We start from the raw sequence: 461,373 nt of genomic DNA on the forward strand, positions 1-461,373 counted from the left end.
ATTGGCTATTTTGGTCAAAACATCTTCCGTCTCCGAAAGATATTCAAAACCTTGGTCACGCTCAAATTTGACGAGAACATATTTTACACACCAACTTCGATCCCCAGGTCGAAACCTTAAGACCAAAGCCAGGTAACATAGTTCTATCAAGAAACGTGTCCGCCAAAGTTCCGTTGACAGTTCGATCTCTCGAACCATCCGCAGACAATGCCGCCCACGTTTCTCTTTCTTCTGTATAAAATTGTCAAAGAACAGACGGTCTCAAAACCGTCAAAAATCTCTCATCGCTTCATCAGTTCGCTTCCAAACCCGAAACCAAAGTTCCAAACTCTCTAGCGCCCCGCCTCAGCGGTGTCGGGCTTCTAGTCCAGACCGTTCAGCCTGTCAACCCGTTTTTTTCAAGAAAATCACAATCTTATCAACCGCAACTTCCTCAAATCCAAAACCAGATTTCCACCCAATCTTGGCCGCCCCACCTACTCGTCAGCCAACACAAAGTCAACCACTTTCACCAGAACTCAAGGACGAAGCAACCTGCCGCTAGCAGCGTCGCCGCCCTCGTTGTGGCGCTATATAGGCCCCGCACTCACAAACTGTCAACACGGGTTCTGAGGTTTTTTGATATTTTTTTGACAATCGTCCACAGGGCGGCAAATTCGGGATTTCACCACTCCATATATATATGGGGAGGCGAAAGTGCCGTTGCGGAAAGCCGGGCCACAAACCAGCCTCATTGGACGATTAGCGTCCGCTGAATTTAAAATTTCGCCGTATTGCACCGATAGCTGCCGAACCGATTGCATTGTGGATATCGGCGTTTGGCCGCCTCGTCATTGACTTACGCGTCAACGGCAGGCAAAACTCTGATGCCCGTTTGGGAGCCTTCCCTATACAAAGGAAGACACCTTAGCATCGGATCAGCGCATAAGTCGCTTTTCTGACAAGCGATGTTCAAGCACGTTTTCGTGCCATCAGGTTAAAAAGAAGGGCCGACTATAGCAGTATGAAGGATATGGGGCCGAATAATCTCGATCCGGGTGACGAGCCCCCGCTGAGCGTAGGCGGACGGCGGCGGCCTCCTGATCGGCGCGAAGTTTCGGCACGCTGGCTTGCCGGCACCTTCCTGACTGGCGTTACGTCCTGCATGCTGATTGGTGTTGCACTTTTTGCAGCTCTCGATGGGCGCGAGCAATTGGCGACCCCGCCCGAAATTCTTGCCCTCAATGATATGCCAGGCGCCGCTGAGGAAAGTGCTGTCACCAAAGGTGGCCGTCTCGTCAGCACGGTTTCGGCTCAGCAACCGCGCGACCGCCGCCGGTTCGACCTTTCTACCATGCAGAAAGTCGGCGAACGCGAAGTGATCCGCACCCGCCCGTTCGAACTAGTGAGCATGGCGCTTGCGGTTGATCATCCGACCAGCCGCAAATATCCGGCATTCGATGCGCTGACCGTGTTCTCCGAAGGTCCCGCCGCGCCGCAACCGGCGGACACCGGCCAGATTTACGGCGCAAAGGTTGAAAGCGAAGTCAGTCTCCATGTTGTCGATTTTCCGCTGAACAGCGCGACCTTCGACGCATCGAGCGATTTGTCGGTCGATGAAGTTGAAAAGGTCGTTCGCGACACCGGCGGTCTGCTGACCGATGGCGATGTTCAGGTCGCCTCGCTGCATTATGTTGATCCGGCCCGCTTTGGCGGCAATGATTCTCCTTATGCGCTCGGCCCCGCCCTCGGCGTGAAGATCACGCAGGAAAATGTCAGCGTTGCGCCGAAGGCGAATGACGAACAGACCGAAGACGGCTTTTCAGAAGAACTGATTCCCTTCCGGCAGACCGCCGATATTGCGCAGGCGCTGGAAGATGCGGGCTATAGCGGCGATGACACGTCGAACATGGTCGATGCGCTGAGCAAGATGATGAATTCGCCGCGCCTGAAGCAAGGCAGTGTCCTGCGCATCGGGACTGAAACCCGCGACGGCGTAGACCGCATCGTACGCGCGAGCATTTATAATCGCACCACGCACCTTGTTACCGTCACGTTGAACGACCGCCAGCAATATGTGCCGTCCGATGAACCCGAAGGAACGCCGCTTTTGCAGACGGCATTCGAGGGCAATGCTGTCCCCAGCGCCATCCGCGGCAACCTGCCCAATGTTTATGACGGTATCAGCCGCGCGGCCCTTGCCTATGGCATGACCGAAACAATGCGCGAACAGCTGGTCAAGATGTTGGCCACCGACGTAGACCTTCAGGCGCAGCTGACGCCGACCGACAATATCGACGCCTTCTTCTCGCTACCCGACGGGGCCGACGAACAGGACAAAGCAGACAGCGATTCGCAGCTGCTTTATGTGGCGGCCACTTTCAGCGGCACGACCCGTAAATTCTACCGCTATCAGGCGCCAGACGGCAGCGTCGATTACTTCGATGAGGGCGGAAAGAGCGCAAAGCAGTTTCTGCTGCGCAATCCAGTGCCCAATGGTGTGTTCCGCTCCCCGTTCGGCATGCGCCGCCATCCGATTCTCGGTTATAGCCGCATGCATACCGGCGTCGATTGGGCAGCACCGCGCGGCACGCCCATCATTGCGACGGGTAATGGCGTCGTCGAGAAGGCAGGCTGGTCCAATGGTTATGGCAATCAGACCCTGATTCGTCACGCCAATGGCTATGTCAGCAGCTACAATCACCAGAACGCGATTGCCCGTGGCGTGACCGCCGGCGCAAGAGTGCGTCAGGGCCAGGTGATCGGCTATGTCGGTTCCACCGGTCTCTCGACCGGGCCGCATCTGCATTATGAAATGATCGTCAACGGAACCAAGGTCGATCCGCTTCGCATCCGCCTGCCGGATAACAAGGCTTTGAAGGGCAAAGAACTTGAAGCCTTCAAGCAGGAGCGTGATCGCATCGACGCGCTTTTGAACAGCGACGATAACGGCACCAAGCTTGCTGCCAACGCATCGACCAAGGGATAACAGAAAGCCGGGAAAGCAATGCTTGTCCCGGCTTGTTTATATGACCCGTGCAGGTCGAACTATTCGGAAAACTCGACGGTGACGCCTGCCTTGACGAGCTTGGCCAGTTCTTCTGCGTCCCAATTCGTCAATCGCACGCAGCCATGGCTCGACGTCTTGCCGATCTTGGACGGCTCCGGCGTTCCATGGATACCGTAAGTTGGCTTTGACAGCGCAATCCAGACCGTGCCGACCGGTCCGTTCGGTCCCGGCGGAATAGTCAGAACCTTATCGTTATTGCCCTGCTTGAAATTGATCTTGGGATTATAGGTGTAATTCGGGTTGATCGCGATACGCTCCACCTGCACGATGCCGGACGGCGACGGGTTATCCGATGAGCCGATGGTCGATGGATAGGCCACGACGAGCTTGCCGCTTTCATCATAGCCACGAACCTGCTTGCGTCCCTTGTCGGCGATGATTCTCGCCACCTTGGCGCGCACCGGCTTGCCGAGATTCGGTACTTTGACGATGGAGCCCGGCTGATTAAAATTCACGCCCGGATTGATTTCCTTCAGGTAGTTTTCGTCGATGTGGAATTTCTCGCCCAGCATTTCCGTCACCGACGTATAGGCCATCGACGGGAGTTGCGCCTTATGGGCGTAATCTTCCGGGATCGACGCCACATATTGGCGACCGACATCCTCGTTGGTGATCGTATATTCGAAGAAGGCCGCACCACCGGTTGCTTCCAACTCGGCATTCACTGCCGCCTCGTCCGTCGGGTTGATGGATTTTCCAGTCAATTCGCCATAAGCGGCAGCAGCCTTGTCGACATTGCTGCCGGAGCGGCCGTCAATAACGCCGGGCGATGCGCCAGCGCGATCAAGCAGCACCTGAAAGGCTGCGATCTTGGCCTTGGCGCCCTCGCCCTTCGGCATTTCGATGGCCGGGGCCATATCGCTCGATTGCGGCACGTTGCGGGGCTGCTCGTAGCCGGGCTGACCGTAATTGTCCTGACCGCCATAATTCTGGTCGATGCTTGCGGAATTGGTGCCCGTATTATCGGGATAGTTTTCGCCGGACGGCGGCAATTCCGAACGCTGCACCTGACCATCCTGATTGCCGCGATAACTCGGATCAGACGGGGCGGCGGGATAATAATTCGGGTCTTCCGGCACATTGCTGAAGCCGTCATAGGGCGAACCGCCATCAACCGGGCCGTTCAGTGTCCAGTTGTCGTCTTCCTGCGGATCACGACGGCTGTTGTGACCGCCATAGCTGTTGCGATCATAGCTATTGGCATCCTCAACGCTGATGATGCGCCCACGACGATCCATCGTCACGCGCCGACCATACTGGTCGATGTAAACGCGCACGCGCCGGTCGTGATAGACCTCTTCGCCGGGATCATAGAGCTGCGCCAGTTGCACCGGGGCTTCCGTGATCGTGGCATCACGGGTTTCTTCTGCGAAAGCGCCCGCACCGGTAGCGGGAAGCGCCGCAGAAGCGAACAATGCGAAACGAAGCATGCGTATGGAATGCGTCATGAAGGAAGTCCCAGGTGCCCGTAATATCAGACCGTTCAATCGGATCGTCAGATCATGGATGCCGCGAATATGGTTAATAACTGATTATCCGAGTATCAGCAGATGCCAGATGAACTGGACATGAAAATGGCCAAGTGACGACAAGTTTTATGAAATTTGTATCTGTAAAATTTCTTCACGCTTGCGGCACATCCGAAGCCGGATGCGGTAGAGCCCATGAAAAAGCGCCGCAATCTTGCGACTGCGGCGCTTTGTTGGGGCAAGCGGGAGGTCAGGCTTCCACGCTTTCGTTCTTCGGATCGGGTTCCAGAGCACCACGAACCGGGCGGAAGTTGAGCCTGTCCGAACCGGCGGTGATCTTGACGAGCGAACCATCCAGAATGTCGCCCAGCAAAATGCGCTCGGCGAGCGGATCCTGGACTTCCTTCTGAATCACCCGCTTCAAAGGACGTGCGCCGTAGGCCGGATCATATCCTTTGTTGGCGAGCCATTCGCGCGCATCCTCTCCCAGCTCCAATGCGATCTTGCGATCGGTAAGCAAGGTCTGAAGACGCTGCAACTGGATATCGACAATCGCACCCATATCCTCGCGGCGCAGCCGGTGGAACAGGATGATTTCATCGACACGGTTCAGGAATTCCGGCCGGAATGCCGCCCGGACCACACCCATCACCTCATCACGAACACTTTCGACATCATCCTTCTCGCCCAGATTGACGAGATATTCGGCGCCAAGATTGGACGTCATGATGATGACGGTGTTGCGGAAATCGACCGTGCGGCCCTGACCGTCGGTCAGACGCCCATCATCCAGAACCTGCAACAGCACGTTGAACACATCGGGATGCGCCTTTTCGATCTCATCGAACAGGATCACCTGATATGGCCTCCGGCGAACAGCTTCCGTCAGCGCACCGCCTTCTTCATAACCGACATAGCCGGGAGGTGCACCGATCAGACGGCTCACGGAGTGCTTCTCCATGAATTCCGACATATCGATACGCACCATCGCGGTGTCGTCCTGAAACAGAAACGATGCCAGTGCCTTGGTCAGTTCGGTCTTGCCGACGCCCGTCGGCCCAAGGAAGATGAACGAACCGATAGGCCGGTTCGGGTCCTGAAGACCCGCACGCGCACGGCGCACCGCCTTGGAAACCGCCTGAACGGCTTCGCCCTGACCGATGACGCGCTTTGCAAGCTCATCTTCCATCCGCAGCAGCTTTTCGCGCTCGCCTTCGAGCATCCGGTCAACCGGAATGCCTGTCCAGCGGGAAACGACCTGCCCGACATGTTCCGGCGTCACGGTCTCTTCCAGCAGGGAACCCTTGTTCTCCTGGCTTTCAGACTGGGCAAGTTCCTTCTCAAGCTGCGGGATCTTGCCATAAGCAAGCTCACCAGCCTTCTGGAATTCACCGTTGCGCTGTGCGGTCGCCAGTGCATTGCGCGCTTCCTCAAGCTGGCGCTTGAGATCGGCGGCAAGGCCGAGCTTCTGCTTTTCCGACTGCCACTTGGCGGTCAGTTCAGCTGATTCTTCTTCCAGATCGGTCAGCTCTTTTTCAAGACGCTGCAAACGATCCTTGGAAGCGGCATCGGTTTCCACCTTCAGGGCTTCGCGCTCGATCTTCAGCTGCATGACGCGGCGGTCGATCTCGTCGAGTTCTTCCGGCTTCGAATCGACCTGCATGCGCAGACGTGACGCGGCCTCGTCCACAAGGTCGATAGCCTTGTCGGGCAGGAAGCGGTCGGTGATGTAGCGGTTCGACAGCGTTGCGGCTGCGACCAGTGCGGAGTCCGATACGCGCACCTTGTGATGCTGCTCGTATTTTTCCTTCAGGCCGCGCAGGATCGAGATCGTATCCTCGACTGTCGGCTCATCCACGAACACCGGCTGGAAACGACGCGCAAGTGCGGCATCCTTCTCGACATATTTGCGATATTCTTCCAGCGTGGTCGCGCCGACGCAGTGCAACTCACCACGCGCCAGGGCAGGCTTGAGCAAGTTGGACGCATCCATCGCACCATCAGTCTTGCCTGCACCGACAAGCGTATGCATCTCATCGATGAAGAGAATGACCTGACCGGCAGCCGTCTGCACTTCTGACAGGATCGCTTTCAGCCGTTCCTCGAACTCGCCGCGATATTTCGCACCGGCAATCAGCGCGCCCATGTCGAGCGCCATCAACTGCTTGTCCTTCAGCGATTCGGGCACGTCGCCATTAACGATACGCAGCGCCAGACCTTCAGCAATAGCTGTCTTGCCGACGCCCGGCTCGCCGATTAGCACCGGATTGTTCTTGGTGCGGCGCGACAGAACCTGAATAGTGCGACGGATTTCCTCGTCACGACCGATCACCGGATCGAGCTTGCCGTTGCGGGCATCCTCGGTCAGATCACGCGCATATTTCTTCAGCGCGTCGTAATTGCTTTCGGCAGAAGCGGAATCGGCAGTGCGGCCCTTACGCATATCGTTGATGACCTTGTTCAACGCCGTCGGTGTGACACCGGCTGCGGCAAGAATTTCAGATGTCTTTGCGGATTTCTCGATGGCCAGCGCCGTCAGTAGCCGTTCGACCGTGACAAAGCTGTCGCCCGCCTTGCTGGCAAGCTCTTCGGCAAGCGTGAAAACCTTGGCCAGCGGCTGCGAGAGATAAAGCTGGTCGTTGCCGCCCGATACTTTCGGCAGCTTTTCCAATGCGCTCTGCAAACCGAGGCGCACATCGGCAATGCGTCCACCAGCCCGCTCGATCAACGATGCGGCAAGCCCCTCATCGTCATCGACAAGGATTTTCAGGATGTGCTCAGGGGTGAACTGCTGGTTGCCGGACGAAAGCGCGAAGGTCTGTGCCGACTGAATGAAACCGCGAACGCGTTCCGTGTATTTTTCAATATTCATAATGTCTCCTTTGCCCTCCAGCCCTCTAGAGGCACCGGAAGATGTTGGGTGACGAAGCCCCCGCAAGGGCGGGCTTCATGTCTTTCCAAGACAGGATATGGGACTATGACCGGCTTTCGGCAAGGGTGGGCAATGCAAGCGCGATCAAATAAAAATGGCGCGGAAAACCGCGCCATTTTCAAATTGCATATCGAAACGCTTAAGCGTCGGAATCAACCGGTTCCGTTGCTGGCGTATCGCTGCCGGCATCTTTGGCAACACGGCGCGGACGACCCGGACGACGGGTGGCGCGACGCGGCGCAGCTTCATCATCAGCCTTTGCTTCGACAGGTGCTTCTGCCGGAGCATCAACCGGTGCAGCTGCGGCAACCACCGGAGCAACCTTTGCAGCCCGGGCGACCGGAGCTGGTTCCTGTGTTTCCACAGGAGCTTCTACGACCGGCTGTTCGCCTGCTTCACCGGCCTGCGCTTCCGGGCGCTCTTCGGCATTGAAGCGTTCGCGTTGCGGGCGGCGTCCACGTCCAAGGCGGCGATCACGATTGTCACGTTCGCGCGGCTGGCGGCTTTCGCCGCTTTCCTCGCCATAGATTACTTCGGCAGGGGTGCCTTCGATGACCGGCTGCGGGCCCGAACCATTGACCGGACGCGGCTCTGCGGCCACGGCTGGCGTGAAGCCGGTATCGTCGTCATCGGCGCCGTCATCGTCGAAGGTTTCTTCGCGCTGGAACGGCACCGGATTCTGCGCCATGGCAGCCATGATGATGCGGTTGTAATGTTCAGCGTGCTGAAGATAGTTTTCAGCCATCACCCGGTCGCCAGAAGCCTGAGCGTCACGCGCGAGGGTCGAATATTTTTCTGCAATATGTTGCGCATTGCCACGGATCTTTACGTCAGGTCCGTTGCTTTCGTAATTACGCGACAGAGGATTGGGGCCCTTGCGGTTATTGTTATTATTATTGTTGTTATTCCCCCGTCCGCGCATACGCCTATTCTGCTGTGCTGGCCTCATATTCATCTCTTTTCAGATTAAAGGGCGCAGAAACGTTGCGACGAAAAAAGCCGCCTGTTTCTTGCTATTGAGCCATGGAGGAAGCACGCCCTAAAACTTCCTACACATCGACTATTCTTAAAGCGCGCCGCATTTCATATTGTTCGCGTGACGCACATTAAGGGTTGCTTTTTATGCATGCCGTTCCCGGAAAACCGGTCCCCACTTTTCCGCGACATGCCTCTCAGCTCCGCATATCCAGATGGATGGCCGGAACCTGACGGTTGCATTGTGCAAGGCCCATTCCGAAAAGCATCGCTTTTCGGGACCATGCCTGAAAGTCGTGTACTTCCGTACGAGCCATCTCCAAAGGCTTAGACCCCGGGAGAGCATGACCTCAAATCGTCATGGAGCATTTCCGCCACGGCCCTCAAAAAGCGGGCAAAACCATTCTGGCTGTATACGGTGGCCGGAAACTAAACGGCTTCGCGGCAAATTCCAAGTGTTTTTTCGCGCCGTTGGGTATCAAAATTTCGTTTATGATTTTTGCGCAAAAAGCATGGCCCTTCTATGGCCGCCCAGATCACGCGCATCACCTGCGAGTTCAAAACCCGCTTGCTCAAACAGCGCTTTTACATCCTGGAATTGTCCGGCGCCGATTTCTACGGCAACCATACCATCGTCATATAGGTACTCAACTGCCCGTTCTGCAAGGGCCCGGTAAAAATTCAGCCCATCCTGACCGCCATCCAGCGCCGCAAGCGGATCATGCTCGCGCACTTCCCGCGACAAACCGGCAATGTCTTCATGCGGAATATAGGGCGGGTTTGAGACGATCATATGAAACCGTCCGCTGATATTGGCGAACCAGTCGCTTCTCAGCGCCGCGAAACGTTCGCTTACGCCATTGTTCGCAGCGTTGATTCGCGCCGTCGCCAGCGCGCCTTCCGACACATCGAGACCGATGCCATGCAATGTCTCGAAGCGATGCAGGAGCGAGATCACAATCGCCCCGGTTCCGGTGCCCATATCAAGCAGTTCGGCGACGCCATGTTTTTCGATCAGCGCTTCTAGCCGCGGAATAACCAGTTCCACCAGCGCTTCCGTATCCGGGCGCGGTTCAAGCGTCTCGGCGGAAAGCCGGAATGACAGGCCGTAAAACTCGCGAACACCGATGATGCGATGCACGGGTTCGCCTTTTGCACGACGCTCCAGCGCCGCACGCAATGTCTCGACACGCTCCGCATCGATCTGCCGGTCCGGCGCGGAAATCAGATCGAGCCGTGTTGCGCCCGTTGCCCATTCGATGAGCAGCCGCGCATCAAGATCGGGCGTTTCGAGCGCGGCATCGCGCAACTGCCGTCGCGCCTGCGCTGCCAGAACGTCAAGACGCTCGCTACTCACGCTCAGGCGCCCAGTTCGGTCAGAAGTGCTGTCTGGTGATCGGAAATCAGCGCATCGACCAATTCGTCGAGATCGCCTTCCATCACACGGTCGAGCTTGTAGAGCGTCAGGTTGATGCGGTGATCGGTAACGCGGCCCTGCGGGAAATTGTATGTACGGATACGTTCCGAACGGTCACCGGAACCGACCTGGCTGCGGCGCGCTTCCGAGCGTTCACTTTCCGCCTTCTGCCGTTCCATATCGTACAAGCGGGCGCGCAGGATCTGCATGGCGCGGGCGCGGTTCTGGTGCTGGGATTTTTCCGCCTGAACCACCATGATGCCGGTCGGAATATGGGTGATGCGCACGGCCGAGTCAGTCGTGTTGACATGCTGTCCGCCAGCGCCCGATGCGCGCATCGTATCGATGCGGATATCCTCGTTGCGGACCTCGATATCAATGTCTTCAGCTTCCGGCAGCACGGCAACCGTCGCAGCCGATGTATGAATACGCCCCCCAGCTTCGGTTTCCGGCACACGCTGCACGCGATGCACGCCCGATTCGAACTTCATCTTCGAGAAGACGCCCTTGCCGGAAACCGTCGCGATGATTTCCTTATAGCCGCCCGCATCGCCTTCGCTGGCAGAGACCAGCTCGACGCGCCAGCCCTTTTCGCTGGCGTAGCGCTCATACATGCGGAAGAGATCGCCCGCGAAAAGCGCTGCTTCCAGTCCACCCGTACCGGCGCGAATTTCCAGAATGGCGTTCTTTTCGTCAGCCGCATCCTTGGGCAAAAGCAGAATCTGCACTTCCTGCTCCAGCGTCTCGATGCGCTTTTCGACGTCCGGCAATTCCTCAATCGCCAGCGCGCGCATCTCTGCATCCGTTGATGCATCGTCGCGCATGGCAGCCAGGTCCTTCGCTTCCGCACGCGCGCTGCTGAGATCCCTGATCTTGCCCACGACTTCCTGGAGCTCGGAATATTCGGAAGCAAGCTTCACATAGGTTTCCGAATCCGGATTGTCGGCCATCTGGCTTTCGATCATCGAGAACCGCTTCAAAAGCTGGTCCATCCGGTCCTGCGGCAATGCGATCATGTCATGTCCTAAAACTGTCGTCCGTGTGCAAATGTGCGAAACCGGGCCTGCCGCATTCCGCGCCACACCCGGTCATTCTCTGCAATTTGCCTTGCTATAACGGAATATCGTTGTCTTCTGCAAATCGAAGCATCAATTCGCGCAGCGAATGCGCGACGTTCGGCTTGTCCAGCTCTTCATTGAGAAGCGCGTTCAGCTTCGTGGTATCGAGCGCGCCGAGCATCGCCTTGACCGGGCCGATGGCAGCAGCCGACATCGATATGGAGCGGAAGCCGAGGCCGATCAGCGTCATCGCCGTCAGCGGACGTCCTGCCATTTCACCGCAGAGCGTGACCGGCTTGTTGTGCCGCTTGCCGGTATCGACAATATGGCGCAGCGTCCGCAGGAAAGCCGGAGAAAGCTGGTCGAAACGACCGGAAATCAGCGAATTGCCGCGATCCACCGCCATCAGGAACTGGAACAGATCGTTGGAGCCGACGGACACGAAATCAACCGCCGTCATCAGCTCGTCCAGCTGCCACAACAGGGCTGGAACTTCGACCATCGCGCCAAGCTTCATCCGCGTCGGCAGCGCATGCGCAAACCGCGACAGATGGCGCACCTCGCGCTCGATGATCTCACGCGCCGCCTTCACCTCGGCAACTTCCGTCACCATCGGCAGCATGAGCTTAAGTTCACGTCCGCCCGCTGCCTTCAAAAGCGCGCGCAGCTGGGTGCGCAGCAGACCCGGACGGTCGAGCGTGAGACGGATGGCGCGCCAGCCAAGCGCCGGGTTTTCTTCCTGCGCCGATGCGCTGAAGTAAGGCAGCACCTTGTCGCCGCCAATATCGAGCGTGCGGAAAGTGACCGGCTTGTCGCCCGACGCTTCCATGACCGAGCGATAGAGCCGCTCCTGCTGCTCCGCCCGCGGGAAAGTCGAGGCGACCATGAACTGCAGCTCGGTGCGGAACAGGCCGATGCCCGATGCGCCCGATGCCGCAAGCTGCGGCAGGTCGACCAGAAGGCCCGCATTCATCAAAAGCGAAATATCGACGCCATCCTTGGTCAAGGCGGGCTTGTCGCGCAATTCGCGATAATGCGCCTGACGCCGCGCCCGGAAGCGAACCTTTTCCGCATAGGCCGATTCGAGATCGGACTGCGGACGCAGATGCACCACGCCCTCGTCGCCATCGACGATGGCGGCATCGTTGTTTTCCGCCATGGAAACGGCGCCCTTGGCCTGTCCCACCACGGGAATCCCCATAGCGCGCGCCACAATCACCACATGGCTCGTCGCTGCACCGTCTTCCAGCACCACGCCGCGCAAACGCTCACGCGGATAGTCCAGCAATTCGGCAGCGCCCATGGAGCGCGCCACGATGATCGCATCCTTGACCAGCGATTCGGCCATCGTCTTGATGTCGCGGCCCATCAGCTGGCGCAGCAGACGATTGGCAAGATCATCAAAATCCGACAGGCGCTCGCGCATATAGGGATCGGTCAGATGCATCATCCGCGCGCGCGTGTCGCTCTGCACCTTTTCGACTGCGGCTTCTGCGGTCAGACCGTTATGGATCGCCTCTTCCAGACGCCGCACCCAGCCACGATCATGCGCGAACATGCGATAGGCTTCCAGCACTTCGCGATGCTCGCCCTCAATGGCCACATCGCGGCGCGACAGCATGTCATCGATGGAAATGCGCAGGGAACCGAGCGCCTGATCGAGACGGGCAAGTTCCGCCTGACTATCCTCATTGAAGAGATTGGTGACGACAATGCGCGGCTCATGCAGCACGACGTGACCAAGACCGATGCCGTCATTGAAGGCAGCCCCGGTTACGCTCATCGGGCGGCCCATATCAAGGTCGATGCCGGGGCGCACGAGCTTCAGCCCATCGCCGGATGCGATGATTTCGGCAAGCACCATGGCTGTCGTTTCAAGCGCTTCGACTTCATCTTCACGATAGGCGCGCTTGGTGCGGTTCTGCACGACGAGAACGCCCATCGTGCGGCCTGCGCGCAGCACGGGAACACCGAGGAAGGAATTATACACTTCTTCGCCCGTTTCCGGCAGATAGGCGAAGGCCGGATGGCTTTGCGCATCGGTGAGGTTCAACGGGCGCGCGCTTGCAGCAATCGTGCCGACAAGACCCTGACCGAGACGCAATTGCGCCAGATGGACCGACTGCGGGTTCAAACCTTCGGTGGCATAGAGTTCAAGTACGCCGTCAGCGCGAAGCACATAGAAGGAGCAGACTTCCGCGACCATATTCTGCGCGATTTCACGGACGATCCGGTCAAGGCGCGGCTGCGGCTCAAGCGGCTCAGCCATCAATTCGCGCAGCCGCTTCAGCAGCACGCGGGGACCGGTTGTCTGATCGCGCATGATCGTCGGACACTCCTCTTGTGCAGTTTCGGCACCGAGGTGAAGCGGCTTTCCGTGCGAACTGCGGCGAATAAAGAGAAAACGGCTTTGCTTGCTCCGTACTACCGAAAGCCGTTCGGACTGGTGGCCCGCTTTCGCCGACCGATTCCCATTACCCGCCCGCGACGCGTTACGCCAACCCCTTTGTGAGCATTTTTGACACTGCCGTCTAGTGCTTTAAGCAGAAATTCTGCCAGGTTCCGGAACGAAAAAATGCCGCGAACCATTTACGGACGCGGCATTGTTTCAAAACGGTTTAGTAAAAGCCGGGTTTTATGCCGGCTTAATATCAGCGTTCAGCCGATTACGATTTGTCGAGACCGTAGACGGCGTGCAGCGTGCGCACCGCGAGTTCCGCATAAGGGCCGTCGATCAGGATCGAGATCTTGATTTCCGACGTCGTGATGGCGCGAATGTTGATGCCCTTTTCGGCCAGCGCCTTGAAGGCGGTGGCGGCAACGCCCGCATGGCTGCGCATACCGATGCCGATCACGGAAATCTTGGCCAGACCCGTTTCCGACTGGATGTTGTCGAAGCCGATTTCACCCTTGACCGTGTCGAGAACGCGCAGCGCCTTGTCGATGTCGCCGGTCGGGATCGTGAAGGTCATATCGGTCTTGGAACCGTCTTCCGACACGTTCTGGACGATCATATCGACATTGATGTGTTCTTCGGCGAGCGGGCCGAAAATGGCTGCCGACACGCCCGGTCGGTCGGCCACACGCCGCAGCGAAATCTGAGCCTCATCTTTCGCAAAGGCGATACCTGTGACGGTCTGCTGTTCCACGATTTCATCCTCGTCGCAAATAAGCGTTCCGGGCGGGTTGATCGGATCACCCATGCCCGGCGCATCGGGGTCCGTAAAGCTCGAGCGCACGAAAGTGCGTACCTTGTGCACCATGGCGAGTTCGACCGAGCGCACCTGCAAAACCTTGGCGCCAAGCGAAGCCATTTCCAGCATTTCCTCGAAGGAAATTTTCGGCAGGCGGCGCGCCTTCGGCTCGATGCGCGGATCGGTCGTGTAGACGCCGTCTACATCGGTATAGATATCGCAGCGATCAGCCTTCACCGCAGCGGCAACAGCCACAGCCGAGGTGTCCGAACCACCGCGTCCGAGCGTCGCGATGCGGTTATCCGGGCCCAAGCCCTGGAAACCGGCCACAACAGCAACCTGTCCCATTTCCATGCGACGGATGATTTCCGAACCGTCGATGTCCTGAATACGGGCCGCGCCATGCGCATTGTCGGTCTTGATTTGAATCTGCCAGCCCTGCCACGAACGCGCATCGACACCAATCGACTGAAGCGCAATGGCCAGAAGGCCGCTCGTCACCTGTTCGCCGGAAGCGACGATGGTGTCATATTCGCGCGCATCATAGAAAGGCGAACTGGCGCCACATACCTTCGGCATGTTCTGAACCCAGTTGACCAGTTCATTGGTCTTGCCGGACATGGCCGAGACGACAACAGCAACCTGATTGCCCGCCTCGACCTCGCGTTTGACGTGGCGCGCCACATTATAGATGCGTTCCAGATCGGCCACCGAAGTGCCGCCGAATTTCATCACGATGCGCGCCATTTCAGGATACGTCCCGCTATTTTGAAAATTACACTCTCACCTGTCCAAACCTTATAATCTTGCGACAGGCAAACCCGGGGTCACATAGCTAATATGTCGCGGTTCCGCAAGGCCGCGATTCGCAAGAACGTTCCGATAGGGCCACGAATGCCGGAATTTGATTTGCAGCTTGACTTTGAAGCGCTACCTTGAGAGCAGAACTGCACGCTTCCGCAGCTGGAGAATGAAATGACCGAGACTGCCCGCACCACCATCGACGCTTCCGAGATCGAGCATTTCTCGCGCATTGCCGCAGAATGGTGGAACCCGCAGGGCAAGTTCCGCCCGCTGCACAAATTCAATCCGACGCGCCTTGCCTATATCAAGGAAAAAATCTGCGTCAGGTTCAATCGCGATCCGAATTCGCCGCGCCCCTTTGAGGGATTGCGCCTGCTCGACATCGGTTGCGGCGGCGGCCTTCTTTGCGAACCGATGGCGCGCCTCGGTGCAACCGTGATCGGCGCGGACGCCTCCACCACCAATATCGAGGTTGCGAAAATCCACGCCGCGCAAAGCGGCGTCGAGATCGATTACCGCGCCACGACGGCGGAAGCTCTGGCGGAGGCTGGGGAGAAATTCGACGTGGTTTTGAACATGGAAGTGGTCGAGCATGTTTCGGACGTCGATCTGTTCATGTCCGCGACCAGCGAAATGGTGAAGCCCGGCGGGCTGATGTTCGTCGCCACCATCAATCGCACGCTGAAAGCCTATGGTCTGGCGATTATCGGCGCGGAATATGTGCTGCGCTGGCTGCCGCGCGGCACGCATCAATATGAAAAACTGGTGCGCCCGGAAGAGCTGGAATCCGCACTTGCGAAAGGCGGCCTGCGCCTCATCGACAAGCTGGGCGTCACCTATAATCCGCTTGCCGACAGCTGGAGCCGCTCCCGCGATACGGATGTGAATTATATGGTTCTGGCCGAGCGGCCCGAATAATCATCCAATAATCAGCTTTAATAATTATCCCCTCTGGGCTCTGGTTGTCATCGCCACACCAATCGCGATGACGACAGCACCGATCCATGTGAGCGGCGGATAATGCTCGCCCAGAAACAGCGTGCCGGAAATGAGTCCGAGCGCTGCGGCCACATAGCCGATCTGGCTGAGATAGACCGGTCCGCCCACCGCTTGTAGCCGGAAGAACAGCGCGAACATTCCAGCCGACGCAATCGCCTGTGCTGTGGCAGCCCATGGTGCAAGCGCAAATGTCTCAACCGGAAAACCGCCGGTGAACAGCAAAATTCCTGCAAAAAGCATGATGGCGGAAGCCAGATGACTGCCTGCCGCGAGCTCTGTCGGATCGGAGTTTTTTGGCCAGTCCAGTGTGCGATAGACATTGCCGCAGGCGAGAAACACCGGAATAAGCAAGGCGGCCGCAACCCAGAGCGGATCGGCGGGTTTGCCGACCTCGCCGCGTGTCAGCGCCACGAGGATTGCACCGATGAAGCCGACGGCAATGCCGCCAATGCCCAGCGCATTGGGACGGCGCAAGCCGAAACCCATCGAAATCACCAGCGTGATAACCGGCGACAGCGTGTACATGATTCCCGTGAAACCAGCGCCGAGACGCGGAATTGCCGACAGGATCAGAAGATTGGGCAAGGCATAGGAAATGATTGCCGTGCAGACGTAATAGCGTGCGCGCCCGCCGGAAAAGCCGAGGCTTTTTCCCCGCAAAAGCAGAAGGGCAAGCAAGATCACGCCAGCACTGGCGGAAAACAGAAAGGTCCACATGGCAGGCGGGACGCCCGCCTGGGCGGCGATTTTTCCCAGAGGCAGGATAAGCCCCAGCAAGGTGCCGGTGGCCAGAAGCAGAAAGGAGGCGGACTCCATCAATTTCATGCGTTCGGCCTCCCCTGCCGTGCTGTCATGCCGAACAGGTGTCGGGCAGAAACCTAATTCTGATCTTCCGGGAAAAACGGCAATGGCATCACGTCAACGCCGTCTTCAAGCAGCGAATGCACGTCCTCACGCGAGGCTTCGCCATAGATGCCACGCTGTTCCGTTTCCCCGAAATGGATCTTGCGCGCTTCCTCGGCAAATTTGTCACCGACGTAATCCGCATTCTCGCGGACCTTGCGGCTCAAATCGCGCATTTCTTCAAGAACCTTCTTCTGGGCTTCACCCAGCGCCATTGCGATCTTTTCCTTCGCCCGCGCCGTCGAAACGGCAGGAGCCATCAGAGCCTTCTGCACCTTATGCGAATTGCAGACCGGACAGGAGACGAACTTCATCTCCGACTGCCGATCGAAATCGGCATTGTCGCGGAACCAGCCCTCGAATTCATGGCCGTGATCGCAATGAAGCGAAAAGCGGATCATGGAATTATGCATCCTCTTTCTGTTTTGCGGTTACCGTCTTCACGGTAAACTCGCGCGCATTCTTCAAATTCGGCACCTTGCCGCGCGCCGCAGCACTTTCGGCAACATCGATATCGGCAACGATCACAGCCGGTTCATCATGGTTGGCTTCAGCCAGCACCTTGCCCCAGGGCGACACGATGATCGAATGCCCATAGGTTTCGCGCCCGTCCTCGTGCAATCCGCCCTGCGCCGCCGAGATCAGGAATGCGCCATTTTCGATGGCTCGCGCACGCTGCAAGATGTGCCAGTGCGCCTCGCCGGTCTGTTTGGTGAAGGCAGCGGGACCGGTAATCACATTGGCGCCAGCAAGCGCCTGTGCGCGGAAAAGCTGCGGGAAGCGAATGTCATAGCAGATCGCCATACCGATATTGGCGAAAGGCAGTTCGGCAATGACGGTTTCCTTGCCCGGTTCATAGGTTGCCGATTCGCGCCAGCTTTCGCCATTGTCGAGATCGACATCGAACATATGGATCTTGTCATAGGTGACGAGCTTTTCGCCGGAGGGCGTAAACAATCCGGCGCGATTGGCAATCCTGCCGTCGCCCGCATCAATCGCCGTCGAGCCGATATGCAGGAAGATGCCATGCTTTGCCGCCAGCGCCGACGCTGCCTTGAAAACAAGGTCATTGGCTTCGTCGCGCAGGCTTGCCTTGAACGCCACGCGATCACGCATCATCGCGCCAGTCATTTCGGGCGATTGCACGTAAGTCGCGCCCTGCGCCGCCGCTTCAGCGACAAGTTTCTCCAGATCCTCGATATTGCGGACAACATCAGTGCCGGAACGCATCTGTAGTGCGGCAGCGCGAAACGTGCTCATCGGTTTCTCCCCCGTTATAAAAATTAATTCAGTTCACCGGTCTTGAGCAGACCGTCGAGCTTGCCCTGACTGTCCAGCGCGAAGAGATCGTCGCAGCCGCCGACATGCACGGCGCCGACGAAAATCTGCGGGAAGGTGTTGCGGCCCGAACGCTCCTGCATTTCGGCGCGCAGGTCCGGCGTAGCGCCCGCATTGATCTCGTTGAACTCCACGCCCTTGCGGGTCAGAAGATCGACTGCACGCGAGCAATAAGGGCAGCCGGGACGCGTATAGATGGTGACATCAACCATGAAAAACTCCATTCGTTGCCCCACTATATAGTCGGCAACGCTCCGCTCTGGAAGACCCTGCGGTTTTCACGACGGTGTGTGCGGGCTTGTTATTGCCCGCAAATTTCAATCAGGCAGAACACGGCTGAATGTCAGAACATCGACGCTTTTTGCCCCACCGCGCAGCAAGGCGCGTGTTGCCGCCTTCACCGTCGCGCCCGTCGTGTAAACATCGTCGATCAGCAGGACGCGGCGTCCGCGCACGTGAATTTCCTGCTCCTTCGGCACACGGAAGGCACCATCCACATTGCGTTTGCGCTCCTTGGAACCAAGCCCGATCTGCTGCTCGGTGCGCCGGATGCGGTTCAGGGCTTGCGGCGCAAAAGGCAGTGCACTCTGCTTTGCCAGCGCCCGCGCAAGCTCGGCAGACTGGTTGAAACGGCGGCTCCAGAAGCGCCAGCGATGCAGCGGCACCGGCGGGATCACCTCGCACTCCTCCAGCAATTCACGGCCTGCGCGCTGCATCCAGCGCGCCATCCATGGCGCGAGATCGGTGCGGTCATGGAATTTCAGCGCCACGGCCATGCGCTGCGCTGCCCCGCGATGCACCACCGCCGACCGCACGCGACGAAACGGCGGCGGATCGGCAATCGCCTCCGCACTCAAGAAGCCGTCGCCGAAGTCGTGACCAAACGGCACACCCAGCACCGGGCAATAAGGCCGCTCGATAAAGCGCAGTTGCGACCAACAGGCCGGGCACAATGTCCCCGGTTGCGAGACATGCGCCTGACAGCCGACACAGTTTGCTGGAAACAACAGATTGGTAGTCGTGCGCAACAGATGCCGCGCAGCGAACCGCACGCCAGCGTAAAGCCTGCGCAAAAAGGTTTGATGCGGTGTATCATTATCCGCCATTGCATTCGCCCCCGTTCGAATGCATCTATGCCCGCAATTACACTATACGCCGCGTAGCAAAAGAAAAGACGGATTCCATGCCTGCCCCCGAAAGCGCGATTTTCGACCGCGATCTACAGCTTGCCTTTCGCCGCCGTGCTTTTCGGCGTGCCGAACCGGGTGCCGATTTTCTATTGCGGCGCGTGGCCGAAGACCTTGCCGATCGTCTGGATACTGTCGAGCGTCGCTTTCCTCTTGCCATCGATCTGGCAGGCCATAGCGGGCTGGCGGCGGAGGCCATTGCGCGCTCCGGCAAGGCCGACACGATTTTGCGCGTGGAACGCGATGCGGATTTCCTGAAAGGTCCGTTTCCGGCCATCGTCGGTGACGAGGAGATGCTGCCGATCAAACCCGGCAGTGCCGATCTCATCGTCTCGCTGATGGCGCTGCACGCCACCAATGACACGCCCGGCGCTATGGTGCAGATCGCCCGCGCATTGAAGCCTGATGGGCTTTTTCTCGCAGCGCTCAGCGGCAGCGGCACGCTCGGCGAATTGCGTGAAAGTCTGCTACAGGCGGAAATCGAATTGACCGGCGGTGCATCGCCGCGCGTTTTTCCATTTGCGGATGTGCGTGATGTCGGCGGTCTTTTGCAGCGCGCCGGCTTTGCACTGCCGGTAACAGACGTGGAAAACGTGACGGTACGCTATGATTCGCTGTTCAACCTGATGGCCGATCTGCGCGCCATGGGCATGCAGAATATCGTGCGCGATCGGTCGCGCCGTCCGGTATCGAAGCGGCTGTTCCTGCGCGCAGCGGAAATCTATGCCGAACGCTTCAGCGACCCGGATGGGCGCATCCGCGCCACATTCTCGATTATCTGGCTGTCCGGTTGGGCTCCGCATGAATCACAGCAAAAGCCGCTGAAACCCGGCTCCGCCAAGGCATCGCTGGCCGATGCGCTGAAGAAAGCCGAAGAAGAGTAATTAGCAGTCGCCGCGATGGCTGCCATCCACATCGATGACGCAGACGGAATTCGGGCTCGGCTGGAGCACGCTCTTGCGCACCGTATAGGTCTGCCCGGCTGCTTGTGGCTGAATGGCAGGATCGCGCTTGATGGAGCCGGTCATGGTCCGATCAATACCCGCTGGCAGAACCGACTGGGCCGCAACCTTCGCCGCCTGATCGTTGAGGATCGGGACAATAATCAGCGCCATCGCCACAGCGGCAGAACCAAACAACAGCACCAGACGCAGAAAACCGCGCCCCGCTTTTGTCAAAGTGGTGGGTGCATATTCGTTGTGATCGGCACTGAAATAATTGTTGTCGAAACTCATGATAACCCAACTCCGGAGCGGCTCCCATTCGAGAATGCCGCAACGGAGTGAATCAGAGATTAACTGACAGCCTTAATCGTAATAAATTGTCAGCTTTTTCACAGCTGTTGATAAGCGCTACCGATTTTCGAAAAGCTACAGAAGATCAATGAGGAACGGGATCAGCGGTTCATCCGCCGGAGGCATCGGATAATCGCGCATATCCTTCGGGCGCACCCATTTCAGCGCCTGCCCTTCCAATCCGCGCGCAATGCCTTCGAAACGGCGGCAGACATAGAGCGGCATCAGCAGGTGAAAATCATCATAGGTATGGCTGGCAAAGGTCAACGGCGCGAGACAGGCCACCTTCGTGGTGATACCGATTTCTTCCTGCAATTCGCGGATGAGCGTCTCTTCAGGTGTTTCGCCCGGCTCGACCTTGCCGCCGGGAAATTCCCACAGGCCCGCGAGTTGCTTGCCTTCCGGACGCTGTGCCAGCAGCACCCGCCCATCGGAATCCACCAGCGCACAGGCCGCAACGAGAAGAATGCGACGGTTCTTCACTTCGCTCATTTCTCGTTGCTCTCCCGATAGGCGTAACGATAGGCTTCCTGAAAGCCGAAGCGTTCATAGAGCGCGAGACCGGCGACATTTTCCGCTTCGATCTGCAGCCATGCCGTCTTGGCGCCAAGCTTTGCCGCCCATTTGAGCGCCGAGCCGACGACACTGTGGCCGTAGCCCTTGCGGCGCGCCTCGGGCAAGGTACCGACATCGAACAAACCGGCCATGACGCCATCTTGCACGCACAGCACATCGGACACTGCACGGCCTTCTGCCTCCAGCACGAACATGCCCTTGTTGGGGCGAATGCCGTCCAGAATTTCGGACATGCCGGGGCGCATCTCTTCCGGGCGCTCGTGAATGGAGAGCGACGCATCGACGAAACGACCGATATCTTTCAGCGGAATCTGGTCGATCTCGCCCGACAGATCGATCTCCGTCAGATTGCAGGTCATGACGATGGTTTCGTCCTGACGCTTCCAGCCGAGGCCTTCGAGATAATCTTCAAGCTCGACAGGTGCCAGCGGCGAAAGCCGGAAACAAGGCACGCGGCCATAAGCGCGGAAGCGCTGCGCCGCCAGCTCCACGCGGGTTGGAATATCCCGCGTGTCGCCCGGATCAAGCGGATTGATCGAGTTCAAACGCTTGGAGGAATGCGCTGCCGTCATGCGGATCGCCCATGTTCCGTCGTAATGAACCGACGTGGCAGGCCAGGCGCGGAAGCCTACGGCTTCAAGCTGGCGGACAATGGCAAGACTTGGTTTGGTCATTGGAATTCCTGCAAGCATTTCAACATCTGACGGCGCGAAGCCGTTTAACTTCTGTAATCGCCGTTAATGGCCACATATTCCTTGGTGAGATCGCAGGTCCAGACGGTGGCTTCGCCGCGACCGATGCCAAGATCGACATGGATGTGGATATCCTCGCCCTTCATATAGGCGGAGGTTGCCTGTTCGGAATAAGCCGGATCGCGCTCGCCCTGATAGGCAACGCGAATATCACCGAACGAAATGGCGAGCTTGTCGCGATCCGCCGGTTCGCCTGCCTTGCCGACAGCCATGACGACACGGCCCCAATTGGCGTCTTCGCCCGCCACAGCCGTCTTGACCAGCGGCGAATTGGCGATGGAAAGCGCGATCTTCTTCGCCGAAACGGACGACTTGGCGCCAGTTACTTCGATTTCGATCATCTTGCGCGCACCTTCGCCGTCACGCACGACCTGCAAGGCCAGCGACTTCAAAACGCGCTTCAGCGCCTTCTTGAATTCCTTCAAACGTTTGTCGGATACATCCGTGATCTTCGGCGCGCCGCGACCTGCCGCAGCGCCGGTTGCAAACAGCATCAGCGTGTCGGAGGTGGAGGTATCGCTATCGACGGTGACAGCGTTGAAGCTCTTGTTCGCGCCTTTCGACAACAGACTTTGCAACACATCGGCCTTGATCGGCGCATCGGTGACGATGAAGGACAGCATCGTCGCCATATCCGGCGCGATCATGCCAGCGCCCTTGGCGATACCGTTGATCGTGACGGGAACCTTGCCCAGCAGCACGGTTTCGGTGGCGACCTTCGGATAGGTGTCCGTGGTCATGATGGCCTTGGCGGCCTCGGTCCAGAAATCCGCGACCGCATCCTTGTTCATGTCGCCGAGCAGATGGGAGAATTTGCTCGCATCGAGCGGCTCGCCGATGACACCAGTAGAGGCCAGAAACACATCGGTCGTGGCACAGCCCACGGCCTTCGCCGTGGCTTCCGCCGTCGCTTCGGTCGCGGCCTTGCCCTTGACGCCAGTGAAGGCATTGGCATTGCCAGAATTGACCACCACGGCGCGCGCCTTGCCGTGAACGAGGTTCTTGCGGCAGAAATCGACCGGAGCCGACGGGCAAAGCGAACGGGTGAACACGCCTGCGGCTTCCGCCGGGCGGTCGAACACCATCAGCATCACATCGGTTCGGCCCTTATATTTGATTCCGGCAGCGGCAGTAGCGATGCGCACACCGTCGATGGCAGGCATGGACGGATAATGTTTTGGAGCGAGCGGAGAAACGGACGCAGACATGAGTGCCTCAAAAGGGGTCGGTTCAGGAGGTTCGGTTCGATGGATCATCGAAATTCTTGATTCTGGCGCATTGGAAATGTTTGCGGGACAAAATCAAGCAGAAACAGCTGATACAACGAAAAACGCCCCGGAAGACCGGGGCGTTTTACATTGATCGAAACTTACTGCTGCGGCTGTTCGCCTTCAGGCGCGTCGCCCGCATCACCGGCGTCCTGCGCGGCGGCTGCGTCCTTCATCGCCTTTTCGACGGCCGGATCCTTGTAGTCGATCTTCATGGCATCGCGGAGCTTCTTGACCGTTTCGACATAACGCTCACGCAGAATGATCGAACGGATCTGTTCCTTGACCTGATCGAATGCAGGCGGCTGCTTGGTGCGGCGGTCTTCGAGCTGAATGACGTGGAAGCCGAACTGGGTCTGCACCGGCTCCTTGGTGTATTCGCCGGGCTTCAGCGCGAAGGCTGCCTTTTCGAATTCTGGAACCATCTGACCTTCGGTGAAGTAGCCAAGATCGCCGCCATTGGCAGCGGAACCGTCAGTGGAGCTTTCCTTGGCCAGATCTTCGAACTTCGCTCCACCGGCGAGCTTCTTGATGATGGCTTCGGCTTCTTCCTTCGTCTTCACGAGAATGTGACGCGCACGCACTTCGACCTGAGGCGGCATGGCGGCAATTTCCTTGTCGTAGCGAGCGCGAATATCGGCATCGCTGATCTTGTCGACGATGGAATCCTTGAAATATTCGTTGTGCAGCGCGCGCTCACGCAGGAAAGCCAGACGGGCTTTGAACTCGTCGGTCTGGTCCAGCTTTTGCTTTTCCGCTTCCGCCGACATCGCCTTGATGTCGATCAGCGCGGCCAGGGCTGCCAGACGGCGCTGTTCAGCCGGAAGACGGGCAAACTGCGGATCGAGATCGCCCGCGGCCTGATCGACGTCGCCGACAGTGATGTCCTTGCCGTTGACGGTTGCCAGAACCTTTGCCGGATCTTCCTTTTCAGCAGGAGCGGCTGCGGTCTGTGCTGCGTCGGCAGGCTTGGGAGCGTCCTGCGCGAATGAAACAGCGCCAGAGAGGCTTGCGAGGGCAACGGATGCCGCAAGAACAGCGAGAGCCTTGCGATAAGGGGCTTTGAGAATGGCTTTCATATGAGATTCTCTCCTTCGAGACCGCTTACCGGCCCGATGAATGCGGCGGAATTTGGCCCGGCTACCGCCACCCTATCACGAAAGAGCGGGATTTCCGGCCTGTTGAGCAACGTTGACATCGCCCTAAGCCCCACTTATCTGTCCTTCGGCTTTGCGTCCAGAGTGTTTACAGCAATGCCCCGCAAATCTGCCGGGGCTTGGGCGTTCAGCGAGCGGCCGGGGGGAAATTGTGCCAAAATTGCGCCTTGAAGGGCTGCTTTAGCGGTGTACTTTTCTTGCATTTGTTTCAATACGCGTGAATAAAGCATTCGACATTGCCGGAAGCGCTTCCGGCTGAACGGACAGGAAAGGACCAGAGATGGTCAGCTTTGGCGGCCTCGCCCGCAAGATATTCGGTTCATCCAACGACCGCCAGGTAAAGACCCTGCGTCAGCGTGCGCAACAGATTACCGCGCTTGAGAAGAATTACGAAACGCTCACCAATGAGCAGCTTCAGGCCAAGACCGCCGAATTCCGCGCCGCACTGGCTGAAGGAAAGACGCTCGACGCCATTTTGCCCGACGCTTTCGCGACCGCGCGTGAAGCCGCCAAGCGCGTGCTCGGCATGCGTCCCTTCGATGTGCAGCTGATTGGCGGCATGGTGCTGCATGAACGCGGCATCGCAGAAATGCGCACCGGTGAAGGCAAGACGTTGATGGCGACGCTGCCCGTCTACCTCAATGCGCTTGAGGGCAAGGGCGTTCACGTTGTGACGGTCAACGACTACCTCGCCACCCGCGATGCGGAAACGATGGGTCGTCTTTACAATTTCCTTGGTCTGACGGTCGGCGTCATCAAGCATGGTCTGGACGACGATGAGCGTCGCGAAGCCTATGCCTGCGACATCACCTACGGCACCAATAACGAGCTCGGCTTCGATTATCTGCGCGATAACATGAAGTATGAGCGCGCCCAGATGGTGCAGCGCCCGCATAATTACGCCATCGTCGACGAAGTGGACTCGATCCTCATCGACGAAGCGCGCACGCCGCTGATCATTTCCGGCCCGCTGGAAGATCGTTCGGAATTTTACAACCTCATCGACACTTTCATTCCGCCGCTGGCAGACGAAGATTACGAAGTCGATGAAAAACAGAAGACCGCCATCTTTACCGAAATCGGCACCGAGAAGGTCGAGCAGCTTCTGGAAGCCGCTGGCCATCTGAAGGGTGAAAGCCTCTACGACATCGAAAATGTCGCCGTGGTTCACCATCTGAACAACGCTCTGCGCGCGCACAAGTTGTTCCAGCGCGACAAGGACTATATCGTCCGCAACGACGAAATCGTCATCATCGACGAATTCACCGGTCGCATGATGCCGGGCCGCCGTTATTCGGAAGGCCTGCACCAGGCGCTGGAAGCCAAGGAACATGTGACCATCCAGCCGGAAAACCAGACGCTGGCATCGATCACCTTCCAGAACTACTTCCGCATGTACAACAAGCTGGCCGGCATGACCGGTACGGCGGCCACCGAGGCGGAAGAATTCGGCAATATTTATGGTCTGGAAGTTCTCGAAATCCCGACCAACCTGCCGGTGCAGCGTATCGACGAGGACGACGAAGTCTACCGCACCGTCGAAGAAAAATATAAAGCCATCGTGCGCGATATCCGCGCGTCGCACGAAAAGGGCCAGCCGATCCTCGTCGGCACGACCTCGATCGAAAAGTCGGAACTTCTCGCCGAGCGTCTCCGCAAGGAAGGCATCAAGGATTTTCAGGTCCTGAACGCCCGCTATCACGAGCAGGAAGCTTACATCATCGCGCAGGCCGGTGTGCCGGGCACTGTCACCATCGCCACCAACATGGCGGGTCGCGGCACCGACATCCAGCTTGGCGGCAATCTGGAAATGCGCGTCCGTCAGGAACTGGCCGACATTCCGGAAGGTCCGGAGCGCGAAGCCAAGATCGCCGCGATCAAGGCCGATATCGCGCAGCTCAAGGAAAAGGCGCTTGCCGCAGGCGGACTTTATGTTCTCGCCACCGAGCGTCACGAAAGCCGCCGCATCGACAACCAGCTGCGTGGCCGTTCCGGTCGTCAGGGCGATCCGGGCCGTTCAAAATTCTTCCTGTCGCTGCAGGACGACCTGATGCGTATCTTCGGCTCCGACCGTATGGACGGCATGCTGCAAAAGCTCGGCCTCAAGGAAGACGAAGCCATCGTCCACCCCTGGATCAACAAGGCGCTGGAAAAGGCACAGAAGAAGGTCGAAGCCCGCAACTTCGAAATTCGTAAGAACCTGCTCAAGTACGACGACGTGATGAACGATCAGCGCAAGGTGATCTTCGAACAGCGTCTTGAAATGATGGACGAGCCGGACCTGACCGAAACGGTCGCAGAAATGCGCCATGAAGTCATCGAGGACATGGTTGCGCTGCGTATCCCCAAGGACGCCTATGCGGAAAAGTGGGATATTGCCGGTCTTAAGGAAGATGTTACCACCAAGCTCAATCTCGACCTGCCGGTCGAGGAATGGGCGAAGGAAGAAGGCATCGCCGAAGAAGAATTCGAGACCCGCATCAAGGAAGCTGCCGACAAGGCTGCTGCCGACCGCGCCGAACGCTTTGGTCCGCAGATCATGACCTATGTCGAAAAGTCGGTCATCATGCAGTCGCTCGACAATCTGTGGCGTGAGCATCTGGTCAATCTCGACCATCTGCGCTCGGTTGTTGGTTTCCGTGGCTATGCACAGCGCGACCCGCTGAACGAGTACAAGACGGAAGCCTTCGAACTGTTCCAGTCCATGCTGGCGAATCTTCGCGAAGTGGTCATCTCGCAGCTTATGCGTGTTGAGATTGTCCGCGAAGCACCGCAGGAGCCGGAACTGCCAGTCATGCAGGGCCGCCACATTGACGAGACGACCGGGCAGAACGACTTCGACGATGCCGCGTGGACCGATCATCAGCACGATGAGCGCGTCATCCCGGCAGCCGACCGCGACCCGGCCGATCCCCGCACCTGGGGTAAGGTCAGCCGCAATGAGGCCTGCCCATGCGGTTCGGGCAAGAAGTACAAGCACTGCCACGGTGCTTTCGAATAAGAGCAAAACCCCGGCGCGCCAAACGCCGGGGTTTTTCTTTGCAGCCTTGTCTGTCGATGCTTTAATCAAGCAGTAAGCATAGATGCGCGGGATTCAGGAAATACTCACCATTCCTACAATTTCTGCGTGAAATCTTCCGCTGGATTTTTCTTTTTTCCCTTTTTAAAGAACTCCCATCTAAGGTCCTGCCATCGGGCTCGTATCGGGACCGATAACTGGAATTCCAACACATCCCGAAAACGTGAAATGTTTTTCGGATAAGTGTGCGAGACAACAGACAACGAGACCGGGAAAATCCCGGCGCAAACAAGCGAAACGCTCATCACAAGGGCGGCGCATAACAGGGTTGGCATAGACGTGTGGTTTTCGGCAGCTGAAGCAGCGGGCCGGTTTTTACCCGGCACCATCGCGGCCAAACTCCGTCCTGTGACGGAGCGGCTGGATTCCGTGCTGACCGATAGCGGTCCGCAGGCGGCTGCGCAGCGCGCATCGCTGATCGCATTTTCCGTTCGTGTGGCGAGCGCCGCCATCGCGCTCCTGTCGCAAGTCATCCTCGCTCGCTGGATGGGCGAATTCGAATATGGCATTTTCGTTCTCGTCTGGCTGACGATGGTGATCATCGGCGATCTCGCCTGTTTCGGCCTGCACACGACCATCATTCGCTTTGTGCCGGAATATGTTCAGCGCCAGATGTTCGGTCTGGTGCGGGGCATCCTGTTCACCGGACGCGCATTTGCCTTTGCGGCTGCAACTGTGATCGCGCTGATCGGCTCACTCGCGCTCTGGCTGTTGAAGGATGAGGTCGCCAGCTATTATCTGGTGCCCTTCATTCTGGGTTTCGTCTGCCTGCCCATGATCACTCTCGGCAACATGCTGGATGGTATCGCCCGTTCGCGCACCTGGGTCACTCTGGCGCTGACGCCGAGCTATATCGTGCGGCCGCTTCTGGTTCTTCTGTTCATGATCGTGGCGCATGGCTCGGGCCTGCCATCGACGGCGGCAACCGCGCTTGCCGTATCGATCGCCGCAACATGGCTCACCACCGTCGGGCAGTTTTTCACCGTCGACCGATCGCTACAAAAAGACATTCCGGCAGCACGGCGCGACCAGCGCCTGCGCGAATGGATGACCGTCGCCCTGCCGATTTTCCTTGTCGAAGGATTTTTTTTCCTGCTCATCAATGTCGATGTGTTGATGGTCGGTCGCGAGATGGACCCGCAGCATGTCGCAATCTATTTCGCCGCGACGAAAATCATGGCGCTTGCCCATTTCGTCTATTTCGCGGTGAAGGCTAGCGTTGCGCAGCGTTATTCGGACCTGCTGCACAGCGGCAGTCGTGAGGAATTTGCGAGCTTTGCGCAGGCTTCCGTCCGCTGGACCTTCTGGCCCACGCTCGTACTCGGCATCGTCATCCTGATGGCCGGCTATCCGCTGCTGCGCCTGTTCGGCACAGCCTTCACGGAAGGCTATCCGCTGCTGTTCATTCTGATCATCGGCGTGATCGCCCGTGCCAGCGTGGGGCCAGCGGAAAGCCTTCTCAACATGGCGGGCAAGCAGAATATCTGCGCCCTGCTCTATGCCGCTACACTTGGCGTCAATGTCATTCTCAATCTGGTGCTGATCCCACGCTTCGGCCTGACCGGCGCCGCCATTTCGACAGCTATCGCCATGCTGATGGAAGCCACGCTGCTTTCAACAGCCGTCTTTCGCACCATGCATATCGCTATGTTCATTCTCATCCCCCGAGATCGAGACAATAGCCCGGAGGGTATTTTGTAATGGCCGCAAAACCTTTGCTTGAAGAATCCGCAGGCGGAAACGCAGCTCGCATCGTCTCGGAATTGTCCGATACGGTCGCCGCCATGGATGCCGCCAAGAAGCTGGAGGAAAGCCTTCACAGCCGCGATATTCCGCGCAAGCTGGCGATCTACGGCGCTGCGGCAGGCTTCGAACTGCGCGACGAGTTGGACCACCTGAGCAACCGGACCATCGAACCGAATGTCTTCTTCAATGCGCGTTTTCTGGCTCCCGCCATGCCACGGCTGGAAGACCGTGAAGTGCGCTTCATGGTCATGCGCGACGAGAACGAAATCCGCAGCCGCCTGCGCTTCGTGATGCCCTACACCATTGAGCGTCCGGGTCTCCCGCTGTCCACGCCGGTCATCCGCGCCTGGTCCACGCCGTTCGGCCCGCAGGGCACGCCGCTTATCGACCATGACGATCCGGTCGGCGTTGTGGAAGACCTGTTCGATATTCTGGCGCGCGATCACCTCAAACTGCCAGATGTGCTGGTTCTGCCCGAAATGCGCGCCAATGGCGCTGCGGCAAAACTCATCCGCTCGGTCGCGGTCGGACGGCAACTGCCGGTCGTCGCCATCGAACAGAAAGAGCGTCCGTTCCTCAAGAGCGATCTCGACGGCGACAGCTATATCCAGCAGGCGATCGGCGCGCATCACCGCCGCGATTATCAGCGCCAGTGGCGGCGTCTGACCGAAAAAGGCGAACTCGTCCACCGCATCTATCGCACGCCGGACGAAGTGCGGCAGTCCTTCGAGCATTTCCTGTCGCTGGAAGCCAGCGGCTGGAAGGGAAAGCGCGGAACGGCCATGGCCGTAGACCGTTTCCGCGCCGCCTTCGCGCGCGAGGCGGTCAATAATCTTGCCGAACGCGATTGTGTGCGCATCCACACGCTGGAACTGGACGGACGCGTCATCGCCATCCTCACCGTCTTCACCGTTGCAGGCGAAGCCTGGACCTGGAAAACCGCCTATGACGAAAGCCTTCAGACTTTCTCGCCCGGCGTTCTGCTCATGATCGAAGTCGCGAAAAGCCACCTGAACGATCCGAATATTCTCAGAACGGATTCCTGTGCCGTGCCGGACCATCCGGTGATGACGCGGCTTTTCCGCGAGCGCGAAACCATCGAGACATTGGTGGTCGGACTAAACCCCGGTGCAGACAAGCTCGCGCGTCAGGCCGCATCGCAGATCCATCTTTATCAGCGCACCCGCAATCTGGCGCGCATCGTGCGAAACCGCATTCGCAGCTTCACGGATCGGAGCTAAAACGATGCTTTGCCCGCTATAGAAATAGCGGGCAAGATCAACAGTTTGTGAAAGCTTTTCCGACGTGTTATCATCAGCTCCGGGAGAGCGCATGACAGGCGGAAGAGGAGGTCCGCACCGGTGCAATTCCACCTCGCAAGAGGGTGCGAAGCGTTCCGGGTCATAACAACAGGACCGGCTTTCGTCTGGTTCGCAACCGCCATTGCGCCCTCCCATGGGAAGGAGATGCGCTATGGAATATTTCCACTATATCAGCACGCTGGATTACATCCTGCTCGGCTTCATTGCCGTGGTGGTGGTTTGGAACGTGGTTGAACACGGTCTGCGCCAAAGATAGTCCGCACCAAACCGGCAAGGTCTTGCCGTCGAAAACATTTGCGATTTGATTGCCCGCGCAAACGCCCGGCGTTCTGCGGCGGAACGGCAGGTGCTGATCGCCCAAACGAGCGCCGTGCTTTCAAGCCACGAGCGTCAGGGCGTTGTCGGCTTTTCGACGTCCGACTTTTTAGCGCGTCTTTCAAGCTCACCGCGTCAGGCTGTCCTGTGCATTGGCCAAGGGTTTTGGCTGCTTTGGATAGGCCATTCATAACAATCGTCATTCCATGCCAAAACCTGCGCTTGTGGGCAATTGACGTTGTTTCGTTTAGTCGGTATATCCCAACCCGCTGTCCAATTCGGACCATATCAAACTGCTTCGGCAGACCTGTGCGGGTGTGGTGGAACTGGTAGACGCGCCGGACTCAAAATCCGGTTCCGAAAGGAGTGTCGGTTCGATTCCGACCACCCGCACCACTTCATTAAGAATCTCGAGTTTCTGTCACCCGGCCTCTTTCCGCCGGGTTGATCACGGCTATTCGACATCGCCGGATGGCACCTTCCCCATAGACCGAAAACGCATGTGCAACGCGCCTGCGCCGGATTTCGTTCGACTCTGATCGAACCAATTTGCGTTCGACACAACCAGCCCAGTATCCACGCGCCTTTCAGCCGCTGACACGGCCTTATTTTGTAGTTTGCTACATTACGCAATGTTAATTTTGACTTTACTGTAAAGTCAAATACGATGATACTTAAACCGCACGTTGAAACCACAAACCCATCACGATCAGGCTCACGCAATCGCATTACAAAAACTTGATAAAATAAACCTCCCTCCTATCTGGCGACATATGATGGAAAACACCCAAAAAGAATATGTATACGTAAATAGAAACCTCCACTTACAACTTGCGAACAACATTATAACGTCTTATCTGAACAAAAATCAGGTAACCCATGAGGAATTACTAAAGACAATATCTGATGTCTGCGAATGCATCGGGGAATTGTCGGAAGGAAGCAGCTTTTCTGTCGAGGAACCTCCCGCAATACCTTCGGTAAACCCCGAAGAGTCGGTTTTCGAAGATTACATCATCTGCCTGGAAGACGGTCGCCGCTACAAGACGCTCAAGCGCGCCCTGATGAGCCGCTTCGGGCTGACACCTGATGAATACAGGCGCAAATGGAACCTGCCCGCCAATTACCCAATGGTGGCGCCTGCATCTGCGAAAAAGATGTCTGCATTGTCGAGAATGGAAAAGACCGAGAGCGCATAGGGCGTCTTTCGGCAAGGCTCGGGAGTGCATCCATGTTGCACTCCCGCTCCTCAGGGCGCCGATCTGATTTCATGTGATCGAAATGCGCTCCAGGGCAGTACGACGCTCAGCGCTCCTGATTCTGCCATGACGATGAAAAGTCAAACAGACCGATGCCCGTGCATCGGTGACGGATACTTGCGTGCATTTTCCGCCTGACGACCTCGCATTCCTTGCTCGCTTCAAAGTCCCGTCTCGCTACTTCGGAGGACCGTGCAAATGCGAAAACCAAGTCAGATTCATTATGCCTGGTACATTGCCCTCGCCTGTCTCGCCATCTCGTGCATCCGCGCCGGCATCGGCTTCCAGACCATGGGTTTCATCATCAATCCCGCGCGCGAGGAACTGGGCTGGTCCAATACCCAGATCACCGGCGTGATTGCCTTCCGTGAACTTGTCGCCGGGATCATGGCGCCCCTCGTCGGACGATGGGTGGACCAGCGTGGACCGAGAACCATCATGATTATCGGCGCGGTACTCGTCGGCTTGTCATTCAGCCTGACGTCTCTCGCCCAGACTTTCTGGCAGTTCGCACTGACTTTCGGTGTTATCGGCGGCGTCGGGGTTGCGGGCCTGTCCAACGCACTGGTGTTTCCGCTGATCGCCAAGTGGTTTTCAGCGCAGCGGGGTCGGGCAACCGGGCTGGTTTCATCCGGGGCCAATCTCGGCGGCATCCTGATGTCGCCTCTGATCATCTGGCTTTTGTCGATTTCGGACTGGCGCTCGGCCTGGTTCGTTCTCGGCTTCCTGCCGGTTCTCATTCTGGTGCCGCTCGCAATCTTCGTCCTTCGCCGCGAACCTTCCGATATGGGGCTGAAGCCGTTGGGAGACGAAACGGACGATGCGAAGGTCCAAGCCGGAAAAGCCGATACCAGCCCTGATCTGACGGTGGCAGACGCGATGCGCTCGCCGGGCTTCTGGTTTCTCATGGTCGGCTGGAATCTTTCCGACTTCGTGCTGAAAGGTGCCCTGCTGCACAAGATCCCAGCCGCGCAGTCGCTTGGCTTCACCACCGCGCAAGCGGGCAGCGTCGTCCTGACCTACGGTATTTGTGCCATTCTGGGCAAATTGCTCACGGGTTTCATCGCCGATCAGTTCCCGACCCGGCTGGTGATTCTCTGCCTTTCGGCGATGCAGGCCATCGGGCTGATCCTTTTTATCAGCGCCAATAGTATCTGGCAGTTGCAGCTTGGCTACGGTGTGTTGAGCGGCTTGTCGGCTGGAGGGCTCATCATGATGATGCCCTTTCTGCTGGCTTCCTTGTTCGGTCGCAAGAATCAGGGCGCCATCATGGGTGTGGTCACGCCGATGGTGATGATCTCCGGCATTGGCGGCCCGATGCTGGCCGCATTGCTGTTCGACATGACGGGTAGCTACATCTTCGCCTTCGAAATCTACGCCGTCATTTCTGTTCTCGGCGGACTGGCACTGTTCGGCGCCAGTGTGTCGCGCAAGACATCAACAAAAGCTTGAACCAGCAGGAGGCTCATCATGTCCACAATCACTCTTCTCTATCCCGGCGATATGGGCAGCGCCTTTGCCAAATTGCTGATTGCTGCCGGTCATAAAGTCGTCAGCCCGATGGGCGGTCGCAGCGAACAGACGCAAGAGACAGCCCGGTCAATCGGGGTCGAAATGCGGGACGACATGGCTTCCGCTCTTGCAGAAAGCGACCTCGTGCTGTCGCTCGTGCCGCCATCGGCAGTCATCGACGTGGCCGAACAGGCAATCGCGGCCAGCCGCGAACAAAAAGCGGCGCCGTTTTACGTCGATATGAATGCCAAGACGCCTGCCGATGCCGAACGGCTGAACACAGCTTTCGGCAATGCTTCGCTTCCATTCTGCAATGCCTGCATCATCGGTCGCGCCTCACATCTTGGCGACGAAGGCCGTATCTATGCCAGCGGCCCCGACACGAAACCGCTGGAAGAATTGTTTGAAGGCCTGTTGCCAGTAATCGCACTTGGCGAGGAAATCGCGCAGGCTTCAGTGTTCAAAATGGCCTTTGCCGGTTTCAACAAGACCGTCGCCGCTGCCCTGTTCGAGACGGCCAACACGGCCAATGCTTTTGGCGTGACCGATTCCCTGTTCGAACTGATCGGCCAACATCTGGGCGGCACATTATCCGATTTCGGCAAACTGGTGCCGACCTATCCGCGCCACGTGCTGCGCCGCGCCGAGGAAATGGAAGCCCTGGCGGAAATGCTGGCCGATGCGAAACTGCCGAACGAAATTGCATTGGCCGCCGGAGCAACGTTTCGCAGCCTCGGCAACAGCGGCAGCTGGTCCGAAACAACGACGGGCCGCCAATTGCAGGAACTGCTATCAGAAATCGATTACCGCCGCTGAGGCCAGGCTGACCCGACGTCAGCGGCGGCTTTGCTTACGCCACGTCCAGCGCCTGCGCGAGATCGGCAATCAGATCGTCCGGATGCTCGATGCCGATGGACAGACGGATGGTCGATTCCAGTACGCCGATACGCTCGCGGACCTCAAGCGGAACGCCGGAATGGGTCATTGCCGCCGGGTGGCTCGCAAGCGATTCCGTGCCCCCGAGGCTGACGGCCAGTTTCAAAATCTGAAGCGCATTGAGAAAACGGAATGCTGCGGCCTGCCCGCCTTTGATATCGAAGGAGAAGGTAGAGCCGGCGCCCGTGCATTGCCGCCTGAACAATGCGCCGATATCGGAATTCTCATCCGCGAAGGGCAGATAATGCAGCTTTTCGACCTTCGGATGCTCGCGCAGAAATTCAGCCGTCGCCCGCGCATTGCTGTTGGCGCGTTCCATGCGCAGCCCCAGCGTTTCCAGTGATCGGCCAAGCATCCAGCAGGAGTGCGGATCGAGCTGCGTGCCGATAGCGCCGCGCAAGGCTTTCACCTGCCGGACGATGGATTTGGAACCGAGCACCGCGCCCGCAATCAGGTCTGAGTGGCCGCCAACATATTTAGTCAGCGAATAAACCGACAAATCCGCACCGTGATCGAGTGGCTTTTGAAAGACCGGCCCCAGCAAGGTGTTGTCGCAGGCGACGATCGGGCGATGCCCTTGCTGCTGCTCGATCTTTTCAGCCACGCGCCGGATGGCAGCGATATCGACGATACTGTTGGTCGGGTTGGCCGGTGTTTCGATCAGGATGACCGAAACACGCCCCTTAGCCAAGGCTTCCTCGGCCGCCTTTTCGATTGCCGCCTCATGCACGCCATCGGCAAAAGCCACCGCTTCCACGCCGAAATTCAAAAACGTCTTCGCCAGCAGCGTTTCAGTACCACCATAGAGCGGCTGCGAATGCAGGATGACATCGCCGGGCCGGGCAAAGGCGAAAAGCGTGGTCGCAATGGCCGACATGCCGGATGAGAATAGCGCAGAGCTTTCCGCGCCCTCATAGACGGCCAGACGGTCCTCCACGATCTCGCTGTTGGGATGATTGAAGCGCGAATAGACCAGCCCCGCGCCGACACCGGCAGGCGGCTCCTTGCGTCCAGAAACGAAATCGAAGAAATCGCGTCCGTCTTCGGCGGTCTTGAACACAAAAGTAGATGTCAGAAAGACCGGCGGCTTGACCGCGCCTTCGGAAAGCTCCGGGTCATAGCCGTAATTCAGCATTTGCGTTTCGGGGTGAAGCAGATGATTGCCCAAGCTGGTCTTGGATGGACGTGGCGCAGTCATGACGATCTCCTGAAAAGCCAAATTCCTCTTGCCCAACCAGATAGGCGGACAAGAGGAGCTTAACAGAGGTGATCGGCAATCTTCTTTCGTTGTTTGCCTCTCACGGGCAATCGCTGAACCCGTGTGAAACGCCCGATAGAAAACAAGTAGCTACCAATTATTTGATCACCAGAACCGGAACGGTGCTGAGCGACAGGACTTCCGCCGCCTGACTGCCGAGCAGAAGTTTGTTGACGCCGCGACGGCCATGTGAAGAAATGATGATCAGGTCGCTGCCGTGGGATTTGGCAACTTCCACAATACCTTGCGCGGGCGACTGGTTTTCGACATGCACCGCTTCAGCGGTCACACCGGCGGCCTGCGCCTTGCCCTTGGCCTTGGTCAGAATCTCGGTTGCCGCCTTGGTGATTGCTTCGCGATATTCCTGAAACGCAACAGGGCTCGACGCCCACTCCGCCGCAACGACGATGCCATAGGACGGCAAAAGCTCGGTCACCGACACGAAAGTCAATTTCGCGCCCGTTTCCTTGGCCAGTTCCACGCCCTGATCCACGCCCTTTTCAGCGAGTTCCGACCCGTCGGTTGCGATCAGAATATTCTTGTACATCACTCGGTCTCCTGTTGCCTGACAGCTTGATTATGCGCGCGCCGCTCTCACGGTTGCATTGACGCGGATCAATGAGCTTTCAGATAAGCTAATACGCGCACTCCCAATTTTGATGGAATTCACTTTTAAAAAATTCGATTATATAGAATATAATTCTAATCTTGATCCATCAAGCGCATATGCCCGGCTATGCTTTTGCGCTGTTTCCTCTTAAACTTTGCGCAATATGAAGGGAGATTACGCTATGAACAAACCCCTTGGCTCGAAGAGCGACGAAACTGTGGGACGTGGTCGTATTTACGGCTCCATTCTGGAAACAATCGGCAATACGCCGCTTGTGCGCATTGATAAATTTGCCAAGGAAAACGGCGTTGTCGCGAACCTTCTGGTAAAGCTGGAATTCTTCAATCCGCTGGCAAGCGTCAAGGACCGTATCGGTCTCGCCTTGATTGAGGCGCTTGAAGAACAGGGCAAGGCCGTGCCCGGCAAGACGGTTTTTGTGGAGCCGACTTCGGGTAATACCGGCATTGCGCTGGCCTTTGCCGCTGCCGCCAAAGGCTATCGCCTTGTGCTCACCATGCCGGAAACCATGTCGGTGGAACGCCGCAAGCTTCTCAAGCTGCTTGGCGCCGAGCTGGTGCTGACCGAAGGCGCCAAGGGCATGAAGGGCGCCATTGCCAAGGCTGAGGAAATCGCCGAAGGCAACCCGAACGCCATCATTCCGCAGCAGTTTGAAAATCCCGCCAATCCGGAAATCCATCGCCGCACGACGGCGGAAGAAATCTGGAACGACACCAATGGCGAAGCCGATATTCTGATCTCCGGCATCGGCACCGGCGGCACGATTACCGGCGTCGGTCAGGTGATCAAGGCGCGCAAGCCTTCCTTCAAGGTGATTGCCGTCGAACCGAAGGATTCACCCGTCTTGTCCGGCGGGACGCCCGGCCCGCACAAGATTCAGGGTATTGGCGCAGGCTTTGCACCAAAGACGCTCGACACCGGCATTTACGATGAAGTGGTGCAGGTTTCCAACGAGGATTCCTTTGCTAATGCGCGCCTGATTGCCCGCATCGAAGGCATCCCGGTCGGTATTTCGTCGGGCGCAGCGCTGACTGCTGCCGTTGAAGTGGGCAAGCGCCCGGAGAATGCTGGCAAGAACATTGTCATCATCATTCCATCCTTTGCAGAACGCTATCTCTCGACGGCGCTGTTTGAAGGGCTGGAATAATCGGCTTTATCGAAGCCTGATTTCAGAAAAGCAAAAAGCCAGAGCGGGCGACCGTTCTGGCTTTATTTCATTCTGGGGTGCCTTGGGAGAGGCTTAGGGCACAGTCCGATCTGATATAATCAGATCGAAATGCACTTTAGTGCCGCGTGCGTGCTTCGCAAGCCGGGCCAGGTCCGCGCATATAATGACGCTCAGGCCGGTAGCTCGGTGCGACGAACTCGCGGATGACATTAACGCTGTCACGCAACTGAACAAGAATGCTCATCGCTTTCACCTTCATCTCAATCATGTTCGAAATGATGTTCCGCGCTCAATGTGAGCTTGTGAAGTAATCTTCACTTCCGAACATCTTAATGAAAACTTTAACGATCAAAGATGAATAAGTGCTAAATCCGCATCGTTAACGGTAAGTTAATAGTAACGATATTCCGGTTTTCCACAACTGCCTGAAACTTGTCACAGTTGAAAGTTCTCACAAAAAAAGCCGGTCAAAACCGGCTTTTTAGATCGATTGGCAATAGCACTATCAGCGCGTCGGCACCGGGTGCTCGCCGCGATAATCGTAAAAGCCGCGGCCCGTCTTGCGTCCAAGCCAGCCTGCCTCGACATATTTGACCAGCAGCGGGCATGGGCGATATTTGGAATCCGCAAGCCCGTCATGCAGCACCTGCATGATTGAAAGGCAGGTGTCGAGACCGATGAAGTCTGCCAGCTGCAACGGGCCCATCGGATGGTTCGCACCGAGCTTCATGGCCGTATCGATAGCCTCGACGCTGCCCACGCCTTCGTAAAGCGTATAGATCGCCTCGTTGATCATCGGCAGCAGGATGCGGTTGACGATGAATGCCGGGAAATCTTCGGCGACCGTCACGGTCTTGCCCAGCGCCTGCACGAAATCCTTCGATTTGCGGAACGTGTCTTCATCGGTGGCGATACCGCGCACCAGTTCCACCAGTTTCATCACCGGCACCGGATTCATGAAGTGAATACCGATGAAACGTTCCGGGCGGTCCGTCGTCGAAGCAAGCCGTGTGATCGAAATTGACGAGGTGTTGGTCGCCAGAATGGCTTGCGGGTTCAGGATCGGGCAGAGCTGCGCGAAAATCTTGCGCTTGACGGTTTCGTCTTCCGTCGCCGCTTCAATGGCCAGATCGACACCAGCAAGGTCTTCCATGGAATTCGCCGCGCGGATCAGCTTCATGGCGGCGGCGCGCTCTTCTTCCTGCAATTTGCCCGAAGAAACCTGACGCGCCATATTGCCATTGATGGTGGCAATGCCCTTTTCCAGCCGGTCCGGCGCAGCATCATGCAAAAGCACACTAAACCCTGCCAGAGCGCAGACATGAGCGATGCCGCCACCCATCTGCCCCGCGCCAACTATACCAACCGTCTTGATCGCCACCGTGTAACTCCTTCATCCTCCCCAAAAGGGGCCTGTCGAGCATATCTTTTCTACAGCAAGCGGAAAACCGCGCTTCGAATTGCAAAAGGCTCATCCAGCAAATGATAGGCTGAACGCCTAAAATGCAATCCAAAATTCTCGCTCATTACAAAGAACCCGCCCCAAACGCGAGACTAGGTCTCCGACTGGGACGGGTCGCAAAATAACGAAGCGGCGAGATCAGCCCGCCGCTTCGCAAAAATCAGAGAGCCTTCTGCAGCTCCGGCAGCACGGTGAAGAGATCACCGACGAGGCCATAATCAGCAACCTGGAAGATCGGCGCTTCTTCATCCTTGTTGATGGCGACGATGACGCGGCTGTCTTTCATGCCAGCCAGATGCTGGATCGCGCCGGAAATACCGACGGCGATGTAAAGCTCCGGTGCAACCACCTTGCCCGTCTGGCCAACCTGCCAGTCGTTCGGCGCATAGCCCGCATCGACTGCCGCACGGCTGGCGCCAACCGCCGCACCGAGCTTGTCGGCAACCGGCAGGATCACTTCCTGGAACTTTTCAGCCGAACCAAGTGCGCGACCGCCTGAGATGATGATCTTGGCCGAGGTCAGTTCCGGACGATCCGAAGCCGACAGCGCATTGCCAACAAAGCTCGACAGGGCCGGATCGGCAGGCACGGTTGCACTTTCAACCGCAGCCGAACCACCCTCGCCCGTTGCGGAGAAGGAGGCCGTGCGAACGGTGATCACCTTCTTGGCGTCGGTAGACTGCACCGCCTGGATCGCATTGCCCGCATAGATCGGACGCTTGAACGTATCCGCCGATACGACTTCCATAATTTCGGACAACTGCATCACATCGAGAAGCGCTGCAACGCGCGGCAGGATATTCTTGGCCGAGGTCGTCGCCGGAGCGATGATCGTGTCGTAATTGGCGGCCAGTTCCACGATGAGTGCTGCCGTTGGCTCGGCCAGACGGTTTTCCAGCGCATCGCTTTCAGCCAGCAGAACCTTGCGCACGCCTTTGAGCTTGGCGGCTGCATCGGCTGCAGATTTTGCGCCCTTGCCTGCAACCAGAATATCGACATCGCCGCCGATCTGGGCAGCTGCCGTCAGCGCCTTTGCCGTCTGGTCCGAAAGGGTTGCATTGTCGTGTTCGGCGATAAGAAGAATAGCCATTTATCTCGTCCCTTCCGATTTCTTAGATGATGCCGTCAGCCTTGAGCTTCTCAACCAGCTCGGCAACCGAGCCAACCTTGACGCCAGCCTTGCGGCCACCCGGCTCTTCGGTCTTCAGCACCTTGAGGCGTGGCGCAATATCGGCGCCGAAATCGGCAGGCGACTTCTCGTCCAGCGGCTTCTTCTTCGCCTTCATGATATTGGGCAGCGATGCATAGCGTGGCTGGTTCAAACGAAGATCAACCGTGACAATCGCCGGAAGCTTCACATCGATGGTCTGCAGACCGCCATCCACTTCGCGCGTGACCTTGGCCGAACCATCAGCCAGTTCCACCTTGGAGGCAAAGGTTGCCTGGCTCCAGTTGAGGAGCGCAGACAGCATCTGACCGGTCTGGTTGGCATCGTCGTCGATTGCCTGCTTGCCGAGGAAAACGAGATCCGGCTGTTCAGCCTCGACAACGCCCTTCAACACCTTGGCGACTCCGAGTGGCTCGACCGTCTCATCGGTCTTGACCAGAATGGCGCGGTCCGCACCCATGGCGAGCGCCGTGCGCAGCGTTTCCTGCGCCTGTGCCGGGCCAACCGAAACAGCCACAATCTCCGTTACCTTGCCAGCTTCCTTCAGACGGATCGCCTCTTCAACCGCAATCTCGTCAAAAGGGTTCATCGACATCTTGACGTTGGCAAGCTCAACGCCCGAACCGTCTCCCTTCACACGGATCTTTACGTTGTAATCGACAACCCGTTTTACTGCGACAAGGACTTTCATCCGCGATCACCTCTTCCATGAATCTTGCGGCAGACTATGCCGCCATGAACCACCGCCTGCATGCCAGATTCCGACGGGAATGCGACGTGAAAGCGGCTCCGTAGGAAGCACGGTGACAAACCGTCCTGTCACGGCACTTCCTATTAGAAACCGGCGGGAAACCTAAAGACGCTTGACGTGCACGTCAATCAGCCTCGGCGATCTATATCGATTAATATCCATTTATTCTGGCAGAACTTCATTCTCAGATTGCGACATCCCCTGAGAGGCCTTCTGCTCCCTCATCCGTGGCGTTTACAAAGGCGGCTTCCTGCTTTACGACACACCCGCACTAACCGGTCGCAGCCTACCCGGTCAAAACAAGGAACCCTGACTATGAAAACGCTTGTCGTCTGCTCCGGCGGACTCGACTCCGTTTCGCTTGCGCATAGAATCGCGGCGGAACATGACCTCACTGCCCTTCTCTCTTTCAATTATGGCCAACGTCATAAAAAGGAACTCGATTCGGCCAAAGCCTGCGCCGAACGGCTGAGCGTTCCGCACCAGATCATCGATATCCGCACCATCGGCGCCAGCCTGACCGGCTCGGCGCTGACGGACAATGTCGACGTTCCGGACGGCCACTATGCCGAAGAGACGATGAAGATCACCGTCGTCCCCAATCGCAATGCCATCATGCTGGCGATTGCCTTTGGCGTGGCGGCTGCGCAAAAGGCCGAAGCGGTGGCGCTTGCCGTCCATGGCGGCGATCATTTCATCTATCCCGACTGCCGCCCCGGCTTCATCAATGCGTTCCAGACCATGCAAAACCATGCGCTGGAAGGCTATGCCGATATCAAATTACTAGCGCCTTATGTGAACGCATCCAAGGCCGATATCGTCACCGATGGGGCGAGGCACGACACGCCTTTCGAGGCGACATGGTCCTGCTACAAAGGCGGCGAGAACCATTGCGGTCGCTGCGGAACCTGTGTCGAGCGCCGCGAAGCCTTTCACCTTGCGGGCGTCAAAGACCCGACCGTCTATGAGGATGCCGATTTCTGGCGTGACGCCGTTGAGCGGAGGAACGCCTGATGTTTCGCATCACCAAGGAGTTTCACTTCTCCGCCTCGCATCAATTGACCGGACTTCCTGCCGATCACCAATGCGCACGCCTGCACGGCCACAACTACATTGTAGAGGTCGAGCTTTCCGCTCCTGATCTCGACGGCCATGGCTTCGTGCGCGATTATCATGAACTGGCGCCGTTTAAGCGTTATATCGATGACGCTTTCGATCATCGGCATCTCAATGACGTGCTGGGCCATGGCCAGACAACAGCCGAAACACTGGCAAAGCACTTTTTCGACTGGTGCCATGCGCGCTGGCCGGAAATATCCGCCGTGCGGGTGAGCGAAACGCCAAAAACATGGGCGGAATATCGCCCCGGTACAAAACCATGAAACCGGTCTCCGAAATCCGCATCAGCGAGATTTTCGGCCCAACCATTCAAGGCGAAGGCGTGCTGATCGGCGAGCCGACTGTCTTCGTGCGAACGGGCGGCTGCGACTACCGCTGCGCATGGTGCGACAGCCTGCACGCGGTCGAAAGCCGCTTTCGCCATGAGTGGAAGCCGATGGGCGTCGAGGCCATCTGGCATGAAGTGACGGCACTTTCGGGAAATCGACCCTTAACAGTGTCACTTTCGGGCGGCAATCCGGCCATACAGCCGCTTGGCCCGCTCATCGCCCATGGCAAGAAGGAGGCCTATCGCTTTGCACTGGAAACGCAGGGGTCCGTCGCAAAAGACTGGTTTTCCGGGCTGGACACGCTGGTATTGAGCCCGAAACCGCCTTCCAGCGCGATGGCATTCGATCCCGACGCACTGGCAGCCTGTGTCGAAGCGGCGGGGCCAAAGCCCCGAACGGTGCTGAAATTCGTGATCTTCGACGATGCCGATTATGCTTTCGCAAAACACGTCTCGGCGCTTTATCCGCATCTGCCGGTCTATCTGCAGCCCGGCAATCACACGCCGCCACCGCCAGAAACGGACGATGCATTGATCGACATCGACGGCATTATGCGCCGCATGGAATGGCTGGTGGATAAGGTGATTGCTGACCGCTGGTTCGAGGCGCATGTGCTGCCCCAACTGCATGTGCTGATCTGGGGCAACAAGCGAGGCGTCTGAGCACATCCCGAAAAGTGTGAAGCGGTTTTCGGAAAAGATGTGCGAAAATAAAAACTTAGCGATTTGCGCCCGGCACCCAGAGCACGTCTTTCGCGCCGTTATCGTTGACGGCGCGGGAGGCGACGAAGAGAAAATCCGAGAGGCGGTTGATATATTGCAGCGCCTCCGGCGACACCACCTCGCCCTCGATTTTCGCCAGCGCCACCATCAGTCGCTCGGCGCGGCGCGAAACGGTGCGCGCAAGATGCAGTGCAGCCGACGCCGCCGAACCACCCGGCAAAATGAACGAGCGCAATGGCTGAAGATGGGCGTTGAGATTATCGATATCGGCTTCGACGCGGGAGACCTGCGACGCAACGATACGCAGCGGTTCATAGGCCAGCGGCTTGCCGTCATCGGGCGTCGAAAGATCGGCGCCGAGATCGAAAAGATCGTTCTGGATACGCGACAGCATCGCGTCGATTTCTGCATATTCGCCGGTATGAATTCGCGCCATGCCGATACAGGCATTGGCTTCGTCCACCGTGCCATAGGCTTCCACCCGCAGATCGGATTTGAGCCGTCGCGGACCGCTGGCAAGACCGGTGGTGCCGTCATCGCCGGTGCGCGTATAAATCTTGTTGAGCTTGACCATGCCTTACTGTCCGCCCGTGTACCGTGCGAAATAGATTGCGCCCACGATCAGAACGATTGCGATGAATTGCAGGAAGACGCGCAATTGCATCATCTTGTTGGAAAAATTGGCGTCGCCACCACGCATCATATTGCGCAGGCCGATGATCAACACAATCGCAACGGCGAGCATGGCCACCATGGCTGCGCCTTTGAACACAACGTCCATCTTGTTCCCTTCCAACCGCTTCGCACTTTTGCTGAAAATACTTCAAGACTGATCGGACAGCATCCGGTAAAGCCAGCGCGACGGCATCAGGCGGCGCGCCAGAATTCCCAGTTTCGCCGGTCTCGTCACCGCATAATGCGGATTCGGACGCGGCGCCTCCAATGCGTGAAGCAGTACATCATAGACGGCTTCCGGTCCAAGCTTGTTCTTCGATTTGGTGCCGCCGCTCGTGAGCTTGGCCATCTGGCGCTGATAAAGCTCGCGATGCACGGAGGCTTCCATATCGATATTGGCTTGCGCGTGCCGGGCGGCATTATAGGTGAATTGCGACGCAATCGGCCCCGGCTCGATCAGCGAAACTTCAATGCCCGAACCTTCAAGCTCCATGCGCTGTGCCAGCATCAACCCTTCAATGGCGAATTTGGACGCGACATAGGCACCGCGCCATTTCATGGGCACCAACCCCAGGATCGATGAGCAATGGACGATGCGCCCATGCCCCTGCGCGCGCATGACCGGCACCACCCGCCGCGTCAGATCATGCCAGCCGAAGAAATTGGCTTCGAACTGTGCGCGAAGTGCTTCCACCGGCAAATCCTCGACAGCGCCCGGCTGGGCATAGGCACCGTTGTTGAACAGTGCATCCAGCCTGCCATCGGTCTTGCGCAACACTTCGTCGGCAAGGGCGGCAATGGAATCCGGCTCCGCATAATCGAGATAATAGGCTGTCATCCCCTTGACTTGCAGGGCGGCAATGTCCTGCTCCTTGCGAGCGGTGGCAAAAACCTGCCATCCACGACGGTGCAGAGCTTCCGCGCAATAAGCGCCGATGCCGGAAGAACAGCCGGTTATGATGATGCTGCGATTTGCGCGTTCCTCAACCATTTCGTCCCATCCTGCCGCCGCGTTTCCTCTACAGTGCTTGATTCGCATGGCCTTTAAAACGGCGCACCCTTGCAATCTGTCAGGTGATGCTAGATTTAAGGCATTGAAACTCAATGCTGGCGGCGAAAAGGGTAAAATCTGCGGATGCGAAAAATCAGACGTTTTCTCCGTCAGATTACCTATGATGTGCTGGGCCATTTCAGTTCGGACGACGGCTGGGCTTTTGCAAGTCACATCGCCCTATCGGGCCTGATGGCGCTGTTTCCCTTCCTGATCTTCGCAACCTCACTGGCGAGCTTTCTCGGCACCAAGGAATTTGCTGAAACGGCTGTCCACGTCATTTTCGACATGTGGCCATCGAATATCGCGGCCCCCATCGCCAATGAAGTGACCAACGTTCTGACCGTGCAGCGCAGCGGGCTTCTGACCCTCAGCGTGATCGCCGCTGCCTATTTTGCCTCCAATGGCGTAGAGGCGCTGCGCATCGCGCTTAACCGCGCCTATCGCGTCACCGACCAGCGCTCAATCATCTTTTGCCGCTTGCAAAGCCTCGGCTTCGTTCTGGTGGGCACGCTCAGCCTGATGGCGATCAGCTTCCTCTTGGTTCTGGCCCCACTCGCCGTGCGCATTGCCGAGCAATGGTTTCCCGACATCGCGCCTTTCACCGGCACCATCGCCTTCTGGCGCTATAGCGTCGCCGTGGCCGTTCTGGTGCTGGCGCTGTTCATGGTGCATATCTGGCTGCCTGCCGGACGCCGCAGTCTCGGCGATATCCTGCCCGGCATTCTCATCACACTTGTCGCCTGGCTGGCGGCCGCGACCGCCTTTGCAAAATATCTCGAAACTTTTGCCACTTATGTCACCACCTATGCAGGCCTTGCCTCGATCATGGTGGCAATCGTTTTTCTCTATATGCTGTCGGCCATCTTCATCATCGGCGCTGAAATCAACGCCGCGATCATGAATTTCCGCAAACGCGAGCAGCAACCAGATCTGGTCCTGGAATAATCAGCGCTTCATGGTCGTCAGGGCAACACCCAAGGTCGTGACAACCATGCCGGCAATCTGGATTGGACCGAGCGTTTCACCAAAAATCAGATAGGCCATGATCGCCGCCGCGCCAGGCACGAGATAGAACAGCGACGCGACTTTCGACATCGCGCCTTCGCGGATCATCACCAGAAGCGCCAGAATGGCGCCGATGGAAATCGCCAGCGTCAGCCAGACCAGCGCAAAAATGAGCGGTGGCGACCAGATGATCACGCGGGTTTCAAAGCTGAAAGCACAGAGCGCCGTTAGCGCGGCAGCGGCGATATACTGAACTGCCGTGCCGGTTTTCAGATCACTGGTCGTGCCGAAACGCTTCTGCCAGACCGTGCCGGTGCTGATGGCAAGCACAGCGAAAAAAGCCGCCGCAAGGCTCTTGGGATCGACGCCGCTGCCTGCCGAAAACTTCGGCCAGACGACCATCGCCACACCGAGAAAGCCGATCAGCAGGCCCGTCCACTGGCGTCCGCTCGCCCTTTCGCCCAGAAGCATTGCCGCAATCAGCGTGGTGAGCATGGGTTGCAGCCCCGCGACCAGACCCGACATGCCAGCAGGCAGGCCGTGATGAACGGCCCAGAAAAGTGCTGAAAGATAGGCACCATGGATCAAACAACCGGCGATAGCCGCATGAACCAGTGTGGCGCCCTTCGGCCATACCGCCCGGCTCGCCAGCGCCCACAGCGTCATGATGACCGCCGCAATGAAAAACCGCACCGCCATGAAGGTGAAGGGTTCCGCATAGGGCATGGACAACCCGGCCCCGATGAAGCCGGTGGCCCAGAGCAGAACAAACATAATGGGGAAGAAGCGCGCGGCCATGGCAAACTCTCTTATTTGCGCTCGCCATATACCGCTTCGCCGGAAACGCCTATCGCATAAATCTGATTGCAGCGTTCAATTTGCCAAAAGGCAGGCGTCGTTTTATTGAGAACGGATGACCATTGAAACCAATACGATCCGCATCCTCGTTGACGCAGATGCCTGTCCGGTGAAGGCTGAAATCTACCGTGTCGCCGAGCGGCATGGCCTGCCTGTGGTGCTGGTCGCCAACAGTTTCGTGGCGATCCCGCGTGATGCCGAACGGGTGGAGCGGGTTGTCGTCTCGGACAAGCTCGACGCCGCCGACGACTGGATCGCCGAAAATGCTAAGCCGGGCGCAATCGTCATCACCGCCGATATTCCGCTGGCTAGCCGTTCGCTCGAAAAAGGCGCATCGGTCATCGCGCCCAATGGACGCGTTCATACGCAAAGCACCATCGGCAACACGCTCGCTACACGCAATCTGATGGATTCGCTACGCTCTGCCGGAGAAATCACCGGCGGTCCCGCGCCATTTGCGCCGAAGGACCGGTCGGCGTTTCTGTCGGCGCTCGATCTCGCCATTGTGCGGTTAAAGCGCGCCGGTTTTACATCAGCTTGACCTGATCGTTGCAGTCGCAACACCAGCGCCGATCAGCAAGGTGCCGCCTGCGCGATTGAAAATCCGCAGGGCCCGCTCGCTGGCAAAGAAGCGCCGCGCCCGTGCCGCCGTCAGCGCATAGGCGAAGGCATTGAGGAAGGCGAGCACCAGAAATGTGCTTTCAAAGACCAGCATCTGGGTCAGAAAATCCCGATGCGGGCTGAGGAACTGCGGCAGAAACGCCACGAAGAAAGTGATGCTTTTCGGGTTGAGCGCCGTCACCAGCCAGGCATGAACCAGCATCCTAACCGGATGCACCTTGTCATGCCGGGCCTTGGCATTCATCGTGCCTCCGGCCCGGAACAGCTTGATGCCGAGCCAGACGAGATAGGCAGCGCCGATCCATTTAACCGCCGTGAACACGGTTGCGGAAGCCGCGAGCAGTGCCCCGACCCCCAGCATGGAGAGCGTCATGGCCGTGAAATCGCCCAGCGCCACGCCCACCGCCATCGGAAAAGCCGTCTTCCATCCCTGCCCCAGCGCATAAGACACGACGAGCAGAACCGTCGGCCCCGGAATGATCAGAAGCACGATGGATGCGGCGGTGAATGCAAGCCAGACGTCGAGGCTCATGCGATGTCTCCTTCGAAAAGGAGGAAGCCACCAATTCGCGCCGTTGTCGAGGATTAAAGTTTTTGCGCCGCTTCGATCAGTTTCATGGCGTCCGGCCCTTCCCATGGGGCGGGCCCGTTCATGGATGCGATCTGGCAGCCGTCCTTATCGACCAGAAGCGTAACCGGCAGGCCGAAAGCGAGGTTCTTTCGCTTCAGTTCGTTGAAACTCGCCATGGTCGCATCCCGGTGCAGCGTGAGGTTCTTGATCCCGATCTCGTTCAGAAAGCCCTTGGGCTTATCGTCGGACCCCGTGTCGATATTGATCGCCACGACATCGAAATCCTTGCCGCCCTTTTCGGCCTGCAATTTGTCGAGGGCTGGCATTTCCTCGCGGCATGGCGCGCACCATGTCGCCCAGAGATTAACGAGAAGCGTCTTGCCCTTGTAATCGCCAAGCGTCATCTGCTTGCCGTCGGGGCCCGTGAAGGCAAGATGCGCGACGGAAATCGGCTTTTCCGCCGGGCGCATGGCGGCCACGCCGCCGGTTGCAGCCGCGTCGAGCGCCTTCAGCGAATCCGCTTTTAAGGCGCATTGGGCGGACGCTTCGTCATTTTCAGACGAAACATTAGCGGCTACCACATTGCCAGAGGGGCGCTCCATCACGTATACCGCCCCGATACCGGCAATGACACCGGCAAGGGCTGCAAGAAGGACGATCTTGCGATTTCCCGATTTCGCCTTTTCGTTGTCTTCTGCCATGTCGCGTCACTTCTTTCTAATATCCGGCCAAATCGTCACTCGGGGCATATGAGCATGAGCGAACAAAAATCAAGCAATCAGATGTGGGGCGGCCGTTTTGCCTCAGGACCCGATGCGATCATGGAAGAGATCAATGCATCCATCGGCTTCGACCGCAAGCTCTATGCGCAAGATATTCAGGGCTCGCTCGCGCATGCAGCCATGCTCGCAAAGACGGGCATCATTACGGCAGACGATTACAAACAGATCGAGCAGGGCCTGAAAACCATCCTCAAGGAGATCGAGGACGGCAAATTCACCTTCTCGCGCAAGCTCGAAGACATTCACATGAATATCGAGGCGCGGCTGGCTGATCTGATCGGCCCCTCCGCCGGACGCCTGCATACCGCCCGCTCGCGCAACGATCAGGTGGCCGTCGATTTCCGCCTCTGGGTCAAGCAGGAACTGGAAAAGACCGCCGCCGCCCTGAAGAACCTGATCGAAGCTTTTCTGGAACGCGCCGAAGAACACGCGGCGACCGTGATGCCGGGCTTCACCCATCTCCAGACCGCGCAGCCCGTCACTTTCGGCCATCATTGCATGGCCTATGTGGAAATGTTCGGACGCGATCTGTCCCGCGTGCGCGACGCTATCGAGCGCATGGATGAATCCCCGCTGGGTGCCGCCGCCCTTGCAGGAACCGGCTTTCCGATCGACCGTCATATGACGGCCACGACGCTCGGCTTCCGCGAACCGACCCGCAACTCGCTCGACAGCGTTTCCGACCGCGACTATGCGCTGGAATTCCTGTCGCTTGCAGCCATCTGCGCCGGTCATATGTCGCGGCTTGCCGAAGAAATCGTCATCTGGTCCACGCCGCAGTTCAACTTCGTGCGCCTGTCCGATGCCTTCTCCACCGGCTCGTCGATCATGCCGCAGAAGAAGAACCCGGATGCCGCCGAACTGGTTCGCGCCAAGACTGGCCGTATCAACGGTTCGCTGGTCGCCCTTTTGACCATCATGAAGGGTCTGCCGCTCGCCTATTCCAAGGACATGCAGGAAGACAAGGAACAGGTTTTTGACGCTGCCGAAAATCTGGAACTCGCCATTGCCGCCATGGCGGGCATGGTGCGCGACCTGACGATCAATGTCGCTTCCATGAAGAAAGCCGCCGGTTCGGGCTATTCCACGGCAACCGACCTCGCCGACTGGTTGGTGCGGGAACTGGGACTGCCCTTCCGCGAAGCGCACCACATCACCGGTCGCGCGGTTGCTCTGGCGGAAAGCCGCAAGGTTGACCTCGCCAAGCTCTCGCTGGAAGAGCTGCAATCGATCCACCCGGGCATCACCGATGCGATCTTCGGCTATCTCACAGTTGAGAAATCGGTGAAGAGCCGTCAGTCTTTCGGCGGCACGGCCCCGCAGGAAGTGCGTCGCCAGATCCGGTACTGGAAAAAGCGCATCGTGAAGGCCTGATCGCCGTTCAAGATAAAGTCATGTGAAATCATCCGGCCAACGGGTGATTTCACTCTTGAGAATTTTGCGTTACAGCTAGCCCAACCAAGATTTTGATTCAGGAACCAAAGCTGATGACAGGCCGCTCCGCCATTTCGACCGTGCTTATGATCGCCGCACTCGCAGCCACGCTTGCCGCCTGTGGACGTAAAGGCCCGCTGGAACCGCCGCCGTCATCGCTGATCACCGATGATCAGGGCCATACCAAGCCGAAACCCAAGGAAGACAAGCCTTTCATTCTTGATAAGCTGCTCTAGTTCCCAAGGACTATCTTCCGTGAATCATTTTGAATATCGCGACGGTGTGCTGCACGCCGAAAATGTCAGCCTGCCGGAAATCGCCAAGGCGGTCGGCACGCCTTTCTACGTCTATTCCCGCGCCACGATCGAGCGCCATTTCCGCGTGTTCAGCGAAGCTTTCGCCGATATGGAACCGCTGATCGCCTATGCGCTGAAGGCCAATTCCAATCTGGCCGTGTTGAAGACGCTCGCAAAGCTCGGCGCCGGTGCCGATACGGTGTCGGAAGGCGAAATACGCCGTGCGCTCGCCGCAGGCATCCCTGCCAGCAAAATCGTCTTTTCCGGCGTCGGCAAGACCCCGCGCGAAATGGATTTCGCGCTTGAGGTCGGTATCTATTGCTTCAATGTCGAATCCGAACCGGAGCTGGAAATTCTCTCGGCCCGTGCTGTCAAGGCGGGCAAGGTTGCCTCGGTATCGCTGCGTATCAACCCGGATGTCGACGCCAAGACCCACGCCAAGATCTCGACCGGCAAGTCTGAAAACAAGTTCGGCATTCCGCGCGTCAAGGCGCGCGAGGCCTATGCCCGTGCGGCCAGCCTGCCGGGCATCGACGTGGTTGGCATCGATATGCATATCGGCAGCCAGATCATTGATCTTGAACCCTTCGACAATGCTTTTGCGCTGATGGCGCAGCTGGTGAAGGAATTGCAGGCCGATGGCCACAACATCCGCCATGTCGATGTTGGCGGCGGTCTCGGCATTCCCTATCGCACCGACAACAACCCGCCGCCGCTACCGGTGGCCTATGCGGAGATTGTCGCCAAGCACATCAAGCCGCTCGGCCTCAAGACGGTTTTCGAGCCGGGCCGCCTGATCGTCGGCAATGCCGGTCTGCTGGTGACAGAAGTGATTTTCGTCAAGGAAGGCGATGCGAAGAATTTTATCATCGTCGATGCCGCGATGAACGATCTCATCCGCCCGACGCTTTATGAAGCATTCCACGATATCCGCCCGGTCAGGCTTGCGAAGGATGACGCGCCGCGCATTCGCGCCGATTTCGTCGGGCCTGTCTGCGAAACGGGCGATTATCTCGGCCTCGACCGCGAGACGACCAAGCCTGCGCCCGGCGATCTGATCGCGGTGAGCACCGCTGGCGCTTATGGCGCGGTTCTGTCGAGCACCTATAATAGCCGCCTTTTGGTGCCGGAAGTTCTGGTGGATGGCGACCGCTACCATGTCGTTCGCCCGCGCCACACTTACGAAGAGCTGCTTGCGCTCGATTCCATACCGGACTGGCTGTAAGCTATCGGGCCCAATTAATCAGGGCCCATATTAATCATGGCAAAGCCTCGCCTTTGCCATGATGCATGTTATCCTGTCATTTGATTGCACGCTGGCAGACAGAGCAGAAAGCCCGGATGACAGATCAAGGCCAAGACAAGAGGGATAGGCCGCAGCTGATGCGGGAAGCCTTTTTGCGCCTGTTTTCAGGCGATGGCGCGCTGTTGCGCCGACTGCGTCTGCGCACTTTCCTGTCCGTCGGGTTTGAACGCCTGTGGCCGCTGGTCCTGCCGCTGATTCTGCTGGCAGCGCTTTTTGCAAGCATCAGCTGGTTTGGCCTGTTCGGCATGATGCCGCGCTGGCTGCATATCGCCGTGCTGACGATCTTCGCGCTGGCAGGGCTGGTTGCGCTCTATCTCCCCTCCCGCTTCCGCCAGCCTACCGAAGACGATGTCACGGCGCGCATCGAGGCGGTCAACGGCCTCGTGCACGAACCGCTGGCCGTGCAATCCGGCCATATGGCCAGCGGCACCCACGATCCGTTTTCGCAGGCTCTGTGGCGCGAACATCAGAAGCGTATGGCCGAACGGCTCAAAAACCTGCAATCCGGCCTGCCGCGACCGCGCCTGCCGGAACGCGATCCTTATGGCCTGCGCGCCGTCGTGGCGCTGCTTTTCGTCACAGCGCTCGCCTACACGTCCAGCGCTGGCAGCGGGCGCATTGCCGACGCCTTTCACATTCGCCCCGGCAACGGTGCGGCCGTTGCCCGTGTCGATGCCTGGGTGACACCACCGCGCTATACAGGCCGCGCGCCGGTCTTCCTGACGGCCAGCGCTGAAAACAGCCGCAATGCCGAAGCGATCACGGTTCCCGAGGGCAGTGTGCTTTCGGTCCGCGTCATCGGCGGCAGCTCGGAACGCCTCACCGCAACCAATGCAGAAGGCGAGCAACGGGAAGTCCAGCCCGTCGCCCCGAAGGAAGAGCAGACGCAAGCGCAAGGACTGAGGCCGGTACAGACGCCGGAAGAAAGCGCTGTCGATGGAAGCCGCAACTTCCGCTACGATTTACGCGAAGACGAAACCGTGACCCTTTCCGGCACCGATGCGCGCTGGAAATTTGCGGTGACGCCAGACACGCCGCCGACGATCCGCTTTACCAAGGAACCCGGTCACGCGCTCAACGGCACGCTGCAACTGACCTATGAAATCGATGACGACTATGTGCCGGCCAGAGCCTTTGCCGAGATCGTGCCGCTGGAAATCGATGAAGACGAAGAGGCCTCCCCGCTTTACGAGGCACCGGAGCTGCCGCTCGCATTGCCGCGCCGCGGCGTGAAGGAAACCACCACATCGAAAGACCTGACCGAACATCCGTGGGCAGGCCAGAAGATAGCGCTAACCCTCGTCGTCACCGACGCGGCGGGCCAGGTTGGGCGCAGCGAAACCAAAGTGATAACGCTTCCCGAACGGCCTTTCAGCAACCCGCTGGCGCGCGCTATTGCCGAACAGCGGCGTATTCTGGCGCTTGACGCCAACCAGCGCGATCATGTGCTGGACATGCTGTCGGCGCTGATGCTGCGCCCGGAAGAAACGATCAAGAACGCCGCGCATTATCTGGGCCTCGTCACCATCCGCACCAAGCTTCGCATGGCGAGAAGCGACGACGCCCTGCGCGATACTGCCGATTATATGTGGCAGGTGGCGCTCGGTATTGAGGATGGCAATCTTTCGGCAGCCGAAAAGCGTCTGCGTCAGGCGCAGGAAGCACTGAAAAATGCGCTGCAAAACGGTGCCTCGCAGGAAGAGATCGAGAAGCTCACCGCCGAATTGCGCAAGGCGATGCAGGATTTCCTGCGCGAATTCGCCCAGCGCCAGCAGCAGAACCCGAATGCGCGCCAGTCAGCGCCGGATCCCAATGCGCAGATGCTGACGGAACGGGATTTACAGCGCATGATGGACCAGATCGAAAATCTGGCCCGTCAGGGATCGCGCGATCAGGCCGAACAGCTTCTGTCGCAATTGCAGGACCTGATGAACAATCTGCAAATGGGTCAAACACAACCCGGCCAGCAGGGTCAGGGACAGCAGGGCCAGCAAGGGCAGATGCAGCAGCAGATGAACAAGCTTGGTGATCTGATGCGCCGCCAGCAACAGATGATGAACGAGACCTTCAATCTCGACCAGCAGCAGCAGCGCCAGTTCGACGGCAATCCGGGTGCCGGTGAAGAGGGCGAAGGTGAGGACATGGAAGGCCTGTTCCCCGGCGATGACGGCTCCAGGGGCGGCGGTTCGCAGCAAGGCGGCCAGACGGATGAGAAGACCGCAGAGGCCATGCGCAAGCTGCAACAGCAGCAGCAGCAATTGCAGCAGGAACTGCAAAAGCTGACGGAAGACCTGAAAGGCATGGGCATTGAACCCGGCAAGGATTTCGGCGATGCCGGAAAATCCATGGGCAATGCCGCCGAAGCGCTGGGACGCAATGAAGGCGCGGAGGCCAACGACAATCAGGGCAGCGCTCTGGACGCCCTGCGCCGGGCCGGTCGCGACATGATGCAGAAGATGCAGCAGGCGATGGGGCAGGACGGCCAGCAGGGTCAGGGCGCGAATGGTTCTCGTGGCCGCGATCCGCTCGGACGCCAGCAGGGCATGGGAGCCGATGATGGCAACGGCACCAAAATTCCCGGCGAAATCGACATTCAGCGCGCGCGTGAAATTCTGGATGAAATCCGCCGTAAGCTCGGCAACGCGCTGACGCCGCAGATGGAAAAGGAATATCTGCAGCGCCTGTTACAGTTCGATTAGAGGCTGCTCAACGAACTCGCACGACGGTTGCAAATTCGTCAGGCCGTAGCGAAAAGAGTGATTTTCGAGCACCGGAGCAGAGCGTACTTAAGGGTACGTGAGCACCGGCGCACAGAAAAGCGCTCTTTGCAGCCCGGCATCACGAATTTGCCGCTCAATCCTTGACGTGTCCGACATAGGGCAACTGCCGGAACGAATGGGCTACGTCCATGCCATAGCCGACGACAAAATAATCCGGGCATTCGAAGGCGACAAAATCAGCTTCCAGATCGACCTTGCGCCGCACGCTCTTGTCCAGCAGGACGGCAATGCTGACGCTGCGCGCGCCACGTTCCAGCATCAGTTCGCGGACGAATTTGAGCGTCTTGCCGGATTCCAGAATATCGTCGATCAGCAGCACATCGCGGTCACGCACTTCGCTGTCGATATCGCGCAGCAGGCGAACTTCCGTACTGGTCGTGCCCTTGCCATAACTGGACACCGTGATGAATTCGACATCCGGTTCCACGCCCGCATCATGCATGGCACGGATGAGGTCGGCTGCGAAAATGAACGAGCCCTTGAGAATGGAAATCGTCAGCAGATTGTGAAACTTGCGTTCGGCAACAGCCTTCGCCAGTTCAAGATTGCGACCGGCAATATCTTCCGGGCTGAATAGAATTTCTATCGTCTTGCCGCCGACTTCTGGCATTCCCGGTTCTCTCCTGATCGTTTGCTTTACTCATGGGCCACCGAAAGCCTTTTCAGGCTTTTCGGGATGCGCTTTCCTGCAGAAGGCACGCTCTATAGCACGGTTTGAAGAAAATGCACCCCGCCTGTCAACAAGCCCAGGCTTAGAGCCTGAAACAAAAAGCGGCATGTGTGTGCGAAAATGGTGATTTTCGAGTACCGGAGCGGAGCGTACTATTGGTACGAGAGCACCGGAATGGAGAAAATTGCCATTTGCAGCCACACAGGGCGACTTTTGGAACAGGCTCTTATATCCATTCCCCGATGACAGGATTTGATATAGCGTGCCCGCATGCATCCGGACATTATCGAACTGCGCTCCTTTTACGACACGACACTTGGTCATTTGGCCGAGCGCGCCATACGCATGGCGATTGCCGGTCTTTGGGAACGTGTTCCGGGCGAACGGCTCATCGGCATGGGCTACAGCCTGCCCTATCTCGACCGGTTCAGCGCCGATACGGAACGCACTTTTGCCTTCATGCCAGCCGGACAGGGCGCGATCGCCTGGCCTTCGGCGGAGAAATCCACCACGGCTTTGGTCTTCGATGAAGAACTGCCGCTGCCGGATTCCTCCATCGACCGCATCCTGATGGTCCATGCGTTGGAATATGCCGAAAGCGCACCGGAAACGCTGAAGGAAATGTGGCGCGTGCTTGCACCCAACGGGCGGCTGGTGATCGTTGTGCCCAACCGCCGTGGCGTCTGGGCCCGCTTCGAACATACGCCTTTCGGCAGCGGGCGGCCTTACAGCCGCGACCAGCTTTCCACCTTGCTGCGCGAAGCCAATTTCACGGTCAACACCGTCAGCGACGCCCTGCATTTCCCACCGGCCACGCGGCGCTGGATGATGCGGCCTTGTCTGGCAATCGAAGGTCTGGGGCGGCGGCTGTGGCCGCTTTTCTCAGGCGTGTTGGTGGTGGAAGCCCAGAAACGTCTCTATCAGGGCCTGCCGGTTGCGCAGCGCGCGTCGCGGCGTGTTTTCGTGCCGGTGCTTGGAACCCCGGTCAGCGGACTGCGCAAGGCCAAACAAGAGTCTGACGCCTAGAGCCCATCTGATTACATCAGATGGGCTCTACATATTCACTTTGACGCACATCCCGAAAACCGCTTCGCACTTTTCGGGATGTGCTCAACCCCCATAAAACAAGGTTTTTCTCGACTTCGCGCCCATGGCGGTTTATGTCGCATCGGGGCTCAAATCCCTTGAGCGTCCCATAAAGCAACACTGTTCTTTTGGCGGAGCCAAAATCATGACCGATCAGCAAAACCTTTCCCGTCCCCAGCCCAAGGCCGGCCTGCTCAACATCGCAGCCTACGTGCCCGGCAAGGAACATGTGGAAGGCGTTGCCAAGGTCTATAAGCTCTCCTCCAACGAGACCCCGATCGGCCCCAGCCCCCATGCGGTGGAGGCCTATCGATACGCGGGCGAAAAGCTGGAACTTTATCCCGACGGACAGGCGCTCGCGCTGCGTGAAGCTATTGCCGAAACGCAAGGGCTGAACATTGGCAATATCCTGTGCGGCAATGGTTCGGATGAGTTGTTGGGCCTGCTCTGCCAGACCTATCTTGCGCCGGGCGATGAAGCCGTCATCACCGAGCATGGCTTTGCCGTTTACAAGATCCAGACGCTGGCAGCCGGTGCAACACCGGTAACCGTGAAGGAAAGCAATGCGCGCATCGACGTCGATGCCATTCTTGCTGGCATTACGCCGCGCACCAAGGTTGTCTTCATCGCCAATCCGGCCAATCCGACCGGCACCTATTTGCCTTTCGAAGAAGTGCGCCGTTTGCATGCGGGCCTGCCGAAGCACGTCCTGCTTATCCTCGACGCTGCCTATGCCGAATATGTGCGCCGCAACGATTATGAGGCCGGTCTCGAACTCGTTTCGTCGAACGAAAATGTCGTAATGACCCGCACCTTCTCGAAGATCCACGGCCTTCCGGGTCTGCGGATCGGCTGGATGTATGCGCCCGCCCATGTGATCGACGCAGTCAATCGCATTCGCGGCCCGTTCAACATGAATTCGGCAGCGATTGCCGCCGGTGCGGCCGCCATTCGCGACCGCAACCATGTCGAAAAGTCGGTCGCCTATAACGACAAGTGGCTGTCCTGGCTGACAGATGAGTTCACCAAGCTCGGCCTGCGGGTGACGCCTTCGGTCACGAACTTCCTTCTGATCCATTTCCCCGAAGACGCCGCACACTCGGCAGACAAGGCGGATGAGTGGCTTTCCAAGCGCGGTTATATTCTGCGCCGTGTTGGCGGATACGGTTTCCCCAATGCGCTGCGCATGACTGTCGGACCGGAAGAAGCCAATCGCGGCGTAGTCGCCGCACTCACTGAGTTTTTAAAGTAAGATCAATGTCCACGATCCATTTTGATAAAATCGCGCTGATCGGTATCGGTCTCATCGGTTCGTCGCTGGCGCGCGTCATCCGTCGCGAAGGCCTTGCCAAGCACATCGCAATTGCAACCCGCAGCGCCGAAACCCTGAAGCGCGCCGAGGAACTGAACCTCGGCGACAGCTACACGACCGACAGTGCCGAAGCGGTCAGGGATGCCGATCTGGTGATCGTCTCCGTGCCGGTCGGTTCGTCCGGCACCGTCGCAAAGCAGATTGCCGCAAGCCTGAAGCCCGGCGCCATCGTCACCGATGTCGGCTCCACCAAGGCTTCCGTCATTGCGCAGATGCAACCGGAACTGCCTGCCAATGTGCATTTCATTCCGGGCCACCCGCTAGCTGGAACGGAATATTCCGGCCCGGACGCAGGCTTTGCAGAACTGTTCAACAATCGCTGGTGCATCCTCACGCCCCTTCCCGACACGGATGAAGCGGCGCTGGAAAAGCTTACGGCCTTCTGGACGGCCTGCGGTTCACGGCTCGACCATATGGACCCGCAGCACCATGATCTGGTGCTGGCCATCGTCTCGCATCTGCCGCATATCATCGCCTACAACATCGTCGGCACCGCCAGCGATCTGGAGCAGGTGACGAAATCGGAAGTCATCAAATATTCCGCATCCGGTTTCCGTGACTTCACGCGTTTGGCGGCATCGGACCCGACCATGTGGCGTGACGTCTGCCTGCACAACAAGGACGCGATCCTTGAAATGCTGGGGCGCTTTTCGGAAGATCTGGCTTCACTGCAACGCTCGATCCGCTGGGGCGACGGAGAGGCCTTGTTCGACCTCTTCACGCGCACGCGTGCGGTGCGCCGTGGCATTATCGATGCGGGTCAGGAAGTGGATGCGCCAGACTTTGGCCGTCAGGCTGCGACGCGCACCAACGAAAAGAAGTAAGGCAATAGATAGGGCAGTAAAAACATACTCCCCTATTCCCCTACTCCCTTACTCCCCTAAAGCGCCGGTAACCGTCCAAGCGGAATGAACCCGGCATTGGCTCTGCCCTTGCGAACGGCAATCTCCAGCGTGGGATTGCCGTTTTCGTCTTTCGGCATGGCTGATAGCGCGAAGAGGATGGTGGCGATATTGCTGCCCTGCTCCGGGAAAACCGTCTGGCCAGCCTGCGCCAGCGATTGCGCATTGACGAGCGTCAGTTTCACATCGGCATTGATCAGCCCGTTGTCATCGACGGAAAACGGGCCGGTCAGCGTCACCATGGCCCCATTGGGCATGGAGAGAAATGCCTGATGGATCGTGCCGCTATGGCCGCGCAGACGCTGGCTGAAGTCGGACGAACCCGGCGCCAGAAGGGTTGCGGCATCGGCGATTTCGATATCGGCAACGCCGTCGATCTCGGGGCTCTTGGCATTGCCGATCACCGGTGCTGCAAGCTTCAGCCCGGCAAAGCGGCCTGCCAGTTTCAGCGCGCCATCGACGGCGCTCATGCTGAAATCCATCTGTTCCAGACTGCTGAGCGGCTCCGTCGTCGTGGTTTCCGTGCGACGCCCCACCACGATGTCGCGCGCTTCAAGCGCAATCTCGGTCGGGAATGGGCGGGCAAGCCGGGTGTTGGAGCTGAACCGGCTCCAGCTCACTTCAAGCGGCTGAAGACCCGGAAATTCGATAAAGGCCGGTCCGGTCAGATCATTGCTGAGCGAGCGCGGCGCATAGATCGGCGAGCCGGAGGTGAAACGCCCTGCGCGGAAGGCCATACCGGCGCTGGGCTTCTGCCAGGAAATGCTGTCGCAGACCACATTGACACGAAGCGGATAGCCGCTTGTGCGCAGATCCTCGCAGCGCACGCCAATGCCCTGAGCGGACAGCTTTGCCATATCCGCGGTGGCGCGCGTTTGCAGGCGGTCGGCCACATAGAACCACCCGGCAGTGTAGGCAGCGACGAGAACGATCAGGAAAATGCCAAGCGCAATAGATCGCTTTCTGGACTTCCGTTGTTTCGTTCCAGCTTCCGTCCCGGGATGCACCATCGAAAAACCTTATGTCGGTCAGAGAGTTGAGCCTGAGAAGCAGCAGAGCCGCCAGCGACGCATCTTTCGATACAATGTTTTGCTCAACCTCACTCTTGGCCATATTATGGCAGGATTGAGTCTTGTGAAGTGGCGCTTCAGAAAAAACGAGGGATATCCATCAATTACCCATGGAAATCGGTCACAAGACGGCAAATATTATACCATCATGACACACCATATCGATGCAAAGCGGACGAGTGATTTCTGGGTTTTCGGCTACGGCTCGCTGATGTGGCGGCCCGGCTTCGCGCATGTGGAGACCGTTCGCGCCCGTCTGCACGGTTATCGTCGCAGCCTGTGCATCTATTCGCATTTTCATCGCGGCTCGCCCGACCACCCCGGACTGGTGCTTGGTCTCGACGCGGGCGGCTCCTGCCTTGGCATGGCGTTCCGCGTTCCGGGCGAGATGACCGACGAGGTGATGGTCTATCTGCGCGAACGCGAAATGTCGAACAATGTCTACCACGAAAAAAGGTTACGGCTGCGCCTCCATGACGGGCGCGATGTTCAGGGACTGGTCTATGTGGCCGACCGCCGCCATGTGCAATATGCGGGCGCGCTCAAGGCCGAGGACGCGGCTGCGATTGTTGCATCCGCGCATGGCGAATCCGGCGCGAATATCGACTATGTCGCCAACACGCTGAAACATCTGCGTGATATGCGCGTACGCGATCACGCGCTTGAGCATGTCGGCAGCCTGATTGCCGCGAAATCACACCCGCCGCGTGATTTCGACTGATCAATCCCTGATCGCGAGAATGGACTTCGCCAGTCCGGCAATCTTCTCAAATTCGATCCGCCCATCCGGGAAGAGCTTACGCACCTGTCCCGTGGTCAAAAGCCGGATCGATTCCACATGAAAACGGGCATCGTCGGCGCTTTTCTGCCGCTCGAAAAAGCCGAGCCGCATCTTGGTCATCAGCCAGATGCGCACCGCCACCGGCAGCCACTGAAAACCGATAAAGCGGAAATGCGGCTCATAAGGGAACCAGTAATTAGGCGTCTGCATGTAATAGCGCTTGCCGAGCCTGCGGGTATTTTCCGCGAAGCGCGTGATGGCAGCCCAGTCGCCGACATGTTCGATGACCGAGTTTGAATGAACCACGTCGAAAGTCCGCCCGGCAAAAAGCGCCGGATCGGTCGCGTCGCCAACCAGAAACGTGAAGGTTTCCGTGTCTTTCTCTTCCTGCTTTTCAGGATTGATCAGCGTGAAATGCAGGCGGTCGCGGTTGGCTTCGATGAAGTCTTCGCCGATCAGCCAATATTTTTCCGACCCGCCGAGGTCGAGTATTTCAACTTTTTCGCCTTCCGGCTTTTCGGCAAGTGCCGCCTCGATCAATTTGCGGATATGGGCGAACCGTTTGGCACGGAAGGAAAACTCGATGCTTTTGCGGTCCTTATAAGGATCGCGACTATTTTCTGAAATATCCATTGTCGTTTTATCCGTTCAGCCAAACACCGGTCAGCACTGTCAAGAGCCTGAATCAAAAAGCGGCATGTGTGGTGCGAAAATGGTGGTTTTCGAGTACCGGAGCGGAGCGTACTCAAAGTACGTGAGCACCGGAAGCCTCGCATAATCCCGAAAAGTTGCAGACTTTTCGGTTCAGATTATGCGAATGCTAATCTCAAATTGCCATTTGCAGCCACACAGGACGACTTTTGGAACAGGCTCTAAGCTCACTTGCCATTTATTACAAAGCATAGCAACACCGATGGCATATCAGGGCATTGTCCGGCAGAGCAAAGAGAAGGGCCGATCCAGTGCCTCAAGCACGAAAATTGAGCCGGCAGCCTATCGGGCACTTGTCCTCAATCGAAGCAATCGCTACATCTCGGCCAATCGTCAAGGAGACAGACACTCATGATAGCATTGTTCCGCACCATTGATCTGGCGCTCGACATCTATACGTGGATCATCATCGCCAGCGCCATTTATTCGTGGCTCTATGCGTTCAATGTCGTCAATTCCGGCAATCGCTTCGTGGCCTCGGTCGGAGAGTTTCTCTACAAGGTAACCGAGCCGGTTCTGCGCCCGATCCGTAATCTCCTGCCTAATCTCGGCGGCATCGACATTTCTCCGATTGTCCTGCTGTTGATTATCTTCTTCATCCGCCAGTTCATGTGGACGACGCTGCTGCCGCTCTTCCTCTGACCGGCACAGCAAACACCAAAAACAAAAGCGCCCGATGGATCATCGGGCGCTTTTGTTTTGAACTCAACTCATGAAACAGGCGATTACTTGCCCTTGGCGCGTTCGATCGCTTCAACGATGAACTTGCGAGCGTAGTCTTCATCGCCCCAATCGCCGATCTTGACCCACTTGCCGGGTTCCAGATCCTTGTAATGCTCGAAGAAATGCGCGATCTGCTTCAGCGTGATTTCCGGCATATCGGTATAGTCGTGGATCTTCTCGTAACGGCGCGTCAGGTGCGGCGACGGAACGGCGATGATCTTTTCGTCCTTGCCGGAATTGTCTTCCATGACCAGAACGCCGATCGGGCGGACATTGATCACAGAACCCGGCACCAGCGGACGGGTGTTGCAGACGAGAACGTCGATCGGATCGCCGTCTTCCGAGAGCGTGTGCGGTACGAAACCGTAATTGCCCGGATAGGTCATCGGCGTGTAGAGAAAACGGTCAACGATCAGAGCCCCGGACTTCTTGTCCATCTCGTACTTGATCGGCTGGCCGCCGACCGGAACTTCGATGATGACGTTGACGTCTTCGGGAGGATTGGTTCCGATGGAAATGGCATCAATATTCATGATGGGTCCTTTCGTGTCGCGCTCTGATAACGGGTTTCATGTTTCCGTGCAAGAAAAACGAAAGTTCAATAAAACGCGACTAATTGTCGTTTAGCTCATGTACAGCCGGAAGGATGTCGGGCATTTAACTGCGCGGTGAAACACCCAGTTCCTTCAGGCGGTCCACAGCTGTCGGTGGCATCGGGGGTGGGTTGGGGTCGCGGCTTGCCGCAACCAGAAGTTCGTCGCAGGCCGTTTCGGTGGTTTCGATCAGGCGGCGCAGAAATTCTTCCTTTTCAAGCCCCGGCGGAATGGGCGGCAGGACGCGGCACCGAATGGTGCCCGGAAAGCGCAGAAACTTGCGGCGCGGCCAGTAAAGCCCGGCATTATGGGCAATCGGCAAGACCGGCAGGTTCAGCGCATCGTAAAGATGCACGATGCCGTATTTATATTGCGGCGGCGCACCGGGCGCGCGGCGGGTGCCTTCAGGATAGATCAGGATCTGACGCCCTTCGGCAATGGCCTTTTCCGCGCCCTTGGTGATCGAATGCAGCGCCTTGACGCGCGATCCGCGATCCACCGGGATCATCTCCATTTTGGCGACGTACCAGCCGAACAGCGGAATGCGCATCAATTCGCGCTTCAGGATCAGAACCGGATCATCCAGATAGGGCAGGAATGCATAGGTATCCCAGGCCGACTGGTGCTTGGGCGCGCAGATATAGGCGCCCTCTGGAATATTATCGAGACCTTCAATGACGTAATCCGTCCCGGCAATGATCTTCTGGAGCTTGAGATTGACCCGCGCCCACAGCTTCGGCACGATCCAGGCCTTCTTGCGCGGCAGCAGGAAATAGAACGGCGTATAGACGATCATCTGAACCAGCGTGCAGATGTAAAACGCCGCATTGAAGAGGATTGAACGCAGATAGAGAAGCATCGTGTCGGCGAATGTCCCGGCTAGAGCACGTCCCGTAGAGAGAGACACAATCTCGAAAAACTGTCAGACCTTCGCTTTCCGAAATCTCGGGCACTCGTATATCAGGAACTGCCCCGTTTTCCATACAGAAAACAGTGACCGATCGTCGGGAATTTGCTGTTTGTTACCGATTGATTTTCTGACCGGCGACGCCGTTCAGGATGTCGAAGCCGAAAATCTCCGACGTACCGACGCGCACGACCGCGCCCAGATATTTGACATATTCCACGAACAGCACGCGCAGCGTGTCGCCCTCGGCAACCCAGCTTTGCCCGCGCCCCTCGGTGTTCACCACCGGATAGGGCACGAATTCCACGTCCTTCATCCGGTAGGACATTTCCAGAATGCTGCGCGGCATATGGTAATTGTTCGTCACGACGATCACCCGGTTATAACCGTTGTTGCGAATCCAGTGTTCGCTTTCCTCGGCATTGCCGATGGTGTTGCGTGCCGAACGGTCGAGATCGACACAGCAGTCGAACAGGCTCTGATCGGCATGGGTGGCGCGCTGTATCGATTTTTCATTCGTGGAAGGATGCACGCCGCTGATCAGCAAACGCTTGCCGCGTTTTTCCTGCAACAGATCGACCGCCGCCTGAATGCGGGACTGACCGCCGGTCAGGACCACGATGGCGTCGGCGGGTTCATCGATCACTGGCGGCGTCATGCTCGTCACCTTCTCACCGAAGACGACAAAGCCCACGAGAAAAGCCAGAAGCAGGCCAAAAAGCACGATGGAAATGGGTTGGAAACGTCTCAGCATGCGCATCATGACAGACCACAGGAATCTGGCTGGCGCAAGCAGCAAGGATGAAGGGGCAACAACAGGGGGGCTGCGTCGCCAGACCACGGCGCCCGCTCGCATCTCTTCCGCTGTTTGTCCCTTTGCCACCGCATCGTTACTCGCCCGGTATCCGCCGCCCAATGCGTGCGCGATTCGCCCGTTGTTCCTCTGGCTATCATACGCAGCATTGCGGCGATAACTCGGAAAACTACCAGGAATTTGCGAGCGGCGGAGCGTATTGGGCCAAAAGATCGTCATTCCGAGCGCACTCCCGGACCATCCATGGTTGCGAGCTGGCGGATAACCGTCAGGCGACTGGTCAGCATGGTCAGGACACTAACCAGTATGATGATGGCGGCGGCGCCCAGATAGCCGCTGCGACCGATGGCAAAATTGCCGAACATCGCCGCGGCCTGATCGCCTTCCGGCGTCGCCATATGGCGGGAAGCCCACCACGAAAAGATCAGGAAAACCAGCATGGCGGCGGCACCGCCGAACAGCGCGCCTTTCAGCGCGGTGCGGAAGAAATGCCACTCGAATTCACGCGCCACGAATTTCGATTCCGCCCCGATGAAATGCAGAACCTCGATGATGTGACTATTGCCGGACATTGCGCCGCGCGTGGCAAAAATGACGGTGAGAATGGTGGCTGCGATCACCAGCGAAAGAACTGCCGTGCCGACCAGAACCGTGGTTCGCGCCATCGACACCAGCCGGTCCACCCAAGTCCGGTGATCGTCGAAACTGGCTGCCGGGATGGCGCGGGTCAGTTCCGCGCGCATGGTGCCGAAATCTGGCGGCGCGCTTTCGTCAATGGTCACCACGACAAGGCGCGGCACCGGCAGTTCGTCAATGTTGAGGCCGCTGCCAAGCCAGGGTTCCAGCAGACGCGCCGTGGCATCCTTGTCGATGATGTTCGTCGCCTTCACGCCTGCAAAGCCGCGCGCGATATCGCTCGCCTGCTGCAAGGCCTTTTCAATATCCTGCCCTTCGACCGGACGGATCTGGATGGTCGCCTCGCGCGCAATCTGGCTCTGCCAGGCGGCAGCCGATGCGCGGACCAGCGAAACGCCGCCCATGGTCAGGCAGGCGAGAAAGGTCATGATCGCGATAACGGTCACCAAAGCCGTGCCGGTGACGCTGCCATCGGGCACGATGGGGCTTGGCCCCTTGCGCTGTCGGCGTTTGCCGACCCGCACCAGAACCATGTCCTTCAGGTCTTCGAAACGAACCTTGAGGTCATCCAGAATTTTCTGCCAGCCGTTTAGGCGACCACTGCGGGGCTTATTCATAGATATCGAGCCGCCCATGTTCCAGAATCATGCGGCGCGCATTGACCTGATCCATCAGGGAAAGGTCGTGCGTCGCGATGATGACAGCGGTGCCCGAGCGATTAAGCTCCGTGAACAGGCGCAGCAGGCGCTTGGCGAGCGGCGGATCGACATTGCCGGTCGGCTCATCAGCCAACAGCAGTTCTGGCTGGTCGATCAGCGCGCGCGCAATCGCGGCGCGCTGCTTTTCACCACCGGACAGGACCGGCGGGAGAACGCCCATCCGGTCACCAAGGCCAACCCAGTGCAGAAGTTCCTCCACCTCATGCCGATAGGTGGCTTCTTCCTTGCCGCGCACCCGCAACGGAAGCGCCACATTCTCATACGTGGTCATGTGGTCGAGCAGACGGAAATCCTGAAACACAATGCCGATACGGCGGCGCAGCAGCGGCACCTGCTTATGGTCGAGACGCGCCACGTCGTTGCCGAACACGTTGATCAATCCGCGTGTCGGCTTCAGCGCCATGAAAAGCAGCCGCATGAGCGACGTCTTCCCGGCACCCGAAGGGCCGGTCAGAAACTGGAATGAACGCGGCGGTATGTGGAAACTGACATCCTTCAGGATTTCAGGTCCCATTCCATATCTCAGCCCGACATTCTCGAAACGTATCACCGGTCAGTTTCTCTTTGTTCTTCGCGCGCGCGAAGCCTTCACGCGTCGCACATCAATACTCGTTCGACCTTTACGCTCTATGGTTAATCTTGCGTTAAATCGGACCCGTTTCGGCCGTTAAAATATTCGCGAGCGAAGCATTAACCATTTTGCGGCAGCCTATGGGGCTGGAATGAGTGAGCAAACGCAAAGGAAGATGACTTCATGATGGCGAAGCGATCCCCCGCCGCAGACCATGCGCGCGCCCATGAGCGTGCCTCGACGTCTGCCGGTTGGCGTCACGCGCCCGCTGTCGAAGTCGAGGACGCCGAATTCGAAACTGTGCTGCCGGAACGTCAAAAGCCAGCCACGCCGCATGTGCTGCCGGGGTTCAGCCTTTTCCGCAAACAGCAACGCCCGGCGATTGCGACGGAAACCGCGAGCGGCCCCGGTGTTGCCTATTGGGTTCTGGTGGCCTTTTGCGCCACGACCGCCTTCTGGATGGCGGGCGGCTATACGATCATGACAGGCAAGTCGTCGGACGCCGTCGCCAGCGTGTCACCGTCACTGCCGCTCGTTTCCGCGTTGAAAGTGACCGACATCACCAGCAATATCGCAGAGCGCGCCGAAGGCAATGTGCTGAATGTGGGCGCCAGCATCAGGAATGACAGCCACGAAACGCAGCCGCCACCGGCTCTGATCGTCAGCATCACCTATCGTGACGGACAAAAGCGTGAACGCCTGCTGGAACCGGTGCGCACAAGCATCGAACCCGGCAGAAATATCCGCTTCGAGACGATGCTGCCCGCCCTGCGCGGCACAATCGAGAGGGTCGATATCAGGATGGCGCGTCCGGCTTGAGCCCCGACGCATGAGCCCAAAGCTGGATCGCTTATTGCCAGCAGCCGAGATTGCGTCCCTTGAGATTGTGAGAATCGATCTCGACAATAAGCTTTGGATCCTGACGCAGCAGAACCATTGTGGTGCGCTGCTTGAGATCGATCTTCTGCCATCCCGCGCATTCGGTCGGTAGCGGCGTGGTGTCAATCTTGACCTTTTCCGTCCATGCGGTCGCCGTGCAGCCGGAAAGAGCGGAAACCAGCGGCACCGCCATGACGATACCCCAAAAGATTCTCGATCCTCTGGTCTTAGGATGCATGTTCAAACCGCAAACTCCCTGTCTGCTCTACGACAGCCTTTGAAAATGGCTGTTCTTCGGTTACGGGCCTGCCCCGTGCCTACTCTTCGCTTATAACGCGCATGCAGCCCCCTTCGCAATAACCCGGCTATGGAAGTCCGCGATCAAGCAACCCCGCAATTGCGTCATTCAGCCGACGACCGGTGACAACGCCCTCCAGGGCGCCATTGCTGCTCGCCCTTCGCTTCAGCCGTAGGGCACATGATTTACATTAATCAATTCAAGTGCTTATCAATCATATTAGCGAATAACAACAATATAATTGGGGTAATTTTCGATATTTACTTTTAAAATAGTTCTACGAAGCAAAGCATAGACGCCATTCTTTGTTTTCAACAATATTGCCGGAAGAATATGACAGGGATATAGTTTTGGATATCTGATTCGCATTCGGCCAGTTTCACTACACCAACCTTGGGGATTTCCATGTTGAATAAACTATCGGCTGAGTTTTTCGGAACTTTCTGGCTGGTTTTCGGCGGCTGCGGCAGCGCGGTGCTCGCTGCGGCTTTTCCTGAACTTGGCATCGGCTTCCTGGGCGTCGCCTTTGCTTTTGGTCTCACCGTCCTGACCATGGCTTTTGCTGTGGGCGGCATTTCTGGTGGCCACTTCAATCCGGCTGTTTCGCTCGGTCTCGTGATCGGCGGCAGGCTTCCGGCAAAGGATCTTATCCCCTACTGGATCGCACAGGTTCTGGGTGCCATTGTCGCAGCGGCAGTGCTCTATCTGATCGCTTCGGGGAAAAGCGGTTTCACGGCGGGCGGCTTCGCCTCCAACGGTTATGGCGAATTGTCGCCGGGCGGCTATAGCCTGACCTCGGCCCTGCTGATCGAAATCGTCCTGACGGCGTTCTTCATCATCATCATTCTGGGTTCGACATCGTCGATCGCACCGGCTGGCTTTGCCCCCATCGCGATCGGTCTCGGCCTGACGCTGATCCACCTGATCTCGATCCCGGTGACCAATACGTCGGTTAACCCGGCTCGCTCCACCGGCGTTGCGCTCTTCGCTGAAACGGCTGCACTCAGCCAGCTCTGGCTGTTCTGGGTTGCTCCGCTGATCGGTGCAGCGCTCGGCGCGATCATCTGGAAAGGCCTGCTTGGCAAGGATTGATCCGCCCTCCCGGATCGACTAGGCCGACGTCACGTCGGCCTTTTTTTTCGTCCTTTTTCTTGAAGTCCTTTCCGCTTCGGGAATTGCCGACACAATTGCCACCAAAAAGTGATTCCGATCATGGGAAGGATGCTGTAAGTAACCCCTATCTTTCCTCGCGATGTTTTGAGCAATGTCTCCCTCAACCGATGCTTCTTCTGCTGATCGTTACGCAGCTTTTCGCCACTCATCTTTTAAAAAATACTGGGGCGCACGCTTTCTGAGCGCCTTTGCGGTGCAGATCGTCAGCGTTTCGGTCGGCTGGCAAATCTATGACCAGACCCGCGATGCCTTCAATCTGGGCATGGTGGGGCTAATGCAGTTTCTGCCTGCATTGCTGCTCGTTCTCGTAACCGGGGCCACGGCTGACCGTTTCGGCAGGCGCTTGATCATGGGCCTGTCACTGGTTCTGGAAGCTGTCGTCACAGGACTGCTGCTCTCGCTGACGCTTGCGGGCCTGTTCGAGCCAGCGACCGTATTTGCGAGCCTCCTGCTGTTCGGTATCGCCCGCGCTTTCCTCGGACCATCTTCGGCATCGCTGGTGGTAAACCTTGTTCCGACTGAAGATTTTGCCAATGCCGTGTCCTGGAATTCGTCGGCCTGGCAGGTCGCAACCATCGTTGGCCCCGTCGCGGGCGGCCTGCTCTACGGCATCTCGCCGGTCGCAGCCTACAGCATTGCCACGGTCTTTCTGATCGCGGCTGCGGTCCTCACCTTCTCGATACCAAAGCCGAAGCAGCATACGCTTGCAGAACAGCGTTCCCTGTCGAGCATGCTCGCCGGCTTCCGCTATATCTGGAAGGAAAAGATCGTGCTGGGCGCGATCTCGCTCGATCTTTTCGCGGTTCTGCTCGGCGGAACCGTCGCTCTCCTCCCGATCTATGCGCGCGATATTCTCGATCTTGGTCCGTGGGGGCTTGGCCTGTTGCGTTCCGCACCCGGCATTGGCGCGGTGTTGACCGCGATCTGGCTGGCCGGTCATCCGATCCGCGACCATGCAGGCCGGGTGATGTTCGTCTTCGTTGGGCTTTTCGGCCTGTTCAACATCATCTTTGGCGTTTCAACGCTGACGTGGCTTTCCGTCGTCGCACTGGCGCTGGCCGGTGCTGCCGATATGATCAGCGTCTACATCCGTGAAACGCTGATGCAGCTCTGGACGCCGGATCATGTGCGCGGACGCGTCAATGCCGTGAATATGGTTTTCGTCGGCGCGTCGAACGAATTGGGCGAATTCCGCGCAGGTCTGATGGCGGCGGCTCTGGGTGCGGTTCCGGCAGTGGTGATTGGCGGCGTCGGCTCCATCGCCGTCGCGATGATCTGGGCAGCCATGTTCCCGCAATTGCGCAAGGCCCGCCATCTGCAAGGCCGGACTTGATGATCAAAAGGGCGAGCTACGGCTCGCCTTTTCTATCTGTACCCGCGCCTGTAGGGCATTGCGGTCATCCTCGCGGATGCCGATAAGCTCGGCGATGCGCCATGTCACGTCCGCTTCCACTTCGCTGACATCGCCATCGGCATAGACCATTTCCCACATCAGACCCACGAAATCGAGCCGCGCATTATAGTCCAGCTGACGCTTGAGAACGGATGTAAAGCTTGAAAAATCGATCGCTTCGCTATCGGCAGCCTCGGCGGCCTTGATGAGCTTCTTCAGCGCATCGCCCTTGAGGTTATATTTCAGCGACAGCATCGCGGCGAGCTTCTTGCGCTCGCTCTCGCGTGTTTCTCCGTCGACATCCATGATGTGAAACAAAAGGGCAGCGGCGGCAAGTTTCGGATCATCGTTGGAAATATTTCCCGTCCGGTCACGAAAACCGTTGCCGGGCAGTTCTTTCAAGAATTCCAACAGACGATCGAACATTCACCCTCGCGAGACACATTAACGCTCAAGCGTCTCACCTGGGAAACGCTGACCTGCATATTTGCGAACCTAACGGGGGAAATACGGCAGGCAACGCGACAAACCGTCATGAAAGACGGTTCGACGCAGATGACGTCGCCAGCGTTGTTTTTAAGCAACGCTTTATTCAAGTGGAACTGGCTTAGAACAGCCGTAAACCACCCTGCACCTTGCGCGGTGTGCTGTTTTGATCCACACCCGGATCATCGACCACGAAATGACCGCGCTTGTCCTCTCCGTCTTCGACGTCATCGAACGAGGTTCCATCAAGCGGCGGTTGCGGAGTTTCATCGCGCTTCAGAACTGGCGCAGGCGGATCCGCTTTCACGGGCTCGGCGGCGGGCACAACCACTTCGGCCTCCACCACATCAAGCTGCGGCGCAGCTTTCGGAGGTGCGTCGCGAAGCGGCGGCGTCACCACCACGGGCACTGCCGGTTTAACATCCGGGACAGGCCCTTTGATTTCCGGCTCTTCGGCCTCAACAACCGGCGCAAGTTCGACAACCGGGACTTTCCATTCAAAGCTGTTCAGCCTGCCGGTAACCGGCGAAACTGGCGACCAGCGCTCGGAAACATAACCATCGGCAGTCCAGGCCGGATCGCGTGGCGCCTTGAGCGCTCTCGCGAGCCACTGACGCACCTTGCCCTGATCGCCGGTTTCGGCTTCCTCGATATCGGCCAGCAGCAGATAGGCGCTTTCGGTCGGGCGTGCCCGCAACACCTGTTCGGCATTGTCGCGGGCTGCCTTGAAATCTCCAGCCTCATAGGCTGCGCGCGCCAGAACGAGACTGCCTTCCGCAGTGTTGGAACGCAGCGACACCAGATGTCGCGCGCGTTTCAGACGATCCTGCGCGGTGTCACCTGCGCGGGCATAGACATAAGCGGAAGCGATATCGGGATGCGGGGAACGCTTCCATGCCGCCTCCAGAATCCTGGAACCCTTGCGCACATCGCCATCGGTGAACAGCGCCTGCGCAGCCACGACAGCGGCAGGCACCAGATCGGGCGCAAGCTTGTTCGCCTCCAGCGCAATAGTCTTGGCATGGGCGTGATCGACATTCAGCGTTGCCATGGCCTTGGCGGTCAACAACGCTGCGCGTTCCTTCTTCACTGTATCCTTGCTGTGCGCCAGCGCCTGCTTGCGCGCCTCGACCAGTTTCAATGCGCCATCCCAATCGCCATCGGCGCAGAACTGGCCCATCATTGCCGATGACGCCCATTCGAGCTGCGGCGCCTGCTTGGCAGCTTCGGAAGCATAATGGCGGGACGCCTCGATTGCGCCGACGCGCTGCGCCTCGATATAAAGCCCGCGTAGGCCCAAAAGCTTGGTTTCGGGGTCTTCCAGCATCGCCTCGAAGCCCTTGCGGGCATCGTCCGTGCGACCTTCAAGCATCGCCGTCTGCGCTTCCAGAAGTTTGATGAGCGGCTCCTGATCGGAATTCAGCAGCTTGCCCGCCTGCTTGGTCATGCGGCGCGCAGCTTCCGCATCGCCCGCACCGGCAGCGATCAGACCGGTCGAAAGCGACTGATATCCCCGGTCGCGCTTACGGGCGCGAAAATGGCGGCGCAGCGTGTAGGGCGACTGGATGATGCTTTTCACCAGCCACCACAAAAGCAGGATCGCCGCCACGATAGCCACGATACCGGCGACTGCCGTAATCAGCGGCACATTATAATGGTTGCCTGCAAAAACGACATCCAGCTCGCCCGGACGGTCAGCCAGCCAGGCAAAGCCGAAACCAAGGGCCACAACGATCAGCAGATAGAATAAAACACGCAGCATCGGCCCGCCCCCTTAATTGCCCGCCGGTGCCGCGGCACCCGCTTCTGCCGGTGCTTTCGGCTTGAGGCTGTCAGCAACCAGACGCTGGATCAGCGCGTCGGCGTCGCGCCGCACTTTCATCTGGTTCGCAAATTCTCCGGACACCGCTTTCGCATCGGCAGGGAGTTTTTCCCATTCACCGATGGCGCGCTCCAGATCGCCTGCATGAAGCGCTGCTTCCATACGTGCGGTCGTGGGTCCGACACCTTCGCCTTCCACATTGCCTGCGACGGGCCGAACACTCACCAGCCCCTTGGCGCTGGCAACGAGTTGATCCCAAACGCCCGCATCGGCGGGCAGCTTGTTTTCGGTGGCGACAATACGATTGGCGACGGGACCAAACCAGGCATTGAGGTCCGCCACGGTCGGCACGCCCGTATTGGCAAAGGCCTTGAGGCCCTCGACCGAACTATCCTGTGGCGCCAGCGACGCATAGGTTTCAAGCTCGGATTTGAACGAACCGCCGCGATCGATGGCCGTTTTCAGCGCATTGGCGGCAATCAGCGCTGTTGCATCCGGCTGGCGGGCGGCTTCGCCGACCGTTGCCTGCAAGGAGGTCAGCTTCGATTCCAGCGAAGAAATCGTGCCGGTATTACCGGAAACACCGGCTGCAGCCTGATCCGCCTGATTCTGGGCCGCCGACAATTTCGATTCCAGCGCGTCGAGGCGCCCGGTCAGCGCTTCAATGTCACCCGAAGCAGCGCCTGCACTCCCCTGCGGCAATGTCTCGACCTGCTGCTGCAATTGCGTCAGCGTGCCTGCGACCGCTTCAGCCTTGATTTCGGCGGCCTGAACATTCTTCTGCAAATCGGCAAATTGCGTGCGGCTCGCAGCGTCGAGCGGTGCGGGCGTCGGGTTGGTGCGCAGTTCTGAGATCTGCTGCTCCATCGCGGCCAGTTGCTCGGCGGTCACGCGCGCGCCGGGCGACGGAATGACATTGCCCCATTGCAGCGCAAACATGCCACCAAGCGCGATGACGCCACCGGCAATACCCGCCAGAAGATGCGACGCGCCGGTGCTTTGCTTCGGGCTTGAGTTGCCGACGGGCGGCACGGTTGAAGACGCGCCAGGCTTTTCCGTTTCCGGTTTTACGCCAGCGGTGAAGGGCGGCCTTGCGGCATTTGCAGCACTCGCAGCCGGTTTCGGCTCGGCTTTCGTTTCAGCGGGCCTGGCGGTCGTTGCCTGAGCAAAGTTCCCGACCGGTTCGGCAGGCGGTGTCGTCCTGGCTCCTGCTTGTTCGTCGACACGCTTTACATCAGACGGATCGAGATTGATCGTCACGGGATTGCGGGCCGGTTTGGAATGTCGCGGGGTGCCGGATTTCGCCATGGGTCCTCTCGTAATCGTCGATTGCCTGCCGGTAACTCGGTGTGACTCTAACAGATAAAATCTTCTGTCGCAGGAAGGTTGCGTCTAAAAGAGTCAAAGTTTGGGAAACAGTCGGAAAAGTCCTGTCTCATCCGGCTGTTCCGCCACCAGCGCATGTCTCTGCCAGTTCGATGGCAGTTTTTCGGCCACGCGCGCCGATATGCACAAAAAACGGGTCTTATCGTTAAAAGGCGGGTCGATCCTGTCCATTGCCGCCACGAATGCTTCCGCAGCAACGCCGGAATAAAGCATCACCGCCGCAAGCGGCTGCGGGCCCAACAGGCGCTCAAGTTTGCTGCGGGAATAGTCGATGGTTTCGATATCATAGACATCGCACACCGTCATATCGAGACCGGCTGCCGCCACGCGCTCTTCAAAGACCGGCTGGCGCACCCGCCCGGCCAGATACAAAACACGCGCACCTTGTGGCAAAGCTTTGCGCATGGTTTCCGCAAGGCGCACCGCATCACCACCGCCGTCGATAACCTCGGTGAAGCCGACTTCGCGCGCGGCGCGCGCAGTCCCCTCACCGACGGCAAAGAGTGGCATATCGCGGTGCGGCAAAGCATGGCCCGCATGCCGAAAAGCATTCGCGCTTGTGACGGTCAATGCGTCAAACCGGATATCTGGAACCGAGAAGCCCAGCGGCACAGTGCGGCTGAGCGGCAAAAGCACCGGCTCGAAACCGGCGTCAGTGAGCTTGGCGACAGTCTGCAATGCTGCCGGTTCCGGTCTTGTCACCAGAACCCGCTTGATCGCGGTCGCTGCGCCCGGCCCGGTCAAGGTCAATCCCAGTCGGTGAAGAAATGCGGGCCAGCCGCCGCGCGAACCTGCCTTGCAGCCTCGACACCCAGCGCCGCCGCTTCTGGTGCTGTGCCGTCGAGCGTCACTTCATGCGCCTTTGTGCCATCGGGCGTCAGGATCATGCCGTGGAAATGCACCTTGTCGCCGTCCACCGTGGCAAGACCAGCAATCGGCGTGCGGCAGGAACCGTCCAGCGCCCCAAGAAAAGCGCGTTCACAAGCCAGCGCAACCTGCGTGTCGCGATGCGCCAGCGGCGCCAGTAGCGCATCGATGCGCGCATCGCCGATGCGGCTTTCAATGCCGATGGCGCCCTGTCCCGGCGCTGGCGGGAAGGTCAGCGGATCCACCAGTTCGGTGATTGCCGCATCAAGCCCCAGCCGCTTCAGGCCAGCGCAGGCCAGAAAAGTGCCGTCCACTTCGCCCGCTTCAAGTTTTCGCAGGCGGGTATCGACATTGCCGCGATACATCACCACCTGAATGTCGGGGCGCAGACGCCGGATCAGCGCCTGACGGCGCAGCGACGACGAACCGACGACAGCGCCCTGCGGCAAATCGATGAACCGTTTGGCCGTGCGACCAATGAAGGCATCGCGCGGGTCTTCGCGTTCGAGAAAGACGGAAAGATGCAATCCTTCAGGCAGAACAGTCGGCATATCCTTGGACGAATGCACGGCGATATCGATTCGCCCGTCCTTCAGCGCCTGTTCGATTTCCTCGGTAAAAAGCCCCTTTCCGCCAACTTCCGACAGCGGACGGTCCTGAATACGGTCGCCCGCCGTGGACATCGGCAGGATTTCAATCGCCTTTTCCGGCAGACCATGCGCCTCCATCAGGCGGCGACGCGTCTCGTAAGCCTGGGCCAGAGCCAGCTTGCTACCGCGCGTGCCAATCTTCAAGGATGGTGTTTGCATATCGCGTCGTCCATGGTACCGGGTTGCTTGACGTATCAGAAATATGAGACTGGCAGGGTCTAACCGCAAATGCGCATTCTTGGAATAGAAACCAGTTGCGACGAAACAGCCGCCGCTATCGTTGAACGCAACGATAAGGGCGAAGGCCGTATTTTGTCCAATGTGGTTCTGAGCCAGATCGCCGAGCACGAACCCTATGGCGGTGTCGTGCCGGAAATTGCCGCGCGCGCCCATGTCGAGGCGCTGGATCGGCTGGTCGCGCGCGCCTTGCAGGATGCGGATATGCAACTCGACGAGGTGGATGCCGTGGCGGCCACTGCCGGTCCCGGCCTCATCGGCGGGCTGATCGTCGGCCTGATGACGGCAAAGGCGCTGGCCATGGCCGCGCAAAAGCCGTTCTATGCTGTGAACCATCTGGAAGGCCACGCTTTGACGGCGCGGCTGACCGACAAGCTCGAATTTCCCTATCTGCTGCTGCTGGTTTCCGGCGGTCACACGCAGATGGTGCTGGTGCGCGGGCTCAATGATTATGAGCGTCTCGGTACCACGATAGACGACGCGCTGGGCGAAGCCTTCGACAAGACGGCAAAGCTTCTGGGCCTGCCTTATCCCGGCGGCCCGGCGGTTGAGCGCACGGCGCTTCAGGGGGATCCGAAACGCTTTGCCCTGCCCCGCCCGCTGAAAGGCGAAGCGCGGCTCGATTTTTCCTTCTCCGGTCTCAAGACCGCCGTGCGCCAGACGGCAGCCGAGCTGGTGCCGCTTAGCGATCAGGATGTTGCGGATATTTGCGCCTCGTTTCAGGCAGCCGTGGCGGACACGCTGTCAGACCGGGTCGGGCGTTCGCTTGAACAGTTCAAGGCAGAGTTTCCCGACTGTGCAACGCCTTCGCTGGTGGTTGCGGGCGGCGTCGCCGCCAACAAGACCCTGCGGGCGTCGCTGGAACAGCTTTGCGCCAAACACGGCTTCAGCTTCATCGCGCCGCCGCTCAATCTCTGCACCGACAATGCAGCCATGATCGCCTGGGCCGGGGCAGAACATGCCGCGACCAAGGCTCCGGATTCGCTTGCCATCGCACCGCGCTCGCGCTGGCCGCTCGATGAAAAATCCGCGCCGCTGATCGGCACGGGACGGCGTGGAGCCAAGGCATGAGTGCTCGCACGAAGATCGCCGTTCTCGGTGGCGGCGCATGGGGCACGGCGCTTGCCGCCATGGCAGCGACCAGTGGCCACGAAGCATGGCTCTTTGCCCGCGATGCGGAAACTGTCGCAGCCATCAACAATGATCGGCGCAATCCGCGCTATCTGGGTGACATCGAACTGCCCGCTGGTATCCACGCCAGCGCCAGCGCTTCGGACGTTGTAACCGGTGCTGACGCCGTTCTGGCCGTGATCCCGGCACAGGCCATGCGCGCAGGCCTTTCCGAACTGAACAGCCTCATCCCGCAATCCGCGCCCGTCGTTTTGTGCGCAAAAGGCATCGAACGCGGCACCGGACGCCTGATGTCGGAAGTGGTGGCGGAAGTTTTGCCGAACCACCGCATCGCCGCCCTCTCCGGCCCAAGCTTTGCAACCGATGTGGCACGCGGCCTGCCGACAGCAGTAACGGTTGCCTGCGAGGATGCCGACACCGCTGACCAGCTGGCGGCGCTTCTTTCAGGTCCTGCTTTCCGCTGTTATTCGACTACCGATCTCAAAGGTGTCGAGATCGGCGGTGCGTTGAAAAACGTTCTGGCGATTGCGGCGGGTGCCGCTGTCGGGCGCGGTTATGGTGCGAGCGCGCAGGCAGCCCTTGTGACGCGCGGCTTTGCCGAACTGCGCCGTATCGGTCAGGCCATGGGCGCAAAACCGGAAACCATTATGGGACTTTCCGGCCTCGGCGATCTGATGCTGACATGCTCATCATCGCAATCGCGCAATTATTCCTACGGCCTCGCACTTGGACGCGGCGAAGACCTGACCAACCGGCCTCTGGCCGAAGGTGTCGCGACCGCGCCGATTGCTGCGGAACTGTGCGACAAGCACGGCATTTCCGCGCCCATCATCGATGCAGTTGGCGCTTTGCTCAGCGGAAAGATCACCATCGACGAGGCTGTAACCAACCTTATCAACCGACCACTCAAGACCGAAGACTAGAGGACCAGACGATGCTTTTTGCACTTCTTTGCAACGACAAGCCCGACCATCTGCAGGTGCGCCTCGACACGCGCCCGACGCATCTCGAATACCTTACGAGCCTTGGCGATGTGCTGAAGTTTGCCGGTCCTTTCCTTGGCGAAGATGGCAAGCCAAATGGCAGCCTTCTCGTTGTCGAAGCCGAAGACAAGGCGGCAGCAGCAGCCATCGGTGCCAAAGATCCCTATGCGAAGGCTGGTCTGTTTCAGGACGTGACCGTGCGCCCGTGGAACTGGTCGTTCAAAAATCCCGCCAACGCCTGAGTCGCTTACCGAGGAACGCACAATGGCTTACTGGCTGTTCAAATCCGAACCGTTCAAATGGTCATGGGAAATGCAAAAGGCCCGTGGTGAAAAAGGCGAGCAATGGGATGGCGTGCGCAATTATCTGGCGCGCAACAACATGCGCGCCATGAAACTCGGTGACAAAGGCTTCTTCTACCATTCCAATGAAGGGCTGGAAGTGGTCGGTATTGTCGAGGTTTGCGCGCTTTCGCACCCTGACAGCACCACCGACGACCCGCGCTGGGATTGCGTGGACATCAAGGCTGTTCGCGATGTGCCGAAGCCGGTCACCCTGAAGGATGTCAAAGCGAACCCGAAGCTTGAGAATATGGCGCTTGTCACCTCCATGCGCTTGTCCGTTCAGCCGGTGACGGAAGATGAATGGATTGAGGTTTGCCGCATGGGCGGCCTCGACGCCAAAGATATCTGATGCTCGATCCGGCGGAAACCAGCACGCGCAGCTTCATTCTGGCCAATACCGGCCTGCAAGCACCGCCGCATGTGCCGGAAATCCGCCTGCATCTGGCTGACGAAGCGCACGACCTCTGGCACAAGACAGAGGAAGAACTGGCCACAATCGGCCTGCCGCCGCCCTTCTGGGCCTTTGCCTGGGCGGGCGGTCAGGGCGTGGCGCGCTATATTCTCGACCATCCGGAAGCCGTGCGTGGCAAGACTGTGCTGGATTTTGCATCCGGCTCCGGTCTTGTCGCCATCGCGGCCATGAAAGCGGGCGCGAAAAGCGTCGTCGCTTCGGATATTGATCCCTTCGCGCTTCCCGCAATTGATATCAACGCCAAGGCCAATGGCGTTGCAGTGACGGCCAGCCTTGACGATCTCATCGGCGCCGATCACGGCTGGGATGTGGTTCTGGCGGGCGATGTCTTCTATGAAAAGCCGCTGGCCGACCGGCTTATTCCATGGTTCGCAAAATTGGCGGAACGCGGCGCTGAAATCATCGTTGGCGATCCGGGCCGCGCCTATTTGCCCAAGGATCGGCTGGAGCAGCTTGCGGTCTATACGGTGCCCGTGACGCGTGCGCTGGAAGATTCCGAAGTCAAGCGCACGACCGTCTGGGCATTCATTTAGACCCGCTTAAGCGAAGCGTTTCGCTCCCGCAACGCACAGCACGACGATGCCCGCTGTCGCGACCATGCCCATGCTGACGGGCTCTCCTGCAATGCCTGCCGCCAGCATGAGACCGAAAAACGGTTGCAGAAGCTGAAGCTGTCCGACCGTCGCAGCCCCGCCCTGCGCCAGCCCGCGATACCAGAAGAAAAACCCGATCAGCATCGAAAACAGCGACACATAGACCAGTCCGCCCCATGCCATCGCGCCAATGCCTGTCCATGTTTCAGGACGCATGAGAATGGTCAGCGGCAGCATGATCGGCAGCGAGAAGACCAGCGCCCAGCAAATGACCTGCCAGCCGCCGAGCCTGCGCGACAGGCTGGCCCCCTCCGCATAGCCAAGCCCGCAGACAATGATGGCACCCAGCATCAGCACGTCGCCGAGCAGCGTGGACTGGCTGCCCTGCCCATAGGCGTAGGACGCGACAATAGCCCCACCCACGATCGAAAACAGCCAGAACAGCGGACGCGGCCGCTCGCCGCCGCGCAGCACAGCGAACACTGCCGTCGAAAGCGGCAGCAGGCCGATAAAGACAATCGCGTGCGCCGAGGTCATATGTTGGAGCGCAATACCCGTGAGCAGCGGAAAGCCGACCACCACGCCCAGCGCCACCACGATCAGGGAAATGACATCGCTTTTGCGCGGAAACGGTTCGCGAAATGCCAGCAGCAGCGCCATGCCCAACAGCCCGGCAATCGACGCGCGCGCCATGGTCAGGAAGGTCGGGTCAATATCGATGACGGCAAGACGTGTCGCAGGCAGCGAGCCCGAGAAAATCAGCACGCCCAGAAACCCATTCATCCAACCGGCGGTCTTGTTGCCAATACCGTTGTTCCCAACATTCTCGCGCATGTGTCTTTTCAGCTTTCAGCAAAATCGTTTATGAATTTCGCGGACAATGCCGCGAACTTGCCGAAATAATCAGAGACAGTTACCGGACAATTCTGGCAAACTGTACTGATACGAAAGAGAGTACAGATGATATCGACGGGCCTGTTGCGCAGCCTGGAAGCCGTGGAAGCCGCCTATGCGGGCGTCGATAGCGCGCGCGGTGATGAAAACGGCATTGCTGAAAAAACCTCGCTCGTAGAAAAAGTCATGTCCATTATACGCGGACGCATTGCGGCCATGAGCCTTGCGCCCGGCGCCCGCCTGCCGTCGATCCGCCGCCTTGCCGAAACCATGGACGTCTCCAAATCCACCGTGGTTGAAGCCTATGACCGGCTGGTGGCAGAAGGCATCATCCACTCGCGCCGTGGTGCTGGCTTCTACGTGTCGGAACGGGCACGCCAGCCGTTTTCGCTGGCCACCACCACACCACACAAGGACCGGCAGATCGACCCGTTCTGGGTCATGCGCCAATCGCTGGAAACCGAAGGCAAGACATTGAAGCCCGGCTGCGGCTGGCTGCCGGATGAATGGCTGCCGCTTGAGGGCATCCGCCGTGCGCTGCGCGCCATTGCCCGCGACGAGCGCAGCGATCTCGCCACCTATGGCGAACCGCTCGGTTTCCGCCCGTTGCGCAGCCACCTCGCGCACCGGCTGGCGGAACAGGGCATGGATATTTCCGGCGGCGAGATATTGCTGACCGATTCCGGCACGCAAGCCATTGATCTCATCTGCCGCTTTCTGCTCCAGCCGGGCGACACCGTGCTGGTGGACGATCCGTGCTATTTCAACTTTCAGGCCGTGCTGCTGACCCACCGGGTCAAGCTGATCGGCGTGCCCTATACGCATAGCGGCCCGGACCTCGACGCCTTCGCCAAGGCTGCCACCGAACACGCCCCGAAACTCTATATTTCCAATGCGGGCCTGCAAAATCCGACCGGCGGCGTTATGTCGCCCGCAACCGCGCATCGTCTTCTGAAGCTCGCGGAAGCACACGGCATCATTCTCGTCGAGGACAATATTTTCGGCGATTTCCATCCGTCGCCAGCACCGCTGCTGGCGGAACTCGACGGGTTCGAGCGCGTGCTGCACATTGGCAGTTTTTCCAAGACGCTCTCGGCTGCGGCGCGTGTCGGCTATATTGCCGGGCGCAGTGACTGGATCGACGGCCTGACCGATCTGAAGCTCGCCACCACCTTCGGCGGCAATTCGATCTCGGCGCAAATCGTCCATGCGCTTTTGACCGATGGCACCTATCGCCGCCACATCGAAGGCATGCGCGCCAAGCTCGCCGACGCGATGACGCTGACCGCCAAGCGCCTGAAAGCCGCAGGGCTGGAACTCTGGGCCGAACCGCAAGGCGGCATGTTTCTCTGGGCGCGCTTGCCCGACGGCATGGATTCCGGCACCATTGCAAGGCACGCTCTGGACAAGGGTGTCGTTATGGCGCCCGGCGATGTATTCAGCCCGTCACGCACGGCAAGCGCCTATCTGCGCTTCAACGTGGCGCAATCGACAGACCCAGCTGTTTTCACGGTTCTGCAAGAAGCGATGAAAATGACAGGTTGCTAAACCCAACCACGACATTAGCCTTCCCGCGTCGAAAACAATTTCAAGCAAAACACGCACAGTCATGCGGACGGGTGCCGTTATACTCTGACGACTGTCTTGGAGGAGACATGCGTATTTTTGTGTGCGGCACAACTCGGACAGCCACAACACGATTGCGCAGGGAGAACGGAGAGAGCAGACTGGTCTAAACCCGTCTGCCGGGAGGGAGTAGCATTGAATACGCACCTGTCCGGGGCGGATGCAGTTTCGCGCCCTGAAGATGAAAAACTGTCGGTTGCTGCAAACCTTGCCTATGGTTTTCAGCATGTGCTGACCATGTATGGCGGCATTGTTGCGGTTCCCCTGATTATCGGTCAGGCCGCAGGATTGAGCCCCGGTGAAGTGGGTCTACTCATCACTGCCTCATTGTTTGCCGGCGGTGTCGCCACTGTGCTGCAAACCATCGGCATTCCCTTTTTCGGATGCCAGCTGCCGCTCGTGCAGGGCGTTTCCTTTGCCGGTGTTGCCACAATGGTGGCCATTGTCACGTCCAGCGGCAGCGGCGAAGCAGGCCTGCAAGTCGTGCTTGGCTCCGTCATGGCGGCGGCCTTTATCGGCTTTTTGATAACGCCGATTTTCTCACGCATAACGCGCTTCTTTCCACCGCTCGTGACAGGCATCGTCATCACAACCATCGGCCTGACGCTGATGCCCGTTGCGGCCCGCTGGGCGATGGGCGGCAACAGCAATGCGCCCGATTTCGGCAGCATGTCCAATATCGGTCTGGCCGGGCTTACACTGGCGCTCGTGCTTATCCTGAGCAAGATCGGCAGCGCCACCATTTCCCGCCTGTCCATCCTGCTCGCCATGGTGTGCGGCACGCTGATCGCCTGGGCGCTCGGCATGACGGATTTTTCACGCGTCAGCGAAGGCCCGATCATGGCTTTTCCGGAAATCTTTCATTTCGGCATGCCCGTCTTCAGCATCGCTGCGACCATTTCCATGTTCATCGTCATTCTGGTGACCCTTGTGGAAACCTCTGCGGATATTCTCGCTGTGGGCGAAATCATCGGCACCAAGGTCGATTCCCGCAGGCTCGGCAACGGGTTGCGCGCCGATATGGCGTCGAGCATTTTTGCCCCAATCGTCGGCTCGTTCACGCAGAGCGCCTTTGCGCAGAATGTCGGACTTGTGGCGGTGACGGGCGTTAAAAGCCGCTTTGTCGTCGCGACCGGCGGTCTCATTCTTGTCACGCTCGGCCTGCTGCCGGTGATGGGGCGCGTGATTGCCTGTGTTCCGCCAGCGGTTCTGGGCGGTGCGGGCATCGTACTTTTCGGCACGGTCGCGGCCAGCGGCATCCGCACGCTGTCGAGGGTCGATTATCAGAACAACGTCAATCTGATCATCGTGGCCACTTCCATCGGTTTCGGCATGATCCCGATTGCCGCACCGCAGTTCTACCATCAGTTTCCCGACTGGTTTGAAACCATTTTCCATTCGGGCATCAGCTCGGCTGCGCTGATGGCCATCGTGCTGAACCTGCTGTTCAATGAGTTCAAGACCGGTAATTCCGATCAAATGTCGGTGTTTTCGGAAGGCACCGAGCGCATTATCCGTCATCACCACATCGCAGAACTGCACGACGGCGACTATTTCCTCGGCGGAAAACTTTACGACGTGCAGGGCAACGAGGTGAAAATCGTGCCCGCACCGGCGCACTGAAAATCGGAACTATCGCAGGACGCGAATGACCGTTCTGTCCGATAGATGCGGCAAGAGGCGCGCCATGTCGGCGCGCTTCAATGCGATACAGCCCTCGGTCGGCGTATAGCCCGGCCTCGCCAGGTGGAAGAAAATGGCGCTGCCGCAGCCGCGGCGACGCGGCAGGATGTTCCAGTCCATCACGATGCAAACATCGTAAAGCTCGTCCTTGCGCCACATATCCTCGTGACTGGCCTTGTAAGGCAGCGGCACCGGCCGGTTATAGTTGCGGTCGCCCGGCGCATCGCACCAGCCATCCAGACGGCGGATCTGGCGCAGAGGCAGCCGCGACGATGGCAGGTTGCCCTTGTCACCGCGACGATATCCATAAAGCAGACGCATGGCGGCTAAAGGCGTTGCGCCATCGCCCTCGCGCTTGAAAGCGCTGATGCCGCCCTTGCCAAGCGCGCATTCCAGCACCAGATTGCCAGCAGTAAGCAGCCCACGCGTTTTGTGGCCCGGCTTGGCCCGAACATTGATGATGCCGACCCCACGGCCTCCTTGGTATCTGGTCACGCTGCCGTCTCCATTTTCAGTTTTCGGGCAAAATATGTTTACACTTCGCCCCTGAGGCGTGCGAAAGCCTGATTCGCGTTTCGCCGCTTCAACTTCTGGCCATTAAGTGTCATAAAACACGAAGAGCCATATTTAAATCAAAGAGTAACGAGGACAGGCATGACAGGCCGTACAATTCTGATTGTGGATGACGACGAAGATCTCCGCTCCATCCTCGTCGAGCAGCTTGAGCTGTGTGAAGAATTCCAGATCCTGCAAGAAGACAATGCCACCAAGGGCATTCAGACTGCCCGCAATGGCATCGTCGATCTTCTGATCATGGATGTGGGTCTGCCGGACATGGATGGCCGCGAGGCTGTCAAACTTCTGCGCAAAGGCGGCTTCAAGTCCCCGATCATCATGCTGACCGGACATGACACCGAATCGGACACGATCCTCGGTCTCGAATCCGGCGCGAACGACTATGTCACCAAGCCGTTTAAATTTGCCGTTCTGCTTGCCCGCATCCGCGCGCAATTGCGCCAGCATGAACAGAGCGAAGACGCGACCTTCACGGTCGGCGCCTATACGTTCAAGCCGGGACAGAAGCTGCTGATCGACGAGAAGGGTGCGAAGATTCGCCTGACCGAGAAGGAAGCGGCGATCATCAAGTATCTCTATCGTGCTGGCGACAAGGTCATCGGTCGCGATGTGCTGCTGGAGGAAGTCTGGGGCTATAATTCGGGCGTGACGACCCATACGCTTGAAACCCATGTCTACCGTCTGCGCCAGAAAATCGAGAAGGACCCGTCCAACGCGACGCTTCTCGTCACAGAAAGCGGGGGATACAAGCTTGTCCCGTGATGGACAGCGCCCGATGCAGGTGTATTGACACTCTATGGCGCTAGACGACGATATTCGCATTCTGGGCACGGTGGGCCTGTTCGAGTCATTCACTCCGGAACAGTTGCGCCTCCTTGCCTTCGGCGCCGAGCGGCTTGTGCTGCGCGCGGGCCGCGAGCTTTTTCGTGAAGGCCAGAGCGCCGACTGCGCCTATATCGTCGTTTCCGGCAATATTACCCTGTTTCACGACGCTGATGAGGGGCGGATATCGATCCGCCCCGTTGGCCCCGGTGCGATGCTTGGTGAGATGGCTCTCATCGCCCAGACATCACGCCTGACCGGCGCGGTTGCCGAAGCGGAAACCGAAGTGATCCGCATCAGCCGCTCCATCTTCCGGCGCATTCTGGAAGAATATCCCGAAGTGGCAGCCTCCCTGCATGGCCATATCAGCCGCAATCTTTTGGAGCTGATCGGTGAGATCGAGAAAGTCGCGCCTCGCCTGACGAATGGCGACTGATTTCGAAAGCGCGATCCGAAATGCCCAAAGCTGTTTCGGATAAGATGTGCGTGAGAAGCAGCGGTTGAACCAGCTAAAGCGATCCGGCTTTCACTGAACCAACTCCAGCTATGAGTTCGGTAGAGGTTGTCCACTCGAATTAAAACGCTCATCAAGCGCCTCGGACTGAACCGCGACAATCTACCGAAGTTTCACGGCGAGCGGAATTCTTGCTCTGAAAACGAAAACGCCGATTTGATACAATCAAACCGGCGCTTCTTTTTTGCTTAGGGTATGTTTTGCCTATCCAAAATGAATGGGGAGCAGCCTTGTCCGATTTTTCCCTGCAAGTCCTTCGGATTTACCGGAAATGCTCCCGAGCAGTCTTTGCTTCAATGTCTCGCAATAGACGAATGCCTGACAACATCGCTCAGTCCATCTAATGCATTGCGGCCTGATGTCATTGCGTACCCGATGGCAAAAGCAGGAAGCCACAAGCCCAGCGCCAGCATCGAGATGGAGCGACAAGAAGAGCCTGTTGGGGCTCTTCTTGTTATGCTGATCCTACCAGTTCACCTTGAAGCCTACGTTTCCTTTGACGGCATAGCTGTCCGCAAAGTGGTTGAGCGAAGTGTTCACGGTGCCTTCACCATAGACGGAGTATTTGTTGTCCGCCCAGGCATATGTGCCACCGAAACCAACGCCCGCCCATGTACGGTCCTGATCGGCTTTCATCCGGGTGCCGCCATAGTTGATGCTCGTTCCACCAAGGAACTCCTGATAGAGGTTGGCGATGCCATAGACGTTGGCATTGACCATGCGGCTATCCGCTCCCTGCCAGCTATTGGCGTAATTGGCGGCAAGCCCAAGACGACCATTGAGGCTGTTGCCGTCACGATTGCTGACAGTCGCGCCGTAGCTATCCGAGAACGTATCGAAATCGACCGATGAGAATATCAGCTGCGCCTGCGGCGTCAGCGACCAATTTTCATCGATATCGAAACGCTTTCCGGTTTCCACGCTGAACGCATAACCGAAGCCATTATTGTCGTTCGTCAGCCCGTTGTTGCCGCCGCCAAAGCGGAGATCGGTTTTGTACCAATTGGCCTGCGCCTGCCCATCGACATAGAAACCGTCATTGCCATACCAGGTAACGGTTCCACCGAGACCCCAGCCTTGGGTGTTCAGCTCGCCACCACCGTTGACATCGTCAAAATTGCTCGCCGTTCTGGCACGACCATTGCCGTATTGACCGGTAATGCCTGCGATCAACCGACCGCTCTCATCCTCATAGAACTGCCCATCGACACCAGCCTGCATGATGACAGTATTGATATCCTGCTGCACATGCCCGGCAGTCGTATTCGGCTCCAGACGGTTATGCGCACCTTCGATACGTGCCCAAATGGCCCGATCATCCGTCTCGCCAGCCTCCGAGGAGCCGCGAAGTGATCCTGACTTGTTAAGGTAACGATCCCCGCGGCGCTGCTGCAATGTCGGCAGTTGGTTCAGTGCCTGCATGCTGGCAGCATAAGACGTATATACCGGAGCGGCGGGACTAAACCGGGATGGTCCACTTGGATTGCTCGGATTCCCAGGACAACCATTCGGATCATCACAAGCCGGCGGATTGGGGCCATCCGGATTGCTTCTGGTATACTGACTGACCAGATACCAATCGTTAGTGTTCGACCCGCTCGCGTCACCCTTCTGCAAGGTATAGGCATAGGCCGACGAGGTCAGAATGGCCGGCTGCCCATCCTTGGTCGTGTAATCACCTTGAAGGTAGAATTTGCCGCCCGAGTTCCCCGCGATATCGATCAGTTCGATACCATTTACGGTCGCGGCACCAAGACCACCCCGGTTCTTGACTACAACCGATGTCGTTCCGAACGTATTGCCACCGACTTTCATCTGGTCCGTGGTGGAGTTATCCGCACCCAGCACAGTACTCATGACGAGCGTACCGCCACCAGCATAATCGCCAGCAATGTTAAGCGTAGTACCACCAATACCGCCGAAATCAACTGTACCGCCGTTCTCCAGTGACTGCATGCCGGTGGCAAAACCGCCTAGATCGAGTGTCGCTCCGTCTGCCACGGTATAAGCTGACATCTTGCTAAACGCGTTTTGCGCGCCTTGCACCAGCGAGCCCCCATTGACAGTGGTAACACCGGAATAGTCATTTGTACCCGACAGCGTCAGCTTAGCGTTCTCGTTTTTTACGAGACCGCCTGTACCAGAAATCTTACCGGAAAAATCAGTATTGAAATCCTGATTGAGTGTCAGGATTCCGCTACCGAGCTGGATTTCACCATCACCCTTGTCGTCTTTGTTGCCGACGAGCCCCCCGATGGTTTGGTTGAATCCAGCAAGATTGAGCGTGGCACCTTTTTCCACGGCCACACGGCCTGCGCCGAACGCAGTGTCCGCGATGCCAGCTTGCGCCGTCCCAATCTCAACAGTCAGACCACCAGAAAAGCTATTGCTTGCAGCGAAAACTGTGGTCCCGGTGCCGCGCTGGATAACTTCACCGTTGCCACTGATCGAATGCTGGAAATGAAACCCATCCGAACGATTGAATACGAGCGCAGTGTCAGCAAGCAGACTACCATTCAATTCGACATCCGTATCGACCCCGCCTTCGTGTCCACCATCACCCAATTGAAGAGTGCCAGCGGTTACCGTTGTGGTACCACTATATGTCGTATCCTTCGTCAGAATCAGCGTGCCAACGCCCGTTTTAGTCAAGCCCGCGCTTCCTTGCAAAACGGTGTCGATTGTGGCCGTAACGGCCGGATCGCTTCCCGCACCGACCTGTATAAACGGCGCCGTTCCATTAGCTCCTTGAACCAGATTGAGCGGTCGACCGTTGATGTGATAATTATCGGTCTCAAACACCAAGCCCGCTGCATTTACGCTACCCGCTTGATCGTCAATGGTTATTGTTCCAGCGGCTGCTCTGAAGACCGCGACTGATCCGTCAGCCCATGGGTCATTGATGGATTGACTTTGAATATCTTTCCAATTGGTGTCCGCGATGTTCCAGGTTCCATCACCGCCGTGGACTCCACCACCATCGTTTGTATTGGAACCATCCCAAACAACAAACGACATGCCCTGCATATTGACGAGATTGATCTGACCGGGATTCGTGTCCTCAATCTTCCAGTCGGCCGAATTGGCGGCGGCGCCATCAATTGTACCCAATTGGAAAGTGCTATAGGCGTTCGTTTGACTGGGATCATAATTAAAAATGCGATAGATACCCGGGGCCGCCCCCCGCTGGTACTAACGTCGAGTTTTCCGTTAAGGGTGAGGTTGCCCGTAACGTTGAACATCTCCTGATTGAAAGTTGTTGCACCAATATTGACATCAACGGTGCTATTCGCATCGACGGTCAGATTGCCGTTTATAGTCAGCGTTGTGCCAACCATGCCTGCCAGCTTTCCGCCAGCCACAACATTCGTATTGCCGACTGTGCCAGCGCCTGCCAGCGTTCCACCGCTGTTGACGATGACACTACCACCAAATTGGTTGCTGTTGACCACCAAGGCGCCTTCGTTCACGTTGGCAGCACCAGCAAAGCCCGACGCATTGGCGCTTTGATTGAGGATCAGGCGACCGTTACCTGTTTTAGTGAAAGCAGTACCTGCGTCGCCCGTCAGTTTTCCCGTAAGCGTTAAGTCCTTCAATGTGTTCGTTTGGAACACACTGCCGGTGCCCAAAACCTGAACATCGTGGCCCACCACAACAGCCGAATCCGGCAACAGCGTGCCACCATTCATTATTAGGTCACCTGAGCCCAGGACCTTATCAGAGTAAAGCTTGAGGACACCCTTATCGAGTTCAGTGCCGCCCGTATAGGTATTGCCCATATTGGTGAGCGCAACAGTTCCGTCGCCGTCAATCACCACCTGGCCGTCGCCTTGAATCAAGTTGGTGAAATCAAAAGAGGCATCGTTGTGACTGATGATAAATTTTGCATCTTGGGCGATGTTAACGGTGCTTTGAGAGGCCAGACTACCGGCTGTTGTGTTCTGGCCAAGCTGAAGCGCGCCCGCCTGGATGTCAGTCATACCAATGTAGTTATTGGTGCCAGTCAGCGTCGTTTTCCCCGTGCCTTTCTGTGTAACACCGCCGTCGCCGCTAATCGTCTGGTTAACGACAAGAGTACCGTCGGTTCTATCAAAGGCCAGCGATGCACCAGCGGCAACCGTAACACTCGAAGCTGCACCGAGTTCTCCCACCGTGCTGCCGTCACCAATCTGCAACGTGCCCTCTTCGATTGCGATCATGCCGGTATATGCGTTGAGGCCTGTCAGAGCGAGCGTTCCAGCACCGTCTTTGGTCAGGGTGCCAGCACCAGTGAGATCTTGCGAAATGATAAACTTGTTGCCGACGTCATCGATGTCAAAGCCACCACCGTTACCGCCCCAGTTGATTGTGTGAGCCGTCGACTGCATCCCCGTATCGGTTATCTGTAGTGTGCCGCCGTTGAAGTTCAGATCGCTTGTCGCAACGCCGAGTGAGTCATCCTCAGCTACCGAAATCACGCCGGCGTTCAGATCAGTCCCGCCTTCATAAGTGTTCGCGGCACCAAGCTTAACCGTATTTTGCCCGTTTTGGACTACCTTGCCCTTGCCGGTAATCGTCGTGTCAACCTCTGTTGAACCCGCGCTCTGATGAAAAGCTAAAATGCCTTTTTCTGAAGCGCTTGGTCCGGTATTAACGGAGGTGCCAGCGGCACCCAATCCGCCGCCATCGCCAATTGTCAAAGTTCCTTCTTTGATCGTCCAACTTACATCACTGATTTTTGTCAGCGTCCAGTTGCTGCTACCGCTCTTTTCGAAGGTATCAAACCCCTGATAGTCACCTGTGCCATCTATTTTCGTCGAAAGTATCCCATTGAAGGCATCATCACCGGCTCCACCGAGTATGAACGTATTATTGACCGTTCCGTCATCGACGAAAACACCTCCGACAATATTCGAGCCTTGGCGGATTTCCAGCGTGTTGGTGCCGCCCGTAAAGTGTACACCATAACCATTTTTTCCGGCTGCCGCGGTGCCAGAACCATTTGCTCCCTTAGTGCCGCCATTCCCCCCTTCAATGGTCGCACTATTAACAACCCTCAGGTTTGAACCATTAATACCATCGCCGCCATTGCCACCATTGCCATTGGACACGTCAGTCGCGTGCGCGATGCCGCCCGCACCACCGGCACCGCCTTTGATCGTACCCACAGTGGCGTTGATAATGGTGGCTCCGTTGCTTTCGATGCCGTTGCCCCCTGCGCCGCCAACGCTCTGATATGTAGTATCAGGACCTGTTGTGAGCGCATCTCCTCCATGCCCGCCAGTTCCTCCTGTGATAGAACCCTCATTGTTGACGGTCGCCGGCGTGTTATTGGCATCCATAAGCGCGACCACGCCTGCACCACCAGCTCCCCCTTTGGCCTCATTAGGTATCTCTAGGTCGAAAGCGGTAAATTGGTCTCCCGTTCCTGCGTTACCGCCTGCGCCGCCCGAAATGGTCGCGCCAGTCCCATTCGTGACAATGGTGACTCCATAGACACCTGCGCCACCGGCACCGCCATTTGCCCCCCACATGTCATTACTACCATGACCAGGTTCACCGAGATCGGGGAACTGAGTGCCGGTATCACCCCCATCTCCGCCCGCCCCACCCGTGATGCGGCCAGACACATCGTTTGTAAGGATCGACCCTATCAGAGCCATCGTACCGCCAGCATCTGCGCCATAAATGGCAGCACCGCCAGCTCCGCCGTTACCTGTGCCGATTCCACCATATTTGGTTCCTGGGGTCGTCGGGCTAATACCACCCTTACCACCTACCCCTCCAATGATCTGAGCTTGGTTAAACGTCGTTATGCCGGGAACCTTCATCCAGATGCCAAGGCCACCGCCGCCGCCGCTGCCTCCAAACCCTGCTCCACCGTCGCTAGTCTCGTTCGTACCGAAGTCCATACCGCCGTTCCCGCCATCGCCGCCCTTACCGCCGGTAATGATCGCCTGATCTCCGATGGTAACGATGCCGCCGCCGGTCACGATCAAGGCATAGCCACCGGCACCACCGCCGCCACCGCTGCCGGCGACCAATGTCCCGTCAGCCACCACATCGGTGCCGTTATCGCCATTTGCTCCAGCGCCGCCTGTCAGGCTGTTGTAGGTCTGACCACCCTGGCCATTGGCTTCGTCATGCGCTCCACCCGCGCCGCCGGCACCACCCGACATGACATGCTGGTTCCCTTGGTAGCCCTGCCCACCCGGCATACCGCCTGCGCCGCCGCCACCGCCGCCCGTACCCGGAATACCCGCCTTTTCTGCCTGAGTCCCATCACCTCCGGGGGCGTCCGGTCCACCACCCGCGCCCGGTGTCGAATCTTTATTATAGTCCCCTCCGCCATTCCCACCGACCGTTTGCGCATGGGCAAACGTGGTCGGCAACACCAGCAATGAACTCAAAAGGGCCATTGTCGACAGCGCAACCGTCGAACGAAGAATTCCGCCAATGACTAAATTAGAAGAATTATTCTTCAAATTCATAATATTAGTTCTATACATTACCAACCTCAAATGAATATAATTTTCTTTTTCTCTCACATATGTATAAAAAATCAATGAAAAAATATAACTGTATTTATTCAATAAATTAGTAATAAATATTATTAAGTTAATCTTCCTGTGTAAATGTATACCCCTTTGCCGCAAGCCTCGAATGCCGCCAAATTCAGTTTATATGCAGTGACAGATTTCTCTTTCCGTTTTCCATTTCCAAACGAATGGAACACTCCGTGGGGATACTCCAGCGGTGAAATTCTGCGTTCCTCAACGCCTTGATCAACCGAGGCGAGACCGCCCACCGGCAGCGCAACTGGCAACTTCAACAAATAATATGCCGCTCCCACCAGTTGTTGAACGCCGGATATCGCCTCATCCTTGCTGCGTATTGTAAACAATAAGGAACTTACAATGGTCACCCCAACACCTACGATTACGGTCAAATCAATATCCAATAATTTTGTGGAACCGGCAGCCCCTGGCGCCGCTCCGGTGAAAGGCCCGAACTCCATCGACGTGGAACTAGAAACGAAATTGAATGGACAGGCAGGAGCTGTGTCAGTCATCATTGACATGCAGGATCCAGATTGCCTTATTGTTCCTATCCCTGGCCAGGACGTGAATTGGTACGACAATACAAACTATAAAGGCTTCAGACTTAAATCCGGAGCGGATGGCTCTCTAAAGTTTTCATTCTTTGGTGAGCACGAAGCCATTATCAAGCTCCATATCTACCCCGAAAACTTCCCGGATGCCGAGGCAGATGGCCTGCCCGACTATATCGGATTTATGTATAAGATGCCCTCTACGGAAACTTTGGGGGATCTTTACACCGATGAGACACAAGGTATGATTCTGGTTTCAGATCAGGCCGATGGAATTACCGTTAATGCGTCGGCAGATCTTAAAACAACCTATGAGACTCACCCTCAGGCATTGGGCGCCCTTATGGTCAACGGAACGGCTTTTTACGTTTTGCCAATGTCGGACGTTATAAATGGAGGCTTTCGGGTTAAAAAAACAGACCTGCGTTATGGCATCAGCACCCCAAACACATTCAGAATGATGGCCTATAACGATATCGTGGCTGCGAACAGTTTCCTTCTCAAACTCCCTGCTAGAGAAATCGTAGGCCCGCTTAATCCACCAGCCAATCCCGATTATCGAAAACTGCCTGAAATCGCCACCCTGGCGCACAACTCGCGCCAGATAACTGCCGCGATCGATACCGAGCTTTGGATTGTTCCTCCAGCAACCCAAGTTGCCCCCTGGAAGGCAGGTAATACGGTTCTTTTCGAACTATATGTGAATGCCTTCGAGCCCAACACTATGGGCGCTGTCCCTAGAACAGCCAAGCTTACGGTTGAAACGTCAGCACTCAAAGCAACAGACTTCAGTCCCACTCAAACCCCCGTCACAGCCACGATTAAGGGAGACCAGCTGGAGAATTTTTGCGCCTATGGGGACCAAGTAGGAACATTTCAACTCGACTATTGGCTAATGGACGGTCAGCTAAAGGTCGCCCAGCCCGTGTCGGTATTCAAGGGCCAGATAAACACGGGCTCCCCTACGCCGAAGAAGAAGTAAGCGTACCGGGGCATTGCACTGTCTAGCCAGATGCATGCTGCGGAGCCGCAGGTTTGGGCTACAGTAGCGCCTGTCCGCAAGTCGGGAACCACACTCGTCCTTGTACCATACCGGTATTCGGCTTCCGGTGCGCCTCGGAGTTATTTTGTTCATAGAAAACAGAATCAGCCGGGTTGAACTGGATTTCTCTGTGCACCGTGGCGACTGCAGCACAAGCATCGCCATTTGACTGCAAGGCGCACAAACGCAGCCAACTTCTGAAAAAAGCCAAAACACATACTGCACCCATTGAATTGTCAGCTCGGCTGGAGCTGGCAAGTTTTTTCGCTTGTTCAAATCAGGAGATCAGGATGAGAAAGTTCATTCTCACTGAAAACAATAATCATCTGCATTACATGGCCAGCACACCGGCTTATGGTCTTGCACTTCCGGCAAATAAATTTGTCGATCTTGCCATCATCTATAAGGACCGCTTTCACAGCCCGCTTGCGGGAAAGAGTCTCGTTTGGCAGCTGGTAGAGGGCGAAGCCACGCTAAGCCAGCAGACAACGACAACCAACAGCGACGGCAACGGCACCAATTCCATTCAGGTATCACTTTCTGATCCAAGCTCAAACGCAACCATCCGTCTGGCCGTGTGGCCGGAGGATGAGCCAGTCTCAAAGCTCGAATTCGAATGCTTGTTCGGTGCGCCGAAAGCCGCTCCGCCTTTGAGCGAAACGAATATACTGCAAATAATCTATCCCCCGGACGATAAGAATAACCAGGATCCGGTGAGTCTTAAGGACGTATGGGAAGACGTGAATATCGTTGGCCTATACGCAACGGGCTCCGGAGAACAGTTGTCGGACGATACGATAGACACCTTATTCCGTGGCCCCAATTCTTATTCTGGTCAATTAGGCGCCAAGATGTATGGCGTTTACGCAGCTCATCAACATTTTGTAGAAGCTTATGCGAACATGCCGTACATGTACGATGTCGTTTTGACGGCTGGCGGGATCTCCTCTTTATCAAATTGTTACTTCAATGAGAGGGTAACGCCAGCTAATCGGATCATTAATTTCTGGCCGCCTGCCGGTTCTGTCTTACAGCCCGGTTATATCTACCCCTTGAGGGCAGTTTGCGTGAAACAGCACGACACCGGCGGAGTGAATCCCGAATCTCATATCAGCTGGTCTTTGAAAGACGCTTCGCCCGGCACACAGATACAGATCGATCCAAATGATAGCCTGCCGAACGATGTCCAAATTGCAGTTTCCACGATCACCTGCACCCACGCTCCGTTTGGAACAGACGGCACAGTCACCCTGAAAGTCAGCCTGCAGGACGCGGAGGAAGGTGCCGAGCTGAAATTCGACTACCCGACGTTCAAAATCGGCGGCCCACGTTTCATTTCGGTCGAACCACAGCCGGACGGCACTATTTACGAAGCCTCTAAGCCCTGCCCCTTCGAGGTAACTGTTCGTGACGAGAACGGCGCTGTCCCAAGCGGGACGTTCGAGATTGCTTGGGAAGCCCGCATGCAAGGGGCCAGCGGGGCCTATTTTGAACCAAGCCCAACGAGCTTGGATGCTAACGGTTCGGCAACAAGTTCTGTATTCTTCGAATACGTACCTCAGGGCCAGGTGCGGGACTTCGACGTCATCATCATACCTTCTGTTGGAGCGTCTTATAAGGCCACCTACTGGGTCACCGCCAATAAGATCGATCCAATTACGACAGTTGACAGCCAGCTACCTGTGGGAACACCGATAACTGTGCAATATAGCCTCAAGGATCGTAATGGAAATCCACTGGGGGGACGGAAGTTATTTATCCGGCAACGGCAAGATAACGAAATCACGGTGAGCGATTCTAATCCCGAAACAAATAGTGAGGGCATCGCAACAATATGGGTCAGTTCCAACACCCCGCTCACCACGTACTTGTACACTGCCGAGGGTGCCGAATGTGTTCCGACGACCATCAAACTTAATTTCTGCGAAAACAAGCAAAGCAACATAACAATCAATCCTCCGACGACTGATATCCGGTACGACTCCCAGGTGGCGTTAATCGCAACATATGTCGATGGCAGCGGCAACCCGGTCCAGACATCCCCTTTGGACATTGATTTCAAGTTGCTGGACGGGACAGCTGTACCTCACTTAAGCAATCCGAAGACGGTCAACACAGACTCATACGGCAAAGCGGCCTTCTGGTTCTACTATTCGACCGATTCGGGCTACCCCACTTCGCCGGTCTCGATGATCGCAACGGTTAGCACACCAGACGGTGCAGCTCCTCCTAAGTCCATGCGTTTGGATTTTATCGATGGGAGCCTCCACAACAGCATGACACTCGTCCAGCCAGCGCAGGGAGCACCCGAGCCTGTCGGTAAACCGATCAAAGTCGTCGTGCGCCTGACCAACGATCAGGGCACACCACTATCGAACTACAACGTCACATGGAATTTTCCCACAGGTGTTTCTTCCTCCAACGAGCAGCTTAAGACCGGTTCAGACGGTCAGGCGTCGGTCATGGTCACCGCATTTTCTGCAGAATTGCTCGACTTTACCGTCGATGTACCGGATGCCAATATAATCGGCTTTCCTTTTTCGATAAACTTCGGCGGTCAAGACATCTACCAAGGCCAATTGGTCAGCAACAGAATCTATGCGCACAATCCTCCCGGCGCCACGATGCCTGTCGATGCTTTTAAAAAGGCACCACCTGTCGATCCAAAAGACGACAGCCAGGTCGTGACGTTTACATACATCTACACCAAAAATGGGGTGCCCCAGCCCGGTGAATGGATAATTTGGAAGACTCAGCCGATGTCGACATCGTTGAGCTTTTTCAAAGCAGACAACACGCCTACCGATGTTGTCCCGGGTAGTCTTAGCACCGACATTCCTATGCAAACTGATCAGAACGGTCGAGCCGTTCTCAAGGTCGGCGGTGTTAGTGCATTTGTAGGCTCGATGGGCGCCGTTCCTAAGAGCAATACATCAATCGGTATCGAGACATCAAACTTCATTATCAATACATTCGACGAAAGCGGATTCGAAAACAACCTTGGTTATGTCACCTCCATCCCGCCAACTCTTGATATTTCTGAAGAATATTCGATCGATCATCCCAATTTCAAATTATTCGCACCGGAAATGAGCCCCGAGCATAAGAATGATCGCGTCGTATTCTGGATCAAAAGTGGAATAACAAATCCGTCACCCAGAGAGGTTGTCAAGCTGGTCGACATGCAGGCGGCTGTTTCCGGTGTCGAGTTTCCATTTAACGACATTGTGCCAGACACCGATAAAGGCAACTCCAATAGATTCTCTTTTATGCTCGTGGACAATCATGGCCAAGGCTATCGATCAATCTTTGTCACCCCCCCGGTAACGGGCGATGTGAGGTCAAACCAGCCGCTTCCAGATGTGACGCGATCTTTGAAAGCTCCACACCTCCGGAGTAACACCCTGATCGTTCTTCCAGGAGATATTCTAAATGGATTGGAAGTCTGGGTGGATGCCGATCCCACATATTGGAAGAAAGGAAAAATTATAAACCTTATAGTGTACCTCAACCATAAAGACGGGAGGTTTGGAGCGAATATCCAATTAAGTAGAACGATAACTCAAGCTGATTGCGACTATCAAAGAAACATCTCCTTCAACTTGCAATATGAGCAGTTAAATGGATACGAAGACGGCAGCACTATGCAAGCAGACTATTACATAGATAGTAGCTGGTCTCAAATATTTGAAACTGCTGAATTCAACACATTAGATCCCTTCCAGGATTAACTGGCAGGATAAAACCGTGCCGCCCCGTATGTGGCGGCACGAAGCCAAATTGATTTGCAAGTTGAGTACGACTACTTCTCTTTGACAGCCCTGCTATTAGCCCCCAAAGACCAACGTGCTCAAGCATCGCACATCATGCTTAAGCACGGACTTCGAATGAGTTAGCCGGATCGGATCATGGCAGAGTGGCGCGACCGCACCACCGTTGCGACAGATTAAAGAATACGAGTTCTGAAGTATGAAGCGGCTGCGCCCAATATAGAAATGATGCAGAAGCCACATACAAAAGTCTAATTTATGGCATAATCACTGGATTTGCGAATTCCCTATTAGACATATGAAATTAAGTTTCAACTTAATTAGCTTTCATGATGAGTATAAATAAATTTTAAATTAAATTTGTTCGAAAAAATATTAAAATCTTGTAAAAATATCAGTAATATGCTTGTATTGAATGAGTAAAGTTAAATGCAACTTTTACTAAAGTTCACATATGAGCATAAACAAAACATTCTTATTGGGTGTCTGCAATGAAATGGGAACAAATTTATGAATCTATGCAATCCGCTGATGATGCTGGGCTGCTCCTGGAGCACATAGACAACTATGCCAAACAGCGCGGATTCGCACATGTATCCTATATCATGCGCGTTCCGCTGCTCAATGGCGTGGTGAAATGGCTCAGCTTCGGCTCACTGCCGCAAGAGTGGGTAGACCATTACACTTCAAATAAATACGCGGAGGAAGATCCGCTCATTCGAAAGGCGCTAAACAGCATCGAGCCGCTGGTCTGGTCGGCGAAGCTGTACGCCGAGGTTCCTCAAATCTGGACGGATGCACAGAATTTTGGCTTCAAGGTTGGCATTTCGCAGCCTTGCTGGGCCGCGCAGGGCGTTTTTGGCATGCTGTCTTTCATCAGAAGCGATCCGCCATTATCTTCCGGCGAAATCGCCACATTGCGCCGTCAGATGCAGATTTCGGCCAATTTGCTTCATCTGTCCATGTATGAACATCTCGATGTTCCAACCATGAACTGCGTTTCCGAGGTCAATCTGACGGCACGTGAAAGGGAAATCCTGCACTGGGCCAGCGAAGGCAAAACATCGGAAATCATCGGCGCAATCCTCAATATTTCAACCCGTACCGTGAATTTCCATATCAGCAACGTACTGACCAAGCTTGTTGCGGTGAATAAAGTTCAGGCGGTCGCGAAAGCCCGCACCTTCGGCCTTCTCTAATCTTATTCTATCCCCTCAGTCTTTCGGCGGTTTGGCCCGAAGGACAAATCCAAAATTTCCCCCCAGATTTTGAAAGAATATCTGTAGACGAATAGAGCAGGTTTGCCGCCTGCAAATTCTCCGCGCGACCCTCTGGCAATTCGCTGAACCTACAGATCAATCATCCTTTCGATCCCGATAGCATCCAGAAACGCCTGATCGTGGCTGACGACAAGTAAGCCGCCTTCATAGTCGTTCAATGCCGCTTCCAGCGCCTCGATGGAATCGAGATCGAGATGATTGGTCGGCTCGTCCAGTATCAGCAGTTCCGGCTTCTGCGTTCCACCCAACACGCAGGCAAGTGCTGCGCGCAGCAACTCACCGCCGCTCAGTTCTCCGGCAAGCCGGGACGAAGCTTCGCCGCGAAATGAAAAACGCGCCAGCGCTGCGCGGGCATCATTGTCATTCGCATCCGGATTGAGACGCCGGAAGTTCTCATAAAGCGTGGCTTTGCGGTCCATCAAGCTCATCTGCTGGTCGAACATGGCGGTCGGCACGAAACACTGCACGCGCCCGGAAACCGGCAGCAATTCCCCCGTGACGAGCCGCAGCAGTGATGTCTTGCCCGCGCCATTCGCACCGCGTATTGCAATGCGCTCCGGTCCGACAATCTTCATCGAAAAATCGCGTATGACGGGCGCTTCTGGTCGCGGCCCGCCCGACACGCTCTCCATTTGCAGAAGGACGCGCCCAGAGGGAAGCGCCTCGCGCTCGACGCTGAAACGCATCGGCTTGACAGTTTCGACCAGCGTCTCGGCTTCTCTCAGTTGCGCCTCAGCCTTCTGCATATTGCGATCCGCAAGCGCCTGACCTTTGCCGCCGGTCTTCTGCGCCCTGTCTTCTCGCGCATCGAGCAACAATTTGCTCATGCCTGCATCGGCACGGGAATTGCGCCCACGCGCATCGCTGCGCGCCTGTCGTTCGACTGCATCCTGCGCCTTGCGTTGAACCTGTTTCACATCGCGTTGGGCAAGCTGAAGATTGCGGGCCGCATTGTCCCGTTCTTCCTGCTTCTTGTCGTGGTAAAAATCCCAGTTACCGCCATAAAGATGCAGGCCACCTTGCGAAAGTTCGGCAATGCCATCCATGTTTCGCAACAAGGCGCGATCATGGCTGACGACAATTGCTGCCCCGCGCCACTCTGCCAGCATAGTCATCACGGCCAGACGGCCATCATGATCGAGATTGTTAGTCGGCTCATCCAGAAGAATGATATCAGGCTGATGGAAAAGAAGGGCGGCGAGAGCCGCGCGCGTCCGCTGCCCACCGCTGAGCATTGCAAGGGGTGCCTGCGGTTCAAGCGCCAGCCCGAAGCGCTGCAAGGCATCGGCAAAGTGCTGCGGCAACAGCCAGTCCGCTTGTTCAAAGTCGTTATCCGACCCCAGCCCGGCTTCAATGCGCGAAAGCATGGTGAACGCTGCGGAAAGGTCGAACAGATCGGCCAGCGCTCGCCCGCCGTCAGTCACAATATTCTGTTGCAGAACACCGAGCCTGCCGTTGCGCGTGACCGCGCCGGAAGTCGGCGCCATGGCGCCGCTCATGATACTGAGAAGCGTGGATTTACCCGCACCATTGCGCCCGACAAGCCCAATACGGCCTTCGGTCACGCTGAAATTGACGGATTCGAAAAGCGTGCGGCCATCAGCCGTGATGCAGGAAACGTCCTGAAGTGTGAGAAGAGCAGTCATTGCGAACCATGGAAACATTGAAAACACTGGTCGGTCGATACAGTGCTGCCTGATCCATCGTTCTTCTCTCCTTGTTTAGACTGCTCCCAATATAGGGACTGTTACGAAATCAATCCAGATCAAATGTCGCGATAACCGGGACGTGGTCTGACGGCCGCTCCCAGCCGCGCGCATCGCGCAAGATGTGCAAGCCCTTCATATGGGCCTCCAGATCAGCGGAACCCCAGATATGGTCGAGGCGGCGGCCACGGTCCGATTCATCCCAATCCTTGGCGCGATAACTCCACCAGGTATAGATTTTCCGATCCGCCGGAATGATCTGGCGCATGAGATCGCTCCAGCCGCCCTTGACGCGCAGGTCTTCCAGCGTCTCGGTCTCGATCGGCGTATGGCTGACGATCTTCAAAAGCTGCTTATGCGACCAGACATCGTTTTCCAGAGGCGCGATATTGAGATCACCCACCAGGATCGAGGACAGACCGTCCTGCCTGTCTGCCACAACGGCCCGCATTTCTTCCAGAAAGCCGAGCTTATGGGCGAATTTCGGATTGATTGCCGGGTCCGGCTCGTCACCGCCCGCTGGCACGTAGAAATTATGGATGCGGAGTTTCTTGTTTCCAGCTTCGACGACAGCACTCAAATGGCGGCAATCGCCCATATCGCAAAAGCCGATCTTCTCGACGTCGGACAAATGACGGCGCGAGATGGTCGCAACGCCGTGATAGCCTTTCTGGCCGCTGATCGCGATATGTTCATAGCCGAGCGCGCGAAACCCCTTGGAGGGGAACTGATCGTCCGGGCACTTGGTTTCCTGAAGACACAGAACATCGGGCTGATAGTCGCGCAGAAACTGCTCGACCAGCGGCATGCGCAGGCGCACGGAGTTGATGTTCCAGGTAGCAACGGAAAAAGCCATGGGGGAAGGACTCGCAGCAACGAAAAAGATGCCGCGAACCTAACCATTTATCGCGCAAATGCAAACGGCTTGCAGACCATAAACTGGCGATTACGGACGCTTGCGCTTCATGGCGATGCGCTGATAGTCGATCTTGAACATATCGTCGGTGAAACGCACACCGCTGCGCACGTTGAAGATCATCACCGTGGTATCGAGCTTCTGGGCATCGGTGATGGTCCACTGCTTCAGCTCATAGGACTTCGGATCGAACATCATGGTGATTTTCGAATCGCCGAAGATCGACTTGTCGCCGAGCACTAGCGTGGTCATGTCCGGTTCCTGCTTCACATTCTGCAAACGGCCTCCGCCAAGGTCGATGCGATCCGCCAGCAACAGCTTGAGCGGCGTCTTGGAAAGCGGATAGAGATCCCACGTATCCAGCTTGCGATTGTTGATAACGACGGACTCGCCGTCGGCAATTACACGGATTGGCGAGTTGTTGTAGTTGAAACGGATCTTGCCCGGACGCTCGATATAGAAAGTGCCGCCGGTCTGGTCGCCTTTCGGCCCGAACTGCACGAACTCACCCGTCATGGTGCGTACCGATGAAAAATGGTCGGCAATCTGCTGCGCCGCCGCACCGCTGCCTGCGCCCTGCGCCATCGCGGCAACAGGCGCCAGAACAAGCGATGATACGCCAAGACCAAGCGCTCCCATTCCCAGCATGGCGGCAAGACGGCCAGCTTTTACCAAGGCTGAAAAACGGGAGAACATCATTGATATACTTTCTCTTTTCATCATTCTGTTTAACTACGCCGCCAGTTTGGCGCGAGTATGGCGCGCTGCTGCACTCGGCTTAGAAGTCATCCTCACCGGTCGGCACCAGAATTTCGCGCTTGCCGGCATGGTTAGCGGGACCGACAATCCCTTCGTCTTCCATACGCTCGATAATCGAGGCAGCGCGGTTATAACCAATGCCGAGACGACGCTGGATATAGGACGTGGAAGCCTTCTTGTCGCGAAGCACTACGGCGACGGCCTGATCATAGGGATCGTCGGAATCTTCCAGATTGGAAGTTCCAGCCGGTCCGCTGCCGCCCTCGTCATCCTCTTCATCCTCAGTGATGGCATCCAGATATTCCGGCACGCCCTGAAGCTTCAGATGCTGCACGATGCGCTCCACTTCGTCGTCGCCGACGAAAGGCCCGTGCACGCGCTGGATGCGACCGCCGCCCGCCATGAAGAGCATGTCGCCCTGACCAAGAAGCTGCTCAGCCCCCTGTTCGCCCAATATGGTGCGGCTGTCGATCTTCGATGTCACCTGGAAGGAAATACGGGTCGGGAAGTTGGCCTTGATCGTGCCGGTGATGACATCCACCGACGGACGCTGCGTCGCCATGATGACATGGATACCGGCGGCACGCGCCATCTGCGCCAGACGCTGCACCGCACCTTCGATATCCTTACCTGCGACCATCATCAGGTCAGCCATTTCGTCGATGATCACGACGATATAGGGCATTGGTGCCAAATCCAGCTCTTCGGTCTCGTAGATCGCTTCGCCGGTATTGCGGTCGAAGCCGGTCTGCACGGTGCGCGCAATCGGTTCGCCCTTCTTTTGCGCCAGACCGACACGCTGGTTGAAACCGTCAATATTGCGAACACCGACCTTCGACATTTTGCGATAGCGGTCTTCCATTTCGCGCACGGTCCATTTGAGCGCGACAACCGCCTTCTTCGGATCGGTCACAACGGGCGTCAGCAGATGCGGAATGCCGTCATAGACGGAAAGTTCCAGCATCTTCGGGTCGATCATGATCAGGCGGCATTCCTGCGGCGTCATGCGATAGAGCAGCGACAGGATCATCGTGTTGATCGCCACCGACTTGCCGGATCCGGTCGTACCGGCAACGAGGACGTGCGGCATCTTCGCGATATCGGCAATCACCGGCTCGCCATTGATGGTCTTGCCGAGCGCCAATGCCAGCTTCGCCTTGGACTGTTCGAAGTCGCGGCTGGCTAGCATTTCGCGCAAGTAAACCATTTCGCGTTTCGGATTGGGCAATTCGATGCCGATGGCGTTGCGGCCCGGAATAACGGCAACACGCGCTGCAATCGCGCTCATCGAACGGGCGATATCGTCGGCAAGGCCGATCACGCGGGAAGACTTGATGCCCGGCGCTGGCTCCAGTTCATAAAGCGTGACCACCGGTCCGGGTTTCACATTGATGATTTCGCCGCGCACGCCGAAATCTTCCAGCACGCCTTCAAGCAGACGGGCATTCTGCTCCAGCGCATCCTTCGACAGAGCGGGATCACGTTGAACAAGCTTTGGTTCGGCGAGGAAATGCAGCGATGGCATTTCAAACACGCCCTTGTCCTTGAGGAACGACGGCTGCGCCTCACGCTGTGCGCGAGCGCCCGGCTTGGGCGACGGCGCGGCCTGTTCGACACGCGCCTTGCGGCTGCGTGCTGGCGGCGCATCGTGCCATTCCTGACCGGCCAGCGGCACGTCGTCCATGTCGTCATCCATCGGATCATCCATGTCGAACGGCGCTTCGTCCGCCGACGGCCCACCGAAGCCCGGCTCACGACGTCTGCCCGCTTCCGCACCGTTACGCGTTTCGGCACTGCGGCGCACGGCGCGCATGTCGCCGAAATCCTCGTCGCGGGACTGGCGGCGACCAAGCCCGGTCAGACGCTTGAAGTTGGCTGTCGTCGTCAGCACGAGATGGGTCAGCGCACCAATGAACTGGAAGCCGCCGCCTGCGGTTTCCTCGTCATCCTCATCGATGAAATCTTCCTCCGCTCGTCCGCGCTGCACGGGCTGAACCGGATTGATGATGCCACGGCCAATAATGCCGCTTGCAAAAAGGCAGAGCCACAAAGCGGGAACGGCCAGAACCAACGCAATGGCCGAAGCGATTGCGCCCTGCGGGAACTGGCCAAGGAACAGGCCGGGCAGGCGCAGCACCATATCGCCAAACACACCGCCAAGACCGATCGGCATCGGCCAGCTTTCCGGCACGGCAAAGCAGCTTGCAATGCCGGCAAACAGAAGGGCTGCGCCGATCCAGGCAAAGCTGCGCTTGGCAACGCGGCCAATACCGCCGCGCGTCATCATCAGAAGTGACCACACGACCAGCGGCAACAATGCAGGAACGCTCGCCAGACCAAAAAACTGCATGGCGAGATCAGAGAAGACAGCGCCCGGATAGCCAAGCGCATTGGTCACCGGATTGTCGGTTGCATGGCTGAAGCTTGGATCAGCCACATTCCAAGTGGCCAGTGCACCAACTGCCATTGCCGTCAGCGACAGAAGCGCCAGACCGAACAATATATAGAACTGCCTGCGGAAGATATTGGTCAGGCGGAGCCTGTCTTCCGTAATCCGCTCGTCACGCAGCGGGTATGAGGGCGAATATCCTTGCCGCATATAGCCAGTCCCGAACCGAAATTTCTGCTGTCGCCCATAACGGAATAGCTATGGGCAGAATGAATCGGTCCGATCCTAATCCGGCGATGGTTAATTCCCCATTAACCATGGGTTTTCTTCTTATAAATGAAAAAAGGCGCGGTTTCCCGCGCCTTTCTCCTTCTTGGGAGAATTGTTCTTACTGAACAGATTCGCCGTGCAAAGAGATATCCAGACCTTCGATTTCAGCCTGCTTGCTTGGACGCAGTCCCATCACGGCCTTGATCACATAAAGGATGATGGCCGTCGCGACTGCGGTATAGACGATGGTGATTGCCGCACCGAAGAACTGCTTGCCCATGGAAGCACCTTCGCCGAGCGAATTGATGGTGGTGTCTGCGAAGAAACCGGTCAAAATCGCACCCACGAAACCACCGACGCCATGGACGCCGAACGCATCGAGCGAGTCGTCGTAGCCGAGCGCATGCTTGATCTTGACGGCTGCGACGTAGCAGATCGCACCGGCCACGATGCCGATGATGAGCGCGCCCATCGGATTGACGAAACCGGCAGCAGGCGTGACGGCGACCAGACCGGCCACAGCACCCGAAATAATGCCAAGCACGCTTGGCTTACCCGCAATTGCCCATTCCACGAACATCCAGGCCAGAGCCGCACCGGCGGTCGCAACCTGCGTGTTGAGCATGGCGACACCGGCGAGAGCATTCGCACCGACAGCCGAACCGGCATTGAAGCCGAACCAGCCCACCCACAGAAGGGCAGCGCCGATGACCGAGAGAACGAGATTGTGCGGCGCCATGTTGGTGTGACCATAGCCGTCGCGCTTGCCAAGGATGAGTGCAGCCACCAGACCGGCAACACCAGCATTGATGTGAACGACCGTACCGCCGGCGAAATCAAGCACGCCGTCCGACGCGAGGAAACCGCCGCCCCAGACCCAGTGCGCGACCGGGATATAGACGATGAACAGCCACAGGGTCAGGAAGACCAGCATGGACGAAAACTTCATGCGTTCAGCAAACGCGCCGGCGATCAGCGCGGGCGTGATGATCGCAAAGGTCATCTGGAAAGTGATGAAGACATATTCCGGAATGGTGCCGGTCAGCGATTCCATCGTGACGCCGGAGAAGAAAGCCTTGGAAAGACCACCGATATAAGCGTTCGACGAACCACCGTCGGTGAAAGCGAGCGAATAGCCGGCGACCATCCACAAAACCGACATGAGGCAGGTGATGGCAAAGCTCTGCATCACGGTGGACAGCACGTTCTTCTTGCGCACCATGCCGCCATAGAACAGCGCAAGGCCCGGGATGGTCATCATCAACACGAGCGCGGTTGACGTCAGCATCCAGGCCGTATCGCCCGTATCGAGAGTGGGCGTGGGAGCCGCAGCAGGCGCTGCGTCCTGTGCCATCGCCATTCCAGCCATGGCGACCAGCGCAGGCAAAGAGGCCAAAAGAGCTGCTGGCTTGATTCTTCCTGTTATGAGCATCGAATATCTCCGTCGAATGGCGGTTTCAAACGCGTATGCGCTGGAAAGACCGGTTCGAACCAAGAGAAACAAAAATCGTGCCAGTTGCAGAAAGGCGCGGCTAAAATTGAGTTTTTTTTGTGAAGCGGGCCGTTGCGGCTTCCGGCACCCCCGCAAAGCCGGGCTTTTTGTGCCGGAGGTTTAGGCAAATTCAGGCTAAGTGATTCTAGCGATTCATCTTTTCAGCGCCCTGCCCGAGCGCTGAACTTGGCCGAAAACCGTCGAATTGCACAATATTTATACAGACGACATTGACGTGGTTAATATTTAATCATTCTTTGTTTTCATGCACACGAATTAGTCCTTCCTGTGCAACGGAAGCCACCAGAATGCCGTCGCGCGTATAAAGCGACCCGCGATTGAAACCGCGCGCGCCCGAAGCGCTCGGTGTGTCCTGCGTATAAAGCAGCCAGTCATTCAGCTTGAACGGACGATGGAACCACATGGCATGATCAAGGCTTGCCGCCTGAAGATCGCGGTCGAAGATCGAGCGCCCATGCGGATGCAGCGATGTGTCGAGCAGCGTCATGTCGGAGAGATAAGCGAGGATCGCCGCCTGAAGCGCGCGATTATCAGGAACAATACCATTTGCGCGCACCCAGACATGCTGCGCAGGCTCCAGCTTCTCCCGCGAGAAATAATGCGTCAGCTGCACCGGCTTGATCTCGATGGGACGCTCCTGTTCCCAATATCTGCGAACATTGGCCGGAGCGAGATGCAGATATTGCTCCTTGATGTCGCGGTCGCCCAGCAATTGCTCCGGCATCGGCAGTCCTTCGGGCATGGCGATCTGGTGGTCCAGACCGCCCTCATCCACCTGAAACGACGCCGACAGCGTGAAGATGGCCTTGCCGTGCTGCTTGGCCAGCACGCGGCGGGTGTTGAAGCTGGAACCGTCGCGAATGCGATCCACCTCATAGATGATCGGAATCGCCGGATCGCCGGGACGCACAAAATATCCATGCAGCGAATGCACATGCCGCGCAGGCTCCACGGTGCGCTGCGCCGCGATCAGCGCCTGGCCGATCACCTGACCGCCGAACACGCGCTGCCAGCCCACTTGCGGGCTGTTGCCGCGAAACAGGTCCACCTCCAGCGTTTCCAGATCGAGTATCGACAGCAGCTGCCGCATGGAAGCCGTCTGGCCTGCGCTCTCATCTGAGACAGATGTAAGATCGGACTGCTGATATTCGGACTTTTCGCGATCGGACATGGACAGCCTGGCTCCTGCGACCATATATGAAGCTAATAAACTTGAGGCTCATGTTTGTTCCTGCCGGTCGAAATCTGTCAAGTGGCCCGGAGGCTTTTCGGATTTGGTCGGTGTGCCTCACAGTGCCGCGGCAAAATATCGGCTTCACTCTTGCCGTATTTGTGCCAGAAGCGCACAAGCATGGTATAGGCTTTCCGAAAAGGACGAACCGATGGCTGCGACTTCCAGACAGACAAGCACCCGCAACACCGACCTGCTAATCGCCGGTGGCGGTTATGTTGGCCTCGTCACGGCGGTTGCGGTCAAGTCGGCGGCGCCACATCTTTCCGTCACCGTTGTCGATGGCGCGCCCGCCGGTTCGTGGAAAACCGACCCACGCGCCTCGTCCATCGCGGCTGCCGCATCACGCATGCTCGACAAGCTCGGCTGCTGGCAGGAAATCGTGCCTGATGCGCAGCCAATTACCGAAATGGTCATCACCGATTCGCGTGTGTCCGACCCGGTGCGACCTGTTTTCCTGACCTTTGCAGGCGATGTGGACCCCGGCGAGCCTTTCGCCCATATGGCTGAAAACCGCATTCTCAATACTGCCCTGCACAACAAGGCCGATGCGCTGGGCATTAACTTCCTCGAAGCAACCAGCGTGAATGGCTTCGAAACCAAGCCGGAAACCGTTACCGTTTCGCTTTCCAATGGCGACGCCATCGAGACCCGCCTTCTGATTGCCGCCGACGGTGCGCGCTCCCGTCTGCGCGATCAGGCGGGCATCAAGACCGTCAACTGGGACTATGGCCAGTCGGGCATCGTCTGCAACGTATCCCACGAAAAGCCGCATGGCGGACGCGCCGACGAGCATTTCCTGCCTGCCGGACCCTTTGCCATTCTGCCGCTCAAGGGCAATCGCAGCTCGCTGGTGTGGACCGAACGCACCGCTGACGCCGACCGGCTGATCCGCGAAGATGATTTCGTTTTCGAAGCCGAACTGGAACAGCGCTTCGGGCATCGTCTCGGCGCGCTGCATGTCGAAGGCCCGCGCCGCGCCTTCCCGCTTGGCCTGACGCTGGCGCGCGAATTCGTGAAACCGCGCTTTGCCCTTGTCGGCGATGCGGCGCATCGCATCCACCCGATCGCGGGACAGGGCCTCAATCTCGGTTTCCGCGATGCTGCTGCCATTGCCGAGGTTATCGTCGAAACGGATCGCCTCGGCCTCGATATCGGATCGTTCGCCGCCCTTGAACGTTACCAGTCCTGGCGTCGCTTTGACACGGTGCAGATGGGCGTGACTACCGATGTTCTCACCAAGCTGTTTTCCAACGACAATCCGGCCATCCGCTCCATTCGCGATATCGGCCTTGGTCTCGTGGATCGCGTCCCGAGCCTGAAATCCTTCTTCATCAAGCAGGCAGCCGGATTGTCCGGCGATACGCCCCGCCTTTTGAAAGGGCAGCCGATCTGACCGCCGCCCCCCTAATTGCTGCCTATTCATCGCTGGAAGCCATCGCGAAGCGCCCTATATCCGTGACGGACAATCACCGAGAGGAGCTTCCCCATGGAAAGAAAAGCAATAGCAGTCTGGCAAGGCACGCTGAAGGAAGGCAAAGGCACGCTCAACACCCAGAGCGGCGCACTGAAAGACCTTCCCTATGATTTTAAAGCTCGCTTCGAGGATGAAAGCGGGCGCGCTGGCACCAATCCGGAAGAGCTTCTCGGTGCGGCGCATGCGGGCTGCTTCGCCATGCAGCTTTCCGCCCTTTTGACGCAGAACGGCACCCCGCCGGAAAAACTGGAAGCAACGGCAGCCGTCAACATCGGCCAAGCTTCGGGCGGCGGTTTTGAAATCACCCGCAGCGCGCTGACCCTCAATGCCAAGATTCCCGGCATTTCGGCTGAGGCCTTTGCCGATCTTGCCAAGAAGGCTAAGGAATCCTGCCCGCTTTCGAAGGCGCTTGGCGCAATCGAAGTGACGCTGGACGCAAAACTGGTCTGAGACCACGAAAGGCGGGGTTACAGATCCCGCCTTTTATTCCGGCAGGTGGCAGACGGCCTCTATATTGTGCCCGTCCGGGTCGATCACGAAAGCAGCGTAATAATCGGGATGGTAACCTTCGCGGATGCCCGGCTTTCCATTGTCGCTGCCGCCAGCCGCGATGGCCGCTTCATAGAAACGATCCACTTCCGAGCGCGTGCCCGCCGAAAAGGCGACATGCAGAACCCCTTCCAGTTTGGCGCCCTTCTGCTTGCCAATCCAGAATTCCGGCTTACCGTTGCGCCCATATCCGACCCAGTCGCCGAATTCCATGGCGCGGGTAATGCCCAGAGGGGCAAGCGCCTCATCATAGAATTTGCGCGACTTGGGCATGCTGGAAATGTTGAAGCCAATATGGTCGAGCATGATTGCCCATTCTCCGTGCTGCCTTGTTATCTCAAGACATATCGGCGGCAACGTAAAGGTCAAGACCATACAATCAATGAGTGCATGATCTGCTGCCGGTTCGTGCAAAGAACAAAGGGGAAGGCAACAGCCCTCCCCTTTGCATATTCCAATTGATAGCTGGCGCTACTACACGCGGCGCTCAACCATCATCTTCTTGATCTCGGCACAAGAGGCGTGGAGGCCGCAGGCCGACAGGGATCGCAAAAAAGAAGCGATTGCCGCGATTACACGCGGCGCTCGACCATCATCTTTTTAATCTCGGCAATCGCCTTGGCCGGGTTCAATCCCTTCGGGCAGGTCTGCGCGCAGTTCATGATCGTGTGGCAGCGATATAGGCGGAACGGATCTTCGAGATTGTCGAGACGTTCGCCCTTGGCTTCGTCACGGCTGTCGATCAGCCAGCGATAGGCCTGCAGCAGCACAGCCGGGCCGAGATAACGGTCGCCGTTCCACCAGTAGCTCGGGCACGAGGTCGAGCAGCAGGCGCACAGAATGCACTCATAAAGACCGTCCAGCTTCTGGCGGTCGTCATGGCTCTGCAACCATTCCTTCTGTGGCTCCGGCGAAACCGTCTTGAGCCAGGGCTCGATCGAACGGTGCTGGGCGTAGAAGTTGTTGAGGTCGGGCACGAGATCCTTCACCACCGGCATATGCGGCAGCGGGTAAACCTTGATGGCGCCCTTGATGTCGTCCATGCCCTTGGTGCAGGCCAGCGTATTGGCGCCGTCGATGTTCATCGCGCAGGAGCCGCAAATGCCTTCGCGGCACGAGCGGCGCAGCGTCAGCGTCGGATCGATCTTGTTCTTGATATAGAGCAGACCATCCAGAACCATCGGGCCGCAATCGTCGCGATCGACATAATAGGTGTCGATGCTCGGATTGGCGTCGTCGTCCGGCGACCAGCGATAAATACGGAATTCCGTGACGCGCTTGGCGCCATCAGGACGGGGCCAGGTCTTGCCCTCCTGCATGCGGGAATTCTTGGGAAGTGCGAGTTCAACCATTGCTCTTTCCCTTAATCAGTAAACGCGCTTCTTCGGCGCAATCTTGGCGAGGCTGATGCCACCTTCTTCTTCCGTCGTGAGCGGATCGAGATGAACGGCGCGATAACCGAGCGTCACCTTGCCGTCCGGCGACAGCCAGGACAGGGTGTGCTTGCGCCATTCGGCATCGTTACGGTCCGGGAAATCCTCATGCGCATGCGCGCCGCGGCTTTCATGACGCGCTTCCGCCGAAACAACGGTCGTCAACGCATTGGCCATCAGGTTTTCCAGCTCCAGCGTCTCAACGAGATCGGAGTTCCAGATCATTGAGCGGTCGGAAACCTTGATATCCGGCAGTTCCTGCCAGATCTTTTCCATGCGCTCGCAGCCCTGCTTGAGCGATTCCGACGTGCGGAACACGGCGGCGTCTTCCTGCATGGTGCGCTGCATCTTCTCGCGCAGCTCTGCCGTCGGCGTCGAGCCATTGGCGTAACGCAGGCGATGGAACCGATCCATGATCTTTTCGACAGCGGCTTCGTTGATATCCGGGATCTTCGCGGCGCGGTCGATGACTTCGCCAGCGCGGATCGCAGCCGCACGACCGAACACCACAAGGTCGATCAGCGAGTTGGAGCCGAGACGGTTTGCACCGTGCACCGAAGCGCAGCCCGCTTCGCCGACAGCCATCAGGCCGGGCTGTACGCGATCCGGGTCTTCCGGCGTCGGGTTCAGCACTTCGCCCCAGTAATTGGTCGGAATGCCGCCCATATTGTAGTGAACGGTCGGCAGAACCGGGATCGGTTCCTTGGTCACGTCCACGCCCGCGAAAATCTTGGCCGACTCGGAGATGCCCGGCAGGCGTTCATGCAGAACGGCGGGATCGAGATGGTCGAGATGCAGGAAGATGTGGTCCTTGGCCTTGCCGACGCCACGACCGGCGCGGATTTCCATGGTCATGCAGCGCGACACCACGTCGCGCGAGGCAAGATCCTTGGCCGATGGCGCATAACGCTCCATGAAGCGCTCGCCTTCGGAATTGACCAGATAGCCGCCTTCACCGCGTGCGCCTTCGGTGATGAGGCAGCCTGCGCCGTAAATGCCGGTCGGATGGAACTGAACGAATTCCATGTCCTGAAGCGGCAGACCAGCGCGCGCAGCCATGCCGCCACCGTCGCCGGTGCAGGTATGGGCCGAGGTAGCCGAGAAATAGGCGCGACCGTAACCACCGGTCGCCAGAACCACCATCTTGGCGGAGAAGCGATGGATGGTGCCGTCATCGAGGTTCCACGCCACCACGCCGGTGCAGACACCGTCGGTCATGATCAGGTCGAGCGCGAAATATTCGATGAAGAACTGCGCGTTGTTCTTCAGGCTCTGGCCGTAAAGCGTGTGCAGGATGGCGTGGCCGGTACGGTCGGCAGCAGCGCAGGTGCGCTGAACCGGAGGACCGTCACCGAAATTCTGCATGTGACCGCCGAACGGACGCTGGTAAATCTTGCCTTCTTCCGTACGGGAGAACGGCACACCGTAGTGCTCAAGCTCGTAGACGGCGGCAGGCGCTTCACGCGCCAGATATTCCATCGCGTCGGTGTCGCCGAGCCAGTCCGATCCCTTGACGGTATCGTACATGTGCCACTGCCAGCTGTCCGGGCCCATGTTCTTCAACGAGGCGGCAATGCCGCCCTGTGCCGCGACCGTATGCGAACGGGTCGGGAAAACCTTCGTGATACAGGCGGTCTTGAGCCCCTGCTCGGCCATGCCGAGCGTGGCGCGCAGACCAGCGCCGCCGGCGCCGACCACGACAACGTCGAATTTGTGATCGACAAACTTGTAGGACTTTTCGCCCGCAGCCGGAGCTGCATTCTTTTCTGCACTAGCCATCGGGCTATCAACCTCCGAAGCTGAGCTTGAGGATCGCGAAAACGCAGGCAAAACCGACCACCGCCGCAAAGAAGGTGTTCAGCATCACCAGCACGACCTTCATGCCTTCGCCATGCACATAATCTTCGATAATAACCTGCATGCCCAGACGCATGTGATAAACGCCGGTCAGAACGAACAGCGCCATGACAATGGCGGTAATGGGATGCGAGAGAGCAGCCCGGACTTCCGCAAAGCTTGCGCCATTGAGCGAAATCACCAGACCGAGGAAAAAGAGAACCAGCGGCACCAGGGCCACTGCCGTCACGCGCTGATACCAGAAATGGCTGGTGCCTTCCTTGGCAGAGCCAAGACCGCGAACCTTGCCGAGAGGCGTGCGCATATCGTTATTCGAGCCGCTCATGGGATTAGCCTCCTAGCGCACCGAGTAAGCGACGACCCAGACGAGGATCGTTGCGATGACCGAGAAGACGACCGTAGCCCAGGCGATCTTGGAAGCGGTATGCTTTTCAAGACCTGCGCCGGTATCCCAGATGAAGTGACGAACGCCGCCCGCCAGATGGTGCAGCAGCGCCCAGGTATAGCCGAACAGCACAAGCTGGCCGATCCAGGAGCCGAACACGGCGTTGACGGCATTGAAGCACTCTTCGCCGACGGCTGCGGAAATAAGCCAGGCTGCAAGCAGCAGGGTGCCGAAATAGAGAGCGCCGCCCGTGATACGATGCACGATGGACATCGTCATCGTGATGACCGGCTTATAGACGGACAGGTGCGGCGACAAAGGACGCTGACGCGTTACGGTCGGTTGTGTCATGGTTCTCGTTGGCCTCTCGTGGGGCTTCCCTGACGTTTCTCCCCCGGAATGCCCACCGACAATGATCGATCTGGCGTACCGGATGGCGGGTTTTTCTAAAAACCCAGTTTTGAAGTCGCGCTCTACGCAATGAACCGGAACTTTCGATCCCGCGCCGGTGCGACCTGAAAATATGGCGAGACCGTGGAATACGGCCTTATGTGCCGCTTTCTACTGCTCTTTTACCACCACGTCAAAGAAGCTTTTTCACGAAAAGACTAACAATTGGTCGCACCTTTGCGACACTTTCACGTGAATGCGGCCTTCAATCGTTTGAAGGCCGCAATTTAAAAAACATGTGTAATTTCATCAACTTTAGCAAAAGCACATCAGGCGCCGAATCGAATCACATAGCTCGACCAGTCGGCTGCCGTCGCGACCTGCTCATAGAGCTTGCGTCCGTCTTCCGGCACACGCGGCGCATTGAGCACCAGCTTGGACCAACTGCGCTCTTCCGCCTTGTCGGCCAGCAGGTCGATGAGAGCCTTGGCGATGCCTTTGCCGCGATGATCGTGATGCACATAGATATGATCCACCTGCCCCGCGCGCAGACCCGATACCGGCTCCGGCAGATCGTAGAAAATCACGAAGCCGACAAGATTGCCGTCCACGCGCGCGCCTAGAATTTCAGTGGCACGGTCCTGCAGAAGATGCTCGGCATAATAATCGTCGGGGCGGCGTGGTGCGCCACGCTTCAGCGCCTGCGCATAGCTGGCAAGCAGCGGCGCGAATTCGTGAGCATCACGAAGATGGAGCAGCGCGATATCGACGGCATGATCTTTGGTCATTGAACATTCCTTGGCCTTCGGGGCGGTTCAAGTCGTCCTTGCTCACAACGCCGCGAAGCAGTTGCGACCAAAGACTTATCCGATTGTAGCCAGCACGGATGACAAAGGTAAAGAAAGAGTTAAGATGGTGCGGAAACTCTTTTTGCGTCAGACGGCGAAGGCGAAACGGCACCATGGCAAACAGAAACAGGATCGCGTTGCTGGCGTCATGTACACTGGCTTTTGGTGGCTTGGTCGCGACAGCCTCTGCCGAGACCACCTTGCGCTATGCCGACACGTCTGGAAACCTCGTCATGCAGAAGGCTGGCGGCGGCGCTAAGATCATCCGGGTCGGTGCAGCGCATAAAGACCCGACATTGCAGATGCCGCGCAAGGTGCACGGCACGACAACAATAACCGCGTCGCAGGACAAGGCTGTGTCCTATATCGTCAGCCCTCCGAACAGCAGTTGCGAAAGCGCCATCGTCCTGCGCGGACGCTCATTCATGTATGGGCTGGATAGCGGCGAAACGCCGGTTCTGGATCATCCGGGCTGTTGAGCCCGATTATCCGCGTGTGCGGGCTGAGCCTGACGGACGAAACTCCACGACATTCTCATCAGAGATAATGGGCGAGGCTGCGCGGACGCAATTGCGACCGCCCTTCTTCGCCTCATAAAGCGCACCGTCAGCTCGCTTGTAGAGGTCGGAAAACATGTCGTCGAATTCCATTTCGGCAACGCCGAAGCTGGCTGTAAAATCGATATCGCCATGATTGCTCGGTATCTGGGTCGTGCCGCAGGCCAGACGCATACCGTCGGCACAGCGAGACGCCGACTGAATGGTGTTGCCGGGCAGCAGGACCGCAAATTCCTCGCCGCCCATGCGCGCCGCAAATCCGCCTCGGGCAACGGCGGTCTTGCGCAATTCGGCAGCAAAGGCTGCGATGACACGGTCACCCAGCGCGTGGCCGTAATTGTCATTTATCAATTTGAAATAGTCGATATCGCAAACCACCAGCGACAGGGCCTGTCGAGACCGCTTCGATTTTTCGATGGCCGCCTCTGCCCGCAACGCAAAGCCGCGGCGATTGAGCAGCGCCGAAAGCTCGTCCGTTTCGGAACGAATGGTCATGTCCGAAAGCAGTTCCCGCATCAGGCTCAATAGCAATAGAAGTCCCGCCGCGACCGACAGGCCGGCCCCGATCGACTGGGCAAAAAGCGCATAGGCCGTATTCACATAATCGTTCGGCTCAGCCCCCGCGCCGCCCGACACATTGGCAAGCACCGGCTTCATGAGAAAATGCACAGCACTGAAGGCAAAAAGCACGGCCATCAGCATATCGACAGCCCCGCGTCTGCTGGAGCGCAGGATGATCCAGACGGCGAGCGCCAATGTCAGAAAATAAGGCGTCTGGTAGAGGAACATACCGAGCAAGGTGCTGCGCGCGATGCCGTATATGGCATGGATCATCACCAGCGAAACAAACGCCAGCGCGCCAAGCGTCTTCCACGGCACGGGCGAAGAATACATCCGCGCCAGACCAATGACGAGACAAGCCAGTGTCATCAGATAGGTTGCAAATGCGAGCATATAGCCGATGCGCGGGCTCGGCATGGACGGCATCGCCAGCTCACTGAGGAAGTAGAGCATCGCAAAGACGAAGCCCGTCGCGAAGACGCGCGCCGCGGCATTGCCTTTCGCATAAACGGCAATGCCGAAAAACGCGAAGGCAAACAGACCGGATACGGTCATGTTGATGATGAGAATGAAATCGGCCCCGCCCATGAATGCCTATTCCGCCTGCTTTGGTTCGTAGCGGCTTCTCTAAAGTAGGCGCTAATCTAGCAGCACTTACTTATACATGGAATATGCGAGGAAACCGTGAAGAAGCGGATAAGAGCAAAGCTTTTTTCTTACCCATGGCGGCGCATAAAAGAAAAGCCGCCGGATCGCTCCGGCGGCTTGTTCTATTCAGTGTTGTCTGGACACGTTAGTTCCAGTCGCGAATGTCCACGAAGTGACCGGCAATGGCAGCTGCGGCGGCCATGGCAGGCGACACGAGATGGGTGCGGCCCTTGAAGCCCTGACGGCCTTCGAAGTTGCGGTTCGAGGTCGAAGCGCAACGTTCACCCGGCTTCAGACGGTCGTCATTCATGGCGAGGCACATCGAGCATCCCGGCTCGCGCCAGTCGAACCCGGCTTCGATGAAGATCTTGTCGAGGCCTTCGGCTTCCGCCTGTTCCTTCACGAGACCCGAGCCCGGCACGATCATGGCGTTGACGCCATCGGCAACCTTCTTGCCAGCGGCCATGCGGGCTGCGTCGCGCAGATCCTCGATACGGCCATTGGTGCAGGAACCGATGAAGACGCGGTCGATCTTGATGTCGGTCATCTTGGTGCCCGGCTTCAGACCCATATAGTCCAGTGCACGCCACTTGGATGCACGCTTGGTTTCATCCTTGATATCATCCGGATTCGGCACGATGTCGGTGACGAAAACAACGTCTTCCGGCGAAGAGCCCCAGGAAACGACCGGCGAAATCTTGGCCGCATCCAGCTCGACGATCTTGTCGAAATGCGCGCCTTCATCCGAATGCAGCGTCTTCCAGTAGCCGATAGCCTGTTCCAGCGCTTCGCCCTTCGGCGCGCGCGGCTTGTCCTGCACATAGGCGAAGGTCGTTTCGTCCGGTGCGATCAGACCAGCGCGTGCGCCGCCTTCAATCGACATGTTGCAGACGGTCATGCGACCTTCCATCGACAGCGAGCGAATGGCGCTGCCTGCATATTCGATCACGTAACCGGTGCCGCCTGCGGTGCCGATTTCGCCGATGATGGCGAGCGTGATGTCCTTGGCGGTCACGCCCGGAGCCAGTTCGCCCTCAACACGCACCAGCATGTTTTTGGCTTTCTTCTGGATTAGCGTCTGGGTCGCGAGCACATGCTCGACTTCCGACGTACCGATACCATGCGCTAGCGAACCGAAAGCACCGTGGGTCGAAGTGTGGCTGTCGCCGCAAACAATCGTCATGCCCGGCAGGGTGAAGCCCTGCTCTGGTCCGACGATGTGCACGACGCCCTGACGACGATCACGCTCGGAATAATATTCAACGTTGAAATCGGCGGCATTCTTGGCGAGAGCTTCAACCTGAATGCGGCTTTCTTCGTTCTTGATGCCGTTGACGCGATCTTTCGAGGTCGGCACGTTGTGATCGACCACAGCCAGCGTCTTCTCGGGATGGCGCACCTGACGGCCAGCCATGCGCAGGCCTTCGAAAGCCTGCGGGCTCGTCACTTCGTGCACAAGATGGCGATCAATATAAAGGAGGCAGGTCCCATCTTCCTGCTGATCCACTACATGGTCGTCCCAGATCTTGTCATAAAGTGTACGCGGCGCGCTCATTGCGAGAGTTCCTTTGAACGGTTCTTAATTTGGCTGTCATATGCACCTGCTGTTGCGTTTCGTCAAGAAACTGAAACAGCAACAGGGTGTCGCAGTAACAATCTTGCGCAAAGCGGGCAGAATTATGCCTGATATTATGCGTCGTAATGCGTTTGGCAAATAAAAAAGGCGGCCACAGGCCGCCTTTTTCAAAGATCTCTGGCTGAAACTTATTCAGCAGCGGTCTTGGCAGCTTCGGCAGCGGCGGCAGCCTTGTCGGCTTCGCGCTCGGCCTTGGTGCGGTTGTCTTTCTTTTCAGAAATACGGGCAGCCTTACCGGTGAGGCCACGCAGGTAGTAAAGCTTGGCGCGACGGACCTTACCGCGGCGAACCAGCTCAACGCCTTCAACGATCGGCGAGTAAACCGGGAATACGCGCTCTACGCCTTCGCCATACGAAATCTTGCGGACGGTGAAGTTTTCGTTGAGGCCTGCGCCCGAACGAGCGATGCAGACGCCTTCATAGGCCTGTACGCGGGTACGCGTACCTTCCGTCACGCGAACCTGAACGCGAACCGTGTCGCCCGGCTGGAAATCTGGAAGCTTGCGCTTTTCTTCGATCTTTGCTGCCTGTTCGGCTTCAAGCTGACGAATAATATCGGTCATCGTCTGACTCCTTCTATGTTCTTCTCAAACAGTCAGAGCGCTCTGCACTTGCCGCCAAGCAATCCTTGGCCTTGCGGCTATGCCCTCGATATCAGGCAGGAGCGGTACACCATTTATTGGTTTACGGACGTCCCGGGCTATGCCCGAACGAGCCATCGCAATGTCGGATTTTTCCGAACAGACGCGCCAATACAGCATCTCGAGGGTTTTGTCACGCCCTGTCAGAATTTTTAATAGCCAGCCGCAATGGTCTATGTCAGAAATATTGCAAAAAATGACGGCTGCGCATGCAAGCAATCGAATAAAGCATAAAGCTAAAATGGGGACAATATGACAAGCAAACAACCGTCACCCTCATTGTATAATGAGGATCTGGCGCCGGCTGTTGAGCGCAAATGGGGCGCCTTCAGTATTTTCAACGTCTGGACATCGGACGTCCATAGTCTGTGGGGCTACTATCTTGCCGCAAGTCTTTTCCTGCTTTGCGGCAGTTTTCTGAACTTTATCATTGCCATCGGTCTCGGCTCTCTGGTCATCTTCTTCCTGATGAGCCTCGTCGGCAATGCGGGCGTACGGACCGGCGTGCCTTTTCCGGTGCTGGCCCGCGCCTCCTTCGGCACATTCGGCGCGAATTTCCCAGCCCTCGTGCGCGGCGTCGTCGCCTGTTTCTGGTATGGCGCGCAGACGGCGGCAGCTTCCGGCGCCCTTGTTGCGCTGCTGATCCGCAATGACAGCATGCTGGCTTTTCACCAGAACAGCCATTTGCTCGGTCATTCGACCCTGGAAGTCATCTGCTACGTGCTGGTCTGGGCGGCGCAGCTCTTGATCATCCAGCGCGGGATGGAAACGGTGCGCCGTTTTCAGGATTGGGCCGGTCCGGCTGTCTGGATCATGATGCTCATTCTCGCCATCTATCTGGTCATCAAGGCAGGCACATTCTCCTTCGGCAGCGAAATCCCGCGCGATGTTCTGCTGGAGAAGACAAGAGATGCAGGCGTATCCGGCGAACCGGGTTCCATCGCGGCGCTGGCGGCGGTTGCCGCCACCTGGATCACCTATTTCGCAGCGCTTTATCTCAACTTCTGCGACTTCTCGCGCTATGCCAAGGATGAGGCGGCACTCCGGCGCGGCAATCTCTGGGGCCTGCCGGTCAATCTTCTGGCCTTCTGCCTCGTAGCCGGTGTCACGACCACAGCCGCCTTCACGGTCTATGGCGAAGTGCTGCTGCATCCCGACCAGATTTCGGCCAAGTTCGACAGTTGGTTCCTGGCATTGCTGGCCGCGCTGACATTCACCGTCGCAACGCTCGGCATCAATGTGGTGGCAAACTTCGTTTCCGCCGCCTTTGATTTCTCGAACACATTTCCGCAGAAGGTTTCCTTCAAGCGCGGCGGTTTTATCGCGGCGCTGATCGCGCTGATCCTCTATCCGTTCGCACCATGGGAAACCGGCGCTGCGCATTTCGTCAATTTCCTCGGCTCCACCATGGGGCCGATCTTTGGGATCATGATGGTCGATTATTATCTGCTGCGTCGCGGACAGCTGAATGTCGCCGATCTCTATCAGGAAAATGGCGAATTCCGCTTCCAGAACGGCTGGCACGTCAAGGCTTTCATCGCCTTTGCCATTGGCGCGCTGTTCTCGTCGGTCCTGCCGATAGCCACCAATCTTCTGCCGAACTGGTGGGGAACCTATGGCTGGTTCTTCGGGGTCGGCATTGGCGGCGGGGTCTATTACCTGCTTCGCAAGCCGGAAGCTGCCCTTCGCGCATCCGCAAAGCAACATGCCTGAAACAGAAATGCCCGGTGAAAACCGGGCATTTTTCTGCGGGACGATACTTTTCAAGCGCTCGATCAGCTTTTGCGCTTCGTCTCCTGATAGACATCCCAGAGATCGGGACGACGCTCCCGGGTAATCCGCTCGGCCTCAGCATGCCGCCATTTGTCGATGGCGCCATGATTGCCGGATGTCAGCACATCGGGAATGGAACGCTCCTCCCAAACCTGCGGGCGCGTATAATGCGGATGTTCGAGCAACCCGGTCTCGAAACTCTCCGTTTCGCCCGATTGCTGATTGCCCATAACGCCGGGCAACAGGCGCACCACGGCATCCAGCAGCACGATGGCCGCCGTCTCGCCGCCCGAGAGAATATAATCGCCGATCGACACTTCCTCGAGATGACGCGCTTCGATCACACGTTCATCCACGCCCTCAAAGCGACCGCACAAAATGATCGCGCCCGGACCGGCTGCAAGCTCGCGCACGCGCTTTTGCGTCAGCGGCGCACCGCGCGGCGTCATCAGCAGCATTGGGCGATCATCGGCAACGGAATCGAGCGCCCGCGCAATCACATCAGGCTTCATCACCATGCCCGCGCCGCCACCGGACGGCGTGTCATCGACCATGCGATGCCTGCCTTCGGCAAAGTCGCGAATCTGCACCGTATCAAGCTGCCATTTCGCCTCGGCCAGCGCCTTGCCCGCCAGGGAAACGCCAAGCGGCCCCGGAAACATTTCCGGATAAAGCGTCAAAACCGAAGCATGGAAAAGTTCGCCCGTCATGACTTCTTCGGTCGCTTCTTGGGCTGATTGCGGCCCTTCAGCGGATTGTCGTCTTCATCGGCGATCAGGCCCGCCGCGAAAGGCTCCACCAGAATGGTGCCTTTTTCGAAATCAATCTCCGGCACAGCCGCTTCGGTAAACGGAATGAGCATCGGGCGCTTGCCCTTCTCGCTCAACTCAATGATGTCGCCGCCGCCGAAATCGAACACCGCGCTGACAATGCCATAGCTTTTGCCCTCGGCATCGATGGCCGCGAGGCCGATCAGGTCGGTCTGGAAGAACTCGTCATCGTCCAGATCGTCGTCCGGCAATTGCGAACGGTCGATGTAGAGCGCCGTGCCGTTGAGCGCCTCGGCGGCATTGCGGTCATTGACGCCCTTGAGGCGCACGATCACCACCGTCTTGGCGGCCCGCGCTTCAAGAATTTCGTAGCCCTTGCCCTGCTCATCATAGAGCAGGCCATAATCGCCGATGGACAGCGGGTCTTCGGTGAATGTCTTGATCCGGACTTCGCCGCGAATGCCATGGGCGGCACCGACGATGGCAAGCTGGATCGGATTTTCTGGACGTGGCATGGTTGCCCCTGATCTGGATTCGGGCGCATCGTCCCGACAGTCGGACCGATATGCGCTGCTGATTAGCCTATCGCTTAGCGAATTCAGACCGAAACGCCAAGAAAAATGCACGGTTTCAGCAAAGTCGCCGATGGAAGCATCAAAGGCAACCAGCCGGTAACCTCTGCCTGACAAACTGTCTGCCGAAACTTCAACCGGTAGATTTCAAGATGGCAATGAATGGCGAATTCCTGATTCCCGCCCGTGCAGACCTCGCGGCTGCGCGTGAGGAATGGCTGAAGACATTGAAAGATACGCGCCGTCTTTCCGAGAATACCATCGAAGCCTATGAGCGCGACTCGCGGCAGTTTCTGAATTTTCTCACCGGCCATCTGGGCGAAGCGCCCTCGCTGAAGGATGTGAGCGCCTTGCGCGTTGCCGATCTGCGCTCGTTCCTCGCCAGCCGCCGCAATGACGGCGCAGGCGCACGAACCCTTGGGCGCGGTCTGGCTGGTGTGCGCTCGCTGCTGCGGCATCTGGAAAAACGCGGACTGGCCAATGCCGCTGGCGCCGGTGCCATACGCGCGCCCCGCCAGCCGAAATCGCTGCCAAAACCGCTGACCGCAGACGACGCCCGCCGTGTGGTCGCAGCCGATGGCCAGATGGCCGAGGAGCCGTGGATCGCCGCCCGTAACGCCGCCGTGCTGACCCTTCTCTATGGCTGCGGCTTGCGCATTTCCGAGGCGCTTGGCTTGAAAGGCGACGCGCTATCCGACAGTTCCGCGCTTTCGATCACCATAACCGGCAAGGGCAATAAGTCCCGCCTTGTTCCTCTGCTGCCGATCATACACCGCGCCGTCGCGCAATATCGCGCGCTTTGCCCCTATGATCTCTCTGCCGACAAGCCGCTATTTCGCGGCGCGAAGGGCGGCGAGCTTCATGCCGCGATCATCCAGCGCGAAATGCAGAAGCTGCGCGCTGGGCTGGGCCTTCCCGACAGCGCCACGCCACATGCACTGCGCCATTCCTTCGCGACGCATCTGCTGGGTCGCGGCGGCGACTTGCGCACCATTCAGGAATTGCTGGGCCATGCCAGCCTGTCCACCACGCAGATTTATACCGGCGTGGATACGGAGCGTTTGCTGGAAGTCTATGACAAGGCGCATCCGAGAGCCTGAACCGGGCACCTTTCACATCGCGGAAGATCGCCTATATTCACTTTATGAAAAAGCTGCTTCTTGTTCTTCTATGCGCCGTCTTCGCCGGGTCCATCACCGCCCGCGCTGACGAAAAGGCCACCGCCTGCTCCGTTCGCGGCGAAAATCTCGTCGATGGCGTGGAGAAAAGCGATCCCGCCCTCTGGAAAAAATTGCAGGCGGAAGCCGAAGCAACGCCCAACCATCAGGGCCGCCTCTGGAAGATCGAAAAGGACGGCATAGCGCCGTCCTATCTGTTCGGCACAATTCATCTCAGCGATCCGCGCGTGCTGGACCTGCCCAAGCCTGTCGAAGACGCCTATCGTTCGACCGGCACCGTCGTGATCGAAACCACCGATGTTCTCGATCAGAAGAACTTTCTGCGCCTGAAGCTGGAGCGCCCGGAACTGCTGCTTTTCACCGATGGCAGCACGCTTAAATCGCATCTGCCTGCCGACAGGCGCGACGATATTGAAAAGAAACTGGCCGAGCGCGGCATTATTCTCGATGCGGTCGCCAAGATGAAGCCGTGGGTTCTGACCACGCTGTTATCCCTGCCCGAATGCGAGCGCGAACGCAAAAGCGAAGGTGAAAAGTCGCTTGACGAATTTTTGGCCGTCAATGCAAAGGCGGAAGGGCGCGAAATAGCGGGGCTGGAAACGGCTGCCGAACAGTTCGAAGCGACTGAAAAGCTTCCGCTCGATTTTCACATTCGCAATCTGATCGCCACGGTCGATTACAGCGACAAGTCCGAAGACGCGATGGAGACGACGACCGCGCTTTATCTGAACGGTGAACTGGGCATGATCATGCCCGCGCTGCGACAGATCGTGCCGGATGCATTGTCCGATCAGGATTACGACCTGTTCCAGAAATACCTGATCACGGACCGCAACCACACCATGGCGGATCGCGCCGTTCCGCTTCTGGAAAAAGGCAATGTCTTCATTGCAATCGGCGCGCTGCATCTGCCGGGTCAGGAAGGCGTGGTGGAACTGCTGCGGGCCAAGGGCTATCGCCTGACGGCGCTCTAGCTCCGGCGTGGCTGCGGAACAATCGGCTTTTGACTGCGTTCACTCTCCACACAAGGTTTGTGACGGCTGGATACCGCGCAAGCCCCATGCGACAACTGGAGGAGCGCGCAATGGTTGATCCCCTCGATCCGCGAAACGACCCCAGAACAAACCCGGTGAATACTGATCCGAGACTGTCGGACCCTTCCGGCATGCCACCGCCACAACGGGGCGGCAGCGGCTATCTTCTGGGTGCTGTTCTGCTCGTGGCAATCATCATTCTCGGCTATTTCTTCTACAATAACGGCACGAGAACCGACACGGCGGCACAGCCGCCCGCGACGCAGAGCGAACCGGCCACACCGGCCCCGGCAACCCCTGCCAATCCGCCAGCCCAGAACTGATTTCCAAAAAAAAAGGCCCGCTTGAGCGGGCCTTTCTCCATGCTCTCTCGAAGAGATTACATATGGATCGGCTTGGCGAAGGTCGCCAGAGCGGATTCGCGCACGGATTCCGACATGGTCGGATGCGCATGGCAGGTGCGGGCCAGATCTTCCGAAGAACCGCCGAATTCCATCAGTACGGCCAGTTCATGGATCATTTCACCGGCATTGTAACCGAGGATATGTGCGCCCAGAACGCGATCCGTTGCCTTGTCGGCAAGGATTTTCACAAAACCATCGGTGTGCAGCATGGCGCGTGCACGACCATTGGCCGTGAACGGGAACTTGCCGACCTTGTATTCAACGCCGGCAGCTTTCAGTTCTTCTTCGGTCTTGCCGACGGAAGCCACTTCCGGCTGGGTGTAGACGACGCTTGGAATGACGTCGAAATTCACATGACCGGCCTGACCGGCGATGATTTCGGCAACGGCAATGCCTTCATCCTCGGCCTTGTGCGCCAGCATCGGGCCCTGCACCACGTCGCCGATGGCATAGATGCCTTCGACATTGGTGCGCCAATGATCGTCAATCGCAACGCGACCGCGATCATCAACAGTGACGCCTGCTTCCTGAAGGCCGAGACCATCCGTGTAAGGACGGCGGCCCGTAGAGATCAGAACGGCATCGGCTTCGAGCACTTCCGCATCGCCACCCTTGACCGGCTCAAAGGTGACCTTTGCGCCCTTGCCGGACTTCTCGACGCCCGTGACTTTCGCGCTGAGCTTGAAGGCAATGCCCTGCTTTTCCAGCAGACGCTGGAACTGCTTGGAAACTTCGCCGTCCATCGCACCCAGCACCTTGTCGAGATATTCGACAACCGTGACCTTCGCGCCGAGACGCGCCCAGACCGAACCCAGCTCCAGACCGATCACACCGCCGCCGACAACGACCAGATGACCCGGAACCTTGTCGAAGGACAGAGCGCCGGTCGAGGACACGATGGTCTTCTCGTCGATATCGACCTTGACGCCCGGAATACCGGCGACGTCGGAACCCGTGGCGATGATGATGTTCTTGGCTTCGATTTCCTCAACCTTGCCGTCTTCGGCGGTCACGGAAACCTTGCCCTTGGCGACGATCTTGCCGGTGCCGATGTAAGGGGTGATCTTGTTCTTCTTGAACAGGAATTCCACGCCCGACGTGTTCGACTTCACGGTCGCGTCCTTGTGGGCCAACATCTTTTCCAGATTGAGCTTCGGCTTGCCGACTTCCACGCCCAGCGTGTCGAAGGAATGGCCAGCTTCGGCAAACACTTCCGACGCATGCAAAAGCGCCTTGGACGGAATGCAGCCGACATTGAGGCAGGTGCCGCCGAAGGTCTTGCGCTTTTCCACCACGGCAACCGAGAGACCGAGCTGCGCGGCCTTGATTGCGGCGACATAACCGCCGGGGCCCGTACCGATGACAACCACATCATAAGACATTGAATTACCCTTTTCAGTCTTTCCTGAACGTTTTTAGTTTGAGACCGGCATTCGTGAGAACAGCCGGTCAGTTTTCATCCGGGGTGCATCCCTGAAAGCGGAACACTTCCCACTGAAGCGGCTTTTCCGGTTTGGCCGCTCCAAAATCATAGCCGTCGAGCGCCGTCACCAGATCGGGGAACAGCACGGCCTGCGCAGCTGGTTCGTCCGCCTTCGGCAGAACATCAGCTTCCGCGCTTTCCTTCAGCGCATAGATGACGCTCTGCCAGATGCTGCAATCATCGAGGTCTTCCGCATTGGAGCCGTCGCCCTTGCAATTATAGGTGATGAGCGCATAAGGCCGCGCCACACCTTCTTCCGGCCAGATCACCATGCCGCTCAGCTTGAATTCCGGCTTGTCATTGGCCGTGATGGTGAATTCATTCGTCGGCGCTGGCGTCATCTTGAGATCGTTCGACTGCAAGGGCTGGAACGTCAGCGTATAGGCGCCGTCACGATCCTGATAGATGCCGCGATTCTGTGTGCAGGCCGCCTGCACCGCAGTCGAGAACACCGATGCGGCAACGACCGAAGCGGCCGTTATTCTGAGAAGCTTAACTGCAACATGCATCTGTCGGTTCTCCTTGAGTTTTTCCGGCAGCAAATCAATTGCTTCTTACATAGCCTTTTCGGTCGCAAGTTTAAGCCCCAGCGCGATGAAGACAACACCGCTGGTGCGATCGATCCATTTCGAAGCGCGCGAGAAGGCCGCGCGCATCTTCGGCGTGGTCATGAAAATGCTGACGCCAATAAACCAGCTGATCAGCGCGGTTGCCATCACAACACCGTAACCGAGCTTCACTTCGGTCGGCGTATGCGCGTGCACGACCGTTGAGAAGATCGACAGGAAGAAGAACACGGCTTTCGGATTGAGCGCGTTGGCGGCAAAGCCGAGACCGAAGGCCTTGGCAAAGCTCTGCTGCTTGCGTGGCTCCTTCGCATCGTTTTCGACATCGATCTTCGTAGCGCCAGCGCGCAGCGCCTTGATACCGATATAGACGAGATAGGCCACACCGCACCATTTGACGATGTTGAACAGATAGATCGACTGGGAAATGATCAGGCCGAGGCCCAGAACCGTATAGGTCACATGCATCATCAGCGCGCTACCGATGCCGAAACTGGTGATGATCGCCTCACGGCGGCCATGCATCAGTGACTGACGCATGACCATGGCAAGATCAGCCCCCGGCGAAACAATCGCAAAGAAGAAGATCGCCATCAGAGAGGCCAGTTCGAAGAGATAGGGATGCATCGCTTTTCCTTTGCTGCACTATGCGCGAAGACCCGCGCAGGCAACCATCAAAAAATCAAAGCCAGAAACATGACACCCAGTCCGACCATCGAGCCGACCCAGATCAGCGACCGGATATAGGGAATGCCCGCCAGATAGAGCGGAATATAGACAATACGGCAGGCAAACCAGAGCCAGGCCCCGTAAACGCCCCATTGCGCTGCATCGCTTTTCAGCGTCAAAGCCAGCGCCAGCGCGATAAAAGCCGGATAGGTTTCGCGGAAATTGGCGGATGCCCGTTCCGCACGACCGGCAATCGCGCCGGAAGGCTTCAGTCCTTCATCGCGGGGACCGGCATTCCAGTCTGTGCCGAGTTCTCGCGTCGCCGTCATGGCCTGAAGCAGCACATGCGCCACCAGCAAAACCACGCTCCAGCCGACAAGTGGCAGGTAGGGCGGCAGATAAGGCGAAGAGGAGAAAAGACCCGACTCCATCGTGCAAATCCCGTTTCTCGCAAACCCGACCGAAAAGCCGCCCGATCATGTTCGGGCGGCTTTTTTTGAATTCCAGCTTAGAGATCGAGAACCAGACGTTCCGGATCTTCCAGGCTTTCCTTGACGCGAACGAGGAAGGTCACGGCTTCCTTGCCGTCCACGATGCGGTGATCGTAGCTGAGAGCCAGATACATCATCGGACGGATGACGATCTGACCGCCGACGACAACCGGACGATCCTGGATCTTGTGCATGCCGAGAATGCCCGACTGCGGCGAATTGAGGATCGGCGAAGACATCAGCGAACCGTAAACGCCACCATTGGTGATGGTGAAGGTGCCGCCCTGCATGTCAGCCATCGAAAGCGTGCCATCGCGCGCGGCCTTGGCCAGACGGCCCAGTTCCTTTTCCACGCCCGCGATCGAAAGCTGATCGGCGTCGCGGATGACCGGAACCACAAGCCCCTTGTCGGTGCCGACAGCCATGCCGACATGCGCAAAGTTCTTGTAGATGATGTCGGTGCCGTCGATCTCGGCGTTTACAGCCGGGATTTCCTTCAGCGCATGGGTGACGGCCTTCGTGAAGAAGCCCATGAAGCCAAGCTTCACGCCGTGCTTCTTTTCGAAGACGTCTTTGTACTTGGTGCGCAGTTCCATGACTGCGGACATGTCGACTTCGTTATAGGTCGTCAGCATGGCGGCAGTGTTCTGCGCATCCTTCAGACGCTTGGCGATGGTCTGACGCAGACGGGTCATCTTCACGCGTTCTTCACGCGATGCGTCGTCAGCCGACGAAGCCGGACGTGCAGCAACTGGGGCAGCAGCCGGAGCAGCCGATACGCCCTTTGCAATAGCGTCGAGAACGTCGCCCTTGAGGACCTGGCCGCGCTTGCCCGAACCATCGACCTGATCGGCGGAAAGACCGCTTTCAGCCAGAAGCTTCGAAGCGGCAGGAGCTGGCTGCATGGCCGGACCGGACGATGCGGAAGCAACCGGTGCAGCGGCAGCCGGAGCAGCGGCGGCGGCAGGCTTGGCTTCTTCCTTCTTCGGAGCCGGAGCGGCAGCAGCGCCCTCACCCGAAATCTGGCCGAGCAGAGCGTTCACTTCAACCGTGTCGCCTTCCTTGGCCACGATTTCAGCCAGCACGCCAGCAGCAGCAGCCGGAACTTCCACTGTCACCTTGTCGGTTTCCAGTTCCACCAGCGGTTCGTCGATGGCGACGGCATCGCCAACCTTCTTGAACCATTTTCCGATGGTTGCCTCAGTAACGGACTCCCCAAGCGTGGGAACGCGAATTTCGGTGGCCATGGTTTCTTCTTCCGTTGATCTTCAAACTTTGGATTTTATGTTCAATTCAGGCTGGAGCAGTTTCGAAAAACCGCTCCAGAACTATAACCCGGATCAGTTACCGAGCGCATCCTCAAGGAAAGCTTCAAGCTGCGCAAGATGCTTCGACATCAGGCCGGTTGCCGGAGAAGCGGCAGCCGGGCGGCCCGTGTAGCGGACGCGCTGATGCTTGGCATCGATATGCGCCAGCACCCATTCCAGATACGGATCGATGAACGACCACGCACCCATGTTCTTCGGCTCTTCCTGACACCAGACGATTTCCGCATGACGGAAACGCGACAGCTCGTTGATGAGCGCCTTGGCCGGGAACGGGTAAAGCTGTTCCACGCGCAGCAGGTAGACATCGTCGATGCCGCGCTTTTCACGCTCTTCGTAGAGATCGTAATAGACCTTGCCCGAGCAAAGCACGACACGGCGGATCTTGGCATCTTTCTGAAGCTTGATGCCTTCTTCGCCCTTGTTGTACTGCGCGTCGTCCCACAGCAGACGGTGGAACGAGGAATCGCCCGACAGTTCGCTAAGGCTGGACACGGCGCGCTTGTGGCGCAGCAGCGACTTCGGCGTCATCATGATGAGCGGCTTGCGGAAGTCGCGCTTCATCTGGCGGCGCAGAATATGGTAGTAGTTAGCCGGCGTCGTAACGTTGGCAACCTGCATATTGTCTTCAGCGCAAAGCTGGAGATAGCGTTCCAGACGGGCCGACGAATGTTCCGGACCCTGACCTTCATAGCCATGCGGCAGAAGGCAGACGAGACCGGACATACGCAGCCACTTGCGCTCGCCCGACGAGATGAACTGGTCGAACACGACCTGCGCACCGTTGGCGAAATCGCCGAACTGGGCTTCCCAGAGAACCAACGCACGCGGATCGGACAGCGAATAACCGTATTCGTAGCCGAGTACCGCTTCTTCCGAAAGCATCGAGTTGATGGCTTCGTAGATCGCCTGCCCCTTCTGGATATTGTTCAGCGGGATATAGCGGTTCTGGTTTTCCTGATCGTAGAGAACCGTGTGACGCTGCGAGAAGGTGCCGCGTTCCACGTCCTGACCGGACAGGCGGATCGGATGGCCTTCCGCAACCAGCGTGCCGAATGCCAGCGATTCAGCGGTTGCCCAATCGATGCCTTCGCCGGTTTCCATCATCTTGGCGCGGTTATCGAGGAAGCGCTGGATGGTGCGGTGGACATGGAAGTCCTGCGGCACTTCAACCAGCTTCTTGCCGATTTCCTTGAGTGTCTTGATCGGAACACCGGTCTTGCCGCGGCGCTGCTCATCGGCATTGTCCGCCGTGCGCAGACCTGCCCAGGCGCCGTCCAGCCAGTCGGCCTTGTTCGGCTTGTAGCTCTGTCCGGCTTCGAACTCGATTTCGAGCTTTTCGCGCCAGTCGGCGCGCATCTTGTCGACGTCGGCCTGGGTCAGCAGACCTTCGGCAATCAGCTTATCGCTATAGAGCTGAACCGTCGTCTTGTGCGCGCGGATTTCCTTGTACATCAACGGCTGGGTGAAGGACGGTTCGTCGCCTTCATTGTGGCCGAAGCGACGGTAGCAGAACATGTCCACGACCACCGGCTTGTGGAAGGTCATGCGGAATTCCATCGCAACCTTGGCCGCGAACACCACAGCTTCCGGATCGTCGCCATTGACGTGGAAGACCGGCGCTTCAACCATCTTCGCAACATCCGACGGATAAGGCGACGAACGCGAGAAGGCCGGATTGGTGGTGAAACCGATCTGGTTGTTGATGATGAAATGCAGCGTGCCACCGACGCGGTGCCCCTTGAGGCCCGACAGGCCGAGGCACTCGGCAACCACACCCTGACCTGCGAAAGCGGCATCGCCGTGCAGCAGCAGCGGCAGAACCTTGGCGCGTTCGGTCAGCGGAACCATGTCGTCGCGGGTGCGGCCGACAAGCAGATCCTGCTTGGCGCGGGCCTTGCCCATGACAACCGGGTTGACGATTTCAAGATGCGACGGGTTGGCGGTCAGCGACAGGTGAACCTTGTTGCCGTCAAACTCGCGGTCCGACGAAGCGCCAAGATGGTACTTCACGTCACCCGAACCTTCCACATCGTCCGGCGCGTAGGAGCCGCCCTTGAACTCGTGGAAGATGGCGCGGTGCGGCTTGCCCATGACCTGGGACAGCACGTTCAGGCGGCCACGGTGCGCCATGCCGAGCACGACTTCCTTAAGGCCCATCTGGCCGCCGCGCTTGACGATCTGTTCCAGCGCCGGGATCAGCGATTCACCGCCATCGAGGCCGAAACGCTTGGTGCCCTTGTACTTGACGTCGATGAACTGCTCGAAACCCTCTGCTTCGATGAGCTTCGACAGGATAGCCTTCTTGCCTTCCGGCGTGAAAGCGACCTTTTTATCCGGACCTTCGATGCGTTCCTGAATCCATGCCTTTTCAGCCGGATCGGAAATATGCATGAACTCGACGCCGATCGTGCCGCAATAGGTGCGCTTCAGAATGTCGAGCATTTCCGGCACGGTCGCATATTCGAGGCCGAGCACATTATCGATGAAAATCTTGCGATTGTAGTCTGCAGGCGTGAAGCCGTAAGCTTCCGGCTCCAGCTCGTTATAGTCGTTCGGCTTTTCAGCGAGACCGAGCGGATCGAGATTGGCATGCAGATGGCCGCGCATGCGATAGGCGCGGATCATCATGATGGCGCGAACGCTGTCGCGTGCAGCCTGTGCAATCTCTTCAGCGGAAAGCGCTGCGGCGGCCTTGCTGTCGCCTTTGGCAGCCTTGCCCTTCAGCTTGTCGGTGACGTGCTTTTCGACTTCGGCCCAATTACCGTCTAGAGCGGAGACGAGTTCGCCATTGGCGGCAATCGGCCAGTTTTTTCTGGTCCAGCTTGCGCCTTGCGCATTCTTCTTCACATCTTCGGCACTATCGCCCAGCTTCGCGAAGAAATCGCGCCACTGCGGATCAACCGAATTCGGATCATCCTCATACTTGGCGTACAGCTCCTCGATATAGTCGGCGTTGCCGCCATAGAGGAACGAGGTAAGGGCGAAAACGTCGTTGGCCTGTTCTTGCCTTGCCATAACCTAATCCGGAGCTTTGCTCCGTCTCCTTGTCAGTAGCTCATCTGCGCGGGCCGGAAGATACCGAAACCTTCATCCCTCACGCCGCCGGGGAGGAACCACAACAGACCCCGGCAAAACTCGTTTCTACGCGACCCGAGCGATCTGTTCCGACGCAATTGTCAAAACCACCCGGTCTATTTGTTCGACACCGAAGAATGACCGCGAATGCCTGCCATTCCCTTAAAGCCCGGTATCCGGCTTCAGTATGTTTTTGTTATGCCAAACCCGGCAGCGGCTTTCGCCGCCGCCGGGATATTCAAACTCAGTCGGTCTCAGCCCTTGAGGACTTCAACCAGCGTCTTGCCGAGCTGCGCAGGCGACGGGGAGACGCGGATGCCAGCCGATTCCATGGCTGCAATCTTGTCTTCCGCTCCGCCCTTGCCGCCGGAGATCACGGCGCCGGCATGGCCCATGGTGCGTCCTGCAGGCGCGGTGCGGCCAGCGATGAAGCCGACCATCGGCTTCTTGCGACCGCGCTTGGCTTCGTCCTTGAGGAACTGAGCCGCGTCTTCTTCAGCCGAACCGCCGATTTCGCCGATCATGACGATCGACTTGGTTTCGTCGTCGGCCAGGAACATTTCCAAGACGTCGATGAACTCGGTGCCCTTGACCGGATCGCCGCCGATACCAACAGCGGTGGTCTGGCCGAGGCCCTCGTTCGAGGTCTGGAACACAGCTTCATAGGTAAGCGTGCCGGAGCGCGATACAACACCCACCGAACCCTTCTTGAAGATATTGCCCGGCATGATGCCGATCTTGCATTCTTCAGGGGTCAGGATGCCCGGGCAGTTCGGTCCAAGCAGGCGCGACTTCGAGCGTTCCAGACGCTCCTTGACGCGAACCATGTCCATGACCGGAATGCCTTCGGTGATGCAGACGATGAACGGAATCTCAGCTTCGATGGCTTCGATGATCGCATCGGCAGCACCTGCTGGCGGAACATAGATCACGGAAGCGTCGGCGCCCGTGCGTTCCTTGGCTTCGGCAACGGTTGCGAAGATCGGGAGCTTTTCGCCCTTCGAGCCTTCCCAGGTTTCGCCACCCTTCTTCGGATGGATACCGCCGACCATCTGCGTGCCGTAATAGGCAAGCGCCTGTTCGGTGTGGAAAGTACCGGTCTTGCCGGTCAGGCCCTGTACGAGAACCTTGGTGTCCTTGTTGACGAGAATGGACATGCCTTAATTCCCCTTCACAGCAGCGACGATCTTCTGCGCCGCATCGTCGAGATCGTCAGCCGAAATAACGTTCAGGCCGCTCTCGTTGATGATCTTCTTGCCGAGTTCCACATTGGTGCCTTCAAGACGGACAACCAGCGGAACCTTCAGGCCGACTTCCTTGACCGCAGCGATCACGCCTTCGGCGATCACGTCGCACTTCATGATGCCACCGAAGATGTTGACCAGAATGCCCTGGACAGCCGGATCAGCGGTGATGATCTTGAACGCAGCCGTCACCTTCTCCTTGGAAGCGCCGCCACCAACGTCGAGGAAGTTGGCAGGTTCTGCACCGTAGAGCTTGATGATGTCCATCGTTGCCATGGCAAGGCCTGCACCGTTGACCATGCAGCCGATATTGCCATCGAGAGCGACGTAAGCGAGATCGTATTTGGAAGCTTCGATTTCTTTTTCGTCTTCTTCCGACAAATCGCGCAGTTCCTGAATGTCAGGATGACGGAACAGCGCATTGCCGTCGAACGATACCTTGGCGTCGAGAACGCGCACGCGGCCATCGGTCATGACGATCAGCGGGTTGATTTCGAGAAGGCTCATGTCCTTTTCGGTGAAGGCTTTGTAGAGGATCGGGAACAGCTTGAGGCCGTCTTCGCGAGCCTGACCTTCAAGCTTCAACGCGTCGGCGAGCTTGTTGGCGTCTTCATCCGTTACGCCCTTGGCCGGATCGATGGCGACAGTCACGATCTTTTCAGGGGTTTCTTCGGCAACGGCTTCGATGTCCATGCCGCCTTCGGTCGAAACGACGAAAGCCGGACGGCCGACGGTGCGGTCGATCAGGATCGAGAGATAAAGCTCGCGATCAATGTCGGCGCCGTCTTCGATGTAAAGGCGGTTGACCTGCTTGCCAGCAGGGCCGGTCTGCTTGGTGACGAGTGTGTTGCCCAGCATTTCCTTCGCATTGGCAACCACTTCCTCAACCGACTTGGCGAGGCGCACGCCGCCCTTGGCGTCCGGGCCGAGTTCCTTGAACTTGCCCTTGCCGCGACCGCCAGCGTGGATCTGGCTCTTGACAACGTAAAGCGGGCCAGGAAGCGTCTTTGCCCATTCTTCCGCCTGTTCGACGGAATAGACAGCCACACCATTGGCGATCGGCGCGCCGTAGGTGTGAAGCAGGCGCTTGGCCTGATATTCGTGAATATTCATCTGGTTGTCCTCTACGGATTCCCGGTTCGTCTGGCGAACCGGTACGGCCCAAATCTTCGACCAATATTGACAGCCGGAAAAGGCCGGAGCCCCATCAAAAACAGGGCATCCGGCCTTGTCTGGATATTACTTGAGCGACGGAGCGATAGCGATGCAAGCCTCGCAAAGACCGGCAACCGAAGCCACCGACTTTTCGAACTCGGCCTTTTCCTGACCGTCGAGATCGATTTCGATGATGCGTTCAACGCCATTGGCGCCGATCACGGTCGGCACGCCGACATACATGTCCTTCACGCCATACTGACCGCTCAGCTGGGCAGCGACAGGCAGAACGCGCTTCTTGTCCTTGAGATAGGATTCAGCCATCTGAATGGCCGAAGAAGCCGGAGCGTAGAAAGCCGAACCGGTCTTGAGCAGGCCGACGATTTCCGCACCGCCATCACGGGTGCGCTGGATGATCTTGTCGAGCTTTTCCTGGCTGGTCCAGCCCATCTTGACCAGATCCGGCAGCGGGATACCGGCAACGGTCGAGTAACGGGCCAGCGGAACCATGCTGTCGCCGTGGCCGCCAAGCACGAATGCGGTGACATCTTCAACCGAAACGTTGAATTCTTCCGACAGGAAGTAACGGAAACGGGCGGAGTCGAGAACGCCAGCCATGCCGACGACCTTGTGAGCCGGAAGGCCGGAGAACTTCTGCAGCGCCCAGACCATCGCATCGAGCGGGTTGGTGATGCAGATGACGAAGGCTTCAGGCGCATATTTCTTGATGCCTGCGCCGACCTGTTCCATCACCTTCAGGTTGATGCCCAGAAGATCGTCGCGGCTCATGCCAGGCTTGCGCGGCACACCGGCGGTAACGATGACAACGTCCGCGCCTTCGATGGCTGCGTAATCGTTGGCGCCGGTAAACTTCGCATCAAAACCGTCAACCGGAGAAGATTCGGCGATATCCAGTCCCTTGCCCTGCGGAGTACCTTCCGCAATGTCGAAAAGGACGACGTCGCCCAGTTCCTTCAGACCGGCGAGATGAGCGAGCGTGCCGCCAATCATACCGGAGCCGATGAGGGCAATCTTGTTGCGTGCCATGATTGTTTCTTTCCTCAAGTTTGATCCAGAAACGCATGAAGCCATCCGGTGTCCTCCCGGAAACGCTTAAGCGCTGCGAGGGTTCGATATGACTCTTTGCAAAAAAACACAACTCATTATTTTGCGACCAATGTTTTCAATCGGTTAGAATTATATGTTCTTACGTAAACGTAAGATAATTGGGCGAAATAATGGCAATTGCCCTCCTTCTCGCCCGCCACCACCATGCCGATGGTGCGATAGGCAAGCCGCCAATCCGATCGGTCATTGCCGCAGCCCGCATCCATATGCACGGTGCTACAATGCTGGAGCAGATACATCCTTCCGGGTGCACCAAGGTTGCTCCAACTATCTGAACCTGCACGCCCTCACCTCCAAAATCGCCTGCGCGTTCCGGGGCAAATGCGCTGAATTTGCGCGGGCACGATAGCCGATTGAGGATATAAGTCCAGTCTGTGGCAATCAGATGATAGGATCAGGAGATTGCTCGCCAGAGAGAGCCCGCAGAATCGGCGAGCCGTACTCTCCACCAAACCGATGCGCGAAACGCACAGGTCTCACCCGGCATTCTCCGGTATCTGCGACAGATATTCGGCGCTCTGCATTTCAAAAAGACGCGACGCGGTGCGGTCGAATTCGAACGCTTCGGTGCCGCTTTTTGCGACGTAGAGCTTCTCCGGCTGCGCTTCCGCCGTGATGAACACGCGGGCGTGGTGATCGTAAAGAACGTCCACCAGCAGGATGAAACGCTTGGCTTCATTGCGTCGCGACAGGTCGAGCATCGGCACATTGTCGATGAACAAGGTCGAATAGCGACCGACAATGGCCAGATAGTCCGTAGCGCCGAGCGGACGGCTGCACAGTTCCTCGAAACTGAAACGCGCAGCACCCGGAACAGCACGCGGCACCTCGACGTCACGCCCCTTAATGCGGATCGCGTCCGGCCTTTCTTCCATACCGTCCTTCTGCGCGGCCCAGGCGGCATCCATCCGCTTTGCCGTCTCGCCGCCGAGCGGAGCGAGATAAACCGGCTGCAAATCGAGCTTTTCCAGCCGGTAGTCGGTGCGCGAATCGAGATTGATCACATCGACATGCTTCTTGAGAATATCGACGAAGGGCAGGAACAGCTGACGGTTGAGGCCGTCGCGATAGAGATTGTCCGGCGCGACATTCGACGTAGCGATCAGCACGACCCCGCGCGCGAAAAGCGCGCTGAAGAGGCGCGACAGGATCATCGCATCGGCAATGTCTGTGACGGTGAATTCGTCGAAGCACAGCACCCAGGCCTGTGCGCTCAGCGCATCGGCGACCGGCGGGATCGGATCGTCCTGCTTGGTTTCTCCGCGCTTCAAAGCCTGACGATGCGCATTGATACGGTCATGCACATCGGCCATGAAATCGTTGAAATGCGCACGGCGTTTGCGTTCGACGGGCAGAAGCTGGAAGAACATATCCATCAGCATGGTCTTGCCGCGCCCGACCTCGCCATGGACATAAAGCCCCTTGACGATCTCCTGCGCCTGCTTGCGCTTGCCGAACAGCCAGCCCAGCGCGCTGGATTTGCGGGAAAGCCGCTTGGTGCAGATTTCCTCGATTAGCCGGTCGTAGCGGTCGGTGAGTTGCAACTGGGCGGGATCGGCCTCCACATCGCCGGATGCTACCATCGCATCATAATGCTCGCGGACGGAGGGAAACGCTTTCAGATTACCATCAAAGGACATGACAGGTTCCGTGAACCTCTAATTAAACATCGGCGGAGCAGTCCGGAGACGCCCCGCCGTGATCGATTGTTTCGGCTTTATATCAGCGAGAAAGCGACAGAGCCTGACCGCCGGTGGTCTGGCCGTCGAAACGGCCTGGACCGGACGAATAGAGCGAAGCGACCGTGCCGCCCGATCCATCGTAAAGCACAAGCTGCTTGCCGTTGACTGCCCAGGAAGCGAGGTTTGCCAGTTCGCCCGGGCAGCGCAGCGGGCCTGCGCGGAAACCCTGACCATATTTGGTCTGGGGCGTAGCAACCTTACAGCTCTGGCCGCCAAGCGAAGCGTTCCAGACGCCTGCGACCGTGCCCGGCGTCAGATCAGGCGCGGATGCGGGCGGCAGGCTTGCAACCTGCGTGTTGCCCGGCTGCATGCTGGGATTGGTCGTGGGCGCGGTCGGGAATTGCGAAGCATCCGGTGAATTGAGATTGCCCTTCTGAACGGCTCCCTGCGGCGCGGCCTGCAAGGGCGCTGGCGGAGGGGGCGGCGAAACCGGGCCGAGATCATTGTTCATCCGGGAGCTCTGGCAGCCGGCCAGTACGATGCCAGCCGCCGCCAGGCTCAGCAAACTTGCTTTCGAAATTCCCATCAGGTTCTCCATTTCGGTCGAGGTCTCGGGGAAAGAGGGCGCGAACCACGCTCTTGCGAAACCAAACATCACGACAATATTGCCGCGATAAAATGGCTATATGGTTAAAAAATCAACACTGCCGCCCGGCAATTTGAGCAGGAGGGACCATTCCGGGTTTGAAATTGCTCATATATTTGGTGACTGGGACAGGAAGGCCACAGTTTAGTATCTGCGCAGATCGAAACGGAACGGCACAATCAGCCCTATAAGCCCCTAGCAAGGTTAGCTTCATTGCTGGCACTGGCAATTTGCCGGGTTTTCCGCCATATAGACGCCAGATAACTCATTCAATGAACCGTGTCGGATGCTTCAATGCAACCGCAGGCAGAACGGAACTACAGAAACCATGGCCACCAGGGCAGCCTTCGCCAAGATGAACGGGCTCGGCAATCAGATCATCGTTGCCGATATGCGCGGTCGCGCAGACCGCATCACGCCCGACGCCGCCATTCATCTTGCCAGTGCGCGTGAAACGGCCTTCGACCAGATCATGGCCATTCATGATCCACGCACGCCGGGCACCGACAATTATATCTCCATTATCAATTGCGACGGCACGGAAGCGCAAGCTTGCGGCAACGGCACGCGCTGCGTGGTGCAGGCGCTGGCCGCCGAGACCGGCAAGCGCGCCTTCACCTTTGAAACCCGCGCCGGAATTCTGACCGCAACGGAACATGATGACGGGCTGATCACCGTCGATATGGGCAAGCCGCATTTCGAATGGCAGCAAATCCCGCTCGCCGAAGAATTCCACGACACGCGGATGATCGAATTGCAGGTCGGGCCCATCGATGCGCCCGTGCTGCATTCGCCTTCGGTTGCCTCCATGGGCAATCCGCATGCGATCTTCTGGGTGGACCGAGATGTATGGTCCTATGAATTGGAAAAGTTCGGCCCGCTTCTGGAAAACCATCCGATTTTCCCGGAACGCGCCAATATCTCGATTGCCCGCGTCACGTCGCCGGAAACAATGGATCTGCGCACCTGGGAACGTGGCGCGGGGCTGACCCGCGCCTGCGGTTCCGCCGCCTGCGCCGCCGCCGTTTCCGGCGCACGCACGCGCCGCACTGGCCGCAACGTCACGGTCAATGTTCCGGGCGGCCCGCTCAAGATCGAATGGCGCGATGATGATCACGTCATGATGACCGGTCCGGCGGAATGGGAATTTTCCGGCACATTCGACCCGGCAAGCGGCGACTGGAGCCGCGATCTTGAAGGCGGCCCGGCAACCGACAAGACTGGGGATAAGGGTGCTGCCTGATGAGTGTGGAAGTCGTAACATTCGGATGCCGTCTCAACACCTATGAATCCGAGGTGATGAAGCGCGAAGCCGACGCTGCCGGTCTTGGACAGTTGAAGGATGGCGCAATCATCTTCAACACCTGCGCCGTGACATCGGAAGCCGTGCGTCAAGCCCGTCAGGCCATCCGCAAGGCGCGGCGCGAAAATCCGGAAGCCCGCATTATCGTGACCGGCTGCGCGGCGCAGACCGAAGCCGACAATTTCGCCTCCATGGATGAAGTGGACCTCGTGCTTGGCAATGAGGAAAAGCTGAAATCCAACTCTTATCGGATGCTGCCCGATTTCGGCGTGAACCAGTTCGAGAAGGTGCGCGTCAACGACATTATGGAAGTGCGCGAAACCGCAAGCCACATGGTCGATGCCATCGAAGGCCGGGCGCGCGCTTTCGTGCAGGTCCAGAATGGCTGCGACCATCGCTGCACCTTCTGCATCATTCCCTATGGCCGCGGCAATTCCCGCTCGGTGCCGATGGGTGCTGTGGTGGAACAGGTGAAGCGCCTTGTCGGCAATGGTTATGCCGAGGTGGTGCTGACCGGCGTGGACATGACCTCCTATGGGCCGGACTTGCCGGGAAGCCTGCGTCTTGGCAAACTGGTCAAGACTGTTCTCAATCAGGTGCCGGATCTTCAGCGCCTTCGCCTCTCATCGATCGATTCCATCGAGGCGGATGACGATCTGATGGACGCCATTGCCAATGAAAAGCGGCTAATGCCACATCTGCACCTGTCCTTGCAGGCGGGTGACGACATGATCCTGAAGCGGATGAAACGCCGCCATCTGCGCGACGATTCCATCCGCTTCTGCGAAACCGTGCGTTCACTGCGGCCAGATATCGTGTTCGGTGCCGACATCATCACCGGCTTTCCGACCGAAACCGAGGACATGTTCCAGAACTCGATGAAGATCGTCGAGGAATGCGGGCTGACCCATCTGCACGTCTTCCCCTATAGCGCACGCGAAGGCACGCCTGCCGCGCGCATGCCGCAGGTGCGGCGCGAAATCGTCAAGGAGCGCGCCGCCCGGCTGCGCGCCGAGGGCGACAGGGCTTATGAGAAACATCTTGCCTCGCTCACCGGCACGACCCAGCGTCTGCTGATCGAGAAGGAAGGCATCGCCCGCACGGAAGGCTTTACGCTCGCAGCCATTAATAATGGCGCACCGGGCGAAATCATCGAGCGTGTGGTGACGGGCCACGACGGTGAGAAACTTCTCACCCGCGCCGCCTGACCATCAGCTGCATAAACTAAGGCATCGGAATCCATGGCTATCGGTTTCATCAAGAGAATGTTCTCCTTCGGCAAGAAGGAGGTCGAGGAAACGCCGGTCGATCAACCTGCGCCCGAGGCCGCAACCGAAGTCAAACCCGCGCCAGAACCTGAAGCGCCGGAAGCACCGATAGCCGAAGAACCGACGGTTCATGCCGAGCTGGAAGCGCCGGTTGCCGAACCTGTCGAAGCGCAGCCGGAAAAGCCGCAAGAGCCTGCTGCGGTCGAGGAAACTGCCGAAGAACAGCGCGAACCGGAACATCCGGTCGCGGAAATCGAAATTCCAATCGAGCAGCCACCGGTCATGGAACCGGCGGTGATCGAACCGCCGTTTATTGAGCCAGAGGCCGAACCGGAACCCGAAGCCGAGCCAGAACCGGCTCCTGAACCGGAAAAGCCCGAAGAGCCGAAGCCTGTCGAAACACCTGCTCCCGTCGAAGCGGAGCCGGTGGCGGAAATTGCACCTGCGCCTGAACCAGCGCCAGCGCCCGCCAAGCCGAAGAAGGTCAAGGTTTCCAAGGCCGTCGAGGAACAGGCGGAAGAAGCGCCTGCCGCCCCTATCGCCGAGCCGAAACTGTCGTGGTTCGAGCGTTTGCGGCGCGGCCTGTCGCGTTCGTCCTCGTCGCTCAGCGAATCCATTGGTGGCATTTTCACCAAGCGCAAGCTGGACGAAGACACGCTTCAGGATCTGGAAGACGTGCTGATCCAGGCCGACCTTGGCCTTGAGACCGCGATGCGCGTCACCGATGCGCTGGCCTCCGGGCGCTATGGCAAGGATGTTTCGAGCGATGAAGTGCGCTCGATCATGAGCACGGAAATCGAGAAAGTGCTGGGTCCCGTCGCCAGGCCGCTGGAACTCGACCTTTCGCATAAGCCGCATGTCATTCTGGTGGTCGGCGTCAACGGCACCGGCAAGACCACGACCATCGGCAAGCTCGCGGCAAAGCTGACGGCAGGTGGCCTGAAAGTCATGCTGGCGGCGGGCGACACTTTCCGCGCCGCAGCCATCGAACAACTGCATATCTGGGGAGAACGCACCGGCGCACCGGTCGTCTCGTCCAAGTTGGGCGCTGATGCGGCGGGCCTCGCCTATGACGCCTGGGAAAAAGCCCGGGACGCGGGCAGCGACGTGCTAATCATCGATACAGCCGGGCGCTTGCAGAACAAGGCCGAACTGATGGACGAACTGGCCAAGATCGTGCGCGTGCTTGGCAAGCACGACCCGGAAGCGCCGCATACGGTGTTGCAGACGCTCGACGCCACGACAGGCCAGAACGCGCTCAATCAGGTGGAAATCTTCAAAAATATCGCCGGTGTGAACGGGCTGGTCATGACCAAGCTTGACGGCACGGCGCGGGGCGGCATTCTTGTCGCCATTTCGGCCAAGCACAAGCTGCCGGTCTATTTCATCGGTGTCGGCGAAGGCGTCGATGACCTCGAACCATTTGCGGCCAATGAATTTGCCCGCGCCATTGCAGGAGTTGCCTGATGGAGCACCCCGTCTTCGAACGCGATCCGTCGCAGAAGAGCGAAGCCGAGCGCAAGGAAGTGCCACCACTGCTCAAGCTGGTGCTGGAGCTGGGGCCGCTTCTGGTATTCTTCTTCGCCAATGCGCGCGGCGAAACGCTGATCGAACGTTTTCCCGTGCTCGCTTCCATCGGCGAGCCGATCTTTCTGGCCACCGCCCTGTTCATGGTCGCGACGGTGATCGCGCTCACCATTTCATGGGCCATGACGCGCACCCTGCCCATCATGCCGCTCATTTCCGGCATTGTGGTTCTGGTGTTTGGCGCGCTGACGCTCTGGCTGCACAACGACACCTTCATCAAGATGAAGCCGACTATCGTGAACACGCTGTTCGGCGCGATCCTTCTGGGCGGCCTGTTCTTCGGCAAGTCGCTTCTGGGCTATGTGTTCGATTCGGCCTTCCGGCTCGATGCCGAGGGCTGGAAAAAGCTCACCTTCCGCTGGGGCCTGTTCTTCATCTTTCTGGCGGTAGCCAATGAAGTCGTGTGGCGCAATTTTTCCACCGATGCGTGGGTTTCGTTCAAGGTCTGGGCCATCATGCCCATCACCATCATCTTCACGCTTTTACAAATGCCGCTTATCCAGAAGCATTCATTGACAGAGGACAATAAGCCCGCATCATAGTCATATGAACAGCGGGAATTGAGGGAATCGCGGCATGGTCGAAATCGCACACAAGCTTGAGATCGAACAGTTCATCTGCCGCAGCGACAATTATGGCGTGTTGATCCACGATCCCGTCAGCGCGCTGACGGCGGCCATCGATGCGCCCGACGCCTATGCCATCGAAGCAGCGCTGGAACGGCGCGGCTGGACGCTTGATTTCATCTTCACCACGCATCATCATCTCGACCATGTCGAAGGCAATGCCGCACTGAAAAAGAAGTTTGGCCTCAGCATCATCGGCCCCAAGGATGAAGAGAGCAAAATCCCCGGCATCGACCGCACGGTCCACGACGGCGACGAATTCACCTTCGGGCTTTTCAAGGTCAGGGTCCTATCCACGCCCGGCCATACGGCTGGCGAAATTTCCTATTACATCCCCGACGCCCAAGTGGTCTTCAGCGGCGATACACTGTTTGCGCTTGGCTGCGGGCGGCTTTTCGAGGGGACGCCAGCGACGATGTTCCGCTCGCTGCAAAAGCTCGTTGCTTTGCCCGGCGATACCGCCGTCTATTGCGGCCACGAATATACCGAAAGCAATGCGCGCTTCGCGCTGAGCATCGACCCGGATAATTCCGCGCTGAAAGAACGGGCGCTGGAGATCGGGCGACTGCGCACTGCCGACAAGATGACCTTGCCGTCGAGCATCAGCCTCGAAATGGCCACCAATCCGTTCCTGCGCTGGCATGACAGCCGCATTCGTGCCCGCCTTGGCATGCAGGATGCGCCCGACGAAGCCGTGTTTGCAGAGATCCGCAAGCGCAAAGACCTGTTTTAGAGCCGTCGCCCGTGGCGACTGCTCTATATAATTGTTTCACGCATAATCTTGTCCGAAAAGTCTGCAACGTTTCGGGATTATGCTTTTAGGATAAGACGACGATGACCCTTTCCCGCTTCAAAAGCCTGAACCGCGCCGCTCTTATTGGCCTGTCGCTTGTTGTCCTGCCTGCTTCTGCCGGAATGGCTTATGCGGAAGACATCCTGTCGATCGCCACGCCGCCGGAAACGCCGGCTGAAATTAACAATTTCAAGCTGACGGAAGATCTTCTGACGCGCATGGAGAAGGTCCATGCCGAGCTTGAGAAGATGCAGCTGTCTCCGACTGCGGAAGAAGGGCTGGATGCACAGCCTTCGATGGATTCCATGGTGAAGAGCATCGAATCGCGCCCGCAGGTCGTGGAACTGATGAAGGCGCAGAACATCACGCCACGCGATTATCTGCTCGCCTATTTCGCCATGATGAGCGCCCTTGCCGCCGTCGATGCGGAAGAAGAAGACCAGCTCGTCGACGAGGTGAAGGGGATCAATCCCGAACACGTCGCCTTCGGCAAGCAATATGGCGACCGCATCCGCGAACTGATCGGGGAATAGTCTCGTCCCTCCCCCCAGCGCCTCATCATTCTCACCCAGCGCCTCCGCCCCTCATCCTGAGGAGCCGTCGAAGACGGCGTCTCGAAGGATCAGGCACCGAGCTATTTCCCGTTGCCCTTCGAGACGGTGCTGCGCACCTCCTCAGGATGAGGGGGCCGGAGAGGCCGTCAGGCTTTTTGCCTCAACAGCCGCAGCGCATTCATCGTCACCAGCACGGTCGCGCCGGTATCGGCCAGAATGGCGGGCCACAGCCCGGTAATGCCCAGCACGGTCGTCACGAGGAAGACAGCCTTCAGCCCAAGCGAAATGGCGATATTCTGATGAATATTGCGCATGGTTCGCTTCGACAGATCGACCATCGCCACCACATCGCCGACCCGGCCATGCAGCACGGCGGCGTCCGCGGTTTCAAGCGCCACATCCGTACCGCCACCCATGGCGATGCCCACATCGGCGGCAGCAAGTGCGGGCGCATCGTTGATACCATCACCGACCTTGGCGACGATCTGCCCCTCACCCCGCAATTCGCCGACAATGCGCTGCTTGTCCTCGGGCAGCAGTTCGGCGCGCACCTCAATACCGAGGTCGCGCCCGATAGCTTCTGCCGTGCGGCGGTTATCGCCCGTCAGCATCACCGTGCGGATACCGGCATCTTTCAGTGCCTTGAGCCCGGCAACAGCGTCTGCGCGCGGTTCGTCACGCATGGCGATTGCACCGGCAATCCTGCCACCGGCGACCAGCACCGAAACCGTCTTGCCTTCATCGTTGCAGGCAGCGATCCGGGTAGCCAGTGCCTCGGGGATAGCCGACACATCGTTTGCCGCCTTGCGAGACCCGAGGAACAGTTCGGTGCCGTCCGCAGTACCGGACACGCCCTTGCCACCATGAGCTTTGCCTTTCGCGACCGCAGAAAGCTTCAGCCCGCGCTCTTCCGCCGCCGACACGATGGCCAGCGCCAGCGGATGGCTTGAACCTGCATCGAGCGATGCAGCAAGGCGCAGCACCTCATCCTCCGGCAGAGCACCGGCAAGCACGTCCGTAACCTTCGGTTTGCCCTCGGTCAGCGTGCCGGTCTTGTCGAAACAGGCGGTCGTGATCTTGCCGATGGTTTCAAGCACGGCGCCGCCCTTCATGAGAAGGCCGCGCCGGGCGCCCGACGACAGGGCCGCAGCGATTGCAGCCGGTGTGGAAATGACCAGCGCGCAAGGGCAGCCAATCAGCAGGATCGCAAGGCCCTTATAGATCCACTCGTCCCATGCGCCCCCCGCGACCAGCGGCGGGAGAATGGCCACGAGTGCGGCAACGACCACCACGCCGGGCGTGTACCAGGTCGAGAAGCGATTGATGAAACGCTCGGTCGGAGCCTTGGCCTCCTGCGCTTCCTCCACCAGCCGCACGACGCGCGCGATGGTGTTGTCCTGTGCGGCAGCCGTCACCTTCACACGCAGCAGACCATCGCCATTGATCGTTCCGGCAAAGACAGTGTCGCCTGCGGTCTTGCCGACCGGCGTGCTTTCGCCGGTGACTGGCGCTTCATCGATAGCGCTTTCACCGGACAGGATTTCACCATCTGCTGGCATACGGTCGCCCGGGCGCACGGAAATGACATCGCCCACGCCAAGGCTGTCGGCAGCAACTTCCGTGGTCGCGCCATTGCGTTCCAGAAAGGCCGTCTTCGGCACAAGGGCGGTCAGCGATTGGATGCTGGCCCGGGCCTTGCCCGCCGCAACGCCTTCCAGCAATTCGCCGACGAGGAAAAGGAACACGACTGCCGCCGCTTCCTCTGTCGCGCCAATGAACACCGCGCCAATGGCGGCAATCGTCATCAGCATTTCGATGGAGAACGGCGTGCCGTTGATCGCAGCCATATAAGCGCGTCTCGCAATCGGCACGAGACCGATCAGCATCGCCGCTGTAAAGGCCCAGAGCGAGATCGGCGGATAAAGATGACCGATCACATAGGCCACCACCAGGCCGCCGCCGCTGATGAGCATCGTGCGGCCTTTGTCCGTCCGCCACCATGACAGGGGCTTGGACGGTGCGCTGGCCTTGGGCGCCACTGCGGATGGCGGTGTGGCGAGGGCGGTTTTATAACCAAGCCCCGTCACCTTTCCGGCAATCTCGTCACTGTTTGCAGAGCCATCATGATTGACAGTCATGGTTCCGTTGGTCACGGAAACCGACACATCGCTGACGCCTGCAACGCGGCGCACCGCCGTGTCGATCTTCGCGGCGCAGGACGCGCAATCCATGCCCGACACCTGGAAACGGAAGCTGTTGGCCGATGCCGGTATGGCTGCCGGTTCATCCTCATGATCGTGGTCATGCCCAAAATGATCATGGTCGTGATCGTGAGTGTGCCCCGAATGGTCATCGCCGTGGTCATGATCATGGTCGTGACCAGCGCAATTTCCGTGATCATGGTCGTGCGCATGCGCGTCAGGCTTGGGCGCATCGGCGCGCTTTTCGGCGGCCAGCCGTTCTGTGCGATAGCCGAGGCTGCGCACTTTCTTTTCTATATTTTCGGGTTTGCTGCTGCCGTCATGTAGCACGGTCATCGTGCCTGCGGTGACCGAAACGGAGACGTCCTCCACGCCCGACACGCGGCGGACAGCGGTATCAATCTTGGTCGCGCAGGACGCGCAATCCATGCCGTCCACGCGAAAACGAATCTGGTTTATTGCCTTATTCATGACCTGCCCTTCCAGAGCACTCTTGAATTGTACTGAACAAGGTCTACATCCTCTAGTGACTAGAGGAGCAAGAGAAAAATGACAAACAACCTTCCCATTGGTGAGGCCTCCAAGGCCAGCGGCGTCAAAGTGCCCACCATCCGCTATTATGAGCAGATTGGTTTGCTGCCGGTGCCGCCGCGCACGGAGGGAAATCGCCGCCTCTATGACAAGAGCGATGTTCAGCGGCTTTTGTTCATCCGCCACGCGCGCGATCTGGGTTTCGAGGTGGATTCCATCCGCACATTGCTCGAATTGCAGGATAATCCCGATCAGTCATGCGCCATGGCCGATGCCATCGCCCGCGCCCGGCTTGTTGAGATCGAACACCGCATCACCAAGCTTCTCTCTCTGAAGACGGAACTGCAACGCATGCTGGAATGCACCGCCCATGGCCGTATCGACCAATGCCGGGTGATCGAAATTCTGGGCAATCACGACGAATGCCTGCACCCCGCGCACTGATTGCGCGGTGTTGTTTTAATTCACCTTCTCGAAGCGCGTGGCGGTAATTTTCAGCGTGCCGATCTGGGTGCCTATCCGCGCGACCACCGGCGCATAAATGCCCGAATCGCCCAGCGAAGCGAAGGACACGCTGATCCGGCTTTTATTGCTCAGATAGTCGATCGACTTCTTGCCTTTCTGATAGCCGGAAATCGGAATGAACTTGGCCGAGCAGATCACCGACTCGCCGGTAAAGCCATCGGCGGTGAACGATTCGGTGCCGTTGAAGGAAAGCTTGATATCGGCGCGCGTCTGCCCGTCAAACACGCTCAGCGTGCGATTGCAGACTGAACGCGGATCGGTAGCGGGGATCATCAGGGCGCTCAGCGGATCACTGACATTGAGCAGATCCTGCGGCACTGTCTCCACCCATGGATCGCGCTTCTTCACCGGCGGCTGGTTTTCCGAAGCCACCACATTGCCATTGGCAAAACGTATCGTCGTGCGCTTGTTCTTCCGCCCGTGCTTGTAATTGAGATCGAAACCGCTCGGAACAACCCGCCCGTTGACCGCATTGCCAGTCACGGTCACCGTACCTTTGGTATCATCGAAAACGCGCGCAAGGCCGGACGTTTTGAAATTGCCGTTCAGATCATATCTGGAGCCGCTGACCGTCGTTTCGGTTGCCGCGCGTGCAATGGAAAGGCCGAAAATCGAAATCGCATATTCGGTTCTGTAGAGATCGTTCGCCTGTGCTACTCCCGTGGTCAGCGCGAAACCTGCACATGACAAGAGAACAAGCTCTTTCAGCCGGTTCGCTACGGGTTTCGATAAGAATGGCGGCTCGATCATATTCGGCGTTCCTTTCTGCGTCCCGGCCCGGAAAGAGGACCTATGGTTTTCAACCACATTGAGCTGTCAAAAAGTTGCGAGAGATTCTTCGATACAGTATCTGTGTAAGCCAAGCAAAACCGGCGAAGTTATGATCGCAGCGTTTCGTGAAGACGATGCGAATGCCGTAAAACCGCGCTGTGACGGCATCGCGGCGGAATCTCACTTGACTGCAAGCGCTCCTGTCACTATAGAAACGCGACTTTCCCAATAGGCCGCCTGTCCGAAACCGCGCGCCAGCAGCATTAAATTGCTTTGAATGCTTGAATTCGGACATTCTGGTCGGGGCCTGAGCAATTCCAGCAAAAATGCAAAGCAGTTTGCTCAAGGATTGCGAGGAAACGGAACGAGGGACCTTTTCGCTTTTCGAAGAAAACGAAAAGGGCCGGAAACAAAATTGAAGGTGAGACCAAAATGTCCCGCGCTTGTGAATTGACCGGCAAGTCGGTCCAGTACGGCAACAATGTCAGCCACGCGAACAACAAGACGCGTCGCCGCTTTCTGCCGAACCTCTGCAATGTTACGCTGATCTCTGAAGCACTCGGCCAGAGCTATCGTCTGCGCGTTTCTGCCAACGCCCTGCGTTCGGTTGAACATCGCGGCGGCCTCGACGCTTTCCTCGTCAAGTCTGACGACAAGGAACTGTCGCAGCGCGCTCGTCTTCTGAAGCGCCAGATCGCTAAGAAGCAGGCTGAAGCTGTTGCTGCCTAAGCAATAATCCTGAAAACCCGCATGGTTTGTGGGCTTTTTTAAAAAGGATTATGCTTCGGACAGAGACCCAGTCTTGAAGATTTGACAAAAAAGGCTGACAGTTTGTCGGCCTTTTTTGCTGGTTCCATCACCCAGGATAAAAAAATGCCTACTGAGAATCCTGCATTATCCCGGCTTTTGCCGGCTGTATTGGCCATGTGCGTGGCGGTTGCCGCGTCGAATATTCTGGTCCAGTATCCTTTCCAGCATTTCGGCCTCGGCGAAGTGCTGACCTATGGCGCCTTTACCTATCCGGTCGCATTTCTGGTCAATGATCTGACGAATCGCCGCTTCGGCCCCGCCGCAGCGCGCAAGGTTGTCTATGCCGGTTTTGTGCTCGGCGTCGTGATGTCGATCTGGCTGGCCACGCCCCGCATCGCCATCGCCTCAGGCACCGCCTTTCTGCTGGCCCAGCTGATGGATATCACCGTTTTCGACCGCCTGCGCCGCAAGACCTGGTGGAAAGCACCCTTCGCAGCCGCCATGTTCGGCTCGGTGCTGGACACGATCCTGTTCTTCTCGATCGCTTTTGCGGCGGGCTTTGCATGGATCGACAGGCTGACCGGCATGCCTGATTCGTCACTGACGGAACCAGCCTCGTTCCTCGGCCTGGGCGTCCCGCTCTGGGCGTCGCTCGCCTTCGGTGATTTCTTCGTGAAGGTCATCATGGGAACGCTGATGCTGATTCCCTATGGCGCAATCCTCGCCATATTCGCCCCAACGCTTTATGCAGCCGGTCGCGCGACCGCAGAATAAGGCGAGAAAAAAAGGGGCTTTAAAGCCCCCTTTTTTTATCTTCTTCCGCCAACCCGGCGTTTGCCTTTTCCGGCGGATGCCGCGCCCTGCTCTTCGAACAGGGATGCAAGCTGCTCGGTCATTGCGCCTGCCAGCTCTTCCGCATCGACAATCGTCACCGCGCGACGGTAATAGCGTGTCACATCGTGACCGATACCGATGGCGATCAGCTCGACCGGCGAACGCGTTTCGATCTCTTCGATCACGGCACGCAGATGCCGTTCCAGATAATTGCCCGGATTGACCGACAGGGTGGAATCGTCCACCGGCGCACCATCCGAAATCATCATCAGGATCTTGCGCTGCTCGGGACGGCCCAACAGGCGCTGATGCGCCCATATCAGCGCTTCACCGTCGATATTCTCCTTGAGAAGCCCTTCGCGCATCATCAGGCCCAGATTGCGCCGTGCGCGCCGCCATGGCGCGTCTGCGCTTTTATAGACGATGTGGCGCAGATCGTTGAGGCGACCCGGATTGGCCGGCTTGCCACGCGACAGCCAGGCCTCACGCGACTGACCGCCCTTCCAGGCCTTGGTCGTAAAACCAAGAATTTCCACCTTCACGCCGCAACGCTCCAGCGTGCGGGCCAAAATATCGGCGCAGGTGGCCGCAACCGTGATCGGGCGACCGCGCATGGAGCCGGAATTGTCCAGCACCAGCGTCACCACCGTGTCGCGGAAATCCGTATCCCGCTCCATCTTGTAGGAAAGCGGCTGGGTCGGATCGACCACGATACGCACGAGGCGCGCCGAGTCGAGATAGCCCTCTTCCAGATCGAAATCCCAGGAGCGGCTCTGCTGCGCCATCAGGCGGCGCTGGAGGCGATTGGCGAGACGGCCCACCACACCTTGCAGATTGGCCAGCTGCTTGTCGAGGAAACCGCGCAGACGGTCCAGCTCGGCCTCGTCGCACAGATCGGTCGCCTCGACCTCTTCGTCGAATTCGCGCGTGAAAACCTTGTAGTCGATCTGCTCGGAGAAATTGGCGAAAGGCTGATTGGGACGGCGCGTGTCGCCCGGCGTTTCCGCGTCGATATCCTCGCTGTCGTCCATATCGTCGGCGGATGCATCAGCGGCATCCATCTCGCCCTGCTCGCCTTCTTCGCTGGAACTATCCGACTCTTCGCTTTCAGCGGAATCGGAACCTTCCTGGCTCTCATCGCCGCCTTCTTCGTTCTCGTCAGAATCCGGCGTCTGTTCTTCGTTCTGTTCCTGATCGTCGCTCGGCTCTTCCTGCGACAGCTCTTCAGCCATGTCCATGGAAGCGAGCATATCGCGCACCGTGCGCGCAAAAGCCTGCTGATCGTCGAGATTTTCACCAAGACGCGCCAGATCGCCGCCAGCCTTCTGCTCGATCCAGTCCCGCCACAGCTCCAGTACTTCGCCCGCTTCCGCAGGTGCGGCCCGTCCGGTCAGCTTTTCGCGCAATAAGAGCGACACCGCTTCTTCAAGCGGGGCGTCTTCCTTGTCCGTAACCGCGGAGAAATTCGCCTTGGCATATTTGTCGGCCAGCATGGTCGCCAGATTATCGGCAACGCCTGCCATGGCACGCGCGCCGATGGCCTCGACACGGGCCTGCTCGACAGCATCATAAATGGCGCGGGCCTGTTTGCCTTCCGGCGCGAGCTGCGCATGAATGCGGGGATTGTGGCGCGCCTGACGCAGCGCCATCGAGTCGCCAAGGCCACGGGTCACGGCAATGTCGTGCGCGGTCGGGCGCTTCGGAAGATCGGGCAGTCGGGCGCGGTTGGCCGTCAGAGCGGGGCGATCATTGCTGAACGCCACTTCCAGCTCGTTCTCGCCGGAAATAGCGCGCATGCAAGCGGTGATCGCGCGCTTGAACGGCTCGGAGTCCACTGGCCCCGGCTTGCGCTCGCGCGAATTGTCGCCCATTCCTGACATCTGGCCTGACATATGCCTATCCTGCTTCCCATCAAATCAAGGCCCTGCCGCCATGGCGGCGACAGGCATCGTCAATTTTGCTCACGCTTGTCTGCCCCGAAACGGTTTCCGCTTCGGGAGACAGCATCAGGCCAGAACGATATTGGCCGCCGATTCCGGCAGTTCCGCACCGAAGGCGCGCTGATAGAACTCAGCCACCGTCGCGCGTTCCAGTTCATCGCACTTGTTGAGGAAGGTCAGGCGGAAGGCAAAGCCGATATCATTGCCGAAGATTGCCGCGTTTTCTGCCCAGGTAATGACGGTACGCGGGCTCATCACGGTTGAAAGATCGCCATTGATGAAAGCCTGACGGGTCATGTCGGCGACGCGAACCATCTTGTTGACGATCTCGCGGCCTTCCGCATTCTGGAAATGCTTGGCCTTGGCCAGAACGATTGCCACTTCATTGTCATGCGGCAGATAATTCAGCGTCGTCACGATGGACCAGCGGTCCATCTGGGCCTGATTGATCTGCTGCGTGCCGTGATAAAGACCGGTCGTATCGCCGAGACCGACCGTGTTGGCGGTCGCGAACAGGCGGAAAGCCGGGTGCGGATGAATAACGCGGCTCTGGTCGAGCAAGGTCAGGCGACCGGAGGTTTCCAGCACGCGCTGGATCACGAACATTACGTCCGGGCGACCGGCATCATATTCGTCGAAAACCAGCGCGACATTGTGCTGGTAGGCCCAGGGCAGGATGCCATCCTTGAATTCGGTGACCTGCACGCCGTCCTTGACGACGATGGCGTCCTTGCCGACGAGATCGATACGGCTGACATGGCTGTCGAGATTGACGCGGACGCAAGGCCAGTTCAGGCGCGCCGCAACCTGCTCGATATGGGTCGATTTACCCGTACCGTGATAGCCGGAGACCATCACGCGGCGGTTATAGGCAAAACCGGCCAGGATCGCGAGCGTCGTCTGACGGTCGAAAAGATAATCCGGATCACGCTCCGGCACATAGGAGTCGCCCGCCGCATAGGCCGGTACTTTCATGTCGGAATCTATACCGAACACATCGCGCACCGAAACCGTCGTATCCGGCAAATTGGCTATATCCCGCTCAACCTTGTTCATCATGCCTCCAGGGCGGCAGGACTGTCCGGCCGCGACATCCAAGTATCATCCGGGGCATGATGACCGGCAAGCCGGTGGTATGCCCCTTCCGTCGTTCGTTGCGGGCATCCATGCTTGAATCCGCGCCTTCCAGCACGGCAGGAGAATGTCCGTCAAAGCATTTTGCAGCCAGATGAAAACATCTGGCATCGCATAAATGCGGCTTGAGCCACAGCTCGACTTGATCAATCAAAAACCGGCCAGTTCAAGACTGGCCAATCCATCATGCTCTAGCAAAAACCTGCCTGCTTGAGCAATTGATAAGCCTGAATGACATCGCGGAATCTCTCTTCAGAACCGCGGTCACCACCATTCGCATCGGGATGGTGCTGTTTTACCAGCTCTTTATAGCGCGCCTTGATTTTATCGCTAGTCGAATTCGGTTCAAGTCCGAGTGTAGCGAGCGCTTTGATTTCCAGCGTGCGCGGCTTGCGCTTGGCTGTTGCCCCCGGCTCCTGCCCTTTTGCTTCCTTCACGAAATTGAACGGATCGCGGATGCGATTGTGATAGGAAGCCGAGCCGGAACGCATCTTGGCCATGTCGGGGGAAGTGCGCGCCTTGGCCGTCGAATTCGCCGTCGTGGACCAGGTTGGACGATGGCCAGTGACCGCATCCTTCTGGAATTTGGCGATATCTCCATCGGCAAGACCGGAGAAATAGTTGAAATTCTTATTATATTCCCGCACGTGGTCTATGCAGAAGTGGAAATATTCCCCTTCGCGCATGCGTCCGACCGGCGCGCGATGCGTGCCGGGCTTGTCACAACCGTCCCACTGGCAGCAAGGGCCGCTGGACTTGGCCTGCTGCGTCTTTTTCGGGCGGATGCGGATACTGTCGAAAAGTTTGGAGTTCGTGGTCATCGAATCAATTATGCGGATTAAGGGGTTGCTAAACAAGAATTGACATTTCGTCCGGTTGGGCTTTTGGCCATTTCAACTGGGCGAAATTTTGAAGCGGATCTGGTTCCTGTGCGGATTTGCCCCACCTTGGGCCGTCGGGGCTTGAGTCTATATGAAGCACAGCGTGTATATGGGGAGAACGAGCCCAAATGTCCATTCACAATAGCAAACAAGACGTGATGGAAGCGAAGCTGACGGCAGCTTTTGCGCCGGAACGGCTTGAAATCATTAATGAAAGCCACCTTCACGCTGGCCATCATCATCACGACAGCGACCACCACTCGGCTTTTGACGGCTCCGGCGAGACGCATTTTCGCGTCCGGATCGTCTCCGATGCCTTCACGGGCCTGAGTCGCCTTCAGCGCCATCGCGCCATCAACGAAGCCCTCAAGGACGAGCTGAACAACGGTGTTCATGCGCTGGCGCTTGAACCTTCTGCCCCCGGCGAACCGACGCGCCGGTAATCCTGCCTATTTAAGTACGCTGCGGCAGAACGCCAACAGCCACGACCGGCTTTCCATCGGCATCCAGCGTTACGATACGCAGACGCGTCAAGCGGTTCTTCTCCTTTTTCAACACGGAGAACCGCTTGCCGTGAAAGGTGAAAGCCTGTTTCACTTCCGGGATTGACTGGGTTTCATGAATGACCAGCCCTGCAATCGTCGTCGCTTCCTCGTCGGGCAGCGACCAGTCGAGCGCGCGGTTCAGATCGCGAATCGGCAGTGATCCGTCGACAATGACCGAACCGTCCGGTTGCAGCCGCACGCCCTGCATGTCGATATCGTGCTCATCGGCAATATCGCCGACAATTTCCTCCAGAATATCTTCCAGCGTCACCAGACCCTGCACATCGCCATATTCGTCCACGACGATGGCGATATGCGCCTTGCGGCGCAAAAACGCATTCAGCTGATCCTGCAAGGTCGTGGTATCCGGCACGAACCACGGCTTGCTCGCCACTTTCATGATGTCGATGCGGGTAAAATCATTATCGACATCATAGAGCGCCCGTACCAGATCCTTGGTGTGAATGATGCCGACAATATTGTCGATATCGTTGCGCCAGACCGGCATGCGCGTGTGCGGGCTTGCCAGAATATCACCGACGATCTGCTCGGCGGGGGCGTCGGCATTGATCGTTCCCATCGCGGTGCGATGCACCATGATGTCGCTGACTTCCAGCTCCTTGAGATCGAGAAGACCTCCCAACTGGTCGCGATCTTCCTTGATCACCGAACCGTCACGATGCAGCACAGCGACGGCGCCGCGTATCTCCTCGGACGCTGAGAGCATCGAACGCCCTGCCGCCAGATTGATGCCGAACAGCCGCAAGATGACGCGCACGATCCAGTTCACCACCGATGAAACCGGGCCGATGACCGTCACCACAAAGGATACGCTGCGCGCCACCGCCAGCGAAAAGCGGTCGGGCGCGGAAATGGCCCAGGATTTTGGCAGCACTTCCGCGAAGATCACCAGAATGATCGTCATGGCGATAGTGGCATAGGCCACACCGGCGTCACCGAAGAAGGTCAGGAAAATGCTGGTGGCAATCGAGGATGCGAGGATATTTGCGAGATTATTGCCAATCAGCAGCGCGCCGATCAGCCGGTCGCGCCGGCTGATCAATTGCTGCACGACCTCGGCACGCTCGTCGCCCTGGTTTTCCAGCGAATGCATCCGCGCGCGGGACGCAGCCGTCAGCGCCGTTTCGGAACCGGAGAAAAAGGCGGATAGAATGACACAAAGCAGGATGATCCCGCACATGATCCAGAGTTCGAAAACCATTCCGTCGATCTCCTTTTCCGTCCGCGCCGACCGGTTGCGCTATGAAATTTATGCGTCCGCGAGACGTTCCTTCAAAAACTCAAGCACGGCGGCGGGCGGCACATCCTTGGCGATGAAAGACTGGCCGATCCCGTGGGTGAGGATGAAGGTGAGCGCGCCGCGCGCCACTTTCTTGTCCTGCGCGATATAGTCCATCAGCTTTTCCGCAGGCGGCAGACCGCCCGGCACCTCGTCAAGCGACGTCGGCAGGCCAACAGCCTTCAGATGCGCCTCGACCCGTTCCGCTGCTTCCACACCGGCCAGATTCATCTTGACCGAAAAACGATGCGCCAGCGCCATGCCGATGGCGACACCCTCGCCATGCACCAAACGGCTCGAATCATAGCCCGTCGCCGTTTCCAGCGCGTGTCCGAATGTATGGCCGAGATTAAGCAGCGCCCGGTCACCGGTTTCGCGCTCGTCGCGCGCCACCACGGCGGCCTTGGAACGGCAGGATTCGGCAATCGCTTGCGCTCGCGCCGTGCCACCGGCAAAGACTTCCTGCCAGTTTTTCTCCAGCCAGGCGAAGAAATCCGGGCGGTCGATGAGGCCATATTTGGCAACTTCCGCATAACCGGCTCGGAATTCACGCGGGCTCAGCGTGTCCAGCACATCCGTGTCGGCCAGCACCAGCTGCGGCTGGTAGAAAACACCGACGAGATTCTTGCCATAGGCAGTGTTGATGCCCGTCTTGCCGCCAACCGACGAATCCACCTGCGCCAGAAGCGAAGTCGGCATCTGCACGAAATTCATGCCGCGCCGCACAATCCCGGCCACAAAGCCGGACAGATCGCCCACCACGCCGCCGCCGAAAGCCACCAGCGCATCGCCGCGCTCCAGCCGGGCCGCCAAAATGGCATTGGTGACGGTTTCAAGCGTCGCAAAGGACTTGGATTTTTCGCCCGGTGCCACAATAACGGGCGTGGCTTCGATACCGGCATTGCCAAAGCTTGTCCGCAGCCGTTCAAGATGCACCCTGGCGACATTTTCATCGGTGACGATGGCAACGCGCGCGCCCTTCAGGCGCTTGGCAACTTCCGCGCCCGCACGGTCAACGAGGCCCTTGCCGATCAGGATATCGTAAGAGCGCTCTCCCAGCGAAACCGGCACGGTAACACTGTCATGTGCGGACGAAGGCGCATTCATTCTATTCTCCAGTCGATTTTTCCAGATGCCGTTTTTCCAGATGCTGGGCGAGAACCTCGATCAGCTCGTCGGCGATGATTTCTTTCTTCTCTTCGCGCGTCATCATGTGCAGATCGGCAAGCGCATAAACCGGATAGCGCTCATTCATCAGTTTCTGCATGACGGCACGCGGATCGCTGTTGCGAAGAAGCGGCCGGTTCTGGCGGCGGGAAACCCTGTCCATCAGCACATCGATATCGGCATTGAGCCAGATGGAAACACCCGCAGCGCCTATGGCCGTGCGCGTTTCGGCATTCATGTAAGCGCCGCCGCCCGTGGCAAGCACCATCGGGCCGTCATCGAGAAGACGCAGGATCACCCGGCGTTCAAGATCGCGGAATTCAACCTCGCCATAGGCTTCGAACAGTTCGGGGATCGTCATGCGCGAGACAGCTTCGATCTCCGTATCGGCATCGCGGAAAGGCAGGCCGAGCATCGAAGCCATTTTGCGGCCAATGGTGGACTTGCCCGCGCCCATCAGGCCGACCAGCACCAGAACCTTCGTACCGAGCAGACCACGGATGGCGTCGGCTCGCCCATGGAGCCCCGCCTTCTCATGCAGCCCAGCCTTTTCATGTGAATTGGCTTGTTTTTCTATACTGCTCATCAACCTCATCCATTTGGGATGGTTCCACATGAAAAACCGGGCGGCGTCAATTGCTTTCATGGAATCTGAAAGCAGGAATGGCGGCTTTTTGCAGCGACGCCACCGACATTCTTGCTTTCACCGCAATGCCGCATCATAAACGACAGATGCCTACGCTGACGCGCCTCATCGCTTTCGTCGTCCTGATCGCAGCCATTGTCTATGCTGCGATGTATGCGCTTGCGAATTTCGTCGAGCCGCAGACCCAGGAAATGCGGGTGGAGATTCCAGCCTCCAAACTGAACCCAGTGCCGATTGCGCCACCGCCTTCAAATGCTGGAACCGCCGCAAGCGAGACGCCAGCTATTGAAACAACCACGCCTTCACAGGAATAATGATGCGCGCATCGCTGGCGATTGAAAATTTCCTTGAAATGATGAGCGCCGAACGGGGCGCGGCAGGCAATACGCTCGAATCCTATGCGCGCGACCTCACCATGACCGCCGAAGCGCTGGCTGAGCGCGGCATCAATCTAGCGGAAGCTGAGGCCGATCACATTCGCTCGGTGCTTGACGGCATGGCGAGGGAAGGCTTTGCCGCGACATCGCAGGCGCGGCGGCTGTCCGCGCTGCGCCAGTTCTTCCGCTTTCTCTATGCGGAAGGCTTTCGGCAGGACGACCCCACCGGCGTCATCGATGCGCCGAAGAAGCAAAAGCCGCTGCCAAAAATCATGAGCGTCGATCAGGTCACCCTCCTTCTCGACCGGGCGGCGCTGGAAGCAAGCGAAGCGCAAGAACAAGGCGAGCGCATCAAGGCACTGCGGCTTCATGCGCTGATTGAAACGCTTTATGCCACGGGCTTGCGTGTTTCGGAGCTGGTGGGCCTGCCGGTCCGCGTTGCGCGCACCGATCACCGTTTTTTGTTGGTGCGGGGTAAGGGCTCGAAAGATCGTATGGTGCCGCTGTCGACCAAGGCGCGGGATGCGTTGCAGACCTTTTTGGCCTTGCGCGATTCCCTGCCCGCCTGCGAAGAGAACCCGTGGCTGTTTCCAGCCTTCTCCGAAAGCGGGCATCTGGCGCGACAGGTTTTTGCCCGCGAATTGAAGGGGTTGGCCGCCCGCGCCAATCTTTCCGCCGCTGCCATTTCACCCCATGTTCTGCGCCACGCCTTTGCCAGCCATCTTTTGCAGAACGGCGCTGACTTGCGCACGGTTCAGCAATTGCTCGGCCATGCCGATATTTCGACCACGCAGATTTATACGCATGTGCTTGAGGAAAGACTGCATAAGCTCGTCAGTGAACATCATCCGCTTGCCGATTGAGCCTGCTCCGGTTATGAGAAAAGCAAAATTTGCAAGTTGAGCCCGCAGTGAATATGTAAGGCGCCGTAAAACAGCCTTCTTCAGGCACGCTATTGCGGCGATCTCGTTGGAAACGCACGAACAGTCAGGCCCGATGTACAACTATCTCGATTTTGAAAAACCCGTCGCCGATCTCGAAGGCCAGATTCTTGAGCTGAAGAAGCTCGCGCAGGAACAAGGCAGCGTTGAGATGAGCGACGAGATTCGCCGCCTCGAGAAGCGTTCGGCCGATGCGCTGAAAGATATCTACCGCAAGCTGACCCCGTGGCAGAAGGCGCAGATCGCCCGCCACCCGGATCGTCCGCATTGCCTGGAATATATCGACCGGCTGTTTACGGAATTCACGCCTCTGGCCGGTGATCGCCAGTTCGCCAATGACGAAGCGCTGCAGGCTGGCTTTGCCCGTTTCAACGGACAGCCGGTCGCCATTCTCGGTCAGGAAAAGGGCTCGGACACCAAGACGCGCCTCAAGCACAATTTTGGCTCGGCCCGTCCGGAAGGCTATCGCAAGGCCGTCCGCATCATGGAAATGGCCGACCGTTTTCAGCTGCCGCTGATCACGCTGGTTGATACGGCAGGCGCCTATCCGGGTGTCAGCGCCGAAGAGCGCGGTCAGGCGGAAGCCATTGCGCGTTCCACCGCCGAATGCCTGCGTCTGCGCGTGCCGGTGGTCTCGATCATCATCGGCGAAGGCGGTTCGGGCGGCGCTATCGCGATTGCCGTCGCCAACCGCGTCTATATGCTCGAACATTCGATCTATTCGGTCATCTCGCCGGAAGGCGCGGCCTCGATCCTGTGGCACGATTCCACCCGCGCCAAGGATGCCGCCTCCAACATGCGCATCACCGCGCAGGATCTGTTCGATCTCAAGGTCATCGACGGTATCATTCCTGAGCCGCTCGGCGGCGCGCATCGCGGCAAGGAAGCCGTCATCGATGCGGCGGGCGACATGATCACGGCATCGTTACGGTCGATGAAGGATGTCGACGGTGAAACGCTGAAGCAGGAACGCCGTCAGAAATTCCTCCAGATCGGCCGTAATCTCTAATAAAGCCCTGTCAGTTTTGGCATTTCTCATCCGGGATGTTCTTCACATCCCGGATTTGCATCTTCACGTCATTTCCGCCATATTGCCGTCGCGTTAATTTTTAGATATCCAGGCAAGGATTTGTAAACGATACCGTAAGGTTTGGTTGTCAAAATCACCCTTGCAGGAAATCGTCTCTTGCACCGTTCTAACAGACTCGATGCGATATGAAGATCAGAACCGCAATACTTGGAACCGTCATGGCAACCGCGCTTCTCGCGGGGTGTCAGGGCTCGTCCGTATCCGACCTGAGCTTGCGCGCTGAAAAGCCGCTTCCCGAGAAGATCGTCACCAAGATGAAGGCGAAGGGCATGACCCGCACCTCGCCGATTCTGGTCAGAATCTTCAAGGAAGAAGGCGTTCTCGAAGTTTGGAAGCAGAAGAATAACGGCAAATACGACCAGATTGCCTCTTATGAAATCTGCAAATGGTCGGGCAAGCTCGGACCGAAATATATTGAGGGTGACCGTCAGGCTCCAGAAGGTTTCTACACCGTCCACCCGACGCAGATGAACCCGAAATCCAATTATTATCTCGCCTTCAACATCGGTTTTCCCAACGCCTATGACCGCGCCAACGGGCGCACGGGCCAGAACCTGATGGTGCACGGCGCATGCTCTTCGTCGGGCTGCTATTCGATGACCGACGAAAGCGTTTCTGAAATCTACGCCTTCGGACGCGACGCCTTCAAGGGCGGCCAGCGCGACTTCCAGATTCAGGCCTTCCCGTTCCGCATGACCAATGCCAACATGGCGCGCTACAAGAGCGACCCGAATTACGGCTTCTGGAAAATGCTGAAGCAGGGCTATGACGCCTTCGAAGTGACCAAGGTTCCGCCGAAGGTTGATGTTTGCGAGAAGCGCTACGTGTTCAACGTCGCTTCGCCAGACGGAAAGCCACTCTCAGCAACGGATGCCTGCCCGCCATCGGCCAACACCGACGCGATGTCGACGGCCTACGCATCTTATGAAAAGACCTTCCAGAGCGCCTTCAGCGCTTCGCAGAAAGCGCCTGCTCCATCGATTCAGGGTCTGACCGAAGCCAAGCTTGTTTCGGCTTGGAGCGCTGCCCGCGCCCGCGGCGAAAAGGTAACGCGAGAACCGCCGTCGCTCACGCCATCATCGGCTGAAAAGGCTGGCGCACCGGATATTCGTCCTGCTACGCCTGCACTTGCGCAGCCAGCGAGCGCAATTGCCGCAACGGCTCCCGTTGCAGCTCCGGTAGCCGCTCCGGTCACCGCGTCTGTGCCGACACCGCAGCAAAACCCCGCCCAGAGCCCCGCAATGCCTGCCGACGTTTCGCCAGTGACGACCGGCAGCACGGTTGCACAGAATATCGATCAGCCCGCACCTGTGGCTGCACCGGAAGCGAAAAAGCCATGGTGGAAGATCATCGGCAACTGACCTCTACCGAGGCACACATTCCCGTTTATGACCTGAGGGGGCTGAAATGCCCCCTCCCGGTTTTGAAGACCCGTCATCGTCTGGAGAAAATGCCAAGCGGCGCATATCTCTGGGTGGAGGCGACCGACCCGCTTTCCGGTATCGACCTGCCGCATTTCTGCGCGCAGGAAGGCCATGCGCTCATTGAACATGAGCGCAGCGAAACCGTGCAACGTTTCCTGATCCGGAAAAAATAAGGTTCAGTGCTTCGGTGAAAAGCCCGGGATTGCCAGCGGGTTTTCCATCAGCGCTGCGCGATCAGGCCGGTCGAGGCTTGGACGACCCAGAAATGCGTCGAACAGCTCCCGCACATAGCTTTCCGGCAGATCCTTGACGATCATCACCAGAAGCGTCTGCTTCTCACCTTGCGGCCATTGCGGCAAGCGCGCTGGCGGATGGAAGATTTTCTGGACGCCATGAATCACCACCGGACGTTCCGGGTCTTCGGCGATCTGGACGATGCCTTTGACACGCAGCAGCTTCTCGCCATGCGTCGAGCGCAAGAGATCGAGGAACATATCGAAACTCGAGAGCGGAATGGGCGCATCATGCCGCAGCGAAAACGAGCGGATGGCATCGTCATGATGGTGGTGATGCGCATGATGATGATCGTGGTCGCAATCCGGGCCGCAAACATGGTCATGATCGTGCCCGTGATCATGATGATGCGCATGGTCGTGATGATGATGGTCATCATGCTCATAGGCTTCCGCCTTGAGCCAGCGCTGCACATCCGCCGTTTTGGTCTCGGGATTATATAATCCGCATTCGAACAAGGCCGCAAAGCCAGTGCGCTGATCGCCTGCCGTCAGAATTTCCGCACCCGGATTGAGCGCCCGCAACCGTGCTTTCAGTGCCGGCAAACCTGCCTGCGCTTCCGACAGGTCCGATTTGGTCAGGATGATGCGGTCGGCCATCGCCGCCTGCTTGACCGCTTCCTCGTGGTTGTCGAGTGTCGCCGTGCCGTTCACGGCGTCAACGGTCGTCAGCACGCCATCAAGACGGAAGGCCTGCATCAGCACCGGATGCCCCATGATCGAATGCAGCACCGGCGCCGGGTCGGCAAGACCGGTGGTTTCGATGATGACCCGCTTCAGCGCCTTGATGCGCCCGGTCTGCAAGCGGTCGATCAGATCAGCCAGCGTATCGACCAGCTCGCCGCGCACCGTGCAGCAGAGGCAACCGTCGGAAAGCTCGATAACACCTTCGCTCGCCTGCTCGACCAGCAGATGATCGATACCCACCTCACCGAATTCGTTGATGATGACGGCAGTGTCGCTCAGGGCCGGGTCTTTCAGAAGCCGGTTGAGTAGCGTTGTCTTGCCGGAGCCCAGAAAGCCGGTCAACACGGAGACGGGAATAGGATTTGGCATGGCAAACACTTCACACTTTGAGGGCGCGACACTTCAGGAACACGATGGACAGAGTTGACCCTATCAACCCAATATTATGGTGGATCAGTTGATCGCGGTCGTCTTTATACCCACCGCACGCTGCGGGCGTGGCATCGGCACAGGCACCTGCGAAATATGCAACTGGCTCGGCTTTGTGACCGGGCCAGGTTCGGAAACAAGCCCAACCTGCACCGCAACCGGATCGTGATCCATGGCGTGAATATAGGGCGAGTTGATCTTCAGCTTGCCTTCGACATCGCGACCGTCCCAGCGGTCGGCCATGGCTTCCTTGCTGCAAATCGCCTTGCGCATATCGACAGCCTCATTGAGATTGCCGCCTGCGGTTGGTCGCAGCGTCGCAAGCGTTGCGCCGCCGGACGCGCTGGCGCGAAATGCATCGGTCATCAGCTGCGCAGCCTGTACGGCGCGCGCTTCCTGACGATCCGCGCCGAGTACGATGGCAAGCACCGTGCGACCGTTGCGCGTGGCGGACCCGGCCAGATTGAAGCCCGACGCACAGACGAAACCGGTCTTCATGCCGTCCGCGCCGTCATAACGGCCAAGCAGAATGTTGTAATTGGCCTGAATTTTCTTGCCCGCACCCGGATCGATGGCCTCGGTGGCAAAATAATGCGCATATTGCGGGAATTCACGGCGCAGCTGCACAGCGAGCACCGCAAGATCGCGCGCCGTCGTATAATTGTTCGGATCGTGCAGACCGTTCGGATTGGCGAAATGCGATCCGACCATGCCGAGACGCTGCGCTTCCGCATTCATGAGCTGTACGAAGCCAGCTTCGCTGCCACCGACTGCCTCGCCCACGGCGACGGCGACGTCATTGGCGGATTTGACGAGCATGATCTTCAGCGCGGTATCGAGCGTCATGACCGAGCCCGGCTTGTAGCCCATCTTGCTCGGCGGCTCCTTGGCGGCACGAACCGTCATCGGCACCGGAGATTCAAGCGTCATGCGACCGGACTGGAGCGCGCGAAACGCCACATAGGCGGTCATCATCTTGGTGAGCGAAGCCGGATACCAGCGCTGGAACGCATCCTTTTGGGCATAAACCTTGCCGGTCGCCACATCGACGGCGATTGATGGATTGGCAACCGCCGCTCCCATCGCCGTGCCAGCCATTGCTGCGGCAGCAACCAGGATTTTCAACGACTTCGACAACATTGCGCAGTTCCAATCAATAATGGCCCGCAACTTCTGCGGGTCTCCGTTTGCACGGCTCAATTCAATGGTTCCAAATCGCCATCAGGACGACACACGACACGTTCGGTCATATAAGGAGGATTTGCGTTGCTCTTATCTATGCCATGTGGCGAGGAAAAGGCAAACAGGGATTGCCGGATTTCACCGAAACGTCATATCCTGTACCCTTCAAATCACACCTGATACCCATGCATATATAGACCCAATACGGGAGCCTCTCCGAAATGCCAGTGCTTAATCGTGCCGTAGAAACACAGGCGGAAATCGCCGGTTGGCGTCGCCAGCTTCACCAGAATCCCGAACTGCTCTACGACGTGCACGACACTGCAAAATTCGTCGCGGAAAAATTGAAAGCTTTCGGCTGCGACCATGTGGAAACCGGCGTCGGACGCTCCGGCGTGGTCGGCATCATCGAGGGCCGCCACGGCGACGGCCCGGCCATCGGCCTGCGCGCCGATATGGACGCTTTGCCGATCAATGAAACCAGCGGCGTCGAATGGGCATCGAAAATTCCCGGCAAGGCGCATTCCTGCGGCCATGACGGGCACACTTCCATGCTGCTGGGCGCTGCACAATATCTGAGCGAGACCCGCAATTTCCGCGGATCGGTCGCGTTGCTGTTCCAGCCTGCCGAAGAAGGCGGCGCGGGGGGCCTCGCCATGGTCCAGGACGGCGTCATGGAACGCTACGGCATTTCGGAAGTCTATGGCGTGCATAATATGCCGGGTTTGCCCGTGGGTCAGTTTGCCATGTGCAAGGGACCGATCATGGCCGCAACCGACGAATTCGATCTCTTCGTCAGCGGTCGCGGCGGTCATGCGGCACAGCCGCACCGCACGATTGATCCGATCCTCGCCGGTTCGCAGCTGATGATCGCCTTGCAGGGCATCGTCTCGCGCAACACCGATCCGCTGGATTCGCTCGTCATTTCGGTCACGAAATTCATCGCGGGCGAGGCCTACAATGTGATCCCGGAAAAGGCGACACTGTCGGGCACTGTGCGCACGCTGCAAAAGGAAACCCGCGCTTTCGCCGAACGCCGTATCCGCGAAGTGGCTGCCGGGATCGCCGCCGCCACGGGCGCAGAAATTACCGTGCGCTATAAGAACAATTATCCGGTCACCTTCAACCACGATGCGCAGACGGAATTTGCCGAGCGCATCGCCACCGGCGTTGCAGGTGAAGGCAAGGTCAACGCCAATGTCGAGCCGATGATGGCTGCCGAAGATTTTTCCTACATGCTGGAAGCGCGCCCCGGCGCCTATATCTTCATCGGCAATGGCGATACGCCGGGCCTACATCACCCGGCCTATGATTTCAACGACGACGCTATTCCCTATGGCGTCAGCTATTTCGTGTCCGTCGCCGAGACGGCGCTTGCCGCCTGACGTCACTCCAAACTTGAGAAAATCCGCCTACCCCGCTTTTTGCGGGGTTGGCTACCGCCATGAAACCCAGTATGTGTCGAAAATATCCGAACATGCTGGCATCACTGGCAACAGCGGATGGTTTAACGGTCGGTCCCGTAGCTCAGTAGGATAGAGCGACAGATTCCTAATCTGTAGGCCACTGGTTCGAATCCAGTCGGGATCACCACTTAAAAATCACCTATCATAAGGCCAGTTGGCCTGCGAAAAGACGCCACCATCGACCCATAATGTCTGGCCCGTCACGAAACGCGCCGCCTCGGAAGCAAAGAACAGCACCGGACCGGACAGATCCTCAGCGCTGCCGACCCGGCGCAATGGCGTCACCTTGGCCCATGTGCCCGCATAATCGGGCTGTTCCAGCGCCGTGCGCTCATTGAGGATCGCGCCGGGAGCCACACAATTCACCCGAATGCCATGCGGCCCGAGTTCCACTGCCGAAACCTTGGTGAACTGCTCAATGCCGCCCTTGGAGGCCGTGTAGGAAACAAGTTTCGGGAAAGCCAGCTTGTTGCAGCCCGAACCGATATTGATGATCGCGCCGCTCTTGTCGGCATCCACCATCCGCTTGGCCGCAGCCTGCGTGTTGAGGAAACACCCTTTCAGATTGGTGCGGATGACATCGTCCCACTCGTCTTCGGCGAGTTCCAGCAATGATTTCCATCTCTGGATACCGGCATTGTTGACGAGCACATCCGGCGCATCGCCAAACCAGCTGCACGCCTCATCGAAGAAAGCTTCGACCTCGGCTCCAACGCCGACATCACAGGCAAGTCCAAGCGCCTGACCGCCGCCCGCTTCAATCGCCTCGACCAGCGACTGGGCTGCGTCGTCGTCATCCTTGAAGCTGAAAGCCACCGCATAGCCCGCATTAGCAAAAGCCGTAACCAGATGTCTGCCGATCCCCGTGCTGCCGCCTGTGATGACTGCGAATTCGCTCATGCCGCTCCCTCCCTGAAGCATTTCCGAAACCGAACTTAATCGGTTTTCGCCGGTGGTAAACTGGCAGAAAAGAAAATATCCTCCCCATAAGCAGAATGGAGGGAAAAATGAATCCGGACATCACGGAAGCCAATGGCGCGTGTCACTGCGGAACGGTGCGTTTTCGCGTAAAATTGTCCAATGGCCTGCACAGTGCGCGACGTTGCACCTGCTCCTATTGCCGGATGCGTGGAGCGGTTGCCGTAACTGCGGAAGTGGGCGGACTGGAAATTCTGCAAGGTGAAGATGCGCTGACGCTCTACACTTTCAATACCGGCATCGCGAAGCATTATTTCTGCTCCAAATGCGGGATTTATACCCATCACCAGCGCCGCTCCAATCCAAACCAGTTCGGCGTGAATGCGGCTTGTCTGGAAGGCGTCTCACCTTTCGATTTCAAGGTCATTCCGGTCAATGATGGCGTCAATCACCCGTCAGACACGCCGAACCGCAAGGGATCGGGTATTGTGGGTTATTTGCGCTACACTGAAGCAGATGAAAGTGATAAAGAGCAATAATTACTGCAAATCAGATCAATAAAAAGACATAAATCTACACTATAAGTATTTATTATTTTCCATGGAGTCATTTCATGAAAAAATATTATTTACTTCCGTTTCTTTTTGCTTTCATGGCTTCACACGCTTTTGCTTCCGAAACCGCACGAACCCCTTCGAAAGATTTGCAGATCATCGAAAAGTCTTCGAAGGGAAGCACGGCAAACCGGGGAGGTGTCATTTTCTTTAAAAACCTGGTCCTCATTTCTTTGAGAAATGTTGGGACAACGGATGTCGATCTGAAAAATGTATGCTTTTTTCTCGCCGATGACCCAACCAACAAATCCAAAGTCGATACCGTTGAGGAAAAACTCAACACCGGAATATTAAAGCCGGGACAAGAAATAACCGGCAATGTCGGCTTTTCCGCGCCGGATGTATCGGTATACGAGTTTGGTGGCATCCAGGCTTCCATGAATTGCCCGTAGAGCATTTCCAGCAAAAGTGCGTAGCGGTTTTGCGTAGGATAATGCGTAAAAACAAATAGATAGAGCGGTTCCCCGATTCCATTTTAACCGGAACCGCTCTAGCACCGCCGTTTAATCAAGCCATTCGCCGCCGGTCATTCTTCTCCCAGGAGAAGACGGTCGGCGGCAGCGGATCACGTCCACGAATAATGTCCGATCCCTTTTCGCCGACCATGATCGTTGGCGCATTGGTGTTGCAGGACGGCACGTGCGGCATGATCGAGCTGTCGCACACCCGCAACCCCTCCAGACCGTGCACCCGCAGTTCCAGATCAACCACGGCTGAAGCGTCGGTGCCCATCTTGCACGTGCTGACCGGATGGTGATCGGTCTTGGCATTGGCGCAGGCATAGTCGAACAGATCATCGTCGGTGACCACTTTCGGTCCCGGCAGCCGCTCGGCCATGACATAGGGTTTCAATGCGGCCTGTTGCATGATTTCACGCGCGATCTTCAGCCCTTCCAATGACATTTTCAGATCGCGCGGATCGCTCCAATAATTGGGATCGATCAGCGGCGCAGCAGCGGGATCGCTCGAACCAAGCCGCACCGTCCCGCGTGAGCGCGGATGCAGATAGGCGGAATTGAGCGTCACGCCCGCATTCTTGAGCTTCTCGACACCTGCTTCAATCCCCGATCCCAGTCCCAGATGGAACTGGATATCCGGCGAACGGGCATCCGGATCGGCATACCAGAAACCGCCCGTTTCAAAGAGGCTCGATGCCACCGGGCCCGAGCGCAGCAGCATATATTGCAGGCCCGCGCCAAGCGTGCGGTGCAGCTTTGCCACGCCGTCATAAGTGTGATCGCCAGTGCATTCAGCGATGACGAACAGATCGAGATGATCCTGCATATTTTCGCCAACGCCGGGCAGATCGTGTTTCACCGCAACGCCAACCTGTTTCAGATGATCGGCGGGACCGATGCCCGATTGCAGCAGAAGTTTTGGAGAGCCGATAGCGCCCGATGAAACGATAACTTCCCGCGAGGCGCGCAACACCTCGCCACTCATCAGGGCCACGCCTGTGGCGCGCGTCTTTTCCAGCACGATGTTACGGACTGGCGCATTGATCCTGACCGTCAGGTTTCGCCGTCCCTTGATCGATGCGAGATAAGCAAGCGAGGCGGACGACCGCCGGCGGTTGCGCTGCGTCAGCTGATAGAAGCCGACGCCCGCCTGTTCGCGCCCGTTGAAATCCGGGTTGTAGGGTATCCCCAGTTCCTGCGCGGCGCGGATATAAGCGTCGCAGATCGGCAGCGGTGCGGACGGCATGGAAACGCCCAGTGGGCCGCCATAGGAATGATAATCGTCGTTGAAACGCTGATTGTCCTCAGCGCGTTTGAAATAGGGCAGCACACTGCGATAATCCCAGCCGGTGCAGCCATCTTCATTGGCCCACAGATCGTAATCGGCCGCATTGCCGCGCGTATAAATCTGCGCATTGATGCTCGACCCGCCGCCGATCACCTTCGCCTGCGTATAGCGCAGCACGCGGTTTTTCATGTGCTTTTGTGGAACGGTCTCCCAGCCCCAGCTGGCCACGCCCTTGGTCATTTTGGCAAAGCCCGCAGGCATATGGAACAGCGGATTCCAGTCGCTGCCGCCTGCCTCTAGCAGCAGCACTTTTACAGACGCGTCTTCGCTGAGGCGATTGGCGAGAACACAACCGGCAGGCCCGCCGCCAACGATAATATAATCGTAGTTCATCACATCGTTCCTAAAGCTTTGCTATCGAAAGGCCACCATCGGCATTGATCACCGACCCGGTGGCGAAGATGAAATTTCCGCCCGCAAGCCCGGCCACGATGGCGCCAACATCGCCCACTTCGCCCCAGCGCTTCATCGGCACCAGACCGCCTTCGATCAGCGCGTCGTAACGCTCGGAGACTTTGGCCGTCATATCGGTGCGAATAATGCCGGGACGCACTTCGAACACACCAATCCGCGCCTCGGCCAGACGCAGCGCCAGCCCTTGCACGAAGGCGGTCAGCCCCGCCTTGCTGATGCAATAATCGAGCCTTTCCGGCGAACTCATCACGGATGACACCGAACTGATCGTCACGATGCTGCGCGGAAACCGTACATCGTTCACCGCCAGCATGGTTTTCGCCACGGCCTGGGTGAAAAACACCGTGCCGCGCAGGTTCACGCTCATGATCGCATCGAAATTTTCCGGCTTGAGGCCGAGAAAATCACCGCGCTCGACCGAACCCATGCCCGCATTGTTGACGAGACAGTCAATGCTGCCAAACTCCTTCAACACGGCAGCAATCGTCGCCTCATGGGTTTCGACGGCAGCGAGATCGCTTTTGAAGAAAGCCACCTTGCCACCCACGCCGCGCAATTCGTGAATGACGGCCTCGTCGTTCTCAATATCGGTGATCGCCAGATCGAAACCCTTTGCCGCAAGGGCGCGGGCGATGCCGAGCCCGATGCCGCGACGTCCGCCGGTTACCAGCGCCACAGGTCTTTGACGGTTCATGCCAGAACCTCCTGGTTCAAGTGGTCCGCCACGCGCAACGCCTGCGCGGCAATGGTCAGCGCCGGATTGACCGCCGCCGATGTCGGCAGGAACGATGCATCGACCACGTGGAGATTGAGGTGATCATAGGCACGGCACCAGGGATCAAGCGGCGCTGTCGCCGGGTCATTGCCGATGCGCACCGTCCCGCATTGATGCGACGGCGTGCGCCGGTCAAAGGCTCGCGACAGCACGACCGGAAATCCCGCCGCACGCAGAGCGGATTTGAGCTTTTCCACCAGCATCAGATGCGCTTGCCAGTTGCTGCGCACCCAATGCAGGACAATGCGGTCGCCATCCACCGTCACGCGGCTTTCCGGCGACGGCAGATCTTCGCTCATGGCGTAGAAATCGATCGTGTGTCCGGCAACCCGGTTCAACAGCCATTCCGGCACTCGTGGCATACTGGATTTGAGGATCGCACCCGAGATGCGCCCCAGCAGTTGCACATTGCCGAGCGGCGGCCCGCCCGCCCCGTCCGACAGATAGTAATCGTTGAAGCCAAAGGTCTTCTGGTAGATGCTGTCATTACGATAGCGCGGATCGAAGGCGATCACCGCGCTCGCATTGTGGTTCATGAAATTGCGCCCCACCTGATCGGAGCGATTGGCCAGTCCCGACCGCAACAGGAGCGCCGCCGATTGCACCGCACCGGCGGACAGAATGACCAGCTTCGGGCGCAGGACCAGCGCCTCACCGTTCTTCACATAATGCACGGTGGCAATGGTCTTGCCATCCGGCCCGGCTTCCAGCCGTGTCACCCGTGCGGAAGTTTCGAGCTGGACATTGGGATGCTTGAGGGCAACCGCGAGCGGACAGGTTTCCGCATCCATCTTGCCGTCATTGCTATTCGGATGCGCATCCCACGGCGTTTTGGCCTTTGCCAGCCAACGGTCGATATCGACCCCCAGCGGCAGCGATGCCGGATGCAATCCCGCTTTCTTCAACCGCGCCCGCACATCGGCAATGGCTGGTTCGTCGCGGATCGCCGGATAGGGATAAGACTTTGAATGATCTGGCTCGGTCGGATCACCGCCCAGTTCACCGCGCACCTGAAACAGCTGTTCGGCGCGGCTATACCACGGCTCCAGTTCTTCATAGGAAAAGGGCCAAGCGGGCGAGACCCCTTCCAGATGCGCCATCTCGGCAAAATCCTCGCGGCGATAGCGGATCAGCACCGCGCCAAAGAATTTGGAATTGCCGCCAACATTGTAATAATTGCCGGGATTGAACGGCGTACCGTTCGTCTCGTACCAGAACTCTTTCGGGCGAAAGAAGCCTTGTTGGAAAATAGCGCGCGGGTCACGGTTTTCCGGCCTGTCCGGCAAATGCTCCCCCGCCTCAAGGATGAGAATGCCGGCACCCGACGCCGCAAGACCGGCGGCCATCGTCGCGCCGCCGATACCCGATCCGATTATGACGATATCCGGCTGTCCTCCCAAAGCCGTCTCCTCCTATTTTGCCTGTGGCATCCACATGGCCGTCCGCGCACCGATATGCATATTGAGTGTCTTGGTCTCGGTGTAATCCTCCACCGCATGACGGCCCAATTCGCGCCCCAGACCCGACTGGCGATAACCGCCGAAAGGCAGTTCCGGCGTGCCGTCCATGAATGTGTTCATCCAGACTGTGCCAGCACGCACCTTGCGCCCGATGGTCATGCAGGTATCGAAATCACGGCTCCACACGCCTGCCGAAAGACCGTAATCGACCGCATTGGCAATCGAGATTGCGTCATCCACGCTGTCGAAGGACAATACCGACAGAACCGGCCCGAACACTTCTTCACGCGCCACGGCCATGTCGGCCTTCACACCGGACAGAATGGTCGGCCCCATATATTGGCCGAGGCCGAGATCCAGAACTTCACCGCCATGCGCCAGCGTTGCACCGGCCTTTCTGGCCTGATCGACATAGGCGCCAACCTTGCTCAGATGTTGCGGCGTGATGATCGCGCCCACCTGTGTGCTGACATCGAGCGGATCGCCGACAATGACCTTTTTCGACAGATCGGCGACGCGCCCGACAATCTCATCGACAATCGAGCGATGCACGATCAGCCGCGAACCGGCATTGCAGCATTCGCCCGCATTAAACCACGCGCCGAACACTGCCGCGTCGATGAAGGCATCCATATCCGCATCCGGGAACAGGATTTGCGGGTTCTTGCCGCCAAGCTCCAGCGACACTTTTTTCAGGGTCTGAGCGGCATTGGCCATGGTCAGCTTGCCGACGCCAGTGGAACCAGTAAACGACACCATGTCCACATCCGAATGCGTGCTCATATGCTGGCCGACATCCGCACCCGTTCCGGTGACGATGTTGACGACGCCATCCGGCACGCCCGCCTCGGCCAGAATTTCACCCAGCACCAGCGTCGAGCCGGAGGTGAGTTCCGACGGCTTGACGACCGCTGTGCAGCCTGCAGCCAACGCGAAAGGAAGCTTCTGTCCGACGATCAGGAACGGAAAGTTCCACGGCGTGATAATGGAGACAACACCAATCGCCTCACGCAGCACGACACCCAAAGTACCATCGCCCAGCGTGTTATAGCTTTCGCCGTGCAGATCACGCGCAAGCGCTGCCGCGTAGCGCCAGATATCGACGGAACCGGCGATTTCGCCGCGCACCTGACTGATCGGCTTTCCAGCTTCAATCGCATCGAGATAGGCAAGCTCTTCGGCCCGCGCCTCGATCAGATCGGCAGCCTTCAGCAAGACCAGCGAGCGCTGCGAAGCCGTTTTGGAAGACCAGCGCCCGTCATCGAAAGCCTTGCGCGCGCTTGCTACGGCGCGTTCCACATCCGCCTTGTTGCCCGCCGGATAACGGCTCACCGTGACACCATGGCCGGGGGCCACGCGCTCAATGGTCTGGCCGCTCTGGCTGCCCACCCATTTGCCATCGATCAGCATGGAGAATTCGCGGACGGCCAGTCCGGCCAGCGGTTGCGGCTTTACAATCGTGCTCATCACCATTTTCCTTCAAAATTCGCTTCGCGCTTTTCGTTGAACGAGCGCACGCCTTCCTTCAGATCGCCGGTCTTGGCGACAAGGATGGAACCCAGCGCCTCGACAGCGGTTCCGTTGTCCTCGCCATTGGCGACGGACAGCATCAGTTTGGAAATTTCCAGTGCAGCCGGTCCGCGTTGTGCCACCCGCGCCGCATAATCCTGCGCCGCCTGCAAGGCTGCGCCCGTCTCCACAACGGCATCGACCAGCCCATGCGAGAGCGCTTCCTCAGCCGTGAACATCTCGCCGCCCAACACCATGCGCCGCACGATCTGCGCACCAAAACGGCGCACAAGACGCTGCGTGCCCGACCAGCCGGGGATCATGCCAAGCGATGTTTCCGGCAGACCGATCTTCGCCTGTTTTTCGACAATGCGGATATCGGCGGCGCCTGCCAATTCCAGCCCGCCGCCCAGAGCATGACCATTCATTGCCGCGATCAAGGGCACACGCAAAGTCGCAAGCCGCTCGAACACCCGATGCCCATAGCGCACCCAGGCATGGCCGAATTCCTGCGGTTCCATGCCGCCCCAGGCCTTGATGTCGCCTCCGGCAGAAAAGGCTTTGCCCTCACCCGTCAGGATTGCAACCCGCACAGTGCTGTCCGCCTCCACCCGGTCACAGGCGGCAGAGAGTTCCTGCAAAAGCTCGATATCAAACGCATTGAGCTTTTCGGGCCGCCTGATGGTCATGACCGCGATGTGGTTCTCGGTCGAAATTTCTATCCGATCAGCCATGTCACGCCTCCAGCTTTCGCGCCGGTTTTTGCGGCAGCGTGAGGCCAATCGGCTCCTCGCGGAACAGCGCTTCGTCCATGGTCTTGAGCTGGTCGGAAACGATCAGCGGAAATTCCGACTGGTCGAGAATATGCGCCTGCAAATCGACGCCCGGCGCAATCTCGGTGAGCACGATACCTTCCGGCGTCAGCTTCATCACAGCGCGTTCCGTAACATAGGTGATATCCTGCCCCTGCGTGACACTGCGGGAGCCCGAGAAGGTGACATGCTCGACTTGCGTGACCAGTTTTTTCAGCTTGCCTTCTTTTTCGATCACCAGCTTACCGTCAGCGACCGACAATTTCGCACCCGCATTGAACATGCCGGAGAAGACAATCTTCCTGGCGCGTGCGGTAATGTCGACAAAGCCGCCCGCTCCCGCCGTGACATGCGGACGGAATGAAAGTTTCGACACATTGACCGAACCGTCGCGCCCGATCTCAAGGAACGAGAGCAGCGAGGCATCAAAACCGGCACCCTGAAAATAGGTGAACTGATAGGGTGACGGCATATAGGCATCGGCATTGGACGCGCAGCCGAAAGCGAAGTCCAGAAGCGGCACGCCGCCGACAGCACCCTGCTCAATCACCCATGTCACGGCACCGTGCAGGCCTTCTTCCAGCAAAATGCGTGGCACATTGGCGGAAATGCCGAAGCCGAGATTGACCGCGCTGCCCGCGTGCAATTCCTGCGCGACACGCCGTGCAATCGTTTTTTGAATATTGAATTCGGCGAGACGGAACGTATCCAGCGGACGGAAAATCTCGCCCGAAATCGCCGGGTCGTACAGCGTCTGCGTCGTCTGCTTCTGGTCGGGATCGACCACGATATAATCGACCAGAACGCCCGGCACGCGCACGTCATGCGGCTTCAGCGTGCCTTCCTTGGCAATGCGCTTGACCTGCGCAATGACGATGCCGCCATTGTTGCGCGCGGCCAGCGCCTGATCGAGACCGCCGAGATAAGCGCCTTCATGCTCATAGGTGAGGTTGCCGCGTTCATCCGCCGTCGTCGCGCGAATGATCGCCACCTGCGGGATGATGGCGGGGAAATAAAGCCAGTCCTCGCCTTCGAAGCTGACATGTTTCACCACCGGCTCTTGTGTAGCCTTGTCATTCATCGCCGTACCCTGACGCTTGGGATCGACGAATGTATCGAGCCCTACCTTGGTCAGCACGCCGGGGCGCTTAGCCGCCGCTTCACGGTGCATGTCGAACAAAATGCCGGATGGGACATTATAGGCCGGAATCTCATTATTGGTGATCATCTGCCAGATCAGCGGCGGTTCGGCACTCGACGGGCCGGACGGATAGGAACCTCCGATGATCTTCTTCAACAAACCGGGCTTGGCGATGTAATCGACGCCCTTGATGCCGCTCATATCGCCCGCCGCAATTGGATGCAGCGTGGTGATGTTCTTGGGATGGCCGGTTTCGTCGAACCGCTCGCCAATCGCTTTCAGCGTCAGGTCGGGACAGCCAAGACCGCTTGATGAGGAGACCGAAACGACAGCATTGTCGGGGATGAGTGCAGCCGCTTCCGCAGCCGAAATATGCTTGTTCATGGTGTTCAGAGTCCAGATTGAACGGCGGTTGCCTTACCAGTCTTGGCGGCTTCCGCGACCGCAAGCCCGGTGGCGAGCGACCAGATGCCGTCTTCCAGTGTTGCAGAAGGCTGGACCTTGCCAGCAATGGCATCATGGAAAGCCTGCAAGGCGGTTTCGTAGAGATTTTTCTGGTCGAGCGGCAATTCGTGCTCACCGTTTTGATCACGCAGCAGCACGGTGCCGACCGGCTTTTGCGTCATCACATTGCGCGCCACCAGCGAGCCTTCGCTGCCATGCACTTCAAAGCCCGTTTCGTCATATTTGGCGGTGAAAGCATCGTGGAACTGGGCAATCGCGCCGGAGGAGAAGCGCAGCACACCCATCACACCGTCTTCCAGACCATCGCCGCTGAGGCCCCCCTGCTGGCTGAAAGCCAAGGCTTCGACCGGGTTTTCGCCCAGCACAAAACGCAGCGTGTCCGCGTCGTGCACGGTGATATCGAGGATGACGCCGCCACCGGCATCTGGTCGTTGAATGCGCCAGCCCTGCAAATGCGGCGGCAGGTAAACCGCATGGAAAACCCGCGCCCCAAGCACCTTGCCGATCCTGCCTTGGGCGATGGCGTCGCGCATAGCGCGGTGGCTTGCAGCATTGCGCAGATGATGGTTGGTGCCAGCCACAACGCCTGCCTCGCGCACGGCCTTCAACATGGCATGGGCATCGCCAAGGGTCAGCGCCAGCGGCTTTTCGCACAGAATGTGCTTGCCGGCCTTTGCTGCGGCAATCGCCTGATCTCGATGCAGTTCATTGGTGGTGGAGATATAGACCGCTTCGATTTCAGGATCGGCAAGCAGCGCATCAAGGCTTGTCACCGAGCGGGCAATCCCGTTTTCGCGCGCATAGGTTTCGCCGCGCGCGGCATTGGTGCTGTAAACCGAAACGACTTCGCCGCCGGTCGCGCGAATGGCTCCGATCACCCATTCCTTCGCAATCGTGCTTGCGCCTATAAGGCCCCACTTTGCCATTGGTGTTTCTCCTCCTTTTTGGTCTGCGCGCCACAGCTTGCGCGCACCGCAAGACGCACCGCCAAACGCTGCGCCTCCGCCTCCACCCGTTCCGAGTTGATCTGCTTCAACAGAAGCTGTGCCGCCCGTTCGCCCATCCCCTGCGGATCGACCGACACCGTTGTTAATGCGGGCACCGCCGTCTTTGCTTCGATCACATCGTCAAAGCCGACCACGCCGAAATCGCGACCCGGTTCCAGATGCGCGGCGCGCAGGCCGTCACAAACACCAAACGCCACCGCATCGTTGAAACACACCGTGGCCGTTGGTTTTGCGCCGTGCAGCAACATGCGCTCGACTGCTTCCACACCACCTGCCCGCGACGGCGCCGATGTGAAGATCAGCGCCTCGTCAAAGGCGAGACCCGCCTGCTCCAGACCAGCGCGATATCCGGAAACACGCTCCGAAAACACCGCGGTATCCGCATAGCCGCCCATGAAGGCGATGTTCCTGTGACCAAGACCGACCAGATGCTCGACGGCCTTCGCGACACCGCCGCGATTGTCGGACAGAATGGACGAAACGCCGGAACCCGGCACATCGCGCACCATCTGCACGACCGGCAGGCCGCTTTTCGCCAGCGGCTTCAGATCGCCTGATTCCGTACCGCGCGCCGGTGAAACGATCAGCCCCGCAATGCCATGTTCCCGCATGGAGGCGATCACCTCACGCTGGCGGTCGATGCTTTCGCCGGTATTGGCCAAAAACTGCACATAGCCCGCCGACTGCATCACGCGGTCTATGCCCACCGCCAGTTCGGCAAAGAAGCTGTTGGTCAGATCATTGACGACCAGCCCGATGATCTTGGATTTGGCCTGACGCAGATTTGCGGCGCTGCGGTTATAGACATAACCGAGCTTTTCGATTGCCGCCTGTACCTTGACCCGCGTTTCAGCGTGAACCAGCGGACTGTCACGCAGCACGAGCGACACGGTCGATTTGGACACGCCTGCCTCGCGTGCAATATCGATGACCGTAACGCTGCTCTTGTTCATGGCTTTCCTCGACTTCTGCCGCTAAGTTAATTGGAACGTTCCAAAATTGTCAATTAGATAAATTTAGCCGTAATATTGCCATGATATCGCCTTGTTGTTTGGCCCTTTTTAGGCGGAATTCTCAAGATAATGGGCTATATCTGTTTGAAATAGGCTTATTCCTTGCCATTTGGAACGTTCTAAATTATCAAGACTGAGGTTCATGGGAGGACGATGATGGGCGTTGCATTCGACACTATGCTGACCTTGCCGAAGGCCGGTGGAACCCTGCTTCCATATCGGCTTGTCGGAACGCCGACCGAAAGACCGTCCGCTCCCCCGCAATTCAATCGCATCGCCTATGCGGCAGCGCATGTTGTCTCCGACCCGCGAAAAGATACGACGCCCTGGAGCAATCCCGCGCTCGACTGGGATGCGACCATGGCTTTTCGGCATCATCTCTGGAGTCTCGGTTTCAGGATCGCCGAAGCGATGGACACATCGCAGCGCGGCATGGGCCTCAACTGGGCGGGCGCGCAGGAGCTGATCCGCCGCTCGCTGGCTGAAAGCAAGACCGTAGCGGGTACCGATCTCGCCTGCGGTGCTGGCACCGACCATCTCGATCCGGCGGATGCCAAGAGCCTTGATGACATCATCAAGGCCTACGAAACACAGGCTGGTTTCATCGAGAAACACGGCGGGCGCTTCATCCTGATGGCAAGCCGTGCCCTTGCCCGTATCGCCCGCTCGCCAGACGACTATGCGAAGGTTTATGGGCACATTCTCTCCAATGCCCGCGAGAAAGTTGTGCTGCACTGGCTGGGCGACATGTTCGATCCGCAGCTCAAGGGCTACTGGGGAGCCTCAAATTTCGAGGATGCGCTGGATACGGTCATCGGCATCATCGAAGCCAACCGTGACAAGGTGGAAGGCATCAAGATTTCGCTACTCGAAGAACGTTACGAACTGGCATTACGAGACCGCTTGCCGGAAGGCGTGCTCTGTTTCACAGGCGATGATTTCAACTATGCGCCGCTGATCGAAGGCGACAGCAACCGGCACAGCCATGCCTTGCTCGGCATTTTCGATGCTGTGGCGCCACAGGCCTCCAGCGCATTGGCAGCGCTTGCCCAAGGCGACAGTGGCCGCTTCCGCGCCATCATCGAGCCGACCGTGCCGCTATCGCGCAAGATTTTCGAAGCCCCGACCCAGTATTACAAGGCGGGCATCGTGTTTCTCGCATGGCTCAACGGCCACCAGACGCATTTCACCATGCCAGCCGGAATGCAGTCGGCGCGCGGCATTGTCCATTATGCCGACATTTTTCAGCTGGCGGACAAGGCCAATGTGCTCGACAGGCCGGAGCTTGCCGTGAAACGCATGAAGTCGCTTTTGGAAACCCATGGGGTGGAACAAGCCTGACAGCCGCTTCATCAAGCGACCCGCATTCCCCCATGCAATCTGTCCGGTTCCCGTGCTGATTGATTTCGGCTATCAACTTGATTAAGCAATCAACAGCATAGAAACCAATTAGGGGAGATTTTCATGCGTTCTGTACTTCTGGCATTGCTGGCCGCAACGGCCATTGCCACTTCGGCCCAGGCAAAAGACGTTACCGTCGCCGTTACCGCGATCGTCGAACATCCGGCGCTCGACGCTGCCCGTGACGGCGTGAAGGATGCACTGGCCGAAGCCGGTTTCAAGGAAGGCGAAAATCTCAAATTCGTCTATCAGTCCGCACAGGGCAACCCGGCAACCGCCGCACAGATTGCACGTCAGTTCGTCGGCGAAGGCCCGGACGTGATCGTCCCGATCTCCACCCCTTCGGCTCAGGCCGTGGTTTCTTCCACGCGCGACATCCCAGTCGTGTTCACTGCCGTATCCGATCCGGTCGGCGCACAGCTCGTCAAGAGCATGGAAAAGCCGGGCGGCAATGTAACCGGCCTCTCCGACATGTCGCCGGTGGCCGAACATATCAAGCTCATCAAGGAAGTGATGCCGAACATCAAGAAGCTCGGCTATCTCTACAATTCCGGCGAAACCAATTCGGTCTCGCTTCTGGCTGCGCTGAAGGAAGCTGCTGCCGCTGACGGCATCGAAATCGTTGAATCCGCCGCCACCAAGTCGGCTGAAGTCAAGGGCGCTGCGCAGGCTCTCGTCGGCCGCGCCGATGCCATGTATGTGCCGACCGACAACACCATCGTTTCGGCTCTCGAAAGCGCTGTCGGCGTTGCCGAGGAAAGCAAGCTGCCGCTCTTCACCGCTGATACGGATTCCGTCAAGCGCGGCGCCATGGCGGCACTCGGCTTCAACTATTACGACGTCGGCAAGCAGACCGGCGCTGTGGTTGCACGCATCCTGAAGGGCGAAAAGCCGGGCGACATTTCGGTTGAAATCGCCAAGGGAACCGATCTCGTCATCAATCTTGGCGCCGCCAAGAAGATGGGCGTAGAAATCCCGAAGGCCGTGATCGACCGCGCTACCAGCAAGATCGACTGATCATCGATCAGACCGCAGAAAAAAGGGGGCGAGAGTGAAAACTCTCGCCCTTCTTCTTTTTGGACAAAGGCCAAAGGAGTTCCAAACAATACCCAAGGTGGGGCAATACCGCACGAATGTTGCGTGAGCCGCACATAAAGCCGCATTTGCGGGCCTTTGGCGCGGTTTGGGCTTGCGCTCGGGATTACGAGAGTTGTAATCCCACTGGAATAATAACGGGAACAAATGATCTAGCCGGGAAACGATCCGTACGGGCTTCGCCCGCCGGATACACTCAAACCAAAACCGGTCGCGATTGGTGAAAGCCTTTTGGGCAATCGGAGGCACGAAGCCTCGATGCCCGCAGGCTTGCGGATGGTCTTATGCCGGAAAACCGGCTTCATCCTTGTCGATTGCGGCAAAGTACAAGGAATGTCGTTGTGAGTCAGATCGCCTTCTGGGGTGCGGTCGAATTAGGCCTCGTTTTCGCGTTTGTCGCCATTGGCGTTTATCTGGCGTTTCGCGTCCTCGACTTTCCCGACTTGACGGTAGACGGTTCATTCCCGCTCGGTGCAGCTGTAACCGGCGTTCTGATCCTCGCGGGCCTCAACCCATGGCTCGCCGCCGCAATCGCCATGGTTGCTGGCGCGATAGCCGGTCTCGTGACCGCCACGCTGAATGTCCGCTTCAAGATTCTCAATCTGCTCGCTTCCATTCTGACGATGATCGCGCTGTTTTCGGTGAACCTGCGTGTGATGGGCCGACCGAATATCGCGCTCATCAATCAGGACACGATGCTCAGCCCCTTCTTCGGCCACGGCATTCCGGAATATTACGTTCGCCCGGCTTTCCTTTTCGTGCTGGTGGCCATCGCGGTCTTCATCGTCTGGCGCTTTCTGGAAAGCGACATGGGCCTCGCCATGCGTGCGACCGGTGCCAATCCGAAAATGGCGCGCGCGCAAGGCGTACAGACGGATCGTCAGATTTATATAGGCATGGCGCTCTCCAACGCGCTTGTCGCGCTTGGCGGGTCGCTTTTCGCCCAGACGAACGGTTTTGCGGACGTCACCTCGGGCGTTGGTACCATCGTCGTTGGTCTCGCAGCGGTCATCATCGGTGAAACCATCCTGCGCACGCGCAACCTGCTGGTGATCCTGATCGGTTGCGTGCTCGGCTCCGTCATCTACCGCATCGCCATCCAGCTTGCACTTTCGAACGGCAACACATTCGGCCTGCAGGCGTCCGATCTCAATATCGCCACCGCGCTTCTCGTTACATTCGCCCTGATATTGCCGCGCATGCGCCGCGGGGGAGCATCCGCATGATCGAAGTATCCAATCTCGATGTCGTCTTCGGTCGCGGCACCCCGCTGGAAAAGCAGGTTCTGAACAAAATCAACCTGACCATGGATCGCGGTTCCTTTGTCACCGTTATCGGCTCGAATGGCGCTGGCAAATCCACCCTTCTCGGTGTGCTTGCGGGCGATGTCATCCCGACCGGCGGCAAGGTGGTGATCAGTGGCAAAGATGTGACCCGCAAATCCACCGCCGAACGCGCCGGTCTCGTCGCACGCGTGTTTCAGGACCCGCTGGCTGGCAGCTGCGGCACCCTGACCATTGAGGAAAACCTCGCGCTTGCCGCATCGCGTGGCAAGAAGCGCGGCTTTACCCATGCGCTGAATTCCAATCGTCGCGAATGGTTTCGCGAGCGCGTGGCGAGCCTCAATCTCGGCCTTGAAAACCGGATGCAGGACCGCATGGAGCTTCTCTCCGGCGGGCAGCGTCAGGCGCTTTCGCTGATCATGGCAACGCTGGCCGGTTCGGAAGTTCTGCTTCTCGACGAACATACCGCAGCGCTCGATCCGGGCATGGCTGAATTCGTCATGGAACTGACCCGTACGCTCATCACCGAAAACAAGCTGACGGCGCTGATGGTCACCCATTCCATGCGTCAGGCGCTGGATTATGGTGACCGCACCATCATGCTGCATGGCGGCAAGATTCTTCTCGATGTTACCGGCGACAGGCGCAAGACGCTGGGCGTGGAAGACCTGATCGAGATGTTCCGCAAGGTGCGCGGCCAGACGCTCGATGACGATGCCCTGCTGATCGAATAATAGTCCACTATTCGCTTTTCACAGCCGCCGTTCATCCCATGAACGGCGGCTGTTTTGTTTCTGCCAGAAATGCTCTAAGAACCCACTATGGCGCAGAAAAAAGCAAATGAAGTCGATGGTTTCCTGAGCAGACCGAGCAGCTCGTTTCCGGTCGTGCTTCTTTATGGCCCGGATAAAGGGCTGGTGAGTGAGCGAGCGCGCCGCTATGCCGAGGCGACAAAGCTGCCGCTCGACGATCCCTTTGCCGTCATTCGCATGGAAGCCGACGAGATTGATGCAGATCCTTCGAAGCTCGCCGATGAAGCGCGCACTATTTCGATGTTCGGTGGCATCCGCTTGATCTGGATCAAGAACGCCGCCGGGCAGAAGAAACTCGCCGATGCGGTCAAGCTCTTGGCAGCCGAACCGCCGCATGAAACCTTCATCCTTGTGGAAGCCGGTGATCTGAAGAAGGGCGCAGGGTTGCGCAGCGCCGTCGAGAACGCCTCGGCGGGCATGGCGCTGCCCTGCTATACGGATGATGCGCGCGGCATCGATGGTGTCATTGATGATGTGCTGGCCGAATGGAAGCTGCAGATCACCCTCGATGGGCGTCAGCTGCTTCGCGCCAGCCTTGGCGGCGACCGCCTTGCCACCCGCGGCGAACTGGAAAAGCTCTGCCTCTATGCGCGCGGCAAGGAACGTATCGACATTGACGATGTGCGCGAAGCGGTGGGCGATGTTGCAGGCCTGTCGACAGACGAGGTCGTGGATGCAGTCATTGCCGGTGATTTGCAGCGATTTGAAATCACATTCGACCGTGTCGTGAAATCCGGCACAGCGCCTTTTCTGGTGCTGAACACGGCCATGCGGCAATTCCAGCAGATACAGGGCCTGCGCTATATCATGGATAGCGAACGCAAAAGCGCGTCCGTTGTCGTGGCCGGTGCAAGGCCACCCATCTTCTTCAATCGTAAAAGGCTGATCGAAACAGCAGTCGGACGCTGGAGCGGCGAAAGCCTTTCACGCGTTTTGGAGCGTCTCCAGCGTGCCGTGCTGGAAAGCCGTCAGAATTCCGCGCTTGCCATTCCGATCATTCGCCAATGCCTGATGGCTATCGGTGTGGAAGCTATGCGCAACGCACGGCGCTAACTGCCTGCTCGTGAAACAATCCGCAAATAAAAACCCCGGTGTAGATGCCGGGGTTCTTTTATTCCACAAACGAACAAATCAGCTTTGAAGGCGGCGGCAGATTTCATCGAGTTGCTCCAGAGAGCTGTAGCGGATTTTCACCTCGCCGCCCCGGTCCCGATGATTGATCTCGACCTTCATGCCTGTCACATCGGATAGCAGCTTTTCAAGCGCCTTGGTGTCGGCGTCTTTCTCGACTGGAGCAGCCTTGCCCGGTTTCGGTTCCGCGCCGCCGCGCGCTTCGGCCTGCGCAAGAGCTTCCACCTGACGGACCGACAAGCCTTCCTTGACAATCCGCTCTGCCAGAACCGTCGGATTGTCCATCGTGATAAGACTGCGCGCATGCCCGGCAGACAGCGCACCGTCAACGATAAAATCCTGCACCGGTTGCGGCAGCTTGAGAAGGCGCAACGTATTGGCCACATGGCTACGGCTCTTGCCGATCACCTGCGCCAGATCGTTCTGCGTATACTCGTGATTATCGATAAGCTGTTGATATCCCAACGCTTCTTCGACTGCGTTCAGGTCTGCGCGCTGAACGTTTTCAATGATCGCTATCTCAAGAGCGACGCGATCATCCACATCGCGGACGATAACAGGGATCGTATCGACGCCTGCGCGCTGCGATGCGCGCCAGCGGCGTTCGCCGGCGATCAGCTCGAAATGATCAGGCTGACCGGGCGCGGGACGCACCACGATTGGCTGAACAACACCATGTTCCTTGATCGACTGGGCCAGATCTTCGAGTTCTGCTTCCGCGAACATGCGTCGCGGATTGCGCGGATTGCGCGTGACGAACTCGATGGGCACATTACGTTCAATCGGAACTGGCGTTTTGCGCTCCTCGACCGGACGGTCGATCTCACCAATCAGGGCGGCCAGTCCGCGGCCAAGGCGCTTCTTTGAAGGATCGTCGTTCATCGTTCGGCAAATTCCTGCAATTGTTACGTAGTCGAATCGATAGGCTTGCTATGCGGCTTTCAGCTGCCGCTCGCGCTGGATAACTTCCGACGCAAGCTGCAAATAGGCCTGACTTCCCGCGCATTTCAAATCATAGAGAATGGCCGGCTTGCCATGGGATGGGGCTTCCGATACGCGCACATTGCGCGGAATGACAGTGCGATAGACCTTTTCGCCCATGAAGGCGCGGACATCATCCACCACCTGGGAAGCCAGATTGTTGCGGCTATCGAACATCGTCAGCACGATGCCCTGGATGGAAAGCTCGGCATTGATGGTCGAGCGCACCTGATCGACCGTCTGCAACAGTTGGCTCAAGCCTTCCAGCGCGAAGAACTCGCACTGCAACGGCACAAGCACGGAATCCGCAGCGGCCATGGCATTCAGCGTCAACAGGTTCAATGATGGCGGGCAATCCACCAGAACATAGGAAAACCGTTCGGAAACATTGGAATCGAAGCGTAGAGAATCGCGCAGACGGCGCGTACGGTCTGCGGATTGTGCGATTTCCATCTCGATACCCAACAGATCGAGCGTCGATGGCACAATAAAGAGATTGGGCACATCGGTCTGCATCGCAGCTTCCGGCACTGACGCCTCTTGCGTCAGCACGTCATAGGAAGACAGCGGACGGTTGCGGCGGTCAATCCCTAATCCCGTGCTGGCATTACCCTGCGGATCGAGATCAACGATGAGAACCGTTTCGCCTATTGCCGCCAATGCTGTGGCCAGATTGATCGCCGTCGTGGTTTTACCGACGCCGCCCTTCTGGTTCGCAATGGTTATGATCCTGGACATCTTGTTCATTACCGTCGCCCTGCCGCTTTCCAGATCTGCCAAATTCTCGGATTCAATTTGCTTTGCGTCGCAAGTTGCTGATTTCGAGGATGACCGAAGTCTGATCGATAGCACTTTGATGTTTTACCAGATCGAAATCCCAACCGACACGGCTTTCATCGATTTCCCTCTGGTAATCCCGACCTTTTTGGAAAAGCGCCTTGGCGCCGCTGACGAGCCAGGGCTCCGTCAAACCGAAAAGATCATTCAATGAGGCGAGCGCCCGGGCGGTAACAACGTCCGGCGTTTCGAGTTTTTCCCACATCGACTCGATACGAGCCGCATGAATATGAGCGGGAACATTCAAATGTCCGGCAGCGGTACGCAGATAAGCAGCCTTTTTGCCCGCACTTTCCACCAGATCGATACGGCTATCGGGTTGATCCGCCAGATAGCAGGCCGTGACGATGCCGGGAAATCCGCCCCCAGAACCGATATCGAGCCAGCGTTTAGCGTTGGGCGCCAGCGGGAAAACCTGCGCGCTATCGAGAATATGACGGGTCCACAGGTCCGCCAATGTCGATGGAGAGGCCAGATTGATCGCTTTTGACCATTTTCGGAACAGCTCTTCGAATGCAATCAAGCGATCCACTGTTTCACGTGAAACAGAAGGATTAATCCGGCGAAGGCTTTCGCAACGACGATCCGCACTCATAATAGCACTCACGCCGCGCCCTTCCCTTCCGCCAGTTCCGCGGCAACCTGTCGGCGCGAGCCATGCTTCTTGATTTGTGCGATCAACAGCGCCAAAGCAGCTGGTGTCATCCCGTCGACGCGTTGCGCTTCGGCAATCGTTTCCGGTTTACGCTGCTTGAGCTTATGCTTCAACTCATTGGACAAGCCCGAAATCGCGTCGATATCCAGACCAGCGGGAATCAACAAACGCTCTTCGCGTTCCATGACAGCGATATCCGTCTGCTGACGTTCCATATAGACCGCATATTGCGCTTCAATTTCCAGCGCTTCGCGCGTGAACGGATCTATTGAGCCCAGTTCAGGCCAGATTGGATTCAACCGCGTCAGGTCAATATCGGGATAAGACAACAAATCATAGGCCGAGCGGCGAACACCGTCGTGATTGAGATGCAAATCATAACGACTTGCGAGATTTGGCGTAATCGACAGCGACTGTGTCAATTCCCGTGCGGCAGACAATGCTTCCTGACGTTCATCAAACCGCTTCTTGCGCTCTGCGCCTAATATACCGAGACGATCTGCCAGCGGCGTCAAACGCTGATCAGCATTATCCGCACGCAAAGAAAGACGGAATTCCGCGCGTGATGTGAACATGCGATATGGCTCACTGACACCGCGAGACGTGAGGTCATCCACCATCACGCCGATATAGGCTTCGGTGCGCTGGATGATGATCGGCTCATCGCCCCCTGCCCGCCGCGCCGCATTCAAGCCGGCCAAAAGACCTTGGGCGCCCGCTTCCTCATATCCTGTCGTGCCATTGATCTGGCCAGCGAGGAACAGACCATTGACGCGCCGCGTTTCCAGACTGCGCTTCAGCTCGCGCGGATCGATGAAGTCATACTCGATTGCATAGCCGGGCTGCAGCATCACTGCCTTCTCAAGACCGGGTATGGTCTTCAGGATTGCAAGCTGCACATCCTCCGGCAAAGAGGTCGAGATACCATTCGGATAGACGGTATCGTCATCCAGACCTTCCGGCTCCAGGAATATCTGGTGGCCGTCGCGATCCCCGAACTTGACGATCTTGTCTTCAACCGATGGGCAATAGCGCGGGCCGATACCTTCAATCGAGCCGGAATACATGGCCGAGCGATGCAGATTGGCGCGAATGATCGCGTGGGTTTCCGGCGTCGTGCGCGTAATACCGCAATCGATCTGCGGTGTCGTAATACGATCCGTCATCAAAGAAAACGGGACCGGGTTCTCATCGGCAGACTGGGTTTCGAGGTTTGCCCAATCGATAGTCCGTCCATCAAGACGCGGTGGCGTGCCGGTTTTGAGGCGCCCCAATGCAAAGCCAAGCGTCTTCAAAGTATCCGAAAGCCCAAGTGCCGGATTCTCACCCATGCGCCCAGCCGGCATCTTCTTCTCGCCGATGTGAATGAGGCCGTTCAGAAAAGTGCCGGTCGTCAGCACGACAGCGCCGCAGTTCAACAGCCGACCATCTGACAACACGACACCAGTGACGTTACCATTCTCGGTTTTGATATCGAAGGCACCACCTTCAACGACAGTCAAATTCTCTTGCTTACTGATCATGTCCTGCATTGCAAGACGATACAGTTTGCGATCAGCTTGGGTACGAGGGCCGCGAACGGCTGGTCCCTTGCGTCGGTTCAGCAAGCGGAACTGGATGCCTGCCTTATCGGCAACTCGACCCATCAAACCGTCCAACGCATCAATCTCGCGAACGAGATGCCCCTTGCCCAAACCACCAATAGCCGGATTACAGGACATAACGCCAATGGTATCAAAGCGATGTGTCACCAATGCCGTGCGTGCGCCAGCGCGCGCGGCAGCCGACGCAGCTTCGCAGCCCGCATGACCGCCACCGACAACAATAACATCGAAGACTGTAGACTCAGCCGAACTCATTTCTCGCATCCCTGGATTAAGAGACAGCTTTTGCCATGAAAGCGTTTCAAACGGAAGGATAAAAGCGTGACGAGTGATCAATTAAAAGCGTTCAAGGTCGCTGACTCATCAAGATAAGAGGGAGTCAACCAACATTGGCGGATTCCACAGATGTTTCACGTGAAACATTTCCCGAGCTTTGTCGGTGCTTCACGAGACAATGTTTCACGTGAATCACTTGCCGATACAGAACTGGGAGAAGATCACGTCGAGAATTTCCTCGACATCCACATCGCCTGTAATACGTCCGAGATATTGTGAGGCTCGGCGCATATTTTCGGCGCGAAGCTCCAGCGGAAGATCATCGCGGGTGGAAGCGATTTCGATTTCGCTCAGTGTCGAGCGGAGCAAATTTATATGGCGCTGTCGCGTCGGAACCGCATCGTTGATCTGACCAATGCGTGCTTCGGCAAAAGACTGGAGTTTCGCGAGAAGCTCTTCCAATCCTGAACCGCCTTTGATGGAGATTTGTAAAGTCCATCTATCAATCTGGGTGCCAGCGAGATCAGCCTTGGTTCCGATATGCCATATCTCAACGTCGGCTTCTTCCAGCACCACGTCAATCGGATTACTCATATCTTCGAGGAGGAGAATGAGGTCTGCTTCCGATGCTCTTTCGCGGGCTCTCTCAATGCCTATCTTTTCGACGGCGCTTTCAGTCTCGCGCAAACCCGCCGTATCGGTGGCATAAACCGGGATGCCATTGAGATCGAGTTTTACTTCCAGAAGGTCGCGCGTGGTTCCGGCTTCTTCGGAAATGATCGCCACTTCGCGCCCGGCGAGAAAGTTCAATAAGCTGGACTTACCAGCATTGGGAGCGCCAGCAATCACCACATGCAATCCGTCGCGAAGCATGGCAGCACGCTTTCCGCTGGCAATGTGCAAATCAATTTGCTTATGCAGCGCTTGCAAAGATCGCCATACCTGATCGGAAACAGAACCCGGCACGTCGCTTTCATCGGCAAAATCGAGTTCTGCTTCGATGAAGGCACGGGCGCGCACAAGCTGCTGCCGCCATTCCGTGTAGAGCTGCCGTTGCGCACCCGAAGCCACCTGCAAGGCAAGGCGTCGTTGGCCTTCGGTCTCTGCGGCAATCAGATCGGCGAGACCTTCGGCAATTGTCAGGTCCATCTTACCGTTGGTAAAGGCCCGACGCGTAAATTCGCCCGCTTCTGCGATGCGGCATCCGGCAAGCTCACTCAGTTCCTGCAACAGCTTTTCTACGACGGCGATACCGCCATGAAGATGAAATTCAACGCAGTCTTCGCCGGTAAAACTATGCGGTCCAGGGAAAAAGAGCGCCAATCCGCGATCGATCGCATCTCCATTTCGGGAACGGAATGTCTTATAGGCCGCATAGCGCGGTTTGATTTCGCCGCCGATAATCGTTTCGATAATGAATCGAACTTTGGGGCCGGACGCACGCACGACAGCAACACCGGACGGGAGCCTTCCACTGGACAGTGCGAAAATCGTATCGTGATGCACGGCGGTGTCGTTCATTGCGTTTCCTGACCTATATCAATCTTGCCAAGAGGATTGAAATTAAGCTCAGTGCATATTCATTCAAACGCTGAAAGGGAAGCCTCATGACGGATATCAGCAGAAACAGGCTGTCTGCGGAACCCAGTGCCTATCTGCGCCAACATGCGGACAACCCGGTTCACTGGCAACCCTGGGGAAAGGAAGCCCTCGACGCGGCGCGGGAATTGAACCGCCCTATCCTGCTTTCAATCGGCTATGCCGCCTGTCACTGGTGTCATGTCATGGCCCACGAGTCTTTTGAAGATGCCGATGTTGCGGCAGTCATGAACGACCTGTTCGTCAATGTGAAAGTGGACCGCGAGGAGCGGCCGGATATCGACCAGATCTATATGGCAGCCCTCGGCGCCATGGGACAGCAGGGCGGCTGGCCCTTGACCGTGTTTCTGCGCCCCGACGGCAAGCCGTTCTGGGGCGGCACCTATTTTCCGCGGCATGCGCGCTACAACATGCCGGGCTTTGTCGACGTACTGAACGCGGTGAATGGTCTCTGGCAAGGAAATAAAGAAAAAATTAACCATAATGCCGAAGCGGTCTTCAATCATTTGGAAGGCAAGCTCGCTGCGCAGAGCGAAGGTAGCCAGAACGAAGTTTCCCGTTTCGATGCGATCGCCACACGGATCGCGACCATGTTCGATCCCGTCCGGGGTGGTATTGACGGCGCTCCGAAATTTCCCAATGCCCCTTTCATGGACGCTCTGTGGCTATCCTGGCTTTATAATCGCGACAGCGATAGCAGGGACAAGTTTATCCACTCGCTAAAAACCATGCTGCAAGGTGGCATTTACGACCATATCGGCGGTGGTCTTTGTCGCTACAGCACCGATGCGGACTGGCTGGTGCCACATTTTGAAAAGATGCTCTACGACAATGCCCAACTGATCCGTCACGCTAATTATGCCTATGCGGAAACCAAGGATGACTTGTTCCGTAACCGAATCGAAGAAACCATCGATTGGCTGGTTCGGGAAATGCGCCTGCCGGATGGCAGTTTCACGTCCAGTCTGGATGCCGACAGCGAAGGCGAAGAAGGAAAATTCTACGTCTGGAGTGAAGCAGAGATCGACCGCGTTCTGGGAGGAGACAGCGCAGCTTTCAAGACCTTTTATGGCGTTACACCGGGTGGCAACTGGGAAGGCCATACTATTCTGAACCGCCTGCTTGACGTCGATGGGGCGTCGGTTCCGCCGTTGATACGGAATGCCAAGACGAAGCTTTTCGCACAGCGTGAAACACGCATTCGCCCCGGACGGGATGATAAGGCGCTCACCGACTGGAACGCACTGGCAATCCGGGCACTCGCAGAGGCAGGGCGGAGCTTTTCAAAACCGGACTGGACCACGCTCGCCATCGAAGCCTATCACGCCATCATGGCGCCGTTTCGTGCGGGACAAATGGCGCATTGTCGTATGGAAGATCGGCTAGTCTACCCTGCCCTTTCGACAGACTATGCCGGCATGATCAATGCCGCGCTGGCGCTCTATGAAGCAAGTGCTGACCGCGCTTACGTGGATGATGCGCAGAAGCTGAAGCAAGCGCTCCATGCACATCACCGGGATGCGTCAGGCAATTATCGTCTCTCGGCACTCGATGCCGACGATGTTATTCTTCACGCCTATGGAGATTATGATGAGGCGATCCCCAGTGCGACCAGCCAGATCATTGAAGCACTGACGCGCCTTTTCCTCGCAACCGGCGATATGGCGCTTTATCAAAGCAATGAAACGTTGATTGAGCAGGCACTGGGCCGCGCATTGGCGCAGCAATATGGACAGATCGGCATATTGAATGCTGCGCGTATGGCAGCTGAACCGCTATCTCTCGTTGTCGCCGCGCAATCCCAACAGGATGAGCTTGTTACGATAGCGAATCGAAACCCTGATCCGCGGCGTATGGATAAGATCGTCAGTTTCACAGCGGATGCTGAGATCGACCTGCCCACAGGCGGCACAGCCAAGGCTGAAAAGCCCTCCGCCTGGTTCTGCAAAGGCCATGTGTGCCTGCCACCAGTGGAAAACGGCGAAGCATTGCGCATTCTTCTGACCGGCGGAGCATGAACACCAAAAAAGCCACGCCGGTTACCCAGCGTAGCTTTAATTTGTCGGAGCGCTTGAAGCGCGATTACGTGTTCATCGAATCGAAGAACTCACCATTGCTCTTGGTCTGCTTGAGCTTGTCGATGAGGAACTCGATTGCATCAGTCGTGCCCATCGGCGCGAGAATACGGCGCAGAACGAAAATCTTCTGGAGATCGGCGCGTGGGACGAGCAGATCTTCCTTACGCGTACCGGACTTGAGAATGTCCATGGCCGGGAAGATGCGCTTGTCTGCAACCTTGCGGTCGAGAACGATTTCCGAGTTACCCGTGCCCTTGAATTCTTCAAAGATCACTTCGTCCATACGGCTGCCGGTATCGATCAGCGCGGTCGCGATGATGGTAAGCGAACCACCTTCTTCGATGTTGCGTGCAGCACCGAAGAAACGCTTCGGACGCTGGAGCGCATTGGCGTCCACACCACCGGTCAGGACTTTACCCGACGACGGAACAACAGTGTTGTAAGCGCGGCCAAGACGGGTGATCGAGTCAAGCAGGATCACGACATCGCGACCATGTTCCACCAGGCGCTTGGCCTTTTCGATGACCATTTCGGCAACCTGAACGTGACGGGCAGCCGGTTCGTCGAAGGTTGACGAAATGACTTCGCCCTTCACCGAACGCTGCATATCGGTCACTTCTTCCGGACGTTCATCGATCAGAAGAACGATCAGATAGCATTCCGGATGATTGGCAGTGATCGAATGTGCGATGTTCTGCAGCAGAACGGTCTTACCGGTACGCGGCGGAGCGACGATCAGGCCGCGCTGGCCCTTGCCGAGCGGCGCAACCAGATCGATGACGCGCGGCGACAGATCCTTGGAGGTTGGAACTTCGAGTTCCATCTTGAAACGCTCATTCGGATAGAGCGGCGTCAGATTGTCGAAGTGGACCTTGTGGCGAATCTTTTCCGGGTCTTCGAAATTGATCGAATTGACCTTGAGAAGCGCAAAATAACGCTCGCCTTCCTTCGGGCCACGGATCGGGCCTTCAACCGTATCGCCGGTCTTCAGCGAGAAGCGGCGCAACTGCGAAGGGGAAATATAAATATCGTCGGGGCCTGGCAGATAATTGGCGTCGGCGGAGCGCAGGAAGCCGAAACCGTCCTGCAGCACTTCGACAACGCCCTCACCGATGATCTCGACATCCTGCGAAGCCAGCTTCTTGAGAATCGCGAACATCAGTTCCTGCTTGCGCATCGCGCTCGCATTTTCGACTTCAAGGGTTTCGGCAAAAGCAAGCAGCTCAACCGGTGTTTTATTTTTTAGTTCTTGTAGTTTCATTTCCTGCATGGATGAGGAACTCTTTTGAAATATAAGGAGAAAATGCAGTTGTTCGGAAAGTTGGTCAGCTGGTTGGCTTGACCGGCATCGAAGGCCTGCGATCAGGAAGGGAAGAGGTTTCCTTCATATCGATTTGCAATATGAAGAGCAAGTCACATGTAGTGACTGCGCAAAAATTCTGCAACGAGAAAATGGCAGAAACCCGACCAAACGGGTTTCTTTTTCATTTAAAACTGCAATTAAAATGGCTTCACGATCACCAGAATGACGATCAGGACCATCAGCACCGTTGGCACTTCGTTAACGATTCGCCAGTGCTTTGCCGATTTCGTGTTCTGGTCTTCCGCGAAAAGGCGTGTCGCCTTCGAAAGATAGCCATGCATGCCGGACATCAGCACGACCAGCAGCAGCTTGGCGTGCAGCCACCCGCCCTGGAAGCGGAAAATCTCCCATGCCATCCAGATACCGGCGATCCAGGTCACCGCCATGGCGGGATTGATGATGAAGTGCAGCAGTCGCTTTTCCATCACCTTGAAAGTCTCGGAAGCTTCTGAGCCCGGCTTGGCCGCTGTGTGATAGACGAAAAGCCGTGGCAGATAGAGCATTCCGGCCATCCAGGCAATGACGGCAATGACGTGAACCGCCTTTACCCAGAGATAGGCATCGGTTGGATTCACGTGAAACAATGCCCAAACGCCAAGCACCACGATGACAAGCGCTGCGATCATGCGAATATAGGCGGCCTTGGTGCTGCCCTTCGAGGTCGGCTGGCTCACGATTTTTCTCCACGAATGCGATCAATCATACGCTGGACATTCTCGACCGGCGCTTGCGGCGTAATACCATGTCCGAGATTGAAGATCAGCGGACCTTTCCCGAGACGTTCCAGGATCGCGTCTACACCTTCATCGAGTGCCGAACCGCCCGCGACAACGCGCAACGGATCGAGATTGCCCTGAATGGCGCCATCTTCCTGCAAGGCGGCGGCGAAATTGAGCGGAACCGACCAGTCGAGGCCGAGCACGTCCACACCGGTCTTTTCGCGGTAGCCCGCATAAAGCATTCCGGCACCCTTCGGGAAACCGATAATGCGGGCTTCGGGATAGACCGCGCGAACTTTCTGAACGATCCGCGCCACCGGCTGGATGCAGAACCGCTCAAAGCAATCTTCGTCCAGAACACCAGACCAGGAATCGAAAATCTGTACGGCGTCCGCGCCTGCATCCAGCTGTTCGATGAGATATTCGGCGGACACATCCGCCAGATCATTCAAAAGCTTTTCGAAGGCTTCCGGGAAACGATAGGCGAAAAGGCGGGCTGGCGCCTGATCCGGCGTGCCGTGACCGGCGATCATATAGGTCGCAACGGTCCAGGGCGCGCCACAGAAGCCGAGCAGCGTCGTTTCGTCGGGCAGTTGCTCGCGCAGTAGCCGAACCGTTTCGTAGACCGGCTCCAGCCGTTTGGCGACACCTTCGGTCTCAAGCCAGAATATCTCGTCCGCGTCGATCGGGGTCATTAAAGGCCCCTTGCCTTCTTCAAAGCGAAGGTCACGTCCAAGGGCGTGAGGGATGACCAGAATGTCGGAAAACAGAATGGCTGCATCAAAGCCAAAACGGCGGATCGGCTGAAGCGTCACTTCGACTGCCAGATCGGGCGAATAACACAGATCGAGAAAGCTCCCTGCCTTCTTCCGTGTCTCGCGATATTCCGGAAGGTAGCGACCGGCCTGACGCATCATCCAGATGGGAGGTGGAAAGACCGCTTCACCGTCGATCACTCTCAAGACTTTGCGCTTCATCTGATTTTTTTCCGCCCTGTTGGTTGTCTGATCCGGTTTTGGTCTGAAGTTATCCAGTCCGGTTCTCATAAAGAAAGGATGATTCAGGAATCTTTTGATTCTTAGAGTCTGTTGGAATCGGGGATTAAGGTCTGTTCCGGTTTTCCCCACAGTTCAGAAATTGCCAACGCATCCTGTGCAATTTTTCGCCGCCAGTCTGACCGAAAACGGAAAAAACTCAATTCCCTCTTTTAATATAAAGGGTTACCAATTGACGCAGTTTATGAGCTTTTGTGGAAAAGCTGGGAATTATTGAGAGGTTTCCCGATTTTGCGAGTCTTGTCCACACATGTTGATGGCGGCTTCTCACATGTTCGCCCGCTGTGGATGACTTGCCAATTTTTCCACGGCCTGCCATGGCTTGTGGAAGAAGCCTCGGGCTTACGCACAGCCGTCAACAGGAGGGCAACAAAACTGTGACCAGACCGCTTTCCTACTTTCATCTCCATCTGATTTCTGATGCGACCGGAGAGACTCTCCTTGCAGCCGGGCGCGCTGCGGCGGCGCAATATGCCAATGCGCGGGCCATCGAGCATATTTATCCACTGATCCGCACCGAGAAGCAGTTGCGCAAGGTTCTGGAAGGCATCGACGCGGAACCCGGCATCGTGCTCTATACGATTGTGGATCAGAAACTGGCTGCGATCATCGATCAGTCCTGTGCGGAAATGGGTATTCCAAGCGTGTCCGTGCTGGAACCGGTGCTGACCACGTTTCAATCCTATCTCGGCGCGCCCGCACACCGCCGCGCCAGCGCGCAGCATGTGCTCAATGCCGATTATTTCCGCCGGATCGATGCGCTGAATTTCACGATGGAGCACGATGACGGGCAATTGCCGCTCGATATCGAAGAAGCGGACGTCATTCTGGTCGGCATTTCGCGGACGTCGAAAACGCCGACGAGCATTTATCTCGCCAATCGCGGCGTGAAGGCGACCAATGTGCCAATCGTATTGGGCATTCCTATTCCCGAAGTGCTGTTCACGGCCAAGCGACCGCTGATCGTGGGGCTGGTGGCGACCGCCGAGCGGATTTCGCAAATCCGCCAGAACCGCCCGCTTGGCAGTGTGCCGTCGCTCGATACGGGACTTTATACGGACCGGGTGTCAATTTCCGAAGAATTGGCCTATGCGCGTAACATCTGCAACCGGCACAACTGGCCGATCATCGATGTATCGCGCCGTTCCATCGAGGAAACGGCAGCCGCCATATTGGCGCTTTTGCGATCTGGAAAGAACGAAGGATTTCAGTCATGACAACCAGGCTCATTCTTGCTTCCAAAAGCCCGTTCCGTTCTGCGCTGTTGAAAAATGCAGGTATCGAATTTTCGAACGAAAGTGCCGATATCGATGAGCGCGCCGTCGAAGCCCCGCTTTATGAAACGGGCGCTACGCCGGAAGATGTGGCGCAGGTTCTGGCTGAAGCCAAGGCGCTGGACGTGAGTGAGAAAAATCCTGGCGCCGTGGTGATCGGTTGCGACCAGACTCTCTCGCTCGGTGAAGAGATTTTCCACAAGCCCGCCGATATGGAAGCGGCGGGTCGCCAGCTTCTGCAATTTTCCGGCAAGACGCACCAGCTCAACAGCGCCGTGGTTCTGGTGAAGGACGGCGAGACGCTATGGCGTCATGTTTCGGTGGCGCGCATGACCATGCGAGCATTGAGCCCGGCTTTTATCGGGCGCTATCTCGGTCGGGTTGGCGAGAGCGCGCTTTCCAGCGTCGGCGCCTATCAGGTGGAAGGTCCGGGCATCCAGCTTTTCGAAAAAATCGAAGGCGATTATTTCACGATTGTCGGCCTGCCGCTGCTGCCGCTGCTTGCCGAACTGCGCAAGGAACAACTTATCGATGGCTGACACGACATCCGTGGCGGGACCGAAGGCTTTCGTCACCGGCTTTCCGATTAAACATTCGCGTTCCCCATTGATCCACGGATTCTGGCTGGAAACGCTCGGCATTGACGGTTCTTACCAACCGATCGAGGTCAAACCAGAAGATTTCGCAGCTTTCGCCGCAGCGCTTGCAGCCAATGGTTTCGCGGGCGGCAATGTCACGATCCCGCATAAGGAAGCGGCTTTTGCGGCAGCGGAAAGCCTTGATGGTGCCGCAACCGCCATCGGCGCGGTCAACACGCTATGGTTTGAAGGCGGCAGGCTGCGCGGCGGCAATACGGATGCCTATGGCTTCGCCGCCAATCTCGACGATTATGCGCCGGGCTGGGACAATGCCGAAACGGCGCTTGTTCTGGGTGCGGGCGGCGCAAGCCGCGCCGTCGTTCACGCGCTTTTGTCGCGCGGCTTTTCAAAGGTCTGGATCGCTAATCGCACGGCAAGCCGGGCAGAAGAACTGGCCGCGCATTTCGGCGCTGCCGTTTCGGCCTCCGGCTGGGATGCCGCGCAGCAACGCGTTGCTGATGCCGGGCTGATCGTCAACACCACCTCGCTCGGCATGAGCGGTCATGGCGGCGATCAGGATGACGAAGGCAGGTTTCCGCTTGATCTGAGCGTCGCAGCGGAAGGCGTCATCGCGACCGATATTGTTTATGTTCCGCTCAAAACGCCCTTTCTGAAAGCTGCGGAAGAGGCCGGACTGAACACCGTGGACGGGCTTGGCATGTTGTTGCATCAGGCAGTCCCGGGTTTCGAACGCTGGTTTGGCCAAAAGCCTGAGGTGACGGCGGCGCTGCGGGAGCATATTCTGGCGGATATGGCAAAGGCTGGCGCTCTATGATCATTCTCGGACTGACAGGCTCCATCGGCATGGGAAAGACCACGGCGTCCAATATGTTTGCCGAGGCGGGTATTCCTGTTTATAGCGCCGACGATGCAGTCCACCGGCTTTATTCAGGCCGTGCCGCGCCGCTGATCGAGGCGGCTTTTCCCGGAACGGTGACGAATGGCACCGTGGACCGTGAAAAACTATCCGCTACGGTGATCGGCAAGCCGGATGCCCTGAAGAAGCTGGAAGCCATCGTGCATCCGCTGGTGCGCGAGGAAGAAGAAGCGTTTCTGCGTGAGGCGGAAGCGCAAGGCTCGGCCATCGCTCTAGTCGATATTCCGCTGCTTTTTGAAACCGGCGGCGAAAAGCGCGTGGACAGGATCGTAGTCGTCTCCGCGCCTGCCGATATTCAGCGCGCCCGCGTTCTGGCGCGGCCCGGCATGACAGAAGAAAAGCTCGACGCCATTCTCGCGCGTCAGATCCCGGATGCCGAAAAGCGCGCCCGCGCCGATTTCGTGCTCGATACCAGCGGCAGTTTTGACAATTTGCGTCAGCAGATTACAGCGGTCATCGAGAAATTGAGTGGAAAGCCGGCGGTCGCGACCGAATAGCCGCATTCGTCGTGCTATAAGGTTCGAGATAATCCCTTGAGAGGTTCTTCAATGCGTGAGATCGTTTTCGATACCGAAACCACCGGTCTGGAAAGGCTGGAGGATCGCGTGATCGAAATTGGCGGCGTGGAACTGATCAACAAGTTTCCCACAGGCCGCACATTCCATAAATTCATCAATCCGCAGGGACGTCAGGTGCATGCGGAAGCGCTGGCCGTGCATGGCATCAGCAATGAGCAATTGCTGGACAAGCCGACTTTTGCTGAAATTCTGGACGAGTTTCTGGAATTCTTCGACGGCGCCAAGCTGGTCGCGCACAATGCCATGTTCGACCTTGGCTTCATGAATGCCGAACTCGCGCGTCTTGGAAAACCGGAAATCGCTACGGAGCGCATTGTGGATACGCTGGCGCTGGCGCGCCGCAAACATCCGATGGGGCCGAATTCGCTGGACGCACTGTGCAAGCGTTATGGCATCGACAATTCGCACCGCACGCTGCACGGCGCTTTGCTCGATTCCCAGATTCTGGCGGAAGTCTATATCGAGCTGATCGGCGGCAAGCAGACGGCGCTTGGTCTCAGCCAGGATGGTGGGGCAAACAGGGATAATGCAGCCGATGGCAGCGCCGCCATTGTGCTGGCGGTGCGCCCTGCCCCGCTTGCTCCCCGCATCAGCGAAACGGAACGTGCAGCCCATGCCGCACTGATTGAGGGTATGGGTGACAAGGCAATCTGGAAAAAATATTTGGCCTGAATTTTTGGATGAATATGACAAAAAACCCGGCCTTGAGCCGGGTTTTTATTGCAAGCAGTATGTAGAGCTCAGCTCTTGACGGCGGCCTTGGCCTGTTCTTCGGCCATACGCTGCTGGAACATCTGCGCGAAATCGATTGGATCGATCATCAGCGGCGGGTAGCCGCCATTGCGCGTTGCGTCAGAAATGATCTGGCGCGCGAACGGGAACAGCAGGCGCGGGCATTCGATGAACAGCAGCGGCAGCATGTGTTCCTGCGGGATGCCAGCAATGCGGAAAACGCCGCCATAGACCAGTTCCGTGTTGAACAGAACGTCCTTGCCGTCCATAGCCTTGGCTTCCAGCGTCAGAACGACGTCGAAATCCGTTTCGGAAAGCGGATTGGCGTTCACGTTGACATTGATGTTGATCGAAGGAGCCTTATCGCGCGGGCGCAGCGACAGCGGCGCACCCGGGCTTTCAAAGGACAGATCCTTCACATATTGCGCCAGAATGTTGAGGGACGGCTCGGCGGTCGCGCCATTGCCATTCTTTACTTCGCCCGCAGCGGCCTTATCGCTCATTATCGGTATGCCTTCTTTTCGGTAATTAAACTCGTTGCCCCAAAAGGCTGGAATGCTTGGCTAGCATGTGAAGGGGAATGAGGCAAGAAAGGCTTTTAACGTTAGCTATTACTGCTGTTAGCCGTCTTTGCGCTCGCCTTTCCATGGCGAATTGTCATTCGGCTTGGTCGTATAATCTTCGGGGTCGAGATCGATGACACGATCTTCACGCGGTTGCTTATACTGGCCATAGCCGTCCGAATAGCGCGCCGAGGTGGCGACGACCATGCGGCCACGCACGAATTTTTCCCAGACGATATCGCGAATGAACGGGATGAACAGCAAAATGCCGATGGTGCTGCTCACAAAGCCGGGCACGATCAGCATGATCGCGGCCAGAACCAGCATGGCGCCATGCACCATTTCGCGATCCGGCACGCGGCCTGCCGCCGTTTCGGTGCGGATGCGCTGGAGAAGGCCGATCCCCTGAACACGCAGCAGGAAAAAGCCCAGCATGGCGCTCAAGATCACCAGACCCAGTGTCGCGAATACGCCGATATGGCTGCCGACGATCACAAAACCGGCGATCTCGATGAAAGGCATTGCCAGCATGACGAGAGGGGCGAAAGAAGACGACACGTGAGTCAGGACCTTTTGTTGTGTGATTGACGTTGCGACCATAGCGACAAATGTAGCTTTTTCAGGTTCGGAACGAAAATGAAACTGTTAACATGAAATATCAAATAGGTACGCGTGATCGGGATTTGAATGATTGCGCCTGCCGATCTATATATATGAAACAGAAATTCACGATTGGAAGGGATTTGACGCCCTCTCCTTCAATCTATGGCAGGCGGCATGGAATTTTTCGACTTCGGCACAATCTTCTTCTTCATCGCAGCGGTGATCATTTTTCTCCAGCTGAGGAATGTTCTTGGCCGCCGTACTGGAAATGAAAAGCCGCCCTTCGATCCCTATACATCGGCCAAAAGCGCCGACAATGCCGCGCCCGCCGGGACGGACACCGACAATGTCGTGGCTCTGCCGCGCCGTGCCGGTGAGAAGGACTTTACGGCAATCGACAAGATCGCTGCGGCGGGGACACCGATCAATGACGGTCTGCGGGCCATTTACGCCGCCGATCCCACCTTCGAACCAGCCCGTTTCGTCGATGGCGTGAAGATCGCTTATGAAATGATTGTGATGTCCTTTGCCGATGGCGATCGCAAGGTTTTGAAGAATCTTCTGTCGAAGGAAGTCTATGAAGGCTTCGTTTCGGCCATCGAGGAGCGCGAGCAGCGCGGCGAAAGCGTGCGCTCTTCCTTCGTGGGTATCGAAAAGGCGGAAATCGCGGCTGCTGAAATGAAGGGCTCGGAAGCGCATGTGACGCTGAATATCGTCAGCCAGATGATTTCGGCGACGCTCGACAAGGAAGGCACGCTGATCGACGGCGATCTGGAAAATGTGGTCGAGATCAAGGATCTGTGGACCTTTGCCCGCGATACGCGCTCGCGTGATCCGAACTGGAAGCTTGTCGCGACCGAAGCGGAAGATTAAGAGAAGGCTTATGAATCGGGCCGCTGATTTCAGCGGCCTTTTTGTTTTTACTTGATAGCGGATGTAGCTGTGAGCGACTTGGCGAGGATTTTCCGCCCGGTGGGTTTTTCCGATTGCCCCGGCTGGGACCGGGACGATCAGGCGCTGGCATTTGCCGCTTTCCGCCGTTCCGCCGATTACGCTGCTAAAAACACCTATCATAGCGGCAGTCTCGGCATCAGTTTTGAGGCGCTGGAACCTGTTTTTGCGGCAGCGCGGCTTCTGGATGATCCCGATACGATCACCGCCCGCGCCTTTTTCGAACAGCATTTCGTTCCATGCCAGATTGTTCCCGAACAGGAACAGGGATTTGTCACCGGCTTTTACGAGCCGGAAATCGAAGCATCCCTTACTGCGGATGACCGGTTCACGGTGCCGTTTCTGAGAAAACCGGACGATCTCGTCAAGGTGACGGATGATAACCGTCCCGCCGGTTTCGATCCGACCTACGCCTTTGCGCGCCAGACGGAAGCCGGGCTTGTTGAATATGACGACCGCCGCCAGATCGAACAGGGAAGTCTCGCCGGGCGGGGACTGGAGATTGCCTTCGTCGCCGACCGGGTGGATGCATTTTTCGTCCATGTTCAGGGCGCTGCCCGGTTGAAACTCAACGATGGCAGCATGATGCGCATCACCTATGCCGCCAAGGCGGGGCATCCCTTTACGGGTATTGGGCGCATCCTGGTGGCGAATGGCGAAATTCCGGCAGCCGATATTTCCATGCAGACAATCCGCCGCTGGCTGAAGGATCATCCTGACAAGGCGGACGCGCTGATCTGGCAGAACCGGTCCTACATCTTCTTTCGGGAAGCGCCGGTGGACGATGTCGATGCCGGTCCGATTGCAGCCGCCAAGGTTCCGCTGACGGCGGGCCGGTCGCTGGCTGTTGACCGGCTGCTGCATACATTCGGCACGCCGTATTATGTCGATGCGCCGACCGTCACTGTTTTCGATGGTGCGCCTTTCGCCCGGCTGATGATCGCCCAGGATACCGGTACGGCCATTGTCGGCCCGGCACGCGGCGATCTGTTCGCCGGTTCCGGCGATGCAGCGGGCGAAATTGCGGGCGGCATCAAGAGCGCTGCGGATTTCTACGCGCTCGTGCCGCGCCAGCTGGTGGGAGTGTGACCATGGCGCGCGACACCGAAAAATCCGGCAAGGATTATCTGCGGCCCGAAGATCGCATTCTCTGGGAAACGGTTGCGAAGACTGCGAAGCCCTTGTCGCGGCAGAAACCGGTCGCGGAAGAGCTGCCCGATTTCAAGACCCTGATGGCGGAAGAAGAAAAGCGTCCGGTGCTGAAAGTACCGCAAACCTCTGCCGATGAAGGAAACAAGCCGAAAAAGGGCCTGTCGTCGCTCAGTGAAATGCAAATCCAGTCGCTGGACAAGCCGACCCATCGCAAGATTGCCAAAGGCCGGGTTGATATCGAGGCGCGGATCGATCTTCACGGCCTCACCCAGAATGAGGCGCATGGGCTTCTCTACAGCTTTCTGGTCAGCGCTCATGCCCGCGGTTTGCGCCATGTGATGGTAATTACCGGCAAAGGCCGGTCTTTTGGCAGCGAGGGCATTTTGCGTCAGGCCGTGCCACATTGGTTCTCCACGCCGCTGTTCCGTTTGCTGGTCAGCGCCTATGAAGACGCCGCGCGCCATCATGGTGGTCACGGCGCGCTTTATGTGCGGTTGCGCCGCCAGACCCAGCAGAACCTGCTTGGTGGTGGCTTGGGCGGTTTGAGCGGAGGCAGGCCGCAGCGATGACCCCGTTTGGAAAGCGATTGCGGGAACTGCGCGAAGAGCGCGGCGTGACGCAGAAGGAAATGGCGGCGGCGCTACGCGTTTCACCGGCCTATCTCTCGGCGCTGGAACATGGACGGCGCGGTCAACCGACCTGGGATTTGCTCCAGCGCATCATCACATTTTTCAATATCATCTGGGATGAAGCGGAAGAGCTGCAAAGCCTTGCGGCTGTTTCGCATCCGCGCGTGGTGATCGATACATCAGGCCTGTCGCCGCAGGCAACGGAGCTTGCCAATCTTCTGGCGCGCAATATCCGCATCATCGACAAGGAAACCATCAAACGCCTGAGCGATGATATAGAGACAGCGCGCAAGCGCCGCCGGGGCACCATACCGAAGGCCTGAATGCGACTTCCTGTCAGAACAGCGCCTTCAGTTCATCCAGCTTGGTATTGACCAGCCAGCCATAGTAATTTTCCTGCGGCAATTGCGGGTCGGAGCGCCCAGCATTCTCATTTGCCAGCGCACGGGCGCGGGCATCGGCGCCGCCGGTATTATAGAGCGTGGCGGTGAGACCCGGATTTTTGGAAATGTCGAAACCGGCAATCTGGCGATAGGAATTGATCGACTGTTTCAGTGTCGCCGCGATGTAAGGCAGCGTCAGGTCCGGGTCCATGATGGTCTTGTAGACGACGCTGCCGTCTTCGGCATCGAGTTTCGGCAGGCCGGAAACGCGGTTCACCATGTCGGACATCTGCAAGGCGGTCAGCGGGTTGATCTGGCCAAGGCCAAATGTCTGCCCGGCATAGAAGGGCTGGAAGAACACGGCGCTGAACCGATTGTTGGGATAAGAGTTCCCGCCCACCGATTTGCCGCGAAAAGTCTTGTTCCAGACATTTTCCCGGCAGGACCACAGCGAATAGCTATCCTTGAACTTCAGGCAGTCGGCAAATTCAGGCCGCTTGATGAATTGCCCGATGCTTTCGCCATTATAGCCGAAGCTCACGCCCTGATTCACATAGGACATGGCTTTCACATAATAGGTCTGAAGCCGGTCATAGACATCGACATTATAGGTGTGTTCGCCAACAATCGCGCCAACGATATGAATGGGATCGATGCCATAGGCTGCGGCGGTCGACCGGATTTTCGAGCGCAGCGAGGCGTCCTTCTTCAGAAGATTATAGATCTTCTGGTACTTCTTCTCATAGGTGGTGCTGAGTTCCCGCGTGCGCTTGGCCGAAGCGCCGGGAATGGGCGGCTGCTCTGCATTGCGGTTGCCGGGCGGCACGACCGTCACCGCATAGGCGCTCTGGCTTGCAAGCATGAAGGCCAAGGCAGCGCCAGCAACAGCGGAAACCGGTTTTGCATTGGACATGGCGCGGAAACAAAAGCCAGCAATGCGGTTCAGTGTACTGTTGCTCATCATTGTGCGGAAGCAGTCCCAATATGGTAAATGGATCGTCAATTCGCGGGCAAAATAGAAAACCCCCCGACGCAAGTCGAGGGGTTTCTTTTTAGAAGCATGAAAGCGACTAGGGCCGTGGCTTTCCGGTCACTTTATTGTCGCGGTTTACAGAATGAAGCGCGACAGGTCGGTGTTCTTCGACAGAGCGCCCACCTTGTCCTTCACGTAATTGGCGTCGACGGTGAAGGTCGCGCCGGTCTTGTCCGGAGCGGTGAACGAAATCTCGTCCAGAACCTTTTCCATCACCGTCTGCAAGCGACGCGCGCCGATATTTTCGACCGTCGCATTGAGATCGACCGCGATATCGGCCAGAGCGTCAATGGCGTCGTCGGTGAAGGACAGCGTCACTTCTTCCGTCTCCATCAGCGAAATATACTGCTTGATCAGGCTTGCCTCCGTTTCTGTGAGGATACGGCGGAAGTCTTCGCGCGTCAGAGCGGAAAGCTCGACGCGGATCGGCAGGCGGCCCTGCAATTCCGGCAGAAGATCCGACGGCTTCGACACATGGAACGCGCCGGAGGTGATGAAGAGGATATGGTCCGTCTTCACCGGCCCGTATTTGGTCGCAACCGTGGTGCCTTCGACGAGCGGCAGCAGATCGCGCTGCACGCCTTCGCGTGAAACGCCAGCCCCACCCCCGCCTTCGCGGGAGGCGATCTTGTCGATCTCGTCGATGAACACGATGCCTTCGTCTTCGGTGACGCGCAGCGCTTCCTGCACGATCTGGTCCTGATCGAGCAGTTTGTCGGATTCATCATTGACGAGGATCGCATAGGAATCCTTCACCGTGGTCTTGCGCGTCTTGGTGCGCCCGCCCATCGCCTTGCCCAGCATGTCCGACAGGTTGAGCACGCCGATATTGGCGCCCGGCATTCCCGGGATCTCGAAATTCGAGTTCGATCCGGTATCGGCGACCTCGATTTCGATTTCCTTGTCGTCCAGCTCGCCATTGCGCAGCTTCTTGCGGAAGCTGTCGCGGGTGGCAGGGCTTGCCGTCTTGCCGACCAGAGCTTCGAGAACGCGTTCCTCGGCGTTCAGATGCGCCTTGGCCTTCACGTCTTCGCGGCGTTTTTCACGCACGAGCCCGATGGCGACTTCAACGAGGTCACGGATGATCTGTTCGACGTCGCGGCCGACATAGCCGACTTCGGTGAACTTGGTGGCTTCGACCTTGACGAAAGGTGCGCCTGCAAGCTTGGCGAGACGGCGCGAGATTTCCGTCTTGCCCACGCCGGTCGGTCCGATCATGAGAATGTTCTTCGGCATGACCTCTTCGCGCATCTGCCCTTCGAGCTGCTGGCGGCGCCAGCGATTGCGCAAGGCGATGGCCACGGCGCGCTTGGCGTCGTTCTGGCCGATGATGAAGCGATCAAGCTCCGAAACGATTTCACGGGGGGAGAAGTTACTCATTTTACAACCCACTTTGCCACTGCCTGATGAACTCAAACGGATGCAGCAGCATGATCACGTTGAGCGTAAGATTGTCGCGAATGACGATCAGCGCCAGAATTTCAAAGAAGAGCGCGATGGCGACGGTGATTTTGGTTGGCAGCTTTGCTGCGATCAGAAAGCCGAGCGCGGCGGCGAGCGTATCGGAAACTGAATTCACGATGCTGTCGCCGAAATAGTCCACGGAGGACGTATTGGCGCGATAGCGCTCGATGATGAAATTCGAGTTTTCGACCAGTTCCCAGACCGCTTCGATGCCGACCGCAGCCGCAAGTCGCAAGCCGAGCGGGGCTTTGGGCGCGATAACCGTGAACAGCCAGTAGAAAAGAAAGCCATGGATGATATGCGACAGCGTATACCAGTCGGCAATATGCTGCGAATTCTCCGATTTCAGCGAACCCGACCATAATTTTATGGTGCCGCATTCGCACATGGCAATCCGCCCGTCGAGATGCAGCCAGATGGCTTGCACCGCAACAATGGCAATGACGATTAGGACGCCCAGGTCCCAGCGTTGTGCACTCGGTTTGGTGACCTGCGCAAGCGAACTCATTCTGCGTCCAGGCTTTCCACGAGGATATTGTGGTTGGTGTAGATGCAGATATCGGCTGCGATCTCCATGGCCTTGCGGGCGATCTCTTCCGCCGACTTGTCGGTGTCGATCAGCGCACGGGCCGCAGCCAGCGCATAATTGCCGCCCGAACCAATGGCCATCACGCCATGTTCCGGTTCAAGCACATCGCCGGTGCCGGTGAGCGCCAGCGTCACCTTGCTGTCGGCAACAAGCATCATGGCTTCGAGCTTGCGCAGATAGCGGTCGGTTCGCCAGTCCTTGGCGAGTTCGACCGAAGCGCGCATCAGCTGGTCGGGATATTGTTCCAGCTTGGCTTCAAGGCGTTCGAGAAGGGTGAAGGCGTCGGCGGTGGCACCAGCGAAACCGGCAATGACATTGCCCTTGCCGATGCGGCGAACCTTGCGCGCATTGCCCTTCATGACGGTATTACCGAGCGATACCTGGCCGTCGCCTGCAATCACGACCTTGCCGTTCTTGCGGACGGTCACGATGGTCGTGCCGTAAATCGTTGTGGGATTGTGATCGATCATGGATGCTCCTTTGGCGGCTCATGCAATCCCGGACGGCGATCCCACAAGCCCCTTCATCTGAGGGTGAACCGCACCAGCCGGTGATTTTGCCGGATGAATCGCGTTTCAATGTGGATATTTAAGAACAGCCCCGTGAATTGCAAAGGTACTGTCGCAAATTTCTCAATAGGTTGAATGCGGCCTTATTTGTGTACGCAATTATGCTGCGAGCTCTGCAAAGACTTCGAATGGCGAGCGGTTGTCGTTCGCGAATTGGCTCTTACGGATCATATGCGCAACTTCGATGCCCGCGATAGTCGCTGAAGCGGAGTGAAACGCTTTGAAGCCCATGTGGGGCTTGGTGATCTTCTTGATGAAACGATGGTCCTGCTCAAGGATATTGTCGTGCAGTGCCGAGGTTTCGGTGCTCAGGCAGCATAAACTCAAGCGTTTGTCCGTCACGATCAACCGCCCGATACAGATAAGTCCATTGGCCCTTGATCTTTATATAGGTTTCGTCAACACGCCACGAACCCAGTGTTGGGCGTTTACGTCTCTGTGCTTGATACGCAATCTGCGGAGAGTATCGAACAACCCACCGCTCCATTGTCGCATGATCAATCTCTACGCCACACTCAGCCATAAATTCCTGGAGATCGCGATAGGAAACGGAATAGCGCACATAGAAAACAGCATGAAGGATGACCTTTTGGGGAAGTGAGCTCCTTCGAAATCAACGGCCATCCACTGTCTCCTTACTCAATGATGCACCCCGATGGTGGCAAAGCTCAGTAGAAGTGAAAAAATTGCGACAGAACCCATGCGACCGCAGGCAATTGATGGACAAAGCGGGCTTTCGCGATTTCGTCCTCGGAGGCGTGCGCCGTATCAGCCATTGAAGAAAATTCCAAACGAACTCTTAGCGTGTTTTTGGGAGCAAATCTTGTTCCGCTCCCAGATAATTAGCATTTAACAGATCTGGCTCCGCATGCTTTTACAAATAATAAATGCACAATGAAACGATAGACTGCAGTAAATATCAGCTAAAAGTTTTGAAAAAAAATATTAAAATAAAATTTATCACTATAATGGAGTTATTGTTATGATTTCCAGAATTCAATGTGCGATTTTGGCAACGATGATCGAGTTTGTCTTATTCAGCAGCGCATCTATCGCTGGCAGTAATTTAGATAAAATTAAAGATTGGCCTGTGTTATACGATGCAGATAGAGATAGCTATGGATACTTTATAAGAAGGCATCTTATCGCTATATATTATCAAAATTCGAAAGAAAAAAAGGATTTAAAGCTTCGTTCGGATAAGGATTTTTGCTCAGGGCCTCTTTATGGGTGCTCTGGAATAATGATTTCAGGGTTTGAGCAGGATGGTGACTACTGGAAGCAACCATATCCTCAACAACAAAAAATATCTTTGAGCTACTGGAGTGAAAGAACCAATACGGCCACTTTTGCTGGACAAAATTCTTCCGCCGCTTATGCAAGCTCGGGCTATATGCTATGGCCGTCAGATATCGTTAATGAACACAATGGTGCAAATGTATTTAAACCACATTATTCTTGTGTTTTCTCGGCAGATGCAGGGACTGTGGAAAACTGGGGTAACGGATGTGCCAGGTCCGGGCCAACATGCCAAGAGTTGGGTATTTATACCGCGCAAGATTACCTGAATCACTACGGTAATGATCCCATTACTTTTCCCGCCTTTTGTGGCTGGTCTCTAGGAGAGGATGAAGGGGATAACAAACGTTATTTTGGAGAATCAATCAAATTACAGCTCAATCAAGGTAGAGGTTATGATGAAGTGGTTGCTAAGGGGTGGGATGAGTACAACCCAAGTAAAATTCCCTTAATGGGATTCTTTTATTATGATGATTACGATAATCTGGATTCCATTTCGGGCCTAGACCTTACTCAGGTACAAAAGCAGCAATTGGACTATTACAAAGAAACGGGTATTTTTGTTCCAATCATTCATCCTACAAGCACCTCGAAGGAGAAGGGTTGGAGTGCGGTGGATTTCAAATATAACTCTGGTGAGCAATCTCCTGGAATCCCACAACAAGTTAAGGTGATTGTTAAAACATCATCGTAAGAGTCCGTTTGAGAATTTGCATCAATGGCTGATACGGCTCAATCACGTCGATGACGAAATCGAGAATGGCGGCTTTGTCCATCAATTGCCTGCGGTCGTGCACCATCCGCAAATTGTCTTGGCAAGCCGCTCCGGCGTCGGGCTCTATTCGCTCGCGCTCACCGAGCCAGGCTTCGCCCGTCTGGGCGCATACGGGTTATGATCCCTCTTGCAAAAGCAGACCACCTTTAGCGGACAATCCCCTGCCCGGCTGCCTGCGCAGCCCGGGCTTGGCCGGGAAGAGACGCTCGGCCGTTCTCTCCCCAGCAACTGTGAAAAATGGTCTCTCCGTCCTTATGGCTGAGCATGGCGCAGAGTTTGATCATGGGACAGAACCATTGCAAATACTGAATTGCAAATGCCGAATTGCTGCTTGCCGGATTGCCGAAAGCATTTGGCAAAGCGGGCAAGCTGTTCTAGAACGCGTCCAGTACCCAATGAGGACCGCTTATGACCGCTGAAAGCACCCGCAAGGCAAGTATCGAACGCTCCACGAAAGAGACGAGCATTGCCGTTTCTGTCGATCTGGATGGCGTCGGCAAGTTCGACATCACCACCGGTGTCGGCTTCTTCGATCATATGCTCGAGCAGCTTTCGCGACATTCGCTCATCGATATGCGCGTCATGGCCAAGGGCGACCTGCATATCGACGATCACCACACGGTTGAGGATACCGGCATTGCGCTCGGTCAGGCCGTCGCCAAGGCCCTCGGCGAGCGTCGCGGTATCGTGCGCTATGCCTCGCTCGATCTCGCCATGGACGATACGCTGACCGGGGCTGCGGTCGATGTGTCCGGTCGCGCTTTTCTGGTGTGGAATGTCAACTTCACGACGGCCAAGATCGGCACCTTCGATACCGAGCTTGTGCGCGAATTCTTCCAGGCCTTTGCGATGAATGCAGGTATTACGCTGCATATCAACAATCATTATGGCGCCAATAATCACCATATCGCCGAGTCGATCTTCAAGGCGGTGGCCCGGGTTCTGCGCACAGCGCTGGAAACCGATCCGCGCCAGAAGGATGCAATCCCCTCCACCAAGGGGTCGCTGAAGGGATAATTCATGGCCCAGTTCGTCATTCTGGAACCGACCGAAGCGTCTTTCAAAAAGAAGCGCGGCGGGACGAGCGTTGAACATTCCGTGTTCGTGCGTGACGGTTTCCATGTTCTGGCGCTGGTTCTGCCCTTTGTCTGGCTTCTGGCGCAACGCCTCTGGTTCGAGGCTTTCGCCATTCTCGGCGTCACGGCTCTGCTCGGTTTTGCCGGGAGTTACTTCGGCATTGCCGAGGCGGTTCCTCTGCTGACGCTGATTGTTTCGCTTCTCGTCGCCTTTGAAGGTGCGAACTGGAAAATCGCGAAACTGAAGCGTCAGGGCTATGTCGAACGGGCGGCAATCGACGCCAGCGATCTCGACGAGGCGGAAATCCGCTATTTCTTCGGGCGTGCGGCGGCTGAAACCACTCTCGCGGAAAAGCCTGTCCCTGCATCGGAGCCGGTTTCTGCCCATCGATGGGACAAGGCGTCCCTGCGTCCCACTTATTCCTCTACTGGCTCCACGATCGGCTTCGTGGGTCATCGCGGAGAAAACTGAAAATGCGTGTTGCGATAATCGATTATGGTTCCGGCAATCTTCGCTCGGCCACCAAGGCCTTTGAGCGTGCCGCCCGCGAAAGCGGCATAAATGCCGAAATCGAACTGACGGCGGATGCCGGGCGGGTGGCGTCTGCCGACCGCGTGGTGCTGCCGGGCGTTGGCGCTTATGCCGATTGCCGTGCCGGTCTCCACGCCGTGTCGGGCATGGTTGAAGCGCTCGACGAGGTTGTCATCAAGAAGGGCCATCCGTTTCTCGGCATCTGCGTCGGCATGCAGCTCATGTCCGAGCGCGGATTGGAAAAGACCGTGACCGAAGGTCTGGGCTGGATCGCGGGTGATGTGCGCGAAATGACGCCGTCTGACCCGACGCTGAAGATTCCGCAGATCGGCTGGAATCGGATTCACGTGAAACAATCGCATCAGGCGCATCCGATTTTCGACGGCATTAAGACCGGCGAGAACGGTTTGCACGCCTATTTCGTCCATTCCTATATGTTCGACGCGAAGAAGGCGGACGAGGTTCTGGCCGTGACGGATTACGGTGGCGATGTTACCGCCGCTGTCGGTCGCGACAATATGGTGGGAACCCAGTTCCACCCGGAAAAGAGCCAGCTGCTCGGCCTTTCGCTCATTGCCAATTTCCTGAAATGGAAGCCTTGAAGACATGATCCTTTTTCCCGCCATCGATTTGAAAGACGGTCAATGCGTGCGCCTGAAGCTCGGCGACATGGATCAGGCCACCGTCTACAACACCGACCCGGCTGCGCAGGCCAAGGCCTTTGAAGATCAGGGCTTTGAATGGCTGCATGTGGTCGATCTCAATGGCGCTTTCGCAGGCGAAAGCGTCAATGGCGCAGCGGTCGAGGCAATCCTCAAGGCCACCAAAAATCCGGTGCAGCTGGGTGGCGGTATTCGCACCTTGCAGCACATTGAAAGCTGGCTTTCCAAGGGGCTGCGCCGCGTTATCCTCGGCACGGTTGCCGTGCGGGACCCGGCGCTGGTGATCGAAGCCTGCAAGGCGTTTCCGGGACAGGTCGCTGTCGGTATCGACGCCAAGGGCGGCAAGGTCGCCGTTGAAGGCTGGGCCGAAGCCTCACAACTTGGCGTGATCGAACTGGCGAAGAAGTTCGAGGGCGCAGGCGTTGCCGCCATCATCTATACGGATATCGACCGCGACGGCGTTCTGGCCGGGATCAACTGGGATTCGACGCTGGCGCTTGCCGAGGCGGTTTCCATTCCGGTGATCGCATCGGGCGGTCTTGCTTCGATGGACGACATCAGGCGTCTCGCCGCGCCGGATGCGCGCAAGCTCGAAGGCGCGATTTCGGGCCGTGCGCTTTATGACGGTCGCATCGATCCGGCGGAAGCACTGTCATTGTTGAGGGCCACAGTATGACACTCAAGGCACGTGTAATTCCCTGTCTCGATGTGAAGGACGGACGCGTCGTCAAGGGCGTCAATTTTGTCGATCTGATCGATGCGGGCGATCCGGTGGAAGCCGCCCGCGCTTATGATGCGGCGGGCGCAGACGAATTGTGCTTCCTCGATATCACGGCGTCCTCGGACAATCGCGAGACAATTTTCGATGTGGTGGCCCGTACGGCAGAACAGTGCTTCATGCCGCTGACTGTCGGTGGCGGCGTGCGCCAAGTTGCCGATATTCGCAAACTGCTTCTGGCTGGCGCCGACAAGGTGTCGATCAACACGGCGGCGGTGAAAAACCCGGAATTCGTCGCCGAGGCGGCGGACAAGTTCGGTAACCAGTGCATCGTCGTTGCCATCGACGCCAAGAAGGTTTCGGGCGAAGGCGAAGCGGATCGCTGGGAAATCTTTACCCATGGCGGTCGCCAGACCACCGGCATCGATGCGGTGGAATTCGCCCGAAAGGTGGTCGATCTGGGTGCAGGCGAAATCCTGCTCACCTCGATGGACCGTGACGGCACCAAGGCGGGTTACGATGTGGCGCTGACCCGCGCAGTGGCCGACAGCGTGCGCGTGCCGGTGATCGCTTCGGGCGGTGTTGGCACTCTGGGTCATATGGTGGCCGGTATCCGCGACGGTCATGCGACGGCCGTGCTGGCCGCTTCAATTTTCCACTTCGGCACTTATTCGATCGGGGAAGCGAAGCGCTATATGGCCGATGCCGGAATTCCAATGCGGCTCGATCCGGTTCGCTAACAAGAATATACATGACGGGAGGAACCCCGATGAGCCAGTTTACGCTCGCAGACCTTGAACGCATCGTGGCGGAACGCGCCAGCGTGACCGATGGATCGTCCTATACGGCAAGCCTTGTCGCCAAAGGTCAGACCAAGGCATCGCAAAAGCTCGGCGAAGAAGCCGTGGAAACGGTGATTGCCGCTGTTTCCGGCGACCGCGCGGGCGTGGTTTCCGAAAGCGCCGATCTGCTTTATCACCTGATGGTGGTCTGGAAAATCGCTGGTGTTCCGCTGGAAGATGTTCTGCAGGAACTCGACCGGCGCACGGGCCAGACCGGCCTTGAGGAAAAGGCTGCTCGCCCGAAGGCGTGATCCTGCAAAGGATCGCGCTGAATAGAAGGCCAGAGCAGTTCCGGTTAAAACGGAATCGTGGAGCCGATCTATCTATTTGTTTTTACGCATTATCCTGCGCAAAACCGCTTCGCACTTTTGCTGGAAATGCTCTAGAGAGACGACAGTTCATGTGGGAAAAAGTGGATCAGCTCACCCCTTCCAGATATTCGCCCTACCGCTTTTTCTCGGCAGAGGAATGGGCCGGTTTTCGCGCGGATACCCCCCTCACCCTGACCTATGAAGAAGTCAAGCGGTTGCGTTCGCTCGGCGACCCCATTGATCTCGATGAGGTCCGCCGCATCTATCTGTCGCTGTCGCGACTGCTTTATGCCCATGTCGAGGCAAGCCAGTTGCTGTTTCGCCAGCGCCAGCAATTCCTCAATATGGAGGAATCCTTCAAGACACCCTTCATCATCGGCGTTGCGGGTTCTGTGGCGGTCGGCAAGTCCACCACGGCGCGTATCCTGAAGGAACTGCTCGCCCGCTGGCCTTCCAGCCCGAAGGTCGATCTGGTGACGACGGACGGTTTTCTCTATCCCAACGCGGTTCTGCGCGAGCAGAACATGATGGAGCGCAAGGGCTTTCCGGAAAGCTATGATATAGGCGCGGTTCTGCGCTTTCTATCGGCGATCAAGGCGGGCATGAGCCATGTGCGCGCGCCGCTTTATTCGCATCTAAGCTATGACGTGTTGCCGGACGATTACCAGATCGTTGACAAGCCGGACATTCTGATTTTCGAAGGCATCAATGTCCTTCAGGTGCGCGATCTGCCGGAAGACGGCAAGATGGTGCCCTTCGTGTCGGATTTCTTCGACTTCTCAATCTATATAGATGCCGATCCGGAACTGATCCACAAATGGTATATTGACCGTTTCATGCGCCTGCGCGAAACGGCTTTCCGCGATCCGCAGTCCTTCTTCCATCGCTATTCGCAGCTTTCGGAAGATGCGGCCCGCTCCATCGGCGAAGGGCTGTGGCAGAATATCAATCTGCGCAATCTCAATGAGAATATCCTGCCGACCCGACCGCGCGCCGATCTGATCCTGCGCAAAGGCAGCGACCATCTGATCGAAGAGGTCGCACTCAGGAAGATATGAAAAGAGGCCGGGGAAACCCGGCCCTGGCATTTTGATCAGCGCCCCAGATTGGTGCGGGCGAGTTCGACGATTTCATCGCCGCGCCCGTTGATAATGGCTTTCAGCATATAGAGGCTGAAACCCTTCGCTTGCTCGGCCTTGATCTTCGGCGGCATGACCAACTCCTGCTTGGCCGTGACGACATCGACCAGAACCGGGCCCTTGTGATCCAGCGCCTGTTGCAGCGCGCCCGGCAGGTCGGCGGATTCTTCCACCCGGATACCCTTGATGCCGATGGCTTCCGCCATGGCGGCAAAGTTTGGATTGTCCAGATCGGTGCCGGTGCTGAGATAGCCGCCCGCTTTCATTTCCATGGCGACAAAGCCGAGCGAGCCATTATTATAGACGACGATCTTCACTGGCAGTTTCAGCTGCGTGAGGGATAGAAAATCGCCCATCATCATGGTGAAGCCACCGTCGCCGGACAGGGAGATGACCTGCCTGTCCGGTGCTGCGGCCTGCGCGCCAAGCGATTGCAGCATGGCATTGGCCATGGAGCCATGATTGAACGAGCCAAGCAGACGGCGCTTGCCATTCATCGTGAGATAGCGCGCCGCCCAGACGGTCGGCGTCCCGACATCGGCGGTGAAAATGGCGTCGTCTTTCGCAATCTCGTTGATCAGACGCGTGAGATATTGCGGATGGATCGGCTGGCCCGCCTTTGAGGGCTGGGCAAGATCGTCGAGATCCTTGCGCGCTTTCACATAATGCGCCTTGGCGGAATTCAGGAATGTCGCGCTGCGGTTCGATTTCAGTTTGGGTAACAGCGCATTGGCGGCTTCCTTCACGTCACTGACGATGCCAAGCGTGATTGGCGCGCGACGGCCGAGCTGCGATGGATCATGGTCGATCTGAACGATTTTCGCTTTTTCAGGATAGAAATTCCGATACGGAAAACTGGTGCCCAGCATCAGAAGTGTGTCGCAGTTCAGCATGGCGTGGTAACCGGATGAAAATCCGATCAGGCCGGTCATGCCGACATCGTTCGGATTGTCCCATTCGACATGTTCCTTGCCGCGCAGTGCGTGAACGACAGGCGCAGCCAGACGGTCAGCAAGCGCCACCACGGAATCATGTGCTCCGGCGCAGCCGCTCCCCGCGAGGATCGTGATTTTTTCCGAGCCGTTCAAAAGGTCGGCAAGCTGCCCGATATCTTCATCGGACGGAATGATCCGTGGTCGCGCCACATGGACCCAGGCTTTCGCGGACGGTTCGTCGATCTGTTTCAGCGCGATGTCCCCCGGCAGGACGATGACGGCCACACCCTGTTGCCCCACTGCGGCGCGCATGGCGCGGTGCAGCACTTCCGGCATCTGGGCCGGATTGGTCACCAGTTCGACGAAATGGCTGCATTCGCGAAACAGTTCCTGCGGATGTGTCTCCTGAAAATAGTCGAGGCCGATTTCCGACGATGGAATATGGGCGGCAATCGCCAGAACGGGTGTGCGATTGCGCTGGCAGTCGAAAAGGCCGTTGATGAGGTGAAGATTGCCGGGGCCGCAACTGCCAGCACAGACGGCGAGCTCGCCGGTTACGGCTGCTTCCGCGCCTGCGGCGAAAGCGGCAGTTTCTTCGTGACGGACATGCATCCAGTCAATCTTGCCAAGGCGGCGCAGGCTGTCGTTCAGCCCGTTCAGACTATCGCCGGTAACACCCCATATGCGCCGGACTCCGGCTTGAGCGAGGGTTTCGGCCAAAAGGTCTGCAACAGTCATGCTCATAATATCACCTCGTTGAAACTCCCGCCTTCAAACTAGGGCGCCAATGAGGAGATGGTAGCAGCTAATTTCGGCGGCGCCGCGCAACGCCGCCGAAAGAATGTATTAAGCGCGGTGAAAACGGCTCTATGCCGTGCAATCGGTAATGAAACGTGCCAGATAGGCGTCGAAAACCGCTGGCATTTCACGAAAAGGTGCGTGACCGGCGTTGTCGATAACGTGGGTTTTCCCCTCCCAGAGATTGCCGAAGCGGACGTTCGACACGAAGTCGAGTTCGACGAAAGGCTCGTCGCGCCCATTGACCACGGCGATGGGGAGCTTTGCTGCCGCCACGATATCGCGCTGGTTGCCACCGGCTCCGGCGGCGAATTTCTCGAACATGATGCGGCGCGCGCGCCCGTCCGTTCGGGCGACGATATCAAGCAGCGACGCCTCGAACGGCTCGCCGCAGGTGCTGCGGGCATAGGATTCGACGTCGCGGGCCGAAAACACTTCCTGTCCGGCAAGCGCCATGTCGGGGCCACTCTTGAACCCCTGCCCCACTTCCTCGGGGGCAACCGGCGGCGTGCCGGTGATCATCAGCCCGCGCATGCCGGGATAGCGTGCAATCATCTCAAGCCCGATATGGCCACCAAGCGACCAGCCGAAAACCACCGCATCCGCTATGCCGAGCTTTTCCAGCACTTCCGTCATGGCATCGGCATAGCCTTCCATGGAATAGCTGCGATCGGGATCAATGGCGTCGCCCGACTGGCCGTGGCCGGGTAGATCTGGCGCGATGACACGCCATTTCTTGCCGATTTCGCCTTCAAGCTGGTTCTGGAAGATCGCGCTTGCACTCGAATTGCCATGGATCATCAGCAAGGGCGCGCCCTCGCCGGCGCTTTCGCGCACCGCGATTTTGCCGTGGCTGGTTTCGAGGTCGTAGAGTTTCGTGGTCATGCGTTTCCCCTGCTCATGCGGTCTTGTATGGATTGGAATTCAGGTCTGACGGCGGTGTTTCAGTCGAAAGAAACCTTGCCGCGCCCTTTTTTGATATCCGCGCGGCCTGATTTTGCCTTCAGGCGTCGCTCGACGGAGCCTTTGGTCGGCCTGGTCTTCTTGCGCGGCGGCGGTGGCGGCTCGGCGGCCTTGGCGATCAGCGCGATCAGCCGCTCGCGGGCATCTTCGCGGTTGCGCTCCTGCGTGCGGAAGCGATTGGCCTCGATGAGAATGTCACCGTCCTTGGTGCCTTTCTGACCCGCCAGTTTGAAGAGGCGCGTGAGAATATCTTCCGGCAATCCCGATCGTGCCGCATGAAAACGCAGCTGCACCGCCGTCGAAACCTTGTTGACGTTCTGCCCACCGGGACCGGAGGCGCGAATGAAGCTCTCCTCCAGATCGTCCTCGCGGATCGTCAGGCGATTGGTGATGCGGATGATGTTCCGGTTCTCTTCCATAAGAGAACGCATACACGCTTCGCTTCGGTTGGACAAAAGAAAACCCGGCACGCGCATGCCCCTCAAAAGTGCGAAGCGGTTTTGAGACAAGGGCATGCGGAGACAAGTCATGCCCCTCAAAAGTGCGAAGCGGTTTTGGGACAAGGGCATGCGGGAAAAATCACGCGCGCCAAAGTGCGGGGCTGGATTGAGGACAAAAGAAAACCCGGCGCGCGGGCCGGGCTCTCTCCCTCCTCAGTATTTCTGAGCTTACTCCGCAGCGATGCGGATTGCCGGTGCTGCGTCCTTGACCTCGTGATCGACGTGACGTTCGAACTTTTCGAAGTTGGTGACGAACATATCGACCAGCTTCTTGGCCTGCGCGTCATAGGCGGCCTTATCGGCCCAGGTGGAGCGCGGATCGAGAATGGAAGTATCCACGCCCGGCACTTCAACCGGAACGGCGAAGCCGAAATTCGGATCGATGCGGAATTCGGCGTCGTTCAGCGAGCCATCGAGGGCGGCAGCGAGAAGCGCGCGGGTTGCCTTGATCGGCATGCGCTTGCCGGTGCCATAGGCGCCGCCGGTCCAGCCGGTGTTGACGAGCCAGCAATCGACCTTGTGTTCGGCGATCAGCTTGCGCAGCAGATTGCCGTATTCCGACGGATGACGCGGCATGAACGGTGCGCCGAAGCAGGTCGAGAAGGTTGCTTCCGGTTCGGTGACGCCCTTTTCAGTGCCTGCGACCTTGGCCGTGTAACCGGACAGGAAGTGGTACATGGCCTGTGCAGGCGTGAGCTTGGCGATGGGAGGCATCACGCCGAAAGCATCGGCGGTGAGCATAATGATGTTCTTCGGCTGGCCGCCCTTGCCCGTCTTCGATGCATTCGGGATGAAATCGAGCGGATAGGCGCAACGGGTGTTTTCGGTCAGCGAACCATCGTCGAAATCCGGCTGGCGATTGGCGTCGAGCACGACGTTTTCCAGCACAGTGCCGAAACGCTGCGTCGTGGCATAGATTTCCGGTTCTGCTTCGGCGGAAAGACGGATGGTCTTGGCATAGCAGCCGCCTTCGAAATTGAAGATGCCGTGTTCACCCCAGCCATGCTCGTCGTCGCCGATCAGCGTGCGCGTCGGGTCGGCGGAAAGCGTGGTCTTGCCAGTGCCGGACAGGCCGAAGAACACGGCGGTGTCGCCATTCGGGCCTTCATTGGCCGAGCAATGCATCGGCATCACGCCCTTTGCAGGCAGAATGTAGTTGAGCGCGGTGAAGACCGACTTCTTCATTTCACCGGCATAGGAGGTGCCGCCGATCAGAACGATCTTACGGGTCAGATCGACCGCAATCACCGTTTCGGTGCGCACGCCATAGCGTTCTGGGTCGGCCTTGAAGGACGGCAGGTCGATGATCGTCATTTCCGGCACGTAGGAAGCAAGCTCTTCCTGGGCCGGACGGATCAGCAGATTGCGGATGAAAAGCGAATGCCAGGCATATTCGGTTACAATGCGGGCGTTGATCTTGTTGTCGGCGTCAGCGCCGCCGATGAGATCCTGTACGAAAAGCTCCTTGCCCTTCGCATGCTCGATGAAATCGGCGTAGAGAAGCTCGAAGGCTTCCGGCGTGATCGGCTTGTTATTGTCCCACCAGACCTGATCTTCGGTGTTGGCGTCGCGGACCACGAATTTGTCCTTCGGCGAACGGCCCGTGTGCTGGCCGGTGCGGGCAACGAGCGCGCCCTGTGCCGTCAGTTCAGCTTCGCCACGGCGGACGGTTTCCTCATAGAGCCGAGCCGGTCCGAGGTTATAAAAGACTGCGGAGAGTTCCTTCAGTCCCGAAGTGGCAATGGAAGCGGCCGTATTGTGAATGCCGGTCTCTCTCATGGTGTCTCCGCCATCTGGTTTGACAAATTAATCTGCCCTCCGTTTTTTCCGTTCTCGGAGGAATGGCAGTCAGAAACAGATTAATTGTGGCAATTCAAATATTTAATCGATTTAAAAATTTTGAATTTTTTTTAAATCGTTTAACTATTGCGTTTTGGCGTGTATTTTTTGTGGAATACAATCTTTACGAGTGTTAACCAAAGAATGATTCGAGACGGCGCCTTTCACGGCTTCTTTCAGGGCTGCCACATTTTGTACCTAATTTGTACTGCACAAGCTGCATCACTATAATAAGATCGACGTGCAAATCAGGCGCTCGATGATCGAACCGCCCCACCAGCCGGTTGTTCCGGGTGGAATGCCAGATGGCAGAGCTCCAAAGGGGGATGCCCTGGCAAAACATGAAGGAGAAAGGTCCGCATGAAGGAAGCCTCGGCAACGCAGACAATTGCGCTGGTCGACGATGACCGTAACATTCTGACCTCCGTTTCCATTGCGCTGGAGTCGGAAGGCTATCGGGTTGAAACCTATACCGATGGCGCTTCTGCACTTGATGGTCTGATGGCGCGCCCGCCAAATCTTGCGATCTTCGATATCAAGATGCCGCGTATGGACGGTATGGAGCTTCTGCGCCGCCTGCGCCAGAAATCCGATCTCCCGGTTATCTTCCTGACCTCGAAGGACGACGAGATCGACGAGCTGTTCGGTCTCAAGATGGGCGCCGACGATTTCATCACCAAGCCGTTCTCGCAGCGTCTGCTGGTGGAGCGCGTCAAGGCAGTTCTGCGCCGCGTCGCTGCCCGCGACGGTACGGCAAAGCCTGCCGGCCAGCCGTCCAAGTCGCTGGAACGCGGTCAGCTGGTCATGGATCAGGAACGCCATACCTGCACCTGGAAGGGTGAACCCGTTACGCTGACGGTGACCGAATTCCTCATCCTGCACTCGCTCGCGCAGCGTCCCGGCGTTGTGAAAAGCCGTGACGCCTTGATGGATGCGGCCTATGATGAGCAGGTCTATGTGGACGATCGCACCATCGACAGCCACATCAAGCGCCTTCGCAAGAAGTTCAAGGTGGTTGACGACGACTTCGAGATGATCGAAACGCTCTATGGCGTCGGCTATCGCTTCCGCGAGGCTTGATGCATAGGATTACCAATGCCGGGTGCGATAGCCCGGCATTGATTTGGAATATTTGACGCACATCTTATCCGAAATGCGTTTCACATTTTTCGGGATGCGCTCCAACGAGTAACAAAAGCGAGATGGTCGCAGAGACCCAGAACGAAGGCCTTGCAGGCCAGAAAACGAGTTTGCAAGCAAACTTGCGCGAGCGCAGGGCACGGCGGCAGCGCTCGGTGTTCTGGCGCCGTCTGTTTGCGCCCTTTCGCAAGTTTCTCGGTCAATATCTCTTCTCAAGCCTGACGCGCCGCATCCTGTTTCTCAACCTTGCGGCGCTTGGCGTTCTGGTTTCCGGCATTCTCTATATGAACCAGTTCCGCGAGGGGCTGATCGACGCGAAGGTGGAAAGCCTTCTGACCCAGGGCAAGATCATCGCTGCGGCGATTTCGGCCTCGGCAACGGTCGATACCAACTCGCTGATGGTCGATCCGGAAAAGCTTCTGGAACTGCAAGCCGGGCAAAGCCTGACCCCCTCGCCCGATTCTCCCGATAATTGGGAATTCCCGATCAATCCTGAAAAGGTTTCGCCCCTGTTGCGCCGGTTGATTTCGCCGACCAGCACGCGGGCGCGTATCTATGACCGCTACGCCAATATGCTGCTGGATTCGCGCGCGCTCTATTCGCCGAGTTTCCCGTCCTCCAGCCCGGTGTTGAGCTATCCTCTGCCGCCGATCGAGGGCGAAACGCCGGGGCTGTGGGAGCGTTTCAGCCGCTGGTTCACCGGCTTCTTCTATGGTGGCGGCTTGCCCGTTTATCAGGAACAGCCGGGCGGCAATGGTCTCGCCTTCCCCGAGATCGTCAAGGCGCTGTCCGGTTCTCCACAAACGGCGCAGCGCCGCACCGAAAAGGGCGAACTGGTGGTCTCTGTGGCCGTGCCGGTCCAGCGTTCGCGCGCCATTCTCGGCGTCTTGCTGCTTTCGACCGAAGGCGACGATATCGACAAGATCGTAGAGGGCGAGCGCATGGCCGTCTTCCGCGTGTTCGGCGTCGTGTCGCTGGTCATGGTGATCCTGTCGCTGTTCCTCGCGTCGACCATAGCAAGCCCGCTACGCAAATTGTCGGCTGCGGCGGATCGCGTGCGTCATGGCGTCAAGAACCGTGTTGAAATTCCAGATTTCTCGGAGCGACAGGATGAGGTGGGACATCTGTCCACCTCCATCCGCGATATGACCGACGCGCTTTACACCCGCATCGAAGCCATTGAGAGCTTCGCCGCCGATGTCAGCCACGAGCTGAAGAACCCCCTCACCTCGCTACGCAGCGCGGTGGAGACCTTGCCGCTCGCCAAGTCGGAGGAATCGCGCAAGCGCCTGCTCGACATCATTCAGCATGATGTGCGCCGTCTTGATCGCCTGATCACCGATATTTCCGATGCTTCGCGCCTCGACGCGGAACTGGCGCGCGAACATATCGACCGCGTGGATATGAAGACGCTGCTCACCAATCTTGTCACTGCCGCGCGCGAAGTGCGCCGCAACAAGGTTGGCACCGAGATCGTCTTCAATACCGGTAAGCTGCCAGCGGGTAAAAAGGCCTTCTACGTCGCGGGCCATGACCTGCGGCTTGGTCAGGTGGTGAGCAATCTCATTGAAAATGCGCGCTCCTTCGTGCCCGACGATACGGGGCGCATCGTGGTGACGTTGCAGGGCGAAGGCAGTCGCCTGCGCATTCTCGTCGAGGATAACGGACCAGGCATCCCCATCGAGAATATCGAGCGGATTTTCGAGCGTTTCTATACGGATCGCCCGGCATCGGAGGCTTTCGGTCAGAATTCCGGCCTCGGCCTGTCGATCAGCCGTCAGATCATCGAAGCTCATGGCGGTACGCTGACGGCGGAAAACATCATCGATCCTGCAAAGCCCGATCAATTCAGGGGCGCCCGTTTCATCGTCGATCTTCCGGCCAGCACATGACCCCGGAAGAAGCCAAAAGCGGCCTCCACGCCACCACGGTGCAATTGCGCGGAAAGGGCGTGATGATCATGGGCCGCTCGGGCGCGGGCAAGACCGAACTGGCGCTGACGCTGGTGGAGCGCGCATCGCTCCGCAGCGAACAGGCGGCCCTCGTCAGCGATGATCGCACGATGCTGCGCGCCGAAGACAATCGCCTGATCGCCAGCGCGCCAGTTGCCCTTGCGGGCGGTGTGGAGATTCGCGGCGCTGGCCTGTTCAGGGTGCCTTTCGTCGCCAGCGCCACACTTGATCTGGTGATCCTGCTTGTGGCCCGTGAAGAAGCGGAGCGTTATCCAGGCGGCGGAATCTGGAGCTTTGAAGGGATCGAACTGCCGCGTCTGCTTCTGCCGTCACTGTCGTCGAATGGCGATTCCAACGCGCTGTCGCGGGCGATAGAGGCGACTTTGTTCTACGAACGGTGGTCGCCGGAGAATCGCTGACCGGCGATGGTTTCGATTCTGTGAAGATTTCACACCGCTGCGGCATTTTGCTTTTTTCAAGGCGGGGTGGAGATTTTTCACTTGCTATAAGGATTTGCCCTGCCAAGATGCACAACTCGCCGGCATGGTTCCGGCTACAGTACGATCCTTAAAACGAGACAGGTTTTTTGGAGTGATCGTGCTGGAACAAAGCAGGTGCCATCTGATCATCTGGCGGGGTGATGCGGCGGGCGCGCGACGGGAGCTTTTATAGTATGATCGGACTCGTGCTTGTTACGCACGGAAGGCTGGCCGAAGAGTTTCTTCATGCCGTTGAGCATGTGGTAGGCCCGCAAGATAATTTCGAAACCGTATGCATCGGTGCGGAAGATGACATGGAGCAGCGTCGGCGCGATATCGTCGAAGCTGTCGAACGCGCCGAAAATGGCAGCGGCGTCATCATCCTGACCGACATGTTCGGTGGAACTCCCTCCAATCTGGCCATCTCGGTCATGCAGGAAGGCAAGATTGAAGTCATCGCAGGCGTCAATCTGCCGATGCTGATCAAGCTTTCAAGCGTGCGGATCGGCGGCGACATCAAGACTGCGCTTCGCGAGGCGCAGGACGCGGGGCGTAAATATATCAACGTCGCAAGTCAGGTTCTGACAGGAAAGTAATATATGCGGTCCAGCGTCACCCTTACTGGCGAATACGATCCCGAAACTGCAATTTCCCGGTCGCTTGAGATCGTCAACAAGCGCGGGCTGCACGCCCGCGCCTCCGCCAAATTCGTCCAACTGGTCGACGGCTATGATGCGCATGTGCGCGTTTCCAAGGACGGCATGACGGTTGGCGGCACCTCGATCATGGGGCTGATGATGCTGGCCGCCTCGCCCGGCTGCTGCATCGAGGTCAGCGCTTCGGGCGAACAGGCCGAGACCGTGCTCGACGCCCTGCAGACGCTGATTGCCGACAAGTTCGGCGAGGAATGCTGAGCGTTCTGGACGATCTAGCCGCGCCTGTCGCGGTTTTTGATGCGGGCATCGGAAGCTATGCGCTGGTCGAGTTGATCAGACGGCGACAGCCCCAACAGGACATCATCTATTTTGCAGATCGGGCGCGTTTTCCCTATGGCGGGAAGACGCGAAACGAGCTGCTGTCCATCATACGCAGCATCATCGGCTATCTGACCGGTCTCGGTGCAAAAAGCGTCGTTCTGGCCTCCAACGCGCCGTCGATCATGGTGCTGGACGCGCTGAAAGATCAATTCTCTGTTCCCGTTTATGGCGTGGCGCCACCGGTTCGCGAGGCAATTGCGGCGAGCTGCAGCGGCCATGTTGCGATCATGGGCGTGCGGTCGATGATCGAAAGCGCTGAGCTAGGCGCATTTGTGTGCGCCCAAGCGAGCGAGCCGGAAAAGGTCCGTCTCATCAACGCCTCTCCCATGGTTGAGCTTGTGGAAAGCGGCCTGTTTCTGTCAGACCCGGCAAGAACAGCCGAAGACGTCACCCGTTTCTGTGAAGCGATTGCGGCAAACGATCCGCTCATTGATGTTCTGACCCTGTCGAGCACGCATTTGCCCTGGCTGCGCCCATTCTTCGAGAAAGCGCGCCCCGATTGGCTGTTTCTCGATCCGGCGGACAGCGTGGTGTCTACCCTTCCCGCCACGCAAGGCGGCTCGGGCCGCACCGTCGCGCTGGTGACCGAAAGCGCCGCCTACCCCGTGTCCGATTTTCGTAAAATGCTGGAAACGCTTGGGATCTCTCTCGATCTGACCGTGGTGGACCCAGCAATCGGCTGATTGTTCGATATGCACGTATAAAGATTTGTTTATATGAAGTTGTGCTTCGGCCCGCGATCTGCTAGTCAAAGCGGCAGCCGGAGCGGCTTTTATCGACGATATTCCGCTCCCAAACCATGTCTACAACGCCATTCCGAACCGGGTTCATTGCCGTGTTGGAATTGTTTTTGATTGGAGCACGCGATGACCGCAAGCCAAGATTTCGTCGTCAAGGATCTGAGCCTGGCCGACTGGGGCCGCAAGGAACTCGACATTGCCGAAACCGAAATGCCGGGCCTGATGGCTGCGCGCGCGGAATTCGGCAAGACGCAACCGCTGAAGGGCGCACGCATTTCCGGTTCGCTGCACATGACCATTCAGACCGCCGTTCTGATCGAGACGCTCAAGGCCCTTGGCGCCGATGTGCGCTGGGCATCTTGCAACATCTTCTCGACGCAGGACCATGCCGCCGCTGCGATTGCCGCCACCGGCACGCCGGTTTTCGCCATCAAGGGCGAAACCCTTGAAGAATACTGGACCTACACCGACCAGATCTTCCAGTGGCCGGATGGCCAGCCGTCCAACATGATCCTCGACGATGGCGGCGACGCCACCATGTACATCCTCATCGGCGCGCGCGCTGAAGCGGGTGAAGACGTTCTGTCGAACCCCGGTTCGGAAGAAGAGGAAGTTCTCTTCGCGCAGATCAAGAAGCGCATGGCTGCAACGCCGGGCTTCTTCACAAAGCAGCGCGATGCCATCAAGGGCGTGACGGAAGAAACCACCACCGGCGTCAACCGTCTGTACCAGTTGCAGAAGAAGGGCCTCCTGCCCTTCCCGGCCATCAACGTCAATGACAGCGTCACCAAGTCGAAGTTCGACAACAAGTATGGCTGCAAGGAATCGCTGGTCGACGGCATTCGTCGCGGCACCGACGTGATGATGGCTGGCAAGGTCGCCGTCGTCTGCGGTTACGGCGATGTCGGCAAAGGCTCCGCCCAGTCGCTGGCCGGTGCCGGTGCCCGCGTCAAGGTGACGGAAGTCGATCCGATCTGCGCCCTTCAGGCCGCCATGGACGGCTTTGAAGTCGTGACGCTCAGCGATGCCGCTCCGACCGCCGATATCGTGATCACCACGACCGGCAACAAGGACGTCATCACGCTGGACGACATGCGCAAGATGAAAGACATGTGCATCGTCGGCAATATCGGCCACTTCGACAACGAAATTCAGATTGCCGCTCTGCGCAACCTGAAGTGGACCAATGTGAAGCCGCAGGTCGATCTGATCGAGTTCCCGGATGGCAAGCGCCTGATCCTTCTTTCGGAAGGCCGCCTGCTCAATCTTGGCAACGCGACCGGCCATCCGAGCTTCGTGATGTCGGCCTCCTTCACCAACCAGGTGCTGGCTCAGATCGAGCTTTACACGCGTCCGGAAGCCTACAAGAACGAAGTCTATGTTCTGCCGAAGCATCTCGACGAGAAGGTGGCGCGCCTGCATCTCGACAAGCTGGGTGCGAAGCTGACTGTGCTTTCTGAGGAACAGGCAGCCTATATCGGCGTCACTCCACAGGGCCCGTACAAGTCCGAGCACTACAGATATTAACCATCGGTTAAGCATTCTACTACATGTTGAGACTGGACAGTTGACAGGCTGTCCAGTCTTTCTTTTTGCGCGCGACACGCTTCACGTGGATTCGTCGGAAGGGTATTGTGAAGACGAATCAAAAGCATTCCCGGCAAAAGTGTATTGCGGTTTTGATGTTCGGGAATGCGAAGAAACAATGTGTTTTGGCGGGTGTTCGCGTGGTGCGTTTTTTGCCGGTTTCGGCGGGAAGCGGCTGGTCGCTTCGTCCCTGAAACACGTTCGGCTATCGGCACTATGGCGGTGCCCGACGGTCGGTTGATGTGTTGAAATTGAAATGCGGGTGTGCGTCCGTTTGCGGAAGCACAGTCGGGTGGCGGAGAAAAGGGAAACATGCCAGAAGTCGGCTTATCGGGCACAACCCGGGGCAATTCCACAATCGGAAGAGGCAAGAGCTTGACGGTTGCTCTCGCCTGTGTTGCAAAGCCGCTTCGGCAGGTCGTCTTGAAGGCGACCGTGTCAGTTTCCGCCGTTCTTGCCGCCATGCCCGCTTTTGCGCAGGGCGCTGATGGCGCGCGCATCGAACTGCCTTTTGGCGGCGGCAGCGTCGGCGCCTTCGAAGTCATTCAGTTTTCCATGTTTGTCGGCGCCATGGGCGCGGCGCTGCTTTCCGCAGGCTGGCTCATTCGCGAGCGCGCCCGCGCTGCGAGTGAAAACAAGGAACTGCGTTCAAAACTCTCTGATCTGAGCCTTACGGCGCAGCGCAACGAAGCGCTCCTCAATCTCAAGGATCAGCGCATCGTCGTCTGGGACGGTCATACGATGCGGGCCGATGTGGTCGGGCAGTTGCCGGATGAAAGCGGCGCGCCGCAGGATCGCTCGGCCTTTCTGGCTTTCGGTCGCTGGCTGCGCCCGCAATCGGTAACAGCGCTGGAGCGCGCCGTCGCGTCGCTGCGCGAACATGCGCGCACCTTCGATCTGACGGTCGAAACCAATAATGGCACGCTGCTTGATGTTTATGGCCGTACCTCCGGCGGTCTGGCAGTCGCTCGCTTCTTCAGCCTTCAGGGCGTTCAGGCGGAGCGCGCAGCGCTTCAGGCGCAGAATCGCGAATTGTCGGACCGGATCGAGCTCCTGCGCCGCCTGCTGGAGCGCATCGAGCAACCTGTCTGGGTTCGCGATGGCAATGGCCGCATCGAATGGGTCAATCAGGCCTATGCGCGCGCTGTCGATATGCCCGATACCAGCCAGACGATCGCGGAAGGTCGCGAGCTTTTCGGTGCGCAGGCGCGGATTCGTCTGGAGCGCGACCGTTTTGCCGAGCCGGTTCTGCATGAGCAATTGCCGACAGTGGTGCGTGGCGACCGCCGGATTTTCGACGTGACCGATGTGAGCGCCGAGGGCGGTTCCGCTGGTCTTGGCTTCGATCTGAGCGAAGTCGAGCAGGTGCGTGAGGAACTGAGCCGCACGCTGAAAAGCCATGCTGAAACGCTGGATCAGCTCTCGACTGCCGTGGCGATTTTCGATCCGGAAATGAAGCTCCAGTTCTTCAATCAGGCATTTGCGAAACTCTGGTCGCTTGACACGGCCTGGCTCGAAACCCAGCCGAGCAACACCTTGCTCTTCGACCGGCTGCGGTCCGAAGGCAAGCTGCCGGAACAGCCGGAATGGCGCAAGTGGAAGGACGGTTTACTGTCTGCCTATCGCGCCGTCGAGCCGCAGGAACATATGTGGCATCTGCCCGATACGCGCACCATGCGCGTGGTCGCCAATCCGCATCCGCAAGGCGGCGTGACCTGGTTCTTCGAGAACATGACGGAAAAGTTCGAACTCGAAGGCCGCTACAACACACTGATCAAGGTTCAGGGCGAAACGCTGGATCATCTGGCCGAGGCCGTGGCGGTGTTCGGGTCCGATGGCCGCATGCGCCTGTCCAATCCGTCCTTCGCGGACCTGTGGTCATTGCCCGCCGCCATGGTCGTGGTGGGAACGCATATATCAACGATTTCAAAGCTTTGCCGTGAGCGCGGCGGAGACGGTCTCTGGGACGATTTCGTGTCCTCCGTGACCGGCTTCCTCGACCAGCGTGATGGTCGCATGGGGCAGGTGGAGCTGGATGACGGCGTGATTCTGTCCTTCGCGGTGGTGCCGCTGCCCAAGGGGCAGACCATGCTTACCTTCATCGACGTGACCGATACGGTACGCGTTGAACGCGCCCTGAAGGAAAAGAACGAAGCGCTGGAACTGGCCGACCAGATCAAGAACGATTTCGTGCAGCACGTCTCCTACGAGCTGCGTTCGCCGCTGACCAACATCATCGGCTTTACCGAACTGCTGCAGACCCCGTCCTTTGGCTCGCTCAACGAGCGTCAGGTGGAATATCTGGAGCATATCAGCACGTCGTCGTCGGTTCTGCTGACCATTGTGAACGATATTCTCGATCTCGCGACCGTCGATGCCGGCATCATGGAACTGGAAATCGGCGATGTTTCGGTGGTGGAGGCGATTTCCGCAGCTGCTTCCCGCGTGAGCGAGCGCTTGCGCGACCATGATATCGGCCTCGATGTCGATATTGCCGATGATGTGGATGTCTTCAAGGCAGACGCCAATCGCGTACGTCAGGTGCTTTTCAACCTTCTGTCCAACGCGACCAATTACGCGCCGGAAGGTTCGACCGTCACCTTGCAGGTGGCGCGCGAAGGGTCTGAAGTGGTCTTCTCTGTCCATGACGATGGGCACGGCATGCCGCCGGAAGTTCTGGATACTGTCTTCAAGCGTTTCCAATCCTATCCGAATGGTGGGCGCAAGCGCGGTGCCGGGCTCGGCCTTGCCATCGTGAAAAGCTTCGTTGAACTGCATGGCGGCAACGTCGATATCGAGACCGGTTCGGGCAGGGGAACGACCGTGATTTGCCGCTTTCCATCGGAGACACGCAGCTTCCGTGTTGCTGCCGAATAAGGTAAACGGTGCTTATGAGCGCCCAAACACAGATTCTCGAATTCTATTTGCCCGATGAAGCCGCCACACTCCGGTTTGGCGAGGACTTTGCTCTCGCTCTGCAAAAGGGCGATCTGGTCACCCTTTCCGGTGATCTGGGGGCGGGGAAATCATCGCTGGCCCGCGCGGTCATCCGCGCCATTGCCGACGATCCGGGGCTTGAAGTGCCAAGCCCGACCTTTACGCTGGTGCAAAGCTACGAAGCGCTTCGTCTACCGGTTGCCCATGCCGATCTTTATCGCCTGTCGTCGGGTGAAGAGCTTGACGAGCTGGGACTGGTCGAATTTCTGGACGATGGCGTTGTGCTTGCCGAATGGCCGGAGCGCGGGGAGGGCTTTTTGCCCGAGGCGAATTTCTCGGTCACGCTTTCGCATGAAGGGGCAGGGCGACGCATCGCCATTGCCGGGCCGAAAGCCGCGATCAGCCGTCTGGAGCGCTCGCTGGCCATTCGTGCTTTCCTTGACCGCAACGACCGGCAGGGTGCGGAACGGCGTTATCTGCAAGGCGATGCATCCCCGCGCAAATATGAAACGATCCGCAGCACGCATGGCGTCGAGATTCTCATGAACGCGCCGCAGATGCCTTATGATCCAATATTGCGTGACGGCAAGACCTACCGACAGATTGCGCATCTGGCCGAAAATATTCTGGCTTTCGCAGCCATTGATGGGCTTTTGGCCGCGCATGGTTTTCGCGTGCCTGAAATGCGCGCTGCTGATCTGGACGCAGGGTTTTTGGTTCTGGAAAATCTGGGCGTTGAGGGCGTGCGCGCCGCTACCGGTGAGCCGGTGGCGGAACGCTATAAGGCGGCAGGACGCTTTCTCGCGCATCTGCATGGGGTGCACTGGCCGAACCGCGTGCCGCTTGACGGCTATCCCGATCACCTCATCGCGTCCTTCGACCGCGATGCCATGCTGATCGAGGTTAGCCTTGTCGGGCAGTGGTATGCGCCACGCATGATGGGTCGCCAGCTGACCGACGCTGAAAAGCAGGTTTACGAAGCGGCGTGGGACAAGGTGATTGCCGATATCGCCGATGTCGAACAGAGCCTGCTGCTGCGTGATTATCATTCGCCAAACCTGTTCTGGTTTCCGGAAGCAGAAGGCAAGGACCGCATCGGAACCATCGATTTTCAGGATGCGATGATCGGTCCCGCTGCCTATGACGTCGCCTCGCTGGCGCTCGATGCGCGCGTGACGATTCCGGTTGAACTGGAACAGGCGGTCGTGGCGGCTTATTGCGATGAGCGCCGCAGCTTGGGCCATGCTTTCGACGAAGCACTGTTCCGCAAGGCCTATGCGGCCATGGGCGCGCAACGCAATGCCAAGCTGCTCGGTCTCTTCGTGCGGCTTGATGAGCGCGACGGTAAACCGGCTTATCTCAACCATCTGCCACGCATCCATGACTATCTCGGTCGTGTGCTTGTTCATCCGGTCATGGCGCCCGTGGCGGCATGGTTCCGCGAATTGGGATTGATGCAGGAAGGGCTATTGCGCAATGAAAATGCCTGAGACGGCCATGGTTCTGGCGGCGGGGCTTGGCAAGCGTATGCGCCCCATCACCGAGACAATCCCGAAACCGTTGGTCAAGGTCGCGGGAAAGCCGCTGATCGACTGGGGGCTGGACGCGCTTGAAGCCGTTGGCGTACAGAGGGCGGTCGTGAATGTACATTATTTAGCCGACCAACTTGATGCCTATCTTGCTGACCGCGCAGAGCCGCATATCGTCATTTCCGACGAGCGCGATCTGCTGCTCGATTCTGCAGGCGGCATCGTCAAGGCATTGCCGCAATTGGGAGGGGCACCGTTCTACCTCCTGAACGCCGATACGTTTTGGGTGGGCGATACATCGAAGCCCAATCTCGTGTCCTTGGGCGAGGCTTGGGACGATGCAAAGATGGATATCCTGCTGATGACGGCGGGGCTGGATCAGGCCACCGGTTTCGAGGGGAAGGGCGATTTCGTCGCCGACGATGCAGGCCGCTTGCGTCGCGCCCGCGATGTGGCGGGAACGCCGCTCATCTATGCCGGGGCCGGTATCATTCATCCGCGCATTTTTGCAGGTGCAGAGCCTGAAGTGGCGTCGCTCAATCGATATTTCGATAAGGCCATCGCTGAAGGCCGTCTTTATGGTATGCCCATGGTCGGCCATTGGCTGACGGTCGGAACACCGGAAGCGATAGCGCAAGCGGAGGTCGCACTTTCCGCGCTGGTTTGAACCGAGTTTATTTGAGCCAAGGAATTTGAGAAGGAGAGAAACAGCATGAGCAAACCAAAGCCAAGGCTGTTTTCCATTCCTTCCGGAACCCCGTTTCTCCCAGCCTTCGCCAAAGCCCTGCTTGACGGCAAACTGATCGAAGGCTTTCCCGGCAATCCCGCAGATCCTCTGGCGTTAGCCAGCGCCACGATTTATGTGCCCACGCGTCGTGCAGCCCGTGCTCTGCGTTCCGTCATCGTGGATATGAATCCGGCTAAGAGTGCTATTCTGCCCGCTATCAGACCGCTTGGCGATGTGGATGAGGACGCGGCGTTTTTCAATGCCGGGGCGGCGGGCGTATTCGACCTCAATCCGCCGATTGCAAAGGCCGAGCGGCTTCTGCTGCTGGCGCGTCTGATCCGTCCCTGGCGCGAATCTCTGCCCGCCCATGTGCGGGCGCTGTTCGGCGTTGATGACGTATCGGTTCCAGCCACAACCGCCGATGCCATCTGGCTGGCCCGCGATCTGGCCGGGCTGATGGATCAGGTGGAAACTGATGGCGCGCAATGGAGCGAGCTCGCCAGCATCGCGCCGGACGATCTTGCCGACTGGTGGCGGGTGACACTTGGTTTTCTCGATATCGTCACCAAGCTGTGGCCAGAAATTCTGGCTGAGCGCAAGCTTTCCAATCCGGCAGCGCATCGCAACGACCTGATCTGGGGGGAGGTGGCGCGCCTACGCGATAACCCGCCTCCGGGGCCGGTCATTGTGGCCGGTTCAACGGGTTCCATTCCTGCCACCGCGGAACTGATTTCCGTCATCGCGCATCTGCCGAACGGCGCAGTCGTGCTGCCGGGGCTTGATCGCGATCTGGACGATGAGGCGTGGAAGATGCTGGGCGAGGCCGAGGACAATCCTTCGACCTTCGGGCATCCGCAATATGGCCTGCACAAGTTGCTGCGCGCCATCGGGACGCTCCGCGAAGATGTCGAGCATATTGAAGACATGCCCCGCCAGAAACGGATTCTGGAGCGTGTTGTGAGCGAAGCGCTGCGCCCGGCGGAAACGACTGATGCGTGGGGCGCGCTCAGCCAGCACCCGGATATGCAACCGGACGTCCTTCTGTCTTCGGCGCATAAAATCGATCTCATTGAGGCGGCGAACGAACGCGAGGAAGCGCTGTCGGTGGCGCTGGCGCTGCGCGACGCCATCCATCAAGAAGGCAAGATCGCAGCGCTGGTGACGGCGGACCGCAATTTGGCGCGGCGCGTGGTTGGAGAACTGGCGCGGTTCGGCATTGATGCCGATGATTCCGGCGGGCGGCATTTGCGCGATGTCGAGACCTCGACGCTGCTGCGCCTGACGATCGAAACGGTGTTCAACCCTGGTGATCCGGTGGCGCTGCTGGCTCTGGTGAAGCATCCTTTGCTGCGGCTTGAAACACCGCGCATCGACCGGCGTCTCGCTGGTGAAACGCTGGAGCTTGTCGCCTTTCGTGGTGGCACGGGACGCGCTTCCGTTATCGACCTGCCAGGCTTTTTTGACAGGCGACTGGAGGAGAGCGCCAATCAGTCCTGGCGTCCGGCATGGCATGACAGCATCACGCCGGAGATGATCGCTGCCGCCCGGGCCCTCTGTGAAAATCTATCCCAGGCGGTGGCGCCGCTGGCACCTTTCGCGACAACAAGTCGGCGAACCAATATTGGCGAGATTGCGCGTGCGACGGCGCAAGCCGTTGAAAACATGGCGCGTGATGAAAACGGCAGCGTCGCCACTTTCTATTCCGGTGAGCGCGGCGAAAAAATTGCCTCGTTCCTGCGTGGTCTGGTGTCGAGCGAATCCGAGCTGGATTTCGAAGCTAGCGAATGGCCCGCTATTCTGGATGCGCTGATGGCCGGCGAAACCGTCAAGCCGCATCCGGGCGGTCATCCGCGTGTCTTTGTCTGGGGTGCGCTGGAAGCGCGTCTCCAGACGGTCGATACAGTGGTGATCGGCGGTCTGAACGAAGGTAGTTGGCCCGCCAAGACGCGCAACGATCCCTTCATGTCGCGCCCGATGAAGGCGATGATCGCACTCGATCCGCCAGAGCGGCGCACCGGCCTTGCCGCGCATGATTTTCAAATGGCGCTTGGCATGGACCATGTGGTGCTGTCGCGCTCGCAGCGTTCCGACAATGCGCCCACGGTTACATCGCGCTGGTTGCAGCGACTTGAAACCGTGCTGGGTGCCGATGTGACGAAGGACATGCGCCAGCGCGGCCAGCGTTTCGTGCACTGGTCGCGGGAGATTGACCGTGCGCCGGATGTGCCTTTCGTCAAAAGACCTGAGCCTGCGCCACCGGTCGCAGCGCGGCCCAAGCATTTTTCGGTCACGGAAGTGGAAACGCTGCGCCGCGACCCTTACGCGATCTTCGCCAAGCGCATTCTCAAGCTGCGTCCGCTGGAGCCGTTGATCCGTGATCCGGCAGCGGCGGAACGCGGTACGCTGTTCCATGACATTCTCGGACATTTCACGCAGGAAAATATCGACCCGCTGGCACCGGATGCAGCCGAGCGCCTGACGGAACTGGGGCGCATCCTGTTTGCAGATATGGATTTGCCGACCGAAATCGAAGCCGTCTGGTGGCCGCGTTTCACGGCGCTGATCCCGCAGTTTCTGGAATGGGAGCGGGAGCGCGCTTACAATGTGCAGACGCGGTTTGCGGAAATCGCCTCGGACAAGCGCGACATCGATAGTCTTGGCATCACGCTTTCGGGCCGTGCCGACCGTATCGATCTGATGCGCGACGGGACCGCCGAAATCATCGATTATAAAACTGGCTCCACGCCGTCGCCGCGTCAGGCGCATGTCCTGCTGTCGCCGCAGCTGGCGCTGGAGGCGGCTCTTCTGGTGCGGGGCGCGTTCCGTGAGGTTGGCTCGGTTCGGGCGTCCGATCTCACCTATGTGCGGCTTCGCGCCGGAGGCGAGGTGAAGCCGGAATCCATTCTGAAGATCAGCAGACCGCCATCGGAAAAGACCGCTCCCGCTTTGGGTGAGGAGGCATGGCAGCGCCTTGCCCAGCTTTTGGCTGAATATCAGAAGCCGGATAAGGGTTATCTTTCGCGCGCGCTGCCATTCCGCGAAACCGATCTTACGGGCGACTATGACCACCTCGCGCGCGTACTGGAATGGTCCGCTGGCGGCGATGCCGGTGGGGAGGGCGGCGAATGAAGAAGAAACTCTATATTCCGCCGGAAACCATCGATGCGCAGACGCGGGCAGCCGATCCCGCCGCCTCGGTCTGGGTGTCGGCCAATGCCGGTTCGGGCAAGACGCATGTTCTGACCGAGCGCGTTATCCGCCTTTTGCTCGAAGGGACCGATCCGTCGAAAATTCTCTGCCTTACCTATACCAAGGCGGCGGCTGCGGTGATGCAGAACCGCGTCTTTGCGCGTCTGTCGGAATGGGCGGTGCTGCCGGACAGTGAACTGGCCGAGCGGTTGAAATCGCTTGAAGGCCGCAGACCGGGCGCACCTCGCCTTGCGGTGGCACGGCGGCTTTTCGCCCGCGCACTGGAAACACCGGGCGGGTTGAAAATCCAGACCATCCATGCGTTTTGCGAAGCCATCCTGCATCAGTTTCCACTTGAGGCAAACATCGCCGGTCACTTCGAGATGATGGACGATCTGATGCAGGTCGCGCTTGTGGGTGAAGCACGGCGTCAGCTGCTCGAAACGGCGCATGGTGGTGGCGATGCGAATATCGCAGCCGCCTTTGCCGATGTGTTGCAGGCATCGGGCGAAATGGGGCTGCAATCGCTGCTGGACGAGGCGGTGAACCGGCGCAACGGTTTGCAGCGCTATATCGCGGAATTGGGCGTTGCCGAAACGCGCGCCGAGACCTTGCATCGCGCCTTCGGTTTCGATCGGGATGAGCGCGAAAGCGATATTCTGGCGGAGCTCTGGCCGGTTCCTGAATTCTCCGATGACGCGCTTGATCTCATTCTTTCGATCCAGAAGGGTGCTGCGCGCGCGCATGATTTTGCGCTGCAACTGAAGCGTTACGACAAGGTGAGCGTCACCCGTGACCGCGAAGCCGTGCTGCGCGCTGCGTTTCTGAAAAGCACTGGCGAGCCGAAATCCGGGTCCTATGTCGGCTCGGCGGCGGTGAAGAAGCTGCTGCCGGATTTCGAGGAAGCCTTCGATGCAGCCGCTTCCCGTGTTGAAATGGGCCTCGACCGGCTGAAGGAATTGCGCCTCGTGCGGCTCAATCTGGCCGCGCTGACGCTGATCGACGATCTTCTGCAACGCTATCATGATCTGAAGCGTAAGCGCGGTCTGCTCGATTTCGAGGACCTGATCACCCGCACCGTGGCGCTGCTTGCCCGCGACGGGGCAGGGCAGTGGGTGCAGTACAAGCTCGATCGCGGCATCGATCATATCCTCGTTGATGAAGCGCAGGACACCAGCCCCGACCAGTGGCAGGTTATCCGCATGTTGTCGGAGGAGTTCTTCTCCGGTCTCGGCCAGCGCAATTTGCAGCGCACGCTGTTTGCAGTGGGTGACGAAAAACAGTCGATCTATTCGTTCCAGGGGGCTGTGCCGGAAGATTTTGCCGCGCAGGGACGTTCGGTCAGTCTTCGCGCAGGCGATGCCGAATTGAAGTTCGAGCGCGTCAGTCTCAACTTCTCCTTCCGCTCGGCACCGGATGTGTTGCAGGCGGTGGATGAGGTGTTTGCGAGGCCGGAAGCCAATCGCGGGCTTGCCGGTGCCACGGTTCACGATGCCATTCGCGCCGACGCGCCGGGCGAGGTGGAAATCTGGGATATGCTGACGCCCGAAGCGGTGGAAGAGCCGGATGACTGGCGCGTGCCGGTCGATCATCTGGCCGCGCCCGCCGTGCGGCTGGCTGAACAGATCGCCGCCACCATCCGCTACTGGCTGGACAGGGGCGAACCCATTCCCGGTCAAAACCGCCGCATCGCGCCGCGTGATATCATGGTGCTGGTGCGCAAGCGCGATCAGTTCATGCCTGCCTTGTCGCGGGCGTTGAAGAATCTGGGTGTGCCGGTGGCGGGCGCGGATCGCCTGCGCCTCACCAGCCATATCGCCATTCAGGATCTGATGGCGCTTGGACGCTTCGTGTTGCAACCCTCCGACGATCTTTCGCTGGCTTCGCTTCTCAAAAGCCCGCTCTTCGGCTGGGACGATGACCGGCTGTTTGCACTGGCGCATCCGCGCGGGGCCGGTTCGACCTTGTTCGAACATCTCTACCGCGCCTCACGTGACGACGAGGCGCTTGCCGCCATCCACAAGACCTTGAGCCGTTGGCGCGGCATCGCCGATACCATGCCGGTTTTCGAGTTCTATGCCCGTATTCTGAGTGCTGACGGCGCGCGGCGAAAACTTCTGGCGCGACTTGGGCCGGAAGCGGGCGACATTATCGATGAGTTTCAGAACTACGCGCTCTCTGCCGAGCGGGCCGGGCTGCCCGGTTTGCAGGCTTTCCTCGAAACGCTGGATGCCGCTTCGCCGGAAATCAAGCGTGAGCTGGATCAGGGCCGCAACGAAGTGCGCCTCATGACCGTCCATGCGGCGAAGGGCCTTGAAGGCGCCGTGGTGTTTCTGGTCGATCCCGGCAGCGCCGTCTGGACCGGGAGCCGTGCGCCCAAGCTGATCCCCTATGATCTGGCGCATGACGGACCGCCGGTGAAAGGCTATCTCTGGCAGCCGAACGGGTCATGGCAGACCGCGTTTACTGCTGCTCGTATCGAAGAGCTAAAGGCCCGCGCCGAGGAAGAATACCGCCGCCTGCTTTATGTCGGCATGACGCGCGCCGAGGATCGCCTCATCATCTGCGGCTATCGCGGCACACGCGAGAGCGGAGAAACCTGGCACCGGCTGGCCGAGGACGCGCTTGCCATCAAATCGGAGACCTTTGTGCACCCCGTGCAGGGTGTCGCCGCACGACGCTATCGCAATACGCCACGCGGATTAACGGAGATTATCGAGCCGGATCAGGCGGAGGCGACGCCCTTGCCCGGTTTGCCGTCGGAATATCTGCTTCCGGTCAAGCCCGAGGCGGGGCTCCCGCGCCCGCTGGCACCATCGGGCGCGTCGGCGCTGATTGAGGCGGATGAAGAGCCGCCGCTTGATGCAAGCTCCCCTGTGCTCGGGGATATCGTCAGCGACGGCACGCCCGGCTTTGCCCTGCGGCGCGGCACGGCGATCCACATGCTGCTGCAATATCTGCCGGAAGTTCCGGAAGGCGAACGGGAAAAGCTGGCGGAAGATTATCTGGCGCGGATAGCGGGCGACTGGCCGGAGACCGAGCGCCACAATGCCGTTTTGAGGGTGAAGACGATCCTGACCGATCCGCAATTTGCGCCGGTTTTTGCGTCTGGTTCCCGTGGGGAAGTCGCAATCATGGGCACGATCAATCTTGGCGGGCGCGATCATGCCGTGTCCGGTCAGGTCGATCGCATCAGCGTGGACGAGACCCGCGTTCTCGTTGTCGACTACAAGACCAACCGACCGCCGCCCAAGACCGTCGAGGCGGTGCCTTTCGCTTATCGCGCACAGCTTGCGCTCTATAAGGCACTGCTGGAGCCGCTTTATCCGGGGCGGGTTGTGGAAACGGCCTTGCTCTTTACCGAGGGGCCGTTCCTGCTGCCGCTATCCGATGCTGTGCTTGATGAAGCCATGCAGGCGCTGAGAGACTCTCAAGGAAAGGTGAGTAACTAGAACTTGACGGATGGCAGCAGACACGCCACATGATATAGCGAAGAAAGAGCGGATTGCGTGTGAGTCTGTGAAGATGTCTGCCGTTCTTAACCATATAGAGGATAGCCCTATGGCAACCGTTAAGGTCGATAACAGCAATTTTCAGTCGGACGTTCTTCAGTCGAACGAGCCGGTCGTGGTGGATTTCTGGGCAGAATGGTGCGGTCCATGCAAGATGATCGCTCCGGCGCTCGACGAGATCGCCGCCGAAATGGCCGGTCAGGTCAAGATCGCCAAGGTCAACATCGACGAGAATCCGGAACTCGCAGCCCAGTTCGGCGTGCGTTCGATTCCGACGCTCCTGATGTTCAAGGACGGTGAACTTGCTGCCAATATGGTTGGCGCTGCTCCGAAGAGCCGCCTTGCCGACTGGATCAAGGCTTCTGCTGCTTAAGTAGAAATTATAGCAAGCAATAAAAAAACCCGGCCTTGAGCCGGGTTTTTCTTTGTTCGAAGATCAGCGGTGTGCTTACTTCGACTTGTGCTGGGTGTCGTTATGGTCTTTATCGCCCGACCGGCATTCTTCATGCGTACCGGGAAGATAATATTTCCCGTCGGCAGCAGCTTTGGTACCGGTGGGACAAACGGGCATTACAGCCTTGGTGTCCGTTTCCTTGGCGCCAGTTTCTTTTGCAATACTGGCAGCAAAGGACGGAGCAGCCGAAAGGCCCATAAAAAGAATTGTAGAAATAATAATAGTATTACGCATTATATATCCATTCTTAAAATTACGACAATTCATTCTTGGATATAAATAAAGGCGGAATTATGACTAATAAAGTAACTCATAATAGTGTAATTTTATTAGGATGGTGGTGTGTTGTTTTCTCCCAATACTTCGCCCGCCAGATATAGCGATCCGCCGATCAGGATACGCGGCGGAATTTCATCGGCTGGCCAGGTGTCGTGCAGAAGTTTCAGCGCATTGGCGACCGAGTGAACCGGTTCGGCTGACAATCCGGCCTTCTGGGCGGCGACAGCCAGCGCATCATTGGGTATACCCACATCGCTGGATGGGATCGGCACGGTGAACACATGACGCGCCATGCCCGCAAAGGCCTCAAAATAGCCGACAGGGTCCTTGGTGTTGATCATGCCGGTAATCAGGAACAGCGGACGCGCATTGCGTTCTTCGAGATCGCCGAAGGCTTCCGCGATCACCGCGCCTGCGCCCGGATTATGTCCGCCGTCGAGCCAGATTTCCGAGGTTGGCGGTGCGAGATCGACAAGCGCCCCATGCGTCAGACGCTGCATGCGCGCCGGCCAGTCCACCACCATCAGCGCCTTTTCGACGGCCTTGTCGGGGATGTTGAAGCCCGCAAGCTGCACTGTTTCGATGGCGGCGGCGGCATTGGCAATCTGGTGACGACCGGGCAGGCGCGGCAGCGGCAGATCGATCAGCCCATCCTCGTTCTGGAAGATCATGCGGCCATGTTCTTCGAAGGCGAGGAAATCCTGACCATAGACCGAAACCGGACAACCGAGCCGGTCCGCGGTGGAAACAAGCACCTCGCGCGCCGCATCGAAAGGCTGAAAGCCGACGACGACCGGGCAATCCTTCTTGATGATCCCCGCCTTTTCGGCGGCGATCAGTTCCACACGGTCACCGAGATATGCCTGATGGTCAATGGAAACCGGCATGATCAGCGATACGGCAGGTTCGGGAATGACATTGGTGGCGTCGAAGCGTCCGCCCAGCCCGACTTCCATGATGACGACATCGGCTGGATGCTCGGCAAACAACACGAAGGCCACGGCGGTGAGGATTTCAAAGACGGTGATGTGCTGGCCGCCATTGGCGGCCGCGACGCGCTCAATGGCCTCGGCCAGAACGTCGTCCTCAACCAGCTGGCCACCACCCGGCGCAGCCAGACGATAACGCTCGTGCCAGTTGACCAGATGTGGGGAAGTGTGGACGTGGACGTCAAAGCCGCCAGCTTCCAGAATGGCGCGGCAGAAGGCAGTCGCTGATCCCTTGCCATTGGTTCCGGCAATATGGATCACGGGCGGCAGTTTGAGATGCGGATTGCCGAGCTTCTCCAACAGACCGCGAATGCGGTCCAGGGAGAGGTCAAATCCTTTCGGATGCAGTTGCATCAGCCGCTCGATAGCGGCAGCCGCCTTGCCTGCCACGATCTGGCTGCCCATATCAGGCCGCCTTGCTGCCAGTGTTGCTATCGGCGTCTGGTTTTGGCGCTACAGGACTGTCGGTGTTGGCCGGCTGCTTGGTCATGATCTTCAGGAGACGTGCAATCGTTTCCTTCAGCTCGGTGCGGGGAACAACCATGTCCACCATGCCGTGTTCCATCAGATATTCAGCACTCTGGAAACCTTCCGGCAGTTTTTCGCGGATGGTCTGTTCGATCACGCGCGGACCGGCAAAGCCGATCAGTGCGCCCGGCTCAGCAATATGAATGTCGCCCAGCATGGCGTAGGAAGCGGTCACGCCGCCCGTGGTCGGGTTGGTGAGCACGACGATGTAGGGCAGGCCTGCCTCTTTCAGCATTTCCACGGCAACGGTGGTGCGCGGGAGCTGCATCAGCGAGAGAATGCCTTCCTGCATGCGCGCGCCGCCCGATGCTGCGAACAGAACCAGCGGGCGCTTCAGCTCGATGGCTTTTTCAAAGCCCTGAATGATCGCCTCACCGGCACCCATGCCGAGCGAACCGCCCATGAAGCCGAAATCCTGCACGGTGGCGACGATCGGCAGACCTTCAATGGTGCCAAGGCCGTTGACGATGGCGTCGTCCATGCCGGTGCGGGTGCGGTAATCCTTGAGACGGTCGATATATTTCTTCTCGTCGCGGAATTTCAGCGGATCGACCGGCACTTTCGGCGCGTCGAGCGTGGTATATTCGCCATTGTCGAAGAAGAAGCGCAGGCGGTCCTTCGCCTTGATGCGCATGTGATGGCCCGAAGACGGGATCACGAACTGGTTGCTTTCCAGATCCTTGTGGAACACCATCTCGCCGGTGGACGGATCCTTGATCCAGAGGTTTTCCGGCATTTCGCGACGACCAAGCATCGAATTGATCTTCGGACGAACGTAGTTGGTGATCCAGTTCATGACGTTTGGTTCCGTTTCTTGTTCTTCGACGGTTAAAGCGTGTTGCATTTATCATATGCAGGGAACACGCTTTAACTAAATGTTTTTACGCAGTCTTTATCCCAAAACCGGTTCCCACTTTTGGGAGACATGCTTTTGCATTTCCGACAGAAAGTGCAGGCGCTTTTGCGCCCGCTTATGCGGAAAAGCAACTCTACCCGCTTAAATGGACGATTTATTGGGCGGCTTCAAGGCGTGTCGTGTGAACGCTTTGCGCCAGTGCACCGACAAGTTTGCTGACAGCGGCCACAGGATCGCCCTTAAGCGCGCCCTCCGGCGTCAGTTCACCAGCCACCGCATTGACGATTGCCGTGCCGACGACGACGCCATCCGCATGGGCGGCAATGGCGGCAGCCTGTTCCGGCGTCTTGACGCCAAAGCCGACGCAGATCGGCAAATCGGTGCTCTTCTTGATGTGACGCACCGCGTCGCCGACGCGGGCCGTATCGGCAATGGCCGAGCCGGTGATACCGTTCATCGAGACATAATAGACGAAGCCCGACGAATTATGCAGAACCTTCGGCAGACGCTTGTCGTCGGTGGTCGGCGTGGTCAGGCGAATGAAGTTGATGCCCGCCTTCATGGCCGGAACGCAAAGTTCCGCATCCATTTCCGACGGCAGATCGACAATGATCAGGCCATCAACGCCGGAAGCCTTGGCATCGGTCAGGAAGCGCTCGACGCCATAGATATAGATTGGATTGTAATAGCCCATCAGCACGATCGGGGTCGTGTCGTCTTCCTTGCGGAATTCGGCGGCCATATAAAGCGTCTTGGAAAGCGACTGCCCGGCTTTCAGCGCGCGCAGACCGGCAGCTTCGATGGCCGGGCCGTCCGCCATCGGATCGGAGAAAGCCATGCCAAGCTCGATCACGTCGGCACCGGCCTTCGGCAGTTCCTTCATGACCTTGAGCGAAGTTTCGAGGTCGGGATCGCCGCCCATGAAATAGGTGACCAGCGCCGGACGGCCCTCGGTCTTCAATGCGGCGAATTTGGTGTCGATGCGAGTGGTCATACCGTGCCCCGTGGCAAAGTGCGCGCAAGATAATCGGCGATGGGTTTGCCGGACATGGCCGTCTCCATCCAAGCGCGCCGTTCAAAGTCAATAATTCCGAGTTCCCAGACGCAGGCCATCAGCAAGGGTTGTGCGGGCATGAATTCGATCTCGTCGCCGAGTTCGGACTGCCACAGCATTTCCGTTGCAATGCCGCCTTCCAGCCACCAGTGAAGCAGAAGCCAGAGGCTTTCCTCACCCTGATGGAGAATGGCGAAACCAGCGTCCAGATGCGGCAGGGCTTCAAGCCTTGCCGCAGCATTTGCGATCTGCCGGCGGGCAATGCCCACCGCAGCTTCGGCAAGCGGATTGGAAGGGTCCGCTTCGATGATGTTGAGCTTGATCGTCGCCGGGCCGCATTCCGTCAGCCCGTCGAACCATGCGGCGCGCGGTCTGTAGGTGGAAGCGTCAGCGGCGTCTTTGCCCATTCTGTCCTCAGATATCCATGCCGAGAAGCTTGCCGACCGTGTGAACGTCCTTATCGCCACGGCCAGACAGGTTGACGATCATGATCTGGTCCTTGCCCATGGTTGGCGCCATCTTGACGGCCTGCGCAATGGCATGGGCGGATTCGAGCGCCGGAATGATGCCTTCGACGCGGGTTGCAAGCTGGAAGGCATCCAGTGCTTCCTGATCGAGGATCGGCACATAATCGACGCGACCCGTATCCTTGAGCCAGGAATGTTCCGGGCCGACGCCCGGATAGTCGAGACCGGCGGAAACCGAATGGCCTTCGAGGATCTGGCCATCTTCGTTCTGGAGCAGATAGGTGCGGTTGCCGTGCAGAACGCCGGGACGGCCCGCGCTCATCGACGCGCAATGCTCGTCACCGTCCAGACCGTGACCGCCTGCCTCGACGCCGACGATCTTGACCGATGCGTCATCGAGGAAAGGATGGAAAAGGCCGATAGCGTTGGAACCGCCGCCGACAGCCGCGATGATGACATCCGGCAGACGGCCTTCCTGTTCGAGAATCTGCTGGCGCGCTTCCGTGCCGATGACCGACTGGAAGTCGCGAACCAGTTCCGGATAAGGATGCGGACCGGCAGCTGTGCCGATCAGGTAATAGGTGTCTTCAACATTCGTGACCCAGTCGCGAAGCGCTTCGTTCATCGCGTCCTTGAGCGTGCCGTTGCCAGCCGTAACCGGCTTCACTTCGGCGCCCAGCAGCTTCATGCGGAACACATTCGGCTTTTGACGTTCAACGTCCGTCGCGCCCATATAGACCACGCAAGGCAGGCCGAAACGTGCAGCGACGGTTGCCGATGCCACACCATGCTGGCCAGCACCGGTTTCGGCGATGATGCGCGTCTTGCCCATGCGCTTGGCGAGCAGAATCTGACCGAGGCAGTTGTTGATTTTGTGGCTGCCGGTGTGGTTCAGGTCTTCGCGCTTGAAGTAGATTTTTGCACCGCCCAGATGCTTGGTCAGCCCTTCGGCATAATACAGCTTCGACGGGCGACCGGCATAATAGGTCGAAAGGGCGGAAAGCTCGGCCTTGAATTCAGGATCGTTCTTGGCCGTTTCATAGGCCTCCTGCAATTCGAGGATCAGCGGCATCAGCGTCTCGGCGACGAAACGTCCGCCGAAAATACCGAACATGCCCTCTTCGTCCGGGCCTGTCTTGTAGGAATTGGGTTCAACCGGCTTGTTCAACGCTTCAGCTCCGTCATGTTCAGGCGCGTTTTGCGGATGGTGACACATCCGCATCGGCGACAGCCTGGAAAAAATCTTCAATGAGACGCACGCCCTTAACGCCGGGTGCGCGCTCGACGCCGGACGATATGTCGATGCCCGGCGCGTGCGTCTCGTGCAGCGCCTCGGCAATATTGCCAGCGTTCAATCCACCGGAAAGCATGTAATCGACATCCGCGTCAAGCGCATCGAGCAGGCCCCAGTCGAAGGAAACCCCGTTGCCGCCCGGCAATTCCGATCCCTCCGGCGGCTTGGCGTCGAACAGGAAGCGGTCGGCAATGCCCTTATAGGGCGCGATGGCGGCCAGATCGTCGGCGCTGCGGATCGCAAAGGCTTTCATGACCGGCAGGCCGTAGCGTTCCTTCACAAAGCGCACGCGCTCAGGCGTTTCATGGCCATGCAATTGCAGAATATCCGGTTTTACGGCGCTGACGATTTCATCCAGCGTCGCATCGTCGGCATCGACCGTCACGGCAACAGCTTTAGCGCGGCCAAGCGCGGCAGGGCGCAAAACGGCTGCGGCGTCCGGCGTGATATTGCGCGGGCTTTTGGGAAAAAAGATAAAGCCGATATGCGTCGCACCGCCGTTGAGAGCGGCAGCGACTGTATCAGGCGTTTTCAGCCCGCATATCTTGATATCCAAAGCCATGGTTTCCCGTCGCACAAAACGGTGCGCTTCTCAAGCAGTTCGCAGATATTCGCAGCTATTCTCTCACGGTGTGTCCGTCAAAACCGCGTGCGATCAGAAAATCATACGCTTCCATGACCTCCATGGGAACCGCCTGCGCAATCTGGTAGCCTTTGGCGGGATAGTCCAGAATGCGCTCCAGATCGCCGGTCATCTCGTTGATGAGCATCTCCACCGGATAGGAAGGCGTCGGCTGTTCTTCAAAGGAAAGGAGCGGCGCCGTCACGCTTGCCTTTGCTTCCGGCCATTGCCGGGCGACGGTGGCATGCACGCGGCGCTGGGTCTGCGGCTTGGTGACGAAAATCGGGCTGATCACGCCGGGCAACATTTTTTCCAGCGAGAAGCGGATATTCTCGCCGATATTGGTGGCGTTGGGCTCGATGGTGATTGCCTCTTCCGGCACTCCGCGCCGGATCGCCACTTCGGCAAAGGCTTCCGCTTCGCTGGCAGGATAGAGATTTTCGGTCCAGTGACCGCTTTTGCCGGTGAAGATCACCAGCGGCGCCATGCCTTCAAGATAAAGATCGGCAGCGCGTTCGGCGACGCGCAGATCATAGCTGCCAAGGCCGATGATGACATCGGATGCCGGAATGGGATCGTAAATGCAGTGGTAGTCCCACAGCACCTTGGCGGCGGTCAGTATCGATCGGTTCATGTAAAGTCTATAGCCTGTAATGCGCTGCCATTTCGCTTCAGCCACGCCTTGCAGCGTTCCGTATCGGGGCAAAGCTCCTGACAGAGTTTCCAGAATTGCGGCCCATGATTCATCTCGATCAGATGCGCGACTTCATGCGCGACGAGATAGTTGATGACGGCCGGTGGCGCCATGCCGATCCGCCATGAAAAGGAAAGAACGCCATCGGAGGTGCACGACCCCCAGCGGCTCTTGGTGTCCTTGAAGCGGACGGCCTTGGCCTTGCGACCGACGCTTGCCGTGTGGCGGATGACGAGCGCCTCTATATCGCGCTTCACCTGCCCTTTGAGATAGTCTGCCAGACGGCGTGGCAGATGGGCGGGGTCGCCGTGAACCAGCAGCACATTGCCTTCAAGGAGGTCGACCGTGCCGCGTCCGGGCCGATGTGTAATCAGATGCGGCACGCCGCGGATCGGAATTTTCACGCCGGGGCGAACACCCGGCTGATCCGGCAGTTTGGTGATGCGGCTTTCGATCCAGCCCTGATGGCGCTTGAGAAAACTCTGCACTTCGCGCTCGGGCAGTCCGGGCGGAACAGTGATGCGCAGGCCTTTTCCGCCAGCTTCGATGCGCAGCGTCAGCCGTTTGGCGCGCGGGTTTTCGAAGACACGCAATGACAGCTCGCGACCGGCCACCGCATGGATGCGTTCGCTCCGGACAGTTGCCGTATTGGCAGATGCCCTGTTGCCGCTGATTTGCCGAAGGAAGGATAAGCCCATCGCGCAAGAATAAGCGATTCGTGCGAAAAGCCAGACAAAAAAGCTGTTTTAAGCAAAACGGCGCGGAAAACCCGCGCCGTTTCAATAGTTTTCAAGCTGTTATCCGCGATCAAAGATCGGTGATGTCATTCTTGTTGCCCTTTGCTGGCGTCTTCTTGGCTGCAGCGCGACGCTCAGCCATGAAGCGGTCGAACTCTTCCTTGTCGCGTGCGCGGCGAAGCTCTGCGGCATAGGATTCGAATTCGGCGCGGGCTTCGTCAAGCTTGCGGCGCTCTTCGGCAAGGCGGTTCAGTTCTTCGCGACGCCAGTCGTCGAAGGCTGCGTTGCCAGTTGCGCTGCCGAAGTTGAAGCTCTCGCTTTTGCGGCAGTTGCGGAAAGAACCGAACATGGAATCGGTCTTCTCGTTGACGCCGCGCTTGAACCCTTCGAGGCGGTCGCCCCAAAGAATATAGGCGAGCATGGCAAGGCCAAGCGGCCAGAAGAGAAAGAAGCCGAGCACCATCAGCGCAATCGTGGCTGGCGTCCATGCCGGTCGTATCAATGCGGAATTGGTCATGGTCTGCTCCATAAAATCAGGCCTGCCAGGTCCACATCATGCGGACATTTCGTGTTTGGCGGCTTGATTTCGAATTGGTGAGGGGATTGCGGCATTTCAAGCATGTCGCAATCCGATTCCAGTGCGATTCAGAGGGAGTCAGAGCTAACCAATGTGATTATCTCGAAATTTTTTTCCGAAAATGTTCGAGAAAAGTAACGGCAAGCCCGGCTATCAGGGCCCAGAAGGCCGAACCGACCCCGAAGAATGCCATGCCGGAGGCCGTCACAGCGAAAGTGATCGTGGCGGCAAGGCGCTCCGGTTCGTCCTTCAAGGAAAGCGACATGGCGTTGATGAACGGGCCGGTCAGGGCAAGACCGGCGACCAGCGCGATCAGCGTTGTCGGCAGCACGGCGAAGATCGCAACCAGCGATGCGCCGAACAAAGCGAACACAACATAGATTGCCGCATAGACCGGCCCGGTCAGCCAGCGCTTGGTGGGATCGGGATGGGCATCGGGATTGGTGCAAAGTGCTGCCGAAATCGCCGCCAGATTGGTGGTGGATGCACCGAACGGTGCCGACAGTATGGAGAACAGACCCGTCACGCGCAGGCAGGCGCTGGTCGGCGGTTCATAGCCGGATGCGCGCAGCACCGCAAAACCGGGCAGGTTCTGCGACGCCATGGTGACGAGATAGAGCGGCAAGGCGAGGCCGATCATCGCGCCCAAATGAAATTCCGGCCAGACGAGGGTGAGCGTCGAGATTTCCGGTGCGGGCAGGGTTGGCGAGCGGCCTGAGACAAGCGCGAAGATCATCCCTACCACCAGAACGGCGATGACTGCCAGCGACGGGTTGAAGAGGCGGATCAGGAAGAACAGCGCTACCAGCGGCAGCACGAAAACGGGATCGAAGGGAACAGTCTTGGCGGCGGCGATGACGAAGCTGAGCAGTACGCCCGCAAGCATGCCCGAGGCGACGGAGGCCGGTATGCGCGAGACCAGCACCGAAAGCTGGCGGATCAGTCCGGTCGCGATCAGCGCAATCGCCGTCACGATGAAGGCGCCGACGGCTTCCGCCATGGTGAAACCGGCGCTTGCGCCGATCAACGCCAGTCCGGGCGTCGACCATGCCGCGATGATCGGCATGCGATAGCGCGTGCTGAGCCAGGCTGAGGTGGCGGCGATGGAAAGACAAATGGCCGTGACCCAGCTCGCTGTTTCGGCCTGTGTGGCGCCCAGAACCTGTGCGGCGGCGATGATCAGCGCCAGCGTGCCCCCGAAGCCAACAATGGCCGCAACCGCCGATGACGCGATGACCGAAAAGCGCATGATGATGCCCCGTTATGCTGTTGTGGTCACACGTTCGGCCAAACCGGAGACCGTGCGGATGAGAAGATCGAGATCCTGCGGGCGTGACAGCCGGTGGTCGCCGTCGCGTACAAGCGTCAGCGTCACATCATCGACCGGCAGATGCTCCACCAGCGTCAGTGCGTGCTTGTACGGCACGTCCGGGTCCTGCATGCCTTGCAGAATATGGACCGGGCATCCGGTTTCGATAATGCCCTTGAGTACGAGGTTCTGGCGGCCGTCTTCGAGAAGCGCACGTGTGTAGACGTACGGATTGGGCGAATAGTCGGAAGGCTCTTCGAAATAACCCTTTTCCTGCAAGTCGCGCTTTTGGGCGTCAGAAAGGGTTGGCTCGACAAGCACCGCCGTGAAGTCGGGGGCGGGCGCAATCAACACGATGCCGGCGGGCTCCTTGCCTTCCTTCTTCAATTCCTGCGCCATTCGCAGCGCAATCCAGCCGCCCATGGACGAGCCGACGAGAATTTGCGGGCCTTTGGCATAATGGCGATAGACGGCAAGGCTTTCGTTGAGCCAGCGCGAAATCGTGCCCTGATTGAAATCGCCGCCGGATTCGCCGTGACCGGAATAGTCGAGCCGCAGCGCGCTATGGCCGGTCTTTTCGGCCCATTCATCGAGAACGAGGGCCTTGGTGCCGCGCATGTCGGAACGATAGCCACCTAACCAGACGACACCGGGCCGATTTTTACCCTCTCTGTGGCGAACGGCAATCTTCGCGCCGTCCACGTCAAGAAATTCTGGCTCCAGTTCTGGCCCCGCACTGCTCATCTGAGTCTCCTGATTGTTGGGATGACTTTTGCCATGTCTTGTCTGGCGAGGAAACCCGCGCGATCAGCCCAACCGCTTGGCAGCCCTTGAAATTGCAGGAAATGTGACCGATATGTCGCTTTCAGCCCCCGATTTAGCTCTTTATCAAGTGGGGGTGATTTTTCCTGTCAAAGATGCTATTGACTTCGCCGCTTGCTTGACGACATTTCCGCGATCAACTGCGGTTTGATCGGGGATATGTCGTGTGAGCGACAAAAGTTCTTGCCGTATGAACGTTAACAATCAGGAGATAACGACCATTCGCCGACCGTTCAGAGCGACGCCGGTCCAGAAAGACGGACCGCGCTCCAACCGTGACATCCGGGTTCCCCGGGTCCAGCTTATCGATGCCGAAGGCCAGAACCATGGTGATGTTTCCATTCAGGAAGCGATTGCTATGGCAGAGGAAGCGGGCCTCGATCTCGTTGAGATCGTGCCGAACGCAGAGCCTCCGGTTTGCAAGATCGTAGACCTTGGTAAGCTGAAGTATCAGAACCAGAAAAAGGCCGCCGAGGCACGCAAGAAGCAGAAAACGGTTGAAATCAAGGAAATCAAGATGCGACCGAACATCGACACCCATGATTATGAGGTGAAGATGAAGGCCGCCGTGCGTTTCTTTGAGGAAGGCGACAAGGTAAAGGTTACCTTGCGTTTCCGTGGCCGTGAAATGGCGCACCAGGAGCTCGGTATGAAGCTTCTGCAGCGTGTAAAGGAAGACACTGTCGAAATCGCGAAGGTCGAGTCCGAGCCGAAGCTCGAAGGCCGTCAGATGATGATGGTGCTTGCACCGCGCTGATTTTTCAGAATTGTCTTGGAAAAGCCGCCTTCGGGCGGTTTTTCTTTGCCGGAAATTTGCCCGCAATCGGATGGGCGGCAACCAATGTGGCAATCGTGGAACAATTATGAAGACGATAGGTGAATTGGGAAGATATCAGCAACGTCGCCGTCTGGCGATTGGCGTTGTTATTGCGCTGCTGGTGATCGCGCTGCTTTTCGTGCGCTCGGCCTGGGTCGGGCACGCGCATGAATATATTGAGGCGATCGGCATCAGCTTCATCGTCGCCGCGATTCTCGGGCGCCTGTGGTGCACGCTTTATATCGGCGGGCGCAAGAGCGCGGAAATCGTGCGCAGCGGTCCTTATTCGATCACGCGCAACCCGCTTTATGTGTTCAGCACCATCGGTGCGATGGGCATCGGCGCGCAGACGGGCAGTATCATCGTGGCAGCCGGCTTCGGCGTGCTTTGCTATATCGCCTTTTCCATCGTCATCCGCACAGAAGAAAAATTTCTGGAGCAGAATTTCGGCGAGCCTTACCGCGCTTATTGCCGTGAGGTTCCACGCTTCTTCCCGGAGTTTTCGATCTATAGCGACGACGCGACGGTCACGGTGAAGCCGGACCGGCTCTATCGCACTTTCATAGATGGGCTGGTATTCTTCGTGGCCTATCCGTTCTTCGAATTTATCGAGTACCTGCAGGACATCCATGTCTTGTCGGTTTTGTTGCGGCTTTATTGATCAATTTCGGTTGATTCAGCCATTGCGTTTTATGGGCTTTAAGCCTATAAGGCCGCGTTCGAACCGCCCGGCAGGGCATGCCGTGGCGGTTTCGTATGCTTTTCAGGCTTGGTCTGCCTGAAAGTAAAAACAGATTTCGGTCGGTTTCAGGCACGAACGCCTTCCATAACAAGAGGCGTGGAGTGCCGCAGGCACGACGGGGATCGCAATTAAGGAGTAGCAAAATGCCCAAGATGAAGACCAAATCGGCCGCGAAGAAGCGGTTCAAAATCACCGGCACTGGCAAAGTTGTAGCTGCGGCTGCAGGCAAGCGCCATGGCATGATCAAGCGCTCGAACAAGTTCATTCGCGATGCACGCGGCACCATGGTGCTCTCGGAAGCAGATGCGAAGATCGTAAAACAGTTCCTGCCTAACGGCCTCTAAGCCGCTGTCCTTTAAGGAGATCATGATATGGCACGCGTAAAACGCGGCGTTACCTCACACGCCAAGCACAAAAAAGTTCTCGATCAGGCTGCCGGTTTCCGCGGTCGTCGCAAGAACACCATCCGCACCGCTAAGGCTGCAGTTGACCGTTCGAAGCAGTATGCTTATCGCGACCGCAAGAATCGCAAGCGTACGTTCCGCGCTCTCTGGATCCAGCGCATCAATGCTGCTGTCCGCGAGCAGGGCCTGACCTATGGCCGTTTCATCGACGGTCTGGCCAAGGCTGGTATCGAAATCGACCGCAAGGTCCTGTCCGATATCGCAATCCACGAACCGGATGCGTTCGGTGCGCTGGTTGCATCGGCAAAGAAGGCTCTTGAGTACCTCAAGAACACCGAAACGCCGAACGCTTTTGAAGGCGCTGTCCGCTAAGCCAGCCCTTCCCAAGTGACATTGTGAATTTGGGGAACCCGCGCTGGCTCGGCTGGCGCGGGTTTTTCTTTCTTATCTGGTGCCCGGTGCCGATATCGCTGATCAAGAGGCGTGGGTGTTGCAGGCGCGCAGGGAAATAGACAAGAGGCGTGGAGTGCCGAAGGCACGACAGGGATGTAAACAAGAGGCGTCGAGTGTCCCTTGGACACGAGAGGGATATAGACAATGAGCGATCTTGAACAACTCGAACAAACGATCATGGGCGAAATCGCCGCCGCCAGCGATGAGCAGGCGATTGAAGCGGTCCGCGTCGCGGCACTGGGCAAGAAGGGCACGGTTTCCGAGAAGTTGAAACTGCTCGGCACCATGACGCCGGAAGAACGCCAGCTTCAGGGCCCGGCGATTAACGGCCTGAAGAACCGCGTCACCGATGCGCTGACGGAGCGCAAGTCTGCGCTGCGCAAGGCTGCGGTTGCGGCCCGTCTGGAACGCGAAAAAGTCGATGTGACGCTGCCGGTTCGTGAAAGCGCTGCCTCGCGCGGCCGCATTCATCCGATTTCGCAGGTGGTGGACGAAATCACGGCGATCTTCGCCGATATGGGTTTCTCGATTGCCGAAGGTCCGGATATCGAAACTGATTACTACAATTTCACCGCGCTGAATTTCCCGGAAGGGCACCCGGCGCGCGAGATGCACGACACGTTCTTCTTCAATCCGGATGAAAAGGGCGAGCGCAAGCTTCTGCGCACGCATACATCGCCGGTGCAGGTGCATACGATGGAGAAGTTTGCAGCGATCCGTGACAAGGAAGGCCGCGACGAGCCGATCCGCATCGTGATTCCGGGCAAAACCTATCGCATGGATTCCGACGCCACCCACTCGCCGATGTTCCATCAGGTCGAAGGTCTGGTCGTGGACAAGTCGGCCAATGTCGCCAACATGAAGTGGGTGCTGGAAGAGTTCTGCAAGGCGTTCTTCGAAGTGCCGTCGGTGACGATGCGCATGCGTCCGAGCTTCTTCCCGTTCACGGAACCGTCGGTGGAAGTCGACATTCAGTGCGACCGCTCCGGTCCGCATGTGAAGTTCGGCGAGGGCAATGACTGGCTCGAAATTCTGGGCTGCGGCATGGTGCATCCGAATGTGCTGCGCGCTTCGGGTTATGACCCGGACGTCTATCAGGGCTTTGCCTGGGGCATGGGTATCGACCGCATCGCCATGCTGAAATACGGCATGCCGGATCTGCGCGCCTTCTTCGATGCCGATGTGCGCTGGATCAACCATTACGGTTTCCGTCCGCTCGATCTGCCGACGCTGTTTGGTGGCCTCAGCGCATGACGCAATTGCCCGAACCTTATCGCGATGCCGTGACTTTCGCCTTTGGCGATTCGCCGGAACTCGCCGATGAGCTGCTTGCGCTGGTTCTGGCAGGTCGCAAGACTGCGACCTGCGCCGCGCTTGCCTCATTCGGTGAAGACGGCGAGCCGATGCCGGTCATCGGTCGTCGCGATGTGGTTCTGGATGGTCTTGGCCGACCCGCTGCGGTGGTCGAAACCGTCGAACTGACGGTCTGCCGCTTTGATGAGGTTGATGCCGCATTTGCGGAACAGGAGGGCGAAGGCCCGCTGGAAGAATGGCGAAAGGGCCACGAAGCCTATTTTCGCCGCAACGGCGGCTTCTCTCCAGATATGGAATTGCTTTGCGAGCGCTTTCGCGTTGTCGAAGTGCTCAAACGCTGATTTTTAGGAAAGAACACGATCATGAAATTCACGCTTTCCTGGCTCAAGGATCACCTTGAAACCGATGCGACGCTCGACCAGATCGTCGAGAAGCTCACCGATATCGGTCTTGAAGTGGAATCGGTCGATGACCGCGCCGCCTTCAAGGCTTTCAAGATCGCCAAGGTGGTGAGTGCCACCCAGCATCCCGATGCCGACAAGCTGCGCGTGCTCTCCGTCGATACGGGCGATGGCAAGCCGGTACAGGTCGTTTGCGGCGCGCCGAATGCCCGCGCCGGTCTGGTCGGTGTTCTGGGTCGTCCGGGCGACTATGTGCCGGGTCTCGATGTCACGCTGTCGGTCGGCAAGATTCGCGGTGTCGAAAGTTTTGGCATGATGTGCTCCGAGCGTGAGCTGGAACTGTCCGACGAGCATAACGGCATCATCGATCTGCCGGAAAATGCACCGGTGGGCACAAGCTTTGCGGCCTATATGGGCCTTGACGATCCGATCATCGAAATAGGCCTCACGCCGAACCGCGCCGATTGCACCGGCATTCACGGCATTGCCCGCGATCTGGCAGCCGCCGGTCTCGGCACGCTGAAGAACACGCTGCCAGCCGCCGCCAAGGGCGAAGGCGAAACGCCGGTGAAGATTATTCTCGATCAGGATGCGGAAAACCCGTTCTGCCTCGGCTTTGCGCTGCGCATGGTCAAGGGCGTGAAGAACGGCCCGAGCCCGAAATGGATGCAGCAGCGTCTGAAGGCAATCGGCCTGCGCCCGATCAATGCGCTGGTGGATATCACCAATTACGTGACCTTCGATCAGGGCCGTCCGCTGCATGTTTTCGACGCGGCCAAGGTCAAGGGGAATCTAACGGTGCGTGCGGCGCGTGAAGGCGAAACCATTCTGGCGCTCGACCAGCGCGAGTATAAGTTGAAGCCCGGCATGTACATCATTGCCGATGAAAACGGTCCCGAATCGATTGCCGGCATCATGGGTGGCGAGCATTCCGGTTGCGACGAGAACACGGTCGATGTGCTGATCGAATCCGCGCTTTGGGATGCGCGCATGATTGCACGCACGGGCCGCGAACTCGGCATCGTCACCGATGCGCGCTATCGGTTCGAGCGCGGCGTCGATCCGGAAATGATGGTTCCGGGTGCGGAAATTGCAACCCAGCTGGTGCTGGACCTGTGCGGTGGACAGCCGACGGTTCTCGACGTTGTCGGTTACAAGGCGCCAGCTGCGCGCGTCATCGATTTCCCGGTCACGGAAGTAAAGCGCCTGACGGGTATCGAGGTTTCCTACGACGCTTCGCTCGATATCCTGAAGCGTCTCGGCTTCGGTGTCGAAGGCGATGGCAAGGTCATCAAGGCAACGGTGCCGACATGGCGTGGAGACGTGGAAGGCAAGGCCGACCTCGTTGAAGAAGTCATGCGTATTCACGGCATCAACCAGATCGAGCCGCAGCCGCTGCCAAACCATGGCGCCGTCAATGGCCGCATCCTGACCACCTTGCAGATTCGCACGCGTCATGCCCGTCGTATGCTCGCTTCGCGCGGCATGCTGGAAGCGGTGACCTATTCCTTCATTTCCGAAGCGCAGGCCAAGGCATTTGGCGGCGGCCAGCCGGAGCTGAAGCTTGCGAACCCGATTGCAGCCGACATGTCGGATATGCGTCCGTCGCTTCTGCCGGGCCTCTTGGCTGCGGCACAGCGCAATGCGGATCGCGGTTTTGGCGATATCGCTCTGTTCGAGGTTTCGGGCATCTATGAAGGCGACACGACGGAGAAGCAGCGCCGTGTGGCCGGTGGTATCCGTCGCGGAACGGCGGGCGTTGAAGGCGCTGGCCGCTTCTGGTCCGGCAATGCGGCGACCGTTGGCGTGTTCGACGCCAAGGCCGATGCGCTGGCGGCGCTGGAAGCTGCCGGTGCGCCGGTTGATCGCATCCAGATCGAAGCCGGTGGACCGGAATGGTTCCATCCGGGCCGTTCCGGCACGCTGAAGCTCGGCCCCAAGGTCGTGCTTGGCTATTTCGGCGAGTTCCATCCGGACACGCTGGAAGCCCTCGACGTGTCGGGCAATCTCTGCGGCTTCGAAATCTATATCGATGCGATCCCTGAGCCGAAGGCAAAGGCGACCCGCACCAAGCCTGCGCTCAACCTGTCGCAGTTCCAGAGCCTCAAACGCGATTATGCCTTTGTGGTGGATGCCACTGTCGAAGCGGGCAATGTCGTGAAGGCGGTTTCGGCAGCCGACAAGAAGCTGATCGTCGGCGTTCAGGTGTTCGATATCTTCACCGGTGCATCGCTTGGCGAAGGGAAGAAGTCGATTGCGGTTGAAGTGCTGCTTCAGCCGCAGGATCGCACCCTGACCGACGAAGATCTGGACGCATTGTCGAAACAGGTTGTGGCAAGTGTCGCCAAACAGACCGGCGGCGTGCTGCGCGGATAAGCAAAAAGTAAAAAGCCCGGCTTCAAGCCGGGCTTTTCGCTTTTGCAGGCATGGCGCGCATGGCCATGTCGATGATCTTTTGCACGGTGGCCCGCGAACTGCCGTCACGCGCCTCATAGGAGAGGCTCTGCTGGATCGCGTGGTAGAATTCGCTCATCTGGGCGATGTCGGTTTCGGGTGGCAGGTCGCCCTCGCGCAAGGCGCGTTGCAGGCGCTTGGAAAGCAGGTCCTGATTGGTGTGGCGAATGGCTGTCAGGAATTCCTTGACCGGGACGTTCTCCGGTTTGCACTGGATCGAGCTGACGCTGATCATGCAGCCGCCAGCAGGACACGCAAAAGCGCTGTCTGCGCTCAATTCAAGCCAGAGGCGTATGCCGTCTTGAATGGTGACGGCGTCTTCCAAAGCTCTGAAGGGGGCAGCGCCGATGGTGCGCCGATAATAGTCAACGGCCTCGCGAAACGCCTGTTCCTTGTTGCCGAATGCGGCATAGAAACTCGGCGGCGTAATGCCTATGGCTGCCGTGAAATCGCTGATCTGGGCGCATTCATAGCCCTTGGCCCAGAAAACTTTCATGACCTTGTCCAGCGCAGCATCGCGATCGAAACTGCGCGGGCGACCGCGCGAAACCATTTTTCCTCCCTTTCTGTAGTCTGCCTTATATAATTCTCTTGACGCGCTCGAACAAGTCGATATGAATTATATAATAATTATTACATAAATAGGATTCGTCTCCATGAACGATTCGTGCGATTCTGCCCTTGCGGCGGAGGGGACGGTTGCGTCCCGTAAAGAGGCGCGGGCAATACCGCTGGTTGTCTATTGTCTCAGTCTCGGCGTTTTTGCGCTGACGACCTCCGAACTGATGATTTCGGGCATGATGCCTTCGCTTCAGGAGGCTTTTGGCCGCTCCATTGCCGATATCGGCAATCTGATTTCGCTCTATGCCTTGGGCATGATGGTCGGCGGTCCGCTGGTGACGGTGCTGTTTCTGGCCCTGAAGATCGAGAACAAGCGTGGGCTTCTGGGCCTTTTGATCTTCTATGCGCTCGCGCAGAGCGTTGCCGCCTCCACCAGCAATTTCCAGGTGCTTCTGGCCGCCCGCGTGCTGACCGGCATGGCCGCCGCAACCAGTTTCGGCCTCATGCTCGCCATTACGGCGCAACTCGTCGCGCCGGAACTGCGGGGACGTGCTTCGTCGCTGGTCTTTGCCGGATTGATGCTCTGCACCGTGCTGGGCGTGCCGATTGCAACGGCGATCACCAATGCGTTCGGCTGGCGCGCCAGCTTCTGGAGCATCGTGGTGCTGATTCTGCTTTGCGCGCTGGTCATCGCGCTGAAGATCGAAACGACCCGTGACGGACCGCAGGCCGATCTGCGTTCGGAATTGGCGGAAATGCGCAAGCCAAAACTCTGGGCGGCCTATGCCACCAGCGCGCTGGTCATCGGCTCGTCTTTTGCGGTTTACAGCTATCTGTCGCCGATCACCGTGGAATTGGCCGGATTTTCGGCCATGCAGGTTCCATTCCTGCTCGCCATCTACGGTGCGGCCAACATCGTCGGCAACTATGTTTCCGGGCGCTTTGCCGATCGGCACACGATCATGACGATCTTTGCGGGACTCGTGGTGATGCTTGCAGCCATGCTGATCTTCGCGCTTTTCGCCGAACTCAAGCCTGCTGCAATCCTCGCCATCGTGATGATCGGACTGACCGGCATTGCGTTGAACCCGGCTTTCGTGGCGCGTGTGATGCGCATTGCCCATCCCGGCGCATTGGTGAATGCAATGCACGCATCGGTTATCAATATCGGCCTCGGCCTTGGTCCATGGATCGGCGGTCTGGCGATGGACGCGGGATATGGTCTCCATGCACCACTGTGGGTTGGCTTCGCCATGACGCTCGGCGGGCTGTTGACGCTTGCGCCGCCAGCCTTGCGGCGGCTGTGAATTTACGCCTTTTTGGAAAGAACGCCTGTAACGGGATTTTTCCTTTTGTCTTTCGGTCAAACATGTCATCGATTACCACCGGTCACGAAATCGATGATAGTGTTCAGCCGCGAAACTAAAGGAAATGGCATGTTCCGTTGGGGTATTCTTTCCACCGCCAAAATCGGCGTCACGCAGGTGATTCCCGCATTGGCCGCGTCGGATAATGGCGTGGTCCATGCGATAGCGAGCCGCGATCACGCCCGTGCCCGTGCCGTGGCCGACCGTTTTGGTGCCCCGCTTGCCTTCGGCTCCTATGAGGAATTGCTGGCCAGCGATCAGGTGGACGGCGTTTATATCCCGCTGCCGACATCGCAGCATATCGAATGGACGATCAAGGCGGCGGAAGCCGGCAAGCATGTGCTGTGTGAAAAGCCGATAGCGCTGAAAGCCGACGATATCGACCAGCTCATCGCCGCGCGCGACAAGCACAAGGTCACAATCGCCGAGGCCTTCATGGTCTATTACCATCCGCAATGGATCAAGGTGCGCGCATTGCTGGCCGAAGGCGCCATCGGCACGTTGCGCCATGTTCAGGGCGCTTTCAGCTATTTCAACGTCGATCCCGGCAATATGCGCAATCAGCCCGACCTCGGCGGCGGCGCGTTGCCGGATATCGGCGTTTATCCGACGGTCGTAACCCGCATGGTCACGGGCAAGGAGCCGGTCTCCGTGCAGGCTTGCGTCGAAATCGACCCGAATTTCGGCACTGACCGCTATGCCAATGTCGCGGCCCGATTCGACGGCTTCGACATGACTTTCTATGTAGCGACGCAGCTTGCCGGGCGTCAGTTCATGGTTTTCCACGGCGACAAGGGCTTCATCGAGGTTCATGCGCCGTTCAACACCGGCAAATACGGTCATGGCCGCGTGACGCTCAACGACGCAGGCCATACGGAAGCGACGGAATGGTCGTTTTCGGACGCAAACCATTATCAGTTGCAGGCGCAAAATTTTGTGCGCGCCGTACAGGGCGAGGATGTAGCCTTGTTTTCATTGGAGAATTCCAAGGCCAATCAGCGCGTCATCGACGCGATCTATCGGGCGGGCAAAAATAATGGTTTCGTAGACCTCTAGGTTCCCTGTAGGGATCGTCCGGATAAAGACCTGTTAGAATAGCCGGGAAGGAATTTATGACTGTCCGGCTGTTCTGACTTGCAGTGAAAAAGCGCCTTTCTTATATACGCCTCGCACAGGGCTTCGATGACAGGCCGAGGGGTCTTGAAAAAACCTCCGGAAACCCAACCTTGAAGCGGGCATTGTGAAAAACCGTAGGAGCCGCCCATGGAACGCTCGGTAGAGGTCTTGGCGGTTTGCTGAATGGAGAGAAATATGGCTAAAGTTATTGGTATCGATCTGGGAACGACCAACTCCTGCGTCGCCGTTATGGACGGTAAGAGCGCGAAGGTCATCGAGAATGCCGAAGGCGCCCGCACGACGCCTTCCATCATTGCTTTCACCGATAGTGACGAACGTCTCGCTGGTCAGCCTGCGAAACGTCAGGCCGTCACCAATCCGGAAGGCACCCTGTTTGCAGTCAAGCGCCTGATCGGTCGCCGTTTCGACGATCCGATGGTCACCAAGGACAAGGATCTCGTCCCTTACAAGATCGTCAAGGGCGACAATGGCGATGCCTGGGTAGAAGTTCACGGGAAGAAGTATTCGCCATCGCAGGTTTCCGCGATGATCCTTCAGAAAATGAAGGAAACGGCTGAATCTTACCTCGGCGAAACCGTCACGCAGGCCGTTATCACGGTTCCGGCTTACTTCAACGACGCCCAGCGTCAGGCCACCAAGGACGCTGGCAAGATTGCCGGTCTGGAAGTGCTGCGCATCATCAACGAGCCGACCGCTGCTGCGCTCGCCTATGGTCTCGACAAGAGCGAAGGCAAGACTATTGCCGTATACGATCTTGGCGGCGGCACCTTCGACGTGTCGGTGCTTGAGATCGGTGACGGCGTGTTCGAAGTGAAGTCCACCAACGGTGACACGTTCCTCGGCGGTGAAGACTTCGACATGCACATCGTCGACTACATGATCACCGAGTTCAAGAAGGAAAGCGGCATCGATCTGAAGAACGACAAGCTTGCTCTGCAGCGTCTCAAGGAAGCTGCCGAAAAGGCCAAGATTGAACTGTCGGCTGCCCAGCAGACCGAAATCAACCTGCCGTTCATCACCGCTGACGCAACGGGTCCGAAGCATCTGGCCATCAAGCTGTCGCGCGCCAAGTTCGAAAGCCTTGTCGAAGACCTCGTCAAGCGCACGATTGAGCCGTGCAAGGCCGCTCTGAAGGATGCCGGTCTCAAGGCTGGTGAAATCGACGAAGTGGTTCTGGTCGGCGGCATGACCCGCATGCCCAAGATCCAGGAAGTCGTGAAGGCCTTCTTCGGCAAGGAACCGCACAAGGGCGTGAATCCGGACGAAGTCGTCGCCATGGGCGCGGCCATTCAGGGCGGCGTTCTGCAGGGCGACGTCAAAGACGTTCTGCTGCTCGACGTGACCCCGCTGTCGCTCGGCATCGAAACGCTCGGTGGCGTGTTCACCCGTCTGATCGACCGCAACACGACCATCCCGACCAAGAAGTCGCAGACCTTCTCCACTGCCGAAGACAATCAGTCGGCTGTGACGATCCGCGTCTTCCAGGGCGAGCGTGAAATGGCTGCCGACAACAAGATCCTCGGCCAGTTCGACCTCGTGGGCATTCCGCCTGCACCGCGTGGCGTGCCGCAGATCGAAGTGACCTTCGACATCGACGCCAACGGTATCGTCAACGTATCGGCCAAGGATAAGGGCACCGGCAAGGAGCACCAGATCCGCATTCAGGCTTCGGGCGGTCTGTCGGATGCCGACATCGAAAAGATGGTCAAGGACGCCGAGGCCAATGCCGACGCCGACAAGAAGCGCCGCGATGCCGTCGAAGCCAAGAACCAGGCCGAAAGCCTGATCCACTCGACGGAAAAGTCGCTGAAGGATTACGGCGACAAGGTCTCGGAAGACGACAAGCAGGCCATCGAAGGCGCGATCGCTGCGCTCAAGACCTCGCTTGAAGGTGACGATGCCGAAGACATCAAGGCCAAGACCCAGACGCTCGCTGAAACGGCGATGAAGCTCGGTCAGGCCATGTATGAGGCAGCGCAGGCTTCTGAAGGTGCGGACGCCGAAGGCGGCGAGCAGGCTTCGTCCAAGGACGATGTCGTTGACGCCGACTATGAAGAAATCGACGACGACAAGAAGAAGTCGTAATCATCTGCCGCTGACAGTGAAAGCCCGGCTCCATGCCGGGCTTTTGCCAGTTTCGGTATTCGGCAGACGATGAATAATAACGAAGGCTCCGGTTGGGAGTCCGGTCCAGCCGCCGGGGTAACGGACGTATGAAGATCGATTATTACGAAGCATTGGGCGTAGAAAAGTCCTGCGATGACAAGACGCTGAAAGCGGCTTTTCGCAAGCTCGCCATGCAGTACCATCCTGATCGCAACCCGGATAATCCGGAAGCTGAACGCAAGTTCAAGGAAATCGGCGAAGCTTACGAAACGCTGAAGGACCCGCAGAAGCGGGCAGCCTATGACCGTTTCGGCCATGCTGCCTTTGAAAATGGCGGCGCAGGTGCCGGTTTTGGCAATGGCTTTGCGGGCGCGGGCGGTTTTGCCGATATTTTCGAAGATATTTTTGGCGAGATGATGGGTGGCGGTCGCCGCCGTTCCAGCAACGGTCGCGAACGCGGCGCCGATCTGCGCTATAATATGGAAGTGACGCTCGAAGAAGCTTTCGCCGGCAAGACGGCGCAGATTCGCGTGCCGACCTCCATCACCTGTGATGAATGCTCCGGTTCGGGTGCCAAGGCGGGTTCGCAGCCCACCACCTGTACCATGTGCTCGGGCTCGGGCCGTGTGCGCGCGGCGCAGGGCTTCTTCTCGGTGGAACGCACCTGCCCGACCTGTAATGGTCGCGGTCAGGTCATCAAGGATCCTTGCGGCAAGTGCCACGGTCAGGGCCGCGTGACGCAGGAGCGTTCGCTTTCGGTCAATATCCCGGCCGGGATCGAGGACGGCACCCGTATTCGCCTTGCAGGCGAAGGCGAAGCCGGAATGCGCGGCGGTCCGTCGGGTGATCTCTACATCTTCCTTTCGGTCAAGCCGCACGAGTTCTTCCAGCGCGACGGCTCCGACCTTTATTGCAAGGTGCCGATCTCGATGACCACGGCGGCGCTGGGCGGCCAGTTCGAAGTCTCGACACTGGACGGCACCCAGACCCGCGTGAAGGTTCCCGAAGGCACGCAGAACGCCAAGCAGTTCCGCCTCAAGGGCAAGGGCATGCCGGTTCTGCGCCAGCAGGCGGTGGGCGATCTCTATATCCAGATCGATATTGAGACGCCGCAGAACCTGTCGAAGCGCCAGCGCGAATTACTGGAGGAATTCGAAAAGCTCTCCTCGCAGGAGAACAGCCCGAAATCAGCCGGGTTCTTCTCGCGGATGAAGGAATTCTTCGAGGGAATAGGTGAATAAAAAAGGGGAGCCAAACGGCTCCCTTTTTTCATATTTTCCTTATTCCTGCCTTGCTTAAGGAATTGAAAGCGGCATAAGCTTGTCCAATAACGACAATGGGAGCATGCGGAATGGCAGGTCAACTCGGCAGGAAACTCGCCGCGAAATTCGACGAGGAAATCCGTTTTTTCAAAGGGTGGATTGACGGGCCGAAAGCGGTAGGCGCCATTCTGCCGACCAGCTCCATCACCGCGCGGCGCATGGCAAGCGTGATCGATATCCATTCCGGCCTGCCGGTTCTCGAACTTGGGCCGGGCACCGGCGTCATCACCAAGGCGATCCTCAAGCATGGCGTGAAGCCATCCGATCTTTATTCGATCGAATATTCGCAGGATTTCGTCGAGCATCTGAACAAGACCTATCCCGAGGTGAACATCATCCAGGGCGATGCGTTCGATCTCGACACCACGCTCGGCACCATGAAGGACCAGCAGTTCGACAGTATTATTTCTGCCGTGCCGCTGCTCAACTTCCCGATGGCGCGCCGTGTGCAGCTTATCGAAGATATGCTGACGCGCATTCCGCGCGGCCGTCCGTTCATGCAGATCACTTATGGACCTCTGCCGCCGGTTCCAGCCGGTCGCGGAAACTATACGGTTCAGCACTATGATTTCGTCATGCGTAATGTTCCGCCAGCACAGCTGTGGGTTTACCGTAGGCCACTCGGCTGATTGACTGTCCGTGATTGTATTTGCTGATTCTCGGAGTTGTCCATGACCGCACGTGTTCTTGTCTTCGCCGGTTCGATCCGTATCGGCGCTTTCTCGGGTCATATGGCGGATGCCGCCGAACAGGAATTGCGGGCGCAGGGTGCGGAAGTCACCCGCATCACGCTTGCTGATTATCCGTTGCCCCTGATGGACCAGAATCTGGAAAAGGAGCATGGCGTTCCCGAAAACGCCATGAAGCTCGGTCGGCTCTTTGCCGAACACGACGCGCTTCTGATCTGCTCGCCGGAATATAATGCATCGATCCCGCCGCTGCTGAAAAACACGCTCGACTGGGTCAGCCGCATTTCCAAGGATGGCGACCAGCCGCTGCGGCCCTATGGCGGGCTGACGGTCGGTCTGTGTTCGACGTCGGACGGTATGTTCGCCGGTATGCGCGGGCTCTACCACCTGCGCGCGGTGTTGATGGCGGTTGGAACGCAGGTCGTGACCGAACAATGTTCGGTCGGTCGCGCCTCGGTGGCATTCAACGAGGACGGCACCCTCAAGGATGAGCGCAGCGCCAAAATGCTCACAGCCGTCTGTCAGAGCGTGATCAGCCGGGTCGGCTGATTCTCCGTTCAATCTGCATATTTCGGGGCGCGGTATCTTTCGTACCGCGCCCCGTTGTGCGATTAGAGCATGATCCCGAAAAGTGGGCACCGGTTTTCGGAAAAGATCATGCTCAAGCAAAATGCTTGAGCGGGTGATGTTCAACGTGAAATAGATCCCGCTCAAGTTAAAATCACAGCGGAGAATTTCATGACGACGACAGAATTGCGCGATCAGCTGATCGTGGGCCTCGACGTGCCAACTATCGCCGAAGCAGAAAAGGCCGTTGAGGAACTGGGCGATGCCGTGTCCTTCTACAAGATCGGCTATCAGCTGGTTTTTGCGGGCGGTCTCGATTTTGCGAAGAGCCTGATTGCGGCGAAGAAGAAAGTCTTCCTCGACATGAAGCTGCTCGACATCGACAACACCATCGCCAAGGGCGTGGAGAATGTTGCGAAGATGGGCGTTTCGATGCTCACGCTCCATGCCTATCCAAAAGCCATGCGCGCTGCCGTCGAAGCCGCCAGAGGGTCAGATCTCTGCTTGCTCGGCGTGACGGTTCTGACGTCGATGGATGATGCCGACCTGCGCGAAGCGGGCTATTCCGACAATGCGGAAACGCTGGTCCTGAAGCGCGCGCGTCAGGCGCTGGACGCCGGCATGGGTGGTATCGTCGCTTCCGCAGCCGAAGCTGCCGCCATTCGTCAGGCCATCGGACCGGATATGGCGGTGGTGACGCCGGGCATTCGTCCCGCAGGCGCGGAGAAGGGTGATCAGAAGCGTGTCATGACGCCAGCGGATGCGCTTCGTGCCGGCGCCAGCCATCTTGTCGTGGCGCGACCGATTGTCGGCGCAGCGGATCGCAAAGCGTCTGCCCTTGCCATTCTGGAAGAAATGCGCTCCGCTGCGTAAATAGTTTTCGAGGAGGAAAGCATGACGAAAGCCTATTGGATCGCCCGCGTGGATGTTCGCGACCCGGAACGCTACAAGGATTATGTGTCCACAGCCAAACCCGCCTTCGAACGCTATGGCGCGAATTTCATTGCGCGCGGCGGCAAGGCGGAAGCCGTCGAAGGACAAGGACGTGCGCGCAATGTCATCATCGAGTTCGAGACCATGCAGCACGCGCTCGATTGCTACAACTCGCCGGAATATCAGGCGGCGAAAGCTATTCGCCAGACCGTAGCGGATGGTGAGATCGTCATTGTCGAGGGTATCTGACACCACAATGAAAAAGGCCCCGGAAGGGGCCTTTATCTTTTAGAGCGCTACCGGCGGATCATGCCGCCCCGCCAATGTGAGATCGAGCAGCAGCACCTTTCCGGCATGGGGATCGGCATTGCGGGCTTCGTCGTTCATGCCTTCATGGGCGCTGGTCACGATCATGACCGCCGCATCCGGGCCGACAAAGGCCGGGCAGGACGGCTGGCTTACAGGCAGTTCTATCGATCGGATCAGGCGACCTTGTGGTGAATAGGCGTGTAGCGCCTTGCCGCCCCAGCAGGCGTTCCAGACGGTGCCTTCCGCATCCACGACTGATCCGTCAACGCCGCCTTCATCGACGCGATGATGAAAAACGCTCTTTTCGGAAACTGGCAGGCCTGTTTCCGCATCGGTATCGACACGCCAGATGATATTGCGGTCGGTATCGGCGAAATAGGCGATCTTTCCATCCGGCGAAAAGCAGATCGAATTGGTGATCGTGATGCCGGCAAAGAGCTTCTTCACCTGGCCTTCGCGATACCACCAGATGGAACCGGCATCCTTCTCGGCCTTGCGGCCCATAGTGCCGATCCAGAATGCGCCGGAGGGGTGGACGCGCGCATCATTGGAGCGCGTTACCGGATTGTCGGCTTCCAGCGGATGATGCATCGTCAGACGACCATTGGCGCGCTCGCGGATGAACAGCCCGTGTTCGCTGACCAGAAGCTGGCGCTCGCGGTCGATGACGGCAAGGGCGCTGGCTTTCATGCCAAGGTCATGGACCTCCATTGCGCCGCTTTCCCAATTTCGCTCGATGAGTTTGTGCCCGAGAATATCGAACCACCAGACATGGCCTGTCAGCGGATCGTAACCCGGGCCTTCGCCCAGTTCTGCGATATGGTCGGCGAATATGACAGTTTTGACGGACGTCACCTTTTCCTCCCGAAAAGTATCATTCAACCGCTGTGTCTAGAGCGGTTCCGGTTAAAACGGAATCGGGGAACCGCTCTATCTATTTGTTTTTACGCATTACCCTGCGCAAAACCGCTACGCACTTTTGCTGGAAATGCTCTAGAGCATTTTCCCGCCAAATGAAAAGCTTCGGCATGGCATAAATGCGGCAATTCAGCGCCAGCCAAGCGCCGGAGCGACATGTTTCAAAATCGCTTCGATGACATGGGCATTATAGTCGACGCCAAGCTGGTTGGGGACGGTCAGAAGCAGCGTGTCTGCCTCGGCAATCGCCTCGTCCTGCGCCAACTCCTTGATGAGGTCTTCCGGCTCCGCCGCATAGGAGCGACCAAAGATCGCCCGCGTGTTCTCGTCGATATAGCCGATGCTGTCCTGCTCCTTGCCGCCAGCCCCGAAATAGGCACGGTCGCGGTCATCGACGAGCGCGAAGACGCTGCGGCTCACCGAAACGCGCGGCGTGCGGCTGTGGCCCGCTTCCTTCCAGGCTTCGCGATAGGCGCGTATCTGCTTTGCCTGCTGGATATGGAACGGCTCGCCCGTCTCATCGTCTTTCAGCGTGGAGCTTTGCAGGTTCATGCCGAGCTTGGCTGCCCAGACCGCGGTGGCGTTCGACCCTGCGCCCCACCAGATGCGGTCGATCAATCCTTCCGAATGCGGCTCAAGGCGCAACAGGCCGGGCGGGTTGGGGAACATCGGCCGAGGATTGGGCTGCGCAAAGCCTTCGCCTTTCAACGTGCGCAAAAACACTTCCGCATGTTTGCGGCCCATATCCGCATCCGTCTGGCCTTCTTCCGGCGCGTAGCCGAAATAGCGCCAGCCGTCGATCACCTGTTCGGGCGATCCGCGGCTGATACCAAGCTGCAAGCGTCCGCCAGCGATCAGGTCGGCAGCGCCTGCATCTTCCGCCATGTAAAGCGGGTTTTCATAACGCATATCGATGACGCCGGTGCCGATCTCGATCTTGCTGGTCTTGGCGCCGACCGCCGCCAGAAGCGGGAAAGGCGAGGCGAGCTGGCGCGCAAAATGGTGCACGCGGAAATAGGCGCCATCGGCCCCCAGTTCCTCTGCGGCTACTGCCAGATCTATCGATTGCAGCAGCGTATCGGCAGCCGAACGGGTTTGCGACTGCGGGGAGGGCGACCAATGGCCGAACGAGAGAAAGCCAATCTTTTTCATGAGGTTCTCTTGATTCTAGGGGTATCTATTTGTGATCCATCATATGGGGAGGGTTGCCTCGTTTGGAAGTGAGGCCCCATGGCAAACACTTTTTTGTGTTTTGTGGACGCCGGAAAGCCTGAGCTAGCGCCGTTTCGGCGGCAGAAAGGCACTATATCGCCGGTGCATTCCGTTTTAGATTTCCCGCAACTTCGAATCGCGAGGAAATCATGGCTCTCAAAGTCGCGGTCCAGATGGACCATATCAGCACGATCAACATCACGGGCGACACAACGTTCGCGCTTTCGCTGGAGGCGCAGAAGCGCGGCCACGAGCTTTATCATTATACGCCTGACCGCCTGTCGATGCGCGACGGCGTCGTTTCGGCGCGCCTCGAAAAACTGGAAGTGCGCGACGTCAAAGGCGATCACTTCACGCTGGGCGTACCTGAGCGCCGCGACATGCTGGAAATGGATGTGGTGCTGCTGCGTCAGGACCCGCCCTTCGACATGAACTACATCACCAACACGCATCTTCTGGAGCGCATCCATCCGAAGACGCTGGTGGTCAACGATCCGGCCTGGGTGCGCAACAGCCCCGAAAAGATCTTCGTCACCGAATTTCCCGACCTGATGCCGGAAACGCTCATCACCAAGGACCCGCAGGAAGTCATGGATTTCCGCCGCGAATTTGGCGACATCATTCTCAAACCGCTCTATGGCAATGGTGGCGCGGGCGTGTTTCATCTGGCCGACGGTGATCGTAACCTCACTTCGCTGCTCGAAATGTTCGGCCAGCTTTTCCGCGAGCCGTTCATCGCCCAGCGCTATTTGAAAGACGTGCGCGCAGGCGACAAGCGCATCATCCTGATCGACGGTGAGCCGGTCGGCGCGCTCAACCGCGTGCCGTCAGAAACCGATGCGCGCTCCAACATGCATGTCGGCGGCAGGCCCGAACAGAGCAAGCTCACGGCGCGCGAACGTGAAATCTGCGCACGCATCGGACCGTCTCTGCGGGAGCGCGGTTTCATTCTGGTCGGCATCGACGTTATCGGCGACTACATGACCGAGATCAACGTCACCTCGCCGACCGGCATACGCGAGATCGAGCGTTTTGACGGCACCAATATTGCTGCTCTGTTCTGGGACGCAGTGGAAGCAAAGCGGTAATAGACAAACTCGGCCCCCGCAAATCCGTGGCGCCGATGTTTTGACTGCGAACCACCAGTATAGTGAAACGGGTCTCCAGCAATGGGGGCCCGTTTCTTTTTAGCCAGATATGCACTTCGATTGACTATTGCGTTGAGCAGACTTGCAAAATCAAAGTGACTGCGCCGCTTGCACCCCCTGTGCGATTTTGGGACACACCGTCCAACAAATTTAGAACACCCTAATTTATAATATTGCCAATCCCGTTCTTTAGTGCAGAATTCGGTCTATTCAGTTATTTGCGAATAGTATTCGAGGGGACCTTGATGCGTCATTCGACTGAGAACAGAAAAAGTCACGCCTTTCCGTTACTGCGCCTTACCGCCCCTCAGTTCAAAATGCCGATACCGGTCATCGGGGTTCTTCTTCTCTTCCCCTATACAGAAACGGCGCTTGCCGATTGTACGCCTGCCTCGCCTGCATCGGGCGATACGGTTGTCTGTAACGGTAATCCGAGCGGGTTCAGCACCAGCGGGCTTGGCAGCCTCAATGTCGTGATCGAGCAGAACACCAATCTGAATGGCCCATTCACGGCCAGCAGCATGGGCGCGCTGACGGTCGATCATTCGGGCAATGCGCAGAGCGTTGCCATAAACGATGCGACCGGCCTCGTTTTCGACAATCGCGGCACGATCAATGGCGGCCTGACGGTGAGCGGCAACGGCACCTATGTGGTCCATAATTATGCCAATTCGCATATCAATTCGGCGTTCAGCTTCACCGGCAACAGCACGAACATCATCACCAATGATGGCACGTTGAACAATGGCGTCACCATCAATGGCGATGGCGCGACCAATATCTCCAATACCACCGGCGCTTCCTTCAACAACGGCATTTTCGTCAATGGCGCCAGCCAGACCTACGTGGAAAATTACGGTACGATCCAGAGCACGATTGCGCTCGGTTCCGGCAACGACACGATCATCAATTATGATCCCGGCCAGATCAATGGCAGCGTTTCGCAAGGGGCTGGCGACGATCTTTTCGACATGCGCGGCGGTCGTGTCAGTGCGACGGTCAATCAGGATGACGGCAATGACCGGTTCCTCTTGTCCGGTGGCGAAGTCACCGGTTCGCTGATGGCGGGCAATGGCGCTGATTACATGCTCTGGACGGGCGGTCTGATCGGCGGCATCGACATGGGCGCGGACAATGATGTCGCGGTGTTTCAGGGGCTGACCGATACTCAGCTGAAAAGCATCCAGATCAATGGCGGCCTCGGCACAGATCGTCTGACCTGGCAGAACACCAAGGGCAGCAATCCGCAGCGTCTGATCAACTGGGAGCTTATCGAGCTTCAGAATGCGTCCGAGCTGACGATGAACAGCAATCTGACGCTTGGCGACAGCGGCACCGCTACCGGCACGCTCACCATCGATTCGAGCAGCTATCTTCGCGCTGGCAGCGGTAGCTGGACCATCAGCCCGGCGGTGGGTGGCAGTCTCACACAGGTGGTGAATGCAGGCGTGATCGATCTCACCAATGGCTCCAATTCCACATCGGACAGCCTCACCATCGTCGGCAATTATCAGGGGAATTCGGGCCAGCTCTGGCTGAACACGGTTCTGGCCAGCGACAATGCGCCGTCCGACAAATTGGTCATTTCGAACGGCACGACGACCGGCTCCACCGGCATCGTGGTGACCAATGTCGGCGGTACGGGTGCGCAAACCCAGCAGAACGGTATTCTTGTGGTGGAGGCGATCAATGGAGCGACCACCGGCGAAGGTACGTTTAACCTCGCGCGGCGCGCTTCCGCCGGTATTTACGAATACCAGCTGGTGCAAGGCGGTGTGACGGCGGGAACCGAGAACAATTGGTATCTGCGCAACAATTTCGACGGCATCGACGCAACCAATCCTGATTTGCCGATTTGGTTATTGCCCGGCCCTGACGATGGCGATGATGACGACGACGGCAATGGCAACACAGGTGGCGGCTCTGGCGGTGGTTCCGGAGGTGGTACAGGCGGCGGCTCTGGCGGCGGCACGGGTGGCGGCAGCGGCGGTGGGACCGGAGGCGGTTCGGGCGGTGGCGACGATGGCGGCAGCATCACGCTGGTTCGTCCCGAAGTTCCGATCCTGGGCGCAACGCCAACCGTCGTGCGCGGGTTGTTGCGCGTGGCGCTCGGCACATTCCACGAACGGCACGGCGAACAGTCCTGGTTCGGTGATGAGGCAAACAAGCATGTCATCTGGGGCCGCATGTTCGGCGATCAATATCGCCAGAATCTCAGCACCTTCGCCGATCAGCGCTACAAGGGTAACCAGTGGGGCATGCAGTTCGGCGTGCCGGTCTATCGTGCCGAACATAATGACGGTCAGCTCGATACGCTCGGCCTGATGGCTGGCTATGCACGCGGCTGGGGCGATATGCGCGCCAGAAACATCTATGGCAATAATATCGAGATCGGCAATATCGATGTCGATGCTTACAGCCTCGGCGCTTACTGGACCCATACCTGGGAAGACGAAGCCTATATCGACGCCATCGTCATGCATTCATGGCTCAGCATCGATACGGAATCGGTCGCAGATTATAGTTCCAGCTTCCATGGCAAGGAATGGACGGCCTCTCTCGAAGCGGGCAAGAAATTCGCGATCAGCGAAAAATGGGTGATCGAACCGCAGGCGCAGATCTATTGGCAGTATCAGAATTTCGATGAGGCTAACGATCCCGGCGGCACCATCCGTTACGACAATAACGATAGCTGGACAGGCCGTGTCGGCGCGCGCCTGCAAGGCAATTACACGATCAATGAGCGGCCGTTCAATCCGTTCGTGCTGGCCAATGTCTGGCATCAGTTCAAGGCGAGCGATACGATCTATTTCAACAATGACAGGCTTCGTCCTTCCTGGGAGGAAACCAGCCTTGAACTCGGTGCCGGTTTCACGACCAAGGTTGCCGACAATACCTCGCTGTATGCCAATGCATCCTATGAGTTCAACCTCGGCGGCGAGCGCTTCAGGCTTCTTTCCGGTCGCATAGGCGCACGCGCTTCCTGGTAAATTCAGGCCTCACTGGCGACACAGCGTTCTTGATCTGTTTCGGGAAAAATGCTTAAATCCTCTGGTTGTATTTAAGCATTCTCTCACTTTAGAGATGTGCTGCGTGGCGAGTGGGGGCTTATGGTCGCGCGGGTTGGAACGGTTGCCTTTCAGGGCATAGAAGCGGTGCCTGTCGATGTGCAGGTCATGGTCGCGCCGGGCAAGATGGGCATGTCGATTGTCGGCCTGCCCGACAAGGCGGTGGCGGAAAGCCGCGAGCGCGTACAGGCGGCCTTGCATGCTTCCGGGCTATCAATGCCCACCAAGCGGGTCACGGTCAATCTGGCGCCCGCCGATCTGCCGAAGGAAGGTTCGCATTACGATCTGCCGATAGCGGTCGGGCTGATGGCGGCCATCGGCGCCATTCCGGCAGACGCCATCCAATCCTATCTGGTGCTGGGCGAACTTTCGCTCGACGGGTCGATTACGCCTGTCGCGGGTGTTTTGCCCGCTGCGATCGGTGCCAATCGGGAAGACAAGGGGCTGATCTGCCCCTATGCCTGCGGTCCGGAAGCTGCTTGGGCCGGTGCCGATATCGACATTCTCGCACCGCGCAGCCTGATTGCGCTGGCCAATCATTTTCGTGGAACACAGGTGCTGACGCCGCCCGATCCGTCCATGCGGGTTTCCAGCGAAAACCTGCCCGACCTTGCTGATATCAAGGGACAGGAAACGGCCAAACGCGCGCTGGAAATCGCCGCAGCAGGCAATCATAACCTGCTTCTGGTCGGCCCGCCCGGTTCCGGCAAGTCGATGCTGGCGCAAGGCCTGCCGTCGATCCTTCCGCGGCTTTCCCCTCGTGAATTGCTGGATGTGTCAATGATCGCGTCCATCGTGGGCGAGCTAGCGGGCGGAAAACTGTCCGACCGCAGGCCATTCCGGTCGCCGCATCATTCGGCTTCGATGGCGGCGATGGTCGGCGGCGGCCTGCGCGCCCGCCCGGGCGAGGTGTCGCTGGCGCATAATGGCGTGTTGTTTCTGGATGAGTTTCCAGAGTTTTCACCGCAGGTGTTGGATTCGTTGCGCCAGCCGCTCGAAACGGGCGAATGTCTGATCGCCCGGGTCAATCATCGCACCAGCTATCCGGCGCGCTTTCAACTGATTGCCGCCATGAACCCATGCCGATGCGGGATGGCGGGCGAACCCGGCCACAGTTGCGCGCGCGGGCCGCGCTGTCAGACGGATTATCAGGCGCGGATTTCGGGCCCGCTTCTGGATCGCATCGACCTGCGTGTCGACATGCCCGCTGTCTCGGCGCTCGACCTGATCCAGCCCGCGCAGTCGGAGCGAAGCGAGACCGTGGCGCAGCGTGTCGCCCGCGCGCGCTCCGTGCAGGCCACGCGCTATGCGGCGCTGGGGCTCGATTCGTCGATGACGAACGCCTATTGCTCGGCGAATCTGATCGAGGAGGTGGCGCAACCGGATGCAGCGGGGCTGAAGCTGTTGCGCGATGCCAGCGAGCAGATGCGCTTTTCCGCCCGCGCCTATCACCGCATCCTGAAAGTTGCGCGCACTCTGGCCGATCTCGATGGGGTGGATCAAATCAGCCGCATTCATCTGGCCGGCGCAATTTCCTACCGCATCGGTGCGGAACGGTTGATTTCTGCGGCGTGATTGCTCACGCCGCGGATGGTCGCGTTCCTTTGGACTTAGATCCCGAAGGTCACCAGCCCGTTTTCATCGATGCGCCAGGCCGGGTTCCACGCAATTTCCCAGGCGTGGTCGTCGGGATCGGCGACATAACCGCGAAAGCCGCCATGCGGGGGCGCGTCGGCGGCGCGCAGCAGCGTCCCGCCTGCCTCTGTCAGCCGCTGCATCAGCGGCGCGACATCTGCTTGTTGCTCCACATTATGGGCGAGCGAAAATGCCCCCGGTTGCACAAGGCCGCGACGGTTCATGTCGGCTTCGAGCGATGATTTAAGGAAGGTGCCGAGAACGAACCCGTTCATCTGGTAGAAGATGATCTCGTCATTTTCAAATATCGGCGTCCAGCCCAAGCCTTCGACATAGAAGCGACGCGAATTGGCGAGGTCGGCAATACCGAGTGTAATAACGGAAATTTGCTGTTTCATTGTCCAAACCCTTAACCCTCCGGCGCACCATTGCTCCGGAGTTGAAGGTCAGGGGACACATTGCGATCGCAGAACCGCGAAGGTCAGGACCCGTCTCTGGCATCATACTATGCCGTTGCACGGGAGCCGGGCTAACCGCACCGACCTCTCCTTTTTAGACCCGGACTGTCTATCACGTTCCGGGCCTGAATTCAATTTCGGTAAGCTTTCGATTTAGAGCATTTCCAGCAAAAGTGCGTAGCGGTTTTGCGTGGGATAATGCGCAAAAACAAATAGACAGAGCGGTTCCACGATTCCGTGCTAACCGGAACCGCTCTAATGACGAACCGAGCCGACCAACAGATTGTCCGGTGCTTCGATGGTGACCCAGCGACCGGTATTGTTCGCGGCCTGACGCTTCAGATAGGTGTAGTCGGTTTCGTTCCAGCGCAGAACTTCGTCGGTCAGATTGTCGAGAACGAAGTCGCCGCGGTCGGTGCGAACGGTCAGCACGGCATGGCCTTCGCCGTCCGGCTTGCGCACGACAGTGATCAGAAGATCACTGATCGGAATGCCAGCCTTTTGCAACTCGCGCTGCTTGAGCAGCACATAGTCTTCGCAATCGCCCACGGTGGTCGGATAAGCCCAATATTCCTCGACGCCGTAGATTTCCATATCGGTCATCGGCTTGATGCGTTCATTGACCGAAAGATTGACTTCGACAATGCGCTGCCAGTTGGCATGACCGAGCGGCAACGGGCTGGTGTCGCGGCTGGCAATATTGCATTCCTGCGCTTCGCGCTTGCAGAATTCGTAATGGCCGATTGGCTGCGAGGTGACCTTGCCAGTCTGCATGAAGTCGCCAGAGGCTGCTTCAGCACCAAAGCCCGTCATCAGCACCGAAGCCGCGAAAGCAGCTGCTGCCATCATTTTCTTGGTCGAGCGAACAACGCAAAACATACTAAACGCCCTTGCCGGAAACTCTTTTATTAACGAAACGTTAAAATCTGAAACACTTGCGAGTCAATTCGCTTTGCCGCTTCACCGCCCAACATCTTAATTAATGGTTAACGCGGGTGGTCTGAAATAATACAATCTATGATTGAATTCGTTAGGTTTTTCAGCCGTTGTGTACGCTTGGTGACCACTCATAATTTTGCCATGCTGAGGGAGCTTGTTTTTGCCAGCGAATATGCCAATGGTTGGCACATTCCACCGGACCCTTGAGGTCCATTTGCAAAGGCCACGGGATGACAAGCGCAACCACGCGCAAGGCCACGGCAGACGATATCGATGCGTTATTGCGCATCGAAGAGCGCTGTTTCGAAACAGACCGCATTTCCCGACGTTCCTTCCGCGCATTAATCGCGCGTCCCACCGCAGAAACCATCATTGCGGAAGCTGACGGCAAGATCATCGGCTATGCGATGATCCTTTTCCGGCACGGTACGGCACTGGCGCGGCTCTATTCGATTGCCGTTGATCCGGATGCAGGCGCCAAGGGTATCGGCGCGCTTTTGCTCCAGGCGGCAGAGACGGCGGCCTTTGAGCATGACCGTCCGTTGCTACGGCTTGAAGTGCGCGAGGACAATGCGCGGGCGATCGCTCTTTATAAGCGCCACGGCTATCGCCCGATTGGGCGCTATCTCGATTATTATGCCGACCATTCCAACGCCTTGCGTTTCGAAAAGACGGTGCGCGGCGGCGTGCCTCTGGCAACACCATTTGCCTATTACCGGCAGACGACCGATTTCACCTGTGGTGCGGCCTGTCTGATGATGGCGCTTGCCCGGCACAAGCCCGGAACCGCGCTCGATCCGGTGCTGGAAATCCGTCTGTGGCGCGATGCAACCACGATCTACATGATGTCCGGGCCGGGCGGCTGCGAGCCTTTCGGCCTTGCCGTCGCCGGGCATGAGCATGGATTGAAGGCATCCATCATCGTCTCCATTGAGGATATGCTGTTTCTGCAATCGGTGCGTTCGGAAAAGAAGCGCCGGGTGATGCGGCTTGCACAGACCGATTTTCGCCAGCGCACGGAAGCCTATGGCATTCCGGTGGAATATCGCGGTTTCACTTTGTTCGACATCATCACGGCGCTGCGGCGGGGCGCGTCGGTGATCGTTCTGATCAGCGGCTATCTCATGTTCGGCAACAAGGTGCCGCATTGGGTGCTCGTCCATGGCGAAGATGGCCGTCACATTTTTATTCATGATCCGTGGGTGGAAGAGAAACAGGGCGAAAGCATCGCCGATGCGGCCAATGTGCCGGTTCCCTTCCACATCTTCGACCGCATCGCACGCTTCGGCAGCGATGGGCTGAGAGCAGCTGTGATTCTCGAAAAAGGGACAGACTGATGACGATCTGCGTCATTCTCGTTGGGCGCCTCTCGGATATCGACAATGGCGCGACACCGCACAAGGTCATGACCAATCGCGATTATCTCGCGCATCCGGCCCTGTTCAACGGCCAGCAGCGCCCGCGCATTATCAACCTGTCGCGGAGCTATACCTATCAAAGCCGCGGCTATTATGCCTCGCTTCTGGCGGAGGCGCGCGGTCACCGGATCATTCCGTCCGTCGAGACGATGATTGATCTGTCCGAACGGCGGCTCTATGAGAATGCCATTCCCGAGCTGGAAGACATGCTCAACAAGGCGTTGGGCAAGCATCCCGAAAAAGCGCCAGAAACCATCCACGTCCATTTCGGGCTGGCCGAGAACCCGGAATTCGAGCGTTTCGGCAGGCTATTGTTCGACTGGTTCCGTGCGCCGTCGCTGGAAGTAACGGTCAAGCCCGGCGAGTGGGCGCGTATCCAGAAAATCGGCTTTGCCAATATTGCGAAATTCTCAAAACATCAAAAGGAGCGTTTCGAGGATGCGCTCGACCGCTATACGCAGCGCGAATGGCGGGCGGCCAAGCCAAAGGTTCCGGCCCGTTATACGGTCGCCACGCTCTGCGATCCGAAAGAGGCGATGCCGCCTTCATCCATGGCGTCACTGAAGCATTGGGCGAAGATCGCAGCGCGCCTCGGCGTTGAAGTGGACCCCATCGGCAGGAAGGACCTGTCGCGACTTGCCAATTACGATGCGTTGTTCATCCGCGAAACCACGTCGATTTCCAACCATACCTATCGCTTTGCGCGACGGGCGCAGCAGGAAAACATGCCGGTCATCGACGATCCGATTTCGATGATCCGCTGCACCAACAAGGTTTATCTGCACGAACTGATGCAGGCCAATGATGTGGCCGTGCCGCAGACCGTGATGATTGCGGGCGAGGAGGATCTGGAGCGGGCCGCCGATATGCTGGGCTTTCCGCTGGTCATCAAGATACCGGATTCGTCCTTCTCGCGCGGGGTGAAGAAGGTGAAGGATATTGCCGAGCTGAAGGCGTTGGCGATGCTGTGGCTTCAGGACAGCGATCTTCTGCTGGCGCAGAAATATATGCCGACCCGGTTCGACTGGCGTGTGGGCGTCCTCGACGGCAAGCCGCTCTTCATCTGTCAGTATATGATGGCGAAAAACCACTGGCAGATCGTCAAGCACGATACGGGCGGCAAACCGCTTGAGGGCGGCTTTCGCACCTATACGCTGGCGGATGCGCCCAAAGCGGTTCTGGAAACCGGCCTGCGCGCTGCGCGGTGTATTGGCGATGGATTATACGGTGTCGATCTGAAGGAGACGGATGACGGTGTCGTGGTGATCGAAGTCAATGACAATCCCAATCTCGAACACGGCATCGAGGATGCGGCGGAAAAAGACGACGTCTGGATCAATCTGACCCGCTGGTTCATCGATCGGCTGGATCGCAAACAGCGTATCCCGGAAGAGTTGAAAGCAGTACCTGCCCAGCCCAGGCTGGTACTGCTCTAATTCTTCGTTTTTACGCGCATCTTTTCCGAAAACCGGCTCCCGCTTTTCGGGATGCGCTCTAGAATCTGATCATTGCTTTACGCCGGATTACATCGGCGTGAAGCAGACCTTGGTATGTCCGGCGCCGATGAAGCCGAGACGGCTTGCAGCACCCTTGGAGAGATCCAGCACGCGTCCCTTGATGAATGGGCCGCGGTCGTTGATGCGCACGACGAGCGACTTGCCATTTCTCTGATTGGTAACTTTGACCTTGCTGCCAAGCGGCAGGGAGCGGTGCGCTGCGGTCAATCCGGCTGGGTTCATACGTTCACCCGAAGCCGTGCGGGAGGTCAGGGCGTACCAGGAGGCACCGCCGCATTGCTGTGCCGAGGCTTCGATTGCGCTGACAGCGAGAAGGCTGGTTGCTGCAAAGCCGAGCATAGCCATACGGGTCTTGAAGTTCATACCAGTTCCACTAGTTGTTAACGGGGCGCTTTGACAGTTTTGCTGAGAAAGACCTGAGCGAAGTGGAATCTAAATGTGGCGATGACGTGGTTCGAATGAGAACATTATGCGATAATTGAATCTATATCCGCAGCGGAATATCATCCTATACTATGCGTTGTTTACTTATATTTCGAAACATAACTGAGGAATATTTTGAAGGATTCGGTTCTGTTGCTGTAAAAGCGTTTACGATTCGTTAGGAATCTGGCGCATGGCTTCGTGTGGCCTTGTTTTACGCGGTGGAATCCAAGAAAAACTGCTTTTAGCGGTTCAACCGCTGTCGCCTGACCCTACAATTTTTATTTGTAGCGCAAGTTTTAAAGCCTCTTCTAAAAGTTGTCGAAATGCGGCATTTTCCGGGCAAAAATGCAATTTGGCCGTGTGTGTGGCAATTTTTACAGGTCGGTTTTTTCTTATCCACAGGCCGGAAAACGGCGCTTATGACGTTTCTTTGACCGTGCAGCCAGTGCAATTTATGGAAGAAATCCTGCTATATGCCTGTGGCGAACAGATGTGATTCCAACGGAAAACATGCAGGACGATCATCCCGACACGAACACGAATGCCTCCGTTCCGGCGATATCCGCTGGCAAGCGGGCGCTCTATCTCGTACTGGGCTTTGTCATGCTTGCGCTTGGCATCATCGGCGCCGTCTTGCCGGTCATGCCGACGACCATCTTCATCATTCTGGCGGCCTGGTTCTTTGCGCGGTCTTCGCCCAAACTTGAAGCGCGGCTTCTTGCCGACCCGCGTTTCGGCCCGCTGATCGTCAAGTGGCGTGACCGTGGCGCGATACCACCAAAGGCGAAGCTCTATGCCTGCCTGGGCATGCTTGTCGGCTACGGTTTTTTCTGGTGGGGCGCCCATCCGGGTCCGCTGCTGGCGATTGCGGTAACCATTTTCATGCTGGGCTCTGCGGCCTATGTGCTTTCTCGGCCCAGCGAGTAACCGCTTTAAACCCTCATCCCTTCGCGATAAGAGTGGCGTCATTGCTATGGAGCCCCCGATGAATTTGCCTGCCGTCAATCCGCTGATCGATCAACTCTCCGCGCCGCCCATTCCGGCCGTGCAGGCCTGGGCGCGGGATTATGACGACAGCCACGGCCCGCTGATCGATCTTTCGCAGGCGGTTCCGGGCTATCCGCCGCATCCCGACATGCTGCGCTTTCTGGGCGAGGCGGCGGGTTCGCTGGCCTGCGCAGGCTACGGACCGATTGAAGGCGAGGCTGTACTGCGTCAGGCCTATGCCACGCATGTCGGCTCGCTTTATGGTGCTTCGATTGAAGCGCGCAATGTGCATGTCACATCCGGCTGCAATCAGGCTTTCATCGCGGCCATCATGTGCGTGGCTGGCAGCGGCGATACGGTGCTGACGACCGACCCGTTCTATTTCAACCACCGTTCGTCACTGGAAATGCTTGGCATCAATCCGGCTTCCTTTCCCTGCCGTGCTGAAAATGGCTTTGTGCCGATGGTTGAGGATGTGCGGGCGGCGCTGCATCCCGGTGTGAAGGCGCTGACGCTTGTTTCCCCGAACAACCCGACCGGCGCGGTCTACCCGCCGGAACTGCTCGGCCAGATCTATGCGCTGTGCCGCGCCAACGGCACGTGGCTGATCCTCGATGAAACCTATCGCGATTTTCTGCCGACTGCCGGTGAGGCGCCGCACGGGCTGTTCGGCGAGGCCGACTGGCCGTCGCATCTGATCCAGCTCTATAGCTTCTCGAAATCCTTCTGCATTCCGGGGCATCGTCTGGGGGCCATTGTTGCAGGCGTCGATATGGTGGCCAATATAGCCAAGGTGATGGATAATCTGCAAATCTGCGCCACACGTGCGCCGCAGGTGGCTGTTGCCCGTGCGCTTGCGCCGCTGGAAGCCTGGCGCAACGAGAACCGCAAGGAAATCGCGCGCCGGTCTGCAACACTTCGCTCCGTCATGGCGGCTGTCGATGGCTGGCGTGTTGAAGCGGTTGGGGCCTATTTCGCCTTCGTGCGGCACCCTTTCGAGGGCCTATCATCGGTGACGGTTGCAGAACGCCTTGCGAAGTCGCTCGGCATTGTCACATTGCCGGGTGTCTTCTTCGGTGAAGGACAGGAAGCTTTTCTGCGCTTTGCCTTTGCCAATGCCGATGTGGCGGGCATCGAAGCCACGGGAGCCCGTTTGCCAAGCTTACGGCTTTGATTCCCATAACAGTTCCAGCAGCTCTTCCATGGCATCCAAAGTCCCACACAATTGGTGGAGGGTGGATTGCTACAAACCTGTAACATTACTGTCATATGAATGTAATATAGAGCGCGTAGACGGCTACTGACGCTAATCGTCATAGGCTTTTTACAACAGGAGCTGCTGCTCATGAACAAGATGATTTCCTCGACCGCGGCGCTGGCCATTGCCGCCGTTCTGTCGGTTTCCGCTGCCCAGGCGCGCGATCAGATTCAGGTTGCCGGTTCCTCCACCGTGCTGCCTTATGCAAAGATCGTCGCTGAAACCTTCGGCGAAACCTATCCGAACTTCAAGACGCCGGTTGTTGAATCGGGCGGTTCGGGCGCCGGCATCAAGGAATTCTGCAAGGGCGTCGGTGAAAACACCATCGACATCGCCAATGCATCGCGCGCCATGAAGGATTCGGAACTGAAGTCGTGCGTTGACGCTGGCGTCAAGGACGTTCAGGAAGTGCGCTTCGGTTATGACGGCATCGTCTTCGCAACCGACGCCAAGGGTCCGGATTGGAAGCTGAAGCCGGAAGACGTCTACAAGGCTCTGGCCGCCAAGGTTGTTGTCGATGGCAAGCTGGTCGACAATCCAAACACCAAGTGGAACCAGGTGAACCCGAACCTGCCGGATTGGGACATTGCTGCCTATATCCCGGGCGAAAAGCACGGCACCCGTGAAGTTTTCGAAGAAAAGGTTCTGGCCGACGGCTGCAAGCACTCCGGCGCTCTGGACGAAATCAAGAAGACCGGTCTCGACGACAAGGCTGCCGCTTCGGCCTGTATCGCAGTGCGTAAGGACGGTAAGGCTGTCGACATCGACGGCGACTATGCTGAAACGCTGGCGCGCATCGACTCCAACAAAACCGGCGTTGGCGTTTTCGGCCTCTACTTCTTCGAAAACAATGCCGACAAGCTGAAGGTTGCGACCGTCAACGACATCACGCCATCGGCTGCCACCGTCGCCTCGGGTGAATATCCGGTTTCGCGTCCGCTGTTCTTCTACGTGAAGAAGGCTCACCTCGGCGTCGTGCCGGGCCTCAAGGAATATGTCGATTTCTTCCTGAACGACCAGATGATCGGTCCTGACGGCCCGCTCGCTGAATATGGTCTGGTGCCGGCTCCGGATGCAGAACGCGAAGCACAGCGCGCCGCCTTCACCGAAGGCAAGACGCTGGCTGCAAAGTAAGTCTAAAACTGTGGAACGCGGGGATGAAACCTCCCCGCGTTCTTCTCCTTTCGCGCCATTCTAATATGAGAGGCGCAATCGCGCGGAGCTGACAGTCTGGTCATTGGGGACACGTCTATGTCGTTTCGCATTTTTCAGGGCAACCGGGGAAATTGAATGTCCTTCTTTCTGGTTCTCGTCAGCGTCATTGCAATCGGGTTGGTCGGCTTCTTTATTGGCCGTCAGCGCGCCGTTGCACTGGACAAAGCGCAGCCTGTCGCGCCCCAAGGTTCGGGGCAAGGATCGACGGCCGAGAAAATGCATTCCCGCCCGCATTATCATGGCTGGTGGGTTTTCCTCGTTTCTGCATTGCCTGCAGTGCTGTTTCTTGCCGTCTGGGCTGTCGGATCGTCCGTCTATCTCGATCACAGCGCCACCGCACGACTACCCGATGCCGTCGAGGATGGTTCTTACACCAATCGCAGCCTTCAGCTCGGTATGGTGCGCGGCCTCGCCAACGGGCTTGAGCGCCTGATACCGGCTGAGCTGGAAAGCTTCCCGACCAACTATCAGGATGCGCGCTCGGTTCTCGGCAACAAGGGCGTGGCTCTCGCAACCGAGGGGCAGGACTATATGGTGCCGATCGCCCTCTATCTGAAGAAGGCGACGGACCTCACGCACACGATCGGCGCTGCCGTGGCGCTGGTCATTGCGGTTGCCGGTCTGATTTTCGGTCTTTCCACGATCAACCGCCGCATGCGCGCCCGCAACAATGTCGAGCGCATCGTGCTGTGGGGGCTGATCGCGGCGTCGGGCATCGCCATTCTGACCACTGTCGGCATCATCTGCTCGATGCTGTTCCAGACGATCAGCTTCTTTCAGTCGGTTTCGCCGTGGAATTTCTTCTTCGGCACGGTCTGGGACCCGCGCTTTGCTGCTGCCGGTTCCGGCGGTGAGACGGGCCAGTTCGGCCTGATCCCGCTTCTGGCCGGTACGCTCTACATCGCGCTGGTCGCTATGCTGTTCGCGGTTCCGGTCGGTCTGTTCGCCGCCATCTACATGGCCGAATATGCCTCGCCGCGCGTGCGCACGGTGGTTAAGCCGGTGCTTGAACTGCTCGCCGGTATTCCCAGTATCGTCTACGGCTTCTTCGCCCTTGTGACGGTCGGCCCGTTCCTGCGTGATCTTTCCGCCGCGATTGCGGGCGGTCAGGGCTTCATCATGGCGCAGAGCGTTTTGACCGCCGGTCTCGTCATGGGTGTGATGCTTATTCCTTTCGTGTCGTCGCTTTCCGACGACATCATCACCGCCGTGCCGCGCACGCTGCGCGACGGCTCGCTCGGTCTTGGCGCCACCCGCTCCGAAACTGTCAAGCGCGTTGTCCTGCCTGCGGCACTCCCGGGCATTGTCGGCGCACTTTTGATGACCGCTTCACGCGCCATCGGTGAAACCATGATCGTGGTTCTGGCGGCAGGCGTTGCGGCGCGTATCAACATCAACCCATTCGACGCGATGACCACCATCACGGTGAAAATCGTCAATCAGCTGACCGGCGACCTTGAGTTCAACTCGCCGCAGACGCTGGTTGCCTTTGCACTTGGCATCACGCTTTTCGTCCTGACGCTGATCATGAACATCTTTGCGCTGCATATCGTGCGCAAGTACCGGGAGCAGTACGAATAATGACCGATACGACCTTCAACGCAAGCGGTACGGCGACTGCACAACCCGCCCGCCGCGATATCGGACTGAAACGCCGCTACGCTGCCGAACGCCGCTTCCGCCTCTATGGCATCGCTGCAATCGCCATTGGCGTGTTCTTCCTCTGCGCGCTGCTGTTCTCGGTTTTCTCCAAGGGCTACACCGCCTTCTGGCAGACGACGCTCTACCTTCCGGTCAAGATCGACGCGCAGGTGATCGATCCGGGCAACAAGCGGGCGACCGATCCCAACGTGCTGATCGCCGCGAACTATCCGCTTCTGGTGCGCAATGCGCTGGCTGAAAAGCTCGGCGTCGCAACCACCGACCGCCCGGCCATGCGCGATCTTGGCCGCTTCTATTCCGACGGCGTGCGCGTTCAGCTGCGCCAGATGGTGATGGACAATCCGGCCATCATCGGCACGACACAAACTGTTCCGGTTCTGGCCGGTGCGGATATCGATTCCGCCTTCAAGGGGCAGATCGATCTGACCGTCCCTGAAACGAGCCGCAAGGTATCGGACCGTCAGGTTGGCTGGATGAAGACGCTTTCGGAAGAAGGCGTCATGAAGGAGGCATTCAACACCGGCCTCTTCACTTATGGCGCATCGAGCCGCCCGGAAACGTCGGGGCTCGGCGTGGCGCTGGTCGGTTCGCTCTATATGATGCTGATCGTGCTGGGTCTGGCTCTGCCTATCGGCGTCGCCGCTTCGATCTATCTGGAAGAGTTCGCCAAGAAGAACCGCTGGACGGATATGATCGAGGTGAACATCAACAATCTCGCAGCCGTACCGTCCATCGTGTTCGGTCTGCTGGGGCTTGCGGTCTTCGTCAACTTCTTCAACCTGCCGCGCTCAGCCTCGCTGGTCGGCGGTCTGGTGCTGACGCTGATGACGCTGCCGACGATCATTATCGCAACGCGTGCCGCCCTGCGCGCCGTGCCGCCGTCGATCCGCGCAGCAGCGCTCGGTCTCGGTGCTTCCAAGACGCAGATGGTGTTCCATCACGTCCTGCCGCTTGCCGCACCAGGCATTCTGACGGGCACGATCATCGGGCTTGCCCATGCGCTCGGCGAAACCGCGCCGCTTCTGCTGATCGGCATGGTGGCTTTCGTGGCGGATGTTCCGTCCACGCCGATGGACCCGGCGACCGCCTTGCCTGTCCAGATCTATATGTGGGCCAATGAAGCAGAACGCGCCTTTGTGGAACGCACGTCCGGCGCTATCATCGTCTTGCTTCTGTTCCTGGCCGTGATGAACATTGCAGCAATCATTCTGCGCCGCCGGTTCGAGCGCCGCTGGTAAACGGGAGTCGAAGCTATGAATTTGATGACTGAACGAACTCTCGAGAAAGCCGTAGGAGAAAAGATGAACGCCAACGCCAGTTCCGTAAAGATGCGCGGCGACAAGGTTTGCGTATTCTATGGTGAGAAGCAGGCCCTTTTCGACGTCAATCTGGATGTTCCGGAAAAGATGGTGACGGCGCTGATCGGTCCTTCCGGCTGCGGCAAGTCCACCTTCCTTCGTTCGCTCAATCGCATGAACGACACGATTGAAGGTTGTCGCATCGCTGGCAAGATCACGCTCGATAATGAGGATATCTACGATCCGAAGATTGATGTGGTGGAACTACGCGCCCGTGTCGGCATGGTGTTCCAGAAGCCGAACCCGTTCCCGAAGTCGATCTACGAGAACGTCGCCTACGGCCCGCGCATTCACGGTCTGGCCCGCACGAAGGCCGATCTGGAGGAAATCGTCGTGACCAGCCTTCAGAAGGCCAGCCTGTTCGAGGAAGTGAAGGATCGCCTGCACGATGCGGGCACGGGCCTTTCCGGCGGCCAGCAGCAGCGCCTGTGCATTGCACGTGCGATCGCGGTTAGCCCGGAAGTCATCCTGATGGACGAACCCTGCTCGGCGCTTGATCCGATTGCCACCGCCAAGGTGGAAGAGCTGATCGACGAACTGCGCCAGAACTACACCATCGTCATCGTCACGCACTCAATGCAGCAGGCGGCCCGCGTTTCGCAGCGCACCGCCATGTTCCATCTCGGCAATCTGGTCGAAGTGGGCGACACGGAAACGATGTTCACTGCGCCGACGGAAAAGCGCACGCAGGATTACATCACCGGACGCTTCGGCTAACAAACCGGGGGCAGGGGAAAGCAACCCTTGCGCGCGGATTGCGTCAGAACAAACAGAAGTGCGGCTTCCCCGCAATTTATATTACGAGGTCTACCATGCCGTCTCAGCATACCGTTCGTTCCTACGATGAGGAACTGAAGTTTCTCACCCACAAGATCGCCGAAATGGGCGGACATGCGGAACGTATGGTCGAACAGTCGGTCGCAGCGATCGTCAATGCCGACAACGCCCTTGCACAGCGCGTCATTTCCGACGACCTGATCCTGGATGCCAGCGAGCGCGAAATCGACGACAAGGCCGTGATGATCATCGCCAAGCGCCAGCCGATGGCGGTGGACTTGCGCGAAATCATCGGTTCGATCCGCATTTCCGCCGATCTGGAGCGCGTTGGCGATCTGGGCAAGAACATTGCCAAGCGCGTTGCCGCCGTTTCTGAATCCCGCCAGCCGGTCAAGCTCTATCGCGGTCTGGAAACGCTCGCCGAACTGGCGCTGACCCAGCTGAAAGACGTGCTCGACGCCTATTCGTCGCGCTCGGTGCAGCAGATCAATGTCGTGCGTGATCGCGACGACGAGATCGACGCCATGTACACCTCGCTGTTCCGCGAGCTGCTCACCTATATGATGGAAGATCCGCGCAATATTTCGGCCTGCACGCATCTTCTGTTCTGCGCCAAGAATATCGAGCGCATCGGCGACCATGCGACCAACATCGCGGAAACCGTTTATTACATCGTGACCGGCCTGCAGATGCCTGCCGAACGACCGAAGGAAGACCTGAGCCACGGCATCGTCGTGGATGAGGCACGCAAGCCCTGAGTAAGCGCTGCATTTGGAGCGATCAGGGCAGATTGCAGGATTGCTCCCAAATGCGGTGGAGAATGTGTGAATAGCGCGGCGGCACGCGGTCGATGGGGGGACGTGTATCTTCCGCTCGCCGGTTTAAGATAGGGAATAATGGATGTCACAGGTACCCAAAATCGCTGTGGTGGAAGACGAAGAAGCGCTGAGCGTTCTGCTGCGCTACAATCTTGAGGCCGAAGGCTATCAGGTGGACACGATGCTGCGCGGCGACGAGGCTGAAATCGCGCTGCGCGAGAACGTCCCTGATCTCCTCATCCTCGATTGGATGCTTCCCGGCGTATCGGGCATCGAACTGTGCCGCCGTCTGCGCCAATGGCCGGAGACGGAACGCCTGCCGGTCATTATGCTGACCGCGCGCGGCGAGGAAAGCGAACGCGTTCGGGGTTTAAGCGTCGGGGCCGACGACTATGTCGTGAAGCCCTTCTCGACGCCGGAACTCCTGGCCCGCGTCAAGGCGATGCTGCGCCGTGCCAATCCAAGCCTGCTGTCGCATGTTCTGAAAGTAGGCGATCTGGTGCTCGACCGTCAGCAGCACCGCGTTTACCGCAAGGAAAAGGAAGTCCGTCTTGGACCGACGGAGTTCCGTTTGCTCGAATATTTCATGATGTCGCCGGGCCGCGTTTTCTCGCGCAGTCAGCTTCTCGACGGTGTCTGGGGACCGGATATCTATGTCGATGATCGCACCGTGGATGTCCATGTCGGACGCTTGCGCAAGGCCATCAACTTGGGTCGCGCGCTCGATCCGATCCGCACGGTACGCGGCGCGGGATATTCTTTCGGCTGATCGTGCGTCGATAAAAAACTTCTTTTCGAGCCCGTCTTTCCTCATCGAAAGGCGGGCTCGATCACTTTCTGAAGCGCTCTTGCGGCCTGTTATCCTTGCCAGCCGATTCGGTCCGGCGAGACGCTGAAAAGGCTGAAAATCGCTAATCTCACGGAATGTTACGCTTCTTGTATCAAAGTTGAAGGAACCAGCGCAGGACTTGCTAAAACAGTTACGCCGCAGATTTTCCCAACCTGATGAAGCAAGATATATCAAAATTTTACAGCAGTTGCGAATTAAGGCAGGGTTGTGACCTGTATTGAGGAACTATCATTTCCATCAAATCAAAGGTTTATCTCTTTTCCGCAGGTTCATTAAGAAAATATTAATAGTTTTGAATGGTTTGTGTGGACAATTGCGCTCGTGATTCGGGTTTCATTTGCGACCATTTCGATGGTTTCAGCAATTTCGGAATTTGACCCATTGCCTTTTTTTGGCCTAAAAATTCCAAAACCTTGAAGAAGACGAGCGACGGCAGGTTGTTTGATTTTTGATCTTCGCCTGCTTTGACTTGCACCGCAGCTAGACCCGTATTGGTCATTTTTGGCCTTCGGATCGACTGCTTCAGTTAAGGGTCCTGAATATGAGACTGAGCCGTTGACGCGCGCTGGTAATTGGAAGCTGCCTGTATTGGCAGGACTGCTCGTAGCGCCCTTCGTAGTGACGGGTTGCACGACGACCGGCACCACAGCCAAGACCGAGAAGACGGCGGCCGTAAGTCACGTCAAGTCGGTCAACGGTGTCAAGACCTATACCTATACGGCAAGGGACAAGGAGTGTCTCGAGCGCGCCATGTTCTTCGAATCGAACCGCTCCAGTTCCGATGGTCTGATGGCTGTCGGCACGGTTGTTATGAACCGCCTCGCATCGGGCCGTTATCCCGATACGATTTGCGGCGTCGTCGGCCAGAAGAACCAGTTCGCGCCCGGCGTTCTCACCCGCAAGATGGAATCCAGCAAGCTGCCCGATGTTCAGGCCGCAGCCGACGCCGTGCTGAAAGGCCAGCGCCATCCGAAGCTGAAGAACGCCATGTTCTTCCATACGGCAGGCCTGAAGTTCCCCTACAACAACATGCACTATGTGCTGGTTGCTGGCGGTAATTCCTTCTACGAAAAACGCAATCGCGACGGTTCGTTGCAGAATCCGGTGCCGCAGGAACCATATAACCTCGCGCTCGCCTATTCGCCGCAATCGCCTTCGCTGCCGCAAGACCCGTCCTATGACGTGACCTTGCCGCAGGCGGGACCGGTTCCGGCAGCAGCGCCAACCGTACAGGTCGCGCTGGCGGATGCGTCCAAGATGGAAACCTCTGTGCGTGGCAGCGGCCTTGGACCGCAGGCGCGGGGCAATCGCCTTGCGCATCAGAATGGTGTAGCGACGGCGCAGCAGCAAATTCAGCAGGTCGCGTCCTATCAGCCGCAATTCGATACGTCGGCACCGGCAAGCCAGCCGCAATCGCTTGGCTATGCGGCGGCAGACCAGAAGCAGGTCGATGCAATCGGCGCATTGCTTCTGTCGCAGGACCGTCCGGAAACGCCTCTATAAGTTGAGTTGAACAGATTTGGTGCGGGCTAATCTTTCCGATTGGCCCGCATTTTTTATTTGAGCTCTGCATTCCATCGCTATTAGCGGGGACGAACCACGACCGGACGATAGATCGGCTGATAGAGCATGATGGGCTGATCGTAGAAATCGACGCGGTTTTCCCAGGCGCGGCGATCCGCCCGGCGGTCGAGATCGAGCCGCTGCAGACAGTTGGCAAATGCGTCGGTCCGCGGTTTGAAGCCGTAGCCGAGACATGTCTGTTCGTCGGCAGCGCGGCGCTCTTCTGGTGTCATGGTGACGCAACCGGCCAGCAGGCCTGCGAGCCCCAGCAAAACAAGTAGTTTCCTGTTCATCGTCATTCGTCCTGTGTAACTGCCCGCTGCTTCAATAATAGCGCAGGTGCAGGGAAAAGAGTGGTGAAATTATGCCGTTTGGTAAACTGATGACGAGAGTATAAAAGTGATTCCAAACCGCGCTCCCTTTTTAAAGGGACGCGTCTTCGCATCAAAAGAGGTCCCGCAGCTCATGGCTCACGATATGCAAAATCCTGTCATCGATCCGGTAAAGCTCGAACGTCTGGCGGAAGTCGCCGTGCGCGTCGGCCTGCAATTGCGCGAGGGACAGGATCTGATCATCACGGCGCCGGTTGTCGCCCTGCCGCTGGTGCGGCTGATTGCCAAACACGCCTATAAGGCGGGCGCAGGTCTGGTGACGCCGTTCTTCGCCGATGATCAGATTGCGCTGGCCCGCTATGAAAACGCACCCGATGCAAGCTTCGACCGCGCCGCGGACTGGCTCTATCAGGGTATGGCCAAGGCCTATTCGGAAGGTGCGGCGCGTCTTGCGATTGCTGCCGACAACCCGATGCTCCTGTCCAGCCAGGACGCCGCCAAGGTTTCGCGTGCCAATCGCGCAAATTCCAAGGCCTATCAGCCTGCGCTGGAAAAGATCGCGGGCTTCGATATCAACTGGAACATCGTTTCCTATCCAAATGTGGCATGGGCGAAGCTGATGTTCCCGAATGAGCCGGAAGAGGTTGCGACCCGCAAGCTGGCCGAAGCCATTTTTGCCGCTTCACGCGTGGATGTCGAAGATCCGATCGGCGCATGGGCCGCGCATAATGCAGCGCTTCGCACCCGCACCCGTTTCCTGAACGGCAAGGCCTATAGCGCCTTGAACTTCAAAGGTCCGGGCACGGACCTGACGGTCCGGCTTGCCGACGGCCACGAGTGGCACGGCGGCGCATCGACGGCGAAGAACGGCATTACCTGCAATCCGAATATTCCAACGGAAGAGGTTTTCACCACACCGCACGCCTTGCGCGTCGATGGTTATGTCGCCAGCACCAAGCCACTTTCGCATCAGGGCACGTTGATCGAGAATATCGCCGTCCGTTTCGAAGCGGGCCGGATTGTCGAAGCCAAGGCGAGCCGTGGTGAGGAAGTGCTGTCGAAGGTACTCGACACGGACGAAGGCGCGCGCAGGCTCGGCGAGGTGGCGCTGGTGCCGCATTCGTCGCCGATCTCGCAAAGCGGTCTCTTGTTCTATAACACGCTGTTCGATGAAAATGCTGCGAGCCATATCGCGCTCGGCCAGTGCTATTCCAAGTGCTTCATCGACGGCGCCAAGCTGACGCCGGAACAGATCAAGGCGCAGGGCGGCAATTCCAGCCTCATCCACATTGACTGGATGATCGGTTCCGGCGAAATCGACGTTGATGGCATCAAGGCCGATGGCAGCCGCGAGCCGGTGATGCGTCGCGGCGAATGGGCCAGCTAGAGCATTTCCAGCAAAAGTGCGTTGCGGTTTTGCGTAGGATAATGCGTAAAAACAAAGAGATAGAGCAGTTGCCCGATTCCGTTTTTACCGGAACCGCTCTGAGTGCTGGACGCCGGAAATTGAAAAGGCCGGGAAATTTCCCGGCCTTCTTCATGATTGCGATGAGCTGAAGCCTCAATTCTTTTCCTGCACATGGGCTTCGAGGAACCATAGCGCCTTGTCCAGCGAGCGCGAAGCGGCGGTAAAAATATCCGCCGTGTTGTCGTCGCCCGCCTCGTCTGAATCCTTGATCGATTTGCGCAGAAGATTGGCGACATCGCCATAGCGCTCGATCAGCGCGCCCAGATGATCGTGAACCGCATAAATATCGGTCGGATAGGGCTTCAGTTTCGTTTCCTTCACCACAATCTGCGACGTGCCATAGGCCGTGCCGCCAAGCTGCACCGCCCGTTCGGCAATGGTGTCGACGTGATCGTCGAGTTCGGTGCGGAAACCGTCGAGCATTTCGTGCACTGCGATAAATTGCGGCCCCTTGAGGTTCCAATGCGCCTGCTTGGTGATCAGTGCAAGATCGATGGTCGCAGCCAGATTTTCGTTCAGAAGCGCGATCATGGACGTCTTGGTGTTGGAAGGAAGATCGTTGCGGGTTGCATGCGTCGACTTATTGGACATTTTATCCTCATATCCTTTGCACAATCAGGCGCGAGCGATTGGCTGGCTCGCAGCGATTGGGAGAATCGCCAGCGTCGGGGCGGTCGAAGAGAGGCGCAAACGGAATCATCCCGCACCCAACGAAAAAACGCCTGTCAGCCGATTTTGTTCCGCAGAAAAAGATGAAAATGATAAGAACCGCTGCTCTTTGGCGATGAATTGGTGTCGGCTTCGGCAGGGTTAGACTTGTCGCGGGGCCAATTCTCATTTACCCGGAAGTGCATGAAGATACTCGCCCTCGATACCGCCGCTTCCTATTGCGCCGCCGCCGTCTATGACGCTGGCCGCGATGTCGTTCTTGCTCAGGTCAGCGAGAATATCGGCAAGGGGCACGCCGAAGTGCTGATGGATTATGTCGGGCGTGCGCTGGCCGAGGCAGGTGTCACGATAAACGATATCGACCGGGTGGCGGTGAATATCGGCCCCGGTTCTTTCACGGGCGTGCGCATCGGTGTTTCGGCGGCGCGGGGTTTTGCACTGGCGCTCGGGTCCCCGGCGATTGGCGTCACCGCCTTCGAGGCGCTGGCGGATGAGACAATCACACACATGCCGGGCAAGCCGGTGACGATCCTGCTCGACGCGCATCGCGGCGAGATTTATGCGCAGACATTCGACGCCAATGGTGCTGCCCTGTCCAAGCCAGCGGTGCTGTCGCGGGAAGAAGCGGAAGCTTTTGCAGGCAATGCGCCCCTCGATACCGTGCTGGCCGGATCGGCAGCAAAGTCGATCAACGAGGCCTTGGGCGACAAGTTTGCGCTTGGCCTCATAGAACCGACAGCCAATATCGCCACTTTCGCCCGCCTGGCGGCCACTCGCACACCCGCTGACGCGCCGAAGCCGCTTTACATGCGCGGGCCAGATGCCAAGCCGCAGGTCGGGTTTGCATTGCCGCGCAGGCAGGCCGGAGAATAGGCGATGATGGGCTTGCCATTCGGTCGCTTCGGTCGCCGACAGGTTTCGGTGGAAGCGCTCAGCGTGCAGGACAGCCATGTGATCCAGCGCATTCATGCCGTCGCGTTTCACCATGGCTGGAGCTCGGACGATTTTCGCTCGCTGATCGGGCAGGATACGGTTTTCGGCTTTGTCGCCCGTGCGGAAGGCAAGCCCAATGACGCCTGCGGTTTCGTTCTGGCGCGGCTGGTTGCCGGAGAAGCGGAAATTCTCACCATCGCAGTTTCTCGCGATGTGCAACGGCAGGGTGTCGGTCGCGCGCTGATGGATGCCGTGTTGCGCTATCTCTATCAGGAACGGGCGGAAACGCTGTTTCTCGAAGTCGATGAAGCCAATGTCGCGGCGCAGGCGCTTTACCGGCGTCTCGGGTTTCAGAAGGTCGGTGATCGCCCGGCTTATTACGAAACCGCCAATGGGCGCTCGGCAGCGCTCGTTCTGCGCCGCGATCTGAAGAGACCGCAATGATTGGCGCGATCCGGGTCTTTCTCGTTCTCGCGGCCATGGTCATGCTGAGCCTGTCGCTGATCCCGGTTCAATATGTGTTTCTGAAACTCAGGAATGGCTGGAAACGCAGCCTGCCCAATTTTTTCCACCGCGTGATTGCGCGGTTGTTCGGCTTTCGGGTGCGCACCGTCGGCGAAATGCATCGCGGTCGCCCGTTGTTGCTGGTCGCCAATCATACGTCCTGGAGCGACATTGTTGTCCTGTCCTCGGTCGGGCAGGTGTCGTTCATCGCCAAGTCAGAAGTGCGCAGCTGGCCGATTTTCGGCATGTTCGCTGTTTTGCAGCGGACCGTTTTTGTCGAGCGCGAGCGGCGCGGCAAGACCGGCGAACAAACCTCTGAAATCGCCACGCGGATGAGCGAGGGAGATGCCATGGTGCTGTTTCCCGAAGGCACGACCTCCGATGGCAATCGGGTCTTGCCGTTCAAGACCGCTCTTTTCGGCGCAGCCCATGCAGCGATCAAGGAAGCCGGTGTGCCGGAAGTGCTCGTGCAGCCGGTCGCCATCGCCTATACCGGCGTGCATGGCATGGCCATGGGGCGCTATTTTCGCCCGATTGCATCCTGGCCGGGCGATGTCGAGCTGATGCCGCATCTGAAAGGCATCCTGCGCGAAGGTGCCATCGATGTTGAAATCCGCTTCGGCGAGCCGATGGTCGTCACGGCAGCCACAGACCGCAAGATGCTGGCCCGCACCATGGAAAGCCGGGTGCGCACACTTTTGCAAAGCGCACTTCTGGGCCGTGAGATTTCGGAAGAGTAACCAGCATTTTCAGCAAAAGTGCGAAGCGGTTTTGCGTTCGAAAATGCGATAGCGAAAAAGCCGATCAGTTTGTCACCTTCCAAAGCGGCGACAAAAGCTGTAGATAGCCCCGCATGAGCGAAAACATCACCGATATTGTGCCAGCGGCAGACCACGCCGATACGCGTTCGAATACGCGCAAGGTTTTTGTCAAAACCTATGGCTGCCAGATGAATGTCTATGACAGCCAGCGCATGGCCGACAGCCTTGCAGCGGAAGGCTATGTCGCGACCGATACGCCGGACGATGCCGATCTGGTGCTGCTGAACACCTGCCATATCCGCGAAAAGGCCTCGGAAAAGCTCTATTCGGCGCTGGGACGCCTGCGCAAGATGAAGGACGCGCGGCAAGCCAATGGCAAGGAACTGACCATCGGTGTTGCTGGCTGCGTGGCACAGGCCGAAGGACAGGAAATTCTGCGCCGAGCGCCGAATGTCGATCTGGTGATCGGACCGCAGACCTATCATCGCCTGCCCAATGCGCTGGCGCGCGTTCGCGGCGGCGAAAAGGTCGTCGAGACCGAATATGCGCTTGAAGACAAGTTTGAACATCTGCCGTCGCCGAAGCGCGAGGAAACCCGCAAGCGCGGCGTTTCTGCTTTTCTGACGGTGCAGGAAGGCTGCGACAAGTTCTGCACCTTCTGCGTGGTGCCCTATACGCGCGGTTCGGAAGTGTCGCGCAGCGTCAAACAGATCGTGGCCGAAGCGGAACGCCTTGCCGATGGCGGTGTGCGGGAACTGACCCTGCTCGGCCAGAACGTCAATGCCTGGCATGGCGAGGGCGACGATGGCCGCGAATGGGGGCTGGGCGAATTATTGTTCCGCCTCGCGCGTATTCCGGGTGTTGCGCGCCTGCGTTATACGACTAGCCATCCGCGCGATATGGATGACAGCCTGATCGCCGCGCATCGCGACCTGCGCCAGCTAATGCCTTATCTACATCTGCCGGTGCAGTCCGGCTCGGACCGTATTCTCAAGGCGATGAACCGCCGCCACAAAGCGGACGAATATCGACGCCTGATCGAGCGCATCCGTGACGTGCGTCCGGATATGGCGCTGTCGGGCGATTTCATTGTCGGCTTCCCCGGCGAGACCGATCAGGATTTCGAAGATACGATGCAGCTGGTGCGCGATGTGAATTACGCGCAGGCCTATTCCTTCAAATATTCGCCACGTCCCGGCACGCCCGGCGCGGATCTGTCCGGTCATGTGGACGAAGCGGTGAAAGACGAGCGGCTTCAGCGCCTGCAGGCTTTGCTGTCGGAACAGCAATATGCGTTTCAGGAATCCATGATCGGTCGCGAGATGGACGTGCTTTTAGAAAAGCCCGGCCGTCAGGCGGGGCAGATGGTGGGACGCTCGCCCTGGCTCCTTCCGGTGATCATCGATGACAACAATGATCAGGTCGGCGAAATTATTCATGTGAAAATCACCTCCACTGGGACCAATAGCCTTATTGCGCAAAAACTGGCGTGAAGGCATGATACCGTTCAGGCAGATGGTTCGGCGCTTGAGTCTCGTGCCGATAATCCTGTCGGGCCGATGATCCCGTCGGAACTGTGATTGCAATGCGTGAACTCTTGAGGAGATACGGTTGAGCGCCACGGAAAAGCTGAGACCTGCCAAGCCAACCACTCTAACGCAAAAAAGCCCGACTACCGGGGCCTCGGATATGGCCCATATCGTGCTCACTTTCGAGAACAACCGCCTGGCCAGTGCGCTTTACGGTCAGTTCGACGAAAATCTGGCACGGATCGAGCAAAAGCTCGGTGTCGATGTTCGCTCCAAGGGCAACCAGCTCTCGATCCGGGGCGAACCGACCGCGACCGAACAGGCGCGCCGCACGCTCGATCATCTCTACGAAACCTTGCAGAAGGGCCACGAACTGACAACGTCGGACGTCGATGGCGCCTTACGCATGGCCATTGCCGCCGATGATCAGCTGGATCTGCCGACGATGGAAAACAAGGGCAAGCTGTCTGCTGCCCAGATTTCCACCCGCAAGAAGACGATCTTTGCGCGCACCCCGACGCAGGACGCCTATATGCGGGCGCTCGACCGTTCCGAACTGGTGTTCGGTGTCGGTCCTGCCGGTACAGGCAAGACCTATCTGGCCGTCGCCCATGCCGCCATGCTTTTGGAACGCGGTCTGGTGGAGCGGATCATCCTGTCCCGCCCGGCTGTTGAAGCGGGTGAACGCCTGGGCTTTCTGCCGGGTGACATGAAGGAAAAGGTCGATCCCTATCTGCGACCGCTCTATGACGCGCTTTACGACATGATGCCCGCCGAAAAGGTCGAGCGGGCCATCACGGCAGGCGTCATCGAAATCGCGCCGCTGGCCTTTATGCGCGGGCGCACGCTGGCCCATTCGGCGGTGATCCTCGATGAGGCGCAGAACACGACATCCATGCAGATGAAAATGTTCCTGACCCGTCTTGGTGAAGGATCGCGGATGATCGTGACGGGCGATCCGAGCCAGATCGATCTTCCACCCGGTCAGAAATCCGGGCTTGTCGAAGCGCTTCGCGTGCTGGACGATGTGGAAAGCGTCATCAAGGTGCGGTTCACCCAAAAAGACGTGGTGCGTCATCCGCTGGTGGCGGCAATCGTCAACGCCTATGACCGCGATGCGAAAACGCATGTCCAGCAGCCGGTCCGTCCGGAATAAGAGGACTTGTAATCGGCCGTTAGAACTACGATCTAAAAAATGCTGTCTGCCTTTTTGGGGCAGACGGCTTTCGAACAACTGAAAGGACGAAGCGGCTTGCTGTCCGGGAAGCCGCCGCAGAACGTGTCAGACAACGCGATCCATATCGATATCACCATTGAAGCTGGCAACTGGCCGGATGAAACAACACTCGAAGGACTTGTCAGAAAGTCTGTCGAGGCGGCATGGGCCAATCTGGGCCTCAAGGATGCCGACAGCGAATTGAGTATCGTCTTTACCGACGATGCGTCCATTCAGGAGCTGAACGCCGAATGGCGCGGCAAGGACAAGCCTACCAATGTGTTGTCGTTTCCCGCGTTTCCGGTCAAGGCCGGGAACCAACCGGGACCAATGCTGGGCGACATTGTCATCGCCCGCGAAACCGTGGAGCGTGAAGCGGTTGAAGAAGGCAAGCCTCTTGACCATCACCTCTCACACCTTGTCGTGCATGGCTTCCTGCATCTGTTGGGCTATGATCATGAAACCGACGAGGAAGCAGAGGAAATGGAACGCCGCGAGGTCGAGATTCTTCATGCTATTGCCATCCCGGACCCTTATGCTGTATCCCAAGAGACCATTAACAACGATTGACCATGGCTGATCAAACCTCACAACCTCCGTCCGCGGGCGAGAATCGCAGCGAGACCCAAGACGCCGAAGGGCAAAGTACGCAGCGACCGGTAGCGGTCGAAAAGCGTTCCCTTCTGTCGAATATTTTCCCTTTCATCCGCTCGCGGCAGCAATCTTCCTTGCGTGAAGATCTGGCCGATGCGTTGTCCAGCACGGCAAGCGAACAGGATTCCGCCTTCTCGCCCGAAGAAAAGGCGATGCTGCACAATATCCTGCGCCTGCGTGAAATCCGCGTCGAAGACGTGATGATTCCGCGCGCGGATGTCGAGGCCGTGGAAATTTCCACGCCGCTTTGGGAAGTGCTGGAACTCTTCGAGGAATCCGGCCATTCCCGTATGCCGGTCTATGCCGAAACGCTGGATGATCCGCGCGGCATGATCCATATCCGCGACGTTTTGAATTTCATCACGCGTCAGGCGCGCCAGAAAACGCGCCGCCGCACGACGGCCAAGACGCCTGCTGCGGCGACGCCGCCGAAATTCGATATGAGCCGCATTGATCTCACCAAGACGATCGGCGAGCTCAACCTCATGCGCAAGGTGCTGTTCGTGCCGCCGTCGATGATGGCGAGCGGCCTGATGGCCCGCATGCAGGCAACCCATATCCAGATGGCGCTGGTCATCGACGAATATGGCGGCACCGATGGTCTCGTCTCGCTGGAAGACATTGTCGAAATGGTTGTCGGCGATATTGAAGACGAGCATGACGACGAAGAAATCATGATCGCCGAGGAAGCCGATGGCGTGTTCGTCGTCGATGCGCGCGCCGATCTGGACGAATTCGCGGCAAAGATCGGCCCGTCTTTCGCGGTGGGCGAACATGGCGAGGATGTCGATACGGTTGGCGGCCTGATCTTCTCCGTATTGGGCCGGATTCCGGTTCGCGGTGAAGTGGTGCAGGCCGTGCCCGGCTATGAATTCCACGTGCTGGAGGTTGATCCGCGCCGCGTGAAGAAGGTGCGCATCGTGCCGCTTTCCGCCGCTGACCGCCGCAGGCAACAGCGTGCCGTCGTTACCACCAAGCCTGAAGAGCAGTCTCCGGCTACCGCCGAAGACACTGAAACCTTCAAAGAGGCCTGATGATCGAACGGCTTGCGGGCAGGATCATTCTTTCAAGCGGCTGGCGTCGTGCGCTGGCCGCTTTTTTGAGTGGCGCCTTCGCGACACTGACCCAGCCGCCTTTTGATCTCTTCATCGCCGGTTTCATTTCCTTTCCGATCCTCGTCTGGCTGATCGACGGCGCTTTGGCGCGCGCCGATGCTGGCCCGATCCGGCGTATTCTGCCCGCGGCAATGGTCGGGTGGTGGTTCGGCTTCGGCTATTTCGTCTCGGGCCTCTGGTGGATCGGGACGGCGCTTCTGGTCGATGCAGACGAGTTTGCCTGGGCCCTGCCGCTGGCAGTGCTGGGCCTGCCCGCCTTTCTGGCGATTTTCTATGCCTTTGCGACCATGGTTGCGCGCATTTTCTGGTCTGACGGGCTTGGAAGGATTTTTGCGCTCGCCTTCGGCTTTGCACTTGCAGAATGGTTGCGCACCTTCCTGCTGACCGGCTTCCCGTGGAACGCTATCGGCTATGCGGCCATGCCGGTGCCGGTGCTGATGCAGTCGGTCGCGGTGGTCGGCCTTGTGGGCATGAGCGCGCTTGCCGTGTTCATCTTCGCATCGCCCGCATTGCTGATCGGCGGACGGCTTGCAAAAAGCGGTATCGCCCTCGCCATTCTTCTTGCTGCAACCCATGTCGGCTTTGGCGCATGGACACTTTCGCGCGCGCCAGCCGTGGGCGACGAAAAGGGCAACATCAATATCCGCATCGTGCAGCCCTCCATTCCGCAGACCATGAAATGGGACAATGCCGCGCGCCGCTCGATCTTCGACAAGCTGATTGCGCTGACGGCCGAGCCGCCCGCTGATGGCAAGCCGCGCCCCGATGTCGTCATATGGCCTGAAACGGCAGTGCCCTATATTCTGACGTCGACACCGGAAGCGCTGGCCCAGATCGGCAATACATTGCAGGACGGTCAGGTGCTGTTGACCGGCGCCGTGCGCGAAGAGCGGGCCGCAGGCAATGGCGAGCCGCGCTATTACAATTCCATCTATTCGATCAACGACCGGGGCGAGATCACCGACGCTACCGACAAAGTGCATCTTGTTCCATTCGGCGAATATCTGCCGTTGGAAAGCCTTCTGCGGGGGCTTGGACTTCAGGAAGTGGTGAAAATGCCGGGCGGCTTTACCGCCGGTTCCTCGCGGCGTCTCCTGAATGTGAGGCCGGGCCAGACGCTCCTGCCGCTTATCTGCTACGAGGCGATTTTCCCGGATGAGCTGGGCGTTTCGGGGCCGGAAACAAGCGCGCCCAAAGCAATCGTCAATGTCACGAATGATGGCTGGTATGGCAACACGCCGGGGCCTTATCAGCACTTCCGGCAGGCGCAGGTTCGCGCCGTGGAGCAAGGCCTGCCGCTCGTGCGTGCGGCCAATAACGGGCTTTCGGCGGTAACGAATTCCTACGGTCGAATCACTGAAGGTCTCGCGCTGGATGCTGTCGGCGTTGTGGATGCTTCCCTACCGTCAGTTCGTGCACCATTTTGGGGCACAGCGCCGGGATCGAAACAGACGATATCGATCCTGTTAACCTTACTCTTTGTCAACGTCGCTTTCACGGTGTCATTCCGCAGGCGTTTTCATTGACACGGCAATTTTGTTAAGATGTTATACCGGCGCGGTGACGGTTCCCACGTGTGAAGTCGTGCGAAACGCGTCAGACTACCTCCCACAACGTGATGTTATCCCTGTTCAGATGAACAGTACATGAATGAAAGCTCGCAGCCGCGAGGAGTGACAGCTGTATGATTGAGAATAAAAAGAAGCCCAACCCAATCGACGTACACGTCGGCAGCCGCATTCGTCTCCGCCGCAACATGCTGGGCCTCAGTCAGGAAAAGCTTGGCGAAAATCTGGGCATCACGTTTCAGCAGATTCAAAAATACGAGAAGGGCACCAATCGCGTCGGAGCCAGCCGCCTGCAGGCGATCTCAGCCATTCTTAATGTACCGGTTTCCTTTTTCTTCGAAGACGCACCGGGATCAAACCCCGTCGGCCAGGAAGGCTTTGCGGAAGATAACGAAGCGACCTATGTGGTCGATTTCCTGAATTCGAACGAAGGCGTCCAGCTCACACGGGCGTTCACGAAAATTTCAGATCCGAAAGTTCGCCGGAAAATCATCGATCTGGTGAAGTCGCTGGCAGCAGACGCCGAGTAAGTCACTCCCCTTTACGCCTGTTTTCTGGCGATTCATGCGCGTTTTTCCCCTTTTGACGGTGGCTTTTCGGCCTTGGGAAATGAATTTTTCCAACCGCGCCCTGTCGCAATACGAAAATGCATTGACGGTTCGATCCCAACTTCGCTAACACTTTGACGCGCCCGGAAAGTTCCGGGCGCTACTGTGTTTCCTAGGCGGAGATGTCCTCCGTTGGATTTTCAAGAGGGGTTACCCGTGTCGCGCAGTTCATATCTCTTCACCAGCGAATCTGTGTCTGAAGGACACCCGGACAAGGTCTGCGATCGTATCTCCGATGAAATCGTCGACATGGTCTACAAGGAAGCGCGCCGCACCGGCGTGGATCCGTGGTCTGTCCGCGTCGCCTGCGAAACGCTTGCCACCACCAACCGCGTGGTGATTGCCGGTGAAGTGCGCGTGCCGGAAACTTTCCTGAAGAAGAATAAGGACGGCTCGATCGCCAGGGACGCCGCTGGCCATCCGCTGATCAATCCTGCCCGCTTCCGTTCGGCAGCCCGCAAGGCGATCCGCGAAATCGGTTACGAGCAGGACGGCTTCCACTGGAAGACGGTCAAGATCGACGTGCTTCTGCATCCGCAGTCTGCCGACATCGCGCAGGGCGTCGATAATGCCGCCGACCGTCAGGGCGAAGAAGGTGCGGGCGATCAGGGTATCATGTTCGGCTATGCCTGCCGCGAAACCCCTGATCTGATGCCAGCGCCGATCTATTATTCGCACAAGATTCTCGAAAAGCTGTCCGAAGCCCGCCATAAGGGCGAAGGCGATGCGGGCAAGCTTGGCCCGGACGCCAAGAGCCAAGTCACGGTGCGTTATGAAAACGGCAAGGCTGCGGAAGTTACGCAGATTGTGCTCTCGACGCAGCATCTGGATGCCAGCTGGGATTCGAAGAAGGTTCGTTCGGTTGTCGAGCCCTATATCCGCGACGCGCTGGGCGAGCTGCCGATTGCAGCGACCTGCAACTGGTACATCAACCCGACCGGCAAATTCGTCATTGGTGGCCCGGACGGTGACGCAGGCCTGACGGGCCGCAAGATCATCGTCGACACTTACGGCGGTGCGGCTCCGCATGGCGGCGGCGCATTCTCCGGCAAGGACACCACCAAGGTTGACCGCTCGGCTGCCTATGCAGCGCGTTATCTGGCCAAGAATGTCGTGGCGGCAAATCTTGCCGACCGCTGCACGATCCAGCTTGCCTACGCCATCGGCGTTGCACAGCCGCTTTCGGTCTATGTCGATCTGCATGGCACCGGCAAGGTAGCGGAATCCGCTGTTGAAGAAGCGCTGCGTGAAGTGATGGACCTGTCGCCGACCGGCATCCGCAAGCATCTCGACCTCAACAAGCCGATCTATGCCAAGACTTCGTCTTACGGTCATTTTGGCCGCAAGCCGGGACGTGACGGTTCCTTCTCCTGGGAGAAGACCGACCTCACCAAGGCACTCAAAGCGTCTGTCGCTTAAAGCCTGTTCCAAAGTTGCATCACAGGCCGCTTGGCGTTATGTGTCCTGCAAATATCAAAGAGCGCGGTCTAAAGCATTTCCAGCAAAAGTGCGAAGCGGTTTTGCGTCGGATAATGCGTCAAGATTGACCGCGCTCTTCGCTTATTCTGACGGATAAAACATGACCGAAGAAACCCATCCTCTGCGCGGTGCCGGAAACTTTTTTGGCCGTCGTCACGGCAAGCCCCTGCGTAGCCATCAGCGGAACCTGTTCGAGGACCTTCTGCCCGAGCTGAAGCTCGACCTTGCCAAGCCTGCGCCGCAGGATCTGCGCGCGTTGTTTCCCATCGCGGTTGACGCGGTGCGCATGGAAATCGGCTTTGGTGGCGGCGAACATCTTCATCATGAAACGGGCCGCTATCCGCAGACAGGCTTCATTGGCGTCGAGCCTTTCGTCAACGGCATGGCCAAGATGCTGGCGGCGCTCGATCAGGAGCTGCGTCCCAATATGCGGCTCTACGATGAAGATGCGACGGCGGTTCTCGACTGGCTGCCGGATGCATCGCTGACCGGTATCGACCTGTTTTATCCCGATCCGTGGCACAAGCGCCGCCACTGGAAGCGCCGTTTTGTCAGCGACGCCAATCTGGATCGTTTTGCCCGCATTTTGAAACCCGGCGCAAAATTCCGCTTCGCGTCGGATATCGATCATTATGTAAACTGGACGCTGCAACATTGCCGTCGTCACGATGCTTTTGACTGGCAAGCGGAAAGTCCGGCGGACTGGAACAATGCCTATGAAGGCTGGCCGGGAACGCGCTATGAGGCCAAGGCCTTTCGCGAGGGCCGCAAGGCTGCCTATCTGACTTTTATCCGACGTTGAATTTCTAGAGCGGTTCCGATCAAAACGGTATCGTGAAACCGCTCTATCTAGCTGTTTTTACGCATTATTCTACGCAAAACCGCTGCGCACTTTTGCTGGAAATGCTCTAGACAGAAGCGGGACTTGAAAAAATCCGCTTCCGCTGGTATATAACTCTCAAATTCTTGGTCGAACGAACAAGAGTGGGTCCGTCCGGTCCCGCTCTTTTTTGTTACTTAGACCCGGGAAATAGAGGTTTTTCGACCCCTTTGAGAGGTTCAGAGTTGACGGAACAGGTTCAGGCAAACGAAGCAGAGACGCCAATCGTGGCTGTGGATGAGCGCATCATTCGCGAAACGGGCATCGACGCGAAAGTGGCAGGCATTGTGGAGCCGGTCCTCAATACGCTCGGCTTCCGTCTGGTGCGCGTGCGTCTTTCCGGCCTCAATGGCCAGACCTTGCAGATCATGGCCGAGCGTCCCGATGGCACGATGACCGTTGATGATTGCGAGCTGGTCAGCCGTACCGTCGCGCCGGTGCTCGACGTCGAAGATCCGATCAGCGGCAAATATCATCTGGAAATCTCGTCGCCGGGCATCGATCGTCCGCTGGTGCGCAAGTCGGACTTCGCCGACTGGGCAGGCCATATCGCCAAGGTAGAGACTTCTATCGTGCATGAAGGCCGCAAGAAATTCCGCGGTCGTATCGTGCTGGGCGATGCCGAGACGGTGGTGATCGAAAGCGATCAGGTGTCTTACGGCAACGAACCGGTCGTGCGCATTCCCTTCGACCTGATTTCGGATGCGCGTCTGGTCCTCACCGACGATCTGATCCGCGATGCGCTGCGCAAGGACAAGGCCCTTCGTGAAGGCCGTATTCCCGGAGACGATCTGGGTGATGCGCCGGAAGAGACGCCGACAGAAGATACGGCTGACGAGAAATAAGCCGACGAAAAAAGTTTCAGGCATTCGGCGCAAGGAGAAGCCGGGTGCGACACCAAGGAGAGACCTATGGCAGTCAGTGCTAACAGGCTGGAGCTTCTGCAGATCGCCGATGCGGTCGCACGCGAGAAGTCGATTGACCGCGAGATCGTTCTTGCGGCCATGGCCGATGCGATCCAGAAGGCAGCGCGTTCGCGTTACGGTCAGGAAAGCAACATCCGCGCCGACATCAATGCGAAGTCGGGCGAGATCAAGCTTCAGCGTCTGCTCGAAGTGGTCGAGAATGTCGAAGACTACGCCACGCAGATTTCGCTGTTCACCGCACGCGACCGCAACCCGGATGCGCAGATCGGCGACTTCATCGCTGACCAGCTGCCGCCGATGGATTTCGGCCGTATTGCTGCCCAGTCCGCCAAGCAGGTCATCGTGCAGAAAGTGCGCGAAGCCGAGCGTGACCGCCAGTATGACGAATACAAGGACCGCGTGGGCGAGATCGTCAACGGCACTGTGAAGCGCGTCGAATATGGCAATGTGATTGTCGATCTGGGCCGTGGCGAAGCCATCGTGCGCCGTGACGAACTGATCCCGCGTGAAGCCTTCCGCTATGGCGACCGTATCCGCGCTTATGTTTACGACGTGCGTCGCGAACAGCGCGGCCCGCAGATTTTCCTGTCGCGCACCCATCCGCAGTTCATGGCGAAGCTCTTCACCATGGAAGTTCCGGAAATCTATGACGGCATCATCGAGATCAAGTCGGTCGCCCGTGATCCGGGTTCGCGCGCCAAGATCGCCGTGGTTTCGCGCGATGCGTCCATCGATCCGGTCGGTGCCTGCGTTGGTATGCGTGGTTCGCGTGTTCAGGCGGTTGTGGCTGAACTGCAGGGCGAAAAGATCGACATCATTCCGTGGTCGCCGGATGCGGCTTCCTTCATCGTCAACGCGCTTCAGCCCGCTGAAGTTGCCAAGGTTGTTCTCGACGAAGATGCGGAACGTATTGAAGTTGTCGTCCCGAATGACCAACTATCACTTGCGATCGGTCGTCGCGGCCAGAATGTCCGCCTCGCATCGCAGCTCACCGGTTGGGACATCGACATTCTGACGGAGGACGAAGAGTCCGAACGTCGTCAGAAGGAATTCACCGAGCGTTCGAACCTGTTCATGGAAGCCCTCGACGTTGACGAAATGGTCGGTCAGGTTCTGGCTTCCGAAGGCTTCGCCTCGATTGAAGAACTGGCTTATGTCGAGCCGGGCGAAATCGCATCCATCGACGGTTTCGATGACGATACCGCTTCTGAAATCCAGCAGCGTGCCCGTGAATATCTGGATCGCCTCGAAGGTGAACTGGATGCGCGCCGCAAGGAACTCGGCGTCGAAGACGAACTGCGTGAACTGCCGAACCTCACCACCGCCATGCTGGTTGCTGTCGGTGAAGACGGTGTGAAGTCGATTGAAGACTTTGCAGGTTACGCTGTTGACGATCTCGTCGGCTGGCGTGAGCGCAAGGATGGCGACACTGTCGCTCATAGCGGCATTCTCTCGTCCTTCGATGTTTCGCGCGTCGATGCCGAACAGATGATCCTGACTGCCCGCCTCAAGGCTGGCTGGATCACGGAAGAAGAGCTGGCAGCAGCCGCTCAGGAAGAAGCCGAAGCGGAAGTCGAGGCTGAAGCCGGTGAAGAAGAAGCTGCTTCGTAAGAAGCGCTGAAAGTTCTGGAGCCGCATGGGTTCTTACGTCTGAAGCAATTCAGGCGTAAGCTGTGCGGCTTCAAGCATCTCCAGCAAAACTGCGCAGCGGTTTTGCGCCCGGAGATGGGGAAACGGGTCTCATCTGCCGGATTCGGTCAGTCGGATCGGGTTTCAGTGGGCCTTGGACCACGTTTCGGGTTGTGGCGAAGCCCCGGCTCTGGTACAGCGCCACGCGTTGCGTTTGATATGTCGGGGAGGTTCCAAACCGCCCGATTTGAGAACATAACGGCGGAAGCGTTGCCAGTTTTGAAGTTGAGTACAAGTCCGTATATGGCAGAGCGGGAGTTTGCGTGGAGCAGGATATGAATGACAGAACCTGTATCGTCACGCGCGAAAGCGGTTCTGCCGATGACATGATCCGCTTTGTGGCAGGGCCAGACGGTTCCGTCGTGCCGGACTTGAAAAGAAACCTGCCAGGCAGGGGATGCTGGGTCAAGGCCGAGCGCCGTCTGGTGGATGAAGCGATCAAGCGCAAGCTTTTTGCGCGGGCGCTGAAGGAAGGCGTGAAGCCGCAGGACGATCTTGGCGCGCTGGTCGACCAGCTGCTGACGAAATCCGCTCTCGGCAGTCTGGCTTTGGCGCGCAAGGCAGGCGCCGTGGTGACGGGCTCGACCAAGGTGGATCAGGCGATCCGCACGGGCGCGGCGGCCATGGTGCTGCATACCAAGGAAGCCGCAGCCGATGGCGTGCGCAAGCTTGATCAGGCAAGGCGCGCCGTGGTGCATCTGGATGGCCCCGATATCCCGGCCTTCACCCTTTTTACGGGAGAAGAAATGGATTTGGCATTTGGGGGCGGAAATGTGATACATGCAGCCGTGCTTGAAGGAAAGGCGGCTGTCGGGTTCGTTCAGCGGGCGCAATTGCTGCATCGCTATCGCGGTGAAAGCGCAACGAATTCGAATTAGAGCGTAATCCCGGAGGCTGGCAGGTCTCACACCGGATTGGGCGTAGAAGTGGATGACTGGAGCATTATCCAACCCGACCAGGTCGCGTTGGATAATGCTCGAGTAGAGCGGCCGGAGCCGCGAAGGAAACGGAACGTAATGAGCGATAACACAAACGACGACAAGACGCTGGGCGTCACCCCCAAGAAGACCCTGACCATGAAGCGGCCGGGCGTCGAGCAGAGCACCGTGCGCCAGAATTTCAGCCACGGCCGCACCAAGGCTGTCGTCGTTGAAACCAAGAAGCGCAAGTTCTCACGGCCAGACGACAAGCCGGAAGTGGAAGCAGCGGCTCCCAAGCCCGCAGTTGCCTCTGCCGCGCCCGTGGCTCAGCCGAAGGCACCGGCAGCACCCGCTGCTGCGGCCCCGGTTGCAAAGCCGCATGTCGCACAGCAACAGCAGCGCCCGGTGCAGCAGCGCCCCAATCAGCAGGCACCGCGCCCGCGCCCTGCCGATCGCTCCGGCATGGTGCTGAACACGCTGTCGCGCTCCGAAATGGATGCACGCCGCCGTGCGCTCGAAGAAGCGCAGGTGCGTGAAGTCGAAGAACGCGCCCGCGCCGTTGAAGAAGCCAAGCGCCGCGCCGAAGAAGATGCGCGCCGCGCCAAGGAACGTGAAGAATCCGCACGCCGTCAGGCCGAGGAAGAAGCCCGTCTCAAGGCTGAGGCCGAAGCACGCCGCAAGGCCGAAGAAGAAGCCGCCAAGCGCGTTCCGCAGCCGGAAGCACGGGGCGAACAGCGCACCGAGCGTCGCGACGATTCGCGGGGCGCACCGCAGGGCAACCGCCCGCAGCACGCTGGCCGTCCCCAGCAGGGCAATCGTCCGCAGTCGGGTGCACCGCGTCCGGCTCCGTCGCTTGCAGAAACCGCTCCGGGACCGGGCAAGCCGCTGCCGCAGAGCCAGCTTCGCAGGCCGGGCCAGTCTGGCGATGACGATGATCGTCGTGGCGGAAGCCCGATGGCAGCCCGTCGTGGCACCGCGGCCAAGCCGGAAGTGCGCGCGCCAAAGGTGGTCAAGACGGAAGACGATCGCCGTCGCGGCAAGCTAACGATCTCCAGCAATCTGGAAGACGAAGGCCGTTCGCGTTCGTTGTCGGCCATGCGTCGCCGTCAGGAAAAGTTCAAGCGTTCGCAGATGCAGGAAACGCGCGAGAAAATCTCTCGCGAAGTGACTGTGCCTGAAACCATTACGCTTCAGGAACTCGCACAGCGTATGACCGAGCGTTCGGTCGACATCATCAAGTACCTGATGAAGCAGGGCCAGATGATGAAGCCGGGCGATGTGATCGATGCCGATATGGCGCAGCTCATTGCTGAGGAATTCGGCCACACCGTCAAGCGCGTTGCGGAATCGGACGTTGAAGAAGGCATCTTCGGTGTTGCCGACAACGAGGCTGCGCTGGTTTCCCGTCCTCCGGTCGTGACCATCATGGGCCACGTCGATCACGGCAAGACCTCGCTGCTCGATGCAATCCGTCACGCCAATGTGGTGTCGGGTGAAGCCGGTGGTATCACACAGCATATCGGTGCTTATCAGGTCGAACAGAACGGCCAGAAGATCACCTTCATCGATACGCCGGGCCACGCTGCCTTTACCGCGATGCGAGCCCGTGGTGCGCAGGCGACCGACATTGCCATCCTTGTGGTGGCTGCCGACGATAGCGTGATGCCGCAGACGATTGAATCGATCAACCATGCCAAGGCGGCTGGTGTTCCGATCATTGTGGCGATCAACAAGATCGACAAGCCAACTGCCGATCCGCAGAAGGTTCGTACTGCCCTGTTGCAGCACGATGTTTTCGTGGAATCGATGGGCGGTGAAGTTCTCGACGTCGAAGTGTCGGCCAAGAACAAGATCAACCTCGACAAGCTGCTGGAAGCAGTTCTGTTGCAGGCTGAAATCCTTGATCTCAAGGCAGACCCGAAGCGTACGGCTGAAGGCGTCGTCATCGAAGCCCAGCTTGATCGTGGCCGTGGTTCGGTTGCAACCGTTCTGGTTCAGACCGGTACGCTGCATCCCGGTGACATTCTCGTCGCCGGTAGCGAATGGGGCCGCGTGCGCGCACTGGTCAATGACCATGGCGAGCATGTGAAGGAAGCCGGTCCTGCTATGCCGGTTGAAGTTCTGGGCCTTCAGGGCACGCCGCAGGCGGGCGACCGCTTTGCCGTGGTTGCCAATGAAGCCAAGGCGCGTGAAATCGCCGAATATCGTCAGCGTCTGGCCCGTGACAAGGCCGTTGCCCGCCAGTCCGGCGCGCGCGGTTCGCTCGAGCAGATGATGAGCCAGCTGCAGGTCAATGGCCTGAAGGAATTCCCGCTCGTCATCAAGGGTGACGTGCAGGGTTCGGTCGAAGCCATCATGACGGCTCTCGACAAGCTCGGCACCGACGAAGTGCGTGCACGCATCGTGCATTCGGGCGCCGGTGGTATCACGGAAAGCGACGTGTCGCTGGCCGAAGCCTCCAATGCCGCGATCATCGGCTTCAACGTCCGCGCCAACAAGCAGGCACGTGACGCTGCCGAACAGCAGGGCATCGAAATTCGCTACTACAACATCATTTACGATCTGATCGAAGATGTTAAAGCAGCAATGTCGGGTCTTCTGTCGCCAGAACGCCGTGAAACCTTCATTGGTAATGCTGAGATTCTTGAAGTCTTCAACATCACCAAGGTCGGCAAGGTTGCTGGTTGCCGTGTCGTTGACGGTAAGGTCGAACGTGGTGCAGGCGTCCGCCTCATCCGTGACAACGTGGTTATCCACGAAGGCAAGCTCAAGACGCTCAAGCGCTTCAAGGACGAAGTGTCGGAAGTGCCGATGGGCCAGGAATGCGGTATGGCGTTCGAAAACTACGACGACATTCGCGCAGGCGACACGATCGAAGCGTTCCGCGTCGAGCACATTACGCGCACGCTCTAATAGCTTTGGCCGGACCGTCCGACAGGGGCGGTCCGGCTTTTTAGAGCATAATCAGACCGGAGTGAAACGAGGATCGGTAAGATTATGCTCGAAATAGAAAAGCATTGAGCGCCGATCTGATCCATTCAGATCGAAACGCGCTCTAATGCCCGGTTCCGAGGGTCTGACTCCCATCTGAATTGTGGTAAGTTACGCCCATAATTTTCAAGCCGTGTCGTCGGACTGCCTGAGGGGCTGAACGTCGGTCGATGGCTGTTCATCGAGGATTTAGCTATGGCACGTTCCCCGGACCCAAAAGGCTCAGGCGGTCTTTCGCAGCGCCAGCTTCGCGTTGGCGAACAGGTGCGTCATGCATTGGCGCAATTGCTCCAGCGCAATGAAATCCGTGACGATCTGATCGAGCGCACTGTCATTTCCGTTTCGGAAGTGCGCATGTCGCCCGATCTGAAGATCGCCACCTGTTTCATCATGCCGCTTGGCAATGTTGACCCGCAGTCTATCGTCAAGGCCTTGGCCGCCAACGCGAAATTCATTCGCGGACGCATGGCGCCAGTCCTTGGCCAGATGAAATACATGCCGGAGTTCCGCTTTCGCTCCGACACGAGTTTCGACAATTTTTCGAAGATCGACGCACTTCTGCGTTCGCCGGAAGTGGCGCGCGATCTTGCGCATAACGATGAAGACGCTGGCGAGGATGAAACCTCCCGCAATGGAGACAAATAAAGCATGGCAAGACGGGGTAAGAAAAAAGGCCGTCCGGTTTCCGGTTGGGTTATTTTCGACAAGCCGAAAGGTATGGGATCGACCGAAGCGGTCTCGAAGATCAAGTGGCTGTTCAACGCCGAGAAGGCCGGTCATGCCGGCACACTCGACCCGCTCGCATCCGGCATGCTGCCGATTGCTTTGGGTGAAGCCACCAAGACCGTGCCTTATGTCATGGACGGAACCAAGGTCTATCGTTTCACGGTGACCTGGGGCGAGGAACGCTCGACCGACGATCTGGAAGGACAGCCGACGAAGACCTCCGACAAGCGTCCGTCGCGTGAAGAGGTTGAGGCCCTGCTGCCGAACTATACCGGCCTCATTTCGCAGATCCCGCCGCAGTTCTCCGCCATCAAGATCGACGGTGAACGCGCCTATGATCTGGCCCGCGAAGGCGAAACGGTGGAGATTCCGGCACGCGAAGTCGAGATCGACCGTCTGGAAATCGTCGAATTCCACGACGACAACCGCACCTCGTTCGAGGTCGAGTGCTCCAAGGGCACCTATGTGCGCTCGCTGGCGCGCGATATGGGCCGCGATCTTGGCTGCTTTGGTCATATTTCCGAACTGCGCCGCATCGAAGTCGCGCCGTTCACGGAAGAAGACTTTGTCACGCTCTCGGAACTGGAAGCCGTCTGGCCGCCGCTGCCGCCGAAAGACGAGGATGGCAATGTGGTCGAACCCGCGCCGCGCCGCGATTTCTCGGGCCTCGATGCTCTGGTGATCGATACGGGCGCTGCGCTCGATTGTCTGCCGCAGGTTCCGCTGACCGACGATCAGGCGCAGCGCGTTCGCCTCGGCAATCCGGTTATCCTGCGTGGTCGCGACGCCCCGCTGGAAGCGGACGAAGCTTGCGTCACGGCACGCGGAAAACTGCTCGCCATCGGCTATATCGAGCATGGTCAGTTCAAGCCGAAGCGAGTTTTCACTGCTACCTAAAAAGTCCTCGCAACTGCCGGGGCGTATTTGATGCTGGTATTCTTGCCGTTTTTGCACTATATGCCCCAACAGCGATCCCGCAGAAATGCAGATCAGATCGTGTAAGTTGGCCCGCGCTGGACGACATCCCGGCCTGGGCGTCTGTTTTTCCTCTCATCAAGAAAGGGTTTACGATGTCGATTACTGCTGAGCGCAAGCAAGCACTTATCAAGGAATACGCCACCAAGGAAGGCGACACCGGTTCTCCTGAAGTACAGGTTGCCGTTCTTTCCGAGCGTATCGCCAACCTCACCGAACACTTCAAGGGCCACAAGAATGACAATCATTCGCGTCGCGGCCTTCTGAAGCTGGTTTCGCAGCGCCGCCGTCTTCTTGACTATGTCAAGGGCGTGGACGCAGCGCGTTACCAGGCGCTGATCAGCCGTCTCGGCCTGCGCCGTTAACGGTAAATCGGGCGACGTGATAAACGTCGCCCGTTTGGTTTTTAAAGCATTCCCAACAAGAGCGCGAAGCGGTTTGCGTAGGGTAATGCGGAGAAACAGAGAATAGGGCATATGCCCTTATTTCCCGCCCCGGACGAAACAAGGCCGGATCGGGTTGCCCGAGAGCCGAAAAGGCTCATGACATGGACCCGTCATGGGGCAGGATTGCAGGTAGTTCGCTCTCCCCCGAGCTCCCCGTTGTCTTGCCCGTGGCCCGTCCACCAACCACGGAGATGCCTTAGCGCCTGGCGCGGCGTCTCCCTATGAGGACAAGATATGTTCAATACCCACAAAGTGGAAATCGAATGGGGCGGTCGTCCGCTCACGCTCGAAACCGGCAAGATCGCGCGTCAGGCTGACGGTGCAGTTCTCGCAACCTACGGCGAAACCGTCGTTCTGGCGACTGTCGTTTCTGCCAAGGAACCGAAGCCTGGTCAGGATTTCTTCCCGCTGACGGTCAATTATCAGGAAAAGACCTACGCTGCCGGCAAGATCCCGGGCGGTTTCTTCAAGCGTGAAGGTCGTCCGAGCGAAAACGAAACCCTCGTTTCGCGCCTGATCGACCGTCCGATCCGTCCGCTCTTCGTCGATGGCTACAAGAACGACACGCAGGTTGTTCTGACCGTTGTTCAGCACGATCTCGAAAACAACCCCGACGTCCTGTCGATGGTTGCAGCTTCCGCAGCACTGACCCTTTCCGGCGTTCCTTTCATGGGCCCGATCGGTGGTGCGCGCGTTGGTTACATCAACGGCGAATATGTTCTGAACCCGAATATCGACGAAATGCCGGAATCGAAGCTCGATCTGGTTGTTGCCGGTACGGCTGATGCCGTGCTGATGGTTGAATCGGAAGCGCAGGAACTTTCCGAAGAAGTCATGCTCGGCGCCGTCGTTTTCGGCCAGAAGAGCTTCCAGCCGGTGATCGACGCGATCATCAAGCTTGCTGAAGTTGCTGCCAAGGAACCGCGCGACTTCCAGCCGGAAGACCTGTCGGACCTCGAAGCCAAGATGCTGGCCGTTGTGGAGAACGACCTGCGCGACGCTTACAAGATCACCGAAAAGCAGGCTCGTTACGTTGCTGTTGACGCTGCAAAGGCCAAGGCGAAGGCTCACTTCTTCCCTGAAGGCGTTGAAGAACCGGAATTCTCGGCTGAAAGCTTTGCGACTGTCTTCAAGCACCTGCAGGCGAAGATCGTTCGCTGGAACATTCTCGACACGGGCAACCGTATCGATGGCCGCGACCTGAAGACCGTTCGTGCAATCGTTTCGGAAGTTGGCCTTCTGCCGCGCACCCACGGCTCGGCGCTGTTCACCCGCGGCGAAACGCAGGCGATCGTTGTTGCCACGCTCGGCACCGGCGAAGACGAACAGATGATCGATTCTCTGACCGGTACGTACAAAGAATCCTTCATGCTGCACTACAACTTCCCGCCATATTCGGTTGGTGAAACCGGCCGTATGGGTTCGCCGGGCCGTCGTGAAGTTGGTCATGGCAAGCTCGCATGGCGCGCTATCCACCCGATGCTGCCAGCTGCCGAACAGTTCCCTTACACGATCCGTTCGGTTTCCGAGATCACCGAATCCAACGGTTCTTCCTCGATGGCGACCGTTTGCGGCACCTCGCTCGCTCTGATGGACGCAGGCGTTCCGCTTGCACGTCCGGTTGCCGGTATCGCCATGGGCCTGATCAAGGAAGGCGAGCGTTATGCTGTTCTTTCCGATATTCTCGGCGATGAAGATCACCTCGGCGACATGGACTTCAAGGTTGCCGGTACTGAAAACGGCATCACCGCACTTCAGATGGACATCAAGATCGACGGTATCACCGAAGAGATCATGAAGGTCGCTCTGGAGCAGGCCAAGGGTGGTCGCATTCATATTCTCGGCGAAATGAGCAAGGCTCTGTCCACGTCGCGTGAAGAACTCGGCGAATTCGCTCCGCGCATCGAAGTGATGAACATCCCGACTGACAAGATCCGTGATGTTATCGGTTCGGGCGGCAAGGTCATCCGCGAAATCGTGGAAAAGACCGGTGCCAAGATCAACATCGAAGACGACGGCACGGTGAAGATCGCTTCGTCGAACGGCAAGGAAATCGAAGCCGCCAAGAAGTGGATTCACTCGATTGTTGCTGAGCCGGAAGTCGGCGAAATCTACGAAGGCACGGTCGTCAAGACCGCCGACTTCGGCGCTTTCGTGAACTTCTTCGGCCCGCGTGACGGTCTGGTTCACATCTCGCAGCTGGCTGCCGACCGCGTTGCCAAGACCACCGATGTGGTCAAGGAAGGCCAGAAGGTCTGGGTCAAGCTCATGGGCTTCGACGAACGCGGCAAGGTTCGCCTGTCGATGAAGGTCGTCGATCAGGAAACCGGCAAGGAAGTCGTTGTTGAAAAGAAGGCAGACGCAGACGCTGAATAAGCCCTGCATCGCTTATGAAATCGGAAAGCGCGCCCTCGGGCGCGCTTTTTTGTTGTTTCACGGGAATCATAGGGGTCGTGCGGACTTTTCGGATGCGATCTTGCGGGTTAAAGAACGATCATGATGACACCGGCACAGAAAACACTCTTCCTTCCCTTCGAGCAGGGCATTCTCGATACGCCCGAAGATGGGCAATCCTTTCTCGCATGCGGCCTTTCCGCCGACCGGCTTCTCGATCCTGAATGGAAGCAGATCCTGACTTGCCTGCAACCATGGCGTCCAGATTTTCTGGCGCTGGGCAAGGAAGGCTTTCGCGCAGAGCCGAGATTGGCCACAGAGAGCCGTTTTAACGGCGGGCTACTCCTGCTCGGAAAACACCGTGGACGCAACGAGGCGTGGTTCTCCGAGCTTTTGGCGCGCGTTCAGCCGGGCGGGTGGATCGTCGTTTGCGGGGACAAGAAGCTTGGCGTCGACAGTTTCCGCAAATGGGTGGGCAATATCGCTGAAATCAGCGACCGGATGTCAAAGAACCACGCGGTGGCCTTCTGGCTGCAGCGTCCCGCCGATCTGGACGACGACTTCATCGCGGCGCTGCGCCCGCTGGAAAGCGCAATTGATGATGTGTTCCGCACCGAACCGGGCATGTTTTCGCATGGCGCCATCGACAAGGGCTCGGCGCTGTTGGCCCCGCATATGGAAAAGATCGTGTTCGGCAATGTAGCGGATTTTGGCGCGGGCTGGGGTTATCTCGCAGCGCAGAGCTTGAAATATGCCGACCGCATCAAGTCCATCGATCTGTTCGAGGCGGATTATGAGGCGCTGGAGGCCGCACGCGGCAATCTGGAGCGCTTGGGCGCTTCGGTGCCGATTTCCTTCAACTGGTTCGATATTACCAGCGAGAAGGTGACCGGCATCTACGATACCGTCATCATGAACCCGCCGTTCCATGAAGGGCGCGTGACGGATGTTTCGCTTGGCCAGAGCTTTATCTCGGCTGCAGCGTCGCGGCTGAAGCCGGGCGGTCGCCTGCTGATGGTCGCCAACCGGCAGCTGCCTTATGAGGTGACCCTCAAGGGCCTGTTCAAGTCGGTGACGACACTGGAAGAAGCAGACGGTTTCAAAATCTTCGATGCGAAGAAGTGAAACAAAAAAGCCGCTCCGAAGGGCGGCTTTTTTGTTTCCGGAATACTTATTCGCCGCGTTCGGCGTCAGAGCTTTTCAACTCTTCCAGCGTCGGCATCGAAACGATGTTGTAGCCGGAATCCACATAATGGATTTCGCCGGTCACGCCGCTCGACAGATCGGACAGGAGATAGACAGCCGATTTGCCGACATCGTCGATGTCGACCGTGCGGCGCAGCGGCGAATTGCGGCGCTGATAGCTGAAGATCGCGCGGGCATCGCCGATGCCTGCGCCAGCCAGCGTGCGCACCGGGCCAGCCGAAATGGCGTTGACGCGGATGCCCTGCGGGCCGTAATCGGCAGCCAGATAGCGAACCATGGCTTCAAGCGCCGCCTTGGCAACGCCCATAACGTTGTAGTTCGGGATCGTGCGGGTCGAGCCGCCATAGGTCAGCGTCAGGATCGAACCGCCGTCCTTCATCAGCCTTTCAGCGCGCTGCGCCATTTCCGTGAAGGAGTAGGCGGAAATCACCATGGTCCGGCTGAAATTATCGCGCGTGGTGACGTCTGCGTAACGGCCCTTCAGTTCGGTCTTGTCGGAAAAACCGATGGCGTGAACGATGAAATCGAGCTTGCCCCACTTCTTCTCGATTTCGGCAAAAACCGCATCGACCGTAGAAATGTCTTCGACATCGCAGGGCAGGACGAGGTCCGAGCCGACCTGTTCGGCCAGCGGCTTCACGCGCTTGCCCAGCGCATCGCCCTGATAGGTGAAAGCGAGTTCCGCGCCCTGTGCGGCCAGTTGCTTCGAGATGCCCCATGCCAGAGAATGATTATTCGCGACCCCCATGATGAGGCCGCGTTTTCCTTGCATCAAACCTTCCATATTCCCCTCTCCCTCAGCTCTGGTAGCGCTGGAAAACCAGCGTCGCATTGGTGCCGCCAAACCCGAAGGAGTTGGAGAGCACGGTATTGAGCTGAGCATTATCGATGCGCTTGCGGACGATAGGCATGTCCGCGAAGGCAGGGTCCAATTCTTCGATATGCGCGCTTTCGCAAATGAAATTATTCTGCATCATCAAAAGCGAATAGATCGCTTCCTGCACGCCCGTTGCGCCCAGCGAATGGCCGGTCAGCGACTTGGTCGCGGCAATCGGCGGGCAGGCGTCGCCCGAGCCGAACACCTGACGGATGGCGTCGATTTCCGGCGCATCGCCAGCTGGCGTCGAGGTTGCGTGCGGGTTGATGTAGTCGATCTTGGTCTTGACGGTCGAAAGCGCCATCTTCATGCAGCGGATCGCGCCTTCACCGGACGGAGCGACCATGTCGTAGCCGTCGGAGGTTGCGCCATAGCCGACGATTTCGCCATAGATTTTCGCGCCGCGTGCGAGCGCGGTTTCGAGATCTTCCAGCACCAGAACGCCAGCGCCGCCTGCAATCACAAAGCCGTCACGGTTCTTGTCATAAGCGCGTGATGCGGTGGCAGGCGTGTCGTTATACTTGGTCGCCATCGCGCCCATGGCGTCGAATAGCACCGAAAGCGTCCAGTCGAGATCTTCGCAGCCGCCCGCAAACATGCGGTCCTGCTTGCCATACTGGATCATCTCGAACGCATTGCCGATGCAATGGTTGGATGTCGCGCAGGCCGAAGAGATCGAATAATTGATGCCCTTGATCTTGAAGAAGGTCGCCAGCGTCGCGGACGCCGTCGAGCTCATGGCCTTCGGCACGGCGAACGGACCGACGCGCTTCGGCCCCTTTTCACGGGTGATGTCGGCGGAATCAACGATGGTGCGGGTGGAAGGACCGCCCGAACCCATGATGATGCCGGTGCGGTCGTTGGAGACTTCGTCTTCGGAAAGACCCGCATCGGCAATCGCCTGATCCATGGCGATGTGATTCCAGGCGGTGCCGCGACCGTGGAAGCGCATGGCGCGACGGTCCACGAGGGATTCGACATCGATCTTCGGTGCGCCATGCACCTGGCAGCGGAAACCCAGTTCGGCATATTCTTCCGCACGCGAGATGCCGGATTTGGCTTCGCGCAGCGAGGCCGTCACCTCTTCGGTGTTGTTGCCAATCGAGGATACGATCCCCATACCCGTTACGACCACACGCCGCATCGCGTTCTCCTTTACACCTTTGCTCGTCGAGCGGCAGTCGCTTGGGTCAAGACTGCCTCGTCGCCGTTACATAGGTGCGATCTTCGCATGTTTTGAGCGCGACCGCATAAAAACTGTTCGTTTTTGCCGTCGCGCCCGTGAATAATGGTTGGTTCAGACGATTATTGTCCGTCGCCTTCCTTTGAAAGGCCGACGCGCAGATCGGTGGCCTTGTAGATGGTTTCGCCATCGGCTTTCAGCCAGCCATCGGCGGTGCCGAGCACAAGACGTCCGCGCATGACGCGCTTGAAGTCGATGCCATATTCGAGAAGCTTGGTGTGCGGGCGCACCATGCCCTTGAATTTCACTTCGCCGGTCGAAAGCGCCATGCCGCGGCCCGGTTCGCCGAGCCAGCCAAGGAAGAAGCCGGTCAGCTGCCACATGCCGTCAAGGCCGAGGCAGCCCGGCATGATCGGGTTGCCCTGGAAATGGCATGGAAAATACCAGTCGTCAGGGCGCACGTCGTATTCGGCGCGGATATAGCCCTTGCCGAACTCTCCACCGGTTTCGGAAATATCGGTGATGCGGTGCACCATCAGCATTGGCGGCAGGGGAAGCTGGGCATTGCCGGGGCCGAACATCTCGCCGCGCCCGCAGCTGAGGAGTTCTTCATACCCGTAGCTTGATTTCTGTTCTGCCATTTCGCCTCCCTTGAGGTTTATTCGCTATCGGCCGGCAATCCGGCCCGGTTGTCATTCGGAACGGTTTTAGCGCAAACACCCAAACCGCTCTATCTCTTTCTGGTCGTCAAGTCGGAACACCCCTATCACAGACTGGTTCCCGTACAAAACCTTAGCGACCATAAAAATATGCAATGGATTTTCCCGAAAAAACGGGCAAACTCCAAGCCTATTGATACTTATTTCGCAACGGCATATATCAATGTCAGTATGCAATGGGCAACAGCCCGTTCAATCTTTGACGAATTTGCTACAAGCTTGTAACGGAACCAGCGGTGAATATGCAGTCTACACATACCCACTCGACGGTCTCTATGGAAGAACGGCTCCGCGATTGCGGCCTGCGTCCGACGCGCCAGCGCGTTGCGCTTGCCAGTCTGATTTTTTCGCAAGGTGATCGCCACCTGTCCGCTGAAGACCTCCACGAACAGGCGGTCATGGCGGATGTGCCGGTGTCTCTCGCTACCGTTTACAACACATTGCACCAGTTCACGGAAGCCGGAATGCTCCGCATCATCGCGGTGGAAGGCTCCAAGACCTATTTCGACACGAATATTTCGGACCATCAGCACTTTTTCCTCGAAGGGGAAAATGTCGTGTTCGATATTCCGCATGGCGAACGCGGCCAGCCGACGGTTGCCAATATGCCCGACGCACCGGAAGGCATGGAAATCGTCAATGTGGACATTATCGTTCGCCTCCGTCGCAAGACGCAGTGACAGTTCGATCCTGACGGATTACTGATAAGCGGCTTCGGCCGCTTTTTTGTTAGCTGCCATAAAGTTCTTGCCAGAAACAGCGAAAGCGGGTTGAATAAAACGGTTCCGAAACAATCCTTGGTGTAGAGGATAGCGGATGCCGGTTGAGATGAAGCCGATACAGGCACTGACATTGCTGAAGACCCTGTCGCTTGGGCAGATACGTGACGAGATGCCAGATCTCACGACGCGGCAGACCGCTATTCTTCTGACAATCTATCTGGAGCCTCCGCCGCATACGGTGCGGGGGCTTGCGGCAAAACTGGATGTCACCAAGCCGGTGGTCACGCGCGCGCTCGACACGATGGGTACGCTCGACCTTCTATCCCGTCATCGTGATGAAAAAGACCGGCGAAATGTGCTAGTTAAGAGAACTGTCGCCGGTGCGCTTTATGTTGAACGACTGGGCGATCTGGTGATCGCCAAAGCCAGAGAGTTACCTTTATGAGTGTCTGCCCATGAGTTCCGATGTGACCACGCTCGACCGCCGCCTCAATGCCTATCGCGCCGATCTCGCCGATGAGCGATTGAACGACCGGGTGCAGGCGACCCGCTTTATAGCCGGAACCGAAATGCAGGTGACCGCGCCGGTGGTTGACCTCCGGTCGCAGCCGCGCCCGGACAGCGGACCCCAGACCCAGATCATTTTTGGCGACACGGTGCGCGTTTTCGAGGAAATGGACGGCTGGTGCTGGGTGCAGGCCGAGCGTGACGGTTATACGGGTTATGTCTCGGCGTCGTTCATCGAAAAACCGCAGGGCGAAGCCACCCATATGGTCATCGTGCCGCGAACTTTTATCTATCCCGGCTCCGATTTGCGTTTTCCGCACACGCAGGCGCTGTCGCTTGGTTCACGCGTGCGGATCGTCGGCGCTGCCGAAACGCGCGGCACTCCTTATGCCGTGCTGGAAAGCGGCGAGGCGATGATTGCAAGCCATCTGGCGCCAATCGGCGAACACGCTGCCGACTATGTGGCCGTGGCGGAAACGCTGTTGCATACGCCCTATCTTTGGGGCGGCACGTCCGGCTTCGGCATTGATTGTTCCGGTCTGGTCCAGCTTGCCATGTGGGTCGCGGGCCGCAAGGTTCTGCGCGATTCCGACATGCAGCAAAATACGCTGGGCACGGTGGTGGAGCCGAATGCGGATTATTCCAATCTCCAGCGTGGCGATCTTGTTTTCTGGAAGGGGCATGTCGCGATCTGCGCTGCGCCCGACATGCTGATCCATGCCAGCGGTCACACCATGACCGTGACGCTGGAACCGTTGCAGGATGCAATCAAGCGCATCGCTTATCTCTATGATCTGCCGACGCTGATCCGCAGACCCTGATTGCGCAGCGACTGCTTTAAACAGGTCCATGAAAGGTCGGGCCGATGACGGGAAACAGGATGTTTCAAGGTGCAGGCTTTGTCGCCATGGCGCTTGGTCTTGCTGTCCTCATCCCTTCAGCGGTTTCATCCGAAAGGATAGCGCGCGTGACCATTCCCGCTTCGCCAGCCGCCTTTGCCGAAGTCAACGGTATCGAAATGTATTACCGGATCGTCGGTAAGGGACCGCCGATCCTGCTGATACCGGGCGGTCTGTCCGACCAACATGTCTGGGATGCGCAACTGCCGATATTGGCGCGTCATCATACGGTGATCGTCGCCGACAGTCGCGGGCAGGGGCGTTCCACCCGCACGACTGAACCGCTCACTTATGGCCTGATGGCTGACGATTATGTGGCGCTCATGGACTTTCTGCATATCGACAAGGTCGATCTGGTGGGCTGGAGCGATGGCGGCATTATCGGGCTCGATATCGCCATGCGTTACCCTGAGCGCCTGAACAGCCTGTTCGCGCAGGCTGCCAATGTCTCACCTGAGGGCAATACCGGCTATATCGAAGCGATAGCTGAGGGACGGCCCATCCCTGAACTTCGCCACTACGAAAGCATCGACAAGGAAATTCATGCGCTCTGGGCGAATGAACCGAACTATACCGATGAAGACCTATCACAGATAAAGGTGCGCACCGCCATCGTGATCGGCGATCACGATACAGCCGTCACGCGCGAACATACGGAATTCATCGCCAGCCAGATTCCCGGTGCAGAACTGATTATCCTGCCTGATTCCGGCCACGGCGTGCCGGTGGAAAATCCCCGGCTTTACGCCCACACGGTTCTGAAATTCATCGATGGAAAAACGAACAGCCGAACTTAAACCCGGTTTGGCAGCACCCGATCCGGCGTCCGGTGTCCGTCGACGAAAGCCTTGATATTGATGATGACCTTGTCACCCATATCGATGCGGCCTTCAATCGTGGCTGAACCCATATGTGGCAGCAGCACGACCTTGCCCTTTTCGGCAAGCGCCAGCAGGCGCGGATTGACCGCAGGTTCGTTCTCGAACACGTCCAGCCCGGCACCGGCGATGCGGCCTTGCTCGATCAGATCGATCAAGGCGTTTTCATCGATGATCTGGCCGCGCGCCGTGTTGACCAGATAGGCCGTCGGCTGCATCAGCGCGATGCGACGAGCCGAGAGCAGATGAAATGTGGCCGGCGTCGAAGGGCAATTGACCGAGATAATGTCCATGCGGGCTAGCATCTGGTCGAGGCTGTCCCAATAGGTCGCTTCCAGCTCTTCCTCGACCTGCGGGCTGACGCGTTTGCGATTGTGATAGTGGATCGACAAGCCGAAAGCCTTGGCGCGACGCGCCACGGCGGTGCCGATGCGGCCCATGCCGACAATGCCGAGGCGCTTGCCCCAGATGCGGCGTCCGAGCATCCATGTCGGCGACCAGCCTGGCCATTTGCCATCGCGCTCGTTCAGCACATTCGCGCCTTCCACAAGGCGGCGCGGGGCCGACAGAAGCAGCGCCAGTGTCATGTCGGCGGTATCTTCGGTGAGCACATTCGGCGTGTTGGTTACGGTAATGCCGCGCTTTGCAGCGGCGGCTACGTCGATATTATCGACGCCATTGCCGAAATTGGCGATCAGCTTGAGATTGGGTCCCGCCTGTTCAATGGCGGCGGCGTCGATCACATCGGTGATGCAGGGCACGAGAACATCGGCCTCTTTCAGCGCGGCGATGATTTCCGGCTGGGTCATACGGTGGTCGTCTATATTGAGACGTGCATCGAACAATTCCCGCATTCGGGTTTCCACCGGGTCCGGCAGTTTTCTCGTAAGAACGACCAGCGGCTTCTTTTTGTTCGACATCTCCACCCCGTTTTCTAAGCCCGCTTCCGGGCGAACTTCTGTGCTGAAGCTTCATGTTGAGACCTCCTTAACCAAGAAGGTGCAATATGGGATATTGCTTCGGCTGCTCATCTCTATCAAGGCGGCGGGGCAAAGACAAAGAAAAACAGGACCGATAAACAAGACGGTCGCGATGCCGGACAGCCCCCGCCGTTTTACGCTTCCGCTGAAGGCATGACCGTCTTGAGTAAAGAACAGGACGGCGAGAGGCGCAGTGAATAGAGTACTTCCCCAAAGGTTTTTGGCTCAGAGCATCTCGGTAAAGCGCTTTTTCATGGCCTTTGCGGCGTGTCTGGGGCTGCTGTTCGCGGCAGCGCCGATCAGCGCGCATGCAGCCGAAACGGAAGCAACTGGCACCGCCACGGGCGCAAGCGGACTGCCTGTGCCGCGCTTCGTCAGCCTCAAACCGGCGCGCGTCAACCTGCGCATCGGGCCGGGGCGCGACTATCCGGTTTCGTGGCTGTTCATGAAGGCCGGGCTGCCGGTCGAGATCATTCAGGAATATGACAACTGGCGACGTATCCGCGATGCCGACGGCACAGAAGGCTGGGTCTACCAGTCGCTCCTGTCCGGCAAGCGCACAGCGATCACCGCGCCCTGGCTGAAGAACGACAAGGGCAAGATGATCACCATGCGCCGCGATGCCAATGATACGGCAGCAGTCGCTGCCGATATCGAACCGGGTGTTGTCGGCACCGTGCGCCAGTGCACCGGTCAATGGTGCCGCATGGATGTCAGCGGCGTGCGCGGCTGGATCAAGCAGTCGGAGCTATGGGGTGTTTATCCCGGTGAAGCCTTCGATTGATAACACGACAGCTGCATTCTTCGTGATGCCGGAATGCAAAGAGCAATTTGTCTGCGTTCCGGTGCTCACGTACGTTGAAGTACGCTCCGCTCCGGTACTCGAAAATCACTCTTTTCGCCACGGCCTGACGAATTTGCAACTGTCGTTATAAGCTGCGAACTTATTACTTTCCGTATTTTTCCTTGAGCAGCAGATAGAGCGCACGGATCGCCTGCGCTTCACCGCCGACTGGCGAGGCGGGTTTCTCCACCGGCACCCAGCCGAAAATATCGAAATGCGCATGCGCCTTTGCTTTTTCGACAAAGCGGCTGAGGAACAAGGCTGCCGTCACCGATCCGGCAAAACCGTCAGTGGTGACATTGTTGATATCGGCAATGCGTGACGACAGTTTTTGCGCATAGGGCTGCCAGAGCGGCATGCGCCACAGCGGATCGGCGGTTTCCTCGGCCTTGGCGGCAATGGCTTCCGCCAGCGCATCGTCATGGGTGAAGAACGGTGGCAGGTCAGGACCGAGCGCCACACGCGCTGCACCGGTCAGGGTCGCCATATCGATCAGCAATTCCGGTTCTTCCTCGTCGGCCAGCGCCAGAGCATCCGCCAGCACCAGCCTGCCTTCCGCATCCGTATTGCCTATTTCGACGGTCAGTCCCTTGCGGCTTTGTAGAACATCGCCCGGACGGAACGCATTTCCGGCAATTGAATTCTCGACCGCCGGGATTAGTACGCGCAACCGCACGGCCAGTTTTGCGCCCATGACGATGGCGGCAAGGCCGAGCACATTGGCAGCGCCGCCCATATCCTTTTTCATGAGCAACATGCCGCTTGCGGGCTTGATATCGAGACCGCCCGTATCGAAGCAGACGCCCTTGCCGACCAGCGTGACCTTCGGATCGCTTTCCTTGCCCCATGTGATGTCGATCAGACGTGGCGCAATCGCGCCTGCGCGTCCAACCGCATGGATCATCGGGAAATTCTGTTCCAGAAGAGCATCGCCTTCCGTGACAATCACCTTCGCGCCATGTTGGCTGGCCAGGTCGCGTGCGGCTTTTTCCAGCGCATCCGGTCCCATGTCGTTGGTCGGCGTGTTGATGAGATCACGCGTGAGTGTAACCGCTGCGGCGATGCGCTTCGTCTCGGCTTCATCGACACCACTGGGCAGAGCAAGGCGGATTGTCTTGCCATTTGCCTTGCGGTAGCGCGAGAAATGATAGCCGCCCATCAGGAAGGCGAGCGCCGCCAGCCCGGCATCGTCGCCGGCATTTTCGAAATGCCAGTCACCTTCCGGCAGGCTGCGTGCGAGTTTGCCTGCAAGCAGTTGCGACTGACCACCTTTGGCACCGTCGCCAATGCCGAACAGCGCGCCGGAGATCGCGCCGTCCGGTCCCGGCAGAACCAGAACCTTGCCCGCCTCTCCGTCGAAATCATGGGCTTTCGCCCAAGCGATCACCGGGGCAGGAAGCGTGTTTTCTTCAAGTTGCCCCTTTTTCGTAAACCAGATTGGACGGCTTTGTTCCGACTTTTGGGCAATGAGTTCGACAGACATGGCACTCTTTCCGATCAAGGCAGTTTTGAAAACAGATAGAGTGCTTCGCCTCGTTTGAAAACAGGTCCATGCAGGGCTTGTTAACCAATCATTAGGGTTAACGGATTATTGATGAAGGAGAAATCGGGCTTGATGGACCGGGGCGCAGCACCGGTCGCATATGGAGGCGGGATGCTCAACATCGGTGTAATGGGCGGCGCTGGTTTCCGCCTTGGCGTGGCTTCTATCCTTTCAGCGCTTGTCCTCACCGGCTGCAACACGGTGGACCGCACTACGACAGGATCGGTGCGACGCGTCGAAACCGCAGCCACTTTCGATCACATGAACGACGCACAGCTTGCCGCGATGGCGGGCCGTCTTGGCGCGCAATATGAGCGCAACCCCAAGGACCGTGGCACAGCGCTCAATTATGCAGGCGTGCTGATCCGGCTTGGACGCAACGATCAGGCTCTGGCCGTCATGCGCGCGCTGGTCATCACCTATCCGAAGGATCAGCAGGTCCTCGCCGCCTATGGCAAGGCGCTGGCCGGCGCGGGTCAGTTCGACACCGCACTTGATGCCATCCGCCGTGCGCAGAACCCGGCCTATCCCGACTGGAAACTCGTCTCCGCCGAAGGTGCCATTCTCGACCAGATGGGCAATCGGGATCAGGCCCGCGCCATGTATCAGAAGGCGCTACAGATCAAGCCGAACGAACCGTCGGTACTCTCCAATATGGGCATGTCCTATCTTCTCGCCGGTGATTCCAAGGCGGCGGAAAACTATTTCCGGCAGGCGTCCGTTCTGCCTGGCGCGGATAGCCGCGTGCGTCAGAATCTGGCGCTTTCAGTCGGATTGCAGGGGCGTTTTCAGGAAGCGGAAACCATTGCCGCGCAGGAGCTTTCGCCGCAACAGGCCAAGGCCAACACGGATTATCTGCGTTCTATGCTGGTGCAGCAGAACTCCTGGAACATGCTCAAGGACAAGCCGAAGGGCTGACGTTCTTACATCCGGCGATGCATCAGCGCGGACCGAACAGTCCGCCCTGCGCGGCGATCTGGATGAAGGCCGGGCCAAGAATGACGATGAACAGCACCGGCAGGAAGAACACGATCATCGGCACGGTCAGTTTCGGCGGCAGGGCTGCCGCTTTCTTTTCCGCTTCCAGCATGCGCAGATCGCGGCTTTCCTGAGAAAGCGTTCTGAGCGCCTGCGACACCGGCGTACCGTAACGCTCTGCCTGAATAAGCGCCTGCGAAACCGATTTCACCTGATCGACGCCGGTACGGCTGGCGAGATTATCATAGGCCTGACGGCGCTCGGGCAGGAATGACAGCTCGGCATTGGTGAGCATCAGTTCTTCCGCCAGTTCCACCGATTGTATGCCGATTTCGTCGGCCACCTTGCGAAAGGCTGCTTCAACCGACATGCCCGATTCGACGCAGATCAGCATCAGGTCGAGCGCATCGGGCCAGGCCCGGCGGATCGACTGCTTGCGCTTGGCCGCCTTGTTGGAAACATAGAGGTTCGGCGCATAGAACCCGGCATAACCGGCCAGAATACAGACGAAAATCCGGACGAAGAACGAGTGGTCCGGCAGATTGCCGAGCACGAAGACGTAAAAGGCTGCCAGCGTCATCGCGCCGAAAGGCAGCACGAAGCGCAGAAACAGGAAGATGTTGAGTGGGTTTTGCCCACGAAAACCGGCCGTTCTGAGTGCTGCAATCGTCTTTTCGTCGGCCAGCGCCTTTTTCAGATCAAGCCTTTCGACGAAGTCGCGAATGCCCTGCTTTTGTTGGTGACGCAGGCTGTTGCGCCGGTCGTTTTCCGTTGCTAGCCGCGCGCGTTCGCGCGAGCGGATCGCCTCGCGCTCAATGGCAACCGATTTCATGCGTGATTTCAAAACACTGGTGCTGAGGACCGGCATGACAACAGTGACGATGGCGGCGAAGACCGCAACCGTGATCAGCATGGCGATCAGAAATTGCGGGTCACTCAGTTTTTCGATGAGGAGAGAAAACATGGTCTGCGCCTCACATATCGAAATTGATCATGTTCTTCATGATGAAGATGCCGGTCGCCATCAGCACGGCGGCAATGCCCAACAGCATATGGCCGGTTGATGACGTGAAAAGCAGCGTCATATATTGCGGGCTGGTCAGATAGACGAGCACCATGACGATAAAGGGCAGCGCGCCGATGATGGCGGCTGATGCCTTTGCTTCCATCGAAAGCGCATCGACCTTGGCTTTCATCTTCTTGCGATCACGCAGCACCTTGGACAGATTGTTCAGCGCTTCCGAAAGATTGCCGCCCGCCTGAGACTGAATCTGGATCACGATGGCGAAGAAGTTGGTTTCGGGGCAGGGCATGCTGTCGGGCATCTTGCCAACAGCTTCGGGGATCGACAGACCCATCTGCTGGGCTTCAACGACTTTCTTGAATTCGCCTTTGACCGGCTCCAGCGCCTCGCTGGCGATCAGGCGCAAACCATCGTTGAGGGGCAGGCCCGCCCTTGTCGCGCGGACAATGACGTCGAGCGCGTTTGGAAATTCTTCCAGAAACTTCTTCAGCCGACGCTTGCGTTTTTGCAGCACAAACCAGCGTGGCAGCCCGAAAAAGCAGGCAATGGCAATGCCGGGAAGAAGCAGAAGCGGCAGGCCGAAAATAAAGCCGATCAGGAGGCCGGTGAAGGCCGTGACGCCGGAATAGATATAGAACTGGCGCAGCGTGATGCTCAGGCCCGCCTGCGTCAGCATGATCCGCAGCGGCGGATATTTCTGATTCTTCTCGCGCTGCTTCTGCCGCGCTTCGAGATCCTTGATATTGTCTTGCAACAGTTTGCGGCGTTTCTGGATATCGGTGTTTTTGTCCCGTTCGCTGCGGGTGACACTGCGTTCGGCATAGTTGCGCACGGTTTCCAGCCGCCGCGAGGCGGGGTCCTTGCTCGCCAACCTGTCATAGAACAGCACATAGGCGAGCGCAGCACAGGCGACCACCGCCAGAACAATGAAGATCAGAATGCTGACGGGGGAGGCGGTCATCAGTCAACCGTCTCCATACTGTCGAGAACAGTGGCAAGGCGGCTATCTTCGTTGTAATAGCGCGCGCGTTCCCAGAAGGCCGGACGACCAATGCCGGTCGAACTGTGCGTGCCGAGAATACGCCCGGATGCGTCCTCGCCCTTGATGTCGTAAAGCATCAGATCCTGGGTGATGATAACGTCGCCTTCCAGCCCGACAACTTCTGTCACATGGGTAATGCGACGCGAACCGTCCCGCAGGCGCGCCGCCTGAATGATGATATCGATGGAGTTGACCAGAATTTCGCGCACGGTCTTCTGCGGCAGCACATAGCCGCCCATGGCGATCATGGCTTCCATACGGCTGAGACATTCGCGCGGGCTGTTGGAGTGGATGGTGCCCATCGAGCCGTCATGGCCGGTATTCATGGCTTGCAGCAGATCGAAGACTTCCGGTCCGCGCACTTCGCCGACGATGATTCGCTCCGGGCGCATACGCAAGCAGTTTTTGACCAGATCGCGCATGGTCACTTCGCCTTCGCCTTCCAGATTGGGCGGGCGGGTTTCAAGGCGCACGACATGGGGCTGCTGCAATTGCAGTTCGGCGGAATCTTCGCAAGTGATGATCCGCTCATGCGTATCGATATAGCGGGTCAGGCAGTTCAAAAGCGTGGTCTTGCCCGAACCCGTGCCGCCGGAAATGATGACATTGCAGCGCACGCGGCTGATGATCTGCAACAGTTCCGCACCGGCGCTGGAAATCGCGCCGAAACGCACCAACTGGTCGAGCGTCAGCTTGTCCTTGCGGAATTTGCGGATGGTGAGCGCCGGGCCGTCGAGCGACAGGGGGGACGCGATGACATTGACGCGCGACCCGTCCGGCAGGCGTGCATCGCAGATCGGGCTTGATTCATCGACGCGCCTGCCGACCTGGCTGACGATGCGCTGGCAGATATTGAGAAGCTGCTGGTTGTCGCGAAACCGGATACCCGTTTCCTGCACCCTGCCATCGACTTCGATATAGGTGTGGCGCGAACCATTGACCATGATATCGGCAATGTCGTCGCGGGCGAGCAAAGGCTCCAGCGGACCGTAGCCCAGAACATCGTTGCATATGTCGTCGAGCAGTTCTTCCTGCTCGGCAATCGACATCACGAAATTCTTGATGGCGATGATATCATTGACGATATCGCGGATTTCCTCGCGCGCCGTATCGGGCGCCATGCGCGAAAGCTGCGACAGATCAATCGTGTCGATCAGCGCGGAAAAGACCTGCGCTTTGGTGTCGTAATAGCCTTCGGTCTTCTCGCGCCCGCTGCTGGTGGGCGGGGCAGGTCTGGCAGGCGTGGTGGGAACAGCAGCCTGCATGCGGGACGGCTGAACAGGCTCCGTGCGCTGCACAGGCTGAGGCGCGATTGCTTTTGCAATGCTGCCATCCTGTTTGCTTCCTGAATCGTTGCCTCTTTTGCCGAACATGATTTTCCGCCGTTACTTCGTCTTGCGTACAAATTTGCCCAAAAGACCGGAGATGCCATTCTTCTTGCGCGGCTGGACATCAGCCCGTCCCGTCAGCACGTGCGCTAGATGCGTGATGGTTGCAGAAACCGGGCTGTCGGGGCTGGTTTCCGCGATCATGCGCCCGGTATTGGCGGCATTGCCGAAAAGCTGCGGTTCGAATTCGATGGCAGCAATCGGGTCGATGCCGAGCGGTTCGGAAAAGTCCGACAGTGCAATTTCGGGACGTTTCGGCACACCCACCTGATTGAGCACCAGATGTGGCTTCAGATCGTTCGGGCGCAATTGCGCCAGCGTGTCGAGCAGGTTCTTCGTATTGCGCAGATTGGCGAGATCGGGTGCTGCGACGATCACCACTTCATCGGCCCGCATCAATGTGGTGCGGGTCCAGCCGTTCCAGCCATGCGCCAGATCGAGAACCACCAGCGGCGAGGTGCGCTGGGCGACATCGATTATTTCGGAAAAGGCGTCTTCCTGAAAATCGAAGGTGCGCTCCAGACTGGAAGGGGCGGCGAGAATCGAGAGATGTTCGCCATATTGCACCAGAAGGCGGTCGAGATAGACCTCGTCCACCCGTTCAGGCGAAAACACGGCATCGGCGATACCGAGCGTCGGGTCTTGATCGAAATTGATATTGGCCGTGCCGAAGGGCAGGTCCATATCGGCCAGAACCACGTCGTGCCGGAACAGGTTCGAGATCGACCAGGCGACATTATGCGCGATGGTCGATGCGCCGACACCGCCCTTCGCGCCGATAACCGCGATGGAACGTCCAAGCGGTTCGGCACCCGGATCGAGAAATATCGATGAGACGATGGCCAGAACATCGGCTAGCGAAACAGGCGCTACGATATATTCCGATACGCCGCGCCGCAGCAATTCGCGATAGAGCCAGACTTCGTTGGAATGACCGATGACGAGCACCTTGGAACCGGGATCGCAGACCTCCGACAGGCGCTGGAGCTCGTCGAGCAGAATGCTCGGTTCCGACGACGATTCGACAATGATCAGATTGGGCGTTGAGGCTGTCTGGTAGAACTCGATGGCCGCTTCTATGCCGCCGCCGGAGACTTTGAGATGCGTCTTGGCCATGCGCCGGTCGTTGCCGGCACGTTCGATGGGAATAGCGACGCTTTCGTTTTCACAAAAGGCCTGGATGGAAATGCGCGGAATCGGCCGCACATTTTCCAGCATGATCGGCGCGCGCTGTTCGGCAATTTCGCTGCCATTGTCCGGTTCGAAGGCGATATTTGTCATGGTTCGCCCTCTTAGTAATTTGCCTGTTCGCTGCGGGGTTCTTGCCAATTATCCGTCTGCGCAGTCGACATTTTCGTGTAGCCCTGATCGCCATTGAGGCGTTCCGTCGTGCGGTCGGAATCGATTGGAGAGGAAGCGCGCGGCCCCAGAAGATCGGCTGGATTGGCGACTTGAGCTGCGAGATTGTTTTGCATCGAGCAGCCGAAATTGGCGTAATGCTTGTTTTCCGGCGTGGTCGCAATATCGTCCGGCCAGCGACCGCAAGGCGTCGTGCCAGCCGTCATCGCATAATAGCTGATGCGGATCGGCGCTGCGGCATCCGGTGATGGAACGGGATAGTTTTCAATGGCGATATTGGTCTGCTTGATGCCACCCTTGCGCAGCGCTGCGGAGATTTCGGTGCTCAGGCGATAGGCGGCAGCCTGATTGGCTGCACCAGCTGGAACCAGCACATAGACCATGCCCGATCCGTTATAGCGATAGTTGGCGACGGCCTTCTGAACGATGCCGCGCTGCATGGTGTTAAGCCGGCTATCGGCGCTGCCGACCGGAATGTCGGTCACCTGTTCGCGCTCGGCAATCGTGATGGGATGATTGGTGCGGTAATCGTCAGGCAATGCGCCGACGGTCACGTGCTGCCGGTTGGCGCAACCTGCCAGAAGCGCGACCGACAGAACCAGCATCGCCGACTTGATGGAAACCTTTTTGCCCCGGATTGTCATTCCCGTTTCCCCGCTCATTTGTAGATATACCCGACAACGCCGTTGTAACGGCCGGGCGGCAGCTTGGTCTCCATCGTCCCGTAAACGCGGTTGACCTTGCCGAGAATGTAACCGGCGCCATCGCTGGCCGGATTAAGATTGTCGTCGGGGCGCGCAAGCTGCTGCCGCGCCACCGGGCGAGCGAGATAAGGCGTCACAATGACGACCAGTTCGGATTCGTTGCGGATGAAGTCCTTGCTGCGGAACAGCGCGCCGAGGACGGGAATCTTGGTAAGACCCGGAAAGCCGGAAACCGACTGGCGCACTTCATCGCGGATAAGGCCGCCGATCATCATCGAGCCGCCGGATGGCAATTCCACCGTGGTGTCCGCCACGCGCTTGCGCAGCGAAAGCAGGCTCGCGCCCACGCCCTCGGCTTTGTTGGTCGTACCGGAGCCTTCGGTGGTCGGTTCCGACACCGAAGTTCTGATCTTGAGGCTTATCCGCCCCGGTCCCAGCACCACCGGCATGAATTCCAGCCCGATGCCATATTCGATCTTGGCCAGCTGGTTGGTGCGCTTGCCATCATCGTCATAGGTGACGCTGTTGATGACATTATATTCGCCGCCGACATTGAAGGCGGCCTTTTCGCCGGAAATGGCGGTTAGTGTCGGTTCGGCGAGCGTCTTCATGACACCAGCCGTTTCCATCGCGCGCAGATAGGCCGAGAAATTGCTGGTCGCGAGACCAAAGCCGGTATCGGAAAGATTATTGCCGATCGCGCCAGCGATGCTTTCCGAAATGCCCGCATAGGAAATGCCGTTGCTGGTTCCGCTGCCCGTCATATTGACGCCGAGCTGCTTCATGACGGTGCGGCTGACTTCGGCCACCGTCACCTTCAGCGTGACCTGATCTTCCCCAACGATGGTGAGCATATTGACCACTTTACTGGTGCGCCGCCCTGCATCGGGATTGTCGATTGCTACTCCGCCGCCATCGGTCGGGGCCGAAGCGGTCGTCGAATACTGGCCCGTCGTGGCTTCACCACCGGTTACGAAAAGGCTTGCAAGCTTTGCGGCCTGCGCCGAATCCTGTGGCGTCTGAACCGTGCCGGTCAAAACGACGTTGTCGTTGATCAGTTCAACCCGGATATCGGAACCTGGAACGAGACGTTTCAATTGCGTCGAAAGGCTGCTGACATCGCGCTCGATTTCAACATCGATGGAGGCGATCTGTTCGCCATTCGGGCCGAAGACAAAGATATTCGTCTGCCCGACCTGCTTGCCGAACAGATAGATGCGGCGCGATGTGCGCGTGACCGCATCCGCGATGGATGGATTGGAGACGAGAACGTCATAGGCGTCCTGCGGCAGGTCCAGCACAAGCGATTTGTTGAGACCAAGCGCGATGCGCTGGGCGCGGCCCTGTGCGCCGACCTTGACGACGCCACCCGCTGCCATGGCAGGCGCTTCGAAGAAAGGCTGGGCGCAAAGTGCCAGGCTTGCGGCAATGAGGGCGGATTTGGCAAAATACGGGCGCACGCGTTTTCCCTGTTTCATGAGCGCGGTCCTACTTCTGTAATGCTGCCGGACTTGATGACCTTGACGGTTCCGCTGCGCGTCGGCGAGGAAACCAGATAGTCGGCCTGCTTGATGTCCTTGTCTTCCGCATCGTGCATGGAGCGAAGGGACAGGGTCAACCGGTCGGCCATCTGCTGGGCGACGGTGATGATTTCCGCCTGATCGGGCGTCAGTTCCAGTGTCGCGGTCTGGCCGACCATGACCTTGCGGCCCTGTTCGTCTTCCTGAATGGTCTGGTCGATGGCGAGGATACGCACATTTTGCAGCACGGTTTCGGTCGTGAAAGGCGCGATGGAGGTGCTGGTTGCATTGTCCGGCTTGCGACGGGTCATGATGACATCGACAAAATCATTGGGCAGGATGAAACCGCCCGCCGAGCTTTCGGCATTGATCTGGGTCGCAACCGCGCGCATGCCGGGCGGCAGGATCGAGGAGAGGAAGCTCTGTCCGGGGCCGATCAGCTTCACCTTGCGAATGGGTTCGCCGGGGAAAAGTTGCAGCCTGACGGTTGCGCCATTGAGCTGATTGATCGCATCGGGTTCGCTGGACCGGGTGATATAGCCGTCGGATATCGCTTCGGCAGGCCATGACTGCCAGCGCATTTGCGAGGTCAGTTCAGCACCGACACCGAGGTTTTCCGTGGCGACCAGCACTTCTTCCAGCTGGATCTGTGGGGTTTCGGACGCAACCACGACCGGCGCTGGCGGCGGTGCCGCCAGATTCATGGCGATATAGCCCGCACCGCCAGCAGCGATGACGGCTACCCCAAGAATGAGCAGACGAGCTGATTTCATGATGCGCCCCGTGCAAGTCCCCACGTCCGAACGACGTGTTCCAAAATTGCACTGGCAATCGTGTAATTATGGTTAATATAATCTTATTCGTATTAAGAAATATAAGTTCCGCAGGGCAATTTCGTGCTGGCCGTTACGCGGGAGCGAACAAAATCGACTGCATGGTCTGGCCAACGGGTGAGAGCGGGAAGCTCCACAAACCGGCAGCACCCAAAGCGATACCGTAGGGAATCCCGACATCCTTGTGCGACAGCCGTTCCAAAAAGGCATAGCGATCCGCATGCGCCGGGCGCGGCATCAGGCGGTAAAGAATGATGAGAAGCGTGAGGGCGCCGCCAATCAGCGAAAACTTGATGACATAATCCACCAGCCCCGGATTGAAGCCGAACCACAATGTGGTTGCTGCAATCATTTTTGCATCGCCGCCGCCCATGGTGCGCAGGCAGAAGAGCAGGAAAGTGATGCAAAGCATCAGCCCGCCTGCCAGCAGATGCCAGCCGTAATCGGCAAGGGCAAGACCGGAAAACGGTGCAAGGATGATGAAACCGGCGGCGAGCCCAATCGAAACCCGGTTGCGAATGGTCATCGACAGAAGATCGGTGACCATGGCCGTGACCATCGCCGCCACGAATATCGCCGTCATCAGCGCCGCTATGACCATCGAATCCCCCGATCCCTTCAATAAGTGTTATTGGCCGTTGGTCGCGTTCTGAAAGCTCGTGGCAACGCTGTCGAATTTTTCGCCGACGCTGCCGGCCATGAGCGCCACGCCGCTGACGATCGCAATCGAAACCAGCGTGCCGATCAGCGCATATTCAATCGCTGTGGAACCGGCCCGGTTCTTCAAAAAACGCGTCATCAATGTCGGCATTGTACGCTCCTTCACCTCTCCGAAGACGGCTGCCCCATCATGGCCGTCGCTCTGTTCGGATGGCTGAAAGATAATCGACACGCATTGTTGGGCCCTTAATAATCAGGGTTAATGAAGCGTTTCCTGTCGATTGGCTCGCCGCTCTCGCATGCTAGTGGATTGAATTTGACGTTTGAATCCCGGCTGACACATACGCTGTTTCAAACGTCAAATTCGAAAAATCCACTAGATACATATAGTTGCTAGTGGTCTTTTTGATTCCAACATTTGCTCAGCGCGTGAACCGAGGGAGCAAATGTTGGAATCAGACCACTAGGCGGGCGTGGCGGACGGCTTAATGCTTCCTTCACCAATCCTCTTCATTATTTGCTAGGCATATTACGGGGGTCGTAGAGTGGCGCATCGGTTTTTCTCTTCGGAAAAGTTGCGGAAGGCATCTGCTTTGGCCGCAATGATGCTGGTTTCAGCAGGGCTTCAGGCTGCGCAGGCGGAAGAATATATCAAGCTGGAAACCAGTCAGGCGCGCATCCTTCGTCTGGCCCGACCCGCCGACACGGTAGTGATCGGCAATCCCGCCATTGCGGATGCAGTGGTGCAGGATTCCCAGACCATCGTGCTGACCGGCAAGGATTTTGGCGTTACCAATATCGTTGTCATGGATAAGAACGGCGAGCCGATCATCGACCGGGAACTCGTCGTTTCCAGCAATGCGCGCGGCACCATGCGCGTTTATCGCCAGGCAGAGGTGCAGACGCTGTCCTGCACACCCTATTGCGAAAAGGCGTCCACCAAGACCGGCGACGATAAATAACACCCCTCTCTAAAATCCGGCCTGCGCCGTTAATACTCTTTCAGGTTGTCCTGATGTAATCATGCGCCATTGTTTGAACCGGCGGGTTTGGGTGGGGCATGGCATTCATGGATTTCCGTCAAAGGCGCGGAGAAGGACGGCTGCGGTTGCAGGCCGCCGTCCGTCAGTTGCGGCTGTTCGGTCGGGCGCGAGACGGCGTCACGGCCATTGAATTCACGCTCCTGATCATCCCGTTTCTCCTCATCGTCTTTTCGATCATTGAAACAGGCATGAATTTCACCGCCCGACAGGTGTTGTGGAACGCCACGCAGAACGTGGCGCGCCAGATCCAGACCGGGCAGGTCCGGGGAAGCGATCTCACGCAGACCAGAATCCAGACCATGCTTTGCGATCAGATCCAGTTCATGGTGAAAACCGGTTGCGAGGGGTTGTCATTCAATCTCGGAACATATTCCGGCTTTGCCTCGGTCCCGAACCGCGACATTCTGACGGACAAAGGTTATCTGTCGCGCACCGGCATCACCGGCACCAACGGCACCTCGACCATCAACCAGCTCAATGTGCTTTATCGCTGGCCGGTTCTGACCAACATTCTCTACATGACCGATAGCGCCGATGCTGAGAGCGGCACTATGCCGTTATTCTCCACGCTGACATGGCAAAACGAGCCGTTTCCAAACTGACGACGAATATCGGGTTGTGGCCCGGACTGGACCTATATCGCCATGCGAACAGCATTATCCCGGTTGTTGAAAAGATTTTTCCGCGACAAGCGCGCGGTCGGCGCGGTTGAATTCGCGCTGATCGTCCCGGTTCTGCTCCTGATTTATCTGGGCTCCACCGATTTGGCCGATGGTCTCGACGTCAACAAGAAGGTGTCGCGGTCCGCGAGTGGCCTTGCCGATCTGGTCACGCGCCAGATATCCGTCAAAGCCACGGATATCGACGATATGTTCGCCATCGGCAGCACGTCGCTTTTGCCCTATCGCCGGACAAGCCCGAAGATCAGGGTGACAGCCATCAAGGTCACCAAGGCGCAGTCGTCCAGCACCTATTCCGTGACTGTTGACTGGTCGCGCGCCAATGTCGCAAATTTCGCGGCGCTGGCTGGCAGCAAGACCGATCTTCCCGAGGCGCTGGTCGCAAGCGATGCCTATTTCATCAAGGTCGACGTCGAACTGGACTACAGGCCGCTGAACTCCTGGATATCGACCAGCATACCGATGAGCGAGACCTATTACCTCGCGCCGCGCTATACCAACACCATTCCCTGCAGCGGTTGCTGAACCCGTGTCTTGGCTCTACCCCTTGCACTACAGTTGCAAATTCGTCAGGCCGCGGCGAAACGAGTGATTTTCGAGCACCGGAGCGGAGCGTACTTAAGGGTACGTGAGCACCGGAGCGCAGGAAATTGCTCGTTGCAGACCGGCATCACGAAGAATGCAACTGTAGTGCTTGGCAATGCGGATAAAACCCAACATATAGAAGGAAAGGCCAAACCGCCCCCTTCAGGATTTGTTTTCATGCCAGAATTGCCCGAGGTAGAAACCGTTCGCCGCGGCTTGCAACCCTTCATGGAAGGCGCAACCATCGAAAAGGTCGATCAGAACAGACCCGATCTCCGCTTTCCATTCCCGGAGCATTTTGTCGAGCGTCTGACCGGTCATCGTATCGAGGCGCTCGGTCGCCGTGCGAAATATCTCACGCTTCACCTCGATGACGGCCTGTCCGTCATCAGCCATCTTGGCATGTCCGGCTCGTTTCGCATCGAGGCCGACGATGATGCCGATACGCCCGGTGCCTTCCATCATGAGCGTTCGAAGAACAGCGCCCATGACCATGTGGTGTTTCACCTGTTGCGGTCGGGCGGTTCGGGCGCGCGCATCATCTATAATGATCCGCGCCGTTTCGGCTTCATGCTGTTTGCGGAAAAAGGCGCGCTCGATACGCATCCGTTTCTGAGCGGCCTCGGGATCGAACCGACCGGCAATCTTCTGTCGGGGGCGGTACTGGCGGAGTTGTTCCAGGGACGGCGCACGCCGCTCAAGGCAGCGCTGCTCGATCAGCGGCTGATCGCCGGTCTCGGCAATATCTATGTCTGCGAGGCGCTGTGGCGTTCCGGCCTGTCGCCCATGCGGGCAGCCGGGGCCGTGGCGGACGATGCAGCACTTATGGAGCGTCTGGCGAGCGATATCCGCACAGTGATTGCGGAGGCGATTGCTGCGGGCGGATCGAGCCTGAAGGATTATATTCAGGCCGATGGCGCACTCGGCTATTTCCAGCATTCCTTCTCGGTCTATGGGCGGGAAGGGGAGCCGTGTCGCAATCCCGCCTGCAATGGCGTGGTCGAGCGTGCGGTTCAGGCGGGACGTTCGACTTTTTTCTGTGCCTCGTGCCAGACATAAGACCTTGCCAAACGGGGATGGCCGGTTCACCTTGCCGCCCGGAAATTGAAGCTGTCATGGTATCGGCCTTATAGGGGCCTGAACCGGACGGCGATGCCTGATGAAGGAGGAGCAGAATTCCATGGCTTATGAAACGATCATCGTCGAGACGCGCGGCAATGTCGGGCTTATCCGCCTCAATCGCCCGCAAGCGCTCAATGCGCTCAATCGGGGAGTGCTCGATGATTTGACGGATGCGCTCTCGGCTTTCGACGCCGATGACAAGATTGGCGCCGTGGTGTTGACCGGTTCCGAAAAAGCCTTCGCGGCGGGTGCCGACATCAAGGAAATGCAGTCGATCGATTTCGTCGATGCCTATCTGCAGGATATGTTCGCCGACTGGCAGAAGGTGGACCGCGTGCGCAAGCCGATCATCGCCGCCGTTTCCGGCTATGCGCTGGGTGGCGGGTGCGAGCTGGCCATGATGTGCGACTTCATCATCGCGGGCAGCAATGCCAAGTTCGGCCAGCCGGAAATTACGCTGGGCGTAATTCCTGGCATGGGCGGCTCGCAGCGCCTGACCCGTTTTGTCGGCAAGTCCAAGGCCATGGATATGTGCCTGACGGGCCGCATGATGGATGCAGCGGAAGCCGAGCGTTCGGGTCTCGTTTCGCGGGTCGTTGAGCCGGAAGTCTTGCTGGAAGAAGCGCTGAAGGCAGCCGAGCGCATCGCCTCCTTCTCGCGTCCGTCCGTGCTGATGGCCAAGGAAGCCGTCAATCGCAGCTACGAATTGACCTTGAACGAAGGACTGCGCTATGAGCGCCGCCTGTTCCATTCGCTTTTTGCGACGGAAGACCAGAAGGAAGGCATGGCCGCTTTCATCGACAAGCGCACGCCAAGCTTCAAGAATCGATAAGACTGACAGCACATCGGGCAGCCATTACCGTTGCCCGATGCGGTATGATGGCCCCTTGTAAGGGCCGAAAAGCCCGCGCGCAGGCGCAAATCCGGCTTTTTGATTGGCGGTTGAGGCAGAATCCTCGTTGACGTGAGGGCAAAGCTGATCTATAAGCCCGCCCACGGATCGGCGGCCTTCCCGGGATTTCTAGGGATTTCGGCTGCCCTAGAGGTTTTGTGCCCGGCGGTTTAAGCCCCTGGCTAGCTGACAGAAAAAGAGAGGCATTTATGGCCAATACTCCTTCGGCCAAGAAGGCAGTGCGCAAGATCGCTGCCCGCACCGAAATCAACAAGTCGCGCCGCTCGCGCGTTCGCACTTTCATCCGCAGGCTGGAAGACGCTCTGCTGAGCGGCGACAAGCAGGCTGCGGAAGTCGCATTCAAGGCTGCTGAGCCTGAACTGATGCGCGCAGCCTCCAAGGGCGTCGTGCACAAGAACACTGCTGCTCGCAAGGTGTCTCGTCTTGCCAAGCGCGTGAAGGCACTCAACGCCTAATTGCCGCCTATTTTTATATGTAAATTTCGAAACCCGGCTCATTGTTAGCCGGGTTTTCTTTTTTTCAGGTTTCTGCCAAAAGACTGCGCAAGGAGAGGTCGCCATTTTTTCGCAGTTTTTTCAATGTGAAAAGGCCAGTTTCCGAGGTTTCCAAAAGCAATGATTGGGTAATTTTCAATTGTAATTTCAATCATTTGCGGAGATTCCAACGGAGTTATCCACAGGGGGTTGGCGGGACTCGGAAGGCCGTTTGAGTCAAGCAGAATTTTAAAATTTATTTTTCAGGCGGAACAGATCAGGACCATCTAATTTGACCATGTGGAAAATGCCTTGAATCCAAAGGTGTTAATTCGCTGGCGTCCGATTCCCTGTCTGTCGCACGGCCCTATGCAAGGGGTTTTATGAAAAAAAACTGGCAATCTCAGGCTTGCTCTTTGCGCCGGCCCTTCGCTAAAGTCAGCTCATCAAGAGGGGTGGGCCACCGGCCCGGAGTTAGCGCTTATTGCTGTCGAATGTCAGCGTGGATGTTCAATCCGCGGGCGCTATTTTCTGGTCTCCAAGGTCCTCTTTCTTTCAGGCGATTGCTTATCATTCAATGACCGGGCCATTAACTGGCCATTAACCGGAAAGTCGTTTTGGACAGATGGCGGGCAATTGAGTGGTTGTCGTGGAAGGGGTTCCGGGCAATCAGCCTTCGGTGAACAGTTGTATGAGTCGTGCGCGGGTAACCGGAAAGGAGTATTTCGGTTTGGGACCTGTTGGGTTCGATTGAGTTTGTGTTTGGCCCGGATGTTTGCGGGTCTGAGTGTATGAATGAGTACCGCCGACGTTGAAGGACGACAGATCCGGAACGACGAGCTGGAAAAAATGACAAGCGCCGGAAAATGGCGCGTACGAATGTGAAGGCAGGCGAGCGATGGCAATGACGAGCGGCAAGGCGACGGCAACGATGGGTGATGATGCACATGCGAACCGTATCCATGGATCTTCTGCTACCGGCAATGACAAGAGCCTGACGAACGTGGACGCTGCGGTTAGCGAAGAGGCTTTCGAGCGCCTGACGGCAAAGCTGAAAGCCCGCGTGGGCAGCGAAATCTATTCGAGCTGGTTTGGCCGGTTGAAACTTGACGATATTTCCAAGAGCATTGTGCGTCTGTCGGTTCCGACCGCTTTTCTGCGCTCCTGGATCAACAATCATTATTCCGAACTCCTGACCGAACTCTGGCAGGAAGAAAACGCGCAGATCCTGAAGGTCGAAGTCGTGGTGCGCGGCATGAACCGTGTGGTTCGCAGCGCCGCTCCCGCAGAAACGGCAGAATCGGCTGAAACCAAGCCGGTCGTGGCGCCGCGCGAAAAGATGATGTTCCCGGTCGGCCAGTCCTTTGCCGGTCAGCATATCGGCGACAAGCGCGGCTCCGCCGTGGTCGCAGAATCGGCTGCCGCTTCGGGCTCGATTCTCGGTTCGCCGCTTGATCCGCGCTACACCTTCGACAGCTTCGTCGATGGCGCATCGAATCGCGTGGCGCTTGCTGCCGCCCGCACCATTGCGGAAGCCGGTTCCAGCGCCGTGCGCTTCAACCCGCTTTTCATCCATGCCTCGGTCGGTCTCGGCAAGACGCATCTTCTCCAGGCCATTGCAGCGGCAGCGTTGCAGCGTCAGGAAAAGGCCCGCGTCGTTTATCTGACAGCTGAATATTTCATGTGGCGCTTTGCGACCGCGATCCGTGACAACAATGCGCTTTCCTTCAAGGAGCAGCTGCGCGACATCGACCTTCTGGTCATCGACGACATGCAGTTCCTGCAGGGCAAGTCCATTCAGCACGAGTTCTGCCATCTCCTGAACACGCTGCTCGACAGCGCCAAGCAGGTCGTGGTTGCCGCTGATCGTGCACCGTCGGAACTGGAATCGCTCGACGTTCGCGTCCGTTCGCGTCTGCAGGGCGGCGTCGCGCTTGAAGTGGCCGCACCGGATTACGACATGCGCGTTGAAATGCTGCGCCGTCGTCTGAACACGGCACAGGTCGAAGATCCGAGCCTCAACATTGGCGACGAGATTCTCTCGCATGTTGCCCGCACCGTCACCGGATCGGGTCGCGAGCTGGAAGGTGCTTTCAACCAGCTTCTGTTCCGCCAGTCTTTCGAGCCTAATCTGTCGATCGACCGCGTGGATGAGCTGCTGGGTCACTTGACCCGCGCAGGTGAACCGAAGCGCATCCGCATCGAGGAGATCCAGCGCATCGTGGCGCGCCATTACAATGTTTCGAAGCAGGATCTGCTCTCGAATCGTCGTACCCGCACCATCGTGAAGCCGCGTCAGGTGGCGATGTATCTCGCCAAGATGATGACGCCGCGCTCGCTGCCGGAAATTGGCCGCCGCTTTGGCGGACGCGATCACACCACCGTGCTGCACGCTGTGCGCAAGATCGAAGATCTGGTGGGTGCCGACACCAAGCTGGCACAGGAACTGGAGCTTCTGAAGCGCCTCATCAACGATCAGGCGGCTTGATTAACACGACAGTTGCAAATTCGTCAGGCCATGGCGAAACGGGTGATTTTCGAGCAACGGAGCGGAGCGTACTTAAAGGTACGTGAGCACCGGAGCGCAGGAAATTGCTCGTTGCAGCCCGGCCTCACGAAGAATGCAACGGTCGTGTTGGAGAGCTTCCCCGCTATCAACCGCGGTTATCAACAAAAAGCCCGGGCCCTGTCGCATTACGGCACGGCGCGGGCTTGCTTTTCTCCTTAAAAATCTGCCACTTTAACGGACCTTTCTGGCGCCTCTGGCGCCGTACCGACGAGGGCCGCTGCCCGTCAGATGCAAGCGCCCTGGTCCCAGCGAGCGAGTGCGTTTGAACATGCGTGTTACCCTAGAGCGATCGAACCTTCTCAAATCTCTCAACCACGTCCACCGCGTCGTGGAGCGTCGCAACACGATTCCGATTCTGTCGAACGTGCTTTTGCAGGCCGAAGGCGCAAGCCTTGCCCTCAAGGCGACCGATCTCGACCTCGAAGTGAATGAAGCAACCGCCGCCATGGTCGAGCAGGCGGGTGCGACGACCGTTCCGGCACACCTTCTCTACGACATTGTGCGCAAGCTTCCCGATGGCGCGGAAGTCATGCTGTCGACTAATCCGGATGGCGGTTCCATGTCGGTCATTTCCGGCAAGTCGTCCTTCCGTCTCCAGTGCCTGCCGCAGTCGGATTTCCCGGAACTGACAGCCGGGTCTTTCACCCATTCCTTCCGCATCGAAGCGCAGGCGCTGAAGCGCCTTATCGACCGCACCCAGTTTGCGATCTCGACGGAAGAAACCCGCTATTATCTGAACGGCATCTACTTCCATGCCATTGAAAGCGACGGCGCTCTGAAGCTGCGCGCCGTGGCGACCGACGGTCACCGTTTGGCGCGTGCCGAACTGGAAGCGCCATCGGGCACGGAAGGCATGCCGGGCATTATCATCCCGCGCAAGACGGTTGCCGAACTGCAAAAGCTGGTTGACGCTCCGGATGTGGTGGCGACAGTGGAACTGTCGGATGCCAAGATCCGCTTCACGGTCGGCTCGGTGGTGCTTACTTCCAAGCTCATCGACGGCACCTTCCCGGATTACCAGCGCGTCATTCCTTCCGGCAATGACAAGAAGCTCACCATCGGACGCCAGGAATTCGCCGCTTCGGTGGACCGCGTTTCGACCATTTCGAGCGAGCGTGGCCGTGCGGTCAAGCTTTCCATCGCCGATGGCCAGTTGACGCTGACGGTCAATAATCCCGATTCGGGCAGCGCTACGGATGAGCTGGCAGCGGATTATGATTCCGATCCACTGGATATCGGCTTCAACTCCAAATATCTGCTGGACATCACCAGCCAGCTTTCCGGCTCGGATGCTGTCTTCATGCTGGCTGATGCCGGTTCGCCTACACTGGTGCGCGACACCGGCGACGAAGATGTGCTGTATGTCCTGATGCCGATGCGCGTCTAAGAGCTATCGATCTTCAGGCTCTGGCGGCCTGCAAATGGCGTGATATTTCGCTTCCGGTGCTCACGTGGCATTTTTCGTCGCATAATCTTGACCCGAAAGTTTGCAACTTTTCGGGATTATGCGGTGAAGTACACTCCGCTCCGGTTTTCAAATCCCACCATTTTCGGCTCGCCATAACCAAAATCTCGACAGCCACGGCATCTTGCTGGAAGAGGCCTCTTAAAGAACCCGATTGTGGATATAAAAGACGATATAACGAGCCGCCCTGACCGGGTTTCGGTCCGGCGGCTTAAATTGACTGATTTCCGCAATTATGCGGAACTCTCGCTGCCGCTTGGTCCCGGCCATGTGGTGCTGACGGGCGAGAACGGTTCGGGCAAGACCAATCTCATCGAAGCACTTTCCTTTCTGTCGCCGGGGCGCGGCCTTCGCCGGGCCTCCTATGACGATGTGGCGCGAACGGTCGCGCCTGATGGCTTTGCCATCCATGCGACGCTCGACTGTATGATTTACGGCGAAGCAGAAATCGGCACCGGAACTGCGGGCGGCGGAGAAGGCGGGCGCAAGGTTCGCATCAACGGCGTTGCGGCCTCTGGCGACGAGCTGCTCGATTATGCCCGCATTCTTTGGGTCGTTCCTTCCATGGACGGGCTTTTCACCGGTGGCGCGTCAGACCGGCGGCGTTTTCTCGACCGCATGGTGCTCGCCATCGATACCGCGCACGGCAAGCGTGTGCTCGATTATGAGAAGGCCATGCGCAGCCGTAACCGGCTTTTGAACGAAGGCAATAATGACGACCGGTGGCTCGACGCCATTGAAAGTCAGATGGCGGAGCTTGGCACCGCCATTGCCGCAGCGCGGGCGGAAGCCATGCGGCTGATTGCAGCCATGATCGAACGGTTGCCGGCAGAAGGTCCTTTCCCGAAGGCGGATTGCTTTCTGGAAGGTTCGCTGGAACAGCGGATCGGCGTTGAGGCGGCGCTCGATCTGGAAGAGGATTTCCGCCGCAACTTGCGTGACGGGCGTATCCGGGATCGAGCGGCTGGCCGCACGCTGGACGGGCCGCACCGCACCGACCTCATCGTGCAGCATCGGCCGAAGGCGATGCCTGCCGCCCTTTGTTCGACCGGGGAGCAGAAGGCATTGCTGATCGGTCTTATCCTCGCCCATGCGCGCCTGACCGGCGAATTATCCGGCATGGCCCCGATTCTCCTTCTGGACGAAATCGCCGCGCATCTCGATTCAGGTCGTCGTGCCGCCTTGTTCGGCATTCTCGATGATCTCGGCGGACAGGCCTTCATGACCGGAACCGACAGGGCGCTGTTCGATACGCTTGGCGGCGATGCGCAGTTTTTCAGTGTCGCAGGCGGCGTCCTCACCAAGAGCTAAAATATCCGCTGACAGCATCGTCGCGGCGGCTTATGTTGTGACCATCATGAATGCACCATCCAGACCATTTTCGTCCGAAGAGCTTGAACGCTATGCGCGCCATATCGTGCTGCCGGAAGTCGGCGGTCCCGGCCAGCAGAAGCTGAAGGCGGCCCGCGTGCTGGTCGTCGGCGCTGGCGGTCTCGGCGCGCCCGTGCTGCAATATCTGGCGGCAGCGGGCATAGGAACGCTTGGCATCGTCGATGACGACACGGTTTCGCTGTCCAACCTGCAGCGTCAGGTCATCCACGACACGGAAAGCGTCGGGCAGCAAAAGGTCGAGAGCGCGCGAAGCGCCATTACGCGCATCAATCCGCATGTGGCGGTCGAAGGCCACGCCCTGCGTCTCAGTGCGGACAATGCCGAAGCGCTCATTGCCGCTTACGATGTGATCGTCGACGGTTCCGATAATTTCACGACACGCTATGTGCTGGCGGATACGGCAGCCAAGGTCGGGCGCCCGCTGGTGACAGGCGCGATGGGCCGTTTCGATGGAACCGTGACGGTCCTGATGCCCTATCTGACGGGGCCAGATGGCGCGCCACATCCCTCCTATCGCGATCTCTTCCCGGAAGCACCGCCGCCGGGAACCGTCCCAACCTGCGCGGAAGCGGGCGTGCTGGGCGTGTTGCCGGGCGTGATCGGCAGCTTGCAGGCGATGGAGGTCATCAAGCTCGTCATCGGCATCGGCGAGCCGCTGGTCGGTCGCCTGTTGCTCTATAATGCGCTGAATGTCCGCTTCGAGACCATTCGCTACAAGGCGCGCACGCCCAAATGACCACGCCCCGTATCGTACCCATCACTCAGGATTTCGCCCGCTGGGACGAGCTTCTGAAACTCATCCGCGACAGCTTTGCCTATATGGACGGCGTGATCGATCCGCCGTCTTCCGCGCATCTTCTGACCGCGGAAGGGCTGAAACAAAAGGCCAGCGATGAAATCGGCTTTGTCGCCCTGATCGGCGAAGAACTGGTAGGCTGCGTTTTCATCAAAGAAGGAAGCGACAGCTTTTATCTCGGCAAGCTGGCCGTTGCGCCTGCTTTCGAGGGGCAAGGGATCGCGCGCGCCCTTATGCATTGTGTGGAGGCCGAAACTATCGCGACGGGCAAGCCGGCGATTGAATTGCAGGTGCGTATCGAACTGACGCGCAACCGGGCAGTGTTTGAAAAGCTCGGTTATTGCAAGATCGCGGAAACGGCGCATCCCGGCTATACGCGCACGACCTCCATCACCATGCGCAAGGAAATCGTGCAGGGATAGGCGGTGAGATGACCGGCAGCCGGTAGCTGCCGATCAAGCCGAATATCAACATCAATACTGCGTGTTGCGGTCGACGATATGCTCCAGCGTGCCATTGCGCTCGAAAGCTTCGATCTGCCGGATGATCTGCGGCACCAGCGCGGTCGCTGACGAGCTTGCGGCGGCGTGCGGGGTGATCGTCACGCGCGGATGATCCCAGAGCGCGCTGGTGGCCGGCAGCGGTTCCTGATTGAACACATCGAGCGTTGCTGCCGAAAGCAGCCCACGGTCGAGCGCGGCCAGAATATCAGCCTCGTTCTGCAAGCCGCCGCGTCCGGCATTGATCAATACCGGCGCGCCGAACGGTCCGTCGCTTTTCAACTGCGCGAACATCGACATGGACAGGATGCCCTTGGTGTCCGGCGTCAGCGGCAGCAAGCAGACGAAAATATCGGCGGTCTTGAGGAAAGCGCCAAAGCCGTCGCGACCGTGATAGGTTTTGACGCCCTTGATTTCCTGAGGGCGGCGGCTCCATCCGGTCACGTTAAAACCGAGCGCGGTCAGCTTTTCAGCCGCATCGCGACCCAGCACGCCAAGCCCCATAATGCCAACCGTCACCTCATGGGCGGCAGGCTGGCGGCGATCTTCGTGCCAGACATGGTTCTGCTGCTGCTTGCGATAGCGCGAGCCCAGACGGTGATGATCCAGCACCTGCCAGACCACATATTCGGTCATGCGCATGGTCAGATCGTCGGAGATGATGCGCACCAGCGGCACATCGGGAATGCGGTCATCGCGGAACACATGGTCCACGCCAGCGCCAAGCGAGAAGATGACTTTCAGATTGGGCAGATTGGCGAGCGAGCCGGGCTTCTGCTTCCATACGAGCGCGTATTTGACGGAAGGATCGGCCTCGGCGCGCTCGGTCACCACGGGGCGATCCGGCGCATTGTCCTTGAATGTCTTCAGCCAGATTTCCGGATCCCAATCGGTGATCGCCAGAAGAATATTGCCTTTGTCGTTGTTCGTGGTCATTGCCTCACTCCTCCCCAAGTGGTCCGATTCCGACATTTGCCTTCAATTGCCTTTAGCTCCGAGCAAATGTCGGAATCAAAGGACCACTTATCAATTCTGTATCTAGTGGAGTTTTGAATTTGACATTTGAACCTGCGTATCGGTCGGGCGGTGTCCAAATGTCAAATTCACTCCACTAGCGCCTCCATATGGAAGGCTGCCGCCATCAACGCCTTGGTATAGTCGGTCTTCGGATTGGCGAAGACGTCCTTCGCCGTACCATATTCAACCGCCTTGCCGTTGCGCATCACCAGCACATCATTGGCCAGTGCCCGCACCACTTTGAGATCGTGGCTTATGAAAAGATAGGCGAGATCATGCTTCTTCTGCAATCCACGCAAAAGATCGACCACTTGCGCCTGCACGCTCATGTCGAGCGCCGAGGTCGGCTCATCCAGCATCACGAACCGCGGGTTCAGCACCATGGCGCGCGCAATGGCGATGCGCTGGCGCTGGCCGCCGGAAAATTCATGCGGATAGCGGAAGCGGGTTTCGGGATCGAGGTTCACTTCCTGAAGTGCCGAGACGACACGCGCATCGCGGTCGTCTGCCGAGAGTTTCGGCTCATGCACCAGCAGACCTTCGGCGATGATGTCCGCAATGGTCATGCGCGGTGAGAGCGAGCCGAACGGGTCCTGAAACACGATCTGCATTTCACGACGCAGCGGACGCATGTCCTTGAAGCTGAATTTCGCGATATCGCGCCCTTCAAAGTGGATATCGCCTTTTGATGAAATCATGCGCGAAAGGGCAAGGCCGAGCGTAGTCTTGCCAGAGCCCGATTCGCCGACGACACCGAGTGTCTGACCGGCGCGCAGATTGACATCGATACCGTCCACTGCCTTCACATGGTCGACGGTCTTGCGCATGAACCCCTTTTTGATCGGGAACCAGACACGGATATCCTTGCCTTCCATCACCGTTTTCGCTGCCGGATCGGCAGCGGGCGGCTCGCCCTTCGGTTCGGCGGCAAGCAGATGTTTTGTATAGGGATGCTGCGGATTGTCGAAAATTTCCGTTGTCGGTCCAGCCTCGACGATCTTGCCTTTGCTCATCACGCAGACCTTGTCGGCGATCTTGCGCACGATGCCGAGATCGTGGGTGATGAACAGCATCGACATGCCCTGCGCGGCCTTGAGTTCGGCCAGCAGCTTCAAAATCTGCGCCTGTACCGTCACATCAAGTGCGGTGGTGGGTTCATCGGCAATCAGCAGTTTCGGCTTGTTGGCCAGCGCCATGGCGATCATCACGCGCTGGCGTTGTCCGCCAGAAAGCTGATGAGGGAAGGCTGACAGGCGCTTCTCCGGCTCGCGAATACCCACTTCGTTCAAAAGCTCCAGCGTGCGTGCTCGTGCCTGGGCGTCGCCCATGCCCTGATGCACACGCAAAATTTCGCCGACCTGCCGCTCGACGCTGTGCAGCGGGTTGAGCGAGGTCATCGGCTCCTGAAAGATCATGGCAATGTCGTTGCCGCGCACGCGCCGCAATTCCGGCTCGGAGGCCTGCATCAAATCCTTGCCGTTGAAAAGGATTTCACCGGAAGGGTGGCTGGCCGCCGGATAGGGCAGAAGTTTCAGCACCGACAAAGCGGATACAGACTTGCCCGAGCCGGATTCGCCGACCAGTGCCACAGTTTCGCCTTCGGCAATGTCGAAGGACACGCGGTCGACGGAAATGCGTTCTTCGCCATTCTGGCGGAAGGCCACCGACAAGTCGCGGACGGACAGCAGGGTTTTATTGCCTGATTCGGACAGGGATCCGCTCATTGACCCACTCATTGAAATGCCTTTCGCGGATCGAATGCGTCGCGGGTCGCCTCGCCGATGAAGATCAGCAGCGACAGCATGACCGAGATGACCACGAAGCCGGTAATGCCGAGCCACGGCGCCTGAAGATTATTCTTGCCCTGCGCCAGAAGTTCGCCGAGCGAGGCCGAGCCGGGTGGCAGGCCGAAGCCGAGGAAGTCGAGCGAGGTCAGCGTGGTGATCGAGCCGTTGAGGATGAAGGGCAGAAAGGTCAGCGTCGCCACCATGGCATTGGGCAGAAGATGCCGCCACATGATGGTGCCGTTCTTCACGCCGAGCGCGCGCGCGGCATTCACATATTCAAAATTTCGGGCGCGCAGGAATTCAGCGCGCACCACGCCGACGAACGCCACCCATGAGAACAGCAGCATGATGCCGAGCAGCACCCAGAAGCCGGGCGGCAGGATCGCCGCTATGATCAGCAACAGATAAAGCACGGGGATCGACGACCAGATTTCGATGATGCGCTGGAAGATCAGATCGACCCAGCCGCCGAAATAGCCCTGAACCGCGCCTGCCGTCACGCCGATGATGGCCGAGAAGAAGGTGAGGATCAGGCCGAACAGCACCGAAATGCGGAAGCCATAAAGCGCGCGCGCAAAGACGTCGCGCGCCTGATCGTCGGTGCCTAGCAGGTTGAAATTGCCGAAACGGCAATTGGGATCGCTCACGCCTTGCGGATAGCGCTGGCAACGTTCCTCGGCGGAAAAGAGCCAGAAAGGCTTGGACGGCGCCGCTTCCGGGATTTCATTATTCACGGTGTTGTAGGAATAGCGGATCGGCGGCCAGATCGCCCAGCCATTATTGGCGATTTCTTCCTGGATCACCGGATCGCGATAGTCGGTCACCGCATAGAAGCCGCCGAATTTCTCTTCCGGATAATCGACAAAGACCGGCGCCAGCAACTCGCCCTTGTAGGAAACGAGAATGGGGCGATCATTGGCGATGAATTCCGAGCAAAGGGCGGCAATGAGCAGGAACAGAAAAACCCACAGCGACCAGTAACCGCGTTTGTTGGCCTTGAAATTCTGCCAGCGGCGACGGTTCAGCGGCGACAGCCATGGACGCTTTACGGGCTTGACGGTGGGGGTGAGGGCGGCATCGGTCATCACACGTCCCTCCGGTCGAAATCGATGCGCGGATCGATCCACGTATAGGTCAGATCGGACAGAAGCCCGACGAGCAGACCGATCAGCGAGAAGATGAAGAGATTGGCGAATACAACCGGATAATCACGGTTGATGACCGACTGGTAGCCGAGCAGGCCAAGACCGTCGAGCGAGAAGATGGTTTCAATCAAAAGCGAGCCGGTGAAGAAAGCCGAGATGAAAGCGCCCGGAAAACCGGCAATGACGATCAGCATGGCGTTGCGGAAGACATGGCGATAAAGCACCTGATTTTCGGTAAGGCCCTTGGCGCGCGCCGTCGTCACATATTGCTTGCGGATTTCCTCGAGAAACGAGTTTTTCGTCAAAAGTGTTGTGGTGGCGAAGGCCGAAAGCACCAGCGCCGTGACCGGCAGAACCATGTGCCAGAGATAGTCGCCGATCTTGCCCCAGAATGACATTTGCACGAAGTCGGGCGAGGTGAGGCCGCGCAGCGGGAACCAGTCGAAGAACGAGCCGCCCGCAAACAGCACGATCAGCAGGATGGCGAAGAGGAAGCTTGGAATGGCATAGCCGACAATGATGACCGCGCTGGTCCATGTATCGAAGCGCGTGCCTTCCTTGATTGCCTTGCGAATGCCAAGCGGGATCGAGATCATGTAGGACAGAAACGTCAGCCACAGGCCGAGCGAGATCGAAACCGGCATCTTTTCCTTGATCAGATCGATGACGCTGATGTCGCGGAAATAGCTGCGCCCAAAATCAAAACGCAGATAATTCCATAGCATCTGACCGAAACGTTCCAGTGGCGGCTTGTCGAAGCCAAACTGCTTTTCAAGATCGGCAATGAATTGGGGGTCGAGCCCCTGTGCGCCGCGATATTTCGAATTGACCGAGCCGCTATCGACCGCGCTCTGGCCGAAATCGCTGCCGCCACCGGAAAGGCGGTCCAGCGCGTCGCCGCCCTGACCGGAAAGCTGCGCGATCACGCGCTCGACCGGACCGCCGGGAGCGAATTGAACAACGGCGAAGGAAATAGCCATGATGCCGAAGATGGTCGGGATCATTAAGATCAAGCGGCGGAGGATGTAGGCGCCCATTAGCTTGGCTCTCGCGTTAGATCCGTGTTTCTCTTATGGCTTACCAACAACTTTTGCCTTTTCTTCTTCAATCCACCACAGCGTCTCGACCGGAAAGCCGTAATCGGGCTTCGGTTCCTTGAAACCGAACCGGTCCCAATAGGCGACGAGATGATTCGCTGTTGTCCAATTTGGAATCCAGTCGCGCCGGATACGCAAGTACCGATCCAGCACTCTGATGGTCGCGACAAGATCGTCGCGGGTCGACACTTTTCCGGCATCGTCGATCAGGGCGTCGATCAACGGGTCGGCTGTGCCGGGCAGATTATAGCTTCCGGGCGTCTTGGCCGCTTGCGAACCAAACATGCTGGAAAGCGATTCTGACGTCGGCGTCGCGCCAAACAGCATTGCAATGCCCACCATGTCGAACTGGAAATCCTGCATCCGCGCCTGATACTGGCTGGCATCCACCAGCCGCAAACTGGCATCGATACCGATGGCCCGCAGTTTCTGGATGAACGGATTGTAGACGCGCGTGAAGGCTTCCGAATCGCTGAGAATTTCCAGCGCGAATTTCGCGCCGTCCTTGTCGTGAAACTGCCCGTTGCGCCGCTCGAAACCGGCTTCTTCCATCAGTTTGACGGCTTTGCCGAATTGCGCGCGGTCCCGCCCTGTTCCATCCGAAACCGGCATGATGACGGCCTCGCCGAACACGGCATCGGGAAGCTTGCCGCGATAGCGTTCCAGCACTTTCGACTCATCCGGGGTGGGGAGGCCCCTGGCCTGAAAATCCGACCCGTTGAAACTCGATTGCGAGCGCTCATAGGTGTCGAAGAAGAGGTTTTTGTTGGTCCACTCGAAATCAAAACAGAGGCTGATTGCCTCCCGCACGCGCGGGTCGCGGAAACGCTCGCGACGCTGGTTCAGCGCCCAGGCCTGCATCAGCGGGCTCTTCTCTTTCGGGAAGGTGCGCTTGATGATTTTCTTTTCCTGAATGGCCGGGAAGTCGTAGCCGGTAGCCCAGTTCTTGGACACGCTTTCGGAACGAAAATCGATATCGCCTTTCTTGAAGGCTTCGAATTCCGGCTGCCGGTCGCGGAAGAACTCGATGTGGATGCGGTCGAAATGGCTGGAACCGCGCCGCACTGGCAAATCCTTGGCCCAGTAGTCTTCGAAACGATCATATTCAATGAATTGACCGGCGGTGAAATTCCCCACCTTGTAAGCGCCCGAACCGAGCACCGGTTCCATCGTGGTCGCTTCGAAATCGCGATCCTTGAACCAGGTCTCCGACAGGATCGGCAGCACCACGGCGTCAAGGATGGCGTTGGGGCCGCGATCCGTCGCAAAACGCATGCGAATATCGTTCTTGCCCGTCAGTTCCACCTTTTCCAGCCCGGCGAGCGACTGACGTATGAGCGGGTGGCCCTTTTCCTTCAGCACCGTATAGGTGAACAGCACGTCTTTCGCCGTGATCGGTGATCCGTCATGGAACCGCGCTTCCTTGCGCAGCTTGAAGGTGCAGGCCCGACGATCTTTCGACAGCGTGACGCTTTCAGCGATAAGTCCGTAGACGGAATCCGGTTCATCGAGCGCCGGGACCATCAGGCTGTCATAGGTCAGCTCCATGCGCGGCGGCGCGTCGCCTTTGAAGGTAAAGGTGCTGAGCGTGTTGAAGGTCTGCGTGTTCTGGTTCCAGGTCCAGCTTGCTGGCGCAAACCTGAACGTGCCGCCTTTCGGCGCGTCTGGACTGGTGTAATCGAAATGGGTGAAATCGCTGCCATATTTCAGCTCGCCAAAGGCGGACAGGCCATGCAGGGACTTGCCGGTCGGCACCTCCGCAAAGGCGTTGGCAATGACAGCCTGACCCGGCAGGCAGGCCGCGATTGCGGCGCTGCCCGAAACACCCAGAAAATGGCGGCGGTTCATGCGAAGCATCGTCATTCTCCGCTTGTCCCTATTCGCTGCCGGTCTTCAGTTTGGCTTCCTTCGCGGAGTCGACCCACCATGAGAATGGATCGATGCCCAGATAATCCGGCTGCTTTTCCGGCATGCCGAACTTGTTCCAATAGGCCACATTGATGTGGTCGGAATACCATTGCGGGATCACGTAATAATTCCACAACAGCGCCCGGTCGAGCGCATGGCTTGCGGCCACCAGTTCCTCGCGATCCTTGGCATAGATCACGCGGTCGATCAGCGTGTCGATGGCCGGGTTCTTGATACCGGCATAGTTGCGGCTGCCTTTGAAATCTGCGGCCTTCGAGCCCCACATGTCGCGCTGCTCATTGCCGGGCGAGGCGGTCTGCGCGATGACCGAGGTGATGATATCATAGTCGAAATCATTGACCCGCGCCTGATATTGGGCGGTATCGACGATACGCACCGTGGCATTGATCCCGATCTTGCGCAGGCTCGCCGCAAACGGATTGTAGATGCGCTCGTCGGTCGGATCCTTGCCGAGAAATTCGATGGTGAACGGATTGCCATTCGCATCGACCAGCTTGTTGCCCTGCAATTTCCAACCCGCTTCCGCAAACAGCTTCAGAGCCGTTCGCAGATTATCGCGGGTGGCCTGCGGCGTGTCGTAAACAGGCAGCTTGAATTCCTTGGTCAGCGCATCTGCGGGGAGCGCATCCTTGACCGTTTCGAGAATGGCCTGCTCCGCCGGGGTCGGCGGGCCGCTCAGCTGCAATTCATTGCCAGCGAAATAGCTGTTGATGCGGTTATACTGATTAAAAAACAGCATGCGGTTCATGGATTCGAAGTCGAAAGCATAGGTCAGCGCTTGACGAACTTTCGGGTCCTTGAACTTGTCGCGCCGCGTATTCAGGAAATAGCCCTGCATGCGGCCGACGGCATTATACGGGAAGGACTTCTTGACGACGTCACCGCGCTCGACTGCCGGAAAATTATACTGTTCCGCCCAGCGCTGGGCGCGGTTTTCGTTACGATAATCATACTGGCCGCCCTTCTTGAAGGCTTCCCAGGTTGCATCTTCGTTGAAGTAATACTCGTAGACGACGCGGTCGAAATTGTTGCGACCGACATTCACGGCCAGGTCTTTGCCCCAGTAATCATCGACGCGCGCCCAGGTGATGGATCGTCCCGGCGCAACGCGGTCGATCTTGTAGGCAGAAGAACCCAGCGGAATTTCCAGCGTCGGGCGGCTGATATCGCGCTGTTTGCCCTGCGCGTCCTTGCCCTCCCACCAATGCTGCGGCAGCACTGCGAGCTGGCCCATGATTTGCGGCAATTCGCGATTGCCCTTTTGGCTGAAGTTGAACTTCACCTCGTGGTCGCCGGTCTTTTCCGCGCTTTCCACGTCGCCATAATATTTGTTGTAAAGTGGCGACTGTTTCTTAAGCACATTGAAGGACCAGATCACGTCTTCCACGGTGATCGGCTGACCGTCATGCCATTTGGCGTTCGGGTTGAGCTTGAACTTCACCCAGGAATAATCATCCGGGTACTGAAGCGCTTCGGCGATCAGCGGATACTGTGTCGATCCCTGATCGAGCGAATCTGTCATCAGCGTATCGTAGAGCATGCCGCCGCCGAAGTCTGACAGGCCCGCTGCGGCGACGCCCTGCACGACGAACGGGTTGAGACTGTCGAATGTGCCGACGGCCACCTGATTGAGCGTGCCGCCCTTCGGCGCTTGCGGGTTTACGTAGTCGTAATGCTTGAAATCAGCCGCATATTTGGGCTCGCCGAGCAGGCTGGAAGAACTGCGCCATTGGGGTTCCACGTCGCTCGCATGGCTTAACGACATTGTGCTTGCAAGCATGGCAACCGCAAATGCACCCGCCCAAAACGCTTTCATCCAGTCTCTCCGTTTCTGCTTCGGATCATCTGTATGAGTCTTATGGGTTTTTGCGGAGGAAGAAAGGCACCGGGACAATAAATTTCATCGTCCAAATGAAAAAGCCCGGTTGAAACCGGGCTTTTCGATCATTCTTGCGCTATTAGTTCGCCGGTGCGGCTGGCTTTTCGCCTTCCGGTGCAGGCGCTGCATCCGCAGGCTTAGCATCGCCGCCTGCCGGTGCGGCATCAGCGGCTGGAAGTGGAGCCGGGTTGTCGGACAGCGTGCGCAGATAGGCGATCAGATCGGCGCGCTCATTGTCCTTCTTGTCGCCCGCAAAGCCCATGGCCGTGCCCTTGATGAAGCCTTTTGGCGACGTCAGGAACTTGTTGAGATGCTCGAAGTCCCACTTGTTGCCGCCTGCGCCGAATTCCTTCATGGCGGACGAATAGCCAAAACCTTCAACGGAAGCCGCCGGACGGTTCACGACATCCCACAGATGCGGGCCGACCTTGTTTGCGCCGCCCTTTTCGCCGGTGTGGCAGGCAGCACAGCGCTTGAAAACTGTTTCGCCGCGCGCAGGATCGGCGGATTGCAGCAATGTTGCGATGGAAACTTCTTCCTTGGCCGGTGCAGCTCCCCCTTCACCGGTCGACGCTTCCGCCGCTTCGATTATAAAACCGGGCTTTTCCGGTGCAGGCGAATGAAACAGCGCATCGGACAGGATGCCCGTCGTCATGACAACGAAAACCGTTGCCAGAAAAGCCATGATAAACTTGTTAGTCCGGGTTGAATTCATCGCCGGTCAGCGCTCCCTCTACCAAAACGCTCTCCCCGAGAACGCTCTCCTCAGCCGACATGCGCACCTCATATGAGGTTGCAATTCTCTCCGCGGCATCGGGCGGAAACTAGGTCTTTTACCAGGGCGATGCAACACCTATAAGGGTAACCAGACCCGTGACTTTTTGACACTTTTGCAGCATTTACAGTGCGGATAAAACTCCTCGAAAGACGGCCACGATCCGACGAGACAACAAGAGGCGACCATGCTTCAGACCTTAAAGACCCTTACTCTTATTCCGGCAAGACTGGCCGCCACGCGCTTGCCGAACAAGCCGCTGGCCGATATTTGCGGGAAGCCGATGATCGTGCATGTGGCCGACAGAGCCGCCGCCGCCAAGCTTGGGCGCGCCGTCGTTGCGACCGATAGCGAGGAAATTTTTGCCGCCGTCACTGCGCATGGCCACGAAGCCGTCATGACCCGCACCGATCACGAATCGGGTTCGGACCGCATCTATGAAGCGCTTTTGAAGCTCGATCCGGCTGGCGAGTTCGATGCCGTGGTCAATGTGCAGGGTGATTTGCCGACCATAGATCCCGACATAATCCGCAGCGCTCTGCTGCCGCTCGAAGACGGTCCGGCAGATATTGCGACGCTTGGCGTCGAGATTGAGGAAGAATCGGAAAAGACCAATCCGAGCGTGGTGAAGATCGTCGGCTCGCCGCTGGCGGGCAGTTCGCGTCTGCGCGCGCTCTATTTCACCCGCGCCACGGCGCCTTATGGCGACGGCCCGCTCTATCATCATATCGGCCTTTATGCCTATCGCCGTTCGGCGCTGGAGAAATTCGTGAAACTCGGGCCGTCGCCGCTGGAAAAGCGCGAAAAGCTTGAGCAATTGCGCGCTTTGGAAGCCAGCATGCGCATCGATGTCGAAGTGGTGAAAACGGTGCCGCTGGGCGTCGATACGCCCGCCGACCTTGACCGCGCCCGACTTCTTGTCGCAAAGGGTCTTTGACAAGGTCAACAACCAGGAAAGCCCCGCGAGTGAGGGGCGTTTGAGAAAGTACGACGACGATGAAAACCAACCGGATTTCTTTTCAGGGTGAAGCGGGTGCCAATTCCGATACGGCGTCGCGCAACATGTTTCCCGGTATGGAGCCTTTGCCGTGTCCGACTTTTGAAGACGCTTTCAACGCGGTCGAGACCGGCGCTGCCGATCTGGCGATGATCCCGATCGAGAATACGCTGGCTGGTCGCGTTGCGGATATTCATTATCTGCTGCCGCTGGCCGATATGCACATTGTGGGCGAATATTTCCTGCCGATCCATTTTCAGCTGATGGTGCTTCCGGGCGTCAAGCGCGAGGAAATCAAGACGGTTCACAGCCATATTCACGCGCTCGGCCAGTGCCGCAAGGTCATCCGCCAGAACGGCTGGAAGCCGGTCATCGCGGGTGATACGGCGGGCGCTGCCCGTCTCGTCGCCGACATGCAGGACCGTTCGATGGCAGCGCTCGCGCCGCGTCTGGCCGCCGATCTCTACGGCCTCGATATTCTGGAAGAAAATGTCGAGGACGCGGAAGACAATGTGACCCGCTTCGTGGTTCTGTCGAAGGAAAAGCAATGGGCACCACGCCCGGAAAACGGCGAACGCATCATGACGACGTTTGTTTTCCGCGTGCGCAACGTTCCGGCAGCGCTTTACAAGGCGATGGGCGGCTTTGCCACCAACGGCGTCAATATGACCAAGCTCGAAAGCTATCAGATCGGCGGGCGTTTTATCGCCACGCAGTTCTATGCCGATATTGAGGGCCACCCTGAAGACCGCAATGTACAGCTCGCTTTGGAGGAACTCGAATTCTTCTCCAAGGAAGTACGTATTCTCGGCGTCTATCGGGGCAGCGACATTCGCGGCACGCAGTTGCTCGCCGCGGAATAATTCACGAAAATATCGGGCAGAATCAGTTTTCCGCCCATGCCTTGATCAGATGGGTTGCGATGGCGCCGGATGGTGGCACTCGCAGCCCATTTTCATGGGTGCCCGCCAGCATGGTGCGGACTTCATCCTTGCCGAACCAGCGACCGTCTTCCAGTTCCGAGCGGTCGATAGTGAAGTCGTCCGACAGCACTTCGGCATGGCAGCCGATCATCAGCGAATAGGGAAACGGCCAGGGCTGGCTGGCGTGATATCCGACGCGACCAATGGCGAGCCCCATTTCCTCAAGGCTTTCACGACGAACCGCTGCTTCAATCGTCTCGCCATGTTCGATGAAACCAGCAAGGCAGGAATAGGAACCGGCAGCAAAATGCGGGCTGCGCGCGAGAATGCATTTGTCACCGCGCACCGGCAGCATGATCGCCACCGGATCGGTGCGCGGGAAATGCTCGGCGCTGCAATTTGGACATTGACGCTTGGCACCACCGGCGCGCATTTCGGTCTTTGTGCCACAACGCCCGCAGAAACGGTGATTGTTGTGCCAGGCAGTTAGTGCCGCTGCTTGCGCCAGCGCGCCCAGCAGATCGGCTGAAACCAGCCCTTCCATATAGATGCTGCGATAGTCCTGCGCCCGAAACGGTACTTCCAGCGCCTCGGGATCGATGGGGGCCATCAGGGCGACGAGCGGCGTGCCATCCTGCAACCCCAGAAACACCGGCTCGTGCAGATCGGGTGCAAAGTCCCTCGCTTCGCTGAAGCGGAAGAGCGCGCGCGGCGTCTTTTCATCGGTGTAATCGAGCAGAAGCTTGTTGCCGCCCAAAAGCATGACGCGCGTTTCCGGCAGTTCCAGCGCGGTGAAGGCCGAATCGTCCTGACGTTTTTCGGACTGGCGGTCGATGCGGTTGCCACCAAAGCCGACAAAACGGCTCGGTTCTATTTCCGGCAGATCGTAGAGGCGGAAAGCCATGATGCTCTCGAATTGCTGTTGTTGGGAGAATTACAGCGCCGCGCGAATGTCGGCGATCAGCTTGCGGGCGTCTTTTTCGTCATAGGCTTCACGCGTGCCATGGCCCCAGACGGGGCCGGGCCATCCCGCATCGCCCTCGTTGCGGGCAATCACATGCAGATGAAGCTGGCGCACGATATTGCCGAGGGCTCCGGTGTTGATTTTCTGGCACTCGGTCACGGTTTTCAGCGCCTGCGCTACCAATCCGGCCTCGAAGGTAAGAATCGTCTGGTCGAGCGGCGTCAGATCGTGAATTTCTGAAAGATCGGCCCTGCGCGGCACGAGGATAAGCCACGGCCAGCGGCGGTCATTCATCAGTCGCAACTCGCAAAGGCCGAGCACGGCGACGGAAAAAGTGTCGGCATCAAGCCGTTTATCGAGTTCGAACTGTGTCATAAGCTGTTTCCTATCAGTTTTTTTCGTTCTGCGCTTGCTTTTTGCGCTGCGATTGACGATATGCAGCGTGGGAGGTTGGTGGTGGACGAGCCACTCGCCAACCGGGTCAGGTCCGGAAGGAAGCAGCCCTAACGAGCCAGGCACGGGTCGCCGTGCCAGCCTCCCACCTTTTTCTCATTCGCCACTTTTCTTGGCTATCTGGCGGCTGTTGATGAACAGTGTCCGTTGTTGACCTTGCTCATACGTCCGGTCCAAACTGTCGGTCGAGAAAAAAGCGTAACAGGAAGAACGGAAGGGTCGCCATGGATACGAAATCCGCTGGCATAGCTGCCGATGGGGCCTATCGCGTTCTCGCCCGCAAATACCGTCCGCAGAATTTCAACGATCTCGTCGGCCAGGAGCCGATGGTGCGCACGCTCAAAAATGCGTTCGAGACCGGTCGCATCGCGCAGGCCTGGATGCTGACCGGCGTTCGCGGCGTTGGCAAAACGACGACGGCGCGCATTCTGGCGCGGGCGCTCAATTACAAGACCGATACTGTCGATCAGCCGACCATCGACCTTTCCGTGCCCGGCGAGCATTGTCAGGCAATTATGGAAGGCCGCCATGTCGATGTGATCGAGATGGACGCTGCCTCGCATACCGGCATTGACGATATTCGCGAGATCATCGAGCAGGTGCGCTATCGCCCGGTTTCAGCGCGCTACAAAGTCTATATCATCGACGAAGTGCACATGCTCTCTAATCAGGCCTTCAATGGTCTGTTGAAGACGCTGGAAGAGCCGCCGCCGCATGTGAAATTCATCTTCGCCACCACCGAAATCCGCAAGGTGCCGATCACGGTTCTGTCGCGCTGCCAGCGCTTCGACCTGCGCCGCATCGAATCGGGCACGCTGGCGCAGCATTTGCGCCGCATTGCGGAGGCCGAGCAGATCGAAGTCGATGATGCGTCGCTCGCCATGATTGCGCGAGCTGGAGAAGGTTCCGCCCGCGATTCGCTGTCGATCTTCGATCAGGCCATTGCGCATGGTGCCGGTCAGGTCAGTGCGGAAGCCGTGCGTTCCATGCTGGGGCTTGCCGACCGCGCCCGCATCATCGACCTGTTCGAAATGCTGATGCGCGGCGATGTGGCTGGCGCTCTCACCGAGTTTCGCGCCCAATATGATGTGGGTGCCGATCCCTCGGTGGTGCTAACTGATCTGGCCGATTTCAATCATCTGGTAACACGACTGCGCTTCACGCCCGATGTGGCGGAAGATGTGTCGCTGTCGGAAGATGAACGCGTGCGCGGTCGCGATTTTGCGCAAAAGCTGTCCGTGCGCGTGCTGTCGCGCACCTGGCAGATGCTACTCAAGGGCATTGCGGAAGTGGATACGGCGACAAGGCCGGTGCAGGCTGCCGAAATGTTGCTGATCCGTCTGGCCCATGCTGCCGATCTGCCGACGCTGGACGAAGCCTTGCGCGGCCTTGAAAACGGTTCTGTTTCTGCTCCGCGTCCGCAGCCTCCGGGCAATCCTCGCTCCAATGGCAACGGCGCGCCGGAAGCACGTTTCGCGGCCGATGCCGTCGGTTCGGCCTCGATGGCATCCGCCTCGGGCGGTCCGGCCACGGCCATGCGTATCGTGGAAACGGCTCCACAACCGGTTCAGCCGCCTGCTCCGCAGCCGGTCGCCGAGAGTGCAGCGCAGCCTTCCGTGCCGGTCAACAGCCTGAACGACATTGTTGCGATGGCCGACAAGCATCGCAACATGCAGTTCAAGATTCTGGTCAAGAACTGCGTGCGTCTGGCCTCCATCGCGCCGGGACGACTTGAAATCGGCCTGACCGACGATGCGCCGAAATCGCTGCCGAGCGAGATCGCGCAGCATCTTTTGAACTGGACCGGCATTCGCTGGGTGGTGACGGTGGCGCGTGATGTCGCGAGCCAGACGGTTGCCGAAGCGGAAACGGAGCGTCGCGACAATCTTGTCACCGATGCCCGCGCCGATCCGGATGTGGCAGCCATTCTCGCGGCCTTTCCGGGCGCGAAAATCACCGACGTGCGCATTGCCGTGGCGGAACAGAACGATGACGAGGACATTGACCTCGACGCCGTTTCGGAAGTGCCCGGTGTGCCGTCTGAAGACGACTGAATTATTGAAGACTATGGAGTAAACCCATGCGTGACATGATGGGCATGATGAAGCAGGCGAAGGAATTGCAGGCCAAGATGAAGGCCATGCAGGACGAAATCGCCAATCTGGAAGCCACGGCCTCTTCCGGTGGCGGTCTGGTGACGATCACCCTGTCCGGCAAGGGCACCTTGTCGGCGCTGAAGATCGATCCGTCGCTGGCCAAGGAAGACGAGGTCGAAATCCTCGAAGACCTGATCATCGCGGCCCACAACGATGCCAAGGCAAAGCTTGAAGCCGTGATGGCCGAAAAGACGCAGTCGCTGACGGCGGGTCTTCCGATTCCTCCGGGTTTCAAGCTGCCGTTTTAAGGGAGTAGGGGAATAAGGGAATAGGGGAGTATGTTTGGCCGGCTGGTTGCCGCCATGTCGCATATCCCTCATTCTCGTCCCCTACTCACTTATTCCCCTATTCCCTTACTCCCTTACAAAAAATGTCCAAACGAATCGCCGGTCCCGAAATCGAACGACTGATCCAGCTTCTTGCCCGTGTACCGGGTCTGGGGCCGCGTTCGGCGCGCCGTGCGGCGCTGCATCTCATCAAGAAGAAGGAAGCGCTTCTGGTGCCGCTGGGCGGCGCCATGCAGGACGCTGCCGAAAAGGTGCGCATTTGTTCGTGCTGCGGCAATGTCGACACGTCCGATCCCTGCACCATCTGCACGGACGAGCGCCGCGACCCCACCACGCTGATCGTGGTGGAAGACGTGTCCGATCTTTGGGCGCTGGAACGGGCGGGCACGATGAATGTCCGTTATCATGTCCTGGGCGGTCGTCTGTCGCCGCTCGACGGCATCGGTCCTGACGACCTCAATATCAAGGGGCTGGTGGAACGTGTCGCGACCGGCGAAATCAAAGAAGTGATTCTCGCAGTCAATGCGACTGTCGAAGGCCAGACCACCGCGCATTACATTACCGATCAATTGGCGAATTTCGAGGTTCGCGTCACACGGCTCGCTCATGGCGTCCCGGTGGGCGGCGAACTCGATTATCTGGATGAGGGCACGCTGGCTGCCGCCTTGCGAGCGAGAACCACCCTTTAGTTATTCAGGAGAAACATGATGGCAGCAAGCCGTTGGAAGCATGCTTTGAAAACTGCTCTGGGGCTTGTCGTCATTCTTGCTGTTTCTCCTGCCGTCGCAGCGCCCTCCAAGGCGCAGGTCGAAAGCCAGTATCGCAACTGGATCGAGCAAGATCTCTGGCCTGAGGCCAAGGCGGCGGGTGTTTCGCGCGCTACCTTCGATCAGGCCTTTGCCGGTGTGGCCATCAATTGGAAATTGCCGGATCTGGTCATCCCCGGGGAAAAGCCGTCGACGCCGAAAGAACAGAAACAGGCCGAGTTCGGCGCGCCGGGCAAGTATTTCAATGCGAAGACCATGGCCTCGGTCACCAGTGGCGGTCAGGCGCGTTACAGCCAATATTCGAGCCTTCTGAAACGCATCGAGCAGAAATATGGTGTTCCGGGTCCGATCATTGTCGCGATATGGGGCCGTGAATCGGGCTTCGGCACGGTCAAAATTCCCTATAATGTGTTTGAAGTTCTGGGCACGAAGGCCTTTATGGCAACGCGCAAGGACATGTTCCGCAAGGAGCTGATTGCCGCGCTCGAAATCGCCTCGAAAGGCTATATCGACGAAAACGCCATGAAAAGCTCATGGGCGGGCGCGCTTGGCCAGCCGCAATTTATGCCAACCTCCTACCTCAAGCACGCGGTCGATTTTGACGGCGACGGCAAGCGCGATATCTGGAATTCCGTGCCGGATACGCTGGCTTCCATCGCCAATTATCTGAAGCTGCACGGCTGGCAGAAGGGGCGCGACTGGGGCTTTGAGGTCAATGTCCCGCAGAGCGTGTCGTGTTCTCTGGAAGGCCCGGATCAGGGCAAGCCGATTGCCGAATGGGCCAGACTTGGCATCACCCGCGTCAATGGCAAGGCATTTCCATCCAATGAAATGAAGGGCGAAGGTTTTCTGCTCATGCCCGCCGGGCGATTTGGCCCCGCCTTCATCGTGAGCCCGAATTTCTACGTGCTCAAGGACTATAATATGAGCGATCTCTATGCGCTCTTCATCGGCCATGTCGGCGACCGCATTGCATATGGCGCAGGCGATTTCCAGCAGGCATGGGGCAATGTCGGCACGATGTATCGCTCAGATATCGGCGCCATGCAGAAGCGCTTGCAGGCGCAGGGCTATGATGTCGGCAAGCCGGACGGATTGCCGGGCTTCAAGACACGCCGCTCCATCGGCATGTGGCAGGCAAAGAACGGCTTGGCTTCGACTTGTTTTCCGCAGCCTGAACTGCTGCGTCAGATCCGCTAATCATCAATGCACGACTGACAATAAAAATGTTATTCGGTTTCTCATTTTTCTGCTATAAATGTCAGTTACTCATAGAATAATAATTCTTATTAATATGATAGTTCATAACTATATATAGGATAAAGTTCATGAGAGAAGCTGTTCCGGATTATGTTATTCGGTATCTGGAAAACCCTCGCTATCAGATGCTGCCAAAAGGCGGTATGCTCACTCAACATGAATATATCGCTCCACCGGAAGATGGTAGAATTTTCGAAAATACGCGCGGAGTGAAATATTCGGATTTTTCTCATTCTCAAAATATTGGTATATACTTTGATAGAATCGATCATAAAAGAAGAACGCCGCGGCTAAATATATACATTCGTACCAGAGAGGTTTCAGTAAAAGGAAAGCCGATTAATAATGTTTATACTAATGGTCCGCGAAAATATTGGGGAGCGGAAAGATTTGCAGAGCTAATTGGGAAATTGAGACGTGAGCATGAATTTGATCACATACGAATGCTCACGGATTATTCTGCTAACGGCGGAGAAAATTCGTTTGCAGCGCAGTTGGCGATTAAAACCGGATTGCCTGTGACCGGTTTTCGGGGGGAAGTTAGGCTGAAGGCTGTAAAAGTTGTTCAACAGGCAGCGATTGGCTTCTCTCCTTATCCCACTCCGATGAATTATCAGAGGCGCTCTGTGGGGGGGGAGGCCTGGCGTCCCACTGCGTTGGCTAAAGATTTTTACCCGACCTTTGGTTCGCGCGGTTTCGATAATATGCCAGAGTACCTTGCCGGAGCATTAGTTATTTAAGATTTTTTTGGAGTATAAGCTATTTTAGTGGCAAGGTTGCGCCCCTCTGTTTTGTCACAGAGAGCACAGTGATGGTATCTATAGTGAGTTTCCATGAAAATGTTACGGTGCAGAGGGTGTGGGTTATATATTATAGAATAATTATAAATTATTATATTTACATAATACTATATATTTTAATTATTCATAGGAAATTTTATTATAGAATCTCGTTTCTGCGGGTGTAAATTACGACATGTAACCGATGTCACTCGGCAGAGTTAACCGTCGACGTAATTAGCCTCAAAAACGCATCCTTAGCTTTTGTATTATGCCGCTCCTTCTGAGTGATAAGTAGAAACTGGCGCTGCGGCAGAATGAAGTCCGCTTTGACGAGCGTTCCTGCGGCAAGATGCGGGGCAGCGACCAGTTCCGATATGGCGGTGAGGTAGTCGCCGGAACGCACGGCTGAACAAATGGCCTCGTTGGAGGGCAGTTCCAGCGCCACATTCAACCGCGCGGGGTTATAGCCGTTGGCGCGCATGGCATCTTCAAGAACACTGCGCGTACCTGATCCCTGTTCGCGCAATATCCATTTTCCTTCAAACAGCCGGTCCCACGAGAGGCGTCCCGCTCCTCTCCATGCGTGGTCAGGGCGCGTGACCAGAATAAGCTGATCCGTCGCCACCTTGCTTATGGAAAGCGCCGGCGCCTGCACGGAGCCTTCCACGAGGCCGATATCGGCGGCGCCTTCCTGCGTTGCCGCGGTCACGCTTTCCGTATTTCCCACTGTCAGCCGCACCTCGACCAGCGGAAAGGCGCTGTGAAACTGTGCCAGAAAGGGCGGCAACCAATAGCTTGCGATGGTCTGGCTGGCATGGATGGAGAGAATGCCACGCTTGCCGCCACCGAATTCAGATAGCATACGTTCGGCAGAACGTGCGCGCGCCAGCGTTGCACGCGCTTCATCCAGAAACAGCCGTCCGTCTCCGGTCAGTTCGATACGACGTCCGATGCGGTTGAATAATGTCGCACCATAGCGCTCTTCGAGGGTGCGGATTGCCGAGCTGACGGCCGAGGGCGTCAGATGTAGAGCCTCGGAGGCGCGGGTCAGATGTTCCCGCTCCGCCACTTCAATGAAAATACGCAGTTGTTCCAGGGTCATAGCGTTATTCGTTCGATTATATCGAATGAAATATGCCATATAATGAAATGGATTGAACAGGGGAAATCGGGCATCAGATCGGAATGGAATTCTCTTTCGATATGAAATGCCGATAATGACATACTCAAAAATCCAGAACATTCTGCCCGGACTTGCCCTCAGCGTCGGTGTCGCCGCGATGGCGATAGGTCTCGAGAAGATCGAAGTGCATTATGCGGGCAGAGCATGGCTGGAAGCGCTGGTGATTGCCATTCTGCTTGGCACGGCGGTGCGGACTTTCCTGCGTCCGGGCAAACAGTTCAGCAAGGGCATCAGCTTCTCGGCAAAGATGATTCTGGAAATCGCCGTGGTGCTTCTCGGCGCTTCGATCAGTGTCAGCGCAGTGATCGCGGCAGGTTCGGGCCTTATTCTCGGCATCGCCTGCGTGGTCATTCTTGCGATTGGATTGAGCTACGGTATCGGGCGGCTGCTCAAGCTGCCGCATCGCATGGCGGTGCTGGTGGCTTGCGGCAACTCGATTTGCGGTAACTCGGCCATAGCGGCAACGGCTCCGGTCATCGGGGCCGAAAGCGAAGATGTTGCCGCCTCCATCGCTTTTACGGCGATCCTCGGCGTGGTTGTCGTGCTGTGCCTGCCATTGCTGGTGCCGCTTCTCGGCCTGTCGCACACGCAATATGGCGTGCTGGCGGGGCTGACGGTCTATGCTGTGCCGCAGGTGCTGGCTGCGACAGCTCCGGTCGCCGCCATCAGTGTGCAGTTGGGCACGCTGGTCAAGCTGGTGCGCGTGCTGATGCTCGGTCCGGTCATTCTGGCGCTGGCGGTTCTTGCCGGTAATAAAAACGCGGATGCAAAGCCGGGCTTTTTCCAACTGGTGCCGTGGTTCATCATTGGCTTTCTTGGAATGATGGCGCTGCACTCGTTGCACCTCATCCCAGAGGCACTCCTCCCCGGCATTCAATATGCGTCGACGCTTCTGACCATCATTTCGATGGCAGCGCTCGGTCTTGGTGTAGATGTACGGTCGGTAGCGCAGGCTGGCGGGCGGGTAACGCTGACGGCGGTTCTCTCGCTGCTGGCGCTCGGCATCATCAGCCTCGGACTGATCCATATGCTCGGTGTCGTGTGACGGAAGCAGCCCCGCCTCGATGCGAGGACAGGGCTGTTTCCTGATCTCAGGACAATGTTCAATCAGAACTTATAAGCGACGCCGAGACGAACTTCGTTTGTCGACAGCTTGCCACTGCCACCAACGCTGGTATTATCAAAATTGTAGTTGTGCTTGTTGAAATCGGTGTAACGATATTCAACGCGGGTGACGATATTGTCGGTCACAGCGTAATCAATACCGCCGCCGATGGTCCAGCCGGCCTGTGTTTTCGATTCCGACAAAAGCTTCTCGCCTAGAACATGCAGCTTGTCTTCGATATTGCCGAACGCCACGCCGCCAGCGATATAAGGCAGGAAACGGTCAACGGCGTAACCCACGCGCGCGCGGGCTGCCCCAGACCAACGCAATTGCGTTTTGCCTGATGCGAGATCTCCGACAGATTCGGTCTTGCCAACCGCTGTGCCAGTGAAATCGCCATCAACGCCCAAGATAACATTTGTCCCGGTATCAATATTATACCCGGCATAAATACCGCCGAGGAAACCGTCCAGTTTTCCTATGGAGTTATAGGACGGTCCGACCGTGTATTTGGTATTTGCCCATCCGTAGCCGACCTGCCCGCCGATATAAGCGCCGCCCCAGTTGAAGGGAGTGGCAATCGGGACTGCTGGTGCAACAGGTGCCTCGGGAACAATGACGTCTGCGGCATAGGCATTCGTGGCGATCAGAGCCAAAATGCCAGACGCGATCATGGAAAATCTTGCACCCAATATATTTCTCCTAAATATAACAAAGCAAATGTAAGTAACATCCGCAAATAAAACGAATATATAGAGGAGTCAAATTAATTTTAGAACTAATTAAAATACAACAATTGCGTATTATTATGAAAAACCAAAAGAAAAAGCCCGCTATAAAGCGGGCTTTTCCGTGTTTGCAAGAAGAGGGAAAAGATTAGTTCTTTTCCTGCTTCTTCAGAGCGGCACCGAGGATGTCGCCGAGCGAAGCGCCGGAGTCGGTCGAACCGTACTGAGCGACAGCTTCCTTTTCTTCGGCGATTTCGAGCGCCTTGATCGAGACCTGCAGCTTGCGGGTCTTCTTGTCGAAAGCGATGACGCGCGCGTCAACCTTCTGACCGACCGTGAAGCGTTCCGGACGCTGTTCTTCGCGATCACGCGAAAGATCCGAACGGCGGATGAAGCTGTCGAGGTCGTGATCGACCAGACGAACTTCGAGGCCACCATCGGTAACAGCGGTCACTTCGCAGGTTACAACGGCGTTCTTGCGCAGTTCGCCCGAAGCTGCTGCTTCACCGACCTTGTCGCCGGAAAGCTGCTTGATGCCAAGCGAGATGCGTTCCTTGTCGATATCGACGTCGAGAACGACAGCCTTGACCACTTCGCCCTTGTTGTACTCTTCGATAACCTGTTCGCCTGGACGGTTCCAGTCGAGATCGGAGAGGTGAACCATGCCGTCAACGTCGCCGTCGAGACCAATGAACAGGCCGAATTCGGTCTTGTTCTTGACTTCGCCTTCAACAACGGTGCCGGTCGGGTACTTCTGAGCGAACGTCGTCCACGGATTGTCGAGGGTCTGCTTGAGGCCGAGAGAGATGCGGCGCTTGACCGGATCAACTTCGAGCACAACGACTTCGACTTCCTGGGTGGTGGAGAGAATCTTGCCCGGATGGACATTCTTCTTGGTCCACGACATTTCGGAAACGTGGATCAGGCCTTCGATGCCCGGCTCGATTTCCACGAATGCACCGTAGTCAGTGATGTTCGTGACGGTGCCGGTGATCTTTTTGCCGATCGGGTACTTCGCGCCGATACCATCCCAAGGATCGCTCTCGAGCTGCTTCATGCCGAGCGAGATACGATGGGTTTCCTGGTTGATGCGGATGATCTGCACCTTGACCGTCTGGCCGATGGTGAGGATTTCCGACGGATGGTTGACGCGGCGCCATGCCATGTCGGTGACGTGCAGGAGACCGTCGATGCCGCCGAGGTCAACGAACGCACCGTAATCGGTGATGTTCTTGACGACGCCTTCAACGACCTGACCTTCTTCAAGGTTCTGGACGATTTCCGAACGCTGTTCCGCACGGCTCTCTTCAAGAACGGTACGACGCGAGACAACGATGTTGCCGCGACGCTTGTCCATCTTGAGGATTTCGAACGGCTGCGGGACGTGCATGAGCGGGGTGACGTCGCGGATCGGACGGATGTCGACCTGCGAACGCGGCAGGAAGGCAACAGCGCCGTCGAGGTCGACGGTGAAACCACCCTTGACCTGATTGAAGATCACACCGTCGACGCGCTCGCCATTGGCGAACTTCTGCTCGAGCTTGACCCAGCTTTCTTCACGACGTGCTTTTTCGCGCGAGAGAACAGCTTCGCCGAGAGCGTTTTCGATACGCTCGACGTAAACTTCAACTTCATCGCCCGGCTTCAGCGTGCCGTCTTTGCCCTTTGCGCCGAATTCCTTCAGCGGTACGCGGCCTTCGACCTTCAGACCGGCGTCGATGATCGCCATGTCCTTTTCGATGGCGACGATGCGGCCCTTGACGACATAGCCTTCAGCAAGATCGTTTTGCGCGAAGGATTCTGCCAGCAGGGACTCGAAATCTGCGCGGGAGGGGTTGGATTGAGACATATATACTCCTGATGCATCCGGAAAATTCATCGGATGCGGCGCCGGGGGTTCGTGTTGTACACTGTCCGACCTCGGCTCCGTCTTTGCAGACAACCGGCGCGTGGAACGCGAAGTCAGACTATTTGTTATTCGAGCAGCCTATATAGGGCCGACCGGGCATTTTTCCAGCATTTCCGGGGCAAATTCAGGCCAAAGAGCCTTAAAATGCTGGTCCGTTATGCCTTATGACGCGCGAGAGCCTCATCGATGAGGTTTTTCGCCGCCAGAAATGCCGCTTCTATACTCATTTCGCTCGTATCAAGCAAGTGCGCGTCTTCGGCAGGGCGCAAAGGAGAATCAGTGCGGTTGGTGTCGCGCTCGTCGCGCTTCTTCAGATCGGCGAGAATTTCGCCAAGGTCGGCAGCGCCGCCCTTTGAAACAATCTCGTCGTAACGCCGCTCGGCGCGTACTTCCGGCGAAGCGGTGACGAACAGCTTTATCTCCGCCTTGGGGCAGACCACCGTGCCGATATCGCGACCATCGAGGACGCTGGCCGGAAGGGCCGCCGCAAAATGGCGCTGGGCTTCGACAAGCGCACGCCGCACGGCTGGCATGACCGCAACCTTGGATGCGGCCTCGCCGATATCATGGGCGGAGAGCACGGTCTTGTCCATTTCGCGTAAGTCGAGATGGCGGGCCGCATCGGCTGCCAGCAGCTCATCATCAAGCGGCAGGTTCTTGTCGAGAAGCGCCTTGGCGACTGCGCGATAGGTCAGTCCGGTGTCGAGATGCGGTATGCCGTAATGCGTGGCGATGCGCCGGGCAAGGGTTCCCTTGCCCGAGGCTGCCGGTCCATCGATGGCGACGATGAATGGCTTCATTCGGCTTCGCTCGGCTCGATCTTCGCGCCCATTCCGGTCATGAGGTCCATGAATTCCGGGAAGGAGGTTGCGATCATCGTGCTGTCGTCAACGGTCACAGGCTTTTCAGAGGCAAGGCCCATGACAAGGAAGCTCATCGCGATACGGTGATCGAGATGGGTGGCGACGACACCGCCGCCGATGCCCTTGCCGTCGGGACGACCGCGAACGGTGAGCGACATCTCGCCTTCCGTGCAATCGACGCCGTTGACTTCGAGGCCGCGGGCAACCGCTGCCAGACGATCCGATTCCTTGACGCGCAGCTCATCAAGCCCGTCCATGATCGTTTCGCCTTCCGCGAAAGTCGCAGCGATGGCCAGCACCGGATATTCGTCGATCATCGAAGGCGCACGCTCCGGCGGAACGGTGACGCCCTTGAGCTTCGACGATTTCACGCGCAGATCGGCAACATCTTCACCGCCAGCGAGACGTTCATTAAAGACTTCAATATCAGCGCCCATTTCCTGCAAGGTGAGGATCAGGCCCGTGCGGGTCGGATTCATCAAAACATTGCGGATGGTGATATCCGAACCTTCGACCAGCAACGCTGCAACCAGCGGGAACGCCGTTGAGGATGGATCGCCCGGAACATCGATGGTCTGGCCGATCAGCTTACCCTGTCCGGTGATGCGGATATGGCGCACGCCATCCTTGTCGGTCTCGACGGTGAGATCAGCGCCAAAGCCCTGCAGCATCTTTTCGGTATGGTCGCGTGTCATGACCGGCTCGATGACGGTCGTGACGCCCGGCGTGTTGAGACCGGCCAGCAGCACTGCCGACTTTACCTGCGCGGAAGCCATCGGCACGCGATAGGTGATCGGATTGGCGACGCTCGGTCCCACGAGGGTCAGCGGCATGCGGTCGCCATCGGTCGACTTCACCTGCACGCCCATCTGGCGCAGCGGGTCAAGCACGCGGCCCATCGGCCGGCGCGAAAGGGACGCATCACCGATAAAGGCGGTGGTCATGTCATAGGTGCCGACGAGGCCCATTGTCAGGCGCGCACCCGTTCCGGCATTGCCGAAATCGAGCGGTGCTTCCGGTTCAAGAAGGCAGCCATTGCCGACGCCATGGATGATCCAGGTATCGCCATCCTTTTCGATCTTGGCGCCCATGGCCTGCATGGCGCGACCGGTATTGATGACGTCTTCACCTTCAAGCAGGCCGGTAATACGGGTCTCGCCCGATGCCAGGCCGCCGAACATGAAGGAACGGTGAGAAATGGACTTGTCGCCCGGAATGCGAATTTCGCCGGCCAGTGCCTCCGAGCGGCGGGCGACTGCAGGTTTCGGGGAAGCGGAATGGGACATGGATTTTTCACTGTCGCATTTTTGGCGCGATCGCGCGCCGGGATTGAGAGATAAGCGGGGCTTCACTAGCATAGTAATACCATGCGGTCATCCGCGAATACGCCATCGATGGTCTGCCGGACGCGCCTATAATAAAGAGTCTTGGCTATTCGGCGTCTTTCGCTTTGACAAACCCGCTAAATTGCGTTTATGCACCGAACAACAAAGGCAAAGACGCGGCACCGTCCGCTGTTCCTGCTGTGGACCGGTCTTTCGGTATATTGCGGGCATATGGGTGGTCTGACAGGATCAGCCGGCGCGTTTTTGAAATGAATTTATGCCCCCGGATGAAAAGTGGCCCCCGCCACAGGCGTAACGGGAATAAAACTCACGAGGCTCAACGTGGCAAAAGCTGAACTTGGTACCAAGCGCATCGACCCGGAAACGGGCAAGAAGTTTTACGATCTGAATCGCGATCCGATCGTTTCGCCTTACACCGGCATCTCCTATCCGCGTTCTTATTTCGACGCGAATGCAGAAGCCCGCGTCGTTGAAGAAGAAGCCGAAGAGGAAGAACTGGATACGGCACTGGAAAAGCCGGATTTCGTTTCTCTTGAAGATGCCGACGATGAAGCGAAGGGTGGCGGCGACGATCTGCCGGATCTGGACGACGACGATGTCGATCTGGGCGACGACGATGACGACACCTTCCTCGAAGAGGAAGAAGACGAGGACGACGATATGTCGGGCATCCTCGGTGGTGGCGTCGGTGGCGACGACGAAGAAGGCTGATCCCGCAGAATCAGCTTGATTTCCCAGTGTTTACGACAGGGCAGCCCACGGGCTGCCCTTTCTTTTTCGGCCTGCGCAGAGGCCGCTTTCCACAGCCTCCGGCGGCAGAAGCGGACAATCGGCAAATTATTTTCGCAGATGTGAAAAGAGTTGCGATTTAGCTCTTGATCTTCTGGCAAACGCCATTTAATAAGCCGCCACACCGGACAGCAAGTTCTGTCTGGCCCGCCTCGAAAGAGGTCTGATGGGGCCATAGCTCAGCTGGGAGAGCGCCTGCATGGCATGCAGGAGGTCAGCGGTTCGATCCCGCTTGGCTCCACCATTCACTTTGTGAATTGAACTTCCCCTTGTTTTCGATGTCTTGGCGTGCATGCCACATGCGCTCGCGTGCCACAAATGCGTACCACGGTACTGACCAAGTTCATCCTTGCATCTGTCTGATTCGCTCCATTCATTACGATTCAGGCTCTAAGCGCAAAATCTGCGAAAGACGAATATGTAGCAATATACTGCTGTATATTGTTGCTTAAGCTTCTGCTAATTATTGCAATTAGAGCATTTCCAGCAAAAGTGCGTAGCGTCTACGCGAGGAAATCAGTCGACTGGACTGATTTCTGATCCCGCTTCGATGCCTATAAACAAATGGATAGAGCGGTCCCACGATTCCGTTTCAACCGCAACTGCTCTAGAAAATGCAAAGAATATTTTGTTGGAGTCCGTTCCGAATAAGAATTGTTTTTATTAAAATATCTCGAATATAATTCAAAAAATCCCGCCTATAATCGCTGAAAGTATCTTCATATTAGTAATTTTGCAACAGAATATATTTTTATACTTAAAAAGGATAGTTTATGAAAATTCCTGCTAAATTATTTACTGCCGCTTCGATCGTATTTTCATTTATCGCTATGCATGAGAATGCTTACGCTAATGATTACAAAAAATGTCCGGACAATACAACCAAGGTGCATATTAAGGCGATTTCCTATGAAGGATCTAATTATTACCCAACATTTTCGATAGAAGAGGATAATAGAAATACGTGGCTAACTTTGTCGAAAAAATCTGGATTGAACACAGAATATGGCCGCGCTATGTATGCTCTTTTGCTTGCAGCTAAATCTGGTTATTATCCTGTAACTTTATTCTGCGATAATAGCAACGGCGATGTAAAGAAAATCGATATGGATCCAAAGTAATATATTTTTATTATTTGTTAAATATAATTGAATATATTTCTCATATTATTTTATATTTATATAATTTATTGGGTAAACATATGTATAAAAAGAAGGCTATCCTTGGTTCTCTTATAGTCGTTCTCGTTACTTTTCCGATGAGGGCCAATGCAGTTGATCCTCCTCTCAAAGGTGCATTTTCATTAGCGCGTCAATTAAGGGCGGTCGCCCCCTTTCTTTCGTTGTCCCGATACACGCTTGATCTGACGAGGAATACAGCGACTCGCCAAGGCTCTCCGCAAGAGTTTCCCATAGAGGCAAGTCGCCACCATATTATTCCTCAAGAACGTCTTCGAGCTTTTTTTGCAACCGTAGTGGCACACCCAGGCCATTTACGGAGGTTGCATACAGCCTGGATTAATTTCAGGATCATGGCGCGGAGTACGTTTGGTCAGATGGCTGCGGATTCTCTTGATCGCAGGCGAACGGCTACTTGTCCTGCAATAACGTATGCTGAAGTTGCACAGGCTATGGATCTTGCGGATGGTTTTGCGAGTGGTCGAGTGGTGCCTGGAGGAACGATTGAGCCAGAGGGCTTAGATGCGTTCAGTGACTATTTTTTGTGGGCTCCGGGAAACTTGTTTGAGGGGCCATCAGGCATGAATAGAGTGGATGATCCCGCGCACGCGCCGCGAAATGATCCTCGATATCAAAACGAGAATGAAGGTTTTGAAATTTATGCAGAATACATTGTAGGACGTGATAGATTTCAGTATCTCAGTCGACTTAATCGCAATATGTATAATTATATTCAAGATCCATCAGGAAATGAAGGTCTGCTTCGACAAATATCTGCTGATCTTACGCATCTTTACAGAGAAAGCAGTACAAATTATCGCATAACACCTTTAGATCCTGATCAGTGGGAGAGAGTTGGCGTTTTAGGAGGGAGACTTTATCGGATCAGGAGACACACACGACAGAAGAGGAGTGCTTCTTTAGTGGAAGACCAGATACAGAATCCGATTGTCACGGATAGTTCAACTAAGTGTTTATCCCGTATTGTGCCACATGACATCTCAACTTCTGTGCTATCGATGCTTCTTCTCGAATAATCGTTAACTGCTCGGATGATTCATCCTGTTTAATTTCAAGGCTCATCGCGGAAGCCAGAAGACGGTGATTGCTGAGAGCCTGTTCCAAAAAACGTCCTATATATGCGAAAATGGCAATTTGAGATTTGCTTTCGCATAATCTGAACCGAAAAGTCTGCAGCTTTTTGGGATTATGCGAGGCTTCCGGTGCTCACGTGCCATGAATACGCTTCGCTCTGGTATTCGAGAATCACCATTTTCGCACACATGCCGCTTTTTGATTCAGGCTCTGAGAGCCCGACGTTCGATTTTTGTCGAATTTCTTGTCCGCAAGATCATTTCACACTCGACTTTATCGCGGAAGCATATACTGACATCCCTGTGCATATTGTTTAAGATGTCTTGTAATGAAACGGCTTCCTGACTTCGACGGTCTCCGGTTTGTATTGTGTCTCGGGATCGCATTCTTCCATTATTCTTTTCGGGTTTCCGTGAAGAACGATGCACTGTCTGATCTTATATCAACATTTGCTTATTTTACCGATGTCTTTTTTATAGTCTCCGGTCTCTTTCTGGCGCGGCGCGCAAACTATATCTGGGACCCGCGCCACTACGCTGCTTTCATGGGCAAGCGCCTTGCGCGAATCTATCCGCTGCATCTGGTGACCTTTTTGTGTTTCGCGCTCATATCGGTGCTGACGGCCAAGGGGTTTTTACACCCCGCTGTGCTGCCGAACATGAATGTGTGGGACGGTGTGGCCCAATTGTTCCTCGTGCAAAGCTGGGGATTCGGCGAAAGCCTGTCCTATAATTACGTCAGCTGGTCGCTCAGCGCGCTGTTCCTGATGTATCTGTGTTTCCCGCTCTTCGATATGCTGTGCAAACGGCTGGGCAGCGGTGTGCTGGTTGTGGTCGCCATTGCCTTGCTGGGCGGCGAATATCTGGCGCGCTCGGTCGGCACACCATCGCTGACGCGGATACAATTTGCCGATATCGGCGTGTTTCGCGCGCTGCCGTCGTTTCTGTTCGGCATGTGGCTGGCGCGGCGAAAGCATACCGATCTGCCGAAACCGCTGATTATGCTCGCTCTCGCCGGCTGTTTGGTGGTGTTTCTGTTTTATCATCCACAAAGCGCGATGGATGGCGTTCAAACATTGGAAGGACCCTGGCGGCTCGTCTTCCTCTATTTTTGCACCTATATTCTCTATGCCGCGAGCATGCAGAACATCTACACGCCGTTGCGATGGAACGGCTTCGTGAAATTGTCGCGTTACAGTTTCGGAATTTTCATTCTTCACCCTCTGGTCGGCCAGTTTTTCTTCAAGATCGCCTTCGCGATACTTCCGGCAGAAGCCGCGCAGAGTGGCTTCAGCGCGCTTCTGCTGATTTCCGGCTGCACGTTGATCAGTGTGCTTGTCGCCATTGCTGCGTGGCATCTGTTTGAAAATCCGATCCACCGCTGGGCGGTGCGCCGCATCGACTTGTGGATGGACAGACTGGGTGAAAGCGCACCGATGATGCGCCGACGCGACGCATGACCCGGAAAAGCATGGACGTACCGGAAAGTCTCTTTTAGAAACCTCTGGCGGCGCAGCCCGTAACTGGTGTCTGCTGCGCCCGTGTCATGGAGGAATAATGAGCACCGAGCCCGTTTCCACGCAGTTTTCGCACGACCATCCGCTGTGGCAGCCCGATGCGCAACGCATCGCAGCCAGCACGCTGGAACAATTCCGCATTCGCGCCGAGCAGCGCACCGGCCTCAGCCTGTCGGATTATGCGGCGCTGCATCGCTGGTCGGTGGAAGATCGCGCGGGCTTCTGGACGCTCATCTGGGATTTCTGCGAGGTCATTGGCGAGCGCGGTGCAACGGCCCTTGTCGACAAGGGCCATATGCGCGAGGCGAAATTCTTTCCCGAAGCGCGGCTTAATTTCGCGGAAAATCTCCTGCGCCAGCAGGGCCATGACGACGCCATCGTCTTCCGTGGCGAGGACAAGGTGGAGCGTCGCCTGAGCTGGAACGATCTCCACGCGCTTGTCTCGAAACTCCAGCAATTCATGCTGGCCGAAGGCGTAGAGCCGGGCGACCGCATCGCGGGCATGATGCCCAATATGCCGGAGGCCGTTGCGCTGATGCTGGCCGCCAGCTCCATCGGCGCCGTCTGGTCGTCGTGCTCGCCGGATTTCGGGGTGCAGGGCGTGCTCGACCGCTTCGGCCAGATCGAACCGAAGCTGTTCTTTGCCTGCGATGGCTATTGGTACAATGGCAAGCGCATTGAGGTGGCCGACAAGGTGGCGCAGGTCACGGCACAGCTGCCGGGATTGCGTCGGTCGGTGATCGTGTCCTATCTGGGCGAAGCGGAAGCTGTCGCGCAGAAGGCTGCGAAGGGCGTGGCGCTTGATGAAGCGCTGAGCGCCTTTGCCGCAAAGCCTGTCGAATTCACACGCCTACCTTTCGATCATCCGGTCTATATTCTGTTTTCCTCCGGCACGACCGGCATTCCAAAATGTATCGTCCATCGCGCGGGTGGGGTGCTGTTGCAGCATCTGAAAGAGCAGCGTCTCCATGCAGATATCCGCGAAGGCGACAAGTTCTTCTATTTCACCACTTGCGGCTGGATGATGTGGAACTGGCTGGCGTCGGGCATCGGTTCCGGGGCCACCTTGCTGCTCTATGACGGCTCACCATTCTATCCCGATGGCAATGTGCTGTTCGATTATGCCGCCGCCGAAGGCATGACCTATTTCGGCACATCGGCAAAGTTTATCGACGCCGTGCTGAAAGCCGGGCTGAAGCCGGGCGAAACGCACGACCTCTCGGCGCTGCGCACTGTTTCGTCCACCGGCTCGCCGTTGTCGCCGGAAGGCTTTGCCTTCGTCTATGACGCCATCAAGCCGGATGTGCATCTTGCGTCCATTTCCGGCGGAACGGATATCGTGTCCTGCTTTGTGCTGGGCGTGCCGACGGAACCCGTCTGGCTGGGCGAAATTCAGGGCGCTGGCCTCGGCATGGCTGTCGATGTCTGGAACGATGACGGCCAGCCGGTGCGCATGCAGAAAGGCGAACTGGTCTGCACGAAGGCGTTTCCATGCATGCCGCTGCAGTTCTGGAACGACCCGGATGGGGCGAAATATCAGGCCGCCTATTTCAAGCGCTTCGACAATATCTGGTGCCATGGTGATTTTGCCGAATGGACCGCACATGACGGCATCGTCATTCATGGACGTTCGGACGCGACGTTGAACCCCGGCGGCGTGCGTATCGGTACGGCGGAAATCTACAATCAGGTCGAGCAGATGCCGGAGATCGCCGAGGCGCTCTGCATCGGTCAGGATTGGGATAAGGATGTGCGGGTAGTGCTGTTCGTGCGGCTTGCTGAAGGCGTGACGCTGGATGACGATCTGAAGGCGCGCATCAAGACCAAGATCCGTACCGGCGCTACGCCGCGCCATGTTCCGGCGAAGATCGTCGCCGTCAGCGATATTCCGCGCACCAAGTCCGGCAAGATCGTCGAACTGGCCGTGCGCGACATCGTGCATGGGCGCGAGGTGAAGAACCGCGAGGCGCTGGCCAATCCGGAAGCGCTTGAGCTTTATCGGGACGTTCCTTCCCTGCAGGAAGACTGATTTCTATTCCTGCTCCGATGCGCGGGATGATGCGCAAACAAAAGCTGAACCGGCGACGAAGGTCGCCGGTTTTCGCGCAACAAAATTTCTTTATCCGGTAATAAATAGCCACAGAACGCCGCGCAAAGCCATTGCCTATTTGACCGCCACGGGACACTCTGACCAGACATAGCCGTCTTGAAAAAGATGGATACCGGGCAGAACTTGTGGAGGACGAGTATGTTTGCTTCGGGCATGAATTTCGGTCTTGGCGAGGAGATCGAAGCCCTTCGTGAGACCGTGCGCCGTTTCGCGGAAAGCCGCATTGCGCCGCTTGCCGCCGAAACCGACCGCAATAACGCATTTCCCATGCATCTGTGGCGTGAGCTGGGTGAGCTGGGTGTGCTGGGCATCACGGCGCCGGAAGAGTATGGCGGCGCGGGTCTCGGCTATCTCGCCCATTGCGTGGCCATGGAAGAGATCAGCCGCGCCTCGGCCTCGATTGGCCTCAGCTATGGCGCGCATTCCAATCTCTGCGTCAACCAGATCAAGCGCAACGGCTCAAGCGAGCAGCGCGCCAAATATCTGCCAAAGCTCATTTCCGGTGAACATGTCGGCGCGCTCGCCATGTCCGAGCCGGGAGCCGGATCGGACGTGGTTTCGATGAAGCTTCGCGCCGAAAAGCGCGGCGACGCCTATGTGCTGAACGGCAACAAGATGTGGATCACCAACGGCCCGGATGCCGATGTGCTGGTGGTCTACGCCAAGACCGATCCGTCGGCTGGCTCGCGCGGGATGAGCGCCTTTATCGTCGAGAAAAGTTTCAAGGGTTTCTCGACCGCGCAAAAGCTCGACAAGCTTGGCATGCGCGGCTCCAACACCTGCGAGCTGGTGTTCGAAAATTGCGAAGTGCCTGCCGAGAATGTGCTGGGCGAGGTCGGCAAGGGCGTCAACGTGCTGATGTCCGGCCTCGACTATGAGCGTGTGGTGCTGGCGGGCGGCCCGCTTGGCATCATGGCGGCCTGCCTTGATGTCGTGGTGCCCTATGTGCACGAGCGCAAGCAGTTCGACCAGCCGATCGGCGAATTCCAGCTCATGCAGGGCAAGCTCGCCGACATGTATGTGACCTTCAACGCCTCGCGTGCCTATACCTATGCTGTGGCGGCAGCCTGCGACCGGGGCGAGACGACGCGCAAGGATGCGGCGGGCTGCATTCTCTACACGGCAGAAAATGCGACCCAGATGGCCTTGCAGGCAATCCAGTCGCTGGGCGGCAATGGCTATATCAACGACTATCCGACCGGGCGTCTGCTGCGCGATGCCAAGCTTTACGAAATCGGTGCGGGTACGTCGGAAATCCGGCGTATGCTGATCGGGCGGGAATTGTTTCAGGAGACCCGTTGATGCCGGTTCTAAAATCCGAGATATCGACGCGAAGCACTACCTATCAGGCTAACCGCAAGGCCATGCTTGAGGCCATCGATATCGTGGCCGAGGCGTCCCGCCTTGCCATCGATGGCGGCGGCGAGAAAGCGCGCGAACGTCATGTCGCACGCGGCAAGCTGCTTCCCCGTGACCGCGTTGCGCAATTGCTTGATCCGGGTTCGCCCTTTCTGGAAGTCGGTCTGACGGCGGGTCACGGCATGTATGACGGTGCTGCTCCTTCCGGCGGTATCATCACCGGCATCGGGCGCGTATCGGGACGCGAATGTATGATCGTCTGCAACGATGCGACGGTGAAGGGTGGCACCTATTATCCGGTGACGGTGAAAAAGCATCTGCGCGCGCAGGAGATCGCGGGCGAGAATCGCCTGCCCTGCATCTATCTGGTCGATTCAGGCGGGGCCAACCTGCCCAATCAGGATGAGGTTTTCCCGGATCGCGACCATTTCGGACGCATCTTTTACAATCAGGCGCAGATGTCGGCAGCGGACATTCCGCAGGTCGCCGTGGTCATGGGGTCGTGCACGGCGGGCGGCGCTTATGTGCCTGCCATGAGCGACGAGACGGTGATCGTGCGCAATCAGGGTACGATCTTTCTGGCTGGCCCGCCGCTGGTGAAGGCCGCGACCGGCGAAGTGGTGACGGCGGAAGACCTCGGCGGTGGCGACGTGCACACGCGGCTTTCAGGCGTGGCCGATCATCTGGCCAATGACGATGCCCATGCTCTCCAGATCGCGCGCGCCATCGCGGCCAATCTCAACAGTGAGAAACGCTCCTTCATTGCGAAGGGCGACGGTTCGGCCCCGCTCTATGACCCGGAAGAGCTTCTGGGCGTGGTTTCCGCCGATACGCGCATTCCCTATGATGTGCGCGAGGTGATTGCGCGGCTGGTGGACGGCTCGGATTTCAATGAGTTCAAGGCGCGCTACGGCGCCACGCTGGTTTGCGGCTTTGCCAGCATTTACGGCATGCCGGTGGGCATCATCGCCAATAATGGCGTGCTGTTTTCCGAAGCGGCCACCAAGGGCGCGCATTTCATCGAGCTTTGCTGCCAGCGCAATATTCCGCTGGTGTTTTTGCAGAACATCACCGGCTTCATGGTCGGGCGCAAATATGAGGCGGAAGGCATCGCCAAGCACGGCGCCAAGCTGGTGACGGCGGTGGCGACGGCCAATGTGCCGAAAATCACCATGCTGATCGGTGCATCCTATGGCGCGGGCAATTACGGTATGGCGGGACGGGCCTATTCCCCACGCTTTCTGTGGACCTGGCCGAACAGCCGCATCGCCGTGATGGGTGGCGAGCAGGCGGCGGGCGTGCTGGCGACCGTCAAGCGCGACGGGATCGAACGCACCGGTGGAACATGGTCGGCGGAAGAGGAAGCGGAGTTCAAGCGTCCGACGCTTGAAATGTTCGAGCGCCAGAGCCATCCGCTTTATGCCTCGGCACGGCTTTGGGATGACGGCATCGTCGATCCGCGCAAGAGCCGCGAAGTGCTGGGCCTTTCGCTTTCCGCAACGCTGAATGCGCCAGTCGAGCCGACGCGTTTTGGCCTGTTCAGAATGTGAAGGGGGCGATCAGATGTTCAAAAAGATACTGATTGCCAATCGCGGGGAAATTGCCTGTCGGGTCATCCGCACGGCGCGTCAATTCGGTATTGCCACCGTCGCGATCTATTCCGATGCGGACGCGCGGGCGCTGCATGTCGAAATGGCCGATGAGGCGGTGCGCGTCGGTCCAGCGCTTTCGGCGCAGAGCTATCTCAATGTCGAGGCGATTATCAAAGCTGCACTTGAAACCGGCGCGGAGGCAATCCATCCGGGCTATGGCTTTCTCTCGGAGAACGCCGGTTTTGTGGATGCCGTCGAGGCAGCAGGGCTGGTCTTTATCGGTCCCTCGGCAAAAGCCATCCGCGCCATGGGGTTAAAGGATGCCGCCAAGGCGCTGATGGAAAAAGCCGGTGTTCCCGTCGTGCCGGGCTATCACGGCGACAATCAGGACGGCGCTTTCCTCAAAAGCGAGGCGGATCGCATCGGCTATCCGGTGCTGATCAAGGCCCGGGCGGGTGGCGGCGGCAAAGGTATGCGGCGCGTCGATCAGGCGGCGGATTTTGCAGCAGCGCTGGACAGCGCGCGTCGCGAGGCGGAAGCCTCGTTCGGCGACAGCGCCGTGCTGGTGGAAAAATATATGACCAAGCCGCGCCATATCGAGGTGCAGGTCTTCGGCGATAATCACGGCCATGCGGTGCATCTTTTTGAGCGCGATTGCTCGCTGCAACGCCGCCACCAGAAGGTGATTGAGGAAGCGCCCGCACCCGGCATGACGCCGGATATGCGCGCGGTGATGGGCGAAGCTGCGGTGAAGGCCGCTTTGGCCATCGGCTATTCCGGCGCGGGCACGGTGGAGTTCATCGCCGATGTGTCGGAAGGGCTGCGGCCTGACCGGTTCTTCTTCATGGAAATGAACACGCGCTTGCAGGTGGAGCATCCGGTGACGGAAGCGATCACCGGTCTCGATCTGGTCGAATGGCAGTTGCGCGTTGCGTCCGGCGAAGCCTTGCCGAAGCGGCGGGATGAAATTGCAATCCATGGCTGGGCTTTTGAGGCGCGGCTTTACGCCGAGGACCCAGCCCGCGACTTTCTCCCCGCAACGGGCAAGCTTGCGCTGTTCGCTCCGCCGGAGCAGGCGCGTGTCGATTCCGGTGTGCGGACAGGCGATACCATCACGCCGTTCTACGATCCTATGATCGCCAAGATCATCGTCCATGGCCGGGATCGCGACGAGGCGATGAACCGACTCGACACGGCATTGGGCAAAACCCGCATTGCCGGACTCGTCACCAATCGCCAGTTCCTGTCGGCGCTCTGCAAGCTGAATGCTTTTCGCACCGGCGATGTCGATACCGGGCTGATTGCCCGCGAGGGGGGCCAATTATTTGCTGACGAGCCGCCATCGGAAATCGCCTTTGCACTGGCGGCATTGGCGGCGCTCGATCTGCTGGATGCGCCGTTGAGCGACGATCCATGGTCGAGCCTGCGCGGATTTCGTCTGTGGGACGAAGCATCGCGCTCGGTGCTGCTCGACCATCAGGGCGAACGCCGGACGATCAGCTTCGCGATCAATGATCAACGGCGTTTCGGCTTCGATTTCGGCGCGGTCGAAATCCGCAGTCACGCAAACGGGCTGGTTCGGTTCTCCGTCGATGGCCGTGTGTCGGAAGCGTCTGTCGTCCGCATCGGGCATGATGTGACGGTGCAGTTCGACGGGCGCGACACCATATTTCATCATGTGCTGTCTGCCGGAGCGGAAGATGATGCGTCCACGGAAAGCCGCATTCTGGCTCCGATGCCAGGACTTGTACGGCTCGTATCCGCCGTGGAAGGCGCCAGCGTCGCGAAGGGCGATCCGCTGGTGACGATGGAGGCGATGAAGATGGAGCTTTCGCTGACCGCGCCACGCGACGGCAAGATCACATCCATTACTGTTGTGGCTGGCGATCAGGTCAGTGAAGGCGCGCTGCTTGTCGAATTGGAGGAAGAACATGGCTGAACACGTCGAAATCGTTGAAATGGCAGCACGTGACGGCCTGCAAAACGAGAAACGTTTTGTGCCGACGGCGGACAAGATCGCCCTGATCGACCGCCTGTCCGGCTGCGGTTATGCCCGCATCGAGGCGACAAGTTTCGTGAGCCCGAAATGGGTGCCGCAACTGGCCGATGCAGCAGACGTGATGGCGGGCATTCGTCGCGCCGACAGCGTGCGCTATTCTGTGCTCGTGCCGAACATGAAGGGCTATGAGGCGGCGGCTGCGGCCAATGTCGACGAGGTCGCGGTTTTCATTTCCGCCTCGGAGGGTTTTTCCAAAGCCAACATCAACTGCACGATTGCCGAGAGCATCGAACGCCTGTCGCCGGTAATTGGCGCTGCGATCAATGACGGGCTTGCGGTGCGCGGCTATGTCAGTTGCGCCATCGAATGCCCCTATGACGGGCCGACCGCGCCACAGGCCGTTGCCGATGTGACTGAGCAGCTTTTCTCGCTCGGTTGCCATGAGGTGAGCCTTGGCGACACGATTGGGCGCGGCACGCCCGACAAGGTCGCGGCCATGCTGGATGCGGTGCTTGCCATCGCCCCTGCGCACAGCCTTGCGGGCCATTATCACGACACGGGCGGACGTGCGCTCGACAATATTCGCGTCAGTCTGGAAAAGGGCTTGCGGGTGTTCGATGCATCGGTCGGCGGTCTGGGCGGTTGTCCTTTTGCGCCGGGTGCCAAGGGCAATGTCGATACGGTGGCAGTGGCCGAACTTTTGCACGGTTTGGGTTTTGAAACCGGCCTTGATCTGGACAAGCTGCGGTCGGCGTTATTGTTCGCGCAGGCGCTGCGTCAGGATAGAGCCGCATGAACCCTTTCGAGACCATTCAGCTTGCCATTGACGCGCGCGGCGTCGCAACGTTGACGCTGAACCGGCCCGAGCAGCACAATGTGCTTTCCGGTCTGATGATCGATGAACTGACCACTGCGGCGCTGCATCTGGCGGATGATCCGAAGGTCAGGATTGTGGTTCTGACCGGTGCGGGTACGAGCTTTTGCGCGGGCGGCGACCTTGGCTGGATGCAGGCGCAGGTGAATGCCAGCCGTGCGCAGCGGATCGAGGAAGCGCGCAAGCTCGCCTTGATGCTGAAGGCGCTTCGCGATCTGCCAAAACCGCTGATCGCGCGCGTCAATGGACAAGCCTATGGCGGTGGTATCGGCCTCATTAGTGTCTGTGATGCAGCCATCGGCGTGTCCGGCGCGCGCTTCGGCCTGACGGAGACGAAGCTTGGTCTGATACCTGCCACCATCAGCCCCTATGTCGTGGCGCGCATTGGTCAGGCCCATGCACTGCGCACATTCACCTCTGCCCGACTGTTCGACGCGCAGGAGGCAATGCGTATCGGCCTTCTGCATGAGGTGGTCGAGGCTGAGCAACTGGACGCGACGGTCGAAGCGGAGATCAAACCGTATTTTTCCACCGCACCGGCGGCGGTTGCGGCGTCGAAACGGCTCGTTCATGCGCTGGTCGCGCCGATTGACGAAGCCGTCATCGACACGACGCTCATCCGTCTTGCCGACACATGGGAAACACCGGAGGCCGCGGAAGGGATCGCGGCCTTTTTTGCGAAGCAATCACCATCATGGAAGGGAGGGAGTTAGACTTTGGGAGGAAGCCGATTTTCGCTGTCACTGTGGGCACTTGGCCCCTTGCAATCGAAAGCCGGAAATGCATTCTTAGCACATCACGAAAGCGGCTCCCGTTTTGGAGCAGTTTTCCGAAACTGCCGAGGCTGTTTTGGATAATATTATGGCTCCAGTCCCTTTTTGGGTGCGGTGCGGCGCGCTTTTGGATCGACCCTTTGAGATCGTAAGATGAAACAAAAGGGAGGGCCCGGCAATTCGCCAGCACGCAAGCGCTGACAATTGACCGGATGGGTTGCCATCATGGGTTAGATGAGGGCGCGTCCCAGGACGGCGCCCCACCAAAGGAGAAAAAGAATGAACCTGAAACTTCTGTCCAGCGTAGCTTTCGCTGCTACTCTCGGTTTTGCCAGTGCTGCTTATGCCGACATCACCATCGGCGTGGTTGCACCGCTGACGGGTCCGGTTGCCGCTTTCGGCGATCAGGTGAAGAAGGGCGCAGAAACCGCTGCCGAAGTCATCAACAAGGCTGGCGGCATCAAGGGCGAGAAAATCGTTCTGAAGTTTGCCGACGACGCCGGTGAACCGAAGCAGGGCGTCTCCGCTGCCAACCAGATCGTCGGCGATGGCATCAAGTTCGTCGTTGGCCCGGTCACGACCGGCGTTGCCATTCCGGTATCCGACGTTTTCTCTGAAAACGGCGTGCTGATGGTCACCCCGACTGCAACTGGCCCGGATCTGACCGCACGCAAGCTGGAAAACGTGTTCCGCACCTGCGGCCGCGACGACCAGCAGGCCGAAGTCATGGCCGATTATGTCCTGAAGAACTTCAAGGACAAGAAGGTCGCCGTGATCCACGACAAGGGCGCCTATGGCAAGGGTCTGGCCGACGCTTTCAAGGCTGCGATCAACAAGGGCGGTGTTACGGAAGTGCATTACGATTCCGTCACGCCGGGCGATAAGGATTTCAGCGCACTGGTCACCAAGCTGAAGTCGGCAGGCGCGGAAGTCGTGTATTTCGGCGGTTATCATGCCGAAGGCGGTCTCCTGTCGCGCCAGCTGCATGACGCTGGCATGCAGGCGCTGGTTCTCGGCGGCGAAGGCCTGTCCAACACCGAATATTGGGCAATCGGCGGCACCAACGCACAGGGCACGCTGTTCACCAATGCCAAGGACGCCACGAAGAACCCCGCATCCAAGGACGCCATCGAAGCGCTGAAGGCCAAGGGTATCCCGGCTGAAGCCTTCACCATGAACGCCTATGCCGCAGTTGAAGTCATCAAGGCTGGCATTGAAAGCGCAGGTTCGGCTGATGATTCGGCTGCCGTTGCCAAGGCTCTGCATGACGGCAAGCCGATCGAAACCGCAATCGGCACGCTGACCTATGGCGAAAATGGTGACCTCAGCTCGCCGAGCTTTGACATCTTCAAGTGGGATGACGGCAAGATCGTCGGCCTCGAATAAGACGCCCTCGACAGACAATCAGAAACGCCGGGCTTGTCCCGGCGTTTTTGCGTTCAGATAAATATTAGAAGGCAGTTCAGGACCCGGAAAAGTTGAACGTCGGTTCAAGCTCCTCGAAGGTGTCATCCATCGCATGAGTTGGACTGCCCGGAAAACCGAAATGCCCATAGGCAATGGACATCTGCCCCTCGGCCTTGCGCTCGCCGCCCTTGGAGATAGCCGCCACATAAAGCGCCGCGGCAAGACCCGTGCGATCCGCACCAGCCTTGCAATGAATGAGGATCGGTTTTTCGGCATTCTGCATCAGCGTGATCAGCTCCTGCGCGCGCTGGGGCGACAGCCGCTTGCTGGACGACATTTCAAAATCAACATGCTGGATGCCAAGCGCTTGTGAAGCGTTGATTTCGTCGTCATACCAATCCGCACCCGGTTCCGGACCGCGCAGATTGATGATGGTCTTGATACCGTAGGCCTTTTGCAGTTTTGCGATCCGCGCCGGATCAGGCTGGTTCGAACGATAGGCCTCTCCGGGCACAATTTCATGGACATTGCCGTTATACTGGATCGTATAGAGATAGCCGCCCAACATACTTGCTCCCGTCAAAGCAGCAAGAGCGCCAATTCTGACGCGGTTGATGGACCATTGGGCGTATATTTTGAAAAAGCTCATGGGAACGCTTTAAAAGAGTTTTATGAAATAAATTCTAGCGCCAGTTTTTGCTTGGCTTTGGCGGAGCATGGAGTAAGAATGAGACTTATTCTTGTTCGGCCTGGCGATATTCTGGCCGTTTTTTGGATAGCTTTGGTTACATATTTTATATCGGGCGACGGCCATAAGCCGTCAGGGGCAAGCATTCGTGTCAGTTGCGTGGCGTCAGTCGAAGTTGCGTTGGTTTTCCGTGGCTTAAGCTTCGGTTAACTATAAGTGTCTAGTCTGAATCCATGAAAAGCTGGGGCAGTTAGCGGAGCAGGTTTATGCAGCGCTACAGATTTGACGATAAAATGATTCTCACGGAAGCGATTGTCGAGCTTCTTAACCGTGGTGTTGAGCGCGATGATCTTGATCTGGTCTTGAGCCGGATTGGTCCGGTCGATCTTGATTTGATGCATCAGTGTCTGGTCGAGGTCTGGAACTATAACCATCCCGAATTTGCCGAAACGGCGATGGCTGCCTGATATCGGGCGGCTCGTTTCGGCGGGTGATTTCTGCTCTTTGGCAGAAATTTCGGGGATGTCACAATCTTGAAACGGAGAAGGTTTATATCTGCCTCCGTATCGGGAATTCACCTGGGATGACGACCGCGGATGAACCGGCGTCAACTCAGGTGAAAGCGGAAGGTCGGGTCCATCCCGGCCTTTTTCGTTTTTGTTTCCTTGCCTCTGGCTTTCCGCTTTTCAGGCAGGGGCGACGGAACACTGTTTTTGGAAACGGATAGGCTCCATGATACGCCACATCGTTCTCATCAAATTCAAGCCGGAACTTGATGGCGCGGCCATCGAGCGGGCACTTGCTTCGGTCGTCGCTCTCAAAGGCAAGATCGGCGGAATAGTTTCTGTCACGACCGGGGCCAACAACAGCCCCGAAGGGTTAGAAAAAGGCTTTCGCCACGGTTTTGTGGTGGATTTTGCCGATGCTGCGGCGCGTGACGCCTATCTGCCGCATCCCGAGCACGTCAAGGTTGGTAAGGCTCTCGTCGAAGCTGCGGAAGGCGGTGTCGACGGCATTCTGGTGTTCGATTTCGACATCTGACCATTAGCCTATAACAGAAGCCCGCCCACGCCCATGCGGGACAAGTCGGTCGAATTGAGGTCGATGCCTGCCATCAGGCGGTCCAGCACCCAGTCGAGACTGTTTTCTCGCATGCTGCGGGCCGAACCCGGTGCCGCGATGATATATTTGCCGTCGCGCCTTCCAAGCACCAGCAGATTGCCGGGATCGACCGGCATGCCGATGCGCAGAATTTCTCCGCCACTCTGGAGGATCGAACGCGGCACGATGTCGGTGGTGTCGGCAACCGCCGATGCACTGAAAACCACGAGAATGTCGCAGCCAATGCTTATGCCCGAAATCGCGCTGGCCAGCGCCTCCGTGTCATGCGCGACACGCTTTTCCACGATTAGCGTGCCGCCATTGCGCGCAACGCGCTTTTCCATCACCTCGCGCGTCTTGTCGAACACGGTCTCGCGGATAGAGGGAAGTCGCGACTGGATCAGGCCGATGCGCAGCGGGCGAAACGCCTTGACGTCCATCGCCTGTTGACCGTGGAGGAGGGGGCAGATGGCATCGACAAGATTTTTTGGTACGGCAAAGGGAATGATCTTGACCGTCGCGACCATCTGGCCTGCTTCCACGCGCATATGATTGCGTATTGTCGCTAGAGAAATGCGCGCGTCATAGACGTTGACCGCATCTATTGTTGAAGCATCCACGCAGAAAATACCGGTGGAGCTGGCAAAAAGATTGATGCGTCCGGTCGTCGCCGTGCCGGTATGGATCGTCTGCGAGGTGAGGGCGGCCCCGATCAACTGCGCCGCTTCATCTTCGCCAATATCGCCGGGCTCGAACCGAGCCGCCAGAACGCTTGTGAGGCCAGCCTGCTGCAAGGCCGCGCAATGTTCGCGGGTGAGCACGGTCCCCTTGCGCAGCGTGAGCGCACCCGCCGTTACCGCATAGGCCAGTACCGCGCCTTCGGCTTCATCGAGCGGGAAGTCGGCGAAAACCATGGTACCCTTTCCAGACTTCAGTCGGCCAGCCCCGAAACGTTGCGGGTTTTAGGTTGTGTGTTTTTAGATTGTCTTAGTCGCGGCCCGGCGACTTCACAATGTGGTTAATCGGTTCCAGATCGCGCGGCTATCGCAGGATTTATCCGTTGGTTGTACTTGCATGGCCGGGGACAAAGGATTAAGTCACCGCCGCGTCAGCGCAACAGGGGCTCTAATTCCCCGCGTTGAGGCGCTTGCGGAGATGTCATTTCCGCTAATTGGAGTCTGGTTTGCGGCGTTTTTGACCGCGACATTACGATCCAGCACAAATTTCTCCAGACAGGTGACAAACGGAACTATTCGTTATAACGGTACGTTTGGAATTTTCAGAATTTACCGAAAACTGAAAAACGACATACGTGCCGGATTTGACGCTCGCGACATGACGAACCCCTGCGGTTCACGTTAACGGGCAGCTTGAAAGTGATTTCAAGTTCAAAGCCACACTGAGACGAAATCGCTCTGGTGCGATCTGAAGAACTGAAGCGTCTGACCGGGAATGGTCCCGGCAGCGGGTTTCAGATTTTCAGATCGCATCGGTGCAGGATGGAAAGACAAATGAAACTCGGCATCCCTCGGACGATCGTTTCGTTCGCCGTACTGGCCCTGACTGCGTTTCTTGCCGGCTGCGAGAACCAGGTTCTTCTCTCTCCCAAGGGAGAGGTCGGCGTGGCGGAACGCGATCTTATCCTTTTTGCGACCGGCCTCATGTTGCTCGTCGTGCTGCCTGTCATCTTCATGACGCTGTACTTCGCCTGGAAATACCGCGCCACGAATGAAAAGGCGGATTATCAGCCCGACTGGCACCACTCGACCAAGATCGAACTGGGCGTCTGGCTCATCCCTCTGGCGATCATCGTGGTTCTCGGTACGGTCACCTGGATCAGCACGCATAAGCTCGATCCGTACCGCCCGCTGGAATCCAGCGTGAAGCCGATCAATGTCGAAGTGGTTGCGCTCGACTGGAAATGGCTTTTCATCTATCCCGATCAGGGCATTGCCACCGTCAATGAAATGGCCATGCCTGTTGATGTTCCGGTCAACTTCAAGCTGACCTCCAGCAACATCATGAACTCCTTCTTCATTCCGGCGCTGGGCAGCATGGTCTACACCATGCCGAGCATGCAGACGAAGCTGCATCTCATCGCCAATCATGAAGGTGAGTTCGACGGCATTTCCGCCAATTATAGCGGTCAGGGCTTTGCCCAGATGCGCTTCAAGGCACATGCCTATAATCAGGCCGACTTCGACAAGTGGGTTGCCGACGTGAAGGCCAAGGGCGAAGAACTGGGCCGCGACCGTTATGCATCGCTGGTTCAGCCGAGCGAAAAGCATGCGGTGCAGTTCTTCAACTACAATGACAAGACGCTGTTCCACGATATCGTGAACCGCTGCTGGGACGGCAAGTCCGTCTGCATGGACGATGAAATGCACCGTCAGCAGATGATCCGCGAAGCACGCGCAAACCTGCGCAAGTCTTCGCCTGTCGATTTCAGCCAGTGGGCGAGCGACATCATCTGTGCAGTGGCGCCGCAGCGCCTGTCGCAGCTCGCAAACTGATTTGCCCTTGCGCCGTGATCTCCTGCGAGATCGCGGCCATCGGCATTCAATCTTTTGTTTCACGCGGTTCCGGACCGAAAGCCGTTAGAGGCTTTCCCGGAATTGCTCCAATCGAAGCGTGATAAAAATGTTCGGAAAACTTACGCTCGAAGCGATCCCGTATCACGAGCCGATCATCATGGTCACATTGACCGCGGTGGCTGGTGGTGCGCTCGCTATTCTGGCAGCCATCACTTATTACGGCAAATGGGCCCCGCTCTGGAAAGACTGGCTCACGACGGTCGATCACAAGCGTATCGGCATCATGTATATCATTCTGGCTTTCGTGATGCTGTTCCGCGGCTTCTCGGACGCCGTGATGATGCGCGCGCAGCAGGCTCTTGCCTCGGGCGCGAATGAAGGCTTTTTGCCGCCCCATCACTACGACCAGATCTTTACCGCCCACGGCGTGATCATGATCTTCTTCGTGGCGATGCCATTCGTCGTCGGTCTGATGAACTTTGCGGTTCCGCTCCAGATCGGTGCGCGTGACGTTGCTTTCCCCTACCTCAACTCGCTGAGCTTCTGGCTCACGGTCGCCGGTGCGGTTCTGATCAACCTGTCGCTCGGCATTGGCGAATTCGCCAAGACCGGCTGGCTTGCTTATCCGCCGCTGTCCGGCAAGGAATTCAGCCCGGATGTCGGCGTGGATTACTATATCTGGGCCTTGCAGATTTCCGGTATGGGTACGCTGCTTTCAGGCGTCAACCTGATCACCACCATCATCAAGATGCGTGCGCCCGGCATGGGCATGATGCAGGTTCCGGTCTTCACCTGGACCGCGCTCTGCTCGAACGTGCTGATCGTCGCAGCCTTCCCGATCCTCACTGTCACGCTGGCCCTGCTTTCGCTGGACCGCTATCTGGATTTCCACTTCTTCACCAATGATGCTGGTGGCAATCCGATGATGTATGTGAACCTGATCTGGATCTGGGGTCACCCGGAAGTCTACATCCTCATCCTGCCTGCTTTCGGTGTCTTCTCCGAAATCATCGCGACCTTCTCCGGCAAGCGTCTGTTCGGCTACAAGTCGATGGTTTACGCAACAGTTGCCATTACGGTCCTGTCGTTCCTCGTCTGGGTGCACCACTTCTTCACCATGGGTGGCGGCGCCAATGTCAACGCCTTCTTCGGTGTTGCGACGATGATCATCTCGATCCCGACGGGGGCTAAGGTCTTCAACTGGCTGTTCACGATGTATAAGGGCCGCGTCCGCATGGAAACGCCGGTTCTGTGGACGATCGGCTTCATGTGTACCTTCGTGGTTGGCGGTATGACGGGCGTTCTGCTTGCTGTTCCGCCTGCGGATTTCGTGCTGCATAACTCGGTGTTCCTGATCGCCCACTTCCACAATGTGATCATCTCGGGCGTGCTGTTCGGCTGCTTTGCCGGTCTCGTCTACTGGTGGCCGAAGGCTTTCGGCTTCAAGCTCAACGAACGTCTGGGCCGTAACGCGTTCTGGTGCTGGCTGGTCGGCTTCATCATGGCGTTCATGCCGCTCTATGTGCTCGGCCTGATGGGCATGACCCGTCGTCTGAACCACACCGAAAACCCGGCATGGCACATCTATCTGATCATCGCCGCCGTCGGCGTTGCGATCATCCTGTGCGGTATCGTGTTCCAGGTTCTGCAGATCATGGTTTCGATCCGCGACCGCGAAAAGCTGCGTGACAACAACGGCGACAGCTGGGGTACGGGCCGTACGCTGGAATGGTCGCTGGCTTCGCCGCCTGCATTCTACAACTTCGCTGAAGTGCCGCATGTCCGCGACCACGACAGCTGGTGGGACATGAAGCAGAACGGTTATGTGCGCCGCACGGAAAAGTTCGCACGCATCCACATGCCGAAGAACACCGGTACGGGTTTCATCATCGGCATCATGAACATTCCGCTCGGCTTTGCGCTGGTGTGGCATATCTGGTGGCTGGCCATTGCCTCTGCCGTGGGTGTACTCGCCGTTGCGATCTTCCACTCGTTCAACAATGACAGAGACTTCTACGTCTCGGCCGAAGAAGTGCAGAGCGTCGAAGACCTTCGCACCCGGCAACTGATGGCTCAGGAGGCTTGATCCATGAGCGCTAGCATTTCAACGGCCGGTCCATTCACGGGCGGCAACGAGCATCCTGCTCACGAAGACCATCAGGATGCAGGGTCGACCACGCTGGTCGGCTTCTGGATCTACCTGATGAGCGACTGCGTCCTGTTCTCGGGCCTGTTTGCAACCTATGCCGTTCTGGCGCACCAGTTTGCGGGCGGTCCGACCGGCCGTGAACTCTTCGACCTGCAGTTTGTGTTGACCGAAACCATGCTGCTGCTGGTCTCTTCGCTGACCTATGGTCTGGCGACGCTGTCCATGTACAAGAAGAACCGTGCAGGCGTGCTGTTCTGGCTGGGCGTCACGTTCCTGCTGGGTGCAGCCTTCCTCGTGATGGAAGTCTATGAATTCCATCACCTGATTCTCGAAGACGCCGGCCCGAGCCGCAGCGCGTTCCTTTCGGCCTTCTTCGCGCTGGTCGGAACCCACGGTCTTCACATCACGTCCGGCCTGATCTGGATTCTGGTGCTTTCCGCCCAGCTTCTGCGTGACGGCCTGACCGAAAAGAACCAGACGCGCGTGATGTGCCTCAGCCTCTTCTGGCACTTCCTGGACATCATCTGGATTGGCGTCTTTACCCTTGTCTATCTGCTGGGTGTACTGTGATGAGTTCTGCACACGAAACACACGATCATGCCGCGCATGGCAGCCTGAAGTCGTATCTGATCGGCTTCGTGCTGGCGGTTATTCTCACCGTCGTTCCATTCCTTCTGGCGATGAACGGCTATTTCACGCCTGCCACGACCGCAGCCGTTGTTCTCGGCATCGCCGTCGTTCAGATCCTGGTGCATCTGGTTTACTTCCTGCACCTCGATCCGAAGTCGGAAGGCGGCTGGAACATTCTGGCGCTCATCTTCACGGTCATCATTCTGGCTATCGTGCTTGCCGGCTCCATCTGGGTCATGCATCACCTCGATACCAATATGATGCCGATGTACATGACGCCTGACGACGTGCGTAATCTGCCTTAATCAGACCGCGCCCGGCGGGGCTGGTCTTTGACATGCCCCGCTGAGCTACCGTTTCTCCCGTGCGCCAGACCATGATCCGCACACGGTTTGAATCGCGGCTTTATCCTCCCTCTCTCCCCCCAAAGCCGCGTGGCGCTCCGGTTCCCTCCGGAGCGCCTCCCTTTTTTGTGCGCTTCATATTTTGCATTTTCAGCGCGAAGTCTTCGCGTCTGCGACCGGGCGTTGCGTAAAGCTGTGGTAACGTTAACACTCCCTTGACTGAATCCGTTCATATCTAGAGCTTAAGCTTTAGGTTGTTGCTTGGCCCCCCGACCTCCCTATGGTAATCCCTGAAACGTCCTGGGTGGGAAATGGAAACGGGACGCTGCCAGGCGACCGCATAGACAGGAACCGGACAGTAACGCGTATGACTCGGAGTAACAGGACGATACAGGGAAAAGGCATTGCCATGCTTTTGCTGGCGGCGCATTTTTCCTCGTTTACCGTGTCGCCTGCTTTGGCGTTTGAGCTTTTTGGCGTCCGTCTTTGGGGCGAAGACAAGAAAACCGATCCCGATATCATCGATCCGAAGACCTATGAGGTCGAGGTCACTACCACCGGTGATCGCAAGAATGCGGATGGCACCGAAGCCGATCTGAAATCCGTCGTTGAAGGTGCATCCGGTCTGGTGACCGACGCGGACAAGCCCGCCTCGGGTTCCGCCGGTCTGCTGGCCAAGGCGCGCGGCGATTATCGGCGTATTCTGGCCGCCCTTTACGGTGAAGGCCGCTATGGCGGCACGATCTCGATTCTCGTCGATGGCCGCGAGGCGAACGACATTCCGCCGGACGCTGATATTCCAAACAATGCGAAAGTGGCGATTTCCGTCGATCCGGGACCGCAGTTCCTGTTTTCGCGCACGGCCATTTCCAATATAGCGCCACCCGCCACCGACAAGCGCGATGTCGTGCAATCGCCCGAAGATGCGGGTTTCGCGCCCGGTCAGGTAGCGCGCTCTGGAACGATCATCAAGGCCGAGCGTCTTGCCGTCGAGGCTTGGCGTCAGCAGGGCTATCCGAAGGCGCAGGTGACAGGCGAAGAGGTTGTCGCCGACCATGATGGCAACACGGTTGCCGCCGATGTCGCGCTCGATCCGGGCCGCAAGGCGCATTATGGGCCGGTCAGCGTGGTAGGCACGGCGCGTATGGACCCGCAATTCGTCGCCTGGATGACCGGGCTGACGCCCGATAAGGAATACGACCCCGACGATATCGAAAAAGCCAAGAAGCGTCTTGGCCGCATGGAAGTGTTTCGTGCGATGAGTTTCGAGGAAGCCGAAACCATCGAGCCGGATGGCAGCCTGCCGATGACGCTCAACGTGCAGGAGCGCAAACCCCGCCGGTTCGGCTTCGGTGCGGAATATTCGACCATCGACGGCTTCGGCGTCACCGGCTACTGGATGCATCGCAACCTGTTCGGCAAGGGTGAAAACCTGCGTTTCGACGCCAAGGTCAGTGGCATTGGCGGTTCGCAGGATAATTCATTTAATCCGCAGAACTATACCTATCTGCTCGGCGGCACGTTCAAGAAGCCCGGCGTCTATACGCCTGATACGGATTTCGTTCTGTCGCTCGACGCCAAGCGCGAAGTGCTCGACGCCTATACCGAAACCTCGATCAACGCCAAGACCGGTTTCACGCAGATATTCAGCGACGAATTGTCAGGCGCGATCTATGCCAAGGCGAGCCAGGGACGCTACACGGACTATCCTTTCGGTCCCCGCGACTTCACGACAGCCGGTCTGGAAGGCAGCGTGCTTTACGACAGCCGCAACAACAAGCCGGACCCAAGTTCGGGCTTTTATCTGGAAGGCAATATCCAGCCCTTCTACGAATTCCATTACGGCAATTTCGCCACCCGCTTCACCGCCGAGGGCCGCACCTATTACGGCCTTGGTGCAACGGATCGCGTGATTCTGGCCGGGCGCGTGAAAGTGGGATCGATTGTTGGCGCTTCGATTGAAGATTTGCCGCCGAGCCTGTCCTTCCTTGCGGGCGGCGGCGGCTCAGTGCGCGGCTATGCCTATCGCAATATCGGCGTCGATGCCGGAAACGGCAACATCGTCGGCGGACGGTCGCTGCTGGAAGCTTCGGGCGAGGTGCGCACCCGCATCACCGATTCCATCGGCGCGGTCGCCTTTGTCGATGCGGGCTATGTCGGCGAAAAATCGTTTCCGGATTTCTCGGAACAAATGCGCGTCGGCGCCGGTGGTGGTCTGCGCTACCTGACCGGCCTCGGGCCGATTCGCCTCGACGTCGCCATACCGCTTAACCGCCGCTCGGGTGATCCGAGCTATGCATTCTATGTGGGCATAGGACAGGCGTTTTGACCAGATTTATCACCGTTTTCCTCTTCCTGATTCTCGCCGCTGTGGCCGCCGTGCTGGCCATTCCGGGCGCATGGGTCACGCTTATCGGCGTGGATACACAGACCACGGCGTCGATTGTCGCCCCGGCAAATGCGCAAACGCAGGGCCAGAGCGAACAGCAGGCCGAAGCATCGGAAAGCAACGAAGAGCAAAAATCCTATTTCCTGTCTTTCGTGGAAAGCCAGCTTTCCGCGCCGAACCGCCGTATCTCGCTTTCGGGCATCAGCGGCGTCCTGTCGTCGGAAGCCTCCATCGGCTCGATCACCATTGCCGACCGTGAAGGCGTCTGGCTGCGGATTGAAAATGCCAAGCTGAACTGGAGCCGCACCGCTTTGCTGCTCGGTCGGCTCAGCATTCAGTCGCTGAGCGCGGAGCGCATCGATATTGCCCGCAAGCCGCTGCCGGACAACAGCCTGCCATCGCCGGAATCGTCGAGCTTCAGCCTGCCGGAACTGCCGATTTCCATCAGTCTGGATCAGCTTGATGTGGCGCGGCTGCGTTTTGGACCCGAGATTTTCGGCCTCGAATCGGAAGTCTCTGCAACCGGCAGCCTTTCGCTCGCCGATGGTTCACTGAACTCGTCCTTCGATATCAAGCGCCTTGACGGTCCCGGCGGCAGTTTCGCCCTGCGCGCCGCCTATGCCAATGCCGACCAAAAGGTCGATCTTGATCTGAAAGTTGCAGAACCCGCCAATGGCATCGTGGCCAACTTGCTCAATATTGACGGTCGCCCGCCAGTCGATCTCACCTTGACAGGCGCTGGCCCGCTTGATGATCTGAAAGTGGATTTGGCGCTCGACACCAATGGCAGCCGCACGCTGACTGGCGCTTTCACGCTGAACCGTCAGGGCGAAGCGCCCAATGGCGGTCGCGTTTTTGCCGCCCGTTTCAATGGGCCGATTGCTGTGCTGGTGCCACCAGTGTTCCGTGACTTCTTCGGTTCCGAAACCGTGCTTTCTGCCGATGGCTTCCTGAAAGATGCGGGTGGTTTCCGTCTCGATGATCTGGCGCTGACAAGCGCCGCGCTGAAGCTGAAGGCTGCTGCGGAATCCGGCAATGATCATTTTCTGAACAAGCTCAGCATCGATGCGTCGATTGCCGACGAAACCAAGGGCCGTGTGCTGCTGCCGGTCAAGGGCGCCGAAACCTATATCGACAATGCGCGGTTTCAGGTTTCCTATGGCGACCGTCCAACCAATGACTGGACCGGCCAACTTTCCGTCAACGGCTTGAAGAATGCGACCATTGCCGCCTCCAGCGTGGCGCTGGACATGGGCGGCGTTGCCGAAAACCTCAACGATGCCGCAAACCGCCACATCACTTTCAAGGTGACGGGCGGCATGGACGGCATTTCCTCGCCACGCGCAGAACTGGCGCAGGCACTGGGCAGCAAGATCGCGCTTCTCATCGATGGCGGCTGGCGCGCCGGTTCTCCGGTGGAACTTGCACAGGCGAATATCGAGGGCAACGGTCTCAGCCTTGATCTCAAGGGCAATATTGACGACTTCGTCTTCAATGGCGATATCGCCGCCAAGGTCGCAAGCCTTGCGCCCTTCGGCGCTTTGGCGGACAAGGAACTGGCGGGCAGTATCGACGTCAAGGCCAAGGGCACGGTTCGCCCGATCAGCGGCGCATTCTATCTCGATCTCGACGGTACGGCGCAAAACATGCGCACCGGCACTGAGGCGGTCGACAATATTCTGGACGGCGAAGTGCGGCTGGCCGGTGCTGTCGGTCGCAGCGCCGAAGGTTTTTCCGCGCGCGATTTCCGCATCGGCAATGCGTTGAGCGAAATCACCGCCAATGGCTCCTTCGCATCGGACAAGGCGAATTTCGATTTCGGCGTGATGCTGTCCGATATGAAGCTGCTTTCACCGCAGGCATCGGGCCGTATGACGGTCAAGGGCAGTGCGCGCGGTGACGACAAGCTGATTGCGCTGGCGCTGCGGGCCGACGCGCCGCAGGGCACGCTTGCGGGCCGCAAGCTTACCAATGCCGGTCTTGATTTCAACGCCATGCTCGATGGCAATGCGAGCACCGGCGCGGCTCTGTCCGGCAAGCTGGCAGGCAATGCCTTCCTCAATGGCGAGCGCATTGAACTGGGTTCACTGATCGACATCGTCAATGACGAGAAGCGCCTGACCAATCTTCTGTTCAATGCAGGCGGGGCCCATCTTTCCGGCAATGTCACGCAGACGGCCAAGGGTTTGCTCAATGGCGCGCTGAAGCTCGACGCGCCGGATATCTCCACTGCCGCCGCACTGTTTCTTGCCGAGGCAACCGGGGCGGCCAATGCCGATATCGCGCTGCAAGCCGATGGCGACCGGCAGAATGCGACCGTTTCAGCTGACGCCAAGGGCGTGAAGGTCAATGGCAATCATATTGCGTCCGCCAATATCGCGCTGACCGCACAGGATCTGTTCGGCGTGCCCGTCGTGGACGGCAATGCTGCCGCGCGCGACATTATGGTCGGCACGTTCGGCATCGACACCTTCGACGCCAAGGCAAACGCCACCGGAACCAAGACCGATTTCAGCGCCAATACGAAGCTCAAGATCGGCACGGTGGCCAATGCCGCCGGCTCGCTGGAGCCGAAGGATGGCGGCTTTGAACTCGGCCTTGCCTCGGCAGATGTGAAGCAGGGTGCGCTTCGCGCCAATCTCGCCGAGCCGGTGACGATTGCCATGAAGGGCAGCGCGATTTCCTTTGGCGATATCATCATCAATACCGGTGCCAATGCGGGCGCGGGGCAGGTCAAGATCAACGGCTCGGTCGATGACCGCCTTGATCTGTCGGTGGCGCTTACCGATCTGCCGCTGGCGCTTGCCAACACCTTCAAGCCGGACCTCGGCCTCGGCGGTACTGTCAACGGGACCGCCCGCGTGACCGGTACGCGCGATGCGCCCAATATCGCCTTCGATATGGCGGCGCGTGGCGTGACGGCTGCTGAACTGAAGAAACAGGGCATCGCTGCGCTGAATGCCGATGCCAAGGGCACGTCGGCCAATGACCGGCTCAACATCGACGCCCGGGTAACCGGTGGCGCTGCAAGCGGCAATGGTATCGACGTCACGGCGAAGGGCGGCGTGCCGCTCGGCAAAGGTGATCTTGGCGTCGATGTGACGCTGGCCAATCTGCCGCTCGGCATACTGAACGGCGCTGTGAAAGGGCAGGACCTCGCGGGCAATGTCACCGGCACGGCGCGCGTGACGGGCCCGCTGACCAATCCCGCCGCGACCTTCAATCTCAAGGGGGCCGGCCTTGCTGCCAAGCCGCTGCGCGAAAACGGCCTTGCGCCGCTCAGCCTTCAGGCAGCAGGCAGCTATGCCGCCAAGGCGGTCGATATTTCCTCGCTGACGGTGGATGGCCCGCAGGGCCTGAATGTCACGGCGAGCGGCAAGGTGCCGTTCTCCGGTCAGGGCCTTGGCGTCAATGTCAACGGCAACGTCCCGCTGGCGCTCGCCAATCGCTTTCTGGCGGATCGCGGCGCGCAGGCCAATGGCACACTGACGCTGACCGCAAGCGTTTCCGGCGGCTTCGACCGCCCGCAATTGCGCGGCATGTTCTCCACCAGCGGTGCAACCTTCATCGATCCCGAAACCAATGTCCGTGTGAACAATATCAATATCATGGGCAGCATGGATGGTGAAACCATCACGCTGCGGCAGGTCAATGCTGCGTTCGGTAGCGGCGGCTCCGTTTCCGCAAGCGGCACGATCTCCACGAATGCAGCGGCGAATTTCCCGGCCAATATCGATATCAAGCTGGACCGCGCCCGTTATGCCGATGGCAAGCTTGTCGTCGCAACGGTCAATGGCGGCATCTCGATCACCGGACCGCTGGCAGGCGACATGCTGATTGGTGGTCGGATCGACGTGGAACGTGCGGAAATCTCGGTACCGGAAAATCTCGGTGGCGGCGCAACCTATGTGCCGGTCGAGCATAAGAACACGCCGAAAAATGTTGCGAAGACGCTGGAGCGCGCCAAGGTCGAAACCCGCAAGGGTAAGGCCAAGTCGGTGGCGCGGACCAATTCAGCCGGACCGCGTCTCGATGTCGTCGTCAATGCGCCAAACCAGATTTTCGTGCGCGGTCGCGGTCTCGATACGGAACTGGGCGGGCGCGTGCGCCTCACCGGGCCGGTCAGCGATATCAAGCCGGTTGGTTCCTTCGACATGATTCGCGGTCGCATCGGCATTCTCGGCCAGCGCATCACCTTTGATGAGGGGCATGTCACGCTGGTTGGCGACCTCAATCCGCAGCTCAATTTCGTGGCCCGTTCGGAAGGCAATGAAATCACCGCCATCGTCACGGTCACAGGCACGGTCGATAATCTCAATATCGTCTTCTCCTCGTCCCCGGAACTGCCGCAGGATGAAGTGCTGGCTCAGCTGATCTTCAAGCGCTCCATCGGCGAATTGTCGGCGTTCCAGATTGCACAGCTTGCTGCTGCGGCAGCGGAACTTGCGGGCGGCTCCAACAATTCGCTCATGAACAAGCTTCGCGCCGGTACCGGCCTCGACGATCTTGATGTCGTGACCGACAGCAAGGGGCAGACAGCCGTTCGCGCCGGACGCTACATCCGCGACAATATCTATCTGGGTGTGGAAGCAGGGTCCGGCGGCTCGACCAAGGGAACCGTCAATCTCGACATCACGCGAAACCTCAAGGCGAAGGGGTCGCTTGGCGCAGAGGGTGATTCCAGCGGCGGTATCTTCTACGAAAAAGACTACTGATCTTTCCTCGATTTGCTTGAATAAGCCGGGCGGTTCGTCCGGCTTTTTCTTTTCAAACGCTGCATCCCTCGGTTGAGTTTTTACGCCTGCGCTAATCTTTTATGAGTATCGAAATGCCTGGTTTAACGGTTCCTCAACCATAAGACTGCAAATTGCGGTTAATACCGAGCGGCATGATGCCTGCTCCCTGTCACCTGTGTTTTGGGCGATTTGCATGTCGAAGTTGAGTGATGTTCTGAGCCGCCGCCGCTTTTTGCTTGGCACCGGGGCCGTCGTTCTGAGTGGCGCCGCAGGCTGCTCGCAGACGATGGACATGTCTGCCTTTCAGGTAGATACAATGTCGACAGGGGGCATCTCGCCGATGCGTCCGCAGATCAGTGTTGATCGCGCCATCACGACGCCGGATGTCATGTATGCATCGGTGCAGGAGGGGCCTTACGCGCTGCCTGCCATTCCTTATGACAAGGTACCGAAGCAATTCCGCCGCCAGATTGTGCCGGACCCGACCGGTCAAGCGCCGGGCACCATCGTCGTCAGCCTGAAAGATCATTACCTCTATTATGTGCTGCCGGGCGGCGAAGCGCTGCGCTATGGCGTCGGCATCGGCAAGGCGGGCTTTGAATGGCAGGGCCGTGCCAATGTGCAGTACAAAAAGCAGTGGCCGCGCTGGACGCCGCCGCCGGAAATGATCCAGCGCAAGCCGGAACTCGAAAAATACCGCAATGGTCAGGAGCCGGGTCCGCAGAACCCGCTCGGCGCACGCGCGCTTTACATTTTCCAGAATGGCCGCGACACCGGCTATCGCATCCACGGCTCGCCGGAATGGTGGTCCATCGGGCAGTCGATGTCGTCGGGCTGTATCCGCCTGATGAATCAGGACATTATCGACCTGTATAATCGCGTACAGGGGCAGGCGCCGATTGTTGTCAGCTAACTGCGCCGAAGATATGAATGCTTAAACAAAAGGCCGTCAGAGACGGCCTTTTTTGCATTCTATTCGTAGCGAACCGATTTCGGCATCGCTTCGCCAAGCCTGACGAAATGACGGAACTCGGCGCGCAGGCTTTCGGCGGAAGCCATGTGAACCTGCTTTTCTGGCGCAACGTCGTTTTGCGCGATCTGGGTGGATACGCCCGGCATGACAAATGCTGCTACGGTCAGTACGAGGGCAGCGGCAATGCCGAGGCGTCGTTCGGTTCTGGCCTGCATTTTGATCTCCTTGCGCTGCATCGCAGCGGCTTAAAACTTAGAATCGTCTTTGTTCGCAAAACGCTGGGATTTTCAGATCAGTGAAAAGTCGCGCGATGCGTAATGTTCAAAGCGGTGTCGATGGCGTGAATCGGTATTGGCAGCAAAGTCTGGCCGAAATCGGCCAAAGCTTCGGCAAAATTGCTGGCGGCAGCTGCCACATCGTCGCAGCGCCGTTTGCAGGCAATGGCTTCCAGACACGTGTCGAGCAGCAGCGCATCCTGATTGTGCAATCCGGAAATCAGCCCCAGCGTCAGGCATTCCTCGCGGCAGACATGATGCGAGTCGAACGGGAAAGCGCGCAACTCGCAGCTTGCACAATGACGCAGCACACGGATGAAATGCGAAAGCTCGCCGACAGCGCGCTTTGCTTCCGATGGTCCGAGCACTTCCGAATAGAGACCCCAGGTCATTTCCCACGGGATGATCGAGCCAGTCTCGAAACCCGCAGTCCAGCGGCGATAACCTTCCAGCACCAGCTTTTCCGGCAGGCGGTCGAAATAGCCTGCGCTATTGGCGCCGTTCAGCTGCGATATACGCATATTCATGAGCGCCTCCACGATGCAACATCGGCAGAGGCATGCGAGACAGGAGACTTGCCCTGTTTACGCTGAGCGGGACGTTCCGTCGCGCCGCGTATAGTGCAGTATCCGGTCGGCAAGAGACTGAGCTGCCAGGGCAGGCCGTCGATATTTGCGGACCGGCATTCACCGAGACCAACCATTGGGTCCTCCAATCGAAAGGGTTCAAGGCCCAGACATCAAAGGTGCGCAGGATTGCGCGGAGCTATATAAAAGCTGCAAATTGATCTGGAGTCAATTGGTCAACTTTTAAAAAGCCGAGAGATTTCAAGAGCGTAGAATTATTCTAGACTGCAATAGTCATGTTTACAGTATTCGAATGATAACGCAACCGCTGCGGGGAGACAGCGGTTGCGGCAAACGGGCGCAATGCCGGTGGAGGAGGGAGAGAACGACACCGCGCCCCATGCTCCGGGAATTAGTGGCCAGAATGATCGGATGAATGATCGGATGAATGTTCGCTCGTCTGGCCATTCTGGGCCGTGACGGGGAAGTTGATCTCAACCTTGCCAGCCTTTTCGAATTCGAGCGTAACCGGCACGGTTTCGCCTTCCTTGTAGGGCTTCTCCGGCTGGATGAACATGAGGTGATAACCGCCGGACTTCAGCTCGACGGTTTCGCCCGCAGGCAGGTCGAGACCGCCATCGAGCTTGCGCATCTTCATCACATTGTTTTCCATGCTCATTTCGTGGACTTCTACGCGCTTTACGCCCGTTGTGCTGACGGAGATGAGCTTGTCGGCATCCTTGCCGCCATTTTCGATTGTCAGAAAACCGCCTGCCACCTTGGCACCGGGCACCATGGCGCGAACCGAAGGCGATGTAATGGTGAGATCGCCAAGTTTCACCGGCTCGGCTGCATGGCTGCCGTGCGCGTCGCCGTGGTCACCATGACCACCGTGGCCTGCATGCTCGTCAGCGCCGGTCGCCGCCAATACGAGAAGCTGCGGGGCCGGATGTTCAAGCTCGTGCGGGTTCTGTCCGTCTTTGGCAATTTCCGTCCATGCGACGGAAGCGTCGCTGCCGCAGATCTGCGTCACGGGGAAGGAAAGCGTGGTGTCCTTGTCGAACTTGGCCAGCTGGCCGACGACGGTGAACTCGTCATAGAACTCGCCCGGCAGGTTGCCCTCGGTGAAGCGCACTTCCTTGATACCGGAGGTGACATCCTTGCCATGAACTTTGTAGCTCTTGGCATAATCGCCCTTGGTGGTTTCAATTGTCCAGCCAGCCTTGACCTGCGGCTGCGCCGACACAAAACCTTCGGGAAGCTCCACTTTGACTTCGGTCGTGGCCTTGCCGTCGCAGCCGTGCGGAATGCGGAAAGTGGCCTTGTAGAAGCTGCCAGCCTTGGCTTCGCTCTGGTCGAGCGACGAATGGGCATTGGCCAGGCCTGCGGAAAGGCAAAGGGCTGCCAGCGAAAATGCGGACGCGAAAAGACGATGATTTTTCATTCTGATAAACCTGAAGTTTAAAAAAAAGGAAGGCGCAACCTTTTGAGAAAAGGCGCACGGCTAAAAATTTTTAATCAAACAATAGGCGGAGCCTGCGGCGGCGCCGAAGGCGGGTAGACACTGCGGAATAATGCAAGCTGTGGCGGTGCAAAGCAATGGGTGATCGCGACATGCGGCGAGGGAGCGGTCGAGCTTTCCGGTGTCGGACAAAGGAAGCCGGAGGCAATACGGCAGGCCTCGCAGCTTTCGCTGCTTACATGCTTGTCATGCCCCTGATGATTCTGTTTTTCACCCTGGTTACCGATGCAAAGAACGGGATAGGTGCCATCCGGCAGTTGATACTGTGCGAGCTGATAGCTGTCGGGAGCATTCAGATCGATGGGCTTGTGCGCGAAGGCCACGAGCATCAAAGCCAATACGCTCAGGAGGCGTATGGCGAGATTGCTCCGAAACTGGCGTGCGCTGAACTTCAACCTACGGCATCTCCCTGTGTCGCGGAGCCTATCTAGTCGAAGCCATGCATCTTTGCCAAGCATCAAACGAAACCGGCGCGAATTGGTCGCGCCGGTTTCATCATCGCGGGCAGTCGGGGGAGAATGCTGGTCGCGGCTCAGATCGTCCGCTTTTTCATCTGCTCGGCGATGTAATCCGCCTGACGGATGGCCAGCGCCACGATGGTCAGGGTCGGATTTTCCGCGCCGCCGGTCGTGAACTGGCTGCCATCGGAAACGAACAGGTTCTTGATGTCATGCGTCTGCCCGTGCTTGTTGACCACGCCGTCCTGCGGCTTCTCGCTCATGCGATTGGTGCCGAGATTATGGGTGGAAGGGTAGGGCGGTGTCGGGAAAGTCCGAACCGCACCGACCGCTTCATAGAGCGCCTTGCCCTGCGCATAGGCATGGGTGCGCATGGCGACGTCATTCGCATGGTCGCTATAATGAACATCCGGCACCGGCAGGCCATGCTCATCCTTCACGTCCTTGCTCAATGTGATGCGGTTGTTCTCCTGCGGCATGTCCTCGCCAACGATCCAGAGGCCCGCCATGTTGACATAATCATCCAGCGCCGAAGTAAAGCTTCGACCCCAGCCGCCCGGATTAAGGAACGCCGCCATGAAGGGCAGGCCAAGCGAAATGGTCTCCATTTCATAACCGCCGACAAAGCCGCGCTTCGGATCGTGGATCGCTTCGTCGCGGATGATGCCTGCCATGGTCGTGCCGCGATACATGTGAACCGGCTTTTCGAACGAAGCGTAAACCGATCCCGTCGTGTGCCGCATATAATTGCGTCCGACCTGTCCCGATGAATTGGCGAGCCCGTCGGGAAATTTCGACGAGGCCGAGTTGAGCAGCAGGCGCGGGCTTTCGATCGAATTGCCTGCCACACAGACCACACGCGCTTTTTGCAGATGCTGCTTGCCGTCCTTGTCGGCATAGAGAACGCCCGTCACCTTGCCAGCCGCATTGTGTTCGATCTTGAGCGCTGTGCATTCGGGACGAACTTCCAGCTTGCCGGTCTCTTCGCCCTTGGGAATTTCGGTATAGAGCGTCGACCATTTCGCGCCCCATTTGCAGCCCTGGAAACAGAAGCCGGTTTGCTGGCAGCCCATGCGGTCATCGCGCGGCGCAGAATTGATCGCCATGCGACCGGTATGACATTCCTTGTAGCCGAGCTTGTCGGCACCGGCTTTCATCACCTTGAAATTATTGTTGCCGGGCAGGCCTTCAATGCCGTTGGTGCGCGTCACCCCCATTTTGTCCTCGGCCTTGGTGTAATAAGGCTCCAGATCGGCAAGGGTAATCGGCCAGTCGAGGAGATTCGCGCCTTCCAGCTTGCCGTAATTCGTCAGCGTGTGGAATTCGTGTTCCTGAAAACGCAACGATGCGCCAGCCCAGTGCGTGGTGGTGCCGCCGACCGCCTTGACGATCCATGCGGGCAGATTTGGGAAATCTTTCGCGACCCGCCAGTCGCCGGATGTGGTGCGCTTGTCCAGCCAGGCGAGCTGCGCAAAACTGTCCCATTCATCATTGATGAAGTCTTCGAATTCGTGGCGCTTTCCAGCTTCCAGAATAACGACGTCGATGCCTTTCTGCGCCAGTTCGTTGCCGAGCGTACCGCCGCCAGCGCCGGAACCGATGATAACGACGACCTTGTCGTCCTTGAGATCATATGGAGCAGCCATGGTTTCCTCCCAATGCTTCGCCGTTTCCGCAAAGCGCTTGGCGCTTGCCGAACGGTAATGCCGCTTTGAATTTGGTTCGGTTGAGCTTGATCCGGCTCTTTAAAGCCACTCGATATCGTCGAAGCCGCGCTTGATATAACCGCCCTTGGAATAGGATTCGCCTTCGTAGCCGAAGAGCGGCCAGATATCCTTCTGGTTATAAAGGCCGGTCACAAGTCCGCTGCGCACCTTCTGGAAGAAGGGGCTTTGTTCAATATCGCGCAGGATCGCCACGCGCTCTTCCTCCCAACCGAGACCCAGATAGCCTCCGGCTCCGGCCCGTTTGTCCAGATCGGCAACACCGTCCTCAATCAGCTTTTTCAGCGTTTCATCCTTGGCGGAATCCGCGTCGTAGGGTTTGACGGCAATGGCGTAGAACCGGTCGGGAAGCTTGTCATGCGGATAAATATCGCGTGCGAGCTGGATCAGCGTCGCTATGGTTTCGGGCTTGAGCGTTGTCGTTTCAAGCGCCCATGCAAATTGCGGGCAGATAACGGCATTGCCGCTGATGACCAGCATGGCCCCAAGGCTCAGGCCCGCACCGCGCTTCAAGAGGTCGCGGCGGGAGAGCTTCTTCTTTTCGTGGGTGGAAAGACCGTCGAAAACGGTTGTCATTCGGTTCTCCTCCTTTGCTTGCCCATCCGGAATGGATGGACTGGCTGCGCGTACCCGGCGCATTTTCGTCACCGGGAACGCTGGCGTCTGTCGTGGCCGCTCCTCTCGGCCATGACAGGCGATATGGTGCCGGGCGGCTTACTGGTAACGGCCGCCGCGCTGCAGAACTTCGATCTTGTAGCCATCCGGATCTTCGGCAAAGAAGAAGCGGGCAAGCTGCACACCGTTGTTCTTGAAATCGACAAGCTTGCCGACCTTGAAGCCAAGCGCGGTGAAGCGCGCATGTTCGGCGTCGACATCGTCCACGACCACAGCAAGATGACCGTAGCCATCGCCCAGATTGTAGGGTTCGGTGCGACCCTTGTTAACGGTCAGCTCGACTTCGAAGTCGGCTTCTGCATTGCGCAGATAAATCAGCGTGAAGGTTTCGAAATCAATGCGTTCTGCAATGTCGAGCTTGAAAGCTTGGTGGTAGAAGGAAACGGATTTTTCCTCGTTGAGAACGCGGATCATCGAATGAATGGCTTTAGCCACAAGTGACTCCTATTTCTTGCAGGTCATTTTTGGCAGCGCTTCAGCAAAAGCGGCTTGCGATTGTCTCACTGGTTGTCGATTATGAAAGAAAAAACGACGGCGTGGTGGCAATCGGCTACCACAGCGCAGTTCGTGCTCTAAAGGATGGAGGAACCCATGTGCAAGGTTTTCGCCGAGCAGGACCCGGAAGGCTACCGGCAGATCAATCGCTCTGTGCGCATCGGCGGGCATTCCACCAGCATTCAATTGGAAGCGACCTTCTGGCGACTGCTGGATGCGATCGCGGCCAGCCAGAATCTGACCACGCCGCGCTTCATCTCGACGCTCTATGATGAAGCGCTGGAAGCCAATGGCGCAATCCCGAATTTCGCCTCCATGCTGCGCACCACCTGCGCGCTTTATCTCATGGGACACCGCCCGGAAGCCGCCGTCTGCGAGGAAGCGGCCTGAAAGGTGCGCCGAATGAGGCCCAGAATGAGCATTGGCCTCTTGGTGAAAAGGGATTAGGGGAGTAGGGGAATAAGGGAATAGGGCAGTAGGACAATATGTTCTATACATACTCACTTACTCACCTATTGCCTTACTGCCTTCACTAAAGGAATCGAAATGGCAAGCGTAACGCGCGAACAGGTTCTGGAACGGCTGAAGACCGTGACGGGACCGGACTTCGAAAGCGATGTTGTGTCGCTCGGACTGGTATCGGATATTTTTATTGCCGACGGCAAGGTCTTCTTCTCCATCACGGTTCCCGCGCAGCGCGCGGATGCGCTGGAGCCGATGCGGCTTGCAGCGGAAAAGGCCGTGAAGGAAATCCCCGGTGTTTCCGGCGCGCTGGTCACGCTGACGGCGGAAAAAAGAGGCGGCCGCACCAGCGACGACGCTCCGCCGCCGCCCAAGCCGCAACCGCGCCCTGCCGCTGCCGCACCCGCACAGCATCGCCATCCGCCGCAGCCACAACGTGCAGCAGCCAAGCCCGGCATTCCGGGCGTCGGCGCGATCATCGCCGTCGCATCCGGCAAGGGCGGCGTTGGCAAGTCCACCACGGCGGTCAATCTGGCGCTCGGCTTGCAGGCCAATGGCCTGAAGGTCGGCATTCTCGATGCCGATATTTATGGCCCCTCCATGCCGCGCCTTCTGGGCCTTTCCGGTCGCCCGGAAACGATCGAGGGACGCATCCTGAAGCCGATGGAAAATTATGGCCTCAAGGTCATGTCGATGGGCTTCATGGTCGATGAGGAAACGCCGATGATCTGGCGGGGTCCGATGGTCATGTCGGCGCTGACGCAGATGCTGCGCGAAGTGGCCTGGGGCGAGCTTGATGTTCTGGTCGTCGATATGCCTCCCGGCACCGGCGACGCACAACTGACCATGGCGCAACAGGTGCCGCTGGCTGGTGCGGTTGTCGTTTCGACGCCACAGGATCTGGCGCTGATCGACGCGCGCAAGGGCTTGTCCATGTTCCGCAAGGTGGATGTGCCGTTGCTCGGCATCGTCGAAAATATGAGCTACTTCATCGCGCCTGATACGGGCAAGCGCTACGACATTTTCGGTCACGGCGGCGCGCGCAAGGAGGCCGAACGCCTCAATGTGCCGTTCCTCGGCGAAGTGCCACTGCATATGGATATCCGCGCCCATTCGGATAATGGCACACCGGTCACGGTGGTCGAGCCGGATAGCGAACACGCGAAAATCTACCGCGATATCGCGTCCAAGGTCTGGGAAAACATGAAGGGCGGCAATGGTGCTGGCCGACCAGCACCGGCGATTGTTTTCGATTAAGGGAGTAGGGGAGTAAGGGAGTAGGGGAATAAGTGAAAAGGGCGCTTGAACAAAGTTTCGGCCTTACTAGCCTATTCCCCTATTCCCCTATTCCCCTATTCCCCTATTCCCCTATGCCCCTATTACGTAACCACCGTCGGCGCATCGCGTCCGCTGCGCTTCTTCACTTCGGCGATCTGCTCGGCAGCGTCGATCAGCGCGGCGAGCGTTTCCTGCGTATCAAGATTGTGCTTGGCGGTGTCCGCTTCGTAGCGCTCGATATAGATGCGGATGGTGGCGCCTGAAGTGCCGGTGCCGGACAGGCGAAGCACGACGCGCCCGCCATCGGGGAAATAGATGCGGATGCCCTGATGCTCGCTGACCGAATGGTCCACCGGGTCATGATAAGCGAAATCATCAGCTTTCTCGATCTTCAGACCGTTGACCGTGGTGCCCGGCAGGCTCGAAAGCTTGGCGCGCAGGTCAGCCACCAGCTTTTTTGCGATATCTGAATCGACCGCCTCATAGTCGTGGCGGGTGTAATAATTGCGCCCGAAGCGCGCCCAATGTTCCTCGACAATGGCCTTCACGCTTTCCTTGCGCACGGCCAGAATATTGAGCCAGAGCAGCACGGCCCATAGACCGTCCTTCTCGCGCACATGGTCGGAACCGGTGCCGGAGCTTTCCTCGCCGCAGATCGTGACCTTGCCATTGTCCAGCAGATTGCCGAAGAACTTCCAGCCGGTTGGCGTTTCATAGATGCCGATGCCGAGCTTTTCCGCCACGCGGTCGGCGGCGGCGCTGGTCGGCATCGAACGTGCTATGCCCTTGATGCCGCCCTTATAACCGGGTGCCAGATGCGCATTGGCGGCGAGCATGGCGAGCGAGTCGGACGGGGTGACGAAAATACCGCGTCCGATAATCAGGTTGCGGTCGCCGTCTCCATCGGAGGCTGCGCCGAAATCCGGTGCATTGTCCGACATCAGCAGATCATAGAGATCTTTTGCGTAGACGAGATTCGGATCGGGGTGATGCCCACCGAAATCCGGCAGCGGCACGAAATTGACGACGCTGCCGTCCGGCGCACCCAGACGGCGCTCGAATATTTCCTTGGCGTAAGGCCCTGTCACGGCATGCATCGCATCGAATTTGAGCCCAAAGCCGCCCTTGATCATGGCGCGGATGGCGTCGAAATCGAACAGGCTTTCCATCAGCTCGGCATAATCGGTCACCGGATCGAAAATGACGATCTCGGTGTCACCCAGCTTGGTGCTGCCGAGCTTGTCGATATCGATATCGGCCACATCGGCGATTTTGTACTGGTCTATCACCTTGGAGCGAGCGAAGATCGCATCGGTGATCTTTTCCGGTGCCGGGCCGCCATTGCCGATATTGTACTTGATGCCGAAATCTTCCTTCGGTCCGCCGGGATTATGGCTGGCCGAAAGCACCATGCCGCCAAATGCCTTGTATTTGCGGATCATGTTGGATGCGGCTGGCGTGGAAAGTATGCCGCCCTGACCGACCATGATGCGGCCGAAGCCGTTGGCTACCGCGATCTTGATGAGCTTCTGGATCACTTCGCGATTATAGAAGCGTCCATCGCCGCCGACCACAAGCGTCTTGCCCTCAAAACCTTCCAGCACATCGAAAACGGACTGAATAAAGTTTTCTGCATAATTGGGCTGCTGGAATACGGGAACCTTCTTGCGCAGGCCTGATGTGCCCGGCTGCTGGTCCTGAAAAGGCGTGGTCGCAATCGTCTTGACGGTCATATCTTTCCCGTTCGATTCAATGGTTTCAAGCGGTTAACTTGTCGGCATTTGCGGTCATTGCAAGACAAAATAGATCAAACTTGTCATTGGTAAATAACAAACCGTGTGCGTGTTTTACAAATTCTGGAGATTAACCTGCATCCTTGAACAGCACGCTCTGGTCGAACAGATACCGGTTGGAGAGCGGCAGACTTGCGGCGCCCATGGCCTTGGCGTGGACGCCCACATTGCCCTCGATGATCTCCGGCGCGCTGAGGCCTTGCAGGTCGAGGCGGGAGAGTTCGGCCCGCGTCGCTTCGACAATGCGATGGCGAACGCCTTCCGGCAACCATCCATCGATGATGGCCGCAGGAAAATCGATGATCGACGCAGCCGCCACCGCCGCATGGGCAAGCCCCCGCGCGGCAAGTGCGATCCAGGCATCGAGCGGTTCGCCGAAATTGTGCCAGCTTTCGGGCGATAGCCAGAGATCGTCGGACGAAATATTTCTCTCCTGCAACAGCCGCTCCAGCACGAAAAGCGAGGCGGTATCGATCAGCTGCAATGTCGCGCGTCCATCTTCGGCGCTGCGCATGCGCATCGGCATGGAACCGAGCGCACCGGCATTGCCTGTGCGTCCCGGATAAAGCGTGTTGTTCAGCACCACGCCGCCACCAATGAACGAGCCGATGAAGAAATAGACGAAATCGGTGAATTCCGGCCCGCGCCCGAAGGTGAGTTCCGCGCCACAGGCCGCCGTGCCGTCATTCTGAAGAAACACGGGGAACGGAAAGACCGCGCCGAAATCGTTGACGAGATCGGCATCGAGCCACGCATTCATGTCGGCGGCGGGCGCGCCCACTTCCTCCACCCAGTTCCAGAGTTCAAACGGCAGCGCGATGCCGAGGCCCGCAATGCGATCGCGCTTGTCCGGATCAAGTGCGGCGGTGAAGGCGGTAATGCTGTCAAAGGCGAAACGGCGGATTTCGTCGGGCACCGGCCAGCGATAGGTGATATGCCTGCGTTCGCGGATCGCGCCCAGAAAATCCATCAGGATGATTTCCGCGCTGCGCCGCCCGATCTTGAGGCCGAAGGAAAAAACGCCGTCCGCTGCAAGCCGCATCGGCATGGAGGGCTGGCCGACGCGCCCACGCACGCGCTCGCCTTGCGTAATCAGCCCGTCTTTTTCCAGCGCGCGGATGATGACGGAAACAGTTTGCGCCGAAAGTCCGGTCAGGCGTGCAATATCGGCTCGGGCCAGCGCGCCATGCCTGCGCACAAGCGCCAGAACCAGCCGCTCATTATAGGCGCGCACGCCGATCTGGTTGGAACCGCGATTGATACTCGCGCCCGGTTCGGCAAATTTCTGCATGGCAGGGCCGGGCGAGCCTGCCGGGCCGCCCCTTGGCTCGGAAACGTCCTGTTCCGGATGATGCCTGACCATTTTCTCTCCCAGATCCCACGCTTAACACCCAGTTGCATTCTTCGTGATGCCGGTCTGCATCGAGCAATTTCCTGTGCTTCGGTGCTCACGTACTTTTAAGTACGCTCCGCTCCGGTGCTCGAAAATCACTCGTTTCGCCACGGCCTGACGAATTTGCAACTGTAGTGTTCGGGCACGGCGAGGTTCCTAACCCATTCATCGCAGGAGAAAAAGCCTCATTCTGTGGGATATGAAATAAAAACAAAAGCTTAAGCAGCGAGATGCGCGCTTTTTTCAGCGTGGCGTCGCGTCTTCCTCGGCTCTCTCCTCCCGGGGCGAGAGTGACACAGTACATTAATAAATCAAGTGGATTTATTAATTGACTCTGTTTCGAAGCCGTGTTTTGCTTCAACCATGCCGGGGGAAGAAGGACCGGTTTCACTCTGGGAGGAGTTCATGAAGAAGACAGTTCTGTCGGCGGCCTTTGCTGCCTTCACGCTTGGTGTTGCCGCACTTCCAGCGCATGCTGCCGATGTCGGCGCGTGCCTCATCACCAAGACCGACACCAATCCCTTTTTCGTCAAGATGAAGGAAGGCGCTGTCGCCAAGGCCAAGGAGTTGGGCGTCAATCTCAAAACCTATGCGGGCAAGATCGACGGCGATTCCGAAAGTCAGGTCGCGGCCATCGAAACCTGCATCGCCGACGGCGCCAAGGGCATTCTCATCACCGCTTCCGACACCAAGGGCATCGTGCCGACGCTGCAAAAGGCGCGTGACGCGGGTCTTCTGATCATCGCGCTCGACACGCCGCTGGAACCGGCGGATGCGGCAGACGCGACTTTTGCAACGGATAATTTCCTGGCCGGAGAACTGGTCGGAAAATGGGCCGCAGCAGCGCTTGGTGACAAGGCCAAGGATGCGCGCGTCGCCTTCCTCAACCTGACCGCATCGCAGCCAAGCGTGGATGTTCTGCGCGATCAGGGTTTTGATGTCGGCTTCGGCATCGACCCGAAAGACAAGAACAAGCTTGGCGACGAGGACGATCCGCGCATCGCCGGTCGCGACCTGACCGACGGCAACGAAGAAGGCGGTCGACGCGCCATGGAAAACCTTCTGCAGAAGGACCCGAACATCAATGTCGTGCACACGATCAACGAACCTGCCGCCGCTGGCGCTTATGAAGCGCTGAAGGCTGTGGGCCGTGAAAAGGATGTGCTGATCGTTTCCATCGATGGCGGCTGCCCCGGCGTGAAGAACGTTGCGGCTGGCGTGATCGGCGCAACCTCGCAGCAATATCCGTTGCAGATGGCGTCGCTCGGCATCGAAGCGATCAAGAAATTTGCCGATACCGGCGAAAAGCCAAAGCCGACGGAAGGCAAAACCTTCGTCGATACGGGCGTGACGCTGGTGACGGACAAGCCTGTCGATGGCGTTCCGTCCATCGATACCAAGACTGCGCTCGACAAGTGCTGGGGCTGATCTTTTGAAATATCGGTCCGGCGGATCGTCAGATTTGCCGGACCGTTTTGCAGCTGAAAGCAGGAGATAATCATGAGTGAGCCAGAGGCGGCTTCCGCTGCACAAAAACCGTCGATGCAGGCGTTTGAAACGACCCTTTCGCAAAGCGCATCCGACGTGGCCTCCTTTGATGCGGGTGACCAGTCGGCGCTTTATCGGATGCGGAATTTCCTGCATCACAATCCGGCAGCCGTGCCGCTGATCGTGCTGGTCCTGTCGCTGGTGGTGTTTGGCGTCACATTGGGCGGCAAATTCTTCTCCGCCTTCGCGCTCACGCTCATTCTCCAGCAGGTCGCCATCACCGGCATCGTGGCCGCAGCGCAAACGCTGGTTATCCTCACCGCCGGTATCGATCTTTCGGTCGGCGCGATCATGGTGCTGTCATCGGTGGTGATGGGCCAGTTCACCTTCCGCTATGGCCTGCCAGCCGAGCTTTCCATCGTGCTTGGCTTTGCCACCGGCGCACTGTGCGGCTTTATCAACGGCTTTCTGGTGGCCTATGTCCGCCTGCCGCCCTTCATCGTCACGCTCGGAATGTGGCAGGTGATTCTGGCCACAAATTTCCTCTATTCGGCCAATGAAACCATCCGCGCGCAGGAAATAACCGCGCAAGCGCCAATCTTGCAATTCTTCGGCGAGAGCATTCGTGTCGGTGGCGCTGTCTTCACCTATGGCGTCATCGCCATGGTGCTTCTGGTGCTGCTGCTCTGGTATGTGCTGAACCACACCGCCTGGGGCCGCCATGTCTATGCCATTGGCGACGATCCGGAGGCGGCAAAGCTGTCGGGCGTTTCGGTCAAACCGATCCTGATGTCCGTCTATGTTCTGGCCGGTATCATCTGCGCTCTGGCCGGTTGGGCGATGATTGGCCGCCTTGGCTCCGTGTCGCCGACCGCAGGCCAGTTCGCCAATATCGAATCCATCACGGCTGTGGTGATCGGCGGCATTTCGCTCTTCGGCGGGCGCGGCTCGATCCTCGGCACCATGTTCGGCGCGCTGATCGTCGGCGTATTTTCGCTTGGCTTGCGCCTGTGGGGCACCGATCCGCAATGGACCTATCTCCTGATCGGCGTTCTCATCATCGCCGCCGTCGCTATCGACCAATGGATCAGAAAGGCTGCCGCATGAAAACCTCGGCTACACCTGTTCTCTCGGCAAAGGGTCTGGTCAAGCGTTACGGGCGCGTTACCGCGCTCGACCATGCCGATTTCGATCTCTATCCGGGCGAAATCCTCGCCGTTATCGGCGACAATGGCGCCGGTAAATCCTCGCTGATCAAGGCGCTGTCTGGCGCGATCAAGCCCGACGAAGGCGAGATCAAGCTCGACGGAAAACCGGTCAGTTTCCATTCGCCGATGGAAGCACGCCATGCGGGCATCGAGACGGTTTATCAGAACCTCGCTTTGTCGCCTGCGCTTTCGATTGCTGACAATCTGTTTCTCGGGCGGGAAATCCGCCGCAAGGGACCGCTCGGTTCGCTGTTTCGCATGCTCGATCGCGGCGCGATGGAAAAGATCGCCCGCGACAAGCTGACGGAGCTGGGCCTGATGACCATCCAGAATATCGGTCAAGCGGTGGAAACGCTGTCCGGCGGCCAGCGTCAGGGCGTTGCCGTGGCGCGCGCTGCCGCTTTCGGGTCCAAGGTCGTGATCATGGATGAGCCGACGGCAGCGCTTGGCGTCAAGGAATCGCGCCGCGTGCTGGAACTGATCCTCGACGTGAAGGCGCGGGGCATGCCGATTGTGCTCATCTCGCATAACATGCCGCATGTGTTCGAAGTGGCCGACCGCATCCATATTCACCGGCTCGGACGTCGCCTGACGGTGATTGACCCGAAGGAATATTCCATGTCGGACGCTGTGGCTCTGATGACGGGTGCAATGCGACCGAAGGCCGAAGCTGCCTAACTCCCTTGAGCGGGCTGCACGAATCGGGACATCTGTCCGCACGACCACGAAACGGAAATCGGACATGACGCCTATTGACCGCGAAGCCTTGCCTTCAGAAATTCTTGCGCGGCTTTCGAAGGTGGATAGCCGGCTGATCGTCGCCATTGCGGGTCCTCCGGGCGCAGGCAAATCCACCATCGCGGAAGAACTGCGCGTGGCGCTCAACAAGGGCGCTGATGGCCCATCCATCGTCGTGCCGATGGACGGGTTTCACCTTGATGACGTGATTCTCGATCAGCGCGGGTTGCGCAGTCGCAAGGGGTCGCCGCCGACCTTCGATTGCGCCGGTTTTGCCGCCCTGTTGGAACGGCTGAAACATGCACGCGACGAAGTGTTCATTCCTGTGTTCGACCGTTCGCTGGAGCTTTCCCGCGCGGCGGCCTCAGTGGTCGGGCCCGAGCATCGCGTGCTTCTGGTTGAGGGCAATTACCTGCTGCTCGATCAGGAACCATGGTCGGGACTTGCGCCGTTTTTCGACATGACAATCCGTCTCGATGTGCCTTTTCCGGTGCTGGAGCGGCGGTTGATCGACCGCTGGCTCTCTTTTGGTTTCGACGAGGAGACGGCGCGCAGCCGCGCATTGTCCAACGATATTCCGAACGCTAAGCTTGTCGTGAGCCAATCGCGCCAAGCGGAATTTGTGGTCGCGACGGATGGGCGATAATGGGGAATTGCTGTTTTCAAGGCTTGCGAGGATGCGCATGCGCCTGCATGATGGGGAAAAATCGTAGCATCCTGCAATTTCCGATCGGAATAATCCCCAATGACCGATTATGTCTTCGCGCCGCGCCCGCAGCCTATTCTGCCCGTGAAGGGCACGGACGCAGCTTTTCCCGTGCATCGCATCTATTGCGTCGGTCAGAATTATGCCGATCACGCCATCGAAATGGGCGGCGATCCGACCCGCAATCCGCCGTTCTTCTTCCAGAAAAACCCTGACAGTCTGGTGATCAATGGCGGCGATTTTCCCTATCCGCCCAAGACCGAGGATGTGCATCACGAAATCGAGCTTGTGGTCGCATTGAAGACTGGCGGCATCGATATTCCGGTCGAACAGGCGCTGGATCACGTTTATGGCTATGCGGTGGGCATCGACATGACGCGGCGCGACTTGCAAGCGGTCGCCAAGAAGGCCGGTCGCCCGTGGGAAGTCGCCAAGGCATTCGAGCATTCCGCGCCATGCTCTGCCATCGCGCCAGTATCGGATGTCGGCCATCCGCAGTCGGCATCGATTTCGCTGTCCATCAATGGCGAGACGCGCCAGTCTGGCGACCTCAACCAGATGATCTGGAAAGTGGCGGAAACGATCTCCTATCTTTCGTCGCTCTTTGAGCTGCAACCGGGCGATCTTATATTTACAGGCACCCCCGCAGGCGTCGGCCCCGTGCAGCGCGGCGACCACCTTGTGGGCAAGGTGGATGGTGTCGGCAGCTTGTCGGTTACGGTTGCCTGATTTTCTATAAAGCGCATCCCGAAAAGTGGGAACCGGTTTTCGGACAAGATGCGCGCTAAAGCAAAGGACTACAGCGCATTCCGAAAAGTGGGAACCGGTTTTCGGTCAAGATGCGCGTTAAAGCAAAGGACCAGAGCGCCGATCTGATTCAATCAGATCGAAATGCGCTCTAAGCGGAGGAGACAGAATGAGCACCTATCTTCCCGATGACGTGCATGATGCTTTGGAGCGCGTCATCGCTGAAAAGCACCCGGGTCTGAACCTGACAGAAGCCATAACGCTGATTTTGCGCAAATGGCTGGTCCATGAAGGCTATCTGCCCGCGGTGCCAGAACACGGCACACCGCCGGAAGAACTGAACGCGACCAATGATGATTAGCGCGTTCGATACCACGCCGAAGCAGCAAAGCCGAGGCGACAAGTGACGATGGCCAAGCATTCAAAACAGGGGGCGGGTCGCAAGGCGGCGCTCGGCAAACGCCTTTTGATTCTCACGATTCTGGCCATTTTGCTGGTCATCGCGCTCATCTGGATGAGCATTTATCTGTTCGATCCGAATGGTGGACTGGACTTCGACGATCTTGGAATATTTGCATTGGATTTCAATGTGATAGATACGATGCTGCCGCGCATTCTCTGAGCGCGTTAATCCTTTTGTTACCATTTGAAATATTCATTTTGGCGCGACCCAGACGTTTAGCGCTTCCGTTTTTCGTCTTTTGCATGGTACAGAACTGTCATCGACCGAAAGAATATTGACTGCAACGGGCTTCCTGGAGGCCGTTAAGCCAAGAGGATCTGGATGGCATTCGAGGACATCAAGGCGGAAATTGCGCTGCTGTTTGAGCAAATGGTGAATCAGCCGCAGGACGCCCATGAAATCCGCGAAACGGTTCGCGAAAAGCTGAATGCGCTCCGTGCGAACGGTTTGCCGCTGCCTGACGATCTGGTCGAGCTTGAAAAACGCATCGAAAAAGATTTCGATTCCTGAGAACGGGTCCAGCCATGCGTTTCGCGCTTTTTTCTTCTATATCCGCTTCCCTTCTCGGCAAGGGTGTCCTGCTTTTGGGCTGCGCCGTGGCGCTGAGCGCCTGCAACACCACCAATGACGGCAAGCCCGTGAAAACGGCGCTGATTTCCCCAACGGATGCTGCAACGCAGACCGCTGCACCGGGCGCCCCACAGGCGACTGATGCGAAGACTGTTGCCGTGGCCGCCGCTGGCACTGCCGTTCCCGGCGCTGCGGCTTCCCCTGCACCAGTCGCCAATGCCGCTGTCGGCGCGACCGCAACGGCCATGGCCGCTGGTCCGGCTGCAACGGGCGGTGCTGCCGCGATTGCCGCTGCCACCACGACGGACGGCGCTGCTGTTCCTGGCGTACCGGCTGCTGGTGTCGAGGCTGTTGCTTCTGCCGAGCCGGTTCTGCCTGCCGCGGTTCCTATTCCGGGCGAACGCGGCGTTTCGCAGCCGATGATGGCCTATGCAGGGGCACGTGCCGCCGCTTCGCCTGCCTCGGTTGCCGCCAATATGGCGTTTGAAACGCCGGAGAGCGCGCCGAAAAATCTCGATGCGCTGATTGCCAAATATTCCGTCGCTTATGATGTGCCTGAGCGTCTGGTGCGCCGCGTCGTGCATCGCGAAAGCCGCTTCAATCCCGGTGCGCGCAACGGTCCCTATTGGGGTCTGATGCAGATCAGCCATCCGACCGCACGCGGCATGGGCTATACGGGTGCGCCGAAGGGCTTGCTCGATGCCGAAACCAACCTGAAATATGCCGTTCGCTATCTGTCGGGCGCATATAAGGTTGCGGGTGGCAATGAAAGCCAGGCCGTGCGTTTCTATGCACGCGGCTATTATTACGATGCCAAGCGCAAGGGCATGCTGGAAGAAACCGGCATGGACGGCGGTTTCCGCAACGGTCCGACCCGCGATGCCGCGGCTGCCATCGAACCGGTGTCCCTGCCAAGCGGTTCTTCGGCGCCGCTGCCGGGTGTTGCACCGATCCAGGCGTCCTACACGCCAGCACAATAAGCTTCTCCCGGCGGCGCTTGGTCGCCGGTTTAATTCCCCATATCGACTGGCGCATCGGCCCAAAAATCGGAATCGATTTTTGGAAAGCACAATGCGTTTAACTGTCATCTTGACGCTGCAAAGCGAAGGTAGTTCCCTGTCCGAAGACCGGACAGGGCGAAGATTATGAAGCTGCCACATTCCATCAAATGGCATTACGACAAGGCCGAACTCTGGGCGGATGGTGTTATCCATGTGCTTGGCGTGGCGCTGGCTTTCGCCGGTGCGGTTGCCATGCTGATCTATTTTCTGCCGAACAGTTCCGCAACGACCTCGATTTCGTCCAGCGTCTATCTGGCAAGCCTTCTGGGCGCGCTTGGCATTTCGGCGGTCTATAATATCTGGCCCGTCTCGCCGACCAAATGGTTCCTGCGCCGGTTCGATCACTCGGCCATCTATCTGCTGATTGCCGGAACCTATACGCCCTTCGCCATGCATATGGGGGATCGCGCCGTGCCACTTTTGCTCTTCGTCTGGGGCGTGGCTTTCGTCGGCATCATGCTGAAGCTTTTTCTGCCCGGTCGTTTCGACCGGCTGTCGATCCTGCTTTATCTGGCGCTCGGATGGAGTGGCATCATGGTCTACGACACGATTACTCAATCGCTGCCGAAGACCGTGTTCTGGCTGATCGCGGCGGGCGGCATTGTTTATTCGCTGGGCGTGATCTTTCACGTCTGGCAGCGGCTGCGTTTCCAGAACGCCATCTGGCATGGCTTTGTCGTCGTCGGGGCGATGCTGCATTATTGTGCGGTGTTTTTTGTCGGTGCCTGGAACTGAAATTCTCAATGGAAGTCTCGCGACTTCGGCATGATCCGCACATTTCTCGGGTGATGCGCCATTTGTGACGGCGCGACGAGGCGTTGCGCCTCGCGCCCGCTCAGATCCATCAGGGCGCTGGAGCGGTCTTCGATCCTGGCCGCCACCAGATGCACCACACCCTCCGGGCTGCGCTGGATGCGGCCTTCGATGCGGATCAGGCGTGCGCCCATCACCTCACGGCGAAACGCTTTCATGATTTTCGGCCAGACAACGATATTGGCAATGCCGGTCTCATCCTCGATGGTGAGAAACACAACACCCTTCGCGCTGCCGGGGCGCTGGCGCACAGTCACGACGCCCGCCACTTTCATCCGGCGACCATCGGCACCCTCCTGCACGGCGCGACAGGTGGAGACACCTTCTGCCGCCAGCCCTTCGCGCAAATATTGCAGCGGATGCCCTTTCAGCGAAAGCCGGGTCGTCTCGTAATCGGCAATGACATGTTCGGATGCCGCCATTTCGGGCAGCTTCGTGCGCGGCTCTTCCGCCAGTTCGCTGGTGGCGGCGGCCCGGAACAGCGGCAGGGTTTCGTCATTGGGCAGGCGGCGCACGGCCCAAAGTGCTGCGCGGCGGTCGATATCGAGCGAGCCGAAAGCATCGGCATCGGCCAGCGCGGTGAAGGCGCGCCGGTCGAGGCGCAGACGGCGATGCATGTCCTCGATGGTGCGATAAGGCTCATGCCGGTCGGCAAGCAGTAGTTCGGTGTCACGTTTTGAAAAACCGTCGATCTGGCGAAAGCCGAGCCGCACAGCAGGGCGCGGACCGGGAATGTCTTCCAGAAGATTATCCCACGCACTGAAATTCACATCGACGGGCAGGACCGTCACGTCATGTTCGCGCGCGTCACGCACGATCTGCGCTGGCGCATAAAAGCCCATCGGCTGCGAATTGAGCAGGGCGGCGGCAAAGACTTCCGGGTGATGATGCTTGATCCACGCGGAAATATAGACCAGATGCGCAAAGCTGGCCGCATGGCTTTCGGGGAAGCCATATTCACCGAAGCCCTTGATCTGGTTGAAACAATTCTCGGCAAAGCTCCGGTCGTAGCCGCGATTGACCATGCCGTCGATCATCTTTTTCTCCATGGTGTGGATGGTGCCCATCTTGCGGAAAGTCGCCATGGCGCGGCGAAGCTGGTTGGCTTCGTCGGGCGTGAACTTTGCCGCTTCGATGGCAATGCGCATCGCCTGTTCCTGAAATAGCGGCACGCCTTTGGTCTTGTCCAATATCTGTTGCAACTCGTCCGGTGGGCCGTGTTCGGGGGCTGGTGACGGCAAGATGTTGGGCTCCTGTCCGCTTCTTCGTCTCAGATAAGGATGCACCATATCGCCCTGAATCGGGCCGGGACGCACGATAGCGACCTGAATGACCAGATCGTAAAACTCCTGCGGTTGCAGACGCGGCAGCATGTTCATCTGAGCGCGGCTTTCCACCTGAAACACGCCGAGCGAATCCCCCTTGCAAAGCATGTCGTAGACGGCCTTGTCTTTGCGCGGCAGGGTGGCGAGGGTCTGCTTTTGACCGCCATAAAGCTGCGGCTTGTGCTGATGAATGAGGTCGAAAGCCTTGCGAATGCAGGTGAGCATGCCGAGTGACAGCACATCCACTTTCATCAGCCCCACTTCATCGATGTCATCCTTGTCCCATTCGATGAAATAGCGGTCTTCCATGGCCGCCGGGCCGATGGGCACGGTCTCGTCCAGACGGTCGCGTGTGAGCACAAAGCCCCCCACATGCTGCGACAGATGACGGGGAAAGCCGATCAGCTCAATGGCCAGTTCCACTGCGCGCCGGATGACCGGATTGTCGGGGTCGAGACCCGCCTGGCGAATATGCTGCTTGTCGATGCCGCCGCCGGATATGCCCCAGACCGTATTGGCAAGGGCTGCCGTCACATCTTCCGTCAGGCCCAGCGCCTTGCCGACATCGCGGATCGCGCTGCGGGATCGATAGCTGATGACAGTCGCGACAATCGCCGCACGGTCGGTGGTGTAGCGTTCATACACATATTGCATCACCTGCTCGCGCCGCTCATGCTCGAAATCGACGTCGATATCCGGCGGTTCCTGGCGCTCGGCAGAGATAAAGCGCTCGAACAGCAGGTCCACTTCGGTTGGGTCCACGCCGGTTATGCCAAGACAGAAGCAGACGACGGAATTGGCCGCCGAACCGCGCCCCTGACACAAAATTTCTTTTGAGCGGGCATAGCGCACAATGTCATGGACGGTCAGGAAATAGGCCGCATATTGCAGCTTTTCGATCAGCGCCAGTTCCTTGTGGATCAGCGCCTGCACCTTTTCCGGTATGCTACCCAATCCGTAGAACTTGGCAGCGCCCTCCCAGGTAAGGTCGTGCAGATGCTGTTGCGGTGTCTTTCCCGGTGGCACGGGCTCGTCGGGATAATCATATTTCAACTCGTCGAGCTGGAAGGTGATGGGCGCGATGAAATCGGCGGTCGCGGCAATCGCCTGCGGATATTGGCGGAACAGCCGCACCATTTCCTGCGCTGGTTTCAGATGGCGCTCGGCGTTTTTCTCCAGCAGCCGCCCGGCGGCAAAAACCGTGCTGTGATGGCGGGTTGCCGTCAGCACATCCTGAAGCGCGCGGCGGTTGGGGTGGTGATAGAGTACGTCATTGGTGGCGAGAAGCGGCACACCGGCATCGGCTGCAAAGCGGGCGATGCGTTCGGCCCGGCGTCCATCATGCCCCTGATGTGGCATGGCAAGCGCCAGCCAGATGCAGCCTTGTGCCGCCGTGGCGATTTCCGACAGACGCGCCGGAAAGGCAGGGTCATCCTCTTCCGGGGGCATGACGGCGATTTGAAACTGCCGGGCGCGAAACAGCAGATCGGCCCAGAGCAGATGGCATTCACCCTTGATGGCGGCGCGCCTTTTGCCTTCGGTCAGAAGGCGGCATAATTGCCCATAGGCAGGTCGGTCACGCGGATAGACGACCATATCCGGCGTGCCGTCGATGAAGGACAAGCGGCAGCCGATGAACAGCCGGAAATTGCTTTTGTCGCGAAAATCCTTCCAGGCGGCATGTGCCCGCACCACACCGGCCAGCGTGTTGCGGTCGGCAATGCCGATGCCGGAAAGGCCAAGATCGCGAGCTTGCAGCACCAGTTCCTGCGGGTGCGACGCACCGCACAGGAACGAAAAATTGCTGGCGACAGCCATTTCATAATAAGCGGGTTTTTTCTCGATGTGGGGCATCAGGCAAACAACCCATGCAGGAACCAGCGCGGATGATTGGCGCCGTCATAAAGACCTTCGCGGAAAATCCAGAAACGCTGGCCGTTCACATCTTCCACCCGGTAATAATCGCGCAGTTCCGGTACGTCATGACCGAGAGAAAGCCACCATTCCGGTTCGATCCGCTCTGGTCCTTCGGCAAGGCGAATATGATGGCGGACCCGTCGCCACAGGAAGAATGAGGGTGGGCTGTCCGGCACTTCCGCCACGCTTTCGATCAGCTGCGGCGGGCGAAACAGTTTTATGGGGCGCGCTGGCGGGTCACCAGCCAGCGTTGGGCTGCTTTCATAACCGGTCTGGTTTGCGCGGCTGCCATGCAGGGCAGGGCGCAGGCCAAAAGCGCGCTCCGGCATATGCGTATCGCGTGCGAAAGGCACCAGCACGCGGTCCGGCCCCAGACGCGCCGAGAGACGGTCGATCAGCTGGCTGAAGCCGGCATCATCTTCCTCATGCTGGTCCAGCCCGGTCTGGCGTTGTGTGACCGCAGCACTGCGCAAGGCGGCAAGCCTGATCATGTCAAAACCGAAACCGGCATCCAGCGGATCGGTGAGGGCATTAAGCCTTTCACGCGCAAGACGCAGAAAAACCCTGTCATCGCGCAGAGGCTGGCCGGTTTCAATGCGGATATGGCGTATCTCGCCATCGACCCGGAAGAAGGATGCTTCGATCAAAAGCGCGCCTTTGCCTTCCATCTCAAGCCGGGCGAACAGCTCCTGCGCCAATTCCTGCAAGATGCGCTCCACCAGTTCCATGGCGGTCAGAGGCTCGGACTGGCGGCGCTCTGCCGTTGCGAGCGGCACCATGCGTAGCGGCGAGATGGGCGCGCGCTCCTGCCGTGTCAGGCGACCGAGACGGGTGGCGAGATCGGGACCAAAGCGCGCGGTGAGTGCTGCACGCGGCAGCGCCATCACATCGCCGATGCGTTTCAGGCCCGCGCGCTTGAGGCCGGTTTCAGCGGCATCGGCCAGTTCAAGCGCGGAAAGCGGCAGGCGCGGCAACACGGCATCGGCCTGCGCCTTGTCGAATACGCCGCCTCTGGTGCCACGGGCGAGAAGCCGCGCCGCAAAACTGTTATCGGTAATGGCTGCCCGCACGTGCAGACCAGCGCGCTCGATGCGCTGGATCACATCGGCATGCATGGCGACCAGTCCGCCGAACAGATGCGCGCAGCCGGTAATGTCCAGCATCAGCCCGTGCGGCGGATCGAAGGCGACAAGTGGCGTATAGCGTTCGCACCAATGGGCCATTTTGTTGAGCAGGGCGGCATCGCGCTCCGGCGCGGCATTGGCGACATCAAGCCTTTCCACACGCGCCCGCGCATCGGTCAGCGCCATGCCGGGATAAAGCCCGAGCTTGGCGGCCTTGACGTCGATGGCCGTCAACCGAAGCGCATTGGCGGTGCGCTCGGTAATGACAAGCGGCAGTGCGTCGGACGCTTGCCCGGAGGATGCATCAGATCGCCCGGCGCGGTGCAGCCTGTCCGTCGGCAGGAACGGAAACCACAGCGCCATGAACGCCATGGTGGATGCCGACGCTGCCGCTTCCTTCCCGTTCTCTGATGCCGAATTCAAGGGTTTCATTGTTCCATTCCATGATCCACTGGCCGCATGTGCCATGACGGTTGCGCTCCAGAATGGCCAGAAAGGCCGGTTTTCCCGGCGCATTGGCCCCGCTGGAGCGAGAAGGCGCAGGCGCGACACGCCATCGGCTGACGGCAGCGCTTTGCACGCCGGTGCGATGACTTCGAAGCAGGATGACCGGCAGTTGCGCTGTCTCCGCTGCCAGCAGCAGGCGACGTGAGGGTGTCAGGTCGAGGCATTTCGGCTGGCCGGTTATCGAGGCAACGATGCCGGAGACGAGATGCGAAGCCTTGCCGCCGGTTCCTGCTTCCAGCACATCATTGGCCGCCTTCAGCACATCCTGCGCATTCGGACAGCGCACGATCAGCAACCGGTGCGGGGCGATGCCGAAAGCATGCAGCCCCGGCGGGTAGAGCCCGCCATATTCGCTTGTCGCCGTTTCCTCCTCGATCCAGATGATCGGTCGCTGCTTTTGTGTGGCGCGCAATGCCATGGCGAGCGCAAAGCCGGTCGCCGCCATATGCGCACCGGGATTTTCCGCGAAAACCTCATGCAAGGCATCGCCAGCAAGCCCATGCGGAAAGGCCGCGTCCGCCGCCGCGTGGCCCAGCGCGAAACTGTTTTCGCGCCCGAAACCGGCAACTGTATCGCCAGCAAAATTTCCTTGCGGATCGTTGCCTTCAATGGCGGTAACCATGCGCCGCAACGTCGCGATGTCGATGCCGCTCACGTCAAAAATCCTGTAATCTGTCTGTGTTTGTTGGCGCGGTTCCGGAGACAGGAACCGTCATTGTTCTCTATTTGTTCTAGTATTGAATCGACTCTGAAAAGAGTCAAGCAGGGAAACGTTCGATCCCTGTGGGCGCGTCGGATTCTTCAAGGAACAAGAAAATTCAGGACAAAGAAAAACGCCCTCCGATGAGAAGGGCGTTTCCAAAACGGTAGACCTTAGGCCGTTGAGATTCTGGCGCGGTGAGCCGAAAATGGTGGGCCTCGAGAACCGGCGCGCAGCGTACTTAAAGGTACGTGAGCACCGGAAGCGCAGAAAACTGCCATTTGCAGGCCAGCAGAGCCTGAAGATCAATACCTAACGGCGGTCACGGGCAGCCAGCGTACGCAACCGCAGCGCGTTGAGCTTGATGAAGCCTGCTGCGTCTTTCTGGTCGTAAGCGCCCTGATCGTCTTCGAAGGTCACGAGCTTGTCGGAATAAAGCGACTTGTCCGACTCGCGACCGATCACCATCACATTGCCCTTGTAGAGCTTGAGGGTGACTTCGCCTTCGACGTTCTTCTGGCTGAGATCGATTGCGGCCTGAAGCATTTCGCGCTCCGGCGAGAACCAGAAGCCGTAATAGATCAGCTCCGCATAGCGCGGCATCAGCTCGTCCTTGAGGTGAGCAGCGCCACGGTCGAGCGTGATCGATTCGATGGCGCGGTGGGCCGCCAGCAGGATCGTGCCGCCGGGCGTTTCGTAGACGCCGCGCGACTTCATGCCGACGAAGCGGTTTTCCACGAGGTCGAGACGACCGATGCCGTTGTCGCGGCCATATTCGTTTAGCTTGGCAAGCAGCGTTGCAGGCGAAAGACGCTGGCCATTGATCGAAACGGCGTCGCCCTTTTCAAAGCCGATCTTGATGATCGTTGCCTTGTCGGGTGCTGCTTCCGGCGAAATGGTGCGCATATGCACATATTCGGGTGCTTCGAGTGCTGGATCTTCCAGAACCTTGCCCTCGGACGAGGAGTGCAGCAGGTTGGCGTCGACGGAGAACGGCGCTTCGCCCTTCTTGTCCTTGGCAACCGGAATCTGGTGTTGTTCAGCGAATTCGAGCAGATGCGTGCGGCTCTTGAACGACCAGTCGCGCCATGGAGCGATGATCTTGATGTCCGGGTTCAGCGCATAAGCGGAAAGCTCGAAGCGAACCTGATCGTTGCCCTTGCCCGTTGCGCCATGCGCAATGGCGTCTGCGCCGGTCTTCTTGGCGATCTCGATGAGATGCTTGGAAATCAGCGGACGGGCAATCGACGTGCCGAGCAGATAAACGCCTTCATAGACGGCATTGGCGCGGAACATCGGGAAAACGAAATCGCGCACGAATTCTTCGCGCACGTCCTCAATGAAGATTTCCTTGATGCCCAGCATTTCCGCTTTCTTGCGTGCCGGTTCAAGTTCTTCGCCCTGACCCAGATCAGCGGTGAAAGTCACGACTTCCGCGCCGAGTTCCGTCTGAAGCCATTTCAGGATGATCGAGGTGTCGAGACCGCCCGAATAGGCGAGCACGACTTTCTTAACGTCTTTCCACTTGCTCATAGTCAACTTCCGATACGATGGATGACCCATTGTCCGCTCGGGGAGAGCATCCGCAGGGCTTGGGAATTGGATGTTGCTGTCCTTTTATCAGTTGCTAGGCGACGTGCAAGCCGGATGGCTGCGACTTATCGAAAAGACCCGAGAATCCAGTAGCGGCGAGATTTGATTCGCGTTAGCTTGCCGCGAATTTTCGGAGCTTTTCGCATGTCGTTCCTGACAAACCTGACCTTCATTCCCGAATGGACCATTTTCGTCCAGTTCGCGATTGCAACCGCCATTCTTTCCATCACACCCGGCCCGGATATGACGCTGTTCGTCGGACGGGCCTTGTCTGAAGGCAAGGCAGCCGGTTTCGCCTGCATGGCTGGCGCAAGCACCGGCATCGTCATCCACACCACCATGGTGGCGCTGGGGCTTTCGGCACTGATTATCGCGTCTCCAGCTGCCTTCACCGTGCTGAAGGTTGTGGGTGCGGGCTATCTCGTCTGGCTCGCCGTACAGGCAATCCGCAAGGGTTCGGCGTTTTCGCCGGAAAAGAACGGCGGTAAGAAACATACGCTGGTTCAGAACTGGGCAACCGGGCTTGGCATCAATCTGCTCAACCCGAAGATCATTCTGTTCAACATGACCTTCCTGCCGCAGTTCGTTTCCGTAACGGACCCGCATGCAATGGGCAAATTGTTCTTTCTCGGCCTGTCCTTCATCCCGCTGGCGCTGCCCTTCACCATTCCGATGGTGGTCGCAGCCGACCGGTTTGCGGGCCTCCTGAAGAAGAACCCGACGGTCACGCGCATTGTGGATTGGTTGTTTGCGGGCGTGTTTTCGGCTTTCGCCCTGAAAATCATCACCGCGCAGGCGAAATAACCTGATATCTACCCAGCCGGGCGGTCGGAAAGCCGTCCGGCATTGCGGCCTGCAATCAGCCAGTAGATGAAGCCGCCGACAATGCCCGCACCGACGAAGGCTGCAATCCAGAGCGGCATTTCCGGCCAGTCGTCCGATCCGCGAAACGGAATAGCGGTTCCCGCGGCTCCTAGGCCGATGATGGCGCCCACAACGCAATAAAACACCGACGAGCGATAACCGCGTGCTTCGGCAAGCAGAATGACGATGGCCGCTGGCAGGAAGCTGATGCCGCCTGCCAGCATGGCCACGATGAAACCGCCGACGAAAACGCTGCTCCAGAAGCTGGTTGTGGCCCAAAGGCTGGCGGCTTCCGTATTGCCTGCCCCGGCCATCATCGCGAAATCGTCCATCAGCGCATCAACGCCGATGCTGCGAAACAGGATTGCCGCCAGAAACCAACCGGTTGCCAGCAAGCCGCAGCAATAGCCAAAAAGAATAACGACGAAGCGCATTATGTAGTCGAATGTATCGTTCATGCGCGCTCGCTTTATCGGGTTATTCGCCCCGTTTATTCGCCGTGTCCGGCGATCATCATGGCTTCCAGCGCAAGGCGTTCGCTCTTGCGCATGCGTTCCGATTCCGACTTCAACTGACCGCAGGCGGCGAGAATGTCGCGACCACGCGGCGTGCGGATCGGCGAGGCATAACCGGCTGCATTGACGTAATCGGCAAAGCGCTCGATCTGTTCCCAGTCCGAGCACTGATAGTTGGTGCCGGGCCATGGATTGAACGGAATGAGATTGATCTTGGCCGGAATGCCCTGCAACAGCTTCACCAGAAGCTTGGCATCTTCCAGGCTGTCGTTGATGTCCTTCAGCATCACATATTCGAATGTGATGCGCTTGGCATTCGACAGGCCGGGATATTCGCGGCAAGCCTTGATGAGCTGCTCCAGCGGATATTTCTTGTTGATCGGCACCAGGATGTCGCGCAACTCGTCGCGCACGGCATGGAGCGAAATCGCCAGCATCACGCCGATTTCATCGCCGGTGCGGTAGATTTCAGGCACCACGCCGGAGGTCGAAAGCGTGATGCGACGCTTGGAAAGCGACAGGCCATCACCATCCGAGGCGATAATGAGAGCCTTCTTCACTTCCTCGAAATTATAGAGCGGCTCGCCCATGCCCATCATCACGATATTGGTGATCTTGCGGCCTTCGGCGGGCACCATGGCACCGTCGGGCGTGTCCTTGTCCGGGAAATCGCCGAGCCGGTCGCGGGCGGTCAGAAGCTGCGCCAGAATTTCTTCCGAAGTTAGATTGCGCACCAGCTTCTGCGTGCCAGTATGGCAAAACGAGCAGGTCAGCGTGCAGCCGACCTGGCTGGAAACGCACAGCGTGCCGCGACCTTCTTCGGGAATATAGACGCTTTCGATCTCGACCGGGCGGCCAGCGCCCCGCGGCGGAAATCGGAACAGCCACTTGCGGGTGCCGTCCTGCGAAATCTGCTCTTCGACCACTTCCGGGCGCGCAATGGTGAAATGCTGCGCCAGCATGGCGCGCAAATCCTTGGAAATATTGCGCATATCGGCGAAATCGGAAACGCCGCGCACATAGAGCCAGTGCCAGAGCTGGCTGATGCGCATCTTCACCTGACGTTCCGGCACGCCAGCCTTGACGAGCGCTTCGGCCATTTCCTCGCGCGACATGCCGATGAGCGACGGCTTTGCGTCCAGATTGGCGCGCACATGGCGGGCCAGCTGGTCGCGCGTATCATCAATGGTAAGATCGAACGAAATAGACATCTGTTTTCAACTGTTAAGGGGCGACCGCGATGTCGCGCGCCGATCAATTTGGGCCCGATTGCCCTTATTGCGAGGATATATGGGCTCTGTCATCTGCATATGCGAGCCTTGTTTCGCGCGCTCTTAGCATAGAATAAGGCGTCCGTCATCCCGTTCGATCATCCCGGCTGTTATGCAGAATTGCCGGAACAGGCACGAAGAAAAAAGCCGGAGCACAGGCTCCGGCTTTGAAAAAGCAGTCCGTATCCGACGAAATGTCGCTTACTTGCAGTTCTGGATCGCGGCAAGCGCTGCCGAAACACCCTTCAGCGAATAGGTGTAATTGGTCTTGGTGCCGCGCTTCGACTGCGCCTCGACCTTGAGATCCTGACCGGACTTCATGGCTGCGATGAGCTTCGGCTCTTCGGCGGCGTTTTCCATCCAGCCCGACTTGCCGTTCACGAACATGGTGAAGCGGTTGCTGCCGACGCTGACGGTAACCTTGGCATTGGGGTTCAGATCGTAACCGGCCATGAACTGCGGCTCGAACGAGATGTTCTGGCCCGGCTTCTGGCTGATCAGGAAGAAATTGTCACCGTGATCGACCGAGGCGGGAGCCTTCACAGTCGGAACGGAGAGGACATAGCAAACCTTGCCGTTGCCAGCCTTGTAGCTATAGGCGCCCCAGGCGTCGAACTGTTTAATCTGGGTCGGTGTCTGGGCGAGGGCCGAGCCCGCCATTGCAATCGTAAACACCGAAGCCGCGACGATCGATTTTCCAAGCATGGTCTTTTACCGGTTCTCTTTCGTTTGCTTCAAACTCGAATATCGGGATGCCGCCGTTCAACACGCCGCCCCGCTCAGTTGCCGATTAAAGTGCCTTAATCTGGGTTACCAAACGGTGAAGTTTTGAAAGAAAACTTGAACGAGCAAGGGCTGGTAGCCATCCCGCGCTCAACTTCAATGCAAAGAAAGCGGCTGGAATATGACGGAAAGCATGTCTCCCAAAAGTGGGAACCGGTTTTGGGATAAAGACATGCGTTTGGAAAATAAGGGAGTAAGGGAGTAGGGGAATAAGGGAATAGGGAATTGTTTTACTTCACAATTAAGCGAGCATCCTTACTCCCTTACTCCCTTACTCCCTTACTCCCTTACTCCCTTACTCCCTTACTCCCTTACCTTCTTCCAACGCCTGACGCGCCGCGAGCCGATGCGCGGGCGTAATATGCGTGCGCACGGCGGTGAGCGCCGCCATCAGCACGGCGACGTCGTCGGTAAAGCCGATGCCGACCAGCATGTCGGGGATAATGTCGAAGGGCAGCACGAAATAGGCGAGCGCCGCCATCAGGGTCATACGCACGCGTGTCGGCGTGTTCTGGTCGAGCGCGCAATAATAGGCGGCCACCACTTCATCCATGAAGGGCACCATGCGACCGGCGCGGCGCGCGGCCTTCCAGAAACCTTGCTTCACCCGTTCGCTGCGTTTCTTGAAATCGCTTTCGCTGCCGGGTTCAAGGATTTCACCAATTTTGACGCTATCCATCGTCGTGCAAACTCCTGTCAGTCAGATGTCGGCGTGAACAGAGCCGAAAATGACACGACCGAAAATGGGGGCAATCGACCCGGTTTTCAAGTTTTTGCTCGTTCAGGGCAGGGAGCATCCTGCAAGAACCATCAGCTACAACGGCCATGCCAAATCAAAGGAATATAGGTCCGGCCAGCCCAAGGTCAGTTTTGGGCTGGGTCAGCTTGTTGATCTGATTGAATGGAGACTGTTCATGCATCTTACCGGCTATGGAGAGAACTTTGTCCGTGCTGACCGGACAAGTCAGTTCTATCGCGGAAACCAGCTCGCATCGGCGCAGGATTTGAGCGACCACATCAATGTCGATGTGAAAGACAATGTTTGCTACGACGCGACGGCCTATATGCGCTTTCTTCTGGGGGCGGGCATTTCGGAGCATACCTTGCGCGGAACCTCCGGGCAGAACTGGATTCCGCTGCTGAATTTCCGTGCCGGAGAGCAATGGAACGGCTATTCCGCCATTACCTATGGCCGCGCCATCGGCTTCTACGATGTCCGGGCCGGGCATATTTTCCATTCGGCCATTGCAGTCGGCGATGTCTTTATCCGCAGCATCAATGGCGGCGCGCTCGGCCAGAACTGGGGCGATCGCGTCGATCTGACCAAAGCGCTGCCCTATTCGTGCCGAAACCGCGACGGCAGCTTCACTTACCAGAAGAAGAATATTATGGTTTATATTTCAAAGGTTTAAGAGCCTGTTCCAAAAGTCGCCCTGTGTGGCTGCAAATGGCAATTTTCTACATGCCGGTGCTCACGTACCTTGAGTACGCTCCGCTCCGGTACTCGAAAATCACCATTTTCGCACACACATGCCGCGTTTTGATTCAGGCTCTAAGGCACAGCTATCGCGTTCATCTTGCGCGCCATCTTGATGTCCAGCTCGGTAACGCCATTTTCGCTATGGGTCGCAAGCGTGACATCAACGCGATTATAAACGTTGAACCATTCTGGATGATGGTCGAGTTTTTCGGCATAAAGTGCCGCCCGTGTCATGAAGCCGAAGGCAGCGCTGAAATCCTTGAACTTGAAGCTCTTGGTGATCGCCTCGCGATCCTCCAACTTCTGCCAGCCATCCAGTTCGGCCAACGCCTGTTTCAGTTCGTCTTCGGTCAACCGGTTGCGTGCCATCATCTTTCGCCTATGTTGCGGTTCTCGAACTAACTTATCATGAGCGCGAGGGTTCCGTGACCATAGAGAAACCGACCAGCATTCTTTTCATCTGCGCGGGCAATATCTGCCGTTCGCCGCTCGCCGAAGGCGTGATGGGGCAGGTGCTTGAAGCACGCGGCATTCGCGATGTGCTGATCGATTCGGCGGGCACCAACGGTTATCACACTGGCGAAGCGCCAGATGAGCGTTCGGTGCGCGTGGCAGCCGTGCACGGGCTTGATATTTCCGCGCAGCGTTGCCGTCAGCTGACTGCGGGAGATTTCAGCCGCTTTGATCTCATCCTCGGAATGGACCGTTACAACATGCGGATGATAGCCGAGCGCAAGCCCGGTAATGCTGCAGCCCGTATCGGATTGTTCACCGAGATTGCCGAGGGAAAGCCGGTTGAAATCCCCGATCCCTATTATGGTGGCATCGGGGATTTCGAGCTGGTTTACCGGATGGTTCTGGCTTCCTCGAAAGCATTGGCCGACCAGTTCTGGCTGGAACGGGCCACCAAAGGCCAAGCTTCCTCGACGATGTAAGGTCCGCCGCCCACGGAATCGCGCGACGACATCAGCACGAAACGCCCCACCTTGAAGGGTAGCGTCGCGAAATTGCCGCGTGAGGACAGGTAATGCACCACATCATCGATGCGGGCATTCCGAAGACGCGCCAGGGTCACATGGGGAGTGAATTTGCGCGGATCGGCGGGAATGTGAAGCCTCTGGCAGATGCGTTCGATTTCCGCCTGCAATGCGTTGAGTTCAGGCGAGGGGGATACACCCGCATAAATGCTGTGCGGCTTTTTGGAGCCGAAAGCATTGACGCCTGACAGGTTGAGCATGAATTCGGGTCGCCGTACGCGGTCGAGCGCATTGGCGATCTCGTCGGCCACATGGCCTTCCACATCTCCGATAAAACGCAGCGTTATGTGGTAGTTTTCGACATCAATCCAGCGTGCGCCGGGGAGACCGCCTCGCAATAATGACAGCGAGAGCGCAGCATCGCGCGGGATTTCGAGGGCAGTGAAAAGACGCGGCATAAGGCATCCTCCTCGAAGCGTTCTGTGTCAGAGCGCTATGCGTCGTGGACGCATAAAGGACACTCTAACCTAGAGAGTCAAAGCATCGTACCTGTCAGAAGTCGATTCGGCTAAGTCGATGCATTCGTAGCGAATCATCGTTTGGTTCCCGGGGCAAGCTGTTTATGCCCCTAACGGGTTTCAGCCTCCTGATGTCCCCTTGTTTTGCACATCGGACAGGCTTTTTTCGATTGTCGGCATAAAGTTTGCCACCATGGCTTCAACACCCTTTTCATTGGGGTGCATGCCATCCTCGAGCAAAAGCTCCTTCTTGGTTGCTACGCCGTCGAGGAAAAACGGGTAGAGCGGCACGCCATATTTCTGCGCCAGCTTCGGATAGATGGGGTTGAACTTGGCGGCATAGTCCTTACCCATATTGGGCGGGGCCATCATGCCTGCCAGAATGACGGCAATGCCGCGCTCCTTGAGACGCGCCAGCATGTCGTCGAGATTCTTTTCCGTGATGTCGGGCTGGATGCCGCGCAGCGCATCGTTAGCGCCGAGTTCAAGAATGACGAGATCGGTTCCATCGGGGATAGACCAGTCGATGCGCGACAGGCCCCCGGTAGTCGTGTCACCCGACACGCCTGCATTTTCGATTGAAACCTCGACGCCCTTGTCGTTGAGCGCTTTTTCAAGCTGCTGCGGAAAGGCGGCATTGGCGGGCAGGAGATAACCGGCCATCAGGCTGTCGCCGAAGCCCACAACCTTGACCTGCGAAAGCTGCTCGGTCGGCAAGGCGTCTTCAAGGCCGGTCGGGTCTTCCTGCGTCGGCTCCTGCTGGGCATAGACGCTGCCCGCAAAAACCGATCCGAGGATCGCAAAAATCGAGAGCCATGCCGGAATTGAGAGTTTGAAACGCATCGTTGGCAACCCATATTCGGTAAAGGGATGAGCGACAGCTCACGGGATTGAATCAAATCTTGGCGCAACATAGGTTCAAATTTGTGGCGCGCTTTTCGGTTCTACACATACATATAGGAAGAAAACCGCGTGACGGAACAGGCTGTTGGCCCGATTATCGAACTTGAGAACGTTCATCTGACACTTGGCCATGCCGCCTCGTCGGTGCATGTGCTGAAGGGTGTCTCTCTCCATATTGCGCAAGGCCAGTCGGTTGGTATCGTCGGTCCATCCGGCTCGGGCAAATCCACACTTCTCATGGTTCTGGCTGGGCTGGAGCATGTTGATAACGGAACTGTGAAAATCGCGGGCGAGACGATCAGCCAGATGAGCGAGGATCAGGCCGCCGCTTTTCGTGGCGCCAATATAGGCATCGTCTTCCAGTCGTTTCACTTGATTCCCAATATGACGGCGCTGGAAAATGTGGCGGTTCCGCTGGAACTGGCTGGCCGCCGCGATGCATTCGAAGTCGCGGAGCGCGAGTTGAAAGCGGTTGGGCTTGGCGAACGTCTGACGCATTATCCGTCCGAACTTTCCGGCGGCGAGCAGCAGCGCGTGGCGATTGCCCGCGCCCTCGCGCCATCGCCGAAAATTCTGATTGCCGATGAACCGACCGGCAATCTCGACACCACAACGGGGCGTCAAATTGCCGATCTTCTCTTCGCCAAGCAACGCGAAAACGGGCTGACCATGGTGCTGGTCACGCATGATCCGTCGCTGGCGGCGCGCTGCGACCGCGAAATTCCCGTCCGGTCCGGTCGCATCGAAGAAACCGCTGAAAAGGCCGGTGCGGTGCTTGAGAAACTGGCGGCGGACGCATGAGCCGAATGAAATCTTTTTCTCTCGCTCTCCGTTTTGCGCTGCGCGAAATGCGCGGCGGGCTTGCCGGTTTCTATATTTTTCTGGCCTGTATCGCGCTTGGCGTGGCGGCCATTGGCGGCGTCAATTCCGTGGCGCGGTCGGTCAGCACCGGCATTGCATCGGAAGGCCAGAGCATTTTGGGCGGCGATGTCAGCTTTGCACTCAATCAGCGCGAAGCAACAGCGGAAGAACGCGCCTTCATCGGAAAACAGGGCAGAATGGCCGAAAGCGCGACAATGCGCTCCATGGCCCGTATGCCCGATGGTTCCGACCAGTCGCTGGTCGAGGTGAAGGCGGTCGATGCCGCCTATCCGCTTTATGGCACGCTGAAGGCCGCACCGGAGCAGTCGCTGGCCGATATGACGGCCATCAAAGGCGATATTTACGGCGCTGCCGTCAGTCAGGATTTCCTCAACCGCATGGGACTTTCGCTTGGCGCAAAGGTGCTGCTTGGCTCGCAAACCTTTGAACTGCGCGCTGTGATCGAAAGCGAACCGGACCTCTTGTCGTCCGGCTTCAATTTTGCACCGCGGTTTCTCGTTTCGCTCGATGGTCTGCGCGCGTCTGGTCTGATTCAACCCGGCAGCCTTGTCGATCATATCTACAAGGTCGCACTGCCCAACGGAGCACCTGACTCGGCGATTGCCGAGGTGCGGCGGCAGGCCGCCGCCGATTTCCCGGATGCCGGATGGAATATCCGATCCCGCGCCAATGCTGCACCGGCGCTGAGCGCCAATATCGAACGCTTCTCCCAGTTTCTGACGCTGGTCGGCCTGACCGCGCTGATCGTCGGTGGCGTTGGTGTCGCCAATGCGGTGCGCGCCTATCTCGACGGCAAGCGCGGCGTGATCGCGACTTTCAAATCGCTCGGCGCCCCTGCACGCTTTGCGGTTCTGGTCTATCTCGTGCAGATCATGGTGATCGGCCTGATCGGCATCGTGCTTGGGCTCATTCTGGCGGCAATCATCCCTTTTGCCGCCGCACTGGCGCTCGCCAATTATCTGCCGGTCGCCGGTGGCGGCGGCTTCTTCCCCGGCGCGCTGGCGCTTGCGGCAGTCTTCGGCCTCATCACCACGCTTGCCTTTGCGATCATTCCGCTTGGGCGCGCTCGCAATATTCCCGCGACTGCGCTGTTCCGCGAGCAGGGCTTTGAGCAGCGCGGCCTGCCGCCCCTGCTATATCTCGGTCTTGCGGTTCTGCTGATTGCGGCTCTGGCCGGATTGGCGCTCTATGTCGCCTATGATCGGCGGATCGCGGCGATCTTCATCGTCTCGGCCATTGCCGCTTTCGGCGTGTTGCGGCTTGTGGCCGATGGCATACGCTGGCTTGCCCGCCGTGCGCCGCGTGTGCGCTCGACCGCACTTCGACTTGCGGTCGGCAATATTCACCGCCCCGGCGCGCTTACCCCTTCGGTGGTGCTTTCGCTCGGCCTCGGCCTCACGCTGATGGTGGCGATTGCGCTGATCGACGGCAATCTGCGCCGTCAGGTGACCGAGAATATCCCGGCACAAGCGCCGGATTTCTTTTTCGTGGATATCCAGAACCGCGACATTGGCGATTTCACCAAGCTGGTAAGCGGCATCGTGCCGGACGGCAAGCTCACCTCTGGTCCGATGCTGCGCGGGCGTATTGTGGCTTTCAATGGCACCAATGTGCGCGATATGACCATCCCGCCGGAAGCCGCCTGGGTGCTGCGTGGCGATCGCGGCATAACCTTTGCCGACAAGGTGCCGGAGAATTCGACGCTGAGTGAGGGCGAATGGTGGCCCGCCGATTATAGCGGTGAGCCACTTGTCTCCTTCGCTGAACGGGAAGGCAAGGAACTGGGCCTGAAGCTTGGCGACACGGTGACGGTCAATGTGCTGGGCCGCAACATCACCGCAAAGATCGCGAGTTTCCGGCAGGTGCAATGGGAAACACTGGCGATGAATTTCGTCATGGTGTTCTCGCCCAACACCTTCGCCGGTGCGCCGGCGACATGGCTTGCGACGCTGACCATTCCGGACGGCAAGAAAAACCTCGCGCCCGATGTACTGCGGCAGGTCACCAAAACCTGGCCCGCCGTCACGACGGTTAGCGTGACGGACGCGCTTAACGTCGCCAATGATCTGATCGGTCAGCTGGCGACAGCCATTCGCGCGGCGGCTTCCATTGCGCTTGCTGCATCGGTTCTGGTGCTGGGCGGGGCGCTGGCTGCGGGCAACCGCGCCCGGGTGCACGACGCTGTCGTCCTGAAGACATTGGGCGCCACACGCGGCACGCTGATTGCAGCCTATATCATGGAATATATGCTGCTCGGCCTTGCAACAGCGCTTTTCGCACTTGCCGCTGGCAGTGTGGCGGGCTGGTATGTCGTGGTGGAGATCATGAAGCTTAAAGCGCAATTCCTGCCCGATGTGGCGCTGATGACCGTGGTGGTTGCGCTGGTGCTGACCGTCGGTTTCGGGCTGGCCGGGACATGGCGTGTGCTGGGACAGAAGCCTGCGCAGGTTCTCAGAACAATATGAGTTATTTGTAATGCGGAGAGGGCGCAAAGCCTAAGCTATTGGAACCTATGGAGAATGCAGCCCGATTTTTCAAACCTGCCCTCGCGTTTTTTTACAGGCGGTACTTGTACGTGAGGGCCATAATCCCCATAATGTCAGGCAGGCATGCTGGAGTCCCGCCAGCGGCGCCTGGCGGCGGCTCGCCGGAATGAGCGCCCCGACACCGGACGGGACATGGCAAGAGGATTTAAGTCATGGCTGACTTTCGCAATATTCAGGCGCAGCAGAGGCCGGTAGGCGGCGCTCGCGCCGATGCAGGCATCGATCAGGGTTTGCGCAGCTATATGCTGGGCGTCTACAACATGATGGCTATCGGTTTGGCCGTTACCGGCCTTGCTGCATTCGCCGTTGCGGCACTCGCAACGACGACGGACCCGTCCGCAGCCGTCGCGCAGCTTGCCAATGGCAAGATGCTCACGGGCCTTGGCGTCGCGCTCTACACTTCGCCGCTGCGCTGGGTGGTGATGCTTGCGCCGCTGGCGGCAGTGTTCTTCCTGAGCTTCCGCATCGAACGTCTTTCGGTCTCGACCGCTAACGCCGTCTTCTGGGGCTATGCAGCTCTCGTCGGCCTGTCGCTGTCGTCGATCTTCCTGGTCTTCACGGGCCAGAGCGTCGTTCGCACCTTCTTCGTGACGGCTGCGTCCTTCGGTGCGCTGTCGCTCTACGGCTACACGACCAAGCGTGACCTGTCCGCTATGGGCTCGTTCCTGATCATGGGCCTGTTCGGCCTGATCCTGGCTTCGGTCGTCAACATCTTCCTCGGCTCCACCGCGCTGCAATTCGCAATCTCGGTGATCGGCGTTCTGATCTTCGCAGGCCTCACCGCCTACGACACCCAGTCGATCAAGGAAATGTATTACGAAGGCGATGCATCGGATACGCAGGGCCGCAAGATCGTGATGGGCGCGCTGCGTCTCTATCTCGACTTCATCAATATGTTCACCTTCCTGCTGCAGTTCATGGGCAACCGTGAATAGTCGCTGGATCAGGTTCTGAATGAAAAGGGCAGCGGAAACGCCGCCCTTTTTGCTTTTGTCCGGTCGCTTCCTGATGCATTCTGGAAATGTGTAAAATCATTTCTCCGGTTCTGCCTCATGCCCATCGTCCGCGATTTTCACCCCACCGACATCGATGCCATCACTGCAATCTATACCGAAGCCGTGTTGAACGGCTCCGGTTCCTACGAGGTCGAGCCGCCGTCGCGCGAAGACCTGCGCCAGCGCTTTGAGGGCTTCGTCGCGCAGGGTTTCCCTATTCTGATCGCGGAAGAGGATGGTGTGGTTCTGGGCTATGCCTATGCCAGCTATTTCCGCACCAGACCGGCCTATCGCTGGCTTGCGGAGGATTCGATCTATATCGCGCCCGAGGCCAAGAAGAAGGGCGTGGGCAAGCTTCTCCTGCGCGAACTGATCGAACGGGCCGCCCAGCTCGGCTTCCGGCAGCTTTTGGCTGTCATCGGTGATGGCGAGAACAATATCGGCTCGGTGCGGCTGCATGAAAGCATGGGTTTCGTGCATTGCGGACGAATTGAGGGCTCCGGCTTCAAGCATGGGCGCTGGCTGGATACGGTGCTGATGCAGCTGCCGCTCAATGGCGGGCGCACGCTGGAGCCGGGAGCACCGCCGCTTTCATAAATCAAATGGCGGGTCAGTGCCCCTTCGACAGGCTCACCCTTCGACAAGCTCGCCCTTCGACAAGCTCAGGGGAGGGCGTTGCAGACTACGCTCCCCTCATCCTGAGGAGCCGTTGAAAACGGCGTCTCGAAGGATCGAAGGATTGAGGAACCGAAGGCTAATCAGGCCTCGACGAGTTTCAGGCTCTTGTCGAAAACGCGCAGCACGCGGTCCAGTTCATGGCCGCGCTTCATGATCAGTCCGCTTGCAGCGATGACCGCGTAAGCGCCTTGCTTTTGCGCGAGCTTGGGATTTTTCTCGATCCGGAACAGCGGAACCTCGCTGGCGCGTCGGAAGATGGAAAAGACCGCCCGGTCGCTCAGATGGTCGATAGCGTAGTCGCGCCAGGCACCGGCGGCGACCATGCGGCCATAGATGTTCAGGATCTTGCCAAGTTCATGCCGGTCGAAACTGATGGCGGTGGGAACCGGCCTTGCGCGGTCGAGAGAGACGACCTTTGGCGACGCGGACGCGTTGGACGAGGATGATGAATCCTCTGCGCTTGAAATATCCATGTCCTTCCTTTCAGCCCTGTGGGTGGCGAAGCGGCAGGTGCGTTTGAAACGCATGACAGGAGGGTGATGCTTTTGTGAAACAAATTCAAGTGCGGGAAGGCGCGGCACCGTTCAAATGAACGGGATTTCCCTCATAAAACGCTGGATTTTGCACGCGGGCCGCTGTGCATTAGCTGTTCACGAAAAACGAAAGTCTGTCGGCAATGGTGATCGTTGAACACATTTTCGCCTTGTCAGCTTCGCATTCCAGCCTGATTATGGCTTCAGCATCTACGTGTTGCCTGAGACGGTTCGGTTCGGGTATGTCCGACCCCAAGCCCCCCGCCCAAAGGACTGCCCGAGCCGAACCAACTTTTTCGTCCGACCGAGCCGCAACACCAGATATTCCCGCAATATGACAGCTAACCTCACACCATCCGGCCCGATGCCGAATGGATAATGGCTTGCGGCCGAATGCCTGCGATCAGAAGCCGACCGGCGCTTTCTGCTTGAACATGGCTGCGCCATGAATGCGCCCGAGCGAGTTGTCGTCCCGGGTTTCCTGAAGAATGACCGCGCAACCGGAAACATCCTTACGCTTCAATTCAGAAGCAGGGAGCTCGATTTTCAGCGGCTTGCCATCCCACATGCCGATCGTGTTGATCTCGCTCACCGTGTTTCGGTAGGTGATATCCTGACCGGCATTCTCGCCTTCGGTGATTGGGATGGTGACCGCATCGCGGAAATAGAACAGAACGACATGCACCGGCGACTTTGGCTTTTCGCCAGCCCCGATCTCGATGGACAGGCGACCATCGTCGAGCCGGTTGATCGCAACCGGCACTGTCAGCTTGTCGGCGGCGACCTGTGCCTTGATGGCGCCCGCATCGCGCCCATTGACCTCCGCCTGACCATTGATGATGGCCTGCGGCGTATAGATCATGCGCGCGTTGAAGGAGTTACGGTAAGCATTCTGGCGGTCGGTATTATCCTGAGTGGCAAGCGTGTCGCGCCACCCCATATAATCCCAGTAATTGACGTGGAACGACAGCGCCAGCACGCTGGGGTCATCGGCGAACTTGGCAAAATTATCGTCCGCCTTCGGGCAGGACTTGCAGCCCTGACTGGTGAAAAGCTCTACCACCGCGGTTTTCTTGGGCGCTGCTTCAGCCGATGCAGAACCCTGCATGGAAACGCAACCGGTGAAAGCCAGCCCCAGAACGGCGCAGACATTGCGCCAGCCCGGCAGGGAATCGCCGGTCAGCCATGTGGCTGTTCCATAGAATGAGGGCTGAACGGTCACTTTGTATGATCCTGCATTAATTGACGATGACATCTATTATGTAGGAATTACGCCGATCAATGGGAATTCACGTTGCGGTGAGATTCAGCGGCGAGTGTGCTCTATTTGCGTCAGAAACGAAAAGGCCGCCGGATTGCTCCGGCGGCCTTTTTGTTTCAGTCGGGCGCTGATTAAGCAGCGAGATCGCGCAGAACGGTCTGCAGAATGCCGCCGTTCTTCATGTAGTCGAGCTCGTCCAGCGTATCGATGCGGCAGATGAGCGGAACCTTCTTCACCGAGCCGTCGGCATAGGTGATGGAAGCTTCGACCTTCTGACGCGGACGCACATCGGCCAGACCTTCGATGGTGACGATTTCGTCGCCCTTGAGGCCCAGCGTCTGCCAGCTCGTGCCTTCCTCGAAGACGAAAGGCACAATGCCCATGCCGACGAGGTTGGAACGGTGGATACGCTCGAAAGACTGCGCAATCACGGCCTTCACGCCAAGCAGGTTGGTGCCCTTGGCAGCCCAGTCACGCGAAGAACCATTGCCATATTCGACGCCTGCGAAGACGACGAGCGGCACGCCCTCGGCCTTGTACTGCATGGCAGCATCATAGATCGAGGTTTCTTCCTTCGACGGGTAGTGGATGGTGTAGCCGCCTTCACGTCCGTTTTCGCCCAGCATGTGGTTGCGGATACGGATGTTGGCGAAGGTGCCGCGCATCATCACTTCATGGTTGCCGCGACGCGTGCCGTACTGGTTGAAGTCGGCAACGCCAACGCCATGGTCGATGAGGTATTTACCGGCAGGCGACTGCGCCTTGATCGAACCGGCAGGCGAAATGTGGTCAGTCGTGATCTTGTCGCCGAAGAGGCCAAGAATACGAGCACCCTTCACGTCGCCGATCGTGCCAGCCGACTTGCCCATGCCGACGAAGTAAGGCGGGTTCTGCACATAGGTCGAGTTGTCGTCCCATGCATAGGTCTGGCCCGCAGGAACCTGAACGGCCTGCCAGTTTTCGTCGCCCTTGAACACGTCCGCATATTTCTCCGAGAAGATTTTGCGGGTGACGTTCTTGGCGATGAAGTCCTGGATTTCCTGAGAGGAAGGCCAGATGTCGCGGAGGTATACCGGGTTGCCGTTCTGGTCTTCGCCAAGCGGCTCCTTGGTCAGGTCCTTGGTGACCGTACCGGCAAGAGCATGAGCGACGACAAGCGGTGGCGAAGCAAGGTAGTTTGCCTGTACATCCGGCGAAACGCGGCCTTCGAAGTTACGGTTGCCGGACAGAACGGCAGCCGCGATCAGGCCCTTTTCGTTGATGGTCTTGGAGATCGGTGCCGGCAGCGGACCGGAATTGCCGATGCAGGTCGTGCAGCCGAAGCCGACGAGGTTGAAGCCGAGCGCATCGAGATCCTTCTGGAGACCGGCGGATTCGAGATAGGCGGCAACGACCTGAGAGCCGGGCGCGAGCGAGGTCTTGACCCAAGGCTTGGTCTTGAGGCCCTTGGCGACGGCGTTGCGGGCCAGAAGACCGGCAGCGATCAACACGCTCGGGTTCGAGGTGTTGGTGCAGGACGTGATAGCGGCAATCACCACATCGCCATGGCCGAGGTCGAAATCTTCGCCTTCGACGGCATAGCGCGTGGTCTGGCCGGTGGTCTTCTTGTATTCGTTTTCGAGCGAGGTCGCGAAACCGGAGCCGATGTTTTCCAGCGGAATGCGGCCTTCAGGACGCTTCGGACCGGCCATCGAGGGAACAACGTCGCCCATGTCGAGTTCGAGAACGTCGGTGAAGACCGGATCGGCTGCGCCCTTGTCGCGCCACATGCCCTGCGCACGGCAGTATGCTTCAACCAGCTCGATGCGATGTTCATCGCGACCAGTGGTGTTCATGTAGTTCAGCGTTTCGCTGTCAACCGGGAAGAAGCCGCAGGTTGCGCCATATTCCGGCCCCATGTTTGCGATGGTCGCACGGTCGGCCAGCGTCATGTTTTCGAGGCCTTCGCCGAAGAATTCGACGAACTTGCCGACAACGCCCTTCTTGCGCAGCATCTGCGTGACGGTGAGCACGAGGTCGGTCGCGGTGACGCCTTCCTTGACCTTGCCGGTCAGGCGGAAGCCGACGACTTCCGGCAGAAGCATGGAAACCGGCTGGCCGAGCATGGCAGCTTCAGCTTCGATGCCGCCCACGCCCCAGCCCAGAACGCCAAGGCCGTTGACCATGGTGGTGTGGCTGTCGGTGCCGACGCAGGTGTCGGGATAAGCGACGGTTTCGCCGTCTTCTTCCTTGGTCCAGACTGCCTGGGCCAGATATTCGAGGTTCACCTGATGGCAGATGCCGGTGCCTGGAGGAACAACGCGGAAGTTCTGGAACGCCTGCTGACCCCACTTCAGGAAGCGGTAGCGTTCGCCATTGCGCTGATATTCGAGGTCCACATTGGCCTTGAATGCGCTTGGATTGCCGAATTCGTCAACGATGACCGAGTGATCGATGACCAGATCGACGGGCACGAGCGGGTTGATCTTTTCCGGGTCGCCGCCGAGCGCCTTGAGGCCGTCGCGCATGGCTGCAAGGTCGACAACAGCTGGAACGCCGGTGAAATCCTGCATGAGAACGCGGGCCGGGCGGTAGGCGATTTCTGCACCGGCTTTGCCGCGGTCGGCCAGCCACTTGGCGACAGCTTCAATATCCGACTTCTTGACGGAGCGGTCGTCCTCGAAGCGAAGCAGGTTCTCAAGAAGAACCTTCATGGAGAAAGGAAGCTTGGAAACGCCTTCGAGGCCGTTCTTTTCGGCTTCGGTCAGGCTGTAATAGACATAGTCTTTACCGCCGACGGTGAGGGTTTTGCGACATTTGAAGCTGTCAATGTGTGACACTGCGTTCGTCCTTATGCTACTGGCCGGAAAACCAGGACGAACGCCTAGGCTAGCGTTTCAAGGACGCGCCAAGGTGCGGGTGCAGTCATTTCCGCTGTCCGTCCCGAAGCCTGGGTCCTCACGGGCGCCAGGTGTTTGAGATCGGCCAAAAATGGTTTCCACGCCGACCGCTGGCGTGGTAGCCCTCATATAGAGAGTTTTCTAAAACGATTCCAGACTGAATTTCGTGAATTCGCTGCCTTGCGGCGAAATGTTGCGATCCTTCCGTTCGTTCCCGAAACTCTGGGAGACGGTTGGTTTTTGAGGAGAGAAAATGCGGCTTGAGGCCGAAAATCTGGGTGGCGAACGGGGTGGCGAGACGATCTTCTCCAACCTTTCTTTCACGCTCGATGGCGGGGAGGCGCTGGTTGTGACCGGCCCGAACGGGTCCGGCAAATCCACCTTGCTGCGAATCATCTGCGGTCTGCTCGCGCCGGAAGAAGGCCGGATCGCACTGATCGAGGACGGCGCATCGCTGCCCGTGCAGGCGGCCTGTCATTATCTCGGCCATCAAAATGCGATGAAACCGGCCTTGAGCGTGCGCGAAAATCTTTTGTTCTGGCAGCGTTTTAACGGCGCGGGAGCGCTCGACATTGATGACGCGCTGGAAGCTGTCAACCTGCCCGGCGTCGAACATCTGCCTTTCGGCTATCTCTCCACCGGGCAAAAGCGCCGCGTCTCCATAGCCAAGCTTCTGGTCAGCCATCGCCCGCTATGGATTGTCGATGAGCCGACCGCCGGTCTCGACAAGGCGTCGGAAACCCGTTTTGCCGTGCTGATGCGCGACCATCTGCAACAGGGCGGCATGATCATTGCCGCCACGCATATTCCGCTGGGGCTGGAAGGCGCGAACACGCTCGATATGGCCAGATTCTCGCATGAGGCGTTTTGATGCTGGCGCTGTTCCTTCGCGACATGCGCCTGAGCTTTCGCGCGGGCGGCGGTGCGCTGGTCGGCATATTGTTCTTTCTCGCTGTTATTTCGGTGATGCCATTCGGCGTCGGCCCGGACCTCAATCTGCTGGCGCGGATCGGTCCGGCCATGCTGTGGATCGGCGCCTTGCTGGCGACGCTGCTCGGCCTCGACCGGCTCTTTCAGGCCGACCGTGACGATGGCTCGCTCGATCTGCTGCTGATCGGCTCCGACCGTCACATGCTGGCGCTCACGGTTCTGGTCAAATGCGTCGCCCATTGGACGGCGAGTGTCTTGCCGCTGGTAATCGCCTCGCCCATGCTCGGCCTGTTCATGAATATGGATGCGGCGGCAATCGGTGCCACAACCCTGACGCTTCTGGTCGGCACACCCGCCATCGCCTTTGTCGGTGCGGTGGGTGCGGCGCTGGCGGTGGCGCTGCCGCGCGGCGGACTGCTTGTTTCGGTCATCGTGCTGCCGCTCACCATTCCGGTTCTCATTTTTGGTGTATCTGCTTCTTACGGAGCGACGGTAGACAACGCCCCCTTTCTGGCTCCATTTCTGGTGCTTGCCGCACTGACGCTGTTTTTCGCTGTGCTGGGGCCGCTGGCCGCGAGCGCGGCGCTGAAGAATTCGGCGGATTGAGCATGATCCCGAAAAGTGGGAACCGCCTTCGCGGGGAAAACAGTCCACTGGACTGTTTTCTGATCCCGCTACGATCGGAATCGGATCATGCTCGACCGATTGACGCAGTTGAGCGCGGTCAATTGAACGGCATAAGGGGGGAGGTTAAGTATAGGTCATGACGAAAGACGCCGTGAAAACCGCAAGCTGGCTCGATATGGCCAATCCCACACGCTTCCTCGCTTTTGCGGGCAAGGTTTTGCCGTGGCTGGCGGGGCTTGCCGTTCTGTTCCTTGCCGCCGGTCTCGGTATGGTTTTCCTGTCGCCGGACGATTACCAGCAGGGCCTCACAGTCCGCATCATGTATATCCATGTGCCTTTCGCATGGCTTTCCATGATGTGTTACTCGATCATGGCAGTGTCGGCTCTCGGCACACTGGTCTGGCGGCATCCGCTGGCTGATGTCTCGATCCGGGCCGCAGCGCCACTGGGCGCGGTGTTCACGGCTTTGGCGCTTGCCACGGGTTCGCTCTGGGGTAAGCCCATGTGGGGCACGTGGTGGGTGTGGGATGCACGCCTGACCTCGGTTTTCGTGCTGTTCCTGATGTATCTCGGTATCATCGCGCTATCGCGCGCCTTCGCCGATCCGGCCAAGAGTGCCAAGCCGGTGGCGGTGCTGACGCTGGTGGGCTTCATCAACATCCCGATCATCAAATTCTCGGTCGACTGGTGGAACACGCTGCACCAGCCAGCTTCTGTTTTCCGCATAGGCGGGCCGACCATCGATGGCTCCATGTTGCGACCATTGTTCGTGATGGCGATTGGCTTCACGCTGCTGTTCCTTGCGCTGCATATGATGGCGATGCGCAACGAAATCTGGCGTCGCCGCGTGGCTTCGATGAAGAAACTGGCCGCCCGCAACGCTGATCGCAAACGCGGCAAACAAATGCAGGAGGAGGGCGCGGTATGAGCAATCATCTCGGCTTCGTCATGGCCGCTTATGGCATCACCATCGCGGCGCTTATCCTGACCGTTGGCTGGATATTTATCGATCAGCGTATCCAGAAAAACGAACTAAAGCGGCTTGAGGCGCAGGGCGTGCGCCGCCGCTCATCAAAGGCGCCGGTTCAATGACGGAAACGACGCAAAAGCACGCCGCGCCGAAAAAGCGCGCCACATGGGTAGCGCTGCTTCCATTGCTGGTGTTTGTGGGGCTTGCAGCCGTCTTTGCCGTGCAGCTTTTGTCCGGCAAGGACAGTTCCGCTATTCCATCTGCTTTGATCGGCAAGCAAGCGCCGCAAACCAATCTCCCGGCGGTCGAAGGCCTGATGCGCGATGGCGTTCCGGTGCCGGGCCTCAACAGCGAAGATTTCAAAACGGGTCCGGGGGGCAAGCTGACACTGGTGAATGTCTGGGGATCGTGGTGCGTTCCCTGCCGTCAGGAGCATCCGCTCCTGATGGAAATCGCCAGGGACAGCCGCATCCGTCTGGTGGGCCTTAACTACAAGGACCAGCCCGAAAACGCCCGCCGCTTTCTGGGCGATCTCGGCAATCCCTTTGCCGCTGTCGGTGCCGACCGTGCCGGTCGGTCAGCCATCGAATGGGGCGTCTACGGCGTGCCGGAAACCTTCCTCGTCGGCCCCGATGGCAAGATCATTTACAAGCATGTCGGCCCGTTCACGCCGGAGTCGGTGCGGGATGATCTGATGCCTGCGGTGGAAAAGGCCTTTCAATAATCATCGACCTTACAACGTCGTGGTTTATGGACGTTGCTGCGCTGCTCTTTTCCCTCATCCTGAGGAGCTGTTGAAAACAGCGCATCACCCTGAGCTTGTCGAAGGATCGAAGGGCTGAGGGAAAAACGCACATCTCCCCTCAGCCCTTCGAGACGGTTCCCTTCGCAAGCTCAGGGCCCCTCCTCAGGATGAGGGGGGCGAAGCAACGGGTTTACAACGAGCAGATTATGAAAAAGCCCCGCGTTTGCGGGGCTTTTGCTTTTCTTTTGATCAATCCAATCAATCCGGCAATTTCCGCACCGCACCCTTGGCGGCGCTGGTTGCCATGGAAGCATAGGCCTTCAGCGCGGTGGAAATCTTGCGCTTGCGCTCTTCGGCTGGCTTCCAGCCTGTTGCTTCCTGCTCTGCGCGGCGTTCGGCCAGCGTCGCATCGTCCACGGCGAGGTGGATCTTGCGGTTCGGAATGTCGATATCGATGATATCGCCTTCGCGCACCAGACCGATCGTGCCGCCTTCGGCTGCTTCCGGTGAAACATGGCCGATGGAGAGGCCCGACGAGCCGCCCGAGAAACGACCGTCGGTAATCAGCGCGCAGGCTTTGCCGAGGCCTTTCGACTTCAGATAGCTGGTCGGATAGAGCATTTCCTGCATGCCGGGGCCGCCGCGTGGGCCTTCATAGCGGATCAGCACGATATCGCCAGCCTTGATCTTGCCGTTCAAAATGCCGAGTACCGCCGTATCCTGGCTTTCGAAGATGCGAGCCGGACCGGAGAATTTCAGGATGGAATCATCCACGCCTGCCGTTTTCACGATGCAGCCGTCTTCCGCCAGATTGCCGTAAAGCACGGCCAGACCGCCATCCTGACTAAACGCGTGTTCCTTGGAGCGGATAACGCCCTTTTCGCGGTCGGTATCGACGCTATCAAAGCGGCGCTCCTGGCTGAATGCCACCTGCGTCGGCACGCCTCCCGGTGCCGCCGAATAGAACTTGTGCACCATTTCGCTGTTGGTACGGGTCACGTCCCAATGATCCAGCGCCTTGGCAACCGTCTGACTGTGCACGGTCGGCAGATCGGTATTGATCAGGCCCGCTTTGTCGAGCTGGCCGAGAATGCCCATGATGCCGCCCGCACGGTGCACATCTTCCATGTGAACCGTATTGTTGGCAGGGGCGACCTTGCAAAGCACCGGCACGCGGCGCGACAGGCGGTCGATATCGGCCATGGTGAAATCGATTTCGGCTTCCTGCGCGGCGGCGAGAAGATGCAGAACCGTATTGGTCGAACCGCCCATGGCGATGTCGAGCGTCATGGCGTTTTCAAACGCCGGGAAGCTTGCAATCGAGCGCGGCAGCACGCTTTCATCGTCCTGCTCGTAATAACGGCGGGCGAGATCGACGACTAGATGGCCGGCTTCTACGAAGAGGCGCTTGCGGTCGGCATGGGTTGCGAGCGTCGAGCCGTTGCCCGGCAGTGACAGGCCAAGCGCTTCGGTGAGGCAGTTCATCGAGTTTGCGGTGAACATGCCCGAGCACGAACCGCAGGTCGGGCAGGCGGAGCGTTCAATCGTCTTGACCTGCTCGTCGGTATAGTGATCGTCGGCAGCGGCGACCATGGCGTCAACCAGGTCGAGCTTCTTGATCTGGTCGTCCCAGACGACCTTGCCGGCTTCCATCGGTCCGCCCGAAACGAACACGACCGGGATATTCAGGCGAAGTGCCGCCATCAGCATGCCGGGGGTGATCTTGTCGCAGTTGGAAATGCAGACCATCGCATCGGCGCAATGGGCATTGACCATATATTCGACCGAGTCGGCGATGAGTTCGCGCGATGGCAGCGAATAGAGCATGCCGTCATGGCCCATGGCGATACCGTCATCGACCGCGATGGTGTTGAATTCCTTGGCCACGCCGCCAGCACTTTCGATTTCGCGCGCGACGAGCTGGCCGAGATCCTTGAGGTGAACGTGGCCCGGCACGAACTGTGTGAACGAGTTCACCACAGCAATAATCGGCTTGCCGAAATCCTCATCCTTCATGCCGGTGGCGCGCCATAGGCCGCGCGCACCCGCCATATTGCGGCCGTGGGTGGTTGTTCGCGAACGATAAGGAGGCATTTTCTGACCTTTTAGGAATTATTCTAACTTTATAATGCGGTATGACAGAACCACCCGCAGCAGGCAAAGCGCAAATTGCCCCATATTGCCAGAAGCGGGACCATTTGCCGGTTTACGGACAACGAAAGGGGTTCTCTCGTGCGCAGGCTTTCGCAGGCGCAATTGACCTCAATCTAGCAGGTTCTTGTTATAATGCAAAAGAATTTGAGCTCAAAACGTAACGAAATTGCTTGAACTCAATTTGCTGCTGTCCCCATGGCTGTGTCGAGAAGGGCATTTGCCATCTTCATACGCTGTTCCGCATCGGCGCGAAACTCTTGTGGCAGGCGGTCTGGATGATTGCTCGCGGCAAAGGAGCGACGCAGGCGTTGAAGCTCAGCGCGCGTCAGGCCGGGGCGAAGGTTCAACTCTTGCCGTATCGCGTCGCGCGACTGGTTTTGCATGCGCTCTGCGATTGCTTGCCGTTCGGTCTCTCGCTGGCCGCTCTCGGCCGACTTTTCCTCAACATCGAAAAGCGGCGCAAGATCGATTTCCGGGCGTGAGGGTGCGGCACTATCGCCCAACCTTGCCGAAAAGAACGCCGATGCAAGATTGATCTGCGACCGGCGACCGGCCTCTTCCTGACCGGAATTCGCCTCGGTTTCTTTCAGGACAGTCGCAAAATCTGGGAACGCCCGCCGCATCGGTCTCAGCGCACCGCGCCGGCTGAAAGGGCGGTTGCCAGCGTGCGGGTCAGTATGGTGGGCGGGATCGGCTTCTGAAAGACCGGCACTTCAGGATAGCGCGCCGCAAGCTCGGCGGGCAGCCCGCCGCCGGTATGGATGACGACGAATGTGTTGCGGCTTTTCAGCCGGTCCAGGATAGGTTCCACATTGCCGTCAATCAGATTGACATCGAGGATGGCGGCATCGACTTCATTGCGATTAATGAGATCCATGGCCTGCCGGACAGTGCCGACCGGACCGACAACCGTTCCGTTCGCGTCTTCCACAGTCGCGGCAACGTCGAGAGCGACGAAAATTTCGTCCTCCACAACCAGTATGCGTCGCTGTTCAAGATCGTTCATCACTGTCTTTCACCTCTGCGGGAGCCCACTGAGCGAGGCCCGCGCTTCCATACAGAAAATGCGCGAACACAGAAGGTAGTTCCCTTCGCCGCATGATAATTCACTTATGGTGAATCAAATCTTTACCGCCGGAAGGGTGCTCCAGAAGGTAATTAGCCGATAATCAGAATGCCGTGAAAGTCAGCGTTGTCAGGGACCGCACGATATGCGGGATATTGAGCACATTGTCGTTGATGAACTTGCCGATATCGTCGCCCTCGGCGATATAGATTTTCGCCAGCAGGTCGAATTCACCGCTGGTCGAATAAAGCTCGGACACAATCTCGCGCTGAAAGAGAGTGTCGGCAACCTCATAGGTTTTGCCGGGAGCGCACTGCAGTTGCAGGAATACGGGCTTCATGTCTCTACCTTTCGCATCGATGGCGGCGTTCGAGGTTTCAAACACGGTCGGGCTGGCGAAATCAAGAGCCATTGCGGAATGAGGGCTTATCAATCGCTGCAAATCCTGTTCGAAACCCGACTGACGGCCCGGCCAAAAGCTGTGGTCAAAAAGAGCATTGGGTCATAATTGCTCTGGTAATATATCAATTTCAGGTGATGATCGGCTTTGCGTCCCAAATCGCTGTTATAGTCCCGCGCTTCGCATCGGGAACAATTTTCGACATATATCGATGCATTTCGAGGAGTATCCGAAAGTCTCATGAAGTTTATGTCTGTTTTGTCCCCGGCCTTTGCCCTCGCTTGCCTTGTTTCCCTGGTTTCGATGGCATTGCCTGCTTCCGCGATGAATGCGTCCGAGAAAGCGCAGCTCGAAAAGCTCGATCCGGTAACCCGTCTGGAACAGCGCTGCGATGTCGAGGCCATGGAGCGGATTACCCGCGAACAGAATAAATTTTCGGTCGATAAGGTGCTGGCCTATGCTTTTTCCGATCCGGTGACGAAGAAGAATTCCATTGCGGCAGACGGTGCTGCCTTCCGCAGCCGCGAGCACTGGTACAAGCTCGCCTTTACCTGCAAGACGGATGATGAACACATCAATATAACGTCTTTTCAATATGATATTGGCGACGAAGTCCCCGCCGACCAGTGGGACAAGCACTATCTGGTGCCGTGATTCAATAAAATCGCTGTATTTATAAATAACTGATAATCTTTGCGTCAAAGATTACAGCGCGCGGCATTCTTTCATTGCGCTCGTTCAATATTCCGAAATAATTGGGATTGCCAGCTGGGGGCGATGTGTGGTCTCTCAATACATCAATTATTGCTAAACTTATAATAATAATCGGTTTTCCGGATATGACACTTAATCTGACCATTGCATTTATTGTTGTCGGGTTGCTGCTTTGGTATTTCAAATGCCGCAAGCTTGGCTTTGTTTCGATTGCCGTTGGCATCGTTCTGTATGGCGCAATCGCGTCGGCCATCCTGCCCGATTATCTGATGAACCGCCTGCAGTCGTCCTATTCATCGACGCTGCAATCCTCGCTTGAAGACAACACCGCCTTTATCGTCTTCGGCATGGGCACGCAGACCGTCATGGAACGCGGTGAAAAAGTGGTCGAACCGCTCGCCTTTTCCTATGGGCCGATCCTTGCTGCCGTGGGCATGAACCATCACTGTATCGAGAGCGCCCTGAAGTGCACATTCATCGTCAGCGGCGCAGATGTGGCCGGGACCGGTGTGACCGAGGCGGCATCGATCGCCGGGCAATTGGTGAAGGCCGGTATTGATCCCGCTTCCATCCTGTTGGACGAAAAGAGCCGGAATACTTGGCAGAACGCCAAAAACACCGCAGCAATCCTGCGTGCGATCAAGCCCGCGAAGATCGTGCTGCTGCAGGCAGCGCCGATCATCAAGCGTGACTTGCTCTATCTGGCGCATTTCGGCGTGAAGCCCGAGCCGGTCGCAGCCGGTTTTTTGACGGCGGCGCATACCAATATGTCTTCGGCGGGACTTTCTTTTCTGGTGACCGATTTGGCCCTGCATGAAGCGATAGGCGTCTGGCGCTATGAGTTCTATAACTACATGGGATGGAATGAGCCGAAACAGCCACCGCTTGCGTTGGGCAGCGCTGCGCCTTCGGCAGTTCTCGCGCCTGCCCATTGAGTTTATGATGCTACCGCCCGACGCGTTTTGATAGGGCGCTGGAAAAAATATCCCCGAAATAACCCCAAAAGTGAGCAGATTTTTCGAAGCGGTTTTAAATTTCGGTGAGGTTGTGGCATCCTGTCGTCAAAGACCTCTGATACTGTCCTGACCAATGGCTACGAGGGATACCCGTGGGGGGCCCAAAGGAAACAATGGAGGCGGTCGTGAAATTATCGAGACTTTCGCTCACTTTGGCGGCATTGGTGGCAGCGGCCTCGCTGGCCGGAACCGTTCAGGCGAGCCACGCGGATCAGACGCTTCTGAACGTGTCCTATGATCCGACGCGTGAGCTCTACAAGGATTACAATGCGGCCTTTGCGGCGCATTGGAAGAAGGAAACCGGCGAAACCGTCACCATCCGCGCATCGCATGGCGGTTCGGGCGCGCAGGCCCGTTCGGTGATCGACGGCGTCAAGGCTGATGTGGTCACGCTGGCGCTCGAAAGCGATATCGACGCGATAGCGTCGCGCACCGGCAAGATCGACAAGGAATGGCGCAAGCGCCTTCCGAACAATTCGTCGCCTTATACATCCACGATCGTTTTTCTGGTGCGCAAGGGCAACCCCAAGGCCATCAAGGACTGGGGTGATCTGGTGAAGGATGGTGTGGAAGTCATCACGCCGAACCCGAAGACATCCGGCGGCGCGCGCTGGAACTATCTTGCCGCCTGGGCCTGGGCCTACAAGCAGTATGGCGGCGACGAACAGAAGATCAAGGATTACATCGCTGACCTGTTCCGTCACGTGCCGGTGCTTGATACTGGCGCACGCGGCGCGACGACCAGCTTCGTGCAGCGTCAGCTCGGCGATGTGCTGCTGGCCTGGGAAAACGAAGCCTATCTTTCCGTGGCCGAATTCGGCGAAGATGCGTTCGACATCGTCGTGCCGCCGCAGTCGATCCTGGCTGAACCCCCGGTCGCGGTCGTTGACAAGAACGCCGAGGAGAACGGCACCACCAAGCTGGCGCAGGCCTATCTCGAATATCTCTATTCGCCGGAAGGTCAGGCTATCGCAGCCAAGCATTTCTACCGTCCGTCGAAGCCGGACCTCATCCCGGCTGACCAGCAGCGCAAGCTTCCAGACCTGACGCTGGTAACCATCGACGATCCGATTTTCGGCGGTTGGGCCAAGGCGCAGCCTTACCATTTCGGTGACGGCGGTACGTTCGACCAGATCTACAAGCCGGGCAAATAAGGCGCAGACAAAAGCACAGTCAGCCGGTCAGAGCCGAAGCTGATATTTGCAGCCACTGAAAAAGGGAACAAAACAACAGCATGTCTTCGCTCCCTGCACGGGCCAGAGCAGGGTCGCACTTTCGCAAGCCGAGCGTCATTCCAGGTTTCGGACTGACGTTCGGTTTCAGTGTTGCCTATCTGACCCTTCTCATTCTCATTCCGCTGGCGGCCCTGGTGCTGCGCTCCAGCGAGATCGGTTTCTCGGGCTTCTGGCGGCTGATCACCGATCAACGCACGTTGAAATCGCTGGAAACAAGCTTTGGAACGGCATTCATCGCCGCGCTGGTCAATGTCGTGTTCGGCGTTATTCTGGCCTGGGTTCTGACCCGCTATCGCTTTCCGGGCCGCCGTTTCATCGATGCCATTGTCGATATTCCCTTTGCGCTGCCGACAGCGGTTGCCGGTATTGCGCTGGCCGCCATCTATGCACCGAATGGCTGGATCGGCAGCCTGTTTGCGCCCTTCGGCATCCGCATCGCCTTTACGCGCATCGGTATCGTGGTCGCGCTGATCTTCATCGGCCTTCCTTTCGTGGTGCGCACGGTGCAGCCGATCATGGAAGAAATCAGCCGTGAGGTCGAAGAGGCTGCGGCGACTCTCGGTGCCACGCGTTTCCAGACCATCTGGCGGGTGCTTCTGCCCAGCCTTCAGCCTGCGATCCTGACGGGCTTTGCGCTCGCCTTCGCACGCGGCGTGGGTGAATATGGCTCGGTCATCTTTATTGCGGGCAACACGCCCTATGTGTCGGAAATCGCGCCACTGCTGATCGTCGTCAAGCTGGAGGAATATGATTACGCCGGTGCGACGGCGCTCGCCACCATCATGCTGGTGCTTTCCTTCGCGATGCTCTTGTTCATCAATCTCATTCAGGCGCGATCAAGAAAGAAATACGGCTATGGCGAATGAAACAACAGGCACTGGCCGCGCCAGCCGCACTGGCCGCGCCAGCCGTAGCGCCGTGACGGAAAGCCGGACCACGCGCATCATCCTGATTGCGCTGGCGCTGGCGTTTCTGGCACTCTTTCTGATCCTGCCGGTGATTGCGGTTTTTGTGGAAGCGTTCCGCAAAGGCCCGACCGAATATCTCGGAGCCTTGCTGGAGCCGGACGCCTGGTCGGCGATCAAGCTCACCTTGACGGTCGCGGCCATCGCCGTGCCACTCAATCTGGTTTTCGGCGTTGCCGCTGCATGGGCCATCGCCAAGTTCGAGTTCAAGGGCAAGGCGCTGCTGACCACGCTGATCGACCTGCCGTTTTCGGTGTCGCCGGTGATTTCCGGTCTGGTCTTCGTGCTGCTGTTTTCCAGTCACAGCCTGCTTGGGCCATGGCTGGAGCAGCACGGGATCCAGATACTCTTCGCGGTGCCCGGCATCGTTCTGGCGACGGTCTTCGTCACTTTTCCCTTCGTGGCGCGCGAGCTGATCCCGCTGATGCAGGAGCAGGGAACCGGCGACGAAGAAGCGGCGATTTCACTTGGCGCCAATGGCTGGCAGACATTTCGCTATGTCACGCTGCCGAATATCAAATGGGGCCTTCTCTATGGCGTTCTGCTCTGTAATGCCCGCGCCATGGGTGAGTTCGGGGCGGTATCCGTGGTATCGGGCCGCATTCGCGGTCTCACCAATACGATGCCTTTGCACGTGGAAATCCTCTATAACGAGTATAATTTCGTTGCAGCATTTGCGGTGGCTTCGCTTCTGGCTCTGCTTGCGCTTCTGACGCTGGCGATCAAGACAATCCTGGAGCTGCGCTATAGCGATGAGCTGGCGGGCAGCAACGGGCACTGAAGGCAATTTGGAAAGCTGACCCGGGTGGTTGAAACCGGGCGCGGCTTCAAGGATAAATGGCCGCGAAGCGGCAGGGGAAGGATAGGGAATGGAAGTTCGTGTTGCCGACGTGCGTAAGGAGTTTGCCCGTTTTCCGGCTTTGCATAATGTGTCCCTGGATATCCGGTCTGGCGAACTGATCGCGCTGCTCGGCCCGTCCGGTTCGGGCAAGACGACGCTGCTGCGTCTGATCGCCGGGCTGGAAAGACCGACGGAAGGCACGATTTTCTTCGGTGAGGAAGACGCCTCGCAGAAGAGCGTGCAGGAGCGCAATGTTGGTTTTGTGTTTCAGCATTATGCGCTGTTCCGGCATATGACGGTCGCGGACAATATCGGTTTTGGCCTGAAAGTGCGCCCCGGTTCGACCCGTCCTGCCACCAGCGAAATCCGTCGCCGTGCGCTGGAATTGCTCGATCTGGTGCAGTTGCAGGGGCTGGAAAAGCGTTATCCCGCCCAGCTTTCCGGTGGTCAGCGCCAGCGCGTCGCGCTTGCCCGCGCCATGGCCATCGAGCCGAAGGTTCTGCTGCTCGATGAGCCTTTTGGCGCGCTCGATGCGCTTGTGCGCAAGGAATTGCGCCGCTGGCTGCGTGAAATTCACGACAAGACCGGCCATACGACCGTTTTCGTCACGCATGATCAGGACGAAGCGCTCGAACTCGCCGACCGCGTGGTGGTCATGAGCCAGGGACGGATCGAACAGCTCGGCACGCCCGATGAGATCTATGACAATCCGAACTCGCCTTTCGTCTATGGATTTATCGGCGAGTCCAGCACGCTTCCGGTCCGGGTCGAAAATGGCGAGGTCTGGCTGACGGATCGCAATATCGGCCTCACCGCCGAGGGCGCGGCAGAGGGCGAGGCGCAGCTCTATTTCCGCCCGCATGATGTGGAACTGCTCGACGGTTGCGGCGGCTGCATCGCAGGCACGGTTGTGGCAAGCCGACGCTCCGGCGGTAAGCGCCGGGTGGAGCTTGAAGTGGGCGGCGCGCGTGAGCGCATCGAAATCGAAATTCCTGCCGAACACCCGGCTGCGGAGAAAAGCCGCATCGCGTTTCGTCCGCGCTACTGGAAGCTGTTTCCGGCAGGCGGACCGGAAAAGGCTTCGAGTGAAACTTCGGCGAAGATTGGTGCCTGAATCGCGGTTTTTGACTGGCTAAGCAGACTAAAAGCGGCCTCCGCACGATGATTCTCGCGCGGAGGCCGCTTTTTTTGCCGTTCTGGACGAGAATGGCGGCGCGCGTTAAAATGGCTGCGACCGTACCCAGGGTGGTATTTTTTATAAATTCAATATGTTAGGGTTGTATTCAACGAGTTGATCCATAACGCAACATTACTACCGGGAAAGAATTGTGCGTTGCGATTTAAACGGTTTGAATATCAGCACAATCCGCCGTCGCATTTTGGCCAAATGCGGGCGACATGCAGGGAACCGATTACGGATACTGTCGTTTCCCTACATTGAATTGAAATGAATTTAGTATCCACCGCCGCAGATAACTCATCCCTTCGGAAAGGCTGTTAAGGCAGATGCCGGAATCGTCTTCGTCGCACTCCCATTCAACCTCAACCGAGAATAAATCGTCAAAGCCGCCCAAAACGAATAGTCCGATGGAGCCGAAATCCACTGGGCAGGGCGGTTCTGATCAGATTCCGCCGGAACAGCCATCGCCGATCCGCGCGCTTTACAAGACGGAAGATGAGCTGCGCGTTCTGGCGAGCACCGTTGCCCGCGGGGAAGACATTCCGCTGCCGGGCTATCTGGCGTTTCCGTTCGATCAGCGCCTGTCCGAAAACGGCAAGCTGATCCTGCATGCCTATCGCGCGTCCGACGCCGCGTCGCGTGCCGGTGAGACGATTACGCCTGCCGCGCAATGGTTGCTCGATAACCATTATCAGATCGACAAGAATGTCCAGCAGGCACGCCGCGATCTGCCGCGCCGATTCATTCGCCAGTTGCCGCCTTACAAGGCTGTCGAAGGCATGCCGCGCATTTTCGCGCTGGCCTGGCTTTATGTCGCCCATACGGACAGCAATTTCTCGCTCAAAACCCTGACGGCCATCGTAAAGGGCTTTCAGGAAGTCGAGCCGCTGAAGATCGGTGAATTGTGGGCGCTGCCCTCTGCCGTGCGCTATTTCCTGATCGAAAATGCGCGCCGTCTGGCTCTGCGTGTCGATCGTGCGCGCCTGATGCGCAATCTCGCCAATACGGCGGCCGACCGCATCGTGGTCGCTGCCGACGGCGCGGAACTCGATGCGGTTCTGGCGCAATATGCGCAGGCCGCCCGCGACAGCACTTTCGCCACGCATCTTCTCTATCGTCTGCGTTCCGCCTCCACCGACACGACGGCGGCGGCAAGCTGGCTCGAACGGATTCTGGAACAGGAAGGCAGCAACCCGGAAGACGCCATCGTCGAGGAACATGCACGCCAGTCCACTGGCGGCGTGACGATGGGCAACGTCATTCGCAGCCTGAAATCCATCGACGACGTGGATTGGGAAACCTGGTTCGAAACGGTCAACGAGGTCGATGCGATCCTGCGCGACCACAGCGATTTCGAACTCTTGGATTTCCGCTCGCGCAATGCCTATCGCGTGACGATTGAAAAGCTCGCCCGCTATTCGGATATGAGCGAAATCGATATCACCTGGGCAGCGCTCAAGCTTGCCGAGGAAGGCCAGCGTGCCGAGCAGGCCGGTCATCCGGAAGCCGAAGGCAAGGGCTCCATCGCCTATTATCTGTCGGGCGACGGTCGCAGCGATCTTGAGAAAGTCTGTGGCTACAAGGCGCCGTTCGGCGTCAAGGCGCTGCGCTTTTATCGCGGGCTTGGACTTCTTGGGCTATTCATCCCGACGGCGATCTTCACGATCCTGATTCTGCTGCTCGTCAATTACTGCATGAGCCGTGCCGGTCTTTCGACCGATCTGCGCCTGCTGTTCACGCTGCTGGCGATCTTCCCGGCGATGGATGCCTCCTATTCGCTGTTCAATGCGCTGGTGCCGTGGTTCGTGCAGCCGACGCGCCTGATCGGATTCGAATATAAGGAAGGCTTGCCTGAAGAAGCGCGCACGCTTGTCGCGGTGCCGACCTTCATCACCTCGCGTGATTCCATCGACGAGCAGATCCGCAATCTGGAAGTCCATTATCTCACCAATCCGCGCGGCGAGATTTATTTCGCGCTGGTCAGCGACTGGGTGGATGCGAAGCAGGAAATCAAGCCTGCGGACATGGAAATCTATGACTATGCGCGTGAGGAAATCGCCAAGCTCAACGAGCATTATACGGGCGGCGACCAGCCGCGCTTCTTCCTCATGCATCGCCGTCGCCTGTTCAACGACAAGCAGAATTGCTGGATGGGTTGGGAGCGCAAGCGCGGCAAGCTGCACGAGCTGAACCTGCTTCTGCGCGGCGATCAGGATACGAGCTTCTTCCCGCCGGATGAGCGTCTGCCGAAGGAAATCAAATATGTGATGACGCTGGACGCCGATACGCGTCTGACGCCGGAATCCGTCACCAATCTTGCTGGCAAACTCAGCCATCCGCTGAACCGTCCGGTCATCGATGAAAAGACCGGCAAGGTTGTTCGCGGTTATGGCATTTTGCAGCCGCGCGTGACGCCGTCGCTGACGACGGGCGACGAGGCATCGTTCCTGCAACGCGTCTTCTCGGTCAATCGCGGTATCGATCCTTACGTCTTCGCGGTTTCCGATACTTATCAGGATCTGCTGGGCGAGGGCACATTTACCGGTAAGGGTCTTTACGACATCGACGCCTTTGAGGCGGCGCTGAAGGATCGCGTGCCGGAAAACACGCTTCTCAGCCACGATCTTCTCGAAGGCGGCTATGCCCGCGCTGCACTCGTCAGCGATGTTGAAGTCGTGGAAGATTATCCGACCGGCTATAATGTCGATGTGTCGCGCCACCATCGCTGGGCGCGTGGCGACTGGCAGCTTCTGCCATGGCTGTTTTCCACCAATCGCGGCGTCAGCGCCACGACGCGTTGGAAGATGGTGGACAATCTGCGCCGTTCGCTGAACCCGATCTTGTGGTTGCTTGCCGCCGTAATCGGCTGGAGCGTGCTGCCGCTTGGCGTTGCTGCCGTCTGGCAGGGCTTCCTGATCGTCAGCATGTTCGTCGCGCCGACTTTCGGCATCGTCACCAATCTGATCCCGGTGAATATGGATTATTCGCTGAAGGGCCATGCGCAATCGGTGCTGACCGATATTGCACTGGGCACGGCGGATGTGGCGCTGCGCACCACCTTCATCGCGCATTCGGCCTTTCTGATGGCCGATGCCATTGCGCGCACGGTCTATCGTCTGTTCGTTTCGCGCCGCAACCTTCTGGAATGGCGCACAGCGGCGCAGGCCAAGACCTCACCGGACACGCTGCTGTTCTATTTCCAGCTCATGTGGCCAGCCATGGCCATTGCTGGTCTGGCGATGTTCGTGCCTCTCGCAGCCGAAAGCCACGCCGCGCTTATCGCAGCTCCCTTTGCGGTGATCTGGTTCGTCTCGCCGCTGATCGCTTGGCTGGTCAGCCGTTCGGCCAAGCCGCAGGACACGCTCGAAGTTCTGTCATCCGACAAGTCTGATCTGCGCCGTTATGCGCGCCGAACCTGGCGTTATTTTGCCGAATTCGCGAATGATGAAAACCATCATCTGCCGCCGGATAACTTCCAGGAAGACCCGCTGCCGGTGCTGGCGCAGCGTACCTCTCCGACCAATATCGGCGTCTATCTTCTGTCGATTGTCGCAGCCCGCGATTTCGGCTGGATTGGCTTCGACGAAACGGTGGAGCGTGTCGAGGCGACCGTCAATACGCTGGAGAAGATGGAGAAGTATCAGGGCCATCTCTACAACTGGTATGAGACCAACACGCTGACGCCGATGCGCCCGCTTTATGTTTCGGCGGTGGATAGCGGCAATCTCGCCGGCCATCTGGTGACATTGTCTTCGGCGCTCGAAGAATGGGCCGAAGCGCCATCCGTCTATGTGCAGGGCGACCTCGACGGTATCCTCGATGTCAACGACATCCTTGAGGAAACCATCGCGAGTATCCCGGACGACCGCCGCATCCTGCGTCCGCTGCGCCGCCGTCTGGAAGAGCGTATCGCCAATTTCCGCCGCGCCGTGCGCACCATCAAGGAAGAGCCGGAAACGGCATCCTTCCGCACGATCAACCTGTCGCTTTTCGCCAATGATATCGTGCGTCTGATGGAAGAACTCGACAGCGAGATCGAGACGCCCGCCAGCGCCGAGGCCAAGGAATGGGCGCGTATTCTGGTCGATACCTGCCAGGCGCACACCGATGACGCCATGGGCGAACGCGACACCGACGCGCTGCGCGAGCGCCTGCGCGATCTCGCAACCCGTTCGCGTCAGCTGGCCTTCGATATGCAGTTCGGCTTCCTTGAGCGGAAGGAACGTCGCCTTCTGTCGATCGGTTTCCGCGTGCAGGAAAACGAACTGGACGAAAGCTGCTACGATCTTCTGGCTTCCGAAGCCCGTCTGGCGAGCCTCTTCGCCATCGCCAAGGGCGACGTGCCGGTCGAGCATTGGTTCAAGCTGGGCCGTCTACTGGTGCCGGTGGGCTGGAAGGGCGCTCTGCTCTCCTGGTCCGGCTCGATGTTCGAATATCTGATGCCGCCGCTGGTCATGTCCGAGCCGCTCGGTTCGTTGCTCGACCAGACCAACAAACTCGTGGTGCAACGTCAGATCGACTATGCGACCTCGCGCGGTCTGCCATGGGGTATTTCCGAAGCGGCGTTCAATGCGCGTGACGCGCATATGAACTACCAGTATTCCAACTTCGGCGTGCCTAATCTGGGCTTGCAGCGCGGCCTGTCGCGCAATGCGGTTATCGCGCCTTATGCGAGCCTGCTTGCGTCGCAATATCAGCCAGCGGCTGCCGTCGCCAACCTCAAGCGTCTGGCCAAGCTTGGCGCGCTGGGCCGCTATGGCTTCCACGATTCCGTGGACTTCACCCCGTCGCGTGTTCGCGAAGGCGAAACCTGCGCGGTCGTGAAGAACTATTATGCCCACCATCATGGTATGGCGATCATCGCGGTCAACAATGTGATCTTCGAAGGCCGCATGCGCGAGCGTTTCCACTCCGATCCGGTGATCGAAGCCGCCGAACTCCTGTTGCAGGAAAAGGCGCCGCGCGAAATCCCGATGATTTACGCCAAGACAGAAAATCCGATGCGCGTGGATTCGGGCGGTTTCGACGATGCACCGATGCGCATCATCGACAAGCCGTTCAAGGCGCCGCGCACCACGCATATGATGTCGAACGGCCAATATGCGCTGATGGTCACGGCCAATGGTTCCGGCTACAGCCGCTGGCACAATTGGGATATCACCCGTTTCCACGCCGATGCGTCGGAAGACCTTCAGGGTTCCTTCCTGTTCCTGCGGGACATGGAAAGCGGCTATTGGTGGTCGGCGACCGGCGAGCCGGTGCGCAACCCGGAAGAAGAAACCAAGACCGTCTTCACCGAAGACAAGGCGGAATTCTACAAGACCGCCGGCGATATCAAGACGGTCATGGAAGTGATCGTCTCGTCGGAATATGACGGTGAGGGCCGCAGGCTCGACATCATCAACACCTCGGCGCGTGACCGCATCATCGAAGTCACGTCCTATGAGGAACTGGTGCTGACCGACAAGGACAGCGATGCCGCCCATCCGGCCTTTGCCAAGATGTTCGTCGAAACCGAAATCGCCGATAACGGTTCGACCATCTATGCCACGCGCCGCAAGCGCGCGCCGTCCGACCCGGATATCCATGTTGCGCATTTCGTCACCGATCTGACTGGCGCTGTGCGTGAAACCGAGGTCGAAACCGACCGCCGCGCCTTCATCGGTCGTGGCCGCAGCCTGCGTGATGCGATTGCCTTCGAGCCGGGTGCGAAATTTAGCGGCAGCCAGGGCTGCGTGCTCGATCCGATTGCATCGGTGCGCACCCGTGTCCGCGTACCGGCACACAAGAAGGTGAGCCTCGTTTTCTGGACCTTCGCCGGTGGCAGCCGCGATGCGGTGGAACATGCCGTGGCGATGCATCGCCATCCGGAAAGCTTTGCCCGCGAATATTCGCTGTCCTGGACCAGCTCGCAGGTGCAGCTCTACCATATTGGTATCAAGCCGGCGGAGGCTGCCGATTACCAGAAGGTCGCGGCCTATCTGCTCTATCCCGAGCGGACCTTGCGCCAGCCGCCGGAAACCATCGCCAGCGGTCTCGGCAAACAGTCCGATCTGTGGCCGATGTCGATTTCCGGCGATTATCCGATCTTCGCATTGCGGATCGACAACGAAGCCGATCTCGAAGTGCTGCGCGGCGTGTTGCGCGCGCAGGAATATTGGCGCTCGAAGGGCCTCACCGTCGATGTGGTGGCGGTCAACGAACGCGCCTTCTCCTATGCGCAGGATACGCAGCGCGCCATCGACTGGATCGTGGAAGGTTTCCGCGCCCGTGGCGGCGGGCAGCCGCATATCTTCGCGGTGCGCCGCGACCAGATGAGCGACGAAAGCTACAACACGCTCCTGGCTTCTGCCCGTATCGTCATGCACGCGCAGAACGGTTCGCTGGCCGAACAGCTGCGCCGCAGTGAGGAAATCACCGTCGATCTCGCCGCCCGCGATGCCAAGTCGGCGACCAATGGTCAGGCGGCGGCACAGGGTCTCGGTGCTGCCGGACTTGCGCCTGTCGCCATCGAACGTGGCGTCGGCGGTACGGAAGAACGCCGTCCGGTCGTCAAGCCGAAGGTCACCAATCGTCCGGCTCCGTCGGGCGACGATCTCCAGTTCTGGAACGGTTATGGCGGTTTTGCGGAGGATGGCAGCTATGTGGTGCGGGTCAATGGCCTCACCAACACGCCCCATCCGTGGATCAATGTCATCGCCAATCCGTCCTTCGGTTTCCATGTCTCGGCGGAAGGTTCGGCCTTCACCTGGGCTGGCAACAGCCGCGACTATCAGTTGACCCCATGGGCCAACGATCCGGTCACCAACCGTCCGGGCGAGGCGATCTATATCCTCGACCGCGAAACGGGCCGCACCTTCGCGCCAACGTCGAATGTGCTGCGCGACGAGGCGGTGACTTACGAAGCCCGCCACAGCCATGGCTACAGCACTTTCGCCGCACAGCATGGCGAACTGGCGCTGGAACTGACCCATATTGTCGATGCCGACAAGCCGGTGCGCCTGTCGCGCCTGACGGTGACCAACAAGGGTCGCTCCAAGCGCAAGCTGCGCGCCTATGGTTACGTCGAATGGGTGCTGGGCAATGCCCGCGCCAAGAACGTGCCGTTCATCGTGCCGTCGCATGATGATGAACTGGGTGCGCTCTTTGCGGGCAACCCGTATCATCCCGACAAATCGGGCCAGATCGCCTTCTTTGCAGCGACTGAAAAGCCGCAATCGGTGACGGCTGATCGCAGCGAGTTCATTGGCACCACCGGTTCGGTGGACAGGCCGGAAGTCGTGCTCGCGGGCAGGGCGCTCTCCAACACGGTGGAAGCCGGACGTGATCCGTGCGCGGCGCTTGCGCTCGACATCGAGGTCGGTCCTGGCGAAAGCCGCGAATTGGTGTTCCTGCTCGGCAATGCCGCCGATCAGGTGCAGGCGAAAAAGCTGATTTCCGACGCCCGCACCGCGTCTTTCGAGGACAAGCTGCAGGCGGCGAAGAACCAGTGGGAAACGCTCTTCAATCGCGTGCAGGTGAAGACGCCTGATCCGGCCTTCGATCTTCTGGTCAATGGCTGGTTGCCTTATCAGGCGATTGCCTGCCGTATCTGGGCGCGTGCCGCTTTCTATCAGGCCAGCGGCGCCTTCGGCTTCCGCGACCAGTTGCAGGACACGCTGTCGCTGCTGCTCGTCGATCCGACGCTCGCCCGCGCGCAGATCCTCAATGCCGCATCGCGCCAGTTCCCGGAAGGCGATGTCCAGCATTGGTGGCTGCCCGCCACAGGTGCCGGTGTGCGCACACTGATCTCGGACGATGTGGTCTGGCTCGGCTATGGCACATCGCTTTATGTCGAGACCACGGGCGACCGCTCGATCCTCGATGAAAAGCTGCCATTCCTCGTCGGACGCAAGCTGGAAGAAGGCGAACATGATGCCTTCTATGAGCCGGAAATCTCCAAGGACACGGTGAGCCTTTACGAGCATTGCGCGCTGGCGCTCGACCTTGCGGTCGACCGCACCGGCAAGCATGGTCTGCCGCTGATCCTCGGCGGCGACTGGAACGACGGCATGAACCTTGTCGGTGTGAAGGGCGAAGGCGAAAGCGTGTGGCTCGGCTGGTTCCTGGCCTATACGCTGCGCCAGTTCATCCCGATTGCCGAAGCGCGCAAGGATAATGTTCGCGTTGATATCTGGAAAGCGCATCTGGACAGCCTGACGGCG

The 461,373-nt window shown here is 58.1% G+C and carries 422 protein-coding genes, 3 tRNA genes, 1 other RNA gene and 1 pseudogene (1 of these 427 only partly in view); 234 read left to right on the forward strand and 193 right to left on the reverse strand.

What is annotated here, in order from left to right; all coding sequences use genetic code 11:
- Positions 1–1,003: 1,003 nt before the first annotated feature.
- Positions 1,004–2,968, forward strand: coding sequence for a M23 family metallopeptidase (locus D8666_RS05425; RefSeq protein WP_121536660.1), 1,965 nt, complete (start codon positions 1,004–1,006; stop codon positions 2,966–2,968).
- Positions 2,969–3,027: 59 nt separating this feature from the next.
- On the opposite strand, the gene D8666_RS05430 is transcribed toward D8666_RS05425, so the two are convergent.
- From D8666_RS05430 to D8666_RS05460, 7 genes are all read right to left on the reverse strand, one after another.
- Positions 3,028–4,497, reverse strand: a complete 1,470-nt coding sequence (locus D8666_RS05430) for a L,D-transpeptidase (RefSeq protein WP_121536662.1) — start codon at positions 4,495–4,497, stop codon at positions 3,028–3,030.
- A gap of 271 nt (positions 4,498–4,768) precedes the next feature.
- Entirely contained in the window at positions 4,769–7,390 is a 2,622-nt protein-coding gene (gene clpB / locus D8666_RS05435; RefSeq protein WP_109369867.1) for an ATP-dependent chaperone ClpB, read from the reverse strand.
- 199 nt (positions 7,391–7,589) lie between these two features.
- Positions 7,590–8,399, reverse strand: a complete 810-nt coding sequence (locus D8666_RS05440) for a DUF4167 domain-containing protein (RefSeq protein ID WP_121537405.1) — start codon at positions 8,397–8,399, stop codon at positions 7,590–7,592.
- 516 nt (positions 8,400–8,915) lie between these two features.
- Positions 8,916–9,782 (reverse strand): peptide chain release factor N(5)-glutamine methyltransferase, encoded by an 867-nt coding sequence (prmC, locus tag D8666_RS05445; protein ID WP_121536664.1) that lies wholly within the window; start codon positions 9,780–9,782, stop codon positions 8,916–8,918.
- A 2-nt stretch (positions 9,783–9,784) separates the two neighbouring features.
- Positions 9,785–10,858 (reverse strand): peptide chain release factor 1, encoded by a 1,074-nt coding sequence (gene prfA, locus D8666_RS05450; RefSeq protein ID WP_121536666.1) that lies wholly within the window; start codon positions 10,856–10,858, stop codon positions 9,785–9,787.
- A gap of 94 nt (positions 10,859–10,952) precedes the next feature.
- On the reverse strand, positions 10,953–13,223 hold the full coding sequence (gene ptsP / locus D8666_RS05455) for a phosphoenolpyruvate--protein phosphotransferase (protein ID WP_121536668.1): 2,271 nt from the start codon (positions 13,221–13,223) through the stop codon (positions 10,953–10,955).
- A gap of 343 nt (positions 13,224–13,566) precedes the next feature.
- Positions 13,567–14,841, reverse strand: a complete 1,275-nt coding sequence (locus D8666_RS05460; RefSeq protein ID WP_109369871.1) for an aspartate kinase — start codon at positions 14,839–14,841, stop codon at positions 13,567–13,569.
- A 228-nt stretch (positions 14,842–15,069) separates the two neighbouring features.
- On the opposite strand from D8666_RS05460, the gene ubiG reads away from it, so the two are divergent.
- Positions 15,070–15,816, forward strand: coding sequence for a bifunctional 2-polyprenyl-6-hydroxyphenol methylase/3-demethylubiquinol 3-O-methyltransferase UbiG (gene ubiG / locus D8666_RS05465; protein WP_121536670.1), 747 nt, complete (start codon positions 15,070–15,072; stop codon positions 15,814–15,816).
- Between the two features lie 24 nt (positions 15,817–15,840).
- Here ubiG and D8666_RS05470 read toward each other — a convergent pair whose 3' ends face one another.
- From D8666_RS05470 to D8666_RS05490, 5 genes are all read right to left on the reverse strand, one after another.
- Positions 15,841–16,722, reverse strand: coding sequence for a DMT family transporter (locus tag D8666_RS05470; RefSeq protein WP_121536672.1), 882 nt, complete (start codon positions 16,720–16,722; stop codon positions 15,841–15,843).
- A gap of 53 nt (positions 16,723–16,775) precedes the next feature.
- The gene (locus tag D8666_RS05475) at positions 16,776–17,201 is read right to left on the reverse strand and encodes a DUF1178 family protein (RefSeq protein ID WP_121537407.1); all 426 of its coding nucleotides are present in this window, start codon (positions 17,199–17,201) and stop codon (positions 16,776–16,778) included.
- Between the two features lie 4 nt (positions 17,202–17,205).
- A complete protein-coding gene (locus D8666_RS05480; protein WP_121536674.1) occupies positions 17,206–18,060 on the reverse strand; it encodes a carbon-nitrogen hydrolase family protein in 855 nt (284 codons plus the stop codon).
- A gap of 23 nt (positions 18,061–18,083) precedes the next feature.
- Positions 18,084–18,350, reverse strand: coding sequence for a glutaredoxin 3 (grxC, locus tag D8666_RS05485; protein WP_121537409.1), 267 nt, complete (start codon positions 18,348–18,350; stop codon positions 18,084–18,086).
- A gap of 105 nt (positions 18,351–18,455) precedes the next feature.
- Positions 18,456–19,244 carry a ComF family protein gene (locus D8666_RS05490; protein WP_121536676.1) on the reverse strand — a complete coding sequence of 263 codons (789 nt, stop codon included), beginning with the start codon at positions 19,242–19,244 and terminating at the stop codon, positions 18,456–18,458.
- A 77-nt stretch (positions 19,245–19,321) separates the two neighbouring features.
- Between D8666_RS05490 and D8666_RS05495 the strand changes: the two genes are divergently transcribed.
- Positions 19,322–20,209, forward strand: a complete 888-nt coding sequence (locus tag D8666_RS05495) for a methyltransferase domain-containing protein (protein WP_121537411.1) — start codon at positions 19,322–19,324, stop codon at positions 20,207–20,209.
- On the opposite strand, the gene D8666_RS05500 is transcribed toward D8666_RS05495, so the two are convergent.
- The 4 genes from D8666_RS05500 to argJ form a co-directional block, all read right to left on the reverse strand.
- Complete coding sequence (locus tag D8666_RS05500) at positions 20,210–20,560, reverse strand: hypothetical protein (protein WP_121536678.1); 351 nt, start codon at positions 20,558–20,560, stop codon at positions 20,210–20,212.
- A gap of 135 nt (positions 20,561–20,695) precedes the next feature.
- Positions 20,696–21,112, reverse strand: a complete 417-nt coding sequence (gene mutT / locus D8666_RS05505) for an 8-oxo-dGTP diphosphatase MutT (protein ID WP_109369877.1) — start codon at positions 21,110–21,112, stop codon at positions 20,696–20,698.
- The gene (locus tag D8666_RS05510) at positions 21,109–21,870 is read right to left on the reverse strand and encodes a GNAT family N-acetyltransferase (protein WP_121536680.1); all 762 of its coding nucleotides are present in this window, start codon (positions 21,868–21,870) and stop codon (positions 21,109–21,111) included. Before D8666_RS05510 ends, mutT begins: the two co-directional genes overlap by 4 nt.
- A 44-nt stretch (positions 21,871–21,914) precedes the next feature.
- Positions 21,915–23,156, reverse strand: coding sequence for a bifunctional glutamate N-acetyltransferase/amino-acid acetyltransferase ArgJ (gene argJ / locus D8666_RS05515; protein ID WP_109369879.1), 1,242 nt, complete (start codon positions 23,154–23,156; stop codon positions 21,915–21,917).
- Between argJ and D8666_RS24150 the strand changes: the two genes are divergently transcribed.
- Positions 23,155–23,310: a hypothetical protein gene (locus tag D8666_RS24150; RefSeq protein ID WP_167836045.1), complete on the forward strand. Its 156-nt coding sequence runs from the start codon at positions 23,155–23,157 to the stop codon at positions 23,308–23,310. The genes argJ and D8666_RS24150 overlap by 2 nt on opposite strands.
- Before the next feature lie 7 nt (positions 23,311–23,317).
- Here D8666_RS24150 and D8666_RS05520 read toward each other — a convergent pair whose 3' ends face one another.
- Positions 23,318–24,295, reverse strand: a complete 978-nt coding sequence (locus D8666_RS05520) for a peptidylprolyl isomerase (RefSeq protein ID WP_109369880.1) — start codon at positions 24,293–24,295, stop codon at positions 23,318–23,320.
- A 358-nt stretch (positions 24,296–24,653) separates the two neighbouring features.
- Here D8666_RS05520 and secA point away from each other — a divergent pair, with 358 nt between their 5' ends.
- The 7 genes from secA to D8666_RS05565 all read left to right on the forward strand — a co-directional run bounded on the left by secA (position 24,654) and on the right by D8666_RS05565 (position 34,422).
- Positions 24,654–27,374: a preprotein translocase subunit SecA gene (secA, locus tag D8666_RS05530; RefSeq protein WP_121536682.1), complete on the forward strand. Its 2,721-nt coding sequence runs from the start codon at positions 24,654–24,656 to the stop codon at positions 27,372–27,374.
- 357 nt (positions 27,375–27,731) lie between these two features.
- Positions 27,732–29,153 carry a lipopolysaccharide biosynthesis protein gene (locus D8666_RS05535; protein ID WP_121536684.1) on the forward strand — a complete coding sequence of 474 codons (1,422 nt, stop codon included), beginning with the start codon at positions 27,732–27,734 and terminating at the stop codon, positions 29,151–29,153.
- Positions 29,153–30,439, forward strand: a complete 1,287-nt coding sequence (gene bspF / locus D8666_RS05540) for a type IV secretion system effector crotonyl transferase BspF (RefSeq protein WP_121536686.1) — start codon at positions 29,153–29,155, stop codon at positions 30,437–30,439. Before D8666_RS05535 ends, bspF begins: the two co-directional genes overlap by 1 nt.
- A gap of 707 nt (positions 30,440–31,146) precedes the next feature.
- Positions 31,147–31,231, forward strand: a tRNA-Leu gene (locus D8666_RS05550).
- Positions 31,232–31,608: 377 nt separating this feature from the next.
- On the forward strand, positions 31,609–32,034 hold the full coding sequence (locus D8666_RS05555) for a Ros/MucR family transcriptional regulator (RefSeq protein ID WP_121536688.1): 426 nt from the start codon (positions 31,609–31,611) through the stop codon (positions 32,032–32,034).
- A gap of 258 nt (positions 32,035–32,292) precedes the next feature.
- A complete protein-coding gene (locus D8666_RS05560; RefSeq protein WP_121536690.1) occupies positions 32,293–33,546 on the forward strand; it encodes an MFS transporter in 1,254 nt (417 codons plus the stop codon).
- Positions 33,547–33,564: 18 nt separating this feature from the next.
- Positions 33,565–34,422: an NAD(P)-dependent oxidoreductase gene (locus D8666_RS05565; protein WP_121536692.1), complete on the forward strand. Its 858-nt coding sequence runs from the start codon at positions 33,565–33,567 to the stop codon at positions 34,420–34,422.
- A gap of 34 nt (positions 34,423–34,456) precedes the next feature.
- Here the strand turns inward: D8666_RS05565 and D8666_RS05570 are convergent, their stop codons facing one another.
- Positions 34,457–35,740, reverse strand: coding sequence for a cystathionine gamma-synthase family protein (locus tag D8666_RS05570; RefSeq protein ID WP_121536694.1), 1,284 nt, complete (start codon positions 35,738–35,740; stop codon positions 34,457–34,459).
- Positions 35,741–35,897: 157 nt separating this feature from the next.
- Positions 35,898–36,347, reverse strand: a complete 450-nt coding sequence (locus tag D8666_RS05575; RefSeq protein WP_109369889.1) for a universal stress protein — start codon at positions 36,345–36,347, stop codon at positions 35,898–35,900.
- Positions 36,348–36,591: 244 nt separating this feature from the next.
- On the opposite strand from D8666_RS05575, the gene cysK reads away from it, so the two are divergent.
- On the forward strand, positions 36,592–37,575 hold the full coding sequence (cysK, locus tag D8666_RS05580) for a cysteine synthase A (protein WP_121536696.1): 984 nt from the start codon (positions 36,592–36,594) through the stop codon (positions 37,573–37,575).
- A 136-nt stretch (positions 37,576–37,711) separates the two neighbouring features.
- Here the strand turns inward: cysK and D8666_RS24570 are convergent, their stop codons facing one another.
- The 4 genes from D8666_RS24570 to D8666_RS05595 all read right to left on the reverse strand — a co-directional run bounded on the left by D8666_RS24570 (position 37,712) and on the right by D8666_RS05595 (position 40,917).
- Positions 37,712–37,840, reverse strand: coding sequence for a hypothetical protein (locus D8666_RS24570; protein WP_268898867.1), 129 nt, complete (start codon positions 37,838–37,840; stop codon positions 37,712–37,714).
- Positions 37,841–38,101: 261 nt separating this feature from the next.
- Positions 38,102–38,977, reverse strand: a complete 876-nt coding sequence (locus D8666_RS05585; protein WP_078341045.1) for a 3-hydroxybutyryl-CoA dehydrogenase — start codon at positions 38,975–38,977, stop codon at positions 38,102–38,104.
- A 241-nt stretch (positions 38,978–39,218) separates the two neighbouring features.
- A complete protein-coding gene (locus D8666_RS05590; RefSeq protein WP_121536698.1) occupies positions 39,219–40,148 on the reverse strand; it encodes an electron transfer flavoprotein subunit alpha/FixB family protein in 930 nt (309 codons plus the stop codon).
- A gap of 22 nt (positions 40,149–40,170) precedes the next feature.
- Positions 40,171–40,917 carry an electron transfer flavoprotein subunit beta/FixA family protein gene (locus D8666_RS05595; RefSeq protein WP_109366234.1) on the reverse strand — a complete coding sequence of 249 codons (747 nt, stop codon included), beginning with the start codon at positions 40,915–40,917 and terminating at the stop codon, positions 40,171–40,173.
- Between the two features lie 375 nt (positions 40,918–41,292).
- Between D8666_RS05595 and queC the strand changes: the two genes are divergently transcribed.
- From queC to queE, 3 genes are read left to right on the forward strand one after another with little or no spacing between them, the layout of a single operon-like run.
- Positions 41,293–41,991, forward strand: coding sequence for a 7-cyano-7-deazaguanine synthase QueC (gene queC / locus D8666_RS05600; protein WP_121536700.1), 699 nt, complete (start codon positions 41,293–41,295; stop codon positions 41,989–41,991).
- On the forward strand, positions 41,991–42,359 hold the full coding sequence (gene queD, locus D8666_RS05605; protein ID WP_121536702.1) for a 6-carboxytetrahydropterin synthase QueD: 369 nt from the start codon (positions 41,991–41,993) through the stop codon (positions 42,357–42,359). The genes queC and queD overlap by 1 nt, the downstream gene beginning before the upstream one ends.
- Positions 42,356–43,087 carry a 7-carboxy-7-deazaguanine synthase QueE gene (gene queE, locus D8666_RS05610; protein ID WP_121536704.1) on the forward strand — a complete coding sequence of 244 codons (732 nt, stop codon included), beginning with the start codon at positions 42,356–42,358 and terminating at the stop codon, positions 43,085–43,087. Before queD ends, queE begins: the two co-directional genes overlap by 4 nt.
- Positions 43,088–43,142: 55 nt before the next feature.
- Here the strand turns inward: queE and D8666_RS05615 are convergent, their stop codons facing one another.
- Genes D8666_RS05615 through D8666_RS05625 form a run of 3 tightly spaced genes read right to left on the reverse strand, consistent with a single transcriptional unit; the run spans position 43,143 to position 44,813 of the window.
- Positions 43,143–43,721 carry a cob(I)yrinic acid a,c-diamide adenosyltransferase gene (locus D8666_RS05615; protein WP_121536706.1) on the reverse strand — a complete coding sequence of 193 codons (579 nt, stop codon included), beginning with the start codon at positions 43,719–43,721 and terminating at the stop codon, positions 43,143–43,145.
- 3 nt (positions 43,722–43,724) lie between these two features.
- Entirely contained in the window at positions 43,725–43,928 is a 204-nt protein-coding gene (locus D8666_RS05620; protein ID WP_109369896.1) for a twin transmembrane helix small protein, read from the reverse strand.
- A 42-nt stretch (positions 43,929–43,970) separates the two neighbouring features.
- Positions 43,971–44,813 carry an SDR family oxidoreductase gene (locus D8666_RS05625; protein ID WP_121536708.1) on the reverse strand — a complete coding sequence of 281 codons (843 nt, stop codon included), beginning with the start codon at positions 44,811–44,813 and terminating at the stop codon, positions 43,971–43,973.
- 144 nt (positions 44,814–44,957) lie between these two features.
- Between D8666_RS05625 and D8666_RS05630 the strand changes: the two genes are divergently transcribed.
- Positions 44,958–45,821: a YihY/virulence factor BrkB family protein gene (locus tag D8666_RS05630; protein WP_109369898.1), complete on the forward strand. Its 864-nt coding sequence runs from the start codon at positions 44,958–44,960 to the stop codon at positions 45,819–45,821.
- On the opposite strand, the gene D8666_RS05635 is transcribed toward D8666_RS05630, so the two are convergent.
- On the reverse strand, positions 45,822–46,679 hold the full coding sequence (locus D8666_RS05635) for a DMT family transporter (protein WP_121536710.1): 858 nt from the start codon (positions 46,677–46,679) through the stop codon (positions 45,822–45,824).
- 115 nt (positions 46,680–46,794) lie between these two features.
- On the opposite strand from D8666_RS05635, the gene D8666_RS05640 reads away from it, so the two are divergent.
- Positions 46,795–47,280: a YaiI/YqxD family protein gene (locus tag D8666_RS05640; protein WP_109369900.1), complete on the forward strand. Its 486-nt coding sequence runs from the start codon at positions 46,795–46,797 to the stop codon at positions 47,278–47,280.
- Here D8666_RS05640 and D8666_RS05645 read toward each other — a convergent pair.
- Entirely contained in the window at positions 47,272–47,892 is a 621-nt protein-coding gene (locus D8666_RS05645) for a LysE family translocator (protein WP_121536712.1), read from the reverse strand. The genes D8666_RS05640 and D8666_RS05645 overlap by 9 nt on opposite strands.
- Before the next feature lie 53 nt (positions 47,893–47,945).
- Positions 47,946–48,632 carry a thiol:disulfide interchange protein TlpA gene (tlpA, locus tag D8666_RS05650; RefSeq protein WP_121536714.1) on the reverse strand — a complete coding sequence of 229 codons (687 nt, stop codon included), beginning with the start codon at positions 48,630–48,632 and terminating at the stop codon, positions 47,946–47,948.
- Between the two features lie 54 nt (positions 48,633–48,686).
- Here tlpA and argH point away from each other — a divergent pair, with 54 nt between their 5' ends.
- The 4 genes from argH to D8666_RS05670 all read left to right on the forward strand — a co-directional run bounded on the left by argH (position 48,687) and on the right by D8666_RS05670 (position 54,448).
- Positions 48,687–50,087, forward strand: a complete 1,401-nt coding sequence (argH, locus tag D8666_RS05655; protein ID WP_121536716.1) for an argininosuccinate lyase — start codon at positions 48,687–48,689, stop codon at positions 50,085–50,087.
- Positions 50,088–50,200: 113 nt separating this feature from the next.
- The gene (gene lptM, locus D8666_RS05660) at positions 50,201–50,383 is read left to right on the forward strand and encodes an LPS translocon maturation chaperone LptM (RefSeq protein ID WP_078337809.1); all 183 of its coding nucleotides are present in this window, start codon (positions 50,201–50,203) and stop codon (positions 50,381–50,383) included.
- Positions 50,384–50,402: 19 nt separating this feature from the next.
- Positions 50,403–51,668 carry a diaminopimelate decarboxylase gene (lysA, locus tag D8666_RS05665; protein WP_121536718.1) on the forward strand — a complete coding sequence of 422 codons (1,266 nt, stop codon included), beginning with the start codon at positions 50,403–50,405 and terminating at the stop codon, positions 51,666–51,668.
- Between the two features lie 116 nt (positions 51,669–51,784).
- Positions 51,785–54,448, forward strand: a complete 2,664-nt coding sequence (locus tag D8666_RS05670; RefSeq protein WP_121536720.1) for a TIGR02302 family protein — start codon at positions 51,785–51,787, stop codon at positions 54,446–54,448.
- A 154-nt stretch (positions 54,449–54,602) separates the two neighbouring features.
- Here D8666_RS05670 and hpt read toward each other — a convergent pair whose 3' ends face one another.
- Positions 54,603–55,139 carry a hypoxanthine phosphoribosyltransferase gene (gene hpt / locus D8666_RS05675; protein ID WP_121536722.1) on the reverse strand — a complete coding sequence of 179 codons (537 nt, stop codon included), beginning with the start codon at positions 55,137–55,139 and terminating at the stop codon, positions 54,603–54,605.
- Between the two features lie 330 nt (positions 55,140–55,469).
- Here hpt and D8666_RS05680 point away from each other — a divergent pair, with 330 nt between their 5' ends.
- The 3 genes from D8666_RS05680 to D8666_RS05690 all read left to right on the forward strand — a co-directional run bounded on the left by D8666_RS05680 (position 55,470) and on the right by D8666_RS05690 (position 58,481).
- A complete protein-coding gene (locus tag D8666_RS05680; protein WP_121536724.1) occupies positions 55,470–56,225 on the forward strand; it encodes a methyltransferase domain-containing protein in 756 nt (251 codons plus the stop codon).
- Between the two features lie 205 nt (positions 56,226–56,430).
- Positions 56,431–57,537, forward strand: coding sequence for a histidinol-phosphate transaminase (gene hisC / locus D8666_RS05685; protein WP_109369908.1), 1,107 nt, complete (start codon positions 56,431–56,433; stop codon positions 57,535–57,537).
- A gap of 5 nt (positions 57,538–57,542) precedes the next feature.
- Positions 57,543–58,481, forward strand: coding sequence for a prephenate/arogenate dehydrogenase family protein (locus D8666_RS05690; protein ID WP_121536726.1), 939 nt, complete (start codon positions 57,543–57,545; stop codon positions 58,479–58,481).
- Between the two features lie 56 nt (positions 58,482–58,537).
- Here the strand turns inward: D8666_RS05690 and D8666_RS05695 are convergent, their stop codons facing one another.
- Positions 58,538–59,569 carry a DUF2125 domain-containing protein gene (locus D8666_RS05695; RefSeq protein WP_121536728.1) on the reverse strand — a complete coding sequence of 344 codons (1,032 nt, stop codon included), beginning with the start codon at positions 59,567–59,569 and terminating at the stop codon, positions 58,538–58,540.
- A 208-nt stretch (positions 59,570–59,777) separates the two neighbouring features.
- Between D8666_RS05695 and D8666_RS05700 the strand changes: the two genes are divergently transcribed.
- A complete protein-coding gene (locus D8666_RS05700; RefSeq protein WP_109369911.1) occupies positions 59,778–60,350 on the forward strand; it encodes a gamma-glutamylcyclotransferase in 573 nt (190 codons plus the stop codon).
- Here D8666_RS05700 and D8666_RS05705 read toward each other — a convergent pair whose 3' ends face one another.
- Entirely contained in the window at positions 60,351–61,043 is a 693-nt protein-coding gene (locus tag D8666_RS05705; RefSeq protein WP_121536730.1) for a methyltransferase domain-containing protein, read from the reverse strand. It abuts the gene before it with no gap.
- Positions 61,044–61,472: 429 nt separating this feature from the next.
- On the opposite strand from D8666_RS05705, the gene D8666_RS05710 reads away from it, so the two are divergent.
- Positions 61,473–61,763, forward strand: a complete 291-nt coding sequence (locus D8666_RS05710) for a YggT family protein (protein WP_109369913.1) — start codon at positions 61,473–61,475, stop codon at positions 61,761–61,763.
- An 83-nt stretch (positions 61,764–61,846) separates the two neighbouring features.
- On the opposite strand, the gene ppa is transcribed toward D8666_RS05710, so the two are convergent.
- The 5 genes from ppa to ftsE form a co-directional block, all read right to left on the reverse strand.
- The gene (gene ppa / locus D8666_RS05715; protein ID WP_078337519.1) at positions 61,847–62,377 is read right to left on the reverse strand and encodes an inorganic diphosphatase; all 531 of its coding nucleotides are present in this window, start codon (positions 62,375–62,377) and stop codon (positions 61,847–61,849) included.
- A 124-nt stretch (positions 62,378–62,501) separates the two neighbouring features.
- A complete protein-coding gene (locus D8666_RS05720) occupies positions 62,502–63,296 on the reverse strand; it encodes a lysophospholipid acyltransferase family protein (RefSeq protein ID WP_109369914.1) in 795 nt (264 codons plus the stop codon).
- 163 nt (positions 63,297–63,459) lie between these two features.
- Entirely contained in the window at positions 63,460–64,377 is a 918-nt protein-coding gene (locus D8666_RS05725) for a YdcF family protein (protein WP_121536732.1), read from the reverse strand.
- Entirely contained in the window at positions 64,374–65,411 is a 1,038-nt protein-coding gene (locus D8666_RS05730) for a cell division protein FtsX (protein ID WP_109369916.1), read from the reverse strand. Before D8666_RS05730 ends, D8666_RS05725 begins: the two co-directional genes overlap by 4 nt.
- On the reverse strand, positions 65,404–66,027 hold the full coding sequence (gene ftsE / locus D8666_RS05735) for a cell division ATP-binding protein FtsE (protein WP_210261380.1): 624 nt from the start codon (positions 66,025–66,027) through the stop codon (positions 65,404–65,406). The genes D8666_RS05730 and ftsE overlap by 8 nt, the downstream gene beginning before the upstream one ends.
- Before the next feature lie 240 nt (positions 66,028–66,267).
- Between ftsE and D8666_RS05740 the strand changes: the two genes are divergently transcribed.
- Positions 66,268–66,903 (forward strand): hypothetical protein, encoded by a 636-nt coding sequence (locus D8666_RS05740; RefSeq protein ID WP_121536734.1) that lies wholly within the window; start codon positions 66,268–66,270, stop codon positions 66,901–66,903.
- Positions 66,904–66,934: 31 nt separating this feature from the next.
- Here D8666_RS05740 and D8666_RS05745 read toward each other — a convergent pair whose 3' ends face one another.
- Entirely contained in the window at positions 66,935–67,201 is a 267-nt protein-coding gene (locus D8666_RS05745; RefSeq protein ID WP_121536736.1) for a hypothetical protein, read from the reverse strand.
- A 465-nt stretch (positions 67,202–67,666) separates the two neighbouring features.
- Between D8666_RS05745 and aqpZ the strand changes: the two genes are divergently transcribed.
- Both aqpZ and D8666_RS05755 read left to right on the forward strand, forming a co-directional pair.
- Positions 67,667–68,353, forward strand: coding sequence for an aquaporin Z (aqpZ, locus tag D8666_RS05750; RefSeq protein ID WP_109369920.1), 687 nt, complete (start codon positions 67,667–67,669; stop codon positions 68,351–68,353).
- A gap of 172 nt (positions 68,354–68,525) precedes the next feature.
- A complete protein-coding gene (locus tag D8666_RS05755) occupies positions 68,526–69,767 on the forward strand; it encodes an MFS transporter (RefSeq protein ID WP_109369921.1) in 1,242 nt (413 codons plus the stop codon).
- Positions 69,768–69,770: 3 nt separating this feature from the next.
- On the opposite strand, the gene D8666_RS05760 is transcribed toward D8666_RS05755, so the two are convergent.
- The 5 genes from D8666_RS05760 to hemC all read right to left on the reverse strand — a co-directional run bounded on the left by D8666_RS05760 (position 69,771) and on the right by hemC (position 75,197).
- Entirely contained in the window at positions 69,771–70,253 is a 483-nt protein-coding gene (locus D8666_RS05760) for a tellurite resistance TerB family protein (protein WP_109369922.1), read from the reverse strand.
- A gap of 181 nt (positions 70,254–70,434) precedes the next feature.
- Positions 70,435–72,075, reverse strand: coding sequence for a heme biosynthesis protein HemY (locus D8666_RS05765; protein WP_121536738.1), 1,641 nt, complete (start codon positions 72,073–72,075; stop codon positions 70,435–70,437).
- A gap of 12 nt (positions 72,076–72,087) precedes the next feature.
- Positions 72,088–73,443 (reverse strand): COG4223 family protein, encoded by a 1,356-nt coding sequence (locus D8666_RS05770; RefSeq protein ID WP_121536740.1) that lies wholly within the window; start codon positions 73,441–73,443, stop codon positions 72,088–72,090.
- A 93-nt stretch (positions 73,444–73,536) separates the two neighbouring features.
- Complete coding sequence (locus D8666_RS05775) at positions 73,537–74,238, reverse strand: uroporphyrinogen-III synthase (RefSeq protein ID WP_121537413.1); 702 nt, start codon at positions 74,236–74,238, stop codon at positions 73,537–73,539.
- Between the two features lie 29 nt (positions 74,239–74,267).
- Positions 74,268–75,197: a hydroxymethylbilane synthase gene (hemC, locus tag D8666_RS05780; RefSeq protein WP_121536742.1), complete on the reverse strand. Its 930-nt coding sequence runs from the start codon at positions 75,195–75,197 to the stop codon at positions 74,268–74,270.
- 69 nt (positions 75,198–75,266) lie between these two features.
- Here hemC and tsaD point away from each other — a divergent pair, with 69 nt between their 5' ends.
- Genes tsaD through D8666_RS05805 form a run of 5 tightly spaced genes read left to right on the forward strand, consistent with a single transcriptional unit; the run spans position 75,267 to position 78,738 of the window.
- Positions 75,267–76,346, forward strand: a complete 1,080-nt coding sequence (gene tsaD / locus D8666_RS05785) for a tRNA (adenosine(37)-N6)-threonylcarbamoyltransferase complex transferase subunit TsaD (RefSeq protein WP_121536744.1) — start codon at positions 75,267–75,269, stop codon at positions 76,344–76,346.
- Complete coding sequence (locus D8666_RS05790; RefSeq protein ID WP_121536746.1) at positions 76,343–77,329, forward strand: NAD(P)H-dependent glycerol-3-phosphate dehydrogenase; 987 nt, start codon at positions 76,343–76,345, stop codon at positions 77,327–77,329. The genes tsaD and D8666_RS05790 overlap by 4 nt, the downstream gene beginning before the upstream one ends.
- Before the next feature lie 11 nt (positions 77,330–77,340).
- Positions 77,341–77,631, forward strand: a complete 291-nt coding sequence (locus D8666_RS05795; RefSeq protein ID WP_121536748.1) for a YciI-like protein — start codon at positions 77,341–77,343, stop codon at positions 77,629–77,631.
- 22 nt (positions 77,632–77,653) lie between these two features.
- Positions 77,654–78,082 carry an EVE domain-containing protein gene (locus tag D8666_RS05800; protein ID WP_109369930.1) on the forward strand — a complete coding sequence of 143 codons (429 nt, stop codon included), beginning with the start codon at positions 77,654–77,656 and terminating at the stop codon, positions 78,080–78,082.
- The gene (locus tag D8666_RS05805) at positions 78,082–78,738 is read left to right on the forward strand and encodes a class I SAM-dependent methyltransferase (protein ID WP_121536750.1); all 657 of its coding nucleotides are present in this window, start codon (positions 78,082–78,084) and stop codon (positions 78,736–78,738) included. Before D8666_RS05800 ends, D8666_RS05805 begins: the two co-directional genes overlap by 1 nt.
- Before the next feature lie 6 nt (positions 78,739–78,744).
- Here the strand turns inward: D8666_RS05805 and D8666_RS05810 are convergent, their stop codons facing one another.
- Positions 78,745–79,632: a DMT family transporter gene (locus D8666_RS05810; protein WP_121536752.1), complete on the reverse strand. Its 888-nt coding sequence runs from the start codon at positions 79,630–79,632 to the stop codon at positions 78,745–78,747.
- A gap of 126 nt (positions 79,633–79,758) precedes the next feature.
- Between D8666_RS05810 and D8666_RS05815 the strand changes: the two genes are divergently transcribed.
- Together D8666_RS05815 and D8666_RS05820 are read left to right on the forward strand one after the other, a co-directional pair.
- Positions 79,759–81,240: an aminotransferase-like domain-containing protein gene (locus tag D8666_RS05815; RefSeq protein WP_121536754.1), complete on the forward strand. Its 1,482-nt coding sequence runs from the start codon at positions 79,759–79,761 to the stop codon at positions 81,238–81,240.
- 213 nt (positions 81,241–81,453) lie between these two features.
- Complete coding sequence (locus D8666_RS05820; protein WP_121536756.1) at positions 81,454–82,941, forward strand: nucleobase:cation symporter-2 family protein; 1,488 nt, start codon at positions 81,454–81,456, stop codon at positions 82,939–82,941.
- A gap of 9 nt (positions 82,942–82,950) precedes the next feature.
- Here D8666_RS05820 and D8666_RS05825 read toward each other — a convergent pair whose 3' ends face one another.
- Positions 82,951–83,496, reverse strand: a complete 546-nt coding sequence (locus D8666_RS05825) for a L,D-transpeptidase family protein (RefSeq protein WP_121536758.1) — start codon at positions 83,494–83,496, stop codon at positions 82,951–82,953.
- 159 nt (positions 83,497–83,655) lie between these two features.
- On the opposite strand from D8666_RS05825, the gene optR reads away from it, so the two are divergent.
- Positions 83,656–84,339 carry a response regulator OptR gene (gene optR / locus D8666_RS05830; protein ID WP_078337540.1) on the forward strand — a complete coding sequence of 228 codons (684 nt, stop codon included), beginning with the start codon at positions 83,656–83,658 and terminating at the stop codon, positions 84,337–84,339.
- Positions 84,340–84,373: 34 nt separating this feature from the next.
- Entirely contained in the window at positions 84,374–84,835 is a 462-nt protein-coding gene (locus tag D8666_RS05835; protein ID WP_109369936.1) for a cyclic nucleotide-binding domain-containing protein, read from the forward strand.
- Between the two features lie 543 nt (positions 84,836–85,378).
- Here D8666_RS05835 and D8666_RS05840 read toward each other — a convergent pair.
- Genes D8666_RS05840 through D8666_RS23950 form a run of 3 tightly spaced genes read right to left on the reverse strand, consistent with a single transcriptional unit; the run spans position 85,379 to position 91,841 of the window.
- A complete protein-coding gene (locus D8666_RS05840; RefSeq protein ID WP_268967057.1) occupies positions 85,379–87,715 on the reverse strand; it encodes an autotransporter family protein in 2,337 nt (778 codons plus the stop codon).
- A 41-nt stretch (positions 87,716–87,756) separates the two neighbouring features.
- Complete coding sequence (locus tag D8666_RS24575; RefSeq protein ID WP_268967055.1) at positions 87,757–91,548, reverse strand: autotransporter-associated beta strand repeat-containing protein; 3,792 nt, start codon at positions 91,546–91,548, stop codon at positions 87,757–87,759.
- Positions 91,506–91,841 carry a hypothetical protein gene (locus D8666_RS23950; RefSeq protein ID WP_147437986.1) on the reverse strand — a complete coding sequence of 112 codons (336 nt, stop codon included), beginning with the start codon at positions 91,839–91,841 and terminating at the stop codon, positions 91,506–91,508. The genes D8666_RS24575 and D8666_RS23950 overlap by 43 nt, the downstream gene beginning before the upstream one ends.
- Here D8666_RS23950 and D8666_RS05850 point away from each other — a divergent pair.
- The 3 genes from D8666_RS05850 (at position 91,810) to D8666_RS05860 (ending at position 98,014) form a co-directional block, all read left to right on the forward strand.
- Positions 91,810–92,985 (forward strand): hypothetical protein, encoded by a 1,176-nt coding sequence (locus D8666_RS05850; RefSeq protein ID WP_121536764.1) that lies wholly within the window; start codon positions 91,810–91,812, stop codon positions 92,983–92,985. The genes D8666_RS23950 and D8666_RS05850 overlap by 32 nt on opposite strands.
- 197 nt (positions 92,986–93,182) lie before the next feature.
- Positions 93,183–96,776, forward strand: a complete 3,594-nt coding sequence (locus D8666_RS05855) for an Ig-like domain-containing protein (protein WP_147437987.1) — start codon at positions 93,183–93,185, stop codon at positions 96,774–96,776.
- 530 nt (positions 96,777–97,306) lie between these two features.
- Complete coding sequence (locus D8666_RS05860) at positions 97,307–98,014, forward strand: LuxR family transcriptional regulator (protein WP_121536768.1); 708 nt, start codon at positions 97,307–97,309, stop codon at positions 98,012–98,014.
- Positions 98,015–98,163: 149 nt separating this feature from the next.
- Here the strand turns inward: D8666_RS05860 and D8666_RS05865 are convergent, their stop codons facing one another.
- The 6 genes from D8666_RS05865 to tesB form a co-directional block, all read right to left on the reverse strand.
- Positions 98,164–99,741, reverse strand: a complete 1,578-nt coding sequence (locus D8666_RS05865; protein ID WP_121537415.1) for an ABC-F family ATP-binding cassette domain-containing protein — start codon at positions 99,739–99,741, stop codon at positions 98,164–98,166.
- A gap of 109 nt (positions 99,742–99,850) precedes the next feature.
- Positions 99,851–100,657: an exodeoxyribonuclease III gene (gene xth / locus D8666_RS05870; protein WP_121536770.1), complete on the reverse strand. Its 807-nt coding sequence runs from the start codon at positions 100,655–100,657 to the stop codon at positions 99,851–99,853.
- 90 nt (positions 100,658–100,747) lie between these two features.
- On the reverse strand, positions 100,748–101,416 hold the full coding sequence (locus D8666_RS05875; RefSeq protein ID WP_180918067.1) for an outer membrane lipoprotein carrier protein LolA: 669 nt from the start codon (positions 101,414–101,416) through the stop codon (positions 100,748–100,750).
- Between the two features lie 79 nt (positions 101,417–101,495).
- A complete protein-coding gene (locus D8666_RS05880) occupies positions 101,496–104,075 on the reverse strand; it encodes a DNA translocase FtsK (RefSeq protein ID WP_121536774.1) in 2,580 nt (859 codons plus the stop codon).
- 178 nt (positions 104,076–104,253) lie between these two features.
- The gene (locus D8666_RS05885) at positions 104,254–105,567 is read right to left on the reverse strand and encodes an ammonium transporter (protein WP_121536776.1); all 1,314 of its coding nucleotides are present in this window, start codon (positions 105,565–105,567) and stop codon (positions 104,254–104,256) included.
- 310 nt (positions 105,568–105,877) lie between these two features.
- Positions 105,878–106,738, reverse strand: coding sequence for an acyl-CoA thioesterase II (gene tesB / locus D8666_RS05890; RefSeq protein WP_209445965.1), 861 nt, complete (start codon positions 106,736–106,738; stop codon positions 105,878–105,880).
- 292 nt (positions 106,739–107,030) lie between these two features.
- On the opposite strand from tesB, the gene D8666_RS05895 reads away from it, so the two are divergent.
- The gene (locus D8666_RS05895) at positions 107,031–108,275 is read left to right on the forward strand and encodes a ubiquinone biosynthesis hydroxylase (protein ID WP_121536780.1); all 1,245 of its coding nucleotides are present in this window, start codon (positions 107,031–107,033) and stop codon (positions 108,273–108,275) included.
- Between the two features lie 93 nt (positions 108,276–108,368).
- The gene (locus D8666_RS05900) at positions 108,369–108,806 is read left to right on the forward strand and encodes an OsmC family protein (RefSeq protein ID WP_109369948.1); all 438 of its coding nucleotides are present in this window, start codon (positions 108,369–108,371) and stop codon (positions 108,804–108,806) included.
- Positions 108,807–108,839: 33 nt separating this feature from the next.
- Here D8666_RS05900 and D8666_RS05905 read toward each other — a convergent pair whose 3' ends face one another.
- The 6 genes from D8666_RS05905 to D8666_RS05935 all read right to left on the reverse strand — a co-directional run bounded on the left by D8666_RS05905 (position 108,840) and on the right by D8666_RS05935 (position 113,758).
- Positions 108,840–109,211: a VOC family protein gene (locus D8666_RS05905; RefSeq protein WP_109369949.1), complete on the reverse strand. Its 372-nt coding sequence runs from the start codon at positions 109,209–109,211 to the stop codon at positions 108,840–108,842.
- Between the two features lie 266 nt (positions 109,212–109,477).
- Positions 109,478–110,257, reverse strand: a complete 780-nt coding sequence (locus tag D8666_RS05910; RefSeq protein ID WP_109369950.1) for a succinate dehydrogenase iron-sulfur subunit — start codon at positions 110,255–110,257, stop codon at positions 109,478–109,480.
- 15 nt (positions 110,258–110,272) lie between these two features.
- Positions 110,273–112,117: a succinate dehydrogenase flavoprotein subunit gene (gene sdhA, locus D8666_RS05915; RefSeq protein ID WP_109369951.1), complete on the reverse strand. Its 1,845-nt coding sequence runs from the start codon at positions 112,115–112,117 to the stop codon at positions 110,273–110,275.
- 7 nt (positions 112,118–112,124) lie between these two features.
- Positions 112,125–112,520 carry a succinate dehydrogenase, hydrophobic membrane anchor protein gene (gene sdhD / locus D8666_RS05920; RefSeq protein WP_109369952.1) on the reverse strand — a complete coding sequence of 132 codons (396 nt, stop codon included), beginning with the start codon at positions 112,518–112,520 and terminating at the stop codon, positions 112,125–112,127.
- 12 nt (positions 112,521–112,532) lie between these two features.
- Positions 112,533–112,931 carry a succinate dehydrogenase, cytochrome b556 subunit gene (sdhC, locus tag D8666_RS05925; RefSeq protein WP_078337554.1) on the reverse strand — a complete coding sequence of 133 codons (399 nt, stop codon included), beginning with the start codon at positions 112,929–112,931 and terminating at the stop codon, positions 112,533–112,535.
- A 368-nt stretch (positions 112,932–113,299) separates the two neighbouring features.
- Positions 113,300–113,758 (reverse strand): GNAT family N-acetyltransferase, encoded by a 459-nt coding sequence (locus D8666_RS05935; protein WP_109369953.1) that lies wholly within the window; start codon positions 113,756–113,758, stop codon positions 113,300–113,302.
- Positions 113,759–113,931: 173 nt separating this feature from the next.
- Here D8666_RS05935 and D8666_RS05940 point away from each other — a divergent pair, with 173 nt between their 5' ends.
- On the forward strand, positions 113,932–114,297 hold the full coding sequence (locus D8666_RS05940; protein WP_121536782.1) for a hypothetical protein: 366 nt from the start codon (positions 113,932–113,934) through the stop codon (positions 114,295–114,297).
- 6 nt (positions 114,298–114,303) lie between these two features.
- On the opposite strand, the gene D8666_RS05945 is transcribed toward D8666_RS05940, so the two are convergent.
- The 3 genes from D8666_RS05945 to rplS all read right to left on the reverse strand — a co-directional run bounded on the left by D8666_RS05945 (position 114,304) and on the right by rplS (position 117,783).
- Positions 114,304–115,524 (reverse strand): GGDEF domain-containing protein, encoded by a 1,221-nt coding sequence (locus D8666_RS05945; protein ID WP_121536784.1) that lies wholly within the window; start codon positions 115,522–115,524, stop codon positions 114,304–114,306.
- Between the two features lie 205 nt (positions 115,525–115,729).
- Entirely contained in the window at positions 115,730–117,139 is a 1,410-nt protein-coding gene (gene leuC / locus D8666_RS05950) for a 3-isopropylmalate dehydratase large subunit (RefSeq protein ID WP_121536786.1), read from the reverse strand.
- Between the two features lie 209 nt (positions 117,140–117,348).
- Positions 117,349–117,783, reverse strand: a complete 435-nt coding sequence (gene rplS, locus D8666_RS05960) for a 50S ribosomal protein L19 (protein ID WP_109369958.1) — start codon at positions 117,781–117,783, stop codon at positions 117,349–117,351.
- A 330-nt stretch (positions 117,784–118,113) separates the two neighbouring features.
- On the opposite strand from rplS, the gene D8666_RS05965 reads away from it, so the two are divergent.
- The gene (locus tag D8666_RS05965) at positions 118,114–119,574 is read left to right on the forward strand and encodes an NCS1 family nucleobase:cation symporter-1 (RefSeq protein WP_121536790.1); all 1,461 of its coding nucleotides are present in this window, start codon (positions 118,114–118,116) and stop codon (positions 119,572–119,574) included.
- A gap of 62 nt (positions 119,575–119,636) precedes the next feature.
- On the opposite strand, the gene trmD is transcribed toward D8666_RS05965, so the two are convergent.
- Both trmD and rimM read right to left on the reverse strand, forming a co-directional pair.
- Positions 119,637–120,344: a tRNA (guanosine(37)-N1)-methyltransferase TrmD gene (gene trmD, locus D8666_RS05970; RefSeq protein WP_109369960.1), complete on the reverse strand. Its 708-nt coding sequence runs from the start codon at positions 120,342–120,344 to the stop codon at positions 119,637–119,639.
- Positions 120,341–120,919 carry a ribosome maturation factor RimM gene (rimM, locus tag D8666_RS05975; protein WP_121537417.1) on the reverse strand — a complete coding sequence of 193 codons (579 nt, stop codon included), beginning with the start codon at positions 120,917–120,919 and terminating at the stop codon, positions 120,341–120,343. The genes trmD and rimM overlap by 4 nt, the downstream gene beginning before the upstream one ends.
- 209 nt (positions 120,920–121,128) lie before the next feature.
- On the opposite strand from rimM, the gene D8666_RS05980 reads away from it, so the two are divergent.
- The 3 genes from D8666_RS05980 (at position 121,129) to D8666_RS05990 (ending at position 123,511) form a co-directional block, all read left to right on the forward strand.
- A complete protein-coding gene (locus D8666_RS05980) occupies positions 121,129–122,076 on the forward strand; it encodes a tyrosine recombinase XerC (protein WP_121536792.1) in 948 nt (315 codons plus the stop codon).
- Between the two features lie 44 nt (positions 122,077–122,120).
- On the forward strand, positions 122,121–123,128 hold the full coding sequence (locus tag D8666_RS05985; RefSeq protein WP_121536794.1) for a TraB/GumN family protein: 1,008 nt from the start codon (positions 122,121–122,123) through the stop codon (positions 123,126–123,128).
- Positions 123,129–123,238: 110 nt separating this feature from the next.
- Positions 123,239–123,511: a hypothetical protein gene (locus D8666_RS05990; RefSeq protein ID WP_121536796.1), complete on the forward strand. Its 273-nt coding sequence runs from the start codon at positions 123,239–123,241 to the stop codon at positions 123,509–123,511.
- Between the two features lie 56 nt (positions 123,512–123,567).
- Here D8666_RS05990 and lpdA read toward each other — a convergent pair whose 3' ends face one another.
- The 9 genes from lpdA to mdh form a co-directional block, all read right to left on the reverse strand.
- Entirely contained in the window at positions 123,568–124,974 is a 1,407-nt protein-coding gene (gene lpdA, locus D8666_RS05995; protein ID WP_121536798.1) for a dihydrolipoyl dehydrogenase, read from the reverse strand.
- Positions 124,975–125,041: 67 nt separating this feature from the next.
- Positions 125,042–125,584 (reverse strand): hypothetical protein, encoded by a 543-nt coding sequence (locus D8666_RS06000; protein WP_109369965.1) that lies wholly within the window; start codon positions 125,582–125,584, stop codon positions 125,042–125,044.
- Between the two features lie 45 nt (positions 125,585–125,629).
- Complete coding sequence (locus D8666_RS06005) at positions 125,630–126,268, reverse strand: LysE family translocator (RefSeq protein ID WP_109369966.1); 639 nt, start codon at positions 126,266–126,268, stop codon at positions 125,630–125,632.
- Between the two features lie 47 nt (positions 126,269–126,315).
- Positions 126,316–126,741 carry an MAPEG family protein gene (locus tag D8666_RS06010; RefSeq protein ID WP_109369967.1) on the reverse strand — a complete coding sequence of 142 codons (426 nt, stop codon included), beginning with the start codon at positions 126,739–126,741 and terminating at the stop codon, positions 126,316–126,318.
- A 77-nt stretch (positions 126,742–126,818) separates the two neighbouring features.
- On the reverse strand, positions 126,819–128,048 hold the full coding sequence (gene odhB / locus D8666_RS06015; protein ID WP_109369968.1) for a 2-oxoglutarate dehydrogenase complex dihydrolipoyllysine-residue succinyltransferase: 1,230 nt from the start codon (positions 128,046–128,048) through the stop codon (positions 126,819–126,821).
- A gap of 93 nt (positions 128,049–128,141) precedes the next feature.
- Positions 128,142–131,144, reverse strand: a complete 3,003-nt coding sequence (locus D8666_RS06020; RefSeq protein WP_109369969.1) for a 2-oxoglutarate dehydrogenase E1 component — start codon at positions 131,142–131,144, stop codon at positions 128,142–128,144.
- 314 nt (positions 131,145–131,458) lie between these two features.
- The gene (sucD, locus tag D8666_RS06025; protein ID WP_104755057.1) at positions 131,459–132,361 is read right to left on the reverse strand and encodes a succinate--CoA ligase subunit alpha; all 903 of its coding nucleotides are present in this window, start codon (positions 132,359–132,361) and stop codon (positions 131,459–131,461) included.
- A 3-nt stretch (positions 132,362–132,364) separates the two neighbouring features.
- Positions 132,365–133,561, reverse strand: a complete 1,197-nt coding sequence (gene sucC / locus D8666_RS06030; RefSeq protein WP_109369970.1) for an ADP-forming succinate--CoA ligase subunit beta — start codon at positions 133,559–133,561, stop codon at positions 132,365–132,367.
- Between the two features lie 126 nt (positions 133,562–133,687).
- On the reverse strand, positions 133,688–134,650 hold the full coding sequence (gene mdh / locus D8666_RS06035) for a malate dehydrogenase (RefSeq protein ID WP_109369971.1): 963 nt from the start codon (positions 134,648–134,650) through the stop codon (positions 133,688–133,690).
- A 191-nt stretch (positions 134,651–134,841) separates the two neighbouring features.
- Here mdh and D8666_RS24170 point away from each other — a divergent pair, with 191 nt between their 5' ends.
- Positions 134,842–135,006 carry a hypothetical protein gene (locus D8666_RS24170; RefSeq protein WP_167836047.1) on the forward strand — a complete coding sequence of 55 codons (165 nt, stop codon included), beginning with the start codon at positions 134,842–134,844 and terminating at the stop codon, positions 135,004–135,006.
- Between the two features lie 201 nt (positions 135,007–135,207).
- On the opposite strand, the gene zapE is transcribed toward D8666_RS24170, so the two are convergent.
- A complete protein-coding gene (zapE, locus tag D8666_RS06045; protein ID WP_109369973.1) occupies positions 135,208–136,371 on the reverse strand; it encodes a cell division protein ZapE in 1,164 nt (387 codons plus the stop codon).
- A gap of 82 nt (positions 136,372–136,453) precedes the next feature.
- Positions 136,454–136,999, reverse strand: coding sequence for a protease inhibitor Inh/omp19 family protein (locus D8666_RS06050; protein ID WP_121536802.1), 546 nt, complete (start codon positions 136,997–136,999; stop codon positions 136,454–136,456).
- 388 nt (positions 137,000–137,387) lie between these two features.
- Between D8666_RS06050 and dapF the strand changes: the two genes are divergently transcribed.
- The 6 genes from dapF to D8666_RS06080 all read left to right on the forward strand — a co-directional run bounded on the left by dapF (position 137,388) and on the right by D8666_RS06080 (position 143,169).
- Positions 137,388–138,302 (forward strand): diaminopimelate epimerase, encoded by a 915-nt coding sequence (dapF, locus tag D8666_RS06055; protein ID WP_121536804.1) that lies wholly within the window; start codon positions 137,388–137,390, stop codon positions 138,300–138,302.
- Positions 138,302–139,570, forward strand: coding sequence for a tRNA (N(6)-L-threonylcarbamoyladenosine(37)-C(2))-methylthiotransferase MtaB (gene mtaB / locus D8666_RS06060; RefSeq protein ID WP_121536806.1), 1,269 nt, complete (start codon positions 138,302–138,304; stop codon positions 139,568–139,570). Before dapF ends, mtaB begins: the two co-directional genes overlap by 1 nt.
- Before the next feature lie 33 nt (positions 139,571–139,603).
- Positions 139,604–141,097 (forward strand): signal recognition particle-docking protein FtsY, encoded by a 1,494-nt coding sequence (ftsY, locus tag D8666_RS06065; protein ID WP_121536808.1) that lies wholly within the window; start codon positions 139,604–139,606, stop codon positions 141,095–141,097.
- Positions 141,097–141,759: a septation protein A gene (locus tag D8666_RS06070; protein WP_121536810.1), complete on the forward strand. Its 663-nt coding sequence runs from the start codon at positions 141,097–141,099 to the stop codon at positions 141,757–141,759. Before ftsY ends, D8666_RS06070 begins: the two co-directional genes overlap by 1 nt.
- Before the next feature lie 34 nt (positions 141,760–141,793).
- Positions 141,794–142,576, forward strand: coding sequence for a hydroxyacylglutathione hydrolase (gloB, locus tag D8666_RS06075; RefSeq protein WP_121536812.1), 783 nt, complete (start codon positions 141,794–141,796; stop codon positions 142,574–142,576).
- A gap of 101 nt (positions 142,577–142,677) precedes the next feature.
- The gene (locus tag D8666_RS06080; RefSeq protein WP_121536814.1) at positions 142,678–143,169 is read left to right on the forward strand and encodes a hypothetical protein; all 492 of its coding nucleotides are present in this window, start codon (positions 142,678–142,680) and stop codon (positions 143,167–143,169) included.
- A 167-nt stretch (positions 143,170–143,336) separates the two neighbouring features.
- On the opposite strand, the gene D8666_RS06085 is transcribed toward D8666_RS06080, so the two are convergent.
- A complete protein-coding gene (locus tag D8666_RS06085) occupies positions 143,337–145,862 on the reverse strand; it encodes a heavy metal translocating P-type ATPase (RefSeq protein ID WP_121536816.1) in 2,526 nt (841 codons plus the stop codon).
- 78 nt (positions 145,863–145,940) lie between these two features.
- Here D8666_RS06085 and D8666_RS06090 point away from each other — a divergent pair, with 78 nt between their 5' ends.
- Positions 145,941–146,366, forward strand: coding sequence for a MerR family transcriptional regulator (locus D8666_RS06090; protein WP_109369982.1), 426 nt, complete (start codon positions 145,941–145,943; stop codon positions 146,364–146,366).
- A 15-nt stretch (positions 146,367–146,381) separates the two neighbouring features.
- On the opposite strand, the gene D8666_RS06095 is transcribed toward D8666_RS06090, so the two are convergent.
- Positions 146,382–147,197 (reverse strand): DUF3108 domain-containing protein, encoded by an 816-nt coding sequence (locus tag D8666_RS06095; protein WP_121536818.1) that lies wholly within the window; start codon positions 147,195–147,197, stop codon positions 146,382–146,384.
- Positions 147,198–147,650: 453 nt separating this feature from the next.
- Between D8666_RS06095 and rpmB the strand changes: the two genes are divergently transcribed.
- Both rpmB and D8666_RS06105 read left to right on the forward strand, forming a co-directional pair.
- The gene (gene rpmB / locus D8666_RS06100) at positions 147,651–147,947 is read left to right on the forward strand and encodes a 50S ribosomal protein L28 (RefSeq protein ID WP_078337585.1); all 297 of its coding nucleotides are present in this window, start codon (positions 147,651–147,653) and stop codon (positions 147,945–147,947) included.
- A 144-nt stretch (positions 147,948–148,091) separates the two neighbouring features.
- Positions 148,092–148,742, forward strand: coding sequence for a queuosine precursor transporter (locus D8666_RS06105; protein ID WP_121537419.1), 651 nt, complete (start codon positions 148,092–148,094; stop codon positions 148,740–148,742).
- A 35-nt stretch (positions 148,743–148,777) separates the two neighbouring features.
- Here D8666_RS06105 and cobT read toward each other — a convergent pair whose 3' ends face one another.
- The 3 genes from cobT to D8666_RS06120 form a co-directional block, all read right to left on the reverse strand.
- Complete coding sequence (gene cobT / locus D8666_RS06110; protein WP_121536820.1) at positions 148,778–150,694, reverse strand: cobaltochelatase subunit CobT; 1,917 nt, start codon at positions 150,692–150,694, stop codon at positions 148,778–148,780.
- 114 nt (positions 150,695–150,808) lie between these two features.
- Positions 150,809–151,798, reverse strand: a complete 990-nt coding sequence (gene cobS / locus D8666_RS06115; RefSeq protein ID WP_109369985.1) for a cobaltochelatase subunit CobS — start codon at positions 151,796–151,798, stop codon at positions 150,809–150,811.
- A 269-nt stretch (positions 151,799–152,067) separates the two neighbouring features.
- Positions 152,068–152,697 (reverse strand): J domain-containing protein, encoded by a 630-nt coding sequence (locus D8666_RS06120; RefSeq protein WP_109369986.1) that lies wholly within the window; start codon positions 152,695–152,697, stop codon positions 152,068–152,070.
- Between the two features lie 188 nt (positions 152,698–152,885).
- Here D8666_RS06120 and D8666_RS06130 point away from each other — a divergent pair, with 188 nt between their 5' ends.
- A complete protein-coding gene (locus D8666_RS06130) occupies positions 152,886–153,200 on the forward strand; it encodes a BolA family protein (protein WP_121536822.1) in 315 nt (104 codons plus the stop codon).
- Between the two features lie 10 nt (positions 153,201–153,210).
- Here the strand turns inward: D8666_RS06130 and D8666_RS06135 are convergent, their stop codons facing one another.
- The 3 genes from D8666_RS06135 to D8666_RS06145 are packed head-to-tail and all read right to left on the reverse strand — an operon-like array spanning position 153,211 to position 156,355.
- Positions 153,211–154,524: an HlyC/CorC family transporter gene (locus D8666_RS06135; RefSeq protein WP_109369988.1), complete on the reverse strand. Its 1,314-nt coding sequence runs from the start codon at positions 154,522–154,524 to the stop codon at positions 153,211–153,213.
- Positions 154,525–154,572: 48 nt separating this feature from the next.
- Positions 154,573–155,709 carry a 3-dehydroquinate synthase gene (gene aroB / locus D8666_RS06140; protein ID WP_121536824.1) on the reverse strand — a complete coding sequence of 379 codons (1,137 nt, stop codon included), beginning with the start codon at positions 155,707–155,709 and terminating at the stop codon, positions 154,573–154,575.
- A gap of 1 nt (position 155,710) precedes the next feature.
- On the reverse strand, positions 155,711–156,355 hold the full coding sequence (locus D8666_RS06145) for a shikimate kinase (protein WP_109370333.1): 645 nt from the start codon (positions 156,353–156,355) through the stop codon (positions 155,711–155,713).
- 146 nt (positions 156,356–156,501) lie between these two features.
- Between D8666_RS06145 and D8666_RS06150 the strand changes: the two genes are divergently transcribed.
- From D8666_RS06150 to D8666_RS06170, 5 genes are all read left to right on the forward strand, one after another.
- Complete coding sequence (locus D8666_RS06150) at positions 156,502–156,729, forward strand: hypothetical protein (RefSeq protein ID WP_109370334.1); 228 nt, start codon at positions 156,502–156,504, stop codon at positions 156,727–156,729.
- A gap of 2 nt (positions 156,730–156,731) precedes the next feature.
- Positions 156,732–157,655 (forward strand): site-specific tyrosine recombinase XerD, encoded by a 924-nt coding sequence (xerD, locus tag D8666_RS06155; RefSeq protein WP_121536826.1) that lies wholly within the window; start codon positions 156,732–156,734, stop codon positions 157,653–157,655.
- Positions 157,656–157,788: 133 nt separating this feature from the next.
- The gene (locus D8666_RS06160) at positions 157,789–158,742 is read left to right on the forward strand and encodes an acetyl-CoA carboxylase carboxyltransferase subunit alpha (RefSeq protein WP_109369991.1); all 954 of its coding nucleotides are present in this window, start codon (positions 157,789–157,791) and stop codon (positions 158,740–158,742) included.
- A gap of 206 nt (positions 158,743–158,948) precedes the next feature.
- The gene (locus tag D8666_RS06165; protein ID WP_109369992.1) at positions 158,949–160,184 is read left to right on the forward strand and encodes a L,D-transpeptidase family protein; all 1,236 of its coding nucleotides are present in this window, start codon (positions 158,949–158,951) and stop codon (positions 160,182–160,184) included.
- Positions 160,163–160,420: a sulfurtransferase TusA family protein gene (locus tag D8666_RS06170; protein WP_235858911.1), complete on the forward strand. Its 258-nt coding sequence runs from the start codon at positions 160,163–160,165 to the stop codon at positions 160,418–160,420. The genes D8666_RS06165 and D8666_RS06170 overlap by 22 nt, the downstream gene beginning before the upstream one ends.
- 3 nt (positions 160,421–160,423) lie before the next feature.
- Here the strand turns inward: D8666_RS06170 and D8666_RS06175 are convergent, their stop codons facing one another.
- Positions 160,424–161,596, reverse strand: a complete 1,173-nt coding sequence (locus tag D8666_RS06175; RefSeq protein ID WP_121536830.1) for a CobW family GTP-binding protein — start codon at positions 161,594–161,596, stop codon at positions 160,424–160,426.
- Positions 161,597–161,680: 84 nt separating this feature from the next.
- Complete coding sequence (locus tag D8666_RS06180; protein WP_121536832.1) at positions 161,681–162,796, reverse strand: D-alanyl-D-alanine carboxypeptidase family protein; 1,116 nt, start codon at positions 162,794–162,796, stop codon at positions 161,681–161,683.
- A gap of 263 nt (positions 162,797–163,059) precedes the next feature.
- On the opposite strand from D8666_RS06180, the gene D8666_RS06185 reads away from it, so the two are divergent.
- Together D8666_RS06185 and D8666_RS06195 are read left to right on the forward strand one after the other, a co-directional pair.
- Complete coding sequence (locus tag D8666_RS06185; RefSeq protein WP_121536834.1) at positions 163,060–164,223, forward strand: M20 aminoacylase family protein; 1,164 nt, start codon at positions 163,060–163,062, stop codon at positions 164,221–164,223.
- Between the two features lie 131 nt (positions 164,224–164,354).
- Positions 164,355–164,431, forward strand: a tRNA-Arg gene (locus D8666_RS06195).
- An 8-nt stretch (positions 164,432–164,439) separates the two neighbouring features.
- Here D8666_RS06195 and D8666_RS06200 read toward each other — a convergent pair.
- A complete protein-coding gene (locus D8666_RS06200; RefSeq protein ID WP_121536836.1) occupies positions 164,440–165,204 on the reverse strand; it encodes an SDR family NAD(P)-dependent oxidoreductase in 765 nt (254 codons plus the stop codon).
- Between the two features lie 107 nt (positions 165,205–165,311).
- On the opposite strand from D8666_RS06200, the gene D8666_RS06205 reads away from it, so the two are divergent.
- A complete protein-coding gene (locus tag D8666_RS06205) occupies positions 165,312–165,761 on the forward strand; it encodes a GFA family protein (RefSeq protein ID WP_121536838.1) in 450 nt (149 codons plus the stop codon).
- A gap of 74 nt (positions 165,762–165,835) precedes the next feature.
- Positions 165,836–166,228 carry a DUF4354 family protein gene (locus D8666_RS06210; protein WP_121536840.1) on the forward strand — a complete coding sequence of 131 codons (393 nt, stop codon included), beginning with the start codon at positions 165,836–165,838 and terminating at the stop codon, positions 166,226–166,228.
- Between the two features lie 115 nt (positions 166,229–166,343).
- Here the strand turns inward: D8666_RS06210 and D8666_RS06215 are convergent, their stop codons facing one another.
- Genes D8666_RS06215 through D8666_RS06250 form a run of 8 tightly spaced genes read right to left on the reverse strand, consistent with a single transcriptional unit; the run spans position 166,344 to position 176,178 of the window.
- Entirely contained in the window at positions 166,344–167,975 is a 1,632-nt protein-coding gene (locus D8666_RS06215) for a GMC family oxidoreductase (protein WP_121536842.1), read from the reverse strand.
- Between the two features lie 10 nt (positions 167,976–167,985).
- Positions 167,986–168,750: a 3-ketoacyl-ACP reductase gene (locus D8666_RS06220; RefSeq protein WP_121536845.1), complete on the reverse strand. Its 765-nt coding sequence runs from the start codon at positions 168,748–168,750 to the stop codon at positions 167,986–167,988.
- Positions 168,747–170,231: a GMC oxidoreductase gene (locus D8666_RS06225; protein ID WP_121536847.1), complete on the reverse strand. Its 1,485-nt coding sequence runs from the start codon at positions 170,229–170,231 to the stop codon at positions 168,747–168,749. The genes D8666_RS06220 and D8666_RS06225 overlap by 4 nt, the downstream gene beginning before the upstream one ends.
- 12 nt (positions 170,232–170,243) lie before the next feature.
- On the reverse strand, positions 170,244–171,764 hold the full coding sequence (locus D8666_RS06230; protein ID WP_121536849.1) for an aldehyde dehydrogenase family protein: 1,521 nt from the start codon (positions 171,762–171,764) through the stop codon (positions 170,244–170,246).
- The gene (locus D8666_RS06235) at positions 171,758–172,534 is read right to left on the reverse strand and encodes an enoyl-CoA hydratase/isomerase family protein (protein ID WP_121536851.1); all 777 of its coding nucleotides are present in this window, start codon (positions 172,532–172,534) and stop codon (positions 171,758–171,760) included. Before D8666_RS06235 ends, D8666_RS06230 begins: the two co-directional genes overlap by 7 nt.
- A 1-nt stretch (position 172,535) precedes the next feature.
- Positions 172,536–174,137, reverse strand: a complete 1,602-nt coding sequence (locus tag D8666_RS06240; RefSeq protein ID WP_121536853.1) for an acyl CoA:acetate/3-ketoacid CoA transferase — start codon at positions 174,135–174,137, stop codon at positions 172,536–172,538.
- 5 nt (positions 174,138–174,142) lie between these two features.
- Positions 174,143–175,144: a Gfo/Idh/MocA family protein gene (locus D8666_RS06245; protein WP_121536854.1), complete on the reverse strand. Its 1,002-nt coding sequence runs from the start codon at positions 175,142–175,144 to the stop codon at positions 174,143–174,145.
- On the reverse strand, positions 175,123–176,178 hold the full coding sequence (locus tag D8666_RS06250; RefSeq protein WP_121536855.1) for a LacI family DNA-binding transcriptional regulator: 1,056 nt from the start codon (positions 176,176–176,178) through the stop codon (positions 175,123–175,125). The genes D8666_RS06245 and D8666_RS06250 overlap by 22 nt, the downstream gene beginning before the upstream one ends.
- Before the next feature lie 216 nt (positions 176,179–176,394).
- On the opposite strand from D8666_RS06250, the gene D8666_RS06255 reads away from it, so the two are divergent.
- From D8666_RS06255 to holA, 5 genes are all read left to right on the forward strand, one after another.
- Positions 176,395–177,579 (forward strand): dihydrodipicolinate synthase family protein, encoded by a 1,185-nt coding sequence (locus D8666_RS06255; protein ID WP_121536856.1) that lies wholly within the window; start codon positions 176,395–176,397, stop codon positions 177,577–177,579.
- Between the two features lie 123 nt (positions 177,580–177,702).
- The gene (locus D8666_RS06260) at positions 177,703–178,656 is read left to right on the forward strand and encodes an ABC transporter substrate-binding protein (protein WP_109370009.1); all 954 of its coding nucleotides are present in this window, start codon (positions 177,703–177,705) and stop codon (positions 178,654–178,656) included.
- A gap of 419 nt (positions 178,657–179,075) precedes the next feature.
- Complete coding sequence (locus tag D8666_RS06265; protein WP_109370010.1) at positions 179,076–179,960, forward strand: ABC transporter permease; 885 nt, start codon at positions 179,076–179,078, stop codon at positions 179,958–179,960.
- Positions 179,957–180,751 carry an ABC transporter ATP-binding protein gene (locus D8666_RS06270; RefSeq protein WP_109370011.1) on the forward strand — a complete coding sequence of 265 codons (795 nt, stop codon included), beginning with the start codon at positions 179,957–179,959 and terminating at the stop codon, positions 180,749–180,751. The genes D8666_RS06265 and D8666_RS06270 overlap by 4 nt, the downstream gene beginning before the upstream one ends.
- Positions 180,752–180,838: 87 nt before the next feature.
- On the forward strand, positions 180,839–181,882 hold the full coding sequence (gene holA / locus D8666_RS06275) for a DNA polymerase III subunit delta (RefSeq protein ID WP_121536858.1): 1,044 nt from the start codon (positions 180,839–180,841) through the stop codon (positions 181,880–181,882).
- Between the two features lie 78 nt (positions 181,883–181,960).
- Here holA and D8666_RS06280 read toward each other — a convergent pair whose 3' ends face one another.
- The 5 genes from D8666_RS06280 to mnmE all read right to left on the reverse strand — a co-directional run bounded on the left by D8666_RS06280 (position 181,961) and on the right by mnmE (position 187,834).
- A complete protein-coding gene (locus D8666_RS06280) occupies positions 181,961–182,842 on the reverse strand; it encodes a ParB/RepB/Spo0J family partition protein (protein ID WP_121536860.1) in 882 nt (293 codons plus the stop codon).
- A gap of 48 nt (positions 182,843–182,890) precedes the next feature.
- On the reverse strand, positions 182,891–183,688 hold the full coding sequence (locus tag D8666_RS06285; RefSeq protein WP_121536862.1) for a ParA family protein: 798 nt from the start codon (positions 183,686–183,688) through the stop codon (positions 182,891–182,893).
- Between the two features lie 43 nt (positions 183,689–183,731).
- Complete coding sequence (rsmG, locus tag D8666_RS06290; RefSeq protein ID WP_121536864.1) at positions 183,732–184,373, reverse strand: 16S rRNA (guanine(527)-N(7))-methyltransferase RsmG; 642 nt, start codon at positions 184,371–184,373, stop codon at positions 183,732–183,734.
- 8 nt (positions 184,374–184,381) lie between these two features.
- Positions 184,382–186,292, reverse strand: a complete 1,911-nt coding sequence (gene mnmG, locus D8666_RS06295) for a tRNA uridine-5-carboxymethylaminomethyl(34) synthesis enzyme MnmG (RefSeq protein ID WP_121536866.1) — start codon at positions 186,290–186,292, stop codon at positions 184,382–184,384.
- A 213-nt stretch (positions 186,293–186,505) separates the two neighbouring features.
- On the reverse strand, positions 186,506–187,834 hold the full coding sequence (mnmE, locus tag D8666_RS06300; RefSeq protein WP_121536868.1) for a tRNA uridine-5-carboxymethylaminomethyl(34) synthesis GTPase MnmE: 1,329 nt from the start codon (positions 187,832–187,834) through the stop codon (positions 186,506–186,508).
- 86 nt (positions 187,835–187,920) lie between these two features.
- Between mnmE and D8666_RS06305 the strand changes: the two genes are divergently transcribed.
- Positions 187,921–189,930 carry a thioredoxin domain-containing protein gene (locus tag D8666_RS06305; RefSeq protein ID WP_121536870.1) on the forward strand — a complete coding sequence of 670 codons (2,010 nt, stop codon included), beginning with the start codon at positions 187,921–187,923 and terminating at the stop codon, positions 189,928–189,930.
- A gap of 64 nt (positions 189,931–189,994) precedes the next feature.
- Here the strand turns inward: D8666_RS06305 and rho are convergent, their stop codons facing one another.
- The 3 genes from rho to hemE form a co-directional block, all read right to left on the reverse strand.
- Entirely contained in the window at positions 189,995–191,260 is a 1,266-nt protein-coding gene (gene rho / locus D8666_RS06310; protein ID WP_109370019.1) for a transcription termination factor Rho, read from the reverse strand.
- A 230-nt stretch (positions 191,261–191,490) separates the two neighbouring features.
- Entirely contained in the window at positions 191,491–191,979 is a 489-nt protein-coding gene (hemJ, locus tag D8666_RS06315) for a protoporphyrinogen oxidase HemJ (protein WP_121537421.1), read from the reverse strand.
- A 44-nt stretch (positions 191,980–192,023) separates the two neighbouring features.
- Positions 192,024–193,049, reverse strand: coding sequence for a uroporphyrinogen decarboxylase (hemE, locus tag D8666_RS06320; RefSeq protein WP_121536872.1), 1,026 nt, complete (start codon positions 193,047–193,049; stop codon positions 192,024–192,026).
- A gap of 455 nt (positions 193,050–193,504) precedes the next feature.
- Here hemE and D8666_RS06330 point away from each other — a divergent pair, with 455 nt between their 5' ends.
- The 5 genes from D8666_RS06330 to dnaQ are packed head-to-tail and all read left to right on the forward strand — an operon-like array spanning position 193,505 to position 197,166.
- Positions 193,505–194,344, forward strand: coding sequence for a pyruvate, water dikinase regulatory protein (locus D8666_RS06330; protein ID WP_121536874.1), 840 nt, complete (start codon positions 193,505–193,507; stop codon positions 194,342–194,344).
- Positions 194,341–194,940, forward strand: coding sequence for a Maf-like protein (locus D8666_RS06335; protein WP_121536876.1), 600 nt, complete (start codon positions 194,341–194,343; stop codon positions 194,938–194,940). Before D8666_RS06330 ends, D8666_RS06335 begins: the two co-directional genes overlap by 4 nt.
- Positions 194,933–195,814 (forward strand): shikimate dehydrogenase, encoded by an 882-nt coding sequence (locus tag D8666_RS06340; protein WP_109370023.1) that lies wholly within the window; start codon positions 194,933–194,935, stop codon positions 195,812–195,814. Before D8666_RS06335 ends, D8666_RS06340 begins: the two co-directional genes overlap by 8 nt.
- Positions 195,811–196,413: a dephospho-CoA kinase gene (coaE, locus tag D8666_RS06345; RefSeq protein ID WP_109370024.1), complete on the forward strand. Its 603-nt coding sequence runs from the start codon at positions 195,811–195,813 to the stop codon at positions 196,411–196,413. Before D8666_RS06340 ends, coaE begins: the two co-directional genes overlap by 4 nt.
- Before the next feature lie 51 nt (positions 196,414–196,464).
- Positions 196,465–197,166 (forward strand): DNA polymerase III subunit epsilon, encoded by a 702-nt coding sequence (gene dnaQ / locus D8666_RS06350; RefSeq protein WP_121536878.1) that lies wholly within the window; start codon positions 196,465–196,467, stop codon positions 197,164–197,166.
- 68 nt (positions 197,167–197,234) lie between these two features.
- Here dnaQ and secB read toward each other — a convergent pair whose 3' ends face one another.
- Positions 197,235–197,729 carry a protein-export chaperone SecB gene (gene secB / locus D8666_RS06355; RefSeq protein ID WP_109370026.1) on the reverse strand — a complete coding sequence of 165 codons (495 nt, stop codon included), beginning with the start codon at positions 197,727–197,729 and terminating at the stop codon, positions 197,235–197,237.
- Between the two features lie 117 nt (positions 197,730–197,846).
- Positions 197,847–198,347, reverse strand: a complete 501-nt coding sequence (locus tag D8666_RS06360; protein WP_121537423.1) for an FxsA family protein — start codon at positions 198,345–198,347, stop codon at positions 197,847–197,849.
- Between the two features lie 219 nt (positions 198,348–198,566).
- Here D8666_RS06360 and D8666_RS06365 point away from each other — a divergent pair, with 219 nt between their 5' ends.
- The 4 genes from D8666_RS06365 (at position 198,567) to D8666_RS06380 (ending at position 201,447) form a co-directional block, all read left to right on the forward strand.
- Positions 198,567–199,265 carry a Tim44/TimA family putative adaptor protein gene (locus D8666_RS06365; protein WP_121537425.1) on the forward strand — a complete coding sequence of 233 codons (699 nt, stop codon included), beginning with the start codon at positions 198,567–198,569 and terminating at the stop codon, positions 199,263–199,265.
- Between the two features lie 69 nt (positions 199,266–199,334).
- On the forward strand, positions 199,335–200,432 hold the full coding sequence (gene mltA, locus D8666_RS06370) for a murein transglycosylase A (protein ID WP_121536880.1): 1,098 nt from the start codon (positions 199,335–199,337) through the stop codon (positions 200,430–200,432).
- 2 nt (positions 200,433–200,434) lie between these two features.
- Complete coding sequence (locus tag D8666_RS06375; protein WP_121536882.1) at positions 200,435–201,064, forward strand: Smr/MutS family protein; 630 nt, start codon at positions 200,435–200,437, stop codon at positions 201,062–201,064.
- Positions 201,061–201,447 carry a helix-turn-helix domain-containing protein gene (locus tag D8666_RS06380; protein ID WP_121536884.1) on the forward strand — a complete coding sequence of 129 codons (387 nt, stop codon included), beginning with the start codon at positions 201,061–201,063 and terminating at the stop codon, positions 201,445–201,447. Before D8666_RS06375 ends, D8666_RS06380 begins: the two co-directional genes overlap by 4 nt.
- 13 nt (positions 201,448–201,460) lie before the next feature.
- Here D8666_RS06380 and D8666_RS06385 read toward each other — a convergent pair whose 3' ends face one another.
- The 5 genes and pseudogenes from D8666_RS06385 to D8666_RS06405 form a co-directional block, all read right to left on the reverse strand.
- Entirely contained in the window at positions 201,461–202,468 is a 1,008-nt protein-coding gene (locus tag D8666_RS06385) for a DUF1402 family protein (RefSeq protein ID WP_109370030.1), read from the reverse strand.
- A gap of 147 nt (positions 202,469–202,615) precedes the next feature.
- Positions 202,616–203,920 carry an ATP-dependent protease ATPase subunit HslU gene (gene hslU, locus D8666_RS06390; RefSeq protein ID WP_121536886.1) on the reverse strand — a complete coding sequence of 435 codons (1,305 nt, stop codon included), beginning with the start codon at positions 203,918–203,920 and terminating at the stop codon, positions 202,616–202,618.
- Position 203,921: 1 nt separating this feature from the next.
- The gene (locus D8666_RS06395) at positions 203,922–204,512 is read right to left on the reverse strand and encodes a DUF2585 domain-containing protein (protein WP_121536888.1); all 591 of its coding nucleotides are present in this window, start codon (positions 204,510–204,512) and stop codon (positions 203,922–203,924) included.
- Entirely contained in the window at positions 204,509–205,063 is a 555-nt protein-coding gene (gene hslV, locus D8666_RS06400) for an ATP-dependent protease subunit HslV (RefSeq protein ID WP_121536890.1), read from the reverse strand. Before hslV ends, D8666_RS06395 begins: the two co-directional genes overlap by 4 nt.
- Positions 205,064–205,261: 198 nt before the next feature.
- Positions 205,262–205,786: pseudogene (locus tag D8666_RS06405) on the reverse strand (IS6 family transposase).
- A 358-nt stretch (positions 205,787–206,144) separates the two neighbouring features.
- Between D8666_RS06405 and D8666_RS06410 the strand changes: the two are divergent.
- The 9 genes from D8666_RS06410 to coaA all read left to right on the forward strand — a co-directional run bounded on the left by D8666_RS06410 (position 206,145) and on the right by coaA (position 212,435).
- Positions 206,145–207,155 (forward strand): hypothetical protein, encoded by a 1,011-nt coding sequence (locus tag D8666_RS06410; protein ID WP_121536892.1) that lies wholly within the window; start codon positions 206,145–206,147, stop codon positions 207,153–207,155.
- Positions 207,156–207,171: 16 nt separating this feature from the next.
- Entirely contained in the window at positions 207,172–207,357 is a 186-nt protein-coding gene (locus D8666_RS06415) for a hypothetical protein (RefSeq protein WP_121536894.1), read from the forward strand.
- Between the two features lie 287 nt (positions 207,358–207,644).
- Positions 207,645–208,253 carry an imidazoleglycerol-phosphate dehydratase HisB gene (hisB, locus tag D8666_RS06420; RefSeq protein ID WP_121536896.1) on the forward strand — a complete coding sequence of 203 codons (609 nt, stop codon included), beginning with the start codon at positions 207,645–207,647 and terminating at the stop codon, positions 208,251–208,253.
- A 3-nt stretch (positions 208,254–208,256) separates the two neighbouring features.
- The gene (locus tag D8666_RS06425; protein ID WP_121536898.1) at positions 208,257–208,784 is read left to right on the forward strand and encodes a DUF2628 domain-containing protein; all 528 of its coding nucleotides are present in this window, start codon (positions 208,257–208,259) and stop codon (positions 208,782–208,784) included.
- Positions 208,785–208,786: 2 nt separating this feature from the next.
- Complete coding sequence (gene hisH, locus D8666_RS06430) at positions 208,787–209,446, forward strand: imidazole glycerol phosphate synthase subunit HisH (protein ID WP_121536900.1); 660 nt, start codon at positions 208,787–208,789, stop codon at positions 209,444–209,446.
- A 4-nt stretch (positions 209,447–209,450) separates the two neighbouring features.
- On the forward strand, positions 209,451–210,182 hold the full coding sequence (gene hisA / locus D8666_RS06435) for a 1-(5-phosphoribosyl)-5-[(5-phosphoribosylamino)methylideneamino]imidazole-4-carboxamide isomerase (RefSeq protein ID WP_121536902.1): 732 nt from the start codon (positions 209,451–209,453) through the stop codon (positions 210,180–210,182).
- Positions 210,179–210,964, forward strand: a complete 786-nt coding sequence (hisF, locus tag D8666_RS06440; protein WP_121536904.1) for an imidazole glycerol phosphate synthase subunit HisF — start codon at positions 210,179–210,181, stop codon at positions 210,962–210,964. Before hisA ends, hisF begins: the two co-directional genes overlap by 4 nt.
- 29 nt (positions 210,965–210,993) lie before the next feature.
- A complete protein-coding gene (locus tag D8666_RS06445) occupies positions 210,994–211,317 on the forward strand; it encodes a phosphoribosyl-ATP diphosphatase (RefSeq protein WP_121536906.1) in 324 nt (107 codons plus the stop codon).
- 149 nt (positions 211,318–211,466) lie between these two features.
- Positions 211,467–212,435, forward strand: a complete 969-nt coding sequence (gene coaA / locus D8666_RS06450; protein WP_121536908.1) for a type I pantothenate kinase — start codon at positions 211,467–211,469, stop codon at positions 212,433–212,435.
- A gap of 35 nt (positions 212,436–212,470) precedes the next feature.
- On the opposite strand, the gene poxB is transcribed toward coaA, so the two are convergent.
- The 4 genes from poxB to D8666_RS06470 form a co-directional block, all read right to left on the reverse strand.
- Entirely contained in the window at positions 212,471–214,195 is a 1,725-nt protein-coding gene (gene poxB / locus D8666_RS06455) for a ubiquinone-dependent pyruvate dehydrogenase (protein WP_121536910.1), read from the reverse strand.
- Positions 214,196–214,318: 123 nt separating this feature from the next.
- Positions 214,319–215,134, reverse strand: coding sequence for an alpha/beta fold hydrolase (locus D8666_RS06460; RefSeq protein WP_121536912.1), 816 nt, complete (start codon positions 215,132–215,134; stop codon positions 214,319–214,321).
- 59 nt (positions 215,135–215,193) lie between these two features.
- Complete coding sequence (gene arfB, locus D8666_RS06465; protein ID WP_171317018.1) at positions 215,194–215,643, reverse strand: alternative ribosome rescue aminoacyl-tRNA hydrolase ArfB; 450 nt, start codon at positions 215,641–215,643, stop codon at positions 215,194–215,196.
- Positions 215,644–215,880: 237 nt separating this feature from the next.
- Entirely contained in the window at positions 215,881–217,491 is a 1,611-nt protein-coding gene (locus tag D8666_RS06470; RefSeq protein WP_121536914.1) for a phosphoenolpyruvate carboxykinase, read from the reverse strand.
- Between the two features lie 420 nt (positions 217,492–217,911).
- On the opposite strand from D8666_RS06470, the gene D8666_RS06475 reads away from it, so the two are divergent.
- From D8666_RS06475 to trxA, 13 genes are all read left to right on the forward strand, one after another.
- Positions 217,912–218,631 carry a response regulator transcription factor gene (locus D8666_RS06475; protein WP_078337648.1) on the forward strand — a complete coding sequence of 240 codons (720 nt, stop codon included), beginning with the start codon at positions 217,912–217,914 and terminating at the stop codon, positions 218,629–218,631.
- 122 nt (positions 218,632–218,753) lie between these two features.
- Complete coding sequence (locus D8666_RS06480) at positions 218,754–220,583, forward strand: sensor histidine kinase (RefSeq protein WP_121536916.1); 1,830 nt, start codon at positions 218,754–218,756, stop codon at positions 220,581–220,583.
- A complete protein-coding gene (locus D8666_RS06485) occupies positions 220,580–221,062 on the forward strand; it encodes an HPr kinase/phosphorylase (RefSeq protein ID WP_121536918.1) in 483 nt (160 codons plus the stop codon). The genes D8666_RS06480 and D8666_RS06485 overlap by 4 nt, the downstream gene beginning before the upstream one ends.
- A gap of 254 nt (positions 221,063–221,316) precedes the next feature.
- Complete coding sequence (locus D8666_RS06490; RefSeq protein WP_109370045.1) at positions 221,317–221,718, forward strand: PTS sugar transporter subunit IIA; 402 nt, start codon at positions 221,317–221,319, stop codon at positions 221,716–221,718.
- A gap of 3 nt (positions 221,719–221,721) precedes the next feature.
- Positions 221,722–222,036, forward strand: coding sequence for an HPr family phosphocarrier protein (locus D8666_RS06495; protein ID WP_109370046.1), 315 nt, complete (start codon positions 221,722–221,724; stop codon positions 222,034–222,036).
- Entirely contained in the window at positions 222,030–222,842 is an 813-nt protein-coding gene (locus D8666_RS06500) for a glutamate racemase (protein ID WP_121536920.1), read from the forward strand. Before D8666_RS06495 ends, D8666_RS06500 begins: the two co-directional genes overlap by 7 nt.
- A 183-nt stretch (positions 222,843–223,025) precedes the next feature.
- Positions 223,026–224,426, forward strand: coding sequence for an adenosylhomocysteinase (ahcY, locus tag D8666_RS06505; protein WP_109370048.1), 1,401 nt, complete (start codon positions 223,026–223,028; stop codon positions 224,424–224,426).
- Between the two features lie 372 nt (positions 224,427–224,798).
- Positions 224,799–227,363, forward strand: a complete 2,565-nt coding sequence (locus D8666_RS06510) for a sensor histidine kinase (protein ID WP_109370049.1) — start codon at positions 224,799–224,801, stop codon at positions 227,361–227,363.
- A gap of 14 nt (positions 227,364–227,377) precedes the next feature.
- Positions 227,378–228,913: a tRNA (adenosine(37)-N6)-threonylcarbamoyltransferase complex ATPase subunit type 1 TsaE gene (gene tsaE / locus D8666_RS06515; protein ID WP_121536922.1), complete on the forward strand. Its 1,536-nt coding sequence runs from the start codon at positions 227,378–227,380 to the stop codon at positions 228,911–228,913.
- Entirely contained in the window at positions 228,900–229,619 is a 720-nt protein-coding gene (locus D8666_RS06520; protein ID WP_121536924.1) for a nucleotidyltransferase family protein, read from the forward strand. Before tsaE ends, D8666_RS06520 begins: the two co-directional genes overlap by 14 nt.
- Before the next feature lie 45 nt (positions 229,620–229,664).
- Positions 229,665–232,808 carry a double-strand break repair protein AddB gene (gene addB / locus D8666_RS06525; RefSeq protein WP_121536926.1) on the forward strand — a complete coding sequence of 1,048 codons (3,144 nt, stop codon included), beginning with the start codon at positions 229,665–229,667 and terminating at the stop codon, positions 232,806–232,808.
- Positions 232,805–236,320, forward strand: coding sequence for a double-strand break repair helicase AddA (gene addA / locus D8666_RS06530; RefSeq protein ID WP_121536928.1), 3,516 nt, complete (start codon positions 232,805–232,807; stop codon positions 236,318–236,320). The genes addB and addA overlap by 4 nt, the downstream gene beginning before the upstream one ends.
- Before the next feature lie 109 nt (positions 236,321–236,429).
- On the forward strand, positions 236,430–236,753 hold the full coding sequence (gene trxA / locus D8666_RS06535; protein WP_078337659.1) for a thioredoxin: 324 nt from the start codon (positions 236,430–236,432) through the stop codon (positions 236,751–236,753).
- A gap of 75 nt (positions 236,754–236,828) precedes the next feature.
- On the opposite strand, the gene D8666_RS06540 is transcribed toward trxA, so the two are convergent.
- From D8666_RS06540 to D8666_RS24600, 13 genes are all read right to left on the reverse strand, one after another.
- Complete coding sequence (locus tag D8666_RS06540; protein ID WP_147437988.1) at positions 236,829–237,068, reverse strand: hypothetical protein; 240 nt, start codon at positions 237,066–237,068, stop codon at positions 236,829–236,831.
- A 95-nt stretch (positions 237,069–237,163) separates the two neighbouring features.
- Entirely contained in the window at positions 237,164–238,456 is a 1,293-nt protein-coding gene (locus tag D8666_RS06545) for a bifunctional folylpolyglutamate synthase/dihydrofolate synthase (protein ID WP_209445966.1), read from the reverse strand.
- Between the two features lie 52 nt (positions 238,457–238,508).
- Positions 238,509–239,426 carry an acetyl-CoA carboxylase, carboxyltransferase subunit beta gene (gene accD / locus D8666_RS06550; RefSeq protein WP_109370341.1) on the reverse strand — a complete coding sequence of 306 codons (918 nt, stop codon included), beginning with the start codon at positions 239,424–239,426 and terminating at the stop codon, positions 238,509–238,511.
- A gap of 214 nt (positions 239,427–239,640) precedes the next feature.
- The gene (trpA, locus tag D8666_RS06555; protein ID WP_121536932.1) at positions 239,641–240,480 is read right to left on the reverse strand and encodes a tryptophan synthase subunit alpha; all 840 of its coding nucleotides are present in this window, start codon (positions 240,478–240,480) and stop codon (positions 239,641–239,643) included.
- Entirely contained in the window at positions 240,477–240,947 is a 471-nt protein-coding gene (locus tag D8666_RS06560) for a hypothetical protein (RefSeq protein WP_109370056.1), read from the reverse strand. Before D8666_RS06560 ends, trpA begins: the two co-directional genes overlap by 4 nt.
- 7 nt (positions 240,948–240,954) lie before the next feature.
- Positions 240,955–242,175, reverse strand: coding sequence for a tryptophan synthase subunit beta (trpB, locus tag D8666_RS06565; protein ID WP_121537430.1), 1,221 nt, complete (start codon positions 242,173–242,175; stop codon positions 240,955–240,957).
- A gap of 19 nt (positions 242,176–242,194) precedes the next feature.
- On the reverse strand, positions 242,195–242,863 hold the full coding sequence (locus D8666_RS06570; RefSeq protein ID WP_121536934.1) for a phosphoribosylanthranilate isomerase: 669 nt from the start codon (positions 242,861–242,863) through the stop codon (positions 242,195–242,197).
- 55 nt (positions 242,864–242,918) lie between these two features.
- A complete protein-coding gene (locus D8666_RS06575) occupies positions 242,919–243,557 on the reverse strand; it encodes a YdcF family protein (protein WP_121536936.1) in 639 nt (212 codons plus the stop codon).
- Complete coding sequence (locus D8666_RS06580) at positions 243,554–244,315, reverse strand: M48 family metallopeptidase (protein ID WP_109370059.1); 762 nt, start codon at positions 244,313–244,315, stop codon at positions 243,554–243,556. Before D8666_RS06580 ends, D8666_RS06575 begins: the two co-directional genes overlap by 4 nt.
- Before the next feature lie 109 nt (positions 244,316–244,424).
- A complete protein-coding gene (locus D8666_RS06585; RefSeq protein WP_109370060.1) occupies positions 244,425–244,871 on the reverse strand; it encodes a DUF2852 domain-containing protein in 447 nt (148 codons plus the stop codon).
- 157 nt (positions 244,872–245,028) lie between these two features.
- The gene (locus D8666_RS06590) at positions 245,029–246,180 is read right to left on the reverse strand and encodes a benzoate/H(+) symporter BenE family transporter (protein ID WP_121536938.1); all 1,152 of its coding nucleotides are present in this window, start codon (positions 246,178–246,180) and stop codon (positions 245,029–245,031) included.
- 12 nt (positions 246,181–246,192) lie between these two features.
- Positions 246,193–246,984 (reverse strand): alpha/beta hydrolase, encoded by a 792-nt coding sequence (locus tag D8666_RS06595; protein ID WP_109370062.1) that lies wholly within the window; start codon positions 246,982–246,984, stop codon positions 246,193–246,195.
- A 214-nt stretch (positions 246,985–247,198) separates the two neighbouring features.
- Positions 247,199–247,390 carry a hypothetical protein gene (locus D8666_RS24600; protein ID WP_319080802.1) on the reverse strand — a complete coding sequence of 64 codons (192 nt, stop codon included), beginning with the start codon at positions 247,388–247,390 and terminating at the stop codon, positions 247,199–247,201.
- Here D8666_RS24600 and infC point away from each other — a divergent pair.
- The 7 genes from infC (at position 247,367) to pheT (ending at position 253,569) form a co-directional block, all read left to right on the forward strand.
- Entirely contained in the window at positions 247,367–247,819 is a 453-nt protein-coding gene (infC, locus tag D8666_RS06600; protein ID WP_318282644.1) for a translation initiation factor IF-3, read from the forward strand. The two genes, D8666_RS24600 and infC, sit on opposite strands and share 24 nt — an antisense overlap.
- A gap of 106 nt (positions 247,820–247,925) precedes the next feature.
- Positions 247,926–248,540, forward strand: coding sequence for a methyltransferase family protein (locus D8666_RS06605; RefSeq protein ID WP_121536940.1), 615 nt, complete (start codon positions 247,926–247,928; stop codon positions 248,538–248,540).
- 224 nt (positions 248,541–248,764) lie between these two features.
- Positions 248,765–248,965 (forward strand): 50S ribosomal protein L35, encoded by a 201-nt coding sequence (gene rpmI, locus D8666_RS06610; protein ID WP_024898386.1) that lies wholly within the window; start codon positions 248,765–248,767, stop codon positions 248,963–248,965.
- Positions 248,966–248,992: 27 nt separating this feature from the next.
- Positions 248,993–249,397 carry a 50S ribosomal protein L20 gene (gene rplT / locus D8666_RS06615; protein WP_105543029.1) on the forward strand — a complete coding sequence of 135 codons (405 nt, stop codon included), beginning with the start codon at positions 248,993–248,995 and terminating at the stop codon, positions 249,395–249,397.
- Positions 249,398–249,622: 225 nt separating this feature from the next.
- Positions 249,623–250,732: a phenylalanine--tRNA ligase subunit alpha gene (gene pheS / locus D8666_RS06620; RefSeq protein ID WP_109370064.1), complete on the forward strand. Its 1,110-nt coding sequence runs from the start codon at positions 249,623–249,625 to the stop codon at positions 250,730–250,732.
- Positions 250,729–251,133 (forward strand): ASCH domain-containing protein, encoded by a 405-nt coding sequence (locus tag D8666_RS06625; RefSeq protein WP_109370065.1) that lies wholly within the window; start codon positions 250,729–250,731, stop codon positions 251,131–251,133. Before pheS ends, D8666_RS06625 begins: the two co-directional genes overlap by 4 nt.
- Before the next feature lie 21 nt (positions 251,134–251,154).
- Complete coding sequence (gene pheT, locus D8666_RS06630; protein ID WP_121536942.1) at positions 251,155–253,569, forward strand: phenylalanine--tRNA ligase subunit beta; 2,415 nt, start codon at positions 251,155–251,157, stop codon at positions 253,567–253,569.
- 22 nt (positions 253,570–253,591) lie between these two features.
- On the opposite strand, the gene D8666_RS06635 is transcribed toward pheT, so the two are convergent.
- Complete coding sequence (locus tag D8666_RS06635) at positions 253,592–254,200, reverse strand: TetR/AcrR family transcriptional regulator (protein ID WP_121536944.1); 609 nt, start codon at positions 254,198–254,200, stop codon at positions 253,592–253,594.
- Positions 254,201–254,303: 103 nt separating this feature from the next.
- Between D8666_RS06635 and D8666_RS06640 the strand changes: the two genes are divergently transcribed.
- From D8666_RS06640 to D8666_RS06675, 8 genes are all read left to right on the forward strand, one after another.
- A complete protein-coding gene (locus D8666_RS06640) occupies positions 254,304–255,515 on the forward strand; it encodes an MFS transporter (RefSeq protein ID WP_121536946.1) in 1,212 nt (403 codons plus the stop codon).
- 129 nt (positions 255,516–255,644) lie between these two features.
- A complete protein-coding gene (locus D8666_RS06645) occupies positions 255,645–256,631 on the forward strand; it encodes a Gfo/Idh/MocA family protein (RefSeq protein WP_121536948.1) in 987 nt (328 codons plus the stop codon).
- Between the two features lie 255 nt (positions 256,632–256,886).
- Complete coding sequence (gene dnaK / locus D8666_RS06650; RefSeq protein ID WP_109370070.1) at positions 256,887–258,797, forward strand: molecular chaperone DnaK; 1,911 nt, start codon at positions 256,887–256,889, stop codon at positions 258,795–258,797.
- A gap of 128 nt (positions 258,798–258,925) precedes the next feature.
- On the forward strand, positions 258,926–260,059 hold the full coding sequence (gene dnaJ / locus D8666_RS06655) for a molecular chaperone DnaJ (RefSeq protein WP_109370071.1): 1,134 nt from the start codon (positions 258,926–258,928) through the stop codon (positions 260,057–260,059).
- 110 nt (positions 260,060–260,169) lie between these two features.
- Complete coding sequence (pmtA, locus tag D8666_RS06660; RefSeq protein ID WP_109370072.1) at positions 260,170–260,769, forward strand: phospholipid N-methyltransferase PmtA; 600 nt, start codon at positions 260,170–260,172, stop codon at positions 260,767–260,769.
- Positions 260,770–260,811: 42 nt separating this feature from the next.
- Positions 260,812–261,378 carry an NADPH-dependent FMN reductase gene (locus D8666_RS06665; RefSeq protein ID WP_121536950.1) on the forward strand — a complete coding sequence of 189 codons (567 nt, stop codon included), beginning with the start codon at positions 260,812–260,814 and terminating at the stop codon, positions 261,376–261,378.
- 189 nt (positions 261,379–261,567) lie between these two features.
- Entirely contained in the window at positions 261,568–262,269 is a 702-nt protein-coding gene (gene pyrF / locus D8666_RS06670) for an orotidine-5'-phosphate decarboxylase (protein ID WP_109370074.1), read from the forward strand.
- Positions 262,270–262,290: 21 nt separating this feature from the next.
- Positions 262,291–262,578 (forward strand): DUF1330 domain-containing protein, encoded by a 288-nt coding sequence (locus D8666_RS06675; protein WP_109370075.1) that lies wholly within the window; start codon positions 262,291–262,293, stop codon positions 262,576–262,578.
- Between the two features lie 39 nt (positions 262,579–262,617).
- On the opposite strand, the gene D8666_RS06680 is transcribed toward D8666_RS06675, so the two are convergent.
- Positions 262,618–263,493 (reverse strand): SMP-30/gluconolactonase/LRE family protein, encoded by an 876-nt coding sequence (locus D8666_RS06680; protein ID WP_121536952.1) that lies wholly within the window; start codon positions 263,491–263,493, stop codon positions 262,618–262,620.
- A gap of 192 nt (positions 263,494–263,685) precedes the next feature.
- On the reverse strand, positions 263,686–264,708 hold the full coding sequence (locus D8666_RS06685) for an LLM class flavin-dependent oxidoreductase (RefSeq protein ID WP_121536954.1): 1,023 nt from the start codon (positions 264,706–264,708) through the stop codon (positions 263,686–263,688).
- A gap of 209 nt (positions 264,709–264,917) precedes the next feature.
- Here D8666_RS06685 and gshB point away from each other — a divergent pair, with 209 nt between their 5' ends.
- The 3 genes from gshB to D8666_RS06700 all read left to right on the forward strand — a co-directional run bounded on the left by gshB (position 264,918) and on the right by D8666_RS06700 (position 270,559).
- Positions 264,918–265,856, forward strand: a complete 939-nt coding sequence (gshB, locus tag D8666_RS06690) for a glutathione synthase (protein WP_109370077.1) — start codon at positions 264,918–264,920, stop codon at positions 265,854–265,856.
- Positions 265,857–266,161: 305 nt separating this feature from the next.
- Complete coding sequence (locus D8666_RS06695; RefSeq protein WP_121536956.1) at positions 266,162–268,906, forward strand: autotransporter family protein; 2,745 nt, start codon at positions 266,162–266,164, stop codon at positions 268,904–268,906.
- Between the two features lie 120 nt (positions 268,907–269,026).
- Positions 269,027–270,559, forward strand: coding sequence for a YifB family Mg chelatase-like AAA ATPase (locus D8666_RS06700; protein ID WP_121536958.1), 1,533 nt, complete (start codon positions 269,027–269,029; stop codon positions 270,557–270,559).
- Positions 270,560–270,594: 35 nt separating this feature from the next.
- Here the strand turns inward: D8666_RS06700 and D8666_RS06705 are convergent, their stop codons facing one another.
- Together D8666_RS06705 and D8666_RS06710 are read right to left on the reverse strand one after the other, a co-directional pair.
- Positions 270,595–271,017: a VOC family protein gene (locus D8666_RS06705; RefSeq protein ID WP_121536960.1), complete on the reverse strand. Its 423-nt coding sequence runs from the start codon at positions 271,015–271,017 to the stop codon at positions 270,595–270,597.
- 315 nt (positions 271,018–271,332) lie between these two features.
- Positions 271,333–271,956 (reverse strand): transglutaminase-like cysteine peptidase, encoded by a 624-nt coding sequence (locus tag D8666_RS06710; protein WP_121536962.1) that lies wholly within the window; start codon positions 271,954–271,956, stop codon positions 271,333–271,335.
- Between the two features lie 290 nt (positions 271,957–272,246).
- Between D8666_RS06710 and D8666_RS06715 the strand changes: the two genes are divergently transcribed.
- Both D8666_RS06715 and D8666_RS06720 read left to right on the forward strand, forming a co-directional pair.
- Complete coding sequence (locus tag D8666_RS06715) at positions 272,247–273,353, forward strand: peptidase C39 family protein (RefSeq protein ID WP_121536964.1); 1,107 nt, start codon at positions 272,247–272,249, stop codon at positions 273,351–273,353.
- Positions 273,353–274,870, forward strand: coding sequence for a RimK family ATP-grasp domain-containing protein (locus D8666_RS06720; protein ID WP_121536966.1), 1,518 nt, complete (start codon positions 273,353–273,355; stop codon positions 274,868–274,870). Before D8666_RS06715 ends, D8666_RS06720 begins: the two co-directional genes overlap by 1 nt.
- A gap of 87 nt (positions 274,871–274,957) precedes the next feature.
- On the opposite strand, the gene D8666_RS06725 is transcribed toward D8666_RS06720, so the two are convergent.
- Positions 274,958–275,314, reverse strand: a complete 357-nt coding sequence (locus tag D8666_RS06725; protein ID WP_078337695.1) for a septal ring lytic transglycosylase RlpA family protein — start codon at positions 275,312–275,314, stop codon at positions 274,958–274,960.
- A 253-nt stretch (positions 275,315–275,567) separates the two neighbouring features.
- On the opposite strand from D8666_RS06725, the gene D8666_RS24175 reads away from it, so the two are divergent.
- The 9 genes from D8666_RS24175 (at position 275,568) to phoB (ending at position 284,221) form a co-directional block, all read left to right on the forward strand.
- Complete coding sequence (locus tag D8666_RS24175) at positions 275,568–275,873, forward strand: hypothetical protein (RefSeq protein WP_167836043.1); 306 nt, start codon at positions 275,568–275,570, stop codon at positions 275,871–275,873.
- 14 nt (positions 275,874–275,887) lie between these two features.
- Positions 275,888–276,304, forward strand: coding sequence for a YbaN family protein (locus tag D8666_RS06730; protein ID WP_109370344.1), 417 nt, complete (start codon positions 275,888–275,890; stop codon positions 276,302–276,304).
- A 64-nt stretch (positions 276,305–276,368) separates the two neighbouring features.
- Complete coding sequence (locus D8666_RS06735) at positions 276,369–277,538, forward strand: aminotransferase (protein WP_209445967.1); 1,170 nt, start codon at positions 276,369–276,371, stop codon at positions 277,536–277,538.
- Between the two features lie 171 nt (positions 277,539–277,709).
- Positions 277,710–278,756 (forward strand): PstS family phosphate ABC transporter substrate-binding protein, encoded by a 1,047-nt coding sequence (locus D8666_RS06740; RefSeq protein WP_109370086.1) that lies wholly within the window; start codon positions 277,710–277,712, stop codon positions 278,754–278,756.
- A 156-nt stretch (positions 278,757–278,912) separates the two neighbouring features.
- Complete coding sequence (gene pstC, locus D8666_RS06745) at positions 278,913–280,418, forward strand: phosphate ABC transporter permease subunit PstC (RefSeq protein WP_121536970.1); 1,506 nt, start codon at positions 278,913–278,915, stop codon at positions 280,416–280,418.
- Entirely contained in the window at positions 280,418–281,737 is a 1,320-nt protein-coding gene (gene pstA / locus D8666_RS06750; RefSeq protein ID WP_121536972.1) for a phosphate ABC transporter permease PstA, read from the forward strand. The genes pstC and pstA overlap by 1 nt, the downstream gene beginning before the upstream one ends.
- A 15-nt stretch (positions 281,738–281,752) precedes the next feature.
- Entirely contained in the window at positions 281,753–282,574 is an 822-nt protein-coding gene (gene pstB, locus D8666_RS06755) for a phosphate ABC transporter ATP-binding protein PstB (RefSeq protein WP_121536974.1), read from the forward strand.
- 95 nt (positions 282,575–282,669) lie between these two features.
- On the forward strand, positions 282,670–283,392 hold the full coding sequence (phoU, locus tag D8666_RS06760; protein WP_109370090.1) for a phosphate signaling complex protein PhoU: 723 nt from the start codon (positions 282,670–282,672) through the stop codon (positions 283,390–283,392).
- Positions 283,393–283,534: 142 nt separating this feature from the next.
- The gene (gene phoB / locus D8666_RS06765; protein WP_078337701.1) at positions 283,535–284,221 is read left to right on the forward strand and encodes a phosphate regulon transcriptional regulator PhoB; all 687 of its coding nucleotides are present in this window, start codon (positions 283,535–283,537) and stop codon (positions 284,219–284,221) included.
- A 364-nt stretch (positions 284,222–284,585) separates the two neighbouring features.
- Here phoB and D8666_RS06770 read toward each other — a convergent pair whose 3' ends face one another.
- Positions 284,586–284,801 (reverse strand): hypothetical protein, encoded by a 216-nt coding sequence (locus D8666_RS06770; protein ID WP_235858892.1) that lies wholly within the window; start codon positions 284,799–284,801, stop codon positions 284,586–284,588.
- 56 nt (positions 284,802–284,857) lie between these two features.
- Between D8666_RS06770 and D8666_RS06775 the strand changes: the two genes are divergently transcribed.
- Entirely contained in the window at positions 284,858–285,805 is a 948-nt protein-coding gene (locus tag D8666_RS06775) for a cell wall hydrolase (protein ID WP_121536976.1), read from the forward strand.
- Between the two features lie 80 nt (positions 285,806–285,885).
- Here the strand turns inward: D8666_RS06775 and D8666_RS06780 are convergent, their stop codons facing one another.
- The gene (locus D8666_RS06780) at positions 285,886–286,164 is read right to left on the reverse strand and encodes a hypothetical protein (RefSeq protein WP_121536978.1); all 279 of its coding nucleotides are present in this window, start codon (positions 286,162–286,164) and stop codon (positions 285,886–285,888) included.
- Between the two features lie 166 nt (positions 286,165–286,330).
- Here D8666_RS06780 and D8666_RS06785 point away from each other — a divergent pair, with 166 nt between their 5' ends.
- Positions 286,331–287,584: an aminopeptidase gene (locus D8666_RS06785; RefSeq protein WP_121536980.1), complete on the forward strand. Its 1,254-nt coding sequence runs from the start codon at positions 286,331–286,333 to the stop codon at positions 287,582–287,584.
- 174 nt (positions 287,585–287,758) lie between these two features.
- Here the strand turns inward: D8666_RS06785 and dps are convergent, their stop codons facing one another.
- The gene (dps, locus tag D8666_RS06790) at positions 287,759–288,256 is read right to left on the reverse strand and encodes a DNA starvation/stationary phase protection protein Dps (RefSeq protein WP_121536982.1); all 498 of its coding nucleotides are present in this window, start codon (positions 288,254–288,256) and stop codon (positions 287,759–287,761) included.
- 261 nt (positions 288,257–288,517) lie between these two features.
- On the opposite strand from dps, the gene tsaB reads away from it, so the two are divergent.
- From tsaB to D8666_RS06890, 20 genes are all read left to right on the forward strand, one after another.
- Complete coding sequence (gene tsaB / locus D8666_RS06795) at positions 288,518–289,207, forward strand: tRNA (adenosine(37)-N6)-threonylcarbamoyltransferase complex dimerization subunit type 1 TsaB (RefSeq protein WP_121536984.1); 690 nt, start codon at positions 288,518–288,520, stop codon at positions 289,205–289,207.
- A gap of 3 nt (positions 289,208–289,210) precedes the next feature.
- The gene (gene rimI / locus D8666_RS06800) at positions 289,211–289,711 is read left to right on the forward strand and encodes a ribosomal protein S18-alanine N-acetyltransferase (RefSeq protein WP_121536986.1); all 501 of its coding nucleotides are present in this window, start codon (positions 289,211–289,213) and stop codon (positions 289,709–289,711) included.
- The gene (olsA, locus tag D8666_RS06805) at positions 289,708–290,511 is read left to right on the forward strand and encodes a lyso-ornithine lipid O-acyltransferase (RefSeq protein WP_121536988.1); all 804 of its coding nucleotides are present in this window, start codon (positions 289,708–289,710) and stop codon (positions 290,509–290,511) included. Before rimI ends, olsA begins: the two co-directional genes overlap by 4 nt.
- 113 nt (positions 290,512–290,624) lie before the next feature.
- Positions 290,625–292,025 carry a tRNA (N6-isopentenyl adenosine(37)-C2)-methylthiotransferase MiaB gene (gene miaB, locus D8666_RS06810; RefSeq protein WP_121536990.1) on the forward strand — a complete coding sequence of 467 codons (1,401 nt, stop codon included), beginning with the start codon at positions 290,625–290,627 and terminating at the stop codon, positions 292,023–292,025.
- Between the two features lie 118 nt (positions 292,026–292,143).
- Entirely contained in the window at positions 292,144–293,217 is a 1,074-nt protein-coding gene (locus D8666_RS06815; RefSeq protein WP_209445963.1) for a PhoH family protein, read from the forward strand.
- A 123-nt stretch (positions 293,218–293,340) separates the two neighbouring features.
- On the forward strand, positions 293,341–293,847 hold the full coding sequence (gene ybeY / locus D8666_RS06820; protein ID WP_121537432.1) for an rRNA maturation RNase YbeY: 507 nt from the start codon (positions 293,341–293,343) through the stop codon (positions 293,845–293,847).
- Positions 293,848–293,849: 2 nt separating this feature from the next.
- Positions 293,850–294,965, forward strand: coding sequence for a hemolysin family protein (locus tag D8666_RS06825; RefSeq protein WP_109370100.1), 1,116 nt, complete (start codon positions 293,850–293,852; stop codon positions 294,963–294,965).
- A complete protein-coding gene (gene lnt, locus D8666_RS06830; RefSeq protein ID WP_121536994.1) occupies positions 294,965–296,572 on the forward strand; it encodes an apolipoprotein N-acyltransferase in 1,608 nt (535 codons plus the stop codon). The genes D8666_RS06825 and lnt overlap by 1 nt, the downstream gene beginning before the upstream one ends.
- Before the next feature lie 158 nt (positions 296,573–296,730).
- Complete coding sequence (locus tag D8666_RS06835) at positions 296,731–297,144, forward strand: helix-turn-helix domain-containing protein (RefSeq protein ID WP_078337717.1); 414 nt, start codon at positions 296,731–296,733, stop codon at positions 297,142–297,144.
- Between the two features lie 234 nt (positions 297,145–297,378).
- Entirely contained in the window at positions 297,379–298,641 is a 1,263-nt protein-coding gene (gene metK / locus D8666_RS06840) for a methionine adenosyltransferase (protein WP_109370102.1), read from the forward strand.
- Between the two features lie 160 nt (positions 298,642–298,801).
- On the forward strand, positions 298,802–299,503 hold the full coding sequence (gene trmB, locus D8666_RS06845; protein ID WP_121536996.1) for a tRNA (guanine(46)-N(7))-methyltransferase TrmB: 702 nt from the start codon (positions 298,802–298,804) through the stop codon (positions 299,501–299,503).
- Positions 299,504–299,766: 263 nt separating this feature from the next.
- Positions 299,767–300,426: a ribosome maturation factor RimP gene (rimP, locus tag D8666_RS06850; protein ID WP_121536998.1), complete on the forward strand. Its 660-nt coding sequence runs from the start codon at positions 299,767–299,769 to the stop codon at positions 300,424–300,426.
- A 66-nt stretch (positions 300,427–300,492) separates the two neighbouring features.
- Positions 300,493–302,118, forward strand: a complete 1,626-nt coding sequence (gene nusA / locus D8666_RS06855) for a transcription termination factor NusA (RefSeq protein WP_109370105.1) — start codon at positions 300,493–300,495, stop codon at positions 302,116–302,118.
- Between the two features lie 353 nt (positions 302,119–302,471).
- Complete coding sequence (locus D8666_RS06860) at positions 302,472–303,074, forward strand: RNA-binding protein (protein ID WP_109370106.1); 603 nt, start codon at positions 302,472–302,474, stop codon at positions 303,072–303,074.
- A 138-nt stretch (positions 303,075–303,212) separates the two neighbouring features.
- Positions 303,213–306,029: a translation initiation factor IF-2 gene (gene infB, locus D8666_RS06865; protein WP_121537000.1), complete on the forward strand. Its 2,817-nt coding sequence runs from the start codon at positions 303,213–303,215 to the stop codon at positions 306,027–306,029.
- Positions 306,030–306,302: 273 nt separating this feature from the next.
- Positions 306,303–306,752, forward strand: coding sequence for a 30S ribosome-binding factor RbfA (rbfA, locus tag D8666_RS06870; protein WP_109370108.1), 450 nt, complete (start codon positions 306,303–306,305; stop codon positions 306,750–306,752).
- Between the two features lie 3 nt (positions 306,753–306,755).
- The gene (gene truB / locus D8666_RS06875) at positions 306,756–307,730 is read left to right on the forward strand and encodes a tRNA pseudouridine(55) synthase TruB (protein ID WP_121537002.1); all 975 of its coding nucleotides are present in this window, start codon (positions 306,756–306,758) and stop codon (positions 307,728–307,730) included.
- A gap of 173 nt (positions 307,731–307,903) precedes the next feature.
- The gene (gene rpsO / locus D8666_RS06880; protein ID WP_109370110.1) at positions 307,904–308,173 is read left to right on the forward strand and encodes a 30S ribosomal protein S15; all 270 of its coding nucleotides are present in this window, start codon (positions 307,904–307,906) and stop codon (positions 308,171–308,173) included.
- A 315-nt stretch (positions 308,174–308,488) separates the two neighbouring features.
- Positions 308,489–310,630: a polyribonucleotide nucleotidyltransferase gene (gene pnp, locus D8666_RS06885; protein ID WP_121537004.1), complete on the forward strand. Its 2,142-nt coding sequence runs from the start codon at positions 308,489–308,491 to the stop codon at positions 310,628–310,630.
- Between the two features lie 120 nt (positions 310,631–310,750).
- Positions 310,751–311,773: a class I SAM-dependent methyltransferase gene (locus tag D8666_RS06890; RefSeq protein WP_121537006.1), complete on the forward strand. Its 1,023-nt coding sequence runs from the start codon at positions 310,751–310,753 to the stop codon at positions 311,771–311,773.
- Between the two features lie 46 nt (positions 311,774–311,819).
- On the opposite strand, the gene fabI is transcribed toward D8666_RS06890, so the two are convergent.
- The 3 genes from fabI to fabA all read right to left on the reverse strand — a co-directional run bounded on the left by fabI (position 311,820) and on the right by fabA (position 314,555).
- Complete coding sequence (gene fabI, locus D8666_RS06895) at positions 311,820–312,638, reverse strand: enoyl-ACP reductase FabI (RefSeq protein ID WP_109370113.1); 819 nt, start codon at positions 312,636–312,638, stop codon at positions 311,820–311,822.
- Positions 312,639–312,651: 13 nt separating this feature from the next.
- Entirely contained in the window at positions 312,652–313,875 is a 1,224-nt protein-coding gene (gene fabB, locus D8666_RS06900; protein WP_109370114.1) for a beta-ketoacyl-ACP synthase I, read from the reverse strand.
- Between the two features lie 161 nt (positions 313,876–314,036).
- Positions 314,037–314,555, reverse strand: coding sequence for a 3-hydroxyacyl-[acyl-carrier-protein] dehydratase FabA (gene fabA / locus D8666_RS06905; RefSeq protein WP_121537008.1), 519 nt, complete (start codon positions 314,553–314,555; stop codon positions 314,037–314,039).
- Positions 314,556–314,875: 320 nt separating this feature from the next.
- Here fabA and irrA point away from each other — a divergent pair, with 320 nt between their 5' ends.
- The 4 genes from irrA to D8666_RS06925 all read left to right on the forward strand — a co-directional run bounded on the left by irrA (position 314,876) and on the right by D8666_RS06925 (position 317,558).
- Entirely contained in the window at positions 314,876–315,313 is a 438-nt protein-coding gene (gene irrA, locus D8666_RS06910; protein ID WP_109370116.1) for an iron response transcriptional regulator IrrA, read from the forward strand.
- Between the two features lie 136 nt (positions 315,314–315,449).
- Positions 315,450–315,800: a MarR family transcriptional regulator gene (locus tag D8666_RS06915; protein ID WP_109370117.1), complete on the forward strand. Its 351-nt coding sequence runs from the start codon at positions 315,450–315,452 to the stop codon at positions 315,798–315,800.
- A gap of 10 nt (positions 315,801–315,810) precedes the next feature.
- Complete coding sequence (locus D8666_RS06920; protein WP_121537010.1) at positions 315,811–316,683, forward strand: C40 family peptidase; 873 nt, start codon at positions 315,811–315,813, stop codon at positions 316,681–316,683.
- 44 nt (positions 316,684–316,727) lie between these two features.
- Positions 316,728–317,558 carry an alpha/beta fold hydrolase gene (locus D8666_RS06925; protein WP_235858893.1) on the forward strand — a complete coding sequence of 277 codons (831 nt, stop codon included), beginning with the start codon at positions 316,728–316,730 and terminating at the stop codon, positions 317,556–317,558.
- On the opposite strand, the gene D8666_RS06930 is transcribed toward D8666_RS06925, so the two are convergent.
- Entirely contained in the window at positions 317,555–318,559 is a 1,005-nt protein-coding gene (locus D8666_RS06930; protein WP_109370120.1) for a 2-hydroxyacid dehydrogenase, read from the reverse strand. The genes D8666_RS06925 and D8666_RS06930 overlap by 4 nt on opposite strands.
- 313 nt (positions 318,560–318,872) lie before the next feature.
- On the opposite strand from D8666_RS06930, the gene D8666_RS06935 reads away from it, so the two are divergent.
- Positions 318,873–319,403, forward strand: coding sequence for an SH3 domain-containing protein (locus D8666_RS06935; RefSeq protein ID WP_121537434.1), 531 nt, complete (start codon positions 318,873–318,875; stop codon positions 319,401–319,403).
- 163 nt (positions 319,404–319,566) lie between these two features.
- Here D8666_RS06935 and D8666_RS06940 read toward each other — a convergent pair whose 3' ends face one another.
- Positions 319,567–320,946: a leucyl aminopeptidase family protein gene (locus tag D8666_RS06940; RefSeq protein WP_121537014.1), complete on the reverse strand. Its 1,380-nt coding sequence runs from the start codon at positions 320,944–320,946 to the stop codon at positions 319,567–319,569.
- A gap of 171 nt (positions 320,947–321,117) precedes the next feature.
- On the opposite strand from D8666_RS06940, the gene D8666_RS06945 reads away from it, so the two are divergent.
- A complete protein-coding gene (locus D8666_RS06945) occupies positions 321,118–321,924 on the forward strand; it encodes a tetratricopeptide repeat protein (protein ID WP_121537436.1) in 807 nt (268 codons plus the stop codon).
- Positions 321,925–321,946: 22 nt separating this feature from the next.
- Here the strand turns inward: D8666_RS06945 and D8666_RS06950 are convergent, their stop codons facing one another.
- From D8666_RS06950 to D8666_RS06990, 9 genes are all read right to left on the reverse strand, one after another.
- On the reverse strand, positions 321,947–322,948 hold the full coding sequence (locus tag D8666_RS06950) for a type II secretion system F family protein (RefSeq protein ID WP_121537016.1): 1,002 nt from the start codon (positions 322,946–322,948) through the stop codon (positions 321,947–321,949).
- 10 nt (positions 322,949–322,958) lie between these two features.
- The gene (locus D8666_RS06955) at positions 322,959–323,969 is read right to left on the reverse strand and encodes a type II secretion system F family protein (protein ID WP_109370123.1); all 1,011 of its coding nucleotides are present in this window, start codon (positions 323,967–323,969) and stop codon (positions 322,959–322,961) included.
- The gene (locus D8666_RS06960; RefSeq protein WP_109370124.1) at positions 323,969–325,423 is read right to left on the reverse strand and encodes a TadA family conjugal transfer-associated ATPase; all 1,455 of its coding nucleotides are present in this window, start codon (positions 325,421–325,423) and stop codon (positions 323,969–323,971) included. The genes D8666_RS06955 and D8666_RS06960 overlap by 1 nt, the downstream gene beginning before the upstream one ends.
- A 12-nt stretch (positions 325,424–325,435) precedes the next feature.
- Positions 325,436–326,719, reverse strand: a complete 1,284-nt coding sequence (locus D8666_RS06965) for a CpaE/TadZ family protein (protein WP_121537018.1) — start codon at positions 326,717–326,719, stop codon at positions 325,436–325,438.
- 11 nt (positions 326,720–326,730) lie between these two features.
- Positions 326,731–327,441, reverse strand: coding sequence for a CpaD family pilus assembly protein (locus D8666_RS06970; protein ID WP_109370126.1), 711 nt, complete (start codon positions 327,439–327,441; stop codon positions 326,731–326,733).
- Positions 327,442–327,455: 14 nt separating this feature from the next.
- Positions 327,456–328,979 carry a type II and III secretion system protein family protein gene (locus D8666_RS06975; RefSeq protein WP_121537020.1) on the reverse strand — a complete coding sequence of 508 codons (1,524 nt, stop codon included), beginning with the start codon at positions 328,977–328,979 and terminating at the stop codon, positions 327,456–327,458.
- Positions 328,976–329,794 carry a Flp pilus assembly protein CpaB gene (gene cpaB / locus D8666_RS06980; protein ID WP_109370128.1) on the reverse strand — a complete coding sequence of 273 codons (819 nt, stop codon included), beginning with the start codon at positions 329,792–329,794 and terminating at the stop codon, positions 328,976–328,978. Before cpaB ends, D8666_RS06975 begins: the two co-directional genes overlap by 4 nt.
- A gap of 133 nt (positions 329,795–329,927) precedes the next feature.
- Positions 329,928–330,455, reverse strand: a complete 528-nt coding sequence (locus tag D8666_RS06985; RefSeq protein WP_109370129.1) for an A24 family peptidase — start codon at positions 330,453–330,455, stop codon at positions 329,928–329,930.
- A gap of 27 nt (positions 330,456–330,482) precedes the next feature.
- The gene (locus tag D8666_RS06990; RefSeq protein ID WP_235858895.1) at positions 330,483–330,746 is read right to left on the reverse strand and encodes a Flp family type IVb pilin; all 264 of its coding nucleotides are present in this window, start codon (positions 330,744–330,746) and stop codon (positions 330,483–330,485) included.
- A gap of 370 nt (positions 330,747–331,116) precedes the next feature.
- Here D8666_RS06990 and D8666_RS06995 point away from each other — a divergent pair, with 370 nt between their 5' ends.
- The 11 genes from D8666_RS06995 to D8666_RS07050 all read left to right on the forward strand — a co-directional run bounded on the left by D8666_RS06995 (position 331,117) and on the right by D8666_RS07050 (position 341,974).
- Positions 331,117–331,476: a pilus assembly protein N-terminal domain-containing protein gene (locus D8666_RS06995; protein WP_109370131.1), complete on the forward strand. Its 360-nt coding sequence runs from the start codon at positions 331,117–331,119 to the stop codon at positions 331,474–331,476.
- Positions 331,477–331,574: 98 nt separating this feature from the next.
- Positions 331,575–332,159 carry a TadE/TadG family type IV pilus assembly protein gene (locus D8666_RS07000; RefSeq protein ID WP_235858896.1) on the forward strand — a complete coding sequence of 195 codons (585 nt, stop codon included), beginning with the start codon at positions 331,575–331,577 and terminating at the stop codon, positions 332,157–332,159.
- 66 nt (positions 332,160–332,225) lie between these two features.
- Entirely contained in the window at positions 332,226–332,762 is a 537-nt protein-coding gene (locus D8666_RS07005) for a TadE/TadG family type IV pilus assembly protein (protein WP_235858897.1), read from the forward strand.
- Between the two features lie 237 nt (positions 332,763–332,999).
- Positions 333,000–333,881 (forward strand): bifunctional DNA-formamidopyrimidine glycosylase/DNA-(apurinic or apyrimidinic site) lyase, encoded by an 882-nt coding sequence (mutM, locus tag D8666_RS07010; protein ID WP_109370350.1) that lies wholly within the window; start codon positions 333,000–333,002, stop codon positions 333,879–333,881.
- A 121-nt stretch (positions 333,882–334,002) separates the two neighbouring features.
- Positions 334,003–334,776, forward strand: a complete 774-nt coding sequence (locus tag D8666_RS07015) for an enoyl-CoA hydratase (protein WP_109370351.1) — start codon at positions 334,003–334,005, stop codon at positions 334,774–334,776.
- Positions 334,777–335,045: 269 nt separating this feature from the next.
- On the forward strand, positions 335,046–335,312 hold the full coding sequence (rpsT, locus tag D8666_RS07020) for a 30S ribosomal protein S20 (protein ID WP_109370133.1): 267 nt from the start codon (positions 335,046–335,048) through the stop codon (positions 335,310–335,312).
- Positions 335,313–336,234: 922 nt separating this feature from the next.
- Positions 336,235–337,818 (forward strand): chromosomal replication initiator protein DnaA, encoded by a 1,584-nt coding sequence (gene dnaA / locus D8666_RS07025; RefSeq protein WP_109368053.1) that lies wholly within the window; start codon positions 336,235–336,237, stop codon positions 337,816–337,818.
- Positions 337,819–338,167: 349 nt separating this feature from the next.
- Positions 338,168–339,286: a DNA polymerase III subunit beta gene (dnaN, locus tag D8666_RS07035; RefSeq protein ID WP_109368055.1), complete on the forward strand. Its 1,119-nt coding sequence runs from the start codon at positions 338,168–338,170 to the stop codon at positions 339,284–339,286.
- 234 nt (positions 339,287–339,520) lie between these two features.
- Positions 339,521–340,675, forward strand: a complete 1,155-nt coding sequence (recF, locus tag D8666_RS07040) for a DNA replication/repair protein RecF (RefSeq protein ID WP_121537022.1) — start codon at positions 339,521–339,523, stop codon at positions 340,673–340,675.
- A gap of 46 nt (positions 340,676–340,721) precedes the next feature.
- Complete coding sequence (locus tag D8666_RS07045; protein ID WP_109370134.1) at positions 340,722–341,492, forward strand: molybdopterin-synthase adenylyltransferase MoeB; 771 nt, start codon at positions 340,722–340,724, stop codon at positions 341,490–341,492.
- Positions 341,489–341,974, forward strand: a complete 486-nt coding sequence (locus tag D8666_RS07050; protein ID WP_109368057.1) for a GNAT family N-acetyltransferase — start codon at positions 341,489–341,491, stop codon at positions 341,972–341,974. The genes D8666_RS07045 and D8666_RS07050 overlap by 4 nt, the downstream gene beginning before the upstream one ends.
- A gap of 51 nt (positions 341,975–342,025) precedes the next feature.
- Here D8666_RS07050 and D8666_RS07055 read toward each other — a convergent pair whose 3' ends face one another.
- The 7 genes from D8666_RS07055 to D8666_RS07085 form a co-directional block, all read right to left on the reverse strand.
- A complete protein-coding gene (locus D8666_RS07055) occupies positions 342,026–342,988 on the reverse strand; it encodes a 2-hydroxyacid dehydrogenase (RefSeq protein WP_109368058.1) in 963 nt (320 codons plus the stop codon).
- 167 nt (positions 342,989–343,155) lie between these two features.
- On the reverse strand, positions 343,156–344,805 hold the full coding sequence (locus D8666_RS07060; protein WP_109368059.1) for an ABC transporter ATP-binding protein: 1,650 nt from the start codon (positions 344,803–344,805) through the stop codon (positions 343,156–343,158).
- Positions 344,802–345,941 (reverse strand): ABC transporter permease, encoded by a 1,140-nt coding sequence (locus tag D8666_RS07065; RefSeq protein WP_109368060.1) that lies wholly within the window; start codon positions 345,939–345,941, stop codon positions 344,802–344,804. The genes D8666_RS07060 and D8666_RS07065 overlap by 4 nt, the downstream gene beginning before the upstream one ends.
- Positions 345,941–347,038 (reverse strand): microcin C ABC transporter permease YejB, encoded by a 1,098-nt coding sequence (locus D8666_RS07070; protein WP_109368061.1) that lies wholly within the window; start codon positions 347,036–347,038, stop codon positions 345,941–345,943. The genes D8666_RS07065 and D8666_RS07070 overlap by 1 nt, the downstream gene beginning before the upstream one ends.
- A gap of 33 nt (positions 347,039–347,071) precedes the next feature.
- A complete protein-coding gene (locus D8666_RS07075; protein ID WP_109368062.1) occupies positions 347,072–348,961 on the reverse strand; it encodes an extracellular solute-binding protein in 1,890 nt (629 codons plus the stop codon).
- A gap of 13 nt (positions 348,962–348,974) precedes the next feature.
- On the reverse strand, positions 348,975–350,843 hold the full coding sequence (locus D8666_RS07080; protein WP_109368063.1) for an extracellular solute-binding protein: 1,869 nt from the start codon (positions 350,841–350,843) through the stop codon (positions 348,975–348,977).
- A gap of 142 nt (positions 350,844–350,985) precedes the next feature.
- The gene (locus tag D8666_RS07085) at positions 350,986–351,621 is read right to left on the reverse strand and encodes a c-type cytochrome (protein ID WP_109368064.1); all 636 of its coding nucleotides are present in this window, start codon (positions 351,619–351,621) and stop codon (positions 350,986–350,988) included.
- Positions 351,622–351,868: 247 nt separating this feature from the next.
- On the opposite strand from D8666_RS07085, the gene D8666_RS07090 reads away from it, so the two are divergent.
- Both D8666_RS07090 and D8666_RS07095 read left to right on the forward strand, forming a co-directional pair.
- Positions 351,869–352,618, forward strand: coding sequence for a 3-deoxy-manno-octulosonate cytidylyltransferase (locus tag D8666_RS07090; RefSeq protein WP_109368065.1), 750 nt, complete (start codon positions 351,869–351,871; stop codon positions 352,616–352,618).
- Between the two features lie 59 nt (positions 352,619–352,677).
- The gene (locus D8666_RS07095; protein WP_109368066.1) at positions 352,678–353,541 is read left to right on the forward strand and encodes a prephenate dehydratase; all 864 of its coding nucleotides are present in this window, start codon (positions 352,678–352,680) and stop codon (positions 353,539–353,541) included.
- Between the two features lie 22 nt (positions 353,542–353,563).
- Here D8666_RS07095 and nudC read toward each other — a convergent pair whose 3' ends face one another.
- Together nudC and D8666_RS07105 are read right to left on the reverse strand one after the other, a co-directional pair.
- On the reverse strand, positions 353,564–354,505 hold the full coding sequence (gene nudC, locus D8666_RS07100) for an NAD(+) diphosphatase (protein WP_109368067.1): 942 nt from the start codon (positions 354,503–354,505) through the stop codon (positions 353,564–353,566).
- Between the two features lie 30 nt (positions 354,506–354,535).
- On the reverse strand, positions 354,536–354,940 hold the full coding sequence (locus D8666_RS07105) for an HIT domain-containing protein (RefSeq protein WP_109368068.1): 405 nt from the start codon (positions 354,938–354,940) through the stop codon (positions 354,536–354,538).
- A 70-nt stretch (positions 354,941–355,010) separates the two neighbouring features.
- Between D8666_RS07105 and ffs the strand changes: the two genes are divergently transcribed.
- The 6 genes from ffs to D8666_RS07135 all read left to right on the forward strand — a co-directional run bounded on the left by ffs (position 355,011) and on the right by D8666_RS07135 (position 360,228).
- Positions 355,011–355,107: signal recognition particle sRNA small type (gene ffs / locus D8666_RS07110), an RNA gene on the forward strand.
- 135 nt (positions 355,108–355,242) lie between these two features.
- Complete coding sequence (locus tag D8666_RS07115) at positions 355,243–357,072, forward strand: DNA polymerase III subunit gamma/tau (RefSeq protein WP_121537024.1); 1,830 nt, start codon at positions 355,243–355,245, stop codon at positions 357,070–357,072.
- Between the two features lie 26 nt (positions 357,073–357,098).
- Positions 357,099–357,422, forward strand: a complete 324-nt coding sequence (locus D8666_RS07120; RefSeq protein WP_078337775.1) for a YbaB/EbfC family nucleoid-associated protein — start codon at positions 357,099–357,101, stop codon at positions 357,420–357,422.
- Positions 357,423–357,544: 122 nt separating this feature from the next.
- On the forward strand, positions 357,545–358,150 hold the full coding sequence (gene recR / locus D8666_RS07125) for a recombination mediator RecR (RefSeq protein WP_109368070.1): 606 nt from the start codon (positions 357,545–357,547) through the stop codon (positions 358,148–358,150).
- Between the two features lie 18 nt (positions 358,151–358,168).
- Positions 358,169–359,428 carry a lytic murein transglycosylase gene (locus tag D8666_RS07130; RefSeq protein ID WP_109368071.1) on the forward strand — a complete coding sequence of 420 codons (1,260 nt, stop codon included), beginning with the start codon at positions 358,169–358,171 and terminating at the stop codon, positions 359,426–359,428.
- 128 nt (positions 359,429–359,556) lie between these two features.
- A complete protein-coding gene (locus D8666_RS07135) occupies positions 359,557–360,228 on the forward strand; it encodes a hypothetical protein (protein WP_121537026.1) in 672 nt (223 codons plus the stop codon).
- 247 nt (positions 360,229–360,475) lie between these two features.
- On the opposite strand, the gene D8666_RS07140 is transcribed toward D8666_RS07135, so the two are convergent.
- Positions 360,476–361,372: a LysR family transcriptional regulator gene (locus D8666_RS07140; protein ID WP_121537028.1), complete on the reverse strand. Its 897-nt coding sequence runs from the start codon at positions 361,370–361,372 to the stop codon at positions 360,476–360,478.
- Positions 361,373–361,478: 106 nt separating this feature from the next.
- On the opposite strand from D8666_RS07140, the gene D8666_RS07145 reads away from it, so the two are divergent.
- Positions 361,479–362,498 (forward strand): YeiH family protein, encoded by a 1,020-nt coding sequence (locus D8666_RS07145; RefSeq protein WP_181376064.1) that lies wholly within the window; start codon positions 361,479–361,481, stop codon positions 362,496–362,498.
- A gap of 62 nt (positions 362,499–362,560) precedes the next feature.
- Here the strand turns inward: D8666_RS07145 and D8666_RS07150 are convergent, their stop codons facing one another.
- From D8666_RS07150 to aroA, 4 genes are all read right to left on the reverse strand, one after another.
- Positions 362,561–363,232, reverse strand: coding sequence for an outer membrane protein (locus D8666_RS07150; protein ID WP_109368075.1), 672 nt, complete (start codon positions 363,230–363,232; stop codon positions 362,561–362,563).
- Positions 363,233–363,434: 202 nt separating this feature from the next.
- Positions 363,435–365,135 (reverse strand): 30S ribosomal protein S1, encoded by a 1,701-nt coding sequence (rpsA, locus tag D8666_RS07155; protein ID WP_109368076.1) that lies wholly within the window; start codon positions 365,133–365,135, stop codon positions 363,435–363,437.
- A 215-nt stretch (positions 365,136–365,350) separates the two neighbouring features.
- Positions 365,351–365,995 carry a (d)CMP kinase gene (gene cmk, locus D8666_RS07165; RefSeq protein ID WP_109368077.1) on the reverse strand — a complete coding sequence of 215 codons (645 nt, stop codon included), beginning with the start codon at positions 365,993–365,995 and terminating at the stop codon, positions 365,351–365,353.
- Entirely contained in the window at positions 365,992–367,344 is a 1,353-nt protein-coding gene (gene aroA / locus D8666_RS07170; protein ID WP_109368078.1) for a 3-phosphoshikimate 1-carboxyvinyltransferase, read from the reverse strand. Before aroA ends, cmk begins: the two co-directional genes overlap by 4 nt.
- Positions 367,345–367,725: 381 nt before the next feature.
- Between aroA and D8666_RS07175 the strand changes: the two genes are divergently transcribed.
- The 12 genes from D8666_RS07175 to D8666_RS07230 all read left to right on the forward strand — a co-directional run bounded on the left by D8666_RS07175 (position 367,726) and on the right by D8666_RS07230 (position 382,075).
- Positions 367,726–368,115 carry a TIGR02300 family protein gene (locus D8666_RS07175; RefSeq protein WP_109368079.1) on the forward strand — a complete coding sequence of 130 codons (390 nt, stop codon included), beginning with the start codon at positions 367,726–367,728 and terminating at the stop codon, positions 368,113–368,115.
- A 246-nt stretch (positions 368,116–368,361) separates the two neighbouring features.
- A tRNA-Ala gene (locus D8666_RS07180) sits at positions 368,362–368,437 on the forward strand.
- Positions 368,438–368,966: 529 nt separating this feature from the next.
- A complete protein-coding gene (locus D8666_RS07185; RefSeq protein ID WP_109368080.1) occupies positions 368,967–369,314 on the forward strand; it encodes a hypothetical protein in 348 nt (115 codons plus the stop codon).
- Between the two features lie 80 nt (positions 369,315–369,394).
- Positions 369,395–370,408, forward strand: coding sequence for a hypothetical protein (locus tag D8666_RS23955; protein WP_124915155.1), 1,014 nt, complete (start codon positions 369,395–369,397; stop codon positions 370,406–370,408).
- Between the two features lie 386 nt (positions 370,409–370,794).
- Complete coding sequence (locus tag D8666_RS07190; protein WP_109368081.1) at positions 370,795–371,925, forward strand: acyltransferase family protein; 1,131 nt, start codon at positions 370,795–370,797, stop codon at positions 371,923–371,925.
- Positions 371,926–372,022: 97 nt separating this feature from the next.
- Entirely contained in the window at positions 372,023–374,011 is a 1,989-nt protein-coding gene (locus D8666_RS07195) for an acetoacetate--CoA ligase (protein ID WP_121537030.1), read from the forward strand.
- Positions 374,012–374,245: 234 nt separating this feature from the next.
- The gene (locus D8666_RS07200) at positions 374,246–375,394 is read left to right on the forward strand and encodes an isovaleryl-CoA dehydrogenase (protein WP_171317214.1); all 1,149 of its coding nucleotides are present in this window, start codon (positions 374,246–374,248) and stop codon (positions 375,392–375,394) included.
- Complete coding sequence (locus tag D8666_RS07205; RefSeq protein WP_109368084.1) at positions 375,394–377,001, forward strand: carboxyl transferase domain-containing protein; 1,608 nt, start codon at positions 375,394–375,396, stop codon at positions 376,999–377,001. The genes D8666_RS07200 and D8666_RS07205 overlap by 1 nt, the downstream gene beginning before the upstream one ends.
- Positions 377,002–377,014: 13 nt before the next feature.
- On the forward strand, positions 377,015–378,982 hold the full coding sequence (locus D8666_RS07210; protein ID WP_109368085.1) for an acetyl/propionyl/methylcrotonyl-CoA carboxylase subunit alpha: 1,968 nt from the start codon (positions 377,015–377,017) through the stop codon (positions 378,980–378,982).
- Positions 378,975–379,838, forward strand: coding sequence for a hydroxymethylglutaryl-CoA lyase (locus D8666_RS07215; protein ID WP_121537032.1), 864 nt, complete (start codon positions 378,975–378,977; stop codon positions 379,836–379,838). The genes D8666_RS07210 and D8666_RS07215 overlap by 8 nt, the downstream gene beginning before the upstream one ends.
- Positions 379,835–380,629 carry a crotonase/enoyl-CoA hydratase family protein gene (locus tag D8666_RS07220; RefSeq protein ID WP_109368087.1) on the forward strand — a complete coding sequence of 265 codons (795 nt, stop codon included), beginning with the start codon at positions 379,835–379,837 and terminating at the stop codon, positions 380,627–380,629. The genes D8666_RS07215 and D8666_RS07220 overlap by 4 nt, the downstream gene beginning before the upstream one ends.
- 339 nt (positions 380,630–380,968) lie before the next feature.
- Positions 380,969–382,075, forward strand: coding sequence for a branched-chain amino acid ABC transporter substrate-binding protein (locus tag D8666_RS07230; protein WP_109368088.1), 1,107 nt, complete (start codon positions 380,969–380,971; stop codon positions 382,073–382,075).
- A 76-nt stretch (positions 382,076–382,151) separates the two neighbouring features.
- Here D8666_RS07230 and D8666_RS07235 read toward each other — a convergent pair whose 3' ends face one another.
- On the reverse strand, positions 382,152–382,745 hold the full coding sequence (locus D8666_RS07235; protein ID WP_109368089.1) for a dual specificity protein phosphatase family protein: 594 nt from the start codon (positions 382,743–382,745) through the stop codon (positions 382,152–382,154).
- A gap of 305 nt (positions 382,746–383,050) precedes the next feature.
- On the opposite strand from D8666_RS07235, the gene D8666_RS07240 reads away from it, so the two are divergent.
- Together D8666_RS07240 and D8666_RS07245 are read left to right on the forward strand one after the other, a co-directional pair.
- Entirely contained in the window at positions 383,051–383,251 is a 201-nt protein-coding gene (locus tag D8666_RS07240; RefSeq protein WP_109368090.1) for a hypothetical protein, read from the forward strand.
- A 265-nt stretch (positions 383,252–383,516) separates the two neighbouring features.
- Positions 383,517–383,825, forward strand: coding sequence for a Dabb family protein (locus D8666_RS07245; protein ID WP_109368091.1), 309 nt, complete (start codon positions 383,517–383,519; stop codon positions 383,823–383,825).
- A gap of 8 nt (positions 383,826–383,833) precedes the next feature.
- On the opposite strand, the gene D8666_RS07250 is transcribed toward D8666_RS07245, so the two are convergent.
- Positions 383,834–384,799: a molybdopterin-binding protein gene (locus D8666_RS07250; protein WP_109368092.1), complete on the reverse strand. Its 966-nt coding sequence runs from the start codon at positions 384,797–384,799 to the stop codon at positions 383,834–383,836.
- A 597-nt stretch (positions 384,800–385,396) separates the two neighbouring features.
- On the opposite strand from D8666_RS07250, the gene cyoA reads away from it, so the two are divergent.
- The 7 genes from cyoA (at position 385,397) to D8666_RS07285 (ending at position 397,580) form a co-directional block, all read left to right on the forward strand.
- Entirely contained in the window at positions 385,397–386,398 is a 1,002-nt protein-coding gene (gene cyoA / locus D8666_RS07255; protein ID WP_109368093.1) for a ubiquinol oxidase subunit II, read from the forward strand.
- Positions 386,399–386,525: 127 nt separating this feature from the next.
- Positions 386,526–388,505 carry a cytochrome o ubiquinol oxidase subunit I gene (cyoB, locus tag D8666_RS07260; RefSeq protein ID WP_109368094.1) on the forward strand — a complete coding sequence of 660 codons (1,980 nt, stop codon included), beginning with the start codon at positions 386,526–386,528 and terminating at the stop codon, positions 388,503–388,505.
- A gap of 3 nt (positions 388,506–388,508) precedes the next feature.
- Complete coding sequence (cyoC, locus tag D8666_RS07265; protein ID WP_109368095.1) at positions 388,509–389,138, forward strand: cytochrome o ubiquinol oxidase subunit III; 630 nt, start codon at positions 388,509–388,511, stop codon at positions 389,136–389,138.
- A complete protein-coding gene (gene cyoD / locus D8666_RS07270) occupies positions 389,138–389,503 on the forward strand; it encodes a cytochrome o ubiquinol oxidase subunit IV (RefSeq protein WP_109368096.1) in 366 nt (121 codons plus the stop codon). The genes cyoC and cyoD overlap by 1 nt, the downstream gene beginning before the upstream one ends.
- 406 nt (positions 389,504–389,909) lie before the next feature.
- Positions 389,910–391,871 carry an autotransporter assembly complex protein TamA gene (locus D8666_RS07275; protein WP_442945166.1) on the forward strand — a complete coding sequence of 654 codons (1,962 nt, stop codon included), beginning with the start codon at positions 389,910–389,912 and terminating at the stop codon, positions 391,869–391,871.
- Between the two features lie 89 nt (positions 391,872–391,960).
- Positions 391,961–396,646: a translocation/assembly module TamB domain-containing protein gene (locus D8666_RS07280; RefSeq protein WP_371830800.1), complete on the forward strand. Its 4,686-nt coding sequence runs from the start codon at positions 391,961–391,963 to the stop codon at positions 396,644–396,646.
- Between the two features lie 214 nt (positions 396,647–396,860).
- Positions 396,861–397,580 carry a L,D-transpeptidase gene (locus D8666_RS07285; protein ID WP_109368098.1) on the forward strand — a complete coding sequence of 240 codons (720 nt, stop codon included), beginning with the start codon at positions 396,861–396,863 and terminating at the stop codon, positions 397,578–397,580.
- A 59-nt stretch (positions 397,581–397,639) separates the two neighbouring features.
- On the opposite strand, the gene D8666_RS07290 is transcribed toward D8666_RS07285, so the two are convergent.
- The 7 genes from D8666_RS07290 to D8666_RS07325 all read right to left on the reverse strand — a co-directional run bounded on the left by D8666_RS07290 (position 397,640) and on the right by D8666_RS07325 (position 403,295).
- Positions 397,640–397,855, reverse strand: a complete 216-nt coding sequence (locus D8666_RS07290; RefSeq protein WP_109370136.1) for a hypothetical protein — start codon at positions 397,853–397,855, stop codon at positions 397,640–397,642.
- A gap of 77 nt (positions 397,856–397,932) precedes the next feature.
- The gene (locus tag D8666_RS07295) at positions 397,933–398,442 is read right to left on the reverse strand and encodes a hypothetical protein (RefSeq protein ID WP_181376065.1); all 510 of its coding nucleotides are present in this window, start codon (positions 398,440–398,442) and stop codon (positions 397,933–397,935) included.
- 451 nt (positions 398,443–398,893) lie between these two features.
- The gene (locus tag D8666_RS07305) at positions 398,894–399,925 is read right to left on the reverse strand and encodes a DUF1775 domain-containing protein (protein WP_109368100.1); all 1,032 of its coding nucleotides are present in this window, start codon (positions 399,923–399,925) and stop codon (positions 398,894–398,896) included.
- Between the two features lie 74 nt (positions 399,926–399,999).
- Positions 400,000–400,398, reverse strand: coding sequence for a hypothetical protein (locus D8666_RS07310; protein WP_109368101.1), 399 nt, complete (start codon positions 400,396–400,398; stop codon positions 400,000–400,002).
- Positions 400,399–400,535: 137 nt separating this feature from the next.
- On the reverse strand, positions 400,536–402,107 hold the full coding sequence (locus D8666_RS07315; RefSeq protein WP_109368102.1) for a GMC family oxidoreductase: 1,572 nt from the start codon (positions 402,105–402,107) through the stop codon (positions 400,536–400,538).
- A gap of 99 nt (positions 402,108–402,206) precedes the next feature.
- Positions 402,207–402,761 (reverse strand): Twin-arginine translocation pathway signal, encoded by a 555-nt coding sequence (locus tag D8666_RS07320; protein ID WP_109368103.1) that lies wholly within the window; start codon positions 402,759–402,761, stop codon positions 402,207–402,209.
- Positions 402,762–402,899: 138 nt separating this feature from the next.
- Positions 402,900–403,295 (reverse strand): VOC family protein, encoded by a 396-nt coding sequence (locus D8666_RS07325; protein ID WP_109368104.1) that lies wholly within the window; start codon positions 403,293–403,295, stop codon positions 402,900–402,902.
- 156 nt (positions 403,296–403,451) lie between these two features.
- Here D8666_RS07325 and D8666_RS07330 point away from each other — a divergent pair, with 156 nt between their 5' ends.
- Together D8666_RS07330 and apbC are read left to right on the forward strand one after the other, a co-directional pair.
- Positions 403,452–403,745 (forward strand): ribbon-helix-helix domain-containing protein, encoded by a 294-nt coding sequence (locus D8666_RS07330; protein WP_109368105.1) that lies wholly within the window; start codon positions 403,452–403,454, stop codon positions 403,743–403,745.
- Positions 403,746–403,901: 156 nt separating this feature from the next.
- A complete protein-coding gene (apbC, locus tag D8666_RS07335) occupies positions 403,902–405,074 on the forward strand; it encodes an iron-sulfur cluster carrier protein ApbC (protein ID WP_109368106.1) in 1,173 nt (390 codons plus the stop codon).
- Positions 405,075–405,196: 122 nt separating this feature from the next.
- Here apbC and D8666_RS07340 read toward each other — a convergent pair whose 3' ends face one another.
- Together D8666_RS07340 and D8666_RS07345 are read right to left on the reverse strand one after the other, a co-directional pair.
- Positions 405,197–406,828 (reverse strand): alpha-D-glucose phosphate-specific phosphoglucomutase, encoded by a 1,632-nt coding sequence (locus D8666_RS07340; RefSeq protein ID WP_109368107.1) that lies wholly within the window; start codon positions 406,826–406,828, stop codon positions 405,197–405,199.
- Between the two features lie 130 nt (positions 406,829–406,958).
- Complete coding sequence (locus tag D8666_RS07345) at positions 406,959–408,251, reverse strand: ROK family transcriptional regulator (protein WP_109368108.1); 1,293 nt, start codon at positions 408,249–408,251, stop codon at positions 406,959–406,961.
- 435 nt (positions 408,252–408,686) lie between these two features.
- On the opposite strand from D8666_RS07345, the gene D8666_RS07350 reads away from it, so the two are divergent.
- From D8666_RS07350 to trhA, 10 genes are all read left to right on the forward strand, one after another.
- Complete coding sequence (locus tag D8666_RS07350; protein WP_109368109.1) at positions 408,687–409,709, forward strand: sugar ABC transporter substrate-binding protein; 1,023 nt, start codon at positions 408,687–408,689, stop codon at positions 409,707–409,709.
- Between the two features lie 72 nt (positions 409,710–409,781).
- Positions 409,782–410,876 (forward strand): ABC transporter permease, encoded by a 1,095-nt coding sequence (locus D8666_RS07355; RefSeq protein WP_109368110.1) that lies wholly within the window; start codon positions 409,782–409,784, stop codon positions 410,874–410,876.
- Entirely contained in the window at positions 410,873–411,655 is a 783-nt protein-coding gene (locus D8666_RS07360) for an ATP-binding cassette domain-containing protein (RefSeq protein WP_109368111.1), read from the forward strand. Before D8666_RS07355 ends, D8666_RS07360 begins: the two co-directional genes overlap by 4 nt.
- A 64-nt stretch (positions 411,656–411,719) precedes the next feature.
- Positions 411,720–412,361 (forward strand): nucleoside/nucleotide kinase family protein, encoded by a 642-nt coding sequence (locus D8666_RS07365; RefSeq protein ID WP_109368112.1) that lies wholly within the window; start codon positions 411,720–411,722, stop codon positions 412,359–412,361.
- Positions 412,362–412,460: 99 nt separating this feature from the next.
- On the forward strand, positions 412,461–413,150 hold the full coding sequence (locus tag D8666_RS07370; protein WP_109368113.1) for a fumarylacetoacetate hydrolase family protein: 690 nt from the start codon (positions 412,461–412,463) through the stop codon (positions 413,148–413,150).
- Between the two features lie 187 nt (positions 413,151–413,337).
- Positions 413,338–413,529 (forward strand): hypothetical protein, encoded by a 192-nt coding sequence (locus D8666_RS07375; protein WP_109368114.1) that lies wholly within the window; start codon positions 413,338–413,340, stop codon positions 413,527–413,529.
- 48 nt (positions 413,530–413,577) lie between these two features.
- On the forward strand, positions 413,578–413,790 hold the full coding sequence (locus D8666_RS07380; RefSeq protein WP_078339952.1) for a hypothetical protein: 213 nt from the start codon (positions 413,578–413,580) through the stop codon (positions 413,788–413,790).
- 162 nt (positions 413,791–413,952) lie between these two features.
- The gene (locus D8666_RS07385) at positions 413,953–414,141 is read left to right on the forward strand and encodes a hypothetical protein (RefSeq protein WP_078339953.1); all 189 of its coding nucleotides are present in this window, start codon (positions 413,953–413,955) and stop codon (positions 414,139–414,141) included.
- A 14-nt stretch (positions 414,142–414,155) separates the two neighbouring features.
- Entirely contained in the window at positions 414,156–415,181 is a 1,026-nt protein-coding gene (locus D8666_RS07390; RefSeq protein ID WP_109368115.1) for a lytic transglycosylase domain-containing protein, read from the forward strand.
- A 165-nt stretch (positions 415,182–415,346) separates the two neighbouring features.
- Positions 415,347–415,997, forward strand: a complete 651-nt coding sequence (gene trhA / locus D8666_RS07395) for a PAQR family membrane homeostasis protein TrhA (protein ID WP_109368116.1) — start codon at positions 415,347–415,349, stop codon at positions 415,995–415,997.
- A gap of 5 nt (positions 415,998–416,002) precedes the next feature.
- Here trhA and D8666_RS07400 read toward each other — a convergent pair whose 3' ends face one another.
- The 4 genes from D8666_RS07400 to D8666_RS07415 all read right to left on the reverse strand — a co-directional run bounded on the left by D8666_RS07400 (position 416,003) and on the right by D8666_RS07415 (position 423,181).
- Positions 416,003–419,254, reverse strand: coding sequence for an error-prone DNA polymerase (locus tag D8666_RS07400; protein WP_109368117.1), 3,252 nt, complete (start codon positions 419,252–419,254; stop codon positions 416,003–416,005).
- On the reverse strand, positions 419,254–420,705 hold the full coding sequence (locus tag D8666_RS07405; protein WP_109370138.1) for a Y-family DNA polymerase: 1,452 nt from the start codon (positions 420,703–420,705) through the stop codon (positions 419,254–419,256). Before D8666_RS07405 ends, D8666_RS07400 begins: the two co-directional genes overlap by 1 nt.
- Positions 420,706–420,745: 40 nt before the next feature.
- Entirely contained in the window at positions 420,746–421,603 is an 858-nt protein-coding gene (locus tag D8666_RS07410; RefSeq protein WP_121537038.1) for an ImuA family protein, read from the reverse strand.
- A 357-nt stretch (positions 421,604–421,960) separates the two neighbouring features.
- The gene (locus D8666_RS07415; RefSeq protein ID WP_109368119.1) at positions 421,961–423,181 is read right to left on the reverse strand and encodes an argininosuccinate synthase; all 1,221 of its coding nucleotides are present in this window, start codon (positions 423,179–423,181) and stop codon (positions 421,961–421,963) included.
- Between the two features lie 204 nt (positions 423,182–423,385).
- Here D8666_RS07415 and D8666_RS07420 point away from each other — a divergent pair, with 204 nt between their 5' ends.
- Positions 423,386–424,045, forward strand: a complete 660-nt coding sequence (locus tag D8666_RS07420) for a LysE family translocator (RefSeq protein ID WP_109368120.1) — start codon at positions 423,386–423,388, stop codon at positions 424,043–424,045.
- 8 nt (positions 424,046–424,053) lie between these two features.
- On the opposite strand, the gene D8666_RS07425 is transcribed toward D8666_RS07420, so the two are convergent.
- From D8666_RS07425 to D8666_RS07445, 4 genes are all read right to left on the reverse strand, one after another.
- Positions 424,054–424,563 carry a hypothetical protein gene (locus D8666_RS07425; RefSeq protein ID WP_121537040.1) on the reverse strand — a complete coding sequence of 170 codons (510 nt, stop codon included), beginning with the start codon at positions 424,561–424,563 and terminating at the stop codon, positions 424,054–424,056.
- A 32-nt stretch (positions 424,564–424,595) separates the two neighbouring features.
- Positions 424,596–425,831, reverse strand: a complete 1,236-nt coding sequence (gene rlmN / locus D8666_RS07430; RefSeq protein ID WP_121537042.1) for a dual-specificity RNA methyltransferase RlmN — start codon at positions 425,829–425,831, stop codon at positions 424,596–424,598.
- A 261-nt stretch (positions 425,832–426,092) separates the two neighbouring features.
- Positions 426,093–426,596: an invasion associated locus B family protein gene (locus tag D8666_RS07440; RefSeq protein ID WP_113533733.1), complete on the reverse strand. Its 504-nt coding sequence runs from the start codon at positions 426,594–426,596 to the stop codon at positions 426,093–426,095.
- 373 nt (positions 426,597–426,969) lie between these two features.
- Positions 426,970–427,353 (reverse strand): YkvA family protein, encoded by a 384-nt coding sequence (locus D8666_RS07445; protein ID WP_109368122.1) that lies wholly within the window; start codon positions 427,351–427,353, stop codon positions 426,970–426,972.
- A 49-nt stretch (positions 427,354–427,402) separates the two neighbouring features.
- On the opposite strand from D8666_RS07445, the gene D8666_RS07450 reads away from it, so the two are divergent.
- A complete protein-coding gene (locus tag D8666_RS07450) occupies positions 427,403–428,086 on the forward strand; it encodes a hypothetical protein (protein ID WP_235858898.1) in 684 nt (227 codons plus the stop codon).
- Between the two features lie 140 nt (positions 428,087–428,226).
- Here D8666_RS07450 and D8666_RS07455 read toward each other — a convergent pair whose 3' ends face one another.
- The gene (locus tag D8666_RS07455) at positions 428,227–428,523 is read right to left on the reverse strand and encodes a 4a-hydroxytetrahydrobiopterin dehydratase (protein WP_109368123.1); all 297 of its coding nucleotides are present in this window, start codon (positions 428,521–428,523) and stop codon (positions 428,227–428,229) included.
- A gap of 56 nt (positions 428,524–428,579) precedes the next feature.
- Between D8666_RS07455 and D8666_RS07460 the strand changes: the two genes are divergently transcribed.
- Positions 428,580–429,089: a low molecular weight protein-tyrosine-phosphatase gene (locus tag D8666_RS07460; RefSeq protein ID WP_109368124.1), complete on the forward strand. Its 510-nt coding sequence runs from the start codon at positions 428,580–428,582 to the stop codon at positions 429,087–429,089.
- Here the strand turns inward: D8666_RS07460 and thpR are convergent.
- Positions 428,999–429,589, reverse strand: a complete 591-nt coding sequence (gene thpR / locus D8666_RS07465) for an RNA 2',3'-cyclic phosphodiesterase (RefSeq protein WP_109368125.1) — start codon at positions 429,587–429,589, stop codon at positions 428,999–429,001. The two genes, D8666_RS07460 and thpR, sit on opposite strands and share 91 nt — an antisense overlap.
- A 180-nt stretch (positions 429,590–429,769) precedes the next feature.
- Positions 429,770–430,492 (reverse strand): arylesterase, encoded by a 723-nt coding sequence (locus D8666_RS07470; protein WP_109368126.1) that lies wholly within the window; start codon positions 430,490–430,492, stop codon positions 429,770–429,772.
- Between the two features lie 129 nt (positions 430,493–430,621).
- Between D8666_RS07470 and D8666_RS07475 the strand changes: the two genes are divergently transcribed.
- The 4 genes from D8666_RS07475 to D8666_RS07490 all read left to right on the forward strand — a co-directional run bounded on the left by D8666_RS07475 (position 430,622) and on the right by D8666_RS07490 (position 435,572).
- A complete protein-coding gene (locus D8666_RS07475) occupies positions 430,622–431,353 on the forward strand; it encodes an ABC transporter ATP-binding protein (protein ID WP_109368127.1) in 732 nt (243 codons plus the stop codon).
- A complete protein-coding gene (locus D8666_RS07480) occupies positions 431,350–433,899 on the forward strand; it encodes an ABC transporter permease (RefSeq protein ID WP_109368128.1) in 2,550 nt (849 codons plus the stop codon). Before D8666_RS07475 ends, D8666_RS07480 begins: the two co-directional genes overlap by 4 nt.
- A 233-nt stretch (positions 433,900–434,132) precedes the next feature.
- The gene (locus D8666_RS07485; protein WP_109368129.1) at positions 434,133–434,915 is read left to right on the forward strand and encodes a Bax inhibitor-1/YccA family protein; all 783 of its coding nucleotides are present in this window, start codon (positions 434,133–434,135) and stop codon (positions 434,913–434,915) included.
- 117 nt (positions 434,916–435,032) lie between these two features.
- Positions 435,033–435,572, forward strand: coding sequence for a GNAT family N-acetyltransferase (locus D8666_RS07490; RefSeq protein WP_109368130.1), 540 nt, complete (start codon positions 435,033–435,035; stop codon positions 435,570–435,572).
- A gap of 161 nt (positions 435,573–435,733) precedes the next feature.
- Here D8666_RS07490 and D8666_RS07495 read toward each other — a convergent pair whose 3' ends face one another.
- The 3 genes from D8666_RS07495 to acnA all read right to left on the reverse strand — a co-directional run bounded on the left by D8666_RS07495 (position 435,734) and on the right by acnA (position 440,266).
- Entirely contained in the window at positions 435,734–436,126 is a 393-nt protein-coding gene (locus D8666_RS07495) for a DUF2794 domain-containing protein (protein WP_109368131.1), read from the reverse strand.
- A gap of 463 nt (positions 436,127–436,589) precedes the next feature.
- On the reverse strand, positions 436,590–437,324 hold the full coding sequence (locus D8666_RS07500) for a DUF1223 domain-containing protein (RefSeq protein ID WP_109370140.1): 735 nt from the start codon (positions 437,322–437,324) through the stop codon (positions 436,590–436,592).
- Positions 437,325–437,578: 254 nt separating this feature from the next.
- The gene (gene acnA, locus D8666_RS07505) at positions 437,579–440,266 is read right to left on the reverse strand and encodes an aconitate hydratase AcnA (protein WP_121537044.1); all 2,688 of its coding nucleotides are present in this window, start codon (positions 440,264–440,266) and stop codon (positions 437,579–437,581) included.
- Between the two features lie 313 nt (positions 440,267–440,579).
- Here acnA and ccmA point away from each other — a divergent pair, with 313 nt between their 5' ends.
- The 5 genes from ccmA (at position 440,580) to D8666_RS07535 (ending at position 443,577) form a co-directional block, all read left to right on the forward strand.
- Positions 440,580–441,197 (forward strand): heme ABC exporter ATP-binding protein CcmA, encoded by a 618-nt coding sequence (gene ccmA / locus D8666_RS07515; protein ID WP_121537046.1) that lies wholly within the window; start codon positions 440,580–440,582, stop codon positions 441,195–441,197.
- The gene (ccmB, locus tag D8666_RS07520) at positions 441,197–441,862 is read left to right on the forward strand and encodes a heme exporter protein CcmB (RefSeq protein WP_121537048.1); all 666 of its coding nucleotides are present in this window, start codon (positions 441,197–441,199) and stop codon (positions 441,860–441,862) included. Before ccmA ends, ccmB begins: the two co-directional genes overlap by 1 nt.
- Positions 441,863–442,019: 157 nt before the next feature.
- On the forward strand, positions 442,020–442,811 hold the full coding sequence (locus D8666_RS07525; protein ID WP_121537050.1) for a heme ABC transporter permease: 792 nt from the start codon (positions 442,020–442,022) through the stop codon (positions 442,809–442,811).
- The gene (gene ccmD, locus D8666_RS07530) at positions 442,808–442,975 is read left to right on the forward strand and encodes a heme exporter protein CcmD (RefSeq protein WP_121537052.1); all 168 of its coding nucleotides are present in this window, start codon (positions 442,808–442,810) and stop codon (positions 442,973–442,975) included. Before D8666_RS07525 ends, ccmD begins: the two co-directional genes overlap by 4 nt.
- Entirely contained in the window at positions 442,972–443,577 is a 606-nt protein-coding gene (locus tag D8666_RS07535; protein WP_121537054.1) for a DsbE family thiol:disulfide interchange protein, read from the forward strand. The genes ccmD and D8666_RS07535 overlap by 4 nt, the downstream gene beginning before the upstream one ends.
- A 279-nt stretch (positions 443,578–443,856) precedes the next feature.
- On the opposite strand, the gene ilvD is transcribed toward D8666_RS07535, so the two are convergent.
- The 4 genes from ilvD to D8666_RS07555 form a co-directional block, all read right to left on the reverse strand.
- The gene (ilvD, locus tag D8666_RS07540; protein WP_121537056.1) at positions 443,857–445,692 is read right to left on the reverse strand and encodes a dihydroxy-acid dehydratase; all 1,836 of its coding nucleotides are present in this window, start codon (positions 445,690–445,692) and stop codon (positions 443,857–443,859) included.
- Between the two features lie 236 nt (positions 445,693–445,928).
- Positions 445,929–446,375 (reverse strand): hypothetical protein, encoded by a 447-nt coding sequence (locus tag D8666_RS07545; protein ID WP_121537058.1) that lies wholly within the window; start codon positions 446,373–446,375, stop codon positions 445,929–445,931.
- 5 nt (positions 446,376–446,380) lie between these two features.
- Complete coding sequence (locus D8666_RS07550; RefSeq protein WP_109368140.1) at positions 446,381–446,758, reverse strand: response regulator; 378 nt, start codon at positions 446,756–446,758, stop codon at positions 446,381–446,383.
- A 163-nt stretch (positions 446,759–446,921) separates the two neighbouring features.
- Positions 446,922–447,158, reverse strand: coding sequence for an Lrp/AsnC ligand binding domain-containing protein (locus D8666_RS07555; protein ID WP_109370141.1), 237 nt, complete (start codon positions 447,156–447,158; stop codon positions 446,922–446,924).
- A 300-nt stretch (positions 447,159–447,458) separates the two neighbouring features.
- Between D8666_RS07555 and D8666_RS07560 the strand changes: the two genes are divergently transcribed.
- The 7 genes from D8666_RS07560 to D8666_RS07590 form a co-directional block, all read left to right on the forward strand.
- Positions 447,459–447,872 (forward strand): DUF930 domain-containing protein, encoded by a 414-nt coding sequence (locus tag D8666_RS07560; protein ID WP_109368141.1) that lies wholly within the window; start codon positions 447,459–447,461, stop codon positions 447,870–447,872.
- Positions 447,873–448,057: 185 nt separating this feature from the next.
- The gene (locus tag D8666_RS07565; RefSeq protein WP_121537060.1) at positions 448,058–448,867 is read left to right on the forward strand and encodes a YdcF family protein; all 810 of its coding nucleotides are present in this window, start codon (positions 448,058–448,060) and stop codon (positions 448,865–448,867) included.
- A gap of 206 nt (positions 448,868–449,073) precedes the next feature.
- A complete protein-coding gene (locus tag D8666_RS07570) occupies positions 449,074–450,102 on the forward strand; it encodes a sulfate ABC transporter substrate-binding protein (protein WP_121537440.1) in 1,029 nt (342 codons plus the stop codon).
- Positions 450,103–450,182: 80 nt separating this feature from the next.
- Complete coding sequence (gene cysT, locus D8666_RS07575; protein WP_109368142.1) at positions 450,183–451,049, forward strand: sulfate ABC transporter permease subunit CysT; 867 nt, start codon at positions 450,183–450,185, stop codon at positions 451,047–451,049.
- Positions 451,039–451,929, forward strand: coding sequence for a sulfate ABC transporter permease subunit CysW (gene cysW / locus D8666_RS07580; RefSeq protein ID WP_121537062.1), 891 nt, complete (start codon positions 451,039–451,041; stop codon positions 451,927–451,929). The genes cysT and cysW overlap by 11 nt, the downstream gene beginning before the upstream one ends.
- Positions 451,930–452,017: 88 nt before the next feature.
- Positions 452,018–453,103: a sulfate/molybdate ABC transporter ATP-binding protein gene (locus tag D8666_RS07585; protein ID WP_121537064.1), complete on the forward strand. Its 1,086-nt coding sequence runs from the start codon at positions 452,018–452,020 to the stop codon at positions 453,101–453,103.
- A gap of 473 nt (positions 453,104–453,576) precedes the next feature.
- Positions 453,577–461,373, forward strand: the 5' portion of a protein-coding gene (locus tag D8666_RS07590; RefSeq protein WP_371830793.1) for a glycoside hydrolase family 94 protein. 786 nt of this gene lie beyond the right edge of the window; only the first 7,797 of its 8,583 coding nucleotides appear in the window; the start codon lies at positions 453,577–453,579; the stop codon falls past the right edge of the window.

This window comes from Ochrobactrum soli (assembly GCF_003664555.1).
GTDB classification, from domain to species: domain Bacteria; phylum Pseudomonadota; class Alphaproteobacteria; order Rhizobiales; family Rhizobiaceae; genus Brucella; species Brucella teleogrylli.

Coding starts and splice junctions, on each gene's coding strand:
- D8666_RS05425 (WP_121536660.1), top strand. CDS start 1,004: ATGAAGGATATGGGGCCGAATAATCTCGATCCGGGTGACGAGCCCCCG.
- D8666_RS05430 (WP_121536662.1), bottom strand. CDS start 4,497: ATGACGCATTCCATACGCATGCTTCGTTTCGCATTGTTCGCTTCTGCG.
- clpB (WP_109369867.1), bottom strand. CDS start 7,390: ATGAATATTGAAAAATACACGGAACGCGTTCGCGGTTTCATTCAGTCG.
- D8666_RS05440 (WP_121537405.1), bottom strand. CDS start 8,399: ATGAGGCCAGCACAGCAGAATAGGCGTATGCGCGGACGGGGGAATAAC.
- prfA (WP_121536666.1), bottom strand. CDS start 10,858: ATGATCGCATTGCCGCAGGACCGGATGGACCAGCTTTTGAAGCGGTTC.
- ptsP (WP_121536668.1), bottom strand. CDS start 13,223: ATGCGCGATCAGACAACCGGTCCCCGCGTGCTGCTGAAGCGGCTGCGC.
- D8666_RS05460 (WP_109369871.1), bottom strand. CDS start 14,841: ATGGCGCGCATCGTGATGAAATTCGGCGGCACTTCGGTGGCCGATCTG.
- ubiG (WP_121536670.1), top strand. CDS start 15,070: ATGACCGAGACTGCCCGCACCACCATCGACGCTTCCGAGATCGAGCAT.
- D8666_RS05470 (WP_121536672.1), bottom strand. CDS start 16,722: ATGAAATTGATGGAGTCCGCCTCCTTTCTGCTTCTGGCCACCGGCACC.
- D8666_RS05475 (WP_121537407.1), bottom strand. CDS start 17,201: ATGATCCGCTTTTCGCTTCATTGCGATCACGGCCATGAATTCGAGGGC.
- D8666_RS05480 (WP_121536674.1), bottom strand. CDS start 18,060: ATGAGCACGTTTCGCGCTGCCGCACTACAGATGCGTTCCGGCACTGAT.
- grxC (WP_121537409.1), bottom strand. CDS start 18,350: ATGGTTGATGTCACCATCTATACGCGTCCCGGCTGCCCTTATTGCTCG.
- D8666_RS05490 (WP_121536676.1), bottom strand. CDS start 19,244: ATGGCGGATAATGATACACCGCATCAAACCTTTTTGCGCAGGCTTTAC.
- D8666_RS05495 (WP_121537411.1), top strand. CDS start 19,322: ATGCCTGCCCCCGAAAGCGCGATTTTCGACCGCGATCTACAGCTTGCC.
- D8666_RS05500 (WP_121536678.1), bottom strand. CDS start 20,560: ATGAGTTTCGACAACAATTATTTCAGTGCCGATCACAACGAATATGCA.
- mutT (WP_109369877.1), bottom strand. CDS start 21,112: ATGAGCGAAGTGAAGAACCGTCGCATTCTTCTCGTTGCGGCCTGTGCG.
- D8666_RS05510 (WP_121536680.1), bottom strand. CDS start 21,870: ATGACCAAACCAAGTCTTGCCATTGTCCGCCAGCTTGAAGCCGTAGGC.
- D8666_RS24150 (WP_167836045.1), top strand. CDS start 23,155: ATGAGTGCCTCAAAAGGGGTCGGTTCAGGAGGTTCGGTTCGATGGATC.
- argJ (WP_109369879.1), bottom strand. CDS start 23,156: ATGTCTGCGTCCGTTTCTCCGCTCGCTCCAAAACATTATCCGTCCATG.
- D8666_RS05520 (WP_109369880.1), bottom strand. CDS start 24,295: ATGAAAGCCATTCTCAAAGCCCCTTATCGCAAGGCTCTCGCTGTTCTT.
- secA (WP_121536682.1), top strand. CDS start 24,654: ATGGTCAGCTTTGGCGGCCTCGCCCGCAAGATATTCGGTTCATCCAAC.
- bspF (WP_121536686.1), top strand. CDS start 29,153: ATGGCCGCAAAACCTTTGCTTGAAGAATCCGCAGGCGGAAACGCAGCT.
- D8666_RS05555 (WP_121536688.1), top strand. CDS start 31,609: ATGATGGAAAACACCCAAAAAGAATATGTATACGTAAATAGAAACCTC.
- D8666_RS05560 (WP_121536690.1), top strand. CDS start 32,293: ATGCGAAAACCAAGTCAGATTCATTATGCCTGGTACATTGCCCTCGCC.
- D8666_RS05565 (WP_121536692.1), top strand. CDS start 33,565: ATGTCCACAATCACTCTTCTCTATCCCGGCGATATGGGCAGCGCCTTT.
- D8666_RS05570 (WP_121536694.1), bottom strand. CDS start 35,740: ATGACTGCGCCACGTCCATCCAAGACCAGCTTGGGCAATCATCTGCTT.
- D8666_RS05575 (WP_109369889.1), bottom strand. CDS start 36,347: ATGTACAAGAATATTCTGATCGCAACCGACGGGTCGGAACTCGCTGAA.
- cysK (WP_121536696.1), top strand. CDS start 36,592: ATGAACAAACCCCTTGGCTCGAAGAGCGACGAAACTGTGGGACGTGGT.
- D8666_RS24570 (WP_268898867.1), bottom strand. CDS start 37,840: ATGAGCATTCTTGTTCAGTTGCGTGACAGCGTTAATGTCATCCGCGAG.
- D8666_RS05590 (WP_121536698.1), bottom strand. CDS start 40,148: ATGGCTATTCTTCTTATCGCCGAACACGACAATGCAACCCTTTCGGAC.
- D8666_RS05595 (WP_109366234.1), bottom strand. CDS start 40,917: ATGAAAGTCCTTGTCGCAGTAAAACGGGTTGTCGATTACAACGTAAAG.
- queC (WP_121536700.1), top strand. CDS start 41,293: ATGAAAACGCTTGTCGTCTGCTCCGGCGGACTCGACTCCGTTTCGCTT.
- queD (WP_121536702.1), top strand. CDS start 41,991: ATGTTTCGCATCACCAAGGAGTTTCACTTCTCCGCCTCGCATCAATTG.
- queE (WP_121536704.1), top strand. CDS start 42,356: ATGAAACCGGTCTCCGAAATCCGCATCAGCGAGATTTTCGGCCCAACC.
- D8666_RS05615 (WP_121536706.1), bottom strand. CDS start 43,721: ATGGTCAAGCTCAACAAGATTTATACGCGCACCGGCGATGACGGCACC.
- D8666_RS05620 (WP_109369896.1), bottom strand. CDS start 43,928: ATGGACGTTGTGTTCAAAGGCGCAGCCATGGTGGCCATGCTCGCCGTT.
- D8666_RS05625 (WP_121536708.1), bottom strand. CDS start 44,813: ATGGTTGAGGAACGCGCAAATCGCAGCATCATCATAACCGGCTGTTCT.
- D8666_RS05630 (WP_109369898.1), top strand. CDS start 44,958: ATGCGAAAAATCAGACGTTTTCTCCGTCAGATTACCTATGATGTGCTG.
- D8666_RS05635 (WP_121536710.1), bottom strand. CDS start 46,679: ATGGCCGCGCGCTTCTTCCCCATTATGTTTGTTCTGCTCTGGGCCACC.
- D8666_RS05640 (WP_109369900.1), top strand. CDS start 46,795: ATGACCATTGAAACCAATACGATCCGCATCCTCGTTGACGCAGATGCC.
- D8666_RS05645 (WP_121536712.1), bottom strand. CDS start 47,892: ATGAGCCTCGACGTCTGGCTTGCATTCACCGCCGCATCCATCGTGCTT.
- tlpA (WP_121536714.1), bottom strand. CDS start 48,632: ATGGCAGAAGACAACGAAAAGGCGAAATCGGGAAATCGCAAGATCGTC.
- argH (WP_121536716.1), top strand. CDS start 48,687: ATGAGCGAACAAAAATCAAGCAATCAGATGTGGGGCGGCCGTTTTGCC.
- lptM (WP_078337809.1), top strand. CDS start 50,201: ATGACAGGCCGCTCCGCCATTTCGACCGTGCTTATGATCGCCGCACTC.
- D8666_RS05670 (WP_121536720.1), top strand. CDS start 51,785: ATGACAGATCAAGGCCAAGACAAGAGGGATAGGCCGCAGCTGATGCGG.
- hpt (WP_121536722.1), bottom strand. CDS start 55,139: ATGCCAGAAGTCGGCGGCAAGACGATAGAAATTCTATTCAGCCCGGAA.
- D8666_RS05680 (WP_121536724.1), top strand. CDS start 55,470: ATGCATCCGGACATTATCGAACTGCGCTCCTTTTACGACACGACACTT.
- hisC (WP_109369908.1), top strand. CDS start 56,431: ATGACCGATCAGCAAAACCTTTCCCGTCCCCAGCCCAAGGCCGGCCTG.
- D8666_RS05690 (WP_121536726.1), top strand. CDS start 57,543: ATGTCCACGATCCATTTTGATAAAATCGCGCTGATCGGTATCGGTCTC.
- D8666_RS05695 (WP_121536728.1), bottom strand. CDS start 59,569: ATGGTGCATCCCGGGACGGAAGCTGGAACGAAACAACGGAAGTCCAGA.
- D8666_RS05700 (WP_109369911.1), top strand. CDS start 59,778: ATGACACACCATATCGATGCAAAGCGGACGAGTGATTTCTGGGTTTTC.
- D8666_RS05705 (WP_121536730.1), bottom strand. CDS start 61,043: ATGGATATTTCAGAAAATAGTCGCGATCCTTATAAGGACCGCAAAAGC.
- D8666_RS05710 (WP_109369913.1), top strand. CDS start 61,473: ATGATAGCATTGTTCCGCACCATTGATCTGGCGCTCGACATCTATACG.
- ppa (WP_078337519.1), bottom strand. CDS start 62,377: ATGAATATTGATGCCATTTCCATCGGAACCAATCCTCCCGAAGACGTC.
- D8666_RS05720 (WP_109369914.1), bottom strand. CDS start 63,296: ATGCTTCTCTATCTGCGTTCAATCCTCTTCAATGCGGCGTTTTACATC.
- D8666_RS05725 (WP_121536732.1), bottom strand. CDS start 64,377: ATGACGATCTTTTGGCCCAATACGCTCCGCCGCTCGCAAATTCCTGGT.
- D8666_RS05730 (WP_109369916.1), bottom strand. CDS start 65,411: ATGAATAAGCCCCGCAGTGGTCGCCTAAACGGCTGGCAGAAAATTCTG.
- ftsE (WP_210261380.1), bottom strand. CDS start 66,027: ATGGGACCTGAAATCCTGAAGGATGTCAGTTTCCACATACCGCCGCGT.
- D8666_RS05740 (WP_121536734.1), top strand. CDS start 66,268: ATGATGGCGAAGCGATCCCCCGCCGCAGACCATGCGCGCGCCCATGAG.
- D8666_RS05745 (WP_121536736.1), bottom strand. CDS start 67,201: ATGCATCCTAAGACCAGAGGATCGAGAATCTTTTGGGGTATCGTCATG.
- aqpZ (WP_109369920.1), top strand. CDS start 67,667: ATGTTGAATAAACTATCGGCTGAGTTTTTCGGAACTTTCTGGCTGGTT.
- D8666_RS05755 (WP_109369921.1), top strand. CDS start 68,526: ATGTCTCCCTCAACCGATGCTTCTTCTGCTGATCGTTACGCAGCTTTT.
- D8666_RS05760 (WP_109369922.1), bottom strand. CDS start 70,253: ATGTTCGATCGTCTGTTGGAATTCTTGAAAGAACTGCCCGGCAACGGT.
- D8666_RS05765 (WP_121536738.1), bottom strand. CDS start 72,075: ATGCTGCGTGTTTTATTCTATCTGCTGATCGTTGTGGCCCTTGGTTTC.
- D8666_RS05770 (WP_121536740.1), bottom strand. CDS start 73,443: ATGGCGAAATCCGGCACCCCGCGACATTCCAAACCGGCCCGCAATCCC.
- hemC (WP_121536742.1), bottom strand. CDS start 75,197: ATGCAAACACCATCCTTGAAGATTGGCACGCGCGGTAGCAAGCTGGCT.
- tsaD (WP_121536744.1), top strand. CDS start 75,267: ATGCGCATTCTTGGAATAGAAACCAGTTGCGACGAAACAGCCGCCGCT.
- D8666_RS05790 (WP_121536746.1), top strand. CDS start 76,343: ATGAGTGCTCGCACGAAGATCGCCGTTCTCGGTGGCGGCGCATGGGGC.
- D8666_RS05795 (WP_121536748.1), top strand. CDS start 77,341: ATGCTTTTTGCACTTCTTTGCAACGACAAGCCCGACCATCTGCAGGTG.
- D8666_RS05800 (WP_109369930.1), top strand. CDS start 77,654: ATGGCTTACTGGCTGTTCAAATCCGAACCGTTCAAATGGTCATGGGAA.
- D8666_RS05805 (WP_121536750.1), top strand. CDS start 78,082: ATGCTCGATCCGGCGGAAACCAGCACGCGCAGCTTCATTCTGGCCAAT.
- D8666_RS05810 (WP_121536752.1), bottom strand. CDS start 79,632: ATGCGCGAGAATGTTGGGAACAACGGTATTGGCAACAAGACCGCCGGT.
- D8666_RS05815 (WP_121536754.1), top strand. CDS start 79,759: ATGATATCGACGGGCCTGTTGCGCAGCCTGGAAGCCGTGGAAGCCGCC.
- optR (WP_078337540.1), top strand. CDS start 83,656: ATGACAGGCCGTACAATTCTGATTGTGGATGACGACGAAGATCTCCGC.
- D8666_RS05835 (WP_109369936.1), top strand. CDS start 84,374: ATGGCGCTAGACGACGATATTCGCATTCTGGGCACGGTGGGCCTGTTC.
- D8666_RS05850 (WP_121536764.1), top strand. CDS start 91,810: ATGGTCACCCCAACACCTACGATTACGGTCAAATCAATATCCAATAAT.
- D8666_RS05860 (WP_121536768.1), top strand. CDS start 97,307: ATGAAATGGGAACAAATTTATGAATCTATGCAATCCGCTGATGATGCT.
- D8666_RS05865 (WP_121537415.1), bottom strand. CDS start 99,741: ATGACTGCTCTTCTCACACTTCAGGACGTTTCCTGCATCACGGCTGAT.
- xth (WP_121536770.1), bottom strand. CDS start 100,657: ATGGCTTTTTCCGTTGCTACCTGGAACATCAACTCCGTGCGCCTGCGC.
- D8666_RS05875 (WP_180918067.1), bottom strand. CDS start 101,416: ATGATGTTCTCCCGTTTTTCAGCCTTGGTAAAAGCTGGCCGTCTTGCC.
- D8666_RS05880 (WP_121536774.1), bottom strand. CDS start 104,075: ATGCGGCAAGGATATTCGCCCTCATACCCGCTGCGTGACGAGCGGATT.
- D8666_RS05885 (WP_121536776.1), bottom strand. CDS start 105,567: ATGCTCATAACAGGAAGAATCAAGCCAGCAGCTCTTTTGGCCTCTTTG.
- tesB (WP_209445965.1), bottom strand. CDS start 106,738: ATGCGGCAGCTGCTGTCGATACTCGATCTGGAAACGCTGGAGGTGGAC.
- D8666_RS05895 (WP_121536780.1), top strand. CDS start 107,031: ATGGCTGCGACTTCCAGACAGACAAGCACCCGCAACACCGACCTGCTA.
- D8666_RS05900 (WP_109369948.1), top strand. CDS start 108,369: ATGGAAAGAAAAGCAATAGCAGTCTGGCAAGGCACGCTGAAGGAAGGC.
- D8666_RS05905 (WP_109369949.1), bottom strand. CDS start 109,211: ATGCTCGACCATATTGGCTTCAACATTTCCAGCATGCCCAAGTCGCGC.
- D8666_RS05910 (WP_109369950.1), bottom strand. CDS start 110,257: ATGGTTGAACTCGCACTTCCCAAGAATTCCCGCATGCAGGAGGGCAAG.
- sdhA (WP_109369951.1), bottom strand. CDS start 112,117: ATGGCTAGTGCAGAAAAGAATGCAGCTCCGGCTGCGGGCGAAAAGTCC.
- sdhD (WP_109369952.1), bottom strand. CDS start 112,520: ATGAGCGGCTCGAATAACGATATGCGCACGCCTCTCGGCAAGGTTCGC.
- sdhC (WP_078337554.1), bottom strand. CDS start 112,931: ATGACACAACCGACCGTAACGCGTCAGCGTCCTTTGTCGCCGCACCTG.
- D8666_RS05935 (WP_109369953.1), bottom strand. CDS start 113,758: ATGACCAAAGATCATGCCGTCGATATCGCGCTGCTCCATCTTCGTGAT.
- D8666_RS05940 (WP_121536782.1), top strand. CDS start 113,932: ATGGCAAACAGAAACAGGATCGCGTTGCTGGCGTCATGTACACTGGCT.
- D8666_RS05945 (WP_121536784.1), bottom strand. CDS start 115,524: ATGGGCGGGGCCGATTTCATTCTCATCATCAACATGACCGTATCCGGT.
- leuC (WP_121536786.1), bottom strand. CDS start 117,139: ATGAGCGCGCCGCGTACACTTTATGACAAGATCTGGGACGACCATGTA.
- rplS (WP_109369958.1), bottom strand. CDS start 117,783: ATGACCGATATTATTCGTCAGCTTGAAGCCGAACAGGCAGCAAAGATC.
- D8666_RS05965 (WP_121536790.1), top strand. CDS start 118,114: ATGACAAGCAAACAACCGTCACCCTCATTGTATAATGAGGATCTGGCG.
- trmD (WP_109369960.1), bottom strand. CDS start 120,344: ATGACGGGCGAACTTTTCCATGCTTCGGTTTTGACGCTTTATCCGGAA.
- rimM (WP_121537417.1), bottom strand. CDS start 120,919: ATGCCACGTCCAGAAAATCCGATCCAGCTTGCCATCGTCGGTGCCGCC.
- D8666_RS05980 (WP_121536792.1), top strand. CDS start 121,129: ATGGCAATGAATGGCGAATTCCTGATTCCCGCCCGTGCAGACCTCGCG.
- D8666_RS05985 (WP_121536794.1), top strand. CDS start 122,121: ATGAAAAAGCTGCTTCTTGTTCTTCTATGCGCCGTCTTCGCCGGGTCC.
- D8666_RS05990 (WP_121536796.1), top strand. CDS start 123,239: ATGGTTGATCCCCTCGATCCGCGAAACGACCCCAGAACAAACCCGGTG.
- lpdA (WP_121536798.1), bottom strand. CDS start 124,974: ATGTCTTATGATGTGGTTGTCATCGGTACGGGCCCCGGCGGTTATGTC.
- D8666_RS06000 (WP_109369965.1), bottom strand. CDS start 125,584: ATGCATGTTGCAGTTAAGCTTCTCAGAATAACGGCCGCTTCGGTCGTT.
- D8666_RS06005 (WP_109369966.1), bottom strand. CDS start 126,268: ATGCATCCCTATCTCTTCGAACTGGCCTCTCTGATGGCGATCTTCTTC.
- D8666_RS06010 (WP_109369967.1), bottom strand. CDS start 126,741: ATGGAGTCGGGTCTTTTCTCCTCTTCGCCTTATCTGCCGCCCTACCTG.
- odhB (WP_109369968.1), bottom strand. CDS start 128,048: ATGGCCACCGAAATTCGCGTTCCCACGCTTGGGGAGTCCGTTACTGAG.
- D8666_RS06020 (WP_109369969.1), bottom strand. CDS start 131,144: ATGGCAAGGCAAGAACAGGCCAACGACGTTTTCGCCCTTACCTCGTTC.
- sucD (WP_104755057.1), bottom strand. CDS start 132,361: ATGTCCATTCTCGTCAACAAGGACACCAAGGTTCTCGTACAGGGCCTG.
- sucC (WP_109369970.1), bottom strand. CDS start 133,561: ATGAATATTCACGAATATCAGGCCAAGCGCCTGCTTCACACCTACGGC.
- mdh (WP_109369971.1), bottom strand. CDS start 134,650: ATGGCACGCAACAAGATTGCCCTCATCGGCTCCGGTATGATTGGCGGC.
- D8666_RS24170 (WP_167836047.1), top strand. CDS start 134,842: ATGGCAATTGCCCTCCTTCTCGCCCGCCACCACCATGCCGATGGTGCG.
- zapE (WP_109369973.1), bottom strand. CDS start 136,371: ATGTCCTTTGATGGTAATCTGAAAGCGTTTCCCTCCGTCCGCGAGCAT.
- D8666_RS06050 (WP_121536802.1), bottom strand. CDS start 136,999: ATGGGAATTTCGAAAGCAAGTTTGCTGAGCCTGGCGGCGGCTGGCATC.
- dapF (WP_121536804.1), top strand. CDS start 137,388: ATGGCCACCAGGGCAGCCTTCGCCAAGATGAACGGGCTCGGCAATCAG.
- mtaB (WP_121536806.1), top strand. CDS start 138,302: ATGAGTGTGGAAGTCGTAACATTCGGATGCCGTCTCAACACCTATGAA.
- ftsY (WP_121536808.1), top strand. CDS start 139,604: ATGGCTATCGGTTTCATCAAGAGAATGTTCTCCTTCGGCAAGAAGGAG.
- D8666_RS06070 (WP_121536810.1), top strand. CDS start 141,097: ATGGAGCACCCCGTCTTCGAACGCGATCCGTCGCAGAAGAGCGAAGCC.
- gloB (WP_121536812.1), top strand. CDS start 141,794: ATGGTCGAAATCGCACACAAGCTTGAGATCGAACAGTTCATCTGCCGC.
- D8666_RS06080 (WP_121536814.1), top strand. CDS start 142,678: ATGACCCTTTCCCGCTTCAAAAGCCTGAACCGCGCCGCTCTTATTGGC.
- D8666_RS06085 (WP_121536816.1), bottom strand. CDS start 145,862: ATGAATAAGGCAATAAACCAGATTCGTTTTCGCGTGGACGGCATGGAT.
- D8666_RS06090 (WP_109369982.1), top strand. CDS start 145,941: ATGACAAACAACCTTCCCATTGGTGAGGCCTCCAAGGCCAGCGGCGTC.
- D8666_RS06095 (WP_121536818.1), bottom strand. CDS start 147,197: ATGATCGAGCCGCCATTCTTATCGAAACCCGTAGCGAACCGGCTGAAA.
- rpmB (WP_078337585.1), top strand. CDS start 147,651: ATGTCCCGCGCTTGTGAATTGACCGGCAAGTCGGTCCAGTACGGCAAC.
- D8666_RS06105 (WP_121537419.1), top strand. CDS start 148,092: ATGCCTACTGAGAATCCTGCATTATCCCGGCTTTTGCCGGCTGTATTG.
- cobT (WP_121536820.1), bottom strand. CDS start 150,694: ATGTCAGGCCAGATGTCAGGAATGGGCGACAATTCGCGCGAGCGCAAG.
- cobS (WP_109369985.1), bottom strand. CDS start 151,798: ATGAACAAGGTTGAGCGGGATATAGCCAATTTGCCGGATACGACGGTT.
- D8666_RS06120 (WP_109369986.1), bottom strand. CDS start 152,697: ATGACCACGAACTCCAAACTTTTCGACAGTATCCGCATCCGCCCGAAA.
- D8666_RS06130 (WP_121536822.1), top strand. CDS start 152,886: ATGTCCATTCACAATAGCAAACAAGACGTGATGGAAGCGAAGCTGACG.
- D8666_RS06135 (WP_109369988.1), bottom strand. CDS start 154,524: ATGGTTTTCGAACTCTGGATCATGTGCGGGATCATCCTGCTTTGTGTC.
- aroB (WP_121536824.1), bottom strand. CDS start 155,709: ATGAATGCGCCTTCGTCCGCACATGACAGTGTTACCGTGCCGGTTTCG.
- D8666_RS06145 (WP_109370333.1), bottom strand. CDS start 156,355: ATGAGCAGTATAGAAAAACAAGCCAATTCACATGAAAAGGCTGGGCTG.
- D8666_RS06150 (WP_109370334.1), top strand. CDS start 156,502: ATGCCTACGCTGACGCGCCTCATCGCTTTCGTCGTCCTGATCGCAGCC.
- xerD (WP_121536826.1), top strand. CDS start 156,732: ATGCGCGCATCGCTGGCGATTGAAAATTTCCTTGAAATGATGAGCGCC.
- D8666_RS06160 (WP_109369991.1), top strand. CDS start 157,789: ATGTACAACTATCTCGATTTTGAAAAACCCGTCGCCGATCTCGAAGGC.
- D8666_RS06165 (WP_109369992.1), top strand. CDS start 158,949: ATGAAGATCAGAACCGCAATACTTGGAACCGTCATGGCAACCGCGCTT.
- D8666_RS06175 (WP_121536830.1), bottom strand. CDS start 161,596: ATGCCAAATCCTATTCCCGTCTCCGTGTTGACCGGCTTTCTGGGCTCC.
- D8666_RS06180 (WP_121536832.1), bottom strand. CDS start 162,796: ATGTTGTCGAAGTCGTTGAAAATCCTGGTTGCTGCCGCAGCAATGGCT.
- D8666_RS06185 (WP_121536834.1), top strand. CDS start 163,060: ATGCCAGTGCTTAATCGTGCCGTAGAAACACAGGCGGAAATCGCCGGT.
- D8666_RS06200 (WP_121536836.1), bottom strand. CDS start 165,204: ATGAGCGAATTCGCAGTCATCACAGGCGGCAGCACGGGGATCGGCAGA.
- D8666_RS06205 (WP_121536838.1), top strand. CDS start 165,312: ATGAATCCGGACATCACGGAAGCCAATGGCGCGTGTCACTGCGGAACG.
- D8666_RS06210 (WP_121536840.1), top strand. CDS start 165,836: ATGAAAAAATATTATTTACTTCCGTTTCTTTTTGCTTTCATGGCTTCA.
- D8666_RS06215 (WP_121536842.1), bottom strand. CDS start 167,975: ATGAACTACGATTATATTATCGTTGGCGGCGGGCCTGCCGGTTGTGTT.
- D8666_RS06220 (WP_121536845.1), bottom strand. CDS start 168,750: ATGAACCGTCAAAGACCTGTGGCGCTGGTAACCGGCGGACGTCGCGGC.
- D8666_RS06230 (WP_121536849.1), bottom strand. CDS start 171,764: ATGGTGATGAGCACGATTGTAAAGCCGCAACCGCTGGCCGGACTGGCC.
- D8666_RS06235 (WP_121536851.1), bottom strand. CDS start 172,534: ATGGCTGATCGGATAGAAATTTCGACCGAGAACCACATCGCGGTCATG.
- D8666_RS06240 (WP_121536853.1), bottom strand. CDS start 174,137: ATGAACAAGCATATTTCGGCTGCGGAAGCGGCTGCACTCATCCCCGAC.
- D8666_RS06245 (WP_121536854.1), bottom strand. CDS start 175,144: ATGGCAAAGTGGGGCCTTATAGGCGCAAGCACGATTGCGAAGGAATGG.
- D8666_RS06250 (WP_121536855.1), bottom strand. CDS start 176,178: ATGAACAAGAGCAGCGTTACGGTCATCGATATTGCACGCGAGGCAGGC.
- D8666_RS06255 (WP_121536856.1), top strand. CDS start 176,395: ATGGGCGTTGCATTCGACACTATGCTGACCTTGCCGAAGGCCGGTGGA.
- D8666_RS06260 (WP_109370009.1), top strand. CDS start 177,703: ATGCGTTCTGTACTTCTGGCATTGCTGGCCGCAACGGCCATTGCCACT.
- D8666_RS06270 (WP_109370011.1), top strand. CDS start 179,957: ATGATCGAAGTATCCAATCTCGATGTCGTCTTCGGTCGCGGCACCCCG.
- holA (WP_121536858.1), top strand. CDS start 180,839: ATGGCGCAGAAAAAAGCAAATGAAGTCGATGGTTTCCTGAGCAGACCG.
- D8666_RS06280 (WP_121536860.1), bottom strand. CDS start 182,842: ATGAACGACGATCCTTCAAAGAAGCGCCTTGGCCGCGGACTGGCCGCC.
- D8666_RS06285 (WP_121536862.1), bottom strand. CDS start 183,688: ATGAACAAGATGTCCAGGATCATAACCATTGCGAACCAGAAGGGCGGC.
- rsmG (WP_121536864.1), bottom strand. CDS start 184,373: ATGAGTGCGGATCGTCGTTGCGAAAGCCTTCGCCGGATTAATCCTTCT.
- mnmG (WP_121536866.1), bottom strand. CDS start 186,292: ATGAGTTCGGCTGAGTCTACAGTCTTCGATGTTATTGTTGTCGGTGGC.
- mnmE (WP_121536868.1), bottom strand. CDS start 187,834: ATGAACGACACCGCCGTGCATCACGATACGATTTTCGCACTGTCCAGT.
- D8666_RS06305 (WP_121536870.1), top strand. CDS start 187,921: ATGACGGATATCAGCAGAAACAGGCTGTCTGCGGAACCCAGTGCCTAT.
- rho (WP_109370019.1), bottom strand. CDS start 191,260: ATGCAGGAAATGAAACTACAAGAACTAAAAAATAAAACACCGGTTGAG.
- hemJ (WP_121537421.1), bottom strand. CDS start 191,979: ATGATCGCAGCGCTTGTCATCGTGGTGCTTGGCGTTTGGGCATTGTTT.
- hemE (WP_121536872.1), bottom strand. CDS start 193,049: ATGAAGCGCAAAGTCTTGAGAGTGATCGACGGTGAAGCGGTCTTTCCA.
- D8666_RS06335 (WP_121536876.1), top strand. CDS start 194,341: ATGACAACCAGGCTCATTCTTGCTTCCAAAAGCCCGTTCCGTTCTGCG.
- D8666_RS06340 (WP_109370023.1), top strand. CDS start 194,933: ATGGCTGACACGACATCCGTGGCGGGACCGAAGGCTTTCGTCACCGGC.
- coaE (WP_109370024.1), top strand. CDS start 195,811: ATGATCATTCTCGGACTGACAGGCTCCATCGGCATGGGAAAGACCACG.
- dnaQ (WP_121536878.1), top strand. CDS start 196,465: ATGCGTGAGATCGTTTTCGATACCGAAACCACCGGTCTGGAAAGGCTG.
- secB (WP_109370026.1), bottom strand. CDS start 197,729: ATGAGCGATAAGGCCGCTGCGGGCGAAGTAAAGAATGGCAATGGCGCG.
- D8666_RS06365 (WP_121537425.1), top strand. CDS start 198,567: ATGGAATTTTTCGACTTCGGCACAATCTTCTTCTTCATCGCAGCGGTG.
- D8666_RS06375 (WP_121536882.1), top strand. CDS start 200,435: ATGGCGCGCGACACCGAAAAATCCGGCAAGGATTATCTGCGGCCCGAA.
- D8666_RS06380 (WP_121536884.1), top strand. CDS start 201,061: ATGACCCCGTTTGGAAAGCGATTGCGGGAACTGCGCGAAGAGCGCGGC.
- D8666_RS06385 (WP_109370030.1), bottom strand. CDS start 202,468: ATGAGCAACAGTACACTGAACCGCATTGCTGGCTTTTGTTTCCGCGCC.
- hslU (WP_121536886.1), bottom strand. CDS start 203,920: ATGAGTAACTTCTCCCCCCGTGAAATCGTTTCGGAGCTTGATCGCTTC.
- D8666_RS06395 (WP_121536888.1), bottom strand. CDS start 204,512: ATGAGTTCGCTTGCGCAGGTCACCAAACCGAGTGCACAACGCTGGGAC.
- hslV (WP_121536890.1), bottom strand. CDS start 205,063: ATGATCGATCACAATCCCACAACGATTTACGGCACGACCATCGTGACC.
- D8666_RS06410 (WP_121536892.1), top strand. CDS start 206,145: ATGATTTCCAGAATTCAATGTGCGATTTTGGCAACGATGATCGAGTTT.
- hisB (WP_121536896.1), top strand. CDS start 207,645: ATGACCGCTGAAAGCACCCGCAAGGCAAGTATCGAACGCTCCACGAAA.
- D8666_RS06425 (WP_121536898.1), top strand. CDS start 208,257: ATGGCCCAGTTCGTCATTCTGGAACCGACCGAAGCGTCTTTCAAAAAG.
- hisH (WP_121536900.1), top strand. CDS start 208,787: ATGCGTGTTGCGATAATCGATTATGGTTCCGGCAATCTTCGCTCGGCC.
- hisA (WP_121536902.1), top strand. CDS start 209,451: ATGATCCTTTTTCCCGCCATCGATTTGAAAGACGGTCAATGCGTGCGC.
- hisF (WP_121536904.1), top strand. CDS start 210,179: ATGACACTCAAGGCACGTGTAATTCCCTGTCTCGATGTGAAGGACGGA.
- D8666_RS06445 (WP_121536906.1), top strand. CDS start 210,994: ATGAGCCAGTTTACGCTCGCAGACCTTGAACGCATCGTGGCGGAACGC.
- coaA (WP_121536908.1), top strand. CDS start 211,467: ATGTGGGAAAAAGTGGATCAGCTCACCCCTTCCAGATATTCGCCCTAC.
- poxB (WP_121536910.1), bottom strand. CDS start 214,195: ATGAGCATGACTGTTGCAGACCTTTTGGCCGAAACCCTCGCTCAAGCC.
- D8666_RS06460 (WP_121536912.1), bottom strand. CDS start 215,134: ATGACCACGAAACTCTACGACCTCGAAACCAGCCACGGCAAAATCGCG.
- arfB (WP_171317018.1), bottom strand. CDS start 215,643: ATGCGTTCTCTTATGGAAGAGAACCGGAACATCATCCGCATCACCAAT.
- D8666_RS06470 (WP_121536914.1), bottom strand. CDS start 217,491: ATGAGAGAGACCGGCATTCACAATACGGCCGCTTCCATTGCCACTTCG.
- D8666_RS06475 (WP_078337648.1), top strand. CDS start 217,912: ATGAAGGAAGCCTCGGCAACGCAGACAATTGCGCTGGTCGACGATGAC.
- D8666_RS06480 (WP_121536916.1), top strand. CDS start 218,754: ATGGTCGCAGAGACCCAGAACGAAGGCCTTGCAGGCCAGAAAACGAGT.
- D8666_RS06485 (WP_121536918.1), top strand. CDS start 220,580: ATGACCCCGGAAGAAGCCAAAAGCGGCCTCCACGCCACCACGGTGCAA.
- D8666_RS06490 (WP_109370045.1), top strand. CDS start 221,317: ATGATCGGACTCGTGCTTGTTACGCACGGAAGGCTGGCCGAAGAGTTT.
- D8666_RS06495 (WP_109370046.1), top strand. CDS start 221,722: ATGCGGTCCAGCGTCACCCTTACTGGCGAATACGATCCCGAAACTGCA.
- D8666_RS06500 (WP_121536920.1), top strand. CDS start 222,030: ATGCTGAGCGTTCTGGACGATCTAGCCGCGCCTGTCGCGGTTTTTGAT.
- ahcY (WP_109370048.1), top strand. CDS start 223,026: ATGACCGCAAGCCAAGATTTCGTCGTCAAGGATCTGAGCCTGGCCGAC.
- D8666_RS06510 (WP_109370049.1), top strand. CDS start 224,799: ATGCCAGAAGTCGGCTTATCGGGCACAACCCGGGGCAATTCCACAATC.
- tsaE (WP_121536922.1), top strand. CDS start 227,378: ATGAGCGCCCAAACACAGATTCTCGAATTCTATTTGCCCGATGAAGCC.
- D8666_RS06520 (WP_121536924.1), top strand. CDS start 228,900: ATGAAAATGCCTGAGACGGCCATGGTTCTGGCGGCGGGGCTTGGCAAG.
- addB (WP_121536926.1), top strand. CDS start 229,665: ATGAGCAAACCAAAGCCAAGGCTGTTTTCCATTCCTTCCGGAACCCCG.
- addA (WP_121536928.1), top strand. CDS start 232,805: ATGAAGAAGAAACTCTATATTCCGCCGGAAACCATCGATGCGCAGACG.
- trxA (WP_078337659.1), top strand. CDS start 236,430: ATGGCAACCGTTAAGGTCGATAACAGCAATTTTCAGTCGGACGTTCTT.
- D8666_RS06540 (WP_147437988.1), bottom strand. CDS start 237,068: ATGCGTAATACTATTATTATTTCTACAATTCTTTTTATGGGCCTTTCG.
- D8666_RS06545 (WP_209445966.1), bottom strand. CDS start 238,456: ATGCAACTGCATCCGAAAGGATTTGACCTCTCCCTGGACCGCATTCGC.
- accD (WP_109370341.1), bottom strand. CDS start 239,426: ATGAACTGGATCACCAACTACGTTCGTCCGAAGATCAATTCGATGCTT.
- trpA (WP_121536932.1), bottom strand. CDS start 240,480: ATGACCACTCGCATCGACACCAAATTCGCCGCATTGAAGACCGAGGGC.
- D8666_RS06560 (WP_109370056.1), bottom strand. CDS start 240,947: ATGGGCAAAGACGCCGCTGACGCTTCCACCTACAGACCGCGCGCCGCA.
- D8666_RS06570 (WP_121536934.1), bottom strand. CDS start 242,863: ATGGCTTTGGATATCAAGATATGCGGGCTGAAAACGCCTGATACAGTC.
- D8666_RS06575 (WP_121536936.1), bottom strand. CDS start 243,557: ATGAACCGATCGATACTGACCGCCGCCAAGGTGCTGTGGGACTACCAC.
- D8666_RS06580 (WP_109370059.1), bottom strand. CDS start 244,315: ATGGGCTTATCCTTCCTTCGGCAAATCAGCGGCAACAGGGCATCTGCC.
- D8666_RS06585 (WP_109370060.1), bottom strand. CDS start 244,871: ATGACCAATTCCGCATTGATACGACCGGCATGGACGCCAGCCACGATT.
- D8666_RS06590 (WP_121536938.1), bottom strand. CDS start 246,180: ATGCGCTTTTCGGTCATCGCGTCATCGGCGGTTGCGGCCATTGTTGGC.
- D8666_RS06595 (WP_109370062.1), bottom strand. CDS start 246,984: ATGAGCAGTGCGGGGCCAGAACTGGAGCCAGAATTTCTTGACGTGGAC.
- D8666_RS24600 (WP_319080802.1), bottom strand. CDS start 247,390: ATGGTTCTGGCCTTCGGCATCGATAAGCTGGACCCGGGGAACCCGGAT.
- D8666_RS06605 (WP_121536940.1), top strand. CDS start 247,926: ATGAAGACGATAGGTGAATTGGGAAGATATCAGCAACGTCGCCGTCTG.
- rpmI (WP_024898386.1), top strand. CDS start 248,765: ATGCCCAAGATGAAGACCAAATCGGCCGCGAAGAAGCGGTTCAAAATC.
- rplT (WP_105543029.1), top strand. CDS start 248,993: ATGGCACGCGTAAAACGCGGCGTTACCTCACACGCCAAGCACAAAAAA.
- pheS (WP_109370064.1), top strand. CDS start 249,623: ATGAGCGATCTTGAACAACTCGAACAAACGATCATGGGCGAAATCGCC.
- D8666_RS06625 (WP_109370065.1), top strand. CDS start 250,729: ATGACGCAATTGCCCGAACCTTATCGCGATGCCGTGACTTTCGCCTTT.
- pheT (WP_121536942.1), top strand. CDS start 251,155: ATGAAATTCACGCTTTCCTGGCTCAAGGATCACCTTGAAACCGATGCG.
- D8666_RS06635 (WP_121536944.1), bottom strand. CDS start 254,200: ATGGTTTCGCGCGGTCGCCCGCGCAGTTTCGATCGCGATGCTGCGCTG.
- D8666_RS06640 (WP_121536946.1), top strand. CDS start 254,304: ATGAACGATTCGTGCGATTCTGCCCTTGCGGCGGAGGGGACGGTTGCG.
- D8666_RS06645 (WP_121536948.1), top strand. CDS start 255,645: ATGTTCCGTTGGGGTATTCTTTCCACCGCCAAAATCGGCGTCACGCAG.
- dnaK (WP_109370070.1), top strand. CDS start 256,887: ATGGCTAAAGTTATTGGTATCGATCTGGGAACGACCAACTCCTGCGTC.
- dnaJ (WP_109370071.1), top strand. CDS start 258,926: ATGAAGATCGATTATTACGAAGCATTGGGCGTAGAAAAGTCCTGCGAT.
- pmtA (WP_109370072.1), top strand. CDS start 260,170: ATGGCAGGTCAACTCGGCAGGAAACTCGCCGCGAAATTCGACGAGGAA.
- D8666_RS06665 (WP_121536950.1), top strand. CDS start 260,812: ATGACCGCACGTGTTCTTGTCTTCGCCGGTTCGATCCGTATCGGCGCT.
- pyrF (WP_109370074.1), top strand. CDS start 261,568: ATGACGACGACAGAATTGCGCGATCAGCTGATCGTGGGCCTCGACGTG.
- D8666_RS06675 (WP_109370075.1), top strand. CDS start 262,291: ATGACGAAAGCCTATTGGATCGCCCGCGTGGATGTTCGCGACCCGGAA.
- D8666_RS06685 (WP_121536954.1), bottom strand. CDS start 264,708: ATGAAAAAGATTGGCTTTCTCTCGTTCGGCCATTGGTCGCCCTCCCCG.
- gshB (WP_109370077.1), top strand. CDS start 264,918: ATGGCTCTCAAAGTCGCGGTCCAGATGGACCATATCAGCACGATCAAC.
- D8666_RS06695 (WP_121536956.1), top strand. CDS start 266,162: ATGCGTCATTCGACTGAGAACAGAAAAAGTCACGCCTTTCCGTTACTG.
- D8666_RS06700 (WP_121536958.1), top strand. CDS start 269,027: ATGGTCGCGCGGGTTGGAACGGTTGCCTTTCAGGGCATAGAAGCGGTG.
- D8666_RS06705 (WP_121536960.1), bottom strand. CDS start 271,017: ATGAAACAGCAAATTTCCGTTATTACACTCGGTATTGCCGACCTCGCC.
- D8666_RS06710 (WP_121536962.1), bottom strand. CDS start 271,956: ATGTTTTGCGTTGTTCGCTCGACCAAGAAAATGATGGCAGCAGCTGCT.
- D8666_RS06715 (WP_121536964.1), top strand. CDS start 272,247: ATGACAAGCGCAACCACGCGCAAGGCCACGGCAGACGATATCGATGCG.
- D8666_RS06720 (WP_121536966.1), top strand. CDS start 273,353: ATGACGATCTGCGTCATTCTCGTTGGGCGCCTCTCGGATATCGACAAT.
- D8666_RS06725 (WP_078337695.1), bottom strand. CDS start 275,314: ATGAACTTCAAGACCCGTATGGCTATGCTCGGCTTTGCAGCAACCAGC.
- D8666_RS24175 (WP_167836043.1), top strand. CDS start 275,568: ATGGCTTCGTGTGGCCTTGTTTTACGCGGTGGAATCCAAGAAAAACTG.
- D8666_RS06730 (WP_109370344.1), top strand. CDS start 275,888: ATGCAGGACGATCATCCCGACACGAACACGAATGCCTCCGTTCCGGCG.
- D8666_RS06740 (WP_109370086.1), top strand. CDS start 277,710: ATGAACAAGATGATTTCCTCGACCGCGGCGCTGGCCATTGCCGCCGTT.
- pstC (WP_121536970.1), top strand. CDS start 278,913: ATGTCCTTCTTTCTGGTTCTCGTCAGCGTCATTGCAATCGGGTTGGTC.
- pstA (WP_121536972.1), top strand. CDS start 280,418: ATGACCGATACGACCTTCAACGCAAGCGGTACGGCGACTGCACAACCC.
- pstB (WP_121536974.1), top strand. CDS start 281,753: ATGAATTTGATGACTGAACGAACTCTCGAGAAAGCCGTAGGAGAAAAG.
- phoU (WP_109370090.1), top strand. CDS start 282,670: ATGCCGTCTCAGCATACCGTTCGTTCCTACGATGAGGAACTGAAGTTT.
- phoB (WP_078337701.1), top strand. CDS start 283,535: ATGTCACAGGTACCCAAAATCGCTGTGGTGGAAGACGAAGAAGCGCTG.
- D8666_RS06770 (WP_235858892.1), bottom strand. CDS start 284,801: ATGACCAATACGGGTCTAGCTGCGGTGCAAGTCAAAGCAGGCGAAGAT.
- D8666_RS06780 (WP_121536978.1), bottom strand. CDS start 286,164: ATGACGATGAACAGGAAACTACTTGTTTTGCTGGGGCTCGCAGGCCTG.
- D8666_RS06785 (WP_121536980.1), top strand. CDS start 286,331: ATGGCTCACGATATGCAAAATCCTGTCATCGATCCGGTAAAGCTCGAA.
- dps (WP_121536982.1), bottom strand. CDS start 288,256: ATGTCCAATAAGTCGACGCATGCAACCCGCAACGATCTTCCTTCCAAC.
- tsaB (WP_121536984.1), top strand. CDS start 288,518: ATGAAGATACTCGCCCTCGATACCGCCGCTTCCTATTGCGCCGCCGCC.
- rimI (WP_121536986.1), top strand. CDS start 289,211: ATGATGGGCTTGCCATTCGGTCGCTTCGGTCGCCGACAGGTTTCGGTG.
- olsA (WP_121536988.1), top strand. CDS start 289,708: ATGATTGGCGCGATCCGGGTCTTTCTCGTTCTCGCGGCCATGGTCATG.
- miaB (WP_121536990.1), top strand. CDS start 290,625: ATGAGCGAAAACATCACCGATATTGTGCCAGCGGCAGACCACGCCGAT.
- D8666_RS06825 (WP_109370100.1), top strand. CDS start 293,850: ATGGCTGATCAAACCTCACAACCTCCGTCCGCGGGCGAGAATCGCAGC.
- lnt (WP_121536994.1), top strand. CDS start 294,965: ATGATCGAACGGCTTGCGGGCAGGATCATTCTTTCAAGCGGCTGGCGT.
- D8666_RS06835 (WP_078337717.1), top strand. CDS start 296,731: ATGATTGAGAATAAAAAGAAGCCCAACCCAATCGACGTACACGTCGGC.
- trmB (WP_121536996.1), top strand. CDS start 298,802: ATGACCGAAGAAACCCATCCTCTGCGCGGTGCCGGAAACTTTTTTGGC.
- nusA (WP_109370105.1), top strand. CDS start 300,493: ATGGCAGTCAGTGCTAACAGGCTGGAGCTTCTGCAGATCGCCGATGCG.
- D8666_RS06860 (WP_109370106.1), top strand. CDS start 302,472: ATGAATGACAGAACCTGTATCGTCACGCGCGAAAGCGGTTCTGCCGAT.
- infB (WP_121537000.1), top strand. CDS start 303,213: ATGAGCGATAACACAAACGACGACAAGACGCTGGGCGTCACCCCCAAG.
- rbfA (WP_109370108.1), top strand. CDS start 306,303: ATGGCACGTTCCCCGGACCCAAAAGGCTCAGGCGGTCTTTCGCAGCGC.
- truB (WP_121537002.1), top strand. CDS start 306,756: ATGGCAAGACGGGGTAAGAAAAAAGGCCGTCCGGTTTCCGGTTGGGTT.
- rpsO (WP_109370110.1), top strand. CDS start 307,904: ATGTCGATTACTGCTGAGCGCAAGCAAGCACTTATCAAGGAATACGCC.
- pnp (WP_121537004.1), top strand. CDS start 308,489: ATGTTCAATACCCACAAAGTGGAAATCGAATGGGGCGGTCGTCCGCTC.
- D8666_RS06890 (WP_121537006.1), top strand. CDS start 310,751: ATGATGACACCGGCACAGAAAACACTCTTCCTTCCCTTCGAGCAGGGC.
- fabI (WP_109370113.1), bottom strand. CDS start 312,638: ATGGAAGGTTTGATGCAAGGAAAACGCGGCCTCATCATGGGGGTCGCG.
- fabB (WP_109370114.1), bottom strand. CDS start 313,875: ATGCGGCGTGTGGTCGTAACGGGTATGGGGATCGTATCCTCGATTGGC.
- fabA (WP_121537008.1), bottom strand. CDS start 314,555: ATGGCAGAACAGAAATCAAGCTACGGGTATGAAGAACTCCTCAGCTGC.
- irrA (WP_109370116.1), top strand. CDS start 314,876: ATGCAGTCTACACATACCCACTCGACGGTCTCTATGGAAGAACGGCTC.
- D8666_RS06915 (WP_109370117.1), top strand. CDS start 315,450: ATGCCGGTTGAGATGAAGCCGATACAGGCACTGACATTGCTGAAGACC.
- D8666_RS06920 (WP_121537010.1), top strand. CDS start 315,811: ATGAGTTCCGATGTGACCACGCTCGACCGCCGCCTCAATGCCTATCGC.
- D8666_RS06925 (WP_235858893.1), top strand. CDS start 316,728: ATGACGGGAAACAGGATGTTTCAAGGTGCAGGCTTTGTCGCCATGGCG.
- D8666_RS06930 (WP_109370120.1), bottom strand. CDS start 318,559: ATGTCGAACAAAAAGAAGCCGCTGGTCGTTCTTACGAGAAAACTGCCG.
- D8666_RS06935 (WP_121537434.1), top strand. CDS start 318,873: ATGGCCTTTGCGGCGTGTCTGGGGCTGCTGTTCGCGGCAGCGCCGATC.
- D8666_RS06940 (WP_121537014.1), bottom strand. CDS start 320,946: ATGTCTGTCGAACTCATTGCCCAAAAGTCGGAACAAAGCCGTCCAATC.
- D8666_RS06945 (WP_121537436.1), top strand. CDS start 321,118: ATGCTCAACATCGGTGTAATGGGCGGCGCTGGTTTCCGCCTTGGCGTG.
- D8666_RS06950 (WP_121537016.1), bottom strand. CDS start 322,948: ATGTTTTCTCTCCTCATCGAAAAACTGAGTGACCCGCAATTTCTGATC.
- D8666_RS06955 (WP_109370123.1), bottom strand. CDS start 323,969: ATGACCGCCTCCCCCGTCAGCATTCTGATCTTCATTGTTCTGGCGGTG.
- D8666_RS06960 (WP_109370124.1), bottom strand. CDS start 325,423: ATGTTCGGCAAAAGAGGCAACGATTCAGGAAGCAAACAGGATGGCAGC.
- D8666_RS06965 (WP_121537018.1), bottom strand. CDS start 326,719: ATGACAAATATCGCCTTCGAACCGGACAATGGCAGCGAAATTGCCGAA.
- D8666_RS06970 (WP_109370126.1), bottom strand. CDS start 327,441: ATGACAATCCGGGGCAAAAAGGTTTCCATCAAGTCGGCGATGCTGGTT.
- D8666_RS06975 (WP_121537020.1), bottom strand. CDS start 328,979: ATGAAACAGGGAAAACGCGTGCGCCCGTATTTTGCCAAATCCGCCCTC.
- cpaB (WP_109370128.1), bottom strand. CDS start 329,794: ATGAAATCAGCTCGTCTGCTCATTCTTGGGGTAGCCGTCATCGCTGCT.
- D8666_RS06985 (WP_109370129.1), bottom strand. CDS start 330,455: ATGGTCATAGCGGCGCTGATGACGGCGATATTCGTGGCGGCGATGGTC.
- D8666_RS06995 (WP_109370131.1), top strand. CDS start 331,117: ATGATGCTGGTTTCAGCAGGGCTTCAGGCTGCGCAGGCGGAAGAATAT.
- D8666_RS07000 (WP_235858896.1), top strand. CDS start 331,575: ATGGCATTCATGGATTTCCGTCAAAGGCGCGGAGAAGGACGGCTGCGG.
- mutM (WP_109370350.1), top strand. CDS start 333,000: ATGCCAGAATTGCCCGAGGTAGAAACCGTTCGCCGCGGCTTGCAACCC.
- D8666_RS07015 (WP_109370351.1), top strand. CDS start 334,003: ATGGCTTATGAAACGATCATCGTCGAGACGCGCGGCAATGTCGGGCTT.
- rpsT (WP_109370133.1), top strand. CDS start 335,046: ATGGCCAATACTCCTTCGGCCAAGAAGGCAGTGCGCAAGATCGCTGCC.
- dnaA (WP_109368053.1), top strand. CDS start 336,235: ATGACGAGCGGCAAGGCGACGGCAACGATGGGTGATGATGCACATGCG.
- dnaN (WP_109368055.1), top strand. CDS start 338,168: ATGCGTGTTACCCTAGAGCGATCGAACCTTCTCAAATCTCTCAACCAC.
- D8666_RS07045 (WP_109370134.1), top strand. CDS start 340,722: ATGAATGCACCATCCAGACCATTTTCGTCCGAAGAGCTTGAACGCTAT.
- D8666_RS07050 (WP_109368057.1), top strand. CDS start 341,489: ATGACCACGCCCCGTATCGTACCCATCACTCAGGATTTCGCCCGCTGG.
- D8666_RS07055 (WP_109368058.1), bottom strand. CDS start 342,988: ATGACCACGAACAACGACAAAGGCAATATTCTTCTGGCGATCACCGAT.
- D8666_RS07060 (WP_109368059.1), bottom strand. CDS start 344,805: ATGAGTGGGTCAATGAGCGGATCCCTGTCCGAATCAGGCAATAAAACC.
- D8666_RS07065 (WP_109368060.1), bottom strand. CDS start 345,941: ATGACCGATGCCGCCCTCACCCCCACCGTCAAGCCCGTAAAGCGTCCA.
- D8666_RS07070 (WP_109368061.1), bottom strand. CDS start 347,038: ATGGGCGCCTACATCCTCCGCCGCTTGATCTTAATGATCCCGACCATC.
- D8666_RS07075 (WP_109368062.1), bottom strand. CDS start 348,961: ATGACGATGCTTCGCATGAACCGCCGCCATTTTCTGGGTGTTTCGGGC.
- D8666_RS07080 (WP_109368063.1), bottom strand. CDS start 350,843: ATGAAAGCGTTTTGGGCGGGTGCATTTGCGGTTGCCATGCTTGCAAGC.
- D8666_RS07085 (WP_109368064.1), bottom strand. CDS start 351,621: ATGAATTCAACCCGGACTAACAAGTTTATCATGGCTTTTCTGGCAACG.
- D8666_RS07090 (WP_109368065.1), top strand. CDS start 351,869: ATGCTTCAGACCTTAAAGACCCTTACTCTTATTCCGGCAAGACTGGCC.
- D8666_RS07095 (WP_109368066.1), top strand. CDS start 352,678: ATGAAAACCAACCGGATTTCTTTTCAGGGTGAAGCGGGTGCCAATTCC.
- nudC (WP_109368067.1), bottom strand. CDS start 354,505: ATGGCTTTCCGCCTCTACGATCTGCCGGAAATAGAACCGAGCCGTTTT.
- D8666_RS07105 (WP_109368068.1), bottom strand. CDS start 354,940: ATGACACAGTTCGAACTCGATAAACGGCTTGATGCCGACACTTTTTCC.
- D8666_RS07115 (WP_121537024.1), top strand. CDS start 355,243: ATGGATACGAAATCCGCTGGCATAGCTGCCGATGGGGCCTATCGCGTT.
- D8666_RS07120 (WP_078337775.1), top strand. CDS start 357,099: ATGCGTGACATGATGGGCATGATGAAGCAGGCGAAGGAATTGCAGGCC.
- recR (WP_109368070.1), top strand. CDS start 357,545: ATGTCCAAACGAATCGCCGGTCCCGAAATCGAACGACTGATCCAGCTT.
- D8666_RS07130 (WP_109368071.1), top strand. CDS start 358,169: ATGGCAGCAAGCCGTTGGAAGCATGCTTTGAAAACTGCTCTGGGGCTT.
- D8666_RS07135 (WP_121537026.1), top strand. CDS start 359,557: ATGAGAGAAGCTGTTCCGGATTATGTTATTCGGTATCTGGAAAACCCT.
- D8666_RS07140 (WP_121537028.1), bottom strand. CDS start 361,372: ATGACCCTGGAACAACTGCGTATTTTCATTGAAGTGGCGGAGCGGGAA.
- D8666_RS07145 (WP_181376064.1), top strand. CDS start 361,479: ATGCCGATAATGACATACTCAAAAATCCAGAACATTCTGCCCGGACTT.
- D8666_RS07150 (WP_109368075.1), bottom strand. CDS start 363,232: ATGATCGCGTCTGGCATTTTGGCTCTGATCGCCACGAATGCCTATGCC.
- rpsA (WP_109368076.1), bottom strand. CDS start 365,135: ATGTCTCAATCCAACCCCTCCCGCGCAGATTTCGAGTCCCTGCTGGCA.
- cmk (WP_109368077.1), bottom strand. CDS start 365,995: ATGAAGCCATTCATCGTCGCCATCGATGGACCGGCAGCCTCGGGCAAG.
- aroA (WP_109368078.1), bottom strand. CDS start 367,344: ATGTCCCATTCCGCTTCCCCGAAACCTGCAGTCGCCCGCCGCTCGGAG.
- D8666_RS07185 (WP_109368080.1), top strand. CDS start 368,967: ATGAAAATTCCTGCTAAATTATTTACTGCCGCTTCGATCGTATTTTCA.
- D8666_RS23955 (WP_124915155.1), top strand. CDS start 369,395: ATGTATAAAAAGAAGGCTATCCTTGGTTCTCTTATAGTCGTTCTCGTT.
- D8666_RS07190 (WP_109368081.1), top strand. CDS start 370,795: ATGAAACGGCTTCCTGACTTCGACGGTCTCCGGTTTGTATTGTGTCTC.
- D8666_RS07195 (WP_121537030.1), top strand. CDS start 372,023: ATGAGCACCGAGCCCGTTTCCACGCAGTTTTCGCACGACCATCCGCTG.
- D8666_RS07200 (WP_171317214.1), top strand. CDS start 374,246: ATGAATTTCGGTCTTGGCGAGGAGATCGAAGCCCTTCGTGAGACCGTG.
- D8666_RS07205 (WP_109368084.1), top strand. CDS start 375,394: ATGCCGGTTCTAAAATCCGAGATATCGACGCGAAGCACTACCTATCAG.
- D8666_RS07210 (WP_109368085.1), top strand. CDS start 377,015: ATGTTCAAAAAGATACTGATTGCCAATCGCGGGGAAATTGCCTGTCGG.
- D8666_RS07215 (WP_121537032.1), top strand. CDS start 378,975: ATGGCTGAACACGTCGAAATCGTTGAAATGGCAGCACGTGACGGCCTG.
- D8666_RS07220 (WP_109368087.1), top strand. CDS start 379,835: ATGAACCCTTTCGAGACCATTCAGCTTGCCATTGACGCGCGCGGCGTC.
- D8666_RS07230 (WP_109368088.1), top strand. CDS start 380,969: ATGAACCTGAAACTTCTGTCCAGCGTAGCTTTCGCTGCTACTCTCGGT.
- D8666_RS07235 (WP_109368089.1), bottom strand. CDS start 382,745: ATGAGCTTTTTCAAAATATACGCCCAATGGTCCATCAACCGCGTCAGA.
- D8666_RS07240 (WP_109368090.1), top strand. CDS start 383,051: ATGCAGCGCTACAGATTTGACGATAAAATGATTCTCACGGAAGCGATT.
- D8666_RS07245 (WP_109368091.1), top strand. CDS start 383,517: ATGATACGCCACATCGTTCTCATCAAATTCAAGCCGGAACTTGATGGC.
- D8666_RS07250 (WP_109368092.1), bottom strand. CDS start 384,799: ATGGTTTTCGCCGACTTCCCGCTCGATGAAGCCGAAGGCGCGGTACTG.
- cyoA (WP_109368093.1), top strand. CDS start 385,397: ATGAAACTCGGCATCCCTCGGACGATCGTTTCGTTCGCCGTACTGGCC.
- cyoB (WP_109368094.1), top strand. CDS start 386,526: ATGTTCGGAAAACTTACGCTCGAAGCGATCCCGTATCACGAGCCGATC.
- cyoC (WP_109368095.1), top strand. CDS start 388,509: ATGAGCGCTAGCATTTCAACGGCCGGTCCATTCACGGGCGGCAACGAG.
- cyoD (WP_109368096.1), top strand. CDS start 389,138: ATGAGTTCTGCACACGAAACACACGATCATGCCGCGCATGGCAGCCTG.
- D8666_RS07275 (WP_442945166.1), top strand. CDS start 389,910: ATGACTCGGAGTAACAGGACGATACAGGGAAAAGGCATTGCCATGCTT.
- D8666_RS07285 (WP_109368098.1), top strand. CDS start 396,861: ATGTCGAAGTTGAGTGATGTTCTGAGCCGCCGCCGCTTTTTGCTTGGC.
- D8666_RS07290 (WP_109370136.1), bottom strand. CDS start 397,855: ATGCAGGCCAGAACCGAACGACGCCTCGGCATTGCCGCTGCCCTCGTA.
- D8666_RS07295 (WP_181376065.1), bottom strand. CDS start 398,442: ATGAATATGCGTATATCGCAGCTGAACGGCGCCAATAGCGCAGGCTAT.
- D8666_RS07305 (WP_109368100.1), bottom strand. CDS start 399,925: ATGAAAAATCATCGTCTTTTCGCGTCCGCATTTTCGCTGGCAGCCCTT.
- D8666_RS07315 (WP_109368102.1), bottom strand. CDS start 402,107: ATGGCTGCTCCATATGATCTCAAGGACGACAAGGTCGTCGTTATCATC.
- D8666_RS07320 (WP_109368103.1), bottom strand. CDS start 402,761: ATGACAACCGTTTTCGACGGTCTTTCCACCCACGAAAAGAAGAAGCTC.
- D8666_RS07330 (WP_109368105.1), top strand. CDS start 403,452: ATGTGCAAGGTTTTCGCCGAGCAGGACCCGGAAGGCTACCGGCAGATC.
- apbC (WP_109368106.1), top strand. CDS start 403,902: ATGGCAAGCGTAACGCGCGAACAGGTTCTGGAACGGCTGAAGACCGTG.
- D8666_RS07340 (WP_109368107.1), bottom strand. CDS start 406,828: ATGACCGTCAAGACGATTGCGACCACGCCTTTTCAGGACCAGCAGCCG.
- D8666_RS07345 (WP_109368108.1), bottom strand. CDS start 408,251: ATGGTCAGGCATCATCCGGAACAGGACGTTTCCGAGCCAAGGGGCGGC.
- D8666_RS07350 (WP_109368109.1), top strand. CDS start 408,687: ATGAAGAAGACAGTTCTGTCGGCGGCCTTTGCTGCCTTCACGCTTGGT.
- D8666_RS07355 (WP_109368110.1), top strand. CDS start 409,782: ATGAGTGAGCCAGAGGCGGCTTCCGCTGCACAAAAACCGTCGATGCAG.
- D8666_RS07360 (WP_109368111.1), top strand. CDS start 410,873: ATGAAAACCTCGGCTACACCTGTTCTCTCGGCAAAGGGTCTGGTCAAG.
- D8666_RS07365 (WP_109368112.1), top strand. CDS start 411,720: ATGACGCCTATTGACCGCGAAGCCTTGCCTTCAGAAATTCTTGCGCGG.
- D8666_RS07370 (WP_109368113.1), top strand. CDS start 412,461: ATGACCGATTATGTCTTCGCGCCGCGCCCGCAGCCTATTCTGCCCGTG.
- D8666_RS07375 (WP_109368114.1), top strand. CDS start 413,338: ATGAGCACCTATCTTCCCGATGACGTGCATGATGCTTTGGAGCGCGTC.
- D8666_RS07380 (WP_078339952.1), top strand. CDS start 413,578: ATGGCCAAGCATTCAAAACAGGGGGCGGGTCGCAAGGCGGCGCTCGGC.
- D8666_RS07385 (WP_078339953.1), top strand. CDS start 413,953: ATGGCATTCGAGGACATCAAGGCGGAAATTGCGCTGCTGTTTGAGCAA.
- D8666_RS07390 (WP_109368115.1), top strand. CDS start 414,156: ATGCGTTTCGCGCTTTTTTCTTCTATATCCGCTTCCCTTCTCGGCAAG.
- trhA (WP_109368116.1), top strand. CDS start 415,347: ATGAAGCTGCCACATTCCATCAAATGGCATTACGACAAGGCCGAACTC.
- D8666_RS07400 (WP_109368117.1), bottom strand. CDS start 419,254: ATGCCCCACATCGAGAAAAAACCCGCTTATTATGAAATGGCTGTCGCC.
- D8666_RS07415 (WP_109368119.1), bottom strand. CDS start 423,181: ATGAGCAAGTGGAAAGACGTTAAGAAAGTCGTGCTCGCCTATTCGGGC.
- D8666_RS07420 (WP_109368120.1), top strand. CDS start 423,386: ATGTCGTTCCTGACAAACCTGACCTTCATTCCCGAATGGACCATTTTC.
- D8666_RS07425 (WP_121537040.1), bottom strand. CDS start 424,563: ATGAACGATACATTCGACTACATAATGCGCTTCGTCGTTATTCTTTTT.
- rlmN (WP_121537042.1), bottom strand. CDS start 425,831: ATGTCTATTTCGTTCGATCTTACCATTGATGATACGCGCGACCAGCTG.
- D8666_RS07440 (WP_113533733.1), bottom strand. CDS start 426,596: ATGCTTGGAAAATCGATCGTCGCGGCTTCGGTGTTTACGATTGCAATG.
- D8666_RS07445 (WP_109368122.1), bottom strand. CDS start 427,353: ATGGATAGCGTCAAAATTGGTGAAATCCTTGAACCCGGCAGCGAAAGC.
- D8666_RS07450 (WP_235858898.1), top strand. CDS start 427,403: ATGACACGACCGAAAATGGGGGCAATCGACCCGGTTTTCAAGTTTTTG.
- D8666_RS07455 (WP_109368123.1), bottom strand. CDS start 428,523: ATGGCACGCAACCGGTTGACCGAAGACGAACTGAAACAGGCGTTGGCC.
- thpR (WP_109368125.1), bottom strand. CDS start 429,589: ATGCCGCGTCTTTTCACTGCCCTCGAAATCCCGCGCGATGCTGCGCTC.
- D8666_RS07470 (WP_109368126.1), bottom strand. CDS start 430,492: ATGCGTTTCAAACTCTCAATTCCGGCATGGCTCTCGATTTTTGCGATC.
- D8666_RS07480 (WP_109368128.1), top strand. CDS start 431,350: ATGAGCCGAATGAAATCTTTTTCTCTCGCTCTCCGTTTTGCGCTGCGC.
- D8666_RS07485 (WP_109368129.1), top strand. CDS start 434,133: ATGGCTGACTTTCGCAATATTCAGGCGCAGCAGAGGCCGGTAGGCGGC.
- D8666_RS07490 (WP_109368130.1), top strand. CDS start 435,033: ATGCCCATCGTCCGCGATTTTCACCCCACCGACATCGATGCCATCACT.
- D8666_RS07495 (WP_109368131.1), bottom strand. CDS start 436,126: ATGGATATTTCAAGCGCAGAGGATTCATCATCCTCGTCCAACGCGTCC.
- ccmA (WP_121537046.1), top strand. CDS start 440,580: ATGCGGCTTGAGGCCGAAAATCTGGGTGGCGAACGGGGTGGCGAGACG.
- ccmB (WP_121537048.1), top strand. CDS start 441,197: ATGCTGGCGCTGTTCCTTCGCGACATGCGCCTGAGCTTTCGCGCGGGC.
- D8666_RS07525 (WP_121537050.1), top strand. CDS start 442,020: ATGACGAAAGACGCCGTGAAAACCGCAAGCTGGCTCGATATGGCCAAT.
- ccmD (WP_121537052.1), top strand. CDS start 442,808: ATGAGCAATCATCTCGGCTTCGTCATGGCCGCTTATGGCATCACCATC.
- D8666_RS07535 (WP_121537054.1), top strand. CDS start 442,972: ATGACGGAAACGACGCAAAAGCACGCCGCGCCGAAAAAGCGCGCCACA.
- ilvD (WP_121537056.1), bottom strand. CDS start 445,692: ATGCCTCCTTATCGTTCGCGAACAACCACCCACGGCCGCAATATGGCG.
- D8666_RS07545 (WP_121537058.1), bottom strand. CDS start 446,375: ATGCGGCGGGCGTTCCCAGATTTTGCGACTGTCCTGAAAGAAACCGAG.
- D8666_RS07550 (WP_109368140.1), bottom strand. CDS start 446,758: ATGAACGATCTTGAACAGCGACGCATACTGGTTGTGGAGGACGAAATT.
- D8666_RS07555 (WP_109370141.1), bottom strand. CDS start 447,158: ATGAAGCCCGTATTCCTGCAACTGCAGTGCGCTCCCGGCAAAACCTAT.
- D8666_RS07560 (WP_109368141.1), top strand. CDS start 447,459: ATGAAGTTTATGTCTGTTTTGTCCCCGGCCTTTGCCCTCGCTTGCCTT.
- D8666_RS07565 (WP_121537060.1), top strand. CDS start 448,058: ATGACACTTAATCTGACCATTGCATTTATTGTTGTCGGGTTGCTGCTT.
- cysT (WP_109368142.1), top strand. CDS start 450,183: ATGTCTTCGCTCCCTGCACGGGCCAGAGCAGGGTCGCACTTTCGCAAG.
- cysW (WP_121537062.1), top strand. CDS start 451,039: ATGGCGAATGAAACAACAGGCACTGGCCGCGCCAGCCGCACTGGCCGC.
- D8666_RS07585 (WP_121537064.1), top strand. CDS start 452,018: ATGGAAGTTCGTGTTGCCGACGTGCGTAAGGAGTTTGCCCGTTTTCCG.